At 65.6% G+C, this 461,373-nt stretch carries 415 protein-coding genes, 5 tRNA genes, 3 rRNA genes and 4 pseudogenes; 158 read left to right on the forward strand and 269 right to left on the reverse strand.

Annotation, left to right across the window (positions count from 1 at the left end):
* Positions 1-76 precede the first annotated feature (76 nt).
* The 4 genes from LQ955_RS07315 to LQ955_RS07330 form a co-directional block, all read right to left on the reverse strand.
* Positions 77-1,231, reverse strand: coding sequence for an acyl-CoA dehydrogenase family protein (locus tag LQ955_RS07315; protein ID WP_231027511.1), 1,155 nt, complete (start codon positions 1,229-1,231; stop codon positions 77-79).
* Between the two features lie 3 nt (positions 1,232-1,234).
* Complete coding sequence (aroA, locus tag LQ955_RS07320; RefSeq protein WP_231027512.1) at positions 1,235-4,474, reverse strand: 3-phosphoshikimate 1-carboxyvinyltransferase; 3,240 nt, start codon at positions 4,472-4,474, stop codon at positions 1,235-1,237.
* Positions 4,475-4,972: 498 nt separating this feature from the next.
* The gene (locus tag LQ955_RS07325; RefSeq protein WP_231027513.1) at positions 4,973-5,692 is read right to left on the reverse strand and encodes an FMN reductase; all 720 of its coding nucleotides are present in this window, start codon (positions 5,690-5,692) and stop codon (positions 4,973-4,975) included.
* Positions 5,693-5,694: 2 nt separating this feature from the next.
* Positions 5,695-6,858, reverse strand: coding sequence for an LLM class flavin-dependent oxidoreductase (locus LQ955_RS07330; RefSeq protein ID WP_231027514.1), 1,164 nt, complete (start codon positions 6,856-6,858; stop codon positions 5,695-5,697).
* Positions 6,859-7,111: 253 nt separating this feature from the next.
* Here LQ955_RS07330 and LQ955_RS07335 point away from each other — a divergent pair, with 253 nt between their 5' ends.
* Positions 7,112-8,578 (forward strand): cryptochrome/photolyase family protein, encoded by a 1,467-nt coding sequence (locus LQ955_RS07335; RefSeq protein WP_231027515.1) that lies wholly within the window; start codon positions 7,112-7,114, stop codon positions 8,576-8,578.
* A 78-nt stretch (positions 8,579-8,656) separates the two neighbouring features.
* Here the strand turns inward: LQ955_RS07335 and LQ955_RS07340 are convergent, their stop codons facing one another.
* Positions 8,657-9,220, reverse strand: a complete 564-nt coding sequence (locus LQ955_RS07340; RefSeq protein ID WP_231027516.1) for a YbhB/YbcL family Raf kinase inhibitor-like protein — start codon at positions 9,218-9,220, stop codon at positions 8,657-8,659.
* 36 nt (positions 9,221-9,256) lie between these two features.
* Between LQ955_RS07340 and LQ955_RS07345 the strand changes: the two genes are divergently transcribed.
* Positions 9,257-9,850, forward strand: coding sequence for a MarR family winged helix-turn-helix transcriptional regulator (locus LQ955_RS07345; RefSeq protein WP_231027517.1), 594 nt, complete (start codon positions 9,257-9,259; stop codon positions 9,848-9,850).
* Here the strand turns inward: LQ955_RS07345 and LQ955_RS07350 are convergent.
* The 7 genes from LQ955_RS07350 to LQ955_RS07380 all read right to left on the reverse strand — a co-directional run bounded on the left by LQ955_RS07350 (position 9,744) and on the right by LQ955_RS07380 (position 14,350).
* Positions 9,744-10,517 carry a hypothetical protein gene (locus tag LQ955_RS07350; protein WP_231027518.1) on the reverse strand — a complete coding sequence of 258 codons (774 nt, stop codon included), beginning with the start codon at positions 10,515-10,517 and terminating at the stop codon, positions 9,744-9,746. The genes LQ955_RS07345 and LQ955_RS07350 overlap by 107 nt on opposite strands.
* 4 nt (positions 10,518-10,521) lie before the next feature.
* Positions 10,522-10,899: a hypothetical protein gene (locus LQ955_RS07355; protein ID WP_231027519.1), complete on the reverse strand. Its 378-nt coding sequence runs from the start codon at positions 10,897-10,899 to the stop codon at positions 10,522-10,524.
* Complete coding sequence (locus tag LQ955_RS07360; RefSeq protein ID WP_231027520.1) at positions 10,896-11,363, reverse strand: NUDIX hydrolase; 468 nt, start codon at positions 11,361-11,363, stop codon at positions 10,896-10,898. Before LQ955_RS07360 ends, LQ955_RS07355 begins: the two co-directional genes overlap by 4 nt.
* A 219-nt stretch (positions 11,364-11,582) precedes the next feature.
* Positions 11,583-12,170, reverse strand: coding sequence for an RES family NAD+ phosphorylase (locus tag LQ955_RS07365; protein ID WP_255713723.1), 588 nt, complete (start codon positions 12,168-12,170; stop codon positions 11,583-11,585).
* Between the two features lie 42 nt (positions 12,171-12,212).
* Positions 12,213-12,818, reverse strand: coding sequence for a hypothetical protein (locus tag LQ955_RS07370; protein ID WP_231027522.1), 606 nt, complete (start codon positions 12,816-12,818; stop codon positions 12,213-12,215).
* Between the two features lie 44 nt (positions 12,819-12,862).
* A complete protein-coding gene (locus LQ955_RS07375) occupies positions 12,863-13,624 on the reverse strand; it encodes a class I SAM-dependent methyltransferase (protein WP_231027523.1) in 762 nt (253 codons plus the stop codon).
* A 57-nt stretch (positions 13,625-13,681) separates the two neighbouring features.
* The gene (locus tag LQ955_RS07380; RefSeq protein ID WP_231027524.1) at positions 13,682-14,350 is read right to left on the reverse strand and encodes a response regulator transcription factor; all 669 of its coding nucleotides are present in this window, start codon (positions 14,348-14,350) and stop codon (positions 13,682-13,684) included.
* 109 nt (positions 14,351-14,459) lie between these two features.
* On the opposite strand from LQ955_RS07380, the gene LQ955_RS07385 reads away from it, so the two are divergent.
* Both LQ955_RS07385 and LQ955_RS07390 read left to right on the forward strand, forming a co-directional pair.
* Positions 14,460-14,624, forward strand: a complete 165-nt coding sequence (locus LQ955_RS07385; protein ID WP_231027525.1) for a hypothetical protein — start codon at positions 14,460-14,462, stop codon at positions 14,622-14,624.
* A gap of 179 nt (positions 14,625-14,803) precedes the next feature.
* Positions 14,804-15,154: a VOC family protein gene (locus tag LQ955_RS07390; RefSeq protein WP_231027526.1), complete on the forward strand. Its 351-nt coding sequence runs from the start codon at positions 14,804-14,806 to the stop codon at positions 15,152-15,154.
* Positions 15,155-15,254: 100 nt separating this feature from the next.
* On the opposite strand, the gene LQ955_RS07395 is transcribed toward LQ955_RS07390, so the two are convergent.
* Together LQ955_RS07395 and LQ955_RS07400 are read right to left on the reverse strand one after the other, a co-directional pair.
* Positions 15,255-15,914, reverse strand: a complete 660-nt coding sequence (locus LQ955_RS07395; protein WP_231027527.1) for a TMEM175 family protein — start codon at positions 15,912-15,914, stop codon at positions 15,255-15,257.
* Between the two features lie 106 nt (positions 15,915-16,020).
* A complete protein-coding gene (locus LQ955_RS07400) occupies positions 16,021-16,938 on the reverse strand; it encodes a patatin-like phospholipase family protein (RefSeq protein ID WP_231027528.1) in 918 nt (305 codons plus the stop codon).
* 244 nt (positions 16,939-17,182) lie between these two features.
* Between LQ955_RS07400 and LQ955_RS07405 the strand changes: the two genes are divergently transcribed.
* Together LQ955_RS07405 and LQ955_RS07410 are read left to right on the forward strand one after the other, a co-directional pair.
* On the forward strand, positions 17,183-17,632 hold the full coding sequence (locus LQ955_RS07405) for a MerR family transcriptional regulator (protein ID WP_231027529.1): 450 nt from the start codon (positions 17,183-17,185) through the stop codon (positions 17,630-17,632).
* On the forward strand, positions 17,629-18,588 hold the full coding sequence (locus LQ955_RS07410) for an NAD-dependent epimerase/dehydratase family protein (protein WP_231027530.1): 960 nt from the start codon (positions 17,629-17,631) through the stop codon (positions 18,586-18,588). Before LQ955_RS07405 ends, LQ955_RS07410 begins: the two co-directional genes overlap by 4 nt.
* Positions 18,589-18,742: 154 nt before the next feature.
* Here the strand turns inward: LQ955_RS07410 and LQ955_RS07415 are convergent, their stop codons facing one another.
* Positions 18,743-19,630, reverse strand: coding sequence for an aldo/keto reductase (locus LQ955_RS07415; RefSeq protein WP_231027531.1), 888 nt, complete (start codon positions 19,628-19,630; stop codon positions 18,743-18,745).
* A 179-nt stretch (positions 19,631-19,809) separates the two neighbouring features.
* Between LQ955_RS07415 and LQ955_RS07420 the strand changes: the two genes are divergently transcribed.
* Complete coding sequence (locus LQ955_RS07420; RefSeq protein ID WP_231027532.1) at positions 19,810-21,171, forward strand: hypothetical protein; 1,362 nt, start codon at positions 19,810-19,812, stop codon at positions 21,169-21,171.
* A gap of 96 nt (positions 21,172-21,267) precedes the next feature.
* Here LQ955_RS07420 and LQ955_RS07425 read toward each other — a convergent pair whose 3' ends face one another.
* Together LQ955_RS07425 and LQ955_RS07430 are read right to left on the reverse strand one after the other, a co-directional pair.
* A complete protein-coding gene (locus LQ955_RS07425; RefSeq protein WP_231027533.1) occupies positions 21,268-22,197 on the reverse strand; it encodes an NADP-dependent oxidoreductase in 930 nt (309 codons plus the stop codon).
* 23 nt (positions 22,198-22,220) lie between these two features.
* A complete protein-coding gene (locus LQ955_RS07430) occupies positions 22,221-22,862 on the reverse strand; it encodes a TetR/AcrR family transcriptional regulator (RefSeq protein WP_231027534.1) in 642 nt (213 codons plus the stop codon).
* 120 nt (positions 22,863-22,982) lie between these two features.
* On the opposite strand from LQ955_RS07430, the gene LQ955_RS07435 reads away from it, so the two are divergent.
* A complete protein-coding gene (locus LQ955_RS07435; protein WP_231027535.1) occupies positions 22,983-24,023 on the forward strand; it encodes an aldo/keto reductase in 1,041 nt (346 codons plus the stop codon).
* Between the two features lie 167 nt (positions 24,024-24,190).
* Here LQ955_RS07435 and LQ955_RS07440 read toward each other — a convergent pair whose 3' ends face one another.
* The gene (locus LQ955_RS07440; RefSeq protein WP_231027536.1) at positions 24,191-24,541 is read right to left on the reverse strand and encodes an ArsR/SmtB family transcription factor; all 351 of its coding nucleotides are present in this window, start codon (positions 24,539-24,541) and stop codon (positions 24,191-24,193) included.
* 266 nt (positions 24,542-24,807) lie between these two features.
* Between LQ955_RS07440 and LQ955_RS07445 the strand changes: the two genes are divergently transcribed.
* Complete coding sequence (locus LQ955_RS07445; protein ID WP_231027537.1) at positions 24,808-25,212, forward strand: arsenate reductase ArsC; 405 nt, start codon at positions 24,808-24,810, stop codon at positions 25,210-25,212.
* 57 nt (positions 25,213-25,269) lie between these two features.
* Here the strand turns inward: LQ955_RS07445 and LQ955_RS07450 are convergent, their stop codons facing one another.
* The gene (locus LQ955_RS07450) at positions 25,270-26,298 is read right to left on the reverse strand and encodes an SDR family NAD(P)-dependent oxidoreductase (protein WP_231027538.1); all 1,029 of its coding nucleotides are present in this window, start codon (positions 26,296-26,298) and stop codon (positions 25,270-25,272) included.
* A gap of 47 nt (positions 26,299-26,345) precedes the next feature.
* On the opposite strand from LQ955_RS07450, the gene LQ955_RS07455 reads away from it, so the two are divergent.
* Positions 26,346-26,954 carry a TetR/AcrR family transcriptional regulator gene (locus LQ955_RS07455; protein ID WP_231027539.1) on the forward strand — a complete coding sequence of 203 codons (609 nt, stop codon included), beginning with the start codon at positions 26,346-26,348 and terminating at the stop codon, positions 26,952-26,954.
* 230 nt (positions 26,955-27,184) lie between these two features.
* Positions 27,185-28,774, forward strand: coding sequence for an FAD-dependent monooxygenase (locus LQ955_RS07460; protein WP_231027540.1), 1,590 nt, complete (start codon positions 27,185-27,187; stop codon positions 28,772-28,774).
* A gap of 66 nt (positions 28,775-28,840) precedes the next feature.
* Here the strand turns inward: LQ955_RS07460 and LQ955_RS07465 are convergent, their stop codons facing one another.
* From LQ955_RS07465 to LQ955_RS07475, 3 genes are all read right to left on the reverse strand, one after another.
* Positions 28,841-29,878, reverse strand: coding sequence for a serine hydrolase domain-containing protein (locus LQ955_RS07465; protein ID WP_231027541.1), 1,038 nt, complete (start codon positions 29,876-29,878; stop codon positions 28,841-28,843).
* 211 nt (positions 29,879-30,089) lie between these two features.
* Positions 30,090-31,547: an APC family permease gene (locus tag LQ955_RS07470; protein ID WP_231027542.1), complete on the reverse strand. Its 1,458-nt coding sequence runs from the start codon at positions 31,545-31,547 to the stop codon at positions 30,090-30,092.
* A gap of 93 nt (positions 31,548-31,640) precedes the next feature.
* Positions 31,641-32,387 (reverse strand): TetR/AcrR family transcriptional regulator, encoded by a 747-nt coding sequence (locus tag LQ955_RS07475; RefSeq protein WP_231027543.1) that lies wholly within the window; start codon positions 32,385-32,387, stop codon positions 31,641-31,643.
* Between the two features lie 85 nt (positions 32,388-32,472).
* On the opposite strand from LQ955_RS07475, the gene LQ955_RS07480 reads away from it, so the two are divergent.
* On the forward strand, positions 32,473-33,345 hold the full coding sequence (locus LQ955_RS07480) for an NAD(P)H-binding protein (protein ID WP_231027544.1): 873 nt from the start codon (positions 32,473-32,475) through the stop codon (positions 33,343-33,345).
* A 69-nt stretch (positions 33,346-33,414) separates the two neighbouring features.
* Here LQ955_RS07480 and LQ955_RS07485 read toward each other — a convergent pair whose 3' ends face one another.
* The 8 genes and pseudogenes from LQ955_RS07485 to LQ955_RS07525 all read right to left on the reverse strand — a co-directional run bounded on the left by LQ955_RS07485 (position 33,415) and on the right by LQ955_RS07525 (position 41,450).
* Positions 33,415-34,233, reverse strand: a complete 819-nt coding sequence (locus LQ955_RS07485) for an SDR family oxidoreductase (protein ID WP_231027545.1) — start codon at positions 34,231-34,233, stop codon at positions 33,415-33,417.
* Positions 34,234-34,309: 76 nt separating this feature from the next.
* Positions 34,310-34,822 carry a mycothiol transferase gene (locus LQ955_RS07490; protein WP_231027546.1) on the reverse strand — a complete coding sequence of 171 codons (513 nt, stop codon included), beginning with the start codon at positions 34,820-34,822 and terminating at the stop codon, positions 34,310-34,312.
* A gap of 9 nt (positions 34,823-34,831) precedes the next feature.
* Positions 34,832-35,308, reverse strand: a complete 477-nt coding sequence (locus tag LQ955_RS07495) for a VOC family protein (protein ID WP_231027547.1) — start codon at positions 35,306-35,308, stop codon at positions 34,832-34,834.
* A 241-nt stretch (positions 35,309-35,549) separates the two neighbouring features.
* A complete protein-coding gene (locus tag LQ955_RS07500) occupies positions 35,550-35,879 on the reverse strand; it encodes a hypothetical protein (protein WP_231027548.1) in 330 nt (109 codons plus the stop codon).
* Between the two features lie 224 nt (positions 35,880-36,103).
* The gene (locus tag LQ955_RS07505; RefSeq protein ID WP_231027549.1) at positions 36,104-39,868 is read right to left on the reverse strand and encodes an AAA family ATPase; all 3,765 of its coding nucleotides are present in this window, start codon (positions 39,866-39,868) and stop codon (positions 36,104-36,106) included.
* Positions 39,849-40,049 carry a hypothetical protein gene (locus tag LQ955_RS07510; RefSeq protein ID WP_231027550.1) on the reverse strand — a complete coding sequence of 67 codons (201 nt, stop codon included), beginning with the start codon at positions 40,047-40,049 and terminating at the stop codon, positions 39,849-39,851. Before LQ955_RS07510 ends, LQ955_RS07505 begins: the two co-directional genes overlap by 20 nt.
* 106 nt (positions 40,050-40,155) lie before the next feature.
* Positions 40,156-41,023 (reverse strand): annotated as a pseudogene (locus tag LQ955_RS07515) (LLM class F420-dependent oxidoreductase).
* A 4-nt stretch (positions 41,024-41,027) separates the two neighbouring features.
* Entirely contained in the window at positions 41,028-41,450 is a 423-nt protein-coding gene (locus LQ955_RS07525) for a hypothetical protein (protein WP_231027551.1), read from the reverse strand.
* Between the two features lie 157 nt (positions 41,451-41,607).
* Between LQ955_RS07525 and LQ955_RS07530 the strand changes: the two genes are divergently transcribed.
* Together LQ955_RS07530 and LQ955_RS07535 are read left to right on the forward strand one after the other, a co-directional pair.
* Positions 41,608-42,672, forward strand: coding sequence for an ATP-dependent DNA ligase (locus LQ955_RS07530; RefSeq protein WP_231027552.1), 1,065 nt, complete (start codon positions 41,608-41,610; stop codon positions 42,670-42,672).
* A 137-nt stretch (positions 42,673-42,809) separates the two neighbouring features.
* A complete protein-coding gene (locus tag LQ955_RS07535; RefSeq protein WP_231027553.1) occupies positions 42,810-45,848 on the forward strand; it encodes a DUF2207 domain-containing protein in 3,039 nt (1,012 codons plus the stop codon).
* Between the two features lie 152 nt (positions 45,849-46,000).
* Here LQ955_RS07535 and LQ955_RS07540 read toward each other — a convergent pair whose 3' ends face one another.
* The 4 genes from LQ955_RS07540 to LQ955_RS07555 all read right to left on the reverse strand — a co-directional run bounded on the left by LQ955_RS07540 (position 46,001) and on the right by LQ955_RS07555 (position 50,233).
* Positions 46,001-47,035: an aggregation-promoting factor C-terminal-like domain-containing protein gene (locus tag LQ955_RS07540; RefSeq protein WP_231027554.1), complete on the reverse strand. Its 1,035-nt coding sequence runs from the start codon at positions 47,033-47,035 to the stop codon at positions 46,001-46,003.
* A gap of 426 nt (positions 47,036-47,461) precedes the next feature.
* Positions 47,462-48,484, reverse strand: coding sequence for a non-homologous end-joining DNA ligase (gene ligD, locus LQ955_RS07545; RefSeq protein ID WP_231027555.1), 1,023 nt, complete (start codon positions 48,482-48,484; stop codon positions 47,462-47,464).
* 73 nt (positions 48,485-48,557) lie between these two features.
* On the reverse strand, positions 48,558-49,763 hold the full coding sequence (locus LQ955_RS07550; RefSeq protein ID WP_231027556.1) for a low temperature requirement protein A: 1,206 nt from the start codon (positions 49,761-49,763) through the stop codon (positions 48,558-48,560).
* Between the two features lie 62 nt (positions 49,764-49,825).
* Positions 49,826-50,233 carry a winged helix-turn-helix transcriptional regulator gene (locus LQ955_RS07555; RefSeq protein WP_231027557.1) on the reverse strand — a complete coding sequence of 136 codons (408 nt, stop codon included), beginning with the start codon at positions 50,231-50,233 and terminating at the stop codon, positions 49,826-49,828.
* A gap of 109 nt (positions 50,234-50,342) precedes the next feature.
* Between LQ955_RS07555 and LQ955_RS07560 the strand changes: the two genes are divergently transcribed.
* Both LQ955_RS07560 and LQ955_RS07565 read left to right on the forward strand, forming a co-directional pair.
* Complete coding sequence (locus LQ955_RS07560) at positions 50,343-50,987, forward strand: NAD(P)-dependent oxidoreductase (protein ID WP_231027558.1); 645 nt, start codon at positions 50,343-50,345, stop codon at positions 50,985-50,987.
* Entirely contained in the window at positions 50,987-51,352 is a 366-nt protein-coding gene (locus LQ955_RS07565; protein ID WP_231027559.1) for a nuclear transport factor 2 family protein, read from the forward strand. The genes LQ955_RS07560 and LQ955_RS07565 overlap by 1 nt, the downstream gene beginning before the upstream one ends.
* A gap of 37 nt (positions 51,353-51,389) precedes the next feature.
* On the opposite strand, the gene LQ955_RS07570 is transcribed toward LQ955_RS07565, so the two are convergent.
* The 10 genes from LQ955_RS07570 to LQ955_RS07615 all read right to left on the reverse strand — a co-directional run bounded on the left by LQ955_RS07570 (position 51,390) and on the right by LQ955_RS07615 (position 59,901).
* Entirely contained in the window at positions 51,390-52,805 is a 1,416-nt protein-coding gene (locus tag LQ955_RS07570; protein WP_231027560.1) for an NtaA/DmoA family FMN-dependent monooxygenase, read from the reverse strand.
* Between the two features lie 94 nt (positions 52,806-52,899).
* Positions 52,900-53,763, reverse strand: coding sequence for an alpha/beta fold hydrolase (locus tag LQ955_RS07575; protein WP_231027561.1), 864 nt, complete (start codon positions 53,761-53,763; stop codon positions 52,900-52,902).
* Positions 53,760-54,683, reverse strand: coding sequence for an alpha/beta fold hydrolase (locus tag LQ955_RS07580; protein WP_231027562.1), 924 nt, complete (start codon positions 54,681-54,683; stop codon positions 53,760-53,762). Before LQ955_RS07580 ends, LQ955_RS07575 begins: the two co-directional genes overlap by 4 nt.
* Positions 54,684-54,687: 4 nt before the next feature.
* A complete protein-coding gene (locus LQ955_RS07585; protein WP_231027563.1) occupies positions 54,688-55,509 on the reverse strand; it encodes an alpha/beta fold hydrolase in 822 nt (273 codons plus the stop codon).
* 195 nt (positions 55,510-55,704) lie between these two features.
* Positions 55,705-56,709, reverse strand: a complete 1,005-nt coding sequence (locus LQ955_RS07590) for an SLAC1 family transporter (protein ID WP_231027564.1) — start codon at positions 56,707-56,709, stop codon at positions 55,705-55,707.
* Between the two features lie 27 nt (positions 56,710-56,736).
* Positions 56,737-57,468 carry an alpha/beta fold hydrolase gene (locus LQ955_RS07595; protein WP_231027565.1) on the reverse strand — a complete coding sequence of 244 codons (732 nt, stop codon included), beginning with the start codon at positions 57,466-57,468 and terminating at the stop codon, positions 56,737-56,739.
* Positions 57,469-57,622: 154 nt separating this feature from the next.
* Entirely contained in the window at positions 57,623-57,994 is a 372-nt protein-coding gene (locus LQ955_RS07600) for a cupin domain-containing protein (protein WP_231027566.1), read from the reverse strand.
* 126 nt (positions 57,995-58,120) lie between these two features.
* Entirely contained in the window at positions 58,121-58,720 is a 600-nt protein-coding gene (locus LQ955_RS07605; protein ID WP_231027567.1) for a TetR/AcrR family transcriptional regulator, read from the reverse strand.
* A gap of 27 nt (positions 58,721-58,747) precedes the next feature.
* Positions 58,748-58,915: an NmrA family NAD(P)-binding protein gene (locus LQ955_RS07610; protein WP_231027568.1), complete on the reverse strand. Its 168-nt coding sequence runs from the start codon at positions 58,913-58,915 to the stop codon at positions 58,748-58,750.
* Entirely contained in the window at positions 58,912-59,901 is a 990-nt protein-coding gene (locus LQ955_RS07615) for a LysR family transcriptional regulator (RefSeq protein ID WP_231027569.1), read from the reverse strand. Before LQ955_RS07615 ends, LQ955_RS07610 begins: the two co-directional genes overlap by 4 nt.
* Before the next feature lie 277 nt (positions 59,902-60,178).
* Between LQ955_RS07615 and LQ955_RS07620 the strand changes: the two genes are divergently transcribed.
* Together LQ955_RS07620 and LQ955_RS07625 are read left to right on the forward strand one after the other, a co-directional pair.
* Positions 60,179-63,028 (forward strand): ATP-binding protein, encoded by a 2,850-nt coding sequence (locus LQ955_RS07620; RefSeq protein ID WP_231027570.1) that lies wholly within the window; start codon positions 60,179-60,181, stop codon positions 63,026-63,028.
* A 59-nt stretch (positions 63,029-63,087) separates the two neighbouring features.
* Positions 63,088-63,735, forward strand: coding sequence for an alpha/beta fold hydrolase (locus tag LQ955_RS07625; RefSeq protein ID WP_231027571.1), 648 nt, complete (start codon positions 63,088-63,090; stop codon positions 63,733-63,735).
* Positions 63,736-63,772: 37 nt separating this feature from the next.
* Here LQ955_RS07625 and LQ955_RS07630 read toward each other — a convergent pair whose 3' ends face one another.
* Entirely contained in the window at positions 63,773-64,369 is a 597-nt protein-coding gene (locus LQ955_RS07630; RefSeq protein WP_231027572.1) for a TetR family transcriptional regulator, read from the reverse strand.
* Positions 64,370-64,593: 224 nt separating this feature from the next.
* On the reverse strand, positions 64,594-65,829 hold the full coding sequence (locus LQ955_RS07635; RefSeq protein ID WP_231028084.1) for an IS256 family transposase: 1,236 nt from the start codon (positions 65,827-65,829) through the stop codon (positions 64,594-64,596).
* Between the two features lie 162 nt (positions 65,830-65,991).
* Here LQ955_RS07635 and LQ955_RS07640 point away from each other — a divergent pair.
* The 3 genes from LQ955_RS07640 (at position 65,992) to LQ955_RS07650 (ending at position 67,759) form a co-directional block, all read left to right on the forward strand.
* A protein-coding gene (locus LQ955_RS07640) for an IS3 family transposase (protein ID WP_390623452.1) occupies positions 65,992-67,169 on the forward strand; the annotation gives its coding sequence in 2 pieces (ribosomal slippage) (positions 65,992-66,226 and positions 66,226-67,169; 1,179 coding nt in all).
* 97 nt (positions 67,170-67,266) lie between these two features.
* Positions 67,267-67,533, forward strand: coding sequence for a hypothetical protein (locus LQ955_RS07645; RefSeq protein WP_231027574.1), 267 nt, complete (start codon positions 67,267-67,269; stop codon positions 67,531-67,533).
* A 25-nt stretch (positions 67,534-67,558) separates the two neighbouring features.
* Positions 67,559-67,759 carry a hypothetical protein gene (locus tag LQ955_RS07650; RefSeq protein WP_231027575.1) on the forward strand — a complete coding sequence of 67 codons (201 nt, stop codon included), beginning with the start codon at positions 67,559-67,561 and terminating at the stop codon, positions 67,757-67,759.
* A gap of 38 nt (positions 67,760-67,797) precedes the next feature.
* Here the strand turns inward: LQ955_RS07650 and LQ955_RS07655 are convergent, their stop codons facing one another.
* The 6 genes from LQ955_RS07655 to LQ955_RS07680 form a co-directional block, all read right to left on the reverse strand.
* The gene (locus tag LQ955_RS07655; protein ID WP_231027576.1) at positions 67,798-68,103 is read right to left on the reverse strand and encodes a hypothetical protein; all 306 of its coding nucleotides are present in this window, start codon (positions 68,101-68,103) and stop codon (positions 67,798-67,800) included.
* A gap of 598 nt (positions 68,104-68,701) precedes the next feature.
* The gene (locus tag LQ955_RS07660; RefSeq protein ID WP_231027577.1) at positions 68,702-69,451 is read right to left on the reverse strand and encodes an alpha/beta fold hydrolase; all 750 of its coding nucleotides are present in this window, start codon (positions 69,449-69,451) and stop codon (positions 68,702-68,704) included.
* A gap of 32 nt (positions 69,452-69,483) precedes the next feature.
* A complete protein-coding gene (locus LQ955_RS07665) occupies positions 69,484-70,326 on the reverse strand; it encodes an isocitrate lyase/PEP mutase family protein (protein WP_231027578.1) in 843 nt (280 codons plus the stop codon).
* 174 nt (positions 70,327-70,500) lie between these two features.
* On the reverse strand, positions 70,501-71,280 hold the full coding sequence (locus LQ955_RS07670) for an alpha/beta fold hydrolase (RefSeq protein WP_231027579.1): 780 nt from the start codon (positions 71,278-71,280) through the stop codon (positions 70,501-70,503).
* A gap of 106 nt (positions 71,281-71,386) precedes the next feature.
* Positions 71,387-72,382 (reverse strand): isopenicillin N synthase family dioxygenase, encoded by a 996-nt coding sequence (locus LQ955_RS07675; protein ID WP_231027580.1) that lies wholly within the window; start codon positions 72,380-72,382, stop codon positions 71,387-71,389.
* Positions 72,379-73,545: an ABC transporter substrate-binding protein gene (locus LQ955_RS07680; RefSeq protein WP_231027581.1), complete on the reverse strand. Its 1,167-nt coding sequence runs from the start codon at positions 73,543-73,545 to the stop codon at positions 72,379-72,381. The genes LQ955_RS07675 and LQ955_RS07680 overlap by 4 nt, the downstream gene beginning before the upstream one ends.
* A gap of 155 nt (positions 73,546-73,700) precedes the next feature.
* Between LQ955_RS07680 and LQ955_RS07685 the strand changes: the two genes are divergently transcribed.
* Entirely contained in the window at positions 73,701-74,351 is a 651-nt protein-coding gene (locus LQ955_RS07685; RefSeq protein ID WP_231027582.1) for a helix-turn-helix domain-containing protein, read from the forward strand.
* Positions 74,352-74,417: 66 nt separating this feature from the next.
* Here LQ955_RS07685 and LQ955_RS07690 read toward each other — a convergent pair whose 3' ends face one another.
* Positions 74,418-75,359 (reverse strand): AMP-binding protein, encoded by a 942-nt coding sequence (locus LQ955_RS07690; protein WP_231027583.1) that lies wholly within the window; start codon positions 75,357-75,359, stop codon positions 74,418-74,420.
* A gap of 14 nt (positions 75,360-75,373) precedes the next feature.
* Here LQ955_RS07690 and LQ955_RS07695 point away from each other — a divergent pair, with 14 nt between their 5' ends.
* Positions 75,374-76,330 carry an aldehyde dehydrogenase family protein gene (locus tag LQ955_RS07695; RefSeq protein ID WP_231028085.1) on the forward strand — a complete coding sequence of 319 codons (957 nt, stop codon included), beginning with the start codon at positions 75,374-75,376 and terminating at the stop codon, positions 76,328-76,330.
* A 21-nt stretch (positions 76,331-76,351) separates the two neighbouring features.
* On the opposite strand, the gene LQ955_RS07700 is transcribed toward LQ955_RS07695, so the two are convergent.
* The 4 genes from LQ955_RS07700 to LQ955_RS07715 form a co-directional block, all read right to left on the reverse strand.
* Complete coding sequence (locus tag LQ955_RS07700) at positions 76,352-76,969, reverse strand: histidine phosphatase family protein (RefSeq protein WP_313788392.1); 618 nt, start codon at positions 76,967-76,969, stop codon at positions 76,352-76,354.
* A gap of 201 nt (positions 76,970-77,170) precedes the next feature.
* Complete coding sequence (locus tag LQ955_RS07705) at positions 77,171-79,195, reverse strand: vWA domain-containing protein (RefSeq protein ID WP_231028086.1); 2,025 nt, start codon at positions 79,193-79,195, stop codon at positions 77,171-77,173.
* 103 nt (positions 79,196-79,298) lie between these two features.
* Entirely contained in the window at positions 79,299-80,696 is a 1,398-nt protein-coding gene (locus LQ955_RS07710; protein ID WP_231027585.1) for a magnesium chelatase, read from the reverse strand.
* 211 nt (positions 80,697-80,907) lie between these two features.
* Positions 80,908-81,681 carry a hypothetical protein gene (locus LQ955_RS07715; protein ID WP_231027586.1) on the reverse strand — a complete coding sequence of 258 codons (774 nt, stop codon included), beginning with the start codon at positions 81,679-81,681 and terminating at the stop codon, positions 80,908-80,910.
* A gap of 124 nt (positions 81,682-81,805) precedes the next feature.
* Here LQ955_RS07715 and LQ955_RS07720 point away from each other — a divergent pair, with 124 nt between their 5' ends.
* The gene (locus tag LQ955_RS07720) at positions 81,806-83,824 is read left to right on the forward strand and encodes a DUF262 domain-containing protein (RefSeq protein ID WP_231027587.1); all 2,019 of its coding nucleotides are present in this window, start codon (positions 81,806-81,808) and stop codon (positions 83,822-83,824) included.
* 23 nt (positions 83,825-83,847) lie between these two features.
* Here the strand turns inward: LQ955_RS07720 and LQ955_RS07725 are convergent, their stop codons facing one another.
* On the reverse strand, positions 83,848-84,435 hold the full coding sequence (locus LQ955_RS07725; protein ID WP_231027588.1) for a TetR/AcrR family transcriptional regulator: 588 nt from the start codon (positions 84,433-84,435) through the stop codon (positions 83,848-83,850).
* Positions 84,436-84,589: 154 nt separating this feature from the next.
* Here LQ955_RS07725 and LQ955_RS07730 point away from each other — a divergent pair, with 154 nt between their 5' ends.
* Positions 84,590-87,094: an MMPL family transporter gene (locus tag LQ955_RS07730; protein ID WP_231027589.1), complete on the forward strand. Its 2,505-nt coding sequence runs from the start codon at positions 84,590-84,592 to the stop codon at positions 87,092-87,094.
* Between the two features lie 35 nt (positions 87,095-87,129).
* Here the strand turns inward: LQ955_RS07730 and LQ955_RS07735 are convergent, their stop codons facing one another.
* The 3 genes from LQ955_RS07735 to LQ955_RS07745 all read right to left on the reverse strand — a co-directional run bounded on the left by LQ955_RS07735 (position 87,130) and on the right by LQ955_RS07745 (position 88,732).
* Positions 87,130-87,390: a hypothetical protein gene (locus LQ955_RS07735; protein WP_231027590.1), complete on the reverse strand. Its 261-nt coding sequence runs from the start codon at positions 87,388-87,390 to the stop codon at positions 87,130-87,132.
* Between the two features lie 78 nt (positions 87,391-87,468).
* A complete protein-coding gene (locus LQ955_RS07740; RefSeq protein WP_231027591.1) occupies positions 87,469-88,074 on the reverse strand; it encodes a TetR/AcrR family transcriptional regulator in 606 nt (201 codons plus the stop codon).
* Positions 88,075-88,129: 55 nt separating this feature from the next.
* Positions 88,130-88,732, reverse strand: coding sequence for a TetR/AcrR family transcriptional regulator (locus LQ955_RS07745; RefSeq protein WP_231027592.1), 603 nt, complete (start codon positions 88,730-88,732; stop codon positions 88,130-88,132).
* Positions 88,733-88,905: 173 nt separating this feature from the next.
* Here LQ955_RS07745 and LQ955_RS07750 point away from each other — a divergent pair, with 173 nt between their 5' ends.
* From LQ955_RS07750 to LQ955_RS07790, 9 genes are all read left to right on the forward strand, one after another.
* Positions 88,906-90,411: an ABC transporter substrate-binding protein gene (locus tag LQ955_RS07750; RefSeq protein ID WP_231027593.1), complete on the forward strand. Its 1,506-nt coding sequence runs from the start codon at positions 88,906-88,908 to the stop codon at positions 90,409-90,411.
* Between the two features lie 126 nt (positions 90,412-90,537).
* Positions 90,538-91,479 (forward strand): ABC transporter permease, encoded by a 942-nt coding sequence (locus LQ955_RS07755; RefSeq protein ID WP_231027594.1) that lies wholly within the window; start codon positions 90,538-90,540, stop codon positions 91,477-91,479.
* A complete protein-coding gene (locus LQ955_RS07760) occupies positions 91,476-93,323 on the forward strand; it encodes a dipeptide/oligopeptide/nickel ABC transporter permease/ATP-binding protein (protein WP_231027595.1) in 1,848 nt (615 codons plus the stop codon). Before LQ955_RS07755 ends, LQ955_RS07760 begins: the two co-directional genes overlap by 4 nt.
* Positions 93,320-94,180, forward strand: a complete 861-nt coding sequence (locus tag LQ955_RS07765; protein WP_231027596.1) for an ATP-binding cassette domain-containing protein — start codon at positions 93,320-93,322, stop codon at positions 94,178-94,180. Before LQ955_RS07760 ends, LQ955_RS07765 begins: the two co-directional genes overlap by 4 nt.
* Positions 94,177-96,390, forward strand: coding sequence for a beta-galactosidase (locus LQ955_RS07770; protein WP_231027597.1), 2,214 nt, complete (start codon positions 94,177-94,179; stop codon positions 96,388-96,390). Before LQ955_RS07765 ends, LQ955_RS07770 begins: the two co-directional genes overlap by 4 nt.
* Positions 96,387-98,222: a glycoside hydrolase family 3 protein gene (locus LQ955_RS07775; RefSeq protein WP_231027598.1), complete on the forward strand. Its 1,836-nt coding sequence runs from the start codon at positions 96,387-96,389 to the stop codon at positions 98,220-98,222. Before LQ955_RS07770 ends, LQ955_RS07775 begins: the two co-directional genes overlap by 4 nt.
* Positions 98,219-100,741 (forward strand): glycoside hydrolase family 3 protein, encoded by a 2,523-nt coding sequence (locus LQ955_RS07780; protein WP_231027599.1) that lies wholly within the window; start codon positions 98,219-98,221, stop codon positions 100,739-100,741. Before LQ955_RS07775 ends, LQ955_RS07780 begins: the two co-directional genes overlap by 4 nt.
* Positions 100,738-102,369, forward strand: a complete 1,632-nt coding sequence (locus tag LQ955_RS07785) for a glycoside hydrolase family 43 protein (RefSeq protein WP_231027600.1) — start codon at positions 100,738-100,740, stop codon at positions 102,367-102,369. The genes LQ955_RS07780 and LQ955_RS07785 overlap by 4 nt, the downstream gene beginning before the upstream one ends.
* The gene (locus LQ955_RS07790; RefSeq protein WP_231027601.1) at positions 102,366-104,147 is read left to right on the forward strand and encodes a DUF5605 domain-containing protein; all 1,782 of its coding nucleotides are present in this window, start codon (positions 102,366-102,368) and stop codon (positions 104,145-104,147) included. The genes LQ955_RS07785 and LQ955_RS07790 overlap by 4 nt, the downstream gene beginning before the upstream one ends.
* A 46-nt stretch (positions 104,148-104,193) precedes the next feature.
* On the opposite strand, the gene LQ955_RS07795 is transcribed toward LQ955_RS07790, so the two are convergent.
* Together LQ955_RS07795 and LQ955_RS07800 are read right to left on the reverse strand one after the other, a co-directional pair.
* Positions 104,194-107,091 carry an alpha-L-rhamnosidase gene (locus tag LQ955_RS07795; RefSeq protein WP_231027602.1) on the reverse strand — a complete coding sequence of 966 codons (2,898 nt, stop codon included), beginning with the start codon at positions 107,089-107,091 and terminating at the stop codon, positions 104,194-104,196.
* Positions 107,088-108,548, reverse strand: coding sequence for a glycoside hydrolase family 30 protein (locus LQ955_RS07800; protein WP_231027603.1), 1,461 nt, complete (start codon positions 108,546-108,548; stop codon positions 107,088-107,090). The genes LQ955_RS07795 and LQ955_RS07800 overlap by 4 nt, the downstream gene beginning before the upstream one ends.
* Before the next feature lie 221 nt (positions 108,549-108,769).
* On the opposite strand from LQ955_RS07800, the gene LQ955_RS07805 reads away from it, so the two are divergent.
* The 3 genes from LQ955_RS07805 (at position 108,770) to LQ955_RS07815 (ending at position 110,906) form a co-directional block, all read left to right on the forward strand.
* Positions 108,770-109,483, forward strand: coding sequence for an alpha/beta hydrolase (locus LQ955_RS07805; protein ID WP_231027604.1), 714 nt, complete (start codon positions 108,770-108,772; stop codon positions 109,481-109,483).
* A gap of 215 nt (positions 109,484-109,698) precedes the next feature.
* Positions 109,699-110,166 carry a hypothetical protein gene (locus LQ955_RS07810; RefSeq protein WP_231027605.1) on the forward strand — a complete coding sequence of 156 codons (468 nt, stop codon included), beginning with the start codon at positions 109,699-109,701 and terminating at the stop codon, positions 110,164-110,166.
* 428 nt (positions 110,167-110,594) lie between these two features.
* A complete protein-coding gene (locus tag LQ955_RS07815; protein ID WP_231027606.1) occupies positions 110,595-110,906 on the forward strand; it encodes a hypothetical protein in 312 nt (103 codons plus the stop codon).
* A gap of 46 nt (positions 110,907-110,952) precedes the next feature.
* On the opposite strand, the gene LQ955_RS07820 is transcribed toward LQ955_RS07815, so the two are convergent.
* Positions 110,953-111,993, reverse strand: a complete 1,041-nt coding sequence (locus LQ955_RS07820) for a helix-turn-helix transcriptional regulator (protein WP_231027607.1) — start codon at positions 111,991-111,993, stop codon at positions 110,953-110,955.
* A 121-nt stretch (positions 111,994-112,114) separates the two neighbouring features.
* Between LQ955_RS07820 and LQ955_RS07825 the strand changes: the two genes are divergently transcribed.
* Positions 112,115-112,597 (forward strand): VOC family protein, encoded by a 483-nt coding sequence (locus LQ955_RS07825; RefSeq protein ID WP_231027608.1) that lies wholly within the window; start codon positions 112,115-112,117, stop codon positions 112,595-112,597.
* A gap of 138 nt (positions 112,598-112,735) precedes the next feature.
* Complete coding sequence (locus LQ955_RS07830; RefSeq protein ID WP_231027609.1) at positions 112,736-113,125, forward strand: DUF4345 domain-containing protein; 390 nt, start codon at positions 112,736-112,738, stop codon at positions 113,123-113,125.
* Here LQ955_RS07830 and LQ955_RS07835 read toward each other — a convergent pair.
* Positions 113,122-114,063 (reverse strand): zinc-binding dehydrogenase, encoded by a 942-nt coding sequence (locus LQ955_RS07835; RefSeq protein WP_231027610.1) that lies wholly within the window; start codon positions 114,061-114,063, stop codon positions 113,122-113,124. The genes LQ955_RS07830 and LQ955_RS07835 overlap by 4 nt on opposite strands.
* Positions 114,064-114,155: 92 nt before the next feature.
* On the opposite strand from LQ955_RS07835, the gene LQ955_RS07840 reads away from it, so the two are divergent.
* Positions 114,156-114,782: an acyl-CoA-like ligand-binding transcription factor gene (locus LQ955_RS07840; protein WP_231027611.1), complete on the forward strand. Its 627-nt coding sequence runs from the start codon at positions 114,156-114,158 to the stop codon at positions 114,780-114,782.
* 24 nt (positions 114,783-114,806) lie between these two features.
* Here the strand turns inward: LQ955_RS07840 and LQ955_RS07845 are convergent, their stop codons facing one another.
* From LQ955_RS07845 to LQ955_RS07880, 8 genes are all read right to left on the reverse strand, one after another.
* Entirely contained in the window at positions 114,807-115,658 is an 852-nt protein-coding gene (locus LQ955_RS07845) for a metallophosphoesterase family protein (protein ID WP_231027612.1), read from the reverse strand.
* A gap of 37 nt (positions 115,659-115,695) precedes the next feature.
* Entirely contained in the window at positions 115,696-116,613 is a 918-nt protein-coding gene (locus LQ955_RS07850; protein ID WP_231027613.1) for a carbohydrate ABC transporter permease, read from the reverse strand.
* Between the two features lie 8 nt (positions 116,614-116,621).
* Positions 116,622-117,581 (reverse strand): carbohydrate ABC transporter permease, encoded by a 960-nt coding sequence (locus LQ955_RS07855; RefSeq protein WP_231027614.1) that lies wholly within the window; start codon positions 117,579-117,581, stop codon positions 116,622-116,624.
* Between the two features lie 27 nt (positions 117,582-117,608).
* Complete coding sequence (locus LQ955_RS07860) at positions 117,609-118,511, reverse strand: phosphodiesterase (RefSeq protein WP_304961580.1); 903 nt, start codon at positions 118,509-118,511, stop codon at positions 117,609-117,611.
* A 35-nt stretch (positions 118,512-118,546) separates the two neighbouring features.
* Entirely contained in the window at positions 118,547-119,311 is a 765-nt protein-coding gene (locus LQ955_RS07865) for a tyrosine-protein phosphatase (RefSeq protein WP_231027615.1), read from the reverse strand.
* A 58-nt stretch (positions 119,312-119,369) separates the two neighbouring features.
* Complete coding sequence (locus LQ955_RS07870) at positions 119,370-120,740, reverse strand: extracellular solute-binding protein (protein WP_231027616.1); 1,371 nt, start codon at positions 120,738-120,740, stop codon at positions 119,370-119,372.
* 70 nt (positions 120,741-120,810) lie between these two features.
* Positions 120,811-121,968 (reverse strand): ABC transporter ATP-binding protein, encoded by a 1,158-nt coding sequence (locus LQ955_RS07875; RefSeq protein WP_231027617.1) that lies wholly within the window; start codon positions 121,966-121,968, stop codon positions 120,811-120,813.
* A 142-nt stretch (positions 121,969-122,110) separates the two neighbouring features.
* Complete coding sequence (locus LQ955_RS07880; RefSeq protein WP_231027618.1) at positions 122,111-123,019, reverse strand: MurR/RpiR family transcriptional regulator; 909 nt, start codon at positions 123,017-123,019, stop codon at positions 122,111-122,113.
* Positions 123,020-123,177: 158 nt separating this feature from the next.
* Between LQ955_RS07880 and LQ955_RS07885 the strand changes: the two genes are divergently transcribed.
* Complete coding sequence (locus LQ955_RS07885; protein ID WP_231027619.1) at positions 123,178-123,597, forward strand: hypothetical protein; 420 nt, start codon at positions 123,178-123,180, stop codon at positions 123,595-123,597.
* Positions 123,598-123,611: 14 nt separating this feature from the next.
* Here the strand turns inward: LQ955_RS07885 and LQ955_RS07890 are convergent, their stop codons facing one another.
* A complete protein-coding gene (locus LQ955_RS07890) occupies positions 123,612-124,331 on the reverse strand; it encodes an SDR family oxidoreductase (RefSeq protein WP_231027620.1) in 720 nt (239 codons plus the stop codon).
* Positions 124,332-124,414: 83 nt separating this feature from the next.
* Here LQ955_RS07890 and LQ955_RS07895 point away from each other — a divergent pair, with 83 nt between their 5' ends.
* Together LQ955_RS07895 and LQ955_RS07900 are read left to right on the forward strand one after the other, a co-directional pair.
* On the forward strand, positions 124,415-124,999 hold the full coding sequence (locus LQ955_RS07895) for a TetR/AcrR family transcriptional regulator (RefSeq protein ID WP_231027621.1): 585 nt from the start codon (positions 124,415-124,417) through the stop codon (positions 124,997-124,999).
* The gene (locus LQ955_RS07900) at positions 124,996-126,381 is read left to right on the forward strand and encodes an FAD-binding oxidoreductase (protein ID WP_231027622.1); all 1,386 of its coding nucleotides are present in this window, start codon (positions 124,996-124,998) and stop codon (positions 126,379-126,381) included. The genes LQ955_RS07895 and LQ955_RS07900 overlap by 4 nt, the downstream gene beginning before the upstream one ends.
* A 17-nt stretch (positions 126,382-126,398) precedes the next feature.
* On the opposite strand, the gene LQ955_RS07905 is transcribed toward LQ955_RS07900, so the two are convergent.
* From LQ955_RS07905 to LQ955_RS07920, 4 genes are all read right to left on the reverse strand, one after another.
* Positions 126,399-127,976, reverse strand: a complete 1,578-nt coding sequence (locus tag LQ955_RS07905) for an ABC transporter permease (RefSeq protein ID WP_231027623.1) — start codon at positions 127,974-127,976, stop codon at positions 126,399-126,401.
* A gap of 2 nt (positions 127,977-127,978) precedes the next feature.
* Positions 127,979-128,803, reverse strand: a complete 825-nt coding sequence (locus tag LQ955_RS07910) for an ABC transporter ATP-binding protein (protein WP_231027624.1) — start codon at positions 128,801-128,803, stop codon at positions 127,979-127,981.
* Entirely contained in the window at positions 128,800-129,870 is a 1,071-nt protein-coding gene (locus LQ955_RS07915; RefSeq protein WP_231027625.1) for an ABC transporter substrate-binding protein, read from the reverse strand. Before LQ955_RS07915 ends, LQ955_RS07910 begins: the two co-directional genes overlap by 4 nt.
* Positions 129,871-130,057: 187 nt before the next feature.
* Positions 130,058-130,960, reverse strand: coding sequence for a LysR family transcriptional regulator (locus tag LQ955_RS07920; protein WP_231027626.1), 903 nt, complete (start codon positions 130,958-130,960; stop codon positions 130,058-130,060).
* 211 nt (positions 130,961-131,171) lie between these two features.
* Between LQ955_RS07920 and add the strand changes: the two genes are divergently transcribed.
* Together add and LQ955_RS07930 are read left to right on the forward strand one after the other, a co-directional pair.
* On the forward strand, positions 131,172-132,158 hold the full coding sequence (gene add / locus LQ955_RS07925) for an adenosine deaminase (protein ID WP_231027627.1): 987 nt from the start codon (positions 131,172-131,174) through the stop codon (positions 132,156-132,158).
* Positions 132,143-133,522: an LLM class flavin-dependent oxidoreductase gene (locus LQ955_RS07930; RefSeq protein ID WP_231027628.1), complete on the forward strand. Its 1,380-nt coding sequence runs from the start codon at positions 132,143-132,145 to the stop codon at positions 133,520-133,522. Before add ends, LQ955_RS07930 begins: the two co-directional genes overlap by 16 nt.
* A 114-nt stretch (positions 133,523-133,636) precedes the next feature.
* Here the strand turns inward: LQ955_RS07930 and LQ955_RS07935 are convergent, their stop codons facing one another.
* Positions 133,637-134,800, reverse strand: a complete 1,164-nt coding sequence (locus tag LQ955_RS07935) for an epoxide hydrolase family protein (RefSeq protein WP_231027629.1) — start codon at positions 134,798-134,800, stop codon at positions 133,637-133,639.
* Positions 134,801-134,914: 114 nt separating this feature from the next.
* Here LQ955_RS07935 and LQ955_RS07940 point away from each other — a divergent pair, with 114 nt between their 5' ends.
* Together LQ955_RS07940 and LQ955_RS20180 are read left to right on the forward strand one after the other, a co-directional pair.
* Positions 134,915-135,661 carry a TetR/AcrR family transcriptional regulator gene (locus LQ955_RS07940; protein ID WP_231027630.1) on the forward strand — a complete coding sequence of 249 codons (747 nt, stop codon included), beginning with the start codon at positions 134,915-134,917 and terminating at the stop codon, positions 135,659-135,661.
* An 818-nt stretch (positions 135,662-136,479) separates the two neighbouring features.
* Positions 136,480-136,599, forward strand: a complete 120-nt coding sequence (locus tag LQ955_RS20180; RefSeq protein ID WP_390623474.1) for a DUF4190 domain-containing protein — start codon at positions 136,480-136,482, stop codon at positions 136,597-136,599.
* Here LQ955_RS20180 and LQ955_RS07945 read toward each other — a convergent pair.
* Positions 136,545-137,138, reverse strand: coding sequence for a GNAT family N-acetyltransferase (locus LQ955_RS07945; protein ID WP_231027631.1), 594 nt, complete (start codon positions 137,136-137,138; stop codon positions 136,545-136,547). The two genes, LQ955_RS20180 and LQ955_RS07945, sit on opposite strands and share 55 nt — an antisense overlap.
* Before the next feature lie 145 nt (positions 137,139-137,283).
* Here LQ955_RS07945 and LQ955_RS07950 point away from each other — a divergent pair, with 145 nt between their 5' ends.
* Both LQ955_RS07950 and LQ955_RS20185 read left to right on the forward strand, forming a co-directional pair.
* The gene (locus LQ955_RS07950) at positions 137,284-137,586 is read left to right on the forward strand and encodes a DUF2207 domain-containing protein (RefSeq protein WP_231027632.1); all 303 of its coding nucleotides are present in this window, start codon (positions 137,284-137,286) and stop codon (positions 137,584-137,586) included.
* Between the two features lie 215 nt (positions 137,587-137,801).
* The gene (locus LQ955_RS20185; RefSeq protein WP_390623475.1) at positions 137,802-138,110 is read left to right on the forward strand and encodes an SdpI family protein; all 309 of its coding nucleotides are present in this window, start codon (positions 137,802-137,804) and stop codon (positions 138,108-138,110) included.
* 440 nt (positions 138,111-138,550) lie between these two features.
* On the opposite strand, the gene LQ955_RS07955 is transcribed toward LQ955_RS20185, so the two are convergent.
* Together LQ955_RS07955 and LQ955_RS07960 are read right to left on the reverse strand one after the other, a co-directional pair.
* The gene (locus tag LQ955_RS07955; RefSeq protein ID WP_231027633.1) at positions 138,551-138,880 is read right to left on the reverse strand and encodes a pyrophosphohydrolase domain-containing protein; all 330 of its coding nucleotides are present in this window, start codon (positions 138,878-138,880) and stop codon (positions 138,551-138,553) included.
* Between the two features lie 176 nt (positions 138,881-139,056).
* Complete coding sequence (locus LQ955_RS07960) at positions 139,057-139,647, reverse strand: hypothetical protein (RefSeq protein WP_231027634.1); 591 nt, start codon at positions 139,645-139,647, stop codon at positions 139,057-139,059.
* Between the two features lie 81 nt (positions 139,648-139,728).
* On the opposite strand from LQ955_RS07960, the gene LQ955_RS07965 reads away from it, so the two are divergent.
* The gene (locus LQ955_RS07965) at positions 139,729-140,571 is read left to right on the forward strand and encodes an SDR family NAD(P)-dependent oxidoreductase (RefSeq protein WP_231027635.1); all 843 of its coding nucleotides are present in this window, start codon (positions 139,729-139,731) and stop codon (positions 140,569-140,571) included.
* 74 nt (positions 140,572-140,645) lie between these two features.
* Here LQ955_RS07965 and LQ955_RS07970 read toward each other — a convergent pair whose 3' ends face one another.
* Positions 140,646-140,873 carry a hypothetical protein gene (locus LQ955_RS07970; protein WP_231027636.1) on the reverse strand — a complete coding sequence of 76 codons (228 nt, stop codon included), beginning with the start codon at positions 140,871-140,873 and terminating at the stop codon, positions 140,646-140,648.
* Here LQ955_RS07970 and LQ955_RS07975 point away from each other — a divergent pair.
* The 9 genes from LQ955_RS07975 (at position 140,844) to yicI (ending at position 152,685) form a co-directional block, all read left to right on the forward strand.
* Positions 140,844-141,461, forward strand: coding sequence for a GyrI-like domain-containing protein (locus tag LQ955_RS07975; RefSeq protein WP_231027637.1), 618 nt, complete (start codon positions 140,844-140,846; stop codon positions 141,459-141,461). The genes LQ955_RS07970 and LQ955_RS07975 overlap by 30 nt on opposite strands.
* 370 nt (positions 141,462-141,831) lie before the next feature.
* Positions 141,832-143,160, forward strand: a complete 1,329-nt coding sequence (locus tag LQ955_RS07980) for a serine hydrolase domain-containing protein (RefSeq protein ID WP_231027638.1) — start codon at positions 141,832-141,834, stop codon at positions 143,158-143,160.
* On the forward strand, positions 143,144-143,413 hold the full coding sequence (rpsO, locus tag LQ955_RS07985; protein ID WP_231027639.1) for a 30S ribosomal protein S15: 270 nt from the start codon (positions 143,144-143,146) through the stop codon (positions 143,411-143,413). The genes LQ955_RS07980 and rpsO overlap by 17 nt, the downstream gene beginning before the upstream one ends.
* A gap of 174 nt (positions 143,414-143,587) precedes the next feature.
* Positions 143,588-144,622: a LacI family DNA-binding transcriptional regulator gene (locus tag LQ955_RS07990; protein WP_231027640.1), complete on the forward strand. Its 1,035-nt coding sequence runs from the start codon at positions 143,588-143,590 to the stop codon at positions 144,620-144,622.
* A 318-nt stretch (positions 144,623-144,940) separates the two neighbouring features.
* Positions 144,941-146,287 (forward strand): extracellular solute-binding protein, encoded by a 1,347-nt coding sequence (locus LQ955_RS07995; RefSeq protein ID WP_231027641.1) that lies wholly within the window; start codon positions 144,941-144,943, stop codon positions 146,285-146,287.
* A 156-nt stretch (positions 146,288-146,443) separates the two neighbouring features.
* Complete coding sequence (locus tag LQ955_RS08000) at positions 146,444-147,412, forward strand: carbohydrate ABC transporter permease (protein WP_231027642.1); 969 nt, start codon at positions 146,444-146,446, stop codon at positions 147,410-147,412.
* Positions 147,409-148,365, forward strand: coding sequence for a carbohydrate ABC transporter permease (locus LQ955_RS08005; protein WP_231027643.1), 957 nt, complete (start codon positions 147,409-147,411; stop codon positions 148,363-148,365). The genes LQ955_RS08000 and LQ955_RS08005 overlap by 4 nt, the downstream gene beginning before the upstream one ends.
* Before the next feature lie 5 nt (positions 148,366-148,370).
* Positions 148,371-150,401 carry a beta-galactosidase gene (locus LQ955_RS08010; RefSeq protein WP_231027644.1) on the forward strand — a complete coding sequence of 677 codons (2,031 nt, stop codon included), beginning with the start codon at positions 148,371-148,373 and terminating at the stop codon, positions 150,399-150,401.
* On the forward strand, positions 150,388-152,685 hold the full coding sequence (gene yicI, locus LQ955_RS08015) for an alpha-xylosidase (protein ID WP_231027645.1): 2,298 nt from the start codon (positions 150,388-150,390) through the stop codon (positions 152,683-152,685). The genes LQ955_RS08010 and yicI overlap by 14 nt, the downstream gene beginning before the upstream one ends.
* Here the strand turns inward: yicI and LQ955_RS08020 are convergent.
* Both LQ955_RS08020 and LQ955_RS08025 read right to left on the reverse strand, forming a co-directional pair.
* Entirely contained in the window at positions 152,632-152,823 is a 192-nt protein-coding gene (locus LQ955_RS08020) for a hypothetical protein (protein ID WP_231028253.1), read from the reverse strand. The genes yicI and LQ955_RS08020 overlap by 54 nt on opposite strands.
* Positions 152,824-152,860: 37 nt before the next feature.
* Positions 152,861-153,253, reverse strand: a pseudogene (locus LQ955_RS08025) (helix-turn-helix transcriptional regulator); the annotation flags it as partial.
* Between LQ955_RS08025 and LQ955_RS08030 the strand changes: the two are divergent.
* Positions 153,241-153,705 carry a DUF1801 domain-containing protein gene (locus LQ955_RS08030; protein ID WP_231027646.1) on the forward strand — a complete coding sequence of 155 codons (465 nt, stop codon included), beginning with the start codon at positions 153,241-153,243 and terminating at the stop codon, positions 153,703-153,705. The pseudogene LQ955_RS08025 and the gene LQ955_RS08030 overlap by 13 nt on opposite strands.
* A 176-nt stretch (positions 153,706-153,881) precedes the next feature.
* Here the strand turns inward: LQ955_RS08030 and LQ955_RS08035 are convergent.
* Positions 153,882-153,955 (reverse strand) — tRNA-Pro (locus LQ955_RS08035).
* Positions 153,956-154,106: 151 nt separating this feature from the next.
* Here LQ955_RS08035 and LQ955_RS08040 point away from each other — a divergent pair.
* A complete protein-coding gene (locus LQ955_RS08040) occupies positions 154,107-155,492 on the forward strand; it encodes a DUF2252 domain-containing protein (RefSeq protein ID WP_231027647.1) in 1,386 nt (461 codons plus the stop codon).
* Positions 155,493-155,746: 254 nt separating this feature from the next.
* On the opposite strand, the gene LQ955_RS08045 is transcribed toward LQ955_RS08040, so the two are convergent.
* From LQ955_RS08045 to LQ955_RS08070, 6 genes are all read right to left on the reverse strand, one after another.
* Positions 155,747-156,313, reverse strand: coding sequence for an MOSC domain-containing protein (locus LQ955_RS08045; RefSeq protein WP_231027648.1), 567 nt, complete (start codon positions 156,311-156,313; stop codon positions 155,747-155,749).
* 48 nt (positions 156,314-156,361) lie between these two features.
* The gene (locus LQ955_RS08050) at positions 156,362-159,829 is read right to left on the reverse strand and encodes a hypothetical protein (RefSeq protein ID WP_231027649.1); all 3,468 of its coding nucleotides are present in this window, start codon (positions 159,827-159,829) and stop codon (positions 156,362-156,364) included.
* 19 nt (positions 159,830-159,848) lie between these two features.
* Positions 159,849-163,262, reverse strand: a complete 3,414-nt coding sequence (locus LQ955_RS08055; RefSeq protein WP_231027650.1) for a tubulin-like doman-containing protein — start codon at positions 163,260-163,262, stop codon at positions 159,849-159,851.
* 5 nt (positions 163,263-163,267) lie between these two features.
* The gene (locus LQ955_RS08060) at positions 163,268-166,180 is read right to left on the reverse strand and encodes a hypothetical protein (RefSeq protein WP_231027651.1); all 2,913 of its coding nucleotides are present in this window, start codon (positions 166,178-166,180) and stop codon (positions 163,268-163,270) included.
* A gap of 8 nt (positions 166,181-166,188) precedes the next feature.
* Entirely contained in the window at positions 166,189-166,707 is a 519-nt protein-coding gene (locus tag LQ955_RS08065; RefSeq protein ID WP_231027652.1) for a hypothetical protein, read from the reverse strand.
* A 172-nt stretch (positions 166,708-166,879) separates the two neighbouring features.
* Positions 166,880-167,509, reverse strand: coding sequence for a LysE/ArgO family amino acid transporter (locus LQ955_RS08070; protein WP_231027653.1), 630 nt, complete (start codon positions 167,507-167,509; stop codon positions 166,880-166,882).
* Positions 167,510-167,577: 68 nt separating this feature from the next.
* Between LQ955_RS08070 and LQ955_RS08075 the strand changes: the two genes are divergently transcribed.
* The gene (locus LQ955_RS08075) at positions 167,578-168,750 is read left to right on the forward strand and encodes a LysR family transcriptional regulator ArgP (protein ID WP_231027654.1); all 1,173 of its coding nucleotides are present in this window, start codon (positions 167,578-167,580) and stop codon (positions 168,748-168,750) included.
* Positions 168,751-168,841: 91 nt separating this feature from the next.
* On the opposite strand, the gene der is transcribed toward LQ955_RS08075, so the two are convergent.
* From der to LQ955_RS08110, 7 genes are all read right to left on the reverse strand, one after another.
* A complete protein-coding gene (der, locus tag LQ955_RS08080; RefSeq protein ID WP_231027655.1) occupies positions 168,842-170,380 on the reverse strand; it encodes a ribosome biogenesis GTPase Der in 1,539 nt (512 codons plus the stop codon).
* Complete coding sequence (cmk, locus tag LQ955_RS08085) at positions 170,373-171,065, reverse strand: (d)CMP kinase (RefSeq protein ID WP_390623453.1); 693 nt, start codon at positions 171,063-171,065, stop codon at positions 170,373-170,375. Before cmk ends, der begins: the two co-directional genes overlap by 8 nt.
* A complete protein-coding gene (locus tag LQ955_RS08090) occupies positions 171,050-172,129 on the reverse strand; it encodes a prephenate dehydrogenase (protein WP_231027657.1) in 1,080 nt (359 codons plus the stop codon). Before LQ955_RS08090 ends, cmk begins: the two co-directional genes overlap by 16 nt.
* On the reverse strand, positions 172,122-173,006 hold the full coding sequence (locus LQ955_RS08095; protein WP_231027658.1) for a pseudouridine synthase: 885 nt from the start codon (positions 173,004-173,006) through the stop codon (positions 172,122-172,124). Before LQ955_RS08095 ends, LQ955_RS08090 begins: the two co-directional genes overlap by 8 nt.
* Positions 172,990-173,661: an SMC-Scp complex subunit ScpB gene (gene scpB, locus LQ955_RS08100; protein WP_231027659.1), complete on the reverse strand. Its 672-nt coding sequence runs from the start codon at positions 173,659-173,661 to the stop codon at positions 172,990-172,992. Before scpB ends, LQ955_RS08095 begins: the two co-directional genes overlap by 17 nt.
* Complete coding sequence (locus LQ955_RS08105) at positions 173,651-174,460, reverse strand: segregation and condensation protein A (protein ID WP_231027660.1); 810 nt, start codon at positions 174,458-174,460, stop codon at positions 173,651-173,653. The genes scpB and LQ955_RS08105 overlap by 11 nt, the downstream gene beginning before the upstream one ends.
* Before the next feature lie 94 nt (positions 174,461-174,554).
* Positions 174,555-175,442: a ParA family protein gene (locus tag LQ955_RS08110; protein WP_231027661.1), complete on the reverse strand. Its 888-nt coding sequence runs from the start codon at positions 175,440-175,442 to the stop codon at positions 174,555-174,557.
* 133 nt (positions 175,443-175,575) lie between these two features.
* Here LQ955_RS08110 and argG point away from each other — a divergent pair, with 133 nt between their 5' ends.
* A complete protein-coding gene (argG, locus tag LQ955_RS08115; protein ID WP_231027662.1) occupies positions 175,576-177,018 on the forward strand; it encodes an argininosuccinate synthase in 1,443 nt (480 codons plus the stop codon).
* 921 nt (positions 177,019-177,939) lie between these two features.
* Here argG and LQ955_RS08120 read toward each other — a convergent pair.
* From LQ955_RS08120 to tyrS, 14 genes are all read right to left on the reverse strand, one after another.
* Positions 177,940-179,049: a site-specific tyrosine recombinase XerD gene (locus LQ955_RS08120; protein ID WP_390623476.1), complete on the reverse strand. Its 1,110-nt coding sequence runs from the start codon at positions 179,047-179,049 to the stop codon at positions 177,940-177,942.
* Positions 179,050-179,060: 11 nt separating this feature from the next.
* Positions 179,061-179,687: an NUDIX domain-containing protein gene (locus LQ955_RS08125; RefSeq protein ID WP_231027664.1), complete on the reverse strand. Its 627-nt coding sequence runs from the start codon at positions 179,685-179,687 to the stop codon at positions 179,061-179,063.
* Positions 179,688-179,689: 2 nt separating this feature from the next.
* Entirely contained in the window at positions 179,690-181,369 is a 1,680-nt protein-coding gene (locus LQ955_RS08130) for a CTP synthase (RefSeq protein ID WP_304961722.1), read from the reverse strand.
* Between the two features lie 66 nt (positions 181,370-181,435).
* The gene (locus tag LQ955_RS08135; protein ID WP_231027665.1) at positions 181,436-182,896 is read right to left on the reverse strand and encodes an MFS transporter; all 1,461 of its coding nucleotides are present in this window, start codon (positions 182,894-182,896) and stop codon (positions 181,436-181,438) included.
* A 146-nt stretch (positions 182,897-183,042) separates the two neighbouring features.
* Positions 183,043-184,824, reverse strand: a complete 1,782-nt coding sequence (locus LQ955_RS08140; protein WP_231028088.1) for a DNA repair protein RecN — start codon at positions 184,822-184,824, stop codon at positions 183,043-183,045.
* Positions 184,825-184,879: 55 nt separating this feature from the next.
* Positions 184,880-185,773 carry an NAD kinase gene (locus LQ955_RS08145; protein WP_390623477.1) on the reverse strand — a complete coding sequence of 298 codons (894 nt, stop codon included), beginning with the start codon at positions 185,771-185,773 and terminating at the stop codon, positions 184,880-184,882.
* 62 nt (positions 185,774-185,835) lie between these two features.
* Positions 185,836-186,654 carry a TlyA family RNA methyltransferase gene (locus tag LQ955_RS08150; protein WP_231027667.1) on the reverse strand — a complete coding sequence of 273 codons (819 nt, stop codon included), beginning with the start codon at positions 186,652-186,654 and terminating at the stop codon, positions 185,836-185,838.
* Entirely contained in the window at positions 186,647-186,808 is a 162-nt protein-coding gene (locus tag LQ955_RS08155; RefSeq protein WP_231027668.1) for a hypothetical protein, read from the reverse strand. Before LQ955_RS08155 ends, LQ955_RS08150 begins: the two co-directional genes overlap by 8 nt.
* A 21-nt stretch (positions 186,809-186,829) precedes the next feature.
* Positions 186,830-187,852: an HAD-IIA family hydrolase gene (locus LQ955_RS08160; RefSeq protein WP_231027669.1), complete on the reverse strand. Its 1,023-nt coding sequence runs from the start codon at positions 187,850-187,852 to the stop codon at positions 186,830-186,832.
* Positions 187,824-188,834, reverse strand: coding sequence for a hypothetical protein (locus tag LQ955_RS08165; RefSeq protein ID WP_231027670.1), 1,011 nt, complete (start codon positions 188,832-188,834; stop codon positions 187,824-187,826). Before LQ955_RS08165 ends, LQ955_RS08160 begins: the two co-directional genes overlap by 29 nt.
* A 142-nt stretch (positions 188,835-188,976) precedes the next feature.
* Positions 188,977-189,093, reverse strand: a 5S ribosomal RNA gene (gene rrf, locus LQ955_RS08170).
* Positions 189,094-189,272: 179 nt separating this feature from the next.
* Positions 189,273-192,392, reverse strand: a 23S ribosomal RNA gene (locus LQ955_RS08175).
* Positions 192,393-192,836: 444 nt separating this feature from the next.
* A 16S ribosomal RNA gene (locus tag LQ955_RS08180) occupies positions 192,837-194,362 on the reverse strand.
* The 16S, 23S and 5S rRNA genes sit together here, the layout of an rRNA operon.
* A gap of 498 nt (positions 194,363-194,860) precedes the next feature.
* Entirely contained in the window at positions 194,861-196,168 is a 1,308-nt protein-coding gene (tyrS, locus tag LQ955_RS08185; RefSeq protein ID WP_231027671.1) for a tyrosine--tRNA ligase, read from the reverse strand.
* Between the two features lie 82 nt (positions 196,169-196,250).
* Between tyrS and LQ955_RS08190 the strand changes: the two genes are divergently transcribed.
* Entirely contained in the window at positions 196,251-196,667 is a 417-nt protein-coding gene (locus LQ955_RS08190; protein ID WP_231027672.1) for a hypothetical protein, read from the forward strand.
* On the opposite strand, the gene LQ955_RS08195 is transcribed toward LQ955_RS08190, so the two are convergent.
* From LQ955_RS08195 to infC, 14 genes are all read right to left on the reverse strand, one after another.
* The gene (locus LQ955_RS08195) at positions 196,668-197,315 is read right to left on the reverse strand and encodes a DNA-3-methyladenine glycosylase (RefSeq protein ID WP_231027673.1); all 648 of its coding nucleotides are present in this window, start codon (positions 197,313-197,315) and stop codon (positions 196,668-196,670) included. It lies immediately after the preceding gene.
* Positions 197,299-197,523, reverse strand: a complete 225-nt coding sequence (locus LQ955_RS08200; RefSeq protein WP_231027674.1) for a hypothetical protein — start codon at positions 197,521-197,523, stop codon at positions 197,299-197,301. Before LQ955_RS08200 ends, LQ955_RS08195 begins: the two co-directional genes overlap by 17 nt.
* Positions 197,520-198,992: an argininosuccinate lyase gene (gene argH / locus LQ955_RS08205; protein WP_231027675.1), complete on the reverse strand. Its 1,473-nt coding sequence runs from the start codon at positions 198,990-198,992 to the stop codon at positions 197,520-197,522. Before argH ends, LQ955_RS08200 begins: the two co-directional genes overlap by 4 nt.
* A gap of 64 nt (positions 198,993-199,056) precedes the next feature.
* Positions 199,057-199,980, reverse strand: a complete 924-nt coding sequence (gene argF / locus LQ955_RS08210; protein ID WP_231027676.1) for an ornithine carbamoyltransferase — start codon at positions 199,978-199,980, stop codon at positions 199,057-199,059.
* Positions 199,977-201,254 carry an acetylornithine transaminase gene (locus LQ955_RS08215; protein ID WP_255713726.1) on the reverse strand — a complete coding sequence of 426 codons (1,278 nt, stop codon included), beginning with the start codon at positions 201,252-201,254 and terminating at the stop codon, positions 199,977-199,979. The genes argF and LQ955_RS08215 overlap by 4 nt, the downstream gene beginning before the upstream one ends.
* Positions 201,251-202,189 (reverse strand): acetylglutamate kinase, encoded by a 939-nt coding sequence (gene argB, locus LQ955_RS08220; RefSeq protein WP_231027677.1) that lies wholly within the window; start codon positions 202,187-202,189, stop codon positions 201,251-201,253. Before argB ends, LQ955_RS08215 begins: the two co-directional genes overlap by 4 nt.
* Positions 202,189-203,355: a bifunctional glutamate N-acetyltransferase/amino-acid acetyltransferase ArgJ gene (argJ, locus tag LQ955_RS08225; RefSeq protein WP_231027678.1), complete on the reverse strand. Its 1,167-nt coding sequence runs from the start codon at positions 203,353-203,355 to the stop codon at positions 202,189-202,191. The genes argB and argJ overlap by 1 nt, the downstream gene beginning before the upstream one ends.
* The gene (gene argC / locus LQ955_RS08230; RefSeq protein ID WP_231027679.1) at positions 203,352-204,398 is read right to left on the reverse strand and encodes an N-acetyl-gamma-glutamyl-phosphate reductase; all 1,047 of its coding nucleotides are present in this window, start codon (positions 204,396-204,398) and stop codon (positions 203,352-203,354) included. Before argC ends, argJ begins: the two co-directional genes overlap by 4 nt.
* A 102-nt stretch (positions 204,399-204,500) precedes the next feature.
* A complete protein-coding gene (gene pheT / locus LQ955_RS08235; protein WP_231027680.1) occupies positions 204,501-207,038 on the reverse strand; it encodes a phenylalanine--tRNA ligase subunit beta in 2,538 nt (845 codons plus the stop codon).
* A gap of 2 nt (positions 207,039-207,040) precedes the next feature.
* Positions 207,041-208,087, reverse strand: a complete 1,047-nt coding sequence (gene pheS, locus LQ955_RS08240; RefSeq protein ID WP_231027681.1) for a phenylalanine--tRNA ligase subunit alpha — start codon at positions 208,085-208,087, stop codon at positions 207,041-207,043.
* 88 nt (positions 208,088-208,175) lie between these two features.
* Positions 208,176-208,991, reverse strand: a complete 816-nt coding sequence (locus LQ955_RS08245) for a TrmH family RNA methyltransferase (protein ID WP_231027682.1) — start codon at positions 208,989-208,991, stop codon at positions 208,176-208,178.
* A gap of 135 nt (positions 208,992-209,126) precedes the next feature.
* On the reverse strand, positions 209,127-209,519 hold the full coding sequence (gene rplT, locus LQ955_RS08250; protein ID WP_231027683.1) for a 50S ribosomal protein L20: 393 nt from the start codon (positions 209,517-209,519) through the stop codon (positions 209,127-209,129).
* Between the two features lie 32 nt (positions 209,520-209,551).
* Positions 209,552-209,746, reverse strand: coding sequence for a 50S ribosomal protein L35 (gene rpmI / locus LQ955_RS08255; RefSeq protein ID WP_231027684.1), 195 nt, complete (start codon positions 209,744-209,746; stop codon positions 209,552-209,554).
* A 50-nt stretch (positions 209,747-209,796) separates the two neighbouring features.
* Entirely contained in the window at positions 209,797-210,447 is a 651-nt protein-coding gene (gene infC, locus LQ955_RS08260) for a translation initiation factor IF-3 (RefSeq protein ID WP_231028090.1), read from the reverse strand.
* Positions 210,448-210,734: 287 nt separating this feature from the next.
* On the opposite strand from infC, the gene LQ955_RS08265 reads away from it, so the two are divergent.
* Positions 210,735-211,061, forward strand: coding sequence for a DUF1844 domain-containing protein (locus LQ955_RS08265; protein ID WP_231027685.1), 327 nt, complete (start codon positions 210,735-210,737; stop codon positions 211,059-211,061).
* Positions 211,062-211,089: 28 nt separating this feature from the next.
* Here the strand turns inward: LQ955_RS08265 and LQ955_RS08270 are convergent, their stop codons facing one another.
* The 6 genes from LQ955_RS08270 to LQ955_RS08295 all read right to left on the reverse strand — a co-directional run bounded on the left by LQ955_RS08270 (position 211,090) and on the right by LQ955_RS08295 (position 215,572).
* On the reverse strand, positions 211,090-211,887 hold the full coding sequence (locus tag LQ955_RS08270) for an SseB family protein (protein WP_231027686.1): 798 nt from the start codon (positions 211,885-211,887) through the stop codon (positions 211,090-211,092).
* A gap of 63 nt (positions 211,888-211,950) precedes the next feature.
* A complete protein-coding gene (priA, locus tag LQ955_RS08275) occupies positions 211,951-212,688 on the reverse strand; it encodes a bifunctional 1-(5-phosphoribosyl)-5-((5-phosphoribosylamino)methylideneamino)imidazole-4-carboxamide isomerase/phosphoribosylanthranilate isomerase PriA (RefSeq protein ID WP_231027687.1) in 738 nt (245 codons plus the stop codon).
* Between the two features lie 73 nt (positions 212,689-212,761).
* The gene (gene hisH, locus LQ955_RS08280; RefSeq protein ID WP_231027688.1) at positions 212,762-213,394 is read right to left on the reverse strand and encodes an imidazole glycerol phosphate synthase subunit HisH; all 633 of its coding nucleotides are present in this window, start codon (positions 213,392-213,394) and stop codon (positions 212,762-212,764) included.
* Positions 213,391-213,999, reverse strand: a complete 609-nt coding sequence (hisB, locus tag LQ955_RS08285) for an imidazoleglycerol-phosphate dehydratase HisB (RefSeq protein ID WP_231027689.1) — start codon at positions 213,997-213,999, stop codon at positions 213,391-213,393. The genes hisH and hisB overlap by 4 nt, the downstream gene beginning before the upstream one ends.
* Before the next feature lie 97 nt (positions 214,000-214,096).
* Complete coding sequence (locus LQ955_RS08290) at positions 214,097-215,173, reverse strand: histidinol-phosphate transaminase (protein WP_231027690.1); 1,077 nt, start codon at positions 215,171-215,173, stop codon at positions 214,097-214,099.
* A gap of 96 nt (positions 215,174-215,269) precedes the next feature.
* On the reverse strand, positions 215,270-215,572 hold the full coding sequence (locus tag LQ955_RS08295) for a LysM peptidoglycan-binding domain-containing protein (protein ID WP_231027691.1): 303 nt from the start codon (positions 215,570-215,572) through the stop codon (positions 215,270-215,272).
* 452 nt (positions 215,573-216,024) lie between these two features.
* Between LQ955_RS08295 and lexA the strand changes: the two genes are divergently transcribed.
* Positions 216,025-216,690 (forward strand): transcriptional repressor LexA, encoded by a 666-nt coding sequence (gene lexA, locus LQ955_RS08300; RefSeq protein WP_231027692.1) that lies wholly within the window; start codon positions 216,025-216,027, stop codon positions 216,688-216,690.
* A gap of 148 nt (positions 216,691-216,838) precedes the next feature.
* Here the strand turns inward: lexA and hflX are convergent, their stop codons facing one another.
* The gene (gene hflX / locus LQ955_RS08305) at positions 216,839-218,425 is read right to left on the reverse strand and encodes a GTPase HflX (protein WP_231027693.1); all 1,587 of its coding nucleotides are present in this window, start codon (positions 218,423-218,425) and stop codon (positions 216,839-216,841) included.
* A 40-nt stretch (positions 218,426-218,465) separates the two neighbouring features.
* Between hflX and LQ955_RS08310 the strand changes: the two genes are divergently transcribed.
* On the forward strand, positions 218,466-219,080 hold the full coding sequence (locus LQ955_RS08310; protein WP_231027694.1) for a class I SAM-dependent methyltransferase: 615 nt from the start codon (positions 218,466-218,468) through the stop codon (positions 219,078-219,080).
* 63 nt (positions 219,081-219,143) lie between these two features.
* Here the strand turns inward: LQ955_RS08310 and dapF are convergent, their stop codons facing one another.
* The 25 genes from dapF to hrcA form a co-directional block, all read right to left on the reverse strand.
* Positions 219,144-220,025: a diaminopimelate epimerase gene (dapF, locus tag LQ955_RS08315; protein WP_231027695.1), complete on the reverse strand. Its 882-nt coding sequence runs from the start codon at positions 220,023-220,025 to the stop codon at positions 219,144-219,146.
* Between the two features lie 121 nt (positions 220,026-220,146).
* Positions 220,147-221,076, reverse strand: coding sequence for a tRNA (adenosine(37)-N6)-dimethylallyltransferase MiaA (miaA, locus tag LQ955_RS08320; protein WP_231027696.1), 930 nt, complete (start codon positions 221,074-221,076; stop codon positions 220,147-220,149).
* Between the two features lie 57 nt (positions 221,077-221,133).
* A complete protein-coding gene (miaB, locus tag LQ955_RS08325; protein ID WP_231027697.1) occupies positions 221,134-222,693 on the reverse strand; it encodes a tRNA (N6-isopentenyl adenosine(37)-C2)-methylthiotransferase MiaB in 1,560 nt (519 codons plus the stop codon).
* A 48-nt stretch (positions 222,694-222,741) separates the two neighbouring features.
* Complete coding sequence (locus tag LQ955_RS08330; protein ID WP_231027698.1) at positions 222,742-223,383, reverse strand: regulatory protein RecX; 642 nt, start codon at positions 223,381-223,383, stop codon at positions 222,742-222,744.
* A gap of 3 nt (positions 223,384-223,386) precedes the next feature.
* Complete coding sequence (gene recA / locus LQ955_RS08335) at positions 223,387-224,484, reverse strand: recombinase RecA (RefSeq protein ID WP_231027699.1); 1,098 nt, start codon at positions 224,482-224,484, stop codon at positions 223,387-223,389.
* Between the two features lie 358 nt (positions 224,485-224,842).
* Positions 224,843-225,067, reverse strand: coding sequence for a DUF3046 domain-containing protein (locus tag LQ955_RS08340; RefSeq protein WP_231027700.1), 225 nt, complete (start codon positions 225,065-225,067; stop codon positions 224,843-224,845).
* A 111-nt stretch (positions 225,068-225,178) separates the two neighbouring features.
* On the reverse strand, positions 225,179-225,484 hold the full coding sequence (locus tag LQ955_RS08345) for a helix-turn-helix domain-containing protein (RefSeq protein ID WP_231027701.1): 306 nt from the start codon (positions 225,482-225,484) through the stop codon (positions 225,179-225,181).
* Positions 225,485-225,689: 205 nt separating this feature from the next.
* Positions 225,690-226,292 (reverse strand): CinA family protein, encoded by a 603-nt coding sequence (locus LQ955_RS08350; protein WP_231027702.1) that lies wholly within the window; start codon positions 226,290-226,292, stop codon positions 225,690-225,692.
* The gene (pgsA, locus tag LQ955_RS08355; RefSeq protein WP_231027703.1) at positions 226,289-226,912 is read right to left on the reverse strand and encodes a CDP-diacylglycerol--glycerol-3-phosphate 3-phosphatidyltransferase; all 624 of its coding nucleotides are present in this window, start codon (positions 226,910-226,912) and stop codon (positions 226,289-226,291) included. The genes LQ955_RS08350 and pgsA overlap by 4 nt, the downstream gene beginning before the upstream one ends.
* Positions 226,913-226,916: 4 nt before the next feature.
* Complete coding sequence (locus LQ955_RS08360; protein WP_231027704.1) at positions 226,917-229,892, reverse strand: DNA translocase FtsK; 2,976 nt, start codon at positions 229,890-229,892, stop codon at positions 226,917-226,919.
* Between the two features lie 81 nt (positions 229,893-229,973).
* The gene (locus tag LQ955_RS08365; RefSeq protein WP_231027705.1) at positions 229,974-230,450 is read right to left on the reverse strand and encodes a hypothetical protein; all 477 of its coding nucleotides are present in this window, start codon (positions 230,448-230,450) and stop codon (positions 229,974-229,976) included.
* A gap of 593 nt (positions 230,451-231,043) precedes the next feature.
* On the reverse strand, positions 231,044-231,550 hold the full coding sequence (locus tag LQ955_RS08370) for a hypothetical protein (protein ID WP_231027706.1): 507 nt from the start codon (positions 231,548-231,550) through the stop codon (positions 231,044-231,046).
* A gap of 221 nt (positions 231,551-231,771) precedes the next feature.
* Positions 231,772-232,293 carry a hypothetical protein gene (locus LQ955_RS08375; protein ID WP_231027707.1) on the reverse strand — a complete coding sequence of 174 codons (522 nt, stop codon included), beginning with the start codon at positions 232,291-232,293 and terminating at the stop codon, positions 231,772-231,774.
* Between the two features lie 239 nt (positions 232,294-232,532).
* Positions 232,533-233,018, reverse strand: a complete 486-nt coding sequence (locus LQ955_RS08380; protein ID WP_231027708.1) for a hypothetical protein — start codon at positions 233,016-233,018, stop codon at positions 232,533-232,535.
* Positions 233,019-233,436: 418 nt separating this feature from the next.
* The gene (locus LQ955_RS08385) at positions 233,437-233,898 is read right to left on the reverse strand and encodes a hypothetical protein (RefSeq protein ID WP_231027709.1); all 462 of its coding nucleotides are present in this window, start codon (positions 233,896-233,898) and stop codon (positions 233,437-233,439) included.
* Positions 233,899-233,980: 82 nt separating this feature from the next.
* Positions 233,981-235,657: a ribonuclease J gene (locus LQ955_RS08390; RefSeq protein WP_231027710.1), complete on the reverse strand. Its 1,677-nt coding sequence runs from the start codon at positions 235,655-235,657 to the stop codon at positions 233,981-233,983.
* A gap of 44 nt (positions 235,658-235,701) precedes the next feature.
* Positions 235,702-236,706 (reverse strand): 4-hydroxy-tetrahydrodipicolinate synthase, encoded by a 1,005-nt coding sequence (dapA, locus tag LQ955_RS08395; protein WP_231027711.1) that lies wholly within the window; start codon positions 236,704-236,706, stop codon positions 235,702-235,704.
* A gap of 71 nt (positions 236,707-236,777) precedes the next feature.
* A complete protein-coding gene (gene era, locus LQ955_RS08400) occupies positions 236,778-237,728 on the reverse strand; it encodes a GTPase Era (protein ID WP_231027712.1) in 951 nt (316 codons plus the stop codon).
* The gene (locus LQ955_RS08405) at positions 237,725-239,023 is read right to left on the reverse strand and encodes a hemolysin family protein (RefSeq protein WP_231027713.1); all 1,299 of its coding nucleotides are present in this window, start codon (positions 239,021-239,023) and stop codon (positions 237,725-237,727) included. The genes era and LQ955_RS08405 overlap by 4 nt, the downstream gene beginning before the upstream one ends.
* Positions 239,020-239,487, reverse strand: coding sequence for an rRNA maturation RNase YbeY (gene ybeY / locus LQ955_RS08410; protein WP_231027714.1), 468 nt, complete (start codon positions 239,485-239,487; stop codon positions 239,020-239,022). The genes LQ955_RS08405 and ybeY overlap by 4 nt, the downstream gene beginning before the upstream one ends.
* Positions 239,484-240,470, reverse strand: coding sequence for a PhoH family protein (locus LQ955_RS08415; protein WP_231028091.1), 987 nt, complete (start codon positions 240,468-240,470; stop codon positions 239,484-239,486). The genes ybeY and LQ955_RS08415 overlap by 4 nt, the downstream gene beginning before the upstream one ends.
* Positions 240,471-240,567: 97 nt before the next feature.
* Complete coding sequence (locus LQ955_RS08420) at positions 240,568-240,948, reverse strand: histidine triad nucleotide-binding protein (RefSeq protein WP_231027715.1); 381 nt, start codon at positions 240,946-240,948, stop codon at positions 240,568-240,570.
* 84 nt (positions 240,949-241,032) lie between these two features.
* The gene (locus LQ955_RS08425) at positions 241,033-241,824 is read right to left on the reverse strand and encodes a 16S rRNA (uracil(1498)-N(3))-methyltransferase (RefSeq protein WP_231027716.1); all 792 of its coding nucleotides are present in this window, start codon (positions 241,822-241,824) and stop codon (positions 241,033-241,035) included.
* A 52-nt stretch (positions 241,825-241,876) separates the two neighbouring features.
* Entirely contained in the window at positions 241,877-242,992 is a 1,116-nt protein-coding gene (gene dnaJ, locus LQ955_RS08430) for a molecular chaperone DnaJ (RefSeq protein ID WP_231027717.1), read from the reverse strand.
* 84 nt (positions 242,993-243,076) lie between these two features.
* Positions 243,077-244,099, reverse strand: coding sequence for a heat-inducible transcriptional repressor HrcA (gene hrcA / locus LQ955_RS08435; RefSeq protein WP_231027718.1), 1,023 nt, complete (start codon positions 244,097-244,099; stop codon positions 243,077-243,079).
* Between the two features lie 277 nt (positions 244,100-244,376).
* Between hrcA and LQ955_RS08440 the strand changes: the two genes are divergently transcribed.
* A complete protein-coding gene (locus tag LQ955_RS08440; protein ID WP_231027719.1) occupies positions 244,377-244,817 on the forward strand; it encodes a DUF4870 domain-containing protein in 441 nt (146 codons plus the stop codon).
* 15 nt (positions 244,818-244,832) lie between these two features.
* Positions 244,833-245,294, forward strand: a complete 462-nt coding sequence (locus LQ955_RS08445) for a DUF4870 domain-containing protein (protein WP_231027720.1) — start codon at positions 244,833-244,835, stop codon at positions 245,292-245,294.
* A gap of 21 nt (positions 245,295-245,315) precedes the next feature.
* Here LQ955_RS08445 and hemW read toward each other — a convergent pair whose 3' ends face one another.
* Genes hemW through lepA form a run of 3 tightly spaced genes read right to left on the reverse strand, consistent with a single transcriptional unit; the run spans position 245,316 to position 249,129 of the window.
* Entirely contained in the window at positions 245,316-246,554 is a 1,239-nt protein-coding gene (gene hemW, locus LQ955_RS08450) for a radical SAM family heme chaperone HemW (protein ID WP_231027721.1), read from the reverse strand.
* A 47-nt stretch (positions 246,555-246,601) separates the two neighbouring features.
* Positions 246,602-247,267, reverse strand: a complete 666-nt coding sequence (locus tag LQ955_RS08455) for a DUF1990 family protein (RefSeq protein WP_231027722.1) — start codon at positions 247,265-247,267, stop codon at positions 246,602-246,604.
* Between the two features lie 11 nt (positions 247,268-247,278).
* On the reverse strand, positions 247,279-249,129 hold the full coding sequence (gene lepA / locus LQ955_RS08460) for a translation elongation factor 4 (protein ID WP_231027723.1): 1,851 nt from the start codon (positions 249,127-249,129) through the stop codon (positions 247,279-247,281).
* Positions 249,130-249,237: 108 nt separating this feature from the next.
* Here lepA and LQ955_RS08465 point away from each other — a divergent pair, with 108 nt between their 5' ends.
* The gene (locus tag LQ955_RS08465; protein WP_231027724.1) at positions 249,238-250,134 is read left to right on the forward strand and encodes an NAD-dependent epimerase/dehydratase family protein; all 897 of its coding nucleotides are present in this window, start codon (positions 249,238-249,240) and stop codon (positions 250,132-250,134) included.
* Here LQ955_RS08465 and LQ955_RS08470 read toward each other — a convergent pair.
* Entirely contained in the window at positions 250,131-251,282 is a 1,152-nt protein-coding gene (locus tag LQ955_RS08470) for a pyridoxal phosphate-dependent aminotransferase (protein WP_231027725.1), read from the reverse strand. The genes LQ955_RS08465 and LQ955_RS08470 overlap by 4 nt on opposite strands.
* A gap of 192 nt (positions 251,283-251,474) precedes the next feature.
* Here LQ955_RS08470 and rpsT point away from each other — a divergent pair, with 192 nt between their 5' ends.
* Positions 251,475-251,735, forward strand: coding sequence for a 30S ribosomal protein S20 (gene rpsT / locus LQ955_RS08475; protein ID WP_231027726.1), 261 nt, complete (start codon positions 251,475-251,477; stop codon positions 251,733-251,735).
* Positions 251,736-252,029: 294 nt separating this feature from the next.
* Here the strand turns inward: rpsT and holA are convergent, their stop codons facing one another.
* From holA to pabB, 6 genes are all read right to left on the reverse strand, one after another.
* Positions 252,030-253,088: a DNA polymerase III subunit delta gene (holA, locus tag LQ955_RS08480; protein ID WP_231027727.1), complete on the reverse strand. Its 1,059-nt coding sequence runs from the start codon at positions 253,086-253,088 to the stop codon at positions 252,030-252,032.
* A 7-nt stretch (positions 253,089-253,095) separates the two neighbouring features.
* A complete protein-coding gene (locus tag LQ955_RS08485; RefSeq protein WP_231027728.1) occupies positions 253,096-255,465 on the reverse strand; it encodes a ComEC/Rec2 family competence protein in 2,370 nt (789 codons plus the stop codon).
* A 429-nt stretch (positions 255,466-255,894) separates the two neighbouring features.
* Positions 255,895-256,866: a helix-hairpin-helix domain-containing protein gene (locus LQ955_RS08490; RefSeq protein ID WP_231027729.1), complete on the reverse strand. Its 972-nt coding sequence runs from the start codon at positions 256,864-256,866 to the stop codon at positions 255,895-255,897.
* Positions 256,867-256,953: 87 nt separating this feature from the next.
* Positions 256,954-257,340, reverse strand: a complete 387-nt coding sequence (locus LQ955_RS08495; protein ID WP_231027730.1) for a hypothetical protein — start codon at positions 257,338-257,340, stop codon at positions 256,954-256,956.
* A 374-nt stretch (positions 257,341-257,714) separates the two neighbouring features.
* A complete protein-coding gene (leuS, locus tag LQ955_RS08500) occupies positions 257,715-260,312 on the reverse strand; it encodes a leucine--tRNA ligase (protein WP_390623455.1) in 2,598 nt (865 codons plus the stop codon).
* Between the two features lie 79 nt (positions 260,313-260,391).
* On the reverse strand, positions 260,392-261,807 hold the full coding sequence (gene pabB / locus LQ955_RS08505; RefSeq protein ID WP_231027731.1) for an aminodeoxychorismate synthase component I: 1,416 nt from the start codon (positions 261,805-261,807) through the stop codon (positions 260,392-260,394).
* Positions 261,808-261,839: 32 nt separating this feature from the next.
* On the opposite strand from pabB, the gene LQ955_RS08510 reads away from it, so the two are divergent.
* Positions 261,840-262,646, forward strand: coding sequence for an aminotransferase class IV (locus LQ955_RS08510; protein ID WP_231027732.1), 807 nt, complete (start codon positions 261,840-261,842; stop codon positions 262,644-262,646).
* Positions 262,647-262,680: 34 nt separating this feature from the next.
* Here LQ955_RS08510 and cydC read toward each other — a convergent pair whose 3' ends face one another.
* From cydC to LQ955_RS08530, 4 genes are read right to left on the reverse strand one after another with little or no spacing between them, the layout of a single operon-like run.
* The gene (cydC, locus tag LQ955_RS08515; protein ID WP_231027733.1) at positions 262,681-264,492 is read right to left on the reverse strand and encodes a thiol reductant ABC exporter subunit CydC; all 1,812 of its coding nucleotides are present in this window, start codon (positions 264,490-264,492) and stop codon (positions 262,681-262,683) included.
* A complete protein-coding gene (cydD, locus tag LQ955_RS08520; RefSeq protein WP_231027734.1) occupies positions 264,492-266,570 on the reverse strand; it encodes a thiol reductant ABC exporter subunit CydD in 2,079 nt (692 codons plus the stop codon). The genes cydC and cydD overlap by 1 nt, the downstream gene beginning before the upstream one ends.
* Positions 266,570-267,616, reverse strand: coding sequence for a cytochrome d ubiquinol oxidase subunit II (gene cydB / locus LQ955_RS08525; RefSeq protein ID WP_231027735.1), 1,047 nt, complete (start codon positions 267,614-267,616; stop codon positions 266,570-266,572). The genes cydD and cydB overlap by 1 nt, the downstream gene beginning before the upstream one ends.
* A 2-nt stretch (positions 267,617-267,618) precedes the next feature.
* Positions 267,619-269,028: a cytochrome ubiquinol oxidase subunit I gene (locus LQ955_RS08530; protein WP_231027736.1), complete on the reverse strand. Its 1,410-nt coding sequence runs from the start codon at positions 269,026-269,028 to the stop codon at positions 267,619-267,621.
* Positions 269,029-269,194: 166 nt separating this feature from the next.
* On the opposite strand from LQ955_RS08530, the gene LQ955_RS08535 reads away from it, so the two are divergent.
* Together LQ955_RS08535 and LQ955_RS08540 are read left to right on the forward strand one after the other, a co-directional pair.
* A complete protein-coding gene (locus LQ955_RS08535; RefSeq protein ID WP_231027737.1) occupies positions 269,195-269,590 on the forward strand; it encodes a BlaI/MecI/CopY family transcriptional regulator in 396 nt (131 codons plus the stop codon).
* Positions 269,591-269,737: 147 nt separating this feature from the next.
* Positions 269,738-270,805: a M56 family metallopeptidase gene (locus LQ955_RS08540; RefSeq protein ID WP_231027738.1), complete on the forward strand. Its 1,068-nt coding sequence runs from the start codon at positions 269,738-269,740 to the stop codon at positions 270,803-270,805.
* Between the two features lie 130 nt (positions 270,806-270,935).
* Here LQ955_RS08540 and LQ955_RS08545 read toward each other — a convergent pair whose 3' ends face one another.
* From LQ955_RS08545 to LQ955_RS08565, 5 genes are all read right to left on the reverse strand, one after another.
* Positions 270,936-271,874, reverse strand: a complete 939-nt coding sequence (locus tag LQ955_RS08545) for an ABC transporter substrate-binding protein (RefSeq protein WP_231027739.1) — start codon at positions 271,872-271,874, stop codon at positions 270,936-270,938.
* A 2-nt stretch (positions 271,875-271,876) separates the two neighbouring features.
* Positions 271,877-272,614, reverse strand: a complete 738-nt coding sequence (locus LQ955_RS08550) for an ABC transporter permease (RefSeq protein ID WP_231027740.1) — start codon at positions 272,612-272,614, stop codon at positions 271,877-271,879.
* Positions 272,611-273,318, reverse strand: a complete 708-nt coding sequence (locus tag LQ955_RS08555) for an ABC transporter permease (RefSeq protein WP_231027741.1) — start codon at positions 273,316-273,318, stop codon at positions 272,611-272,613. Before LQ955_RS08555 ends, LQ955_RS08550 begins: the two co-directional genes overlap by 4 nt.
* An 85-nt stretch (positions 273,319-273,403) precedes the next feature.
* A complete protein-coding gene (locus LQ955_RS08560; RefSeq protein ID WP_231027742.1) occupies positions 273,404-274,216 on the reverse strand; it encodes an ABC transporter ATP-binding protein in 813 nt (270 codons plus the stop codon).
* Positions 274,217-274,341: 125 nt separating this feature from the next.
* Positions 274,342-274,986 (reverse strand): TetR family transcriptional regulator, encoded by a 645-nt coding sequence (locus LQ955_RS08565; RefSeq protein ID WP_231027743.1) that lies wholly within the window; start codon positions 274,984-274,986, stop codon positions 274,342-274,344.
* A gap of 242 nt (positions 274,987-275,228) precedes the next feature.
* On the opposite strand from LQ955_RS08565, the gene LQ955_RS08570 reads away from it, so the two are divergent.
* Together LQ955_RS08570 and LQ955_RS08575 are read left to right on the forward strand one after the other, a co-directional pair.
* Positions 275,229-276,260, forward strand: coding sequence for an App1 family protein (locus tag LQ955_RS08570; RefSeq protein ID WP_231027744.1), 1,032 nt, complete (start codon positions 275,229-275,231; stop codon positions 276,258-276,260).
* Between the two features lie 26 nt (positions 276,261-276,286).
* On the forward strand, positions 276,287-277,453 hold the full coding sequence (locus LQ955_RS08575) for a winged helix DNA-binding domain-containing protein (RefSeq protein WP_231027745.1): 1,167 nt from the start codon (positions 276,287-276,289) through the stop codon (positions 277,451-277,453).
* A gap of 84 nt (positions 277,454-277,537) precedes the next feature.
* On the opposite strand, the gene LQ955_RS08580 is transcribed toward LQ955_RS08575, so the two are convergent.
* Positions 277,538-278,092 (reverse strand): YceI family protein, encoded by a 555-nt coding sequence (locus LQ955_RS08580; protein ID WP_231027746.1) that lies wholly within the window; start codon positions 278,090-278,092, stop codon positions 277,538-277,540.
* 110 nt (positions 278,093-278,202) lie between these two features.
* On the opposite strand from LQ955_RS08580, the gene LQ955_RS08585 reads away from it, so the two are divergent.
* A complete protein-coding gene (locus LQ955_RS08585) occupies positions 278,203-278,829 on the forward strand; it encodes a mycothiol-dependent nitroreductase Rv2466c family protein (RefSeq protein WP_231027747.1) in 627 nt (208 codons plus the stop codon).
* 50 nt (positions 278,830-278,879) lie between these two features.
* Entirely contained in the window at positions 278,880-280,100 is a 1,221-nt protein-coding gene (locus LQ955_RS08590) for an aggregation-promoting factor C-terminal-like domain-containing protein (protein WP_231027748.1), read from the forward strand.
* Positions 280,101-280,354: 254 nt separating this feature from the next.
* Here LQ955_RS08590 and LQ955_RS08595 read toward each other — a convergent pair whose 3' ends face one another.
* The 7 genes and pseudogenes from LQ955_RS08595 to LQ955_RS08625 form a co-directional block, all read right to left on the reverse strand.
* Positions 280,355-281,194 (reverse strand): polysaccharide deacetylase family protein, encoded by an 840-nt coding sequence (locus tag LQ955_RS08595; RefSeq protein ID WP_231027749.1) that lies wholly within the window; start codon positions 281,192-281,194, stop codon positions 280,355-280,357.
* Positions 281,195-281,452: 258 nt separating this feature from the next.
* Positions 281,453-282,262, reverse strand: a pseudogene (locus LQ955_RS08600) (sulfate/molybdate ABC transporter ATP-binding protein); the annotation flags it as partial.
* Positions 282,259-283,128, reverse strand: coding sequence for an ABC transporter permease (locus LQ955_RS08605; RefSeq protein ID WP_231027750.1), 870 nt, complete (start codon positions 283,126-283,128; stop codon positions 282,259-282,261). The pseudogene LQ955_RS08600 and the gene LQ955_RS08605, both read right to left, overlap by 4 nt.
* An 85-nt stretch (positions 283,129-283,213) precedes the next feature.
* On the reverse strand, positions 283,214-284,029 hold the full coding sequence (gene modA, locus LQ955_RS08610; protein WP_390623457.1) for a molybdate ABC transporter substrate-binding protein: 816 nt from the start codon (positions 284,027-284,029) through the stop codon (positions 283,214-283,216).
* A 2-nt stretch (positions 284,030-284,031) separates the two neighbouring features.
* The gene (locus LQ955_RS08615; protein WP_231027751.1) at positions 284,032-284,436 is read right to left on the reverse strand and encodes a TOBE domain-containing protein; all 405 of its coding nucleotides are present in this window, start codon (positions 284,434-284,436) and stop codon (positions 284,032-284,034) included.
* 38 nt (positions 284,437-284,474) lie between these two features.
* On the reverse strand, positions 284,475-287,084 hold the full coding sequence (locus LQ955_RS08620) for a DEAD/DEAH box helicase (protein WP_231027752.1): 2,610 nt from the start codon (positions 287,082-287,084) through the stop codon (positions 284,475-284,477).
* A gap of 10 nt (positions 287,085-287,094) precedes the next feature.
* Positions 287,095-288,009 (reverse strand): cation diffusion facilitator family transporter, encoded by a 915-nt coding sequence (locus LQ955_RS08625; protein ID WP_313788393.1) that lies wholly within the window; start codon positions 288,007-288,009, stop codon positions 287,095-287,097.
* On the opposite strand from LQ955_RS08625, the gene LQ955_RS08630 reads away from it, so the two are divergent.
* Positions 287,995-288,369: a hypothetical protein gene (locus LQ955_RS08630; protein WP_231028254.1), complete on the forward strand. Its 375-nt coding sequence runs from the start codon at positions 287,995-287,997 to the stop codon at positions 288,367-288,369. The genes LQ955_RS08625 and LQ955_RS08630 overlap by 15 nt on opposite strands.
* Here LQ955_RS08630 and LQ955_RS08635 read toward each other — a convergent pair.
* The gene (locus LQ955_RS08635; RefSeq protein ID WP_231027753.1) at positions 288,309-288,668 is read right to left on the reverse strand and encodes an ArsR/SmtB family transcription factor; all 360 of its coding nucleotides are present in this window, start codon (positions 288,666-288,668) and stop codon (positions 288,309-288,311) included. The two genes, LQ955_RS08630 and LQ955_RS08635, sit on opposite strands and share 61 nt — an antisense overlap.
* A 68-nt stretch (positions 288,669-288,736) precedes the next feature.
* On the opposite strand from LQ955_RS08635, the gene LQ955_RS08640 reads away from it, so the two are divergent.
* Positions 288,737-290,248, forward strand: a complete 1,512-nt coding sequence (locus tag LQ955_RS08640; protein WP_231027754.1) for an SDR family NAD(P)-dependent oxidoreductase — start codon at positions 288,737-288,739, stop codon at positions 290,246-290,248.
* Positions 290,249-290,266: 18 nt separating this feature from the next.
* On the opposite strand, the gene budA is transcribed toward LQ955_RS08640, so the two are convergent.
* The 3 genes from budA to LQ955_RS08655 all read right to left on the reverse strand — a co-directional run bounded on the left by budA (position 290,267) and on the right by LQ955_RS08655 (position 293,275).
* Positions 290,267-291,112: an acetolactate decarboxylase gene (budA, locus tag LQ955_RS08645; protein ID WP_231027755.1), complete on the reverse strand. Its 846-nt coding sequence runs from the start codon at positions 291,110-291,112 to the stop codon at positions 290,267-290,269.
* On the reverse strand, positions 291,109-291,558 hold the full coding sequence (locus tag LQ955_RS08650; protein WP_231027756.1) for a DUF3054 domain-containing protein: 450 nt from the start codon (positions 291,556-291,558) through the stop codon (positions 291,109-291,111). Before LQ955_RS08650 ends, budA begins: the two co-directional genes overlap by 4 nt.
* A 262-nt stretch (positions 291,559-291,820) precedes the next feature.
* Complete coding sequence (locus LQ955_RS08655) at positions 291,821-293,275, reverse strand: phytoene desaturase family protein (RefSeq protein ID WP_231027757.1); 1,455 nt, start codon at positions 293,273-293,275, stop codon at positions 291,821-291,823.
* 110 nt (positions 293,276-293,385) lie between these two features.
* On the opposite strand from LQ955_RS08655, the gene LQ955_RS08660 reads away from it, so the two are divergent.
* On the forward strand, positions 293,386-293,727 hold the full coding sequence (locus LQ955_RS08660; RefSeq protein ID WP_231027758.1) for a hypothetical protein: 342 nt from the start codon (positions 293,386-293,388) through the stop codon (positions 293,725-293,727).
* Between the two features lie 11 nt (positions 293,728-293,738).
* Here the strand turns inward: LQ955_RS08660 and LQ955_RS08665 are convergent, their stop codons facing one another.
* Positions 293,739-295,091 (reverse strand): hypothetical protein, encoded by a 1,353-nt coding sequence (locus LQ955_RS08665; RefSeq protein ID WP_231027759.1) that lies wholly within the window; start codon positions 295,089-295,091, stop codon positions 293,739-293,741.
* A gap of 72 nt (positions 295,092-295,163) precedes the next feature.
* Between LQ955_RS08665 and LQ955_RS08670 the strand changes: the two genes are divergently transcribed.
* The 6 genes from LQ955_RS08670 to LQ955_RS08695 all read left to right on the forward strand — a co-directional run bounded on the left by LQ955_RS08670 (position 295,164) and on the right by LQ955_RS08695 (position 301,732).
* Complete coding sequence (locus LQ955_RS08670; RefSeq protein ID WP_231027760.1) at positions 295,164-296,489, forward strand: glycosyl hydrolase family 28-related protein; 1,326 nt, start codon at positions 295,164-295,166, stop codon at positions 296,487-296,489.
* 41 nt (positions 296,490-296,530) lie between these two features.
* The gene (locus tag LQ955_RS08675; RefSeq protein WP_231027761.1) at positions 296,531-297,487 is read left to right on the forward strand and encodes a Dyp-type peroxidase; all 957 of its coding nucleotides are present in this window, start codon (positions 296,531-296,533) and stop codon (positions 297,485-297,487) included.
* A 68-nt stretch (positions 297,488-297,555) separates the two neighbouring features.
* Positions 297,556-298,995, forward strand: coding sequence for an ATP-binding protein (locus LQ955_RS08680; protein ID WP_231027762.1), 1,440 nt, complete (start codon positions 297,556-297,558; stop codon positions 298,993-298,995).
* Positions 298,996-299,038: 43 nt separating this feature from the next.
* A complete protein-coding gene (locus tag LQ955_RS08685; protein ID WP_231027763.1) occupies positions 299,039-300,124 on the forward strand; it encodes a tetratricopeptide repeat protein in 1,086 nt (361 codons plus the stop codon).
* Between the two features lie 145 nt (positions 300,125-300,269).
* Positions 300,270-301,205: a DsbA family protein gene (locus LQ955_RS08690; RefSeq protein WP_231027764.1), complete on the forward strand. Its 936-nt coding sequence runs from the start codon at positions 300,270-300,272 to the stop codon at positions 301,203-301,205.
* A gap of 77 nt (positions 301,206-301,282) precedes the next feature.
* Positions 301,283-301,732: a VanZ family protein gene (locus tag LQ955_RS08695; protein WP_231027765.1), complete on the forward strand. Its 450-nt coding sequence runs from the start codon at positions 301,283-301,285 to the stop codon at positions 301,730-301,732.
* Between the two features lie 38 nt (positions 301,733-301,770).
* Here the strand turns inward: LQ955_RS08695 and LQ955_RS08700 are convergent, their stop codons facing one another.
* The 3 genes from LQ955_RS08700 to LQ955_RS08710 form a co-directional block, all read right to left on the reverse strand.
* Positions 301,771-303,348: a helix-turn-helix transcriptional regulator gene (locus tag LQ955_RS08700; protein ID WP_231027766.1), complete on the reverse strand. Its 1,578-nt coding sequence runs from the start codon at positions 303,346-303,348 to the stop codon at positions 301,771-301,773.
* A gap of 55 nt (positions 303,349-303,403) precedes the next feature.
* Positions 303,404-304,675 (reverse strand): SGNH/GDSL hydrolase family protein, encoded by a 1,272-nt coding sequence (locus tag LQ955_RS08705; RefSeq protein WP_231027767.1) that lies wholly within the window; start codon positions 304,673-304,675, stop codon positions 303,404-303,406.
* 77 nt (positions 304,676-304,752) lie between these two features.
* Positions 304,753-306,114, reverse strand: coding sequence for an NtaA/DmoA family FMN-dependent monooxygenase (locus tag LQ955_RS08710; protein ID WP_231027768.1), 1,362 nt, complete (start codon positions 306,112-306,114; stop codon positions 304,753-304,755).
* Positions 306,115-306,268: 154 nt separating this feature from the next.
* Between LQ955_RS08710 and LQ955_RS08715 the strand changes: the two genes are divergently transcribed.
* Positions 306,269-310,297, forward strand: a complete 4,029-nt coding sequence (locus LQ955_RS08715) for an ABC transporter ATP-binding protein (protein ID WP_231027769.1) — start codon at positions 306,269-306,271, stop codon at positions 310,295-310,297.
* Between the two features lie 181 nt (positions 310,298-310,478).
* Here LQ955_RS08715 and LQ955_RS08720 read toward each other — a convergent pair whose 3' ends face one another.
* The gene (locus LQ955_RS08720; RefSeq protein WP_231027770.1) at positions 310,479-312,296 is read right to left on the reverse strand and encodes an amidohydrolase; all 1,818 of its coding nucleotides are present in this window, start codon (positions 312,294-312,296) and stop codon (positions 310,479-310,481) included.
* Between the two features lie 113 nt (positions 312,297-312,409).
* On the opposite strand from LQ955_RS08720, the gene LQ955_RS08725 reads away from it, so the two are divergent.
* Positions 312,410-312,919, forward strand: coding sequence for a DUF4190 domain-containing protein (locus LQ955_RS08725; protein ID WP_231027771.1), 510 nt, complete (start codon positions 312,410-312,412; stop codon positions 312,917-312,919).
* Between the two features lie 10 nt (positions 312,920-312,929).
* Here the strand turns inward: LQ955_RS08725 and LQ955_RS08730 are convergent, their stop codons facing one another.
* Positions 312,930-313,793, reverse strand: coding sequence for an alpha/beta hydrolase (locus LQ955_RS08730; protein ID WP_231027772.1), 864 nt, complete (start codon positions 313,791-313,793; stop codon positions 312,930-312,932).
* Between the two features lie 189 nt (positions 313,794-313,982).
* Here LQ955_RS08730 and LQ955_RS08735 point away from each other — a divergent pair, with 189 nt between their 5' ends.
* From LQ955_RS08735 to LQ955_RS08755, 5 genes are all read left to right on the forward strand, one after another.
* Positions 313,983-316,661 (forward strand): carboxylate--amine ligase/circularly permuted type 2 ATP-grasp protein, encoded by a 2,679-nt coding sequence (locus LQ955_RS08735; protein WP_231027773.1) that lies wholly within the window; start codon positions 313,983-313,985, stop codon positions 316,659-316,661.
* Positions 316,662-316,663: 2 nt separating this feature from the next.
* Positions 316,664-318,448, forward strand: a complete 1,785-nt coding sequence (locus tag LQ955_RS08740) for an N-acetylglutaminylglutamine amidotransferase (RefSeq protein ID WP_231027774.1) — start codon at positions 316,664-316,666, stop codon at positions 318,446-318,448.
* A 2-nt stretch (positions 318,449-318,450) separates the two neighbouring features.
* Positions 318,451-320,409 carry a S9 family peptidase gene (locus tag LQ955_RS08745; protein ID WP_231027775.1) on the forward strand — a complete coding sequence of 653 codons (1,959 nt, stop codon included), beginning with the start codon at positions 318,451-318,453 and terminating at the stop codon, positions 320,407-320,409.
* A 158-nt stretch (positions 320,410-320,567) separates the two neighbouring features.
* Positions 320,568-320,948 (forward strand): hypothetical protein, encoded by a 381-nt coding sequence (locus LQ955_RS08750; RefSeq protein WP_231027776.1) that lies wholly within the window; start codon positions 320,568-320,570, stop codon positions 320,946-320,948.
* Between the two features lie 35 nt (positions 320,949-320,983).
* Entirely contained in the window at positions 320,984-321,211 is a 228-nt protein-coding gene (locus LQ955_RS08755) for a hypothetical protein (RefSeq protein WP_231027777.1), read from the forward strand.
* 18 nt (positions 321,212-321,229) lie between these two features.
* Here the strand turns inward: LQ955_RS08755 and LQ955_RS08760 are convergent, their stop codons facing one another.
* A complete protein-coding gene (locus LQ955_RS08760) occupies positions 321,230-321,817 on the reverse strand; it encodes a hypothetical protein (RefSeq protein ID WP_231027778.1) in 588 nt (195 codons plus the stop codon).
* A gap of 97 nt (positions 321,818-321,914) precedes the next feature.
* Here LQ955_RS08760 and LQ955_RS08765 point away from each other — a divergent pair, with 97 nt between their 5' ends.
* The 7 genes from LQ955_RS08765 to LQ955_RS08795 all read left to right on the forward strand — a co-directional run bounded on the left by LQ955_RS08765 (position 321,915) and on the right by LQ955_RS08795 (position 328,484).
* Positions 321,915-322,601: a TetR/AcrR family transcriptional regulator gene (locus tag LQ955_RS08765; RefSeq protein WP_231027779.1), complete on the forward strand. Its 687-nt coding sequence runs from the start codon at positions 321,915-321,917 to the stop codon at positions 322,599-322,601.
* 91 nt (positions 322,602-322,692) lie between these two features.
* Positions 322,693-324,498: a TIGR03767 family metallophosphoesterase gene (locus LQ955_RS08770; RefSeq protein WP_231027780.1), complete on the forward strand. Its 1,806-nt coding sequence runs from the start codon at positions 322,693-322,695 to the stop codon at positions 324,496-324,498.
* The gene (locus tag LQ955_RS08775) at positions 324,495-324,860 is read left to right on the forward strand and encodes a hypothetical protein (RefSeq protein ID WP_231027781.1); all 366 of its coding nucleotides are present in this window, start codon (positions 324,495-324,497) and stop codon (positions 324,858-324,860) included. The genes LQ955_RS08770 and LQ955_RS08775 overlap by 4 nt, the downstream gene beginning before the upstream one ends.
* A complete protein-coding gene (locus LQ955_RS08780; protein WP_231027782.1) occupies positions 324,857-325,438 on the forward strand; it encodes a hypothetical protein in 582 nt (193 codons plus the stop codon). Before LQ955_RS08775 ends, LQ955_RS08780 begins: the two co-directional genes overlap by 4 nt.
* Before the next feature lie 91 nt (positions 325,439-325,529).
* On the forward strand, positions 325,530-326,609 hold the full coding sequence (locus LQ955_RS08785; RefSeq protein ID WP_231027783.1) for an NYN domain-containing protein: 1,080 nt from the start codon (positions 325,530-325,532) through the stop codon (positions 326,607-326,609).
* Between the two features lie 158 nt (positions 326,610-326,767).
* Positions 326,768-327,883, forward strand: a complete 1,116-nt coding sequence (locus LQ955_RS08790; protein WP_231027784.1) for an ABC transporter substrate-binding protein — start codon at positions 326,768-326,770, stop codon at positions 327,881-327,883.
* A gap of 25 nt (positions 327,884-327,908) precedes the next feature.
* A complete protein-coding gene (locus LQ955_RS08795) occupies positions 327,909-328,484 on the forward strand; it encodes a TetR/AcrR family transcriptional regulator (protein ID WP_231027785.1) in 576 nt (191 codons plus the stop codon).
* Positions 328,485-328,610: 126 nt separating this feature from the next.
* Here LQ955_RS08795 and LQ955_RS08800 read toward each other — a convergent pair whose 3' ends face one another.
* Positions 328,611-329,963, reverse strand: coding sequence for an NtaA/DmoA family FMN-dependent monooxygenase (locus tag LQ955_RS08800; RefSeq protein WP_231027786.1), 1,353 nt, complete (start codon positions 329,961-329,963; stop codon positions 328,611-328,613).
* 211 nt (positions 329,964-330,174) lie between these two features.
* On the opposite strand from LQ955_RS08800, the gene LQ955_RS08805 reads away from it, so the two are divergent.
* On the forward strand, positions 330,175-330,639 hold the full coding sequence (locus LQ955_RS08805) for a LysM peptidoglycan-binding domain-containing protein (protein ID WP_231027787.1): 465 nt from the start codon (positions 330,175-330,177) through the stop codon (positions 330,637-330,639).
* A 247-nt stretch (positions 330,640-330,886) separates the two neighbouring features.
* Here the strand turns inward: LQ955_RS08805 and LQ955_RS08810 are convergent, their stop codons facing one another.
* Positions 330,887-331,105 (reverse strand): dodecin, encoded by a 219-nt coding sequence (locus tag LQ955_RS08810; RefSeq protein ID WP_231027788.1) that lies wholly within the window; start codon positions 331,103-331,105, stop codon positions 330,887-330,889.
* Positions 331,106-331,253: 148 nt separating this feature from the next.
* On the opposite strand from LQ955_RS08810, the gene LQ955_RS08815 reads away from it, so the two are divergent.
* The gene (locus LQ955_RS08815; RefSeq protein WP_231027789.1) at positions 331,254-332,504 is read left to right on the forward strand and encodes a GDSL-type esterase/lipase family protein; all 1,251 of its coding nucleotides are present in this window, start codon (positions 331,254-331,256) and stop codon (positions 332,502-332,504) included.
* Positions 332,505-332,538: 34 nt separating this feature from the next.
* Positions 332,539-333,042 (forward strand): GNAT family N-acetyltransferase, encoded by a 504-nt coding sequence (locus LQ955_RS08820; protein ID WP_231027790.1) that lies wholly within the window; start codon positions 332,539-332,541, stop codon positions 333,040-333,042.
* 24 nt (positions 333,043-333,066) lie between these two features.
* Here the strand turns inward: LQ955_RS08820 and LQ955_RS08825 are convergent, their stop codons facing one another.
* The gene (locus tag LQ955_RS08825) at positions 333,067-333,570 is read right to left on the reverse strand and encodes a DUF427 domain-containing protein (RefSeq protein WP_231027791.1); all 504 of its coding nucleotides are present in this window, start codon (positions 333,568-333,570) and stop codon (positions 333,067-333,069) included.
* 119 nt (positions 333,571-333,689) lie between these two features.
* Complete coding sequence (locus LQ955_RS08830; RefSeq protein WP_231027792.1) at positions 333,690-333,995, reverse strand: SDR family oxidoreductase; 306 nt, start codon at positions 333,993-333,995, stop codon at positions 333,690-333,692.
* Positions 333,996-334,204: 209 nt separating this feature from the next.
* Here LQ955_RS08830 and LQ955_RS08835 point away from each other — a divergent pair, with 209 nt between their 5' ends.
* The 8 genes from LQ955_RS08835 to LQ955_RS08870 all read left to right on the forward strand — a co-directional run bounded on the left by LQ955_RS08835 (position 334,205) and on the right by LQ955_RS08870 (position 342,001).
* The gene (locus tag LQ955_RS08835; RefSeq protein WP_231027793.1) at positions 334,205-335,188 is read left to right on the forward strand and encodes an alpha/beta hydrolase; all 984 of its coding nucleotides are present in this window, start codon (positions 334,205-334,207) and stop codon (positions 335,186-335,188) included.
* Between the two features lie 55 nt (positions 335,189-335,243).
* On the forward strand, positions 335,244-336,302 hold the full coding sequence (locus LQ955_RS08840; protein WP_231027794.1) for a helix-turn-helix domain-containing protein: 1,059 nt from the start codon (positions 335,244-335,246) through the stop codon (positions 336,300-336,302).
* Positions 336,303-336,470: 168 nt separating this feature from the next.
* Entirely contained in the window at positions 336,471-337,667 is a 1,197-nt protein-coding gene (locus LQ955_RS08845; RefSeq protein WP_231027795.1) for a serine hydrolase domain-containing protein, read from the forward strand.
* 658 nt (positions 337,668-338,325) lie between these two features.
* Positions 338,326-339,198, forward strand: coding sequence for a hypothetical protein (locus LQ955_RS08850; RefSeq protein ID WP_231027796.1), 873 nt, complete (start codon positions 338,326-338,328; stop codon positions 339,196-339,198).
* Between the two features lie 374 nt (positions 339,199-339,572).
* A complete protein-coding gene (locus LQ955_RS08855; RefSeq protein ID WP_231027797.1) occupies positions 339,573-339,938 on the forward strand; it encodes a macro domain-containing protein in 366 nt (121 codons plus the stop codon).
* A 183-nt stretch (positions 339,939-340,121) separates the two neighbouring features.
* Positions 340,122-340,757 (forward strand): hypothetical protein, encoded by a 636-nt coding sequence (locus LQ955_RS08860; protein WP_231027798.1) that lies wholly within the window; start codon positions 340,122-340,124, stop codon positions 340,755-340,757.
* A gap of 57 nt (positions 340,758-340,814) precedes the next feature.
* The gene (locus LQ955_RS08865) at positions 340,815-341,828 is read left to right on the forward strand and encodes a MauE/DoxX family redox-associated membrane protein (RefSeq protein ID WP_231027799.1); all 1,014 of its coding nucleotides are present in this window, start codon (positions 340,815-340,817) and stop codon (positions 341,826-341,828) included.
* A 35-nt stretch (positions 341,829-341,863) separates the two neighbouring features.
* Positions 341,864-342,001, forward strand: coding sequence for a hypothetical protein (locus tag LQ955_RS08870; RefSeq protein ID WP_231027800.1), 138 nt, complete (start codon positions 341,864-341,866; stop codon positions 341,999-342,001).
* A 51-nt stretch (positions 342,002-342,052) separates the two neighbouring features.
* Here the strand turns inward: LQ955_RS08870 and LQ955_RS08875 are convergent, their stop codons facing one another.
* The 12 genes from LQ955_RS08875 to LQ955_RS08930 all read right to left on the reverse strand — a co-directional run bounded on the left by LQ955_RS08875 (position 342,053) and on the right by LQ955_RS08930 (position 360,572).
* Positions 342,053-342,742 (reverse strand): helix-turn-helix domain-containing protein, encoded by a 690-nt coding sequence (locus LQ955_RS08875; protein ID WP_231027801.1) that lies wholly within the window; start codon positions 342,740-342,742, stop codon positions 342,053-342,055.
* Positions 342,743-342,786: 44 nt separating this feature from the next.
* Positions 342,787-344,481 (reverse strand): helix-turn-helix transcriptional regulator, encoded by a 1,695-nt coding sequence (locus LQ955_RS08880; RefSeq protein WP_231027802.1) that lies wholly within the window; start codon positions 344,479-344,481, stop codon positions 342,787-342,789.
* A gap of 118 nt (positions 344,482-344,599) precedes the next feature.
* Complete coding sequence (locus LQ955_RS08885) at positions 344,600-346,939, reverse strand: sensor histidine kinase (RefSeq protein WP_390623478.1); 2,340 nt, start codon at positions 346,937-346,939, stop codon at positions 344,600-344,602.
* Between the two features lie 350 nt (positions 346,940-347,289).
* The gene (locus tag LQ955_RS08890) at positions 347,290-348,255 is read right to left on the reverse strand and encodes an acetylxylan esterase (RefSeq protein WP_231027804.1); all 966 of its coding nucleotides are present in this window, start codon (positions 348,253-348,255) and stop codon (positions 347,290-347,292) included.
* 78 nt (positions 348,256-348,333) lie between these two features.
* Positions 348,334-349,779, reverse strand: a complete 1,446-nt coding sequence (locus LQ955_RS08895) for a hypothetical protein (RefSeq protein WP_231027805.1) — start codon at positions 349,777-349,779, stop codon at positions 348,334-348,336.
* A gap of 65 nt (positions 349,780-349,844) precedes the next feature.
* Complete coding sequence (locus LQ955_RS08900) at positions 349,845-350,816, reverse strand: sugar kinase (protein ID WP_231027806.1); 972 nt, start codon at positions 350,814-350,816, stop codon at positions 349,845-349,847.
* Complete coding sequence (locus LQ955_RS08905; protein WP_313788394.1) at positions 350,813-351,487, reverse strand: bifunctional 4-hydroxy-2-oxoglutarate aldolase/2-dehydro-3-deoxy-phosphogluconate aldolase; 675 nt, start codon at positions 351,485-351,487, stop codon at positions 350,813-350,815. The genes LQ955_RS08900 and LQ955_RS08905 overlap by 4 nt, the downstream gene beginning before the upstream one ends.
* A gap of 2 nt (positions 351,488-351,489) precedes the next feature.
* Positions 351,490-353,622, reverse strand: a complete 2,133-nt coding sequence (locus tag LQ955_RS08910) for a glycoside hydrolase family 36 protein (protein ID WP_231027808.1) — start codon at positions 353,620-353,622, stop codon at positions 351,490-351,492.
* 32 nt (positions 353,623-353,654) lie between these two features.
* Positions 353,655-354,617, reverse strand: coding sequence for a carbohydrate ABC transporter permease (locus LQ955_RS08915; protein WP_231027809.1), 963 nt, complete (start codon positions 354,615-354,617; stop codon positions 353,655-353,657).
* Positions 354,614-355,585 carry a carbohydrate ABC transporter permease gene (locus LQ955_RS08920; RefSeq protein WP_231027810.1) on the reverse strand — a complete coding sequence of 324 codons (972 nt, stop codon included), beginning with the start codon at positions 355,583-355,585 and terminating at the stop codon, positions 354,614-354,616. The genes LQ955_RS08915 and LQ955_RS08920 overlap by 4 nt, the downstream gene beginning before the upstream one ends.
* 85 nt (positions 355,586-355,670) lie before the next feature.
* Entirely contained in the window at positions 355,671-357,029 is a 1,359-nt protein-coding gene (locus LQ955_RS08925) for an ABC transporter substrate-binding protein (protein WP_231027811.1), read from the reverse strand.
* Positions 357,030-357,116: 87 nt separating this feature from the next.
* Positions 357,117-360,572 (reverse strand): GH39 family glycosyl hydrolase, encoded by a 3,456-nt coding sequence (locus LQ955_RS08930; RefSeq protein ID WP_231027812.1) that lies wholly within the window; start codon positions 360,570-360,572, stop codon positions 357,117-357,119.
* Between the two features lie 123 nt (positions 360,573-360,695).
* On the opposite strand from LQ955_RS08930, the gene LQ955_RS08935 reads away from it, so the two are divergent.
* Positions 360,696-361,688, forward strand: coding sequence for a LacI family DNA-binding transcriptional regulator (locus tag LQ955_RS08935; protein ID WP_231027813.1), 993 nt, complete (start codon positions 360,696-360,698; stop codon positions 361,686-361,688).
* A 27-nt stretch (positions 361,689-361,715) separates the two neighbouring features.
* Here the strand turns inward: LQ955_RS08935 and LQ955_RS08940 are convergent, their stop codons facing one another.
* The 13 genes from LQ955_RS08940 to rplU form a co-directional block, all read right to left on the reverse strand.
* A complete protein-coding gene (locus LQ955_RS08940) occupies positions 361,716-362,972 on the reverse strand; it encodes an enolase C-terminal domain-like protein (protein ID WP_231027814.1) in 1,257 nt (418 codons plus the stop codon).
* The gene (locus LQ955_RS08945; RefSeq protein ID WP_231027815.1) at positions 362,962-363,855 is read right to left on the reverse strand and encodes an NAD-dependent epimerase/dehydratase family protein; all 894 of its coding nucleotides are present in this window, start codon (positions 363,853-363,855) and stop codon (positions 362,962-362,964) included. The genes LQ955_RS08940 and LQ955_RS08945 overlap by 11 nt, the downstream gene beginning before the upstream one ends.
* Before the next feature lie 453 nt (positions 363,856-364,308).
* A complete protein-coding gene (locus tag LQ955_RS08950; protein WP_231027816.1) occupies positions 364,309-364,611 on the reverse strand; it encodes a hypothetical protein in 303 nt (100 codons plus the stop codon).
* Between the two features lie 35 nt (positions 364,612-364,646).
* A tRNA-Ala gene (locus LQ955_RS08955) sits at positions 364,647-364,722 on the reverse strand.
* A 173-nt stretch (positions 364,723-364,895) separates the two neighbouring features.
* Positions 364,896-365,258, reverse strand: coding sequence for a ribosome silencing factor (gene rsfS / locus LQ955_RS08960; protein WP_231027817.1), 363 nt, complete (start codon positions 365,256-365,258; stop codon positions 364,896-364,898).
* A gap of 18 nt (positions 365,259-365,276) precedes the next feature.
* Positions 365,277-366,614, reverse strand: coding sequence for a hypothetical protein (locus LQ955_RS08965; protein WP_231027818.1), 1,338 nt, complete (start codon positions 366,612-366,614; stop codon positions 365,277-365,279).
* Entirely contained in the window at positions 366,611-367,222 is a 612-nt protein-coding gene (nadD, locus tag LQ955_RS08970; protein ID WP_231028095.1) for a nicotinate-nucleotide adenylyltransferase, read from the reverse strand. The genes LQ955_RS08965 and nadD overlap by 4 nt, the downstream gene beginning before the upstream one ends.
* Positions 367,223-367,239: 17 nt before the next feature.
* Positions 367,240-367,464: a hypothetical protein gene (locus tag LQ955_RS08975; RefSeq protein ID WP_231027819.1), complete on the reverse strand. Its 225-nt coding sequence runs from the start codon at positions 367,462-367,464 to the stop codon at positions 367,240-367,242.
* Between the two features lie 121 nt (positions 367,465-367,585).
* Positions 367,586-368,869, reverse strand: coding sequence for a glutamate-5-semialdehyde dehydrogenase (locus LQ955_RS08980; RefSeq protein WP_231027820.1), 1,284 nt, complete (start codon positions 368,867-368,869; stop codon positions 367,586-367,588).
* Positions 368,870-368,975: 106 nt separating this feature from the next.
* Complete coding sequence (proB, locus tag LQ955_RS08985) at positions 368,976-369,833, reverse strand: glutamate 5-kinase (protein WP_231027821.1); 858 nt, start codon at positions 369,831-369,833, stop codon at positions 368,976-368,978.
* The gene (obgE, locus tag LQ955_RS08990) at positions 369,830-371,455 is read right to left on the reverse strand and encodes a GTPase ObgE (protein WP_231027822.1); all 1,626 of its coding nucleotides are present in this window, start codon (positions 371,453-371,455) and stop codon (positions 369,830-369,832) included. Before obgE ends, proB begins: the two co-directional genes overlap by 4 nt.
* Before the next feature lie 79 nt (positions 371,456-371,534).
* Positions 371,535-371,816, reverse strand: a complete 282-nt coding sequence (gene rpmA / locus LQ955_RS08995) for a 50S ribosomal protein L27 (protein WP_231027823.1) — start codon at positions 371,814-371,816, stop codon at positions 371,535-371,537.
* Positions 371,817-371,832: 16 nt separating this feature from the next.
* Entirely contained in the window at positions 371,833-372,141 is a 309-nt protein-coding gene (gene rplU / locus LQ955_RS09000; RefSeq protein ID WP_231027824.1) for a 50S ribosomal protein L21, read from the reverse strand.
* Positions 372,142-372,359: 218 nt separating this feature from the next.
* Here rplU and LQ955_RS09005 point away from each other — a divergent pair, with 218 nt between their 5' ends.
* Positions 372,360-372,644, forward strand: a complete 285-nt coding sequence (locus tag LQ955_RS09005; RefSeq protein ID WP_231027825.1) for a DUF4031 domain-containing protein — start codon at positions 372,360-372,362, stop codon at positions 372,642-372,644.
* A gap of 239 nt (positions 372,645-372,883) precedes the next feature.
* On the opposite strand, the gene LQ955_RS09010 is transcribed toward LQ955_RS09005, so the two are convergent.
* Positions 372,884-376,015 carry a ribonuclease E/G gene (locus LQ955_RS09010; RefSeq protein WP_231027826.1) on the reverse strand — a complete coding sequence of 1,044 codons (3,132 nt, stop codon included), beginning with the start codon at positions 376,013-376,015 and terminating at the stop codon, positions 372,884-372,886.
* 319 nt (positions 376,016-376,334) lie between these two features.
* Here LQ955_RS09010 and LQ955_RS09015 point away from each other — a divergent pair, with 319 nt between their 5' ends.
* Positions 376,335-377,003 (forward strand): vitamin K epoxide reductase family protein, encoded by a 669-nt coding sequence (locus tag LQ955_RS09015; protein ID WP_231028096.1) that lies wholly within the window; start codon positions 376,335-376,337, stop codon positions 377,001-377,003.
* A gap of 100 nt (positions 377,004-377,103) precedes the next feature.
* Here LQ955_RS09015 and ndk read toward each other — a convergent pair whose 3' ends face one another.
* From ndk to ileS, 4 genes are all read right to left on the reverse strand, one after another.
* On the reverse strand, positions 377,104-377,532 hold the full coding sequence (ndk, locus tag LQ955_RS09020) for a nucleoside-diphosphate kinase (protein WP_231027827.1): 429 nt from the start codon (positions 377,530-377,532) through the stop codon (positions 377,104-377,106).
* A 13-nt stretch (positions 377,533-377,545) separates the two neighbouring features.
* Positions 377,546-378,040, reverse strand: coding sequence for a DUF4233 domain-containing protein (locus LQ955_RS09025; RefSeq protein WP_231027828.1), 495 nt, complete (start codon positions 378,038-378,040; stop codon positions 377,546-377,548).
* Positions 378,037-379,572, reverse strand: coding sequence for a bifunctional folylpolyglutamate synthase/dihydrofolate synthase (locus LQ955_RS09030; RefSeq protein ID WP_231028097.1), 1,536 nt, complete (start codon positions 379,570-379,572; stop codon positions 378,037-378,039). The genes LQ955_RS09025 and LQ955_RS09030 overlap by 4 nt, the downstream gene beginning before the upstream one ends.
* A 211-nt stretch (positions 379,573-379,783) precedes the next feature.
* A complete protein-coding gene (gene ileS / locus LQ955_RS09035; protein WP_304961637.1) occupies positions 379,784-383,320 on the reverse strand; it encodes an isoleucine--tRNA ligase in 3,537 nt (1,178 codons plus the stop codon).
* Between the two features lie 231 nt (positions 383,321-383,551).
* Here ileS and LQ955_RS09040 point away from each other — a divergent pair, with 231 nt between their 5' ends.
* Complete coding sequence (locus LQ955_RS09040; RefSeq protein WP_231027829.1) at positions 383,552-384,172, forward strand: acyl-CoA-like ligand-binding transcription factor; 621 nt, start codon at positions 383,552-383,554, stop codon at positions 384,170-384,172.
* A gap of 64 nt (positions 384,173-384,236) precedes the next feature.
* Here the strand turns inward: LQ955_RS09040 and LQ955_RS09045 are convergent, their stop codons facing one another.
* The 6 genes from LQ955_RS09045 to LQ955_RS09070 form a co-directional block, all read right to left on the reverse strand.
* Complete coding sequence (locus LQ955_RS09045; protein ID WP_231027830.1) at positions 384,237-385,763, reverse strand: S-layer homology domain-containing protein; 1,527 nt, start codon at positions 385,761-385,763, stop codon at positions 384,237-384,239.
* A 50-nt stretch (positions 385,764-385,813) separates the two neighbouring features.
* Positions 385,814-388,009, reverse strand: coding sequence for a glycosyltransferase (locus tag LQ955_RS09050; protein ID WP_231027831.1), 2,196 nt, complete (start codon positions 388,007-388,009; stop codon positions 385,814-385,816).
* Positions 388,006-389,958, reverse strand: a complete 1,953-nt coding sequence (locus LQ955_RS09055; protein WP_231027832.1) for a polysaccharide pyruvyl transferase family protein — start codon at positions 389,956-389,958, stop codon at positions 388,006-388,008. Before LQ955_RS09055 ends, LQ955_RS09050 begins: the two co-directional genes overlap by 4 nt.
* Positions 389,955-392,312 (reverse strand): glycosyltransferase, encoded by a 2,358-nt coding sequence (locus LQ955_RS09060; protein WP_231027833.1) that lies wholly within the window; start codon positions 392,310-392,312, stop codon positions 389,955-389,957. Before LQ955_RS09060 ends, LQ955_RS09055 begins: the two co-directional genes overlap by 4 nt.
* Positions 392,313-392,316: 4 nt before the next feature.
* On the reverse strand, positions 392,317-393,243 hold the full coding sequence (locus tag LQ955_RS09065; RefSeq protein ID WP_231027834.1) for a GDP-L-fucose synthase family protein: 927 nt from the start codon (positions 393,241-393,243) through the stop codon (positions 392,317-392,319).
* 270 nt (positions 393,244-393,513) lie between these two features.
* Complete coding sequence (locus LQ955_RS09070; RefSeq protein ID WP_231027835.1) at positions 393,514-394,962, reverse strand: helix-turn-helix transcriptional regulator; 1,449 nt, start codon at positions 394,960-394,962, stop codon at positions 393,514-393,516.
* Between the two features lie 160 nt (positions 394,963-395,122).
* Between LQ955_RS09070 and LQ955_RS09075 the strand changes: the two genes are divergently transcribed.
* From LQ955_RS09075 to LQ955_RS09100, 6 genes are all read left to right on the forward strand, one after another.
* Positions 395,123-397,045, forward strand: a complete 1,923-nt coding sequence (locus LQ955_RS09075) for a phosphoenolpyruvate carboxykinase (GTP) (protein WP_231027836.1) — start codon at positions 395,123-395,125, stop codon at positions 397,043-397,045.
* A gap of 168 nt (positions 397,046-397,213) precedes the next feature.
* On the forward strand, positions 397,214-399,862 hold the full coding sequence (valS, locus tag LQ955_RS09080) for a valine--tRNA ligase (RefSeq protein ID WP_231027837.1): 2,649 nt from the start codon (positions 397,214-397,216) through the stop codon (positions 399,860-399,862).
* An 84-nt stretch (positions 399,863-399,946) separates the two neighbouring features.
* Positions 399,947-400,390 carry a GNAT family N-acetyltransferase gene (locus tag LQ955_RS09085; protein ID WP_231027838.1) on the forward strand — a complete coding sequence of 148 codons (444 nt, stop codon included), beginning with the start codon at positions 399,947-399,949 and terminating at the stop codon, positions 400,388-400,390.
* A 37-nt stretch (positions 400,391-400,427) separates the two neighbouring features.
* Positions 400,428-400,679: a hypothetical protein gene (locus LQ955_RS09090; protein ID WP_231027839.1), complete on the forward strand. Its 252-nt coding sequence runs from the start codon at positions 400,428-400,430 to the stop codon at positions 400,677-400,679.
* Between the two features lie 58 nt (positions 400,680-400,737).
* Positions 400,738-401,238: a hypothetical protein gene (locus LQ955_RS09095; protein WP_231027840.1), complete on the forward strand. Its 501-nt coding sequence runs from the start codon at positions 400,738-400,740 to the stop codon at positions 401,236-401,238.
* A 100-nt stretch (positions 401,239-401,338) separates the two neighbouring features.
* A complete protein-coding gene (locus tag LQ955_RS09100) occupies positions 401,339-401,932 on the forward strand; it encodes a hypothetical protein (protein WP_231027841.1) in 594 nt (197 codons plus the stop codon).
* 132 nt (positions 401,933-402,064) lie between these two features.
* Here the strand turns inward: LQ955_RS09100 and LQ955_RS09105 are convergent, their stop codons facing one another.
* The 6 genes from LQ955_RS09105 to LQ955_RS09130 form a co-directional block, all read right to left on the reverse strand.
* Positions 402,065-403,306, reverse strand: coding sequence for a benzoate/H(+) symporter BenE family transporter (locus LQ955_RS09105; RefSeq protein ID WP_231027842.1), 1,242 nt, complete (start codon positions 403,304-403,306; stop codon positions 402,065-402,067).
* A 115-nt stretch (positions 403,307-403,421) separates the two neighbouring features.
* On the reverse strand, positions 403,422-404,702 hold the full coding sequence (clpX, locus tag LQ955_RS09110) for an ATP-dependent Clp protease ATP-binding subunit ClpX (protein ID WP_304961642.1): 1,281 nt from the start codon (positions 404,700-404,702) through the stop codon (positions 403,422-403,424).
* Positions 404,703-404,889: 187 nt separating this feature from the next.
* A complete protein-coding gene (locus tag LQ955_RS09115; protein WP_390623459.1) occupies positions 404,890-405,570 on the reverse strand; it encodes an ATP-dependent Clp protease proteolytic subunit in 681 nt (226 codons plus the stop codon).
* Positions 405,571-405,613: 43 nt separating this feature from the next.
* The gene (locus LQ955_RS09120; RefSeq protein ID WP_390623460.1) at positions 405,614-406,216 is read right to left on the reverse strand and encodes an ATP-dependent Clp protease proteolytic subunit; all 603 of its coding nucleotides are present in this window, start codon (positions 406,214-406,216) and stop codon (positions 405,614-405,616) included.
* A gap of 328 nt (positions 406,217-406,544) precedes the next feature.
* The gene (gene tig, locus LQ955_RS09125; protein ID WP_313788395.1) at positions 406,545-407,918 is read right to left on the reverse strand and encodes a trigger factor; all 1,374 of its coding nucleotides are present in this window, start codon (positions 407,916-407,918) and stop codon (positions 406,545-406,547) included.
* A 94-nt stretch (positions 407,919-408,012) separates the two neighbouring features.
* Positions 408,013-408,086 (reverse strand) — tRNA-Pro (locus LQ955_RS09130).
* 98 nt (positions 408,087-408,184) lie between these two features.
* Here LQ955_RS09130 and LQ955_RS09135 point away from each other — a divergent pair.
* The 4 genes from LQ955_RS09135 to LQ955_RS09150 all read left to right on the forward strand — a co-directional run bounded on the left by LQ955_RS09135 (position 408,185) and on the right by LQ955_RS09150 (position 410,308).
* Positions 408,185-408,255 (forward strand) — tRNA-Gly (locus LQ955_RS09135).
* A gap of 215 nt (positions 408,256-408,470) precedes the next feature.
* Positions 408,471-408,827, forward strand: coding sequence for a hypothetical protein (locus LQ955_RS09140; RefSeq protein WP_231027845.1), 357 nt, complete (start codon positions 408,471-408,473; stop codon positions 408,825-408,827).
* Between the two features lie 44 nt (positions 408,828-408,871).
* Positions 408,872-409,561, forward strand: coding sequence for a TMEM175 family protein (locus LQ955_RS09145; RefSeq protein WP_231027846.1), 690 nt, complete (start codon positions 408,872-408,874; stop codon positions 409,559-409,561).
* 42 nt (positions 409,562-409,603) lie between these two features.
* Positions 409,604-410,308, forward strand: coding sequence for a TMEM175 family protein (locus tag LQ955_RS09150; protein WP_231027847.1), 705 nt, complete (start codon positions 409,604-409,606; stop codon positions 410,306-410,308).
* Positions 410,309-410,442: 134 nt separating this feature from the next.
* Here the strand turns inward: LQ955_RS09150 and LQ955_RS09155 are convergent, their stop codons facing one another.
* Positions 410,443-411,156: a DUF3800 domain-containing protein gene (locus LQ955_RS09155; RefSeq protein ID WP_231027848.1), complete on the reverse strand. Its 714-nt coding sequence runs from the start codon at positions 411,154-411,156 to the stop codon at positions 410,443-410,445.
* Between the two features lie 166 nt (positions 411,157-411,322).
* Between LQ955_RS09155 and LQ955_RS09160 the strand changes: the two genes are divergently transcribed.
* The gene (locus LQ955_RS09160; RefSeq protein WP_231027849.1) at positions 411,323-411,811 is read left to right on the forward strand and encodes a Dps family protein; all 489 of its coding nucleotides are present in this window, start codon (positions 411,323-411,325) and stop codon (positions 411,809-411,811) included.
* Positions 411,812-411,894: 83 nt separating this feature from the next.
* The gene (locus tag LQ955_RS09165; protein ID WP_231027850.1) at positions 411,895-412,593 is read left to right on the forward strand and encodes a hypothetical protein; all 699 of its coding nucleotides are present in this window, start codon (positions 411,895-411,897) and stop codon (positions 412,591-412,593) included.
* 9 nt (positions 412,594-412,602) lie between these two features.
* Here LQ955_RS09165 and LQ955_RS09170 read toward each other — a convergent pair whose 3' ends face one another.
* The 6 genes from LQ955_RS09170 to LQ955_RS20190 are packed head-to-tail and all read right to left on the reverse strand — an operon-like array spanning position 412,603 to position 416,903.
* Complete coding sequence (locus LQ955_RS09170) at positions 412,603-414,090, reverse strand: amidohydrolase (protein WP_231027851.1); 1,488 nt, start codon at positions 414,088-414,090, stop codon at positions 412,603-412,605.
* On the reverse strand, positions 414,083-414,859 hold the full coding sequence (locus LQ955_RS09175; protein WP_313788396.1) for an FMN-binding negative transcriptional regulator: 777 nt from the start codon (positions 414,857-414,859) through the stop codon (positions 414,083-414,085). Before LQ955_RS09175 ends, LQ955_RS09170 begins: the two co-directional genes overlap by 8 nt.
* A 3-nt stretch (positions 414,860-414,862) precedes the next feature.
* On the reverse strand, positions 414,863-415,780 hold the full coding sequence (locus tag LQ955_RS09180) for an Fpg/Nei family DNA glycosylase (RefSeq protein ID WP_231027852.1): 918 nt from the start codon (positions 415,778-415,780) through the stop codon (positions 414,863-414,865).
* A 33-nt stretch (positions 415,781-415,813) separates the two neighbouring features.
* Positions 415,814-416,353 (reverse strand): ribose-5-phosphate isomerase, encoded by a 540-nt coding sequence (locus LQ955_RS09185; protein ID WP_231027853.1) that lies wholly within the window; start codon positions 416,351-416,353, stop codon positions 415,814-415,816.
* 9 nt (positions 416,354-416,362) lie between these two features.
* Positions 416,363-416,743 carry a hypothetical protein gene (locus LQ955_RS09190; RefSeq protein ID WP_231027854.1) on the reverse strand — a complete coding sequence of 127 codons (381 nt, stop codon included), beginning with the start codon at positions 416,741-416,743 and terminating at the stop codon, positions 416,363-416,365.
* Positions 416,733-416,903, reverse strand: coding sequence for a type II toxin-antitoxin system HicA family toxin (locus LQ955_RS20190; protein WP_390623461.1), 171 nt, complete (start codon positions 416,901-416,903; stop codon positions 416,733-416,735). The genes LQ955_RS09190 and LQ955_RS20190 overlap by 11 nt, the downstream gene beginning before the upstream one ends.
* A gap of 185 nt (positions 416,904-417,088) precedes the next feature.
* On the opposite strand from LQ955_RS20190, the gene pepN reads away from it, so the two are divergent.
* The 4 genes from pepN (at position 417,089) to LQ955_RS09210 (ending at position 423,091) form a co-directional block, all read left to right on the forward strand.
* The gene (gene pepN / locus LQ955_RS09195) at positions 417,089-419,632 is read left to right on the forward strand and encodes an aminopeptidase N (protein WP_231027855.1); all 2,544 of its coding nucleotides are present in this window, start codon (positions 417,089-417,091) and stop codon (positions 419,630-419,632) included.
* A 73-nt stretch (positions 419,633-419,705) separates the two neighbouring features.
* On the forward strand, positions 419,706-420,824 hold the full coding sequence (locus LQ955_RS09200) for a mechanosensitive ion channel family protein (protein ID WP_231027856.1): 1,119 nt from the start codon (positions 419,706-419,708) through the stop codon (positions 420,822-420,824).
* A gap of 2 nt (positions 420,825-420,826) precedes the next feature.
* On the forward strand, positions 420,827-421,324 hold the full coding sequence (locus LQ955_RS09205) for a globin (protein ID WP_231027857.1): 498 nt from the start codon (positions 420,827-420,829) through the stop codon (positions 421,322-421,324).
* A 36-nt stretch (positions 421,325-421,360) separates the two neighbouring features.
* On the forward strand, positions 421,361-423,091 hold the full coding sequence (locus LQ955_RS09210; protein ID WP_231027858.1) for an FAD-binding dehydrogenase: 1,731 nt from the start codon (positions 421,361-421,363) through the stop codon (positions 423,089-423,091).
* A 129-nt stretch (positions 423,092-423,220) separates the two neighbouring features.
* Here the strand turns inward: LQ955_RS09210 and LQ955_RS09215 are convergent, their stop codons facing one another.
* On the reverse strand, positions 423,221-423,880 hold the full coding sequence (locus tag LQ955_RS09215; protein WP_231027859.1) for a hypothetical protein: 660 nt from the start codon (positions 423,878-423,880) through the stop codon (positions 423,221-423,223).
* 78 nt (positions 423,881-423,958) lie between these two features.
* Between LQ955_RS09215 and LQ955_RS09220 the strand changes: the two genes are divergently transcribed.
* A complete protein-coding gene (locus LQ955_RS09220) occupies positions 423,959-424,873 on the forward strand; it encodes an acyl-CoA thioesterase (protein ID WP_231027860.1) in 915 nt (304 codons plus the stop codon).
* 82 nt (positions 424,874-424,955) lie between these two features.
* Here the strand turns inward: LQ955_RS09220 and LQ955_RS09225 are convergent, their stop codons facing one another.
* The 3 genes from LQ955_RS09225 to LQ955_RS09235 are packed head-to-tail and all read right to left on the reverse strand — an operon-like array spanning position 424,956 to position 427,527.
* Entirely contained in the window at positions 424,956-425,477 is a 522-nt protein-coding gene (locus tag LQ955_RS09225; RefSeq protein ID WP_231027861.1) for an acyl-CoA thioesterase, read from the reverse strand.
* A 20-nt stretch (positions 425,478-425,497) separates the two neighbouring features.
* Positions 425,498-427,180 carry an energy-dependent translational throttle protein EttA gene (gene ettA, locus LQ955_RS09230; protein WP_231027862.1) on the reverse strand — a complete coding sequence of 561 codons (1,683 nt, stop codon included), beginning with the start codon at positions 427,178-427,180 and terminating at the stop codon, positions 425,498-425,500.
* 2 nt (positions 427,181-427,182) lie between these two features.
* A complete protein-coding gene (locus LQ955_RS09235) occupies positions 427,183-427,527 on the reverse strand; it encodes a DUF6993 domain-containing protein (RefSeq protein WP_231027863.1) in 345 nt (114 codons plus the stop codon).
* Between the two features lie 19 nt (positions 427,528-427,546).
* Here LQ955_RS09235 and LQ955_RS09240 point away from each other — a divergent pair, with 19 nt between their 5' ends.
* Entirely contained in the window at positions 427,547-427,699 is a 153-nt protein-coding gene (locus LQ955_RS09240) for a hypothetical protein (RefSeq protein ID WP_231027864.1), read from the forward strand.
* Positions 427,700-427,864: 165 nt separating this feature from the next.
* Here LQ955_RS09240 and LQ955_RS09245 read toward each other — a convergent pair whose 3' ends face one another.
* A complete protein-coding gene (locus LQ955_RS09245; RefSeq protein WP_231027865.1) occupies positions 427,865-428,437 on the reverse strand; it encodes a single-stranded DNA-binding protein in 573 nt (190 codons plus the stop codon).
* A 204-nt stretch (positions 428,438-428,641) separates the two neighbouring features.
* The gene (gene msrA, locus LQ955_RS09250) at positions 428,642-429,169 is read right to left on the reverse strand and encodes a peptide-methionine (S)-S-oxide reductase MsrA (protein WP_231027866.1); all 528 of its coding nucleotides are present in this window, start codon (positions 429,167-429,169) and stop codon (positions 428,642-428,644) included.
* A 93-nt stretch (positions 429,170-429,262) separates the two neighbouring features.
* Between msrA and LQ955_RS09255 the strand changes: the two genes are divergently transcribed.
* The 3 genes from LQ955_RS09255 to LQ955_RS09265 all read left to right on the forward strand — a co-directional run bounded on the left by LQ955_RS09255 (position 429,263) and on the right by LQ955_RS09265 (position 430,537).
* Positions 429,263-429,493: a hypothetical protein gene (locus LQ955_RS09255; RefSeq protein WP_231027867.1), complete on the forward strand. Its 231-nt coding sequence runs from the start codon at positions 429,263-429,265 to the stop codon at positions 429,491-429,493.
* A gap of 79 nt (positions 429,494-429,572) precedes the next feature.
* Complete coding sequence (locus LQ955_RS09260; RefSeq protein ID WP_231027868.1) at positions 429,573-430,394, forward strand: hypothetical protein; 822 nt, start codon at positions 429,573-429,575, stop codon at positions 430,392-430,394.
* 70 nt (positions 430,395-430,464) lie between these two features.
* Positions 430,465-430,537: transfer RNA gene (locus LQ955_RS09265), tRNA-Arg, on the forward strand.
* Positions 430,538-430,583: 46 nt separating this feature from the next.
* Here LQ955_RS09265 and LQ955_RS09270 read toward each other — a convergent pair.
* Positions 430,584-431,810: an alpha/beta fold hydrolase gene (locus LQ955_RS09270; protein ID WP_231027869.1), complete on the reverse strand. Its 1,227-nt coding sequence runs from the start codon at positions 431,808-431,810 to the stop codon at positions 430,584-430,586.
* A gap of 296 nt (positions 431,811-432,106) precedes the next feature.
* On the opposite strand from LQ955_RS09270, the gene LQ955_RS09275 reads away from it, so the two are divergent.
* Together LQ955_RS09275 and LQ955_RS09280 are read left to right on the forward strand one after the other, a co-directional pair.
* Positions 432,107-432,331 (forward strand): RNA-binding S4 domain-containing protein, encoded by a 225-nt coding sequence (locus tag LQ955_RS09275; RefSeq protein WP_231027870.1) that lies wholly within the window; start codon positions 432,107-432,109, stop codon positions 432,329-432,331.
* A gap of 132 nt (positions 432,332-432,463) precedes the next feature.
* Positions 432,464-432,817, forward strand: a complete 354-nt coding sequence (locus LQ955_RS09280) for a SecDF P1 head subdomain-containing protein (protein ID WP_390623479.1) — start codon at positions 432,464-432,466, stop codon at positions 432,815-432,817.
* Between the two features lie 222 nt (positions 432,818-433,039).
* Here the strand turns inward: LQ955_RS09280 and LQ955_RS09285 are convergent, their stop codons facing one another.
* Positions 433,040-433,573 carry a hypothetical protein gene (locus tag LQ955_RS09285; RefSeq protein WP_231027872.1) on the reverse strand — a complete coding sequence of 178 codons (534 nt, stop codon included), beginning with the start codon at positions 433,571-433,573 and terminating at the stop codon, positions 433,040-433,042.
* Between the two features lie 150 nt (positions 433,574-433,723).
* Between LQ955_RS09285 and LQ955_RS09290 the strand changes: the two genes are divergently transcribed.
* Positions 433,724-434,338 carry a ClpP family protease gene (locus LQ955_RS09290; protein WP_231027873.1) on the forward strand — a complete coding sequence of 205 codons (615 nt, stop codon included), beginning with the start codon at positions 433,724-433,726 and terminating at the stop codon, positions 434,336-434,338.
* Positions 434,335-434,943 (forward strand): ClpP family protease, encoded by a 609-nt coding sequence (locus LQ955_RS09295; protein ID WP_231027874.1) that lies wholly within the window; start codon positions 434,335-434,337, stop codon positions 434,941-434,943. Before LQ955_RS09290 ends, LQ955_RS09295 begins: the two co-directional genes overlap by 4 nt.
* A gap of 39 nt (positions 434,944-434,982) precedes the next feature.
* Here the strand turns inward: LQ955_RS09295 and LQ955_RS09300 are convergent, their stop codons facing one another.
* The 4 genes from LQ955_RS09300 to LQ955_RS09315 form a co-directional block, all read right to left on the reverse strand.
* A complete protein-coding gene (locus LQ955_RS09300) occupies positions 434,983-435,435 on the reverse strand; it encodes a helix-turn-helix domain-containing protein (protein ID WP_231027875.1) in 453 nt (150 codons plus the stop codon).
* Positions 435,436-435,648: 213 nt separating this feature from the next.
* Entirely contained in the window at positions 435,649-436,704 is a 1,056-nt protein-coding gene (locus LQ955_RS09305; RefSeq protein WP_231027876.1) for a WxL protein peptidoglycan domain-containing protein, read from the reverse strand.
* Between the two features lie 130 nt (positions 436,705-436,834).
* Positions 436,835-438,829, reverse strand: coding sequence for a purple acid phosphatase family protein (locus LQ955_RS09310; RefSeq protein WP_231027877.1), 1,995 nt, complete (start codon positions 438,827-438,829; stop codon positions 436,835-436,837).
* 129 nt (positions 438,830-438,958) lie between these two features.
* A complete protein-coding gene (locus LQ955_RS09315; protein ID WP_231027878.1) occupies positions 438,959-440,173 on the reverse strand; it encodes a HupE/UreJ family protein in 1,215 nt (404 codons plus the stop codon).
* Between the two features lie 163 nt (positions 440,174-440,336).
* On the opposite strand from LQ955_RS09315, the gene LQ955_RS09320 reads away from it, so the two are divergent.
* Positions 440,337-440,981: a type 1 periplasmic-binding domain-containing protein gene (locus LQ955_RS09320; RefSeq protein ID WP_231027879.1), complete on the forward strand. Its 645-nt coding sequence runs from the start codon at positions 440,337-440,339 to the stop codon at positions 440,979-440,981.
* A gap of 132 nt (positions 440,982-441,113) precedes the next feature.
* Positions 441,114-441,980, forward strand: coding sequence for an NAD(P)H-binding protein (locus LQ955_RS09325; RefSeq protein ID WP_231027880.1), 867 nt, complete (start codon positions 441,114-441,116; stop codon positions 441,978-441,980).
* Here the strand turns inward: LQ955_RS09325 and LQ955_RS09330 are convergent.
* A complete protein-coding gene (locus LQ955_RS09330; protein WP_231027881.1) occupies positions 441,977-442,642 on the reverse strand; it encodes an SDR family oxidoreductase in 666 nt (221 codons plus the stop codon). The genes LQ955_RS09325 and LQ955_RS09330 overlap by 4 nt on opposite strands.
* A gap of 71 nt (positions 442,643-442,713) precedes the next feature.
* Here LQ955_RS09330 and LQ955_RS09335 point away from each other — a divergent pair, with 71 nt between their 5' ends.
* The 7 genes from LQ955_RS09335 to LQ955_RS09365 all read left to right on the forward strand — a co-directional run bounded on the left by LQ955_RS09335 (position 442,714) and on the right by LQ955_RS09365 (position 450,567).
* On the forward strand, positions 442,714-443,445 hold the full coding sequence (locus tag LQ955_RS09335) for an aminoglycoside phosphotransferase family protein (protein WP_231027882.1): 732 nt from the start codon (positions 442,714-442,716) through the stop codon (positions 443,443-443,445).
* Between the two features lie 1,028 nt (positions 443,446-444,473).
* Positions 444,474-445,451, forward strand: coding sequence for a zinc-binding dehydrogenase (locus LQ955_RS09340; RefSeq protein WP_231028099.1), 978 nt, complete (start codon positions 444,474-444,476; stop codon positions 445,449-445,451).
* Positions 445,452-445,637: 186 nt separating this feature from the next.
* Positions 445,638-446,015, forward strand: a complete 378-nt coding sequence (locus LQ955_RS09345) for a sigma-70 family RNA polymerase sigma factor (RefSeq protein WP_231027883.1) — start codon at positions 445,638-445,640, stop codon at positions 446,013-446,015.
* A 54-nt stretch (positions 446,016-446,069) separates the two neighbouring features.
* A complete protein-coding gene (locus LQ955_RS09350; protein ID WP_231027884.1) occupies positions 446,070-446,807 on the forward strand; it encodes a histidine phosphatase family protein in 738 nt (245 codons plus the stop codon).
* An 8-nt stretch (positions 446,808-446,815) separates the two neighbouring features.
* The gene (locus LQ955_RS09355) at positions 446,816-447,391 is read left to right on the forward strand and encodes a DUF3090 domain-containing protein (RefSeq protein WP_231027885.1); all 576 of its coding nucleotides are present in this window, start codon (positions 446,816-446,818) and stop codon (positions 447,389-447,391) included.
* A gap of 5 nt (positions 447,392-447,396) precedes the next feature.
* The gene (locus tag LQ955_RS09360) at positions 447,397-448,167 is read left to right on the forward strand and encodes an SCO1664 family protein (RefSeq protein ID WP_231027886.1); all 771 of its coding nucleotides are present in this window, start codon (positions 447,397-447,399) and stop codon (positions 448,165-448,167) included.
* A 33-nt stretch (positions 448,168-448,200) separates the two neighbouring features.
* Positions 448,201-450,567: an ATP-binding cassette domain-containing protein gene (locus tag LQ955_RS09365; protein ID WP_231027887.1), complete on the forward strand. Its 2,367-nt coding sequence runs from the start codon at positions 448,201-448,203 to the stop codon at positions 450,565-450,567.
* Between the two features lie 34 nt (positions 450,568-450,601).
* Here the strand turns inward: LQ955_RS09365 and LQ955_RS09370 are convergent, their stop codons facing one another.
* Both LQ955_RS09370 and LQ955_RS09375 read right to left on the reverse strand, forming a co-directional pair.
* Positions 450,602-451,120 carry an XRE family transcriptional regulator gene (locus tag LQ955_RS09370; RefSeq protein ID WP_231027888.1) on the reverse strand — a complete coding sequence of 173 codons (519 nt, stop codon included), beginning with the start codon at positions 451,118-451,120 and terminating at the stop codon, positions 450,602-450,604.
* 43 nt (positions 451,121-451,163) lie between these two features.
* Positions 451,164-451,862 carry a TetR/AcrR family transcriptional regulator gene (locus tag LQ955_RS09375; RefSeq protein WP_231027889.1) on the reverse strand — a complete coding sequence of 233 codons (699 nt, stop codon included), beginning with the start codon at positions 451,860-451,862 and terminating at the stop codon, positions 451,164-451,166.
* Positions 451,863-451,951: 89 nt separating this feature from the next.
* On the opposite strand from LQ955_RS09375, the gene LQ955_RS09380 reads away from it, so the two are divergent.
* From LQ955_RS09380 to LQ955_RS09390, 3 genes are read left to right on the forward strand one after another with little or no spacing between them, the layout of a single operon-like run.
* Positions 451,952-452,881: an aldo/keto reductase gene (locus tag LQ955_RS09380; RefSeq protein ID WP_231027890.1), complete on the forward strand. Its 930-nt coding sequence runs from the start codon at positions 451,952-451,954 to the stop codon at positions 452,879-452,881.
* A gap of 5 nt (positions 452,882-452,886) precedes the next feature.
* On the forward strand, positions 452,887-454,140 hold the full coding sequence (locus tag LQ955_RS09385; RefSeq protein WP_231027891.1) for an amidohydrolase: 1,254 nt from the start codon (positions 452,887-452,889) through the stop codon (positions 454,138-454,140).
* Positions 454,137-455,252 (forward strand): NADP-dependent oxidoreductase, encoded by a 1,116-nt coding sequence (locus LQ955_RS09390; protein ID WP_231027892.1) that lies wholly within the window; start codon positions 454,137-454,139, stop codon positions 455,250-455,252. Before LQ955_RS09385 ends, LQ955_RS09390 begins: the two co-directional genes overlap by 4 nt.
* A gap of 48 nt (positions 455,253-455,300) precedes the next feature.
* Here LQ955_RS09390 and LQ955_RS09395 read toward each other — a convergent pair whose 3' ends face one another.
* The 3 genes from LQ955_RS09395 to LQ955_RS09405 form a co-directional block, all read right to left on the reverse strand.
* The gene (locus LQ955_RS09395) at positions 455,301-456,551 is read right to left on the reverse strand and encodes an RNA polymerase sigma factor (protein WP_231027893.1); all 1,251 of its coding nucleotides are present in this window, start codon (positions 456,549-456,551) and stop codon (positions 455,301-455,303) included.
* Between the two features lie 7 nt (positions 456,552-456,558).
* Complete coding sequence (locus tag LQ955_RS09400; protein ID WP_231027894.1) at positions 456,559-456,918, reverse strand: YciI family protein; 360 nt, start codon at positions 456,916-456,918, stop codon at positions 456,559-456,561.
* A 141-nt stretch (positions 456,919-457,059) separates the two neighbouring features.
* Positions 457,060-457,929, reverse strand: a complete 870-nt coding sequence (locus LQ955_RS09405; protein ID WP_231027895.1) for an oxidoreductase — start codon at positions 457,927-457,929, stop codon at positions 457,060-457,062.
* Between the two features lie 388 nt (positions 457,930-458,317).
* Here LQ955_RS09405 and LQ955_RS09410 point away from each other — a divergent pair, with 388 nt between their 5' ends.
* The gene (locus tag LQ955_RS09410; RefSeq protein ID WP_231027896.1) at positions 458,318-458,671 is read left to right on the forward strand and encodes a hypothetical protein; all 354 of its coding nucleotides are present in this window, start codon (positions 458,318-458,320) and stop codon (positions 458,669-458,671) included.
* 90 nt (positions 458,672-458,761) lie between these two features.
* Here LQ955_RS09410 and LQ955_RS09415 read toward each other — a convergent pair whose 3' ends face one another.
* Positions 458,762-459,421: a cyclodeaminase/cyclohydrolase family protein gene (locus tag LQ955_RS09415; RefSeq protein ID WP_231027897.1), complete on the reverse strand. Its 660-nt coding sequence runs from the start codon at positions 459,419-459,421 to the stop codon at positions 458,762-458,764.
* Between the two features lie 36 nt (positions 459,422-459,457).
* On the opposite strand from LQ955_RS09415, the pseudogene LQ955_RS09420 reads away from it, so the two are divergent.
* The 4 genes and pseudogenes from LQ955_RS09420 to orn form a co-directional block, all read left to right on the forward strand.
* Positions 459,458-459,859 (forward strand): annotated as a pseudogene (locus LQ955_RS09420) (helix-turn-helix transcriptional regulator); the annotation flags it as partial.
* 184 nt (positions 459,860-460,043) lie between these two features.
* Entirely contained in the window at positions 460,044-460,454 is a 411-nt protein-coding gene (locus tag LQ955_RS09425; protein WP_231027898.1) for a VOC family protein, read from the forward strand.
* Between the two features lie 81 nt (positions 460,455-460,535).
* On the forward strand, positions 460,536-460,730 hold the full coding sequence (locus LQ955_RS09430) for a hypothetical protein (protein ID WP_231027899.1): 195 nt from the start codon (positions 460,536-460,538) through the stop codon (positions 460,728-460,730).
* The gene (orn, locus tag LQ955_RS09435; RefSeq protein ID WP_231027900.1) at positions 460,727-461,347 is read left to right on the forward strand and encodes an oligoribonuclease; all 621 of its coding nucleotides are present in this window, start codon (positions 460,727-460,729) and stop codon (positions 461,345-461,347) included. Before LQ955_RS09430 ends, orn begins: the two co-directional genes overlap by 4 nt.
* The last annotated feature ends 26 nt before the right edge of the window (positions 461,348-461,373 follow it).

Below are 461,373 nucleotides of genomic sequence, written 5' to 3' on the forward strand. Positions count from 1 at the left end.
GGTTCAAATGAAAGTGGATGCCCGGCGAACGAGCTGGCGTGGCATCAGCCCCGTCAGAAATCACCGAGGCGAACGGTCAATAGGTCGCCGTGCCGTTCAGCACGGCACGGGCCACAACCTGCTTCTGAATCTCGTTGGTGCCCTCTTCGAACCGCGGGGCTCTGGCGTCGCGGTACACGCGCTCGATGGTATTGCGCTTCCAGTACCCCTGACCACCGTGAATCTGCAGCGCCTTGTCGGTGACCCGCGTGATCATGTCGACCGCGATCATCTTCGACGCGCTCGACAGGATGCCCGCATTCGACGCCCCCGCTTCGAACGCCCGCGCGGCCTCGAGCACGAGCGCCCGCGCGGCAGCAATGTCGGCGTAGTTCTCGGCGAGCATGAACTGAATGGCCTGGCGCTCGGCGATGCGCTTGCCGAACGTCTCGCGCCGGTTCGCGTATTCGACGGCGAGCTCTTGTGCCCGCTCGGCGAGCCCGACACAACTCATCGCTACCGAGACCCGGCTCGGCAGCAAGAACCCGCCGAGCGTCACGGCGAGGCCGTCGCCCTCGTCGCCGAGGCGCGCCGAAACGGGCACGGGCACGTCGGTGAAGCGCAGAATCGCGTGGTCGGTGCCCCGGATGCCCATCGTCTCCGAATCGTCGATCACCTCGACGCCCGGCAACCCGGTGTTGGGCAGAAGCAGCGCGACGAAGCCCTCTTTGCCCGTCGCGCCCTCGAGCCGTGCGGCCATGAGCCAATAGTTGCACTTCACACCGAACGTGATGAGGTGCTTCTCCCCGTTCAGAATGTACGTGTCGCCCTCGCGACGCACCGTGCTGCGCAGGTCCGCGCCCGACCCTGCGGTCGCCTCGGTGAGCGTGAACGCCACGAGAGTGTCGCCCGCCACCGACGGCTTGATGATGCTCTCACGCTGCTCGTCGGTCGCGAAGGGCTCCATAGCCCGCCAGGTTCCGTTGATGACGTGCACGAGCATGCGCACCGATCCGTGCGTGCGCGAGAAGATCTCCATCAGCTCGAGATACCGGTCGAACGGAATACCCTGCCCACCCAGATGCTCGGGCGCCGCCAGAGAGAAGTAGCCACGCGTCTTCAGTTCGGCGAACAGCTCGGGCGGAACCGAGCCGGTCTGCTCGATGACGTTCGCGTACTCTTCGCCGGGGCCGCGCACCCACGCGTCGATCTCGCTCTTCAACGCCTGGAACGATGCTTCGGTGAAACTCACGTACTACTCCTTGCTGTTCTGTGCGACGCCGAAATTCGGCGCGACCGGGGCCGCGGCCGCGACCAGGTCGCTGGCGCGCTCACGCAGTATATTCTTCTGAATCTTGCCCACCGCATTGCGCGGCAGACCGTCGATGAACTCAAGCCGCTCGGGCCAGTAGTACTTCGATACACCGTTCTTCTCGAGGTAGGCCTGCATTTCGCCGAAGGTGAGGGCGTTCGCCGCACGCCCCGGTACGACGAAGGCGCAGGCGCGCTCGCCCAGCCGGGCATCCGGCATGGCCACGATGGCCACGTCGGCGACCAGCGGATGCTGGTAGAGCAGGTTCTCGATCTCGACCACCGGAATCTTCTCGCCCCCGCGGTTGATTACGTCTTTCACCCGGCCCGTGATGTGCAAGAAGCCGGCCTCGTCGAGCACCGCGAGGTCACCGGTGCGGTACCAGTGATCGGGCGTGAAAACGTCGGCGGTGAGGTCGGGCCGGTCGAGGTACCCGCTGAACATCGTGGGCGAGTGCAGCTCGTAGTTGCCCTCGATGCCGCGTGGCATCTCTCGGCCCTCGTCGTCGACGATGCGCAACCGGATGCCCGGCAGCGCCCGTCCGTCGCTCCCCCATGCGTCTTCGGGGCGGTCCCCGGGCGCTGCGAGGGTGCCGAGGCACGTCTCGGTGGTGCCGAAGGCGCCGAGGATGCTCGTTCCGAGCACGTCGCGGGCCTCGCGTGCCAGGGCGCGGGGCACCGCTGAACCGGTGGCAACGAACATCCGCAGGGCTGCCGGAGCCGGTGCGACGCCGTCTTTCACGGCTCGCACCAGGTCGTCGACGAAGGCCGCCGCCGCCTGTACGAAGGTGCCGCGCGCCTGCCCGAACGCCTGTTCGAGCGCGATCTGCGCGTTCCACACCGGCTGGATGATCACGGCGACGTTCAGCCGCCAGGCCAGCAGCATGCCGTACAAGAAGCCGGTCTGGTGCGCGAGCGGCGACGGCACGTAGATGCGATCGTCGGCACCGAGGCCGGACTGCTGCACGTGCAACGCCGTTGCGACGGCGAGGGTGCGGTGCGAGTGCTGCACGCCCTTCGGCTCGCCCGTCGTACCCGAGGTGAAGAGCAGCTGGCAGGCGTCGTCGGGCTGCGGCGAGCGCGACAGAATCAGGTCGACGTCAGGCGTGACCGAGTCGAGCGCCTGGTCGTAGAACCGCCAGGTCCAGTCGGAGGCGGCGAGAGCATCGGCCGCGTTCTCGGGGACGGGCGGAACGTCGTTCGCGACGTCGGCGCTGTGCCGTTCATCCGCGCGCAGCACAACGATGTGTTCCAGGGCCAGCGGGCGACGGTTCGCCCGCGCCTCTTCGGCCGCATCGAGCAGCTCGGCGGCCGGTCGGCGCTTGCGGAACTTGTCGGGCAAGAACAGCACACGCGCCCGGGAGCGCGACAGAGTCATGGTGGTCTCGCGCGGGCCGAAGACCGGCATGATCGGTGTGGCGACGGCACCGATCTGAATGGCGCCGAGGGTGATGGCGACGAACTCGCTCCAGTTCGGCAGCTGCATGGCGACCGACTCGCCCGGCTGCACGCCGATGTCGAGCAGCAGCGCCGACACACGATCCGCTTCGGCCTGCAGCTCGGACCACGTCGTCTCGGTCGGCTGCTCGCCGCCGACCTCGATGACAGCGATCTGGTCTGGCGCCTCTGTCGCGAGCCGCCGCACCTCGTCGCTCAGCACGAGCGGCAGGTCTGAGCGGATGCCCGGCACGCGTTCTTCTTCGACACTGTCGGCACTGGGCTGAACCACGTGCTGGTGCCCGCCCGTGCCCGGGCGCTGGTCGGCGGCCTCGCCCGTCTCGGCAAGCTCCTGCTGACGCGTGAACCCGGCCTCGGTCTCGCGAGCGTCGGCACGCACGGCGTCGAGCGCCGGAGCCGCAGCGACGTCGATGTCGAGCCCGATGGAGTTCATCGCCTCGAGGAAGGTGGGATACGAGATGCGATACGCGCGCGGATACGTGAGGCTCGACATGCCCGTGGCGGTCGACGCCGCAACCGCAAGCGACATCAAGACGCGGTGGTCGTTGAAGCTCGACATGGCCGCGCCGTGCAGTTTCGAGACGCCGGTGACCCGCAGTTCATCCGTCTGTTGCTCGGCGTGGCCGCCGAGCCGGTTCAGCTGCAGCATCGCGGCGACCCGATCGGACTCTTTGAGGCGGATGTGACCCACGTTGTGCAGCCGGGTCGTGCCGTCGGCGAACGTCGCCATCGATGCGAGCACAGGAAGCAGGTCGGGAATCGGCTGACAATCGATGTCGATGGGCTTGAGCCTGATTCCGTCGTGCTGAACGCGCACGAAGCCGGTGGCCTCGTCTTTCGTCAGCGGCACGCCCATGGCCGTTGCCAGATCGAGGAATTCGGCTTCGGGGTGATCGGTCTCGGCAGAGGTCAGCGCCGACAGGCCGCGGAACACGACGTCTGACGGGTGGATGGCCGCCGCCGCGATGCCGAACGCGGCCGACCCGATGTCGGGCGGAATCACGTAGTTCGCCGGCCGCGCCTGCTGGTTCGCCTTCACGTGGTAGGTCAGCCAGTCGTCGGAGTGCTCGACCTCCAGGCCGAACAGCTGCATCATGCGCACGGTCAATTCGACGTACGGCTGCTCGTTCAGGGCTCCGCCGGTGACGTGGATGGTCGTGTCGTTCTCTGCGAACGGTGCGAGCAGAAGCAATCCGCTCAGCCACTGCGACAGCGTTCCCGCAATGCTGACCTCTCCCCCCTTCGGCCGCACCGGCTGCACGGTGATGGGCGGACAGTCGCGGTCGGACTCCAGCCGCACCCCCATCTGGCCGAGCGAGTCGAGCAGCGCCTTGATGGGTCGGCGGCGAAAGTACTTCATGCCGGTCAGGGTCATCGGCCGGTCGGCGAGGGCCGCGAGCCCCACCATGAAATACAGCGTCGTGCCCGACGAGCCCACGTTCAAGAGCCCGTCTGCGCCGCGCGAGCCGTGGTCGACGACATCGGTAGCACGATACGGGCCACCCGTGACGATGTAGTCGTCGCCGACAACGCGGATGCTCGTGCCGAGCGCCCGCAGAACGCCGATGGTCCATTCCACCTGACGTGTCGTAGAGATCCCCGAGATGACGCTGGTACCAGGCGCCAGACTGGCCAGAACGAGAGCGCGGTGCGCGTGATACTTCGACACCGGAATGTCGAGAACACCAGCGAGAGTGGTTGTTGTTCCCCGAACGACGAGCTGCATAGCTACCCCTTCTCGCATGGTTTCACCCCACAGTTTGCAGGGGTCAAACCGCGATGTACTGCGGCGCGAAAGGGAGCTACGGTGCTCTGTTACTACGCAAGAGACGAAGCAAGCCAGGGGCAGTGTCAGTAGTTTTAACTTACGCTCGACACGCTATCCCAGCAAATTGACGGGCGGCACCTATTGCTTTCTCCACAAATCTTCGATCATCTTTTGTGCGTGTCGACAGAGCGCTTCGCAGAAATACTTCGCGCCTGTTAACTTGTTGCGTTGATATTCTCGTCGGCACTGGGAGCAATTACCAGTGCGCCGGCACGCGGCCCGACGGGCAAGAACGAGGTGGCTCTCGGCGACTCATTCGGCCGGTTGCGGGCTCGTTCCCTATAGCGACTCCCCCGCATCGGGCTGTTACCAGGCCGACGAGGACTACCCCCACCTCGTCGCCGCCGAGCACAACCACAGCGCGTGCGCTCCTGCCGCGGACGCCGCCCTAGACCCCTACTGGGCGCCGTACCCGCCGACCGGGCTGAAGCCGGCCGGCAGGGCGAACGGGTCGACGACCCGCGATGAGCGGTCGGAGGCGATGACGAGCGAGGTGAGTTCACCGGCGGCCCGCGCGATGCGGTCGGGCAACGCACTCGCTCCGCCGCCCGCTACCGCACCGTGGCCAGACGCCGCCTCGGCACCCGAAGCCCCGCTGCCCCAGTCGCTCGACGCCGCATAAACGGCGGTGGGAGCGACGACGGCGTGCAGGTAGGTGAAGAGGGGGCGCACGGCGTAATCCAGGGCGAGCGAGTGCCGTTCTGTTCCACCCGTCGCGGCGATCAGCACGGGCAGGTCGGTCAGTGCGGTGGGCTCGATGATGTCGATGAACGACTTGAAGAGCCCACTGAAGCTCGTGGTGAAGATCGGTGTCACGGCGATGAGGCCATCGGCGGAGGCCAGGGCATCCAGTGCCTTCTGCAACTTCGGCGCCGCGAACCCCGTGATGAGGTTGTTGGTGATGTCGTGCGCCAGGTCACGCAGTTCGATGACCTCGACGTGAGGCTCCACACCCTTCTCGGTGAGACGGTCGACCGTGGCGGTGGTGAGCCGGTCGGCCAGCAGTCGTGTCGACGACGGCTGGCTCAAGCCGGCAGAGACCACCACGAGCGTGCGAGAGAGACGGGCGTTCTGCGCCTCGTCGGCGCGCGCGGCGTTCGGTGTGTTCTCGGCCATGACTACTTTCCTTCGGAAGCGAGCGACGATACAGTGTCGGCCGACGCGGCATCGGCCGCAGCGACTACGGATTCCGCGGCGGCCACTTCGGCCGCATCCCGAGCCGCGACGAGCGACGCATGGGTGGGGCCGTCGGGCACGGTGGCGGGGCGGTTCTCGGCGAACTCCTTGCGCAGCACGGGCACCACGTCTTCACCCAAGAAGTCGATCTGCTCGAGCACGGTCTTCAGCGGCAGGCCGGCGTGATCCATGAGGAACAGCTGGCGCTGGTAGTCGCCGAAGTACTCGCGCATGCTCGCGTAGCGGTCGATGACCTGCTGCGGGCTGCCCACGGTGAGCGGGGTCTGCTCGGTGAAGTCCTCGAGCGACGGGCCGTGCCCGTAGACGGGCGCGTTGTCGAAGTACGGCCGGAACTGGTTCACGGCGTCTTGCGAGTTCTTCGCCATGAACGCCTGGCCGCCGAGGCCCACGATCGCCTGCTCGGCGGTTCCGTGGCCGTAGTGCTCGAAGCGGCTGCGGTAGTACCCGATGAGCTGCATGTAGTGCTCTTTCGGCCAGAAGATGTTGTTGGCGAAGAAGCCGTCACCGTAGTACGCGGCCTGCTCGGCGATTTCAGGCGAACGGATGCTCCCATGCCACACGAACGGAGGCACGCCGTCGAGCGGGCGAGGCGTCGACTGAAAGCCCTGAAGCGGGCTGCGGAACTTGCCCTCCCAGTTGACGTAGTCTTCGCGCCAGAGCCGGTGCAGCAGGGCGTAGTTCTCGATGGCGAGCGGAATACCCTCACGAATGTCTTTGCCGAACCACGGGTAGACCGGGCCGGTGTTGCCGCGCCCCATCATGAGGTCGACACGGCCGTCGGCCAGGTGCTGCAGCATCGCGTAGTCTTCGGCGATCTTCACCGGGTCGTTCGTGGTGATGAGCGTGGTCGAGGTGCTCAGCAGCAGCTTCTCTGTCTTCGCAGCGATGTAGCCGAGCGTGGTGGTCGGCGACGAGGAGAAGAACGGCGGGTTGTGGTGTTCGCCCAGTGCGAAGACGTCAAGGCCGACCTCTTCGGCCTTCTGCGCGATCGTCACGATGTCTTTGATGCGGTCGTGTTCGCTCGGGGTGTGGTTGGTTGTGGGGTCAGCCGTGACGTCACTGACGCTGAAAAGTCCGAATTGCATGATGCCCTCTTTCTTCTGTGCACCAATTTCTATGCATTTGCATCGATAGTCGAGTCAACGAGCGCTCTGCCCGTTCTATTCCCGCTTCGTTCGCTCGCTTCAGCGTATGCGCTATCACCCCGCGAACTGAGCCCGTTAGGCCGAATTGAGGCAGTTGTACCGGCCTCAATTCGGCATAACGGGCTCACGAGGCGGTCGCGGTGGGTTCGTCAAGGGCGTGACAACGCAGAGGTGGCACGATTTGCTGAGGTGCATGAATCGCACCCGCTGGATCTTCGCCGGCCAGCTCGGATCGCAGTTCGACGACGGCGGCCGCCTGCTGCTCATCGAGGCGCGCTCGGTGTTCGCCCGGCGCCCCCTGCACCGGGCCAAAGCGCACCTGATTCTCTCGGCGCTTCGGCATCGCGCTGCCGAACTCGGTGACCGGGTCGAGTTTCACCAGGTCGACGACTACCTCGAGGTTGTCGCGGGGCGCACCGACCTCGAGGTGATCGACCCGACCTCATACAGCGCCCGCCGTTTTGTACGACGACTCGATGCCCGCATACTGCCGAGCCGCGGCTTTGTCACCAGCGAGACCGACTTCGCCCGCTGGGCCGACAGTCGGGGTGGCAAACGGCTGCTGCTCGAAGACTTCTATCGTTCGGTGAGGCAGCGCACGGGCATCCTGATGCAGGGTGAGAGCCCTGCCGGTGGCAACTGGAACTACGACGCGAAGAATCGGCACGCCCCACCGAAAGGCGCCGTCACCCTCGGCCTGCCCGACCCGTGGTGGCCCGCCGAAGACGACATCGACGCCGAGGTGCGAGCCGATCTCGACCGCTGGCAGGCTGACGGGCTGGTGCGGCTGGTCGGGGCGGATGCTCCGCGGCGCTTCGCCGTCACCGAAGCCGAGGCGAACCTCGCCCTCGACGATTTCATCGGCAGCCGACTGAACGACTTCGGCCCGTTCGAAGACGCCACCCTCACCGGCGACTGGACCATGGCACACTCGTTGCTCAGCGCGCCCCTCAACCTCGGGCTGCTGAATCCGCTCGACGTGGCCGAGCGAGTGGCCGCGGAATACGACGCGGGTCGTGCTCCTCTGGCGAGCGTCGAGGGCTTCGTGCGGCAGATCGTCGGCTGGCGCGACTACGTCTGGCACCTGTACTGGTACCTCGGCGAAGAGTATTCCACTGCGAACAACTTCTTGCGGGCATCCACACCCCTGCCTGCCTCGTTTCGCGAACTCGATTCAGGCGCGATCGAGGCGAACTGCCTCAGCCACACCATCGAGGGCCTGCACGACCACGGCTGGGCGCACCACATTCAGCGGCTCATGATCATCGGAAACTGGGCGCTGCAACGTGGATTCGACCCCGCGGCGCTCTCGAACTGGTTCGCCGACATGTTCGTCGACGGAACTCCGTGGGTGATGGCCGCCAACGTCATCGGCATGTCGCAGCACGCCGACGGCGGCGTCGTCGCCACAAAGCCGTACGCGGCCGGCGGCGCCTACATCAACTCGATGACCGACTACTGCGGCGGCTGCCGCTTCAACCCGAAGGTGCGTCTGGGCGAAGACACGTGCCCGTTCACTGCCGGATACTGGGCTTTTCTCGACCGCAACGAAGCAGTGCTGGCCTCGAACTTCCGGCTGAAGATGCCCTACGCGTCACTTCGGCGTCTGCGCGACCGGGATGAGGTGGTGCTGCAGGAGCGCGTGCGCGATCCCGCCTGACCCTCGCGAAGCACCTGCTGAGCGAATGCGGCCGGGCTGAGCGAATGCGACCGGGCTGATCGAATCCGGCGGGGCGGCTCAGGCGATCTCGTAGGTGCCGACGAGACGGGCGCGTGCGAGCACGTGCGCATCCATCGCGGCGAGTACCTCGTCGAGACCGAATGTCGGCGGCAAGTCGGTGCGGCGATCGAGCGCGAAGAGCTGAAAGACGTAGGAGTGCGGCCCGTGCGAGCGCAGAGGCAGCGGCCCCGACCATCCGCGCCGCCCGAGCCCGCCCTTGCCGTGCCGCAGTCCGGCAATCGGGCTCGGGTTCGAGAGGCCGTTCTCGGCAATCGCGCCCAACGAGGGGTCGATTCCCACCGTGAGGGCGTGCGTCGCGGGCTTGCCCAGTGGAACATCGGGGTCTTGCACGAGGAGCACGAGTTCTACCGTGTCTGCCGGTGGGGGCGTCCAGCTGAGCGCAGGCGAGATATTCGGGGCGAACATCCTGCCGCGGTGCAGCGCCGGAATGGGCGCACCGTCGATGAATGCGGGGCTCGTCAGCGCGAACGACTCGGGTGCTTGCAGGTCGGGCCGAGCCCAGACGAGCGTGTCGTGGCCGGCGCGGCGGTTTCGCAGCGCTCGACCGAGGGGGTTGGGCATGGGGCTCCGTTCTTTCTTTAGGTATACTAATCACTTATGACGCATGATTCTGTCCAGAACGACACGCCTGCCACCGCGCTCTCGACCTCGGCGACCGGCGGGGTCGACGCGGCCAGCGCGGCCGACGACGCGGGTCTCGGTGCGCAGGTTCGATCATCCGTCGGCCGGCTCTACCGGCGATTTCGCAGCGAGCGCCCCGACGGCACACTCGGCGACAGCGCCCTCGAAGTGCTCTCTCGCCTGCAGAAGAGCGGGCCACTCACCCTCACCCAGCTGAGCGAGATCGCACGGGTCGCTCCCGCTTCGATGAGCCAGAGCGTCAATCGCCTCACCTCGGCCGGCTACGCTGCGCGCAGCCCCGATGCGGATGACCGTCGACGCGTGCTCATCAGCGCCACCCCCGAGGGCGCTGAACTCGCCCTCGCCGCCCGTGCGCAGCGTAATGCCTGGCTCGACTCGCGCCTCGAAGCGCTCAGCCCCGCCGACCAAGACGTGCTCGCCCGCGCCTGCGCGCTGCTTGACGTCATCGCCCGGTCGGAGGCGTCTCCGGCGGCGGTGCCGACAGAGCGCGACCGTACAGCACAGCATCGAATCGCGCCGCTTCCGACACCACGAGACAGTGCCGACTGATCCGATCAGCGAAGTAGCCCTTGTACGGCAACTGAACGATGTTCGTCAGGCCGCACTCCCATGCCGAGATCAGTGCTGAAAGCGATCTGCGCTCCGGATGCTCGGTCAGCGGAAGTTGCCGCCGTTGTTCGGAACGCTTCAGCTGCTCGTCTCGCCAGCGTGCGAAGGCGCGGTCGTCCACTCCCTGATCCCAATATCGCGAAGGCATTCGAGAATACTTTTCGATCAACTCTTCGTCGCTCACTGCGTCGAGACGACGGAGCTTCGCCCCGGTCAGAGCATGCACAGCACGATCATGCTCGTCGAAACGCTGCCAATTTGCCCGCCACTCGAGTCTCCATCGCGCGTCGGCATCGCCCAGATCGACGATGTTCGGCCGCGACGAGGCGCCGACATCGATCGCGCCTGAGACGGCTGGAGCCCCGTTCGGACTCAGGCCCCACGCGTCGCGAACGAACAGCAGTCGAAGCAGAGCGTGATCGTGCTCCTCGATCGAGATGACCATGTCGTGCGGCCATGGATTGCCCGCGATTGAATCGTTCGAACGCATGGTTTCTCCTTCCATCGAGGACTCAACCGGTTCCGACAAACCGATACTGAATAATACTCGTCCCAGTGAAATTGATTCGGTTGCGCAGATCCGCGCCAGCCCCGACGTCGAATTCACGAGCTCAGAAGTGTAAGCGGCTCAACACGACGACGACGATGACACCTGCAACGAGCAGGCAGCCACCGAGAGACATCCACAGGGCAGCGGCTCGGGGAACGTGGAACGCACGGCCGACACCGTGCCCCACGATGCCGGCGATGCCCAGGATGACCGCCAGCGCCACCGCGCCCGCGATCGTAAACCCGGCGTCGCCGTCGTTCCACGTCGCATCCCAGCCGCCGCGAGCCAGCGCCGACAGCTGAAACGCGCCCATCACGGTGAGAAACAGCGGAAGGGCTGCGACCAATCCCGCCACAAGAGCGACTGCCGCCACCGAAACGATTGCGGCCGGGCGCCAGCCGGCCATCCGCTTCTGTTCGGTTTCGTTCAGGGCGCTCACGCTTCGAAACCGGTGGCGACGTCGTCGCTCAGGGCGTGAGCGATGCGCTGGGCGAACCCATCCGAGTGCGGGGGGAGAGCATCCATCGGGAACCACTCGGCCTCGGTGTTCTCACCGTCGGCCGGGTACGGGATGCCCGAGACCCACCGCAGGCGGAACACGAGGTCAAGGTACTGTGCCCGGTCGCCGTTCGGGTACGTCATGGGCGGCAGCACGTGCACCCACGCCAACCGCTCGGCGATGGCGACCACACCTGCCTCTTCGAGTACCTCGCGGGCAGCGGCGACCGCCGGTTCTTCACCCGGGTCGATGATTCCGGTCACCGGAGTCCACGCCCCGGAATCGCTGCGCTTCACCATCAGCAGCCGGCCCTCGTGCTCGACGACCGCGGTCACGCCGGTGAGCCACAGCGTCTCGTGCCCGATCTTCTCGCGCAGCGACACAATGAAGTCGGGAATGGCCATGGTTCGAGCGTATAGCCCGCCCGACGCGCGACCGAGCCGCATCGCGCCACCCGGCAGCGCACAGCGCCGAGCCGGGCCGCACCGCACCGCACCGCACCGCACCGCACCGAGAAGAAGTTACTTAGGTCGGAGCTGAGCGAACACGGCCCGCTCTGCGTCGACATGTCGCCCCATCTCCGACGGAAGCCCCACAGCGAGATCACATACAGATGCCTCGCGCTAGCAGTTGCTCGAGTACCGTATCGATTCCGCCGCGATCTTGATGTTCGTGACGATGGCGGGCGACGAGAGCGGAGTCGACAGCAGCGGTGCCGAAGCAAAGGCACTTTCAGAACCGCCCCAGAGAGTGACGCATTCGTGCGCACCAGCCACCGCCGACCGTGAGTAGACACCATCAAGATCGGGCCAGGCGTCGCGAATGGCACGCGCCCACTCCCTCGTACGAGACTTCTTACCGAGGGCGACGGATGACCGCGCCCCCGCCCTCAGCAACCAATCCCCCGTGACGTCGATCAGTCGTAACGGCCTCGTGAGCGAGAAGAGGGTGACGTACGGAGCGCCCGTATGAATGTCGACGAATCGCGTCGCCTGAAAGACCTCGGCCAGGCAAGTGACGACATCGAAGCCGAGGTAGGCGGCGCCGTCTGACGGATGCTCCCCCTCTGGCAGTGGGTGGGCATCCCATCGCGCGGACGCCAACGGCCCCCAGGTTCGAAGGCGATTCCACGCCTGAGGGTGATTGGTGGACGTCATGTGGATGCGCCACAGCGGTGCTTGCGTCGAGAGCGTGCGAATCTCCGGCCCCACCGCGAGTAGCTCGTCTCGCGAGGGCGGATCGAGCGATGCCAACTACAGCCCGAGCCCGACCTCAGAGGCGAGCGCCACCACCTCAGCCGGACTCCCACCGCCGAGAAGCCAATCCCGAGGGGAGACCGCAACCTCTGCGATGACGAGTTCTGACTGCACGGTTGAGAAGAACCCCGCAACCGAGCGCGGATGCGTGCGCGCGTCGAGCGAGCCCAGTACCTCTGCCAGCCCAGGCAACGCGGACGACAGGTCGGGGCTGAACTGCCAGATCGGAAACCACGCCTTACCCTCGGCCATGTACGCGTAGAGCCTGTTCTCGGTGCGGTAGTGCCGAATCGTGGACGGCTTCAACCCCAGCCCCACGCCGACTTGTTCGCCGGTGAGCGCCATGATGCTCTGCGCGGCGGTCTCAGACAACGCGCGACGGTCGGCCTGCTTGGCGAGTTCTTCGTCTTCAGAGATGCCCGAATACTGGGCCCAGAGTTGCCGTTCGTCTGCCGGCAGTTCGACCGTTCCCGACAAAGTCTGTGGGCCGATCAGTTGTGTTATCGAGGCGACGATGTCGCGCTCGCTCCAGCTGGCACCGCTTAGCGCCAAGAACTCGTGGAGCGTCTGCGGTACTTCGACATCGCTCAATGAAGTAGACATTCCCACACTTTACCACTTCGGCAAGTAGTGTGGGAGCGATGCGGTCACGCAACGACTCCCCGAGCGCACCAGGCCAGCGCCGATACATCGAACGCCCCCGCCGGCAACAACTCGACGCACCGCGCGCGCAGCGCCGAACGCTCCGCGTCTGAAAGTTCCGCCGCATAGGCACCGGCGGGGCCGACCCCGAGCAAATAGGGCTGCCACCACTCGTCGAACGAGTCATAGTGCCGCGTCACCGTCAAGCTCGACGCTTCGACCTCGACCAGGCCCGCCGACGAGAACAATGCGGCGAGATCACCGTCGCTGGTGCCCGGCATGGTCGCCTCGCCCGGTTCGTCGGGGTCGAGATCGTGCACGGCATTCCAGAAGGTGGCGAGCGGGCCATGCTCGCCCGCATGATCCCAGACGCACGCCGAAACGAGACCACCCGGCTTGGTGACACGTGCCATCTCGCGAAGCCCCGCCACCGCATCCGGCATCAAGTGGATGACCAGCTGAGCCAGCACGGCATCGAACTGCGCGTCGGCGAACGGCAGGAGCTCGGCCCCGGCCTGCTGCACGTCGACGGTCGCCAGCCGTTGCTGCGTAGCCGAGACGAACGACGCCGACGGGTCGACCGCCGCGACGGCCGGCGCGCCCAGACGCATGACGAGCTGTTCGGTGAGGGCCCCCGCGCCGCAACCGACATCCAGCGCCCGCTGGCCGCGGCGCACCCCCGACCAGTCGGCGAAGAGGCCCGCCAGCGGCTCGGAGTAGCGGCCCATGAAGCTCAGGTAGGCGTCGGCTGTCACATCAAAACTCATGCGACCACCGTACCCGCGGGCATCCGGCCAGGGGATGCCCGCAAGAGGATGCCCGAACTACACCCCGACCCGCCAGTGCTCGATGCGGCGCTGGTCGGGCGTGAAGCCGTGCGCGACACCCCACAGCACCGCCTGCGTGCGACTGGTCACATGGATCTTGCGGTAGATGCTGCGGATGTACGACTTCACGGTGTTCGGGCTCAGATACGTGAGCGCCGCAACGTCGGCGTTGCTCTTGCCCTGCGTGATGAGCGCCAGAATCTCCGACTCGCGGTCTGTGATGCCCTCGGTGCGACCCGGCCAGTCGAGCCCGAGCGCACTGCCCGCCCGGCGCTGCGGCGCGCTGACGATCTCTTCACCCGCGTGGATCGACTCCAGAGCACTCACGAGCTCGGCCGCCGGAAGCGTCTTCGACAGGTAACCGTGCACCCCGTGACCCCGGGCACTCTCGACGAGCTCGGGCTGAAAGTTCCAGGTGTACACGACGACTCGACGGGCGCGCGGGTTGCTGACCAAGGCCGCCACTTCTTTCTGGTCGGTCTCGGGCTGAGCGAAGGAGTCGTACATCACGATGTCGACGGTCTCGTCGACGGGGGTGCGGGCATCGATCTGCGTCACCGTGACACGGTCTTGATACTGGTCGAACATGTGGGCCAGACCCATCAGCACGACGTCGTAGTCGTCGACCAGGGCCACCGTGATGGGGCGCGTTGCCGGTACAGTCATGGCCCCAAAGTACACCCCTAGGGGTGTGCCGCCACCGCCCTTCAGCTGGTGAAGTGAGACCAGCGCCCGAACCCGGGCGCCTCACGCCACTTCGCAGAAAAGGCATCTCATGAACATCCTTCTCATCATCGTTGCAATCATCGCCATCGTGCTGTTGATCACCGGCGGAATCTCGTCATCGCTGAGCTTTCTCATCTGGGTCGGTGTCGTTCTGCTGGTGATCGCGGTCATCGTGTTTCTCGTGCGAGTGCTCACGGGTAGCCGGCGCGTCTAAGGCGCGCTGCCAGCAGCTCTCGGGTGACGACGCCGTAGCACCTGCCCTCGACCGCCCGCCTCACGGCTCTTTCGTCGGAGCTGGCGCGCCATGTCGACGTATTGCGGAGATGACGCGGCAGCTCCGACGAAAGCGACACACCACTGAGCCGAACGGATGATCGCGGCTAGCGTAGAGGCATGACACTGCTGTTCGAAGAGATCGTTGTCGATTGCCACGACTTTCACGCCGTGGGCCGCTGGTGGCAGGCCGCACTCGGGTGGACCCTGCTCTACGAGACCGACGACGAGCTCGAACTTCAGAACCCCGACGGGTCGCATCCGACGCTGCTGTTTCTGAACACGCCAGACCAGAAGGTAGCCAAGAACCGGCTGCATTTCGACTTCGTGCCCGACGACCAGGCCGCGGAGGTCGAGCGGCTGCTCGCCCTGGGTGCACAGCGGGTCGACCTGGGGCAGGGTGACACGCCGTGGGTCGTTCTGGCCGACCCCGAGGGCAACGAGTTCTGCGTGCTCTCGGCGCGCGACTGAGGCGCGAGCCGGCACGCGCAGGCCCGAGCCGGCACGCGCAATCACGGCAGGCCCGGCAGGCAGGGCAGGCCCGAGCCGGCACGCCAGGCACGCGCATCCATCACCCGTCGTCGTCTTCGGGCTGCCCGAGCGCAGTCCGCTCACGCAGCCGCGCCAGAAGAAAGGCCGCAGCCACAACCAGATAGAGCACGAGCGCGGCCAGCGGTGAGATCGCTGCCACGGCCACACTGATCACCGCAACGGCAAGCGTTCCGACGGAGTAGAGAGCGTGTCTGCGCATCCACTCGACATCGTCGGCAGAGTTCAGAAGTGCGGGATGGCCCGCCAGGTAACGATCGAGAGCGATCCATGGTGCGCTGATGAGCACGCCCACAGCGGCGAAGACGACCATGGCGGCGAACTGATCGGCCTGATCGCCCTCCTTCAGCGCTTCGGAAATGAGGGCGGTAGGCCAGGGCACGAGTGAGGTGCCCAGAAGCACGCCAAGATTCAAGACCAACACGATCGGGTCTGTGCGGCGCACTCGAGACATTTGCTCGTTGTGATTGATCCAGGTGATACCGATCGTAAGGAATGCGGCCAGGTAGGCGAGGTAGGCCGGCCACTTCTCGAGAAGCTGGGCCGGCGACTGTGCCCCGACGGGAAGAAGCTCGAGCACCAGCAGCGTGAGCACGATCGCCAGTACCGCGTCGCTGAACGCCTCCAGCCGGCCGATACCGTTGCGTTTGCCGCGTTGCCCGGGTGTGCCGCGTTTCTCCATGGGTCGAATCCTGCCACGAGACCGCAACGAATTCTGCGCATTCGGCGTGCTCTCTGCGCAGCACAGGCAGCACAGGCAGCTCATGCCCTTCGCAGCGGGTCGCGCGTCACCTCCAGAACTCGGTGAGCTTCGCAGCACGAGCTCTGCCCAGCGCATACCCGGCTCGAGCGGCCGGCAGGCGGGTCGAGAGGTCCATCATGCTGTCGCCGAATGCGGCGAGCGCCGCGCCGTCGGGAAAGATGGTCTCGACGTCGCTGCCACCCTCACGCAGTTCGTCGATCTGCGGCGCGAGATGCATGTTCCACTCGAGTGGCATGCGCGTTCGGCCCCCGAACGGCGACAGCACGAGCACACGCCAGTATCCGGCCGCGAGGTCGGCGTTCTCGCTCGATCGCCGATAGCCGCCATCGAGATAGAGTCCGTCGCCGATGCCGTACGGAGCACCGCCAGATGTGCTGGCTGCAACGGCATCGACGAGATCGACTCCGCTGCCACGGTCGAACTCGACCGGATCGCCGGTGTGCGCATCGACAGCCGTGACGAGCAAGGATTGCGCAGGCCACTGCGGGCTGGGTAGTCGGCTGGCGACGGTGGCACGCCAGCGCGCCCACCGAGCCGGGTCGAGTGCATCGCTCAGCTGGAGGGCCGACGCGGCCAGTCTGCGGCGAACATCCATCGGCCCATCGGCGGCAGCTATGACATCGTTCGTTCTGCTGAGGTGATCGACCATCGAGCCCTGGGGGCCGTGCAGACTGGCGGGTCTGCCGCCCCCGGGCCGCTGCGGCGGCACGGCCGCGAGAATGTCTGCGTACAGCTGGGGCGGTGTCGCTGCGGTGATCTGTGCCGCCGCCGTCGCCCCGGCCGAAGTGCCGATGATGAGCTCGGCGTCGGTCACGTCGAGCTGGCCGTCGAAAAGACCGGCGATCACGCCGATCAGCCACGCGTTTCCTGCCGCTCCGCCACCGCCGAGCACGAGGGCCCGACCGTCGGAGACGTGCAGAGGAGTAATGGGTGTTGAATTCATGGGAGTCGCCTTTCGCGAAATGCCTGGAGGGGCGCTCCCGAGGGCGACGACGTCAGTCGCGCGATCGTGTACTGCAGGGAGCACCCTGTGCGGATACTGCGTTCATGGGTGTCACCTCCTGCCGAAAACTCGCGATCGCCACGACCATAGCGCCTCGCTGTCGCCGCCTCAATCGCGAATCGTGACGAGGCGTTCTAGCGTCAACGCTTGACCTCAAGCGCTTGAAGTGTGTTCAGATACGAACATGACCACACTGACACTGATGACCATTCAGGATGCATCGCAGCGCACTCGGCTCAGCGAGCCGACCCTGCGCTATTACGAAGAGGTCGGGCTCAGCGGCCCGATCGCCCGAGACGAACGAAGCGGCCACCGGCGCTACCGCGACCAAGACATCGATACTCTGCAGGCGCTGGCCTGCCTGCGCGCGATGGGTGTCGGCATCGAAGACATGCGCACGTACCAGGCGAACCGGATGATCGGGCGATCCATGGCCGCCGAACAGCGTGATCTGCTCACCAAGCACGCGCTCCGCATCGAGCGCGAGATCGCCACGCTGCACGTGCACCTGAACTACCTCGAGGCGAAGGCCGGGCTGTGGGATGCGCGCGACCGCGACGACGCGCAGGCAGAAGCGGCGGCGAGCGAACGGGTCAATGCGATGCTCGGCGAGCTCGAGGCTGTGCTGTCATGAGCCGCGTGTTGGTGACGGGCGGTAACGGATACCTCGGAACGCGCCTCATCGCCGACCTGCTGCTCGGCGGCACCGAGGTGCGCACGACAGTCCGCAGCGCTGCGAGCGAACCGGGCCTGCGCGAGGCGCTGCGGCGAGCCGGAGCCGACGACAGCGGGCTCGAGATCGTGCACGCGAGCCTGACCGAAGACGAGGGGTGGGCATCCGCTGCCGCCGGCGTCGACGGGGTCTACCACGTCGCGTCGCCGATGATTCAGTCGGCCAACCCCGACGACATCGTGATTCCCGCCCGCGACGGAGCGCTGCGGGTGCTGCGCGCGGCTCGGGATGCCCGGGTGCCCCGCGTCGTTCTGACGTCGTCGTTCGCCGCCATCGGGTACTCCCCCAAGCCGGTGCGCGACTACGACGAGAGCGACTGGACCGATCCGGCGACGCCAGGACTCGCCGCGTACCCGCTCTCGAAAGCCGTCGCCGAGCGCGCCGCGTGGGATTTCATCGAGCGCGAAGGTGACGAGACCGAGCTCGTGGTCGTCAATCCGACGTGGATCGCCGGGCCGACGCTGACAGTGGATGCCCGCTCTTCCCTTCAGCTCTTTGCCGGCATGCTCAGCGGCGCCATGACGCAGGTTCCTCGGCAGCGCTTCGGTATCGCCGATGTGCGTGACGTCGCCGCCGTGCACATTGCCGCGATGACAACGCCCGGGGCTGCTGGAAAGCGCTACCTGGCGCTCGCCGACGGTGCGACGCTCACGTTTCTCGACGTGGCGCAGGTGCTGCGGTCGCGGCTCGGTGCGTTCGCCTCACGGGTGCCGACCGAGGAAGCGCCGGGCGACGAGCCGGCGCCGCTGGTCATCCACAACGACCGCGCGAAGGCCGAGCTGGGCTTTCGGCCCCGCCCGGCGGTCGACACGATCGTCGAGACGGCCGAAAGCCTGCGCGACCTCGGGCTCGTCTGAGGGCGACGCGGTGTTTTGGCGCATTCGCGGTAGTTCGAACTACCGCGGAAGCGCCGAACTACCGCGCCGGCGCGGGGGCGCGGGGGCGCGGGGCGCGGGGCCTGGGCGGGGCGGCGGGCGGCGGGAGGCGCGAGCGGCGGCCGCTCCTCGGGATTCAGTCTTCGGGAATGACGCGGTCGAAGCGGGTCGTGTCAGCGCCGTCGGGGTCTGGGCCGCCGCGCACTCCGGTGTCGAGGGCGTTGATGCGAGCGACGTCGTCGTCGCCGAGCTCGAAGTCGAACACGTCGAAGTTCTCTGCGATGCGCGTCGGATTCGTCGACTTGGGAATGGCCGAGCGACCCTGCTGCAGGTGCCAGCGCAACATCACCTGCGCAGGGGTTTTGCCCCGGGCATCCGCGATCTCGCCGATGGTCGGGTCTTGCATCACACTTGCTCTGCCGTCGCCCGCATACGCCGGGTAGAACGTGATGCCGCCGATGGGCGACCAGGCCTGAGTGAGGATTCCCGTCTCGGCGTCAGCCGCCTGCACGTCGGGCTGGGCGAAGTAGGGATGCAGCTCGATCTGATTCAGCGCAGGCACGACCGTGGTGCCTGCGGCGAGTTCGTCGAGGTGATGACGCATGAAATTACTGACGCCGATGGAGCGAACCGACCCGTCGGCGAGCAGTTTTTCGAGAGCGGTGTACGCACCGATCGTCTGTTCGAAGCGGCTCGGCGCGGGCTGGTGCAGAATGAGCAGATCGATCTGGTCGAAGCCGAGTTTGCGCGTGGCCTTCTCGAACGCGTGCAGGGTCTGCTCGTAACCGAAGTCGCTGACCCACACTTTCGTTTCGATGAAGATCTCGCTTCGAGGAATGCCCGACCGTCGTAACCCCTCGCCCACCTGCTTCTCGTTGCCGTAGGCGGCCGCAGTGTCGATGTGCCGGTAGCCGGTCTCGAGGGCGACACGCACGGCCTCGGCGGTTTCTTCGGGCGCGCTCTGGAAGACTCCGAAGCCGAGGGCGGGCATGGTGACACCGTTGTTCAGTGTGATTTCGTTCATATGCCGATGCTAAGCACTGCCGGTCGGCGCAGGGAGGGCTCAACAGGGCCTCCCTGCGTGCGCGCAGGGCCAGGATGGGCACCTCGAGGCAGAGATCTGAAGGCAGCGATATCGCGAGAACTCTGGAGAGTCGACCACATCTCGGGTTACATTTGCCTCGACGACATCTGGGGGTAGCTGTGAGAAACGTCTCTTCGACACCGAATCGCCGCGCCAAACGACTGCGTGTACTCGTCGGCGTGGCGGTCAGCGCACTTGCCGCCGTGGCGCTCGCCATACCCGCGGCTGCGTCGGCGGCCGAGCCAGCCGCGACGCCTGACGCTGCGCAACCCGTGGGTTGCGGCTATGGCACGGGCGGGCCCTACGCCGACACCCTCTGCTGGATCGACATGGCGAGCTACAGCGACGCCACAGCGCGAAGCGCTGCGGGTCAACCGTTCAGCATCACGCTGCCGGGCGGCTATACGACCACGTTCACGGCTCACACTTCCGGCACGAACCCCGTGCGGGCCAGCGGATTTCCGACCTGGGGCGGGGCAGCGATCGGCAACCAGATCTACCTGGGCACGCCCGGGCAGCCCGCCCTGTATCAAGATGCGGTCTTCGGCCCCTACGGCGTTTCGACGATCACGCTCGACGACATCGCGGTGACGGATTCATCGGGCGCCGCCGTTCAGGGCTGGCAGTTCGTCGGTGCCGACGCCGAGTCGACCTTCGGCAACGAGAGCATCACCTTCACCTCCGGCAGCGGAGTCAAGGTTCTGGCGACGTACGAATCGAGCCCGGGCCAGAACGGCTGCCAGCGAAACATCGTTCAGGTCGACCCCAACACGATTACGTGCACCGGCGACTTGACGTCGAGCGGGTACGGAACGGCGCTCGTCAGCTCGACGCAGCCGAGCTCGTTCACCCAGACCATGACCGTCGGGTACACCCCCGATGCTCGGGAAGGCGTCGCCTTCGCGTTCCAGAGTTCAAAACTGCAGGCCGACGCAACCGTCGTCAACCGCGCGGCGGCGGGCGACACGTTCGACGTCAGCGTGACGTCGCCGGAGTCGACGGTGGTCGGCACCGCATCGACGGGTGACGGCAGCAGTGCATCCACGGGTCAGCTGACGGTGCTGCCCCGAGTCACCGACGGAACCGCATACACTCTGGCGTTGACCGGCACCAACCTCGCCGCCTACACGCCGACCTGGACGTGCGACGTGAACGGCGTGGCCGACACCGCTCTGTCAGCGACAGGTGTCACATCACTGAGCGTGTCGCCTGCCGCGGGTGGTCTCGTGGCCTGCAGGGTGTCACTGGATGTCGCGGCTGTCGTTCCGCCGACGACCCCGACCCCCACACCCACGCCGACGACGACCGCCGTAGCGGGGCCAGTGACCATTACGCCGCCGACGGCGGCGGCAACGGCGGCCAAGCCCGCTCTCGCATCGACGGGTCTTGACGCCTCGGCAATCGCTCTCGGTGCGGCGGTTCTGCTCGCTCTGGGTGCGGGTGCCTTCGCGATTCGGCGGCGAGTGGCGGGCTCGAAGTAGTCCGCCGGGCCGCCGATTCGCCCACACGTCTAGTCCCTGCACGCCTGCATTCCCTGCACGCTTATTCGCTTATTCGCTTATTCGCTTACAAAGGCGCTATTCGCGCACAATGAGTACCGTCTTGCCCGGCGCACGGTGGGTACCCGCGCCGCTTTCGAACGCCGCCCGGCCCTGCTCGAGTGAGAACGTGCTCGCGATCACGACGTCGAGTTCGCCGCGGTCGGCGAGGTCGGAGAGTCGGTCGAGCTCGTCGACGTCGGGCGCCACGATGAAGAACGTCGCCTCGACGCCCGCGGCCGCGGCCCGGGCCTGATCGGGCGGCCCCTGCAGCGTGACGAGCCGGCCGCCCTCGACGATGACCTCGAAGGAGTTCTGTAGAGCATCCCCACCGATCGTGTCGATCACCACGTCGAATCGCCTGCCCCGCTCCGTGAAGTCGTCGGTGTCGGTGTCGATGATCTCGTCGGCGCCGAGCGAGGTCGCGAGAGCCACGCCGTCGCCTCGAACGGTTGTCGTTACGGTGGCGCCGACCGATTTCGCGAGCTGAACAGCGAAGATGCCGACGCCGCCCGCTCCGCCCTGAACGAGCACCCGATCATCCTCACTGACGGCCGCAACATCGAAGAGCGCCTGCCACGCCGTGAGAGCAGCGAGCGGCAGCGCGGCCGTCTGCGCGTGCGTCAGACGAGCGGGTTTGCGTGCCAGATCGGCCGTCGGCACGGCGACGTACTCTGCTGCGGCTCCCTCCAACTCGAACCGGATGAGCCCGTAGACCTCATCACCCACCGAGACGCCCGCCGCGTCGTCTGACAACGCCGCGACCACGCCCGAGAACTCGTGGCCGGGAATGGCCGGAAGGTGCGTCCACGTTTCGTCCCACGTCAGCTCGGCGAAGGTGATGGCGGTGGCGTACACCTCGACCAGCACCTCGCCCGGCCCGAGCGTCGGCAGAGCAATCGTGTCGAGCTGCAGCTGCTCGGGGCCGCCCCGCTGGTGCGCTCGCAGGGCTCTCATCGTTTCGTTCATCGGCGTCTCCTTCGACCTCACGTCTACTGTGGCGCGGCTTGCGCGCGAATGCCAGTGCCGGCGAGACCATCGACGAAGATGCGGATCATGCGGCGGTTCGCGGCGGGCGGGATGGGCTGGATGGGCTGATCGGGCTGGGTGGGCTGTCCGGGCTGGGTGGGTTGTCCGGGCTGTCCGGCCTGTCCGGCCTGCCCAGCTTGGCAGAGCAGAGCGACGGTGAGCAGAACTTCGCGGGCGGTGACGTCGGCGCGCGCGCATCCGGCGTCGACGGCGCGGGTGAGCAGCTCGTCGAAGACGGGCACAAACTGGTCGAGCAGCCGGCCGGGCAGGCCGTCGTAAGCCGGGTCGCCGGAATGCAGGGCCGCACCGAGGCCGCTCTTGGTGCCGACAAAATCGGCGAACCGGTCGATTGAGCCGAGCAGCGCATCCCACGGGCCGAGGGTGGCGGCGAGCTGTTCGGCGGCGGCGATGCACTCGTCGATCTCGTTCTGCATGACCGCGACAATGAGGTCGGAGCGGCGCGGAAAGTGCCGGTAGAGGGTACCGACGCCCACGCCGGCGAGGTCGGTGATCTCTTTGGCGGGAGCATCCACACCGCTGCGGGCGAAGACGGTCTTGGCGGCGTCGAGCAGTGAGACGACGTTCTGCTGGGCGTCGGAGCGCACGGCACGACCTTTCTGTCTCGCACGGTTTCTGTCGCGCGAGCATTGCTAAACGGAAAGCAATTCCGTATAGTTTCGGAAAGAGCTTCCGCTTATTGGAAGTATACGTCTGGAGAACACACCATGCAGTATAGAAACCTCGGCAGAACCGGCATCACCGTGAGCGCATACGGCCTTGGCGCGCTCATGTTCGCTACGTCAGTCGGCAATCCCGACCCCGAAGACTCCGCCAGAATCATCCACCGGGCACTGGATGCCGGCATCAACCTCATCGACACTGCCGACGCCTATGCAGACTCAGAAGAGGTGGTCGGCAAGGCGCTGAAGGGGCGGCGCGACGCTGTCGTACTGACGACCAAGTTCGGGCGGCCGGTCGATTCCGACCCGAACCACCGCGGCACCTCGCGGCGCTGGATCATGACCGCCGTGGAGAACTCGCTGCGACGACTGCAGACCGACTACATCGACGTGTACCAGATTCACCGGCTCGACCCCACGACCGACATCGATGAGACGCTTTCGGCGCTCACCGATCTGGTTCGGGCGGGCAAGGTGCGCGCGATCGGGTCGTCGAACACTCCCGCGTCGTACATGGTCGAGGCGCAATGGATGTCGGAGCGGCGCGGATTCGAGCGATTCCACACCGAGCAGCCGCCGTACTCGCTGTTGAACCGCAGCATCGAGAGCGAAGTGCTTGCGGTGGCGCAGCAGTACGGCATGGGTATTTTGACCTGGGGGCCGCTCGGCCAAGGCATGCTCACCGGCCGAGTTCGTCGGGGCGGAGGCACCGACGTGATCCGCGCGAAGTTTCTGTCGTCGTTCGCAGACGAGCGCCGGCTCGACGCGGTGGAGCAGCTGATTCCGCTTGCCGCAGAGGCCGGGCTGTCGATGCCGCACCTCGCGATGGCCTTCGCGACCACGCACCCGGGTGTGTCGAGTGCGCTGCTGGGTGCTCGCACGATGGAGCAGCTCGACGACCTGCTCGCCGGGGTCGACACCGTGCTCTCTGACGAGGTACTCGACCGCATCGACGCCATTGTTCCGCCCGGCACTGACGTCGGCACCCTCGATCAGGCCTACGTGCCCCCGGCCATCGCGCAGCTGTCGCTGCGTCGCCGACCCCTCGCCGAGCGCGGGGCGCCCTCGCCTGCCTTGTCGAAGTGACTACGGTCGGAGCTGACGCTGCATGTCGACGTATCGCAGGGATGCGACGCCAGCTCCGACGAAAGCCCCCCAGCCGGGCAAGCCAGGAGCCAGGAGCCCGGCGGCTGGGCAGCTGGGCAGCCGGGCAGCCGCCTAAAGCGACAGCGCGCGAGCAGAAGCCCGTGTCGTCAGACGGTGGTCAGCAGGGTGGCGGCCGAGTCGAGGGCGCCGGAGACCAGGCGGTAGTAGTGCCAGGTGCCACGCTTCGAAACGGTGAGGTATCCGGCATCCACCAGCACTTTCAGGTGGTGCGAGACCGTGGGCTGCGACAGGCCGAGGGGGTCGGTGAGGTCACAGACGCACGCCTCACCGTCTTCGTGCGCGGCGACCATCGAGAGCAGGCGGAGCCGCGCCGGGTCAGCGAGCGCCTTCAGCGATCGGGCCAGCGATTCGGCGTTCTGCGGGGAGATGGCCTCGCGGGTCAACGGTGCACAGCACGACTGCAGGTCACGAACGGGAATCAGCTGAGCGACGGGCATACACCGATGATGCCATAAACATTGACAGGCGTCGATGTTTAATCGGAGACTGTGTGCATCGACAGCCGTCGATGTTGAGAGGAGGATCGTGATGGATGATTGTTGCGACCCGTCAGTCTGCCCGCCGGAGTGTCTAGCCGGCTGCACGCCTGACTGCTGCTGAACGTTCGGCCGCCGCCGGCGAGATCGGTGGCGGCCGAACCCACCCGACCCGGCCTGACCCGTCTGACCCGGCCGAATCCGGCCAGACCCGAAGAAAGAAGCCCATGACTCAGCCCACCGTGTTGTTCGTCTGCGTGCACAATGCCGGCCGATCCCAGATGGCGGCCGGCTACATGCGGCAGCTCAGCGGTGGCCGGGTGACGGTGCTGTCGGGCGGTTCTGAGCCCGGCGACTCGATCAACCCCGTCGCGGTGGCGGCGATGGCCGAAGAAGGCATCGATATCGCGGGCGAAGTGCCGAGCATCCTGCAGACCGAAGACGTTCGGGGGTCAGACGTGGTGATCACCATGGGCTGCGGCGATGCCTGCCCCATTTTTCCGGGCAAACGTTACGAAGACTGGCAACTGACCGACCCCGCCGGCAAAGCGATCGACGAGGTGCGGCCGATTCGCGACGACATCAAACGGCGCATCGAAGCGCTGTTAGAAGAGATCACCGCCGCCGGGTGAGGTCAGTGCAGGCGGGTCGAGTCAGTGCAGGCGGGTCGCACTCGCGTCGCATCGACCTCAGCCGCGAAGAAGCCCGGTCGAGACCGCCCAGAGCCGCTCGGCTGCCGCGGGGTCGAGCGCCCAGCGCTTCACCCCGTGCGGATGCTCGGCGAGCGTAGCCTCGTCGGGCACCGTGTAAGCCTCCCGACAATCGTCGAGGTAGTGGCCGCCCGTGTGGGCGAACTCGGGCGAGACAGCGGCGACGAGGGTGGTGGATGCTCCCTGCTCGACCGTCTTGTACGTGAACACTCCGGCCGCCTCCGCCGCATCGAGCGACGCCTTCTGCTGCGGCGTGAAGTTGCGCTGCAAACCGGTCGCGACTCCCCCGGGGTTGACGGCGTTCGCAACGATGCCGTCGGATGCCCAGAGCCGAGTGGCCTCGACCGCAAACAGGGAATTCGCCGTCTTCGACTGAGCGTAGGCGAGTTGCGGATCGTAGGGCCGAGACTCGAACTGCAGGTCGTCGAAGTCGACGTTCGACCTCATGTGCGCCGTCGAGCTGAGCGAAACGATACGGGCGCCCCCACGGTCTGCCGCGCCGAGCGCAAGGGCGTCGTGCAGCCCGGTTGCGAGTGCAAAATGCCCGAGGTGGTTGGTGGCGAATTGCAGCTCGTACCCCGCGGCCGTTCCTTCGAGACCGCCCGTGACAACGCCGGCGTTGTTGATCAGCAGGTGCAGGGGGCCACGCCAGTTGTGCACGAAGCGATCGATGCTGGCGGGGTCGGCCAGGTCGAGCTGAGCCACGCGCGGGTGCTGGACTGCGCGCGGGCGCTGAGCCTCGCGCGGATTCTGAGCCCCGGCCGCAGGGCCGGATGACCGCCCCGCGGCCGCGATCGAGTCGGCAACCGCATCACCCTGCCGCGTGTTGCGCACCGCGAGTGTGACCGTAGCCTCGGCCGCGGCAAGCGCGCGGGCGGTCTCGGCTCCGATGCCCGACGCTCCGCCCGTCACGACGGCTTGCAGGCCGCCGAGGTCGATGCCGCTCAGCACCTCGTCGGCGGTGCTCGAGGCGTCGAAGCGTGTGGAGATGAGTTCATGATCGGTCATGCGATCACTATACAGATTAGACAGTATTTGTATAGTAGGCTCTTGCCATGGGTGCGACGAACATCGACACGACGGCAACACCAACGGCAACGCCAACGCCAACGCCAACCGCAACGGCAACGGCCGCCGACACCGATCGGCGAGTTCGGGTGCTTGAATCGGCACTGACGACGTTCGCCCGGTACGGCTACCGCAAGACCTCCATGGATCAGGTGGCAAACGACGCCGACATCTCGCGGCCCGGGCTCTACTTTCTGTTCACCTCGAAAGAGACGATCTTCCGCGCTGCAGTGACCCAGGCCCTCAACAACGACCTCTCAGCGGCCGACGCCGCCCTGAGCAGCGACCGCGCCCTGGCCGAGCGCCTGCTCGACGCCTTCGACCACTGGGCGGGTTCGTATGTCGGACCCCTCGCTCGCGACATCGCGGGGGTGATCGACGACAACCCCCGCCTGCTCGGCGACATCGTCACGACGGCGCCGCAGCGCTTCGAAGGGTTGATCACTCAGGCCCTCGCCTCCGATCGGTCACCCGACCGGGCATCCGCTCTGGCTCGAACCCTCATCAGCACCTCGATCGGCCTCAAGCATCAGGTCGACTTGCGGGCCGAATACCGAGATCGACTGAGGGTTGCTCTCGAGCTGCTGGGGCTCTGACATTCGAAGCGCCGAGCGTGCCCGGCGCCGAGCGTTGCGCGCGCCCCGCCCCAAACACAGCGCCAGAAAACAGAAAAAGCAAGGAAAACATCTCCCTGCCTTAATCAGATTATCGACCAGCACGGGGCTTGCCGCAAGACCCCCTCTGTGCCGCAGACTACGTGTTCGGGTTCTTTCGAGCCCGAGAGACGGGGTGCGATGTGAGTGAGCGCAGTGTGAACGAGTGTGCAGTGGCGATTGTCGGAGCAGGGCCGACCGGCATGATGCTGGCGGCCGAGCTGGCGCTGGCGGGGGTGGATGTTCGGCTGCTCGAACGGCGACCGACGCAGCAGCTCGCGGGGTCGCGGGCCGGCGGCCTGCAGTCGCGCACCATCGAGGTGTTCGACCAGCGCGGCATCGCCGACCGCTTTCTCGAGGCGGGCACGACGGCTCAGGTACAGCGATTCGGCGAAGTCACGCTCGACATCAGCGATTTTCCGACGCGACACCCCTACGGGCTGGGGCTGTGGCAGAACCGCATCGAGGCAATTCTCGCGGAGTGGATTCGGGAGCTCGGGGTCAGCGTCGAGTACGGGTGCGAGGTGACGGGGGTCGAGGCCGACGATACCGGGGTGACCGTGCGAGTGGCGGGCGGGCATCCGGATGTCGCGGGCGACGCCCCGGGCCCGATGAAGGACTCTGCGAAAGCGCTCGGCGACGACGACGTGCGGGCGCAGTATGTGGTCGGCTGCGATGGCGGCCGAAGCGCGGTGCGCAAGGCGGCGGGCATCGCGTTCGAGGGGTGGGAGGCGACCGTCAGCAACCTCGTGGCCGAGGTCGAGTACGGCGTCGAACCCGAGCGGGGCATGCGCAAAGACAAAGACGGCGGGGGCAGCAACGGCATCGGTCCTATCGAGAAGGGGTCGTCGACCATCCGTGTCGTCGTCACCGAGAACGAGCTGAAACCGGGCGCCGCGGAACCGACGCTCGCCGACCTGAGCGAGGCGATGGTCGCCGTGTGGGGCACCGATTTCGGGGTGCACTCCCCCACCTGGATCTCGCGCTTCACCGACGCCGCGCGCCAGGCCGTCGCGTATCGGGCCGGGCGCATCCTGCTCGCCGGAGACGCGGCCCACGTGCACTATCCGGCCGGCGGGCAGGGGCTCAATATCGGGGTGCAAGACGCTGTGAATCTCGGGTGGAAGCTCGCCCAGGTGGTGGCCGGAGTCTCGCCGGCGTCACTGCTCGACACCTACGAGGCCGAGCGGCATCCGGTCGCAGCGCAGGTGCTGCAAGACACGCTGGCGCAGGTGGGCCTGCGGCGGGCGGATGCCCGGTCGAAAGCCGTGGCGTCGGCCGTCGCCGACCTGCTCTCGCTCGACCAGGCCCGCAAACACGTCGGGGCACGGCTCTCGGGGCTCGGCGTGCACTACGACCTCGGGCCGGAGGCAAGCGCAGCGGGCGCTGCCGAGCACCCGCTTCTGGGGCGACGGATGCCCGACCTCGACCTGCTCGTCGAGGCCCGCCCCCTGCGCGCCTCAGAGCTGCTGCACGACGCGCGCCCCGTTCTGCTCGACTTCAGTCGAGCGTTCGTCGGTGATCTCGTCTCCGAGTGGAGTAGCCGCGTGAAGATCGTTCGCGCAACCTGCGCGGGCCCGTGGGAACTACCCGAGATCGGTGCGGTACCGGCGCCGACGGCCGTGCTGGTGCGCCCCGACGGGTACGTCGCGTGGGTGGGCAGCACCGGCGCCGATGCCAACGTCGACTCCGACGCCCACACCGACGCCGACGTGGTCGCCGAGCTGATCGAAGCGCTCATCCGCTGGGTCGGTCGGCCCTGAGGCCACGCCGCCTCGATTCGCCTGAGCCGCAGCGTGCGGAGAGCTGCCCCGGCCCCGGGCATCCGTTCAGTCGGCGAGAGCCTTCAGAGCGGCCGGAGCGAGCTCGACCAGGCCCGGGTAGCCGGGACTGGTGCCCGCGGGGTCGATGTCGTTCAGAATGACGATGGTCAGCTTCGCGTCGGGGCAGTAAGCGGCGATGCCGTTGGAGCCGGGTATTGAGCCCGCGTGACCGAGGCACGTGCCGACGCCGGGAACATTCCACGAGGCCAGACCAGCGCCCTCGCCGAGCTGAACGGCCGGGATGCCCGCCGTGGCGTAGGCGCTGCTGTAGTACGCCGACGAGAGCGGCGTGAGGTTCTTCATGAGCGTCTTGTGCGCGGCGTCGAGCACGTCACCCGCCACGAGGTCACGAATCCAGGTCGCCTGATCTCGGGCGGTGCTGACCATGCCGCCGGCCGCCCAGGCACCGCTCCATTGCGGCGACGGAACCGGGGCGGTCGGTTGTGGCGCCGAGGGCTTTCCGAGGCAGTCGCTGCCCGATCCTTCGGCGCACGCGAGGTCAAAGCCGGTGAGGGCGACCGGGCCCGATCCGTACCCGTCGAGGTAGGTGCTGGTGAGGCCGAGCTTCGTGATGAAGCGGGTCTGCACGAGCTGGTCATAGGGCGTGCCCGAGGCCAGCTCGGCAATGCGGCCCAAGATGATATAGCCGGCGTTGAGGTACTGGTAGCTGGTTCCCGGTGCGGCGATGGGCGCCTGGGCGAACACGTTGTCGATGACCTGCTGGTTGGTGGCAGTGCCCACAAGACTCATGTCGAGCTCGTAGAGTCCACTCTCGTGCTGCAGCAACTCGAGCACAGTGATCGTGGAGGCGTTCGGCGCCGAAGGAAACCAGGTGCCGATGGTGTCGTTCAGCGAGAGCACTTTCTCTTCGTCGAGCTGCATGATGAGCGCCGCAGTGAACAGCTTGGTCATGCTTCCGATGTGAAACGTGTCGTCGACCGAGATGGGTTGCGAGCCGAGTACAGCGTCGCCACTGGCGACGAGGCTCGCGGGTGCGTCGCCGACGGATGCCGCGACCACCGTTCCGGGCACCGAGAAGGTCATCGAGCTCGCCTGATACGAAGTTTGCCAAGCGGCGACAGGAGCCGACATCGCCGCAGCGAACGCAGCGTCAGACCTGGACGGCGACGTGGTGGGGCCGTCGGATGAGCCCTGGCCCGAGGAACCCGCCCCTGTCGCGCATCCGGCCAGCGTAAGCAGTGCCACGACGGCGACCGCAACCCGCCAGCTCCGCAGAGTCAGGCCGAGCCCTGATTCACTCGAGAGCCTCAGCGGGTGCCAGCTCTACGGCACTACCCCCGTCGGGCTCGGTGTAGAGAACGTCGCGGTTGAAGATCCACAATTTCAGAAAGTAGAGCGCTCCCAGCACAATCAGCCCGAGCACGACGATGTTGGGTATCACCGCACTCGGCGGCGTCACGAGCGTGAAGACGGCGAACCCCACCCAGACCAGGGCCACGATCGAAACCGGTATCTCGAATCGGCCGAGACTGAAGCCGCCCGCCTTCACCTCGAGCCGCTTGCGAACGACGAGGTAGAGCACCACGATCGCGCCGTACAGCAGGGCGGGCAAGACGGTGGCGCCTTCGATCAACTGCAGCAGGGCATCCCCCGGCAACGCGACCATGAGCACAACACCGATCACCAGAATGAGCAGCGTGGCGGGCACCGGCGTCTGCGTTCGCGGATTCACCCTGCGCATGAGACTGTGTGCCGGAAACCGCTTGTCGCGCGCCATGGCGAACACCTGGCGCGAACAAGCGGCCATGACCACCATTCCTGCGCCGAAGAACGCGAACACGATGCCGGCGAGCAGGATGCGCTCCACCACAGGCCCGAGCTGATCGCCAATGATGTCGGCCACGGGCGAACCGCTGGTGCTGATGGCGGGAATGTCTTTGATCGCCACCGTGAGCACGATCAGAAAGAGCAGCCCGGCGACAGCCGCCGCGACCACCGAGAACACAATGGCCCGCGGCACGCTCTTGAACGGGTCTTTCGCCTCTTCGGCGAGGTTGGCGGCCGAATCGAAGCCGACGAGCGTGGTGAGGCCCATCAGCATGCCGGCCATGAGGCCGCCGCCGATGGCGTAGTAGTTGGGGTCACCCGCAGTGATTCCGCGAGAGGCGAGGTTCGAGATATTGCCGCTGCCCGTCACCGCGATCACGACGATGAGGCCGATCACCAGCAGCACCAGAATGCCGAGCTCCACTCCGACGGCGCCCGACGTGATCCAGCCGAGCAGCCGTGTCGAGGCGATAACGAGCACGGCTTGTACGACGAGGATGATCAGGGTGATGATGCGCGCCAGCTCCTCGTCGGGCGCCATACCCAGCAGCGGCATGAGTGCCTGACTGGCCATGGCGTTCGCCATGGTCACCACTGCCGTGGCCAGATACCAGAACGTGAGCCAGCCGAAGAACCAGCCCACCCTCGGGTTCGCCAGGCGCGACGCCCACTGGTACGACGACCCGGTCAGCGCGATACGAGCAGCGAACTGGGCCACAACCAGGGCGACCAGTGTTTGCCCGACCGAGGAGATGATCCAGAGCCAGATGCCCACCGGCCCGGCACTCTGCAGAGTCTGGCTGTAGGTGGCGAAGACTCCCACCGCGACAGAAATGAAGGCGAAAGAGATGGCGAACAGCTGAAAGCCGCCGAGGGTGCGCCTCAGCTCGGGCGAGGATGCCGCGCCACCGGGGTGCTCTGTCACTCGGCCACCGCGCAACCCCACATCGTCAGGAGGTCATCCCGCGCCAGTCGGCCGGAACGTCGCCAAATCGTAGCAGCAAGTGCGTCGTCGTGGCTACAAGTTCTTACGTTGCCGAGTCTGCTCCAATTCAAGCGCGCGGTCGAGCCAGTCGGTGAGGAGCATGCGCTCGGCCTCGGTCAGAGCATCCAGTTTCGTCGCCACGGCCCGAAAAGCGATCGTCGCCGCTGTGACCGTGTCGGTGTTGGCCTCGCGCTCGGGAGCGTCGGTGAGAATGCGTGCGAGCACAGCTTCGAACATGTCGTCGGCGAGGCCGGCATCTCGTTCGCTGGGCGGGGTCGACAGCTGCGTTTGAATCACGCCGGTTCCCGCCGACTGGATCAGCTTGACCGCCCTCGGCTCGGAGACGCGCAGCCGCCCGGCCAGAGCGATGCGGTGAACGCGGGCCTCGAGCACCTCGCGGCCCGACCGCGCGGCCGGCGAGTGAATGACCCGGGCAGGATCACTCATGAGCGCGAAGAGTGTTGGATTCGCGACACCGAACTCGATCTGCGACAGCCAGCCTGAGCGCAGATCATCGAGCGGATCGACGTCATCGGCAGACGCCGCAGCTACCACTGCGGCCTTGGCCGAGACGAAACCTGCCATCGTGTGCTCGGCGACAGCCTCGAGCAAGCCGTCTTTGTCACCGAACAGCCGGTAAATCGTGGGCGCCTGAACACCGGCCGCCTCAGCGACTCCGCGCGTCGTCACGGCCGACGGACCTTGCTCGCGCAGCAGCTGTGCCGCGACCTCGACAATGCGCGACCTCGTGTCGGCGCGGGTGCTCGTCGTTTCGATCATGAACCAACGATAACGTAGTTTCGTTATCACAGTGTTTTCGGTGATACGCTAATTATGATTTCATCGATAACACGAAAGGATGATCATGATCATCGTCACCGGAGCAACCGGAGCCCTCAACGGCGCTACCGTCGACCACCTGCTCGACCGTCTGCCCGCGAGCGAGATCGTCGTGGTCGCCCGCGACGCCGCGAAGGCCCAGCGTTTCGCCGACCTCGGCATCGCCGTACGGCAGGGCGATTACGCCGACGCCGCGTCGCTCCCAGGCGCATTCGAGGGCGCCGACCAGCTGCTGCTCGTGTCGTCGAGCGACCCGGCAGCCGACGCGGTGAGCCTGCACAAGACGGCGATCGACGCCGCAGTCAGCGTCGGAGTCGGCCGTATTCTCTACACGAGCCACCAGGGCGCCTCCCTCGACACCCCGTTCGGCCCGGGGCGCGATCACGCCGCCACCGAGCAACTGCTGGCCGAATCCGGTGTCGCTTGGACCTCGCTGCGCAACGGCTTCTACGCGCACAGCCTGAATTGGCTGCTCGGCCCGTGGCACGAGACCGGCACCATTGCAGTGCCCGCCGACGGCCCCGTGTCGTGGACGGCGCGGGAAGATGCGGCAGAGGCCGCGGCGATCATCCTCACCTCTGACGAACTCGCGACCGGCCGGTTCGACGGCCCGGTCACTCTCACCGCGAGCGCCGCGCCGACCTTCGAAGACATCGCCGTGATCGCCTCCGACCTGGCGGGCCACGAGGTGACGAGAGTCGTACTCGACCCCGAAGAGTGGATCGCCGCCCAGGTGGCAGGCGGGCAGCCGGAGTTCGTCGCCCGCTTCATGCTCGGCATGTACCAGGCCGCAGACCAGGGCTTCTTCGCTGGGGTCGATCCTCTGCTCGGCGAGATGCTCGGCCGCGAGCCGCGAACGGTGCGCGAGCTGCTGTCACAGCCGGCAGCCGCCCACTAGAGCGGGTCTGCTGCAGGATGCCCGAAGAACCTCTCCCGGGCATCCTGCAGCCGCGCGGTTGGTGTGCGCTCAGCCCTGAGCCTCGACCGACCAGTCGTTGTACTTCTCCCACGTTTCGATGCGGCCAGCGTAATCGGCCTTGGCGATGTGGAGGGGGCTGGTGCCGAAGAAGATGCGCAGCGGCGGCTCGTCGAGATCGACGAGCTTGAGCACGACCGGTGCGCTCGAGCCGGGATCGCCGGCCGCGCCCATGCGGGCCTTTCTCGCCTCGGCGACCTGCTTGTGCGCTTCGGCGTAGGCCGGCAGCTCGTCGGAACGCACCGACGACGATCCGCCCCAGTCGGTGTCGAACCCGCCGGGCTCGATGAGGGTGACGTGGATGCCGAATCCCGCGACCTCTTGAGAGAGTGCCTGCGAGAACCCTTCGAGCCCCCACTTCGACGCGTGGTACATACCTACCAGCGGAAAGGCCGAGATTCCGCCGATCGACGAGACCTGAATGATGTGCCCGCTGCCTTGCTCACGCAAGAACGGCAGGGCGGCCTGCGTCACCCAGAGGGCGCCGAACAGGTTCGTCTCGATCTGGGCGCGGGCGTCTTTCTCGCTGACTTCTTCGATGAAACCGAAGTGGCCGTATCCGGCGTTGTTGATGACGACGTCGAGGCGGCCGAACTTCTCGTGCGCTGCCGCGACGGCGGCGAACGCCGCGTCGTGGTCGGTGACATCGAGCTGAAGCGGCAGAATCGCGTCGCCGTATTTCTCCACGAGGTCGTCGAGGCTGCTCACGTTGCGAGCCGTTGCCGCGACCTTGTCACCGCGCTCGAGGGCTGCGGTGGCCCACTCTTTGCCGAACCCGCGAGACGTACCGGTGATGAACCAAACCTTCATGAGCGTATCCTCCGCAAACAAGACCGTGGCCGTCGATTCGGCGGCCTCTTTCAGGCTACGCCTGTTGCGGCGTTGTCTAGCGACGCGCGAAGACACCCTTGACGAGTGCGGCCTGGCCGACATGCTGGGTGTCGTCGTTGTACACGCTCACCAGGCGCGCGGCGAGGGTGACCGGCGGGTTCCACCGGGTATCGACGATGCGGTCGAGGTCGGCCTCCGACAGGCTCTCGATGTAGCGGATCGTCGCTTCATGCACGGCATCGAAGTAATCGCCGAGCTGCTGGGCGGTGAGACCGGCCACCTGCGCGACCTCTTCGGCTGACTGACCGTATCCCGAGGCCGAAGAATCGAACGGCAGACCGAAGGCTTCGAACCAGCCCGACGTCAGCCAGAGCTGCTCGGTGCCGGCGACATCGCTGACCTGGGCATCCTGACCCCGGGTGAGATGCCAGACGAGCCAGGCGATCGTATTCGCCTCGGGGTCGATGCGGTACGTGAGCGCGTCGTCGCCGAGGCCCTCGAGAATGCGGTGCACCGAGCCGTGCACTCGGTCGAAAGAGTCGAGCAGAACATCCGTTGCGGTAGCCATAGAGCCAGCCTAGGCTGCGTCGTGGGCCGCCTGCAGCGCCGCGATGTCGAGCTTCTTCATCGTCATCATGGCCGTCATGGTGCGACTCGCTGCCTCGCGGTCGGAGTCGCCCAGGAGTTCGCCCATAATGGGCGGAACGATCTGCCACGACAGACCGTACTTGTCTTTCAGCCAGCCGCACATGCTCTCTTCGCCGCCATCGGCGGTGAGGGCGTTCCAGAAGTAGTCGATCTTCTCCTGCGTTTCGGCCACGACCGAGAACGAAATCGCCTCGCTGAAGGTGAACTGCGGGCCGGCGTTGATCGCCTGAAACTCGATGCCTTCGAGCTCGAAGTCGACCACCATCGCGGTGCCGGCAGGGTACGGCGAGCCTTCGGGGTAACGCGAGACGCTCAGGATGCGCGAATTGTCGAAGATGCCGACGTAGAGTTCGGCGGCCTCCTCTGCTTGTGTGTCGAACCAGAGGAACGGGCTGATCGCTTGCATCTTCACTCCTTCGTGTGGATGTGGGTGGCCGTGGGGGGCCTGCGCCGGGTGGGCGGTGGCCGTGGGGGGGCCGCGCCGGGTGGGCGGTGGCCCCTCCCGGCTCAGCGTAGCGAGCGCGCTGCGAGGGCGCTACCGGCGCGCGGCGCGGCGCGCGCCACCCGGCACCTGGCGCACTACCGCGGAGTGCGCTACCCGGCCCGCGGCGCACTACCGCGGAGTGCGCCACCCGGCCCGCGGCGCATTACCACCGGGAGTCTCGGCGTTCGCTGTCGAAGTCGCGGTCGGCGAGCGGAGCGCCGGGGCGGTTTGCGACCGATCCGTAGCCGCCGTTTCGCACCGCGACGACGGTCGCCGCGATGGCGATGACGGCCAGTACGGCAAGAAGGATGAGAAAGAACATGACGGCCTCCGAGTGATTCGTCGCGCACACGCTGTGCGGCGATGTGTCGAGACTCGTCTCTGAGGTGGGCACCCCGAATGGGGCGAAGTACCTATCTTCGAGTCCGTCGGCCTGAGGTCGTTCGCCACCCTCGGACGCCACGCGGCGCACCGCCCGTCTTGAGGTAGTCATGACGTGGCTGAGGCGGGTATAGCGACCTCAGCTTCGTCGCAACGACCTCACTTCGCGTGCTCTGAGGGAAGCGGGCAGGCGCGCGGCCGACAGCGGGCAGGCGCGCAGGCCGGCGGGCAAGAGCGGGCGGGCAGGCGCGCAGGCCGGCGGGCAAGAGCGGGCGGGCAGGCGCGCGGCCGACAGCACTCAGGCACGCAGGCCGGCGGGCGACAGCACGCAAGCGGTCAGGCGCGCGGCGCCGCGGTGAAGGAGCGGGCCCAGTGGGCCGCTTCGGTGCGGGTGGCGGCGCCCGACTTGCGCAGAATGTTCGAGACGTGCACGCTGGCCGTCTTCACGCTGATGTAGAGCTGCTCGGCGATCTGCTTGTTGCTGAGTCCGCGCTCGAGAAGCTCGAGTACCTGGCGCTCGCGCTCGGTCAGCAGCGCTTCGGGTGTCGAGCCATCGATGAGCACCTCGGGCCGCAGCGCTTCACCCCCTGCGGATGCCTCGGGGGCGAGCCGAGCATCCGATTCTCTGCTCGCCGCGGTGGCCGCCGGCGAAGAGGCCGTCAGGGCGACCGCGCCCACGCGGCGCTCGAGCTCGCTCACCCGCGCCACTACGAGACCGAGCTCGATGCGCTCTGCGGCCGCGCGGGCGCGCTGCGACCAGAGGCGAGCGGATGCCCGATTGCCCGCATTCGCGAAGGCCTCTGCCGCGCCGACCATCGCGTAGGGCGCGAGCTGGGCGTCGGTGCGCGATCCACTCTCGGTGACGGCCTCACAGGCGGCGACCGCGAGCAGCCAGCGGTCGGCATCGGTGCCGGTGCCGCGCGGTCCGCCGAGTTCGGCTTCGAAGAGGGCGATGCTCGCGGGTGCGGTGGGCCACGCCGAGGCAGCCGCGAGCACCTCGCGCAGCCGCACTTCGATCTCGCCGCCGACCACAGTGGGTGCGGCGGGCGCGGCGGAGGCCGTGTCTGAGGTCTCGAGGTGTGCGGCGGTCGGGTACGCTCCGCTCGGGTGCGCTCCGCTCGGTGACGCTCCGCTCGGTGACGTGCCCGTCGGGTCAGCGGCCGTCGGCCCGGCAACCGTCAGCCCGGTGGCCGTAGGCCCTGCAGCGGTCGGCTCGGCAGCCGTCAGCCCTGCAGCGGTCGGCTCGGCAGTGGTCAGCCCGGCAGCGGTCTGGACCGTCGCGGTCGACTCCATCACTGCCGAACCCACCGCGCCCCGCACGGGCGTCGAATCGGCCCCCGCCGCAGCCACGTCGGGCATCGATGCGACCGAATCACCCGCGGCCCGCAGAGACACCGCGGCCTCCCCCGCGGCGCCCCGCACGGGCATCGGATCGGCCCCCGTCGCCGAAGGAGCCGACAGTTGCAGACCGGTGCGGCGCGCGGCGGCGAGAACGCGGGCCGCGGTGCGCAGCACCGGCAGGTCGAAGGCGGGAAAAGCGCGGTGGTCGTCGGCGAGCAGTACCGAGACGTCGTTCCAGGCGTGCCGCACATCGCCCTGCGCCAACGCGATCTCGGCCGAGACATGGGCGAGACCGAGTCGCGACTGCGCGTCGATGCGCAGCTGCAGCCGCAGACCCGAGCGCCAGGTGCGCAGCAGGCGCTGTGCCTCGTCTGCGTCGCCCGACCAGAGTATCGACTGCAATTTGAGACGCTGCAGGTGCGCCCGATAGCCGATCGGCGGGTCGAGGTCGAGCGCTCGGTCGAGCACCTCGTCGGCCCGGGTGCGCTCACCCAGCGCGAAGAGCGGGCTCACGATGTTCGCGAGCAGCATGATTCCCGACGTGCGCTCGACCCCGAGTTCGCGGGCCCGTTGCGCCCCCGCCTCTGCCGTACGAATCGCATCGTCGAACCGGCCGAGCAAATTGAGCGCGTCGGACTGGTTCACCCAGTAGCGCAACTGGGCCGAATCGTTGCCGACCGCCAGCGACCCGGCGAGGGCCAGGTCGGCGAGCCCTTCGTCGATCTGGCCGAAGCCGAACCGGGAGATGCCGCGGATGTTCGCTGCCACCGACATGCGCGCCGTCGACTGCACGGCGGAGGCCTCGGCGAACGACCGACCGGCGATCGTGATCGCCTCCTCGAACCGCGCCTCGAGCATCAAGCGCGCCGCCAGCTCGCCCAGAATGTTAGCGCGCAGAACGCTGCGCGGCCGCAGATGGATCACATCGAGCGCCTCGCGCAGAAGCGCGATCGACCCGACCTGCCCCACGTTCGCCAAGTACGATGCCTTGTTGCGCAGCATGCGCGCGTACAGCTCCGGATGCTCGCTGGGCCGCGACTCGGCGAGCGCCTCATCGATGAGGTCGATGGCCCGCTCGCTCTCGCCCGCGTTGCGCAGAATGTAGGAGGTCTCGGCAAGCAGCTCGATACGCGAACGGCCGGCGACCTGTTCGGGCGACGGCACGTCGTTCCACAGCTCGAGCGCACGCTCGCCCATGCGTGCCGCCGCGAGGTACGCGAACGAGTTTCGGGCCTGCTGAAGGGCGATGAGAGAGGCCACGAAGGCGCGCGACGGGTTGTGGGCGAGCATCCAGTGGTAGGAGACGACGCTCGCGTCGCCCGACACTGAGCCTGCGGCCAGCACTGAGCCCGCGCCTGGCACCGAGGCCGCACCCGGGACCGAGCCCGCACCCGGGACCGAGCTCGCACCCGCACCCGCACCCGCACCCGCACCCGCACCCGACACCGTGCCCGACTCCGCGGCGGCACCTGATGGCGAGGCGGCCACCGCTTCTGCACCCGAACCCGCACCGGCACCCGCCTCTGCACCGCCGCCCGACTCGAGCGCCTCGGCGTACCGGGTGTGAAACCGCACCCGCTCCCCCGGCAGCAACTGTTCGTGCACGGCCTCTCGCACCAGCGAGTGCCGAAACGCGTACCCCGACTCGTCCACCACGAGCACGCCGGCCGTCATCGCCTCGCGCACCGCCGCGTCGATCTCGTCGTCTTCATAAACGCACACCAGCGACAGCAGGCCGTGCTCGACGCGCACTCCGCCTGCCGCGATCATGCGCAGCAGCGCCTGCGTCTTCTCGCTCAGCTGGTCGTACCTCGCGAGCAGAATGTCGCGCAGCGTCTCGGGAAAACTCTCGGCACCCACGAACGTCTCGCAGCCCACCAGCTCTTCGACGAAGAACGGCACCCCGTCGGTGCGCTCGAAGATGATGTCGGTCTCGCGTACGTCGAGCCCGAGCCCATCGGGCCCGACACCGTGAATGCACATCGCCAGCTCGCGCACCTGACGCCGCGTGAGCCGGGAGAGTTCGCGCCGAATGACCCGTCTGTTGCGATCGAGCTCGGGCAGCCAGGCGCGCAGAGCGCTGCCCCTGCTCACCTCGTCACTTCTGAACGTGAGCACAAACAGAAGGCGAGCCCGCTCGACCATACGCACGACGAAGCGCAACACGGCGAGGGTGGCCTGGTCGGCCCAGTGGATGTCTTCGACGATCACTACGAGCGGATGCTCGGCGGCGACGGCCTCGAACACCCGCGCCACCGCGTCGAAGAGCCGTTCCGCCCCTTCACTTCGGGGCTCGGTACGATACGACTCGGCGCCCGGACCCGCAGCGGCACCCGCACCAGCACCGGCACCGGCACCGGCAGCACTTTCGCCGTTCTCGGAGACCGCCCGAACGCGTGCTTCAGCACGCAGCTCAGGCAGCAGAACCGACAACGCGTCACGCCCATCACCGGCGGCCGCGAGGAACGCGTCTTCGCCGACCTGTCTAGCGAGCGATCGCAGCACAAAGATCAGCGGGGCATACGGCGGCGCATCTCGATCGAGGTCGACGCACTGACCACGCAGAACCAGCAACCCCCCGCTCGAGTCGGCCGACTGCCGCAAAAACTCGTCCACGAGCCGCGTCTTGCCGATGCCGGCCTCGCCGCCGAGCAGCACGCTCTGGGTCACCCGGCCCGACACCGACTCGTCGAGGGCAGCGAGCAGCTGCTCGAGGTCGTTTTCACGCCCGACGAGCACGTTACTGCTGGTGGCTGGCATGCCTCCATGCTGCCACGAGCCCCCGACGCCCGGTGTTCTTCTTCTCGTCGAACCGCTCGCGAGCGAGGCGGCGGTACTCGAGCTCACGGTCGAACTCGCCCTCGCTGAGGTGGTGGAGCTGCAGGAAGGATTCCGCTGAATACAACATGTTCTGCCCTTTCGTCTGGTTTTCGATAACCATGACGAAACTCTCTAAGGCACCCCGTGGGCATGAGGCGGATGCCCTATCTTGCCGATTCGAGCAGGCGCGCGACGGGCATCCACCCGCCGCGCCCCCCGTCGCAGCGTCAGATCTCGCTGAGGCGCGGAACCACCCGGGCGGTCATCTCTGCCGCCCAGCCCGCCGGGTCAGGGGCGAGCGCGGCGGTCGACACCAGGTCGATGCCGATGGCAGCGTACTGCTCCATCGATGACAGAAACGCGTCGGTGTCGGCGAACTCGGTGTTCTGCACCAGCACGGTCTTCTCGATGGTGGAGTAATCGCGCCCCACGTCGTCGCAGTGCCGTTTGAGCACGTCGAGCTTGTTCTGCACGGCCGCGACGTCGCCGCCGAACAGGTTGCAGGCGTCGGCGTACTGGGCGACGAGCTTGAGGGTCTTCTTCTCGCCACCGCCGCCGATGAGCAGGGGCGGGCCCGGCTTCTGAATCGGCTGCGGCGAACAGATCGTCTCAGCGAGGTGGTAGTACTCGCCGTTGTACGACCCGTCGTCGTCGCTCCACATCTGACGACAGATCTGAATGGTCTCTTCGAGCCGGCCGAACCGCTCGGCGATGGGCGGGTACGGCACACCCAGAGCTAGGTGTTCGCGCTCGTACCAGGCGGCACCGAGTCCGAGAATGGCACGGCCCTCCGAGAATGTCGAGAGTCGTGACGATCTTCGCCAGCAGACCCGGGTGCCGATACGTGACGCCGGTGACGAGCAGCCCGAGTCGAACGTTCGAGGTCTTGGCCGCCACGAAACCCAGCGAGGTATAACCCTCGAGCATCGGGTCGTACGAGGTGGCGAACTGTTCCATCTGAAACCAGTGATCCATCATGGTGAACAGCGAAACGCCGCCCTGGTCTGCCGCTTCTGCGGTCGCCGCGAGCGTCGGCGCAAGCGCCGCGCCGCCACCGGGAAGCGTGAAGTTCATGAAGTGGATGCCGAGTTTCATGACTTCACTCTACGTCGGTGTGCTGCCCCTCATCGTCGTCGATCGGCGTGCGCTGCCCGTCATCGTCGTCGATCGGCACGCTCACTTCCACCGAGTAGAACTCGTTGCGCGCCCGGGCCCGCTCTTCGCGCTCGAGCCGCAGCCGTTCCTGCTTCTCTTCGCGCTCGCGCAGGCGGTCTTGATCCACTTCGACCCGGCGTACGGTGACGCCCCGCTTGACCGCGGGGCTCGCCGAGGAGGGTGCCTTCGACGCCGCGCGCGATCGGGGTGTCGACGACGAACCCGATGCACTCGACCGGGTGCTGCTCGAACCGCCGGTCGTCGAACGCGACGAAACGGTGCCGGTCACCGGCGGCATTCCGGTGCCTTCGCACCGCTCGCCGTGCTTGTTCTCGTGCTGAATCAGCGTGTTCGAGACCAACCCCACAGCAACCGCCCGCCCGCATACCGGGCATTTTGTCGCCACACCACTCGCCATTTGTCGTCAGACCTTTCACGCTTTACGGAGCCCGTCGGGAATCGGGCGCATTCGATTGTACGAGCCACCCCTGTGCCCCGCAGCCAGACTGCGGGATGATCGAACCATGCTCCCCACAGCCTCCGCCCCCATCGCCCCGATGCTGGCCAAAGCGGTCGACACCGTTCCTCTGCCCGACAAGGTCGCCGGCGGGCTGAGCTACGAACCCAAATGGGACGGCTTTCGCGCCATCGTCTACGTCGAAGGCACCGGCGACGACCGAACCGTCGAGATCGGCAGCCGCGGCTCGAAGATGCTGACGCGGTACTTTCCCGAGCTCGTGGCGGCGTTCACGACGCTTCTGCCCGAACCGTGCGTGCTCGACGGCGAGATCGTCGTGCAGCGCGGCGAAGCGGGAGCCGCAAAGCTCGATTGGGAGGCGCTGAGCCAGCGCATCCATCCGGCCGCGAGTCGGGTTGCGAAGCTCTCGGTCGAGACTCCCGCGATGTTCGTAGCGTTCGATCTACTGGGGTTGGGCGACGAGAGCCTGCTCGACACGCCCTTCGGCGAGCGCCGAGGAGCACTCGAAGCGCTGATGGCGGGAATCGGGCATCCACTTCACCTCAGCCAGGTCACCACCGACGTCGAACTGGCCCGCCGCTGGCTCGTCGAGTTCGAGGGCGCCGGCCTCGACGGTGTGGTCGCCAAACCCCTGGCCGCCGCCTACGCACCGAACAAGCGGCTCATGCTGAAGACGAAGCACCACCGCACGGCCGATGCCGTCGTGCTGGGCTACCGGATGCACACCAGCGGCCGCGGCGTCGGTTCGCTGCTGCTCGGGCTCTATGACGTCGACGGAAAGCTGCGCAATGTGGGTGGCGCGTCGGCCTTCAGCGATGCCCGCCGGCTCGAACTGATCGACGAGCTCGCTCCCTACGTCGAGCGCGACGCGAACGGAGACATCGTGAAAGGCGAAACCGAGCGAAGCCGCTTCTCGGGCTCGAAAGACGTGTCATTCGTGCGGTTGCGCCCCGAAAAAGTGGTCGAGGTGCGTTACGACCAGATGGAGGGATCGCGCTTTCGGCACACCGTACAGTTCGATCGCTGGCGCCCCGACCGCGACCCTCTCTCGTGCACCTTCGACCAGCTCGACCTCCCCACCGCCTACGACCTCAGTCGCGTGCTGGTCTAGCGCGCGACATCCGCCGGGCCGCCCGCCGCCCGCCGCCCAGCCCGGCCGGCCACGCCATCGAGCTACGAGTTTGTGCGGGTGCGCAAGCCCGGAACCCGCACAAACTCGTAGCTCGATTGCCTGAGTAAGCTCGAAGAGTGGCCGACGACGATTCCGAAGACAAGGTCGACGACCCAACCGACGCCGGGTACTACCGGGCGGAGGCCGACGCCTCCGAGCGTATTCCGGCACCGGCACCGAAACAGACCTGGCTCTGGGTCGTGCTGTCGCGGTGGCTGCTGCGCCTCGAGGGGTGGCTGCGCTCGCACGGCGGTCGCGGGTTGCGCATCGGGTTGCGTGTGTTCTGGGGCGCCGTGGCGATCGCCGGAGTGGCGCTGCTGGTCGGGCCGGTCATCAATCCTCCGCTGACGCTCGACGACATCACGCACTCGGCCTCGACCGTCACCGATCGCTGGATCGCCCGCGACTTCGCCGCCGACTACCAGATCGCCCGAAACGCGCAGGGCGAGCTGGTGGCTCACGTCACGGAGAACATCAGCGCGACTTTTCCCGACGGCACCGATGAGTCGGGCATCCAGCGCGTGCTCGCCACCGAGTACCAGTCGCACGCGCTGAACCCGTCGAATGTGCAGGCAACCCTCGACGGCGCGCCCGTCGAGGTGGGTGTATCGCACGGCGCCGATCAGGAGACGCTGACGATCGACGGCTCCGGGCAGTTGCAGGGCGACCACGAGTTCGTGCTGCAGTACGACCTCGAGAATCTCGCCTATTCCAGCACCGACACGGCGACCGGCCAAGCAACCGACCTGCTGCGCTGGGACGTCTTCGGGCCGTCGTGGCCGCAGGGCTTCGCCGGCCTCGACGTGAAGGTCACGATTCCGAAAGAACTGGATGACCGGCTGATCCGTCAACCGCGTGGAACCCTCGCGTGGACTCTGCTCAGCGCGGGCCAGTGGCTGAGCCCCGAACCCAGCACGGCCGGCTCGACCGACGTCACGTACCACTTCAGCAACGACCAGAACATTCCGCCGCATGCGCAGGCCGCGTTCAGCATGAGCTTCGAGCCGGGAACGTTCTCGATGCCGGCACCCACGCCCCTGTATTTCGTGCAGGTGTGGGGCCCGCTCGCTCCGCTTATCTTTCTCGCGATCACGTTGTTGCTCGCGCTGGCGGCGCGTGCGGTGGCGTGGAGCGACGCCCGGGGGCGCCCGTGGTTCGTGGCCCAGTCAGACCCGCCGAAAGACATCACTGCGCGGATGGCGGCCCAGATCATCCGGTCGCCCGCCGCGCTCGAGCTCGCCGACGCGCTCGCCTCAGCGCAGGGCGTGAAGGCCAAGGCGACGCGACGCAACCGCCTCATCGCCGCGGCTCGGGTGGCCGAACGCACGGGCCGAATCGGAGATCGTCCGCGAGCGCTCAGAAAGTACCTCGCCGCACCCGAGCGGGGCGGGCAGCTGACGGCAGGGCTGCGTCGCATTCCGCGCGGGTTCGTGCGCGATCTGTTCATCGCCGCTCCTCCCGCTCTCACCATCGTGCAGTGGGGGCTCGTGCGGCAGCTCTCGTTCCAGACCAGACTCGCCGTCGTGTGGTGGCCGGTCGCCTTCGTGCTGGTCTCGTCGGTGATCGCCCTCATTGTGCTGACCATCGCCCTGACGGCGCGGCCGCTGACCCGGCGCGGCGCGCTCGTGAAGCAGTACCTGCTCGGCATCGGGGTCTACGCCGATCGTACGAAGCTGCTCGACAGAGATGTGACGAGCGATCGTGTGCTGCCCTATGCGGTGCTGCTTGCGCCGCCTCGCGAGGCCGGCGACAAGACCGCCACGCTCATCGAGAACGAGCTGGGCGACTCCGCAGCGACGAAGGGCTGGCGTACCGGCGACTTTCTCACCGGGCCGCGGCTGATCATCCGCACGCTGGCTGTGCTCGTGGTCGCCCTGGCCATCGGCGCAGCCGCTGCGTTACCGTATCCGTTCCCGCGGTCGCCCGACTATCTCTCGTATTCCGGCGACATTCCTGGCACGCTCGACACGTCTGTCTCGGCGATGGATGTCGTCGCCACCCTCTCACGCACCTCCGACCGGCACGCGCGTATTGATGTGACCGAAAAGCTCACTGTGGCCTTCTCCGACGAAGGATCGCAGGTGCCGCAGTTCGCCCAGGAGTGGCCGAGCGTGCTGAACGGGCAGAGCCTCGGCATGACCGTCGCGTCGGTGACGCTAGACGGGGCCGCGGTTCCTTTTGCAACGGAGCAGCGCTCCGGACCCAACGGAGGCCGAGACGACGGTGCCGGCACGCTGCTGATGCACACCATGCTGCGTGCTGTCGTGACCGGCAGCCACGCGGTGCAGATCTCATACTCGCTGCAGTCGGCCGCCGTGGCCGCGCAAGCAACAGCGGGTGAGCCTGGCACCCATGCCGGTCAGGTGGTCGATCGGGTGCGCTGGGCGGCGCTGCTCGACGGTTGGGAAAGTGACTCGCAGTGGGGAGATCATCCGGTGCCGTCGCCCCTGCGCGTCTCGTTCCGTCTCTCTGACGAGCTCGCCGCGCTGGCCTCCGATGCCGGCTGGATCTCCCTCGACACCACACCCGACAACTACCAGGACTGGACGCATTCGGTGCTGCCGTTCGGCGCGCTGGCCGACGAGAGCGATGCGGGGCAGACCACCGAATCGAGCACGTCGGCAGAGGGCAGCCAGACGCACGTGCTCGATCTGAAGGCAGATGCGAACGACAGCCTTCCGTTCGACGTGACCGTCGACGATCTGGGTGCCGGAGCGGTGTTCCCGGCCGGAACCTTCGCGGGACCGTCAGAAAGCAGGATGCGCGTGGTTCAGGTCGAGTCGGCGCTGCCGATTGTCGCGGTGCTCTCCCTCGCCGCACTCGGCCTGGGGCTCGGCGTCGCGGGCATCGTGCTGGGCGCCGCTCGACGCAGGCGCGCATTCGCGGCCGGGCCGGTGCGCGATGCAGTGTGGTGGCTGGCACCGGCGTCCGCGCTCGCGGCGACCATACTCTTCGTCTGGGCGACCAGCGATATGCCTGCCGACGACCTGACCTTCATCCCGCTCGCACTCGGTTCGGTCGCCGCCCTGCTAGCGAGTGCCGCAGGCCTCATTCTCACCCGACGATCTCGTGCCACACGGCAGCCGCGAAAGGGCGCTCCCCCCGTCGCCGACTGAGCGGGTGGTGCCCCTCCTCCCCCGGCTGTCGCGGCCGAGACCGGCAGTCGCGGCCGAGACCGTCGGCTACACCTGCCGATCTCGGTCGTAGCCGACGGTTTCGCTGGGCCGCGGGGCCGCAGGGCGGGGGGCGGGGGGCGGCGCGGGGCGGGTTAGTACCAGTTGACCGACTGGGAGTGCGACCAGGCCGAGCACGGCGTTCCGTAGGCCGCGGCGATGTACTTCAGGCCCCAGGTGATCTGCGTGGTGGCGTTGGTGGCCCAATCGTCGGCGACCGACGACATTTTGCTGCCGGGAAGGGCCTGCGGGATGCCCGCGGCACCGCTTGAGGAGTTCGAGGCCTGGTACGACCATCCGGATTCCTTCTGCCAGAGCGACACGAGGCACGAGAACTGGTCGGAACCCCAGCCGTACTGCGACGACGCGAGATTCTCTGCGGTCGCCTTGGCGCCGTCGACGGTGTTCGAGGCGGCGAGCGCATCGGCTGCGGCTTGAGCGGCCGCAGCGGCCTCGGCGGCGGCCTTCGCAGCGGCGGCCGCAGCGGCCTCGGCTGCCAGCCGGTCGGCCTGGGCGGCGGCGGCAGCCGTGTTCTGCGATTCGAACTCGGTCTGCACTGTGAGGCCGACGAGCGCCTGGGTGTCGAGGCTGCTGTAGTCGCGCTTGGTCGTGGTGCTGAGGGAGGCGAGCGACGAGGTGAGGCCGCTCGTGTCGACCTTCGTCGCGGATGCCTCGGCCACCTGCTGCGCGCGAGCGATGGTGTTCATCGCGGTGGCGACGGCGGCCGACTTCGCGACAGTGTCGTCCAGTTGCTGCTGCGTGCGCTGGGTGGCGGCGACGGCTTCGGCGGCCTGGGCCGACGAGACCGAGGTCTGCACGGCGAGTGCTCCGCCGAGAACAAGGCCGGCGGTCACGAGGGCGGTGCCGGCGAGCAGTTTGCGGCCGATGAAGTGGCGGATGGGCATCCTGTCGTGCGCGGTGCGCCGGGGGTGGATGGTGCGCGTGCGGGCGGTGGCGGCGGGTGGGGCGCTGACGGGGGTGGCGCTGGCGGGGCTGGCAGGGCTGGCGGCGCTGGAGGTGTGGCTAGTGCTGGCGGAGCGCAGGCTGCGCCGGGTGGGGTGTTCGGGGTGCATGTATTCCAATGGTCTGGCCGACCGCGTGTCACCCTCGGGGCTGAGGGGCACGGGCATCCGCGAGAGCATCGGGCTGGGTAGGGCACGGGGCTTTTGCGCACGCCACATCGTCGCCAGAGGCGAGACGCGGCTAACAGGTACGCGGAGAGACAGTCGGTGTCGAAGCGGCCGCACGCGGTTCTGGGTGCTGGCCGAAGCCCGGGGCTGACGCTAGGTGCCTGCGCCGCGGGCGAAGTGACTACCGTAACCGGCATTTCTGAGCGCAGCCTCAACTGCGGCTGGCAGAACCCTGGCTGCAGGTGCCGCCGACGCAGGCAGCGTGGCCGGCGCGCACCCTCGACGCCACATCGCCGCAGGTGATTTCAGCGGAGATTTCGACACGGTAGGGGCTATAGCGCCGTGCCCCATCGATTTCTCCTACGTTTTCACATACCCGACCGCCGGCCAGGTGACGCCGGCAGCGCGCGCCGCGCCGGCAGCGCGCTACGGCTCCTTGCGCGCCCGGCTCGGCTGAACGCGCGGCGGCTCGCCGGGCATCTTCGGGTAGTCGGGAGGGAACGGCAGCTCGCCGAGCCCCGCCTCGAGGTCGCGAGCCCACCAGCCGAGCAAGGTGTCGATGACCCCCGGATGCTCGTTCATGGCGCCCCACGGGTCGCCGACGGTCTTCAACCGATCGGGCACCGTGTGAATCGTGAAGGCCTTCGGGTCGGCGGTCTCGAGCTCGTCCCACGTGATCGGGGTCGACACGGGAGCGTGCGCAAGGGCGCGCGGACTGTACGCACCGGCCATCGTTCGGTCGCGGTTCGCCTGATTGAAGTCCACGAAGATACGCTCGCCACGCTCTTCTTTCCACCATGCCGTGGTGACCTTCTCGGGCATCCGCCGCTCGAGTTCGCGGGCAGCCGCGATGACGGCATGGCGCACATCGAGAAACTCGTGCACCGGTTCGATCGGCGCAAAAACGTGCAGACCACGGTTGCCGGAGGTCTTAATGAAGGCGTCGAGCCCAGCCTCTTCGAGCACTTTGCGTAGCTCGAGGGCGGCCGGAATGGCGTCGTCGAAGTCGGTTCCGGGCTGCGGGTCGAGGTCGATGCGCAACTGATCGGGGTTGTCGGAGTTCTCGGCGCGCGACGGCCACGGGTGAAAGACGACCGTGTTCATCTGCACCGCCCACACCGCCGCGGCAGGTTCGTCGATGACGAGCTGCGGATGCGATCGGGCACTCGGGTAGATCACCGTCACCGCGCGAATGTACGCAGGCGCCCCGCGCGGCGGATTCTTCGAGAAGAACTGTTCACCGTCGATGCCCTCGGGAAACCGTTGCAGCGACAGCGGACGATCTCCGTTCGCCGTGACAAAGGCCTCCCCCACGGCGATCATGTAGTTCGCCAGGTCGAGCTTGGTCAGCCCCGACTCCGGCCAGAGCACGCGACTCGGGCTCGAGAGCCGCACCTCACGCGTCTCGTGCGGCCCCTCGACACTGAGCACCACTGCTTCGCTTGCCATGCCTCGACCCTACCCCGCGAGACCTCCTCAGCCGAGAGCGGCTCGTTCGGACGAGAGCGACCGCCCCGGAGGCTCAGCTCGTCCGAACTAATCGCTCTCGCCGCGCCGACACGGCGGAGATCAGCACGACCGCGACCACCGCAGCCGCCACGAGCGCGAGAGCGAGCAACCCCGACGCGCCCGGCACCGCGAACGCTAGGATCACGCCTATCAGCACCGGAGCGAGCACCCCGACGGATGCCCAACGCACCGCCTGCCGCAGCGGAGTGCCGTACCGCAGCACCGCGAGCGCATTCGTCGCGTAGAACAGAGCGAGCCCGCCGCAGAGGCACACCAATGCGCCGTACGAGAGCGGCTCTGTGGGATCCGCCACCGCCGTCGCCAGCCCCGCGGCGAACATCGTCACACTCACCACCACGAGGTACGGCAAGAACATCACGGTGTCGAGCAGCCCGGCGACGCTGTGCCGTTCGTTCAGGGCTTCGAGGCCCTGCTCGATGACCCCGACGCCGCCCACGAAGAATCCCCAGGCGATGAGACCGACCGCCACGAATCCCAGCAGGGCAGCGAGGGCAGCCGCCGGAGTGAAGCTCTCGCTGAGCGCCGCCACCAGACTGAGCACCGATTCGCCCATCAAAATGATCATGAACAACCCGAGACGCTCGCTCGCGTGAGCGACATCGACGCGCAGCGTTCTGAACACGCTGTTGCTGCCGACCCGCAACAGCAGCACCTCGATCAGTATGGCGATGCCCCAGAGCACGAAGTTCACCGGCTCGGGCACGAACACCGAGACCAGCCAGATGACGGCCGTCACCCCGTTGTAGACCACCGTTCGGGCGATGTGCGGCCGGTCATCCGGTGCAGTGGATGCCCGCACCCGCGCTCGCGCCCGATAGACCCAGAGCCCCAGAAGTATGAGCCGCAGCGCTACGTTCGCCAGCGCGAAGGCCCACGCTCGATCGGCCGTCACGGTCACTGAAGCGGCCATCACGCCGATGGTCGCCATCGCCGCCAGCAGCGCCGGCCCGATGATGCGCCGCGGCAACTCGGGCAGCACATTGACGCACACCATGATGTTGCACCAGGCCCACCACGCCGGAATCGACCACGCGACGAACGTCGCGAACTCGGCCGGCCCGGGCGCACCGTGCAGCCCGTGCGCCAACTGCGTGATGAACGCCACCATCGCCAGGTCGAAGAACAGCTCGATCCAGTCGACCCGACGCCCGCCGTCGACGGCCGCGCCCGCCGCGCTTGCCTCGCCTGCCTCACTCATCGCCGCGCTCGCCTTCCGCTCATCACCCCCGCCCGCCTGGGGACTCGCGTGCTCTGCTGTGTCTACGCGGACTCTGACTGGTCGTATTCGTTGCGCGCGTCGATGATGACGGACATGTGTTCTTTGGCCCATTCTTGCAGCGATCCGAGGAGGGGAACGAGGGTCGCGCCGGCGGGAGTGAGTTGGTATTCGACCTTGGGCGGTATCTGTGGGTAGATGGTGCGGGTGACGAGGCCATCGCGCTCGAGGCCGCGCAGCGTCTGGGTCAGCATTTTCTGCGAAATGCCGTAGACGGTCTTGCGTATCTCGCTGAAACGAAGGGTGCCCCCTGACAGCGAGCCGACGATCAAGACCGTCCAGCGATCTCCGATGCGGTCGAGTACCTGCCGGGTCGGGCAGTCGCGGGTGTACGGATCCCACGGACCTTCACCCATCTCCTGTCGCTCGTCGAGGAGCTCTTTTCCGGCCATATGCTGCTCGTTTCTCTTCTAGAGACTTGGTTACTGCAAAGTGCCTACTTCCGAGAAGCGACGCACTCTCTTACAGTGACCATTGTCCAATGCAACAAAGGAGAAAACAATGGCAAACATCACCGTCATCGGCGGAACCGGCTACGCCGGACGCCACATCACCGCAGCAGCGAGCCGCCGCGGCCACACGGTCACGGTGCTCACCCGAACAGCACCCTCCGCGCCCCTCGACGGAGTGAGCTACCTGCAGGGTGACGTGTTCGACGACGTCGTGCTCGCTCAGGCGTTCCACGGCGCAGACGTCGTCATCGCGGCGCTCTCACCCCGTGGGGAGCTGACCGGAAGAATGCTCGCGGCAGTCACCGCACTCGAGCGCCTCAGCGCCTCAACGCACACCCGCCTCGGTGTCGTAGGCGGCGCCGGCTCGCTCTTCGTCGCACCGGGCGGCCCCACGCTCAGCGGAACCGAGGAGTTTCCAGACGAGTTCAAGGCCGAAGCCGCCGAAATGCACGTGGTACTCGACTACCTCCGAGGCGAGAACATCGACGCCGACTGGTTCTACATCAGCCCACCCGCGGGGTTCGGAGACTTCGCCGTCGGTGAATACACCGGCACCTGGCGTGTCGGAGACGAGATCCTCCTCGTCGATGAAGACGGCCAGAGCACCATCTCCGGCGCCGACTTCGGCGAAGTTTTCATCACCGAGATCGAAACACCCGAACACCACAACCAACGCTTCACTGTCGCGTACTAATGAACGCTCAAGAAGTCGTCGACAAATTCTTCACCGCCTACTACCTCGGCGACGAGACGGGCACTCGTGCCATCATCGCCGACGACCTCCGTCTCGACGGGCCGTTTGCGAGCACGCGAACCGCTGAAGAATTCATCGAGGTCGCCAAAGGCCTCATGCAGATTGTGCGCGGCCACGAGGTGCGCACCTGGGTCGTCAACGGTGAGACTATCGCCGCACTCTACGACATCGTCATCCAAGGCCCGAACGGATCGCGACCACTCACCGTCGGTGGTTTTTTCACCGTCACCAACGACCACGTCGCCACCGCCGAACTCATCTACGACAACGAAGCCTTCCACGCGATCATGAACGGAACACGATAAGAGCAACTATCCGGGTCTCAACAGCTCTCGCCTTGCCCTATGCGGGATGCGAGCCGGAGCTCCCCACCTGGGAAGCCGATAGCGCGAAGTGCGAGCGCAGAGTCGAGCCCTCGTAGTCGGTACGGAACAGGTCACGGCGGCGCAGTTCGGGCAGCAGCTCGCGGTCGAGTTCAGCCACGGAGTTGCCGCCGATGAGCGTGAACCCGTCGGCCGCTCCCCCGCGGAACCAGCGTTCCATCTCGTCGGCGACGCTCTGCACCGTGCCGATGAACGCCGCGTGCGGTCCGGAGATCGCCGAGCGTTCGAGAAACTGCCGGTACGTCGGCGGTTCGATCGGTGCACCGTCGAACGCGAGCCGGCGGTACACCTCTATTCGGCTGCGCCGGCCGCCCCACTTCTCGACCCGCTCGCGGCTCGGAAATCGCTCTGTCGGTATGGGCTCGTCAGGATTCAGCCCGCTCAGATCGAGTTCAGGAAACTCCACCTCCAGGTCTTTCAGGATGCTCGTGATGCGGTGCTCGGTCACCGCCGCCGCACGAGCCGACGCCCACGCCTCCTCGTCGGTTGCGCCGAGATACACGTGCAAACCCGGCAGAACGATCACGGATTCCGCGGCCCGACCGGCGCCGACGGCCGCGGCTTTCGTCGCCGCGTAATACTCCTGGGCGATGGTGAATACCGGCGTCGCAGCGAAGATCGCCTCGGCATTACGCCCGGCGAACGCGATCCCCTCAGCTGACGCTCCGGCTTGAAAGACCACCGGATGCCCCTGCGGCGAGCGCGGCACGTCGAGCGCCGCGTCGAGAGTGATGTATTCGCCGTCGACGTGCACATCATGGATGCGCGACACATCCGCCCAGACGCCCGACCGGGCATCCGCCACCACCGCGTCGGGTTGCCAGCTCTGCCAGAGCGCAATGACGGCGTCAAGAAACTCTTGCGCGCGAGCGTACCGTTCGGCCGGAGAGGGAAGCGTTTCGAGGCCGAAGCTCTTCTCGGCGCTGAACGAGGTCACGACGTTCCAGCCCGAGCGCCCGCCGCTCAGCTGGTCGATCGAGGCGAATTGCCGCGCGACGTTGAAGGGATAGTTGTACATCGTCGATGCGGTGCCGATCAGGCCGATCTTCGATGTCGTCGCCGCGATGGCGCCCATGACCGTCATCGGCTCGAACGGCACGGCGGGGTTGGCCGCGATCGCCGTACGGTTCAGGCCGATGAAGTCCACGTAGAAGACGGCATCTAGTTTGGCCGCTTCGGCTGCTCTCGCTCGCGCGATATGACGCTCGAGCGAGACCACTTCGTCGACGAAGTGCGGCGACTCACGCCACGACCGGGACTCGCTGATGAACGGCATGGTCGTGACGAGGGAGAGATGCCGCCGCGATTGCACGAACGGTTCGCCGTCTACGTCTGGTCTGTTCGGCCCGACGGCCTCGTGCGAACGATCTGTCATGAAAGCAACCCCACTGAAGTGAACTGAACAATTCAATACACTAATCGTGCTGGATTTCGCGCACATTTCGTGTCACTACGAAGTGGCTCGTGCTCTAGAGAACCTTCGAGGCAACCACCTCTGGCTGGTCCCACTGCGGCCAGTGGGAAGACTGGCCGATACCCTCAACGACTGCGCTGGGAAAGAGGGCCCCGATGTGCGCAGCGATCGTTGGTGTGAGGTAGGGGTCACCTTCACCGAACGCAACCACAACGGGAGTGGTGAGTCTTCCGAGATCGCCGGCCCGCACGCGTGCGTCATTCTGAGCGAGCCCGGGGTATAGCGTTGCCGTCCACTTACGAATGGCGACCCGGGCATCGGGCTGATTCTCGCTGCCGTAGTACTGCGGCAGGATCGAATGTTCGGCGACACTATCGGCTCCCGAGGGATCGATGCCGAACTGCTTTCCCGAGAAACCAAGCAGCCAGCCCCGCAGCTGCTGATCGTTCATGATGGCGTCCGAGAGCAGGCTGAGTTCTGGTGTGCCAAACAGCCGAATCATGTCGGGAAGCTTCAGCTCTGGGTCTGAATCGAAGTAGCCGTTCAACAAGACCAGCTTCGCCACCCGATCCGGATGATCCAGGGTGACGTTCACGGCGACAGGAACACTTGCATCGTGCCCGACGAGCGTCGCTCCTGTGATCGCGAGTTCTTCCAGTACTGCCACCAGTTCAGCCTCAGGACGACCTTCGCTCCACGGCTCGTCGTCGCGAGGTGAGAGCCCATAGCCTCCGAAGTCGATCGCCACCACTCGTCGACCTTCGAGAAATGGTACGAGCTTGTCGTAGATGGTTGCGTCGTCAGGAAAACCGTGAAGCAGCACAATGGCCGGTTCCTCACCCGGTTGCTCTCCGACCCAGATCGAAGACGTCCCGGCCGAAACGATGTGCTTCTGCGGATAGTTGAATCGGTCTGTCATGATTCCCTCTCGTGTTGCTCTTCAGTTGGGTCATTGGGCGCTTCAGTGGGCACGAAGCTCGGATGGTGCTTGACGAACGCGTCAGCGAGTTCTTGCGGGCGTTCCGCCGGGATCCAGTGACTCGCGCCAGCGAACACCTCCAAGTTGTAGGAGCCGGTGACGAAACGTTTCGTGAGGTCGGTGCCCGTTCGTCCGAGCAGGGTGTCTTCGTCTCCCCAGACGAACGTCGTCGGCACTGTGATCTTTCTGGTCATCGCGCGCTGATTCGACACGAGCAAGCCGCGGTACCAGTTGATGCCTGATGTCAGGGCTCCAGACTCGACCACGTTGATGTTCACCGCTGAGATGTCAACGTCGGCCATTCCGGATTGCCGGAGGTTTCGGTCGAACGATCGAGGGAAGAGCGTGAAGAGGAGTTCGGGAATCAGCGGCAGTTGGAACAGAACGATGTAGTAGCTCTGGATGAGTTGTTTGCTGCGAAGATCGGCGATGGCCAGGAGATAGGCGGCATAGTGAGGAACGGATACTGCGGTCAGCGAGCTGATGAGGTCTGGCCGGGCGGCTGCTGCAGACCAGGCCAGAAGCGATCCCCAGTCGTGTCCAATCAGATGTACGGGCCTGCCCCCTGCTGCACCGATGAGGGCGACGACATCACTGACGATCCGAGATGATCGGTAGCGCCAGCGACCCCGTGCGCGGGAGCTCGTTTCGTATCCGCGCAGGGTCGGCGCGAGCGTGCGATAGCCGGCCTCGTTCAGCGCAGCGGCGGTTGGTTCCCATGCTTCGCCGGTTTGCGGAAACCCGTGGAGAAGAATGATGACTTCACCGTCGATGGGCCCGGTATCGGCGACGGAGAACGTGAGGCCTTCGTTCTCGAAGGTGTCGATGCGGGTTGGGCTGGTAGCGCCAGAAGGGGTCACGGCGCTATTTCCGCAAGAAGGTGAGGAGGTCGTTGTTGATCTGATCTTGGTGAGTCGCTGTCAGGCCGTGCGGTGCGCCCGGGTAGTAGATTTCTTCGGCACCGGGAATGAGTTGGGCGGACTTGTAGCCCGCATCTTTGATGGGAACGATTTGGTCGTCTTCTCCGTGCATCACCAGGGCAGGCACATCGAACGCTTTCAGGTCGTCGGTGAAGTCCGTTTCGGAGAAGGCTTTGATGCTCTCGTATGCATTCTTTGAGCCTGCCTGCATGCCCCAGAGCCAGAACTGCGACAGGAGCCCCTCAGAGACGTTCGAGCCTTCACGGTTCGCGCCGTAGAACGGAAGAGCGAGCTCCTTGTAGAACTGTGATCGGTCGCCGGCGACGCCCGCGCGAAGTCCGTCGAAGACGCTGATGGGGAGGCCTTCAGGATTGGTATCGCTGACGAGCATGATCGGTGGGACCGCAGCGATCAGTACCGCTTTGGCAACTCGTTTCGTGCCGTGACGGCCAATATAGCGTGCCACCTCGCCTCCACCTGTGGAGTGGCCGACGAGCGCCGCGCCGGTGATGTCGAGGGCGTCGAGTACAGCGCCGAGATCGTCTGCGTACCCGTTCATGTCGTTGCCGCCAGAGGGCTGGCTCGAGCGGCCATGACCTCGTCGGTCATGCGCGATCACTCGGAACCCTTCACCGACGAGAAACTGCATCTGCCCATCCCACGCGTCGGCGCTGAGAGGCCAGCCGTGCGAGAAGGTCACAACAGGGCCTTCTCCCCAGTCCTTGTAATAGAGGTCTGTGCCGTCGGACGTAGTGATGTAGCTCATGGTCTGTCTCCTTCTGATTGCGGCTGTCTGGCTGATTGCGGATCTCTAGCTGATTACGGATCTCTGGCTGATTGCAGCTGTCTGCGCCGTTTCGGTCACGACCTCATGAAAAAACGGGGTGGGGAGTTTTGAGGGGATGGATAGTCGCGTCGCAGTGAAGGACTCCCCCAGGGGGTGAACGGTGGACTGCGTCATTTATGTGCCACTTTCGATGGGTTCTGCGTGATCAGTAGCCCCGAGACGACGCCCGAGCTCGCGGCCGCGTCTGCTTCGGATCGTCATCACTATCGACCCCGCTGCTACGAAAAGAACGAAGGAGGTCACGATCGCCAGCAGGGCCCAGCCCACGAACACAGAACCGGGAAACGGGCTGAGGCCCAGCCACCTGATGCTGAAGTTGGTGGCCGCGCCGAGAGGGAAGGTGAAGGTCCAGAAAGACATCGAGAACGGGATCTTGCGGTATTCCGGAATGAGCAGAAGCTGGAGTGCGGCCAGTATCACCACGATTCCGACGAAGCCAAAACCGACTTGGTCGGCGACTTGTCCGTTCAGCAACAACCAGGCCGTGCCTCCGACAGCCGGCGGTGCGAGCAAGATGGCAAGTCCTGGCCTGACCCCTTCGGGCAACGGCCCTCGCGTGATGAGTCTGCCGGTCACTACCGTGCCGATTACCAGCCAGAAGAAGAGTCCCGCTCCGAACGCTGCGGCCGCCCCGGGGGAAGCGTGCACACTGCTCAAGCTGATGCTCGCAATGAAGGCGCCTGCGACGACGGGGAGAAAGTAGCCGGGATGCAGTTGGTCGATGTTCACGGTGCCGGTCAGCCACCGTCGAAGGAGCTGTGCTGCCACGATCAGCAGCGCGAGCACCAGGATCCAGTCGCACCAAACGGCAGCCCCACCCAAGTACGTTCCGAAGTGGGTCAGCAGAAGCAGCCCGATCACCGGGAGGAATGACGTAAGCGGCCCGATGACAGGGTGATCGAGGTCGGCTCTAAGACCGCCAGCCGTGGTACTCCTCTGCCAAAGGTAGAGGCCACCGATCAGGATCCACAGCACCCCACCGACGCTCCAGAGCAGGCCGGCCACCCAGCCCGGGGCCTGCAGCGCCACTTCGGCTGCCGTCCACGCACCGGCCAGCCCGCATGTTCCCAAGGGAATGCCCAGATGGGGCAGACCGATACGTGGCAGCGTGTGCTTCATGTGGCGCCTTACCTCGAGACGGCTTGCCTATTCGAGTGACTTGGCCGCGGAGACGATGACTCGGGTGACGTGCAGGGGTTCCGCAACCATCGAGAGGTGCGGGGCGTGGCCCTCGACGACGGTGCCTTTGGCGCGTTCGGCCATGGCGTGCTGCTGTGCCGGGGGAAGCACGTTGTCGGCTGTTCCGATGAAGAACCAGCTCGGAATCGTCTTCCAGGCCGGCTCGCCCGAGAACGGGGTGCCGATGGCCGCGAGAGTTACCGGGCTTTGCCCGACGGCGAGAACCGCCGCTTCGGCTTTCGGCAGGCTAGCGGCGAAGATCTCATGGAACTTGTCGATCTTGATGTAGCTGTCGTAGTCGCCCTGCGAAGCATCCGGCGCCGGCAGAACGAAGTCGAAGACGGTCGTCGGGTCGGGAACGTTGAGCAAGGAGCCGGGCAAGGCGTTCGACAGCGACTGCGTGCTGTCGCCGTCATCGGGTGCGTACGCGTCGATGTAGACGAGCGCTTTGACATCACTGTGTGTGAGCGCTGCCCCGGTGATCAGCATTCCGCCGTAGGAGTGTGCGGCCAGCACGACAGGGCCGCTGGTCTTTTGAGCGAGGAAGTCCGCGACAGCCTTCGTGTCGTTGGCCAATCCGCGAAGCGGGTTGGGTGCGACGAGCACCGTGTATCCCTCGAGCTGCAGGGCTGCCGTGACCAGGTCGAACGAAGAGCCGTCGGCCCAGGCGCCGTGGACTAAAACGATTGTTGGCTTCATGAGGTGTCCTTTTTCGAGTTCAGGGCGTGCTGGCTGCCCCCTGTGACCACAAGTATGTGGTCGCCTGGCGCCGGCGTCTCATGCCGAATGTGCATACCTCGCGGTCTCGGCATCCCTTTTTGCATAAGCCCTCGCGAGCCTTGCTCGGGAAGGCTCAGAGCGACCACGGTGGAGAGAATGTGTGTCCTCCTGCGGTGGCGGTGAAACCGACCGGGCTGATCACGATCGCCTGCGCGGGAGCGTCTGAGTCGTTGCCCAACTCGATCAGCACGCCGGGAGTGAGGATGATCGCGTCTCCCGCGGCGGCGACAACCGTTTTGTCGCCCACTGTGCCCCACACTTGGCCTGAACCGACGACGACGATTTGTTCGTGGCTGAGCGAGTGCGCTCCACTGGAACTGTTCGGTGGCAGGTCGACGAACCAGGTGGAGAGTTCAACGGAGCCTCGAGAGGGAACCGCGAGAGATCTGATCCGAAGGTTTCCCAGGTGGAATTCGGGAGCATCATTCAACGTGGCTAGTGGCATGACGGTTCGCCTTCGAGGTTCGTTAGTGCGCGGGTCGTTGCTTCAAGACTGCAACATCGAGCCCGGCACGCCCATCCGTGAGACGAATAAGCGCATGCGCGATTCGCATAGCTCGGGTCGGCCGGGTCATTCAGAGGGGCGCGCCTGCATGAAGAGGCGGGTCGCATCGAGCAGATCTGAGGCCAATGCGCGGTCTGGCAGCGCACGCGAGATAGCCGACGCGCCGGCAAGCGCCGAGAGCGTCGCCAGCACGAGCTTTGTTTTCTGACCGGGCGTCTCCCCCGGCGCCTCGAGCCCGGCGAGCAGCGCAACCAGGCCGTCGATGCCTCGGGCGAAGGCCTGCCTTGTCGCAGTCTCTGGAGCGCTCTCGGATATCTCACTGCTGAGCACGAGCACCGAGATGCCGAGCTTCATGTCACGGCGGTCGGGTGACGTCAGGTAGACCGCAGCCATTGCCGAGAGGGTGGGGCGCAGCTGGTTCGAGTGAGCCGCGCCAAGCACTCCGACGGCCTCTTGCTGCATCGCGAATGCAAGATCGACGACCTGGCTCAGAAAGTCGTCTTTCGAGGTGAAGTAGTTGTAGAAGCCTCCGGGCGTCATGCCTGCCGCCGACATGGCCTTCGGGATGGTCAGCGCGCCTGGGTCGTGTTCGGCAATGAATCGAACGGCGGCTTTCAGCACTTCGGTCTTGTGCCGGTCAGCGTCAGCTCGTGATGAACGCCCCATCGCGGTCTCCTGTTTCGGTGTCGCAGTTCAGTCGCCTTCGACGACGCCGGCGCCGAGCGCCCGAAGCCGGTCGGCCCGCTCGTCGTCGTGATGCACAAGCGCACGCACATCGAACCCTCGATCGGCGAGAGCCGCTACGGTGGCGAATCCGGTCGACCCGTTTGCGTCGCTGACGAGCAGCGTTGACCTGCTCATATGTTGTTCCCACTGTGCTGTCGTGTACCGGTCGTCCGGGCAGGTCCGTCGGTTTGCGGCTGGCGAGCATGGCCGGGCATCTCGAGCTGGTTGACGCCCGGAAATTCAGAGACGGCCAGCCGGAGAAACAGAGAGGCGGCGATCGATTGCTCGCTGCGATTGCTGGCGAGCCCGATCACTCTGGTGATGGGGCGCGGCGGCTCGGCCACGCACGCGCCGGCGGCCAGGGCTGCCATCGCAACGTTTCGCGGAACCACCGCTACCGCCCGCCCGGCCAACGCTATCGACACCATCAACTCTGGATGGTGTGTCTGGATGGTCGATGCCGGTTGGGTGCCCAGCATCTCGAACAGTTGCTTGCCGGGCTGTTGAGGATGCAGCGATTCCGGCAGGTGAACCAGCGATCGGCCCTGAAGCGCAGACGTGGTGAGCCGATGCATCCGCCCTGCCGCAACGTCGACACCCGCGGCCGGGGCGAAGACAGCCAAATAGTCGTCTTGAAACAGATTCGTGACCGTCAATGACTGAGAACGGATGGGTTGGTCGACCACGGCGAGGTCGCATCTGCCATCTTCGAGCGCCGTGACTGCGGCGGCAGTGGACTCGGAAGCGGCGAATTCCACGTCGACGAGGGGCCGGCCGTCGTGGAATCGCGCGATGAGTCTGCCGATCCGTTCCATTCCTGAGTTGGTCGCTGCGTTCAGCCGGAGCAACGCCGGGGGCCGGTCGCGTGCCGGATTGAGAGCGAGAAGAACATCTTGCGCATCGCGCAGTGCTCGTTCGGCGGGTTCGATGATCGCCTTGCCCGCTTCGGTGAGAAAGACGCCGCGAGCGGTTCGGGTGAAGAGCTTCGAGTGAAGTTCACGCTCGAGAAGGGCGACCCGTCTGGTCAGGGCCGGCTGCGAGATGTACAGCGCGAGTGCGGCAGCAGAAAATGATCCGCACTCGTTGACGGCGACAACGGCTTCGAGCCCGCGGAGATCCATCTCAGAGGCCTCTGGGCGAGTGCTGAAATCTGTTCACGCTCCCAAGCTAGAGAAAAAGACGCTCTTGTCACATGACACGAATGCGCTAAATCGACCCTCTCTTTCGCCGCGTCGGGCGACCCTCGTCGTGGGCACAGCGCGTTTCCGCGATCCGACATAGCACGTCTGTGTCAATGACCAGAAATGGTGTCATCGACGCGCTTTTCAAGGAGTACAGTCGGAAATAAACATGTTAGGCAACATCTATTAGCTCCATTCGTGCGAGGGTCAGATCAACGTGAGCGAGTCAGCATCCGCAGCCCGGGCCGCGCGAGGCCGCGGTGGCCCCAGTCTGCCGACGCGCGGTCGCGATCCAGAGCTCGCAATTCTCACCCGAGCGATCGACACGGTCATCCATGGCCAGGGCGGATGGTTGGTCGTCTCCGGCCAGCCCGGCGCCGGAAAGACGCGCCTGCTGGAGGATGCCAAAGAACGCGCACAGGCCGCAGGAGCGCGATTCTTTTACGGAAGCGGCGACTCCGAGGGCCACCTGACTCCGTTCGCACCGTTGCTGTCTGGCATGGAGGCGGCGGGGGTCGAGTTGCTGGCCGAAGACGAGTTGGCGGGCCTTGAATCCAATCCCGAGAACCGGTTCTGGGTCTTGCAGGAGTTGCAAGACGGGCTCGATCGCGTCTCGCTGGCCGGGCCGATGGTCATTGCAATCGACGACCTCCAATGGTGCGACGACGCGACGCTGCTGGCACTGAAGACACTGCCGCTTCGGCTGTCTGCATCACCGATCCTCTGGATCGTCGCGGTTCGCCAGAGCGCCATGAAAGCCAGCCGAATCACCAGTGTGTTCGAGCGTTACGGTGACATCGGCGAAAGCCAGCTGATCCTCGGGTCGCTATCTGACGCGGCCGTGGCGAGCATGGTCGAAGACGTCGTCGGGGCGACGCCGGATGCGCGGATGCTCCGATCGGTGTTGCAGTCCGAAGGGCTGCCTCTGTATGTGCTCGAACTGCTCGGCGGGCTGGTCGACGAAGGTTTGATCTCGTCTGAGAACGGGGTCGCCCACCTCATCGGATCCGCCGTTCCCCAGCGCTTTCGCGAATCGGTGAAGAGTCGCGTCAGTGCGCTTTCGCCCCAGTGTCGCCAGATCCTGGAGGTCGCCTCCGTCATCGGTCGCACCTTCCAGCTGGAAGTATTGGCTGACATGCTCGACGTGAGCGTCGGAGACCTGATCGACCCGGTGCGTGAGGCCGTCGACGCGGGCCTCCTCTTGGAGGTCGGCGACCTCCGGTTCTCACACGACCTGTTCAGAGAAATCATCGAAGAGAGCGTTCCCTCCACAGCGCATCGCATCCTTCGGCGCAAGGTCATCGACGTTCAGCTCGCCCGTGGCGGCAATGTCGTCGAAGTTGCCACCATGCTCGCCGACAGCGCCCAGCCCGGAGATGTGGATGCGGTGATGGTGCTCCGAAGCGCCGCACGCCAGCTCAGCTCCTTGACCCCCTCTACGGCGGCAGATCTTGCCGTTCGCGCGCTTGAACTCTCGCCCGGCCACGATCCAGAACGAGCTGAAATCGTGTCAGAGGCGGCCACCTACCTCTGGCAGGCCGGCCAAGCCATTCAAGCGCGACGGCTTATCGACAAAGAACTCTCTGGCGCCGCCTCGGGAGAAGAAGAGGCGCTGCTCCGACTCGGTGTGACGCGAATGTCCAGCCAGTTCTCGTTCGCCGAAGCAGTCAGACAGGCGACCATCGCGCTGGCGCTTCCAAACATCTCCGACTCGACACGGCAGAATCTCGAAGCGCAGCTCGCGCTGAACACGTTGATGACCGCCGACGTTCAGCGTCCCGTCGATATCACAACAGCCTCGCCCGACAATCTGGCTGTGCTCGCAACCTTCACCATCGCGCGTGCCTCACGGCAGTTCTACGGCGGCAAGTGGGAGCCTGCGTTTGCGTCTGCACACGAGGCCCTCATCATCGCCGACCATGCCCAAATCAGGTATCGCACCTTCCACAACGAAGCCATCTTTCTCAGCTTCATGTACGTCAGCGCCGGTGACATCGCGAATGCGCTACGAGAAGCAGACCGAGGCATCCAGGAGACAACTCGTCTTCGACAAGGCGGCGGGCTTCGCCTGTGGATCATGGCGCGCTCGCGCGTTCTGCTCGACGCCGGCAGACTCGCTGACGCGGCCGTAGAGGCGCACGCACTGCTCGAGATGGTCGACGAACTCGGCCCCGGTAACTTCGCCGATATCACTGCGATCTACACACTTGTGAGAGTCGCACTCTACGAAGGCGACGAAGACGCCATCCGGTCATACCGAGCCGACTCCCAACGAATGTTCGGCGACGAGGCCGCCCGAATTCGAAATCTCGGATCGTGGCTGTTGTCGCTGATCGCCCACTGGCACGGCGAATGGAACACCGCCATCGAATTGGCACTCCCCGTGCTCGAACGGCTCGGCCTGCCCGGCCCGTACTTCTCGGGCTCGACCGACGCAGCCGACGATGTGATCTTCGTTCGACTGGCTCTCAGAACCGGCCACCGTCAGGGTGCCGAAGCAATGGTCGCTTTCGCCGAAGCACGCGCTGCGGAGAACCGGCCGTTCCCGATCCTCCGCGCCACCGCGATGCACGCCCGGGCCCTCCTGACAGACGACCGGTCGCTGCTCAGTAAAGCTGTCGTTCTGCTTGAATCGATCGACCGGCCCGTCGTTCTCGGCTCCGCGCTCGAAGATCTCGGGCGGATCACCGCCGAGAGTGATCCCGCTTCAGCGATAGAGCACTTCAAGAACGCATCGAAGCTCTACGCCGACGCCGGTGCATTCAACGAAGAGCGCCGCATCAACCGCAGGCTGGCCGATCTGGGCGCACCACCCGAAGTCGAATCTGCGGCCGGCACGGGGGCGGCCGGCACCGGGGCGTGGTCGACCTTGTCTGCCGCGCAACGCTCGGTCGCCTCGCTCATTGTGCAGGGCCTCACAAACCGCCAGGTCGCCGAGAAGCTGAACCTCTCCCCGCATACGGTCAACGCGCATCTGCGCTTCGCTTTCACAAAATTGGGTGTGCATTCCCGAGTCGAACTTGCCGGCCTGTACCACCAACTGCAAAGCGCCAACCCAGACCTGTAACCGCAGAACCGTCACAACGCATCCGCGCGGCTCGATGCCACAAATGCTCCAGCCGAGCCATGCCCGTTCTCGTCGCACCGAACCCGCTGCGCGGTGTCGTGGATGACACGAAAGCCGTCTCCGACTTCATCAAGCAGCGAACATCCGGGCCGGTCATCCTCGTCGGGCACTCGTACGGCGGTGTCGTCATCACCGGTGCAGCAGTGAACGACCCCGACGTCAAAGCACTCGTCTATATCGACGGCTACGCACCCGACAACGGAGAATCAGCCCAACAACTGACAAACGCGCAACCGGGTTCCCTGCTGAACGTTGCTGACGCCAGCACCGTGTTCGACTTCGTGCTCCCCGACCCGAACGCTCCGCAGACCCAATACGACAGCTACATCAAGACCGACAAGTTCAAAGCGATCTTCGCGGCCAGCGTTCCCACCGTCGTGACGAACACTCTCGCAGCCGGTCAAAGCCCCATCACCCTCGGCGCCCTCGGCACACCTTTCTCCGGAACACCGGCATGGAAGACCATTCCCAGCTGGTTCTTCATCGGAACCGCCGACAAACTCCTGCCCCCGGCAGAACAGCGGATCATGGCTGCGCGTGCTCACGGAAAAGTCGTCGAAGCCGACTCACCTCACCTCGCGATGATCGCAAAGCCCCTCCAGGTCACCTCCGTCATCATCGACGCAGCACTCCACTACAACGAGTAAAGTCCGAATCCCGAAGCTGTCCGGGCCGCGGATGGGTCTAGCCCAACGCGGCCTTGACGGCGGCGACGAGCTCTGCAGAAATGGGATGCCCGCTCGTCGCACGAGCGATGACTACCGCCCCGACGGCCATCGCCATCGTGACGAGAGCGTCCGCTCGCTGCTCCGGCGACGGAGCCTCATCGGCACGATCACCGAGGCTGGCGAGCAGCGCCAAGTTCTCCGCGATCCCCTCCGCGTAAGCGTCTCGAGCAGCGGATCCCTCCGGTTCCCGCGCAACGTCGGCGCTCAACGCGGCAATCGGGCAGCTCTGATCGAGATCTGCCTGCCTGAGCTGGGCGTCGGAGAAGTAGTAGTCGACAACATCCCGAACGGCCGACGAATGGTCTCCCGGGTGACGCCGGGCTACCGCAGAAAAACCACGAGCTTGAAATTCGAAAGCCCTCGTGATCGCCTGAGCAGTCAGGTCTGCCTTCGACGAGAAATGACCATAGAACCCGCCCCGAGTGAGGCCAACCGCCGCCATCACCTCCGGGATCGTCACTGCATCGATCCCGCGTGCCTTCACCTGGCGAGCCGCCGCATCCAAAATCTCTTGCCGATGCTGCTCTTGCTCCGCTTTCGAAGCTCGTCCCATCAGAAACGCCTCCTGCTCTCTACGAAACCCGAGTTTAACTCTCAGACATGGGAGCTCCTCGGTTTCGTGCCGCTATTGGCGTTTCGGACATAACGGCGTTACTGATTCGGCCTGGGTTTAGTTCCGACCTTTAGATAAGGATGGGAACACCATGGCTAGTAAATATGGTCACGTCCCGCGTAGTGGTGGAGTTTCTTGACACCGTGCGGGGATCAATTCATTGATTATGCGGCAGCGAGTTCGGGGATGACAACCACCTCCTCAAGGTCGTTCGTGACGGCGTTGAGCTCCTTCATGGAGGCTTCAGAGAAGTAGCGTCGTTCGCCGGCTTCCCACTCGTCGTGTTGCTCGACGAGGACAGATCCGGCGAGGCGGAGCATCGCGGCTGGGTTCGGGAACACGCCGACGACGTCGGTGCGGCGTTTGATCTCTTTGTTCACCCGTTCCAGCGGGTTCGTGGACCAGATCTGACGCCAATGCTTCGGCGGGAAGCTCGCGAACGCGAGCAGGTCCGGGCGGGCGTCGTTCAGCATCGTCGCGACTTTCGGGTGGGAGCGTTCGAGCATTTTCGTGACCTCGTCGAACTGGCCATTCACATGCTCTTTGTCGGGTTGGGCGAAGATCGTTCTGATGATCGAGCCAACCATCTCCTGCGATCCTTTCGGGATCACCGCGAGCACGTTGCGCATGAAATGCACCCGGCACCGCTGCCACGACGCACCCTGCACCGTCACGGTGATCGCCTTGATCAGGCCGGCGTGCGCGTCGGAGATCACGAGCCTCACGCCGTTCAGGCCGCGGGCTTTCAGGCCGCGGAGGAACTCGGTCCAGAATGCCTCGTTTTCGCTGTCACCGACGTCGAAACCGAGGACTTCACGGTGCCCGTCAGCGGCGACACCGACCGCGACAACGATCGCCTGTGACACGACCCGATGATTCACGCGTGCTTTGCAATAGGTTGCGTCGAGGAACACGTACGGGTACGCCTGCCCGGCAAGGTCGCGGTCCCGGAACGCAGCGACCTCGGCATCGAGGTCAGCGCAGATGCGTGACACCTCCGATTTCGATATCCCGGTGTCGGCGCCGAGCGCTTTGACGAGATCGTCGACCTTTCGGGTCGAGACGCCGTGCAGGTACGCCTCCATCACGACTGCGAACAGTGCCTGATCAACCCGTCGGCGGCGTTCCAGCAGCGACGGGAAGAACGTGCCCGCCCGCAGTTTCGGGATCTTCAGCTGCAGATCCCCAGCCGTCGTGGTCAGCAGGCGTTGCCGGACCCCGTTTCGTTGCGTGACCCGGTCGGTGCTGCGTTCGTAGGGTCCGGCGCCGATGAACGCGGCAGCTTCCGCGTCGATCAGCTCTTGGTACAGCGTTTCGGTCGCGACCCTGACCCGGTCGCTGACATCGGTGAGTTTCAGTTGGCCAAGCAGCTCGAGCAAGGCAGAATTATCCAGAGCCATCGTGCGTGAGTCCATTCCATGAGTAGCTTTAGTCGGTGCTCATTGACCATCGCACGATGGCTCACCACGTCGACAACACGACGCTCAGGCGGTCCGAAATTCCACCACTCACGGGGACGCAACCGTAAATATGATCCTGAGCTTCGGCAGCGTGCGTTGCGGATGCTCGTTGAAGCGCGAGCTGAGTATCCGAGTTTGCACGCGGCTTGTCAGCACGTGGGCGGCCTGCTCGGGGTGTCGCCTGACACGCTGAGAGTGTGGCACCGACGCTACGAGATCGATGCCGGGGTACGGCCCGGTGTCACGACGGATATGACGGAAGAGAACCGGAAGCTGAAGCGTGAGAACGCCGAGCTGCGGCGGGCGAATGAGATATTGAAGGCCGCGTCGGTGTTTTTCGCCAAGGAGCTCGACCGCCCCACGACGAGATGATCCGTTTCATCGATCAGATGAGACATCGCTTCGGGGTCGAGGCCATCTGCCGGGTGCTGCGCCCGGCAGTTCGTGGGTTTGTCACTTCCCGCGGCTACCGTGCTGCAAAAACCCGGCCGGTATCAGCGCGTCAGCTGAAAGACGATCTGCTGATTCCCGAAGTGACACGGTTGCACGCGGAGAACTATGGCGTATACGGGCGACGGAAGATGCATGCGCTGCTGCGCCGGCAGGGCTGGGATATCGGCCGGGACCAGACCGAACGGCTGATGCGACTCGCGGGGGTTCGCGGTGTCAGACGGTCCAAGAGAGTGTTCACGACGAAGTCCGACCCCGCCGCGCCTCGGCCCACTGATCTCGTTCAGCGACGCTTCACCGCGGACGGTCCGCGCCGCCTCTGGGTCTGTGACGTGACGTACGTTGCGACGTGGTCCGGGTTCGCGTATGTCGCGTTCGTCACTGATGTTTACTCCAGACGCATCGTCGGGTGGAACGTCGCCTCCACGCTACGAGCGGACATTCTGCCGCTGCAAGCACTCGATATGGCGGCGTGGGCGGCGGGCGGTACCCTTCACGGGCTCACGCATCATTCCGATCACGGGTCGAATTACATGGCCATGGTCTACACCGACCGGATCGTCGAGCTCGGCGCGAAACCATCAACAGGCACCGTCGGAGATTCATACGACAATGCACTGGCCGAGGCGGTGAACGGGCTGTACAAGACCGAGCTCATCAGGCAGCGAGGCCCCTGGCGCACCGTCGAGCAAGTCGAGCTCGCGACCCTCGAATACGTGTGGTGGTGGAACAACCAGCGCCTCCACGGCGAGCTCGACATGCGCACACCCATCGAAGTCGAGAACGAGTACTACGCTGACACGAAAGCACCCCCGGTACTGACCCAGTAACGGACAAACCGGTCGGAACTAAACCCAGGCCGAATCATTACCGATTCGAGGTACATTCTTCATCTCCCGTTCGGGCGGGCTCGGTACCGTCTGAGACGTGCTGAATGGGAACCCCACACTGTCAGACGTAGATCTGCCCGCCTCGGTCGATGAGCAAGTGGCATTCTGGACCAGCCACAGCGAATACGCCCTCCGCAACTACCGCGACGACTCGTGGTACCTCTTCCGAGTCGAACGATCCATCCCGAGAGTGACGCACTTTCTGCACGCGCGCGGCACGGAGTGGGTTGCGGCCCCCGTCGACGCCGGCCGGAACGTGCACGCGCCGGACTGGCGCGACGCCCTCCGCCGCGTCGTCACCTGACCCACCCAGACCTCAAAGGAGAGCAGTGCTGGCCTTTTCAGAGTTCTTCTACCTCGTGCACGCCGGCCAAGGCCGCTGGACGATCAAACACCGCATCACCGACGAACCAGCCGGAGCGGTCGCACGAAGCGATACTGGATTCGCTCTCTACGACGAGCACGACCACATCGTCGGGCGCTTCGACACCATCGAGCACGCACTCGGCGAACTGTACGCCGCCGTCTGATCGGCCAGCCACTGCGCCGCCAGCCAGTGCGCCGCGGGTTACCGGAACGGTACGGGGATCGTCGAGGATCTGTCCCACTCGATGCGAAGCCGCACCCCCGGTAGCCGCGACCGCAGTGCTTTTTCGAGACCGTCGATCTTCTTCACAATCTCGGCCTGAGACTCCCCCACGATGTCCAGTCGCATCCGGCCGCACTTGTCGCTCACCAAGACCGGGCCGACCTTCGGCACGACGACCAGCATCTGATCGGTGAACAACAGGATGTGCTCATAGTGACGGCGAAGATTCTGTGCGAGCAGCGGAAGCGCGCGCAGAGACTCAACGGGCCAGACGGTAGCTGTCATCGCGATCATGATTGCAACGATGCGCGCACAAGATGAGCATGAAGTGAACAGCACCTACTCACAACCCGCCAATCCTGTTACCAGTTTGTTACATGATGGTCGAGTCGGAGATCGAAGAGCCCGGTAGGAGGTCAGCCACCGTGAGATCCTTCGCAGCATGAAAGCGGCGATTGGAGATGGGGGCGTACTCGAGCACATCGCTAACAAGACCGATCTCCTTCGGGCCGCCACCTCCGTCACCGTTTCTCGTGCGGTAGCGAGCCCCGATGTGACCGCGGCGCCCGAGGCGGCGATTCGCCGACGGCCGCGAGATCCAGAAGATCTCCTCCAACCGTGTCAGACAATTCGCCGCAACTTCTGCTGTTCTGACGTACATCATCGGAGCCGGCGGTCGCGAGACAGCATGCCGAGGAATACCGGTTCACTCGAACAGTGAGCGAACAAGTGCGCACCCACAACGACCGGGATGTATTCCTCGACGGAATCGACCTCATTCTCGCTGGAGCGAGGGATGACCGAACTCCGCTATCGGAGTGACACCGGAAGCTCGAGCGCAGAACATGCGCCGCGAACGAGCACGCGGTGCGGAGCGGACACGCTATGGGGCCGTGGGCGAACCGTCGCCTACTCGGGCAGCGAGCAATTCGGCCAGGGCCGCGGGTTCGCTGATCATCGCGTCGTGGCAGGTGTCCAACGGCACGACCTCGTCTACGCCGCCGAGGTTGGCGATGAACTCACGCTGTTGACGAGGTTTCAGCAGACGGTCGGCGGTGAGGAGGATCCACGTCGTGGGCACGGCCGGAAGCGTGCGATCGACACGCTCGAGCACCAGGCCGGCGCTCTCGGCGTATTGATGCCCCACCGTGAACTCACGCTGCTCGGCCGTCATGCCGTTGCCGAAGAACATCGAGGCCACCCCGCGCCCGACGGCCTTGCGCACCGGACGCCGAACGGCCGCTCGGCGCGTAATGAATCGGAGCGGCGGGTTGAGCGTGTCGACGGCAGCGGAACCGTTCGGCGGGATCACGGACGACAGAAAGATCAATCGCGCCGTCCTGGCAGCGCCCAGCCTCTCCGCCACAACGGGCATGGTGATGCCGGCTTGGGAGTGAGACACGAGCATGACGCGATCCATTCCCGCGTCGTCGATCTGCCGAATCACCGACTGAACGCACTTCTCGATGGTGAGCGTGGCGAGGTCGCCGGGTTCGGTGCCGCGCCCGGGGAGATCCACGGCCAGCACGGGCACACCCGGTGCCTGTCGCGCGAGTTCGGCGACCGTGAAGTCCCAGCAATCAGCGGCATGTCCAGCACCGTGAATGAGTACGATGCCCGTCTGTGTCGGCATGGCCATCATCATCCCGTCTCGTGCGTGCCGCGTCAGCCTTCGATCAATCCGAACTTTCGCGCCGTGGTGCGTGCGGCTTCGATTCCGAGGAACTCGTCGAAGCCCTGCGTGCTCAGCTCCCCTTCGAGACTGATGGTCGACTCTTGAGCCTTGAGCACCCCGAGAGCGCTCCTCATGCCCTCGCTGGCGGCGATGTGGGTGAGGCCGTAGTAAATCACGACGTCAGCGCTCTGCCGGGCATGATCTGCGGCGGTGTGCTGAGGGAAATCGGGCTGAAAGATCGGTACGTGCGCCTCTGCCCGAAGGCGGGCGTGAGCGGCCTCGTCGAGGAACCCGCCGATGAAGAGACCGTCGGCTCCCGCCTCCTGGTAGGCGAGCAAGCGGTCGACAGCAGCAACCGGCCCTTCGCTGCCGGGAGAGTCGGTGCGTGCGATGATCAGGAAGTCTTCGGAGTCGCGCGCGTCCAGCGCGGCCTTGATCTTGTCTACCGCGACACCCACCGGAGCGATCTTCGTGCTGCGCACCAAGTGCTTGCCGAACTCGTGGTCTTCGATGTGGGTCGCCGCTGCACCGGCGCGCTCGAGCACGCGCACCGCGCGCGCGACATGAAGCGGGTTGCCCCATCCGCCCTCCCCGTCGACGATGAGGGGGACGTCGACGATGGCGCTCAGGCGACGGGCCTGATCGGCCATGTCTTCGAGACCGATGTATCCGATGTCGGGAACACCGTACTTCGTCGCGCCGGTGGCATAACTTCCGACGTAGGCGGCGTCGAAGCCGAGCTCCTTCACCAGGAGGGCGGAGATGCCGTCATAGATGGAGGGAACGATGAGGGGTGAGTGTTCGTCGATCACGGATCGCAGCGAGCGCGCCATTGCAGCCTTCTTTCTTGTGTACTCATTCAGACACTATGAGTCACGTTTCTAGAAGTCCAGGACCATTTCCTGCATCTACTATTGCGCTCTGGGTCGTAAAGACACTGGTTACGAACGGCACGAGGCGCACCGACCTGGTCGCACCGAAAGATGCCGATCGTGTCGCGCTGTTGGCTACCGCGGTGTCATGCCCCGCGGCGTCAGGGCGAGTTCCTCGGCAAAGCCGGCGATGGCGTCGGCGAGCTCGAGCGTTTGGGATAGCTGCGGCGCATGATCGGATGGGAGGGAGACGACGAGCGCTCCCGGGGACAGCTGCTGCATCTTTCGCTGAACGTCGATCGGGAGGCTGCGATCGTAGAGGGCCTCTACGTAGAGCCGAGGCACGCGCCCTGCTCTCTCCGCCGTCCACGTCGCGCGCATTGTTCGGTTGGACTCCGCCTGGGGCAGGAGTCGTCGTGCTGTGGCGATCGCCGCTCTCGGCTCAGCCAGTTGAAAGTAGAAGGCCACGGCCACTTCCGGTGGCACCACGGTCTGCTCAGATGAAAATTGGCGCTCGAGGTATTCCTGCACCCCGACACCGTCGGCGAACCTCTCGCCGAAAGACAAGCAGAGCTCGCGGTACGACATGCCGCTCGGCAGCATCATTCCCGCGACATGTACGACCCCTGCGACGCGGTGCGGAATCGCCTCGGCAGTTGCGGTCGCGGTCAGGCTGCCGCCCGAGTGCCCCGCCAGGATCACCGGCCCTGACAGGCCTTCGATCGCGTGGAGCACCGCGTGAACGTTGCCAGCCAGGTCTGCCGGGATTGAGATGTCGAGCTGCTCCGGGGTGCCCGGGAGACTGACCGCAACAAAGTCGAGGCCGTGCCGGGCGAGGGGTTCGCGGATGGGCTCCCAGACCCAGCTGCCCGCCCACGCCCCGTGTATTCCGACGACCGTCGCGATGGATGGCATCAGGCTGACACTCCAGATGCCGAACGCACGCGGCCGGCCTCGTAACAGGTATAGGAGCGAACGCGGAACGTGGAGGAAGGCATCGTTGCTCCTTGTGTTGATTCGGTCATTTTGTGAGCGCCATCGCTTCGAGCTTCGAAGTGAAGTGCTCGCCTGAGGTGATTTCCGCGTATTTTGCTGGTGCTGCAGCGTCGAGGCTGGAGATGACGGAGTCATGGTTGGGCTGGTGAAAGAACGCGATGGTGTATCGCGCCTTGTCCCATTCGCCGTCTACCGGGTTCACTACTCGATGCAGAGTGGAGTGCCAGCTGTCATTCGTCCAGCGCTGCATGAGATCGCCGATATTCACGACGAGGGATCCGGGAATGAGCGGCGCGTCCTCCCACTTTTCGCCGTCCCAGATCTGCAGGCCGCGCACCGAAGGAGAGCCGCTGAGCAGAGTGAGACTGCCGAAGTCCGTGTGGGCGCCGCCTCGGAGTTGCCCCGGCAGCGGTGGGCGATCCATCGGTGGGTAGTGATAGATGGCCAGCTGGCTGTCGTGCCGGTCGAATCGGGAGGAGAACCAGTTTTCCGGGAGCTCCAGGGCGAGCGCGAATACGCTCATGATCGTGTCTGCAAGTGAGTCCATCGCCGTGTAATACGCACTCATCGCGGTTCGGAGCGCGATGTCGGGCTCGCTGTTGCCCCACACCGGTGAACGCCAGTCGATGATGTCTACTCGGCGCATCGTGTAGCCCTCGCGCAGGTCAGGCGGCACATCGTCTCCCTGGGATTGGCCGAGGGACATGTTCGCGAATTCCGCGTATCCGGTGCGTCGGGCCGGGTTACGGTAGTGCTCCTTTTCAGGCACCGGTCTGTCGAAGAAGGTCTTCGACGCTTCGACGGCTCCAGAGACGATTTCTGGGTCTATGCCGTGGCCGGTGATGACGAGAAAGCCCGTATTGCGGCACGCGTCGCGAACGTCAGCGACGATCTTCTCGCGCCGGCTGCCGTCGATGAAGAGCCCGATATCGATGGTGGGTACTGCGCTGTTCATGGGGATACGTTCTTTCTGATCGGAATGGGGCAGATCCTCGGCCGTCACGATTACCGGGCCGATCAATTCGCACCGTCGCTCAAGCCGAGACTCTTATCGATGAACTGGTCGGTGTAGACGTCTGCTGGCTTGAGTCCGGCGGCCGGTTCGATTCCGAGTTTCTGGAAGATCGGCACAGTGATGTCGATCATCTTCTGCACACGGGCTTCGTCCATATCGCCGATGGTGTCGTTGTCGCCGTTCGAGACGACTCCGTTCTGGAGCACGGACGTCGCGCCGAACTTCGCTTCAGCTGCCGTCAGTTGAATGCCGGCGTTGAACGTGGCAACGGCCTCGACGAGCAACGAGTTGACCTTGCCAGGGTTGGCGTAGTAGTCGATCTCCGATTGCTGAAGCAGCGGAACCAACAAGCCCAGGCAGGAACTGAGTCCATTGAGTTCGCTGGAGCGAACGGTGAGCGGGTTCTGGTAATTCGGATATCCAGCGTCATGAACCAGCTGGTAGGCGACCGGCTCGTCCCATTGAGGCAGCTCGTTCTCGTATTGGTACGGCTCGCTTGACGAATATCCCTGTTGGGCTCTCGTGCCATTCGCGGCGATGAAGTTGGCCGGCGTCCCGTCGTATGACCCGTCGACCTGGGCCGGGTTCAGCACCCCGGTGTCTGTCAGGAATGACATGTAGGTGTACGACGAGGTGTAACCGACGACGGCGTCAGTCTTGCCGATATCGGCGATCGTGGTCGCTTGCGGGTAGGTAGCCGGATCCCACATGATCATCATCGGGCTCTTCTCGAGCGGGGCGTAAACGGCCGTCACGGGCATGTTCGCGGAATTCCGAATCGCGTCATCGGTACTGACGTACCCGAGAGTAATAGAGGGGTCGGCGTACATCTGGCTTCCGACCGGCGTGAATCCGATGGCTGGCCCACCCGAGCGGATTTCGAGCTTGACGCCCGTCGGTTCGCCTTTCGCGTACAGAGATCCGGAGACGATCTTGGACGCCGCATCGATAGTGACATCGGGCCCGAGCAGCCCGAAGAGATACCCCTGCTCAGTACCCGGTAGCCAGTCGCTCTGCACCACGATGTCGGCCGGGCATGCGCCGCTGAGGTCGACTGCGCCGGCGGCGGCTTGCGGCTTGGCGTCGGAGGCTGAACTGCAGGCCGCCATTGACAGCATGGCCGCGCTGACGACGGCTATCGACAGGTAGCGAATCGGGTGAGCGCGCATTGAGACTCCTGGAGAGATAGTAGTGAGAGTAATAAATTGGGGCATGGAAGCCGGATTATGATTGACTGAGTCAGTCAGCCGCTCGTCGAGTTACGGCTGCTATCAATCACTGATTGATCACACCAGTCATACTTCCGATCGGAGATTACGAACACATGTCGTCTGGATTTCGCGTTGATGACAATATTGAGGTCTCCGCAAAGCGCGTCGTCGACAGCGCCGAAGTTTCTCGGCGCGTAGGCGCACGAGTTCGTGAACTTCGCACTCAGCGCGGGATGTCGATGCGCGAGCTGGCCCCGTTAGCCGGGCTGAAGCAGCCCTTCCTCAGCCAGCTGGAGCGTGGTGACGCAGCTCCCTCAATGCTCAGTCTTTATAAGCTGGCGACGGCATTGTCGGTCGCCCCCGGGGATCTCCTGCCGAGTGATGAACCGGTACAAGGAGCAACTGTGTTCCGGCGCGGAGAGGGACAACGCGTGAGAAGCACTGAGGCTCCGGAATCGTTCTCAGGGCGACTCATGCGATCCGCGACGGGCCGCGAAATCGAACTCTCCGAATTCGTCATCGACGAAGGGGAGAACAATACCGAGTGGTTCGAGAATCCCTACCCCGCTACCACGTACGTAGTCGAAGGAGTCTTGACGATCGAATTCGAGAACACCGAAGAGCACGTGTTGCACAGTGGCGACGCGCTCTTCTACCCCCGACAGATCCGCTCACGATGGACTGCGAACGGAAGAACACGGCTGCTTCATATTGTTGCCCCCGGCACGAGCGCGAACATCTCAAGCGTTTCGCGCCAGAGATAAGCGTGAGCTTCGGGTGGTATGCACGCGTCGACGATGCTCGACCCGCTATCTCCCCGAGGAACCACTTCAGGAAATGTTGCTCGCCCGCAGAACTTCTTTGAGCACTTTGCCGGTCGTGTTGCGTGGGAGCCCGTCGACGAACCGGAGTTCGAGGGGGAGCTTGTAGCGGGCGAGGTGCTGGGCGCCGAAGTCACGTAACTCCTCGAGCGTGAGGCTCGTGTCTGGCGCAAGCGCAACAATGGCGACCACGCGTTCGTGCCACCGTTCGTCTGGTGCACCGATCACCGCGACCTCGGCGATCGAGGCATGATCGTAGAGCACGCTTTCGACCTCAGCCGGATAGATGTTCTCGCCGCCGCTGATGATCAGGTCTTTGAGGCGGTCGCAGATGTAATAGAAGCCGTCTTCGTCTTGGTACGCGACGTCGCCGGTGCGGAACCAGCCGTCGGCTCCGAACGCCTCTGCCGTTGCATCCGGTCGATTCCAGTAGCCCGGGCTCACGGTGTCGCCGCGAACGCACAGTTCGCCGGGGACGCCGACGGCGTCGAGCACGTTGCCGTCGAAGTCGATCAGTCGGACTTCGTTGAGCATTCCCGCGACGCCGCAGGAACCCAGTTTGGTGAGGGCGAGTTCGGTGCTGAGGAACGTCGCGCCGGTGGCGACCTCGGTGAGGCCCCAACACTGGCTGACGGGAATTCCGCGCTCACCATAGAGTCGAAGCAAAGGCTCGGGCACCGGGGCGCCACCGGCGACGATGATTCGCACGGTGCTGAGATTCGCCTGGAGAAAACGTGGGTTATGGCTGGCGAAGAGCATCATCGCCGGCACGCAGAAGAGGAAGGTGATCTCGTATTCTTCGATTGCGGTCAGAAAATCATCGGGTCGGAACTGGTCGTGCAAGACGACGTGGCCGCCTGCCATCAGGGTGGGAAGGGTGATGACGCACAGGCCGCCGGAGTGGAACAGCGGGGCAGAGGTCAGCGTCACGTCATCGGCGTTATAGTTCACCGGAATTCGCGCTCATTAACGGTGACCTCGCAACCGCGAAAGAGTTCGCAAGCCTCAAGCTCGATCACCTCTTCTTCACCGGATCCCCGTCGGTAGGCGGCCAGGTCGCTCAGGCCGCGGCGAAGAACCTCGTACCGGTAACCCTCGAACTCGGCGGCAAGAACCCCATCGTCGTCGCGCACAACGCCGACATCGAGCTCGCCGCGCATCGCATCGCGGGAACCCGAGCGCTCAACAGTGGGCAGATCTGCCTCTGCCCCGACCTCGTCTTCGTGCCGAGCGAGCATAAGGATGCCCTTGTCTCCGGTCTGCAGAAGGAGTTCGAGGCGCTCTTCCCTGACTTCCTCGACAACCCCGGCGTCGTCGCCATCGTCAATGACCGCAACTACGACCGCGTGGTCGGACTCGTCGACGATGCCGTGGCCAAGGGCGCAACGAAGATCGTCATCGCCCCGCAGAACGAGCTCGCTTCGCTGCCCGACCGGGCATCCCGTCGCATCGCGCCCACCCTGCTGCTCGATGTGCCCGAGTCGGCGACCATCGCCCACGAAGAGATCTTCGGGCCGGTTCTGCCGATCTATGTCTATGACGACATCAGCGAGGTCATCGACTACCTCCAGGCGCGGCCAACCCCCTTGGCCGCCTACTGGTACGGGCAAGACGACGCCGAGTTCCACACCTTCCTCGACCGCACCAACAGCGGTGGCGTGACTCTGAACGACGGCATAGTGCACTCGTTGCTTCCCGGTGCTCCGTTCGGTGGATCAGGCAACTCCGGCTCGGGCTCTTACCACGGTAAGAGCGGATTCGACACATTCACTCACCAGCGAACCGTCAGCAACGTCACAGCCGAGCGAGGAGTCTCCGACGGCCTCATCGGTCGCGCCCTGCTCGACGAGCAGTTCCTCGGCTACATCAGCCAGGTCATCATCGATTCGACTGGTGCTCTCAAGGGCTACCTCAAGCGTTAGCTCGCAGGGGTAGCGGCCAGGTCAGAGGCGCGAAGCGTTCCACAGCGCGATGACGGGCTCGGCGTGCTCGTAGCCGAGGGCGCTCAGTGTGGAGGTCGAGAGGGTGAAGATCTGACCGGCCTCGGGCGGCAACAGCACCCAGGCCGCGGCGAAGGCGCGCAGCATGTGCGCGTGGGCGAAGAGCAGAACATCCGACCCGGCCTCGACGTCGGCTCGCACGCGCGAGATCACCATCAGCGCTCGGCGCTGCACGTCGGCGGCCGTCTCGCCGGGTGTGGCGCCGGCCGGAACCCCGTCGACCCAGATGTTCCACGGACCGCGCTCGGCCACGATGTCGTGGGTTGTGCGACCCTCGTAGGCGCCGTAATCCCATTCGGCGAGGTTCGGCTCGACCTCGACCTGGTCGCCGAAGCCGGCCAGCCGCGCTGTGGTGAGCGCCCGAGTACGGGGGCTGCTCAGCACCTGGCTGAAAACGCGGCCGCGCAACGACTCCCCCGCCACCCGAGCCTGTTCTTCGCCGTGCTCGGTGAGGGGCAGGTCGGTGACGCCGGTGTGCTGGCCCGTGAGGCTCCACGCGGTTTCGCCGTGCCGCACCAAGATGATCTGGCCGGGGGTATTCGGCTGGGGGTCGGTGACCACGTGTACATCCATTCGTCGGGCTCGGTTACGAGACTACCGACTCCCCGGACGCACGCTCCTCCCCTGCACAAACGTGCGCGACGCGCGACGCCGGCCCGGCGTCATCACGAACGCGAGGCTTCCGGACGAGAGCGTGCGCCGCGGCGCCTCATCTCGTCCGCACGAGTCGCTCTCGCGCGCGGAGGCTGCGCGACGCGCGGGCTACTCGTCGACCCAGGAGCTGCGGCCGTACCAGCTGCCGTATCCGCCGTAGCCGCCGCCCCTGCCACCGGCGCCACCGGCAGCACCACCGTCGTCGCGCGTGCCGCCCGTGCGCGAGCCGAGGTACGAATCCACGACTGCCACACCCAGGTCGTCGAGCTCCGGCGCAACGACGTTACCCTCGACCCGCTTGGCGAGCGAGTCGATGAACCGGGCAAGGCCGGGGTCGTCGCCGAGACGGAAGATCGTGGTCTGCGCCCCGAGCCGCCGCGAGTTATCGAGCTCACGAACCGAGGCGGCGATGGTGAGCGGATGCGGCGGGTACGAGAAGAACACCCGCCCGTCAGACTCGAGATGCGAGGTGGGCTCCCCATCGGTGATGATCAGCAGCACCGGCTGCGCATTCGGATGCTTGCGGAAGTGCCGATTCGCGAGCAGCAGCCCGTGGTGCAGATTCGTGCCCTTGTCCCACATGGCGTCGAGCCCGGTGAGGGTCTCGATGTCCATGACTTCGGCCTGCCGCCCGAACCCGATCAGCTGCAGGTGGTCACCGCGAAAGCGCGACGAGATGAGGGTATGCAGGGCAAGCGCGGTGCGCTTCATGGGAACCCAGCGACCATCCATCGCCATCGAGAACGAGGTGTCGACGAGCAACGCGACCGCGGCTTGCGTGCGCGTCTCGGTCTCTTGCACTTCGATGTCGTCGACCGCGATGAGGCGACCGGATGCCCGGCCCTCCCCCGCGCCCTCGCCGAGTCTGCGCTGCACACCGTTGAGCACCGTGCGCGGAATGTCCCACGGCTCGGTGTCGCCGAATTCCCAAGCCCGGCTCGCACCGGACAAATCGCCCGACGCCCCGGCGCGCCGCAGCTCGCGCTGGCCCTGTCGGCCCGACATGCGCGTTGCGACGTCGCGCAAGAGCGCCTTACCGAGCTGGCGCATGGCCTTCGGAGTCAGCTTGAGGTGACCGCTCGAGTCTTTGCGCAGGGTGCCGCTGTTGCGCAGAGCCTTTTCGAGTTCACGCAGGGTACGGGCATCCACCGCCGCCTGGTCGCCCAGCTGGCGAGCGAGCTTGTCGAGGTCGACGTCGTCCATGCGGGCGCCGCCATAGCTCTGAGCGAGCTGGTCGGAGAGCTGGTCGAGATCGGCGAGGTCTTGCAGCACGCCGGTGGCGTCACCGAGGCCGAGGCCCTGCTCGCCGTCGAACCGTTCGGAGCCGCGCCAGTCTTCGCCCGGCCGCAGGGCCTGCAGGTTGGCGTCGAGTTCAGAGAGGGACTGCATGAGCTCGGGCGAGCCGAACGCCTGCGCCGAGAGCTCCATCAGCTCTTGGCGCTGCTCGGGGCTCATCGAGTTCAGCATGCGCTGGGCTGCCGCCGCGCGCTTGGCCATGGCGTCGATCAGCTCGTCGACGTTCTGCGGGTTCTCGGGAAAGTACTGCCCGTGCTTCTGCATGAACTCGTCGAAGTCTTCGGGGGTGTCTTGACCGTTCTTGTGCTTCGCGAGCAGCTCGTTGAGGTCGGTGAGCATCTCGTTGATGGCCTGACGGTCTTCGTCGGTGGCGTTCTCGAGGGCGTCTTTCATGCCTTCGAAGCGCTGGTCGAGCATCTCGCGGCCGAGCAGGTCTTTGATCTTCTCGTAGTCGGCTCGGGCCTGCGGCGACTTCCAGTCGTAGTCGCTCAGCTCGCTCACGGCGGCGGAGGGCGATGGCGAGAGGTTCTCGAGGCGCATCTCGTCGAAGGCGCGGTCGAGGTCGTCCATCTGGGTGTCACGAGCGAGCTGCTTGCGCTCTTCGAGCACAGCGTGGTCGAGCAGCTCTTTCACCTCTTTGAGGGTGCCGTCGAGGTTGTTCTTCTGCAGCAGCTCTCGGCGCTTCTCGGCGACGCGCCGGGCGAGGTCGTCGAGACCGTTCTGGTTCAGGCCGCCGCGGCGCAAGAACTCCTGCATGGCGCGCTCGGGCGAGGATCCGCCCATGACACTCTCGCCGATGGCGTCGAGGGCCTCGGCGATGTCGACGGGGGCCGCCATCGGGTCTCCGCCGTCGTACCGACGAAAACGGCGTCGATGCTCGGCGCCCAATCGGTCGGCATCGCTCGGCCCGTTGGCGCCCGCGCCCTGCCCGAAGGCGTTCTCAGCCATACACCGTCTCGATGCCGTCGCTGTCTTTGCCCACCTTGCGGGCGAGGTACAGACCCTCGAGCGCGAGCTCGATGGCCGCGGCCATCTGGCCGTCGGTCTTCGCACCCACGCGGGCGAAGATGTCGTCGTACAGCTCGGATTCGCCGATGGGCGGAAGGCCTGCGAGAACGTCGCGGGCGGTCATCCGTTCGCCCGTCGTCACCATGGCACCGGCTTCGATGGCGTCGACCAGCGGAGCGAAGTCGAGCTCTCTGAAGTGTTCGCGAACGGTGTCGGCGGTGGCGACACGCAGCAGGTGGGTCAGCACCTCTTGTTCACGGCCCTCTTCGCCGCTCTCGAACTCGATCTTGCCGCCCAGCACTTCGACCGCCGTCTCGAGATCGACGACTCGAGCGACCGCCTCGTCGCCGGTGACCGCTGCTCGATGCAGCGCGGCCGCGGCGATGGTCTCGGCGCCGGCGATGGCGAATCTGGCACTCACACCGCTGCGCTGGTCGACCGACGACGACTCGCGCAGGGCCCGCGTGAACCGGGCCAGAATCTCGATGAGGTGCTCTGGCACCTCGGCGACCAGATCTGCCTCCTGACGGATGACCGCTACCTCGGCCACGAGTGCCGTCGGGTAGTGCGTGCGAATCTCTGCGCCGAAGCGGTCTTTCAACGGCGTGATGATGCGGCCGCGGTTCGTATAGTCTTCGGGGTTCGCGCTGGCCACCACCAGCACGTCGAGCGGCAGCCGCAGCACGTAACCGCGAATCTGAATGTCGCGCTCCTCCATCACGTTGAGCATCGCGACCTGAATCCGCTCGGCGAGGTCAGGAAGCTCGTTGATGGCCACGATGCCGCGGTGGCTGCGCGGAATGAGCCCGAAGTGAATGGTCTCGGGGTCGCCGAGCGAACGGCCGTCGGCTACCTTCATGGGGTCGACGTCGCCGATCAAGTCGGCGACAGACGTGTCGGGCGTCGCGAGCTTTTCGACGTACCGCTCGCTGCGGTGCCGCCACTCGATGGGCAGCGCGTCGCCTTCTTCGGCGGCGCGGCGCTTCGACGCGTGCGTAATGGGGTCGAACGGATGCTCGCCCAGCTCAGACCCGGCGATGACCGGCGTCCACTCGTCGAGCAGCCCGCTCAGCGTGCGCAGCAGGCGCGTCTTGCCCTGCCCGCGCTCGCCCAGCAGCACGATGTCGTGGCCGGCGAGTAGAGCTCGTTCGAGCTGCGGGATGACCGTGGATTCGAACCCGTGCAAACCGGGCCACGGGTTCTCACCCGTGCGCAGCTTGTGAAGCAGATTGTCGCGGATCTCGGTGCGCAGCGACTTCTGCACGTGCCCGGAGGCACGCAGCTCTGCGACGTTGTAGATGGTGGGTACCTCGGTAGCGGCGTCGGTCACCCTTTAAGGCTAAGCCTGCACCGACCGGCTGTGGCTGATGGGGCGAAATCTGTTGAAAAACTCTGGGAGAGCATCCAGTCGCTCGTCATATGCGCGAAACGTGCGACCGGATGCTCGGCGTACGCCGCCCCACAACGCACTCGCGCGTCGATTTCGGCCCCCTGATGCGGTTCTTTCAGGCCGAAATCGACGCGCGAAGCAGCTGGGAGGCTTACGCCTCGCTCATCACCGCCTGCTCCTTCTGCCCGCGGGCAGCGAGAGCGGCGGCACGGGCGGCGAGCCGGCGAGCCTGCTCGGCCTGACCGGCGTCGAGCACGTCTTGGTCGACCTTGACGCTCTCGACGTGATTCACGCCGTGGTATTTCTCGATGTAGGCGTCGAGTTCGGGGCCAGAGGTCCACGAGGTGATGAGGCAGTAACGCGGTTCGGTACCGGGGTGCGTCGCCGCGTGCCAGAGACGCTGGGTGTCTACGATCAACTGCGCGCCCGCCGGAAGCGCGATGCGGGTTTCGCCCAGGGGGTCGGTTCGGTTCTCGCGCAAGACGAAGTAGCTGTCTTTGTCGTCGGTGAGGTTGAAGAACCCTCGCACGACCCAGCCGGTACCGTCGGGGTTGAGGCGGTTGTTGTCGTCTTGGTGCAGGTTGTACAGGGTGTCGGCGTATTCGTTCGGCTGCAGTTCGATGACCCGGCACCGGCCGATGTTGGCGCCCGGCTCCTGGGCCCGACGGGTCAGGTTCGGAGCTTTCGCGACCTGCGAGTCGATGAACACACCGTCTTTGTCGGTGCGCGGCGGCTTGTGGTTCCAGAACCCGTTGCACTCGATGTCGCCGAAGGCACTGGCGAGCGGAGCGAACCGGGTGTCGCCCGAGCTCTTCCAGTCGTTGTACTCGATATCGAGCCATTCCTTGGGGTCGAGCTCTTGGTTGTACTTGTCGAGTACGACATAGCCGGTCTCTTCGAGAGCGGCGGATTTGATGTAACCCATGATGTGAATCATGCCCTTTCGTTGGTAGGGCCAGCGCGTTTTTACAGGCCCAACTTAGGCGAGCCTAACATCGGTGCCCGACGAGCACCTGAAGACGCGCTCACGTCAATTAGACTCGACCGTTATGGTTACCGCCGCGAATGTCGAAGCGACCGCCGTCAAGACGATGGGGTGGCTCTCGGCCGATGAAACCACCATCGTCGTACCCGTCTATCAGCGGCAGTACCGCTGGGATATCGGTGCGTGCGAGCAGCTTCTCGGCGACATTCGCGCAGTGGCAGATTCGGATGCCCGGCAGACCCATTTTCTCGGCTCCATCTTGTCGACGCTGAACACCGACGACAGCACCGATTCCGAACTGGTACTCATCGACGGGCAGCAGCGCATCACCACGCTGATGCTGCTCGTGGCGGCGTTGCACCACACGATTCGAGACACCGACCCCGAGCTCGCTGCAGAGCTCGAGAAGGTGCTGGTACGGGCATCCGACCCCTCCCGAACCAAGCTGCGACCGCACCGCGCCTGGGCGCAGGTCTTCGAGAGTGTGGTTCTGGCGAGCCGGCCGGCGCACGACGAACTTCGCGACTCTCGTTTCGACGATAACTACGCCTTCTTTCGCTCACAGGTGCGGGTCGACGAGGTGCCGCGCATCTGGCGCGGGCTGCAGAAGCTCGAGCACGTGGCCATCACCCTCGGGGCCGACGCGAACGCCCAGCAGATCTTCGAGAGTCTCAACTCCACCGGCGAGCCGCTGCGCGATCACGAGCTGATTCACAATTACGTACTGATGGGCCTTTCGCACGCCGAGCAGAGCGAGATCGAAGACGACTACTGGGTGCCGATCGAGCAGAACACGGGTGAGTTCATCGCCGGGTTCTGGCGGCACTACCTGGTGATGACGACCGGGCGCGAGGTGGCCGTCGCCGGCGAGCGCGGCGTGTACGACGCCTTTCGGCAGCAGTTTCCGCGGCTCGACCTCGAGACGCTGCGTACGTCGGCGGCGACCTGGCGGGAGTACTCGGCCGCGTATCGGGTGCTGCTGAATCCGTCGCTCGAGCCCGACGCCGAGGTGGCGCGGCAGCTAGCCTACGTGAACACGTTCGGGCGCGGAACGTACCCGCTGGTCATGAGGGCATACCGCGACTACACGCTCGGCACGGCGACACGGGGTGAGCTGATCGGCATTCTGGAGAACATCCAGTCTCTGCTGCTGCGGCGTACCGTCGTGGGCATCAGCACCGATCGGCTCGTCGCCCGACTGTGCCGGGCAGGGCAGCAGGGGCCTGAGAACCTCGTTCGGGCGATCTCGCGCATCACGCCGTCTGACGAGCGCGTGCGTGTGGCCCTGAAGTACGGTGAACTCCCCCACGCCTTGTACGTGCTCGGGCGCATCGCCGAGGTGCAAAGCCTCGAACAATTGAACGGGCTCGATCTCGAGCACATCGTTCCGCTGACACCCGGCGACAGCTGGAGCGGCGACGGCGAGCGCATCTGGGCCGACTACACCGACGACGAGCAGAACAGCCACCGGGCGCTCGCCCAGACACTGGGCAACCTCACTCTTCTCGAGCAATCGCTGGCCGAGCGGGCCTTCGACGCCCCCTTCCTGCAGAAACGCACCCTCTATGGGCAGAGCGCCGTACCGGTGACGCAGCAGCTCTCCGACGTGGCCGCGTGGACGACGGCGGCGATCGCCGAGCGCACCGTGCGGCTTACCGAGACGTTCTTGCGGGTGTGGCCCCGCTCGGCGGTGGCAGGAATCGACGACGACGACCTCACCCCCATTCTCGACGCACAGAAGCGGCGCGGCTGGCCACGGGGCTGGGATCGTGAATTCGAATACGTGGAGTATCGCGGCGAGCACTGGGAGGTGTACGACGTCAAACACCTCTTCAACCGCATCTTCAAGCGGCTGTGGGCGGATGCCCGGGCCGATGTCGTCGTCTTCAGCGACAGCCGCGGCGGCCCCATCTACGAGGCCCAGGCGTGGAATGGCCAGTGGGATCAGCTCGACGAGAACCGCTACCTCTATATGGGCTGGGATTCGAAGTACATGCTCACGGCGATTCAGGGCGTGCTCGACGAGGCACACTTCGCAGCTGAAGTGTTCGTCAAATACTCCTACATCGGGGCGATCATGTAGCCTCTCGACTGTTCGGTGAGAAGTTACGAATTCGCGGTACGCATGCGCGAGACGAGCATGTCGAACAGCTCTTCCATCGGATCGTCGCCGGCCACAACCACGCCCGGCGTTCGTGAGAGCCGGTACACGATGCCACCCATGAACAATTGGGCCAGCGCGCGCGGCGACAGCTCTGCCGCAGTCGAATCACCGCCTGGGATGCTCGCCCACTGTTGAAGCACGGCCTCGATGGGGTAGGCGAGGTGGATGCTGAGTTGCTCGGCAACAGCCACGTCTTCGAAGGCCGCCGCCACGATTCCGCGCAGCAGCGGCGCGTTGTCGTCGATGTACGCGAGAACCGCGTGCAGCCACTCGGCCGCGTCGTCGGCGCGCCCGGTGGGTGACGTGGGCTCCACCGGAGTCGGCAGAACCTCACCGCTCAACACGCATTCCGCCAGAATCGCGTTTTTCGACTGCCACCAGCGATAGATAGTGGGCTTGCCCACGCGCGCCCGGGCCGCGATCTTCTCGATGGTCACATGCGAGTAGCCCTGCTCCGTGACCAGCTCGCGCATGGCGCGCAGCACCGCGGCTCGTGCCTCTTCGCTGCGCTTGCGCCCGACTTTCTCCACGTGACGAGCGTAGCTCACAGCCAATTCGCACATTACGTTACGTTGCGTATTGATATGCTCGACCTCGACGACGCGGTCCGTGCGGGGCACTGACCGAGAACGTCTCGGCTCAACACGGATGCTCGGCATCCGTTTCTCGACCGAGAGGTTTCTCATGGCCACCCTTCTGCAACGTCTGGGGCTCGCAGCCGCCAAGCGCGCCTGGCTCGTCATCGTGGTGTGGGTCGTCGTTCTCGGCGGACTCGGAGCGGGCTTCGCCCTCTTCGGCGGCACGCTCGCAAGCACCTTCTCAATCTCGGGCACCCCGGCTCAGAACGTGGCCGACCAGCTGCAGTCCTCACTGCCCGACGCGGACCGCGGCACAGGCCAGGTGGTCTTCTCGACCAGCGACGGCTCTGCCTTCAGCGCCGATCAGCAGGCCGACATCGTCGACGCCCTCACAGCCGCCGGCACGACGTCGGGCGTCAGCTCGACCATCAACCCGTTCCAGACCGAAGCCGATCGCCAGGCCCAGCAGACCAAGCTCACCGCTGCGGCCGCGCAGATCACCACGGCAACGGCACAACTCGACGCCGGCCAGGCGCAGCTCGACCAGGCGAAGGCGCAGCTCGAGGCGGCCGGCGCGAATGCTCCCGCGGGCGCCGCCGATCAGCTCACCAGCCAACAGGCCACGCTCGATCAGAACAAAGCCGATCTCGCCACACAGCAGAAGCAGGTGACCGACGGCCAACGACTGCTCGACGCGTCGGCGAAGATCCAGACCGTGTCGACAGACGGCTCCACGGCCGTTGGCACCGTCGTCTTCGACAAGTCGACCGCCGACGTCACGCCCGAAGACAAGCAGGCGGCCGTCAATGCCATCAACGCGACATCCATTCCGGGCGTCGACGTCAACTATTCGTCGACCATGACCTCCATCACCATCGGCGTCAGCGCTGGTGAGATCGTCGGCATTCTGATCGCGGCGATCGTGCTCTTCGTCATGCTCGGCTCGCTCATCGCGGCCGGCCTGCCACTGCTGTCGTCGTTCATCGGAGTCGGCGTCGGCGCGCTCGGAGTGCTCGCCTTCTCGGGCGTCGTGTCGATGTCGTCGTCCACGGTCACCCTGGGCCTGATGCTCGGGCTCGCCGTCGGAATCGACTACTCTCTGTTCATCCTGAACCGCCACCGCCAACAACTGCGCCAGGGCGTGCCTCTGCATGACTCCATCGGGCTGGCCAACGGCACCTCGGGCAATGCCGTGCTGTTCGCGGGGCTGACGGTTATCATCGCCCTCGCCGCCCTCAACGTGACCGGCATCGGCTTCTTGGGGCTGATGGGCACCGCCGGAGCCGTGTGCGTGGGCGTCGCGGTTCTCGTCGCGCTCACCCTGACGCCGGCGCTGATGTCCCTTGCCGGCCTGCGTGTGCTGCCCAAGAAAGAGCGTGCCGTGCTCGGTTCGCAGAAGCACGCCTCCGTGACCGAACACACGCCGGAGCACGCCGACACGAAGGCCCGCAAAGAGGGAACCCTCGCCACCCGGCACCCGATCGTCATTCTGGCGGCCGGTATCATCGCGCTGCTGATCGTCGCGATTCCCGCGCTGTCGATGCGGCTTGCGCTGCCCGACGGCACGTCTCAGCCCGCGGATTCGACCGAATACAAGTCGTACTCGCAGATCGACCACGCCTTCGGGGCGGGCCTGAACGGGGCCATCATCGTGGTCGCAAACCTTCCCACGACCTCCGATGCAGCAGCGCTCACCGGCCTCGAAGCGGATGTCGCGGACAAGCTGCTCGCGGTGAACAATGTGGTGGCAGCGGCGCCCGCCGGGGCATCCGCCGACAACCGAACCGTCATCTTTCAGGTCATCCCGTCAGACGGGCCCTCCGCCGAGAGCACGGAACAGGTCGTGACAGACCTGCGAAACCTCTCGAGTTCGCTCGACAATCAGCTCGGCGTCACCATCGGGGTGACGGGGCTGACGGCGATCAACATCGACATCTCTGCAAAGCTCGCCGGGATTCTGCCGATCTATCTCTTCATTGTGCTCGGCCTGTCGATTTTGATCATGATTCTGGTGTTCCGGTCGATCGCTGTTCCGCTCATCGCCACGGCCGGATTCTTGCTCACCGTGCTCGCAACATTCGGCGCCGTCACCGCCGTGTACCAGTGGGGCTGGCTCGGGGCGGTCTTCGGAATCCACGACCCGGGCCCCATTCTGAGCTTCTTGCCGATTCTGCTGATCGGCATCATCTTCGGGCTCGCCATGGACTACCAGCTCTTCATCACTTCGGGAATGCGTGAAGCTCATGTGCACGGCATGGAGGCGCGCAAGGCCGTCAACGCCGGCCTGCGCAGCGCGCGCCCGGTGGTCGTCGCGGCCGGCATCATCATGGTCTCGGTGTTCGGCGGCTTCGTCTTCGGCGACCTCGTCGAGGCACGAACGATCGGCTTCGGCCTCGCCGTAGGCGTTCTGATCGACGCGTTCGTCGTACGGCTGCTCTTGATTCCCGCCGCCATGCACCTGCTCGGCGAGAAGGCCTGGTGGCTCCCCCGCTGGCTCGACAAGATCACCCCCGATGTCGATGTCGAGGGCGCGAAGATCGAACGTTTCGACGAGGCCCCGTCGGCGGGCGATGCATCGACCGATCGGCCGCCAGCGCTAGTCGACGCCTGACGGGCAGGCGGCGGCGCTGCCGAGCGCGGGTGGATTCAGCCGTAGATCTTGGCGACAACCCAGGATAAGGCGTCGTTCTGCACCACGTCGAACACCCGACTGTCGCCCGCCTCGCTGGTGGCCTGAAAGCGCCAGCCGACGATCGCCGGCGGGTGCGTGAGCATCGCTATGAGCTCGTCGAGCTCAGTGGGGGTGTCTGACACCCGCCAGCGCTGCCCGCGCCAGACGAGCCGGTCGGGAACCCCGGCCTCGAACCACAGGTGCGTTACCTCGACGGCGTAACCGATCGCATCCATTCTGCTCTCCTGACATTCGAATATATGTTCGATAGTCGTCGAGCATACGCACTCGTCAAACGACACGCCAAGCAGGAGTCAGAGTTCGACCAGAAGCAGCGGCTGCAGGTGGCGGCGGGCCTCGTCGACCATGTCGAGCGAGCTGGAATCGAGCAGCCACTGCACCTGTAAGCCGTCTGTGAGCGCGATGAGCGCGCGGGCGGCGTTCTCGGGAACGACCCCGTCGGCCAGCAGCCCCGCGTCGTCGATGCGGCGAAAGACGTTCGTGATCGACTCGACTACATACCGATAGCGCTCGACGAAGTAGTCGTGCGCCGGATGCGCGGGGCTCGTCGCCTCGGCCGAGAGAACACAATGCAGCTCGACCAGTCCCCGAACGCTCGAGTTGTATTCGATCAGACCGAGATACCCCCGCAGCGACTCGACACCGAGGGGGGCATCAAAATCGATGAACGCGCGGGAGCGATTGTCGCGAAGCTCGAGCACGCCGGCCAGCAGTTCGTTCTTGTTGGTGAAGTGATGCAGCAGCCCGGCCTGACTCATACCGACCTTGTCGGCGATCTCTCGAATAGACCCGCTGCGAAACCCGCTCGTCGAGAACACTTCGATGCCGGCCTCGAGTATTTCGCGCTTGCGACTGGCCGTCTTCGCATACTCACCGCGAGGTTTACCCGTCAGAGTCATGGGCTCGATTCTAGCCTCCGAGCGGAGCGATGCAGCCGTCACCACCATGACCCGCTCAGAGTTCTATGGTGAGCAACGGGCGGAGATACGCGCGCGTCTGCCGCGGCATGTCGACGCCGCTCCGATCGAGCAGCCACTGCACCTGCAGCCCGTCGAGAACGGCGACAAGCCCGCGGGCGGCAGCGCCCGGCTCGACCCCGGGCGCCAGCTGACCGGCCTGACGAATGGACTCGAACGACTCCGTCAGAATCCTCAGAACGTAGGCGTATCGCGCAATGAAATAGGCGCGAGCCGGATGATCGACGCTCGTAGCCTCGGCAGAAAGGGTGCAATGCAGCTCAACCAGACCTACCCGGTGCTGATTGGCCTCGGTGAGGGCAACGAATCCGCGCAGCGTACCGATTCCCGTGCCGAGCGCTGTTTCGATCGTCTCGTAGTCGCGCGAGTCGCGGTACTCCAGCACGGCAGTGAGCAGTTCGGTCTTCGACGGAAAATGGTGCAGCAACCCGGCTTGGCTCATTCCCACCAGGTCAGCGATCTCGCGAATCGACCCTTTGCGATAGCCGTTCTGCGAAAAAACCACGATGCTCGCGTCGAGTATCTCGCGCCGGCGACCGGCCGACTTGGCGTACGCCCCCCGAGTCTTTTCGTGAGCCATGCCAGAGACTCTAACCGCTCCGCACTCTGAAAAAGTCAGAAACCAAATTGTTATTCGGATTTCGTCTAGAAACCTAGTGGTCGTTCGCTTTTCATGTTACTTTCTGTTCAGACGTAGCCCAACGTGGGACTACCCCGCACCTGAAAGAGACAATGATGTTCCGATGGAAGAGAATGGCGGCGGTCGCAGTCGTCGTTGCGCTGGGCCTCACCGGCTGCGCAGCAGGTAATAGCGACACCAGCAGCACCGGGGGTAGTGGCGGCACACTGAACCTCGGCCAGATCATCACGGTGAGCACGTTCGCCGCGGCACAGTCGAACTGGGCCAACGAGTCGCCGTACATGCAGGCGGTCTACGACACCATTCTCACGGCCGACACGACGGGCGCCATTCAGCCGGGACTCGCTACCGCCTGGAAGTACAACGCCGACAACACGGTGCTGACGCTGACGATCCGCTCCGACGTCAAGTTCACCGACGGCACCGCGCTCGACGCCAGCGCCGTGGCCCAGAACCTCGTGCGCTTCCGTGACGGGGCCGGCCCGAACGCCTCATACCTCGCCAACATGACAGACGCGGTGGCCACCAACGCGACGACGGTCACCATGACGCTCAAGGCACCGGATCCCGCGATGCTGACGTACCTGTCGCAGAACGCCGGGCTGGTCGAGGCGCCGAGTGCGTTCACCTCCCCCGACATTCAGACCGTTCCGGTCGGCAGCGGCCCGTACATCCTCGACACCGCAGACACCGTCGTCGGAACCTCGTACGTATTCACCAAGAACCCGAGCTACTGGAACCCCACCAACCAGCACTACGACAAGATCGTGATGAGCGTGTTCTCCGACCCGACCGCACTGCTGAACGCGGTCAAGGGTGGTCAGGTCAACGCGACCAACACGCTGAACAACACCGATCTCGCCCAGATGACCGGCGCTGGCTTCACGGCGAACCCGCTCGAGCTCAACTGGGCCGGACTCACCCTGATGGATCGCGACGGAACCGTCGACCCGGCGCTGAAAGACGTGCGCGTTCGTCAGGCGATCAACTACGCGTTCGACACCGCCTCGATGCTGAAGACGATTGAAAACGGCCTGGGCACCACCACAACGCAGGTCTTCCCAGCGAATTCCGTCGGCTACGACCCGAGCCTCGACTCCGAGTACACCTTCGACGTGGCCAAGGCGAAGTCGCTGATGGCTGCCGCCGGCTACGCCAACGGCGTCACGATTCAGATGCCGTCGTCTGCCCTGCTCGGCCAGGCCACGCTCACCCTGATTCAGCAGCAGCTCGCTGACATCGGAATCACCGTCGAATACACCGACCCCGGAAACAGCTTCATCGCTGATGTCGTGGGCGGCAAGTTCCCCGTCGTGTACATTCCACTGCAGCAGGGCGGCGACTGGGAGCTGATCCAGTTCCTCATCTCGCCTACCGCTCCGTTCAACCCGCTGCACACCACCGACCCGACCGTCGAGGGCTACATCGCGACCATTCAGAAGGGTGGATCCGACTCCGACCAGGCCGTGAAAAACCTCAACAAGTACCTGGTCGACAACGCCTGGTTCGCACCGTGGTACCGCACGCAGTCGAACTTCGTGACCGACGCGAACACGACCGCCGTCGTGCAGCCCGGCAACGCCGTTCCCTACCTCTGGAACATCAAGCCGAAGTCGTAACAACCGCAGGTACCTGCACTCTCCGGCCGGCTCAGCGCACGACCCGACGCTGGGCCGGCCGGCCCACACTTCTCTCCCCTCTCTTTCCCCTCCCTTTTCCCCTGGCTCTGATGCAAAGGAACACTGGTGTTGCGATTCATTCTGAGGCGTTTGGCCTCCGGGGTTGTGCTGATCGTCGTCATCTCGACGATCGCCTTCGCCCTGCTCTACGTCGGCAGCGGTGACATCGCCCGCCGCATTCTCGGCCAGACGGCCACCGCCGACACCGTCGCCCAGAAGGCAGCGAGCCTGGGCCTGAACCGCCCGCTGTACACGCAGTACCTCGACTGGCTGTCGCACGCGGTCACCGGCAACCTCGGTACCTCGTGGTTCACGGGGCAGCCGGTGATGGCCGCCATCACGTCTCGCGTGGCCGTCACACTGTCGCTCGTCATCGGCGCAACGCTCATCAGCGCGATCGTCGCTGTCATTCTCGGCGTCTGGGCCGCCCGTCGCCGCAGCTGGCCCGACCGGCTCGTGCAGGTCATCTCGGTTCTCGGCTTCGCCATCCCCGGCTTTCTCATAGCCCTCGGCCTGGTGCTCGTGTTCGCGATCAACCTGCACTGGTTCAAACCCACCGGGTTCGTGCAGTTCGCCACCTCGCCCGGCGGCTGGCTCGCCTCGATCACCCTCCCGGTGATCGCCCTCGCCATCGGCGGCATCGCCGGCGTCACACAGCAGATCCGCGGCTCGGTCATCGATGCCCTTCGCCAGGATTACGTGCGAACGCTGCGCAGCCGCGGGCTTTCGGCCAACCGAGTCATCTACAAGCATGTGCTGCGCAACGCCGGCGGCCCAGCACTCGCCGTGCTCGCCGTTCAGTTCGTCGGTCTGCTCGGTGGCGCGGTCATCGTGGAACAGATCTTCGCCATTCCCGGTCTCGGCCAGGTAGCTGTCACTGCAACGACGCAGGGCGACGTTCCTCTCGTGATGGGACTGGTTGTGGTGACGGCGATCATCGTCGTCGTCGTCAACCTGCTCATCGACCTTCTGCAAGCCTTTCTCAACCCCAAGGTGCGCCTCTCATGACCCAGTCCATGCCTCTGCCCGACCCGAGCCTGACCGCCGCGGTCGAAGAGCGAGGCGCCCGCGTCTCGCTGTTCCGCAAGTTGCTGAAGAACCCCATCGGCCTGATCGCGCTCATCTATTTGGCGCTGCTGGTGCTCTCGGCGATCTTCGCTCCACTGATCGCTCCGGCAGACCCGAACCTGGCTTCGCTGAAGGATGTTCTGCTGCCGCCTGGCCCTGGGCATCCGCTCGGCGCTGACAGCGCCGGTCGCGACGTACTCTCCCGCCTGCTCTTCGCCTCACGGTTCAGCATCGCCGGAGCGCTGCTCGCCCTCGTGGTCGCAGCGGTCATCGGTGTCACCGCCGGACTCATCGCCGGTTACTTCGGCGGCTGGTTCGACTCGGTCTCGTCGTGGCTCGCGGGCCTGTTGATGGCACTTCCCGGAATCGTGGTGCTGCTTGCGGCACGAGCAGTTCTCGGCCCGTCGATGTGGCTGTCGATGGCCATCTTCGGGGTGCTGCTCAGCCCGGCCTTCTTCCGGCTGGTCTACGCGTCGGTATCCGCGGTTCGCAACGAGCTGTACGTCGATGCGGCGCGTGTCTCGGGTCTGAGTGACGGCCGCATTATCGGCAAGCACATTCTCACTGTGGTTCGGGCGCCCGTCATCATTCAGGCCGCCATGATCACCGGAATCGCAATCGCCATTCAGGCCGGGCTCGACTTCTTGGGCCTCGGCGACGCCTCCATTCCCACCTGGGGATCGATGCTGAACGACGCTTTCTCGAAGATCTACACCAACCCGGGGCTGATGTTCCCGCCGTCGCTGGCCATCGCTTTGACCTGTATCGCCCTCACCCTGCTCGCCAACGTGATGCGTGACGAGCTCGAGCGAAGCGCGAGCCCCACGAAGCGCAAGAAGTCCGCCAAGACGGGCAGCGCCACCGTGGCCGCCGAGCCCCGCGAAGCGATCGTCTCCCACCCCGAGGATGCCCGCTCCGAAGCCCGGGCCGGCGAGGAGTTGCTGCGCATCTCCGATCTGGCCGTCGGCTACGACCAGCCCGACGGATCGGTGAAGGTCGTCGTCAACGACGTCTCGCTCACCGTTCGGCGTGGCGAGGTGCACGGCCTCATCGGCGAATCGGGCTCGGGCAAGACGCAGACCGCCTGGAGCGTACTGCGGCTGCTGCCCGAGGGCGGCCGCGTCGTCAACGGATCGATCTTCTTCGTGGGCAAAGACCTCGCGCACGCCTCTGAAAAAGAGATGACGAAGATCCGCGGCAAGAAGATCGCCTATATTCCGCAAGAGCCGATGTCGAACCTCGACTCGTCGTTCACCATCGGCAGTCAGCTGGTGGAGCCGATGCGGGTCGTGCTCGGGCTGTCGAAGAAGGATGCCACGGCCAAGGCTCTCGGCCTTCTGGAGCGGGTGGGCATCCCGAACCCGAAACGAACGTTCTCGGCCTACCCGCACGAGGTGTCGGGCGGCATGGCTCAGCGTGTGCTGATCGCGGGTGCGATCAGCTGCGAACCCGACCTGCTCATCGCCGACGAGCCCACCACGGCACTGGACGTGACCGTGCAGGCCGAGGTGCTGAACCTGCTGCGCGAATTGCAGGGCGAGCTGAACATGGGTGTTGTACTCGTGACGCACAACTTCGGCGTCGTGGCCGACCTCTGCGACCGAGTGTCGGTGATGCGAGACGGCCGAATCGTCGAGACCGGGCCGGTGCGCTCGATTTTCGCCCACCCCGAGCATCCGTACACCAAGTCACTGTTCGCCGCGATTCTCGAAGAGGGCGAAGCCCGCGGCGAGCTCGTCGGCGCGTCTCATACGCCCGTAACCGCTGAAAGGGTCAGCTCATGACCGAAACGCTGCTCGACATCAAAGACGTCGTGGTCGAGTACCCGATCAAGGGTTTTCGCAAAGAACCGTTCAAGGCGCTGAAGGGCGTTTCGCTCGACATCCGGCCCGGCGAGACCGTCGGACTGGTCGGCGAGTCGGGCTCGGGCAAGACCACGCTCGGCCGGGCCGTGCTCGGTCTGGCGCCGGTCACGGGCGGGTCGATTCTCTACAAGGGCACAGACATCGCGCACCTCGGCCGTCAGGCTCGGCGTGCCTTGTCAAGCGAGATCCAGGTGGTCTTTCAAGACCCGTACACGTCGCTGAATCCCTCCCTCACCATCGAGCAGATTCTGGTCGAGCCGCTGACCGTGAAGAGCATGCCGGCGAAAGAAGCATCGAAGCGCGTGCTCGACCTGCTCGACCAGGTCGGCCTGCCGAAGTCCGCCGCCGACCGGTTGCCCCGCGAGTTCTCGGGCGGGCAACGCCAGCGCATCGCCATCGCCCGTGCGCTCGCACTCGAGCCCCGGCTGATCGTCTGCGACGAGCCCGTTTCGGCGCTCGACCTCTCGACGCAGGCCCGCGTGCTGGAGCTGTTCCGCGAGATTCAGGATCGCACGGGTGTCGCGTACCTCTTCGTATCGCACGACCTCGCCGTGGTGCGAAACCTCAGCCACCGTGTCGCCGTGATGTACCACGGGGAGATCGTGGAGTGGGGAGACGGCGACCAGGTCACCGCTCGCCCCGAGCATCCGTACACCCAGCGGCTCTTTCTCGCAGCCCCCGTGCCCGACCCGGTTCGGCAGGAACAGCGCCGCGCCGACCGCGAGCGGCTGCTGGTCGCCCAGCGCGAGGCCGACGTGCAAGCGGGCGCGGCGTGAGCACCGCGCCATCGACCGGGGCAGAAGTGCGCCCCGACGCGGCCCGATCGGGCTCGCCTGACCCCTTCGACGGGATTCGATTCGGGGCCGCGTATTACGCCGAGTACCAGCCGAGCCCGCGGCTCGACCTCGACCTCGACCTCATGGCCGAGGCCGGATTCACGGTCATCCGTGTCGGCGAGAGCGTCTGGTCGACGTGGGAGCCCGAGAACGGCGTCTTCGATCTCGACTGGCTGCAGCCTGTGCTCGACGGCGCCCATGCCCGCGGCATCGGCGTCATTCTCGGAACGCCGACCTATGCATTGCCGATGTGGCTCGCGCGTCAGTACCCCGAGATCGCTCTCGACACCGCGACCGGCGTGACGAAGCACTGGGGCTCGCGCCAAGAGATGGATTTCACAAACCCGGCGTTTCTGTTTCACGCCGAGCGCATCATTCGTAAGGTCGTCGAGCGTTACTGCGATCATCCGGCCGTCATCGGCTACCAGGTCGACAACGAACCCGGGTTGACACTGCTCTATAACCGCGGCGTCTTCGAGCGTTTCGTCGACCACTTGCGCGGTCTCTACGGCGATGTCGAAACGCTGAATCGCGAGTGGGGCCTTGTCTACTGGTCGCACCGGCTCTCGACCTGGGCCGACCTGTGGAAGCCCGACGGCAACTTTCAACCGCAATACGACCTCGCCTGGCGCCGCTTTCAGGCGGGGCTCGTGACCGAGTACATCGGCTGGCAGGCCGACATCGTGCGCGAGATCGCCGGGCCCGACCGCTTCGTCACCACGTGCATCTCGTACGACCAGCCGGGCATCGAAGACGTCGACCTCTCGGCCCACCTCGACATCGCCGCCGGCAACGCCTATTACGAGATGCAGGATTCGCTCGCGGTACCGTTCACCGAACCACGCAGCGAGGGCTGGATTCTGAAGGGCACGTGGGCGCTCTACCACCTCGCCGATCTCATGTATTCGTCGAAGCAGTCGCCGTTTCTCATCACCGAGACCAACGCCTCATCGATCGGGCACGCGTCGCTGAACTTCTCGCCCTACGACGGGCAGTGGCGGCAGGCCGCCTGGGCGCTCGTCTCGCGCGGCGCCGAGATGATCGAGTACTGGCACTGGCACACGCTGCACTTCGGCACCGAGACGTATTGGGGCGGGGTGCTTCCGCACAGCCAGGTGCCGGGCCGCACCTACCGCGAACTCGCGGCACTCGGCGCCGAGTTCGCCGCCGCCGGGGCCGCCGTTCGCCGCGGCCGGCCCGACTACGACGTCGCCGTGCTTTACGACTCCGACAGCAAGTTCGCACTCTCGAGCCAGGCGCCGTTCATGGCACCCGGACTCTGGCTCGACCCCGACTCCTACCGCAAGATCATGGCCGCCTTCGTGCGCGGCGCCTTCGACGCCGGGCTGCAGACGCGGCTCGTTCGGCCCCAGCAGCTCTTTCCGACCCGCGCAACCGCGGGCGTCGAGGCCCTCGAAGGGGCGGATGCCCGGGCCTTCGCCGCGGCCTACCCGGTGCTCATCGTGCCGGCCTTCTTCACCGCCGCCGACGCAGAACTCGACTGGCTCGACGAGTATGCGCGGGCCGGCGGACACCTCGTGCTCGGCCCTCGCTCGGCCTACGCCGACCGGGAGGGCCGGGCCAGAACCGAGGTTCAGCCCGCACGTCTCGACGAGGCATCCGGAGCCTGGTACGAAGAGTTCGCGAACCTGCCCCGTCCGCTCGACGTGGTCGAGGCCGCGAGCAACGACGACGACTTTCTGCTGCGCCCCGGCTCAGCCGCCACTGAGTGGATCGACGGCCTCACGCTGACGACCGCAGACGTACTGGTCGACTACGTGCATCCGCACTTCGGGCAGTGGCCCGCCATCACCACACTCGAGCACGGAGCGGGCGACGTCACGGTGGTCGGAACGGTGCCGAACCAGGAGTTGGCGCGCTCGCTGGCCGAGTGGCTGGTTCCGACACCGGTGGCCGGCTGGGCAGACGTGGCGCCCAGCGTGACGGTGACCAGCTCGACCGCCGACGACGGCAGCCGCGTGTACTTCGTGCACAACTGGTCGTGGTCACCCGTCTCGGTACCCGCGCCCGTCGACCTCATCGATCTGCTCGCGACCGGTTCGACCGATGAGCAACGCGTCGCAGCATTGCAGACGATCGATCTCGGCCCGTGGGATGTCCGCGTTTTCTCGACAGGAGCTTCAGCATGACCGACCTCAGCACGACCACGAACACCGACAGCACCGATGCCGCCCTCGATTCACGGGTCGACGAACTGCTGCCCACACTGAGCCTGGCAGAGAAGGCGGGCCTGATGTTCCACGCCATGGCGTTCGTCGACCCGGCCGTGATTCCCGAGCGAGACGGCGATCCGCTGCTGCCCGGGCCGGTCTACGATTTCGTCGTCACGCACCACGTCACGGCCATGAACCTCGTGAACATACTGAAGCCTGCACAGCAGGTGCGCTGGTACAACGCGCTTCAGGTTCTGGCCCGGCAGACGGGAAGCGGCATTCCGGTCACGGTTTCGAGCGACCCCCGAAGCGCCGTCGCACAGCGTGAGGGCGCCTCCCACCGGGCGGGTTCTTTTTCGGCGTGGCCCGAACCCGTGGGCATGGCCGCAACTCGAGACGCGCAGCTCGCACACGCTTTCGGCGACACCATTAGACAGGAATTCCAGGCCGTCGGCATTCGGTTGCTGCTCGGCCCGCAGGTCGACATCGCCACCGAGCCGCGCTGGTCGCGCATCAGTGGCACCTGGGGCGGCGACCCCGAACTGACCGGCACTCTCGCATCCGCCTTCATCAAGGGACTGCAAGGCGATGTGCTCGGCCCCGACTCCGTGGCCGCCATGGTGAAGCACTTTCCCGGCGGCGGCCCGCAGAAAGATGGTGAAGACCCGCACTTCTCGCACGGCACCGATCAGGTCTACCCCGGCGGCCACCTCGCCGAACACGTGGCACCGTTTCGTGCGGCGATCGCCGCGGGCGCCAACCAGGTGATGGCCTACTACGGCAAGCCCGTCGGTACCGAGCTCGAAGAGGTGGCCTTCGCCTTCAACCGCCAGGTGCTCACCGGAATGCTGCGCGGCGACCTCGGCTTCACGGGCATCATCTCGAGCGACTGGGGTGTGCTGAACGACCACGACATCATGGGCGACACATTCGTCGCTCGGGCCTGGGGCATCGAACACCTCGACCCCGTGTCGAGAACGCAGCGCGCCATCGAGGCCGGCACCGATCAGTTCGGCGGTGATTACGCGAGCGAGATGATCGTCGAGCTGGTTCAGGATGCCCGGGTGCCCGAGAGCCGCATCGACGAGTCGGTTCGGCGTATTCTGCGCGAGAAGTTTCGGCTCGGCCTGTTCGACGCCTCGCCCCTGAGCGAGACGGTCGCGGCCGCGGTAGCCGGTCGGGCGGACTTCGTCGAGGCCGGTCTTGATGCCCAGCGGCGGTCGCTCACCCTGCTCACGAACTCGACACGAGTTGCTCCCGCCGGGCATCCCTCTGTGCCTGTTCTGCCCCTGACCGGCCGGCCCCGCGTCTTCAGCACCACGGTCGACGACACGCTTCTGGCTGAGTACGCCGACGTGGTGACCGACCCCGCCGCCGCGGACTTCGCGATTCTGCGGCTGCAGACTCCGCACGACCACCGACAGACGACAACCTTCGAGACCTTCTTCCATTCCGGGCCGCTCGACTTCGGCGACGACGAGCTCGCCGACGTTCTCGACCTGCTCTTCACCGTGCCGACCATCGTGGTGCTCAACCTCGAACGGCCGGCGGTCGTGCCCGAGATCGCCCAGCGCGCGGCTGCACTCGTGGTCGAGTACGGATCGACCGACCATGCCGTCCTCGATGTGCTGTTCGGGCGCGCGAATCCCGAAGGCCGACTGCCCTTTCAGTTGCCGGCCAGCATGGTCGACGTTCTCGCCGGAGACCTCGACGAACCCCACCGCTTCACCGACCCGCTCTTCGACTTCGGCTTCGGCCTGAGTTACGACGAGAACTTCACCGCGAACAACACGAAAGCGACCTCATGACCGACCTCCAGGCCAGCGCCCCCGCGGCGGATTCGGCGACAGGCGAGCTCGAAGCTCTTCTGGCCCGTCTCACGCTCGAAGAGAAGGTGCTGCTGCTGACCGGGCACGATTTCTGGGCGAGCTGGCCGCTGCCGAGCATCGGGCTGCGCCGGCTGTTGTTCTCCGACGGACCCTCTGGTGTGCGCGGTGAGGTGTGGGACGAGCGTCATCCGTCTCTGAACCTGCCCTCGGCGACCGCTCTCGGTGCCTCGTGGAACACCGCCATCGCCCGCCGCTACGGCAACGCGGCCGCCGTCGAGGCGCGTCGTAAGGGTGTCGATGTCGTGCTCGGCCCGACCATCAACCTGCACCGCTCGCCGTTCGGCGGCCGGCACTTCGAGTGCTTCAGCGAAGACCCGTTGCTGACGGCAGACCTCGCCGCCGCCTACGTCACCGGCGTGCAAGAGAACGGCGTCGCCGCGACTCCCAAGCACTACATTGCGAACGATTTCGAAACCGACCGCTTCACCGTGAACGTGGTGGTGGCCGATCGGCCGATGCGTGAGCTCTACCTCGCCGCCTTCGAGAAGGCCATCGTCGAGGCACACGCCTGGGCCGTCATGAGCTCGTACAACTCGGTCAACGGCGCGACCGTCACCGAGAACGACCTGCTCGAGACTCCCCTGAACTCGGAGTGGGGCTTCGACGGAATCGTGGTCAGCGACTGGACCGCCGTGCGCAGCCTCAACAGCGCCCGCTTCTCGCAAGATCTGGCCATGCCCGGCCCGCAGGGCCCGTGGGGCGAGGCGCTCGTGGCTGCGGTGCGCGCCGGCGAGATCGACGAGTCGCATGTCGACCGCAAGGTGCTGCGCATTCTCAAGCTGGCCGAGCGTGTCGGCGCGCTCGACGGTTTCGAGGCGGCAGTGCCCGAACCGGTGCGCGTCGAAGACGGAGTAGCCTTCGTTCGCGAGGCCGAGATCGCGGGCACCGTTCTGGTCAAGAACGCCGAACGCACAGGCACAGGCGGCACAGGCGGCGCAGCTGGCGCGGCCGAGCTGCCATGGTCGCCGAGCGAGCTCTCGAGCGTGGCGGTCATCGGGCACAACGCTCGGTTCGCACGCAGTCAGGGCGGCGGCAGCGCAACGGTGCTGCCCGAATACGTGGTCTCCCCCCTCGCCGGCATCACGGCGGCGCTTCCCGACGCAACAGTGACCTACTCCGTCGGAGCCGTCGTGCAAGAGGGCATCGCCGAGTTGCCGCTGTCGACCATCACCAACCCGGCCACCGGCGAACCCGGCGCGCTTGTGCGCTTTCTCGACGCATCCGGAGCCGAGTTGGCTCGCGAGAACCGTCGCGCCACCGCGCTGGTCTGGTTCGGCGGCGACGCCCCCATCACGGCGTCGAGCGTCGTCGAGTTCACGACCCGGTACACGCCAGAAGAGACCGGCGAGATTCTGCTCGGCTTCGCCGCCGCAGGAAACGGCCGCATCTACGTGAACGACGACCTGCTGCTCGAGCAGCACCTCGATTCGCTCGGCACTGACCTCGGCGCCGCCTTCATTTCGCCGCCCACCCACTCGATCGCCCTCACCGTGACGGCGGGCGAACCGATCGATGTGCGCATCGAATTCGACATCGTGCAAGGCGGCCCGCTCTCGGGCGCGCTGAGCATCACGGTCGGTATCGAGCCCGATCAGTCGAATCCGGATGCGCTGATCGCCGAGGCGGTTGCGGCGGCGAAAGCGGCCGACGTCGCCGTCGTGGTCGTGGGCACGAACGCAAAAGTCGAATCCGAAGGTTTCGACCGCACATCGCTGGCGTTGCCCGGCCGTCAAGACGAACTGGTGCGGGCCGTTGCCGCAGTCAACCCGCGTACCGTCGTGATCGTGAACTCCGGATCACCCGTGCTGCTGCCGTGGCGAGACGAGGTGTCGGCGATTCTGCTCAGCTGGTTCGGCGGCCAGGAATACGGCGACGCGCTCGCCGACATTCTGACCGGAACCGCCGAGCCGGGGGGTCGCCTGCCCACGACGTGGCCGAAGACCGAAGCCGACGTTCCGGTTCTCGACGTCACGCCGGTCGACGGAGTCGTTCGTTACGACGAAGGCATTCACATCGGCTACCGCGCCTGGCTGAAGGCCGGCACCGAGCCCGCGTACGAATTCGGCTTCGGGCTCGGCTACACCACCTGGAGCCTCGACGACGTCACCCGCGACGCGCCCACGATCGCCGCCGACGAGACACTCACCCTCGAGATCGGCGTGACGAACACGGGCGGTCGCCGCGGCAGTCAGGTCGTGCAGGTGTATGCCTCGCGCGCCGATTCAGCGATCGACCGGCCGGTGCGCTGGCTGGTCGGCTTCACCACGGTCTCGGCAGACCCCGGCCACAGCGTCGTCACCACCATCGCCGTGCCGGCGCGCGCCTTCGCCGACTGGGCAGAAGAGGGCTGGCACTATGAGCCCGGCAGCTTCACCCTGCAGATCGGCACCAGCGTCACCGATCTGCCCCTCACTACCGACATCGAGGTCACCGCATGAGCACTGCCGACACCGCTACCAGCGTCGCCACTACCGACACCGCGTCCACCGCGGGCGCCCCATCCACCCCGTCCACAGCGGCGAGCGCAGCCAGCACACCCAGCCCGGCCACCGCGCCCTGGCCGAACCCCATCGTCTCGGGCTTCTACCCCGACCCGAGTGTGGTCAAGGTGGGCGGTGACTACTACCTCGCCAACTCGACATTCGAGTACCTGCCGGGCATCCCGATTCTGCACAGCACCGATCTGCGCAAGTGGACCGTGATCGGCCACGTGGTCGACCGCCCCGGCCAGCTGCACTCGTTCGACATTCCGACTCTCGGTGGGGCATGGGCACCGACCATCCGTTACCGCAACGGAGTGTTCTACCTCGTCATTACCGACGCCATGGGCCGCGGAATGATCATCTTCACGGCCACCGATGCGGCCGGTCCGTGGAGCGACGGCATCGTGGTCGACGGCGTGCACGGCATCGACCCCGACCTGGCCTGGGGTGACGACGGTACCGCCTACATCACATACTCGGGGCTCGACACGACCTCGGGCGCCGGCCCCGGCGCTCACGAGCACGGCGGAATTCTGCAGGTCACCGTGAACCTCGAGACGGGTGCGCCGCTCTCGGCGCCGATCTCCTTGTGGATGGGCACCGGGCTGAAGTTTCCCGAAGCGCCGCACCTCTACCACCACGGCGAATACTGGTACCTGATGATCGCCGAGGGCGGCACCGAACGCGGTCACGGCATCAGCGTGGCCCGCGGCTCCTCCCCCAGCGGCCCCTTCGAACCGGGCCCGAACAACCCGTTCCTGTCGGCGCGCAGCACCTCCCGCCCGATTCAGAACACCGGTCACGGCGACCTCGTCGAGACACCCGACGGCGGCTGGGCGATCATCATGCTCGGCATGCGCCCCACGGGCATGACCCAGGCCTTCTCGGCGATGGGTCGCGAGACGTTCATCACGTCGGCCCGCTTCACGGCCGACGGCTGGCTCGAGGCCGATCCGGTCATGCTGAACCCCCGGCCCGAAGCGCTGGTCATCGACGACGGCTTCGACGCAGAGACTCTCGACAGCGACTGGCTCTCGATGCGCCGGTTCGCCAGCGACTTCGCGTCGCTCACGGCGCGGCCCGGCTGGGTCGAGCTCTCCGGCGACGGTTCGACTCTGAACGACCCGCGCCCGGCCCTCATCGCTCGCCGCCAGCGGCACGCTTTCGCGCAGGTCTCTGTCGTGGTCGATCCCGGCTCTTCGGGCGTCGGCGGCCTCGCGGTGCGATACGACGAAGACCACCACTACGAGGTCGAGGTTTCGGCCGGCGTCGTCACCGCGCGAGCGAGCGTTGCGGGCATCAGTCAGCAGTGGAGCCTCGAGGTACCCGCGGGGCCGGTTACCGCGACGCTCGACTTCGTCGCCTCGGTCGGCACCAGCCTGCTCTCGCAGCTCACGAGCGACATCGTGGTGCTCGGCGCCATCGATTCCGCCGGCACGAGCCACGAGCTGGCGCGAGTGGATGGTCGATACCTCTCCCAAGAGACCGCCGCCTCGTTCGCGGGCCGCGTGCTCGCCCTCTACGCGACCTCCGGTACGGTCGAGTTCACCGACTTTCACTACGAAGGGAGCGACTCGAAGTGAGCTTCGGCCCCGACAGCAGCCTCGAGACCGCCCTCGCCGTGCCTGAAGCGAAGGGGGTGCTCGCCGCGGCGCTGCCCGGCATCATCAACTCGCCCATGGTGCGGCAACTGGCCTGGATGCCCTTGAAATACCTGCTCAGCATGCCGGGTGCTCCGACCGGGCCCGCACTCGACGACCTCTGGTACACGCTCGACCGCATCGACGGAACCCGCGGCGAGGTGCTGTTCGAGACCGCTCCGATCGAGGTGCGGAGCGACTACGAGCCCGAAACGGTTTCGCTCGCGAGCGCCTCGCTCGAGCATCCGGCTGCCGTCGGCCTGCGCGGCAGACTCGAGATCGTGATCGACGGGCCGAGCCACGGCAACCCCTTCGTCGACGTCGACCTCACTGCGACCTTCGTGCTCGAAGAAGGCGTGTCTGGTGCGTCTAACCCGGCTCGCATCGAGCGCGTGGTCGGCGGCTTCTACGACGGCGACGGCCGCTACCTGCTGCGGTTCTACGCCGATCGGCCCGGCCCGTGGAGCTTCGTCATCTCATCGAATGCGCGCTCGCTCGACGGGTTGAGCGGCAGCTTCGACACCGTCGATGAGCCCGCCTCGAAGGGCGTCGTGCGCGTCGCCGAGACGTTTCACTTCGCCCACGACGACGGCAGTCGGCACGCCCCGCTCGGAACCACCGCGTACGTGTGGAACCACCAGCCCCCGGCGCTGCAAGAAAAAACGCTGCAGACCCTCGAGGCTGCGCCGTTCAACAAGCTGCGCATGTGTGTCTTTCCCAAGGCGTATCTGTTCAACTCGAACGAGCCCGAGCTGTTTCCGTTCGTCGGCTCGGTCGCCGACGGCTGGGACACCACCCGGTTCGACACCCGCTACTGGCAGCAGCTCGACCGACAGATCGACGCGCTGGCCGAGCTCGGCATCGAGGCCGACCTGATTCTGTTCCACGCCTACGATCGCTGGGGGTTTTCGAATCTGGGCCCTGTCGCCGACGACCGGTACGTGGCGTACCTCGTGCGTCGGCTGCACGCGCACGCGAATGTCTGGTGGTCTCTCGCGAACGAATACGATCTGCTCGCCTCGAAGGTCGTCGCCGATTGGGAGCGGCTGGCCGGGGTCATCGAAGCGAACGATCCCAACCACCACCTGCTGTCGATTCACAACTGCGGCGACTTCTACGACTACAGCCGCCCGTGGATCACCCACGCGAGCGTTCAGCGCATCGACGTCTACCGCACGGCCGAGAACACCGATGGCTGGCGTGAGCGGTGGGGCAAGCCCGTGGTCATCGACGAGTGCGCCTACGAGGGCGACATCGACCAGGGCTGGGGCAATATCACCGGTCAGGAGATGATTCGGCGGTTCTGGGAGGGAGCGGTGCGCGGCGGCTACGTCGGCCACGGCGAAACCTACCTCAACGACCGCGAAGAGCTGTGGTGGTCGAAGGGCGGCGAGCTCATAGGCAGCTCACCCTCTCGCGTCGCGTTTCTCGCGTCGGTGCTCGCCGAATCGCCGGGCGGCGTGCTGAACCCCGTGAAGAGCGAGTGGGATGTTCCGTGGGCCGGCATCGACGGCGAGTTCTACCTGCTCTACCTCGGCTTCGGCCAGTCTCAGCACCGCAACATCATCGCGCCGCCCACCCGCTCGGGCGGCGGCTACGTCGTCGACGTCATCGACACGTGGAACATGACGATCGAACGGCTACCGGGCGAGCACGCGGGGTACTTCACGGTGCCGTTGCCCGCCCGTCAGTACATGGCGATCAGGCTCACCGCCATCTGATCGTCCGCCTCCCCGGAGCCCGCTGCGAGGCATCGGGGAGGCGGACCTACCGCGCGTTGAGCCGCTGCAGCAGCTGCTCGACGGCGGGCAGGTTCTCGGGCCGATACATGATGAGCGCGTTGCCGAGCGGCGAGTTGCTCTTCCACTTGCCCGACTTCGTCCAGCCGAGGCCGATGAAGTACCCCTGCGACGCAAACAACTGCTCGAGGGCAGTGACGGCCTCGGCGTCGGCGACGATCTCCGAGAGCGACGTCTTCAGCGAGTAGGGATGCTTCGCCGCTGGTGCGAGCAACGCCGAGACGTCGGCCGTGAAGTGGTGGATGCCCGATCCGACCTCGATCTCAGGCGAGGTTGCCGAACCACCGCCGGCCCCGGGCAGCATCACCCGCGCACGCGTGTTCGGCGGCACAGACACCGAGAGCTCGAAGGAGCCGTGCACGATCATCCAGTCGACCTCGACCGTGCCGTACCCGGTGTCGAGGCTCGCGCGGGCGCGGGTGAGCCCGCCGCCCAGAATCGGCTTGATGTCGACGACGCGGTACCCGGGTTCGGCCGGGGCGATGCCGCCGATGGTTCGGTGCATCCAGTCGGCCACGGCACCCAGGGCGTAGTGGTTGAACGAGGTCATCTCGCCCGGGTTGATGCTGCCGTCGGGCAGCATGCTATCCCAGCGTTCCCAGATCGTGGTCGCGCCCATGGCGATGGGGTACAGCCACGACGGCAGCCCCTCTTCGAGCAGCAGCCGGAAGGCCGTGTCGCTCTCGCCGCCGATGCAGAGCGCGTCGCAGATGAGCGGTGTGCCCACGAAGCCGGTTCCGATGCGGTAGCCGAATGAGCGCACGAGTTCGGCAAGGCGTGCGCCCGCCTTTCGAATGGTCGGGGCATCCTGCAGCAGCCCGAAGCCGAGCGCGAGTGCGTACGCCGTGTGGGCGTCAGAGAGCATCCGCCCGGCCGGTGTGACGTACTCGTTCACGAAGGCGACACGGATGCTCTCGGCAAGCCCGCGGTAGAAGTGCTCGTCGGCGCTTCTCCCCAGCACGCGCGCTGCGTCGGCGACACTCAGCGCAGAGCGATAGAAGTACGCTGTGGCCACGATGTCGGAGTCCGTCTTCGCTGCAGCGGGGTTCTCGGGTGGCGCACTCGGATCGAGCCAATCGCCGAACTGAAAGCCGCCCGTCCAGAGGTGATCGTCTCCGGCGAGGGAGTTCACCACGTCGACCCAATCGCGCATGCCGGGGTAGTGCTCGGCCAGCGCGGCGTTGTCACCGAAGCGCTCGTAGAGCGTCGCCGGAACGAGGCTGGCGGCGTCGCCCCAGGCGGCTGCCGGCATCGGCGGCATGCCGACGGCGTCGGGCACGACGACGGGAACGACTCCGCCGCGCTCGAGCTGCTCGGCACGCAGGTCGCGCAACCACGAGCCGAGAAAACCGGAGACGTCGTAGAGGTAGCTCGCGGTCGGGCTGAAGACCTGAATGTCGCCCGTCCAGCCGAGCCGTTCGTCGCGTTGAGGGCAGTCGGTGGGCAGGCTCAGAAAGTTGCCGCGCATGCCCCAGAGCACGTTCTCGTGCAGCTGATTCAGTTTCGCATTGCTCGTGGAAAGGTATCCGGTGCGCACCATGTCGCTGTGCACGACGATGGCGGTGATGTCGTCCAGGCCCAACTCCCCCGGCCAGTTGCCGATTTCGGCGTAACGAAAACCATGGAAGGTGAAGGCGGGGCTCCACGTCGTCGCGGTTTCGGTCTCGCCGACTGCGCCAGTGTAGCGGTCGGTCGCCCCAGCGAACCGCAGCGCGCGAACGCCGAGTTCGCCGTGTTCAAGCACTTCGGCGTGTCGCAGAGTGATCGTATGCCCCGCCGGGAATATGCCCCGCAGCTCGAGCCAGCCCACCAGGTTCTGGCCGAAATCGATCACGGTCTTGCCCGAGGGCGTCGTGATGAGTTCGCGCGCGGCCACCCGCTCGATGCGGCGAACGGGTGGCGAGAAAGCGGGCTCGAGACGGCTCCGGTCGACCTCGAGCAGTTGGGCGGGTGCAGCACCCGGCAGCTCGGCCTCGCTGTCGGCGAAGGCCGCGTCAGCGAGACGCGCATCGTACGTCTCGCCCTGGTAGATGCTCGCCGAGACAACCGGCGAGACACGCGTCGCGCTCCACTTTTCGTCGGTGACGATGAGCTCGGTCGACCCGTCGGCGTATTCGAGCCGAAGCTGGGCCGCGAAGGCGACGGGGCCGGCGTAGCCGCGGCTGAAGTTGCCGTCGAAGCCGAACATCTCGCCGTACCAGCCCTGCGCCACGGTGGCGCCGAGAACGAACGGTGCGTGCGAATCGCGGCGCCGGGCCGCTGCAACGAGCTCCGTGACGAGCGCCGTCACGTCGTAGCTCTGAAAAGTGAGGCGTTCGTCGTAGCTGGTCCAGCCGGGAGCCAGAACCTGGTCGCCGACGACGGTGCCACCGATCACGATTTCGTACACCCCGTGAGCGGTGGCCGAGAGCACGGCCCGCGTCACCTCACCGCGCGGGGTGACGAGCGCGCGAAACCGCTGGGTGCCGCGCTCGGGCTCGTCGGCCGCCTCGGGGTGCTCACGGGCATCCACCGTGATGAATGCCGCGCTGAAGTCGTCGGCTGAGAGCGGGCCGGTCAGCAGCGGTGCCCACTCGCTGAACGGCGACTCCGACCCGTCAAGACCACGAACGCGCACCCGTACGGCGGCGGTCTCGTAGGCAGCCAGCTCGGCACCGAACCAGCCCACGTTCTGCGACGCACCAGATGCCCAGCTGAACTCCTGAAGGGCGCCCCCGCGTTGCACCTGAACTTCGGCCGAGCCTTGCAACCAGCCGGCATTCTGTGTCTCGACCCGCCACGAGAGGCTCGGCGAACCGGTCGCGAGAAATTCGGGCCGGCCTCGCTCGGCTGCCCAGACGGCAGTCACCCGAACATCGGGGGTCATTTCGCTTCTCCTGCCGGCACGACGAACGTGCTGAGCGAGTCTGCGGGCAGAACTACGGCCACGGCCCGGCCGTCGATCAACAGGCTCACGCTCTGGTCTTCGGCCGAGTCGTTCTGAATGACGACCACCACACTTCCGTCGGGGTTGAGAAAAGCGAGCTGGTTCTCATACCCCGAATAGCTCACCGACGGCACGAACCGAGCCCCCGGCCGCACGAAGTGGCTCACGTGTTTCAGCACGGAGTAGTCGTGGCTGAACTCGAAGGTGCCAGCTTCTGCGTCGACGACAACGAGAGAGTTCTGCGACCAGCCCCACCGGCTCACGCCGCCGCGTTCGAGCGCGAGGTTCCAGTAGAGGTAGGCGTTCGCGCCATTCGTGAAATAGTCGCGCAGCATGCTCCAGGCGTACCGGGCGAACCGCCAGTCGTTTCGGCCGTCACCGCACTCCTGCTCGGTCTGGTACAGGCGCAGCCCTGCGTAGTCGCGGTGCAGAAAGGGCATGGCGGCCTTGCCGTGCCACTGCACGCCGACGCCCTCGATGTACGACGCCGCTTCGGCATCGGCCAGAACTTCGCGCATCAGCTCGGGGTTCGCGCGTTCGAGCGTGCCGAGAAAGACCGCCACTTCGCGCTCCCGCATCTGCGGGCCCAGAATCCGGATGAACCGGGCGAGACCCCCCGGGGTCCACGTACAGCTCGGAAACGGCTGCGCCGAGTTGAACTCGTTCTGCGGCATCACCATGGTGACTTCGATGCCCTGCTCGCTGTAAGCGTCGATGAAGCGCCCGAAGTACTCGGCGTACGTGCTCAGAGAACGGTCATCCTGCTTCATCATGTCGGTGCCCTCGAGACCGACTTGGTCGGGCCGCAAGCCATTCTCGACGGGGTTCAGGCCGGGCATCGGCCGTGCGCCCGCGTAGTGCCCGTTGGTTTTCAGCCAGGTCGGCGGGCTCCACGGCGAGGCCCAGATCTTCAGGTCGGGCTGGTGAGCGAGGGCGGCGTGGATGAACGGCACCAGCGTCTCGAGATCGTTCGCTATCGAGAAGTGCTCGAGCCCGAAATCGTCCTCGACCTCGTCGTAGGAGTACCAGTCGCGCGAGAAGTCATTCGCCCCGAGGGGCATGCGGGCCATCGTGAAGTTGCCGCCCACGCCGGGCGCGAAGAACTCGCGCAGAATCTGCTCGCGTTGCGCCTCGCTGAGGGCTCCGAGCGAACTCCAGCCCATCTCGTTGAACGCTGCGCCGAAGCCCTCGATCCGGTGGCCGGCGCGGTCGGTGCTGATGATGACGTCGGGCATGCCCGACGGTCTGCTGAGACTCAGGTCGGGCTGCTCACGGAACGCGTCGTGCGCGGTCGTGGTGACCCAGCGCACTGAGGTAGTCGAGGGGGCGAGGGGCTCGTTCGTCGGGGTGGACTCGTTCGTCGCGGTGGCCCCGATCGTTGCGGTGGTCTCGGTCATTCCAGCTCCTTTGCTGCAGCAGAACGGTTCCGCCGTGCTCAGGCCCATGGAGCCCTCGCCAAAACCTTACATGCATTCGGGTTTCACCTCCACCTCGAACTCCACGTCGATGTCGATCTCGATGTCGATGTCGATGTCGATGTCGATGTACGCGATGTAGCTGTCAGCGAAACAGCGTCGAGTTCGAACGGACGACCTCCAGGCCCTTGTTATCGTGAGCCATGACCGAGATTCTCTTTGTGCATGGCGCCCTGGTTCGTGACGGCGCATGGTGGTGGAACGAGGTCGCCGAACAGGTACGCGACGCGACCGGCGTCTCGAGCCGCGCCGTGCTGCTGCCCTCCTGCGGTGAGGGTCCGGCCGGCTATGACGGCAGCGGCCTGCACGAAGACGCCGCAGCGCTGCGCGACGCCCTCGACGGCAGCGACTCGGCCATCGTGGTGGGTCACTCGTATGGCGGCACGGTGATCGCACAGGGTGCCGATCATCCTGCAGTTGCCCACTTGCTCTACATCACGTCGTATCTGCCCGACGTCGGGCAGTCGCAAGGCGACATCGTCGGTGCCGAACCCGACCCGGTGTCGATCGCGGTCGGCGACGACGGCACGCTGCACGTCGACGGCTACGACGCAGCATCGTTCGGTGCCCGGTTCTGGCACGACGTCGCGGATAAACGGGTTCGTGCCGAGGCCTGGCAGCGCGTGACGCGTCAGTCGGTCGCCGCGTTCGGCACCCCGACCACCGCTGCGGCCTGGCAGGGCCGCGAGTCGACCTACCTCGTCTGCGCCGACGACCGCAGCACCTCCCTTGCGCTGCAGCGCTTTCACGCCTCGCGTGCCACCCACGCCGTCGAGTTGCCCACCAGCCACCACCCGTTTCTCTCCCGGCCCGACCTGGTTGCCGAGCAACTGCAGCGCATTCTCGCTTCGTTCTGAGCGAGCTGCGGCGCGTGAGTCTTCGATCTATCCGATCGGAGATTGACATATAGCGACCGTTTACGGACTATATATGTATGCAACTTTCTAGCTCCGAGGCGGCACGCGAGTTGGGGGTATCACCCCGCCAAGTGCGTCGCATCGCGTCAAGCAGTCGAATTGCCACCAGCCGACTCGGCGCATCTCACTCGCTTTCGACTCGGCAGGTTCAGGCTTTGTCGCGCACAATGTACCGCGGGCGTAACTGGTCAGAAGTCACCCGGCAGGCCGCCCTCGACCTTCTGGCCTTCGGGGTGACAACACGTGTGGCTGGCACGGAACGAAGTCGTCTCAAGATGCGCATTCGAACAGCAGATCCCGGCAGCCTTGCGGGGCAGATCTTGCGAGGGCACACTTCGTTGCGTCGAGCGGCGAATCCTGAAACGAAAATTCGATTCTCACCGACCCTACTCGGTGAACTCGGCCTCTCCGCAGGTGGCGGGCTCGGAGTGTTGGTCGCGCGCGACGCGTCGAGCGTTGCCCGGCTAGCGCGCTTAGGTCTCGACGAATCCGGCGACATTGCCGTCGTCGAGGGCGATAAAGAACACGAGAAGGTACTCGAGGCCCTTCTCTTGTTCGCGTTCGGCAACGCTCGAGAGAACGCGGCCGCATCCAAATGGATCACTGCCCGCGCGGCACTATGACACTGCGCCCGCTGGTCGATCTCGATGCGCGATCGAGCACCTGGAATGAACCACCGTGGCCCAGCGCCTTCGAACTGGCGCGAATCCTTCCTCGAAATTCTTGGACACTCATAGGCGGGCTGATGGTGCGGCTCCACGCAGCGATGGCGACCCTTCCCGCCCCGCGATCAACTGTCGATGTTGATACCGCGCTGCATCTCGAAACGAACGCGGTGACCTTCGCCGCTGCCGCCGGACTTCTACGCGGGGCCGGGTATGAGCTCGATCTCCAGACCAGACATGCGTATCGCTTCGATCGGGGCCCCGATCGTGTCGACCTGCTGTGCTCAGACCGCCACGCGATTTGGAAACACCCTAGGTATGGCGGCCGACCGTTATTCGGCGTGCCAGGCGGAACGCGAGCTCTTTAACAGACAATCAACGTCGACGTGACGACCAAGATAGATTCGGTGCATCTGGTCGTGCCGAGCGTTCGCGGCGCCCTGATTCTGAAGAGCGCGGCTTACATCGAAGACCCGCGAGACAAAGACCGGCACGCAGAAGATGCCGTCGTGCTGCTGGCATGCCTCAATGATCCCGTTATGGCCACCGACGGGCTCAGTCAACGAAGTCGTCGACGGCTTCGCACGATGGTACGGGCTCTGCTCAACGAACGCACTGCGTGGATCGCTCACGATTCTACGGTGGCGTCGCTCGCGCGAGAGTCGCTCGAAATTCTCGCCATCGCCCTTCGGGCATAGCGTTTCTCGCACGCGGCTCACAAGATCAGGTTGCGGGCGGATCCTGCTATCGGGCGGCGGTTGCCGCGTTTCGGGCGGCGAGCTGCACGAACGCCTCGCGTAGTTGAGGGGGCCCGACAACCTCGATGTCGGTGTCGAATCGGTTGAACGAGGCCGCGAGCGCCACCCACGACCAGGATCCGGCTTCGAGGAAGCAGCGGTCGGGGCCGAGATATTCGACCACGCCGTCGCCGGCGAACGGATGCACGTCGCTCGCCGATCGGCTGAGAATGACGGTTCCGCGGCAGGGCCACCCGCCGCCGTGCTCAGAACCGGCGAAACGCGCCGCCACATAGGGGGCGACGTCACCACCCGGGAGTTCTCTCGGCACGAAGCGCGGACCGGTCGGAATGCGCGGAGTGATGCGGTCGGCGCGGAAGATGCGCCAGTCGTCGCGGTCGAGATCCCACGCAACGAGGTACCAGCGCGCGCGGGAGGTGACGAGGTGATGCGGTTCGACTCGTCGCGGTGACTCAGCGGCGTCACGAGCGCCCGGCGCGGCGGGGACCGCGTCAGCAGCGCCTCGGCCTGCGGCGGCCGCGTCAGCAGCGGGAGGCCCCGACTCGTAGTCGAAACGAAGCACCTCGCGAGCGCGCACCGCGGTCGACAACGACATGAGTACGGCCGGCGTCACCGCGTCAGACGCCGAGTCGCCCGGTCGACCCGTCACTGTGGTGAACTCGAGAGCGTCGAGACGATGACGCAGCCGCGACGGCATCACTTGCCGCACCGTGGTCAGCGCCCGCAACGCCGCCTCCTCAATGCCGACCCCCGTACTCGTCGCCGCCTGCAGGGCTACGGCCAGCGCGATCACCTGATCGTCGTCGAACAGCAACGGGGGCAACTCGCTGCCCGCATCGAGACGGTATCCGCCATCGGGCCCCATCGTGGCGTGGATGCTGTAACCCATCTCCCGCAGCCGATCGACGTCTCGGCGCACCGTGCGATGGCTGATGGCGAGCCGCTCGGCGAGCACCGCGCCCGGCCAATCGCGTCGCGTCTGAAGCAACGACAGCAGACTCAGCAGGCGCGAAGTCGGAGTTGGCATGTCTTGAGTCTAAATCGAGTGTAGGACCGAATCTGGCCTAGACAGCTGTCAGGCTCGACGGTGTCAGGCAGAAGTCCCGACACCGTAACCGACACCTTCACCGTCACACCGAGGAGCAACGATGAGCATCACCACGACAACCCACCTCAACTTCACCGGAGACGCCCGGGCGGCGCTCGAGTTCTACCAGAGCGTCTTCGGCGGCCAAGCAACCGTCGCGACGTACGGCGACTTCGGCATGCCTGCGGGCGTTCCCGGCGCCGACAACGTCGTCTTCGGTCAGGTCGAGAACGAAGACGGCTTCCGGGTCATGGCCTACGACATCCCCGGGCCGTCCGGCGACGCGAGCGCGTTCGGCTCCGCGCCAGCCGCCCGTTCGACGCGCCGCGAGAACGGCGTCACCCTGACCGATCAGCCGTTCTTCGTTTCCGTGCGCGGCGAAACCCTCGACGAGGTGCAGCGTTACTGGGCGAAACTCGCGGTCGGTGCATCCATCGTCGAGCCCCTCGCCGCCTCCGCCTGGAGCCCTGGCTTCGGGATGCTCACCGACCGCTTCGGCGTGACCTGGATTCTCGACGTGGCATCCCCCCACCCCGCCGAGTAACCCCAGGCGACAAGAGGGTGTGAGCGAGCATCCACTTTGCGAAAAGGTCGCCAAGCTCGACGGTTTGGGGGCCTTTTCGCAAAGTCGACGGAAGGTATTTCTGTACGTGTGACGGGAATGCGCTCGTAGAATCGACGCATGACGCGGTCACGAACAGCGGTACTCACGACAATCGCCGTGCTCGGCGCGGTTCCTGTGGCGTCAGGGCTGGCGGGCATCGTTCGCGGCCCGGCCGGCGCGCCCGGCGGCGCACCGACGAGTGCCAGCGTCGACAGCGAGTACCGGTTCGTGAACGTCTTCTGGGCGGCCGCCGGAGTCATTCTGTGGTGGAGCCTTCGGCGACCGGATGAACGGGCCCGAGTAACGCGACTGATGCTCGAACTCGCTGCGGTCGGCGGCCTGCCGCGGGTCATCTCGTGGATGAAGGTCGGGGCACCGCATCCGGTTTTCCGCGCGACCATCGTTCTCGAGTTCGTCGTGGTTCCGGCCGTGCTGGTCTGGCACAGCCGAGCTCTGTCGAGCGACTAGCCGAATACGGCGACCAAGCGCCCGATGACCTCGCCGCGCTCCAGCTTGCCGACGCCCTCTCCGATCTCATCGAAGCCGATTTCGGTGATGCGCGACTTCAGCTTGCCCGCTTCGATCAGGTCGAGAACCTCGACGAGGTCTTGTTTCGTGCCGGCTTGCGACCCAACCAGTTCGATCTCGTTGAGCGTCAGGGTCTGCAGATCGAGCGTCGCCGTGGCCCTGGCGAGGCCGACCTGCACGATTCGACCCCCGCGACGAAGCGTCTTGATGGCACCGTCGGTCGTGGTTCCGAAGCCGGCGAAGTCGATGATGACGTCGAGCCCGGCGTCTTTGAAGTCCTGGATGTCGGTCGAGACCGCCTCGACCCCGAGCGACCTGGCGAAGTCGTGCACCTTTTCGTTCTTCTCTGCCACGTAGACGGTTGCTCCCGCGGCCAGGGCTGCTTGCGCGCCGAGGGATCCGAGGCCGCCGAGGCCGATGATGCCCACCTTCGTGCCGGCCACGACACGACCCTGCACGTGAACTGCGTGATACGAGGTCAGACCGGCATCGGTCGCCGCGGCGGCCTGATCGAACGGAACATGATCGGGCAACGGAACGACGAGCTTTGCGAGCACCGCGACCTCGTCGGCGAAGCCGCCGTTCTTCTCGGTGCCCGGGCCGTCTTCGATAGTGGCTGGGATGCCCACCCGCTGGCCGACCGTGAACTCGGTCACATTCGATCCGACCGCCGAAACGGTGCCGGCGATCTCATGCCCGAGGGTGATGGGGCGAAAAGGCAGAAGCGGCGTGAGCGTGCCATCGATGAACCCGACATCGCTGTGGCACAACCCCGCGGCCCTGACGTGCACGACGATCTCATCGGCGGCGGGAGTGGGCGTTTCAACCTCGGTCAGAGTGAGCGGAACGTCGATCTCGGTGAACTGCCAGGCCTTCATATTGTTTCCTTTCGTGCGGTCGGCGAACACCTCGTCGGCAGATTCAATAATAGTGGTATGCAGTACCTAAATTCCTGGTCTAGCCTCGACTCGTGACATTCCCTGCCCCTCGCCGCGGTCGACCGCCGGTTTCATCGCGCGAGACTCTGGAAGAAATCGCGTTCGAGCTGCTGTTGCGAGACGGCTACGAGGCGACCACCGTGCAGTCGATCATGACGGCAGGCGGCATCGGGCGCACCACCTTCTTTCGATACTTCGGTTCGAAAGGCGGCATTGTGTGGGGAGAATTCGATCGCGCCGTGGAGCGCCTGCGCGCGTGCCTCGACGGAGCCGGAGACGTGCCCGTGATGACGGCCGTCGTCAACGCGGTCGCGGAATCGACCCGACTCTCCCAAGAGGCGGCCCCCGAAACGTGGCTCGACCGGTTCCGAGTACTCGACCGTGATACTGCGCTAGCAGGCGACACGGCCGAGCACTGGCGCATCTGGGCGGCCGAGGTCGCCGGCTACGTCGATCGGCGAGTCGGCTTGCCCCCTGACTCCGTCGTCGGGGCCGCGGTCGGCGGGGCGATTCAAGCGGCCTACGTGGCGATGCTGCGGCGCTGGGCGTCATCTACGACGAGCCGCGTCGATATCTCGACACTGCAGTCCGAACTCGAATTCGTGCGACTGGCCTTTCAACATCACTTCGACGAGACGACCCGCCGTCGTGATGAGTAGCGCGACCTCTCGGCTTAGCCCTGCTCAGAGAGTCACTCCCAGGTGGTCGAGCGCCGCGGTGAACTCGGCGATTTCGGTCGGCGGCACCTCGGTGAGCGTTGCGAGGTTGCGGAAGAACGGCTGAACCGCTCCGCGCTTCTCGCCCTCCCCGAGCTGATACTCGACGATTCCGAGCTGGGCCAGCGCGGGTCCGCCCAGACCGCCGTGGGCGAATCCGGTCGCCGGCGCCGAGACGACAACGGCCTCCGTACCGTCGATCTGCTGAGTCGAGACGGCATACTCGTGCAGGTGGCCGCTGCCGAAACCGGCGAGCGTCACTCCCGTCAAGGCATCCAGCAGACGCCGCCTCGACTCATCGGGAATGGCGATGTTGTGCTCCGTCAGCTGCGGGTATGGGTTGAACACAGGCTTGTGAGTGAAGATCAGCGCGGGTCGTTCGCCCACCTCGGCGGCAATGGTCTCGAGCCACGCCCACTGGGCATCTTCTTCGGGCAGCCCGCTGCCCATGATCTCGCTGTTCAGGCCGATCACGGCCCAATTGCCCGCCAACTCGAGCCAGTGGTCGGGGCCGAAGGTCGAGGTGAAGGCGTTCAGTCGTTCGGGCGTGACCACGAGACCCGCCCAGGCATTCTCGGGCCGCTCGCCGACGTCGTGGTTGCCCGGGATGACGCGCAACGGAGCCTGGATGCCCTGCAGCAGTTGCTTCGCGAACTCACGGTCGCCGTTGTTGTCAGGGTCGAGAATCGCGATATCGCCGCTGTGCACCACCAAGGTGGGGTTGATGTCATTGATGAGGGTGATGAACTTCTGCAGGTTGTCGGCGGTTACGCCTCCGAGCTGCGAGATGTGGGTGTCAGAGAGCTGGATGATCTTCACGGGTTGTTCCTTTCAGAACGATCAGAGGGGTGGAGGGTCAGCGCAGGCCAGATCGCACGAAGCCGTCGACGATGTAGCGCTGCAGAAACAGGTAGATCAGAAAGATCGGCAGACAGGCGAGCCCTGAAGCGGCCATGATGGCGCCCCAGTTGTCGCCTTCCGAGCCCAGAAAGCTCCGGATGCCCACCTGCACCAGCGCGTTCGACTGGTGCTGGAAGATGAGCGCCGGCCACAGGTAGTTGTTCCAGGCCTCGATGAACAGCATGATGCCGAGCGCCGCGAGTGCTGGGCGCATGTTGGGCAGCACCACCCGAAGCAGGATTCCCCAGCTGTTGCGGCCGTCCATGTGTGCGGCGTCGATGAGCTCGCGAGGAAAGGACTGCATGTGCTGGCGCATCAGCATCACGGCGAACGCCGAGCAGATGTTCGGCACGATCACGCCGGCGATGGTGCCGAGCAGGCCGAGCTGCGAGATGAGCACGTAATTCGGAATCATGGTGACCTGGAACGGCACCAGCCACGAGCCGATGAAGAACAAGAAGAGCACGTTCTTGCCCGGAAACTGCCACATCGAGAAGCCGTAGGCGGCCAAGATCGCGATGACCAGCTGGCAGGCAGCGACAGAAAGCGCCATCACGAACGTGTTGCCGATCATGCTGAGAATCGGAATCTGCTGCCACACCGTAGTGAAGCTGTCGAGCGAGATCGGCCACGGAAAAATGGTCTGCGAAGAGGCGTCGACGGGCTGACGGAACGCGGTGGCGAACATCCAGTAGATCGGAAAGATGCTCGCGAAAGCGACCACGATAAGCACGATGTGTCCGACCACGGCGGGCACACGAATGTGTCGGCGAGATGCCGTTTTCACCGTACTGCGCGCGTGATCGTGCGAGCGCGTCGCCGTTGCAGTGGTTCGCACCGGCAGGGTGATGTCGGCGACGGGAACGAAGGCCATGAGGGCTCCTAGTTGTCGTAGAAAGACAGTCGGTCTGACAGAGTGACCAGGCCGAGGGCGAGCAGGCTGAACGCGATGAAGAACAGCGTGCCGGCCGCTCCGGCCGACCCGGCGTCGAAGTTCTGGAAGCCGATCTGGTAGAGCAGGTAGTACAGATTGGTCGTCGAGTCGCTCGGGCCGCCCTGCGTCAGAATGTCGATCATCGGGTAGGTCCACTGCGCAGAAAGCAAGATGGTCATCAGCACCAAGAACACGATGGTGGGCGACAACAGCGGCAAGGTGATGCGGCGCAAGATCGTCCATCCTCCTGCCCCATCGATCGAGGCCGCATGTGCGTAGTCCGGGTTGATTCCCGCGATGCCCGCCGAGACCACAAGCACGCCGAAGCCGAGCATCTGCCAGCCGACGATGAGGATGATCGCCCAGATGGCCCCGGTCGGCGAGCGCAGCACGTCGCCGATGTCGATACCGAAGTTCTGCAGAACGGTGGGGATCGCCCCGCCCGAATCCGACAGCAGCCACCGCCACACCGCGGCCGCGGCCACCGGCGTCACGAGAAACGGCACGAAGATGATCGCCTGGTAGACGGTCTTGGCACGGCCGCCCACCTGCCTCGACAGCAAGGCGATGGCGATCGGCAGAACAACCGAGAAGACCAGGAACGCGCCGATGTAGATTCCGGTATTGACGAGCGCGTCCCGTAATTGCTGCGAGGAGACGACAGACACGTAGTTCTGCAGCCCCACGGGGGTGAGCGGTTGAGTGGGCAGCAGGTTCCAGCTGTAGAACGACAATTGGAAGGTCTGCAGCAGGGGCCGGTAGATCCAGACCCCGAGCAGGATGAGCGCCGGAAGCACATAGAGGTATGGTGCGATGGGCACCCGCCGGCGGCGTCGGCGGGCCGGGCTGACCCCGGCGTCGGTCAGCGCCTCGGCTGCCGCAGCCGGTGCAGGCCGAACATCGGTCACGAACATGGTCTCAGCTCCCGCGGCCCGTTACTCGGCGCCGACCGACGACTGCACCGCGGCCAGCTGCTCGGCGGGTGTCATGGCGAGGAATTTCGCCAGCGACTCCCCCGACATCTCGTAGGCGGTCGGAAACTGCCCGATGGGCACCACCGAGTGCTGCACGTGGTCGCCGTAGACGTGAACGAGGTTGTACGACTGCGCACCGGCCTGGCCCCGCGCTGCCGGAAACGGCATCACGAGGTCTTGCGTGTAGCAGGTCGCCGACGCCACCGACACGGGAATGCCGGCGAACGTGTCGGTGGTCGAATAGTGCAGATGTCCGCCGAGGATGCCCCGAACATCCGTTCCGCGAATGACCTCGGCGAGCGCCGGCTGGTCGTGCAACTCGAACAGGCGGATCAGGCCGAGGTGGCTCGGAATAGGCGGGTGGTGCAGCGCCAGCAACGTGCCATCCGGCGCGGGGGTGCTCAGTTCATCCGCCAGCCAGGCGAGCTGGTCTTCGCTGATCTCGCCCCAGTGCTGGCCCGGAATCGTCGAGTCGAGCACAATGATGCGCAGCCCGTTGATGTCGTAGACGCGGTCGTAGGGTTCGGTGGAGCCGTCTTCGCCGAGCAGGCCCGCGCGGAACGCGGCGCGCTCGTCGTGATTGCCCATCACCCAGATCAGCTCAGACCCGTACCGTTCGGCGATGGGCTCGACCATGGCGCGGATGCGGTCATACGCATCGGGCGCCGCGGTGTCGGCGATGTCGCCGGTGAAAACGATCGCTTCGGGGCGGGTGTTCGACTTGTCGAAGCCCTCGAAGAGCTCGAGCAGGTTCGCGTCGCTGTCGACCACGTCGTGCAGCAGGTCGCGGTTCTGCACGAAGTGGGTGTCGCTGATGTGCAGAATGAAGTGCTCAGGGGTGGGGTAGGAGTCGTAGTCGGTCATGATCTTCGCCTTTCGAAGGTGTCGGGGGTGCTGAATCAGTTGGTCGAGTCGGATGCCCGGCCGAGCAGTGCCGTAGCGAGTGCGGTGATGTCGTCATCGGTCAGCCCGTGCGCCCGCAGGTAGCCACTCGCTGATCCCCATTCGGATTCCCAGCGGTCGATGATGCGCTCGAGCTCCGCGGCCGGGCTCGCCGTGACGATCCGCTCGAGTGCGGGCGTGACCGGCACGCCGGCGGTCTGCATTTTCTCGATCATCCGGTCGGCCCACGGGCCGGCGAGATGCTGAGCGGTCTGCGCATAGTCGGCGACGACCTCGTCTCGGTCGACCCCGACGGCCAGCAGAGCCAGCGCCACGACCAACCCCGTGCGGTCTTTGCCTGCCGTGCAGTGCACCAGCACGGTCTCATCGCCCGACTCGGCGATCAGCCGAACGGCCGAGGCGAGCTGCGCGCCGTACGCATCGACCATGACGTCGTAGATGCGGGCCAGATCGACCGCGTCATCACCGAGCGCCACCGGCTGAGCCGCCCCGGTGAAGATGGGCGAATGCACGATGACGATCTCGTCGCGCAACAGGCTCGGGCTCTCGATTACCTCGTCGTCGGAGCGGAGGTCGACGACGAGGCGCACGCCGAGATCAGTGATCGCCTCACTTCCGCCCGAGGTGAGCTCGTGCAGCGCGTCTGAACGGTAGAGCTTTCCGGCGCGAACCGCGCTTTCGCCGACGCGGTAGCCGCTCACCTCGCGAAAGTTGTAGGTGCCCTCGATCAGAAGGTGGCCGCTGGGAATGGTTTGGGTCATGATGTCTTCTTCTCTTCTCATGTGGCGTGCTCGCACGTCGGATTGGGGCAGCTTGCGGCTACTTCACCAAGGCCTGGGCCTGCTGCTGAGCGGCCTGCATGGTCGCCTTCGGGTCTTTGCCGTAGTAGATCGAATCCTCGACAGCCTTGGAGAAGATGGTGCTGATCTGGCTGTAGTTCGACCCGGGGTACGACTCCCACGGCTGCAGCTTCTGCAGTTGGGCGATGTTCGGGGCCACCAGCGGGTTCGACTTAGCCCAGGCGGCGAGCGGCCCGTCACCCTCGGTCATGGTGTCGCGAAGCGGAAGGTAGCCGATCTTCGTGGAGATCTGCTCATACGCGGTGGGGCTCGTCATGAACTTGATGAACTCCCACGCTGCCGCCTGCTTGGCCGGGTCTTTCGACATGATGAACAGTGCCGAACCGGAGTTGGTGGGCGCCACCGGAGTGCTGCCGAATGCCGGCAACGTGGTGTTCTTCAGCTCCCAGCCGCCGGCTTTCGCACCGGCCATGAACGCGCTCTGCAGCGCCGAGGTCTGCACCTGGATCAACGACTTTCCCGCGGCGAACGCGTTGTACATGCTTGTCGAGTCGAGGTTCTGCAGCAGCCCCTCGTCGTTGAGCTTGCGCATCTCTTCGACGGCGCCGATAGAGCCGTCGTCACCGAATTCGATGGTCGAGTGGTCGGCGCTGACGATGCTGCCGCCGTTCGACTTGATGATGCCCTGCATGCACCAGTCACCGCCGGTGACGGTGCACGAGATGGTGAGCGGAGCCGTACCCGTCTTCGCCTTGAGCTCCTCGGCGACCTTCTCGAGGCCGTCCCACGTGGAGAAGTCGGGGTTCGTGATGCCGGCATCGGCAAGGGCCGTGGCGTTGTACCAGAGCACCGGGGTCGAGAAGACGTACGGTATGCCGTAGGTGACTCCGTTCCAGTCGCCGAGCTTCGTGGCTTTGGGGTTCATCGGGTACTGTCCGCCGAATGCATCCTGCACGGCCTGCTCGCCGACAAGCTGAGAGATGGGCTGAGCGCCCATGTCGTTGGCGATGTAGTCGAGTCCGTCGAAGGTCAATTGCGCGACATCCGGTGCATTACCGGCGAGCATCTCGGTCTGAACGCTCGAGATGTACGACGTGTTGGCTCCGGCTGCGGTGGCGGGCGCCTGGCCGGTGACGGTGATGTTCGGGTGCTGGCTCTCGAACGTCGAAATCAGCCCTTGAATGGTGTCGGTCCAGGCTCCGGCCTGCGCGAGGTTGTAGCTCTCGAAGGTGATCGACACCTTCTGGTCGGGGCCGAGAGTCGGGATGGTCGCAACCGACCCTGCGGCGCCGGTCGAGGTGGTGGCCGAGGCGCCGCCGACACAGCCGGTCAGCGCGAGGGCCGCGACAGCCGTGACCGCGACGGCGGCGAGACGAGTGGAAATGGGCATGGGAGTAGTGCTCCTTCGGGTATTCGGGGTGTGGAAGGGAGAGAAGTCTGAATGGTGAGTACGAGGGGCGTCAGGCCATGACAGCAACCTGCGTGGCTTCCGCAGGCAGGTCGTCGGGGTCAGGCACCCATTCGAGTCGCTGGCCCGTCGCCTCGTCGAAGAGGTGGATGCGCTCGACGGGGGCCTCGAGCGCGAGAAAATCGCCGCGGCGCAGAGCGTCGAACCCATCGCCGCGAGCGGTCATGACAATGTCGCCCACGCGAAGGTAGAGAACCTGTTCGCTGCCGAGGTTCTCGATGCGCTCGACCACACCCTCGACGGTCATCACGCTTGCCGAACCACCCACTCGTGCGGCGTTCGCCGCAACGTCGCCGAGTCGCAAGTGTTCCGGGCGGATTCCGATCACGACCGTGCGCTTCTCGGCCACGCCCTGCCACAGACGGGCCTCGATTCCCTCGGCGGTCGCCGTCACGACGCCTCCGATCGAGCCGACGGTGCCGACGACGAGGTTCATCGGTGGTGCACCCACGAAACCGGCGACGAACACCGAAGCGGGGCGGTGATAGATCTCTTCCGGTGTACCGAACTGTTCGATGCGACCGGCGTCGAGAACGACGATCTTGGTCGCCATCGTCATTGCCTCGACCTGGTCATGGGTGACGTAGACGAAGGTCGCAGACAGCTCGGCGTGCAGCTCGCTGAGCTCCTGGCGGGTGGCCGTGCGCAGCTTCGCATCGAGGTTCGAGAGCGGTTCATCCATCAGGTAGGCGCTCGGTCGGCGCACCAGGGCTCGGCCGACGGCCACTCGCTGCCGCTGGCCGCCCGAGAGTTCACGGGGTCTGCGCTCGAGCAGATTCTCGAGACCAAGGCTCGCCGCCACCTCACGAACCCGGCGAAGGCGCTCGGCTTTCGGCGTGCGAAGCACGGCGAGCGGAAACGCGAGGTTCTTCGCCACGCTGAGGTGCGGGTAGAGCGCATAGCTCTGAAACACCATGGCGAGGTTGCGTTTCTTCGAGGGCAGCTCGGTGACGTCGACACCGTCGATCAGAATGCGGCCCGATGTCGGCTCGAGCAGGCCCGCCATCATGCGCAGCAAGGTGGTCTTTCCGCAGCCGCTGGGACCGAGCAGAACGACGAAGTCGCCGTCTTCGATCACCAGATCAACGGCGTCGACAGCACGGTGGCCCTTGAACTGCTGGGTCAGTTGCACGATCTCGATACGGCTCACGAGCGAATCTCCTCCAAGTAATATCATTCCCTGGAGCTTTATCTCCAAGAATTTTCGTTACTTCAGAATGATCGGAGTCGAAAGTGAACTGCAGGCAACGCCCACACGTCTGCACGGCAGACATCAATCAACAGATGACCGATCAGTTGCCGAGTTCGTCTGAATCGGCGTCATCGGTGTCATCCGCATCCCGCCCCACCAGCGTCATCACGCCTTCCATGACCGCCGCATCCGTCGCCGGCAGGCCGCCCTCGACCGAGATCGCCAGTTCGAGAGCGGCGAAGAGCAACACGTGGGCCACGTTGCCGGTGATCAGACCTGTCGACCATTTCGAAATCGAGGCACCGCACACCAGGGTGATGTTCGAGAGTTCGTGCAGCCGCGAACGCTGGTAACTCGTCACCCCGATCACCGTTGCGCCCGCCTCCCCCGCCGCCTCGGCCGAGCGCAGGGTGACACTGTTCGATCCGCTTCCGCTGATACACACGCACACATCACGGCTACCGAGCGATCGGGCGGTGAGCTGCTGTACCACCGCGTCGGCAGGCGCCTCGCTGGGACGACTCGAGTTCAGAAAGCCGAGATTCGCGAGCTGAGCGATCGGCGCCGAGGCGCCGTTTCCGATGAGCAGCAGACGACGGGCACCCGTCATTGCGGTCACCGCGCGATCGAATTGATCGAAGTCGAGCGGCGCGAGCGAGTTCGCCAATTCGTCGCCCGCCGAGCGGAACATCGACGGAATCCACTCGCGTGGTGGGCCTTCATGACTCACGGCGGCCGGCTCGAGTCGCGACGGCTGATCACGAAGCAGCAGCAGTCTCAGATGCTGAAATCCCTTGAAGCCGAGGCTCTGGCAGGCGCGGATGACCGTGGCCGCCGATGTTCCGGTACGCGCAGCGAGATCGGCGGCCGACATCATCGGTACGTCTTCGGGATGCTCGACGATCTGCCGCGCGACGCGCTGTTCACTCGGCACGAGCGCCGGAATCACCGATTCGATGTAGGTGAGGGTGCCGCCGAAGGGCGGGTCGGCGTGCTGGAGATCTGTCATGAGGCCCTTTTCTACCACGGCCGGGTGAATCCGAAGTGGCGGTCATCGGCGACCGCCGTGGCGGAATAACGCGCCGCGGCGCGCACTACTCGCGCCCTCATCTTCGCGTGCCCGGATCGGTCGACTGAGAATCTGCGTGGGTGCGATAGCCTCCAGCAATGACAATCGTTCCGGCCCAACCCACTCCAGCACAACCGCAGTTCCTCGTCGGAATCGGCAACGTGAACGCCACGGACTACTGGATCGTCACTCCCGCGGGAACCTGGCCACTCGCCGACATCAACGTCACGTCGCACGATCAGACTTCCACCACCACTCATACCCCCGCCTGGGCAATCGTCATGGTCGTCATCTTCATTTGGTTCTTTCTGCTCAGCCTGCTGTTCCTTCTCGCGAAAGAGACCAGAGTCTCCGGGTATGTCGCTGTGCACATTCAGGCCGGAAGCCAATCCTTCACGGAGCAGATTCCCGTTTGGAACGCCCAGCAGCGCGCAGACGTTCTCCAACGAGTCGCCTACCTGCAGGGGCTCGTTGGCCAAGCCCGTTATCGTCAGGCGCAGCAAACGCCTCTCTCCTGAGCGTGCCGACCTGGTCAGGCGCCAGACAGGGCCGAGAACAGCTTCTCGTAGCGTTCCGAGGGGCTGAGGGTGAGTCCGGATTTCACGAACCTCGCCCAGTCGTCGGCCAGCACCTCGTCGAGACCCGACTCGATGGCATCGAGGCTGGCCGCCGCCAAGGCGGTCGGCGAGATCTTCGGGGCTTCGAGGCCCGCGGCCATGTCTGTGTCGACAAGGCCCATGTGCACGCCGACGACGTGGGTGCCCTGGTCTGCGAGTTCGAGGCGCGCACTGTCGGTGAGCTGCCACGCCGCCGCCTTCGAGGCAGCATAGGCTCCAGCACCGGGAACGGTGAACCACGACAGCGCCGAGACGACGTTGAGAATGGCGCCTCCCCCGTTGGCCTTCAGTATCGGAGCGAACGCTTGAGTCATGAGCAGTGGGCCGAAGAAGTTCGTGTCCATCTCTCGCCTGATCTCCGCCACGTCGCCGGAGATAAGCGAGGTACCAGTCGAGATTCCCGCGTTGTTGATCAGCACCTGAACGTCGCCGGCCGATTCGGCAGCGGCCCGCACCTGCGAGGGATCCGTGATGTCGAGACGGAGAGGCACGACGCCGTCGACGTCGATGGCGCCCGGGATGCGGGAGGCGGCGTAGATCTTCGCCGCTCCGCGCTGCTTGAGCTGCGCGACGAACTCGCTTCCAATTCCTCGGTTGGCTCCGGTCACCAGCACAACGGCGTTCTTCAATTGCATGAGTTTCTCTTTCTGTAGCGATCACTATGAATCGTGTCCGACCGTACCACATTCCATAGCGGTCACTACGATAGACTCGATGCATGGCGGGCAGACCTCGAAGCTTCGATCGCGACACCGCGCTGGCAACAGCTATCGAGCTGTTCTGGCGCGCCGGTTACGAAGAGACCACCATTGCAATGCTGACAAAAGCCATGGGCGTGACTCCCCCGAGCCTGTACGCGGCATTCGGCGACAAAGACACCCTGTTCGATGAAGCCTCCGCGCTGTACTTCCGCCGCATCTGCGACGCTATCGACTCTGCCGCCGCCCGCCCCACCGCCCGCGAGGCCATCACTGTCATGCTCGACGACACCGCCCGCGCTCACACCGACACTCTGACGCCGCTGGGCTGCCTCATGCTGACCGAGCCGCGCCTCGCCGCGCAACGGCAAGCCATACACGATCGGCTCATGCACCGCATCGCCCGAGGAATCGCAGAGGGCGACCTTCCGGCGACCGTTCAACCCGATCAGCTGGCGTCGTTCCTGATGGCGGTCATGCGAGGCATGTCGGGGTGCGCCAGAGACGGCGGTTCTACCGAGGAGATCCTCGCCATTGCCAGCTTGGCCGTCTCCGCCATACCAGAATCGCCAGCGGTTTCGCGACCTTCTCTGGCACGCTCATGAGCCACAGCGACGGCATCGACGAGCACCTCGCCCGCGGCTCGGCAACCTACGAGGATGCTCGGCGTAGCGCCGTCTGGCAGAACATCGTGCCGGCACAGTACCCGGCACAGATTGTTCGGGTCAGCTCGGCAGAGGGAGCCGCCGCCGCGGTCACCGATGCCGTTCTGAACGGACGAAAGGTTTCGCTTGTCAGCGGCGGTCACAGTTATGTCGGCAGCTCGCTTGTCGACGACAGCGTACTCATCGATCTCGGGGCGCTCAACGGCATCACGGTCGATCGCGACTCGATGATCGCGACGGTCGGACCCGGGGTGAGAAATGGTGACCTGAATGCAGCCCTGACGCGGGCGGACCTGGCTTTTCCTCTCGGGCACAGCCCGACGGTGGCGGTCGGCGGTTACCTTCTGGGCGGTGGGCTGGGCTGGAATTCGGAGCAGTGGGGCGGGGCAGCGTGCGCGTCGGTGATCGGGGCAAATGTGGTGCTCGCTTCGGGCGAACGAGCGCACGTCTCGGCTGAGCAGAATCCCGATCTGTTTTGGGCATTGCGCGGCGGCGGCCCGGGGTTTTGCGCACTGGTGACCAGTTTCGACGTGCGTCTCTATGAACGCCCGGTGGAGATCGTCGAGTTGAGCGCGACCTACCCTCTCGCAGATGCTGCCTCTCTCGCCGCGTGGGCCGAGTCGGCCGTGCCCGGCAAGGCGCGGTGCATCGAACTGTCGATCATGTTCTCGTTCGATATTGACGGGAGTGCGATGTGTTCGGTGTCGGCGATCGCCTTCGCCGACTCTTCGGCGACCTGCTCCGAACTGTTGCAGCCTCTCGTGCAGAGCCTGCCTGCTTCGTCTTCACCGGCCGCGACCGGCGCGCGTCTGACGTCTCGTTCGATGCGCGAGCTGCTCGACGCGAACGACGATCCACCGGCTCGTTACAGCGTCGAGACGGCGTGGTGCAGCGATGTCGCGGCAGCAGTGACGACGGCCGCCGAACAGTTCGCCGGCGCCACGGCGGCGGGCACGATCATCCATCTCTCCCTTCGATCGCACGTCGACGTGCCAGCGGAGGCGGCTTTCTCCATCGCTGCGCCTGTGCTGGTGTTCTCTTCGGCGGTGTGGAGCGACGAGGCCGATGACGCGGCACAGTTGGCTTGGTCAGATGGGGTGGTCGATGCCCTGGCGCCCCTCACGCTCGGCTATTACGTCAACGAGACCGACTTCATTCGGCACCCCTCACGACTGACCGGATGCTTCACCCCGGCCGCGAGTGCACGGTTGCGTTCCGTGCGCGAGCGTTTCGATCCACGCGGGGTCTTCAGCGCACCGGGAGCCTTCAGCGCGCCGGGAGTCTTCAGCGCACCCGGAGCCTTCAGCGCACCGGGAGCCTGACACGCCGCGCTCGAGGGTCACGCCCAGCGGCGCCCGACCACGCGTTCGAGAACGACGGCGACGCCGTACGCAGCAAGCGCGAGCACGATGGAGACGAGCACCGCTGCCCACGACCCGCCGGTGTCGAGTATCACGGTCTTCTGGCTGAACACTCGCCCAAGGCCGCCCTGGCCGAGCAGCCATTCGGCCGAGAGGGCGATGAGAAAACAGTTCGCGGCCGAGAGGCGCAGGGCGAGCATCACCGACGGTACGGCTGCCGGCAGAGCGAGCCTGACCAGTACGGTCAGTCGCGAAGCTCCGTAGACCGCGAAGATGTCGTCGCTGCCCGGCGGCCTCGTGGTGAGACCGCTCGCCGCCAAGACGTACACCGGAAAGAACGCCATGATGATGCACGCGGCGAACACGGTCGCGACTCCGTACCCCAGAACGCTGCCCAGAATCGGGATGAAAATCACGATCGGAACGGTCGGCAGCAACACGGCCAGCGGCGCGACCGCCGCCGAGAGGGCAGGCACCAGCCAGAGGATCACGGCGAGCGCGAGTCCGACAATCGCCCCCGCGAGGAGGCCGCCGATGGCGATCGAGGTCGTGAGTGCAGCCGCGCCGAGATATGCACCGGGGTCGGCTGTCAGTGCGTTGACCACGTTGAGAGGCGCCGGTGCGACGAGCCGGGGAATGTGGTTCGCGGTGATCCAGTACTGCCAGGCGACAACGAGCCCGATGACGACGACCACGGTGACGGCGAAGGATGTTCGCAGCGAGATCGGCGTCACAGGGGTGGGGCGTGCCGCCGACCGGCCGAACCGTCGCGAAACACGCACATCGAGAAGTGTCGCAGCACCGTAGAGAACCATCGAGAAGAGCACCGCGACGACCGCCGCAGACCAGAGCAATTCGTATTGGATGTTGCGCATCGACGAGATCATGATCACGCCGAGTCCGCTGTCGACGCCGAACCATTCGCCGAGCAGAGCCCCCAGCACTGCGGCGGGAATCGCGAGGCGAATCGCGTCGACGAATAACGGCACGGCTGTAGGCAATTTCAGCCGAAAGAATTGGTTCCACCGCCCCGCGCCGAACACGCGAAAGACGTCACGACTCGTCGGCGACGAGCTGCGGAATCCGTCGCTCACCGTGATGATCGTGCTGAACAGTGCTGCGAGAGCCGCGAAGACGACAGGGATGGCCGGACGAGCGCCGGGCAGGGTCATCAGTATCGGCCCGAGCGCCACGATAGGAACGGCGTTGATGACGATCGCACCCCGCAGAATGAGGCTTTCGGCTTTCGGGAAGAGCGCCGCCAGCACGCCGAAGGCCAGTCCCGCCGATATGCCGATGAGGCCGCCCAGTAACGCCCGTGACGCGGTTGCGCCGAGCGACTTCCATAACAACGGCGCCTGCGCTGCGATCGTCGACAGTACGGCGGTCAGCGATGGGATCGAACCGCCGAAGAGTCCCGCTTGACCGACGGCCTGCCACAGCACGAGTACGCCCAGTATGGCCAGCGCAGTTCCGAGAACGGGTTTTCGGGCGGCTTGAGCGGGGGTACCGTGCATCCGCGCCGGGCGCGTTTCGAGGGCCGAGATGGTCACCATGATCAGCTCCTGGACGCCACGCCCGGCGAACCGACGAGGGTCTGGTCGAGCGCTTCGGTGAGGGAGGCGACGATGTGCTGAAACTCATGTTGCGCGAGCAGATCTTTCGTTCGCGACGGGCCGAAGGGAATGTCGACGGTCTGTTTCACCCTCCCGGGCCTTCCCGACATGACGACGACCCGATCGGCCAGAAAGACGGCCTCGTCGACGGCATGGGTGACGAGCAGGGTCGTCGTTCTGCGTTCGCCGAGGATTCGGCCGAGCTCAACGTTCAAGCGGTGACGGGTGACGGCGTCGAGGGCTCCGAACGGTTCATCCAGCAGCAGCACCCGAGGGTTCAGCGCAATGGATCGGGCAATCGAAACCCGCTGTTTCATACCCCCAGAGAGCTCGGCCGGGCGTGCGTTCGCGAATTCACGAAGGCCGACCAGGCCGAGGAGCTCGGTGACTCGGTTCGAGTCGACCGGGCGGCGCGCCAGACGGAAGGGCAGCTCGATATTCGCTCGAACGGAAAGCCACGGCAGCAGCGCGTTGTCTTGGAACGCGACGCCGAGTTCTCCGCTCGAGATCAGTTCGGCCGGATCGCCGCCGCCGACGCGGACGGTGCCCGAGTCGTAGGTCTCGAGCCCGGCCGCGATGCGTAGGGCGGTCGACTTGCCACAGCCCGACGGGCCGAGAATGGCAACGAATTCGCCCTCGGCCACACTGATTGTGAGGTCGTCGAGAGCCGCGGTCACTCCGGCCTTGCCCGCGAAACGCTTCGACACGCCGATCAGCTCGATGCCTTCGGGCGAGCGTGCGCGCAGGGCGTCAGGCGAGAGAGTCACTTGCTCGCGGCCTTCGCGTCGGAGACGACGGTGTAGTCGTACACGCTCTGAGGGGGAATGGTCTTGCCTCCAGCTGTCAGGGTTGCATTCATCGGGCCGGTGATGGCCGCCGGGTCAAGCGCCAGCAGACCGTTCGCCGCCGTATAAGAACTGTTCATCAGCGGAGCCTGCGCCTGAATCGTCGCAACCTGAGTCGCCTGATCCAGTCCGAGCCCACTGCCATAGTCGGCGATCGTGGTTGCCGCCGCCGACGCCGGGTCTGCCAGAGCGTCAGCCCAGCCCTTCTGCGTGGCCGAAACGAAGTTCACCACCGCCGCGCGGTTGCTGTCGAGAAAGCTTCGCGTGGTGACGATCAGTCCGGCATACGACTTGTAACCGAGCGAGTCGAAGGTGACCGTGTTGAACGCGGTGCCTTTCAACTGGTAGGGAATCGGCTCACTGTTCAGGTACACGTAATACGCGTCGATCTGACCCTGGAACAGTGGAGCCGCGTCGTACCCCACTTGCACGGGCGTGTAGTCCGGGGATTCACCATTCACCTTGAAGAGGGTGTCGATATCGGCCTGGCCCGAAGCGTCGCTTCCGATGCGGAGGCCCTTGAGGTCGTTGACACTCTTGACGGTCACCGACGGCAGCGTCATGAAACCCGCGGGTGAGGTCTGGTAGACGGCACCGACGACGACCAAGTCCGCACCGGAGGCTTGGGCGTCGGCCAGCCGCGACATGTTCGACACGATTCCGATCTGCGCGGCACCGCTCGCAATGACAGCGGCGGTCGAATCGACGTTGCTGCCGTCGAGAAAGTTCACGGCGAGGCCGTCGGCCGAGTAATAGCCCTTCTTGTCAGCGACGAACATGCCGGCGAACTCACTGTCTTTGACCCAGTCGAGCTGAAAAGCGATGCTCGTGCTCGCGCCGGCGCTCGCACTGGTCGAGTCGCTCGATGAACCGGCGCATCCGGTGAGCGCGATGGCGGCGGTGATCAGCGTGGCGGCAGCGGCGACGAAGCGCCTCGACGTGATGAGTTGATGAGCGTGGTTTTTCTTGGAGCTGGCAGAGCGTGGCACAGTGTCTCCCTCGGTTAGCGATTGTGGTCACTGTAGAAGCAGGGCTTCCAGCCTTCCAATAAGGGTCACGAGTCCACTCATAAGTAATATCAATGACCCCGCCAATATCGCTGGGGCAGGGCTGAATCCACTGCCGTCTGGGGGAAATGTTTTACGAGAACGAAACACGCGGTGCGTTACCCCGACCTCAGCCGACACCTTTCTCGATGAGCCGGGCGAAGTCGACGACGTGCGCTCGATGATCGCCGCGCATCCGTGCAAGAGCGAAGGTGACAGGCTCCAAGTCGACGATCGTGACGAACGCCAGCCCGCTGCTGCCGTGGTTGTCTGCAACGGCGGCGCTCGTGATCGCCATCCCTCGTCCGGCAGAGACCAGCGCCATCATTTCTTCGACCGTTCGGGCCGGCGGCCCGACGATCGGCGGCATCGGGTAGCCGGGCCTGGGGTTCGCTATCCAGAAATCCCGGTCAGAAGAGGCGTCGAGAATCGGTTCGTTCTCGAGGTCGGCGAGAGAGATGGATGCTCGCCCGGCGAGCGCATGCGAACGGGGCAGGATCGCGACCCGCGCGCCCTCCCCCAACGGATACAACTCGACGTCAGCGATCTCCGAGCCGTCGGCCAGTTGCATGAAGAGCAAATCGACTTTGCCCTGTAGAAGCTGTTCGCGCTCCTCGTCCCACGGAACATGGCCCAAGACCACGTCGACGTCGTCGACTTCCGCACCCAGACGAACCGCAGCGTCCGTGAGAGCCCGCGGCGTACTTGTACTGAACCCCACCTGGAGCGTGCGCTTCTTTCGCGAGCCTCCCGCGCGCTCGACCCGGTTCAGAGCGCGGGAGGCTCCGGCAAGCAGGCTACGGGCTTCTTCGTAGAGCACCTCGCCGGCCGTCGTGAGCGAAAAACTCTCGGGTCCGCGTCTGCTGTCCCGCTCGATCAACCGCGATCCGACTGCTGCTTCCAGACGCTGGATGGCTTGGCTGAGCGCAGGTTGGGAGAGATGCAGTTCGAACGACGCCGCCGTGAAGCTCCGTTCGTCGACGACGGCGACGAAGTATCGCAAGAGCTTCAGATCAAGGTCATGGGATGGCACCGATCGCGCTCCTCCACGTTGCTATTTCGTAAATTCTATTCGGCGAATGCCGACACAAAGACCGCTCTGAGCCGTCGTCACGCGGCCCATTGACATTGCTTATGTCGACAACGACGACGCGTATGAGTCAGAACGTCGACAAGCCGCTAGGTTTCTGAGCACGCCGCACGGCACCGACCAACCCGCTCTCCAACCGAAAGGCAGGCGTTCCGTGTCATCCACCCGAGACCTTCTCGCTCTGCCGAAGGCCCACCTGCACGCCCATCTCGACGGTTCGTACCCGGTCTCCGCGGTGCAGGCTCTTGCCGAGCGTCGCGGAGCGGTCTTCACCGTTCCCGATTCTTTCGACGATGTCTGGGCGTTTTTTCACGCTTACGGCACCGTGCCCTCGCTCGTGCACACTCATGAAGATCTGGCCGCACTCTGCCGGGCGCTCGTTCACGCCGAAGCCGCTGAAGGCGTGCTCTATCTTGAACCAGCGATCGAACCTCAGCTCTACGCGCCGCGGTTGGGGAGCATCCTGCAGGTCACGACGACCATCGTGACGGCCTTCGCCGAAGCCGCGGCCGACGCCGGCATCGAGGTCGGATCGAATCTCAACATCAACACTGACCAGGACTTCGACATCGCCGAGGAACTCGCACGCGCCGCCGCCCATTTCGCCGGCGCCGGGGTCACCGCATTGGGAACCGCCGGATTCATCGAACCGGGCAACCTCGCTCGCTACACCACGGCAGCCGAGATCGGTCTCGCCGCCGGGCTTCCCGTGGTCTCGCACGCCGGCCAGACCGGTGGCCCGGCGAGCGTCGAAGAGGCGCTCGATCTGCTGCATGCCACCCGCATCTCGCACGGCTTTCGCGCGATCGAGAGCGCTGAACTGGTGCAGAGACTCGCCGACGAACAAATCGTCTGCGACATCACCCCCGTCTCGAACGTGAGGCTCGGTGTTGTCACAAGCCTGGCCGAGCATCCGGCACCGCGCTTGATCGCGGCCGGGGTGCCGGTCACCCTCAACGCCGATGACTCGCTGTGGTTCTCGCGGTCGGTGACCGACCAGTATCGCCTCGCACGCGAGTCGTGGGGGTTCACCGACGCCGAACTGGCACACGTTGCAGCCACGGGGATGCTCGCCGCCGGTATGAGCAGTGCCACCCGCAATACCTTCCGTACACAACTCGACACATGGGAACAATCGTGAAGCAGATCATTATGGGCGCCTTCGAAATCAACGGCGTCAACCTCACCAGCCAAGGCGTCTGGGCACACCCAGAGCAACAGAGCTACCGATACAAAGACCTCTCTTACTGGACCGACTTGGCTCAGCTGCTCGAGAAGGGCTTCTTCGATTTTCTGTTTCTCGCCGATTCCTACGGGTACCCGTCGATGAACGGCGAGACACCAGACGTCGCGTTCGAGCAGGCCGTCGAGATTCCCAAGAACGACCCCATGCTGCTCGTTCCCGCACTCGCTGCCGCCACCTCGCATCTCGCTTTCGCAGTGACGACCTCGACGACATTCGAAGCCCCCTTTGCGAACGCTCGCCGATTCGCCACCCTCGACCACCTCACCCAGGGGCGCATAGCGTGGAACGTCGTGACGACCTCGAGCGCCGTCGTCTCCGACCTGTTCGGGCGCGACGGAATGATTCCCCACGACGAGCGATACGCCATCGCTCAGGAGTATCTCGACGTGAGCTACGACCTGTTCGAGGGCGGCTGGGACGACGACAGCGTTGTCGCAGACAAGTCCTCGCGCGTGTATGCCGATCCGGCCAAGGTGCACAAGATCCACCACCACGGCCGGTACTTTCGGGTGGACGGCTATTTCAACTGCGAGCCGTCGCCGCAGCGCACGCCCGTGCTGTTTCAGGCCGGCTCGTCCGCGTCGGGGCAGCGATTCGCCTCGCAGAACGCCGAACTCGTCTTCTTGCAGGGAAAAGACGCGAACACTCTGAAAGCGCAGGTCGCCAACCTGCGAAGTGGTGCCGTCGCCGCGGGCCGCTCGTCCGACGCGATCAAGGCGATCGTCGGTTTGTCGATCGTGGTCGCCGAAACGCACGACGAGGCGGTGGCGAAACTCGACGACTTTCTGTCGTACGTGAATCCCGATGCCGCGCGAATCTATTACTCGAGCATGACCGGTATCGATCTGGCCAAGCTCGACCCGGAACGCTCGTTCGCTACCGTCACGACAGAGGGCGGGCGCACCCAAGTCGAGCGCTACAAAGAGAACACGGTCAGAGAGGCCACGGCCGATTTCCTTCGCAACGGCATGCGCGAGTTCATCATGGTCGGCACTCCGGTCGAAATCGCTGACCAGATCGAGGCGCTCGTCGAAGAGACCGGCATCGACGGATTCAACTACACCCCGTTCGTCTCCCCCGGCTCGTACCGCGACCTTGTCGAACTGGTCGTTCCCGAACTGCAACGCCGTGGCCTCATGCGCACCAGCTACCCCGCGGGAACCTTCCGCGAGCGGCTCTTCGGCGAGGGCGCGGCACGACTCCCCGCGACGCACCCCGGAGCCAGCCACCGAACCGCCCTGGCCGACGCCTCGGCCTAGGCGCGCACGGGCCGCAGGCAACAAACGATCGCTATCGGTCGCCGCAGTCAGCTCGCTGGTAATCCAGTGTGCGCTGGCATTTCGGCATCGTACATATGTTGTCGCCACTTCTAGTCAGGAGCGAAGACTCCGGAGGCCCACGCGGATTTCGTCGATGAGGATGTCGGGCTGCTCGAGCGCCGCGAAGTGGCCACCCTTGTCGGCTTCGGTGTAGTGGATCAGGTTGGAGTAGGCGTCTTCGATCCAGGTGCGCGGGAGCAGTGGGATGTCGCGGGGGAACACCGTCACGGCGACCGGGAGCGTCAGCTTCGGGCCGGCCATCGTGGCGGTGCGGTTCTCCCAGTAGATGCGGGCGGAAGACGCGGCGGTGTTGGTGAACCAGTAGAGGGAGATCGTGTCGAGAATGTCGTCGACGTCGATCGCATCCTCAGCAAGCCCCTGGTTGTCGGTCTTCGACTGGAACTTCTCGTAGATCCAGGCCGCCTGGCCTGCCGGAGAGTCCGCCAGCGCGAAACCGGGAGTCTGCGGCTTCGTGGCCTGCAGATGATTCGACCCACCGAGCGGGCCACCGTACAGCGCGAGAGTATCCACGGCTCGCTTCTCCTCTGGCGAGAGGTCTTCGGGAATCGTCTGCGGGAATGCGTAGGGGGTGTTCAGGTGGATGCCCGCTAGCCCTTCCGGCCGAAGGTGCCCCAGCGTGGTGGTCACTGCTGCCCCCCAGTCGCCGCCCTGTGCGGCCCACCGGGTGTAGCCGAGGCGTCGCATGAGCTCCGCCCACGCCGCGGCGATCCGATCGACGTTCCACCCTGTCTGCGTCGGCTTGCCCGAGAACCCGAATCCGGGAAGCGACGGGATGACGACATCGAAGGCGTCTTCGGCTTTGCCGCCGTAGGCGACCGGATCGGTGAGTGGGCCGATCAGCTTCAGATAGTCGACGATCGAGCTCGGCCATCCGTGGGTCAGAATCAGCGGCAGTGCGTCGGGGTGCGGCGACGTGACGTGGATGAAATGGATGTCGAGCCCGTCGATCTCCGTCAGGAATTGCGGGTAACGGTTCAGGTCGGCCTCGAACCGCCGCCAGTCGTAGTGCTGTTCCCAATGCTGGATCAGCGCCTTCAGGTTCTGCGAACGAACGCCTTGAGACCAGTCGCCGACAGTCTCCTGATCCGGCCACCGCGTCTTGGCGAGCCGGGATTTGAGATCGTCGATGTCGGCATCGGCGATCATCGCGGCGAAGGGGCGGATGGCCGCCGGCGCAGCGGGAGTCTCTTCGGTCATGGTGGGGTCTCCTTGAGGATGAATTCTGCGGCGGCACGCCACTGCACAATGGTGTGCAATGAGCCACTCGAAGCACAGTACCCCATTGCACACGTATGTGCAATGATTGAAGGCATGACGGTTGATACGGCCCGCGCGCGGGCCATGGACGAGACGCGGAACCGCATTCTCGACGTCGCCCGCGAACTGCTGGGCCAGAACCCGGATGCGAGCATGAGCGACGTCGCGGCCGCCGCGGGCGTGGTGCGGCGAACGGTGTACGGTCACTTTCCCTCGCGAAGCGACCTGGTGCTCACGCTCGCCGACCAGGCCGTGAAGGAGATCGAGGCCGTGCTGCAAGAAGTCAACCTCGACGGAGTGCCCGCCGACGAGGTGTGGGCACGATTCGTCGAGCGGTTGTGGCCCCTGACGCATCGATACCGGGTATTGCTGGCGTTGCGTCGTGGCGAGCACGGCGACGAGATCCATGCGCTCTTGGGCTCCGTCGACGAGATCCTCACCGACCTCGTGGCGCGCGGTCAGAACAGTGGTGTGTTCGGGCGGCATTTGCCCGCGGAAACCCTCGGCCAGATCGCGTATGCGGCCGTGTTCACGATCGCCGACGACCGTCGCGGCGATCCTGCGCTCGACGTTCGCGCCGCCACGATCACCAGCCTGCTTGTGCTCGGCGTACCCGAAACTCGCGCTTACGAAGTGATCGATCCGCCGGCGGCGTCAGGAGCTTGTCCCGGTCCAGGCGATGTGGGTGACGAGGCTCGAGCCGATGTCGTAGGGGTCATCGAGATACACGCTGGTGCGCCACGCCAGAGTGGTGCCGTCGTCGATGCTGCCGGCACCGAGCGCCACCGCCAGGTTGAATGATGACGAACTGCCGGCAGGGATGCCCGTAGCGAGCACGAAGCTGTAGGTAGAGCTCGGCAGCGTGCCAACGGGCGCTGCAACGTTCACACCAGTCACGCCGGTGATCTGCAGACCGGGCTGGGCTGTCGATCCCAGGCTCGTGATGTCGATGCTGATGATAGTTCCGGGAGCGATCGCCGTGCCGGTGTTGTTGCTGACGATGAAGCTTGTCGGCACGGTCGCTGTGATCGGCGTCGATCCGACGTGGCCGATAGTCTTGCTCCCGGCACTGAACGCGATCGTGTACGCGACAGGCACCGATGGGGTCGAAGCAGACGCTGCAGGTGCGGCCACCGCGAGTGCGACAACGGGCACTGACCAGGCCGCAGCCTTGGTCAGTTGCCGCCTGGTCAGAGCCCGCTTCGGAACTTCTGCGTTCGTCAGCGGCGAGTTGTTGGTGTTCTCGTTCACGGAAAATCCAATCCTGTGGGAAGGAACAGGCACGGCTGTGCCCGCTTCTGATTCCCCGGGGCACCAGCACATGCTGGTTCCGCCCCGAGGGAACCCCTCACCACGGAGACGCGGCGGCGTGCTTTTCGTGACGCGACTGCCAGAGTTGGCGCCGAAAGGAGCGCAGCAGGGATGTACCGTCTTGCGGCGCTGGAATCTGGTCACCTGAACCAGGGCACGAAGAATAGGCAGGCTTACCGGATGCCCGGCATCACACGTCAGACCGTCCTCCCGCGCACCGCGCCTCGAACACGCACGGCAAGAACGGCCTGCGACGCCGCAGCAGCGGGAGAGCTTCTGATCGGTTTCCGGTACGCGGCCACATCGCCCTGCACCAAATCAGGCGGACCGGCCAACGTGGCCGAGCACTTGCCCTGGCCGGAACGATTCTCGGCTACGCCGGCGTCTTCGCCAGCCTGCTGGCAGTGAACGTCTCCCTCGGCCACTGATCGGGATCGCGTAACCCAACATGCTCCCCCAGCCAGGAATCCGGGTACGTGCCATCTCGCATCGCGATCGGACTGGGGCCGACGCCCGTGTATCTCAACCCGGCCTTCCTCGCCACACCCGCAGATGCGACGTTTCCTGGGGTACACGACCACCGAATCGGCCCGCTGCCGCAGAACCGGGTTTCCATTGCCCACCCGACCACACCCTCGACCGCTTCGGTCATGTAGCCGCGACCGCGATGCGAGGGAACTAGCCAGTACCCGATGTCGTTGGTATCTGCTCGAACGCTGATCATGCCCAGCAGCTCAGAGGGTGCAGATCGAGGGCGTAACGCCCAGGTTGCCTCCCGGCCGGAGTCCCATCCCTCAGGAGCGACGGTCGCGACGAAGTAGGCGGCATGTTCGGTTTGGTAGGGCCAAGGCAATGTCATGAACCTCTCGAAGATCGGGTCTTGACACGCTTCGGTGATCGTACGCACGTCGCGTGTCGTCGGCTGGTCGAGCAACAATCGTTCTGTGCTCAGCTCGATCGGCTGCATACGGGACTGCTTTCTTTCAGGTGATCACGTCTCAGCAGGATTGACGGAGACGAGCTTCGTATTAAGGCTATCCAGGTGATTCAGCAATCCGAGCATTCTGGCCCGGTCGAAGACGACCAAACGGCGGTTTCGTGACGCTTAACTCGTGCAGCACAAGCAGCTGGCGCAACATCTGTCGCAAATCGGCGCGAAGACCCGCGTCACGATCCGCTTCGAACGACGTCTTCCCCCACAGAAGGGGATCACGATGGCAATAAGCAACGACGGACCGAAACACCAGATGCCTTCGAGGAGGCAGCAAGCGAAGAAAGGGCAGTTCGACCGCCCGGAGCTGACGACCTCGTGGCAGAAGTTCAGCGGTTCGGTGCTCGTGCGCGTTCTCGCGGCTATCATCCTCGTCGGCGGCACAGTGCTCCTCGTGATCCTGGCCTTGGCGGGTCGCTCATGAGCAACTACCAGCCGCTCGTACGCGTCGCTTCGAACGACGACAACAGCGACGGCCAGAACAGGACTCTCGTGCTCCCGCACGTTCGCCGAGAACCACTGCGAGCACAGTACCTGCTTCTCGGAGCCTTAGTGGCAGCGCCGGCGGCATTTGTATCGGCGGCATGGATCTGGCTCGGCACTCTCGCACATTGAACGCCGTGTCAGCGTGAGCGATGACTGTCAGGTGACGAGCCATGCGGCGCTGTTGCCTTCCCCTGTGCTGCTGGTGCCGTCCCTGCAAATCGTGGGATAGGTATTCGTATCCCGTCCACTCAGGCGAGCGAGAGCGCCTGGGAGGCCGGACACCGGGCGGCCCGTGTGCCCGCACTCGTTGGTGGCATCGTCGTGATCTGCACAGCGAGCATCACTGTAACTGTGCCGGCGTTCGCCTCCGTTGGCACCGGAGCGGTGACAGCCGTGCTCCTTGGCACTCCGGCTTGGGCTGTAATCCGCGCACATCAAGCCGCCAGCCGGTTCACGCGATAGCCCAGGTCGACGGCCGAACACACGTCACGGACTTCGTGGCAGCGTCGCCCATGGGTTCCAGGTGCCATCGCATGGATCACCCTGGCCTCTTGGTCTGCGAGGATTATCTGATGAGGCTTCGGAGCGCACGCGTCGTCCTTGAACCGATCTCGCCGGAGCCTGCTCTGCGGATCGTTGCACGAGACGAGCGTTCTGGCGACAACTAGCACCCCGAGTATCCGTTTGCCGACGAACTCGACCCGCTGCGATCGCTCGCCGCCCTGCGAAACCCAGATCCTTTCTTCACCGTATACGTGATAAAGCGCACTTCCGATCATCGGGCTGTCGGCGGATTCGGGTTCTTCGGTCAGCCCGACCCGAATGGTCGTGATTCGCTCGTGTTCTACGAGCGCGATTTGACCGCCTGACAGCACACCGAGCAACGCGAAAGGTCGGGGCGGCTACGGGGCCGACATGACAGTCGAGGGATCGGCCCATCTGAGCCACTTCTCCTCGATCGCAGCTTCTAGATTCACACCCTCGTTGCGTGCCAGCAAGAGCACGTGTGCGACCACGTCGGCGCACTCGTCAGCGAATGCGGTTCGCTTGTCGGCATCCGACTGTCCGCGATCTTTGCCCATACCTTTGAGGTTCACGAACGCCTGCGTCAACTCTCCGAGTTCTTCTTGCAGCTTGAGCAGGAACCACACGTCGGTGCGGTCGATACCGAACTTGGCAGCATAGACCTGAGATACCGATTCGACGGCCTCTGAAGCCTCTTCAAGATTCATGCTCTGACGATAACGACAACCTCGGACGCGCAGTGACGTCCGGAGGCTGATCACTGTGCGGACGTTCACTGGTTCGTCGAGGGTTGACCTCGTTGCCTCGCATGCCGCCCATCTTGACGCTTTCCAGCGGTGGATCGACGCGCTCAACGCATGCGGGTCGGTCACCGAACGCCACGCTAACCTCGGCCGAGCCACCACGGGGCGGCAGAGGCGAAGATCGCCTCCGCCGCTGCACCGATATCGTACGGATCTCCGCGGCTGAGCCAGGTCTCGATGGCACCCGCGGCGCCACTGGCGGCGTAGCTGACGAACACGGCGAGGGCGAACTCACTCGGAGGTTCATTCTGCGCATGCGGGGCGATCTCCGGATGCAGCGTGAGCCGGTCGCACAGAAACGTCTCCATCTGAGAGATCAGCCCGTCTCTCAAGCGCGAGTCGAGACGCGGGTTCATCGCGTTGCGATAGATAGTCGCCCTCGACGCCACGTATCCGAGCAACTCTCTCGTCGGCTGGTCGAAAACGGTGGTCTGGTCGCCGCTGCTCGCAGGAAGATGCGTGTTCTTTTGCACGATCCGGTCGAGATCATCGTCGAGCATCCGCGCGAGGAGTTCAACAGGCCCCCGTGACCATCGGTACAGCGTGTTGCGCGAAACCTTGGCCCTGACTGCGACATCGACGTACTTGATCGAAGCAACCGGCTGCTCGGACGCCATCTCGAAAATCACTCGCCGCAGGGTCGCGTAGGTTGTCTTTTCGCGCGGATCCACGGGCCAAGCATAGCAATGTGACATTTGTCCTATAGCGCGTAGGATGGTCGCAAGACCAACGCTCTAGAAAAGGACGAAAGAATGACAGACAAACTCATCGGCAAGGTAGCCGTCATCACTGGCGGAACGAGCGGTATCGGTCTGGCATCCGTCAAGCTGTTCGTCGCCGAGGGCGCCAAAGTGGTCGTCGGAGACATCTCCGACGACCTCGGGGCCGCCCTCGAGGCCGAGTACAACGGCGAGGTGAAGTTCGTGCACGCCGACGTCACCAGTGAGTCTGACATCGAGGGCCTCGTCACCGCGGCTGTCGAGACATACGGCAAGCTCGACGTGTTCTACAACAATGCGGCTGCGCCCGGAGACACCTCCCTCATGATCGACATGACCGCCGCCGGTTTCGACCGGACCCTCGCCCTGATCGCCCGCTCCGTGCTCTTAGGGCACAAGTACGCCGCGAAGCAGTTCCAGAAGCAGGGCACCGGCGGCGCGATCGTCACCACGGCCAGCGCCGCCAGCCTCCAGGCGGGATGGTCCGCGGGCGGCTACACGATCGCCAAGCACGCCGTCGTGGGGATCATCCGCGAGTCCGTCATCGAGCTCTCCGCGCTCGGAATCCGGTCTAATGCGATTGCGCCGGGCCTCATCATGACTCCGGCCATGGCCAGTGCGTTCGGGATTCCCCAGGAGCAGTCGCCCGAGTTTCTGAAGGTGCTCGCCAAGCACCTCGACGTCACCCAGCCCATCGGTCGGGTCGGCCAGCCGGAGGACATCGCGGAGGCGGCAGTCTTCCTGGCCAGCGACTCGTCGTCGTTCATCACCGGCGTCGTCTTGCCCGTCGACGGAGGAGCCACCGCCGTCACGCAGAGCCCCTTCGGGCCCGCAGGAGCGCAAGCCGTGGCCGCCTTCGCCGCAGGTGAGCGCTAGCCGCCGCCGTCATCCAGCAAAATCAGACCACGTCAGAACGGCGCAGCTCCCCAAAACACACCAGCGAATCGAGGCTAAGCGCGTGATCGCCGGCGCCAGACAAAGCCGCCGGCGATGAACATCGCGCCGATGGCAAGCTTCACAAATCTGAACCAGTCATCGGCTCCCCAAACGATCAACTCGATGACAGTCAGCACCACAAGAACCGCGCCGGCCACCGCTGGTCGCGTGAAGGCGAGCTGTTCGTTATTGTCGTGAATGGAGGAGCTGCCATGGAGAAGTTCGACATCAAGAAGTCGCACCGAAATCTGTACGAGCCCACGGAGAGAGACTTCGTCGTGGTCGAGGTTCCGGCCACGCAGTACATCGCGCTCGACGGACAAGGCGACCCCAACGTGGCTCCGGACTATGCGCGTGCAGTGGAGGCGCTCTACGCAGTCGGGTATGCGCTGAAGTTCCAGAGCAAGAAGTCTCTCGGGCGCGACTTCGTTGTCGCCCCGCTGGAAGGGCTCTGGCGTGCTGACACGCTCGAGGACTTCGAGAGCGGCGATAAGGGCTCCTGGCGGTGGACCATGATGATCAGCCAGCCCGAATGGATCACCGACGCGATGATCGCTGACGCGATCGGCGGGGTGACCACGGGTAAGGGACTCCCCCATGCCCGACTCATCCGCCGCTTGAGCCTTCACGAGGGCCAGTCGGTGCAGATACTGCACGTGGGACCATACGACAACGAAACTGTCTTACTCAGGCGTCTGCGCCTGGAGTACCTGCCGGAACACGGGCTAGCTGCCAACGGTGATCATCATGAGATCTACCTCAGCGACCCGCGACGAACGCCGGCCGAAAAGCTCAAGACCGTCTTGCGACAGCCTGTGCGGCCCGCATGACGTGAAGGTACCCGCGCGGGGGTGTACTATGGTCTCGGCAGTTACCGGTTGCCCCTGGATTCGCGGGTAGAGCTTGAAGCTCACCGGTTTGGTGCATTTCTATCGATGACCAGTCTTTCCAGCCCGATGTCGCGAATCCGCGGGCACTAAGGAAACGACTGTCTTGTCTGACCAGCTACGTATTTTTCCCGCTCGCCCCAACGTTCGGTATCTGAAGATCGAGGCTAAACGCCGTCTTGCGGCGGGAGAGTTCGGGACTCTCAATGAGGCTCAGTTAGCGATTGCGCGCGAGCATGGACGACCGAGTTGGGCGGTTCTGAAGGCCTCCATCGAGGCAGCCGCAAGCGATCCCGGCCCTGCTCTGTCCCAGGTGAAGTGGGTCACGGACCGCTTTCGGCATGCGGCGAGCCCGGATTGGCTGCCCCCGACGGCCGACGAGTTGCAAAGGCATTTCGACGAGCACTACCTAACTCTGGTTCCGCCGCAGACGCTCATCGACACCTTGCGTAGTGTCGCACCCCGATTCCAGCACGACCTCGTTGTCGCCGAAGCGCACGACGATCGGCTCAGGGCCGAGATATTCGACCTGCGGATCGAGGCAGCGGCCCAACCCGATCCACCACATCTGCTCACGGCACTCCGGATATACCCCGCGGCTCCCGCCGTCAGCGACCGGCGCACCTCTGCGCCCCCGACACACGTCTTCGGTGATGTTCCTGCCGATGAGGTCGAGATCGCGGCCGAGTCGTTCACTGAGCTGGGTCTAGTCGGACTCTCGCTCGCCGGCGGCACTCGGGCGAGCAACGGCTCCTGGGCGGCAGCGCTCGGGTGGGCAAACCTCGACCGACCAGAGATCGTGCGCACCGATCATCGTTTCGCCGCCCACGGCATCAGCAAGCTCATCACCGCGACGGCGGTGCTGCGGCTCGTCGCCCAGGGTCTTGTCGATCTCGATCGCCCGGCGAACGACTACCTTCATCAGGTCACGCTCTCCGACGACGGCGCGACAGTACGCGCGTTGCTCACACACACAGCCGGCGTCTCAAGCCCGAGCATCCACTTCGCGGAGCGAGTTCCCGATCAGGCCACAATTCTGGGGCCGATCGTGGCCTGCACCGGCGAACGCACCTTCGCTCCCAGCAACGCCGGATACGCAGTCTTGGGCCAGCTCATCGCCGACACAACGGGTATCGAGTACTCGAAGTCGGCCTCCCACTTGGTGCTCGAGCCGCTGAGCATGCTCAGCTCCGACTTCCCCACGCTCTGGCCGAGAGCCCGCGCAGCCAGCGGCTACCAACTGAACGACGACGGAACGTTCGACCCAGCCGAACCAGAACTCTCCACCATGCCGGCCGCCGGCGGCCTCTGGACGACCGCCTCCGACCTGGTGCGTTTCGGACTCGGCTGGTCGACGATTCTGCCTGATGAACTCGCCGCCGAAGCGATACGACCGCAGATCGAACCGACATCCATCGGCGCGGTGATCGGACTGGGCTGGCTCATCAACCCGTCAAAGCACATCTACGGGCATCCGGGGGCCGGGCCCGGCGGCGCAGCATCGCTCATCGTTCAAACGGACACGGGAACAGCGACGGCCGTGATGACGAACCGCATGATCTCGGTCGAGCCGATAAACGCACGACTCACCCGCCCGATCGCGCCGACATCGAAGGAGGGCCGTCGTGGCACTCGACGCTGAAACCAAGAAAGCAATCATCGAAGAATACGCAACGCACCCTGGCGACACCGGCTCGCCCGAAGTACAGGTTGCGCTCCTGACCCATCGGATCAAGGAAATCAACAAGCACCTCAACGAGCATGAGTTGGACCACCACTCCCGCCGCGGACTACTGATCCTGAACGGACAGCGACGCCGCATGCTCGCCTATCTGGCTGGCATCGACATCGAGCGCTATCGCACCTTGGTGGAGCGACTCGGCCTCCGCCGGTAGCGCGGTAACCCGAGAGCGCGTGGCCTGGGTCTGTAGCGGTGACGGTGTTTCAGAAAAGCTCTCGCTCTACAGCTGACGAGCTCGGCCGATCCACCGCTGGTCGCGTGAAGGATACTCTGGCTTCAGGGAAACACAGCGAGAGGGGTACCAGCTCGCGAAATGAGGAGACACCAGGTGGCACTGCCGAAATCGCACGGCCAACGTGCTCCGACGATCTACGACGTGGCGCGTGTGGCCGGCGTCTCTCATCAGAGTGTTTCGCGGTTCCTCAACGGCGAGACGCTTCGGGAGAACACCCGCACCCAAGTGGAGGCGGCGATCACCGAACTCGGCTACCGCCTGAATCCTGCCGCACGCGCCCTGGCCACCAACGTCTCGTATCGCATCGGCGCCCTCGTGTACGAGCTTCAGGAGCTCGGTCCGAGCCAGATCGCCCAGGGCGCAGCAGACCAGGCGCGATCGGCCGGCTTCCTTCTCGACATCGTCGCCTTGGATCCGAGAGACGATGCCGCGATCGCCCACGCGATCGACTTGCTCGACCAACAGCACCTCGCAGGCATTCTGGCACTGGCACCGACCCAGCGACTGCTCGATGCGCTGCAGGCTGTGGAGTATCGAATCCCGGTCTACATCGACTCCGAGCCCGTTTTTGACGGAACCGCAGAAACAGAGACACTCAACTCGGTCGGCACCGTTCTGGCACTCGAGCATCTTCGTGGCCTCGGGCATCGCCGCATCTTCCATATTTCAGGCCCGCTCGACTGGATCTCGGCGGCCAACAGAAGCACGGCATACCGGGCATACATGCTCGAACACGACATGCCGTTCTTCGAGCCCTTCGCGGGTGATTGGACGTCAGCATCGGGGTACGCTGCGGTGCGGTCGATTCCGTTCGATGCGGGCATCACGGCCATCTTCGTCGCTAACGACCAGATGGCGATGGGTGTTCTGCTCGCGCTTTCAGAGCGGGGCCTGCGGGTGCCTGAAGACATCAGTGTGGTCTCTTTCGACGACGTGCCGGAGTCGGAGTTCACGATTCCGCCGCTCACCACCGTTCGCCTGAACTTCGCCGAACAAGGGCGTGTCGCTGTGGAGCGCCTTGTCGCGATGATCAAGAACGAGCCGGAGCCCGCTCTGCCTGAGCAGCCACGGGTTTCCCTCACCGTGCGCCGGTCGACGGCACCCCGGCCGTCGGCCTCGCGAAACTGAGTGCTGGCCGTGTCACGTGTGCTCGACCTGCCTGAAACGTGAGCGCCCCGCCTCTCTTCGTGAGCGATCTGTTTGACAGTTCGGGCGGTGAGCTTGCTTTGTGGTGGCTGGTCGTTTATGTTGGCTCCAGCGACAAACTGTTACCGGTAACAGTTTGCCGCTGGCAGGGTACAGACGATGAGGTCCTCGCGGATCACGAGTCACCAACCGTCACGCAAGCCACCTACTCTGCGCACCACTCCACCACAGCACCACTCCCCCTCCGGCACGGCGCGATCCACGTATCGCGCGTGCGAATCTGGCAAAGGACACGATTTCATGGCACGATCTGCACGACGATCAGCGATGGCGCTGGCCGCGAGCGCGGTAGCGCTCGGGTTGCTTCTCTCGGGATGCGCCGGCTCTGCGAGTTCAGCACCCGCTGCAACGACCTCTCAGGCGGACATCGACAAGGCAATGACGACACCCACGACGATCACCTTCTGGACGTCGAACAAGCTCCAGGACGAGGTCGACCTCTTCGAGAAGAAGTACCCGGCCATCACGGTCAACCTCGTCGACTCCGGTTCTGGAACCGACTACTACACGAAGCTGCGTAGCGCGATCAAGGCCGGCAACGGAGCACCCGACGTCGCTCAGATCGAGTACCACCACATGCCCTCATTCATCCTTCAGGGCTCTCTCGACGACCTGACCCCCTACGGCGCCGCCGACGTGAAAGACAAGTTCGCGACGTTCGCCTGGAACCAGGTGGCCACCGACAAGGGCATCTACGGCATCCCCCAAGACACCGGCCCCCTCGGCTTGCTGTACCGTAACGACATCTTCGCCGCCTCCAACATCAAGGCGCCGACAACGTGGGACGAATTCGCAACCGATGCCGCGATCATCCACGCGGCCAACCCGTCGCAGTACATCGCCAACATCTCGCCGAGCAACGCGAGCGCCACGATGGGACTGTTCTGGCAGGCCGGCGCTCAGCCCTTCTCCTACGACGGAGACAAGACGGTCTCGATCAACCTCGACAGCCCCGAGATGGTAAAGGTCGCCGAATACTGGCAGAAACTCGTGCAGGCCGGTACCGTCTCGACCGACCCCGACTTCACTGACCAGTGGTACCAGGGTCTGGCCAGCGGCCGGTACGCCTCCTGGGTCTCCGCGGCGTGGGGCCCGCTCTTCCTTCAGGGAACCGCAGCAGACACCGCAGGCAAGTGGACGGCATCAACCCTTCCCCAGTGGGCGGCAGGCGAGAACAAGTCGGGCAGCGTCGGCGGTTCGGCGAATGCCGTGATCTCCACCACGGCCAACCCGATCCCGTCAGCGGTCTTCGCCGAGTTCCTCAACAGCGACCCCGAGTCGACCCTCACCATGGGCACGAAGCAGTTCCTCTTCCCGGCCGCGAAGGCGACCCTGGCGAACCCGGCGTTCACCGACCAGCCCGTCGAGTTCTTCGGCGGCCAGAAGATCAACGAACTGTTCTCGCAGATCTCGCCGACGGTGAACCCCGACTTCCAGTGGCTGCCCTTCATGGACCCGGTGTTCGACAGCTACAACGCCACCTTCGGCAAGGCGCTCACCGACAAGACCAGCCTCACTGACGCCCTCACCGAGTGGCAGAAGCAGGTCGTCGACTACGCCACCAGCCAGGGTTTCACCGTCAAGTAACCCGCGGCTGAACGTGACTCACACACGACGAGTCACGCCAACCTCCCCGAGCGACCCAGGGCACCGGATGCTGCACTCTCCTTCATCGAGAGTCAGAAGTGCAGCATCCGGAACCCTGCTCGCGCATTCAGAACTCCCTCGCAACGAAAGCCGCAGATGACCACCACCGCCCCTCGCCAGGTGCCGGCCCCCACTGCCGGGCCCGAACCGGCCCTTCGCGTAGGCCCCGTGCGCAGGCGAGCCAGTCGCACCAGGCGACAGCAGAACCGCGCAGCATACCTTTTCATCCTGCCTTTCTTCGTGTTTTTCGTGCTCATGCTGGTGGTGCCCCTGGTCTATTCGGGCTACCTCAGCGTGTTCCGCGAGCAGCTGATCGGCGGGCTCTCCTTCGTCGGCCTCGACAACTATTCACGCGCCCTGCAAGACCCCGAATTTCTCGCCGGCCTCGGCCGCGTGGGGCTCTTTCTCGTGGTGCAGGTGCCGATCATGCTGGCGCTGGCGCTGATCTTCGCCCTCGTTCTCGACAGCGGCCGGCTGCGTTTCGCCGGCTTTGTGCGCCTCGGCATCTTTCTGCCGTACGCGATCCCCGGCGTCATCGCCGCGCTCATGTGGGGGTACCTCTACGGCCAGGACTTCGGGCCATTCGCCCAGATCGCGCAGTTCTTCGGCTTGCCCGCCCCACAGTTTCTGTCGAGTCAATGGATGCTCGCCTCGATCGGCAACATCACGACCTGGTCGTTCGTGGGCTACAACATGATCATCATCTTCGCGGCCCTGAGAGCCGTTCCCGAAGAGCTGTATGAAGCAGCGACGATGGACGGCGCCGGAGCGATCCGAGTCGCGTGGAGCATCAAGATCCCCGCCGTGCGGCCCGCCCTGATGCTCACCGTCATCTTCTCGATCATCGGCTCATTCCAATTGTTCACAGAGCCCCAACTGCTCAAGACGATCGCACCGACGGTGATCGATGGCGCTTACACACCCAATCTCTACGCCTACACGCTGGCGTTCAGTCGCAACGAACTGAACTACGCCGCCGCGGTTTCGTTCCTGCTGGGCTTCCTGATCATGGTCATCTCCTACGTCGTTCAACTCAGCACCCAGCGCAAGGAGCGCAGCCGATGAGTGTCACCCTGTCACCCGCCCCCACTGAGGCGCCAACACCGCGGAGCTACGCCGAGAAGCCGCCAAAGAAGTCCCGTCGGTCGCGCGCGAAGAGCGGCCCCGACAACGCGCCCCGCAAGAGCACGTTCATCACCATCGTGATGCTCGCGGCCGTCGCCTACTTCCTCCTGCCGATCGCCTGGCTCCTCATCGCCTCGACGAAGACCAACAGTGGATTGTTCCGTTCGTTCGGGTTCTCTTTCGATCGGGACTTCGCCTTCTTCTCGAACATCGCCAACGTCTTCACCCGCGAAAACGGCATCTTCGTGCGCTGGATGCTCAACACGATCGTGTATGCCTCGGTGAGTGCGGTCGGGGCGACCCTGCTTGCCACCCTCGCCGGGTACGCCTTTGCCAAGTACTCGTTCCCCGGTGGCAAGTTGCTGTTCAGCGTGATCCTCGGTGCGATCATGATCCCGACGACGGCCCTGGCCATTCCGACCTACCTGCTCTTCAGCGGGGTCGGGCTGACCGACAATCCTCTTGCCGTCATTCTCCCCTCCATCGTGAACCCGTTCGGCATGTATCTGATGATGGTCTATGCCCAGGGAGCAGTCGACACAAGCCTGCTCGAAGCCGGCCGCATCGACGGCGCGGGAGAGTTCCGTATCTTCTGGCAGCTCTGCCTGCGCGTTCTCGCACCCGGGATGGTCACCGTACTGCTGTTCTCGCTTGTCGCCACCTGGAACAACTACTTCTTGCCCTTGATCATGCTCAACAGCAGAGACCTGCTGCCCCTGACCGTCGGGCTCGCCCAATGGCAGTCGGCCGCTTCTCGAGGCAATGGCGGCGAGGCGCTGTTCTCCGCCGTCATCTCCGGGTCACTGGTTTCGACGCTCCCGCTGATCGTGGCCTTCCTTTTTCTTCAGAAGTACTGGCAGTCCGGTCTCAGCGCCGGTGGGGTGAAGGGTTGAGCGGCGTGGGCCTGAGATACGGCGGCGATTACAATCCCGAGCAGTGGGCGGAGGAGGTCTGGGCCGATGACATCCGCTTGATGAAAGAAGCCGGCGTGAACTTCGTCACGGTGGGTGTCTTCTCCTGGGCTCTTCTCGAACCCGCTGACGGGGTATTCGAGTTCGGTTGGCTCGACCGCGTTCTCGACCTGTTGCATTCGGCGGGCATCCGGGTCGATTTGGCCACGGCCACGGCCTCGCCACCGCCGTGGCTCACCACAGCTCACCCCGAAATGCTGCCCGAAGACGAGCTCGGCATCACGCGCTGGCCCGGTTCGCGCCAGCAGTACTCACCGACCTCGCCGGCCTACCGCGAACATGCCGCGCGCCTGGTGCGCCGCATGGCGGAGCGCTACGGGTCGCACCCGGCACTCGACATGTGGCACATCAACAACGAGTACGGATGCCACACCAACCTCGACTACTCCGACAACGCCGCTGTGGCCTTTCGGGTCTGGCTCAGCAACCGCTACGGCAGCATCGAGGCCCTCAATGCTGCGTGGGGCACCATCTTCTGGTCGCAGCGCTATTCGTCCTTCGAGGAGATTCTGCCTCCTCGAATCGCACCGAACTTCCGCAACCCCACCCAGTTGCTCGACTTTCACCGCTTCAGCTCGAATGCCCTGCTCGAGTGCTTTCTGCTCGAGAAGGCGATCGTGCGCGAGTACTCACCCGACATTCCCGTCACCACCAACTTCATCGGTGCGTTCAAGCCCGTCGACTACTGGTCGTGGGCTCCGCACCTCGACGTGATCTCTGACGACAACTACGCCGATCCGCTCGACCCCGACTCCCCCATGAAGGCCGCATTCTCGCGCGATCTCATGCGTTCGCTGGGTGGCGGAAAGCCTTGGCTTCTGATGGAACAGGCCACCAGCCACGTGCAATGGCGCCCGACCAACGGACGCAAGGCGACCGGAGAGATGCAGGCGCTCTCCTTGCAAGCGGTGGCTCGGGGGGCCGACGGCATCAACTTCTTCCAGTGGCGTCAGTCGACATCAGGCGCCGAGAAGTTCCACTCCTCGATGGTTCCGCACTCGGGTACCGATACCCGAATCTGGCGGAGCGTCGTCGAGCTCGGCTCACAGCTCGCCGCGCTGAGCTCGGTGCAGGGTGCGGCTGTTCCCGCCCGTGTCGCACTCGTGCTCGATTGGGAGAGCTGGTGGGCGATCGAAGCGGGGGCGATGCCGCAGACTCTCGACTACCTCGCGACGCTCGAGACCTGGTACAAGGCGCTGTACGAGCTGAACGTACCCGTCGACTTCGTGCATCCCTCAGCCGACCTTTCAGCCTACGAGGTCGTCTTCGCCCCGCAGCTGTACCTGCTGCCAGACGAGATCGGCAGCAGGCTCGCCTCGTATGTCGACGGCGGCGGAACCCTGGTGCTCACGTACTTCTCCGGCATCGCCGACGAGAACGACCACGCGCACCTCGGCGGGTACCTGGGCGCCCTGCGCGAGGTCGTCGGCGTGCGGATCGAGGAATTCGCGCCTCTCCCGCTCGACAACACGCCGCACTCGGAGGTGCACGTGTCTGGTGACCGGTTCGGCGACTTCACGGGCACGATCTGGTCGGAGTTCGTGACCGCCGTGACAGCCGAGACGCTCGCCAAGTTCTCCGGCGGCGACCTCGACGGTCTACCGGCCGTGACGAAGAACTCCTTCGGGCACGGTGCAGCATGGTACGTCGCAACGCAGCCGGAACCAGCCGCGGTCGCGGCGATTGTCGACACCGTGCTGGCGAGCGTCGGGGTGCGCCCAGAATTCGCCGGCGCCGGTCTCGAGGCGGTTCGGCGGGGAGACGCCCTCTTCTTGATCAACCACCGCTCGAGCCCGGCCGTCACGACAATCAGCGGAACCGACCTGCTGACGGGCAGAACCCACGCCGGATTCACCCTGCAGCCCCACGGCGTCGCCGTCGTCGACCTGGCCCCGCAGGCGCAGACCACCCACCCCTCCCCCGCACGAGATCGAAAGGTCGAGAGTGAAGTTCACTGATGGTTTCTGGCAGCTGCGACCGGGGGTGACCGCCCTCTACGCGCAGGAGGCCTACGACATCGAAGCCACGCAGAACGGTCTCGTCGTCACGGCACCGACCGCGATCATCCGGCAGCGCGGTGACACCCTCAACAGGGCGGTCATCACAGCCGAGATCCATTCGCCCCTGCCCGGCATCATCGGGGTGCGACTCACGCACCACGCAGGGGGAACTCGCCACGCCGGCTTCGATCTGGTCGGCGCTGAGGCGGGGCACGGTTCGGCCGCGCTGCACGGTGCCGCCGGGCATCCGGAATCGGCCACCCTCACCAGCGGTGGCCTGACCGCACGCGTTACCGCCGGCGCCCCGTGGAACCTGACGTTCGAAACAGACGGCCGTGTGCTCGCTTCGAGCGGCAGTAAGTCGGTGGGCCACGTCTCGCTTGCCACCGATGCGACAGTCGATCGTGGCCCCGCGGGCAACGCGCGCGCCGGTTCTGCCGGGCCAGGCGGCACTGCTTTCATGCACGAGCAGCTCTCGCTCGGCGTCGGCGAGCTCGTCTACGGGTTGGGCGAACGCTTCGGTCCGCTGGTCAAGAACGGCCAGGTCGTCGATGTGTGGAACGCCGACGGCGGCACCTCGAGTGAGCAGGCCTACAAGAACGTGCCGTTCTACCTCACTAACCGCGGCTACGGCGTGTTGGTGAACGACACCGGGCACGTTTCATTCGAAGTCGGGTCAGAAGCGGTCGAGCGGGTGCAGTTCTCGGTCGAGGGCGAGAGCATCGAGTACTTTGTGATTCTCGGGCCGACTCCCAAAGAGATACTCGAGCGATACACGGCGCTCACCGGCCGGCCTGCAGCAGTGCCGGCGTGGTCGTACGGTCTCTGGCTCTCGACCAGCTTCACCACCGACTACGACGAGCAGACCGTCACGAGCTTCATCGATGCGATGGCCGAGCGCGACCTGCCGCTCAGCGTCTTCCACTTCGACTGCTTCTGGATGCGCGAGTTCAACTGGTGCGACTTCGAATGGGATGCCCGGGTGTTTCCCGACCCCGAAGGAATGCTCTCTCGGCTGCACGACAAAGACCTCCGGGTCTGCGTGTGGATCAACCCGTACATCGGCCAGCGCTCGGCGCTCTTCGCCGAAGGCAAGCAGAACGGATACTTCGTGAAGCGGCCAGACGGCAGTGTCTGGCAGTGGGATCTGTGGCAGGCCGGCATGGCCCTGGTCGACTTCACTAATCCTGCTGCGACAGCGTGGTATCAGTCGAAGCTCCGTGCGTTGCTCGACCAGGGTGTCGACGCCTTCAAGACCGACTTCGGCGAACGCATTCCTCTCGAAGTCGACTACTTCGACGGCTCCAGCCCTGAGCGCATGCACAACTGGTACACCCAGCTCTACAACCAGGCCGTCTTCGATGTGCTTCAGGATGCCCGGGGTGAGGGTGACGCGGTGCTGTTCGCCCGTTCTGCCACCGTGGGAGGCCAGCGCCTGCCGGTGCACTGGGGTGGTGATTCCACCTCGACCTACGAGTCGATGGCCGAGACGCTGCGCGGAGGGCTCTCGCTTGCTCTCAGCGGGTTCGGCTTGTGGAGCCACGACATCGGCGGATTCGAGGGAACCCCCGACGCGGGCGTTTTCAAACGCTGGACGGCCTTCGGCCTTCTGGGCAGCCACAGCCGGTTCCACGGGTCGAACTCGTACCGGGTGCCGTGGGCGTTCGATGAGGAGGCCGTCGAGGTCACCCGGCGGTTCACCACGCTGAAACTCTCGCTGATGCCCTACCTGTTCGAGGTCGGCCGCGAAGCCACCCGTACAGGCACCCCCGTCATGCGGCCCATGCAGCTCGAATTCCCTGATGACCCCGGCACCGCATACCTCGACCGCCAGTACATGCTGGGCGCCGACATTCTGGTTGCACCGGTGTTCAACGCGGAGGGCTGGGTCGACTTCTACCTGCCCTCCGGCACCTGGACAGGCCTGCTCACCGGCGAGACGATCACCGGTGGAGGCTGGCGACGGGAGAAGCACGACTTTCTCTCGCTGCCGCTCTACGTGCGAGAAGGCGCCGTGCTGCCCCGAGGTGCCCGCAACGACCGTCCGGACTACCCGTACCTCGAGGGGCTGACTCTCGAGGTCTACCCCGGCGGCGACGACCGGGTCGTCACGGTCACCGAGCCGACAGGTGAGAGTGCGTCGTTCACCGTCACGAGACACGCCGGCACGGTCGACGTGGTTTCGACGTCACCGTTGCCCTTCACCGTGCGGCAGGTGCAGGTCGACCCAGCCCCACGCTGAACCGGAGCGGTCACCGGCTTCGATCCGTTCGAACGCGCCGGTGAGATCATCCGTGGCCAGCAGGATGCCCGCGTAGGTGCCCTTCGCCATGATCTCGGTGATCGCCGTGCGCTCCGCTTCGCTGATACCGGGATCCACTGTTGGCGGCTGCAGAACGATGGAGGCGCTGGGACTCCCGCGCTTCTCGATTTCTGATCGGTCGGGTGATCTGCATTGCAACACAGGCGGGCATGCCGGCCGTTGCGTCACCCGCTTCGCGACGGTAAACGCTGGGCGGAGCGCCGACGAACTCGCTGAATCGGGTGCTGAACGTTCCCACCGACGTGAAACCGACACAGAAGCAGATGTCGGTAACGCTGAGGTCGACTCGGCGCAGTAGAGTCATGGCGCGCTCGATCCGCCGTGTCATCAGGTAGCGGTACGGTGATTCGCCGTATGCGAGCTTGAACGATCGGCTGAGGTGCCCGCTCGACATGCTCACGCCTCGTGCGAGGGCCTCGACGTTGAGGGGTGACGCATAGGTTGAATTCACGAGGATCGATGAGAGGCGAGACGATGACTGAAGCAAAGAAGCAAGCCGGCTCGACAGCGGCAGGATTCTCGGCCGAGGAGCGTGCTGCGATGAAACAACGCGCAGCAGAGCTGAAGGCCGAGGCTCGCCGCTCTAGTGGCGCCGAGAAAGCTGCCGCCGCCGAAGAGGCAGTCATGGCAAAAATTGCTGGCATGCAGGAGCCCGATCGTGAGATGGCGGAGCGCCTGCATGCAATCGTCACCAAGGCGGCTCCCGAGCTGACGCCCAAGCTCTATTACGGTCAGCCAGGATGGGCCAAAGACGGAAAAGTCATCGTGTTCTTCCGCAGCGGTATCGACGACAAGGCGCGCTACTCCACCCTGGGTTTCAGCGTCTCAGCGTCGCTCGACGACGACTCCGGGTGGTGGCCGACCTCGTACGCCCTGAAGCACATCACGAACGACAGCGCAGAACTCATCGCCAGACTGGTGAGGGCCGCTGTGCGCTGAGGCAGACTGAAGCCTCAACCGTCGAGAACGGGCAACGCTCTGCTCTCGTGCCCGTGTCGCAGACCGGTGCACAACCCCGGTGAGCGCAGAAGTTGAAGAGCCGCTCGGCACCGGGGCCCGCTGACGTGCCTGACGCAACGAAAATGGGACCGCCTAGGCGGTCCCATTTTCCGTTGTCGGGCTGACAGGATTTGAACCTGCGACCCCTTGACCCCCAGTCAAGTGCGCTACCAAGCTGCGCCACAGCCCGTGGAGACAACTTGTCTATATTAGCCCAACTTCGGCCGAGCCGCGAAACCGGTACCGTTACAGCCACGGCCGCCGCACCACCGGCCGACCCACCGCACCATCGACCGACCGACCGAACCTGCCGCTCCGCACCAACCGAAGGAACCGCGCCCATGACGATCTCCCAGTGGAACCTCGACGACCGCGAAGGCCGCGTCTCGCAAGTCGAGGCGTTCGCCCGCGGCAAAGAGTTGCGCCGGCACCTGCCACGGCGCGAGCACGCGAACTTCGTTCCGTCTGCCGAGAGAGACCCCCTGGGCATCCTGAGCCTGCAGGCCGAGAGCCGCGTGCAAGAGCTCATTCCGCTTCGAAACGAGCGGATGCTCAGCAGCCCCTTCGCGTTCTACCGCGGTACCGCGGGCATCATGGCGGCGGATCTCGGCCGAGAGGCGAATACGGGAATCCGCGTGGTGAGCTGCGGTGACGCGCACGTAAGCAACTTCGGACTGTTCGCGAGCCCGCAGCGCACACTGGTGTTCGACCTGAACGACTTCGACGAGGCCGCGGTGGCTCCGTGGGAGTGGGACGTCAAGCGCCTCGTCGCCAGCGTGGTGATCGGCGCGCGCCAGAGCAACTTCACGGACGAGAACGTGCGGCTCGCCGCCCGGGCCGCCGCCAAGGCCTACCGCGAGGGCCTGAACGACATGATGAAGCTCAGCGTGCTCGAGCGGTACTATTTTCGCATCGACACCGAGACACCCGACTCCGGGCTCGACTCGGCGGCACAGAAAGTGCTCGACAAGGCGACTCAGCAGGCGCGGCGACGCACGTCGCAGGCGTTCGTCGAGAAGATCTCCGAACGGGGTGAAGATGGCCGGCTGCTCATCCGCGAAGATCCGCCCGTGCTCACTCACGTGCCCGACGCGACCGAAGAGCTCGTGCTCGAGCTGTTCGAGCAATACAAACGAACGGTTCCGTCTGACATTGTGAAGCTGCTGAGCCAGTTCACGCTCACGGATATTGCCATGCGAGTTGTCGGCGTGGGCAGCGTGGGAACGCGGTGTTACATCCTCATCCTCACCGGGCCGCAGGGCGAGGCGCTCGTGCTGCAGGTGAAAGAGGCGCAGGTCTCGGTGCTGCAATCGTTCGGCGGAGAGCATCCGGGGCCGAACTCGCAGCCGCGGGCCGACCCGTACAACGCGGCGGTGGATGCTCTGCAGGGCCGCCGCGTCGTCGCCAACCAGCACATTCTGCAGGCCGTCTCGGACTCGTTCTTGGGGTACCTCAAGTACGACGGACGCGACTTCTACGTGCGCCAGTTTCGCGACATGAAAGGATCGATCGACGTGTCGACCCTGAAACTCTCGCCCTTCATCACGTATTCGGCCGCCTGCGGAACCCTGCTCGCCCGTGCTCACGCCCAGAGCGAAGGCGCGGCCGTGATCGCCGGCTACCTCGGCACCTCAGACGTGTTCGACCAGGCTGTCGTCGACTGGTCGCTCGCCTACGCCACCCAATCGCTCGACGACTTCCACGCCTTCGAGGCCGCCCAGTCCTAACCCGCCTGCCCCGCCTGCCCTCCCCTCCCCTCCCCTCCCGCGGCATCGGGTTTGCGCAGAAGCACTCAAGACGGCGATTCCAGGTGCTTCTGCGCAAAATCGATGGAGCCGGGGGCGGCGCGGGCCAGCGGGAGGGTGGAGGCGTCGAATGGGAGGCGTCCGGCGCCGACAGTGGCGTCCGGCGCCGACAGTGGCGTCCGGCGCCGACAGAGGCGTCCGGCGCCGACAGTGGCGCAGGCGTCAGGCGTCAGGCGTCAGGCGTCGATGGAGGCGCGGGTGCCCACGAAGACGTCGGTGATAGTGGGGGCGTCGGCGGGCGAGTGGATGATCGTGATCTCGTCACCCGCGACGATGCTGCCCTGCTTCACCACGCGCAGGTACAGGCCGGTGCGCCGGGCTTCGGCGAAGCGTTTGACCCAGCCCCGGGCATCCGCCCCGCCCACCCAGCGCGCGAACGTGGCGCACGGGGTTCGGGGCGAGGTCACTTCGACGAGTACGGAGGGGCCGATCTGCCAGCGCTCCCCCACGCGCGCGCCGCTGATGTCGAGCCCGCTCACGCGGAGATTCTCGCCGAACCAGCCGGCTGGCAGTTCGCGGCCGAGTTCGTCTTGCCAGTACTCGGCGTCTTCTTCGGCGTAAACGTAGAGTGCCTGCTCTGGGCCGCCGTGGTGTTTACGGCTGGCCTGCACGTCGGCGTAGAGTCCGAGCTTTCGCACCTTGACGGGGCCCAACACCGGGCGTTTGTCGATGGCGGTGACGCCCTCAGCGCCGGGGTCGGGCAGTAGCGCATGCACTACGCACGCGGCAAGCAGTTCGGCCATATCGGAGCCTTTCCCTCGAAGGTCTGTCTCGATTCTAAGCGGGGCGGTTCAGATGCCGCTGTTGGTGCAGGCGGCGCCCGAGCGGGGGTCGGCGGCGGGGCAGGTGGTCTTGCCGCAGCGCGGGCAGCGCGGGGCGAGCGTGGGGGCGCCGACGGATGCCCGGCCAGAGCCTCCGGCTCCGCCGGCGTCGAAACCGGCATCCATTCCGGCCTGCACGGCGGCGAGCGCCTCGGCGAGTTCTGGATGGCGACGCTTACTGTCGCCCCAGAGGTGCACCGCGCTGAGTGGAAGCGGCCCCACCAGGTCGATGCGGATCACCACGTCGAGCGGGCGGGCGACGGCGTCGCTGTACGTCGTGACGTGCAACTCGTGCCCCGGCTTCTGCCGCACCTCGCGCGCAAGCCGCTGCGGCAGCACGAGATAGGTCGCGGGCTCGTGGTGGTGACCGTCTTGCAGCTCGAACGGAGCGATCCCGAGAGCACTCAGCGGTGTGACGGGGTCGCCCTCCGCGCCGAGGGCTTCGGTGAGAAAGTCGCTCCAGTCGAGCGTGGGGCCGGTGAAGCCCCCGCGACTGGAGCCACCCGTACCACCCGTACCGCCAGAGCCACCCGTACCGCCAGAGCCACCGGCGCCACCCAAGCCACCAGCACCACCAGCGCCGCTCGCACCATCGAACGTGCCGAACACGTCGGCGCCCGACGACCTCTCGATGCCTGTCGCATCGGCCTGCAGAGCCGCCAGCGGGTCGGAGACCAGCCGCCGCACGTGCGGCCGCGCCTCGTAGAGCGCCCCGCTCTGCACGGCCGCGATCAGCTCGCGCAACCGCACCCGGGCTACCGCGAGCAGCAGGTTCTCGTCGGTCATGTTCTGCCGCACGATGCGGCGCGAGTTGTTCGAGGCGTGCGGCAGGTCGTGGTCGAGCGCGTCGAGCCCCAACTGATCGGCCGACAGCCCGAGGCGCGCGCCGATCTGCAACAGCATCTCTTCGAACGCCTCGGCCCGCCAGCCGACCCGCACGAGGCTGTGCGCCGCCGAGTGCTGCAGGCGAATCGACTCGGCCGAGTTGCCCTCGAAGGCCTGGGCGATCTGCATCGCGAAAGGCATCGAGTGGTTGTCTCCGCCGTCGAGGCCGGCTTCGAGCCACGCTCGGTCTACCGTCCACGGTGTGTGCAGCGACACCGCGAGCAGCTCGAGCCAGTCCATCGCCTGAATGTAGAGGCTGTTGAGGCGATGCAACTCCGAGCGGCCCGCCGCGCTGGCATCCGCGAGCTGATTGAGGTCTTCGAGCGTCAGATTGACGGTTCTGTCGTATGACGACCAGCCGCGATAGTACGCAGCCATAAAGCCGAAGACGAACAGCACCAAAGCCACGATCACGCCCGTCACGATCATCCAATCGGCCGGATACAGGCTCCAGTCGCGAACGAAACCGAACAGGCGCGGCAAGAAGAACAGCAGTGCCCCGAGCGCGACGATGATGATCGTCGACACCAGCACGCGCAGATGAAAAGCCTGCCGCAACCGCACGAGCGCGCCCGGCGCCGGCAGCGTCACGGCGGTGAGCCGGTGCTCGAAGTAGGCGAGGTCGGTGCGAATGCGGTCGCGCGTGGAGTTCATGCGGCCCAGCATCTTCCACAAGAACGACCGCTCGCGCAGCGCCAGCCACGACTCGAATGACACGAGCGCCGCGCGATACTGCTCGAGCTGCGCCTCGACCCGAATGCGCTGGTCACCGAGGTCGGTGCCGGTGTGCTCGAGCGACTGCAGCTTGGTCGGCAGAGCGACGCACTCGTTCAGGTAGGGCCGGATGCCCGCATACGGGTCGTCACCAGAACCCCCCACCACGTCGTCGTCGATCGGCGGGATGAGCGCCGCGATCTCGCCCTCGTCGTTGAGGCTGATGGCACCGTTCGAGATGAGGTACTGCTTCAGCGTCTCGAACCGCTTGGAGGCAGAGATGTACTCGCCCTGCGCGTGCGCGTAGCGCGTCGCGAGCGCGTCGGCGTCGGCCTGGGTCGTGCGAATCGCCTCGGTGAGGTCGTCGCGCAGCGTGGCGCCTTCGTGCAGGTTCGCCGAGCTGACCGTCGCCGGAAAACCGGGCGGAGCCGGCACTGTTTCGGCCGGAAACACCCACTCGTCGGTCGTCTCGGGCAGCACATCGCTGACGCGCCCGAACACGGGAATCTTTTCTTCGATCGGGGTGAATCCACGGTCGACGAGGTTGGCGCTGCCGTCGAGCGAGCCGAAGACCAATTCGCGAAGGCCGGTCCAGAGCCGGGGTGTGGAGCGCAGGGCACTTGCAGCGGCGGGCGAATGCAGGGCATCCTGCGCCTTCGATTCGGCCTCGAGCACCGCGGCGCGGGTCTGCAGCAGCAGCCGGTCGCGGGTGTCGACCTTCGACTTGTCGCCCGACACGACCTCGAGCCGGCCCTCATCACCCTGAAAGAGCGAGTGGGTGACTGACGCAGCGCCCGAGCGGTTGAAGGTGAAGAACCAGCGCGGCATCCAGCGCAGCTTCTCGAACGCGAACGCGAAGAACATGGCGAATTGGCGAGCCGGGTTGATGCGCTCGCGCGGCACCTTCATGTCGACCGACGGGCGATGATAGCTCAGCTTGGCGTCGTCGAGCTCGAAGGCCGAGTCGACCATGGCGGTCACGTAGTCGTCGATACGGTCATCCGGAATCGCCGCTGTTCCCTCAGCGGGCACACCCCGCGAGGGGTCGATGAGCGCAGACGACGGGTCGGCGGCCTGGTCGAGCACCTGGGCGGCGACCCGGCGGGCGAGCCCATCGGTGACCACGCCGTTCACGAACACGCGCGGCATGAAGATGCCGCTGGCAGCCGACGCCTCGCGCTCGAAGGTGTCGAGCGACCCGTTCGGCACACCGTTCCAGATGCCGCTCACGGTGGCGATGTGCATGAGCGTGAAACCCACGAACCGCTCGTTGTCGCGCACGAAGGCGTCGCCCGCCCAGGGGCTCGAGCGGTCTTCGGGCGAGGCTACGAGGGTGATGCCCTGGTCGTTCTCGGCCCACTCCACACGTTGACGCAGCTGAAACTCGGTGGGAGCACAGATGAGGTTCACTTTGAGCAGTTCGGTGTGCGCCTTGAGGTGGCTGTAGTCGGGGTTCACCGAGGGCAGCGACAGGGTGATGTAGTCAGACACCGTCTGTGCGATGGCGTCTTGCAGGGCATCCTGTTCGCGGCTCGGCGAGGCCGAGCGCACCTTCACGAGTCGCACGAGCGTCAGCGGTTCGCGCGCCAGAGCCTCGAACAGGTCGACATCGATGCGCTGAATCTCCCGGTTCGCATCGACGCCCAGCGCCCACGCCCGGATGCTCGGCGGGCTGTCGGGCAGCATGCTCACCCGCTCGGGTGCGACCCAGAGCGCGGGGCCTACGAGCGAAAGGCCCACCCATTGCTCGGCGAGCGCCGCAAGGCTGTTGCCCTGCTCGCCACTCGGCAAGAGGATGATGCTGACCGCACCCTCTGCCCAGACTCCCCTGGTAGCCATACTCAGATTCTCGACTTCACTAGATGCCCGACTTCGCGGCCTTGGTCTCGACCACGCCATCACGAAGGTCGCCGAGAATGCGCACGATGTCGTCGCGAATCTCCCAACTCACCGGGTAGTTGTAGACGCTCGTCTTGATGTCTTGGGTCGCGATCTCGTCGATGAACTCTTCACGCTCTTCTTCGAGAAACACGCGCAGCGCTTCCTGGCGCCCGGCCAGCGTCTGGGCGGGCATGCCGGCGCGCGTTGCGTCGGGCTCGGGCGCGTGCGGGCTGAGCCGGCCGTCGCGAATCCAGCCCTCGAGCGTGCGCGAGAGCTGGCCTGCCGACGAGCCGCCGAGATCCATGAGCACATGGTACGCACGAAGCGGCTTCAGCGACCCCTCCGAACTCACGAGGGCCATCGCCACGATGAGCGACTCGAGCACGATGCCCGGGTAGTCGTTCGAGGGGGCGATACCCGGGTAGAGCAACGGGTGTGGGAACGAGACGAATTCGAGGGCATCCGGATCCCACACGCCGAGCGCCGGGCCGCGGGCGTCGTCGCTCGTATCGACGGTGAGCTGGCCGAGCGCCTTGGCGACGTACCAGCCGCGCAGCAGCGACTCGATCACTTCGGGGTCGGCGGGCACCGATTCCATGAGCAGGCGTGAGCGCTTCCACTTCCAGAACGCGGCGCGCGAGTTGATGTTGTTCGACTCGGCGAGCCAGCCGCGGGCGATGGGCTCCATGACGGAGTCCATGACGAACGGCTGGTACGGGAATCCCGACATGGCGAAGATCTCGATGCCGTCGACCTTGGCGTCGGCGAACCAGCCCTTCGACACGGTGTCGTCCCAGACGCCCTGCGTCACCAGGGCGTGCTTCGTGACCTCGTACATTTCGGTACCGTCTTCGAACGGAATCGAGCTGAACACGAGTCGAGTGCCTTCGCCGATCGACTTGCCATGCACCTCGCTCAGCAGGCTCGGGTTGAGCTTCACGAGCGGCTCGCTCGATCCCAGCGCCGCGCGCAGCTGCTCGGTGAAGGTGTCTTTGCGCTTCTTGAACTCGGCCGGGTCGACGTGCAGCTGGTCGAAGTAGTTGCGCAGGTCTTCGGTGATGTAGCTCTGAAACGCCGTACCCTGGCGCAGCATCCAGACGCGTGCCCGGTCGACATAGATCTCGGGCTGGTCGGCGAATTCGAAACGCGGCAGCTGCGGCGAGGTCACGACGTGCGTCGCCTCGGCGGTGACGATCGGCTTCCACGAGCGGGTATTACGAATGAGGGTCCACTGCTGTTCGGGCTCGACCGTCTCGTCGCCGGTGGTGCCGACGAGAATCGTGTTCATGATGCGCGGCATGGCATCGCCGAACTTCAGTCCGCTCGCGGCCGAGGAGACGAGTGACTCGAACTCGTGCGGGTAGTCCACGTGCGAGGTGAGCAGTCGCTCGTTCGGTGCCGGCTCGTACTTGCGCGGCACCGTGGTGTCGTCTTGGCGCGGCCAGAACTCGTACTCGTTCACGCGCCCGTCCGAGTGGTTCGGCTCGGCTACTCGCGACTGCAGCGCCACCAGGCTCGAGGCGAGGTGGTTCTTCAGCGGCTCGATGAAGTCGCGGCGCAGCTGACTCAGCAGCGCGCTGGCGCACTCGCGCAACCGCGCTTCTGACTCCCACTCGAACGCCTGGCCGATGCGGCCCACGGCGAGGTCGACGGGCTCTTGCTCGGGCCTGATGGAGGCCTGATTGGATGCCCGGCTCAACTCCTCGTGAATGTAGCTGGGCAGCTGCCGAATCCAATTGCGGCGCAGGTCGGCCTCGGCGGTGAGGGTTTCGGCGGCGCTCCGTACGACACGGGTGACCCGATTGAGCAGCTCGACCGTCACCGGCAGGCCGTGCTCACCGACCGCCTGCTCTACGGTGTGGATGATGTGATCCGGCTCACTCGCCAGCCACTCGTTCAGCTTCACCTGACGATTGGCGGTGTCTTTGGCGAGGTACCGCTCGACCTTGTCGTTGTATTCGGCAGTGAGGCGCTCGTACCAGACCGACACGTCGAGGCCACCGGCCTTGTCGAGCGAGCCCGGGGCACTCGCCGACTCGAACACGTCTTTCTCGAAGTCGAGCTGCAGCGTCTTCTGCCCGCTCGCGTCGCGCAGGGCATTGATGACGTCGTTGCGCTCTTCGGTCTCTTCGTCGAGGCGGGCGGCACTGATGAAGCCGGCGAGCGCCCACGACGCCTTGAGCTCGATCCACTCTTCGCGCGTGCGCTCCTTGAACGACGGGTCGCTCTCGGCGTGCCAGTACAGCATGCGGTCGATGGATGACCGGGCGAAGCGCTCGGCCGCGTAGTCCAGAAACTTCTCGCGCCCGAGGGTCACCCGGCCGAAGCCGAGGCTCGAGAACGGCGGTGACTGGTCGATGGGGCGCATCAGCCGCGACTCGTCGCTGAGCTTGTTCGCGCCCACGTTCGCCGTCCAGTTGCCTGTCGCGTATTCGTCGATGTCGCCCTGAACCCGGTCGTCGGTCATCCAGGCAGAGATGCTCGTCGCGAGCGCGGAGTACACCTCGCCCTGGTTGTCGAACGAGATCTTCGAGTTCTGCCGGCCGATGATGAACGGGTACGCGCCGCCCACCTTGTCGCGGGCGCCGCCGTAGCTCGGCGTGAGGCCCTTGCTCTTGAACAGTTCGATCGTCGACTCCGAGGGGTTCTTGGTCCAGAAGCCGTTCATCGTCTCGGCCACGGTCGCGAGCGCGTTGCTCGGGATGCCCCCGGAGCCCTTCACCTGATCGAACACGTCGGGCGCATAGAGCAGGCTGAAGAACTGGTAGGCCCAGGGGTGCGTCTTCGCGGTGGCCTTGATGGCCTCGATCACGTCGAGGTACTGTCCGGCTCCGGAGCCGCCGGCGATCGACGAGACGACGATGACGGTCGGGTTCGGCGTGATGCCGCCGTCGCTCTTCGCCTTCAGCACGTCGCCCAGCGTGCGCAGCTGGCCGAGCGCCTTGGCGTCGCTCATCTTGTTGATGGCCTCTTGCGCCAACTTCGCGATGTCGCTGAGCTTGCTGAGCGCCACGGCGCGCCCCACCGCCCGAAACTGCCCGGCGCCCTTTGTCACGTCGACCGGAACCCGTTTCGGGTCGGGCAGCTGCCGAATGACGTCGTTCATCAGCTGCGTGGGAATCTTCTTGCCGTGCACGATACCGCCGAACACCGATTCGTATGCTCCCCCGCCAGCCACGAGACCTTTGTAGTTCTGCGGCGGCATGAACGGCTGCGGGTAGTCCGCGCCGTCTTGCGTGATCGGGGTGTCGAAATGCAACAGCTGCCACGCGTCGGGCAGGCCCTCGTGCCAGTCGGCCTGCTGCAGGCGCAGCTCGAGTGCGTGGCGAAGGCCACGCAGCGTCTTTCCGCCGGATCCGCCGACGCCGATGATGAGAAACGGTCTGAGCATAGTGGTTACTGCCTTCTGGGTCGTGGGGGTGGCGGGGCCGCGTTGGGGTCGATTCCGGATGCCCGGGGCACCGGTGGAATCGGAGCGTCGCCGCCGCGCGGCGCGGAGCCGGGTGCTGATGGTGAAGTCTGGGGAGGGGGCACCGCGGCCGCGCCGGGTGCTGCCGCGCGAGCAGGAGCAGGCGAGGGCACCCCCGAGGTAGCCACCGGCGCCGCAGGGACAGGACTACCGCTCGTGGCTGCAGCAGCGGCGGTGCCACTCGCGGCGACGGTAGAGCCGCTCGTCTGCTCACCCAGCAGCACCCGGGCGCGCGAGACCTTGCCCCACAGTTTCGTGTCGCGGGTGACGTCGAGCATCCGCTCCAAGAACTGGTCGTGGTTGCGGGGGTCGTTGCGTTTGTACACGACGAGCGTCGCCGGAATCGGGCCGGCGGCGGGCGCCTGCAGCAGGTCGGGTTCGCGAACCACGATGGCCCAGAGCTTGTTCAGCTGGTCGGGCATGGGCGCGATCATCCCGCTCTCGACCTCGGCGCGACCGCGTGCGCCGCGCAGAGCCGATGGCGCGAAGGGGGTGAACACGCGCGAACCGGCCGGCGCCACGATCTCGTAGCGCGTGTTGAACAGCCCGGGCTTCGAGCGCAGCAGTCCCAGATCGGCGTCGGTCACCTTCTTGACCGTATCAAGCTGGCGTTGATAGGCGAAGTCGTCGAGCGACGCGGCCGCCAGATCGGTCCCCACCGGCACGGCCCGCCGATCCAGCGGATCGTCGGGAACCGGCGGCGTGGGCCTGCCTCTCGCGCCCTGGATGTTGCCCTGCTGGTCGATGGTCACCGAAAACGATCCGCGCAGCAGCTGACGGCCGTGCGCGATGCCCGCCGTCACGAAGTTCATCAGCCAGAGCACGAACAAGGCCAGCAGCAGCCCGAGCACGATCAGAATGAGCGCGGCGAGGTTGAAGGCCGTCGCATTGACGGGTCGAGTGGTGTCGAACGACACCGCGACGGTCTCGGGCAGGCTCGAGCCGTCGGCCGCCGTGAGAACCACCGGCAGTTTCGCCGTTACGGAGCTGTTCGCAGCCACGGAATTGCTCGCCGACAGATCTACGGTCACGGTCTGCCCGGCCGGAATGCTCACGCAGCCGTTCGTCAACGGGGCGGTCGAACTCCACTGCCAGGTGCTCGCCCGATCGGCGGGATCGCTCACGATCGTCGGCGTCGACCCGCTCGGGAAGCACACGGAGCCGGCGGATCCGTCGGCCGGAGCCGTCAGCGTCAGCGTTCCGGTCGCCGATCCCTTGGTTCCGACCAGCGAGCTGAGCGCGAGCGCCGACGGGGTCACCGTCGGAAAGTTAGCCGGAATCGCGACCTGCAGCTGCTGCGAGGCGCTCACCGAGGCCAGCGTGAGGTTGCTCTTCACCGTGGCGAGCGGATTCAGCTCGTAAACGAGGTTCAGCGTGCCGCCGTCGTCGGCGCCGGGGGTATAGGCGAGCGAGAACGAGCCGTCTGCGGCGACGGTCGCGGTGCCGATCTTCTGAGCCGCCGACCCGTCGGCGGGCACCTTCGACACCACGAGCGAGTACGTGTAGTCGTTCAGGTCGAGGGTGCGGCCGGTGGTGGTCTCGATCTGTCCGGTCAGGGCGCCCGAGACCCCGGCGATGAGGGCGTTGGCCGTGCTCGGAACGATCTTCAGGCCGCTGTAGAGGTACAGCTCCCGGTCGCCGCCGGCGGGGGTCGTGAGCATCCAGTGCCCGTCGTAGGCAGCGGATGACGCGTCGACGTCGATCTCGGTGACGCCGCCCGTCGTGGTGATCTTCACGCCCGGATCGGTGCTGCTCGCGGTGAGCGTCGGCAGGCCTGAGCCGTCGGGCGGGGTGAGCGACCAGGCCGGGTCGACGGTCAGAACGGTGAAGCTCGAGATTCCCGGGTCGATGGTGAATCCGCCGTCGGCATCGAACTGCTGTGGGTAGCCGCCGTTGATCAGCACACCGAGGTTGGCGAACACGGTCGCCAGCTGCGTCGGGTCGCTGGCCTGCACGAGGGCGCCGTTCACCGAGGTGCTCGGCGGCGGAGACTGGCCACAGGTCACAGTGGTGCCGTTCACGTCGCCCGAGGACTCGACGAGCGGCCTCATGTACTGCGTCTGCGTCGCGTCGGCCGGGTCGGGGTTCACCGAGAGCAGCACGCCCACCACGACGACACCGCTGGCACGCAGGGAGTTGAACACGCCGAGGCCGTCGGCCGGCTCGCTCGACCCATCGACCGTATTGCCGCAGAGGGTGTTCAGCGCCGCGGCGTTCTGGGTGTCGTTGTCGGCGAGGTTCAGGGCGCCGTCGGTCAACCAGACGAGCATCTGGCAACCGCCGTTGGCGGCGTGCTGCGCGGCGAGCGCCGCCTGAGCGCCGGCTATGCCTGCCGCCCAGTTGGTATAGCCGAGAGACTGCTGCGCGCGAATCGCTGAATTGAGCGCGGCAGCCTGAGCGTCGGCCGTGTCGGCGCTCACCGGGGTCCAGGGGGTGGCTTGCTTGAAGTCGGTGCCGAAGAAGCCGGCGCTGTAGTTGACTTTGACGCCGCTGCCGAGGTTCGCGAGCTGCTTGAGGCTGTTGCCGAGAATGTCGGCGCGCACGAAGTCGGGGTCGGTGGCGGTGCTGCCCGAGACGTCGGAGAACAGGCTGCCCGAGGCGTCGATCAGGTAATACACGTCGAGGTTGCCATTGGTCGCAATGCAGCGGCGCACATCGTCGATGGCGGCGCTGCCGGTGGTCGAGAGCGACGAGGTGCCGCTGGTGGCGGCGGTCAAAGCTGCGGTGGTCTGATCGGTCGTGATGGCGTCGGTCGTGGCTGTACTCGGCACGGCAGATGCCGCACCCAACCCCAAGCTGACCCCGACTGCTACGACCGAGGCGAGCAGAAGGGTGGTCACTCGGCGCATCACGGATTCACCCACGCGTCGGAGACCACGGTAGCGAGGTTCACGATGTGCCAGAGCGCGAGCAGAAAGCTCGCCCCGACCATCCACTTCAGGGCGAGGCTGTAACCGGGCTTCGGCGTGAACGAGCGGTCGCGCAACCCGTCGCGCTGCCAGATGCGGTTCAACCCGAACGCCACGATCACCACGAGCGGAGTCAGCACGTAGCCGACAAGGCTCAGCCACCACAGCCCGGGCTCGATGATGGGCAGCGTCAGAAACCACACACTGGATGCCCGGCCATTCACCGCCGTCACGATAACGATCACGATGCTGAGCGCTACCGCGAGCATGCCGATCAGCAGGGGCAGGGGGCTCGCCACGTCGCGGCCGCCGCTCGTGCCGCGTGCGCTCGCGCCGCGTACGCTCGCCCCGCGTGCGCTCGCCCCGCGTGCGCTCGAGGGCGCAGACGAGCCGGGCGCGGAGTACCCGCCGGAGGCGCCGGAGCGCGAACGAGGGGCGGGGGGAGGCGGCGTTGTCATCGCACTACACCCCTACTCTTCAAACGAACCCAGCCATGCACATCCATGCATAAACGCGCGACTGCGAGAGTGCGATTGCACTATTCGGCGTCCGTCCACGATAGCCGAGCCAGTCTGGCAGCCGGTTGTGTGAACCTCGACAACAGCCTGGGAGGCGCGTCTCGATTGTGCATCACACGCCGATGGCCATGCGGATACCGAGCGTCAACATCACCACCGCAATGAACGCGTCGAGCAGGCGCCACGAACTCGGCCGCGCGAAGAATGGCCGCAAGAGGCGCGCCCCGAAACCCAGTGCGAAGAACCAGAGGAAGCTGCCCGCGACGGCGCCCCCGGCCCACCACCAGCGCTCGTCGACGCCCTGCTGGTTCGCCACCGACCCGAGAAAGATCACCGTGTCGAGATAGACATGCGGGTTCAGCCAGGTCAGCGCCACCATCGTCGTGATCGCAACTCTGAGGGTCGGCGAGGTCTTCACCTCCGCTGCCACGAGGGCTTTCGGATGCACGGCTCGCCACGCGGCAAACAGCCCGTACACGATCAGAAACCCCGACCCCACGATACGAATGATCACCAGCGCCACCGGTGCCGCCGAAATCACCGCTCCGATGCCCAGAACTCCTGCCGTGATCAGCACTGCATCAGACACGGCGCAGACCAGCACGATGGGCAGAATCAAACGCGCCCGGCCCTCAATGCCCAACCGCAGCACGTACGCGTTCTGCGCACCGATCGCGATGATGAGCGAGAGCCCGGTGAGCAGGCCGAGCAGAGCGGGCAGCAGGGTCGTGTCGAGGGTCACGTCATCACGTTATGGCGGGATCTATATTCAGTACAGCTAATTTTTCTGATGTTGCCTAAGCTCTTCTTATGACGTCGTTTCACACCGATCAGCTCACCACGTTGCTCGCGCTGGTCGACGAGGGCACCTTCGAACGCGCGGCGGCGCGCCTGCACATCACGGCCTCGGCCGTCTCCCAGCGCATCAAGGCCATGGAGCAGGCCGCCGCGCAGATCTTGGTGCAGCGCACCAACCCGGTTCTGCCGACCGCCGCCGGTGACATCGTGCTGCGCCATGCCCGCCAGGTCGCGCTGCTCGAGTTCGACACCGCCCTCGCCCTCGGTGCGGCTTTCGGTGGAGTGGGTGGTCTCGACGGCGACGCTTCACGGCCAGGCAGCGATGCGAGCGGGGCGGCGCACGTTCGGCCGGTGTCGATCGCCATCGCGGTGAACGCCGACAGCCTCGGCACCTGGTTTCTCGAGTCGCTGGCCTCGCTCGCCAGCACCCTGAACGCCGTCTTCGACCTGCACCGCGACGACCAAGAGCATACGACGGCCCTGCTGCGCTCGGGCACCGTTCTCGCGGCCGTCACCTCCACCCCCGAGCCCGTGCAGGGCTGTACTTCCGAGCCGCTCGGCACCATGCGCTACCGCGCCGTCTGCTCCCCCGCCTTCGCCGCCCGCTGGCGCCCCGAGGTTGCGCAAAAGCACCTTCCACACCACGCGGAGGTGCATCTGCGCAACGCAGACGCAGACGCAGGCACGCGCGTGCACGCCGCGGAAGCGCTTCCCGACGCAGACGAGCGGTTCGCGTGGCTCGCGACGGCACCCATGCTGAACTTCGACCGCAAAGACGAGCTGCAGAGCGGGTTTCTGCGAGCGCGAACGCACACCTCCGGGCATCCACCGACCGCGGGCAGCGACCAGGTGGCGAAGTCCACCTCCGCCCGCACCGTCGGCGATCTCATCGGCGCCCCGCCGACGCACTACATCCCGACCACAGCAGACTTCGCCCGCGCAACGCTGCTCGGGCTGGGCTGGTCGCTGTTACCCGAGCAGCAATGCCTCGGCCCGATCGCCGACGGCGCGCTGATCGAGCTCGACCCCGAGCATCCGGTCGACGTACCTCTCTACTGGCAGCGCTGGAACCTCGGCTCCCCCACCCTGACGGCCCTCACCGCCGCCGTGCGAGCAACCGCAGCCCGCACTCTGCACCCGCCGACCGCCCACTTTGCGCAGAAGCACCCAAAACGCGACGAATAGGTGCTTCTGCGCAAACTGGCGAGCCAGGAAACGGGAACGGGAACGGGAAGCCAGGGAACAGGAGCCGGGAGCGCGGTCCGGGAGCGCTGCGTCAGCGCTTGCGCTTCTCGCGCACGCGCATGTTCACGTTGACGGGGCTGCCCTCGAAGCCCCAGATCTCGCGCAGGCGGCGGGTGATGTAGCGGCGGTAGCCCGGGTCCAAGAATCCGGTGGTGAAGAGCACGAATGTCGGCGGGCGAGATGAGGCCTGGGTGCCGAACAAGATGCGCGGCTGCTTGCCGCCGCGAACGGGGTGCGGATGCTCGGCGGTCAGCTCGGCCAAGAAGGCGTTGAACTTTCCGGTGGGAATGCGGGTGTCCCACGACTCGAGCGCCAACTCGAGCGCCGGAACCAGTTTCTCCATGTGGCGCCCGGTCTTCGCCGAGATGTTGACACGCGGCGCCCACGCCACGTGCGCGAGGTCTTGCTCGATCTCACGCTCGAGGTAGCGGCGGCGCTCGTCGTCGAGCAGATCCCACTTGTTGAAGGCCAGCACCAGCGCGCGACCCGATTCGAGCACCAGGTCGATGATGCGAACATCCTGCTCGCTGATCGGCTGCGACACATCGATGAGCACAACGGCGACTTCGGCCTTCTCGAGCGCGGCCGAGGTGCGCAGCGAGGCGTAGAAGTCGGCACCCTGCGACAGGTGCACCCGGCGACGGATGCCCGCGGTGTCGACGAAGCGCCAGACCTTGCCCGCGATCTCGACCTGCTCGTCCACGGGGTCACGTGTTGTGCCGGCGAGTTCGTTCACGACCACGCGCTCTTCACCGGCGGCCCGGTTGAGCAGCGAGCTCTTGCCCACGTTCGGTCGACCGAGAATCGCGACGCGGCGCGGGCCGCCCACTTCTTGCTTGGCCACGGCCGAAACGGCCGGCAGCACCTTCATGATCTGGTCGAGCAAGTCGGCTACACCTCGACCGTGCAACGCCGAAACGGGGTACGGGTTGCCGAGACCGAGCGACCACAGCGAAGCCGCGTTCGGCTCCTGCCGCACGTCGTCGATCTTGTTGGCGGCGAGAAAGACGGCCTTCTTCGTTTTGCGCAGCATGCGCACGACGTGCTCGTCGGTGGCGGTCGGGCCCACGTTCGCGTCGACCACGAAGAGCACGGCGTCGGCAAGGTCGATGGCGATCTCGGCCTGGGCGGCGACCGAGGCGTCGATGCCCCGGGCATCCGGCTCCCAGCCGCCGGTGTCGACGATGGTGAAGTGGCGCCCGGCCCATTCGGCCTTGTAGTTGACGCGGTCGCGGGTGACGCCCGGCGTGTCTTCGACAACGGCCTCACGACGACCGATGATGCGGTTCACGAGCGCCGATTTGCCCACGTTCGGGCGGCCGACGATGGCGAGCACGGGCAGCGCCGGAAGGTACGTGATGGCGTCAGGGTCGTCGCTCGCGGCGTCGAGAATGGCGAGGTCGTCGTCTTCGAGGTCGTATTCGGCAAGGCCGGTGCGCAGGGCATCGGCCCGACGGGTCGAGAGGTCTTCGTCGAGGTCGCTGAGACGCTCGACGATGGCGCCCGACACCTCGGGCAGGTCGTCGTAGTCGCCGTCGGTGTCTCGATCGGCATTGTGAATATTAACCATGGGAAGCCCTCGCTACTGCAGTTCTGACAACATCGACCACCGCTGAAACGGTCTGGCCGAAGTCGAGTTCGGTGGAATCGACGGTGGTCACACCGTCTGCGGCGTTCATGAAGTCGACGACCCGGGAATCGGCCCGGTCTCGTGATCGCAGCTGTTCGCCGACGACGGCGGCCGATTGATCAACGAGTTCTGCTGAACGCCTGCCCATTCTAGCCTCTTCTGAGGCCGTCAGCAGGATTCTCGCGGTAGCATCCGGCGCAACGACAGTCGTGATGTCGCGTCCCTCGACCACAATGCCCGGTTGCGCGGCCTCGACGACGACACGACGGAACAGCGCGGTGAGGTACGCGCGCACCTCGGGCAGCCGCGCGACGAGGCGCACTTCGCTCGTCACCCAGGGCTCACGAATGGCGATGGTCACGTCATCCGGACCCACCGTCACGAAGTAGTGATCGGGGTCGGTACCGACCGCGAACTCGAACTCGGCGAGCGACTCGACGACAACGATGGGGTTCTCGGCATCGAGCCCGCGGTCGAGCAGCATCCAGGCGAGGGCGCGGTACGCAGCCCCCGTGTCGAGGTAGGCGTAACCCAGCTCACGCGCCACCTGCTTGCTCACGCTCGACTTGCCGCTGCCGGCGGGCCCGTCGATCGCGACGACGATGGCGCTCACGCGATGCGCCATCCGCGCTCGGTCAGCCACTCGGTGAGATGACCGAGGCGCTCGGGAAGAACCGCGATATCGGCAAAACCGATCTGTGCCCCCGGCGAGTGCTCGAGACGCAGGTCTTCGAGGTTGACGCCGGCTTCGCCGATCTCGGTGAACAGCCGCGCCAATTCGCCCGGCCGGTCATCCACCATCACCACCAGCTGCGAGTAGCGGCGATCGAGGCCGTGTTTGCCCGGAATGCGCGCGACGCCGGCGTTGCCGCCCGCGAGCTCTTCGGCGAGACGCCGCGGAGCACCCACGGCTTCTGGCGCCTCGAGCGTCTCGATGAGCCTGTCGAGGTCGTGCCGAAACTGGTTCAGGATGCCCGCGACGGGTGCCGCGTTCGCTCCGAGTATCTGCACCCACAGTTGCGGGTCGCTCGCGGCGATGCGGGTCATATCGCGCAGACCCTGCCCCGCGAGATTCACGGCCGCGCTGGGCGCATCGATGAGACGCCGGGCCAGCAGCGACGAAATCACTTGTGGCACGTGCGACACCAAGGCGACGCTGCGGTCGTGGTCTTCGGGCGTCATCTCGACGAGGGTGCCGCCGAGGTCGAGAATGAGGTCGTCGATGGCGCTGCCGCGCTGATACGAGATGCCGTCGTGCGCAGCGACGACCCACGGGCGGCCCTGAAAGAGGTCGGCGCGACCCGACAGGGGTCCGCCGCGTTCGGCGCCGGCCATCGGGTGCGTGCCGACGTACCGAGACACATCGGCTCCGGATGCCCGCAGTTCATGCAGCGGAGCGAGCTTCACGCTCGCCACATCGGTCACGATGGCGTGCTCGAAGCGCGCGAGTTCGGCCGCGACGACCTGCGCAGTGACGTCGGGCGGCACACACACGACGATCAACTGCGGCCGATCATCCGGTAGCTCGGCGCGGCCCGCGCCGTAGTCGATGGCGATGCTGAGGTGGGTCGGCGAGGCGTCGGCGAGAATCACGTCGAGCCCGCGGGCCCGAAGGCCCAGGCCGATGCTGGTGCCGAGCAGCCCGACGCCGACAACTCGTACGGGGCCGACCAGTCTGCTTTCAGGCACGTGCTTTCCTGCCTTTCGCGGGCGAGCTTGTGCTCCCGGTTGCGGCTCGCGCCGGCTTCGCGTCAACAGCCTCGCCCGCCGGCGCCGTCGCGGCCCCATCGTCGTTCTTCGGCGCCTTCGCCGCGCGCGACAACGTGAGCAACGCGCCCAGCTCCTCGCGGCTCAGGTCACGAAGCTCGCCCGCCTTCAGCGAGCCCAAGTGCAGCGGGCCGAACTGCCGCCGAACAAGTTCGACGACTGGATGCCCGACCTCCTCGAGCATCCGACGCACAATACGATTGCGGCCCGAGTGCAGGGTCACCTCGACGAGACTGCTGCTGGCCGAGCTGTCGAGCAGCCGCGCCTTGTCGGCGGCAATAGGTCCGTCGTCGAGCTCGACACCCTTTGTCAGCCGTGCGATCGCTTGCGGGGCCACGCGCCCCTCGACGCGTGCAATGTACGTCTTCATCACGCCGAACGAGGGGTGCGCGAGAACGTGCGCCAGCTCGCCGTCGTTCGTGAGAATCAGCAACCCCGAGGTCTCGGCGTCGAGCCGGCCCACGTTGAACAACCGCTCTTCGTACTGGCTGGTGTACTCCGACAGGTCGGGGCGGCCGTGCTGGTCGGCGAGCGAACTCACGATGCCTACCGGCTTGTTCAGCATGACGTACCGCTTCGTGGTGTCGAGCTGCACCGCCACGTTGTCGACCGACACCTTGTCGGTTTCGGGGTCGATGCGCCGGCCGAGCTCACGCACGACCTCACCGTTCACGCGAACGCGCCCGGCGGTGATCAGGTCTTCGGAGACGCGGCGCGAGGCGACACCGGCCGAGGCGAGCACCTTCTGCAGGCGCACGCCGTCGGGCAGCGCTGTGCTGCCATCAGTGGAACTGGTCATCAAAACCCTCCGCACCATCGGCTAGGAGTGGTGAAATCTTAGGAAGCTCGTCGAGCGAGTTGAGCCCGAGCTGCGTCAGAAGCAGGTCGGTCGTTCCATAGTAAATGGCTCCGGTTTCGCCGTCGGTCGAGACCTCGGTGATGAGCCCCCGCCCGAGCAGCGTGCGCACCACCGAATCGACGTTCACGGCGCGAATGGATGCGATCGCGCTGCGCGTGATCGGCTGCTTGTACGCGATCACCGAAAGCGTCTCGAGTGCTGCCTGCGAAAGCCTGGTCGGGTTCTCGGTGAGCACGAAGTCGCGCACGATCTGGTCGTAGTCGCCGCGCACGTACAGCCGCCAGCCACCGGCCACCTCGCGCAGCTCGAATCCGCGGCGAACCGTGCCGTTCACCCCGTCGTAGTCGTCCACCAGCCGCTCGATGGTCTGCCGCACGGCCGCCACCGGGCGGCCGAGAGCCGTGGCGAGCGCCACAAGTCCCTGCGGTTCGTCGGCGACCATGAAGATCGCCTCGAGGGCCCGTTCGAGGTCGAAGAGCCGGGCATCCGGTGCCTGCAGCTCGGCATCGGCCAGCTCGGCATCGGCCAGTTCGGTCTCGGTCAACTCGGCGTCGGCCAGCTCGGCGTCTCGCTCGCTCGTCAGTTCAGTTGTCATAGTCTGCCCCCAGGTTCGAGAGGTTTTCGTCGGACCAGTTCTCGGCACTCCACCGAATCGTCAACTCGCCGAGCGGTTCGAGCTGTTCGAACGAGATCGCGGCGTGCCGGTACAGCTCGAGCACGGCCAAGAACCGCGCCACCACGATGCCCTTCTCGACGATGCCCTCGATCAGCCGCCGGAACGACACCGGTTCGCCCGAGCGCAGCGCCGACACCACGTGCGCGGCCTGCTCCCGAATGCTCACCAGAGGTGCGTGCAGATGCTCGAGCCCCACCACCGGCACTTCGCGTGGCGTGAGCGCGAGCATCGCGAGCGCCGCAAAGTCGTCGGGCGTGAGGGTCCAGACCAGTTCGGGAACCTGCTGCCGGAACTTCTCCTCGAGCCTCACCGCCCGCGCATGCCGGCCGCCCTCTTCGTCGAAGTTCGTCGCGAACCACGCCGACACCTGCTTGAAGGCCCGGTACTGAAGCAGCCGCGCGAACAGCAGATCGCGAGCCTCGAGCAGCGCCACGTCTTCGGCGTCGACAAGCTCACCCTGCGGCAACAGCCCCACGATCTTCAGGTCGAGCAGCGTCGCCGCCACCACCAGAAACTCGGATGCCCGGTCGAGCTCCTTCTCGGAGTCCAGGTCTTTGAGGTAGCTGATGAACTCGTCGGTCACCGCGCTGAGGGCGATCTCGGTGATGTCGACCTCGTGCTTCGAGATCAGCGAGAGCAACAGGTCGAACGGCCCCTCGAAGTTGCTGAGCGTGAGCGAGAAGCCGGGCGTGGTCGGCGGGGCCTCGCCGTCGATCACGGTCAGCGAGCCTCCACCCGCCGAACGGGCGCCCGCCGAACCGCCCCGGGACGACGCACGGCCACCCCGGGCATCCGCTGGCCGCGAAGGCTGCCTAGGCGACCGCGCCACGGAACACCAGTTCGCGCGCCAGCTGCCGGTAGGCCTGGGCTGCCGGATGATCGGGGGCGAACTGCGTGATCGGAGTGCCCGAGACGCTCGCGTCGGGAAACTTGATGGTGCGCCCGATGACCGTCTCGAGCACTTCGGGGCCGAACTGCTCGACGACCCGCTGCATCACCTCGCGCGAGTGCAGCGTGCGGGCGTCGTACATCGTGGCGAGAATTCCGTCGAGCTTGATCGCGGGGTTGAGGCGGTCGCGCACCTTGTCGATGGTCTCGACCAGCAACGCGACGCCGCGCAGCGCGAAGAACTCGCACTCGAGCGGAATGAGCACCCCGTGGCTCGCGGTCAGCGCATTCACGGTCAGCAGGCCGAGAGACGGCTGGCAATCGATGAGAATGACGTCGTATTCGTCGCTCACCTTGCGCAGCACCCGGGCGAGAATCGTCTCACGCGCCACCTCGTTGATGAGGTGCACCTCGGCCGCCGACAGGTCGATGTTGGCGGGAATCACGTCGAGATTCGGCACGCTCGTCGACCGGATGACCGCATGCGGGTCTTTCTCGGTGCCCAGCAGCAGGTCGTAGATCGTGAGCGAATCGTGCGTGTTCACGCCGAGGCCGGCCGAAAGTGCACCCTGGGGGTCGAAATCGATCGCGAGCACCCGCCGACCATCCTCGGCCAGAGTTGCGCCCAGGTTCACGGTGGTCGTGGTCTTGCCCACACCGCCCTTCTGGTTGCACAGCGAGATGATGCGCGCTGGGCCGTGGCCCTTCAGCGGCGGGGGCGCCGGAAAGACACGGAACGGGCGGCCCGTGGGGCCGAGAGCGGGAGCCTCGAGACCCGGAAGCTCAGAAGCAGTCGTGTTCCTCTTTGCCATCCGGCGATGCTCCTCACTCACACCCGACCTCTCCCAGGGCGGGTGCCACAATCCTACCGTCGTGCAGCGCCTCAGCCCCGGAGGCGAGCAGCGTGGCTCCGGGCATCCCTCGTTCTCTCATACAATTTCGGGTATGTCTAAAGTGCTCAGCTCTCTTCCCGTCGGCGAACGCGTCGGAATCGCCTTCTCTGGGGGGCTCGACACTTCGTGCGCCGTCGCATGGATGCGCGAGAAGGGTGCTGTGCCCTGCACCTACACGGCAGACATCGGGCAGTACGACGAACCCGACATCGATACCGTGCCGGCCAGAGCCTCAGAATATGGCGCCGAGATCGCGCGGCTCGTCGACGCGAAGGCCGCTCTCGTCGAAGAGGGCCTCGTGGCGCTGCAGTGCGGCGCCTTCCACATCCGCTCGGGCGGCAAGACCTACTTCAACACCACACCCCTGGGCCGTGCCGTCACTGGCACCCTGCTCGTGCGCGCCATGAAAGACGACGGCGTCGACATCTGGGGCGACGGCAGCACGTACAAGGGCAACGACATCGAGCGCTTCTACCGCTACGGCCTGCTCGCCAACCCGCGCCTGCGCATCTACAAGCCCTGGCTCGACTCCGACTTCGTGGGGGAGTTGGGCGGTCGCACCGAGATGAGCGAGTGGCTGGTCGCGCGCGGATTCCCGTACCGCGATGCCACCGAGAAGGCCTACAGCACCGACGCCAACATCTGGGGCGCCACCCACGAGGCCAAGCTGCTCGAAGAACTCAGCTCGGGTCTCGACCTGGTCGACCCGATCATGGGTGTCGCCGCCTGGCGCGACGACGTCGTCGTCGAGACCGAAGAGGTCACCGTGACCTTCGAGGCCGGCCGGCCCGTTGCTCTGAACGGTGTCGAGTTTCCGGATGCCGTCGCCCTCGTTCTCGAAGCGAACACCATCGGCGGCCGGCACGGTCTCGGCGTCTCGGATCAGATCGAGAACCGCATCATCGAAGCCAAGAGCCGCGGCATCTACGAGGCGCCCGGAATGGCCTTGCTGCACATCGCCTACGAGCGGTTGCTGAACGCCATCCACAACGAAGACACCGTGGCGAACTACCACAACGAGGGCCGCCGGCTCGGCCGCCTCATGTACGAGGGGCGCTGGCTCGACCCGCAGTCGCTCATGCTGCGCGAATCCATTCAGCGCTGGGTCGGCTCAGCCGTCTCCGGTTCGGTGACGCTGCGCCTGCGCCGCGGCGACGACTACACGATCCTCAACACCGAGGGCCCCGCGCTCAGCTACCACCCGGGCAAGCTCTCCATGGAGCGCGTCGGCGACGCCGCCTTCGGCCCCGGCGACCGCATCGGACAGCTCACCATGCGCAACCTCGACATCGCCGACTCCCGTTCCCGCCTCGAGCAGTACGCCGCGGCCGGCATCATCGGCGGGGCCACCGCAGAACTGGTCGGAGCCCTCGAAGCCGGCGAGGCCGACGAGATCCTGAACCCCACCACTCACACCGACGCCGCCACCGACGAACTCGAGCGCGCCACCGACGCCGCCTCCGAAGGTGCCGCCTTCGACGCCGGTACCGACTGACATATTGGTGCGCCGCCGCCCCGGTGCCCATTTGTGCGCCGCCGCCGCTGCGGCGCACCGTGCGACTGGATGCTCGCGGCTAGGTCTTGGCCGCTACCGCCGCTGAACGCGACGAGCGCGGTCGCCGCGTTCAGCCGATCCCGTCGGGTGCGCCGCCGCTCCCGGGCCCACGCCGGCCAGAGGCTCCGCGCGCCGCTTGCGGCGTGTGGAGGGGCCGGTGGGGACGGCGCACAGTGCGACTGGTGACTCGCGCCTGACCTGTTGCCGCTACCACCGCTGAACGCGACGAGCGCGGTCGCCGCGTTCGGCCGACCCCGTTCCGGGCGCAGTAGCTTCGTCGAACTCCCCCGTGCAAACACGGCCCTGCCATCCCGCCGCCACCCTCCACCCCACGCGCGTCGAACGCCGCCGCCGCCCCCCACTCGCGCGGTGCTTTCGTCGGAGGACAGCCCACATCCCCGCGTATTGCAGGGATGCGGGCTCTCCTCCGACCTAACTCCCACCTATCGCCACAGCCCGGCCATCTCGCACTGCCACCCCGCACTGCCACCCTCGTCCCCACCCCGCCTCTACACCCCGTCGAGCACCGCCTTTCCCACTCGCGAACGGGACTTTCGTCGGAGGAGAGCCCGCATCCCCACGTATTGCAAGGATGCGGGCTCTCCTCCGACCTAACTCCCGTCCAGCGCACAGCGGCGCTGCGAGGTTGCGCTCTAGTCGGTAGCGGCCAACGCGGAGCACGGACATCCAGTCGCACCGTGGGCCGCGGAAGCGGCGCACCATCAGCACCGGGCGCACCAAACGGGGTCGGCGGAACGCGGCGACCGCGCTCGTCGCGTTCCGCGGCGGTAGCGGCCAATACTCTAGGCCGAGCATCCAGTCGCACGCGTGCGCCGCAGAGGCGGCGGCGCACAAACAAACTCAGCGCGCGCGGGGGTGCGCCGTCTGGTACATGTCGCGCAGGGTGTCGGCCGTCACGTGCGTGTAGATCTGCGTGGTGGTGACGGAGGCGTGGCCGAGCAGGTCTTGGACGACCCGAACATCCGCACCGCCCGCGATGAGGTGGGTCGCGAACGAGTGCCGAAACGTGTGCGGCGAGATGTGCGCCTCGAGCCCCGCTCGCCGTGCCGCCGCCTGGATGATCAGCCACGCCCCCTGCCGAGTCAACCGATCGCCGCGCAGCCCCAGAAAAAGTGCCGGCGTCGACCGCCCTCGTGCCGAATACAGCGGGCGCACCCGCACGAGGTACGCGTCGAGCGCCGCGCGGGCGAAACTGCCCACCGGCACCAGCCGCTGTTTGCTGCCCTTGCCCAGAACCCGCACAAAACCGGCGTCGGCGAAGTCAGCGTCGGCGGCAGAGGAGCCGGCCGCAAAGGCGGCAGAGGATGCGCCAGCCGCACCAGAGCCGCCCCTCACGGCGGCCACATCATCCACATTCAGCGCCACCACCTCAGACACCCGGGCCCCCGTCGCGTACAACAACTCGAGCAGCGCCCGATCACGAAGCGCCGCCGGCTCGTCTCCCCCGGTCGCCTCGAGCAGCGCCGTCATCTGCTCGATCGAAATCGCCTTGGGCAAGCGGCTCGGCAGCTTCGGCGGCTTCACCTCGCGGGCGGCGTTGACCGGCGCTTGCCCCTCTTCGGCCAGGAACCGATGCAGCCCACGCACCGACGACACGATTCGCGCCACAGACGATGCCGCGAGCGGAGCCGTCACACCCGTCGAGGCGTCGGGCACCTCGGTCGTCAGCTGCCGCGTGAACGCACCGATCTCACCCTCCCCGATGGCCTCGAACGAATCGATGCCCTGAGCTGCGAGCCACGCCTCGTACCGCCCGAGATCTCGCCGGTATGCCGACAGGGTGTTGCGAGACAGTCCGCGCTCGATGGTGAGGTGGCGCAGGTACCCGTCGACCAGCGAATGTATTGCCGACGATGCGGGTGCCGGGGAATGTATTGCTGGCGAAGCGGGTACCGACGAAGCAACCGACGGCGAATGGATGCCCGCAGCCCCCTGCCCCGCATCCACCAGCCCGGCCGGCATCAGTTGTGCAGCCGCCGGTACTCCGGCCACGGCTCATCCGCGGGCTTGAGTGAAGCCCAGCCCCCGGCACGCGACGCGACAGCCGCGAGCGACGAGATGACCAGCGACGGATTCTGCAGCGCTCCCCCGAGCACTCCCGCCACGATGTCGTCGAGCGCCACCCAGCGAAGCTGCATGTCGGCCTCTTCGTCTTCACGATCGAACGGCTCGTCGGTCGGGCGCAACCCTCGAGCCAGGTAGATGCGAATCAGCTCGTTGTTGCCGCCAGGGGTGGTCGCGTAGTCGAGCAGCACGTTCCAGCTGTCGGCCTGCAGATCGACCTCTTCAGCGAGCTCGCGCTGCGCAGCGACAAGAAAGTCTTCGCCAGAAATGTCGAGCAGCCCCGCAGGAATCTCCCACTCGCGAGCGCGCACGGGGTGCCGGTACTGCTGAATGAGCAGCACCCGATCATCCTCGTCGATCGCCATCACCGCGACCGCGCCCGGATGATCGACGAACTCCCGCAGCGTGTCTTTGCCGTTGTAGTCGAACGTCTCGCTGCGAACATCCCAGATCTTGCCGGCGAAGACCTTCTCGCTGCGGCTGACGGTGAGGTCGACCGGCTCGTCGTGAAGCTCGTCAGGCACGATCACACCTCCGCCGCGAAGAGCCGGCTGGCTTCTTGCCGCTCGAGCGCGGCGACGATCAGCCCGTCGAACAGCGGATGCGCGCGGTTCGGGCGCGACCTCAGTTCAGGATGCGCCTGCGTTCCGACATAGTACGGATGAACATCCCGAGGCAGCTCGACGAACTCCACCAGGTGGTCGTCGGGCGAGGTGCCGGAGAACCACAACCCCGCATCGGCGATCTGACCGCGGTAGTTGTTGTTGACCTCGTAACGGTGGCGGTGACGCTCTTCGACGGTCGGAGCATCGTAGAGCTCTTCGACCAGCGAACCCGAAGCGAGCTTCGCTTCGTAGAGGCCCAGGCGCATCGTGCCGCCGAGGTCGCCGCCCGCGATGATGTCGACCTGCTCGGCCATCGTCGCGATGACGGGAAACGGCGTGTCGGGGTTGAACTCGCTCGACGACGCGTCTTCGAGACCCACGACGTTGCGTGCGTACTCGATCACCATGCACTGCAGGCCGAGACACAGACCGAGACTCGGAATTCCGTTCTCACGGGCGAACCGCAGGGCGCCGAGCTTGCCTTCGATGCCGCGCACGCCGAAACCGCCCGGCACGCAGATGCCGTCGATGTCGCCGAGCTCTTTCGCGGCCATCTCGGGCGTCTCGCAGCTGTCGCTGGCGATCCACTTCAGGTTGACCTTCGTGCGGTGGGCGAACCCGCCGGCCTTCAGTGCCTCGGTGACCGAGAGGTACGCATCGGGCAGGTCGATGTACTTACCCACCAGGCCGATGGTCACCTCGTGTTTGGGTTCGTGCACCGCCTCGAGCAACGTCGACCACCCCGACCAGTCGACCTCGGTGGCCGGCAGACCGAAGTGATCGGTGATGTATTCGTCGAGGTGCTGCTCATGCAGCATGGTCGGAATGTCGTAGATGCTCGGCACGTCGATCGCGTTCACCACAGCGTCTTCGTCGACGTCGCACATCAGCGCGATCTTGCGCTTGTTCGAGTCGGAGACGGGCCGGTCGCTGCGCAGCACGAGAGCATCCGGCTGAATACCGATGGAACGCAGTGCCGCCACAGAGTGCTGCGTCGGCTTCGTCTTCTGCTCGCCCGAGGCGTTCATGAACGGCACAAGCGAAACGTGCACGAAAAAAACATTGCGGCGCCCGAGCTCGTGACGAACCTGGCGGGCCGATTCGAGAAACGGCTGCGACTCGATGTCTCCGACGGTGCCGCCGATCTCGGTGATGATCACATCGGGCGCGTCGTCGCCCTGCGCCTGCAGGCGCATGCGGCGCTTGATCTCGTCGGTGATGTGCGGAATGACCTGAACCGTGTCACCGAGGTACTCACCGCGACGCTCTTTGGCGATGACCGTCGAATAGATCTGGCCGGTGGTGACGTTCGCGGCCTGGTTCAGGTTGATGTCGAGAAAACGCTCGTAATGCCCGATATCGAGGTCGGTCTCAGCGCCGTCGTCGGTCACGAACACTTCGCCGTGCTGGAACGGATTCATCGTTCCCGGGTCGACGTTCAGATACGGGTCGAGCTTCTGCATGACCACGTGCAACCCGCGTGCGGTCAGCAGGTTTCCGAGGCTCGCAGCGGTCAGCCCCTTACCGAGGCTCGAGACGACACCACCGGTCACGAAGATGTGCTTCGTCAGTTTCGAAGGCCCCCCTGTTCGAACTGACACGCCGGGCAAGGTCTCGTTTTGATGATCATCCACGGAGTTCCACTCTAACAGTAGACAGCGGCCCGACTACCGCTGCGACCCCGCCTGAGGGCGTTTCACATTGACGAGAATGAACGCGATGGGCGCGGCGACCAGAACCGTGATCGACGCGGCCAGGAACACCGTCGAATACCCGCTCACGAAACTCGGCAGCGGATTCGGCCCCGGATTGGCCACCACATACGCGGCCACAGCCGAGGTATAGATCGCCGTGAACACCGCTGTGCCGATCGATCCGCCAATCTGCTGCGTCGCCGTCACTGCTGCGCTGCCGACCCCGGAATCGCGGGGCTCGATGCCCGAGAGCGCCACGTTCTGCATCGGCACGAACACCAGCGCAAGACCGAACCCGAGCAAGATCTGGCCCGGCAGAATCTGCACGAAGTAATTGTCTTCGACTGTCAGGTGGCTCAGCCAGAACAGACCCGCCGCCGCCACGATGGGCCCCGCGGTCATCAGGATGCGCGGGCCCACCTTCGGCAGGATGCGCGACACGATCGTCGCCCCCACGACGATGGTCGCCGTCATCGGCAGCGACGCCAGCCCGGAATGCAGCGGAGTGAACTTGAGCACGATCTGAAAGTAGAGCGTCAGGTACAGCAGACCGCCCAGCAGGGCGGCACCGACCAGCAGCGAGGTGATGTACGCGCCGCCGCGCACCCGGTTCGCCACGACGCGCAGCGGAAGCAGCGGATTACCGACACGACTCTCGACGAAAACGAAGAAAACCAGCAGCGCCACCCCGAGCGCCAGAAAGCCGATCGTATCGACGCGACCCCAGCCGAGGCTGGCTCGCGAGAAACCATAGACCACCGAGGCGAGCCCGAGCGTCACGAGCACCGCACCGGGAATGTCGTACCGCGTGTCTCCGTCGGCCTTGCTCTCTCGCAACACCGGAATCGCCATACCGATGGCGACGATCGCAATCGGAACGTTCACGAGCAGGCACCAGTGCCAACTGAAGTATTCGGTGAGCACGCCACCCAGCACGAGCCCGATCGCCGCGCCGCCACCGGCGATCGTTCCGTACACCGCGAAGGCCTTGGCCCGGTCGGGCCCTTTCGGAAAAGTCACGTTGAGCATCGCGAGTGCCGCCGGAGCAAGCAAGGCGGCGAACGCGCCCTGGGCCCCGCGGGCGATCAGCAGCTGCCCTCCCGTCGTAGCGAAACCACCGACGGCCGATGCGATGGCGAAGCCCGCCATTCCCACGATGAACGAGCGCTTTCGTCCCCAATAGTCCGCGATACGGCCACCGAGCAGCAGCAGTGAGCCGAACATCAGCGCGTAGAGCGTGACGACCCAGCTTCGATCTGAGTCGGTCATGCCGAGCGCCGCCTGCGCATCCGGCAACGCGACGTTCACAATCGTGCCATCGAGCACGACCGTGAGCTGAGCCAGCGCGATGATCGTCAGCGCGAGCCACTTGCTGCGCATCGGCTTCGAGCCCGCGGCATCGGAACGTGTTGCTGGTAGTGCCGACTCAGACATAACGTGACTCCTTCAATCGGTGCGCCGCCGCCCACGCGGCGCACAGTGCGAATCCGGGTTCTGCTCGAGTTCTGGCCGCTCCTGACTCGGAACGCGCCGAGCGCGGTCGGCACGTTCCGTCGACCTCGCTCGAGTATTTTCTTACGCTAGCGTGAATCGGCGGCAAGTTGCAGCAGTTCTCGCGCGTGTGCCAGCCCGCTCTCCGAATCGGGTAGGCCCGAGAGCAAGCGCGCCATCTCGGCTACGCGCGTCTCGCCACGAAGCTGCTGCACGCTGCTCTGGGTGACCGAGCCATCGGAATCCTTCACCACCGACAGGTGATTCGTTGCGAACGCCGCCACCTGCGCCAGGTGCGTCACAACGATCACCTGCGCATCTTCGGCCAGCCGGGCCAGCCTGCGACCGATCTCGATGGCCGACGCGCCGCCCACCCCGGCGTCGACCTCGTCGAACACGAAGGTCGGAACCGGGTCGCTGGCGGCCAGTACCACTTCGATGGCGAGCATGATTCGCGACAGTTCACCACCGGATGCCCCGCGCCCGAGTGGCCTCGCCTCGGCCCCCTCGTGCGCGGCCAGCAAGAACTGAACCGTGTCGTGACCATAAGCGGTGAGTTCCTCGCCGGCGGACACGTCGACGAGCAGCTGCGAGCCACCCATCGCCAGCGCGGCGAGCTCGGTCGAAACGAGACCCGAGAGACGCGCCGCCGCATCGGAGCGCGCCACCGTCAGATCGGCGGCCAGAGCATCCACGATGCCCGCTCGCTCGGCCAGCGAATCGGCGAGCTCTTCAATGCGATCGGAGTCGCTGTCGAGCTCGAGCAATCGCGGGTCGGCGGTCGCGAAATACTCGATCACGTCGTCGAGGCTCGGCCCGTACTTGCGCGCGAGCACCGAGAGCTCGGCCCGTCGCTCTTGCACGTCGTCGAGCTCCGCGCCCCCGTCGGTGTCGAGTTCGGCGAGGTAGCTCGAGAGCTGAGACGAGATCTCGGCGACGAGAAACGACGCGCTCGTCAGCGACTCCACGATCGGCTCGAGTGCCGAATCGTGCGACTGCACCCGCTCGAGCTGGCGCAGCGCGCCGTCGATCAGGCTCACAACATCGGGCCGGCCGTCGAGTTCTTCGCTCGACACCGCCTCGCGCGCGGCCGCAGCAGCCACCCGCAGATCTTCGAGGTTCGTCAGGCGATTCGCCCGCTCCGCCAGAGCAACGTCTTCACCCGGTTGCGGCCCCAGCACCTCGATCTCCCCTACGGCAACCCGCAGGGCCTCCGCCTCACGAAGGCGCTCATCACGCTGGGACACCAACGTGTCGAGTTCGGTCTGCAGCGCACGCCAGGTTCGGTACGCCTCGCTGAACTCGCCGAAGAGCTCAGCGAACTCGGGCCCCGCGAACCGGTCGAGCGCTTCACGCTGGGCAGTGGATGATCGAAGCCTCAGCTGGTCGGACTGCCCGTGTACCACCACCAGCCTCTCGCCCAACTCGCTCAGCACACCCACAGGCGCGCTTCGGCCGCCCACGATGGCCCGACTGCGGCCCTCGCCCGACACCGAGCGCGAGAGGATCAGCTCCCCCAGCCCCCCACCGTCGCCCGCGCCGAACCGGCCATCGGCCGCGGCGGCCGTATCGTCGCCCGCCCGCAGCTCGCCACCATCCGGCACCTCGTCGATGTCGCCACCGGCATCACGTACTCGCTCGGCCACCGCCGACTGCAGCGGCACCCGCCAACGCCCTTCGACCCAGCTCTGCGTTGAGCCGACCCGCACCTGTCCGGCCACCGCCCGCTCGCCGGTGAGCAGTCCGAGCGCCTGCACCACCATCGTCTTTCCGGCACCGGTCTCGCCGGTCACCGCCGTGAACCCGGCGCCGAGCGGCAGCACAGCTTCGGCGATCACTCCGAGGTCACGAATGGTGATCTCGTCGATCACGCCGCGCAACACACGAGCCGGTCGCGTCGAGAGCGCCTGAGCAGTGGAATTCGCCTTAACCATCGATTCCTCGCGGTGCAGCTCCACTCGCAGAAGCAGAACGCTCCGCTTTGACCGGCCCCCGCCAGCCGTCGACAGGCAGCGAGAACTTACGCACCAACCGGTCGGAGAACGGCCCGTGTGTGAGCCTGGCCAACCGCACCGGCACCGCCGACTTTCGAGCCTCGGCGCGCGCGCCCTGCGGCAGGTCGAACCCGCGACGCCCGTCGCACCACAGCACACCCTCACCGGGGGTGCGCTCGAGCAACTCGACGGCCAGAACCGATTCCGGCCCGATCACGAGCGCCCGCGAAAACAGCGCGTGCGGGCTCAGCGGAACGAAAAGCAGAGCGTCGAGACTCGGCCACACGATCGGGCCACCAGCGCTGAACGAATAGGCCGTCGACCCGGTCGGCGTCGCCATCACGACGCCGTCGCAGCCGAAGCTCGAGAGCGGTCGGCCGTCGACCTCGATGACCACCTCGATCATGCGTTCGCGGCTCGCCTTCTCGACGGTCGCCTCGTTCAGCGCCCAGCCTTCGTACACGGTTTCGTCGCCGACGGTCACGACGATGTCGAGCGTCATGCGCTCTTCGACGGTGTAGTCGCCACTCAAAACGCGCTCCACCGAATCGCCGAGGTCTTCGCGCTCACTCTCGGCCAAGAACCCGACGTGCCCGAGGTTCACGCCGAGCAGGGGCACCGAGCATCCGCGCACCACCTCGGCCGCCCGCAGAATCGTGCCGTCACCCCCGAGCACGATCACCAGCTCGAGATCGCCCAGGTCGACGCCGTCGCCGAGCACCCCCACGATCGACGGATCGGTCAGCTGATCGGCGATGTCGGCCAGATCACGCGGATCGAGCACCGGCGTCACCCCCGACGCGGCGAGCTGATCGCACACCTGCATGGCCGCCTCGACCGAGTCTCGTCGCCCCGTGTGCAGCACAACGAGAAAATAACGGGCTGGTGTCACGGCGATTGTGCTCCTGAAACTCGGTAAACGCGGTCTCTCCATTCTGTCGGATTGCTGCCCGCGCTGGCACTGAGCCAGACCAGATACTCGTGATTCCCAGCGTTACCGACAATTGGGGAGAAAATCAGGCCGGCCGTGCCGAGCCCCAGGTCGAATGCCGCCCACAGCACCGTCGAAATGGCTTCGGCACGCAGCCCCGCGTTACGCACGACCCCCTCACGGATGCCCGCCCTGCCCACTTCGAACTGCGGCTTGATCAGCAGCACGAAGTCCGCCTCTGGCGTCGCCACCGACACGAGAGCCGGCAGCACCGTCGTCAGGGAGATGAACGAAAGGTCACCGACCACGAGGTCGGGCACTTCGCTGATTCCCGAGGCCTCGGCCAGCGAGGCGGGGGTGGCGAAGCGCAGGTTGAAACCCTCGACCACGCTGACCCGGGCATCCGTTTTCAGTACCGGCGAAAGCTGGCCGTGGCCGACGTCGGCCGCAATGACGTGCGCGGCGCCGCGCTCCAGCAACACCTGGGTGAACCCTCCCGTGGAGGCACCGGCGTCGAGTGCCAAGCGTCCGGCGACATCGATCGCGGTGAATTCGTCGAGTGCTGCTACAAGCTTGCCCGCACCGCGGCTGACGTAGTGGTCTTCGCCCTCGACATGCAGAACCTGACCTTCGTGCACCCGGGCCGACGGCTTCACCGTGACGACCCCGTCGATGCTCACGAATCCGTCGGCGATCAGTTGTGCCGCATGATTGCGAGAACGCGCGAGACCGCTGGAGGCCAGCGCAGAGTCGAGCCGCGACTCCTGCTCAGCCACGAGCGACGGCCGCGTCAGACCCCTCGAGTCGCGTACGGAGTTCGTCGTGAATCTGAACGTACGCCGTGGCACGGGCGTCGAGTGGTTGCTCTTCGATGACGCGCAGCCGCGACAACAGCTCGTCGCCACCGGATTCTTGCGCCTCGTCACTCACCCATCAAGGCTACCGTGCAGCTCAGCTGTAGAGCTCCGGCGCCACGTTCAGACCGTAAATGGGCTGACCGGATGCCCAGATGAGTGCACTGCCCGCCCGAACCCGATTCACCGCGGTGTCGCCTGCTTTCACAAGCTCGACGGTTGTTCCTCGCAACCGCACGACCGTCGAACCCACGGTCGCGACGGTGTTCTCGTGCGACAGAACGGCCTCAGGATACGGCTCGAAAAGACCGCGCAGGTCTTGCAGAATGAAGGTCGGCCGAGAGTCTTTATCAGCCGCGAGCAACTGCTTAGCACCGTCGATGCCCGTGAGCACGTGCACCGAGGGGATGCCCGCCCGGTTGGCCCCGATGATGTCTGTATCGAGGCGATCGCCGATGAACAGCGGAGTCTTCGCCGCAAACCGGTCGACGGCCGCGTCGAAGATCGCCTTCTCGGGTTTGCCGCCTACCACCGGCAGCGTTCCCACCGCGGTATGCACTGCCGAGACCAGGGTTCCGTTGCCCGGAGCGACGCCTCCCTCGACCGGAATCGTCCAGTCGGTGTTCGTCGCGACCCACGGAATGCCGCGGTGCAGCGCGAAGCTGGCCTGGGCCAAGTCGCGCCACGACACGTCGGGCGAAAACCCCTGAATGACCGCCGCCGGCTGATCGGCCGACTGGCGTGTGACGGTGAATCCGCCCTTTTCGACCTCGCTGGTGAGGCCTTCGCCTCCGACCACCAAGATCAGTGATCCGGCCGGAACCAGCCCGGCGAGCAGCTTCACGGCAGCCTGCGGACTCGTAACCACGTCATGGGGAACGACGTGCAAGCCGAAACTCGCCAGATGATCGGAGACCTGCACGTCGGTACGCGAGGCGTTGTTTGTGATGTAGCCGACCCGAACACCTTCACCCGATGCGCGGTTGAGCGCGTCGACAGCAAACTCGATCGGGTTGGCACCGGCATACACGACCCCATCGAGGTCGGCCAGAATCACATCGACGCCATCAAGCGGGGTCACGGATGCTCCACTACTCTTTCGGGGCTTGAACAGACTCACCGGACTCCTCGTCGCTCTCGACCTCTTCTTCGAACATCTCGACCTCTTCTTCGAACACCTCGATCAGGTCATCGTCGGCTACCGACGCATCGAGTGCCGCTTCCGCCCGTTCTGCGTGGGCGCGCCAGGTGGCTGCATCGGCGGAACGGTTCATGTCGTCGAGAACCTCGGCATACGCCCAGAACAGGTCGGGGCTGTAGCTGTACGCGCGAGACGCGTCGAGCTGCGGAATCTCGAGCTCGGCCAGCGCCAGGTCGGGCTGTTCCAAGTCGAGTCTGGCGCCGGACATGGCGATAGCCACCGCTACTTGCGACGCCGGCGACAGCGAGTCCCGGGGAACAGAGCGCCCCAGTTCCAGCGCGCGGTCGGGCCGGCCGAGCCCGCGTTCACTGTCGACCATCAAAGCCAACTGCTCGTTCGAACCCGAAATGCGTCGGTACGTGCGCAGCTCACGAATGGCCAGGGCATAGTCACCGGTCGCATAAGCCGTAATAGCGAGCGTCTCACGCACCATGCCGATGCGTCCCGCTCGACGTGACGCAGAGATAGCGTGCCGATGAGCGAGCTGCGGATCTTCGTCGATGAGCCGAGCGACCATAACCAGGTGTTTCGCCACGCCCTCGGCGTTCTCTTTCGACAGCGTCTTCAACTCGTTGTAGGCGACTCGGTCGAGTTCCTTCACCGAAACGTCGTCGGGAATCTCAGGGTCGTCGTGATGGGGGCGAACGGCGCGCAGCTCTCGAGCGCGCAGTGCTTCGGGTGTGGGCGCCTCATCACGGCGACCGCCACGCTGCTGATCTCGCGCACCCGGGGCCGCGCTGCGCGCCGGCTTGCCGTCGCTCGTCCAGAGCTTGCGTTCGTTGCCACCCGCTTGTCGGGGTTTGGATGCCCGGGGGTGCGCCGATGCGGAACGTGCACCATCGGAGCGAGGGCCGTCTTCGCGCCGCCCGGGCCGCTTCTCGCGGTCTGTCGAATCGCTCATGACACTCCTCCTGGTGAACTTTCCGCTGTGTAGATATCGATCCCAGCCTATTCGTTCATTGGTTCGAAGGCTGGGTGTTATGAAGACCGGGTGTTAAACAGAAGAGGCCCACCTGGTGGGGTGGGCCTCTTCGTCAAGTTGAGTCCGGCGGTGTCCTACTCTCCCACAAGGTCTCCCTTGCAGTACCATCGGCGCTGAGAGTCTTAGCTTCCGGGTTCGGAATGTTGCCGGGCGTTTCCCTCTCGCTATGGCCACCGAAACATGTTCGACCTTTTTTACGGTCATTGAATGTTTCTGCAGTTGCTGCAGTATTCAGTTGTGTTGTCACCACAGTATGTGTGTGGTGGGTTACCCGACCGTATGTCGGGAACCACAGAGTGGACGCGAGTGCCTTTGAGGCAGAAGTTTTTTCAGCCACCCTTTGTGGGGGTGGTGGTGTTGTTGAAGTTGTTGGCTTATTAGTACAGGTCAGCTACACACCTCGTTAGTTGGTGCTTCCACATCCTGCCTATCAACCCAGTAGTCTCCTGGGAGCCTCTCACCATGAATGGTATGGAAATCTCATCTCGAAGCCGGCTTCCCGCTTAGATGCTTTCAGCGGTTATCCGTTCCGAACGTAGCTAATCAGCGGTGCACTTGGCAGTACAACTGACACACCAGAGGTTCGTCCATCCCGGTCCTCTCGTACTAGGGATAGCTCTTCTCAAATTTCCTACGCGCGCAGAGGATAGGGACCGAACTGTCTCACGACGTTCTAAACCCAGCTCGCGTACCGCTTTAATGGGCGAACAGCCCAACCCTTGGGACCTACTCCAGCCCCAGGATGCGACGAGCCGACATCGAGGTGCCAAACCATGCCGTCGATATGGACTCTTGGGCAAGATCAGCCTGTTATCCCCGAGGTACCTTTTATCCGTTGAGCGACAGCGCTTCCACAAGCCACTGCCGGATCACTAGTCCCGACTTTCGTCCCTGCTCGACTTGTCAGTCTCACAGTCAAGCTCCCTTGTGCACTTACACTCGCCACCTGATTGCCAACCAGGTTGAGGGAACCTTTGGGCGCCTCCGTTACTCTTTAGGAGGCAACCGCCCCAGTTAAACTACCCACCATGCACTGTCCCAGAACCCGATCAGGGTTCGTAGTTAGATATCCAGAGTGACCAGAGTGGTATTTCAACAATGACTCCACCAGCACTAGCGTGCCGACTTCACAGTCTCCCACCTATCCTACACAAGCCACACCGAACACCAATACAAAGCTATAGTAAAGGTCACGGGGTCTTTCCGTCCTTCTGCGCGTAACGAGCATCTTTACTCGTAGTGCAATTTCGCCGAGTTCGCGGTTGAGACAGCTGGGAAGTCGTTACGCCATTCGTGCAGGTCGGAACTTACCCGACAAGGAATTTCGCTACCTTAGGATGGTTATAGTTACCACCGCCGTTTACTGGGGCTTAAATTCTGGGCTTCGCATTGCTGCTAACTCTTCCTCTTAACCTTCCAGCACCGGGCAGGCGTCAGTCCGTATACATCGTCTTGCGACTTGGCACGGACCTGTGTTTTTAGTAAACAGTCGCTTCCCACTGGTCTCTGCGGCCCTATCACGCTCCCGGAGTAAATCCGTTCACGATCGGGGCCCCCCTTCTCCCGAAGTTACGGGGGCATTTTGCCGAGTTCCTTAACCACGATTCTCTCGATCTCCTTAGTATTCTCTACCTGATCACCTGAGTCGGTTTGGGGTACGGGCACATGGAACCTCGCGCCGATGCTTTTCTTGGCAGCAGACGATCACTGATTTCCCCACTGAAGGGTACCCATCGAGTCTCAGCCTTATACGAGAGGCGGATTTGCCTACCCCTCGGCCTACATTCTTAGACCGGGACAACCATCGCCCGGCTCAGCTACGTTCCTGCGTCACACCTGTTAATACGCTAACCGCACCACATCGGGTCGCACGCTACGCCGGCACGCCTCACCCCGAAGGGATCGGTCTAACCGGTTTCAGATGCTTAGCATTAGTGGATTGGCTTGGACGGTTCTTCTGCGGTACGGGAATATCAACCCGTTGTCCATCGACTACGCCTGTCGGCCTCGCCTTAGGTCCCGACTTACCCAGGGCGGATTAGCCTGGCCCTGGAAACCTTGATCTTTCGGAGGACGGGTTTCTCACCCGTCTTTCGCTACTCATGCCTGCATTCTCACTCGTGTGGCCTCCACGGCTGGTTTACACCGCCGCTTCGCTGGCCACACGACGCTCTCCTACCCATCCATACGGCTGGACCACGAAGGCCTGCCAAAAATATAAATGCCACAACTTCGGTGGCGTGCTTGAGCCCCGTTACATTGTCGGCGCGGAATCACTTGACCAGTGAGCTATTACGCACTCTTTCAAGGGTGGCTGCTTCTAAGCCAACCTCCTGGTTGTCTATGCAACTCCACATCCTTTCCCACTTAGCACGCGCTTAGGGACCTTAGATGGTGGTCTGGGTTGTTTCCCTCTCGACGATGAAGCTTATCCCCCACCGTCTCACTGCTGCGCTCTCACTTACCGGCATTCGGAGTTTGGCTAACGTCAGTAACCTTTTAGGGCCCATCGGCTATCCAGTAGCTCTACCTCCGGCAAGAAACACGCAACGCTGCACCTAAATGCATTTCGGAGAGAACCAGCTATCACGAAGTTTGATTGGCCTTTCACCCCTATCCACAGCTCATCCCCTCCATTTTCAACTGAAGTGGGTTCGGTCCTCCACGACGTCTTACCGTCGCTTCAACCTGGCCATGGATAGATCACTTCGCTTCGGGTCTAGAACCAGCGACTCAAACGCTCTATTCGAACTCGCTTTCGCTACGCATTCCCCTCACGGGTTAAGCTCGCCACTGATCACTAACTCGCAGGCTCATTCTTCAAAAGGCACGCCGTCACACCAACAAAGGGCGCTCCGACGGCTTGTAAGCAAACGGTTTCAGGTACTATTTCACTCCCCTCCCGGGGTACTTTTCACCTTTCCCTCACGGTACTTGTTCACTATCGGTCATCTGGGAGTATTTAGGCTTATCAGGTGGTCCTGACAGATTCACGCGGGATTTCTCGGGCCCCGCGATACTTGGGATACTCTCCAGGCCATAACCGCATTTCGACTACAGGGCTGGCACCTGCTATGGCTGGGCTTTCAATCCCATTCGTCTATACGGCGCTGTAACCACCAGAACACGGCAGTGCTCTACGGAAAGTCCCACAACCCCGCCCATGCAACCCCTGCCGGGTATCACACACGAACGGTTTAGCCTGATCCGGGTTCGCTCGCCACTACTAACGGAATCACTATTGTTTTCTCTTCCTGTGGGTACTGAGATGTTTCACTTCCCCACGTTCCCTCTACCCGCCCTATATATTCAAGCGGGAGTCACCAGGTCACCTCACGGGCCTGACGGGGTTTCCCCATTCGGAAACCCTCGGATCACAGCTCTATTATCAGCTCCCCGAGGCTTATCGCAGATTTATACGTCCTTCTTCGGCTCCAGATGCCAAGGCATTCACCGTTTGCTCTTAAAAACTTCAAAACAAAACATACACATACAAAGACCAATGTTTATCCCGATCCAAAGACCGGGGAACATTGATTATCAGTCCACAAAACAAGACCCCGAAGGATCAAAATTTCGCGGCTGATGATGCTCGCGTCCACTGTGTAGTTCTCAAAATACGGGCGGCACCCCACACCACAACTCCCCCAAAAGGAAGCCGGCATGAGGCCCATAAGTTACAAACAACCCTCCATCCGAAGACGAAGAGATGCCCGGTCCCTCAGGACCCAACAGCGTGCACCACACCCACGACACGTGAACATTCCGTTCCAAACCCCGAAGGATCGTACTAAAAACAACCACGCCGTTAAGCGCTTGTCATATGTTCCACCCATGAGCGCCACCAACACATAACTTGCGTTGAAATGACTGTCACTGCAACTCCGCTGTATACAGACGGACAGTGAACGTGCTCCTTAGAAAGGAGGTGATCCAGCCGCACCTTCCGGTACGGCTACCTTGTTACGACTTAGTCCTAATCACCGATCCCACCTTAGACAGCTCCCCCCCTTACGGGTTAGGCCACTGGCGTTGGGTGTTACCGACTTTCATGACTTGACGGGCGGTGTGTACAAGGCCCGGGAACGTATTCACCGCAGCGTTGCTGATCTGCGATTACTAGCGACTCCGACTTCATGAGGTCGAGTTGCAGACCTCAATCCGAACTGAGACCGGCTTTTTGGGATTCGCTCCACCTTACGGTATTGCAGCCCTTTGTACCGGCCATTGTAGCATGCGTGAAGCCCAAGACATAAGGGGCATGATGATTTGACGTCATCCCCACCTTCCTCCGAGTTGACCCCGGCAGTCTCCTATGAGTTCCCACCATAACGTGCTGGCAACATAGAACGAGGGTTGCGCTCGTTGCGGGACTTAACCCAACATCTCACGACACGAGCTGACGACAACCATGCACCACCTGTAAACGAGTGTCCAAAGAGTTGACCATTTCTGGCCCGTTCTCGTTCATGTCAAGCCTTGGTAAGGTTCTTCGCGTTGCATCGAATTAATCCGCATGCTCCGCCGCTTGTGCGGGCCCCCGTCAATTCCTTTGAGTTTTAGCCTTGCGGCCGTACTCCCCAGGCGGGGAACTTAATGCGTTAGCTGCGACACAGAAACCGTGGAATGGCCCCTACATCTAGTTCCCAACGTTTACGGCATGGACTACCAGGGTATCTAATCCTGTTCGCTCCCCATGCTTTCGCTCCTCAGCGTCAGTTACGGCCCAGAGATCTGCCTTCGCCATCGGTGTTCCTCCTGATATCTGCGCATTCCACCGCTACACCAGGAATTCCAATCTCCCCTACCGCACTCTAGTCTGCCCGTACCCACTGCAAGCCCGAGGTTGAGCCTCAGGATTTCACAGCAGACGCGACAAACCGCCTACGAGCTCTTTACGCCCAATAATTCCGGACAACGCTTGCACCCTACGTATTACCGCGGCTGCTGGCACGTAGTTAGCCGGTGCTTTTTCTGCAAGTACCGTCACCCCGAAAGGCTTCTTCCTTACTAAAAGAGGTTTACAACCCGAAGGCCGTCATCCCTCACGCGGCGTTGCTGCATCAGGCTTTCGCCCATTGTGCAATATTCCCCACTGCTGCCTCCCGTAGGAGTCTGGGCCGTGTCTCAGTCCCAGTGTGGCCGGTCACCCTCTCAGGCCGGCTACCCGTCGTAGGCTTGGTGAGCCATTACCTCACCAACAACCTGATAGGCCGCGAGTCCATCTCCAACCAAAAAATCTTTCCACCAACAAACCATGCGGCTGAAGGTCGTATCCGGTATTAGACGTCGTTTCCAACGCTTATCCCAGAGTCAAAGGCAGGTTACTCACGTGTTACTCACCCGTTCGCCACTAATCCGCTAGCAAGCTAGCATCATCGTTCGACTTGCATGTGTTAAGCACGCCGCCAGCGTTCGTCCTGAGCCAGGATCAAACTCTCCGTAAATGTATATACGCGCCACACCACCCACGGGAATCGAAGGCAATGCGACAAGTTTGATGCTGACAGAACAAATCATTACTGACTTGCTTGTCCGCAACCACCCCAAAGGGCAGCTGCTAATTTCAATTTCCCAAAGGAACCCAAACCATCCAAAAGATGATCCAGGGATTTGGCATATGACAATTGTGCACACTGTTGAGTTCTCAAAGATCGGACACACCCAACCAGCTTGTCCGCTACAAAGAACGGGGCCGAAAGGGGCAACTTCACTATCTTATATCTTCATCTGGCAGCTGAAGCCCAAACTCTCAAAATCTTGCGACTCGAGGTTTTCTTCAGTGCTGAGATGGCCCCGCTTGAGGCCGGTAAGCTCTTCCGCTTTCCGAACCTTTGGGGTGACAAGAGACAACATTACGGTCATGTTTCATGGCTGGCAAGTTATGTGTACGTCCCGGGCGTGTCGCCCGGGTTTCCGGCAATCTTCCTGCGGAAGTGAGATTTTCACACCACAAAAGCGCCCGCCAGAGACTTCTTGCCGCGGCGGAGAACCACGATTCCACCCGGGAGAGCGACGTCTCCGGCAGTGAGCGCATCGTTGTCGAGCTTCACATTGTTCGCGTACACACCACCCTGGGCGAGCGCACGCCGAGCCTCGCTGACCGAAGCGCAGAGCTTCGTCTCCACGACGAGCTGCACCACCGGTGTCGTTGCGGCTGTCTCTACCGTGACCACCTCCCCCAAAGCCTGACGCAGCGTCAGCTCGGGGAGATCGGCCAGCTCGCCCTGTCCGAACAGTGCGGCCGCAGCCGCGATGGCAGCATTGGTCGCCTCTTCGCCGTGCACCAGCGCGGTCACCTCGAAGGCGAGGGTGCGCTGCGCTTCGCGGCGGAACGGTTCTGCCGCGACGGCCGCCGCGAGACGATCCAGCTCGGCCCGAGTGAGGAAGGTGAAGATCTTGAGCCGCTCGATAACGTCGGCGTCGTCGGTGTTGAGCCAGAACTGGTAGAAGGCATAGGGGCTGGTGAGCCGATCATCCAGCCAGACCGCATTGCCTTCGCTCTTGCCGAACTTCGTGCCGTCGGAGTTCGTGATGAGCGGAGTACCGATGGCATGCACGCTCGCCTGCTCCGCACGCCGAATGAGATCGGTGCCGCTGGTGAGATTGCCCCACTGGTCGCTCCCCCCGGTCTGCAACACACAGCCGTACGTGCGGTAAAGCTCGAGAAAGTCTAGTCCCTGCAGAATCTGGTAGCTGAATTCGGTGTAGCTGATGCCCGCGTCTGAGTTGAGTCTGGCGCTCACCGCGTCTTTTTTCAGCATGGTACCCACGCGAAAGTACTTTCCGATATCGCGCAGAAAGTCGATGGCGCTCAAGGGCGCGGTCCAGTCGAGGTTGTTGACCAGCCGGGCGGCGTTGTCACCCTCGAAACTCAAGAATCGCGACACCTGCGCCTGGAGGTAACCCACCCATTCGGCGACAGTGTCTCGCGGCGTCAGCGTGCGCTCGGCCGTCGGGCGCGGGTCGCCGATCAGACCGGTCGACCCGCCGACGAGCGCCAACGGGTGATGCCCGGCGAGTTGCAAGCGTCGCATCACGAGCAGCTGTACCAGGTTGCCGAGGTGCAGGCTCGAAGCGGTCGGGTCGAATCCGCAATAGAACGTGATGGGGCCGCCGTCGAGCGCCGCCTTGAGCTCGAGTTCGTCGGTCGACACATGGATGAGGCCCCGCCACTTCAGTTCCTCCCACACGGAGTCGAACGTCGGGTCATTCGTTTGGGCAGACAACACTGCCGTCTTGGGCGCAGACACGCCTCTCAGGGTACAGCGGCCCACTGCGGGCGAGAAATTGGTCGACTAGTATAGTGACAGATACTCAGGTAAGGAGCTCGTCATGAACAACCAGCCGCCGCACGACATCATCGGAGTCGTGACGGAAGGGCCGTACAAAGGCTGGAACGTTCGAATCGACCGACGCGAGCGCCACGAGCACCTCGTCTCCGTCTGGAGAGGCGAGTTCGATCTGTATCCCGTTCTCGACGACACCTCGCTGTCGCTCTGGCTCGCGGCGAACCCCACTCACTGGTCGCACCCCGAGCCGCCACCTCCCGTCGGCGTCGAGGGTCAGTTCGTGGGCGGCGGTTTCACGGGCGATCGGGTGCTCATCCAGTCGCTGCCGAGCGACGAAGGCGGGTACGTCGTCATCCGCTGGAACCCTGACGCCGAGACGACGGCGACCGAAACGTTCGACGACCTCCCAGATCTGCTGGCCTGGTACGACGCCGTCGAGATCGACTGGTCGGCTGGTTGATCAGGGCGCGAGCTTGGGGTGGCGTTTGTACGGCGAGACGGTGGGATCGCCTGGAATGAAGAAGCGCCACGGGTAGCCTTCGCCACCACCGAGCCCGCTGAGGCCGGTGCGTAGGCTGGTTTCGACGGGCACCGGATGATCGGGCATCCGAAACTCGTACGGCGAAACCGACAGCGAGGCACCGCCGTCAGAGAGCGGAATGCCCATTGCTTTGGTGAGTCGAGCGGGTCCGCGTGCGAGGTCACGCAGGGGCACCGATTCGCCTCGTCGTTGGCGTGCGAGCTCGATTCCGTCCACCACCTCGCCGGCTCGCAGCAGAATGCCGCTCGCAGAGCCGGCCGGCGAGCAGACGATGTTCGCGCACGTGTGCATGCCGTAGGTGAAATACGTGTACAGGTGAAACGGTTCGCCGAACATCACGGAATTACGAGCGGTCTTGCCTCGGAACGAGTGTGATCCCGGGTCTTCGCCGACACCGAGGTACGCCTCGACCTCGGTGATGCGCAGCGAGGTCGTGCCTTCAGCGGACGTTCGACTCAGGATGCCGCCGAGAATGAGCGGCGCGACCTCTACCGACGGGCGCGCGAAAAACTCGGCAAGCGCCGCGCCGTTCCACGGCGCGGGAGTGGGCTCAGAAGAGTTTGACACCGAGCGAGAGGGTGATCACGATCGCCGCGACGACGACGATGGCCGCGGCAGCGAAGACGATCCAGTACAACGAGTTCGTCATCGGTTTGCGCCACCACGGAGTCTTGTAATCGGGGTGGTTGCGAATGTCGCGGTCGATCTTCGGCTTCTTGCCGTTCGGGCCGCGCGGGCCGATCGGCTCGGGCATGTTCTGGCTGTTCAGTGTCATGATGCGCCCCCTGGGCTGTTGACGAGCGAGATCTGCAACTGGCGAACCTGCGCGGTGAGGCTTGCGAGCTGTTCGGAGACGCGGTCGCCCGCGGTGCCGCCGATGCCGTTGCGGCTCGCGATGGATCCTGCGACCGTGACGACGGTGCGAACATCCGGAGTCAGCTGCGGCGAGACGGAGGTGAGCTGCTCATCGGTCGGCTCGTGCAGCTCGAGGCCGTGCTCTTCGCAGAATCGCACGAGGTCACCGCTGATCTCGTGCGCGTCTCGAAACGCAACACCCTGCTTGACGAGCCACTCGGCGACGTCGGTCGCGAGCGAGAAGCCTTGCGGAGCGAGCTCGGCGAGGCGCTCGGTATTGAAGGTGAGCGAGGCCACCATGCCGGTGAAGGCAGGAAGCAGCACCTCGAGTTGTTCGACGGAGTCGAAGACGGGCTCTTTATCTTCTTGCAGATCACGGTTATAGGCCAAGGGCAGGCCCTTAAGAGTCGCCAGCAGGCCGGCGAGGTTGCCGATCAGACGACCCGACTTGCCGCGAGCGAGTTCGGCGATGTCGGGGTTCTTCTTCTGCGGCATGATCGACGACCCGGTGGAATACCCGTCATGCAACTTCACGAAACCGAACTCTCGGGTGGCCCAGACAATGATCTCTTCGGCGAACCGCGAGAGGTTGATGCCGATGAGACTGCTGATGAAGGCGAACTCGGCCACAACGTCACGGCTGGCCGTTGCGTCGATGGAGTTGAGCATGGGGCCCTGTTCGAGCCCGAGCTCGGCGGCGACGAGGGCGGGGTCGAGGCCGAGCGAGCTGCCGGCCAAAGCACCCGCGCCGTACGGCGAGGCGGATGCCCGAACGCTCCAATCGCGGAGCCGCTCGAGATCGCGCACCAGCGGCCAGGCGTGCGCAAGGAGGTGATGCGAAAGCAGCACCGGCTGGGCGTGCTGGAGGTGTGTGCGGCCCGGCATCGGCGCGTTCGGGTGAGCGGCCGCCTGCGAGGCGATGGCGTCGATGAGCTGGATGACCAGGTGAGCGAGATGCCGGGAGTGGTCGAGCAGGTAGAGCCGCACCAGCGTAGCGATCTGGTCGTTTCGGCTTCGGCCCGCGCGCAGTTTGCCGCCGAGTTCGGAGCCGGCGTACAAGATGAGTCCGCGCTCGAGAGCGGAGTGCACATCTTCGTCTGCTTCGGCTGCGGCGAACGTGCCCTCCTCGATGGCGTCGGTGAGGCGGTCGAACGCGTCGAGCATCGCCGTCAGTTCGACGTCGGTCAGGTAGCCGGCGGCGTTGAGCGCTTTCGCGTGAGCACGCGAACCTGCGATGTCATAGGGCCAGAGTTGCCAGTCGAACTGGGTCGACTTGCTGAGAGCGAGCAACTCGGGAGACGGACCGCTGGCGAATCGGCCGCCCCAGAGCGCGCCGGCCTCGCCGGCACGGCTACCGCCTGTTGCCGCGACACTCACGCGTTCAGCCACAATCTCTCCTGCACTGTCTGGTTGCTCAGTTTAGCGGGGCCGCCCGTGGCAGCCGTGTGCGAGTTCATTGCTGGCGAAGCAGCCATACCAACAGGGCCTTCTGGGCGTGCAGGCGGTTCTCCGCTTCATCCCAGATGACGCTCTGCGGGCCGTCGATGACATCGGCTGCCACCTCGTAGCCGCGGTCGGCCGGCAGGCAGTGCATGAAAAGGGCATCGGACTTGGCATGCGCCATCAGCGCCTGGTCGACCTGGTAGCCGCCGAAGACTTTGACGCGCGCGGCCTTCTCGTCTTCTTTGCCCATGGATACCCATGTGTCGGTGACGACGATGTCGGCGCCGGTCACGGCTTCGACAGGGTCGACGAGAACGATAGCCGAACCTCCGGTGCGCGCGGCGATGGCCCGGGCATCCTGAATCACAGCAGCGGAGGGCGCATAACTTTCGGGGGCTGCCACCCGCACGTGCATGCCTGCGGTGGCGCAGGCGAGCAGGTACGACTGGCCCATGTTGCTGGCCCCGTCGCCCAGAAAGCTGACGGTCAGACCGGCGAGATCACCACGGTGTTCACGAATGGTCAGCAAGTCGGCGAGCAGCTGGCAGGGGTGAAAATCGTCGGAAAGGGCGTTGACCACGGGAACCGTCGTGCCGCGAGCCATGTCTTCCAGCCCGCTCTGGGCGTAGGTGCGCCAGACGATGGCGGCGACCTGGCGTTCGAGAACGCGGGCGGTGTCTGTCGCCGTCTCTTTTCCGCTCAGCTGGCTGTTGGCCGTGCTGATGATGAGGGGGCTGCCGCCGAGATCGGCGATGCCCACCGCGAACGAAACGCGGGTGCGGGTCGACGACTTGTCGAAGATGACGGCCACGGTCTGCGGGCCGGCGAGCGGCTTCGTGGCGTAACGGTCGCGCTTCAGCTCGGCGGCCAGGTCGAGGATCTCGGCCTGTTCGGCGGGAGTCAGGTCGTCGTCGCGAAGAAAGTGGCGGGTCATGTGGTGCTTTCGGGGTCTGGAGTGGGCTCAGAGTCGGGGGCGTCTGCTACGGATTCGAGCGGCGCGGGCGGGTAGCCGAGGGCGGTCAGGGCCACGCTGAGGCGGGTGATGAAGATGTCGACCTCGAGCTCACGGATGATCAGGGGCGGGGCCAAGCGGATGCTCGACTCGTTCGCCGCGTTGATGATGAGCCCGGCATCCATCGCCGCCGCAGCGAGTTTCAGGGCGATCGGTTCGGAGAGGCCGAGGCCGATCAGCAGCCCGTGGCCACGGATCTCTTGGATCAGCGGCGAGTTCAGCGCGGCGACGCGCTCGCGAATCAGGATTCCCTTACGCTCGGCGTTGTCGACGAGACCGGACTGCTCGATCTCTTCGAGTACCGCGTTGGCGGTGGCCGTGGCAAGCGGGTTGCCGCCGAAGGTGCTGCCGTGCATCCCGCGCTGGAACAGGTCGGATGCCCAGCCGAACGTGACGAGCGAACCGATGGGGATGCCGCCGGCCAGGCCTTTGGCGATGGTGACCGCGTCGGGCTTGATGCCGGCGTGCTCGTAGGCGAACCACCGGCCGGTGCGGCCGATACCGGTCTGGATCTCGTCGAGAATGAGCAGCACGCCGTGCTGCTCGGTGAGCTCCCGCGCGCGCACGAGGTAGCCCTCGGGCAGATCGACCACACCCGCTTCGCCCTTGATGGGCTCGAGAAAGAGTGCGGCGACGGTGTCGTCGATGGTGGCTTCGAGTGCTGCGATGGTGGAATCGATGTGGATGACCCCGCCCGGCATCGGGTCGAACGGCGCCTGCATCTCGCGCTTGCCGGTGAGCGCCAGCGAACCCATGGTGCGGCCGTGGAACGAATTGGTCAGCGAAACGATCTTCGTGCGCTTTCCCGAGCTGTTCAGGCGGGCCAGCTTGAAGGCCGCCTCGTTGGCCTCGGCGCCGGAGTTGCAGAAATAGGCGCGGCCTTCGGGGCCTGCGCCGGTGATGCGCTTGAGGCGTTCGGCGAGCGCCAGCTGCGGGCGGGTCGAGAAATAGTTCGAGACGTGCGCGAGGGTGCCGACCTGGCGGGTCACGGCGTCGATGACCACCGGATGCGCGTGGCCGAGCGAGTTGACGGCGATGCCCGCGAGAAAGTCGAGGTACTCCTTCTCGTTCTCATCCCACACGAAGGCGCCACGCCCGTGGGTCAGCAGGGCCAGCGGCTGACCCATCGTGCGCATCAGCGACTCGTTGAACGTGTCGACCCAGCTGGACGGAATCACGTCGGGTTGTGTTGTCACAAGTACTCCTCTGTAACGACTCTCTCTGCTCGCAACGTCTTCTCGGCGTCGGTCACCACTTCGGTACCGATGCCGCTCTGCGTGAAGACCTCGAGCAGAATCGAGTGCGGAATGCGGCCGTCGATGATGGCCGCTTTGGCTACTCCCCCGTCGACGGCTTCGAGGCACGCCGACATCTTGGGAATCATGCCGGATTCGAGGCTCGGCAGCAGGTCACGAAGCGCATCGGAACCGATCACCGAGACGAGCGAGTCGCGGTTCGGCCAATCGGAATAAAGACCGGCGACGTCGGTCAAGATGACCAGCTTCGCTGCGCCCAGGGCCACGGCGAGCGCGGCGGCGGCGGCGTCTGCGTTGATGTTCAGTACCTGCCCCGGCTCGTCGCGATCGGGGGCGATCGACGAGATGACGGGGATGCGCCCGGCGGCAAGGTGCTCGAGCACGGTTTCGGGGTTGACACCCACCACATCTCCGACGAGGCCGAGATCGACGGTTTCTCCCGCGATCTCGATGAACCGCTTCTGCCCCTCGAAGAGCCCGGCGTCCTCACCCGAGAGCGCGGTGGCCAAGGGCCCGTGTTCGTTGATGTGCGTCACGATGTCGCGGCTGATCTGGCCGGTGAGCACCATGCGAACGACATCCATCGCCTCGGGGCTGGTGACACGGTAGCCGCCGCGGAACTCGCTCTCGATGCCGAGGCGATCGAGCATCCGGGAGATCTGCGGGCCCCCGCCGTGCACGACGACGGGCTTGATGCCGGCGTAGCGCAGATACACGATGTCTTCGGCGAAGGTGCGCTGCAGGTCGGGGTCGACCATCGCGTTGCCGCCGAACTTGATGACCATGATCTGGTCATGGAACGTCTTGAGCCAGGGCAGAGATTCGATCAGCGTGGCCGCTTTGACGGCGGCGAGATCATGAGAGTTGTCGGTCATCAGCTCGCGTACGCACTGTTCTCGTGCACATAGTCGTGGGTCAGGTCGTTGGTGTAGATCGACGCGGATTCGGTTCCGGCGTGCAGATCGATGAGCACGGTGACGGCCCTCGGCGTGAGGTCGATGAGGTCGCGGTCTTCGAAGGGCTCGCCTGCCTTGCAGATCATCACGCCGTTGATCGTCACATCGATGTTGTACGGGTCGAAGCTCGCTTCGGCCTCGGGCACGGTTCCTGCCGCGGCCAGCACACGACCCCAGTTCGGATCGTTGCCGAAGATCGCCGCCTTGAACAGATTGCTGCGAGAGACAGCGCGGGCCACCACGACCGCCTGGTCTTCTTCCTCGGCGTTGACCACGGTGATGGTGATGTCGTGGCTCGCCCCTTCGGCGTCGGCCTGCAACTGCAGGGCGAGGTCGTGGCAGAGCGCCGTCAAGGCTGTGGTGAACTGGGCGACGTCGGGGGTGATTCCGGATGCTCCGCTCGCCATCAGGGCGACCGTATCGTTCGTCGACATGCAGCCGTCGGAGTCGAGACGGTCGAAGGTCACCCGGGTAGCCGCTCGCAGCGCGGTGTCGAGCGCAGCGGACGGCAGATCGGCGTCGGTTGTGATCACCACGAGCATGGTAGCGAGGCCGGGAGCGAGCATGCCCGCGCCTTTCGCCATACCGCCGATCGACCATCCGTCGCCCCCGGCGACCGCCTGCTTCGGCTTGGTGTCGGTGGTCATGATGGCCAGCGCAGCGTCGCCGCCGCCGTCGGCTCGCAAGGCTGCGGCTACGGGTGCCACGCCGCCGACGACCTTGTCGCGAAAGACCTGGTCGCCGGTGCCGATGAGCCCGGTCGAACACACGATGACGTCTGCTGCCGCCACGCCGAGAGTCTCAGCGACGGCCTCGGCCGTCTGATGGGTGGTCTGAAACCCGAACGAGCCGGTGTAGCAGTTCGCGCCGCCGGAGTTGAGGATGACCGCGGAGACGACCCCGTCGTCGATGACCCGCTCCGACCAGAGAATCGGGTTGGCTTTGCAGCGGTTCGAGGTGAACACGGCTGCGGCCGCGTTGCTCGGACCACGATTCACGACCAGGGCGAGATCGAGTGCGCCGGTGGACTTCAGCCCACGAGCGATTCCGGCCGCCTCGAATCCGGCGGGGGTGGTGACACTCACGGGGCGACTCCGTTCAACGGCAGGCCGAGCGTCTCGGGCAGGCCGAGCGCGATGTTGGTGGACTGGATGGCGGCTCCCGCGGTGCCTTTGACGAGGTTGTCGATCGCGGTGACCGTGACCACTCGGTCGGCGGCCTCGTCGACGGCGATGCCGATCAGGGCGGTGTTGGCGCCGGTGACGTCGGACACGGTGGGGAACTGCCCCTCGGGCAGCACGTGCACGAACGGCTCGTTTGCGTACGCATTGACCCAGGCCGAGCGCACATCGTGAGCAGTGACGCCGGCAGCGAGGCGAGCCGTGGAGGTCGCGAGGATTCCACGTGCCATCGGCACAAGCACCGGAGTGAACGAAACGGTCACCGGCGAGCCCGCGGAGGCCGTGAGATTCTGCACGATCTCGGGATTGTGCCGGTGGGTGCCGCCGACTCCGTAAACGCTTGCCGAGCCGAGAATCTCGGAGGCGAGCAGGTTGGTGCGCAAGCTCTTGCCCGCTCCTGAGGGGCCGACCGCCAGCACAGCGACGAGGTCGGTCGGCTGGATCACCCCGGCCTGCAACCCCGGAGCGAGACCGAGGCTGATTGCCGTGACATTGCAGCCGGGCACCGCGATACGTTTCACGCCCACCAGGCGGGAACGTTGGCGCTCGTGATTCTCGACGAGCAACTCGGGCAGCCCGTACGGCCACGATCCGTAGAATTCGCCGCCGTAGAAGGTCGCCCAATCGGCTTCGTCGACGAGCCGATGATCGGCACCGCAATCGACGACGAGCGTGTCGGCGTCGAGCTGCTCGGTGATGGCACCGGACTTGCCGTGCGGCAAGGCGAGGAACACGACGTCGTGACCGGCGAGCACTTCTGGCGTGGTGTCGCTCAAGACGAGATCGCCGTAGGAGCGCAGGTGCGGATGAACGCTCAGCAGCGGCTGGCCGGCGTTGTTGTTCGCCGTCGCCGTTCGCACCTCGAGCTCGGGATGACCCGCGAGCAGGCGCAGCAGCTCACCGCCCGCGTAACCGCTTGCGCCCGCCACTGCTACCGAATACACCATGATGCAAATCTACCCTTCGCCCACACCTGCACTGATCCTGGCCACGCAGGCCGAATGCCCGCACAGCCGATGAGGCCGGCACACAGCCGGCGCGACGGTGCGCTACTCGCGAACCGTCGCACCGAATCGTCGGGAGGCTTCTGCGGCCCCGGCGACACGCGCTTCACTCGCCTCGGCGGCGGTGAGCGTGCGGTCGGATGCCCGAAAACGCAGAGCGAACGTCAGCGACTTGAACCCTGCGTCGATTCCGGTGCCGCGATAGTCGTCGACGAGCCGGATGCTCTCGAGCAGGTCGCCCGCACCGCTCTCGACGGCGCGCAACACCTCTGCCGCCGGCACCGAGTCGGCCACGACGAGAGACACGTCTTGGGTGGCGGCCGGGTACCCGGCCAACGGGGTCGCCTGCACGCTGCGTGCGGCGAGTTCGATGAGGAGGCCGAGGTCGAGTTCGGCCACCGCGACCACGCGAGGCAAGTCGAATTCGTCGGCCAGCACGGGAAGCAGCTCCCCCACGTAGCCGACGTGCACGACGCCCGCTGCTGCGGCAGGCACCACGATCTCGGCCGTGCGGCCCGGGTGCAGCGCCTTGTGTGTGCCCTGTCGAATTTCGATGGGTACGTCGAGTGCGGTCGCCAGCACACGCACGGTGTCGAGCGCATCGGAGATTCCCACGTGCACAGCAGGCTGACCCGGCTGCTTCTCGATGGAGTTGCCGACGAAAAGCAGTCCGACGTGCCACGGCTGCGGGGGGATGCTCGCATTGAGCTCGGCCAGAGTCTCGGCCGAGGGCAACGCGGCCCCGAGCGGCACCTCGGCTACTCCGTACGTGACGCCCGACTCAGGGCGGAACACGGCCCCGATTTCGAACACCGCGAGGTCAGTGAGACCGCGAGAGAGATTACGGCGAGCCACGTCGATGAGGCCGGGGAGCAGGGAGGTGCGTAAGAACGGCACCTCGCCGTCGATCGGATTGGCCAGCTTCACCGCCGCCACAGTTTCGTGGCCGGGTGCACCGAAGAGATCGTTCGACGCACTCGATACGAAGGGGTAGACCAGAACTTCGGTCGATCCGCTCGCCGCGAGGGTCTCTGCGGCCAAACGACGTAGTTTCTGCTCACGGGTGTAGCCGCGCCCCGGAGGAGCGACGGGTACCTCGCTCGGAATGCGCGAGTAACCGACGATGCGCGCGACTTCTTCGGCCAGGGTCGACTTGTGGGTCAGGTCGGGGCGCCATGACGGCGGCGAGACGAGCAGCCCGTCTCGCGCGTACTCGAGAGTCGCGCCGATCTCGATGAGCGACGACGTGATCTCGGCCTCGGTGTAGTCGACCCCGATCAGCCCCGAGATGTAGGCGTCGGGCAAGAAGATAGGTGGCAACTCGTCGTGAGCGTGGTAGGTAGAGCCGAGGGAATCTGCCCTGCCGCCAGCGAGTTCTTCGAGCAACTGCACAACGCGTGCCGCGGCAGCCGCCGCGACCTCGGGATCGACTCCACGCTCGAACCGCTTCGCTGCCTCGCTCGGCAGCTTGTGCCGCCGTGCCGTGCGCGCGATGCTCACCGGGTCGAAGTTCGCCGCCTCGACGAGCACGTTCGTCGTCTCGTCACTGATCTCTGTTGCGGCCCCACCCATGACTCCGGCGAGACCGATGGCACCAGAGTCATCGGTGATGAGCAGGTCTTCTGGGTCGAGTTTGCGGGTCTGGCCATCGAGCGTCGCGAGAGTCTCGCCGGGCTCGGCCCGGCGCACCACGAGCCCGCCCGAGAGCCGGTCGAGGTCGTAGGTGTGAATAGGCTGGCCCAGCTCGAGCATCACATAGTTCGAGATGTCGACGATCAGCGAGATCGAGCGGATGCCCGCGAGCTTGAGTCGCGAGACCAGCCACGCCGGGCTCGGCAGGGTCGGGTCGACGCCCCGTACGACACGCGTAACGAAGACCGTAGCGCCCACGCGCCCACGAACGGGTGCACGGTCGTCGATCTCGACCGAGAAACCGTCGGACTCGGCGTCGACGGAGACGGCCGCGGCCGGGTCACGGAACACCGCGCCCGTCGCGTGCGCGTACTCACGGGCAATACCGCGGATGGAGAACGCATACCCACGATCGGGAGTGACGTTCACCTCGACCGCTGCGTCGTCGAGACTCAGCAGGCTGAGCGCGTCGGTTCCGACCTCGGGGTCGAGCCCGAGCGTCGTCAACCGCAGAATGCCGTCGTGATCGTCGCCGAGACCCAGTTCCCGCGCCGAAGCGATCATGCCGTCGGAGACATGGCCGTAGGTCTTGCGGGCGGCGATGGCGAAGCCACCCGGCAGCACTGCACCCGGGAGCGTCACGACCACCTTGTCACCCACGAAGAAGTTGTGCGCACCACAGACGATGCCCCGAACATCCGCCCCGCCGTCGGCGGCACTCTGCCCGGCCGGAGCGACGCGCACACTGCACCAGCGGATGGTCTTGCCGTTGGTCTGCGGCTCTTCGCCGAACTCGAGAACTTCGCCCACGACGACGGGACCGGCGATATCGAAGTCGTGCGAGCCCTCTTCTTCGAGCCCGACCTTGACCAAGGCCGCGTGGATGTCTGCGACCGTGGTGCCTGCGGGCAGTGCCACGAACTCGGCGAGCCAGCTGATGGGAATTCTCATGGTTAGACCACCATTCCGAACTGCTGGCTGAAGCGCACGTCGCCCTCGACCATGTCGCGCATGTCGTTGAGGTTGTTGCGGAACTGCAGCGTGCGCTCGATGCCCATGCCGAAGGCGAATCCGGAGTACTCGTCGGGGTCGATGCCGGCCGAGAGCAGCACGTTCGGGTTCACCATGCCGCACCCGCCCCACTCGACCCAGCGCGCGCCGCCCTTTGCGCGCGGCTGCCAGACATCCATCTCGGCGCTGGGTTCGGTGAACGGAAAGTAGTTGGGGCGAAGACGGATCTTCGCCTCGTCGCCGAACATCTGCCTGGCGAACAGTTCGAGCGTGCCGCGCAGATGGGCCATGGTGAGGCCCTTGTCGACCGCGATGCCCTCGATCTGGCTGAAAACAGGAGTGTGCGTAGCGTCGAGCTCGTCGGTGCGGTAGGTGCGGCCCGGGGCGATGACGTACACCGGCAGCTCGCGCTCGAGCAGCGAACGCACTTGCACGGGAGACGTGTGCGTGCGCAACAGCAGGTGAGACTGCACCGGCTCGACGAAAAACGTGTCTTGCATTGCTCGGGCCGGGTGATCGGCGTCGAAGTTCAAGGCATCGAAGTTGAACCACTCGTTCTCGAGCTCGGGGCCCTCTGCGACCTCCCACCCCATGCTCACGAAAATGTCGCCCACCTTCTCTTGCAGAAGAGAGAGCGGATGACGCGCACCCAGGCGCTTGCGCACCGGAAGAGCCGTCACGTCGACCGCCTCGGCCGCGAGTTGCGCCTCATTTTCGAGTGCAACCACATCAAGCTCTTTAGCGGCGAAGGCCTGATTCACCCGAGCCCGCGCCTGGCCGATGAGCTTGCCGGCGGCGGCCTTCTGGTCGTTGGGCAGTGAACGCAGTTGGCCGTTCAGCCGAGCGAGTACCGACGACTCGCCGGTGTGCTCGCTTCGCGCGGCTTTCAGCGAAACAGAGTCGACGACGGCCTCGACGGCCTCGAGCGCAGCGGAGACCGCGGCTTCGACGGACTCGTCGGAAATCGCAAGAGAAGGGGAATCAGACACGAGAACCAAGCTTACCCAGGAACGACAGCGCACTTTCGGCGAGCCGCCTTCTGTGCAGAACGATCAATCGCGGCGAGCTGTGCAAAAGTCAGGCCGAGGCATCCGGGCTTCGCTGCGCGAACGCACTCTCATACAGGCAGACTGAAGCGGCCGTGGCGAGGTTCATCGACTCGGCCTTGCCGTAGATCGGCACCGAGATCGCACGATCGGCCAGGGCGAGAATCTCGTCGGGGAGCCCGCGAGCTTCGTTGCCGAACAGCCACGCCGTCGGCTGCGCCAGCAGACCGGTCGACCTCACCTCGAGCAGATCGTCACCCTTGATGTCGGCGGCCAGAATCTGCAGGCCGGCTTCGGCCGCACGAATTCGAACGTCGGCGAAGCTCGCATCCATGGCCACCGGCAGGTGGAACAGCGATCCGGTCGTCGACCGCACGACCTTCGGGTTGTACAAGTCGACCGAACGCCCTGTGAGAATCACGGCGTCGGCTCCGGCTGCGTCGGCGGCACGGATGATCGTTCCCGCGTTACCCGGGTCGCGCACCTCTTCGAGAATCGCGATGAGCTTCGGCCCGTTCGCGAAAATGTCTTTGACGGCGGTCGGAAACTGGTGGCAGACCGCGATGAAGCCCTGCGGGGTGACCGTGTCAGACATGACCTCGAGCACCTGCTCGGAAACGAACTCCACGTCGACACCGGCGTCGACGGCTGTCTGGCCGATGTCGGTGTACCGCTCGAGGGCGGTGGGGGTGGCGTAGAGCTCAACGACGAGCTGTGGGCTGAAGGTGAGCGCTTCGGCAACGGCCTGCGGACCCTCGAGCAGAAAAAGCCCGGTCTCAGACCGAGCGCTCTTCTTGGCGAGTTTGGCGACGGCCCGAACACGCGGCGATCGCGGATTATCAAGCATGGGGCAAGTCAACCAGACTATTCGTCTCTACCGCGTCATCGCCGCGGCCGAACATCCGGTGCATCAGAAAGGGGCGGCGGTGCAGCCTGAGCTGCACGCGCCGCCCCTTTCGGCAGTGCGGAGGAGTCGACGCGCTTACGCGGCGGCCGTCGCCTTCGGAGCCGACGTGTCGGCGGGCAGTGCTGCCTTGGCGCTCGCAACGAGGGCCGCGAAGGTGGCGGGCTCGGTGACGGCGAGGTCGGCGAGAATGCGGCGGTCGACCTCGATGCCGGCCAGGTTCAGACCCTGGATGAGGCGGTTGTAGGTGAGACCGTTCAGGCGGGCAGCGGCGTTGATGCGCTGAATCCAGAGGCGACGGAAGTCGCCCTTGCGCGCACGGCGGTCGCGGTACGAGTAGACGAGCGAGTGGGTGACCTGCTCTTTTGCCTTGCGGTAGAGGCGCGAACGCTGGCCGCGGTAGCCCTCGGCGCGCTCGAGAATTACGCGACGCTTCTTGTGGGCGTTGACGGCCCTCTTTACTCTTGCCATTTCTTATCTGTCCTTATTCGTCGTCGTGAGTTCTAGAGGCCGAGGAGTTTCTTGGCGACCTTGGCGTCTTGCGGGGCAAGCACCTGGTCGGTGTTCAGGCGGCGCTTGCGTTGGCCCGACTTCACTTCCAGGTTGTGGCGCATGCCGGCCTGCTGCTTCATGACCTTGCCGCTACCGGTGATCTTGAATCGCTTCTTCGCCCCGGAATGGGTCTTCTGCTTGGGCATAATTCTCTCCTCGTTGGGTGTGTTCTTCAGTTGTGTTAGCTTGCGCTAAGTTATTCGGCTGCCGCCGCGGTTTCAGCTGGCGCTGATGCGGTGGGTGCAGCCGGAGCTGTTTCGGCAGCGGGGGTGGCGGGTGCCTCCCGCGGGGGCTTCGCTGCCGCACGGTGTGCGTTGGCCTCGGCCTTGGCCTCTGCTTTGTTCTTCAGAGGGCCGATGACCATGACCATGTTGCGACCGTCGATGGTCGGGCTCGATTCGACAGAACCGAACTCCGAAACGTCTTCGGCGAATCTCTGCAGGAGTCGGACTCCCTGATCGGGGCGCGACTGCTCACGGCCGCGGAACAAGATCATGGCTTTGACCTTGTCGCCCGCCTTGAGAAAACCTTCGGCGCGCTTGCGCTTGGTCTCGTAGTCGTGCACATCGATTTTCAGGCGGAACCGCACCTCTTTGAGGATGGTGTTCGCCTGGTTGCGCCGTGCTTCTTTTGCTTTCTGCGCGGCTTCGTACTTGAACTTTCCGTAGTCCATGATCTTGGCGACAGGCGGCTTCGAGTTCGGCGCCACCTCAACCAGGTCGAGGTCTGCCTCTTGTGCGAGTCTGAGTGCGACGTCGATGCTCACGACGCCAACCTGCTCACCGGCCGGACCCACGAGGCGAACCTCGGGTACTCGTATACGGTCGTTGGTACGGGGATCGCTGATGCGTTGCTCCTTATGCTGTGGTGTGGATGTTCGGCCGGGCTGTTGGTGCGAACCAACGCTCACGAAACTGAACTTCACCACGCATGAACAGACGAACCCGTCTGCACAACGCACCACACCCTATCTACCTGCCTTCAGTGACGAGGACAGGCGGAGTGCAATCGACCCGATAACCTTAGAAGCGGTCATGCGGGTGGGAGAATCTCCACTTTCGATCTAACACCTACTGGTGCCAGAGCCGCATAGGAGTCTATCAGAGACTTGACCTGATGTGAGAACGGATATTCATGAGCGACGAAGCGCGCGATATTGCCGATGTGCAGGCGGTCGAGGTCATCACCACGACAGCCGTGCACCTGATGAGCGCAGCGGCGGTCAAGGTCGGTCTCGCGGACGACCCCGAGAACCAACTCGATCTCGACGAAGCGCGCAAACTCATCATCGCACTCGCGGGGCTGGTCACGGCCGGCGCCCCCGAGATCGGAGACATGCACGCGCGAAGCCTGCGTGACGGCCTCCGCTCGCTGCAACTGGCGTTCCGCGAAGCGTCGCCGTTCCCCGACCCCATCGGCCAGGGCCCCGGCGAGAAACTCACCGGCCCGGTGTACGCCTAGACCGACCGCGGCGCGGTTGGGTCTACGGCTAGACCCAGCGCGGCGCAGTTGCGAGGGTGACGGCGAGCGAGTCGACTCGCTGGGCGACGATGGGGCTCTGCGACCAGCGCTCGTGCAGGCGGGCCAACAGGGTGGTCAACGCACCCTGGTCGAGGCCGGGCACGAGTTCGAGCCTGACGACGAGTTCGGCCCCGAGCATCCGGCTCGTCGGGTCGCCGTTCTGAAGCGCGACGGATGCGACGGCAGGCTCGGCCGTGACCGAATCACTGAAGGCCGCGAGTACCTCAGCATCGTCGGCCGGGGCGCGCCAGGCGACGCCCTGCGCCATGGCCCACACCGCCGGTCGCCTCACGACGAATTCGGTGGGCGACGTGGCGTCGACGATGACGATGTCGGTGTTCTCGCCTGCCGCCGCGAGGGCGACGCGGCGAGCCTCGGTGGGAATCGGCCGGGCCTTCGGGTTCCAGGCAGCCATCGCCTCCGTTGAGGTGAACGCCGGCAGCGCCGAGCGGCCATCCGGCGTCGTCACGGTCACGATCGACAGTTCTTGCGTCTTGTCGACGAGGTGCCCGTGGTCGTCGAGGCCGGTCTCGCCGGCGTGCGCGACGAGCGGAACCAGCAGACGAGTGTTGCGCAGCGCGTCAACCACGTCGGCCTGCGAGGCTTCTCCGGCGCGGAACCGCCGCATCGTGTCGAGCACGTGCGGCGACGCGGTGCCATCATCACCCTCGAACGCGCTCGTGCTCGCCTCGAAGTGGCGGCCGGCGAACGGCTGGCCCGAAGAATCAGCGGGCCCTTCATTCGGCTCCGGATGCTCGTCGTGCACGACTACGCTCCGATCGGTTCGACGGTCAGTACTGGAGGGGGGTCAGCAGGGCGGTTCAGCAGGTCAGTTCGACGCGACGCCGAGCGCCTCGACGAGCGTGAACGCACCGGCGTAGAGCGCACGGCCGACAATCGCGCCCTCGAGGCCCAGGCCCACCAGGGAGCGCAGCTCGGTGAGGTCGGCGAGACTCGAAATGCCTCCCGAGGCGATGACCGGCTTGTCGGTCTTCTGCATGACCTGCTTGAGCAGGTCGACGTTCGGGCCCTTGAGAGTGCCGTCTTTCGTGACGTCGGTGACCACATAACGCGCGCAACCGGCGTCTTCGAGGCGGGCGAGCACCTCCCAGAGGTCACCGCCCTCCTTGGTCCAACCGCGGGCCGCGAGGGTGGTTCCGCGAACATCCAGACCGACCGCGATAGCGTCGCCGAAGCGGGCGATGGCGGCGGCCGCCCATTCGGGGTTCTCGAGCGCCGCCGTGCCGAGATTGACACGCGTTGCCCCGCTGTTCAGGGCGTGTTCGAGCGAGGCGTCGTCGCGGATTCCGCCGGAGAGCTCGATCTTCACGCCCTCGGCCTGTGCGATGACGCGGCGGATCACATCGACGTTGCTGCCGCGCCCGAACGCCGCATCGAGGTCGACGAGGTGGATCCATTCGGCGCCCTGGGCCACCCAGTCGGCGGCCGCGTCGGCGGGGTCGCCGTGGTTCGTCTCGGTGCCCGCCTCACCCTGCGTGAGGCGCACGGCCTGGCCGCCTGCGATATCGACGGCGGGCAGCAGAACGAGGGCGGGTGTTTCGGTCATGAACAAACAGATCTTTCGACTAGGGGTGCGGCAGCGAGTGGACGCTCGGCGGCGCTCAAAGGGTAAAAAGCGCTCAGAGCGTGCGAAGCCAGTTTTCGAGCAGGTGCATGCCTGCCTCCCCCGACTTCTCGGGGTGGAACTGCGTTGCGGCCAGCGGTCCGTTTTCGACGGCCGCGATGAACGGACCGCCGTGCTCGGCCCACGTCACCGCGGCTGCGGGCAGCGGAGGCTGCACCTCGAGTTCCCAGCTCTGAGCGGCATAGGAGTGAACGAAATAGAAGCGCTCATCGCCGATGGATTCGAAGAGTTTCGACTCCGGCGGCGCCGACACGGTGTTCCAGCCCATGTGCGGCAGGACATCCGCTTGCAGCTCTTCGACGGTACCGGGCCACTCGCCGAGGCCGTCGGTGTCGGTGCCGCGTTCGATGCCGCGCGAGAACAGAACCTGCATGCCCACACAGATGCCGAGCACCGGTCGACCGCCCGCCAGGCGCTTGTCGATCAGTTCACCACCGCGCACAGAGTCGAGCGCGGCCATGACGGCGCTGAACGCACCGACGCCAGGGACGAGCAGGCCGTCGGCCTCGGCGACGGCCTGTCGGTCAGCCGTGAGTTCCACCTCAGCGCCGACCTTCTCGAGTGCCTTGACCGCCGAGTGCACGTTTCCGCTGCCGTAGTCGAGCACCACGACGCGAGGAGCGGTCACAGTGCGCCCTTCGTCGACGGGATGCCCGACACGCTCGCATCGAACTGCTTGGCGAAGCGAAAAGCGCGGGCGAATGCCTTGAACTCGGCCTCCGCGATGTGGTGCGGATCACGGCCGCCGAGAACCGTGATGTGCACGGTGAGGCCGGCGTTGAACGTGATGGCTTCGAGAACGTGCCGCACCATCGAGCCCGTGAAGTGCCCGCCGATCAGGTGATATTCGAACCCTTCGGGCTCGCCGCTGTGCACGAGAAACGGGCGCCCGGAGATGTCGACGACGGCCTGCACGAGGGCCTCGTCGAGCGGAACGAGCGCGTCACCGAAGCGAGAGATGCCGCTCTTATCGCCGAGAGCCTGCCGAATGGCCTGGCCGAGCACGATTCCGATGTCTTCGACCGTGTGGTGCACGTCGATGTCGGTGTCGCCGGTGGCCTTCACGGTGAGGTCGGTCAGCGAGTGCTTCGCAAAGGCAGTCAACAGGTGGTTGTAGAACGGAACCGAGGTATCGATGTGCGAGACGCCGGTGCCGTCGAGGTCGAGCGAGAGCTCGATGCTCGATTCGCTCGTTTCGCGCGTGAGGCTGGCGGTACGGGGTTCGCGTGACATGCCGAAAAGTCTATCGGGCCGGGTGGGGGTGGATGCCCGGGGTTGATACCCGGGGTGGATGCCCGAGGTCGCTCCCCCCGCTGCATCGACGATCGTGTTACTCCGTCAGGTCTCGCATGGCGTCGAGAAACGCGGTCGTCTCGGCCGCGGTGCCCGCGCTCACACGCAGGTGCCCGGGAATGCCGAGGTCACGAATGATGATGTCGCGCTCGAGCAGTTGTTCGAACAGGCGGTGGGCGTCTGGCACCCCGCCGAAGAGAACAAAGTTCGAGGCGCTCGGAAACGGGTTGTAGCCGAGGGTACGCAGAGTCGTTTCGATGCGGTCGCGTTGCACCTTGATGTCGTCGACCATCGCGAGCATCTCGGGGGCGTGCGCGAGCGCGGCGACCGCCGCTGCCTGCGTCAACGACGAGAGGTGGTACGGCAGACGCACCAGCCGCAGGGCGTCGCTGATCGCGGGGTCTGCAGCGAGGTAACCGAGGCGGGCGCCGGCGAAGGCGAAGGCCTTGCTCATGGTTCGCGTGACGATGAGGCGCTCGCGTCCCGGCAACAGCGACAGAGCGGTCGGCTCGCCGGCGTGCCCGAACTCGGCGTAGGCCTCGTCGACGACGACGATTCCGGGAGTGGCGTCGTAGGCAGCCGCGATGGTCTCGAGCGAGAGTGCGGTGCCGGTGGGGTTGTTCGGCGAGCAGAAGAACACGAGGTCGGGGCTGGTGCGTTCGATCCATTCGACGGCGGTCTGGGGCGAGATCTGGTACTCGGCATCGCGAACGCCCGCGATCCACTCGGTGCCGGTGCCCGCCGCGATGATGGGGTGCATCGAGTAGGTAGGGGGAAAGCCGAGAACGGATCGCCCGGGCCCGCCGAAGGCCTGCAGAATCTGCTGCAGAATCTCGTTCGAGCCGTTCGCCGCCCAGACATTGTCTCGCGACAAACCGCCGCCGAGGTACCGGGCGAGGCTGTCGCGCAGGGCAAGGAATTCACGGTCGGGGTAGCGGTTGACCGAGAGCAACTCCAGTGCGAGGGCCTCGATGATCGAGCGGGCCACGTCTTCGGGAATGGGATGAGTGTTCTCGTTGACGTTCAGCTGAACGGCCACCTTGAGCTCGGGTGCGCCGTAGGGCGAAAGCCCCCGGAGGTCGTCGCGGATGGGAAGATCGGCTAGAGAACTCACCTGCTCAATGGTAGTGCGTGCCGTCGCTGGTGTGCGTGCCGTCACCGGCGGTGAGTGCCGGCGGTGAGTGCCGGCGCTGACTGCCTTCGAACGGCGCTACTTGGCCGCGTACTCGGGCGGGAGGGCGAGGCGCTGGCCGGCGTGCACGTCGGATGTGTGCAGCTGATTGAGATCGACGATCTCGGCGATGATGTCGCGCGGGTCGGCCGACGGATCGAGCGACTGCGCGATACCCCAGAGACTCTCGCCCGACTGCACCGTCACGTAGCTGTAGGTGACGGGCTGCCCGCCACCGGTGGCGATGGCTGCACCGCCGCCGAGGAGGGCGAACGCGGCGAGGCCGGCGAGGAGAGGTAGGGAGACGAGCGCGACGAGCACCAGGCGACCGCGACGGGTCATGCGCAGGCGCGTACGCGAAACCGCCGCGCGCGGCGTCGAATCTGCCGCGCGTGGCGTCGAAACTCCCGCGTGTGGCACCGAAGCTGCCCCGCGTGGCGTCGTTGACGGACGAGCAGCGGTAAACGGTCGAGCGTCGAGCTGAAGTGCAGTCATGGCCTTGCCTCTCAAGGACGTACCCGTTGTAAGGGTTTTCGTACCAGGCGCTCGGCCGGGAGCGCCTGGTACGAAGCTGTGTTCCGAATATATCTTCGATTGTTCGAATGTTCAAGTCGAATATCAGCGCGAATCTCGCGACACACTCGAACATGTGTTTCTTCTTCGTGCAGTGTTCGATACAGTTTCGATAGTTGAGATCGACCGCATCGGTACTTCGAATAGTGAATCGCACACCACTGACATTGGTCGCAGCACGGTCGAAGCCCAGGCGAACCAGAGACGAAAGCGAGTACGACGTGGTCAGTGAACGAGGCGGAACCAGGCGACGCAAGTCGCTGAGCGAGAAACAACTGGCCATTCTCGAAGTGATCTCCGACGCGGTGAACCAGCAGGGGTATCCGCCGAGCATGCGCGAGATCGGCGACGCCGTGGGCCTCGCCTCGCTGTCGAGCGTGACCCACCAGCTGAACCAGCTCGAGTTGAGCGGGTACCTGCGGCGCGACCCGAATCGTCCTCGTGCGCTCGAGGTGCTGATCGATATACCCAAGGGCGACGCAGCAACGGCGGACTCCCCCACACCACACGGTGACGTGGCACTCGTTCCTCTCGTCGGGCGCATTGCCGCGGGCATCCCGATCACTGCAGAGCAGCAGGTGGAGGAGGTCTACCCACTGCCCCGGCAGCTCGTGGGCAAAGGTGAGCTGTTCATGCTGAAGGTCGTGGGCGAATCGATGATCGACGCGGCGATCTGCGATGGCGACTGGGTGGTCGTGCGCACGCAGAACACAGCGGAGAACGGTGACATCGTGGCCGCGATGCTCGACGAAGAGGCCACCGTGAAGGTGTTCCGCCAGCGTGACGGACACACCTGGCTGCTGCCGCGCAACTCGAACTTCGAGCCCATCTTGGGCGACTACGCGACCGTGCTCGGCAAGGTCGTCGCAGTGCTGCGCTCCGTCTGACGCTCGGATGACCGCCCGCTGCTGCGCGTGAGTCCGCTGCTGCGCGTCAGCCCGCCCCTGCTCGTGAGCCCGTTACGCCGAGTTGAGCCCGTTACAAAGGACTCAGTTCGTCGTAACGGGCTCATTTGCGTGGGTGGTAGACGTGAGGTCAGGTGGTGCTGAACTCCAGCAGCTGCGCCTCGAACTCGGGGTTCACGAGGGCGCGAACGTGGGTTCCGCCCTCTTCGTAGTCGGTGCTCAGCACGGTGCTGTGCTGGTGCATCTGCGAGATCAGGTCACCGCGGTCGTAGGGAACCAGAACGTCGACCTCGATCGACGGCGTGGGGAGCATCCCGTCGAGCAGCTGCAGCAGCTCCTCGATGCCTTCACCGGTGCGCGCCGAGACGAACACCGAGTGCGGCTCGAGGCCACGCAACACGATGCGGTCGCTCTCGTCGATGAGGTCGCTCTTGTTGAACACCACCAGCTCCGGGATGCCTCGGGCACCGGCCTCACCGATCACCTCACGCACCGTGGTGAGCTGGCTCGCGGGGTTGGGGTGCGATCCGTCGACCACGTGCAGAATGACGTCGGCGTCGGCAACCTCTTCGAGCGTGGAGCGGAACGCCTCCACCAATTGCGTCGGCAGGCTGCGCACGAACCCCACGGTGTCGACGAAGGTGAACTCGCGGCCGTCGGCGGTCTGGGTGCGTCGCACCGTTGCGTCGAGCGTCGCGAACAACGCGTTCTCGACCAGCAGTCCGGCGCCGGTGATGCGGTTCAGCAGCGAGGACTTACCTGCGTTCGTATAGCCGGCAATGGCCACAGACGGCACGGTGTTGCGCTTACGGTTGGCGCGCTTCGCCTCGCGGGCGGGCTTCATTGCGGCGATCTGCTTGCGCAGTCGCGACATGCGCGTGTGGATGCGGCGCCGATCGAGCTCGATCTTCGTCTCACCGGGGCCTCGTGAACCCATTCCCGATCCGGTGCCGCCAACCTGGCCACCGGCCTGGCGCGACATCGACTCGCCCCAGCCGCGCAGGCGCGGAAGCAGATATTCGAGCTGCGCGAGTTCGACCTGGGCCTTGCCCTCCCGGCTCTTGGCGTGCTGGCTGAAGATGTCGAGAATGACGGCTGTGCGGTCGATGACCTTGACCTTCACGATGTCTTCGAGGGCTCGCCGCTGGCTCGGTGCCAGCTCGCTGTCGGCGATGACGGTGTCGGCGCCGAGCGCCTTCACCACGCCGGCCAGCTCTTCGGCCTTGCCCTTGCCGAAGTAGGTGCTCGGGTCGGGGTTCGCCCGACGCTGCAGCAGACCGTCGAGCACCGCGGCACCCGCGGTTTCGGCGAGGGCGGCGAGCTCGTGCAGCGAGTTCTCGGCGTCGGTCAACGTGCCCTGGGTGTAAACGCCGATGAGCACGACGTTCTCGAGCCGCAACTGGCGGTATTCGACCTCGGTGACGTCTTCGAGTTCGGTGGAGAGACCGGCGACGCGGCGCAGAGCCTGACGGTCGGCCAGGTCGAACTGGTCACCGTCGTGGTTCGTTCGGCCCCGCGCATCCGCACTCTGGCGGTCGACCGCTTGCGCACTGCCGGGCGAGAACAGAGCGTAGCCGGATGCCCGGGCGTCGGCGCGCGCCAGAATACGGTCGACCGTGGATCGGGTCGACTCGTCGGTTGCCGCCGTGTCGGTTGCCGTGGTTGCCGTCTCGTCGAGAGTCGACTCGTTCGGCGAAAGTGAATCGTGTTCAGACATTGATGTAAAGACTAGACCTCTCATTTGCTACATTCCCTCTATGGCTTCCGACAATGGGCACTACTTCTCAGCTCACCCATCGACGGAACTCAAGCTCAAAGAGATTCCGGTGACTCTTGCCGGGCGATCGTTCTCTGCGATCACCGCGGGCGGCGTGTTCAGCCCCGACCGGGTGGATGCCGGAACCCAGGTTCTGCTCGCCAATACTCCCGCGCCGCCGCCCGGGGGCAATCTGCTCGATGTGGGGTGCGGCTGGGGGCCGATCTCGATTGCTCTTGCGCTGTTGTCACCCCACGCCACCGTGTGGGCTGTTGACGTCAACGAACGCGCTCTCGACCTCGTGCGGGCCAATGCTGAAAAGCTCGGCCTCGAGAACATCAACGCTGTGCTGCCGTCGGATGTTCCCGACGACCTCGAGTTCATGACCATCTGGTCGAACCCGCCCATCCGCGTAGGTAAAGACGAGTTGCACAACCTGCTGCTGAAGTGGCTGCCGCGTCTGGACCCCGGTTCAGACGCGTGGCTCGTCGTGCAGCGCAACCTCGGATCTGACTCGTTGCAGCGCTGGCTCGACGGCGCGCTGCCCACCCTCAGCGTCACCCGCGAGGCGACCAACAAGGGGTACCGGGTGCTGCGGGCACGGCAGAAGGGCTGAGGGCGAACCGCTCGGCAGCGGCGCAGGGCGTGCTGCCGAGCATCCGTTGCCGCACATCTGCTTTCAGGCGAGCGTGACGTCGCCTTCGAAGACCAATTCGGCCGGACCCGACAGGGCCACGTGCTCGCCGTCTTCGGTGGCGTACATGCGCACGCCGACCGCGCCGCCCGGAACCTCCACACGCCACTGGTTGGGCGCACCCGCCCCGGCCCAGTAGCGGATGGCGAGTGCCGCGGCCGCTGCGCCGGTTCCGCACGAAAGCGTTTCTCCGCTGCCGCGCTCATGCACGCGCATGCGGATGTGCCCGACTCCGTTACGCACCAAGGGCTCGAGCGGAACGACGAACTCGACGTTCGCGCCGTCGAGGGGCGCAGGGTCGAGATGCGGGATGAAGGTCAGATCGGCTGACTCCAGCTCCTCCTCGTCGGCGAGGGCAACGACGACGTGGGGATTGCCGACATTGACGCCGAGACCGGGCCGGGCCACCTGAAGGTTCTTCGCGCGCACCAGCGGCTCGCCGCCGTCGAGGCGCCAACGACCGAGATCGGCCTGAAAACCGGTGAGGTTACGCTGCACATCGATCACCCCAGCGCGAGTACCGACCACGAAGGTGTCACCCTGCTCGAGTTCGGCGAGGCCGTTCTCGATGAGGTACTTCACGAACACACGGATGCCGTTGCCGCACATCTCCGCCGGTGAACCATCGGCGTTGTGGTAGTCCATGAACCACTCGGCCGCCGAGTCTTCAGCCAGAGAGGCCGCACCCTCGGGCAGGTTCGCTGACTTCACGGCGCGGATCAGGCCGTTCGCGCCGATTCCGAAATTGCGGTCGCACAGCGACGCGATCTGCTCCGGGCTGAGAGAGATGTCGCCCTCGGGGTCGGAGAACAGCACGAAGTCGTTGCCTGTTCCCTGACCCTTGGTGAAATGCAGATCGATAGCCATGGTTCAAGCCTAGGGCGTTTCAGAGCGCCGCTTGTCGGCTGCGGTCAGTGCCGAGCGCTCAGCGCTCTGCGGTTAGTGCCGAGCGCTCAGCACTCAGCGCTCAGCGGTCATTACCCTGCGGTCAGTGCTCTGCCGTCAGGAAGGCGGCCAACACGGTGTCGACGAGTGCGGGATCGGCAGCGGGCATCCAGTGCGCCTCGGCATAACGCCGAAACCAGCTGACCTGGCGCCGAGCGTAGCGCCGAGTGAGAGCTTGCGCCTCGGCGATCGCCTCGGCCTGGGTCTGCGTGCCGCGCAGCTGAGCGAGGGCCTGGGCGTAGCCGATGGCGCGCCGAGCGGTCACACCGTGCTCCAAACCGAGCGGAACGAGGCCCTCGACCTCGTCGACCAGTCCGTTCGCCCACATCTGCTCGACCCGGGCGTCGAGCCGTTCGACGAGGTCTGCCCGCGGATGTTCGAGGGCCACGATCGTCGTCAGGCGCCACGGCACGGGCTGTTCGGGCAGCTGGCCACTGACCGGAACGCCGGTGAGCTCGATCACTTCGAGCGCACGCACGATACGCCGGCCGTTGTGCGGGCCAATGGATGCAGCGGCCTCTGGATCGGCGTCGGCGAGCCGCCGGAACAGCAGCCCGATGCCACGTTGTTCGAGCTCGTGCTCGAGCACTCGACGCACTTCGGCGTCGCGCACCGGAAACCGGAAGTCGTGGATGACCGACGACACGTAGAGCCCGGATCCGCCCACGAGAATGGGCACCGCGCCGCGCTCCAGAATGCCGTCGATCGCCACGCGCGCATCGGTCTGGTAAGCCGCCACCGATCCTTCTGCCGTGACGTCGAGAACGTCGAGCAGATGGTGCGGAACTCCTCGGCGTTCGGCGGGCGAGAGTTTGGCGGTACCGATGTTCATGCCGCGGTAGAGCTGCATGGCGTCGGCGTTCACCACCTCAGCACTCCGGCCGAGACGAGTCAGCGCCTCAGCGACGGCGAGCGACAGATCGGACTTGCCGGTTCCCGTCGCGCCGACGATGGCGAGCAGGCGCTCAGGCACCTGACGTGCAGAGCCGGGCGAAGGCGGCGTGTGCTCGTGCTCGTGCTCGTGCGCAGCTCACGGGGCCGACAAACGCAGCGTGGGCAGCCCCAGCGACACACGGCCGACGACCCCGTTCGATGCCGCTTCTGAACCGGCCGGAGTCGGCACTGCGCACGAGTCGGACTGGTCTCGTTCGAACGCGTCGCCGGCGCGGGTGCGTCGAACCTCGAGCGGCAGACCGTCAGTCGAATCGGCGATGAGGTAGTAGGGCTTCGCGCTCGTCACGGTGACGCTCACCACGTCGCCCGGGCGCGGAATCGCCGAACCTTCCGGCACCTCGAAGTGCACGAGGCGGCTGTCTTCGGCTCGGCCGCTGAGGCGCTTGGTGTCGCTGTCTTTGCGCCCTTCGTTGGCGACCAGCACCTCGACGCGGCGGCCGACGACCTTCTGGTTCTCTTCCCACGCGATGCGGTCTTGCAGCGCGACCAGGCGCTCGTAGCGTTCTTGCACGACCTCTTTCGGCACCTGGTCGGCCATGGTCGCTGCGGGCGTGCCCGGGCGAATGGAGTACTGGAACGTGAACGCAGTGGCGAAGCGGGCCTGCTCGACGACTCGCAGGGTCTCTTGGAAGTCTTCTTCGGTCTCACCGGGAAAGCCGACGATGATGTCGGTGCTGATTGCAGCGTGAGGCATGCGGGCGCGCACCCGGTCGAGAATGCCGAGGAACTTCTCTGACCGGTACGAGCGCTTCATCAGCCGCAGGATGCGGTCGGAACCCGACTGCAAAGGCATGTGCAATTGCGGCATCACCGACGGTGTCTCAGCCATGGCGTCGATGACATCGTCGGTGAACGCTGCCGGGTGCGGGCTCGTGAACCGGATGCGCTCGAGACCGTTGATCTCGCCCGCAGCACGCAACAGTTTGCTGAAGGCATGACGGTCGCCGAATTCGACACCGTAGGAGTTGACGTTCTGGCCGAGCAGCGTGACCTCGATCGCGCCATCGTCGACGATGGACTGGATCTCTCGCAGAACCTCGCCGGGTCGACGATCTTTCTCTTTACCACGCAACGAAGGCACGATACAGAACGTGCAGGTGTTGTTGCAGCCGACCGAGATCGAAACCCAGCCGCTGTAGCTGGAATCGCGCTTCGTCGGCAGGGTAGAGGGGAACGTTTCGAGGGAGTCGAGGATCTCCAGCTGCGCCTCGCCGTTGTGACGAGCTCGCTCGAGAAGGCTCGGCAGGGCCCCCATGTTGTGAGTTCCGAAGACGACGTCGACCCACGGCGCCTTCGAGAGGATGACCGACTTGTCTTTCTGCGCGAGGCACCCGCCGACAGCGATCTGCATGCCCGCGTGGCGCTTCTTCACCGATGCGAGGTACCCGAGGTTGCCGTAGAGCTTGTTGTCGGCGTTCTCGCGCACGGCGCAGGTGTTGATGACGACGACGTCGGCGTCGCCTGACTCGCTGCGCACATAGCCGGCCGCCTCGAGCGACCCGCTCAGCCGCTCGGAGTCGTGCACGTTCATCTGGCAACCGTAGGTTCGCACCTCGTAGGTTCGCACTCGCCCTGACTGGTCGAACGCGGCCGTGGAGGGCGCGATGAGGGTGGGTGCTTCGCTGACGCTGCTCATAGTGCTTCTAGTCTACGTTCGCCTCAGCTGTGCACAGGCTGTCGAAGGCTAGCGAAAACGTACGGCGCGCGGCTGCGGCTTGAGCGCGGCCGCAACCGCGGCACGCACCACCGACGACGGGTATCCCTTACGCATCAAGAACGAGGTGAGTCGCCGCTCGGCCGTGGCGGCGTCGAGACGCGCCAGCGTGGGTGCCCTCTTCTCGGCCAGCTCGGTCGCCTTACGCAACTCGTCGTCTTCGCTCAGCACAGCCAACGCGACGGAAATGATTTCGGGCGCGACGTGCCTGGCGCTCAGCTCGTGCCTGATCTGCGATCGCCCGTACCCTTTGCGGCGTTGAAGCGACTCGACCAGTGTCTCGGCGAGATCGTAGTCGTCGACGTAACGGTTGGCACGGTAGCGATCGAGGAACTGCTCGAACTCGCTCTCGTCGACACCGTTGGCCGCAAGCAGATTGGTGACCTCCCACTCGGAGAGCGACTTTCGCGCCAGGGCTCGAACGACGACATTTTCGAGAAACGCCTCGCGTTCGCCCTCACTCATGGCCGGCTCGGTGCGCTGGTCGTCTCGCCCATACTCTGCGTCTTCGGGCTCGCCGTGCCACGACGTGGCGGCAACACCGCTCTGCAGTGCCCGCGATTCGTCATCGACGGGCACGACGCCCGGCAGATAGGTCACCTTCGCCGTCATGAGCTAGGCGCCCTTACGGGCCGCGAGCTTGGGAGCGAGTGACTCGACGTTCGCGGCATCGGCAGCCTTGGCGTCAGCAGCATTGACCTTCGGTGCATTCGGGTCGTCGAGCAGACCGAGCTTCATCTTGATCTTGTTCTCGATCTCAAGAGCGACCTCGGGATTCTCTTTGAGGAATCGCCGCGAGTTCTCTTTACCCTGACCGAGCTGTTCACCGTCGTAGGTGTACCAGGCACCCGATTTGCGCACGATCTCGTTCTCGACACCGAAGTCGATGAGGCTGCCTTCGCGCGAGATACCGATGCCGTAGATGATGTCGAATTCCGCTTGTTTGAAGGGCGGTGCCATCTTGTTCTTCACGACCTTGACTCGAGTGCGGTTACCCACGGCCTCGGTACCCTCTTTCAGGGTCTCGATGCGACGGATGTCGAGCCGGATCGACGCATAGAACTTGAGCGCTTTACCGCCGGCAGTCGTCTCGGGGCTGCCGAAGAACACACCGATCTTCTCGCGCAGCTGGTTGATGAAGATCATGGTGGTATTGGTCTGGTTGAGCCCACCGGTGAGCTTTCGCAGCGCCTGTGACATGAGGCGGGCCTGCAGACCGACGTGGGAGTCACCCATCTCGCCTTCGATCTCGGCGCGGGGTACCAGCGCGGCGACCGAGTCGATGACGATCAGGTCGATCGAACCCGAACGCACGAGCATGTCGGCGATTTCGAGGGCCTGCTCACCGGTGTCGGGCTGGGAGACGAGAAGGGCATCGATGTCTACGCCGAGCTTCTTCGCGTATTCCGGGTCGAGCGCGTGCTCTGCATCGATGAAGGCGGCGATACCGCCGTCACGCTGAGCATTGGCGATGGCATGCAGCGTCAGCGTGGTTTTACCCGACGACTCCGGGCCGTAGATCTCGACGATGCGGCCTCGCGGCAGCCCGCCGATACCGAGCGCGACATCAAGCGCGATGGAGCCGGTGGGAATCACTTCGACAGGAGCGCGCTCGTCGCTGCCAAGGCGCATCACCGACCCTTTTCCGAACTGGCGGTCGATCTGGGCGAGAGCTGTTTCGAGGGCCTTCTCGCGAGTGGCGTCTGAGGGCATTGGGGTCTCCTTCAATCAGGTGCTCGCCTGGTTGAACACCCTCGAAGGAGACTGCTCGACCCGCGCCGCGGTTCGGTGCGCCTATAGGCTGTCGCGCCTGCCCTCGTGTCGGATTTCAGCGAATGATTCTCGCTGGGTTCTTCGGCGATGCGGCTGACGACAAGGCATATGTGCGTTGTGTTTCTTACCCTTCTCACGATAGGAATAACCACCGACACTGAGGTCGACGGGCATCCGTTCTGTGGAGAACGACGCGAATCACTCTGCTGTGTAGAACACTAACAAGACCCGAACATATATTCGAGAGTTCGCCTCGGCGTGTCGGCGTGTTCGAAGATACGAACGAACGCTGTGATCGTCAGCGGCGCGGCTGCGGCAGCCCCGCACCGTGCCAACGGCTCTGCGGAACATCTGCCGCGCGACAGAGCGCCAGCCAGACATTCTTGATGTCTTCGCCCGCTGCCAGCGCCTGCTCGGCGGTGTGGCCAGAGAATTCCGGAAGCACGAGGTCAGACGTGACGACACGGCCGTAGCCCGGCCCGAACTCGTCGTTCACGGCTTGACGGAATTCACTCAGACGCACAACAGACCTCGACGATCGGAAACAGGTGGGGTGGAGCAGGCAGAAAGAAAGGGCGCGAGCCGCCGACCGTCATGGCCTGCGGCTCGCGCCCGATGCTGAAGAAGTGACGGGTCAGCGCGACGCCAGGGCGTCGAAACCGGCCACGAACTCGTCGGGCACCGTGTCGGGAATGGTGTCGATACCCTCGATGACGGCGAGCCGGTCGCCGACCTCGCGCATGATGACGGAGATGGGAGTGTCGAGCGCTTCTGCCACAGAGGCGAGAATTTCGCTGGACGCTTCTTTCTGACCGCGCTCGACCTCGCTGAGGTAACCGAGTGCGACGCTGGCCTTACTTGCGACCTGGCGAAGGGTTCTGCCCTTCTGAAGACGGAAGTCCCGCAGCACGTCGCCGATCTCTTGGCGAACTAAAATCATTGGAGCCTCCTTGCGTGTCTATCTCGGTCGAACCGGCTATGCAGTCGGGGTAAGTAACACTACTTGCCCGTTGCACAAACTCTAAACGACGAAGACTGGACTTTGCTTGTTAATGACACCAGGTGTAACGAGATTGAAACCTGAGTCATTCCCGCGCAACACTGCAAGGGTGCTGCGAGCACTCAGATGAGCGTGGTCTGCGATGTCACACCTGCGAGCGCAGGATGCGAAGCGCTTCTGCCACCGCGCCGGCCCTGATCTGATCCCGGTCTCCGCCGAGGTGCAGCGCGAAGCTCGAGACGCCGTCGTCGGTGGCGAACCCGACAAAAACGGTGCCCGCCTCGTGCCCGTCTTGCGGGCCGGGGCCTGCGACACCCGTCGTCGAGACGCCGATCGACGCGGGCCTGCCGTCGATCACCAGCGCGAACCGCACGCCCTCGGCCATCTGTTCGGCGACCTGCGGATGCACGGGGCCGTGTTTGCGCAACAACTCCGCATCGACGCCCAGCACCGATGCCTTGATGGCGGTGTTGTACGCGACCACGGCCCCGACGACCACGTTCGAGGCCCCAGCGGGCCGGATCAGCTCGGCGGCGAGCATTCCGCCGGTGAGCGACTCGGCAACCGCCACAGTCTCACCACGCCGGGTGAGGTCTGCGATGAGCCGTGCGGTGAGGTCGGTCGTCACGTCGTCGGAACGGGCATCCACTCGCCCGTCGGCGGACTCTTCGGCGGCTCGGCCGACGTCGGCTCGGCCGGCGGACTCGTCAGTGACTCGTCCGTCAGAGCCAGAGGACTCGCTCATCATGCCGCGGCTGGCGCCGTGGGCGTGCCCTTGTTGAGCTTGCGGTCTTGAATGAGGTAGTCGATGCCGGTGATCACCGTGAGGATGAACGCGATCGACATGAGCACGATATTGATGACGTTGAACGTGATCACCACGGGGTCAGACCCGCCGAACAGCGTGGAGAACGGAAACAGTGCGAACGAGATGGCGAACGACTGGGCGAGCGTCTTCAGCTTTCCGCCGCGCGATGCCGGGATGACCCGGCGCTTGATGACGGCGAACCGCCAGACCGTGATGCCGACCTCGCGGATCAAGATGATGATCGTCACCCACCACGGCAGCTCGTTCAGAATCGACAGGCCGACGAGCGCGGCGCCGGTGAGTACCTTGTCGGCAATGGGATCGAGGATCTTGCCGAGATCGGTCACCTGGTTGTTCTTGCGGGCGAGGTGGCCGTCGATGCCGTCGGTGGCGATCGCGAGCACGAACAGGATGGCGGCGAGGTAGCGCAGCAGACCATCGGCGCCGTTGTCGGCGAGCAGCATGATGAAGAACACCGGCGCGAGCAAAATGCGAACGATGGTGATGGCGTTCGGAAGGTTCCAGTTGCTGGTCTTCGCGGGTGTGCCTGAAACGGTCATGGTGCTACTCTCTGCCGGTGAGGCCCCACGCGTCTTCGTCGCCATCAGCCTCGACTTCAGGATACCCGGGGCCGGGCTCGGCGAGTGGGTCGTCGTACGACATCTGGGCATCGTCGCCGTCGGTGCCTGCCTGTGCATAACTCGAGGGCGCCGAGGCATTCGACGTGCCAGTAGGCGCCGGCCCCGCGACATCCGTTCCGCGCAGCGAAGCCAGCACTTCGGCGAGCTGATCGGGCTTCACGAGCACGTCGCGCGCCTTCGAGCCCTCTGAGGGGCCGACGATGGCGCGAGACTCCATGAGGTCCATGAGCCGTCCGGCCTTCGCAAACCCGACCTTGAGCTTGCGCTGCAGCATCGACGTCGAGCCGAATTGCGTATTGATGACCAGCTCGGCCGCTTGAAGCAGCACCTCGAGATCGTCGCCGATATCGGCGTCGATCTGCTTCGACACGGCCGCCACGGTGACGTCGTTGCGGTACTCCGGGCGCGCCTGGCGGGTGACGTGCTGAACAACCTTCTCGATCTCGCTCTCACTGACCCACGCGCCCTGAACACGAATCGACTTCGAGGCACCCATCGGCAAGAAGAGGGCATCCCCCTGCCCGATGAGCTTGTCGGCGCCGGGCTGGTCGAGGATGACTCGGGAGTCGGTGACGCTCGTCACGGCGAACGCGAGTCGTGAGGGCACGTTGGCCTTGATCAGGCCCGTCACGACGTCGACGCTCGGGCGTTGAGTGGCGAGCACGAGGTGGATTCCGGAGGCCCGGGCCAGCTGCGTGATGCGCACGATGGAGTCTTCGACGTCGCGCGGCGCCACCATCATGAGGTCGGCGAGCTCGTCGACCACCACGAGCAGATACGGGTACGGCTTGAGCACGCGGTGACTGCCGACCGGCAGGATGATCTCACCGTTCACGACCGCCCGGTTGAAGTCGTCGATGTGCCGAAAGCCGAAGCTCTCGAGGTCGTCGTAGCGCATATCCATCTCTTTCACGACCCAGGCCAGCGCTTCGGCGGCCTTCTTCGGGTTCGTGATGATGGGGGTGATGAGGTGCGGCACGCCCTGGTACGCCGTGAGCTCGACGCGCTTGGGGTCGATGAGCACCATGCGCACCTCGGAGGGCTTCGCACGCATCAGGATGCTCGTGACCATGGAGTTGACGAAGCTCGACTTGCCCGATCCGGTCGACCCGGCGACCAGAAGGTGGGGCATCTTCGCGAGGTTCGCGATGATGAACTTGCCCTCGACGTCTTTGCCGACGCCGATGGTCATCGGGTGGTGGTCGTTCGTCGCCTTGGCCGAACGCAGCACGTCGCCGAGCACCACGATCTCACGGTCGGTGTTCGGAATCTCGACGCCGATGGCGCTGCGGCCCGGAATGGGCGACAGGATGCGCACCTCGTTGCTGGCGACGGCGTACGAGAGGTTTTTGCTGAGCGCCGTGACCCGCTCGACCTTCACGCCCGGGCCGAGTTCGATCTCGTAGCGGGTGACGGTCGGGCCGCGCGAGAATCCGGTGACCTTGGCATCGACCTGGAACTGCTGCAGCACGTTCGTGATGGCGGCGACGATATCGTCGTTCGCCTGCGATCGGGCCTTCGACGGCTCGCCGAGCGTGAGGGAAGTGGCGGGTGGCAGGGCGTAGTTGAGCGCCTCTTGCTCTTTGACTTCGGCGAGGGAGCGGAACGTGTCATCCGGTTCGCCCGCCGAGACGGCGCCGGTGTCGGCCATGCCCGGCAGGGTGGCGGCCGATCCCGTTGCGCCTGCGGAACCGGGCGCTGCTGCGCCAGCCGCGGACGCGGCTGGCGCACCGCCACCGCCACCGAAGAGCACGCCCGTGAACGAGGCCGTTCCGTCGGTCGCGCCGTCGTCGCGGATGCCCGTGGCCGACTTCGAGCCAGGCAGAATCTCGCCCGTGAAACGCTTGACGGCACTCTCAGCCGCCTCCATGTCGCCGAGCAGCGCGGCATCGAAACTCGCGGTGCTGTCGATGACCTCGGTCGGCGGAGTGCGGTCTTCGACCACGGTTCGGTCGACGACCTCGTTCAGCGCCGTCGTCGGAATGATGGGGCTGTCGAACGCGGGATCTTCTTCTCGCCCGCTCTTGTTGCGGCGCCACCATGGCAGCGAATCGTCGACGGCCTCGAAGTCGAGCTGCAGATCGCCCGTCTGCACGTTCTTGTCGAGCCGGGCCGCTTTGTCTTTGGGTTCGCGCGGCTCACGTGCCTCCGGCGCCTCACCGAACGCGGCGCCGAACAGGTAGGTGTAGAGCTCCTTCAGGCGCACGCCGACCTTGTTCGGCGGAGTCTTCGTGATGATGAAGATCGACAGAATGAGCAGCAACGAGATGAGGATGGTCGCGCCGATCGACGTCGTCAGCAACACCAGTGGCGCGGCGATCACCCAGCCGAACACTCCCCCGGCGTCGGCGAGGCTCTCCATGCCGGCAGACGGCGACGGCTGCGCACTGAACACATGGCAGAGGCCGGACACGCACAGAAGCAGGATGCCCAGGCCGATGCCGATTCGCCCATTGTCGTTCACGGAATTCGGATGCCGGAACAACCAGATCGCGAGCAGCAACATCACGACCGGCAGCGCATACGCCACCCGGCCGAAGAGGCCGCCGAACGTGTACGCGTCGAGCAGGTTCGCAACAGGATTGGCTACCAGGAACCACTCGATGACGGCGCCCGCGATGGCCAGCAGCACCAGCAGGAACGGAAAACCGTCTCGCCGTTCATCCTTCGCCAGTTTCTCGTGCCCGAAGGCGCGCGCGGCTCCGCCCACGAGGTGGGCGAGGCCGAGGTACATAGCGCCGAAGGGGCCGGGGCCCTGCTCTTCGACCGGGTACTTCAGCGTCTTCTGCACCGTGGTCGGCGCCGTTCTCGTAGCGGGTTTACGCGAGCTCGCCGCGGCACCGCTCTTCGCCGCTCCCGCCCCGCGGGCGCGTGAGTTCGACCTGGTACTCGTAGCCATGCGCCTACGCTACTGTCGCGGCTGCGTTTCGCCCGGTAGCCGCTCCGCGCCGCCCCGAAATCGGACTCAGGCCGTCTCGCCTCACAGGCCGCCGGAGCGCGATATCGATACGAGCGTGCCATTGACCAGCGAAACCTCTGCGCCCCTGTCTCCGTCTCCCTTTGGAATCGTGAAGTACACACGCTGGCCATTTTTCGGGAAGGACGTTAGGTCACACGAATGGCCGATTAGTCCGAGCGGAAGTGTGGCCTTGAAGCTCAGAGAGCTGCCGTCGTGAGCCGTCTGAATCGGGTAAGGAATCCCGTCACACAGCAGACCCAACGACAGATCTGCGGCAGTCACATTCGATGACACCCGGGCGATGCCTCCCTCGATAATTGCGAGAGACGATTCCCTGCCTGGATCGAGAACTTTGATGGTTGCAAGATCGAATGAGCCCGGATAAAGAGGCGGTGCGACAGCGGCGTGAGCTGTGAGAGCACCGGCGCACGATAGGGCGACGGTGGCCACGGCCACGACGCTCACCGCTCTGACACGACTGAGGAGTTTGGTATTCATGTGTTGTTCCTTTCGGGATTCTTACCTAAGAGATGCCAAGACGTCCTCGCCATTACGCGACTTTTCGAACGAACATCGCGGACATCCACCTCGCTCTCAGAGTCCACCAGTGCTCGGTACGGTCGACAATTCAGCCTCCCCGGTTCTGGCTGTACGAAGGCATTGTTCCCGAAGGATGCACCTTAGGGACATGTCCGAGGAACGGGATGTGGTCCGTGAGCTGAATCGCGCGACCCGGCCGATTGACCATCACCGTCAGCGTGCAGGGAAGACCCGCCTCGGCCTCAGGGATAAGGCCGTTGAAGGCGAGCGCGAGCGGTGCCGAGTCGACCCGCTAGACACTGGAACAAGCGCCCATCACCGCATTGCATGAAAATGTGAAAAAGTCAGACGGCTTGAGCAAGCCGACGTCTGTCACCGGGGCGTGGATGTCGCGGCGCCCACGACGGCGAGAGCGCAGCAATCTCGAGGTCGCGTTACGCTCCGTATCGGACTACCAATTCATGCGGTTGCAGACAGCCACCCGGACAAATCTGTAGCTCAACGGAGACGTGTCAGCCAAGAGCGAGCATCCGAAAGGCGCGGGAGCGACCTCAGCCGAGGCCGCCGGTCTTGTTGACCGAGATGACGGAGCCGGTCAGGTCGAGCTCCCAGTAGCCGGCAAACGGCTGGACCCAGCCGCTGGAGTCGAAGACGAGCTTGCGGCCGGCCGGTGCGCTTGTCTGGATGCGGCACGAGTGGCCCTCTTCGAGCGCCGAAATGGATGCCACGAGGGTGCCGCCGACCGTTCCGTCGGCGTACTTCGTGACGGTGTCTTTGTAGACGTGCACGGGATAGGTCTTGAGGTCGTCGCAGGTCACCCAGACGCTGTAGTCGGCGAAGTTGTCGCTCGCCCTCGCGCCCTTGAACGCCCCGTAGATGTTGAGGTCGTGCGCTTTGGGGTTGCCCCACGTCGGCAACATCGTATTGATCGTTGACGTCGCCGTGGCCGGCGGGGCGCCAGTGTCGGCGAATGCCGCGCTCGGTGCGGCGACGGCGAAGACGACGGCGAGCCCAGCCACTGCGTACGCGGCCAATTGGTTTCGGGTGGATCGGTGCATTCTGAACTCTCTTCTGTAGGAAACCCCTACCGAAGAGAGCGCCGGCGCGCCCATCCATTACGCCGCTTCACTGAATCGGCGGCTTACGCGAAGCCCACCTATCGGCGCCGCCCGCCGCTGCACCCGAAAGAAGCCCGTGCGGACGAGAGAAGGCGTTGCGCCGGCTTCTTTCGTCCGCGCGACCTTCTCTCGCGGGGCAGGGCGCGCACGCTCTAGTGCTATCAGCCGAGGCCGCCGGTCGAGGACTTGAGAATCACGGTGCCCGAGAAGTAGAGACGAGAGGTATCGCCCGTCTCGCCGGGCTTCGTGCTCGGAGCTGCGAACACCAGTTTGCGATTAGCTGACGAGGATGCCGCGTGGATGGTGCAAGTACTTCCTTCTTCGGATTTCGGCAACCAAGCGCTGATGCCAGCAAAAAGTATGCTGCCGTAGCGACTATCGGCCGAAATGACACTCGGCGAGGTCACGACGTTGACCGGTGCCATGCCGGGACACGTAATGCTGATTGAGAAACCGGCGAGATTGTCGGTCAGAAACGGATCTTCGAGCTGCCCGCCAACGTCAACCCGCGCCTGCGCCGGGTCATTAGTCAGTGGAACGACAAACGACAGATCAGACGACGTGGTCACCGGCGGTGCGTACATTGAGCCGGCCGAGGCCGAAGAGGCGCTCGCCAAGCCGAGCGCACCGGTTGCCGCAATCGACAATGCAACTGCAATGGGAAGTGCAAATTTCTTTGCCATGTGATGCTTCTTTCTCTGAGTGGGGATTCATTAGGAGAGAGTCGCCGAACTAGAAATTATTACGTCAGTTGCGAAAAGTGGTCGAGCAAATAGTCGCTAGGCAAAAACGACTTCCTCGACGCGGCGCGGCTGGGCGCGCATCGCGCGATTTCCGTCCGAAAAACCGTTCAGCGTGCCCTCGCGGGTGAGGCGGCCGGCCGAAGAGCCAACAGGATGCCAGCCTCGTCCCTGCGGATTGCTTACAAACCGCCCGTGCGGCTGTAAGTCGGCATCGAGCCGACGACGTATACGTTTCGCACTGCAGCAGGCTGAAAAACCAGCGGGGCGTGGTTCGAGAGCTGCACCGACCGGCCAGCCTGGTCGACCGTTATGGTCAGCGCGCACGTGTTACCGGTCTCTGAGTCGGGAAGCTCGCCGCTGATCTGTAGGGCGTGGTTCGCGGGGTTAATCTTCGCAGTGAGCGGATACATCCCGCCGTCGCTGCATTCCATGAGAAACGAGAAGTCGGCGGCCTGCAAGGACCCGATGTTCGATACGTCGGCGAAGAAGTTGATCGGGGCTGGCCGATGTTCGCCGGGCCCCGCGCCGGGCACCGAGAACGAGATGACGGAACCAGTGCTGCCCGTCGACGCTTGAGCCACCGAAGCTCCACCGATTGCCGTGGTAAGTGACGTCAGCGCGATCAAGCCGACGGTGACGAGCCGAGTGCGAGTGTTGATTGACATGAGAACCCCTTTCAAAAGTTTCTAATGAAAGAGAGTCGACAAACGCCAACCTATTACGCGACTTCGCAAAACCTAAAGCGAATCAGGCCTCGATGACGACCGGCACGATCATGGGGCGACGACGGTACGAGGTGTTCACCCAGACGGCCCACGGTGCGACGCACGACCTGCTGCAAGGTGTCGGGGTGCCATTGCCTGCGGCCTCTGCCTAGGCGGCGGAGAGTCTTATATCCAGGGAACGGGCAGCCAATCATTAGCTGGGTCGCGAATGAAAAATGGGTGCGGCCGCCGCAACGACCGCACCCGCAGTGCTTCAACGCGAAGTGAAACCACCTGGCTTTCGTAAGCGTGTCGCCAGAAAGAGTACGTGACCGCACGCGACGTTGAATCTGATCCGTTCGGTGCGAAGCGGTCTGACCTAGAGTCCGCCAGTGCTGCTGTAGGTCGGCATGCTTCCCCGAATATCGACCATGGTTGCAAGGGGCGGCAATCCAATCGGATCGAGCTTCACGCGGTATTGACTCGTGACACCGATTGTGAAATTGCACGTCTTGCCGGAGTCGACGGAAGGAAGCTTGAACCGGGTGAAAGCGAATGCTCGAGCTCCAGATGAGACTGAGATCGGCACAGAATAGGAGTTGCCGTCTGCGCAAAAGATGGAGGCGTCAAACGCAGACGCAGGCAGGCCTGGCTCTGAAATCGACAGGTCAATGTCGCTGACAGTCGGATATCCATACGGCTCTGGAGCAACGAAAGTGACCTGGCTAAGAAGTCTGCTTGGAGCCGCCTGTGCCGCCGAGGCTCCGCCGACGGCGGTGGTGAGTGCGATGAGTGCGGCCGTGCAGAGCACAGCGAGCCGAGTGCGAGTGTTGATTGACATGAGAACCCCTTTCAAAAGTTTCTAATGAAAGAGAGTCGACAAACGCCAACCTATTACGCGACTTCGCGAAACCTACAGCGGGTCAGGCCTCGATGACGACCGGCACGATCATGGGGCGACGACGGTACGAGGTGTTCACCCAGCGGCCCACGGTGCGGCGAACGACCTGCTGCAGGGCGTGGGTGTCGCGAGTGCCGTTGCCCGCGGCCTCCGCAAGAGCGGCGGCGATCTTAGGCTTGACCTTGTCGAAGACCGACTCGTCTTCGGCGAAACCCTTGGCGTGGATCTCGGGGCCGACGATGATGCGACCGGTGCCGGCCTCGACGACCACGATGATCGAGATGAAACCCTCTTCGCCGAGGATGCGGCGGTCTTTGAGGTCGTCGTCGGTGATCTCGCCGACACTGGTGCCGTCGACATAGACGAAGCCGAGGTCGTACTGACCGACGACCTTGGCGACACCGTCGCGCAGGTCGACGACGGTGCCGTCGTCGGCGAGGATCGTGTTCTCGCGCGGCACCCCCGTCTCGATGGCCAGCTGCGCGTTCGCGACGAGGTGACGGTACTCACCGTGCACGGGCATGACGTTGCGCGGCTTCAGGATGTTGTAGCAGTACAGCAACTCCCCCGCGGCCGCGTGACCCGAGACGTGCACCTTCGCGTTGCCCTTGTGAACGACCGTCGCACCGAGCTTGGTGAGGCCGTTGATGACGCGATAGACCGCGTTCTCGTTGCCCGGGATGAGCGACGAAGCCAGGATGACCGTGTCACCAGGCCCGACCTCGATCTGATGCTCGAGATTGGCCATGCGCGAAAGCACGGCCATCGGCTCGCCCTGCGAACCGGTCGACATGTAGACGATCTTGTTGTCGGGGATGTCGCCGGCCTTCTTGAAGTCCACCAGCACACCCTCGGGAACCTTGAGGTAGCCGAGTTCGGCGGCGATGGTCATGTTGCGCACCATGGAGCGGCCGAGCAGGGCGACCCTGCGCCCGTTGGCGTGTGCGGCATCCAGAACCTGCTGCACACGGTGCACGTGCGACGAGAAGCTCGCCACGATGACCCGGCGCGGAGCATGCGCGATGACGCTGTCGAGCACGGGGCCGATGGTGCGCTCCGACGGCGTGAAGCCGGGAACATCGGCGTTGGTGGAGTCGACCAGGAAGAGATCCACACCGGCCTCACCGAGGCGCGCGAAGGCGCGCAGGTCGGTGATGCGATTGTCGAGGGGAAGCTGGTCCATCTTGAAGTCGCCGGTGTGAAGCACGACACCGGCGACGGTCTTGATGGCGACGGCCAGAGCATCCGGAATCGAGTGGTTCACCGCCACGAATTCGAGTTCGAACGGGCCCATCTGCTCGACCTGGCCCTCTTCGACCTGAAAAGTGTAGGGCTTGATGCGGTGCTCTTTGAGCTTCGCCTCGACCAGTGCGAGTGTGAGGCCCGAGCCGATGAGCGGGATGTCGTTCTTGAGGCGCAGCAGGTACGGCACGGCACCGATGTGGTCTTCGTGACCGTGGGTGAGCACGATTCCGACGACGTCGTTCAGGCGCCCGCGCACGAGCGAGAAGTCGGGCAGAATCAGGTCGACACCGGGCTGCGTCTCTTCGGGAAAGAGCACACCGCAGTCGACGATCAGCAGCTTGCCGTTGATCTCGAACACGGTCATGTTGCGGCCGATCTCGCCGAGACCGCCGATCGGGGTGATGCGCAGGGTGTCGCGCTGGAGTTTTTGGGGTTCGTATACGGCGTTGGGCATATGCCCTCCTAGAGCTGTGTGTTCGGTGTTTCAGCCACAGCGCGTTATTCGCGCGTGGTGCCCGGAATTTTCGGCAACGCGCCACCGGCAGCGGCGTTGCGATCAGGGCGGAAGTTCGTGAAGGAGACCCCGGGAATGCTGCGCACGAGATCGATTTCGTCTTCGATCTTCGCCGCCTCCCATTCTTCGGGGCCGACGAGCGGGAGACGCACACGCGGGCTCGAAATGCGCCCGAGACCGTGCAAGATGTATTTGGCCGCGACCGTGCCCGGAACATGGGTCATGGTGGCCCGCACCAGCGGCTCGAGAGCCTGGTGCATCGAGGTGGCCGTTGCGAGGTCGCCCGCGTTGACCGCGTCGATCATGATGCGGTACGGCCGTGCGGCGATGTTGTTGGTGACACCGATGAGCCCGGTCGCGCCGACGGCGAGGTGCGGCAGCACGTTCGAGTCGTCACCCGAGAAGTACATCAGGTCGGTCTGGTTGAGCACCCGGCTGACCTCGCTGAAGTCGCCCTTGGCGTCTTTGATGGCGAGGATGTTCGGATGCTTGGCCGCACGCAGAATGGTGTCGTAGCTGATCGGAATGCCCGTGCGACCGGGAATGTCGTACAGGATGACCGGCAGATCGGTCGCGTCGGCGATCATGCGAAAGTGCGTCAGCACACCCGCCTGAGTCGGCTTGTTGTAGTACGGCGTGACGACGAGATTGCCGTCGGCGCCGGCCTTCGCGCTCTTCTTGGCCAGCTGCATCGCGTGGGCGGTCTCGTTCGAGCCGCCACCCGTGATGATCTTGGCGCGCCCGTCGGCAACCGACTTGCCCACCTCGACCAGCCGGATCTTCTCGGCGTCGGTCAGGGTGGAGGTCTCACCGGTGGTGCCGGAGACGACGATGCCGTCGGCACCGTCGGAGATGACCGTGTCGATGTGCTTCTCGACGCTCGCCCAGTCGACTTCACCGTCGGCGGTGAAGGGCGTCACGAGAGCGACGAGCACCTGCCCGAACGGGTTGGTTGATGAGTTGCGCAGAGAATCGGTCGATGAAGCCACGTCTACAGGGTAGCGGTCAAAGCCGGGCGGTGCGGATGCCCGGCTCGCCTCGCGACGCGAACACTCATGCTCTAGAACCCGAGCCGCCCCAGCTGCTTTGCGTCGCGCTGCCAGTCTTTGGCCACCTTGACCCGAATGCTGAGGAAAACCTGCTTGCCGAGCAACGGCTCGATCGACGCCCTCGCGCGGGCCCCGACCTCGCCCAGACGGGCGCCGGACTTGCCGATGATGATGCCCTTCTGGCTGTCGCGTTCGACGAACAGGTTCGCGTAGATCTCGATGAGATCGCGGTCGTCGCGCTCGATCATGTCGTCGATGGTCACGGCGATGGAGTGCGGCAATTCGTCTTGCACACCCTCGAGAGCGGCCTCGCGGATGAGTTCGGAGACGCGGGTTTCAAGCCCCTCGTCGGTGACCTGATCGTCGGGGTAGAGCTTGGGCGACACCGGCAGCAGCTTGATGAGCTCGGAGGTGAGCACGTCGAGCTGCAGGTTGCTGGTCGAGGAGATGGGGATGATCGTCTCCCAGTCGCGCAACTGCGACACCGCGAGCAGTGCCTCCGCCACGGCGGGCCTCGAGGCGGCATCGATCTTCGTGACGATGGCGACCTTCTTGGCGCGCGGAAACGAGTCGAGCTGCTCGTTGATGAACTTGTCGCCCGGTCCGAGCTTCTCGTCGGCGGGGATGCAGAATCCGATCACGTCGACGTCGCCGAGGGTGTCTTGCACCACGGCGTTGAGCCGCTCGCCGAGGAGGGTACGCGGACGATGCATGCCGGGGGTGTCGACCAAGATGAGCTGACCTTGCGGCCGATGCACGATTCCGCGGATGGCCCGGCGCGTCGTCTGCGGCTTCGAGCTGGTGATGGCGACCTTCTCGCCGACGAGCGCGTTGGTGAGCGTGGACTTGCCGACGTTGGGGCGGCCGACGAAGGAGACGAACCCCGCGCGGAATCCGGAACCGTCGATGAGCTCGGGTCCGTCGGTGCGCTCGGGGCCGTCGTGAAGATCTGAGCCGGTCATACTGACCCCTTTTCGGGTATTTTTTCGGAGGAGTGAACAAGCTCGACGATGACCGTGCTGATGCGTTTGCGTCGCCCATCGGTGCGTTCTGCGGTGAGTTTGACCCCGGCGACCTCGGCGGTCGAGCCTTGCACGGGCAAGCGACCGAGTGCCTTGCCCAGCAGACCGCCGACCGAGTCGACATCGTCGTCGTCGAGCTCGAGGCCGAACAACTCGCCGAGTTCGTCGACCGGCAGCCGAGCGCTCACGCGATACACACCGAATGACAGCTCTTCGACCTCGACGACCTCGTGGTCGTACTCGTCGGAGATGTCGCCCACGAGTTCTTCGATGAGGTCTTCGAGCGTCACGAGCCCGGCGATTCCGCCGTATTCGTCGACCACCATGGCCAGATGATTCGACTCGAGCTGCATCTGCCGCAACGTGTCGTCGACCTTCTTCGACTCCGGGATGAACAGAGCAGGTTTCGCCAGCTCCGAGACCTTCACGACGTCGACCTTCTTGGGCTTCTCGTGGCTGAGCCGCGCTGCGTCGCGCAGGTACAGGATGCCTGTCACGTCGTCAACGTCATCGGCCACCACCGGCATGCGGCTGACCCCTCGACTCAAGAAGAGCCCCATGCTCTGACCGACCGTGGCGTCGTGCTCGACGGTGACCATGTCGGTGCGCGGAATCATCACTTCGCGCACCACCGTGTCGTTGAATTCGATGATGGAGTGGATGAGTTCTCGATCGTCTTCTTCGAGCACGTCGAGCTCGGTGGCTTCGTCGACCATGCTGAGCAGCTGCTCTTCAGACGAGAAGGTGGCCGAGCGCGGCCGGCCCGGCGTCACGCGATTGCCGAGCGCGACGAGCGCATTGGCGATGGGCCCGAGCAGCACCCGCAAGAGGTGGATCAGCACCGCGGTCAACCGCAGCACCGCCCGGGAATGCACACGCCCGACGCTGCGCGGGCTCGACCCGACGAGAACGAACGAAACACCGGTCATGATGAGAATCGAGAGCACCAGCGCGAGCCAGATCTCGTCGAGGCTGAATGCCAGCGCAATGGTCACCAGCACCGCCGCCGAGGTCTCGACGACGACGCGCACGAAGCTGACCACGTTGATGTGGGCGCCCGTGTCTTCGGCGATGGCGGTCAGCGATCGCTTCGCTCGAGACGTCGCGACGAGCTCGAGCATGTCCGCCCGCGACAGCGACGCCATCGCTGCATCGGCGGCCGCGAAAAGCCCTCCGAAGGCGACGAGAACGAACGCGATCGCGATGAAGGGGCCGACGAGCGGAAGGGAGTTCATAGCCGGTAGCGGCGCTCCTTCACGGCGAAACCGACAAGAATGTCGCCTTGGATGCCGAACATCTCTTTCTCTTCGGCCGGTTCCGCGTGGTCGAAGCCGAGCAGGTGCAGAATTCCGTGGGTGAGCAGCAGCAGCAGCTCTTCGAGCGTGGAGTGTCCGGCCACCTGAGCCTGACCTTCTGCGACCTGCGGGCAGAGCACGACGTCGCCGAGCAGGCCGGGCGGAGTAGGCGCTTCTTCGGTGCCGGGGCGCAGTTCATCCATCGGAAAGCTGAGCACGTCGGTGGGGCCCGGTTCGTCCATCCACTGCACGTGCAGCTGCTCCATGGCGGCCTCGTCGACCAGCACGATCGCCAGCTCCGCATCAGGATGCACGTGCATCTGATCGAGCGCATAGGTCGCGAGGCGCAACAACGCCTTCTCGTCGACGGGAATCGACGACTCGTTGTTGACTTCGATGCTCATGCGGGGTCTCCCTGAGTGTTCAGCTGTGCGGCCGCTCGACGAGCCGCGGCTTGCGCCTTATTCGCGAGTTGCGTCTGCTCGTAACCGGTATAGGCGTCGACGATCTGGCCGACGAGCGAATGCCGAACGACATCGGCACTGGTCAGCGTAGCGAAGTGGATGTCGTCGATGCCGTCGAGCACGCCGCGAACGACCTGCAGGCCGCTGGTGCCGACCGGCAGGTCGACCTGAGTGATGTCGCCGGTGACGACCATGTGCGAGCCGAACCCGAGCCGGGTGAGAAACATCTTCATCTGCTCGGGCGTGGTGTTCTGCGCCTCGTCGAGCACGATGAACGAGTCGTTGAGCGTGCGCCCGCGCATGTAGGCGAGAGGCGCGACCTCGATGGTTCCGGTGGCCAGCAGCTTCGGCACGACCTCCGGGTCGAGCATCTCGTTCAGCGCGTCGAAGAGCGGCCGGAGGTACGGGTCGATCTTGTCGGTGAGCGATCCCGGCAGGTAACCGAGTCGCTCGCCGGCCTCGACCGCGGGGCGGGTCAGGATGATGCGGTTGACCTCTTTGCGCTGCAGCGCCTGCACGGCCTTCGCCATGGCGAGGTAGGTCTTGCCGGTGCCGGCCGGGCCGATTCCGAACACGATGGTGTTCTCGTCGATGGCGTCGACGTACTGCTTCTGCCCGAGCGTCTTGGCACGCACGGTGCGGCCGCGGGCGCTCAGGATGGGCTGGCCGAGGGCGTCAGACGGGCTGGTCGCAGTACCCGAGTCGAGCATCCGTGCCGAGGCCGTCACCTCGATCTCGGTGAGTTCGTCGTTTCCGTTGCGCACCATCTCGACCAGCTCTTCGATGAGCCGACGAGCGGACTCGACGTCGGCCGAGGGGCCCTGCAGCGTGATCTCGTTGCCCCGCACGTGCAGCCCGACCGTCGGGTACTGCTTCTCGACCAGGGTCACGAGCCGGTCTTGCGGGCCGAGCAGGCGCACCATGGCGAGCCCGTCGACGTGGATGACCGCGTCGGAGAGCGGGCCGGAGCGCACGCCGGTGCCGGCCGCGGTACCGCGAGCGAGCGAGCCCGCCGAAAAATCAGAACGTGGCAAGGGAACCCTCTTCGCTGCCCGTCGCTCCCGTGCCGTCGGGCCAGGCGAGCACGTGTGCGTGCACGTGGAAGACGGTCTGGCCGGCGCCCTGCCCGGTGTTGAAGATCAGTCTGAAGTCGTTGTCGGCTTGCTCTGCCGCCACGTCGTTCGCGACAGCGATGACCTCGGCCAGCAGTGCGGGATCACCCGCGGCGAGCTCGACGACGTTCGTGTACTGCTGCGTCTTCGGCACGACGAGAATGTGCACCGGAGCCTTCGGAGCGACGTCGGTGAAAGCGATTACCCGATCGGTTTCGGCGACGATGGTGGCCGGAATCTCGCGCGTGACGATGCGGCTGAAGATCGACGGTTCGGTTGAAGCTGACATGTCTTCCATCTTAAGCGGAGCGCCTGACAGGCGACCCGGCAGGCGAGCGCCCGAGCGAGTGCCGCCCGACGCTGTGCGCGAACGTCACCAGCGCTTGAGCAGAATGTTGACCGCCGCGAGCCCCGCCGGCCCGGCCGACGAGGTGCGCAGGATGCCCGGGCCGAGCTTGACCGGCTGGGCGCCCGCCTTCGTGAGATCTTCGAGTTCGCGCTCGGCGATTCCCCCCTCGGGGCCGACCACGAGCACGAGGTCAGGCACCGTCTGGTCGGGATTGCGCACGACACCCTCGCGAGCAAGGTCGCTCTGCACGATGGCGCTCAGGTCCACTCCGCTGAGCGAGAGCTCAGCCGTCGGCTCGAGCACGAGCACCTTCGTGGACTCGGCGAGCGCGAGCAGATCTTTTGTCGTGTGGAGGTCGGCCACCTCTGGCACCCAGGCACGGATCGACTGCTTCGTGGCCTCGCGCACGATGGTGCGCCAGCGCTCGACACCCTTGGCGACCTTGTCGCCGGTCCAGCGCGAAACCGACCGTTCGGCCGCCCACGGAACGACACCGTCGACGCCGAGTTCGGTGGCAGCCTGAATAGCCAGCTCGTCGCGGTCACCCTTGGCGAGCGCCTGCACCAGCCAGATCGAGAGCTCGGGCACAGAAACGTCGAGAACGTGCGTGACAGCGATGCTCAGCACGGTCGACGACACGGCGATCACCGGCCCGCGCACCAGAAGGCCGCGCCCGTCGCCGATCGAGGTCTCTTCGCCGACCCGGATTCGGTTCACTTTGACCGCGTGCTTCTGTTCCTCACCGTGCAACGACACCACGTCGCCCACCTCGTGGGGAGTGTCTCGCAGGTCTTCGCGCAGGTAAAGGGAACTCACGCCCAGAAGCCTATTGGTTCGCGAACGGCTTGCCGGGCATCCACTCGCCCGCTCAGTTCAGAAACCGATCGCGCAGCTTCGAGAACAACCCCTGCTGGAACTGCCCGAGAGTCGGCGACGGGTACTTGTGGGCCGCGGCCAGCTGCTTCACGAGCTCTTTCTGCTTATGGTCGAGCTTCGTGGGCGTCACCACTTGTACGCCGATCTTGAGGTCGCCCCGGCCGCCACCGCGCAGCTTCGTCACACCGCGCGATTTCACCGTGACCACCTCTGAGCTCTGGATGCCCGGCCGAAGTTCGACCTCGACGTCGCCGTCGAGCGCGTTGACGGTCGTGGTGGTGCCGAGCACCGCATCCCACATCTGCACTTCGAGCGTGCAGAGAATGTCGTCGCCGTTGCGGCTGAACACGTCGTGGTGGCGCACCTTCACCTCGAGGTACAGGTCGCCCTGCGGGCCGCCGGCGGGGCCGACTTCACCCTGGCCCGGCATCTGCAGGCGAAGGCCGGTGTCGACCCCGGCGGGGATGTCGACCGGAATGATGCGGCGAGCGCGCACGCGGCCCTGGCCCTGGCAGGTGACGCAGGGCGCGGGGATGATCGTGCCGAAGCCGCGGCAGGTGCCGCACGGTGAGCTGGTCATGACGTTGCCCAGCAGCGAGCGCACGGTGCGGGAGATCTGGCCGGTGCCGTGGCAGATGTCGCAGGTGACCTCGGAGGTTCCAGGCTGGGCACACGAGCCGTTACAGGTCTCGCAGAGGATGGCCGTGTCGACCTCGAGGTCGCGGTGGGTGCCGAAAATGACCTCGCCGAGATCGACCTCGACACGCAAGAGGGCGTCTTGACCGCGTTCGGCGCGGGAGCGGGGGCCGCGCTGGCCGCCCTGCTGGCCGCCGAAGAAGGTCTCGAAGATGTCGCCGAAGCCGCCGAAACCCTGGGCACCGCCACCACCGCCGCCGAAACCGGCCTGGGGGCCGCGATCGTAGCTCTGGCGCTGACCGGGATCGCTCAGAACGTCATAGGCGTGAGTCACGGCCTTGAAGCGCTCTTCGGCATCGGGGCTGGAGTTCACATCGGGGTGCAACTCGCGAGCGAGCCGGCGGTAGGCCTTCTTGATCTCGTCAGGGGTCGCGGTTCGTTCGACACCGAGAACGTCGTAGTGGTCAGCCACGAAGGGCTTCTCCTTTGTTTGTGGTCATGCCGAGCGCGAACTCGTCAGAGTGCGCGTGGACTGGATGGGAGGCGAGCGACGGCGTCAGGATTCGCCGAGACTCTTCGAGAGATAGCGGGCGACCGCGCGAACGGCCGCAATGTTGCTGGAGTAGTCCATGCGGGTCGGGCCGAGCACGCCCAGCCGCGCCAGTGCGCCGCCGGCCGAGCTGTACCCACTGGCGAGAACAGAGGTCTCGGCGAGGCCGAACGAGGCGTTCTCGCGGCCGATCGAAATCGAGATACCGTGCTCGTCGGCCTGCATCTCGCTGAACAGGCGCAACAGCACCACCTGCTCTTCGACCGCCTCGAGAACCGGCAGAATGCTGCCGACAAAATCGCCCTCAGTGCGAACCAGGTTGGCGGCGCCCGCGATGATCAGCTTCTCTTGACGATTGGCAGTGATCTGCTCGGTCAGCGTCGCTGCGATGAGGTCGACCGTTGCGCGGCGCTGCGGAGCGAACTGGTCGGCGAACCCGGAGAGCTTCGCTGCCGCGTCGTCGAGCCCGAGGCCGGAGACGCTCGCGTTGACTCGGGCCCGGGCATCCGCCAAGAACTCGTCGTCGGCCGGCGCGGGCAGTTCTACGATGCGCTGCTCGACGTGGCCGGTGTCGGTGATGACGACGGTCAGCAGACGGGTGGCCGAGAGCGCTACGAGCTCGACGTGCCGCACCTTCGCCTGAGAGAGGGAGGGGTACTGCACGAGCGCGACCTGCTGGGTCAGCTGCGACAACAGGCGAACGGTGCGGGCCAACACGTCGTCGAGGTCGACGGATGACCCCAGGAACGTCTCGATGGCCTGACGCTGCGCGCTCGAGAGCGGCTTGAGGTCGGCGAGGTGGTCGACGAAGAGCCGGTATCCCTTGTCGGTGGGAATGCGGCCCGACGAGGTGTGCGGAGCGACGATGAGCTCTTCTTCTTCGAGCAGGGCCATGTCGTTGCGGATGGTCGCCGCCGAGACACCGAACGAGTGCCGGTCGACGATGGACTTCGAGCCCACCGGTTCGCGGGAGGCGACGTAGTCGCGCACGATGACACGGAGAACCTCGAGGCTGCGTTCAGAGACCACGTTTGCCGCCTTTCTCGTGCCGGATTCTCGCGCGGGAGTTACGCCCGGGTGCTTAGCACTCATGTCTTCAGAGTGCCAATTATATCCCGGCTCGATGGGCGTGGGCCGCGCGGGTAATCAACACGCTGAGCAAAAATCATTGCATGTGCTCTGCGGGGGCATTATCTTGTGCATGAGCATGTTCAGCGTGCCTCGCAGGGCTTGGGGAACGATGCGCACGCGAACATGACGCGCCGGCAAACCGCCGAACCGCTCCGACCGTCTGAAAGGCGATCTCATGTCTGATCCGAACGCTACCCCGCCCTACGAGCCTCCGGCCTATCAGCCGCCGACGGGCTCGGCGCCCGCTGCCGGCGCTCCCCTGTCTGCCGCAGACGACAAGCTGTGGGCGAGCCTGGCCCACTTCGGCAACATCATTCTGCTGATTCCCGCGCTCATCATCTACCTCGTGTTCAAAGACCGTGGCCCGCTGGTGAACCACGAGAGCAAAGAGGCTCTGAACTGGACGATCAACGTCACGGGAGCGATCGTCGTCATCAATATCGTCTCGACGATTCTCGGTTTCATTCCGTTCATCGGCGGCATTCTCGCGCTGTTGTTGAGCCTGGTATGGATCGCGATCTTGATTGTCAACCTGGTCTTCGCCATTATCGGTGGAGTGCGGGTCAATGGCGGCGGCACCTATCGCTATCCGTTCAACTACCGGTGGATCAAGTAATCGAAAGGCAACGATATGTCGAACGTTCCCCCTCCTCCCGCCCAGCCTCCCGTCGGAGGGCCGCCTGTGCCACCACCGCCGGGTCCGCCGGTCCCGCCTCCCGGGCCGCCTGTTCCCCCGCCCGGCGGCTACGCGCCCCAGGCACCGCTGAGCCCGAGCGACCAGCGACTGTGGGCCACGCTCATCCACATCGGTGGCATCATCTTCGGCTTCTTGCCGCCGTTGATCGGCTACCTCGTTCTCAAAGACCGCGGTGAGTTCATTCAAGAGCACACCAAGACCGCTCTGAACTTTCAGCTGACGATTCTCATCGCCTACATCGTGGGCAGCATCCTGAGCATCGTGCTGATCGGTGTGTTCATCTTGATCGCGGCCTGGATCATCGACATCATCTTCAGCATCATCGCCGCTCTGGCTGCGAACAAGGGCGAGCTGTACACGTACCCGAAGTGGTGTGCGATTCAGTTCGTCAAATAAGGCATTCGTTCACGGCCTCGCTCAGGTGAGGCGGCGAACGACCGCGTCGGCCAAGAGCCGCCCGCGCAGGGTCAGCACGATCGACCCGGCGAGGGCGGCTCTTCCGTCGATGAGGCCATCGGCGATCAGTGCCGCCACCTCCCGGCGAGCATCCTCCGACAGCGACGCGATCTCGAGCCCCGAGCGGATGCGCGCGAGCAGCAAGACGCGTTCGAGTTCGCGCGACTCGCCATCAGGCGTCTCCCGCCCGGCCGCCGGCGAGACTCCGGCAAGAATGCGGTCGGCGTAGGCCGCCGGGTGCTTGACGTTCCACCAGCGGGTTCCGCCGACGTGGCTGTGCGCGCCGGGGCCGATTCCCCACCAGTCGTGCCCCTGCCAATAGGCAAGGTTGTGGCGCGAACGGAACTCCGATGTCGGAGTGTCGGGACCCGTGAGCGACCAGTTGCTCACCTCGTACCACTCGTAACCAGAGGCGGCGAGGCGGGCATCCACCAGCTCGTACATGTCGGCCTCGAGGTCGTCGTCGGGCTGCGGGTAGACCCCGGTGCGAATCTGACGGGCGAGCTTGGTGCCCTCTTCGACGATGAGCGCGTAGGCCGAGAGATGGTCGGGCTGCATCGCGAGCGCGGCTTCGACCGACGTACTCCAGTCGGCGAGAGTCTCGCCAGGGGTGCCGTAGATGAGGTCGAGGCTGACCTGGAGCCCGGCGTCGCGGGCCCACGCCACGACCTGGGGCACGCGTTCCGGGTCGTGGGTTCGGTCGAGGGTCTGCAGAACGTGCGGCACCGCTGACTGCATTCCGAAACTGACCCGCGTGAAGCCGGCGGCCGCGAGCTCGGCGAGGTAGCGGGCATCCACCGAGTCGGGGTTCGCCTCGGTGGTGACCTCGGCGCCGGGAGCCAGACCCCAGGCTTCTTCGACCGAGCGCAGCATGCCGATGAGCTGGTGGCTGGGCAGCAGGGTGGGGGTTCCGCCGCCGAAGAAGACGGTCGAGACGGGGCGCTCGGTGACGCCCGACGCGGTGAGAACGTCTGCCGCGAAGGCCACCTCACGCTGGGCCTGGCCAGCGTAGTCGACCTGTTTCGCGCCGCGCAGCTCGGTGGAGGTGTAGGTGTTGAAGTCGCAGTATCCGCAGCGCACGCGGCAGAACGGCACGTGCAGGTACACGCCGAACGGATGCCCGGCGGCGCGTTCGGCCGCGCCCTCGGGAAGCAGGCCGTCGCCGGGTGCGGGGTCGCCCAAGGGCAGCGCGCTACCCACGGGTCAGACCCCGGGCATCCGGTTCGCGAAGCGCGCCGACGACCACGTCAGGCACGTGCCGGCAGGAGCGCGCGCAGGTATTGCTTGGTGGCCTTGCGCTGCTGCCAGCGCCCGATGGGGCTGCCGATGCGGTAGTACCAGGTGCTGGGCTTGGAGAAGCTGCGGATGGTCACCCACACCGAGTCGTCGGCGCGGTGTTCGATCATGAAGCTCTCTTCGCCGATCTCCGGATGCCCGGGCAAGGTGCCATAGGCGAAACCGACACGGTTCTCGTCGCTGGTCACCGAGACCACACGAACCGGGGCGACGAACTTGACGCCGAGAATATGCACGACGAGTTCAGCAGTGACGCCGGGCGCCACGTGCGGCGTGCCGTCTTCGGTGTAGACATGGCTGTCGTCGAGTTCGCGCGGGCCGACCGGGTTGCCATCGGCGTCGTAGACGAGCCCCACGTAGTCGAATTCGCTCGAGGGCGGCAGCTCGATGTTCTCGACGGAGATTCCGCTGCCGCGCTGGATGCCCCAGGTGAGCACCGCCTCGGCGGCGGACTCGAAGCGCTCGATTCCGGAGCCGAGTCGCACGGTCGACTCGAACGGCTTGAAGCCCTTCGGCGGGTAGTACAGCAGGTCGGGCGCTTGGCTCGCGCCGATGGCGGCATAGGTCAGCGCCTGGCCGCTGTGCGTGGCCCGGGTTCTGATCTGTTCGCTTGCCATTGTTGTGCTGCCTACTTCTTGTCTTTCGTTTCGGTGTCGCCGCTGAGAGCTGCGATGAACGCCTCCTGCGGAACCTCGACGCGGCCCACCATCTTCATGCGCTTCTTGCCCTCTTTCTGCTTCTCGAGCAGTTTGCGCTTGCGGGTGATGTCACCGCCGTAACACTTGGCCAGAACGTCTTTGCGCATGGCGCTGATCGACTCACGGGCGATGATACGCGCACCGATGGCGGCCTGGATAGGCACTTCGAACTGCTGGCGCGGAATGAGCTTCTTCAAGCGCTCGGTCATCAGCACGCCGTAGGCGTAGGCCTTGTCTTTGTGCACGATGGCGCTGAACGCGTCGACGGCCTCGCCCTGCAGCAGAATGTCGACCTTCACGAGGTCGGCGACCTGCTCGCCGATGGGCTCGTAGTCGAGGCTCGCGTAGCCCTGCGTGCGGCTCTTCAGGTGGTCGAAGAAGTCGAAGACGATCTCGCCGAGCGGCATCTTGTAGTGCAGTTCGACGCGGTCGGTGCCGACGTACTCCATTCCGTCGAGAGTGCCGCGGCGGCCCTGGCAGAGCTCCATGATGGTGCCGACGTAGTCTTTGGGCGCCAGGATGCTCGCCTTGACCATCGGTTCGCTGACGCTTGCGATCTTTCCACCGGGAAACTCGCTCGGGTTGGTCACCGTGACGGTCTTCTTGTCATCGGTGGTCACCTCGTAGATCACGCTTGGAGCGGTGGCGATGAGGTCGAGACCGAATTCGCGCTCGAGACGCTCGGTGATGATCTCGAGGTGCAGCAGGCCGAGAAAGCCGCAGCGGAAGCCGAAACCGAGCGCCACGGAGGTCTCGGGCTCGTAGACCAGTGCCGCGTCAGAGAGCTTCAGCTTGTCGAGGGCCTCGCGCAGGTTGGGGTAGTCCGAACCGTCGATGGGATACAGGCCCGAGAACACCATCGGCTTGGGCTCGCTGTAGCCCTTCAGCGCGACCGTAGCGGGCTTCTGGAACGTGGTGACGGTGTCGCCGACTTTGCTGAGCCGAACATCCTTCACGCCCGTGATGAGGTAACCCACCTCACCGACCGCCAGGCCCTGGCTCGGGGTGGGCTCGGGGGTCGAGACACCGATCTCGAGCACCTCGTGCGTCGACTTGGTGCTCATCATCATGATCTTCTCGCGCGGCGTGAGCTTGCCGTCGATCATGCGCACGTAGGTGATGACGCCGCGGTACGCGTCGTACACCGAGTCGAAGATCATGGCGCGCGGTGAGGCGTTGATGTCGCCCTGCGGGGCAGGGATGCTCGCCACCACCAGGTCGAGCAGCTCTTCGACGCCCATGCCGGTCTTACCACTGACGCGCAGCACGTCTTCGGGCTTGCCGCCGATGAGACCGGCGAGTTCGGCCGCGTACTTGTCAGGGTCGGCGGCCGGCAGGTCGATCTTGTTGAGCACGGGGATGATCGTGAGGTCGTTGTCGAGCGCGAGGTAGAGGTTGGCGAGCGTCTGGGCCTCGATGCCCTGGGCGGCGTCGACGAGCAGAATGGCTCCCTCGCAGGCGGCGAGCGAACGGCTGACCTCGTAGGTGAAGTCGACGTGACCCGGAGTGTCGATCATGTTCAGCGCGTAGGTCTGGCCGTCGAGGGCCCACGGCATGCGCACGGCTTGGCTCTTGATGGTGATGCCGCGCTCGCGCTCGATATCCATTCGGTCGAGATACTGGGCGCGCATGTCGCGATCGCTCACCACGCCGGTGATCTGCAGCATGCGGTCGGCCAGCGTCGACTTGCCGTGGTCGATGTGCGCGATAATGCAGAAGTTGCGGATGAACGCGGGGTCGGTCGACGCCGGCTGGAGTTCCTGTACTGCTCTGGGGCTCACGCGTTCCTCGTAGTTTTCGGCAATGGTGCCCTCAAGTTTACGAGACTTGTCGCTGACAACGCGCTCGCCGAGGGAATCATGGGCGCGCGGCAGGGGTTTACTGGGGTCATGAGCATCTTTCTGACCGGCGCGACCGGATTTGTCGGATCATCCATTCTTCGTACGCTGCGCGCGCAGGGGCGGGAGGTCACCGCGCTGGTGCGCAACGACGCCAAGGCCGCGGAGGTTTCAGCGCTGGGTGCCAGTGCTGTCATCGGCGAGCTCAGCGACAGCGAACTCATCACGACGCAGGCGCTCGCCAGCGACGGCGTCATTCACGTCGCTTCGCCTGGCGACGCCTCCAGTGCCAGCCTCGACGACGCGTTCGTGACCGCCGTGTTCGCGGGGCTCGAGGGCAGCGACAAGCCGTTCGTGCACACGGGCGGCATCTGGGTGTTCGGCGACGGGGCCGCGATCACCGAAGAGTCACCACAGAACCCGCCCGCGATCACCGCGTGGCGCGCCGAAATCGAGAAGCGTGTGCTGTCTGCTCAGGGGGTGAAGACCACGGTGATCATGCCCGGGATTGTGTACGGGTACGGCAGCGGGATTCCGAACTCAGTGGTCGACGCTCCGCGGGTGGCCGGCGTCGGCGGTGAGGCGCTGAAACTCATCGGATCGGGCGACGAGCACTGGACCACGGTGTACGTCGACGACCTGGCCGCGTTGTACGTGCTGGCGTTCGACCTCGCTCCGGCCGGTTCGGTCTACCTCGGTGTCAACGGGCAGAACCCGACGACGCGTGAACTCGGTTCGGCCGCCTCGTACGCCGCGGGGCTCGACGGGCGCGTGGCGCCGTCGACCGCCGAGGAGGTGCACGCGGTGCTGGGCGTTGCTTTCGGTGACGCGCTGCTACTCGACCAGCAGGCCACGGGCGAGGCAGCACGCGCGGCACTCGGCTGGTCGCCGACCGGGCCGTCGCTCGTCGACGAGCTGCGTACCGGCTCGTACGCGCCGGGGCACTAGCTCTTCGGGGGAGGCGCGGGCAGACGACGGATGCCCGTTTCGATGTCGCGCGGATCGGCGGCGACGCACAGGCGAATCCAGCCCTCGCCATGGCGGCCGAACGCGCTTCCGGGCGCCACGGCCACCCGTTGCTCCAGAAGGAACCGCTCGGCCCACTCGCCGACGTCGCCGTTGGTCGCGTAAGACACATCGACCCACAAGTAGAAGGCGCCAGACGGTTCGAGGTAGTCGATGCCACGCTCTCTCAGGAGCTCTGTCGCAAACGAGAGGTTCTCGCGGTAATGCGCGGCGGCGGCAGCTACGTGCTCTTGCGGGCCGGTGATCGCCGCGACGGCAGCGAGCTGGGTGGGCGTGTTGATGCAGCTCACGATGGCCTCTTGCACCGTGCGCATCAGCGGCGCCATGCCGGGCGGGGTGACCAGGTAGCCGATGCGGGCTCCGGTGAGGGCGTAGGTCTTCGACAGGGAGAACACCGAAAACACGCGGTCGTCGGTGTCGAGCGAGGCGACGCTGGTGTGCAGCGCGCCGTAGGTGAAGCGTTCGTAGACTTCGTCGCTGAGCATCCACAGGTCGTGCTTCTTGGCGAAGGCGAGCAGGCTCTCGATGACGGGTTGGGGAAAGATGGCCCCGAGCGGGTTCGACGGCGAGTTGATGATGATGAGGCGGGTTCGGCTGGTGACGAGGCGTTCGAGTTCGTCGAGATCGGGTAAGAAGTCGGCGGATGCCCGCAAGGTGTACGGAACCGGAACGGCGTTGATCATGCGGGCGTTCATGGCGAACGTGGAATAGCCGGGATCGGGGATGAGCACCTCGTCGCCCGGGCTGAGGGTGAGCGTCATGGCGAGGAACAGGGCGTGCATGCCGCCGCTGGTGACCCACACCTGTTCGGTGTCGACCTCGATGCCGTTCTCGGTGGCGAGTTTGTCGACGATGGCGGCTCGGAGTTCGGGGATGCCGCCGTTCGGGGTGTAGTCGGTCTGGTCGGCCTGCCAGGCGGCGGCCGCGACCTCGAGGATGTGCGGCGCGACCGGCACGTCGGGCTCACCGACGGCCAGGAACACGACGTCGTCGAGCGACTGCGCCAACTCGAAGATGCGCCGGATGCCCGACGGGGGAACCGAATCCATGTGGGCTGCGAGGCTGGGCATACGATTAACGCTAGTTGACCCATCGTGAGATTGTCGTTCGGCCCGGCAACTGGTAATGTTGTCTGTTGGCTTGCGTGCTCTGCACAGTTGCCTGGCTTTTCGGCCGCAACGGCAGACCACGACTCATTACACACTTCAATCAGGGTGCCCGTGCGGGTGCTTCGAACAGACCAGACACAGAAGGTATTTTCAGTGGCAAACATCAAGTCCCAGATCAAGCGCATCGGCACCAACAAGAAGGCGCAAGAGCGCAACAAGGCCGTCAAGAGCGAGCTCAAGACCGCCATCCGCGCCGTGCGCGCGAGCGTTCTCGCGGGCGACAAAGAGAAGGCCACCGCTGCTCTGGCGCTCGCCGGCAAGAAGCTCGATAAGGCTGCCAGCAAGGGTGTCATCCACAAGAACCAGGCCGCGAACCGCAAGTCGGCTATCGCGAAGAGCGTCGCCGCCCTGTAGCCGATTGTCGTGTGAGCCCCGGCTCGCACGACGTATCAGGCTTTGTGCTGGTGACGCTCGAAGCCGACCGGCTTCGAGCGTCGTTTGAATCTCTGCAGATCTGCCCCGTGCGCGGGGCTTTTCTGCGTTAACGTGCCGCCGCGAATCCTGCGTGGGGGCACGCTCTTCGGCGCGGGCGTGCGGCGTCGTCGGTTGACGACGAGAGCGAGGGTTTCGGACGAGAGAGGGCGTTTAGGCGGCATCTCTCGTCCGAAGTAGTCGCTCTCGTCGTCGCGGGGTGCGAGCGCGGGGGCGTCAGCGCTCGCCGCGGGAGGCGACGGTGGCGATCATGCGCTCGAGGGAGTAGACGGGGTCACGGGTGGCGCCTTTGATGTTCTCGTCGGTCTCGGCGAGCATCTGGATGCTGCGGCCGAGGCCCTCACCCGTCCAGCCTTGCAGATCGCGACGTGCTCGGTCGATCTGCCAGGGCGCTAGACCCAGCTGGCCGGCCAACTGGCCCGAACCGCCGCGTGTGCCGAGCACTTTGGCCATCGTTCGCAACTTCATCGCGAACGCGGCGACCATCGGCACGGGGTCTGCACCTGTCGCCAGCGCGTGCCGTAAGAGGGCGAGTGCTTCGCCGTACCGCCCCGCAATGGCGCTGTCGGCAACGGCGAACGCGTTCGTCTCGACCCTGCCCGAGTAGTACTTTGCGACGGTTGCTTCAGTGATCTCGTCGCTCGTGTCGGCAATCAGCTGCGTGCAGGCGCTCGACAACTCAGCGAGATCGTCGGCGAAAGCAGAGACCAGCGCTCGAATCGCGCTCGGCGACACCCTGCGCCCGGCGGCCTTGAATTCGGCGACAGCGAAGTCGTAACGATCGGAGTCTTTCTTCAGCTCGGCGCAGACGACCTCGATGACGTCGCCCGAACTCGCGCGCACGGCGTCGAGCAGCCGCTTGCCCCGCACTCCCCCGGCGTGACGCAACACGACATACGTGTCGTCGGCGGGGTAGGCCAGGTAGTCGATGGCTTCGAGAATGAAGTCGTCTGTACTCTTCTCGACCGACGAAACACGAATGAGACGCGGCTCGCCGAAGAGCGACGGGCTGGCCATGGTGAGCAATTCGCCCGGCGCATAACTCGAGGCGTCGATGTCGCTGATCTCGAGGCTCGGGTCTTCTGCCTTGAGCAGGTCGCGCAACTGCCTGATGGACCGTTCGGCGAGAAACGACTCGGTACCCGACACCAGAACGACCGCGGCCGGCCTGATCTGGTGCCATTCGAGCTGCGGAATGACAGGCGGCGGCGACTTCGACGACGCCTTGGCGCCGCCGCGACCCGCCGCCGGGCGCGACCCTCGTACTGCTGCCATCACCACCTCATTTCTTCTTCTCAACCCTAGCCGCACCGTCTGACCACACGTCGATTCCCGCCGCCGTCGGCGTGAGCACGATCATGCCGAGAAGGTCGGTTCGATAGGCGATGGTCTGTGCGCGCGCGAGTATTCCCAGCAGCCGGTCGGTCGGATGCCCGTACCGATTGTTCATTCCGACGGAGATGATTCCGACCGTCGCCGAGATCGCCTGATAGAGCGCCTCACTCTGGTCTGCGCTGCCATGGTGTGCGACCTTGACCACGTCCACGTGGTGGAGGGCGTTCGCGGCCATGACCATACCCTGCGAGTCTTCGCCGAGATCACCGAGGAACAGCGAGGTGATGGCCCCGGTGAACTCGACCGTGACGCACGCGTCGTTGCCGCGTAACTCTGTTCCGGCCTCGGGCCAGAGCACGTGCCAGGCCACCGTGCCGAGGGTGCCGGAATCGCCACGGGTCGGGTGCCGAACATCCGCACCCCGAGTGCTGAGCGAGCTGGCCATGGCGGCGTCTTTGCCGTCCTCGGGAGGGCCGAGCATGGCCGTGACGACGTGGCCGAGCACCGCGCTCAGCCCACCGACGTGGTCGAGGTCGTAATGGGTGAGGATGAGCAGGTCGATGGTTGTGATGGCGAGCCGGTGCAGGCAGGTCGTGAGCAACGCGGGGTCGGGGCCGACGTCGATCAAGGCGATCTTGCCGGTCGCCGGGTCGCGCAGCACGACGGCGTCACCCTGGCCGATGTCGCAGGCGGCGATGTGCCAGTCGGGCGGCCACGCAGCCTGACCGTGCAGTACGGAGCCGAGGCCGGCACCGGCATAGACCGTGATGGTGAGGGCGACCACGCCGCCCGAGGCGAGTCGAATCCACTGCACAGGGCTCAGCCGCGCCCGCTCGGCAGAGCCGCTGCGCGGACGACGGCGAACGCGGGTGCCGAGCCAGCGCCGGAGCCGATCGACCACCGCTAGGGCTCTTCCCCCTCGTGGCCGCAAACGCAACGGTCGCGTCTGCCGCATACGACGCGCTCGGCTCGCCGAACTCTCTCGCAGAAAAACGGCAAGGAGCGCCGAAACGGTGAGTACGACAATCAACGCGACGCCGAGAGCGCCTCCCGGCCACGGGATGCTCGCCGCGGGCGCCGCCTCGAAGAAGGTGGCCACCCCGGCGATCCACGACGCGGGCGCCCAGGTCAGCCACGCTCCGATGGGCGCCAACGGAGGCGCAACGGCACCTGCAAGGCAGCTGATGAGCCCGATGACGGTGGCAACGGGAGCGGCTGGCTCGGCCAGCAGGTTTGCCACCACGCTGTAGGTCGAAATCGACGGAGCCAGCAGCACGAGAACCGGTTGGCAGGCGAGTTGCGCAGCCAGAGGAACCGCGACGACCAGCGCCAGCCGTGCCGGAAGCCAGCGTGCGAGACCGCGCTGGAGGGGGCGGGTGAGCAGGAGCAGGCCACCGGTGGCCAGCACCGAAAGGGCGAGCCCGTAGCTGCGCGACAGCCAGGGGTCGGCAATGAGCATCACCATCGTGGCGAGTGCGAGAGCGGGAAGACCGCGCGGCGCTCGGCCGGAACCGAGAGTTATGAGCACGATCGCTGCCATAATCGCCGCCCGCAACACGCTCGGCGTGGGGGTGACCAGCACGACGAACGCCGTCATGACGGCGATGGATACCACGATTCGCCAACGCCGTGAGAGACCGATCGCGCCGCCGCAGAGCATGATCGCCGCGACCACGACAGCGCAGTTCGCGCCGGAGACCGCAGTCAAGTGACTCAGCCCGCTGCTGATCATGGCCGCATTCAGATCATCGCTCACCAGGCTCACGTCGCCGATGGCCAGACCTGGCGCCAACTCTGCGCCATCACCCGGCAGGCCCGCGAGGCTATCGCGAAAGTGCGTGCGCAACCCATTCGCCCAATCGAGATACCACGGCGCACGGTCGAGCACCTGCGGTGCCCCAGACGCGAAGAGCAGGTAAACGACACTCTCGCCGGGGTCGGTGGCCTTCAGGGTTCCTGTCAGGCGCAGCTGGCTGCCGATCTGGAGCGGTTGGGCGGTACCGGGAGATGTGGCGGCGGCGGCGGTCGACGGAGTTCGGGCGAGAAAGACGAGCACGGGCATCCGCAGCTCTGTTTCTCGGCCGGCCGCCGTGACGCGCGTGACAGTGGCCGTGAATCGCACAGAGGATTCAGGCCCGGAGAACCCTTCGGCATCAACCTCCACCGGGGCAGACCCGACGATGAGCTCGGTCGTGACCGAGTGACCGTCGAGGGCGCGTAAAGCTGGTGGCTCACGGGCCGGAACCTGGCTGACGATCGAAGCCAACGCGACGGCCGCCGCAGCCATCGATACCGCGAGTGACCCTGCAATCGTCACCGCCGCGGCGCGTGCGGAGTCACGACGAAGCACCCGATGCCGGTGCCGGGGCCGCCCGCGCCGCAAGCACAGGTCGCCCCGTAACTCCCGCCAGCGCCGCGAGCACACGCTGCCCCGCGACTGCCGTTGGCGGAGCAGACCCGGGTCACCCCGCGGCTCCCGTTCGCGGAGCAAACCCAGGTCGCCCCGTGGCTGCCGGTCACGGCGACGCCGCACCACGATCACGCAAGCGGCCGCTGCGACGAGCGTGAAGATCAGCACTGTGGCGGCTGCGATGATGGGGCCCCACCGCTGCAGCCAATCGGCCGGTTGCCCGACGAGCAGCGCTGCGGCGCACCAGCAGCTCACGGCCGGTATGACGAGTCTGAGATCTGGATTCATATCGACGACGTCGTGTATCCGCGTATGCCTGCGCCTGTGCCCGCCCCGCTACACCGTCACCAGCGGCTCGAGCTCGGCGAACGTCTTGTCACCGATGCCGGAGACGTTCTTCAGGTCGTCGATCTGGGTGAACGGCCCGTTTTCGGTACGCCAGGCGATGATCTTCGCGGCCATAGCCGGCCCGACGTGCGGAAGCGTCTCGAGCGTGGGCTCGTCAGCCGAATTCAGGTTGACCGGGGTGCTCGCAGAGGCAGACCCTGCGCTCGAGGGGGCTCCGGATGCTCCGCTGGCGCCGCTCGCAGAGGATGCAGCCGATGCGACCGAACCCGGCGGCGGCGCAGCGCCAACCTCGGGGATCACAACCTGCTCGCCGTCTTTGAGGGCCCGAGCCAGATTCAGCTGGGACTGGTCGGCCGTCGGCGCGAACCCACCCGCCGCGGTCACCGCGTCGATCACCCGGTCGCCCTGATGCAGCTCGTACACTCCAGGCCGCTGTACGTAGCCCGTCACGTGCACCATGATGACGGCGCCCGTCGCCCCCTGAGGCTGCGCGCTCGAAGCACCAGAAGCGACGGGAGCCGTGCCAGGAGCGACCGCCGCTGGGCTGCCGGAGCCCGACACCGGCCGCGGCGCCGGCGAGGCCGACGCATTCGCCGAACCGGACGCCGCAGCGTCGCCTTCGGGAGCCGGTGCCGACGCAGACGTTGACGTTGACGTTGACGCAGACGCAGACGTTGACATCGATGCCGCGACGCTCGATCGCGTTCCCGCCGCAGCCAACGCGATGGTGTCGGTGCGGCCGCGCGGAGCCATCAGCGAGATGAGCACCGCACACACGAGCGCAACCAGCACCACCACGAGCGCAGCCCCCACCCCGATTCGCACGCGCGATCGCGGCGTCGGAGGGCCTTCGGCTGCGGCACCGGCCGCATCGTTGGCCGATCGACGGGTTCGAGACGTGTCGGCTGAGTGTGAATTCGGGTGGGAGGAGTCGCGCGGACGTGAAGAGATCTGAGCCATGCCCCGACGCTACGAAACAGATGAGGGCCGAGCATCCGCCCGGCCCCGATCTGTGGAGAACCCCGGTTGCTAGGCGCTGTGGATAGTTCAGCGCATTTCTTTGCGAGCCAGCAGTTGATGCGCTCGCTGGTATGAAATACCGAGCACAACACCGATGTCGCGTACGGTGAACCCGCGACGGTCGAGTGTCTGCGCGACGCCCGAGCGTAGCGCCGTCGCCCTGGCCTGCTTCTCAGCTGCCTCTGACCTCAGGTTCTCTGCTTCTGCGAGTTCCGCATCGATGTGCTCATCGATACTCACCCGCACCGAAACATCGACAGAATCGATCGGAACACCCGCAACGAAAGCTATCGCTTCGCGTTGATATTCCTCGGCTTGATCGAGTCGGTGCGGCTGCGAGATCGCACCCGGAAATTGTTCGTTCTGCACGAACCATAGTCGCCCGTCGCGTCGAGCTACTGAGGTGTAGTTCACCGCCACCAGTCCTTTCCCAGCACTATCTCGAATTGCCTGAAAAACGCGCGGGCCGTCGGGTCGGAGAGCTCCGAATGCCGCCCGATCGTTCGTGTGATCGGTCCGACACCTACTCCTGTGTGATTCGTCAGTTCGATGATGCTGAATTCCAAGCCGTTCTTTCGAGCGGCAGATTTGATTTTCTTGAGCACCGCTCGTCGCTTCACGGTGCTAGTCCAATACTATAGACAATGGGTGTCTAGTGGTATAGACAGTTTGGCCGCGTCGAATGGAAATGTCAGTCATGACCCGACGCTACGAAACAGATCGGGGCCGAGCATCCGCCCGGCCCCGATCTGTGGAGAACTTCGCGCACACAGCGCGGTGCAGAACCCCTAGGAGGCGGGCCTCGTTGCGATGTTGACGATCTTGGGGGCACGCACGATGACGTTCACGATCTCGCGGTCGCCGAGAAAGCGCACGACAGCGGCCGACGAACGGGCCAGCGCTTCGAGGTCGCTCGAGGAGATCTTCGGTGAGACCTCGAGGCGGTCGCGCACCTTGCCGTCGACCTGTACGACGGCCGTCACCGATTCTTCGGTGAGCAACGCGGGGTCGGCCCCGCGCCAGCCGTAGCTGGAGATCGAGGGCGGGTAGCCGAGGCGTTCCCACATGTCTTCGGCCGTGTACGGCGCGAACAGCGAGAGCCCGAGCGCAATGGTCTCGACGGCCTCGCGCACAGCAGGGTCGCCGCCGCCGGGGCCGCTGTCGATGGCCTTGCGGGCGGCGTTGACGAGCTCCATGATGCGCGCGACGACGACGTTGAACTTGAAGGCCTCGATGAGGCCGGGAGCCTCGGCCAGGAACCGGTGCGTCACTCGGCGCAAAGCGACGTCGCCGGCGCGCCAGTTCACTTCAGGCGCGCTGGTCACGTCGCCGGCGAGCCGCCAGGCGCGCGCCAAGAACTTGGCGGATGCCGCGGGCGAGACGTCGGCCCAGTCGATGTCGTCTTCGGGCGGACCCGCAAACGCCATCGTGAGACGCACCGCATCGACTCCGTGCTCGTCGAGCTGGTCGCTCAAGCGAACCAGGTTGCCTTTCGACTTCGACATGGCCGAACCGTCCATGAGCACCATGCCCTGGTTCAGCAGCGCGCTGAAGGGCTCGGTGAACGAGACGTAGCCGAGATCGAACAGCACCTTGGTGATGAAGCGCGCGTAAAGCAGGTGCAGGATCGCGTGCGTGACTCCACCGACGTACTGGTCGACGGGAGCCCACTTGTCGACCTCGCGGGGGTCGAACGCCTTCGTCTCGTCGTTGGGCGAGAGAAAACGCAAGAAGTACCACGAGCTGTCGACGAAGGTATCCATCGTGTCGGCGTCGCGCAGGGCCGGCGAGCCGTCACGAGGGTCGGGAACGTTGACCCAGTCGGCCGCGGCGCCGAGCGGCGACGTGCCTTTGGGCTGCAGGTTCAGGCCCTCGGTGGGCGGCAGCAGCACAGGCAGCTGGTCTTCGGGCACGGGAATCTCGGCACCATCGGCCCCGTGGATGATCGGAATCGGCGTACCCCAATAACGCTGGCGTGAAATCAGCCAATCCCGCAACCGGTAGTTCTTCGCAGCACGACCCGTGCCCGCGGCCGAGAGCATCTCGATGACGCGCGTGATCGCCTTGTTCTTCGAGAGCCCGTCGAGCGAACCCGAGTTGATGAGGCGGCCGTCGCCGGTCAGCGCCTTACCGGTCGACGCCGGATCGAGCGGCGGCAGATCATCTGGCAGCTCGCCATTGACGAGCACCGGAATGACGCCGGTGACCGGCTGGTTCGTGTCGAGTACAACGCGCACGGGCAGGTTGAACGCGCGTGCGAAGTCGAGGTCGCGCTGGTCGTGTGCGGGCACAGCCATGACCGCGCCGGTGCCGTAATCGGCCAGCACGTAGTCGGCCGCCCAGATGGGCAGCCGCTCGCCGCTGAGTGGATTGACCGCGTAGCGTTCCATGAACACGCCGGTCTTCGGGCGGTCGGTCGACTGCCGCTCGAGTTCGGTGCTCTTCTGCACCTCGGTGAGGTAGTCGGAGAAACGCGTGCGCGCTTCATCAGAGACCGACGGGTCGGCGATCAGTTCGGCGGCGAGCTCGCTCTCGGGTGCGATCACCATGAAGGTGGCACCGAAGAGCGTGTCGGGGCGGGTCGTGAAGACGGTGACGGGCAGCTCCCGGCCTTCGATCACGAAGTCGACATCGGCGCCGATGGAGCGGCCGATCCAGTTGCGCTGCATCGAGATCACCTTGGCCGGCCACGTGCCCTCGAGCTGCTTGAGGTCGTCGAGCAGCCGGTCGGCGTAGTCGGTGATCTTGAAGTACCACTGCGTGAGCTTCTTCTTCACGACGACAGCGCCACTGCGCTCAGAGGTGCCGTCGGCCAGCACCTGCTCGTTGGCGAGCACGGTCTGGTCTACCGGATCCCAGTTGACCCAGCTCGACTTGCGGTACGCCAGGCCCTTCTCATAGAGCTTCAGGAAAAGCCACTGGTTCCACTTGTAGTACTCGGGGTCTGACGTGTGCAGCTCGCGAGACCAGTCGAACGAGCCTGCGTAACGCCTAAAGCTCGCCTTCTGCTGGTCGATGTTGTCGTAGGTCCACTCGCGCGGGTCGATCTGACGCTTGATGGCGGCGTTCTCGGCGGGCAGGCCGAACGAGTCCCAGCCGATCGGGTGCAAGACGTTGAAGCCCTGGTGGCGCCAATAGCGCGAGATGACATCGCCGAGCGCGTACGCCTCGGCGTGACCCATGTGCAGGTCGCCAGAGGGGTACGGAAACATGTCGAGCACGTATTTGCGAGGCCGTTTGTCGCCTTCGAGGTCGGTCTTGAACGGCTGGAGCTCATCCCAGCGGGGCAGCCATTTGTTCTGAATGGCGGTGAAGTCGTACCGCTGGGCGGCGTCGCCGTCATCGGTTTCCGCGGCAGGCACGGCAAAATCGCGTTCGATAGTCACGTAAGTCTCAATTCGTCAGAAAGGAGTCGCTGCGTGCGGGCAGAGTGTGAACCACGCAAAGCTCCAACACTCAAGAGTACTAAACGATGCTCGCGCTCGTGTCAGGCCGGAGTTCGCCCTCAGCAGACAGCACGCCGAGCGCCTGAAGCAGCGGCGCCGCCTTCACCCACGTTTCGGCCACCTCTTCGGCGGGCACAGAGAGCGCTGTGATACCGCCGCCCGCGCCAATGCTCGCGCCAGCCGGCGTCAGCATCATGCTCCGGATGACCATGGCGAGGTCGACGCGGCCGTCGAGCCCGAGGTATCCGAATGCCCCGGCGTAAACGCCGCGCGGGCCGGCCTCGAGCGAACTGAGTATCGACATTGCGCTGATCTTGGGGGCTCCCGTCATCGATCCCGCCGGAAAACACGCCTCGATGACGTCGATCGCCGTGGATTCGGGAGCCAGCCGAGCCGTCACCGTGCTCACGAGCTGATGCACGCTTGCGTAGCTCTCGACGTCGAACAGCTTCTCGACATGAACGCTGCCGGTGGTGGCGACGCGGGCGAGATCGTTGCGCATGAGGTCGACGATCATCACGTTTTCCGCCCGTTCTTTCACGCTGCTGCGAAGCTCAGCTGCCCGTTCGGCATCACGCTGAGGGCTTTCACCGCGAGGTCGTGTGCCCTTGATCGGGCGCGTCGTCACGGTGCCCTGGGGCGTGATCTCGAGAAATCGCTCGGGCGAGGCGCTCAGCAGGGCGACATCGCCGAAGCGGATGAACGCGCCGTGGTGACTCGGGTTCAGCTCCCGCAGCCGCACATACGTCTCGAACGGATCGGGATGCACGTCGACATCGATGTGATTCGTCAGGCACAGCTGGTAGGCCTCGCCGGCCGCGATGAGTTGTTGGCACTGCCCGATGAGCTCGAGGTATTCCCTCTCGCTGTGTCGCCACCGCACCCTCCCGGCGCCTGCCTCGCTCACCGCACCCTCCGCAACAGAATCGAGAGGGCGATTCTGCTCCGAAAAAGACGGATAAGCGGGAGATTTCGCCCTATCGAATTCGGGAAGGGCCGTCAGGTCTGCTGCGGTCGAGGAGAACCAGCGGGCAGAGGTGGGCGAGGAGAGAGCGAGCAGAGTGACGGTTCGGGCGGTGTGGTCGAAGGCGATCATCCGGTCGACGAACATGAACCGCGAGTCGGCGCCGTCGTAGGCGAGCCAGCCGACCCAGCCGAGCCGAAAGGCGGGCAGCGCACCATCGCCGGGCACGTTCGGCGCGGCGAAACGCCGGTAAGCCGCGCGCAGCTGCTCGAGCACGCCGGCACCGGCCAGCACCGGAGCAGCACCGAGCACGGCAGCAGACTCGGTCGATGCAGCGCCGACGTAGCTCGTGCCGATGCCGTCGCCGAGGCCGTTGCCCGAGTCGAGCCAGAATGCCGTCTCGGCGTCGGCGTAGAGCGCGTCGAACACCACGGCCGGATCGATCCACCGGCCGAGCGTCTGACTGATCACGCTGCGCCGCACTGTAATAGCGTAGGGGTGCCATGACTGACGATGCCCCCGAGATTCCCACTGAGCGGCGATTTGTGTTCCGCGACGGGGCGTTTCAGCAGCTCGCCGCGGTTCCGGATGCCCGGCAGCGCCTACTCGCAGCGGATTCGTGGCTCGTCGACGAGGGCCGCGTGCGCGCGATCGACCTGCACCGCGACCGCTTCGTGGGGTCGGCTCTCGTCAGCGGATTCGGTGATCGCGCCCAGCTCGACCTCTTCTGGCAGGCGACGCTCGACGCCATTCCGCCGATCCACCGCTGGTTTCCCCGGGTCGAGCTGAGTTCCCGGCACGAGCTGTCGCTGCTGATGCGGCTCGCTCCGGCCCCTGCGGCGACAGCTGTGCTGGCCACTCATCTCGGCGAAGAGCCGCGCGGCATCCCGAGCGTGAAGGGGCCCGACCTCGAGCGGCTGACGGCGCTGCGTAACACCGCACGGGCATCCGGAGTCGACGACCTCGTGCTGCTCACCACCGACGGACGCGTCATCGACGGAACCACCACCGCCATCGTCTGGTGGCGCGACGGGGCGCTGCGGATGCCCTCGGCCGACCTCGCGCGCGTCGACAGCGTGACGGCGCGCACGATTCGGGTTCTGGCGCTGGCGTCGGGCGTCGAGGTCGCCGAAGAGCGCGCGACGCCCACCGATCTGCGCGGCTGCGAGGTGTGGGCGGTGAATGCGCTGTACGGCATCCGGCTGGTCACCGAATGGCGCGGGGGCCCGCCGCTATCGACCGACCCGGCGCGATCGCGGGCCTGGCGGCGGCGGCTCGACGCTCTGGCCAAGCCCCTCGCCGGCAGCTGAGGGCTCTGCAGCACTGACGCAGCGCCGCGCGGCCTCAGGGCAGGCGCAGGTGCTGCGTGACCAGTCCGGGCGGAACCTCGGCGTGCGAGATGAGCAGCACCGAACGCTCGGGCCCGGCGGCCGCGAGCAGTTCGACGAGAAGCCGATCGGCCCGGTCGGAGTCGACGTTGGCCGTGGGTTCGTCGAAAACGACGACCGCGAAGTCGGTCAGCAGCACGCGGGCCAGCGCGATGCGCTGCGCCTGCCCGCCAGAAACAAGGGCGCCGTGCTCACCGAGTGCCGCGCCGAGCCCGCCGCGCTGCTCGGCCCAGTCGAGCAGGCCGACCCGGTCGAGCACGGCGAGGAGCTCGTCGTCGGTGGCGGTGTCACGAGCGAACAGCAGGTTCTGGCGCAGGTTCGCGTCGAAGAGGTAGGGCTGTTGTTCGCACAATCCGATCATTCGACGAACCTCCGCCTGGGGCAGCGAACGTGCCTCGACTCCGTCGACCGTGTAGCTGCCGCCGTACTCGAGAAACCGCACGAGGGCGTGCGCGAGCGTGGTCTTGCCCGCGCCGCTGACTCCGGTGACGAGAACTCGCTCCCCCGGGCGGATGCTCAGCGACACCCGCTCGACCGCCTCCCCGGCAGCACCCGGCCACCGCGCCGAGAGGTCGCGCAGCTCGATGGCAGGCGCGTGGCGCGTGGAGTCGCCAGAAACGGATGGCACGGTGGCACCGGTCGGGAGAGGGGGCGCGGCAGGCACGAGCGACGCGGCGCCCAGAGCCGAGGCGAACGGCGCCCGACGGTCGGCCGGGAGCGCGACCGGAACCCGACCGTCGACGGGAATCTCGAGCGGCACCTCGGCGGGCACGGCATCGGCGACACGAGCCGCGCTCACCCGCACCTGGCGCCAGGCTCCCACCGCGAGCGGCACCATTCCGAAGACCTCGAACACGGCGATCGGCACCAACGCGAGCATCGCCAGAACCGGGCCGTCGATCGTGCCGAAGGCGCTGGCAGAAGCGGCCGCACCAGCGCCTGCAGCGCCCGACGCACCAGCGGTCGCCAACCCGAGCGCCGGAATGCCCACCAGAAGAGCAGCGAGGGTCGCGAGCCCGGCGAGCAGCGACACCACGGCGGCCACCGCGCCCGATCCTGACGCCTTACCGAGCGCAGCGGCGGTGAGCCGGGCCTCGGTGTCGCGCAAGGAGTCGAGCCGGGCATCCACTGCGTCGAACGCGACGAGCACGTCGAGGTTGCTCACCACGTCGAGCGTGCGTTCGGCGAAATCGGCCCGCAGCGGAGCGAGATCCCGCTCGGCACGCCCGGCGAGCCGCGAGTTGACGACGGTGCCGAGCACAAAGGCCACGATCAGCGCCACCGCGAGCGCGATGCCGGCGGCCGGCAGCAGGATGAACGTTCCGACCACCGCCGCAACCGCCACAATCACCGAGGTGAGCACAGGCTGCACGACCCGCAACGGAAGGTTCTGCAGCTCGTCGACATCGCCCACGAGCCGAGCCAGCAGGTCACCGCGCTTCGTGCCGCGCACTCCGTCGGGGGCGAGCGGAACGAGCCGCTCGTAGATGCCAACACGGAGCCCGGTGAGACCGCGGAAGGCGGCATCGTGGCTGCTCAGCCGTTCGAGGTACCGAAAGCATGCCCGGCCGAGCGCTGCGGCCCGAACGCCGACGATCGCGGCAGACAAGAACAAAATCGGCGGCTCGTCGGCCGCGCGCGTGATCAGCCAGGCCGAGGTCGCGAGCAGCGCGACCGCGGCGGCGGCGCTGAACACGCCGAAGAGAACTCCGGGGGCGAAAATGCGCCAGCGCGGCTGGGCGAGCCGCAGCACCTCTGAGGTGAGCATCAGCGCACCTCAGCTGCTGCGCGGGCCGGCGCGGTGCCGGCCTCAGTGCCGGGAGCAGCAGCGGCGGGAGCGTTGGTGATATCGGACGCGCGTGCTCCGGTGGCGGCGGAAGCGGCACGTGCCCCGGCGGCGGCGACAAGCGTGGGCGTGTCGGCGAGTGAAGCCGCGGGCACTGACGAGGCGAGGGCGGCGGCGGGCGTGGGCGCAGCGAGCGCGGCGGCGGGCGTGGGCGCAGCGGGCGTGTCGGCGGGTGCGGCGACCGGCGACATCACGACGACCTGGTCGGCCGCCTCCTGGAATGCGCGGCGGTGCGACACTACGATCACGATGACGCCGCTCGCCGCCACCTCGCGCAGACCGTCGATCAGAGCGGCCTCCGAACCAGCGTCGAGCGCAGAGCTCGGCTCGTCGAGCAGCAGCAGCGGAGTGCTGAGCTCCCCCGCGCGGTACAGCGCCCGTGCCACCGCGACGCGCTGCGCCTGGCCGCCCGAGAGCCCCGCGCCGTTCACTCCGAGCACGGTCGAGGCGTCGAGTTCAGCCGCTCCTGCCCGCCGCAGCGCGCCGGCGACGTGCGCAGCGACATGCGCAGCGACGTGCGGGGCGTCGGCCTCATGTGCGTCGGCCACGTGCGCGTCGTTGACATGCGCAGCGTGGAGGGCGCTCGAGCCCAGTGTCACATTGGCCGCGACGGTTCCCGCCATCAGGCCCGGACGCTGCCCCGCCCAAGCGACATCATCCCGCGACAGCGCGACCGGATGCCCGGAGCCGACCAGCTCGATACGACCGTCGAACTCCACGAACCCCAGCATCGCCGCGAGAAGACTCGACTTTCCCGCACCGCTCGGCCCGGCGATGACCGAGAGCGTGCCGCGCGCGAACGCGGCCGAGAACTCCCGCACAACAGGATCGTCGCCGTACCTCACGCTCAGCCGATCGACCAGCAACCCGCTCACGGAGTCATCGCGAACGACCTCACTGCGGTCATGCACGCCGGCCGCGGGGTCACCGCCGCTGGCACCTGCTCTGACCGAAGCGCCACCCCGAGCATCCACCGCCGCCAACGCCGTCAGTGCACCAGCCGCCGCCGCTGCCTTCGACCCAGCCCCAGCCACCCCCGCCACGCCTGCCGCCGCATCGAGAATCTCGAACACATCGTCGGTCGCCGCCACCCCGTCGGCCGCCGCATGAAACTGCGCCCCGACCTGCCGCAGCGGCAGAAACACCTCGGGCGCCAGCATGAGCACGAACAGCCCGACACCGAGCCCGAGCGAGCCGTCGACCAACCGCAGACCGATCGATACCGCCACCAGGGCCACGGCGAGGCTCGCCGCCAGCTCGAGGGCGAACCCGCTGACGAACGACATTCGCAGCACCTTCATCGTGGTCACGCGGTAGTCGTCTGTAACCGACCGGATGCGCTCCGCCTGCCTCTTTTCGCGCCCGAACACCTTCAGCGTCGACAGGCCCTCGACCACATCGAGAAATCCGCTCGACAGCCGGCCGAGCTGCTTCCACTGCTGCGCCTGCGCCTTCTGCGTCGCCCAGCCGATGAGCACCATGAACACGGGAATCACGGGCAGAGTGAGCAGTACTGTCAGCCCGCTGAGCCAGTCGGAGGAGAACAGCACCACGACGAGAATCGGGGTCGCCAAGGCCGTCAGGATGAGCTGGGGAAGGTACTTCGAGAAATAGGTGTCGAGGGCATCCAGCCCGCTGGTCGCCACGGTCGACACCGCGACGCTGTTGCGCGTCGACAACCACGACGGACCGAGCCGGGGCAGCGCCGTCAGCACCTCACGTCGAAGCTGACTCTTCACCACGGTGGCTCCGCGCGCCGAGTTGTACTCCATCAGCCAGACGAGCCCCGAGCGCACCAGCACCACGAGAGCCAGCGCGGCGAGCCGAAGACCCAGCGCCGAAAGCGGCGCGCCCCCAATCGCATCGACCACGATCGAACTCACCAGCCACGCAAAAGCGACGATGCAGGCCACCTGCGCGAGCCCGAGCACCGCCCCCAGCCCGAAGAACGAACGGGCGGCAGAGGCGTACTGAAGCAGGCGCTTGTCGACGGGCTTCATCAGGCGCCTGCCGCCAACTTGCCCGCCCCGGAGCCGGCTTCGTCTGCACCCTCGCCAGTGATCGTCGACCGGCTCAGCCGCTTGCGGAACACCCAGTACGTGAACCCTTGATAGAGCAGAATCAGCGGCACGAAGATCAGCGCCACCCAGCTCATGATGGTGAGCGTGTACGACGATGACGACGCGTTGGCGATGGTCAGACTGTTCGCCGGGTCGTTCGTGGCGGGCATCACGTCGGGCATGAGCGACACGAACAGGCTCAGCACGGCGACCGCGATGGTGACGGCCATCAGCGCGAACGACCACCGCTCCGCGCCGCGCAGGTTCGCGAGGTACGCCCCGATCAGTGCCACGGCGGCCAGGGCCGACAGGATGCCCGACCACACGGTGCCGTACGACACAGTGGTCCACACCAAGAAGCCGGCGGCCACCACGATCGTGACGAGTCCCGACTTCACGGCGAGCGCTCGTGCGCGCACCCGGATGTCGCCCTCGGTCTTGAGCGAGACGAAGATGACGCCGTGCGTGAAGAAGAGCAGCAGGAGGGTGAGACCGCCGACCACCGCGTACGGGTTGAAGAGGTCGAACACGCTGCCGGTGAAGTTGTACCCCGCGTCGAGCGGAACCCCCCGCACGACGTTGGCGAACACCAGACCCCACAAGAAGGCGGGCACGGCAGAGCCGATCACGATCATGCGGTCGAAGCGGCGTTTCCAGGCCGCCTCGGGGCGCTGGTGCCGGTATTCGAACGACACCCCGCGCAAGATCAGCGCCAGCAGAATCGCCAGCATCACCAGGTAGAAGCCACTGAACAAGGTGGCGTACCACTCGGGGAAGGCGGCGAACATCGCGGCCCCGGCCACGATGACCCAGGTCTCGTTGAGATCCCAGATCGGGCCGATGGTATTGATCAGCACACGGCGATCGGTGTCGTCTTTACCTAAGAAGGGCAACGTCATGCCGACGCCGAAGTCGAATCCGTCGAGCACGAAGTAGCCGATGAAGAAGAAACCGAGAACGAAGAACCAGATGGTAGGAAGATCCATGATCAGTACACCGTCGCTTCGTGCTTGATTTCGCCGGTCAGTTCGTCGGGTTTCTCCGGTTCTTCGGGGCCCTTCTGAATGGCCTTCTTGATGAGTTTGAACTCGACCACCGCCAGAGCGCCGTAGATCAGCGTGAATGCCACAAGCGAGATGAGCACGTCGAGCCCGGTGGTGTTCGGCGAGACGGCGTCGCTGGTCTTCAGCAGGCTGAACACGATCCAGGGCTGCCGGCCCATCTCGGTGAAGATCCAGCCGACGATCATGGCTGCCAGCGGAAGCGAGACGGCCCAGATGGCCACCGTCCACATCCAGCGCTTGGGCTCACGGCCCTTGCGGGTGAAGAACAGGCCGGCGACCGAGATGGCGATCGACACGATGCCGAACAGAATCATGTAGCGGAATGCCCAGTACGTGACCCAGATGATGGGCGTGTAGTCGCCGGGCCCGTACAACTGCGTGTACTGAGCCTGTAGGTCGTTGATGCCCTCGACCGTTCCATCGAGCGTGTGCGTCGACAAGAACGACAGCAGATACGGAATACGAATCGAGAACAGCTCGCTCACCCCGTCTGGCGTGCCGAGGGTGAACAGCGAGAACGACGCGTTCGCCCCGGTCGCGGTGTTGTAGAGCGCCTCCGCCGCCGCCATCTTCATGGGCTGGGTCTGAACCATGGCGAGGCCGAGCTGGTCGCCCGACACGATGGTCAGGATGCCCGCAATGATCATCATCCAGAACCCGAACTTCAGCGCCGGGCGCATGGTGTCGACATGCTGTTTTCTCTTCAGATGCCAGGCCGCGGCGCAGATGATCAGCGCGGCGGACACCATGAAGCACGCGAAGATGGTGTGCGGAAACGCCGCCAGCGCCACCTTGTTCGTCAACAGTGCCCAGATGTCGGTGAGCTCGGCCCGGCCCTTGGCCTGGTTGATCTCGTACCCGACGGGGTTCTGCATGAACGCGTTCGCGGCGATGATGAAGTACGCCGAAAGGATGCTCGCGACCGCGGTTACCCAAATGGTGGCGAGATGCAGCTTCTTCGGCAGACGATCCCAGCCGAAGATCCACAACCCGATGAACGTGGCCTCCAAGAAGAAGGCCAGCAGGCCTTCGAGGGCGAGCGGGGCGCCGAACACGTCTCCGACGAACCGCGAGTAGTCCGACCAGTTCATGCCGAACTGAAACTCCTGCACGATTCCGGTCACGACGCCCATGGCGAAGTTGATCAGAAAGATCTTTCCGAAGAACTTGGTGAGCTGCAGATACTTTGCCTTGTTCGTGCGCACCCAGGCCGTCTGAAAGATGGCCACCGAGACGGCCAGACCGATCGTGAGAGGCACGAACAGAAAGTGATAGATGGTTGTCAGGCCGAATTGCCAGCGTGACAACAGCAGGGGGTCTAGCCAGTCGTTCACAACGCCTCCGCGTGTCAACCGCTCAGGAGTTTCTGAGCTACCATTATGCGATTTCCCGGGTGAATCCGGTAGTTCTACATTGTGTAGAAATTCGTTCTTCTACCGAGTGTAGAACACATTTCTACCGGATGTAGAACAATCTAGGAAAAGGCGGTAATCTAAAGCAATGGCAACCCTGGGTGATCTCGAACGCTCCATCATGGAGCGGCTCTGGTCGAACGACGAGCCGGTCTCTGCGGCCGAGTTGCGCGACGAACTCGCTCACAAGACCAGCGCGGGCAACGAGCTCGCTCTGACCACCATGCTCACGGTGCTGTCTCGGCTCGAGCGCAAGGGCTTCGTCGACCGCGATCGTAAAGTTCGGCCGCACGTGTATTACGCCGTGACCACCCGCGCCGACCACACCTCAGAGCTGCTGCAGCAGGCGCTCGGCGCCGAGCCCGACCGCGCCGCAGCCCTCGCCCACTTCGTCGGCACCGTCACCCCGCAAGAGGCCGAAACGCTGCGCCAGCTGCTCGACCAGCGCGCCCGCCAGACCTCCGCAGACTCGGCCGACGACTGACCCTTCGCCGGCTCCTCCCGTGCAATTCGACTCGAGTGAGGTCGCTGTGACCACGTTGAGGCTGGTACAACAACCTCACTGCGGGCGTAACGGCCTCACGAGACCAGCACGCAGGAGCCTCACGAGGCGCGAGGGTACGCTGGGCGCGTGCTTCTCGCGATGACGGCCCCGGTGAGTGCGGCGCCGATGAACTCGATGCTCGTCGCATCGGTGTGCCTCGCGGTGCTCGCGGTACTGCTGGCGTGGCCGATTCCTGTGGCGCTGGCGAAGGCGCACTGGCCGAGCCGCTCCCCCGGCGTAGCACTTGTGGTGTGGTCGGCCATTGCCCTCGCCGGTGGTTTTTCGATGATCGGCTCGCTCGTCACGTTCGGCCTCGCCCCGTTCAGCTCGAGCCTCATCCGCGGCCTGCTCGAACTGCCGCCGCTCGTTTTCGGCGGGCCACTGCCGCCCGATGTCGGGCTGATTCAGATCTTCGCCCTCAGCAGCGCGCTGCTGCTCGCAGCGCATCTCGTGCTCAACCTCATCGTGACCACGACGCGCACCGAGCGCCAGCGTCGCCGGCATCGTGCACTCGTCGAGCTCTTGAGCACGCCGCTGCTCGGCCGGCCGGGCACTCACATCATCGACTCCCCCGCTCCCGTGGCCTACTGTCTCCCCGGGGCGCGCACGGTCACGGTGCTTTCGGAGGGGCTGGTCAGCCTGCTCAGCACCGACCAACTCGAAGCCGTCATCGCGCACGAGCGCGGGCATCTGCGCCAGCAGCACCACGTTGTGCTCGTTGCCTTCGAGTCATGGCGTAGCGCCCTGCCCTGGTTTCCCATCGCAACCCGCGCACAGGTCGCCGTTTCGCTGCTGGTCGAGATTCTCGCGGACGATCAGAGCCGCCGCAGCACCGACGACCTCACCCTGGCCGAGGCGATCTCCCTCGTCGGTTCGGCCGAGACCGAGGCCATCGTTCGACGCAGCAACGGATCCGTCGCCGCCGTGGCGCTGGCCGAGCGCGGCCGTGGCACGGGCGGTTCGGGCGGTGGGGGCGGTGGGGGCGGTGGGATGCCCGGATCGGCGCGCACCGACGCACAGCTCGATCCCGTCTCGACCCGGGTGCGCCGCCTGCTGAACCCCGAACCCCAGCTGCCTGTACCGACTCGCACGGTCATCCTCGCCGCCGCCGTGGTTCTGCTCGCGATTCCCACCGTGCTGTTGCTCTCCTCCTGACCCCGAATCGCCCACAGCGAGTAAATCGGGCCGCCTCCCGAGGGAGACGACCCGACAATTCCGGCGCAATGAGCTCTGCGCCCTCCGTTCTGCCAGCATGCGCCGCACAGGCGGCGGCGCATCACTCAACTCAGAACAGTTTCTCTTTCGCCAGCCACGCCTTCGCGATGTCAGCCGACGACTTCTGGTCGACGGTGCTCTGATCGTTCAGGGCGGCGAGCTCGGATGACGTGAGTGCGGCATCCACCTTGTTGATCACCGAAGTGACCTCGGGTGTCGCGGCCGACTTGTTGATGATCGGTACCACGTTCGAGGCGAGAATGAGCCCCTTCGGGTCACCCAGCACCACGAGATTGTCGGTCGTGATGGCCGACGACGACGTGTAGATGTCGGCGACCTGCACCGTGTTGTCGGTCAGCGCCTTCACGGTCAGCGGGCCGCCAGAGTCGCCGATCGGCGTGAAGGCGAGCGTCACGCCATAGGTGCTCAGCGCGCCGGGAGGGCCGTAGGGCCGGGTTGCGAACTCCTGGTTCGCGCCCATGGTGACGTTCGGAACCTTCGACAGATCGGCGATGGTCTTCAGACCGTACTGGTCGGCCAGAGCCTTCGTCACGACATAGGCGTCTTGGTCGGCGGCAGGAGCCTGGTCGAGCACCTCGAGATCGGCCGGAACGGCCTTCTGCAGCGCGGCGTAGACATCGGCCGACGTGGTCGCCGTCGCCTTCGGGTCGAGGTACTGCAGCAGATTGCCGGTGTACTCGGGGAACAGTGTGACGGTGCCGTCTTCGACCGACGGCATGTAGGCGTCGCGCTGGCCGATATTGAACTGGCGGGTCACGGTCTGGCCGTTGGCCTCGAGAGCCTGAGCGTAGATCTCGGCGATGATCTCGTTGGAGTAGTACGCCTGCGAACCGATGACGATGGTGCCTGCGGCGGCGCTGCCCGAGGCGCTCGAGCCGCCACCCAGGGGCGTGCTGCTACTCGACGAACACCCTGCCAGTGCCATGGCGGCACTGACCGCGAGAGCGCCGATGACGGCGATCCGGCCTTTCTTCCCTGCTGTGAACATTGTTATTCTCCTTCTTGGATGGGGGATCCCACCGTCGACCGCGACCTGACTGGCCTCGATCGAACGTCTGCAACCTGCCCCGCGGTGACACCGCGTGGCACGATCAACCTCTGGAGGAGGGCGAATATGCCCTCCAAGATGAGCGCAAGCGCAGTGACCACGATCGACGCGCCCAGCAACTCGATGTAATTGCGGGTGACGAGCCCGTCGTTGATGAACACGCCGAGCGCACCGCCGCTCGCGAAATAGGCAAGAGTGGCCGTCGCCACCACCTGCAGAATGCCCGAACGGATGCCCGCCACGATGAGCGGCGCCCCGAGTGGCACCTCTACCTTCGTCAGCACCTGCCATTCGGTCATGCCCATGGCGCGGGCCGCGTCGATCGTGCGCCGGTCGACCGCTTCGATTCCGGCGTAGGCGCCCGAGAGAACGGGCGGAATAGCGAGGATCACGAACGCCAGCAGCGGCGCCTTGAAGCCGATACCGATGAGCAGCGCGAAGATGATGAGCAGGCCGAGGCTAGGCAGCGCCCGAAGTCCACCCGACAGCGACACGGCGACGTCTCGCCCCTTGCCGGTGTGCCCGATGAGCAGGCCGAGCGGAATCGCGATGACCGAAGCGATGGCGACCGCGCCGAACGTGTACGCCAATTGCTCGAGGATGCGGCTCTGCATGTCGCCGGGGCCGCTCCACCGTGCCGGATCGAAGATCCACGCGATGCCCTGCAGAAGAAAGTTCATTCGACCACCACCGGAACCCGGCTCTCGGCTAGCTGCCTGCCCGAACCTCGCCGAGGCGATCGCCTGCTGCGATCAGCGCGGGTCCACGGCATCAGCAGGCGCCCGATGCCGACGAGAATGAAGTCGAACACGATGGCGATCACCAGGGTGGCGACGATGCCGCTGATCACTTCACCCGGAATGTCGCGCTGCAGCCCGTTGAGAAAGAGATAACCGAGGCTCGTGACGCCGATCACCGACCCGATGCTCACCAGGCTCACGGTGCTCACCGAGACGACCCGCAAGCCCGCGAGCAACACCGGCCCGGCGAGCGGAAATTCGACCTTCCAGAACCGGCTCCAGCCCGAGAAGCCCATGGCCGTGGCGGCCTGCTTGGTATCGGGGTCGACCGAGGCCAGGGCATCTGCCGTCTGTCGCACCATGAGGGCGACCGCGTAGATCGTGAGGCCGACAACCACGTTGATGGGGTCGAGGATGCCCGTTCCGATGATGGCGGGAAGCGCAATGAACAGCGGCAGCGACGGAATCGTGTAGAGCAGACCGCTGATGGTGAGCAGGGCGCCGCGGGTGAGACGAAAACGGTTCGCCAGCCAGCCGAGCGGCAGCGAGATGACGAAGCCCAGAATGATCGGGGGGATGGCCAGGGTGACCTGAACGAGCGTCAGGCTCCAGATGAGGCCGAAGTTGTTGACGACCCAGTTCACGAGAGGGCTCGTTTCAGCGCGGCCCAGCAGTTGACAAGACCGACAGAACGCCGGCGACTGAGACGGTCTGCAGCGACGCGGCTTCTCATGCCTGCAACACCCCCGTGGGGCGGCCGTCGGCGTCTACGACTACATTTCGCCCGTTGACGACCTCGACGCGCAGCGCTCGCCGCCCGCGGTCGGCCCCGATGAACGTGGCGACGAAATCGTTGGCCGGCTTCGACAGGATCTCGGCGGGAGTGCCCTGCTGCGCGATACGACCACCCTTTTCGAGCAGCACGACCTGGTCGCCGAGGAGAAACGCCTCGTCGATATCGTGGGTGACGAACACGATGGTCTTGCCGAGTTCGCGCTGCAGACGCACGAGCTCTTGCTGCAGTTCGGCGCGCACGATGGGGTCGACGGCGCCGAAGGGTTCGTCCATCAGCAAGATGTTCGGGTCGGCGGCGAGCCCGCGTGCCACACCGACGCGCTGCTGCTGCCCGCCCGAGAGCTGGCTGGGGTAGCGGTCGGCCAGCGCGCGGTCGAGCCCGACCGTGTCGAGCAGATCGAGGGCGCCCCGGCGGGCATCCGCCTTCTTCACGCCGTTGAGCAATGGCACCGTTGCGACGTTGTCGACGACTTTGCGGTGCGGCAGCAGACCGGAGTTCTGCATGACATACCCGATGCTGCGGCGGAGCTTGACGGGATTGAGTTTGTAGATGCTCTCGCCGTCGATCTCGATTTCGCCGCTGGTCTTCTCGACCATGCGGTTGATCATGCGCAAGATGGTGGTCTTGCCCGACCCCGACGAACCCACGAGAACCGTGGTCTGGCGCGCAGGAATGACCAGGCTGAACTCGTCGACCGCCACCGTTCCGTCAGGGAACTGTTTGGTGACCGTGCGGAATTCGATCATGTCGCCATCCATTCGTCGCGTGCGGGCGTGCGCCAAGCCAAACATCTCTGGTCAGGATTGGCAAAGCCAAAACCGACCCTTGACGAATTGTTGCGCACCCCACCGACATTCGGGGGCGAGAAGAACTATTCGCTGGCGGTGGTGAGGTACCCGTGCACGATCTTGCGGGCTTCGGCGATGATCGCCTCGTCGCCCTTCTTGTCGGTGACGAACGCACGGGTGAGCAGAGCGTCGGTCATGTTCACACTCATCTCGATGCGCAGGGTCAGTTCGTCGGTCTCGGCCAGACCGAAGTCTTCGCTGATGATGGCGGCGAACGCCTTCGCGATGCGGGCCGAGCGGATGCCCGACGGCTCCACCTCGGGATACGACACGAGGTCGCCCAGCCGAATCGACGTGAAGCCGACCTCGGTGCGGTGCATCTCGACGCCGGTGTCGAACGAGACCATCAGCAGGTCGATCCAGGTCTCGGGCTTCTCACGCAGAATGTTCTCGCGGGTCTGGCGCAGAAAGCGATCCATGCTGCGCAGGCTCAGCGCGGAGAGCACCGCGATACGGTCGGGAAAGTAGCGATAGACCGTGCCGATGGAGGCGCCGGCGCGCTCAGCGACCATCGCCGTGGTCATGCGCTCGACGCCGACCTCTTCGACGACCTCGGCCGCCGCGTCGACCAGAGCAGAGATGCGGGTCGAGCTGCGAACCTGCACGGGCTCGTTGCGAACGTTGACCATCTCGAGCAGGGTTTCGTCGATGAGCTTACTGAGCGACACTTTTCGCCATCCCCTTCGTTGTTACAAGTAATCTTCATGTTACTCCGCGTGAGCGAAGTGCGGTCAAAACAGGCGTTGTGTCTGAGGAAATTCCCTATCGTTTGACAGGAAATCGCACCCAATATTTTCTCGTACTCAGAAATCACGAGCCCGCAGGGCCGTCGCCGAGTACCGTACTCAGACTGATCTGACAGACTGAGCGGGTGCTAAACGAGCCGGAACAGTCCTTCACCGGGTCGAAAGTGACCCCCGAACTGATCCTGCACCGGGCCGCGCGCATCGAAGACGCGTTCCACGAACTGCGCGAGAACCGGGCGCGTAAACGCGGCTACCACACCACGGTCATCCCTTATACCGGGTACGGCTCGACCACGTGGATCCGGGTGTTGAGCCGGGTTCTGCTGACCCGCGACGAGAAGCGACGCCGGCGTCTGCCCCTCATCGGGCGGCGCGACGAGACGGTGCGCGGCTGGCGCAGTTTCACCAGTGTGCCGGTGAACGAAGTCGAGGTCACCGTCACGGTCGACGGCGTCGTGCACCGGGTCAAGGCAGACCGCGGCGGCGTTGTCGACGCCGAACTCGCCGTCACCCTCGAACCGGGCTGGCACACCATCACGTTGCAGGCCGAAGACTCGCAGATCGTCGAGGCCCCCGTGCACGTCATCGACCCGAGCGCGACCTTCGGGGTGGTCAGCGACATCGACGACACGGTCATGGTCACGACCCTGCCGCGTCCGCTGCTTGCGGCGTGGAACACGTTCGTGCTCGACGAGCACGCGCGCCGGCCCACCCCCGGCATGGCCGTGTTGCTCGACCGGCTGGCCGCCGGGCATCCGGGTTCGCCCACCATCTATCTCTCGACCGGGGCCTGGAACGTGGCCCCGACATTGACGCGGTTCTTGTCGCGCAACCTCTACCCCTCTGGCGCCTTGTTGCTCACCGACTGGGGGCCCACGCACGACCGGCTGTTCCGCAGCGGGCCGGAGCACAAGCGCGACAACCTGCGCCGCCTCGCCGAAGAGTTTCCGCAGATCAAGTGGATGCTCGTCGGTGACGACGGCCAGCACGACGAAGAAATCTATGGCGAGTTCGAAGAGCAGCACCCCGAGAACGTCTCCGCCATCGCCATTCGGCAGCTCTCCCCCAGCGAGGCGGTTCTCGCCGGCGGGCGCTCGAAGTCCGAAGACATGTCAGAGAAGTCGCAGGCGTTGTGGATGTACGCGCCCGACGGTTCCGGCCTCGCCAAGCAGATGCGGGCCGCGGGCCTGCTGTAGCGACGGGTCTGCTGTAGCGTTCTGCCATGAAAGCCGCCGAACGCAGCACGCTCGCCCGCATTCGGCTGGCGAGCCAACTCATCAGTTCGGCTGACTCACGCTCGGCGGTCGACGTCGTGCGCTGGATGACGGCCATGCAGGCGCAAGACTTGCCCGGTGCGCTCTGGGCCGTGGCACTGCGGATGCCCGGCGGCACGCGCGACCAGGTCACCGCCGCCTTCGACCACGGTGAGGTGGTGCGTTCGTGGCCGTTCCGCGGCACCCTGCACCTCGTGCCAGGCGAAGACCTCGGGTGGATGCTCGATCTGACGGCCGCTCGTACCCTCACCGGCGCGGCGACACGCCATCGCGGCCTCGGGCTCGACGCGCACACGTTCGCGCATGCTCGCGATCTCGCAGAGCGCGCGCTCGCGGGCCGCAAGAGCCTCACCCGAGACGAACTCTTCGCCGCCTTCGATGCCGACGGCGTCTCGACACAGGGCCAGCGCGGAGTGCACCTGCTCTGGTATCTCGCCCACACCAAAACGATCTGTTTCGGGCCGATGGTGGGCCCGAACGGCACGAATCAGGCCCTCGTGCTGCTGGATGAGTGGATCGGGCATCCACGCGCCCTCGATCGTGACCAGAGCCTCGGCGAACTCGTGTTGCGCTACGTCACGAGTCACGGGCCTGCCACGCTGAAAGATTTTCTGTGGTGGTCGAAAGTGCTGGTCAAAGAGGCGAAGATCGGTCTGGAACTGGCGCGCCCGGGGCTCGAATCGATCGAGGTCGACGGTGTCGAGTACTGGATGGCGGCCGGAACGCTCGACGCCGACAGCGCGGCGCGGGCGGGCGGCGGCAGCAGCGGCAGCGGCGGCGGCGGCGGCGGCGGCGCTGTTTACCTGCTGCCCGGCTTCGACGAATACATCCTCGGCTACACCGATCGCAGCGTACCTCTCGATGAGGGGCACTTCGAGCGCATCGTGCCCGGCGGCAACGGCATGTTCCTGCCCACGATCGTCGCGGGCGGGCGCGTCATTGGCTCGTGGTCGCGCAAAGCCACGACGAAGCAGGTGGCGGTCACTCCCGACCCCTTCGTCACGCTCACGCCCGCAGTGCAGCGCGGCATCCATCGCACCGCCGAGGTCTACGCCCACTATTCTGGGCTGCCGCTCGCGGCGACGAAAAAAGCCGCCGACCTCACCCGAAAGTGAGGCCGACGGCCGATTCGTTATACCCAACGGAATCAGAAGAAAGCGGCGGCGTGTACGTCGCTTTCTTCGTCTTCCGGCGCCTAATTAGGCCTGCAGGCTGGCCTGCAGGTCGATGTTGATCGTCACGTCGTCGCCGACCAGCACGCCGCCGGCCTCGAGCGGAGCGTTCCAGTTCACACCGAAGTCGTTGCGGTTGATGACGGCCTTGGCGGTCAGACCGAGCTTGTAGTTGCCGTACAGGTCGCTGCCGAAGCCACCGAATTCGACGGTGAAGGTGACCTCTTTGCTGACGCCCTTGATGGTCAGCGTGCCGGTGACGAGCAGGTCGTCTTTCTCGGCCACGACGCCGTCGGAGACGAACGTGATGGTCGGGAACTCGGGAGCGTTGAAGAAGTCGTTCGTACGCAGGTGGCCGTCGCGGTTGGCGTCACCGGTGTTGATCGACTCGACCTCGGCCGACGCCGTCAGCTTGGTGTCGAGGGGGCTCTCGCCGGTTACGAAGGTGGCGTCGAACTTCTCGAACTTGCCCTTGACCTTGCTGATGAGCAGGTGGCGAACGCTGAAGGAGACCTCGCTGTGCGAGGGGTCGATGGTCCACGTGCCCGCTTTGTGGCCCGGGATCTGGTAGGTGTCAGTCATGGTTTCTCTTCTCTTCAATTGCTTCAAAGGGATGAAGGCATAAGGCTGCCCGCGTCTATACAAATGTATCGAATGGAGTTTTTATTCCCACGAGTGAGAGAGTTTGTTACATGACAGATTCGACACGCGTTGACTTTTGGTTCGACCCCTCGTGCCCGTGGGCATGGATGACCAGCAGATGGGTCGACGAAGTGGCGCCTCATCGTGACCTCGATGTGTCGTGGCACATCATGAGCCTCGCGATTCTCAACGAGAACAACGACGTGTCGGAGTCGTACCGCGCCTTCTTTCCCCGCGCCCTGCGGTACGCGCAGCTCGTGGCTGCAGCCAAGGAGCTGCACGGCGATGCGGTGGTCAAGCCGCTGTACGACGCACTCGGAACGCGCATCCACCTCGGCCAGCGCACCGATGTGGATGCCGTGATGAGCGAGTCGCTCGAAGAAGTGGGCCTTCCGGCCGACCTCGTCGCGTACGCCCCGGCCGACCCCGCCGACAAGCCCTTCGAGTTCGAGCAGCAGTTGCGCGCCTCGCACAACAGCGGCATCGAGCTGGTCGGGCAAGACGTGGGAACGCCCATCCTGAGCCTGAACGGCGTCGCTTTCTTCGGCCCGGTCATTTCGCCGGCACCGAAGGGCGAGCAGGCGCTGACCCTGTGGGACGGCGTCGTGGCGGCCGCGAGTTACGACGGATTCTTCGAGCTCAAGCGCAGCCGCACCCGCGATCCCATCTTCAGCTGATTAGCAGAGTCGTGCCGGGGATTTACGAATGAGTCGCTTAGCGTAGAAGGATGTCTCGTTCTGCGCGCGTTCTGACGGCGGCGGTGCTCGCCGTACTGGCCGCCGTTGCAACGCCGCTGACGGCGAACGCCGCCGCGCCTTTGGCCGCCGCCGCCGGGCCCCTGGCGGCCCCCGTCGTGCTCACGGACTACCCGAGCTGGGACGACGTGAACGCGGCCAAGCAGAACGAGGCGGCCAAGGCGGCCGAGGTCGACAACATCAACAGCCTGCTCACCGGGCTCGAGGCCCAAGCCGCCCAGCTCGGCGACGAGGCGGTCAAGAAGGGCAACGAGTATCTGGCTGCCCAGTCGGCGCTGCAGTCGGCGACGCAGGTGGCCGACACCGCCACCCAGCGGGCGAACGACGCCGAGTCGAAGGCGACGGCGGCGAAACAACAGGTCGGCGAACTGGCCGCGTCGTTGTACCGCTCAGGCGGCAGCAGCAGTGCATCGCTGCTCCTGAACAGCGGCAATGCGGAGTCGCTGCTCTACCAGCTCGGCACCATGAGCAAGCTCACTCAGCAGTCGGCCCAGCTGAACGCGCTCGCCACATCGGCGCAGAACCTCGCGACAAGCCTGAAAGACCAGGCCGCGGTCGCCGAGACGGCGCGGCAGGCGCTCGCCGCTGCCGCGCAGAAGGCGGCAGACGACGCTAAGGCCGCACAAGAAGCGGCGGATGCTCAAGTCGCCGATCAGCAGGCCAAGAGCACCGTGCTCTACGCTCAGCTCGCCTCCCTGCAGAACTCGACGGCGCAGGTCGAGGAACAATACCGGCAGGGCCAGATCGAAGCCGCCAACATCGCCGCTCAGCAGGCCGCCGCTGCCGCTGCAGCCGCGGCGGCAGCCGATTCTGGCTCCGACTCGGGTTCAGATTCAGGATCGGGCTCGAGCGCCGGACTGCCGCCGGGTTCCGTCGTGGTCGACGTGGGTGCCGCCCAGTCGTACGCTTCGGGCCAGGTGTCGGCGATGGGCTGGGGCAGCGATCAGTTCTCGTGCCTGGTCAGTCTCTGGAACCGCGAGTCGGGCTGGCGCGTGAACGCCTACAACGAAGACGGTGGTGCCTACGGTATTCCGCAGTCGCTGCCCGGCGACAAGATGGCCACGGCCGGCTCCGACTGGCGCACCAACTACCAGACGCAGATCAACTGGGGTCTGTCGTACATCGAGCGCGCCTACGGCTCCCCCTGCGGCGCCTGGGCCCACTCCCAGAACACCGACCCGCACTGGTACTGAGCGGGCGTTTGGCGTACGTAGGTTGCGCCAAGGCACCTCGGGGCGCGTTCCACGGTGCTTTTGCGCAACCCCGACGCCCCTGAACACGGCCGCCGAAAGCCGTCAGCCGAAGGTGACGGTGCCGGCGGCGGAGACGCTCCAACCGGGGTTGTGGGCGATCTCTCAGATCACACCGTTCGGATCGGTGACGTGGCCGTGGAACACTCCCCCGAGGGCACCCTCCTGCTTCATCGCTCCAGCCTCGCACCGGGAGGCTAGGAGCTGAAGACATCGTTCAGCGTCACCGGCTGCAGCCCGCGGCTCTGGATGATCTGCACCAGCTGGTCGAAGACCTCCGTCACCGGCAGGTAGTTGAGGTGCCCGATGACCACGTGCTGCGGCAGAAACCACTGCGTAGCGAAGTCGACCACCTGCTGATCGGTGATCAGCCCGGAATCGGAGAGCGACCCGTACCAGAGCACCGGCGTCGTGTAGCCGATGCTCGCGGCCAGCCGGTCGGTGTGGTGGTTGCGGTAGCCGTAGGGCGGCCGGTAGTAGGGCCGAGCATCCACTCCGTAGGTGCTCATGATGAAGTCGTGGTTCTTCTGCAGCTCGTCGATGACGTCGTCGTCGCTGATGGAGGTGAGGTCGGCGTGATCGAAGGTGTGGTTGCCGAGCTGGATCTGCCCGCTTGCGACGAGCGGACGCAAGAGATCGGCGTTCTCGCTCCAGCCCGAGTAGGTGCCGTTCACGAAGAAGGTGAGCCGCACGCCAGTCGCTTTCGCGAACTCGACGTACTTGCGAATCACCTCGCTGTTCGAGCCGTCGTCGACCGTCCAGGCGAGCAGAGTGCCGTCGCCGGGCAGGTCGGTCATGACGCCGTCGGGTATCGGCACCTTCGCCAGGGCGGGGGCGCTGAAGAGCTGAGTCGGCGTCGGGGTGGGTGTGGGGGTCGGAGTCGGAGTAAAGGTCGGCGTCGGCGTCGCCGTGGGCACCGCCCGGGCCACGGGTGTTCCCGCGACGGTAGGGATGTCCGGGGCTCGCAGCGCGCAGGCCGAAAGAGCTGCTGAGACGACCCCCGCAGCCCCCGCAGCGAGAAACAGTCGCCGATCCACGTGCCATACCCTATCGGCGAAGTCGCCTGCCCTGCTGCAACAGAAACACCCCCACTTCGGGTCTACCCTTCGCTTACCACCGTTTGCGTTTCAGAGGAGAATTCGGCAGGGTGAGCCCGCATTGGGCGCACCCCCTCGAAATCTCCTCCGAAATCACGCTCGACCGCGGGAGAGGCGGCGCACGGCGCGGGCGCGATGCGACGCGGCGGCGGTGGTGGAAGCGGAAGCGGCGGCAGCCGCAGTTCCGCTGCGCGACGCTCCCGGGGAGCTGCCCGCGACCACGTTGGTCGCCAGCAGTTGCTGGGCGAACGAGCTGCGCGGATGCTCGAGCACACGTTTGGTGGGACCGTTCTCAACGACGCGGCCGCCGTCAATGACGATCACGCGGTCGGCGAGTTCGTAGGCGTCGATGACGTCGTGCGTCACGATGAGGGCGCTGCGGTGGGCGAGCACGCGCCGCAGCATGGTGCGAATGGCGGGGGCGACCTCGATGTCCAGCGCCGAAAGGGGCTCGTCGAGCAACAGCAGCGCGGGCTCTGCGGCGAGGGCTCGGGCCACGGCGATGCGCTGCGCCTGGCCTCCGCTGAGCTGGGCGGGTTTGCGCGCGGCGAATTCGCGGGCATCCACTTCGTCGAGCCAGTCGAGAGCGATGCTGCGCGAATCGCGACGGGAACGCCCGGAGCTACGCGGCCCGAAGCCGACGTTGTCGAGCACGCTGAGGTGCGGAAAAAGCAGCGGCTCTTGGGCCAGAAGTGACACGCTGCGGGCGTGCGGCGGTTTGAACGACTCGCGTCGGCGAACGGATGCCCGTGCATCCGCCTGCGCGTCGACCGCGGTTGCTCCCCCGAGCCCGGCTCCCGCGCTGGTTGCTCCACCGAGGTCGAAGAGAATCACATCGTCGAGCACGGCTCGGCCGCGATCGGGCGCCAGCATTCCCGCGATGAGGCCGAGCAGGGTGGATTTACCGGCACCGTTGGGCCCGAGAACCGCAACGGTCTCGCCGTCGGCGACCGACACTTCGAGGTCGAAGTCGCGGGCATCCAGCGCGGCCTGCAGCACGAAGCTCACAGAGTGCCCTGCTGAAGGCTCAACTGCGAGCGACTGCCGATCTGGTGCGCCAGCGCGACGATCACCACGGCGACGACCACAAGCACGAGCGACAACGCGACCGCCGCATCGGGGTCGGTCTCGCGCTGCAGGTAGATCTCGAGCGGAAGAGTGCGCGTCACACCCTGCAGGCTTCCGGCGAAGGTGAGCGTAGCCCCGAACTCGCCCAGCGCTCGGGCGAACGAGAGCACCGCGCCCGAGATGACCGCGGGCAGCACCAGCGGAAGAGTGACCCGCCAGAGCACACCGGTGGGCTTTGCGCCGAGCGTCGCCGCAACGGCCTCATATCGCGAGCCCACCGTGCGCAGCGCACCCTCGAGGCTCAGCACGAGAAACGGCAGCGCCACGAAGGCCTGCGCAATGATCACGGCCGTCGTCGAGAAGGCGATCTGGATGCCCAGCACCTGCATTCCGCCCGACAAGAGGCCTTTGCGCCCGAACGTGTAGAGCAGCGCGATCCCGCCGACCACCGGCGGCAGAACAAGGGGCAGAAGCACGAGCGAACGCAGAATCTTCTGCCCCGGAAAGGTCGTTCGCGCCAGCACCAGCGCCATCGGCACACCGAGCACGATGCAGATCAGCGTGGCCGCCGATGAAGTGCGCAGGCTGAGCAGCAGCGCGTCGATCGACGATTGCGAGGTGACGAGCGGCCAGAACTGCTGCCAGTTGACGCGGGTGATCAGCGCGACCAGCGGCAGCAGCACGAAGATTCCGCCGACGATCGCAATGCCGACCACCCAGCGCGGCACGCTGACAAACGCGCGACGGGCTGCCGACGCCGAGCGCCTCGGCGGGCTGCCGCGCCGACGAGTGGCGTCTGATGGCACGGGATGCAACGCCGACGAGGAAGGTCGCACTTCACGTGCGGCCGACGAGGAGATCGCCTCAGGCCGAGCCATCAGACGCCGTTCGTCACGGTGCGCCGAAGCCGGCGGCCTTGAGCACGGCCTGGCCGTCGGTGCCGGTCACGTAAGCGATGAACGCCTCAGCCAGAGCCGGGTTCTTCGACGAGCTGACCTCGCCGATCGGATAAGTGTTCACGGCGCTCGAGGACTCCGGGAACGTCACACCCTGCACCGACGTGCCGGCGCCGGTGACGTCGGTGACGTAGACCAGCCCGGCATCGGCTTCACCCGACGAGACCTTGCCCAGAACATCCGTCACCGACGACTCTTCGCTCACCGCGGGAATCGTGACGCCCGTGGACTTCTCGATCTTGGCGGTCGCCGCGCCACAGGGCACGGCGGGTGCGCAGATGACGGTCTTGATGCTGCTGTTACCGAGGTCTTGGAAGGTCTTGACATTGGCCGGGTTTCCCGGCGGAACGGCGATCTCGAGCACGTTGGTGGCGAAGTTGACGGGCGTGCCGGTGATGAGGCTGGGGGCCGCGCCGGTGAGCTTGGTCATGTTGGCGGTATCGGCCGAGGCGAACACGTCGGCCGGGGCTCCCCCGGTGATCTGCGTCACGAGGTCGGACGAGCCGGCGAAGTTCGTGGTGATGGTCGTGCCGGGGTTCGCGGCCTCGAACGAGGTCGCGAGCGAGGTGAAGGTGGCCTTCAGCGACGCGGCCGCGAAGACCACGATGGTTCCGGTCGGAGCCGGGGTCGACGACGCCGACGCGGTCGCAGCCGTAGTGGCGGCGGGGGTGCTCGACGAGCAGGCCGCGGCACCGGTCAGTACAGCGGCTGCGACCAGCGCGACACCGAGTTTTCGAAAGGACAGTTTCACTTTCACACCTTCCCCAGGGGGGTTTCGACGATCACCGTCGTGGCCTTCACGACGGCTACAGCAATAGAGCCGAGTTCGAGATTCAATTCGCGTACAGCCTCGCTCGACATCAGCGACACGACACGATGCGGCCCGCACTGCAGTTCGACCTGTGCCATGACCGTGTCCATGGTGATGGCGGTGACCAGCCCCACGAAGCGGTTGCGGGCCGAGCGGCCGATGCCCGAGGGATCGTCGGGCAGCACGGCGTTTTTCTTCGCCAACGCCGCCAGTTCGACGCCGTCGACCACGGTCTTGCCCGACTCGTCATTCGACGCGGTCAGCAGGTCGTGCTCGATCCACCGACGAACAGTGTCGTCGCTCACCCCGAGGTAGAGGGCGGCTTCCTTGATCCGAATCTGCGGCACAAAACTAATACTATTGCCGCAGGTGCGGAGCCGAGTTTCTACAGGCTGTTCACACCCACGACGCGGATGATCGCCACACCCTGCTCGGCCGACTCCGCCAGATCGACCTCGGCGTCGATGCCCCAGGCGTGATCGCCTTCGGGGTCGTCGAAGGTCTGCCGCACGGCCCAGACGGTGGGGCCCTCGGTGATGCTGATCATCGATGCGGCTCGGGCCGCCGCTGACGTGCCCACGAAGTCGTATTCGTCGAAGTACGCGTCGAGGGCATCCGCCCACATCTCGCGGGTGAAGCCCGAGCCGGTCGCCGCCTCGAGCTCGCCGAGTTCGTCGACCTTGTCGAGCGCCGCCAACTGCACGCGGCGAAAGAGCTCGTTGCGCACGAGAATGCGGAACGCGCGGATGTTCGACACGACGCTGCGCGGAGCGGGAGGCAGCACGGCGGTGACTCCGCGGCCGACACCCGTCACCAGATCGGCCTCGCCCTGCACCTCCGCGGGGTTGGTCAGCTCCTCCCACTCGTCGAGCAGGCTGGAGTCGACCTGGCGCACGAGTTCGCCGAGCCATTCGATGAGGTCAGTCAGGTCGTCGGTCTTCGCTTCGTCGGGAATCGTCGCCCGGGCCGCCTTGAACGCATCGGAGAAGTAGCGCAGCACGAGCCCTTCCGACCGGTTCAGCTTGTAGAAGCCGATGTAGTCGTTGAACGTCATGGCGCGTTCGTACATGTCGCGCACGACGGTCTTCGGGCTGAGCTCGAAGTCGCCCACCCAGGGCTGCGAGCGCTTGTAGACGTCGAACGCCTCGCCCAGCAGCCCTTCGAGGGGCTTGGGGTGGGTGATCTGCTCGAGCAGCTCCATGCGCTGGTCGTACTCGATGCCCTCGGCCTTCATCGCGGCCACGGCCTCGCCCTTGGCCTGGAACTGCTGGGCCGAGAGCACCGGCCGCGGGTCGTCGAGCGTCGCTTCGAGCACCGAGATCATGTCGAGGGCGTAGGTGGGGCTCTCGGGCTCGAGCAGCTCGAAAACCGCGAGCGCGAGAGGTGAGAGCGGCTGGTTGAGAGCGAAGTTGGGCTGCAAGTCGACGGTCAACCGGATGCTCGCGAATCCGTTCGCGTCGGGCTCGCCCTGCTCCACAATTGCCGCGGTGCGCAGCGTGCGGTAGATGGCCAGCGCCTGGCGCTCGAGTTCGAGCTGGCGGATTCGGGGCTCGTGGTTGTCTTCGAGCAGCGAACGCACGTTGTTGAAGACGTCTCCCCCGCGGCCGATGATGTTCAGCAGCATCGCGTGGTTGATCTGCATGCTGCTGGTGAGCGTTTCGGGTTCGGCGGAGATGAGCCGGTTGAAGCTCGGCTCGCCCCACGACACGAATCCCTCGGGGGCGCGCTTCTTCACGATGCGCTTGATCTTCTTCAGGTCGTCGCCGGCTCTCGCTACGAGCCGCGCATTCTCGGTCTCGTGCTCGGGTGCCTGGCAGACGACCGTTCCGGCGGTGTCGTAGCCGGCCCGGCCGGCGCGGCCCGCCACCTGGTGGAATTCGCGCGCCGTGAGCTGGCGCATCCGAGTGCCGTCGAACTTCGTGAGCGCGGTGAGCAGCACTGTTCTGATGGGCACGTTGATGCCGACGCCGAGCGTGTCAGTACCGCAGATCACCCGCAGCAGGCCGCGCTGGGCGAGCTGCTCGACCAGTCGGCGATACTTCGGCAGCATGCCGGCGTGGTGCACTCCGATGCCGGCTCGAATGAGGCGCGAGAGGGTGCGGCCGAAGTTCGTGGTGAAGCGAAAGTCGCCGATGGCGTCGGCGATCTCGTCGCGTTGCTCGCGGCTCACGATCTTCACGCTCGACAGCGCCTGTGCCCGCTCGAGAGCCGCGAGCTGGGAGAAGTGCACCACGTAGATGGGCGCCTGCCCCGTCTTCAGCAGGTCTTCGACGGTCTCGTGCACGGGCGTGAGCGCGTAGTAGTAGTTGAGCGGAACAGGCCGTTCGACCCCGGTGACGACAGCCGTCTCGCGGTTCGTGCGCCGGGTGAGGTCTTTGCTCAGCCAGGTGACGTCGCCGAGGGTGGCCGACATCAGGATGAACTGCACCTTCGGCAGCGTGAGCAACGGCACCTGCCACGCCCAGCCGCGTTCGGGGTCACTGTAGAAGTGGAACTCGTCCATCACGACTTGGTCGACCGGAGCATCCGCCCCGTGCCGCAGCGCGATGTTCGCCAGAATCTCGGCGGTGCAGCAGATGATGGGCGCGTCGGCGTTGACGCTGGAGTCGCCCGTGACCATGCCGACGTTGGTGGGGCCGAAGATCTCGACCAGGGCGAAGAACTTCTCGCTGACGAGCGCCTTGATCGGCGCGGTGTAGAAGGTGCGGCGACCGTCGGCGAGGGCCGCGAAGTGCGCCGCGACGGCGACGAGAGACTTTCCGGTGCCGGTCGGCGTGCTCAAGATGACGTTGGCACCCGAGACGATCTCGATGATCGCCTCTTCTTGCGCCGGGTAGAGGGTGAGGCCCCGGCTCGCGGTGTACTCGCTGAAGCGCTCGAAGAGCACGTCGGGGTCTGCGGGTTCGCGGGCTGCGCCGGCACCGGATGCCCGGCCTTCGCTCTCGGGCAGATAGTTGACCAGCGAAACCAGCGAGTCGAGTTGCGCGTCGGTCATGGTAGCAACCCTACGCGGAAGGAGGAGCCGCCCCTGAAGTGATGGCGATCACCGTGTCGTCGAGGTTGGGTAGCGCGTGGGCGAGGTGGTGACGGGCGTCGTGCACGATCGACTCGGCTTCGGCGACGCTCGTGTCGGGCACGGAGATCTCGGCGGCACCCTGCAGGCGATGGCCCACCCAGCGCAACTGCAGGCGCGTGACGCCGACAACCCCGGGGGTCGCTTCGAGGGCGTGCTCGGCGCGGTGCACGAGGTCGGGGTCGATACCGTCCATGAGGCGGCGGCCGATGCTGCGAATGGTGCCCCAGAGCAGCAGCAGAATCGACACGGCGATCAGCAGACCCACGATGGGGTCGGCCAGCGGAAAACCGAGCAGCACGCCGAGCGCTCCGATGACGACCGAGAGCGAGGTGAGGCCGTCGATGCGCGCGTGCACGCCGTCGGCGACAAGAGCCGCCGAGCCGATCTGGCGGCCGACTCGGATGCGGTAGAGCGCGACGGCCTCGTTGCCCGCGAACCCGATCACTCCGGCGGCCATGACCCAGCCGAGGTTGGTGACGGTGGCGGGGTGAAAGAAGCGCGAAACGGCCTCGATACCTGCGACGACGGCCGAGAGAGCGACGACGGCAACGATGAACAGCCCCGCGAGGTCTTCGGCGCGGCCGAATCCATACGTGTAGTGGCGCGTGGCCAGGCGGCGAGCGAGCACGAAGGCGATCCAGAGCGGAACGGCAGTGAGCGCGTCAGAGAAGTTGTGGATCGTATCGGCCAGAAGCGCGACCGACCCGCTGGCGAGAAACACGCCGAACTGCACGAGAGTCGTGCCGAGCAGGATGAACAGGCTGATCTTGAGCGCCCGCACTCCCGCGGCGCTCGCCTCGAGGGCGTCGTCGATGGAGTCGGCGGCGTCGTGGCTGTGCGGCACGAAGAGGCCGTGCAGAACCCCGCGGATGCCCGTGGGGTGGGTGTGGGGGTGGGGGTGGTCGTGCGGGTCGTGCTCGTGCTCGTGCTCGTGCTCGTGCTCGTGCTCGTGCTCGTGCTCGTGCTCGTGCTCGTGCTCGTGGCCATGGTCGTGCGGGCCGTGCTCGTGCTCGTGCTCGTGCTCGTGCTCGTGGCCATGGTCGTGCGGGCCGTGCTCGTGCTCGTGCTCGTGCTCGTGGCCATGGTCGTGCGGGCCGTGCTCGTGCTCGTGAGGGCCGTGCTCGTGGTCGTGCGCCACGCCCGTCACTCCGCGGCCGCCGGGTGGTGGTGGCGGGGTGTGCCGCCGAGGGAGTGCTCGGCCTGAAAGATCGCGTCGCTGACCAGCTGCGACGCGTGCTCGTTCTCGAGCCGGTAGAACACCTTCTGGCCGTGCTGACGGGTGGCGACGATGCGGGCGAGCCGCAGTTTGGCCAGGTGCTGCGACACTGCGGCCGGGCTCTTGTCGACGAGCTCGGCGAGCGTGTTCACCGACTGCTCTCCGTCTCGTAACGCCAGAATCACTCGCACCCGGGTAGCGTCAGCGAGCATCGCGAAGATCTCGACCGCCAGTTCGACGAATTGGCTGTCGGGCTTTCGCCCGCAGACCTGCTTATCTGCATCCATACGCAGATACTAAGCCATCGGTCGCACCGGCCGGAACCGCAGACCGCTCCCGTAAGATAGACCGGCTCATGGAACAGACGAACAGCACATCAGCGCCCGACGGCATCGACGCGGGCGGCATCGACGCGGCCGACCTCGAGGTCGCGCTGCGCGTCTTGGCGAGCCTGCACGAGCTCGACGACGAGCATCCGGATTTCGTCGCCGTGCGGCAGGCAACGGCGAAGATGTTCAAGGCCGTCAAGAAGAGCCGTCGCGACGAGAAACGTGAGGCCATCCAGGCCGCCGATCGCAGCGTTGTCGCCGCCACCGCCACCGGCGCGCCCGACCGCATCGACGACGAAGCGCGCGGCATTCCGCTGGCCCTCACAACGAGCGCCCCCACCGCCGGCACCCTCATCAAGTCGCGGCCCTGTTACGTCTGCAAGCAGCACTACACGCAGGTCGACGCGTTCTACCACCAGCTCTGCCCCGACTGCGCGGCGATGAGCCACCAGAAACGGGATGCCCGAACCGACCTCACCGGCAGGCGCGCCCTGCTCACCGGAGGCCGCGCCAAGATCGGCATGTACATCGCCCTGCGGCTGCTGCGCGACGGCGCGCACACCACCATCACCACCCGGTTTCCGCGCGACGCGGTGCGCCGGTTCTCGAGCCTGCCCGACGCGGGCGACTGGATGCACCGGCTGCGCATCGTGGGCATCGACCTCCGCGACCCTGCTCAGGTGATCGGGCTGGCCGAGACGGTGGCCGAGGCCGGTCCCCTCGACATTCTCATCAACAATGCGGCGCAGACCGTGAAGCGATCGCCGGGGTCGTATGCGCCGCTGGCCGAAGCCGAACTGGCGCCGCTGCCCGACGGCCCGCTGCCGGAGATGATCACGTTCGGGCACACGAACGACGCGCATCCGCAGGCCCTGGCGGCGTCGGTGGCCGCGCATCCGCTGCTCCAGCGCGCTGCGCTCGGCGGTGAAGTGCTCACCGGAGAACAGTTGGCCACCCTCGCGATGACGGCCGGGTCGTCGTCGCTCGAGCGGCTCGCGGCCGGCACTGCGATCGACGCGGGCGGGCTCGTACCCGACCTGCACCACGAGAACAGCTGGACGCAAGCGGTGCAAGACGTCGACCCGCTCGAGATGCTCGAGGTGCAGCTGTGCAACACGACGGCTCCGTTCTTGCTCGTGTCCAGGCTGCGCCCGGCGATGGCCGTTGCGGCCTCGGCGGCACCCTCTGGCCGCAGTTACATCGTGAACGTGTCAGCCATGGAAGGCGTGTTCGCTCGCGGATACAAGGGCCCCGGGCATCCGCACACCAACATGGCCAAGGCCGCACTCAACATGCTGACCCGCACCAGTGCCAAAGAGATGCTGAGCGACGGCATTCTGATGACGAGCGTCGACACGGGCTGGATCACGGACGAGCGGCCCCACCCCACCAAAGTGCGGCTGGCCGAAGAAGGCTTTCACGCTCCCCTCGACCTCGTCGACGGTGCCGCCCGCGTTTACGACCCCATCGTGCGCGGCGAATCAGGCGAAGACATCGCCGGCGTCTTCCTCAAGGACTACAAACCCGCTGCGTGGTAGGGCGAGCAGGATGCCCGGCTACTGCGGTGCGGATGCAACGCCCACTGCGCTGCTCTCGACCCGGCGGATGGCCAGGTCGGCGTCGGCCTGGGCGAAGTCTGCGGTGAGAAACTCGGGCGTCTGCGGCAGGCGCAGGGTGATGCTCGAGAGAGCCTGCATCGTGAGCGTGGCCGACGAGATGGAGTAGTCGAGGCAGTGTCCGCCGACGGCGCGTGCGTCGTCGAGGTAGTGGAAGTGGAAGCCCGCGACCGTCACGCCCTGGTAGATCTGCGGGGCCCAGAAGCCGATCATCGACCCGGTGGTGGGGCCGAGCTCGCTCTCGTTCTGGGTCTGCATCACTTCGACGAGGGGGCGGAACGGATGGTGCTGGCGAATCGGCTCGCGCACGAGCATCCGATCGAAGGCCCCGTCGATGCGGAGGGCGAAGAAGAGGTTGGGGCTCGGAAAGAAGCTGCTGACGAGTGCTTCGAGGTCGTCGCGGCCGAGCGGGCCGTCACGCGTTCCGTCGATCGGCACGGAGACGGTGGGGGCGAACTTCGCGACCTCGGCGAACGGAATCAGCTCGCTGTCGTCGGCGAGGGTGACCGACCCGTCGGAGGTGCAGCGGTAGATCTCTCCGTCGACGAACACGAGTTCACCGTTGAGCGCGTGCCCGCAGCCGATGCCGAAATCGCCCTTCTCGAGCACCTGTGGTGCCGGGAATACTCCGTCGTAGAGGCCCGCCATGAGCGCGTGGATCACCGAGAACTGGGTGATGTTGACCGCGATGGTGGGTTTGAGCGCCGCCGTGACCGCGGCGCGGTCGGTCGCCGAGACCTCACTGACATGCGGTGCGCCGACGCGCCGCTGCCAGGCCGGGGTCACTGCCAGCCGTTCCGGGCGGCCGTTCTCGAAGCCGTGTCGTTCCGAGCGGCAACCCGGCGCGCTACGAATCCAGCAATCAGACGCCAGCCGAGCAAGAACACCCCGAGCACGATCAGCGCCACGATCACGAAACTCACCTCGACGCCCTGCCCGCTGAGCACGCGCAAGAACATTCCGACCGCCACCGTGAAGAGCCAGATCGGGATGCCCGGCAGCACGAGCCGCAGCGGATACCGCCAGGCGCGCGTCGCCACCCAGCCCACCACGAGCCCCACCACGAATGGCCAGAACGTGACGAGAGTACCGCCGAGGCTGAACCCTTCGCTGTGGCTGCTGCGCCCGATCAGCACGAACACGAGCACCAGTACCACGTCGACCACCGCCGCGATCACGATGGTGCGGGTCGAAGCGGGGCGCCGCACGGGCGTCGGCGTGGTCTGGGTCATGACACAATCCTATTTCGTGGCTTCGCCCGTCCCCGCCGGGCGAACGCGGATGACCGACCGAGCGCGGTCGCTCGGTCACGCACCGATTTCCTGGCTTCGCCCGTCCCCGCCGGGCGAACGCGGATGACCGACCGAGCGCGTTCGCTCGGTCATCCTGGCACCTGAGCACACGCGCGGTGGTTTGGCGAAGGCGCGGTGGTTTGGCGCACGCGCGGTGGTTCGAACTACCGCGGATGCGCCGAACTACCGCGCGGAGAGGGGCTCAGCGCCCGGGGCGCAGGTCGGGGGCGCGGCGGATGCCGAACGAGGTGGCGAGCGCACGCCGGGCCGCGTGCCAGCCGCCGAGGCCGTGCACGCCCGGACCGGGCGGCGTCGACGACGAGCACAGGTACACCCCGCGCATGGGCGTCTGCCACGGGTACGGCGACAGCGTCGGCCTCCGCACGAGCTGGCGGAACGTCGCCGCCCCGGCCGAGATGTCGCCCCCCACGTAATTCGGGTTGCCCTGCTCTTCTTCGACCGCGGTGCGCCCCGACGTCGCGACGATGGTGTCGCGAAAACCCGGCGCGAACCGTTCGATCTGCGCGATGATCGTCTCCGACTGATCGACGTCGCTTCCGCTCGGCACGTGCGTGTAGGCCCACAGAACGTGCGCCCCCTCCGGCGCCCGCGACGAGTCGATGATGCTCGGCTGCGCCACCAGCACGTACGGCCGCTGGGCGTGCCGGCCCGACGCCACCATCGCCTCACTTCGGGCGATCTGGGCGTGCGTGCCGCCGACGTGCACGGTTCCCGCCGACCGCAGCGCCTCGTTCGCCCAGGGCACCGGGTCGCTGAGCGCGAGGTCGAGCTTGGCGACGGCGTTGCCGTACCGAAACCGGCCGAGGCTGCGGGCGTACCCGCGCGGAATGCGATCCCCGCCGAGAGCGAGCAGCGCCTTCGGGGTCACGTCGAGTAGTACGACACGCGCGGGTGGCAGCTCGTCGAGAGAGGTTATCTCGGTCTGAGTGACAATTTCGCCGCCGTGGGCGAGCAGATCATCCGCCATCGCGTCGACGATCGCCTGACTGCCCCCCACCGGAACCGGCCAGCCCACCGCGTGCGCCAGGCTGCCCAGAAGAAGCCCGGCGGCGGCCGGGGCGAGCCCGGGCAACGGAAGAATCGAGTGCGCCTGCACGCCGCTCAGCAGGGAGGGCGCGATGTCGCTCTCGAACCGCAGACTCCAGAGCGGGCTGCCCTGCTCGAACGCTCGCAGCCCGAACCGGGCGGCGAGCCCGGGATGCCGCGGCACCCGCAACAGCGAGGTTCCGGTGAACTGCGCGAGCTCTTTCCAGTGCGAGACGAGGGGCTCGAACAGGCGCTTCCACGCGGGGCCGTCGACCCCGAGCATCCGTGCGGTCTCGTCGATGCTCTGGTAGGCCAGGCCGGCGCGGCCGCCGTCGAGTGGATGCCCGTAGGCGAGTTCGGGCGTACGCAGCTCGATGCGCGACTCGAGGTCGAAGCGGCGAAAGAACTCCGACGCGAGGGCCATCGGATGCACGGCAGAACACACATCGTGCAGATAGCCCGGCAGCGTGAGTTCCGCGGTGCGCGCTCCCCCGCCGATGGTGTCGGCGCGCTCGTACACGCGCACTGCGAGACCGGCCCGGGCCATGGTGACGGCGGCCGCCAGCCCGTTAGGCCCGGCTCCGACCACGACGACATCCACTGAGTCCATACGTTCAGTATGCTCTGCCCACGGCACCCCTCCGAGGGGTTGTCAAGCCCTAGTCGAAGCAGCACAGAGGTGGTTGTCTGACACTAAGCACCTAACCGAAGGAGGTTGATGTGACTATCGAACTGACTCCGCGGGCCGCAGCCCCGATCACCGATCTCACCGGGCTCATCGCGAGCCCGTCTGCACGTACGGCACGCCGGGGCAACGACGCCCCGCACGCCGCAGACATTCGCATTTCGATTCTCTCCGACCACGAATGGCGCATCTGCGACCGTCGTATTCCCGAAAACAACGCCGAGTGTGTTCTCGGCTACATCGATAAGACCGCCGGGCTCTACGAAGTCATGAAGCTCTCCTCGACCCATAACCTGCTGTATTACTCGGACTTCGAGCAGGCGATCAGCAGTTTCACGTCGCAGGTCAAGCCCGCTGCCGTCGGGCGCGTCTTCTAGGCGGTAGCTCGCTAACCGTAGAGCGGGCCGTTGTTCGCGAAGCGCGGTTCTATCGGCGCTGGGGCTCCCGCCCCCGGGTCGGTCGTCGCCTGGCCCGGGTTGAGAATCACCCGCTGGCCTTCACCCGTGTGCAACAACATGCTGAGGTAGGGGTTGGTGTACGTCCAGCCGTAGATGTGGGTGCGCTCCACGGGCAGCGTTGTGGAGTCGAGGGCTGTCAGGCCGCCCTGTTGCACGGTGACGGCATCGAACTGGGCGAGCCAGTGCGTGAACGCTTCTGTTCGGTACGCGAACGGAATGCTCAAGGCCACGAGCAGCGCGAGGGCCGCGATCGAGAGCGACCGGGAATCGGGTTTCGCACGCGGCCGGACTTCGCGAAATCCGACGCAGAGCAACACCACGAAGAGGGCTACACCGGCGAGGGCTCGAGACGCGTAGTGCATCCACGGTTCCGGCCACGGCACGGCGACAACGATGAACAGGCATCCTGCGACCATCAGAACCGTGCCGATGCGCTGCACCAGTGGCGGCGCGAACAGCCAGAGCACCACGAAAAGACCCGCGACGAGCAGCGAGTAGCCGAAGGCCTGGTCGTAGTGAAGCGGATACAGAACATCTGCGGCGCTGCCGAAATTGCTCGCGTCGCGCGGGAACAGAATCCAGTAGGTGCTGTACACCACGGCGAGCCCGTAGGTGCCCACGAGCATCCAGAACCAGGGTCGACCGAGCGCCCGGCGGTGGATGATCGCCAGCACGATGAGCGCCGGACCGAGATACACGAGCGATTCGTACGAGGCGATCAGCACGACCGCAGAGAGCAAAAGCGCCACGCGGGCAACCGGATGCCCGGGGGCGGCGATGATCAGCGCGGCACTCAAGGCGACCAGCCCGTAGGCGAGGTTGTATTCGCCGACCGAGATGAAGCCGGAGTTGAGAAAGGTGACGGCGAAGGCGACCACGAACATCCAGAACGACCGTTTTCGCCGCAGAACGAGCAAGGCCACCGCCCATAAGAGCACAGGAAGAGCGCCGGTTCCGAAACTCTCGATGCGCGCCAGGGTCGGAACGTCTCGCACGCCGGCCGTGATAGCGCCCAGCAGCGGCGCTTGCGTCACCAGCTGTGCGAGAAACCTCGACGGATAGAGAAAGAAGGAGCCGGAGCTGAGCACCGACCAGAGGTAGAAGCTGCCGTCGGCGACGAGCCCGCGCGCCGCCCACACGCTCTGCGCGGCGAGAACGACGAGAACGGCCACCGCGCCGAAACGTGCCGATCGCTCGATTCGTGTCGACAACCGCTGCTCGTTCTCGCCGCGGTCGCCGCGAGTTCGAGTCATCGGCGAGTCGTCGAACGTCACGCTGGTCATCTGATCCCCACAGTCAGGTATCTGAATACTCTACTGAGGGGAACGCCCTCCGAACGCCCTAGGCTCGAAGCCATGGACGATGACCGGGCCGCCCGCAAACAGTCGCGTCGCGGCATGCTGGCCGGACTCGTGGGGCTGGCCGTCGGGGTGGTCGCAATTCCTCAGGCGGCCGACGCAGCAGCCGGGTCTGCCGCGGCCGGGCCGTCGCGCTCGTCGGCCCTCGGCTGGGACGTGACTGACGCAGCCTTTGGAGCCGTCGCCGACGGAGTCGCCGACGACACGTCTTCTATTCGTAGCGCACTGAAGGCGGCTGGCATCGCCGGGGGTGGAACCGTCACTCTGCCCGCCGGAACCTACCGAGTGTCGTCGAAGCTCATCGTGCCCCCGGGCGTCACCGTCTCGGGCGCAAGCAAGTACGGCAGTACCGTCGCCACCTCCAGCCCCAGCTCCGGCGTGTTCGTTCTGCAGAACGCATCGGGCATCACGAATCTGCAGATCACCTCGTCGGTCGCCCAGACCTCGGGCGTCACGATCGACATTCGAGGCAGCTCAGCCTTCGTCGACAACTGCCAGATCACCCAATACTTCGTTGCCATCTCGGTCGGCACTCCCGAGGCCGGCCGTGTGGTGGGCTCTCGTATCTCTGACGTCAATCTCTATGGTCCGAGCATCCGCAGCGGGGCGGGAGCCATTCAGTTTCTGCACTACTCGAGCTTTCAAGTGACGGGTTGTGTGGTCGCCGGGCCGGATGCCGGAACCCAGCCGTCGTTCGGAATCCGGATTCGCAACGGCGACACCGGAACCATCTCTGACACGAACATCACCAAGCACGGGCGTGCGCTGCAGATCGACACTCCCGCGGGCGAGAAGAGTTTCGCCATTCACGCGTCGAACTCGCTCTTCGACTCGGCGGGCCGAACAGCCGACGGGGTGACCGTCAGCTCGGCCGAGATCTCTCCCGCGGGAGAGGTCTACGACACGAAATTCTCGAATTGCTGGTTCGGTCTGTCGACCGATCAATCGGGATGCACGGTAGCCCCTACCTCGGCCGGACTCGTCGACGGGCTCACGTTCACCGGCTGCGAGTTCGTCGGCAACGCCGACTCGGGGCTCCGTTGTGTCGGAACAGGCGTGCGCAACTGGCTGGTCACGGGCGGGTACTCGTCGGGTAACCGCAGTGCGGGCATCCACTCTGCCGACGCCTGCGGCAGCTTCACGATCAGCGGGCACCGCGCCGGCCCGAGCGGCAACTTCGGCCCGAACCGCTGGGGAATGGTGATCGATTCGGGTGCCGACCAGTACGTCGTGGTGGGCAACAACCTCATCGGCAACACCGCAGGGTCGCTGTTCGACGGCGGCAGCGGGCCCGCGACAGTGATCGCCAACAACCTCGTCTGAGCGCTTTTCGATGCGGCGCCCACACCCGCTACATTGTGTCTATGGATGACCAGACGTGGGCACGCACGCCGATCGAACCGCAGAGCGTCAACGCTCCCCTCTCGACTGCCGCGATCTTTCTCGTGGTCACGATCAACGAGGGCGACGAAGCCGCTGCGACGGCTCGCGATGTGATCTCCGACATCGGCGGACTGGTGCGCGCCGTCGGCTTTCGCGACCTGGGCGGGCACCTGTCGTGCAACGTGGGAATCGGGGCATCCGCCTGGTCACGCTTCGGCCAGACCTCGAAGCCGGGCCAGCTCGACCGGTTTCATGCGATTCCGGGGTTCAAGCACACGGCGCCGGCGACCCCGGGTGATCTGCTCTTTCACATCAGGGGCGAGCGGCCCGACCAGTGCTTCGAACTCGAACGGCTGCTGCTGGGCAAGCTCGGCTCCGCAGTGACAGTCGAAGACGAGGTGCAAGGCTTCCGTTACTTCGACTCGCGCGACCTGCTGGGTTTTGTCGACGGAACAGAGAACCCCACGGGCGCCTCGATGATGCAGGCCTCGCTCATCGGCGACGAAGACCCCGACTTCGCCGGCGGCAGCTACGTGGTGGTGCAGAAATACCTGCACGATCTCACAGCCTGGGGCGCGCTCAGCACCGAGCAGCAAGAGGCCATCATCGGCCGCACCAAGGCCGACAACGTCGAGCTCGATGACGACGCCGCGCCGCGCAAGTCGCACAAGTCGCTGAATACGATCGTCGACGAGCAGGGCGTCGAGCATGACATTCTGCGTGACAACATGCCGTTCGGCCGGCCGGGTCAAGGCGAATTCGGCACCTACTTCATCGGATACGCCAAGAATCTCTGGGTGATCGACCACATGCTGCGGCGCATGTTCATCGGCGACCCGGTGGGCGACTACGATCGCATTCTCGATTTCTCGACCGCGGTGACGGGGTCGACGTACTTCGTTCCGTCGAACGACGTGCTCGAGGGCCTGGCCCCGTGATCGGGCGGCACTCGGCGCTTGCCGAACGTCGAGCTTAGCGTCAGCTTCAGCGCACTAAACTCCTCAACATGGATGAGCCCGCAACCTCGCCGCAGCACGACCCGCTCATCGGTTCGCTGCGCCGCGCGGTCGAGGCCTCGCCCGGCGACATCCATCTGCGTCTGCTGCTCGGCCAGTTGCTGCTGAAGGCGGGGTCGGCGGGTGATGCCATCGCGCAGGCCGCGAGCATCCTGCAGCTGGCGCCCGGCAACGCGGATGCCCGGCAGCTCATGACCGAAGCGTTCGCCGCCCCGGCCGTCGCCGTCGCGGCAGAGCCCGTAACCGCTGAGCCCATCACGTCTTCTGAACTCGTAGGCCCGCTTGCCACCAGCGTGCCGACTGCGGCCGAACCGGTCTCGCCCGACCCCGCCGAGCAGGCTGCTCCCAGCCCCGAAGCCCTCGAAACCCCCACCTCGCCCGACCCCGCCGAGCACGCGGCACCAGGCCCAGAAGCCCCCGAAACCCCCACCGCCCCCGAGCCGCCGGCCAGTGCCGAGCCCGACTTCGACTGGAGCGCCGCCGAGAACGACGTGCACGAACTGGCCCAGCCGATGTTCGTCGACTCCGCCCCCACCGTGGCGCCCGGATCCTCGTTCGACATTGAGCGTTTTGTCATCACCCTGGCCGATGTCGGCGGCATGAAGGCCGTCAAAGACCGGCTCAACGCCGCCTTTCTCGCTCCGCTGAAAAATCCCGAACTGCGAAAGCTCTACTCGAAGAGCCTCAAGGGCGGCCTGCTCATGTACGGCCCTCCCGGCTGCGGCAAGACGTTCATCGCCCGCGCCATCGCCGGCGAACTCGGCGCCCACTTCTTGAACATCGGCCTGGCCGACATACTCGACCCCATGCTCGGCAACAGCGAGCAGAACGTGCACGAAGCGTTCGAGCTGGCCCGGCGCGAGGCCCCGTGCGTGATCTTCTTCGACGAGATCGACGCCCTCGGCCAGCGCCGCAGCCAGACCCGCAACAGCGCGCTGCGCGGCACCGTGAACCAGCTGCTCACCGAGCTCGACGGCGTGGCCGACCAGAACGAAGGCGTCTTCGTGCTCGCGGCCACGAACCAGCCGTGGGACGTCGACCCGGCCCTCCGCCGCCCCGGCCGGTTCGACCGCACCGTGCTGGTGCTGCCGCCCGACGAAGAGGCGCGCGAGTCGATCTTTCGCTACCACCTGCAGCACCGGCCCGTCGAAGGCATCGAGCTGCAGGCTCTCGCCCGGGCATCCGCGGGACTCTCAGGCGCCGATATCGCCTACGTGTGCGAGGTGGCGGCGGAGCACGCGCTCATCGACAGCGCGAGCACGGGCGTGCTGCGCATGATCGGCATGAAAGACGTGACCGATGCGCTCTCTGAAGTCACCGCGTCGACCTCGAGCTGGCTCGACAGTGCTCGCAATGTGGTGCTCTTCGGCGACGACGACGGCACCTACGCCGAGCTGAAGGCGTACCTCAAGAAGGCCAAGCGGCTGTGACACGCGCGCGGCCGGCAGCAGCACTCCCGAGCGGGGGTGCACGATGACGAGCGAGAACCCGGCACAAGCCTCCGATTCCGCCCTGCTGCACGCGCGCACCTACCTCTCGCTCGGCAAGCCGGCGGATGCCCTGCGAGCGCTCGCGGCCCATCTCGCCACGCATCCCGACGACGAACGGGGCCTGTGCCTCGCCAGCCAGGCCCATCTGGTGTCGGGCGAGCCCGCTCGCGCCCTGGAGGCCGCCCAGCGTGCCGCCGCCCTCACTCCCGAAAACGAGTGGGCCTGGCGACTCGTGGCGCTGTCGTACTCCAAACTCGGGCGGCACGCCGAAGCGCGAGCCGCCGCTGCGACGGCGCTGGCGATCGCTCCGCAGCTCTGGGTCACCCATGCGCAGGTGGCGCAAGTCGATATCGCCGCCAAGCGCATCACGGCCGAATCCCGCCTCGCTGCACGCGAAGCGACACGGCTGGCGCCGATGGAGCCGGATGCCCATCTCACGGCAGGCAACGTGGCCCTGGCCTCACACGACTGGAGCACGGCCGAAAGCGCGTTCCGCTCGGCGCTGAAGCTCGAGCCCGGCCATGCCGCGGCGCGCAACAACCTCTCGCTCGTGCTGCTTCGGCAGGGCAAGGCCGGCAGTGCTGCTGCCGGGTTTGTCGACATTCTCGCCACCGACCCCGACTCCGAGGTCGCGGTGCGCAACCTGAGGGCGGTCGCCGCCGTGGCACTGCGGCACCTGCACTTCGTGCTCTGGGTGGCTTTCGCCATCGTCACCGTGGCGTTCTCGAGCGCGAGCCAATCCGACGGCTCGCCGATGTACGGCATCGTCTGGTCGGACTTTCTGGCTCTCGTCGCGGCCGTGTCGGGCATCGTGGTGCTCGTGTATGTGCTGCGTCTGAGGCGATCGGCGGGCGCCAGGTTCGGGCAGTTCATCCGCAGCGTGCCCCGGCTCGACCGGCTGCTCACCGTGTGGGCGGGGCTGCTGGCGGTCGACTACCTGCTGATGGTTGCGGCCTGCTTCACCTCGGTGCATTTCGCTCAGCTGCTCTACCTGCTGGCCGGCGGCATACTCGTGGCCGGCTCTGTCGTCGTGATTGTGCGGCGCAACCGCGGTCGCGTTCGAATCTGAGTTTCTCAGTTTCTGAACAGCTGAAGAGCTGAAGAGCCGAGCATCCGCCCGGCGCGGCGCAGCTTATTCATAGACTTGCCCTCTACGGTCGGGGGTTGTACCGAAACGGCCGCGCAGCGGCGGCCGCGATAAACGAGGAGTTTTCGTGCCGCCAACCGACTACGAAGCCGAACTGCGTGGCCTGCCGAAAAAGGAGCGCAAGGCGCTACAGCGGGAGTTCTTGCGCATTCAGCGCGAAGACGAGCGCAAACGTCGCCGGCGCAACAAGATCATTCTGCGCACGAGTCTCATCACCGTCGGAGTTGCCGCCATCGCCATCGCCGCCCTCGTCATCGTGAACAACGTACGTGCGGGGCTCGCGGGCCCCGCCAACATGGCCAGCGACGGCGTAGCGTTCACCGGCAGCAGCAGCGACGGAACGGCTGCCAACGCGACCATCACGGCTGCGACCTCGTCGGCCTTGCAGGTCGGCCAGACTCCCACCCCGACAGTTCTCGATACGAGCACCGGCGTGCTCAGGATTGTTCTCTACGTCGACTACGCGAGCGCCGACGCGGCGAGCTTCGAGAAGACGAATGCCTCGAACGTACAAGGCTGGGTGGGTCAGGGCTACGCCTCGCTCGAGATCCATCCCGTCGCGCTGAACAGCACCGACGGCAATGATCCATCGACCCGGGCGGCGAATGCCGTCGCCTGCGTCGCGAACACCACACCCGACGCCGTCATCGCGGTGCACAACGCCCTCATCGCCGACCAGGCGACCATTGCGAGCGCCGGACTGACCGACGCCGATCTGGTCACCCTCGTCACAAAGGCCGGAGCGACAGATGCGGCCATCTCGAAGTGCATCACCGACAACGAGTTCGACAACTGGGTGAGCGACGCCACGGCTCGCGCCAAGGCGAGCGTGCCGAACTCCGACGTGCCCGCCCTCACGAAGGTTCCCCTGGTCTTGATCGACGGCACGAGCTACACCGGCTCCCTCACCGACGCCACCGCCTTCGAGACCTTCGTGAGCGACACCTACGCGAAGAACACTCCCGCCAGCACCGCCACACCCACTCCCACACCGACCCCCTAGCCCGGGCTCCTAGCTCCGAAGGGCGGCGCACAGCGCGCTTTCACCCAACGACAAGCGAGATGCGGCACAGTGGAGGCATGTTCCGACGCCACCCGCTGCTGAGCGCCTTCACCATCGCCTACCTCGGCGTGGTGGCGTGGGTGACGCTCGGCCCGCAGCCGCTCGACAACAAAGCCGAGGGGCTGCTCTTTCAGGTGCTGCGCTTCTTCGGCCGGCACGCCTCGACCGACTGGATCACCTACGACCGAGTGGAGTTCACGGCGAACATCGCCATGTTCTTTCCCATCGGGCTGTTTTTTCTGCTGCTGTTCGGCCGGCGGCAGTGGTGGCTCGCGATACTCGTCGGTTTTCTCATGACGGTGAGCATCGAAACGGCCCAGCTGTTCTTGCCGGGCCGTGTCTCTGATCTGCGCGACGTGGTGTCGAACACCGTCGGCGCGACGATCGGCGTGCTCACCGGCCTGGTGCTGACGGCCGCGAAAGCGCGGCGACTGCGCAAGCAGCGATCGCTCGCGGCGCCTGCCTAGGGGTCACCGAGGGTCGCTGGCGGCCCGCCTCAGCGAGGTCAGACCAGCCCGTATCGGGCGGCGGCAGCTTCCGCTTCTTCGCGATTCGCGACGCCCAGCTTGCGGTAGACACTGCGCAGCTGCGACTTGATGGTGTTGTGGCTCACCTGAAGTGTGGCGGCGATGTCGGCGACGGATGCGCCGCGGCGCAGTTCCGCCAGCACCGACCTCTCACGGGGTGAGAGCGGCGCGATCGTGATCGGCGCCGGCGCGAAAATACCGCGCTCCAGCGCCTGCTCGACGACCTCACGACCGCCCGGAATCGTATCGAAGTCGATCAACGACGCGAGCCGCGCGAGATCACCCCGAGAGATCACCGTCAACACCGTGAGCAGTCCGTCACGCACGACGGAGTGCACGACGCGTTCGAACACCTGAACGGCCCGCTCGTCGTCGCCGGCGTGCATCGCGCACACGGCATTCACCAGCAGCGCGGAAGCCAGTGGCGCGAGTCGAGCGTCGTCGAGGGCGATCAGCGCGGCGGCGAACCGACCGGCGGCCGCGTCATCTGCCGCGACGAGTTCGATGGCCGCCTGCTCCACGAGCATCGATTGTGAGAAGCGCTTCTGCGAGGTCAGGTACCCGGTCACGATCTGCCGCGCCCGATCAGGGTGCTGCAGTGCCAGATGCGCCTGCACGCGGGCTCGAGTGAGCACTTGGGCGTTGAGCCCCGACTCGCTCAGTGCCGGCGGGTTTCGCTGCACTGCGCTCGCGATCGAGCTGAGCAGCTCTCGCGCCTGCCAGGCGTCGCCCACCAGCCGGCTGCGCAGAAACAGTTCCACCGCCCAGTACTCCGGCGACAGAGTGACGTCGACATCGGAATCCAGAATCTCGGTCGCCTCGGCATAACGAAGCTCGCCGTAAAGCAGTAACACTCGGGCGAAGTGCGCCGTCGTGGCGTTGCGCGTTCCCTGCCAGCTCTCCGCGGCGGGCATGCGGCCCAGCCACGACCGTGCTTCGTCGAAATAGCCCGACAACGCCGAAAGCCACGCGAGTGCGCCGGCGGCCTTGGCCGTCACGAGCTCGTCACCGGCCACCACCGCGAGGTCGTAGGCGTCGCGGTATTCCCGATACGCCGCAGGACCTTGGGCTGCGAACTCTCGCGCCTTTCCCCAGTGGAAGACGAGTTCGGGCAGCGCCGGCTGCAGTTGCTTCAGCACGTCTTCGGTGGCGTCGGTCAACACCTCGCGCGCTTCATCCACGCTCTCGGCGGCAAGCACGAACTGGCCCGCCGAGCGCCGGGCGCCGCTACGGCTGGTCAGGCGGGCGAGCACATCGAGCAGGGCTTCCGGATGCCCTGCCGCGGCCTGATCTCGAAATTGCACCGGGCGCGGTGCGTCACCCGAGGGAATGAACTCGACGTAGCTGCGAGCGGCCGCAAGCCGCGGATTCTCGGCGATCACCACGGGCGGCAGGGCCGCGAGCGCCGTGCGCAGCACGGCGATGTCGGCCGCCATGATGCTCGACCAGTGCTGCTCGATCAGGTCGACCGCGTCGGCCCATCGCCCGGCGTCGACGGCTGAAGCCAATTGCTCGGCCCGATCGTCTTGCGGTCGACCCACACCGTCATTCCCCACGACCTCATTATGGTACGAGAGCCGAGCCCTAGGCGCACAAACGCGAGAATCGGGTTCAGCGACGCTGCGCCCGCTGCTTTCTCTGCACGACGAGAACGCTGAGGCCGGCACCGAGGAACAGCAGTGCCAGAACACCCGTGCCCGCGAGGAACGGCTCGGAGAGACCGGTCGCGGCGAGCGAGGTCGAAGCCGCGAGGGCCGTCGTTGTGGGCGTCGTCACCGGAACGACGATCGCCGGGTCGGTGACGGTCGGGGTGGGAGTAGGAGTGAGGGTGGGTGTGGGAGGCGTCACCGTGGCGGGAAACGCGGCCGCGATGATCGGCTCGGTGGTTGCAGCCATGAAATCCACACCGGCGGCGTTCGGGTGCAGTGACTTCTCGTCGATGACGGGCGATCCGGTGGCGAACGACACATCGACGCCGTTGACGTACGGCGTGCTGTCGCAGGCGCTGTGGCCGGTCGAGTCTTCGAACGTCGGAACGTAGGTGAAACCCGACGCGGTCGAGAGCGACTTCACGAGGGCGGCGAGGTTGGTCTCGATAGTGTGCAAGAAGGGCGTCGGCGGCGTGGTGTCGTCACCGACCACATCGGCGTCGGTGAACGGAAAGCTGTTCAGCTGGGTGATCGGCGAGAAGCAGTTGGAGGCGCCGAAGGCCGGCGCGATGGTCGGGTAGCCCAGCACGAAGATCTTGGCGTTGGGGGCGGAGGCCTTGACCGCCTCGTATGTCTGCGCGAGCGCCGTTTGGATGTCGGCGAAGCTCGCGGTGATCTGCGGGCCGAGGAACGACTTGCAGTTGTTCTGCGCCGGCTCGAGCAGAAGCGGCCCTGCCGCCGTGGCCGCCGCACAGGCGCCAGCCACTTGGGTGAACTTCAGGTTGTTACCACCGACGGTCAGCGTCACGATGTCGGTGCTGGCGCTCAGCGCCGTTATCTGCGGCGGAACACTCGTGGTCCTCGTTCCGTCCGTGACTGTCTGATTCTGGGTGGTGATGTTGTTGGCTGTTGCACCCGCGCACGTCACGTCGGTGAGGTTCAGGTCGAGGGCCGCAGCGAGCTGATGCGGATAGTTGTTCGACGACTGCCCGCAGCCGGCCGCGGGCTGGTCGGTCTGCGGGTCGACGCCGAGCCCCGACGAGTAGGAGTCCCCGAGCGCCACGTAGTTCAGCCCGGCGGTCGGCAGCGCGGCCGGGTCGACTGCGGCCGCGGTGCTCGCGCTGGCAGCGGCGGCAGGCACAACGATGAGCCCCGCGACAGCGACGGCCGAGACCACTATTCCCCACCGTTTCGCCCGGCCCATGCGGATTCGACTCGCCTGTGATGAAGTCATGGTGTTCCTCGTCTGAAAAGGAGCGGGTGCTCGTGGCAGGGCTGTCGCCTGCCGGTACATCTCGGGGTGCCCAAACACTACCAGCGAAAGGCCCGGCCGTGGTGGCTTTCGGGGAGGTGCGCACCGGCCCCGAACATCCGTTCGCGAAGCGTTTGACCGGAATGTTCGGCAGGTGCCAAGCCGCGTGCACGGAGCACCGGCAGAATCAAGTCGATGAAGTCGTCATACGTTGCAGGTGTCAAATGCGGCTGAATCAAGAATCCGTCGGCGCCCGTTGCCAAAACGAACGCTTCGATCTGGTCGACCACGTCGTCCGGCGTGCCGACGAAGACGCTGCCGTTGATGCCCGTGGTACGAAAGTTCTCCAGAATGTCGCGCACCAGAGGTGCAGGGGTGCCGTCTTTGGCGAGATAACGTTCGAGGTTGCTCTGCCCCATTTCGGTGCTGGTCTGCGCGAGCGGCTTGTCGGGGTCGAGGGCCAGCAGGTCGACGCCCGTGTTGCCCGCATAGATCGCCGCCGCGCCCTCCTTGGTCGACATCGACAGCATTTCGTCGTACTTCGCCACCGCCTCGGCGTGTGTCGGTGCGGTGATGAACAGGGCGCCGACGAGCAACTTGATCGAATCCGCGTCGCGACCCTGCGCGACGGCGCTCTCGCGAATGCCGGCGACATTCTTCGCCACCACCACCGGGTCGCCGCCGGCCAAGAAGACGGCTTCGGCATTGCGCCCGGCGAACTGCCGGCCCCGGCCCGAAGCACCCGCCTGCACGAGCAGCGGCGTGCGTTGCGGCGAGGGCGGAACGTTCAGCAGCCCGTCCGTGCGAAAGTACTCACCCTCGTAGTGCACCACCCGCACCTTGTCGGGGTCGGCGTAGAGGGCGGCCGCCTTGTCGAGCACGAGGGCGTCGTCTTTCCACGAGCCCTCCCACAGGGCGAGGTTCACGTCGACGTATTCGTCGGCCATGTCGTACCGCAGGTCGTGCGAGATGAGATCTTTTCCCATCAGCGCGGCCGCGGTCGCTCCCGACGAGCCGGTCACAATGTTCCACCCGATGCGGCCGTCGGTGAAGTGGTCGAGCGTGGCGAAGCGTCGGGCGTTCGCGGCGGGAGGCTCCACCGTGGTCGAGGTGGTGAGAATGAACCCGAGATCGCTCGTCACGGCCGCCATGGCGGTGATGATCGGCATCGGATCGCCGTGCGGTATGCCGCGCCCCTCGCGCACCGAGGCATCGATCAGCTCACCGTCGAGGGCGGGGTAGCCGTAGCTGTCGGCGAGAAACAGAAAATCGAAGTTCGCTGCTTCGAACTTCTGCGCCAACTCGGTCCAGTGGCGGATGCTCAGAAACTCAGCCGAGGTGTCGGAGGGGTGTTGCCAGGCCGAGCCGATGGTTCCGTTGGGGCCGATGTACTGAAAGATGCCGAGAATGAGCGGGTTCATGCATCCATCTACCCACACAGACATTTCGGGCAGGTGTCGACGGATCGACAGCTCGACAGTTCGACAGTTCGACAGCGAATCGATCACCGTCACGCGTCACGCGCAATTGGGCCCGAATAGTTCGCAAGGCTAACGACCGACGTACAATCGAGTGATGTCTGCCGAGCCCGAATCCCCCGCACCTCTGGGCTGGTTGCGCCGCCTCTGGCAGTACATGACGCGTCATCGCCGCAGTCTGTACCTGTCGCTTGCAGCAGCTCTGCTGGGCAGCGCCTGTCAGGTGGTTGTGCCGCTCGTGGCCCGGCAGATCGTCGACAACGTCATTCTGGTTCAGGATGCCCCTCTGCTGCCCTGGCTCGGGTTGCTGCTCGCGTTGTCGGCCGCCGTCTTCTTCTTCGCCTACGTTCGCCGTTACCGCGGTGGTGAGGTCGCCCTCGAGGTGCAGAACGACCTGCGCAATGACATGCACGACCACCTGCAGTCGATGGACTTCGCGAGCCTCGACCGCATGTCGACCGGCCAGCTGGTGTCGCGCGCGAACTCCGACTCCACTCTCGTGCAGAGCCTGCTGAACATGCTGCCGCTGATGAGCGGCAACGTGATTCTGATGGTGCTGTCGCTCGTGGTGATGTTCATCTTGTCGTGGCCGCTGGCGCTCGTGGCGCTGGTGGTCACTCCCCTGCTCGTGCTCATCTCGTACCGCATGCGCAATCGGGTTTTTCCGGCCACGTGGGATGCCCAGCAGCGCGAGGGCGAGGTCGCCGAGATCGTCGACGAAGACGTCAACGGCGTGCGCGTGGTGAAGGCGTTCGGGCGCGAGAAGCTCGAGGTCGAGCGCATGGTGGAGGTGTCGAGCACCCTCTACGGTTCGCAGATGCGAGCGGTGCGCATCCAGTCGCGGTACCAGCCACTGCTCGAGGCGGTGCCGGTGCTCGCGCAGGTGGCAGTGCTGGCGTTCGGCGGCTGGCTGGCGCTGAACAATCAACTCACGCTCGGTACGTTTCTGGCGTTCTCTGCCTATGTGGCGCAGCTCATGGCGCCGGCACGCATGCTGGCCGGCGTGCTGACCATCGGCCAGCAGGCGCGAGTGGGCATCGAGCGCATCTTTCAGCTGCTCGATCGGCCGCCCGCAATTGTGGATGCGCCCGACGCTGTTGCGTTGCCGGCCGCAGCCGGGGGCCGCATCGATTTCGACGGGGTGACGTTCGGGTACGACCCCGGGCATCCGGTGCTCGACGGCTTCGACCTGCACATCGAGCCGGGCGAGCGCGTCGCGCTGGTCGGGGCCAGCGGAAGCGGAAAATCGACCGTCGCCGCCCTCATCTCGCGCTTCTACGACCCACTCGCCGGCTCGGTGAGCGTCGAAGGGGTCGACGTTCGGCATGCGACCCTGTCTTCGCTGCGCGGCTCGGTCGGCGTGGTCTTCGAAGAGAGCTTTCTGTTCTCCGACTCGGTGCGCTCGAACATCGCCTACGGCCGGCCTGATGCGAGCGACGACGAGGTGATCGCCGCGGCGCGCATCGCTCAGGCCGACGGGTTCATCGATCGGCTCCCCCGCGGTTACGACACCGTGGTCGGCGAGCGCGGGCTCAGCCTCTCGGGGGGCCAGCGACAGCGCATCGCGCTCGCCCGCGCGATTCTGTGCGACCCGCGAATTCTGATTCTCGACGACGCCACCAGCGCCATCGACGCGAAAACCGAAGAGCTCATCCACGATGGCTTGAGCCACACGCTCTCGAACCGCACCGTGCTGCTCATCGCGCACCGCGAGTCCACGCTGCACCTGGCCGACCGCATCGTGCTGGTCGAGCACGGGCGCGTCGCCGACCACGGCACGCACGACGAGCTGCGCGAGCGCAACGCGACCTACCGCGGGCTGCTCTCGGGCCTCGACGACGAGACGCGCGCGGCTGTTGCAGATGGCCGCATCGAGGTTCTGGCCGACCTCACGGCCGATGGCACCTCTCTGGCCGAAGCGGAGTGGGAGCTCGCGAACGGCGAGTTCGACGCGCCGGCGGATGCCCGGGCATCCACTTCGGCCGCGGCTACCTCGCCGAGCCGCAACCGCTCTGGCTTCAGTGGCGCGGCCTCGGGCGGCGCAAGCGGCGGCGGCGGCGAGGGCGAAGCAGGCGGCGCAGGCGGTGGCGCCGCGACATCGAGCGCCGGCACTCCCCGCCCGCGCACCGTCACCGGCCGGGCCAGTCTCGGCGCCGGACTCGGCGGGCGCGGGGGCGGCCGCGGCGGCGGCGCGGGCATGGCCTCGTTCCTCGCGCCCACGCCCGAGCTGCTCGCCAACGTGGCGAAGCTGCCGCCCGTGCGTGACATTGCCACCCTCGACGTCGAGCACGAGACCACGCACGACAAGCGGTTCAGTCTGCTGCGGCTGCTGAGCGAATTCCGTCGCCCGCTCGCGCTCGGGCTCGTGCTGGTGGTCATCGATGCGGTCGCCGGGCTGCTCGGCCCGGTACTCGTGAAGACCGGCATCGACGACGGTGTGCAGGCGGGCTCTGCGGCGGTGCTCTTCGCGGCATCCGGGCTCTACCTGCTCGTGACCCTCGCCGACTTGCTCGACGAGGTGGCTTCGACATTCGTCACCGGGCGTATCGCCCAGCGCGTGATGCTCTCGCTGCGCATTCGCATCTGGTCGCAACTGCAGCGGCTGTCGCTCGACTACTACGAGCGCGAGATGGCCGGGCGAGTGATGACCCGCATGACCACCGACGTCGACCAGTTCGAGTCGCTCATTCAGAACGGTCTGCTCTCGGCGCTCGTCTCGGTCGTGACCTTCGTGGGCGTCGGCATCGCGTTGCTGACGGTGAACTTCGAGCTCGGGTTGTGCACGCTCTCGGTGGTGATTCCGCTGGCGATCGCCACCGTGTGGTTCAGGCAGCGCTCGTCGAAGCTCTACGACGTATCGCGCGAGCGCATCGCCATCGTCAACGCCGACTTTCAAGAGAGCCTCTCGGGCGTTCGCGAGTCGCAGGCGTTCACGCACGAGGCCGCGACCATGGCACGCTTTCACGGGCTCGGCCGCAACTACCTGCAGTCGCGCATCGCGGCGCAGAAGCTGGTGGCGACGTACTTTCCGTTCGTGCAGTTCTTGTCGGGCGTGGCCGACGTCATCGTGCTCGGCGTGGGCGCCGGGCTCATCGCGTCGGGTGAGCTGAGTTCGGGCGCGCTGATCGCGTTCATCCTCTACATCGACATGTTCTTCTCCCCCATTCAGCAGCTGTCGCAGGTGTTCGATTCGTGGCAGCAGACGCGCGTGTCGGTGGGGCGCATCTCCGACCTGATGGCACTCGAGACGCTGACACCCGAGGCCGAGCATCCGGTTGTTCCCGGGCGGCTGTCGGGCGCGCTCACGCTCTCGAACGTGCGGTTCGCCTACCCCTCGGCGCCACTCGTGCGCGCGGGCGGTTCGTCTGCCCCGCTGCTCGGGCCGTCGGATGCCCGGCCGATCATCAGCGAAGATGCCACCTTCACGAAGCCTCCCGAGGCGCTGCGCGGCATCGACCTGCACGTTGCCCCTCGCGAGACGCTCGCGCTCGTCGGCGAGACCGGTGCCGGAAAGTCGACCGTGATGAAGCTGCTGGCGCGCTTCTACGACGTGGATTCGGGCCAGGTGCTGGTCGACGGAATGGATGTTCGCAGCCTCGACCTCGTGGCCTTCCGCCGCCAGCTCGGTTACGTGCCGCAGGAGGCGTTCTTGTTCACCGGAACCGTGCGCGAGAACATCGCCTACGGACGGCCCACCGCCTCGCTCGCGGAGGTGCAGGCCGCCGCGCGCGCGGTCGGCGCGGACGAGTTCGTCGCGCAGCTGACCGATGGCTACGAGCACGAGCTCACCGAGCGCGGGCGCTCGCTCTCGGCGGGGCAACGTCAGCTGATCGCACTCGCGCGTGCGCAGCTGGTCGACCCGGCCATCCTGCTGCTCGACGAGGCGACCTCGAACCTCGACCTCGCCACCGAATCCCGCGTGACTGCTGCGATGCAGCGCGTGTCGGAGGGGCGAACCACCATCGTGATCGCGCACCGCCTGCAGACCGCACGGGCGGCCGACCGCATCGCCGTGCTGCACGACGGACGCATCGCCGAGGTCGGTTCGCACGACGAACTCCTGGCCGCCGGTGGCCGCTATGCCACCATGTGGCAGGCCTTCGAGGTCGCCGAGCGCCCCGCCTGACCCGCGCTTCCCTCGCCCTCCCCTTTCGCGCCCCGCCTGACCCGCGCGTCCCGAAGCCCTCGCCCTCCGAGCCCCGCCCTTCCCTCCCGCGCGTCGCCCGCGACCAGTTCTGCGGTGGTCTGGCGCACGTGCGGTGGTTCGGCTCTTCCGCGGTGGTTCGAACTACCGCGGAAGAGCCAAACTACCGCGGGCGCCCGAACGAGGCGCGGGGAACGAGGCTGCCGGCGAAGTAGGTGGCGAGCACGCGGGTGGCGGCGAGTTCTTCGGGAGTGACGGCATAGGGGTCGCGATCGATCACGATGAGGTCGGCGTACTTGCCGGGCTCGATGCTGCCGACGATTTCTTCGGCGAAGAGCTGTTTCGCCGCGGCAGTGGTGTGGGCCCGCAGCGCGTCGTCGATTCCGATGCCGACGAGTGCGCCGTCATTGGTCGCCCCCGCACCGCCCGCCGCCAGACCGCCCACACCCGCAGCGCCCGCGCCCGCGCCCGCGCCGGCCACGCTGCCACCCACGCGGTTGCCCGTGGCGCCCGCGCCCTCCGCGTCGCCCGCGCCCGCCGCCGCGCTTGCCGCGCCGCCGAAACCCCCAGCGGAGGTCAGCAGCCGCCCACTGCGCGTGCGCCGCGTCATCGCGGTCGCCATGTTGCGGAACGGCTCCAGCGGCGTAACCGTTCCGTCGTTGTGAAAGGTCGGCGCGAGCCCCGCCGCGATCGCCGCCGCGCTGTCGGCCCAGCGTCCGCCGTGTTCCGGCCCGAACAGGTCGTCGACAAGCACATCACCCCAGTAGTACAGGTGGTCCGAGAAGATGCTCACGACAACGCCGAGCGCGGCAGCCCGCGCGAACTGCGAAGCCGTCATGGCACCGACATGCTCGAGCCGAAAACGATGGTCGGTCAGGGAGTTCTCTTCGATGACCTGCTGCCAGGCATCCAGTGTCGCGTCGATCGCCAGATCGCCGTGGGCGTGACAGGCCAATTGCCAGCCTGCCGCCGCGTACTGCCGTGAGATCGCCAGAATCTGAGCGCTGTCGAAGTTGAGCGCGCCGTGGTGGCCCGGCTCGAGCCCCATCGCCCGCGTCGCGGCGGTGTCGAGATAGGGGTACGACGTAGCGATGTTGCCGATCCACGGCGATCCGTCTGCCCAGGTCTTGACGCCGATCTGCCGCACGACGTCGTCGCCGTTCTCGAGCGCGACACTGGCGCGAGCCCCCGGGGCCGACATCTCGTACAACCGCAAGCGCACGGTGAGTGGATGCTCGGCCCGCACCGCCTCGAGCCCCGCCTGTGTCGACGCCTCCCACGACAGGTCGGCGATCGTCGTCACTCCCGCCGCATTCGTGCGGGCGACCTCGTCACGGAACACCCGCACGAAATCGCCCCGCGCTTGCAGCAGAACCGGGCTGCACACCTGAAACACCGCGCCGGCCTCGTATCCCACGCCGGTCAGGTGCCCCTGCGCATCACGCCCGAAGCTCGACCCGGCAGGATCCGGCGTGCTGTCGTCGAGACCCGCGGCTCGCGCCGCCGCACTGTTGAAAAACACCGAGTGCCCCGAGTTGTGCAGAATCACCAGCGGAATCGCTCCCGCCAGGGCGTCCAGGCTCTGTATCGTCGGGTTGACGAGGCCCTTCTGCAGCAACGGATCCCACCCGTTCGCAAACACGCCGACCGGTCGCTCGGCGAGCGCCGCCGTCAGTGCCGCCGTCACCTCATCGGCCGTCGCCAGCGTCACCGGCCTGATGTCGAGCACATAGTCGCTCAGCAGCACAGCCGCCGACGACGGATGCCCGTGGGGCTCGATGAGCCCCGGCATCAGGCAGCTCTGCCCCAGCTCCACGACCTCGGTGTCGCCGTCGGCGAGCCCACGCAGCTCAGCCTCGCTGCCCACAGCACGAATGCGATCATCCACCACCAGCACCGCCTCGGCGGGCGCACCCGCCGCCGGGTCGTGCCCGCCTTCGGCCATGGTGACGATGCGGCCGACGAAAAGAAGGGAGGTCATGGTCGTCAGCCTAGCCAGGTGACGAACGCCGGATGCGGTGGGCGACCTCTCACGAATAAGATGCTGATGAGCCTGCCTCAGCGGCCGGCCTCGACACTGCTCGAAAGGTTCTCATGACTGACCCCGCCCAGTATCCCGAGCAGCCGCAGCAATATCCCGCCGGCGCGCAGCCGACGGCACCGTATCCTCCGGCACAGTATCCCGGCCAGCCTCCCTACCAGGGTCCGTACCCCGGGCAGCAGTACCCGGGCCAACCGTATGAAGGCCAAGGCCAGCCGCCGTACCCGGGCCAGCAGTACGTGCCGCCCACCTACCCGCCGGTGCAGTACGCCCCGAACCCGAATCCGGCACCGCCGACCAACGTGTTCGCCATCATCGCGCTCGTGGCGTCGTTCATCTTTCCCATCGCCGGCATCGTGCTCGGCCACATCGCTCTCAGCCAGATCAAGCGCACCCACGAGCAGGGCCACGGCCTGGCGCTCGCCGGCACCATCATCGGCTATGTGCTGACCAGCCTCGCGATTCTGGCGGTGGTGGCCTACATCGTGTTCATCATCTTCATCTTCGTCGCGGCCGGTGCGGCGCACCACTACGACACCTACTACCCGTCGTACCCCTCCTAGCTAGCGCCCCCTAAACCGGCGCGACCAGCCCGCGCAGAACCTCGGGCCGCCGCGTCACCGCGATGAAGTGCCCTTCGTCGGGGTATTCGTGCAGGGTCGCGCTCGGCAGCCGCGACAGCATGGTGCGCGCCCATGACGGCGGCACGAGGTTGTCGACGCCGCCCTGGTAGATGTCCACGGGAACGGAGATCTGCTCCAGCTCGAAGCCCCAGGGCGCGACGAACGCGGCGTACTCGTCGACTGCACCGGCCGCATCGAGCGCCGCGTCGACCACACACTGCGCGAACCATTCGTGGTTCTCTTCGACGATCTCGGCGTCGACACGCGTCATGGTGCGGGCCGCCACCCGGGCGACGACGCGCGGTGAGGCCCCCGCGAGCATCCGGCTGGTTACGAAGTAGCCGCGCGCGAGCAAGGGCAGGCGCCGAGACAGGCTCGAGAGTCGCCGGTCGGTGGCGTTCAGCTCGCCGAAGATCTGCGGGTCGTCGAGCGGCAGCGCGCCGGCGATGACGGCCGCGCGTTCGACCCGCGACGGCAGCGCGTAGGCGGCCGCGAGGGCGTACTGACCGCCCTCCGACCAGCCCATCACCGTGAACCGCTCGATCTCGAGACGGTCGATGAGCTCGACGAGATCGGTCTGCGCCCAGCTCAGAATGCCGTGGCCGGCCTTGCGGCTCGAGCGCCCGATGCCCGGCCGGTTCGGCGAGATGATCGAGATACCGGATGCCTGTGCCGCCGCATCACTGAGACCCACGTCGAGCCCGCTGACCAGCCCGCCGTGACAGTTCAGCACCACCTCACCGGCCGCGTCGCCGAACCGGTAATAGGCCATGGTGCGCCCGTCTGCGAGCGTGATCTCTTCGGCGACGCTCATGCCCGGTACACGCTCATGCGAGGTGCCTCATCGACGTCTGCCGCTCATCATTCAAGTCTGCCACCGCGTACGACCCGGCATCGCTCCCTGAGTGAGCTACCACTGTGCATGCACTATGAACTTGTCAACTCCCCAGGGAATTGCCACTGAAACACAACGTCGCACCGCCAGGCGCAGTAGGTTGAAAAAATGAGTGCAGAGTTAACCCTCGGTGCAGAAGAAGAATTGCATCTCATCGATCTCGAGAGCGGAAAGCTTTCGGCCCGTGCACCACAACTGCTCTCCCGGCTGCCGGAAGCGCACTACTCGGCCGAAATCCAGCGCACGACAGTCGAGACGAATACGGCGGTGACCTCGACGCTGTCGGGCCTCCGCGACGAAATCGTGCGCCTGCGTAAGGGGCTGATCGACGCCGCGGGCGCTTTCGGTCTGGGTGTCGCTGCTGTGGGCACTGCGCCGCATTCGGATTTCGCCGACTTCGAGCTGACCGCGACCGGGCGCTACCGCCGCATGCAGGAGCAATACCGCCTGCTGGTCGACGAGCAGCTCATCTGCGGGCTCCAGATCCACGTCGGCGTCTCGGATCGCGACTTGGCCGTGCAGATCGCCCAGCGAATCTCGCGCGATCTGCCGATTCTGCTGGCGCTGTCGGCGAGTTCGCCGTTTCTGAACGGGCACGACACCGGCTACGCGAGCATCCGCACCACCATCTGGCAGCGCTGGCCGAGTGCCGGTGCAACCGGTGAGCTCGGTTCTGCAGCCGAATACGACGAAATGCTCTCAGACCTCATTGCCAGCGGTGTGATCGCCGACGCGAAGATGGCGTACTTCGACGTGCGGCCCTCCGCACACGAACCGACGCTCGAGCTTCGCGTCTGCGATGCCTGCCCCATCGTCGACGACGCGATTCTGATCGCGGGCATCTTTCGCGCCTCGGTGCGCGCCGCCGAGCTCGACATCGAGCGCGGTGTGCCCGCGGAGATCCAACGTGCGCCGCTGCACCGCGCGGCCATGTGGCAGGCGGCCCGCGGCGGGCTCTCGGGCCAGTTGCTCGACGGAACGTCGCATCCGAAACCCGTGCCTGCCGCCTGGGCGGTGCGCGACCTGGTCTCGCGCCTGCGCCCCCAGCTCGAAGAGCTCGGCGACTACGACGAGGTGCGCGAACTCAGCGAGATGACCCTGGCCCGCGGAAACTCGGCCGACCGCCAGCGCGCGGCCTTCGCAGAGCGCGGCGAACTGCGCGACGTGGTCGAGCTCGTGGTGCAAGAGACGCACGGCCCGGCACAGGGATCAGCGCCCTCGGTCTCGGCGATGCGCTCGTACCGCACGCGCGCGGGTGACGAGGCCGTCGGCCCGAGCTCCATGCCCCGCCCGGCATACCACGACATCATCGACTTCTACCGTGCGCTTCCGCTTGCCGAGCTGACGGCCCGAGAGAATGCCCGCACCAGCTTCACCGCAGAGAACTCCCTCACATTCGGGGTCAAGGGCGACGTGCAGAGCTTCGACGTCGACCTCTTTCCGCGGCTCATCAGCGCCTACCAGTGGAACGAGCTCTCGGCGGGGCTCAGCCAACGCGCCCGCGCCATCGAGGCCTTTCTCCAAGACATCTACGGCGAGCAGCGCATCGTCGCCGACGGGCTGATGCCCTCGACCATCGTGGACTCCCCCGGCTGGCGCGAAGAGGCCACTCTGCTGAAGCCCGGCGTCGTGCGCGCTCCCGTGCAGGGCTTCGACCTCGTGCGCAACGAGTTCGGCGGCTGGCGAGTGCTCGAAGACAACGTTCGGGCTCCCTCCGGTGCCGCATACTCCATGGCGGCGCGGAGGCTGATGGATGCAGCGGTGCCCGACCTCCCCCGGCCCAGCGGGCTGCTCGATCCGCACACCGCACTGCCGCTGTTGCGCGAGACCCTCCTCGCCGGCGGCGCCGCGACGGCGCACCAGCCCGGCGACGCGGCGGTCGCCGCCGTCTTCTCGAGCGGGCCCAATAGTGCCGCCTGGTTCGAGCATTCCGCGCTCGCCGAGGGTGCGAACCTGCTGCTGGTGACGGCCGACGACCTCGACGTGGTGTGGAGCGAGGGCGAGGCACCGAAGGTCGTCGAAAAGGCGACCGGCACGGTGATCCACTCGCTCTACCTGCGGCTCGACCCCGAACTCGTCGACCTTGTCGACAGTGCCGAGCGCCCACTCGGCGAGCAGATCATGAAAGCTGCGGCCGAGGGCGGGGTCTACCTGGCCAACGCTCCCGGTAACGGCATTGCCGACGACAAGGCGATGTACTGCAACATTCCCGACCTCATTGCGTACTACCTCGACGAGCGGCCGCTGCTGGAATCGGTGCCCACGTACCGCACCAGCGATCCCTCCGAGCGGCGCACCGTTCTCGAGCGGGTCGGCGAACTGGTGACCAAGCCCGTCGACGGCGAAGGCGGCCGTGGAGTGCTGATCGGCCCGTCTGCGCCCGCCTCAGTGGTCGCCGAGCGCCGAGCCGAGATCGCCGCGAACCCCGAGATCTGGGTAGCGCAAGAGCTGGTGGCACTCTCGTCGCTTCCGACCTTCGACCACACGTCGCTCGAGCCTCGGCACGTCGACTTGCGCGCGTTCGTCTACGTGCGCGGCACCGAGCCGGGCGACGCGATCACCGCCGACCTCGCGCTGACCCGCGTGGCACCCGCCGGCAGCATGGTGGTGAACTCGTCGCAGGGCGGGGGCGCCAAAGACACCTGGATTCTCGGACCCGACTCCGTGCACGCCGAGAACATGCATCTGCGTACCGGTCCGCTGCGGATCACGCGTATCGGCAGCGCACCCGAGGCGGAACTCGACCCCGAACATGCCGACCCCGAACACCCCGAACAGGAGGCCTGACCGTGTGCGGCCTCGCCGGCGAATTCCGTTTCGACTCCCGCAGCGCCGATCTCGGTGCCGTAGCCCGCATGAACGAGTGTATGGTGCACCGCGGCCCCGACGGTGACGGATTCTGGGCGCACGGGCCCGTCGCTCTGAGCCACCGCCGCCTCTCGATCATCGACCTCAGCGCGGCCGGCTCGCAGCCGATGGTGGATGCTCCGCTCGGCTTGACCGTGGCTTTCAACGGCTGCATCTACAACTACAAAGACCTCAAGCGCGAGCTCGAGGGCAAGGGCTACTCGTTCTTCTCGACCTCTGACACCGAGGTCATCGGAAAGGCATATGCCGAGTGGGGCATAAACTGCGTCGACCACTTTCTCGGCATGTTCGCCTTTGCAATCGTCGAGCGGGAGAGCGGACGCATCGTGCTCGCCCGCGACCGCCTCGGCATCAAGCCGCTCTACCTCGACGAGACCCGCGAGCGCCTGCGGTTCGCGTCGAGCCTGCCCGCCCTGCTCGCCGGCGGCGGCACCGACACGTCGATCGACCGCGAAGCACTCGCGTACTACATGACGTTCCACTCGGTGGTGCCCGCTCCGCTCACGATTTTGAAGGGCGTGCGCAAGCTGCCGCCCGCCACGGTTCGGGTGGTCGAGCCCGACGGCACCAGCCGCGAGCACGTCTACTGGCGCCCCGAGTTCACCCGCGATGCTGAGCTCGAAGACTACTCGGAGCGCGACTGGCAAGACGCATGTCTCCAGAGCCTGCGCACCGCGGTGGAGCGACGGATGGTCGCCGATGTACCCGTGGGCGTGCTGCTCTCGGGCGGTATCGACTCAAGTCTGGTGGTGGCGCTGCTCGCCGAGGCCGGCCAGACCGACCTTGCGACGTTCAGCATCGGCTTCGACTCCGCCGGCGGTGAATCGGGTGACGAATTCGAGTACTCCACGCTGGTAGCCCAGCGCTTCGGCACCGATCACCACCGCATCCGCATCGACAGCTCCCGCCTGCTGCCCGGCATCGACGGAGCCGTCGCCGCGATGAGCGAGCCGATGGTCAGCCACGACTGCGTCGCCTTCTACCTGTTGAGCGAAGACGTCTCGCAATCGGTGAAGGTCGTGCAGTCCGGCCAAGGTGCCGACGAGGTGCTGGGCGGCTACGACTGGTACCCGCCGCTGGCCGAGGTACCCCGTGGAGATGCCGTCGAGGCCTACTCGCAGGTCTTCTTCGACCGCCGCTGGCCGGCCATGAGCTCGCTGCTCTCACCCGAATGGATGCTCGGCCACGACGCCCCGACGGAGTTCATCACGCGCCAGTTCGCCGCACCCGGTGCCGAGACGAGCGTCGATGCCGCGCTGCGCAACGACACCACCATCATGCTCGTCGACGACCCCGTGAAGCGGGTGGACAACATGACCATGGCGTGGGGGCTCGAAGCCCGCGTGCCGTTCCTCGATCACGAATTCGTGGAGCTGGTGGGCAAGATCCCGCCACGCCTGAAGCTCGCCGACGGCGGCAAAGGCGTGCTCAAGCGTGCGAGCCGGGGAATCGTACCCGACGAGGTCATCGATCGCACCAAGGGATACTTTCCGGTGCCGGCCATCCGCCAGCTCGAAGGCCCGTATCTGCAGCGCGTGCGCGAGGCGCTCACCGACCCGACTGCACGCGAGCGCGGCCTGTTCGACGAGGGAACGGTGAACAGCCTGCTCGCCTCGCCGAACGAAACCCGAACGACTCTCGGTTCGAATGCGCTCTGGCAACTTGCTTTACTGGAGATGTGGCTTCAGAAACAAGGAATCCGATAAGCGTGGCGAACGACCGTCGCGCCGACGAGGCGGTCGCGCTGACCGACGCTCTCGTCGACGCGTGGGGCAGCTGGGGGCCGACCATGACGCCGGATGCCCGGCGCATGGCGTTCATCAGCGATCGCAGCGGGGTGCCTCAGGTGTGGGTGCAAGAGGTCGCCGCGGCCGGCACGAGCACGTCCACCTCCAACACGGCCGGTGTGAGCACGGCCGCCTCGAGCGCTGCCGGCGCATCCGGTACCGACTCGCTGCCCGACCCCTCCCCCATCACGCTGAGCGCCGACCCCGTCATCACCGTCACCTGGTCGGCCGACAGCGCCTGGCTCGCCTGCGCGGTGGCCACCGACGGCGGTGTTCGCAGCCAGGTCTGGGTGGTCAGGCCCGACGGCAGCGATGCCCGGCGTATCGCCGGCGGCCCTGAGCAGCACGCCGAACTCGGCCCCTGGACCCGCAGCGGCCATCGAGTCGTCGTCACGATTCCCTCGACCGAGGTCGGTGAACCCACGGCTACGTTTCTCGTCGACCCGGCGACGGGCGCGTTCGAACCGCTCGCCGTCGGCGAACTCATCCACGTGCTCGACCTGTCGATCGGCGAAGAGCTGGTGGTCATCCGCGACGGCCGTCGGGGTCAGGAATTCTGTGTCGTCGTCGACCGCGTGAACGACAAAGACCACCCGCTGCTGCCGCACGGGTCTGCGCTCACCGGGGCAACGGGTTCGACGGATGTCGCGTTGTTGCGCCCAGCGCCGGTCGGCACGGATGCCCTGGCCGAACTCGGCGCGTCTGCCCCCCTCGTGGCGTACCTCGCCACCGAGGTGGGCGCGCAACGAAACCGGCTCGTCGCCCTGCCCCTCGGCCCGAACGGCTGGCGCGGTGTGCCCCAGGTGCTCGCCGAACGAGACGACGCCGAGCTCGAGGCGCTCGACGCCGACGATGCCGGGCGCCTGCTGCTCATGGTGTGGAACCGGGCCGGCACCAGCGAGATCGAACTGTACGACACCACGACCGGCGTGCGCATCGGCGTGCCCGAGCTGCCGGGCTTCGTCGCCTCGAGCCCGGTACTCAGCCGCGACGGCGGAACGGTCATCCTGAGTGTGGAGGGCCCCGAGCGGCCGCGCGAACTCTGGCGGCTCGACACCGCGACGCACGAATGGACTCGGGTCACGCAAGTACCCGAGCTGCCACCCGTCGCGCTGGTGGCGCCGACCCTCGAGCGCTACGAGGGTCGTGACGGGCTGGCGCTCACGGGCTGGCTGTACCGTGTACCCGGCGCGACCGAAGCCGGGCCGGCGATGCTCAGTCTGCACGGCGGGCCGGAGTCGCAGGAGCGGCCGACGTTCAATCCGCAGTACCAGGGCATGCTCGCGGCGGGCATCGCGGTGTTCGCGCCCAACGTGCGCGGTTCATCCGGTTTCGGCCGCACCTTCAGCCGGCTCGACGACGTGCACGGCCGACAGGGGGCGTTCGACGACGTGATCGCCAGCGCCCGGCACCTCGAAGCGCTCGGGGTGGCCGATCCGGCGCGTGTCGCTGTCACGGGGCGCTCCTACGGCGGTTACCTCACGCTGGCCTCGCTCGCCTTCTCTCCCGGCGTGTTCGCGGCCGGAATCGACATCTGCGGCATGTCGCACCTCTTGACGTTCTACCGCGACACCGAGCCGTGGATCGCCGCCGCCGCCGTGACGAAGTACGGGCATCCTGAGCACGATCAGAAGCTGCTGCGGCAGATCTCGCCGCTGCCGCACGCCGCCGCGATCACCGTGCCGCTGCTCGTGGTGCACGGTGAGCTCGATACGAACGTGCCCGTGAACGAGGCGCACCAGATCGTGGCGGCGCTGCGCGAGTTGTCACGACCCGTCGAGTATCTCGAATTGGCCGGCGAGGGCCACGAGTACCGCCGCGCCGACTCGCGCCGCCTGCTCGCGGCGACCATGGTGCGCTTTCTCTGCGCTGCCCTCTGACCTGGCGCGCCCTCCGACTCTGCCGCACCCTCCGACTCCGGCGCGCCCTCCGACTCCGGCGCGCTCTCCGATCTCCTATTGACATTAGTCATGCTCTAATGATTTCATCATTCGGTAGGCACCCTGCCTGAACCACTGAAACGTCATGGAGAAGTGGCATGCTTCAGATCACCCTGGCCGCCAATGCGGCCCGCACGTTCCAGTTCTCCAGCGAGACGGGCGCCGTCGTCTGCGTTCCACAAGCGCCGGGCTGGCCCTCGGCAGGCGCCGGTCACCGCGTCACCGGCTCGTTCCGGCACGGCATTCTGCGCATCGCCTACGCATCGTTCGAGTCCGCGGCCAACGCGGTGCGGCTCGTCATCGTGAGCACCGACACGAGAACCGGGCTCTCTGCAGAACCGTCACTCAGCTCGCAACTCGACCCCTTCATCGCCGACGCTCTGCTCGACGCCGCTGACGAGACCGTGAATCCGGTCGGTGCGCTACGCGACCTGCTCGAGTTCCGCGGCGAAACGGCCGCCCTCACGGGGGCTTGGTAAGCGGGCATTTACTCACGGAACGAACGAGACTCAGCATGTACGAAGCCCTACCGCCGCGAGGTCAAGCGGATGCCCGCGAGCACCCCATGGTGCGTCAAATGCGCAGACGCGAGCGCCGCCTGTACGTCACTGTTTTAGCGGTGTACCTGGCCGCCGTAGGCAGCTTTCTGCTCTTCGGCGCCGAGTTCGGTGCGACGACACAGGCACCGTCCTCCACCGTGGCGCCGAGCGAGTCGGGGCCGAGCGGAGAACCTGTGCCGTAGCACTCGTTTTCGGGCAGGTCAGCCTCGAGCGGGCGTCACCGCTCTGCGCTCCGTGTGAGTGACGACGAACGACACACCGGCCAGCGCCAAGGAGGCAGCCGAAACGATGTGCAGCACGGTGGTGACGACCACGTCGGTCGACGCACCAGCGATGCCGCCGGCGACGATCGAGACGATCACCGCACAGAGCAGGCTCCAGCGAGCGAAACCGCACATGACACCGGCCCGAATCGCCTCGATTCCACCGAGCAGAGCGCCGATCATGCCAACGAGAACAACGACCGTCGAGACGGCGACCATAGCGTCAGACGCCGACACGTACGTGCCGACGACATACAGCACTTGTCCGACGAACCAGAGCACTCCGAATCCGATCAGCCCGACGCGACCCAGCACAGACGTGCCGATCAGGCCGCCGCGAGCAAGCAATACGCCAGCGGCGACATAGCCCACCGCGGCGAGCGCGAACGACGCGAGATAGAGCCAGAAGGCAGCACCTCGGTCGGCCGGATCAGTGAGCAGCGGCGCTTCGGCCGCCGTCGCGAGAATCAGCAGAAGCGATGCCGCGAGCAGGGCGAATCCGCCGCGACGAAGTCGTGTGATCATGACAATTCCTTTCAAGAACGAATAGTAGATGACATTATTGATTAGTATAGAACACTAATTAAATGATCACCCGGCGTAAGTGCGAGATGATGGGCTGATGAGCGATGTCGAGAATTCCAGCGACGAAGCACCGGTCTCGAACAGTAAGCGCACCTATTCGTCGCCCCTCCGTCAGGCCGATGCCGAGGCCACGCGCCACCGAATCGTCGACGCTGCGTCGCTGCTCTTCACACGAGACGGTTACGGAGTCACGACGATGCGCGCCATCGCCGATCAGGCCGGCGTGTCGGTTCAGACGGTGCACTTGCACGGCCCGAAAGCAGACCTGCTCATGGCAACGTATGAAATGGCGCTAGCTCAGCGCGAAGGATTTGACTCGCTGAACGAAGACGAGACGATGCAGTGGATTCTCGCCTCGCCCGACCTGAACTCGCTTCTGGATCGATACTCGAGCTTCATGACCATCGCGATCGGGCGCATCGCTGCTCTCGTGCGCACGATTCGCGCAGCCGCCGACACCGACCCCGCCGTGCGGCACATCTACGATCTCATCGAAGAGAGACGAGTGCGCAGCATTCAGGAGGGCGTGCACCTGCTGGCGGCGAAGGGTGTCATCACGCCGGAATCTGTCGACGACGTGATCACCATGATCGGCCTGCTTGTGTCGGCCGACACGTACACGCACTTCATCGACTCTGGGTGGACACCCGAGCGTTATCACGCGTGGCTCCACGGCCAGCTCGAGACGCTCGCCGCGTCAGTCCGCACGGCCAGCGCGAGCTGACGGAGCCCTGCTACGATCTGTTCTGCATCTTCTTGATGAACAACCGCTTCGCTGCGGCACTTCGGCTTCCCGACCGAAACGGACGACAACGATGCCAGGTCTCTCCCGACGGCAGTTTCTCACTCGTGCCGCGATGCTGGCCGCCGCCACTGGGCTGAACGTCGAGTTTCTCGCGCCCGAACTCGCTCGAGCCGCCACCGGTGAGCGTGCGGCAGCCGGAGCCGCTGCCGGCGACATTCCCACCACGTTGCTGCAGACCATTCGGCAGGGTGCCCTCACCACCGCAAGCTACCGAACGCTGACGAGCGGCCCGGGCGAGCCGTATGTGGCGCGCATCGACGTACTGAGAAGAACGCCCGCCGCCGGCAGAGCCGCCGCACGGCGATCGCTGCTCTACCTGGGCCACCTGTCTGATCTGCACGTGATCGATGCCCAGTCTCCGGCACGCATCGAGCCGATGATCGTGCAAGATCATTCGGCCTGGGGCTCGGCATTCCACCCGCAAGATCCCCTCAGCGTGCACGCGACCGCGGCCATGGTGCGGGCCTTCTCGGATGCCCGGTACAGCCCGCTCACCGGCGCCCCGATGGGCGCCGCCATCGTCACCGGCGACAGCGCCGACATGCACTCCCATCTCGAGCTGCGCTGGTACATCGATCTGATGGACGGACTCGAAGTGAACCCCGCGAGCGCCGGTGCGACGTATCAGGGCGTGCAGGCCTGGGCCGAGGCCATCTGGGCCTATCGGCCGGCCGACCCGAGCGGCGGTGATTTCGGCGCCTACGGATTCCCGACGCTGCCGCAGCTACTCGCCCAGGCCATCGCACAGCCGGTGCCGTCGGTCGGGCTGCCGGCACCCTGGTATGCGGTCTACGGCAACCACGACACGCTCCTGCTCGGCACCTTCAACCTGAGCCCGCAATTGCACGCGCTCGCCGTCGGGGGGCAGAAGTCGTACACGCTCGACGCCACGGCCGGCAGCGTTCTCAACGGATACGCGTCGACGGGCAGCGCCCTGCAACAGGCGATGGATGCTCTGGGCATCGCGTTCGGGCGCACCGGATTCAAGTCGGTGCCGGCCAACTCCGAGCGTTACCTCTTCGAGCAGCGCGACTTCATGGCCGAGCACTTCGCCACGCAGCCCACGCCGGGCCCGTTGGGTCACGGATTCACGCAGCACAACCTCGACTCCGGCGAAACTTGGTGGAAGGCAGACCTCACCCCGAACATCCGCGCGTTCGGGCTGGATACGTGCAATCAGGTCGCCGGGCCAGACGGTGCGGTGCCCGATGTGCAGTTCCGCTGGCTGCAGACCGAGCTCGAGGCGGCGACAGCACAGAAGAAACTCGTGCTCATCTTCAGCCATCACAACAGCCTCACCCTCGAGAACCGTGCACAGCGCCCCGGCGACACCGAGGTTTTGCACGGTGCCGACGAGTTCGTGGCACTGCTGCTGAAATACCCTGTCGTGATCGGCTGGCTGAACGGACACACGCATCTGAACCAGATTCTCGCGCACACGTCGGCAACCGGCGGGTTCTGGGAGGTGACGACCGCGTCGTGCATCGACTTTCCGCAGCAGCAACAGTGCGTCGAGATCGTCGACAACCGCGACGGCACCCTGTCGCTGTTCACCACCGTGCTCGATCACGCGTCACCGGCGACGCCCGGCAGCGGCGGAACATCTGTCGACCTCGCGTCGCGCAGTCGCGAATTCGCCGCGAACGATTGGGCCGAGACCCCGATGATGCGGCGCGGATCAGCACTCGACCGCAACACCGAGTTGCTGCTGCCGGCGCCGTTCGACCTCTCGGCGATCACCGACGCGTCGCTCGAGAGCCAGCACATGACCGAGCGAGCACGTGTACTCGCCTACGAGGGGGCGCGAGCACTGTGAACCCGAAACGCCGAACAGTGTCGGTGGGCCTGGCTTCGGCCGCGGTGCTGGCGCTTGCGCTGAGTGGATGCACGCAGATCGCCGCGGTCGCACCGGTCGGCGGCAACCACCAGACCGAGGTGCGCTATGCGGCGATCGACGTGCTGACCACAGCAGGAACAGACATTCTGACCGCACCGGTCTGCGCCGCATCCGCCGACGGAACGATCACCTGCACGGGCGCCACCACCACGGGCGACACGATCACGGCCGTGTCGCCGGCGACCGACACCACCGTGCTCACCGTCACGGTGGGGGCCAAGACCCTCTATTCGGGCTCGATCCTGAACGTACTGAACGACGCGGCGCGGTCGACCTCGTGAGCACGGCACAGCTGATTCTGCGCGGGTGGCGCGTCTACGTTCCGGTCGTCGTGGTGAATGCCGCGATTCAGGCTGCCAGCGTGGCTCCGTTCGCCACGCCGGCCCCCTCGCTCCTGTTTGTCGCGCTCGTCGCGGCATCGTTTCTCGGCTTCGCGGCCTCTCTCATTCTCGTTGTCGCTCAAGCGGCGGCCACCGCCGCTCACGAGACGTTCCGGCGCCCGTCGCTTCGCCTCTGCATCGCCGGCCTCGTCGCCGTCACTGTCATCGCTGCGTCGGCCGTGCTGTTCACACCCGTCGTGATCGTGACCCTCACGCTCGCTGCCATCATTCTGCCGTCGATCGCCGCCGGGCCCACCGCTCGCGATTCGGCCGGTTTCGCCGTTTTCGCGCGCCACCCCGTGCGCGCGGTCGGCCTGACCATTGTCACTCTCGTGGTGCTCGTGATTCTGTGGATCGGAGCCCTGCTTTCGGGCTTCTTTCTCACGGGCATCCCGAGTGCCGCTCTGACCTGGCTCGTCTTCGGAGTTTTCGCCGTGATCGTGGCCTGCGCCTTCACGGCGCTCAATCGTCGAGACTGACTGACGCGCGTGACCGACGTCACCGCATCGCGACCGTCAGCTCGCGGCATCCGTCGGCGACGCTGGCACCGCGCCGTGACAAACTGAAGGCATGACCGAACCCAGCGACGCTCGCGTCGGACTCTACATCGATTTCGACAACATCGTCATCTCGCGTTACCAGCAGCTGCACGGGCGCAACGCCTTTCAGCGCGACGGCATTCGCGACTTCACCCGGTCGAGGGCGGATGCCGACCCCGACATCGCCGCGAAGCTGGCCTCTGCCACTGTCGACTTCGACGCCATCATCGACTTCGCCGCATCGTTCGGCACCATGGTGGTCAACCGGGCCTACGCCGACTGGTCTGTGCCGGTCAACGCGAGTTACCAGCGCCAGCTCATGTCGCGCGCGGTAGACCTGACGCAGCTCTTCACCACAACTACTCGTGGCACGAAGAACGGCGCGGACATCCGCCTGGCCGTCGATGTGGTCGAAGACCTGTTTCGCCTGCCCGACCTCACCCACGTCATCATCGTCGCCGGCGACTCCGATTACATCGCTCTCGCACAGAAGTCGAAGCGCCTAGGCCGCTTCGTGGTGGGCATCGGCGTCGCAGGGTCGACCAGCACGTCGCTCGCAGCGGCCTGCGACGAGTTCGAAGACTACGACTCTCTGCCGGGCATCGAGAAGGTGAAGGTGGCACCGCCCAGCGTTCGCGCACAGGGCGAGAAGCGCTCGGGTGACAGGTCAGACAAGAAGGCCGCGAGCGCCGAGACCGAAACCCCCGAACAGATCGATACGGTGGAACCGGCCGAGGCAGCCGAAACGCAGCCGCGCCGTGCCACAGGCAAATCCCGGCGCGTCTCGACGATTCCCATGTTCTCGCACACCGAAGACACCCCGTTCGACGAGCCCGAGCCCCCCGCCGACGTCGATCCGCAGACGGTGGCGACCGAACTGCTCGTCCGGGCGCTGCAAATCGGTCATGCGAAGGGCGACGCCGACGAGTGGCTGAACACCGGCACCGTGAAGAATCAGATGCGCCGCATGGATCCCTCGTTCAACGAGAAGCCCCTCGGCTACCGTTCGTTCACCGACTTTCTGTCGTCACGCGACGATGTAGCCGAACTCGACGAAGACGGCCCGCAGCGTCTCATCCGGCTTCGCCCCGAGGCCGATTCGGGGCGCTGACCGCCCGCGCGACGGAACAGAACCGACCGAACGGAATCGACCCGAACTGAACTGATCGATACACCTCAGAAACTGCCGCGAAACAGACACGAAACCGGCGGACCCTAGATTGAACTGAACAATTCACTTTCTTGTTCCCTTCAACATAAAGGACGACCATGAACCCGAGCCCCGCCCTCTCCCGTCCGTTCGACCGCCGTCAGTTCTTGAGATTCGCCGGCATCGGCGGCGCTGCCATCGGAGGGGCCGCCGTCTTGGCCGCCTGCTCGACAGGCAGCCCGACCTCGGTCGCATCGACGGCAGCCGCCGCCGCCGGAAGCTTCGGCACCATCGGCCTCGCGCTGAGCTGGATCAAGAACGTCGAGTTCGCCGGCGAATACTTCGCCACCGACAAGGGCTATTTCACGAGCGCCGGCTTCGACGAAGTCACCCTGCTCGCCGGAGGCGGCCAGACGTCACCGGTCGAGACCGTGGTCAGTGGTCAGGCACTCGTCGGATTGGTAGCCGACGGCAGTCAGGTCGGAGCATCCGTTTCGCAAGGAGCGCCGATCAAGATCATCGGCGCGCACCTGGTGAAGAGCGCGAGCTGCCTGCTTTCGCTGGAGGAGAAGACGCCGATCAAGACTCTGGCCGAGGTGAAGGGCAAGAAGATCGGCCTTCAGGCGTCGGTGATTCCCGAGTTTCAGGCGCTTCTCGAGCTCAACGGCATGACGATCGACGATATCGAGGTCGTCACTGTGCAGTACGACATCGCCCCCCTGATCTCCGGCGCGTGCGACGCGTTCTGCTCGTTCGCAACGAATGAGCCGCTCATCGCCGAAGAAGACGGCTATACCCCCGTGATCATGTACTTCGCCGACTACGGGCTGCCCCTAGTGGGCGACGCGATCATCGCAACCGAAGATACGATCAACAGCAAGCGCGACCTGCTGAAGGCGTTCTTGAAGGCCGAATCACAGGGCTGGGCCGATGCGATCAACAACCCCACCCAGTCGGCCACTTACGCCGTCACGAAATTCGGCGCCGATCAAGATCTCAACCAAGACCAGCAAGTCGCCGAGATCAAGGCGCAGAGTCTGCTGATGGTCGACGCCGATGTGCTGAAAAACGGCCTGCTCACCATCAGCGACGACCTCATCGCCGGCAATGTGAAGGCCATGGTGGCGCTCGGGTACACGGTGACCGCGGACATGTTCGATCTCAGCTTGCTGAAAGAGGTGTACAGCGAGAACCCCGACCTCATTGTGAGCCTGCCCGTGTCGACCGCGAGCTGATCACAAAGTCACTAGCCTGACATCTATGGCAGATCGCAAGAATGAACGACAGAGGCTCCTCACTCTGGTCGGAGATGTAATTCTCGCAGAAGGTGTCAGCACTCTGAGCTTGAGCGGGCTCGCCCGCTCCATCGGCTCGAACAATCGCATGCTGCTGTACTATTTCGGCTCGAAAGAAGATCTGCTGGCCGAGGCCACCTTGGAGGTCTTTCGCCGGTTTCCGAGAATCAGTACCATGACCGCAGGGCTGATCGGCGAGTCACCGCTCGCCGATCGGCTCGTCGCGGGGTGGCTCGCGCTGAGTCACCCCGACAACCTGCCCTTTCTGCGGCTGTTCTTCGAGACCTTCGGCGTCGCCTCGCACGCGCCCGAACAGAATCAGTCGCTTCTGAATACCATGGGCACGAACTGGGCGGATGATCTGACAAACGCCCTCAGGAGAGACGGCCTGAGCGAGGCCGACGCGCGGATGCTCGGGGTGCAGGTGCTGGCCCTGTGGCGCGGTCTGCAGTTCGACCTCGTGCGAGGCACTCCTGCCGAGGTGCTCGACGCCGCGCATCCGCCCGCCATCAGAGCGCTGCTCGCGCCCTACGGCAAGTAGCGGAGTCGGCGCTCGCCGCACGTGCGGCTGACGCGCACCACGCCTCTCAGCGGTTAACCACGGCTAGCCGCGGCTGCCGTTCGGCTAACCGCGGCTGCCGAGAGATTCTCAGCGGCTGCCGAGAGACTATCCGCGGCGGAACCGGGCTCCCGGGTGCGCATCCGGCAGCAGCTTGTTGCCCTCACCGAAAAGCTGCTCGCGCAGGGTCGTTCCGGTCGGGGCGTCTTTAAGCAGGCCGCGCTTTCGCAACTCAGGCATGACCTTTTCGAAGAACACGTTGTGCGATCCATCGGACTCGGGCTGCACGAGGAGCCCGTCCGCACCCGTCTCTTCGAGGAGCGCGACAGCCTGATCGACGGCCTCTTCGGCCGTGCCGAGGAACGGCTTGCCCATTACCCCGTTGCTGCGGAACTCCGTGAGGATCTCGCGCACGGTCGGCGCGTTCGGGCCGAGAAACCGCTCCACATTCGTGCGGCCGTTGTCGGAGTTGGCAGCGGATTCGGGAATCGGCTTGTCGAAATCAAGCGACAGCAGGTCGATTCCGGTGAAGTACGCGTAAAGAGTCGCCGCGTGCTCGAGGCTAACCGACTCGGTCAACGCTTGATGATCGGCCACCGCTTGCTCGTGCGTGTCGGCCACACGGAAGGTGCCCGCGATCAGGCACTTCACGGCATCGCGCCCGCGCCCGTTCTCTTCGGCGAGCCGCTTGATGTCAGAGATCTGGTCGGCGAGAGCCTGAGATTCGGCAGCGAGAAAGACCGCCTCGGCGTACTTCGCCGCGAGCGCACGCCCCGGCGCCGACGCGCCCGCCTGAAACAGCGTGGGCGTCACCTGCGGGCTCGGCGGCGTGACGAGCACGCCCTTCGCCGAGAAGTAGGGTCCGTCGTGCTCGATCTCGTGCACCTTGGTGGGGTCGGCCCAGGTTCCCGTCGCTCGGTCATGCTTGAACGCATCGCTCTCCCAGCAGCCTTCCCAGTACTTCAGCGACAGCTCGACGTGATCGTCGGCCTTCGCGTACCGGTCGTCGTGCGGCATCAGCGGCTCGCCGAAGAGCAGTGCCGAGCCGGCCTGTCCCGACCCGGTCACGATGTTCCAGCCGATGCGGCCCTTCGTGAGATGGTCGAGCGTGCGATATTGCCGCGTCACGATCGGCGGCTTCTCCACCGTCGTGGAGATGGTCGTGACGAGCCCGAGGGAGGTCGTGACCGAGGCCATTGCCGACATGAGCATCTGGGCATCCACTGTCGAGAACTGCACATTACGTTCGATCGACGTCGGGATGATCGACCCGTTCAGTGTCGGGTAGCCGTACGAATCGGCGAGGAATAAGAAGTCGGCGCCGGCCGCCTCGCACTTCTTCGCGAGGTCGGTCCAGTAGTCGAGGTCGGTGAAATTCGCGTCGGCCTCGCGGCCCGCGATCTTCCACGTGGGGCGCACTCCCCCGGTCTGAAACATTCCGATCGTAATCTTCTGGCTCATGTCATCTCTCCCGACTCGACACTTCGACGCGAGGCTCAGCGCCCAAAGTGAATTGATCAGTTCAACATTAGACAGATCATGTTACGGGCGTGTATCGCAGTCGCGCACACCGTGTTACGAGCTGCCGGATGCCGGCCGCACTGCCCCTCCGCTTCCGTGTCCTCGCAAGTGACGACTGTCGGGCTCTGCCGCGTGCTGCCAGAGTGGAGTCATGCTGTCGAGCCACCCGCTCACCGTTGTGGCGGCAGTCTTTGTGGCATCAGCGCTGACAGCCGGGTTGGTCGGATGCACTGGAACGAACGCCGGCCCGTCGCCCTCGGCAACCGTTCGGGCCACGGAATCGGCAGCCGCAGCGGCAGCCGCGCCAAGCACATCGGCACCCGCACCGTCGCCGGCACCGGTACCGGCACCGGTGGAGTCGACGGACTCGACGTTCCGTCCGGTCGACTCAGGCTCGCGAACCGGCGCGAGCGGATCGACATCGAGCGACTCGACGGGCACGACAGGCCGGTATGTCGTGGCTGACGGCGACACTCTGATCGACATCTCGTTTCGATTCGGCGTCGACGTCACCGAGCTCGTTGGCGCGAGCGACACACGATACGACTACGGGTCTTCGAGCATCCAACCCGGCGACGTGATCACGTTCAAGTCGGCGCCGTTTGGCCACCAGTGACGAGGGACAACACCCATCACCGCGCCGCCGGGCGCGGCCGCTCGTCGCAGTGGGCACGCTGATCGCAGCCGTCGCGCTCGGCGGGTGCTCGATGAGCCTCGAGAGCCCGCAGCCGTCCGCCACGCCATCCGTCGATGTCAGCCGCAACTACACGCCGGGCACTCCGTCGACCGTGGCAGGGGCCGCCGCCCCGGCCGCCCCTGTCGACCGGGTGAAGCATCGCGGCACCCGGGCGACCCCCGAGGAGTTATTCGCCAGGCTCTTCGAGGCGGAAACCGACCTTCAAGGTCACCTGGAAGTTCGCGATGGCGCCGCCCTCGATCTCCCCGCGCGTGCCGACGACCTCGAACCAGTCGATGTTGCGGATGGTCTCGCTGGCGCGCGCGATGCCGTTCCGGATCGCAGCATCCGTTCCCTCGGGCGACGTGCCGACGATCTCGGTCAGGCGATAGGTGTGATTGGCCATGATGTACTCCTTTGTGTTCAATGAACCGTTCACCACCGACCATACGGGCCCGGCATTCTGCGCGCTCGAATTGTGACGAAAAGAACGATCGGCAGCATGATGGAAGCAACGTCGTCTGCGAGCGAGCGAGCGAGCGAAGGAGAACATCATGAGCGAGCTCGGCCCAGACTTCGACCCGCGCTGGCATCCGATCTGGACTCAGGCGATGACCGACTTTCGCGGCGAAGACGAAGAAGAGCCGTTCGTCGACGTAACGGTGCGGATGACCGTTCCGGCCAGCATCGCAGGCACCGGCATCCGCGCGGAGCTCAGCAACCTCTTCGGCGACGAACCGGTGGTCATCGCACACGGCGCCATCGGGGTCGACAGCGGCACCGGCAGCAGGCCCGGCGGCGGCCCCGGCGGCGGCCCCGGCACCTGGTTCGTCGACGTGACTTTCAACGGGCATCCCTCTGTCGAGATACCGGCGGGCGAGTCGCGATGGAGCGATGCGGTCACGGTGGCCGTAGCCCACTCAGGCTCCATCGTCGTCGACCTCTACCTGCCCGAACCGACACCGTACGCTACGGCCAACGGATTCACGTTCCAGCGATCAGCGCACGGCGACTTCGTCGGATCAAGCGCGTTTCCCTTCGCCGACTCAACGCCGCAGTCCGACGGTGAGTCGGGCGAGGTGCCGACATCCGAACCCGAACCCGAACCCGAGGGAACCGGCTGGTCGCTCCCCGCCGGAGGCCCGTTCCTTCGCACACTCGAAGTCGCGGGCCCCAGGCCACGAGCCGTCATCGTCTGCCTCGGCAGCTCGAGCACAGCGATGGGGTGGCCGCAATTCACTGCCGGCCTCCTTTCCGCCGACGCCCGTATCGCCGTTCTCAACCGCGGAATCGCCGGCAACCGCCTCCGCCTCGATGCGCCACAGCCGACCCCATCGTGGGGCCGGGCAGGGCTGTCTCGCTTCGACGAAGACGTGCTGGGCACCGCCGGCGCGACGCACGTGGTGATCGCCTACAACAGCAATGACTTCGGCCTTCCGGGCCGAGTCACGTCGGCTGACGAGATGCCTACGACCGCGCAGATGATCGACGCGTACGAAGAACTCGTCGACCGGTCCCACGCCGCAGGGCTCACGGTGATCCTCGCCACCATCACCCCGCTCAGCCCAGAGCTCGCGCTCGACACGATCAGAGAGGGCCTCCGTCGTGCGATCAACGAGTGGATGCGAGCATCCGCTCACCCGCTCGTCGACTTCGACGCGGCCATCCGGTCGGAGACAAACCCGTCGCGGCTCGACGCCGCATACGCCGCCCCGGATGACACGCATCCCAACGTCAACGGCGAGAAACGCCTGGCGCAAGCGATGCTCGACGCGCTGCAGCGGCTTCCCGGATTCGCCATCTAACGCTCGCTCTCCTTCGAGAAGGCATACTCGAACGATGAGCGCAGTACCCGTGCCCGACTCGCCCAGTCTTCGCCCGGCAGACCTCGGCGACAGAACGGAGTGTGTCGCCTTATGGGTGCAAGCGTGCGCCGAGCGGGATGGCCAGGCCTACCCCGGCGTTGCCGAACGCGCCGCGCCCAAGTTCGACGACCGCGTCGCGTGGATCGTGGCCGAGCATCCCGCGGGCGAGATCGTCGGCTTCGCTTTAGCGACGAAGCCGGGCAGCGCTGATCAGAGCGATCCGCCCGCCGCAGCCGTGCTCGGCCTGCTCGCTGTCGACCCGCACGTGCAGATGGCCGGCCTGGGCCGAAAGCTGCTCGCGAAAATCACGGGCGAACTCGCTGATCTCGGTTTCGAGCAAGCCGTTCTGCACGTCTTGTCAGAGAACACGGCAGCCATTCGGCTGTACGAATCGGCAGGCTGGATGCCCGTCGGACCGCCCATCGAACACTCCCTGCTGAAGCGACCATCGCAGACCTACGTCGTGGAACTCGCCTGAGAACCGTGCTGTCGAGGCCGCAGGTCACCAGCCGAGAGTGCCCGGAGCTCCCTTGAACGGACCGACGACGCGGGAGGTGATCCAGCCGCCGTAGAAGTCGCCTTCTTGGCTCGTCACAACCTCGCCGCCGACCGAGCACTGTTGCATAGCCGACGGATACACGGCGACCCGCCCGACGAGCGACTCGTATCCCGGCGAGGGGTTCGGGTAGAACCAGGCGGCGCGGGATGCCTCCAGTGAGCCGCCACGCACCGAGAGGTACCCGGCGAGACCCTTGAATTCGCAGAACGACTGGCCCGGGGCATCCACCAGCGACCCCGGCCGAAAGGCCGCAGTCGGCAGGTAGTACACCGGCGGATGGCTCGTCTCGAGCACCCGCACCGAATCGGTCGTGTCGACGATCGTTTCACCGCCGAACACGATGACGACGCGCTCGCTCGAGGGTTCGGCGCGGGGTGGCCGCGGATAGTCCCACACAGATTCCTGGCCGGCGGCCGGCACCTCGCGAACGACTCGCCTGCTCTTCATGCTGCGACGCTAGCGGCAGAGCCCGAACGCTAGCTGTGCCGACACCTCAGACCTGGGAATGTCACCTAGCGCGCAATCGACTCCGGCGACCGCTCGCACGAGGGTCGCCGGAGTCGACTCTACGCTGACGGAAGAGCGAGCTTTCCCGAACGGAGGGCGGAGATGACGCCACCGTCGACGAGCAGATCGGTGCCCGTGATGAAACTCGAGCGCGGGTCGAGCAGAAACTCCGTTGCGTTCGCGATGTCTTCTGGCGTTCCGAGTCGCTTCGTCGCCGAAGCATCGAGCATCGCGCGCATGCCCGCGCCCCCGGGGCCGGCCAGTTCGAGTCGTCCCATCGGAGTCGAGATGATGCCGGGGCTGATCGAGTTGATGCGTGCATCGCGTTCGCCCCAGGCCGCCGCAGCAGCCGCGGGGGTGATCATCCGGCCGCTTCGGTCGGGGTCTGAACACGCCGTCACGTTTCTGTGCTGGCGAGGCAATCGAGACACCGAGGGCGATCTGGGGCCGCTTCTCACCCTCGCGCGTCAGCGATTCGAGACGCCGCTCGACCTCTGAGCCGCGCTGCAGCGCCCCGCAGCGGGCCACAGCGCCACACCGCGCGCCGCCGATCGGTGCGCCTAGAGTGGGCTCTGTGAACGGAACAGGCGACGACGCCGCATCGATGCCGGCACCCCCTCTCGACCCGGAGCTGCGGGCCGGGCTCGCGATCGTCGGTGGAGTGTTTCCCCCCACTGTGACACCCGAGCTCGTGCCATTCATGCGCCGATCGTACGCGTCGATGCCGTACGACCAGATCGTCGGCGACCGACCGATCATTCGCACCGATCACACCCTCAACGGCTGGCAGGGCGCCGAGATCGAGGCCTCGGTACTGCGGCCCCGGGGAGAGGGCCGAGCGAGGCCCGTCATCCTCTTCCTGCACTCCGGCGGCCTGATGTTCGGTGACCGATTCAGCGGCATCGACCTAGCGGTCGAGTGGATCACGCGCTTCGACTGCGCGCTCGTGACCGTCGAGTACCGGCTGGCACCGGAGCACCGGCATCCGGTTCCCTTCGAAGACTGTTATGCCGCGCTCGCGTGGCTGCACGCCGCGGCCGCCGAGCTCGGGTTCGATGCCGACCGTATCGTCGTTGCAGGGGCATCGGCGGGTGCGGGTCTTGCGGCCGGCGTGGCTCTCGCCGCGCGAGATCGCGGCGGGCCCCACCTCAGCGGCCTGCTGCTCGACTACCCGATGCTGGATGACCGAGGCACAGCTCACTCGCTGACACAGTTCGACGGCATCGGCGTGTGGGACCGGATCAGCAACGAGACCGGCTGGACGGCGCTGCTCGGCGACGCCCGTGGCACCGACGGCGTCTCGCCGTATGCGGCGCCCGCGCGCGCAGAAGACCTGTCGGGTCTGCCGCCCACCTTCATCGATGTCGGCTCGGTCGAAGTGTTCCGTGACGAGGCGACCGAGTTCGCCACCCGCCTGTGGCGCGACGGGAACGATGCCGAACTGCACGTGTGGGCGGGTGGTTTTCATGCCTTCGACATCTTCGCCCCGCACACCCGTCTGGCCCGCGGAATGATCAGGGCGCGAAACGATTGGCTCGAGCGTATTCTTAGTGATTGAGGGCCCGGCGTGACGAAAAGTCCGGCTCGGCCCGCTGCGATCACGAGGTGGTGAGATGCAAGAACTACTCGGACGACTTCGTGCGCTCGACCCAGGCGCGGTCATCAGCCTCCGTGTCATCGCCTGCTTCGACGAACTGATCGTCGGCGGGGTGAACAGCCAGGCGCTGCTCAGCGCCGCCGCCTCGCTCACCGGCTGTGTCGTCGGGTTCAGCATCGATTCTCCCGCGCGAGCGATGCGCGTCTCGCCGCAGGGTGAGCAGCTGGCCGGAGACGCTCTCGTACCCTCAGACGTGCGCCTGAAGTGGTCGGATGGTGCGCTTTCGGTGTGGCTCGAACGAGAGGGCGATCCGCATGCCAACGACGCCCTCATCATCGAGCGACTCTCGCTCGCGCTCCGCGTTCGGTATGACCGATCCGGCAGCGCCGACCCGAGGCGCGACCTCGGCCTGATGGTCGACGCCGACGTCGACGAAGACCGACGGTTCGAGGCGGCGGCACGACAGGGGCTGTCTCAGTCGACGCGATACCGCTTCGTGGTCGCTCCGCTCTTCGCCACGTGGCGCACCCACCCGGCCGCCCGGGAAGATGTCATCTCCACGTCGTCAGGCCCCCTCCACACGCTCATCGTGCAGCAGACGACGACCACGGTCGAAGCCGAACCGGTCGGAATCGGCCAGGCCGCCTTCGTCTCAGACTTTCCCCGCGCATTTCGCACGGCGGTCGTCGCCCTTCGGCTCACCCAGCTCCCAGACACCCCGGTTGTGCTCGCCGACGACTACGGCGGACTGCTCGACGTGCTGGCCGAACTGCCCGCCGGCTACGAACCGGCCGACGTACCGGCCGTGGCCAGCATCGCCGGGCATCCATGGGGGCCCGTTACGCTCGATGCGCTGGTGCGAACGGCATCCGTACGGGAGGCGGCGCGAGTGGCCGGCATCCACCACAGCACGATGACCACGCGCGTTCAGCTCGTGACCGAGACGCTCGGGTTCGAGCCGCTCGACGGAGTGGGGCGTCTCCGGCTGGGGCTCGCGTATCTCCTCTGGCGGCTTCATCGATCGAGCACGCTCACTCTGCCCGCGCCCGTCGACGGCAACGCGCGCACGAGCTGACCTCGGGTTCCGGATGCGTCTGCGCCGACCGACCCGACAATCGTCGGGTCGGTCGGCGCAGACTGCGACCCGGCGGCGGTATCCTCGCGGCGGCAGACGTCTCACACTGAGGATCAGCCGTCGGCACTACCCAGCCTGGGGCGGCTTTCAATGACGAAAGGACACCCCGTGAGCACCGCATCCGGTCTCGAAACGCACCAGCTCTCCTCCATCTTGACAGACAGTGTCGACGCTCCCACGGGCCGAGTACCCGGCGTTGTCGCCGGGCTCACCGACCGCAAGGGGGTGACGTTTCTCGAAGCGGCAGGCAAGCGCAGTCTCGCAACCGGCGTCGATATGACGACCGACTCGGTGTTCGCCATCTTCTCGACCACCAAAGCGATCACCGGCACGACGGCTCTGCAACTCGTCGAATCCGGCGACCTCGACCTCGATGCGCCCGCAAAGGAGTACGCGCCTGCGCTGGCCGACACCCAAGTGCTCGATGGATTCGAGCCCGACGGCACCCCGCGCCTTCGCGCCCCGAAGCGAGACATCACCACCCGCCACCTGCTGCTGCACACCGCGGGTTTCGGATACGACTTCTTCAACGAGAACTACAACCGGCTCGCGAACGAGCACGGCCAGCCCAGCGTCATCACCTCGTCGCGCGCCTCGATCGAGACTCCACTGCTCTTCGACCCGGGAGAGCAGTGGGAGTACGGCACGAACGTCGATTGGGCCGGCCAGGTCGTCGAGGGCATCACCGGCAAACGACTCGGTGAGGTCATGCAAGAACGGGTCTTCGCGCCGCTCGGCATGCGCGACACCGGCTTCGTGCTGAGCGACGACGCGTTGAGTCGCCGTGCGTCGATTCACCAGCGTGAGACCGACGGCAGCCTGACGCCGCTCGACGATCTCATCCTCCCGCAAGATCCAGAAGTCCACATGGGCGGTCACGGACTGTATTCGACGGTCGGCGACTACCTCACGTTCCAGCGCATGTGGTTGAACGACGGGCGCGGCGACGCCGGGCAGCAGATTCTGCGACCCGAGACCGTCGCGTGGGCGGTGAAGAACGATCTCGGCGACCTTACGGTGAAGAAGCTGACCGGGGTCATCCCCACACTCTCGAACGATGCCGAGTTCTTTCCCGGTCAGACCAAGTCGTGGTCGTACACCTTCATGGTCAACGATGAGCAGGCACCCACCGGTCGCCCCGCCGGCGCGATCGGGTGGGCGGGTCTGACGAACCTGTTCTACTGGATCGACCGGCAGAACGGCGTCGCCGGCTTCTGGGCTACTCAGATTCTGCCCTTCGCCGACGGCCCCTCGTTCACCGGATACATGGACTTCGAGACCGCGACTTACAGCGCCCTGCACTAACCATTGGAAGTGTCGTGGCCGCCGGAGAAGTGACGACTCTCCGGCGATCGCGCGACGAGCGACTCAGGATTCAAGCACGCAGTTGCACGTGTTCGAATGCAGCGCGCGTGTCAGCTCGCCATCCTGCACAGTTCTAGCGCGATGGGCTGCAACTGGTCGATAGCAGCGGCGGGGGTCTGGGGGGCTTCAACCGATTCGTGTGATGCGATCTCGGTGATCGTCTCGAGCATCTCGTGTTCGTGGGCGAAAACGACTTCGGCGCACGTCGAAACCGCGTACCATCGAGCCGAACATCCGCATCTGAGTTACACCGGGCCGGAACGCCACGGCCAGAACCTCATCGCGACGCGCGCGAACTACGACCGATAGGCGCTTCTTCGCGCAGATCCGCCGCGCCGAGACGCGCACGGCAGCGCACGGCCGTCACGCGGGTGAGTTTTCGGGTGACCTGATCGATGCGTCGCATGGCCGATCAGAAGCGACAAATACAGTAACGCCGAGATTCTGATCTAAAGGATCCGAGGAGCAGGCGTTTGCTAAGCGCTCTGGGGAAGAGCGCAAGTGGTCAGTTTGCTGGTGCGCCTCGGGCCGAACGGTCCGAGCGCGATGTGCACATATCGCAGATCTCTTGCGACAGCGAATTGAAGGAGAGAGTCACGTGGAGAACATCAACAACGACCCGGCGAATGACAACGAGAAGATGTTGCATCGTCGCACGATCGTCAAGGGCGCGGCGTGGTCGCTCCCGGTGATCGCGGTCGCGGTCGCGGCTCCGATGGCTGCTGCGAGTGTTGGTACCCCGTGGGATGTGAGCATCACGTCGGGTTGCGCTGTCGACATTGGTGGGGCACTGATTTTGTTCTCGGGATTCGCCGTTGCGGCGGACTGCAACACCACGGCTCCCGACGCGGCACTGCCCATCACCGAGACGGCGACGGGACAGTTCACCTACGACTGGCCCTCACCCGTGACTGGACTGCCCGGTTCAGTGGGCGCAGCCGACGCAGCGAACACTGCTATAGCGGCCGCCCTTCAGGGGGTCTCGTTCGCGTACGCGGCAGGGATTGTCGCTACCCTGGCGGCTCAGGCCACAGTGGCTGGATACGGCCCGGGGATCTCACCGTCGCCATGGGTGGTGCCCACCAGCGTCGGCCAATTCTTTGCGTTCACTAGCGCCATTACGACCTCAGGTAGCGGATTGGGGCGCGTCGCGCACCTCGCCGTGACGTTCACGATCAAACGTAACCTCACAGTGCTGGCCTTGGCCTCGTGCGGCCACACCGGCTGGGGCTACATCGGAGCCGTTCTTCCGCCGAAGATCACGTCGTACCCCGCGTGGAATCTCGCGATGCTCGCCCTGGCATCGGTCGCCCCGCCGTTCGGAACCGCGGCAGCGACATATCTCGAGTCAATCGCGAACTCGATCTCTCCGAGCCTTTCGCTTTCCGCGACAGGCAACTGGGCCGATGCAGACAACGCCAATCACGTCAATGCCACCATCAACAACTCTGTACTCCAAAGCGGCTGCTAACAGCCTGCACCGGAACAGAAATCTGCACGCAAGACAGTGAGGAAAGCCAGAACGGCAGGCACAACGGATGTTCAGCATCACACGTCAGACCCTCGCACCCACACCCCAACCACCGACGAACGCCCTGAAAACGGCAGCGAATACCGTCACGGCGTTTCTGCTCGTGGTCGGCCTGTCTCCGATATTCGCTGTCAGGGCAATCGCAGTGAAAGCAAGCGATCCCGGCCCGGTGCTCTTCATAATCTTCGCGCACACAGCCCGGGCGGTTTTCGGCGGCCGCGGCGCGTACTGATGCCGCACTATCAGCCGCAACGGAGGCGGTGTCGCCTCTTCGAGTCCCCTCAATACCGTAATGCCGTCACAAAGGAGTCGGAATGAGCAGCAACCCGTCAGATCGAAGTGAGGATTCGCCGATCGCATTTCCTTCGATCCCCACCGGTGGCCTCTTGGCAGCCAACATCCTCCTCGATGCCGTGGTCGCCTACGACGCTCAGGCTCCGATCCACACGAACGTCACGGCGCTCACGACCGCACTCATGGCTTTCAGCGACGATGCGGATGCGCCTTCTCGAGACGGAAGATCCGTGCCCGAGACGGGCGACATCGTTGCTGCCGCGGTCGTCTGCCTCACCAAGTTGTGTGCCGATCGTGCTCGAGATGAAGAGTCGAGTTCCGAGGTTGTTGTCGCAGAAATGCGCACGTATCTCGAGTCGTTCCGTACCGAGAGCAGAGAGTTCTGACGCAGTGGCGACGCAGGGATGACGTGGCGAAGGTTAATAAGAAGGTTAATTGACCTCGACGACTCGGACTCCCCTCACGCCATCGTGAATCATCAGTCGTGAATAGCCTGCAACCGCAGTCAGTCTCGGAGTCTCAGCGACAACGCATCTTCGAGACGCGCTAAAGCCAGACTCTCATTGGGGATGAAATTGAGCGACGAACTCGAAACAACTGACAAAGCCAACAAGCCAGGAACCGACCGCCGCGTGATCATCAAGGGCGCTGCCTGGTCTGTTCCGTTGATCGCCGCCGCGGTTGCGACGCCGATCGCGGCAGCCTCCGGCCCGACATGTCCGACGTGCTTGGACGCGGGCGTACTTGGCGCCATCACCACCCAGGCAGTCATTCTCGGCAACCACGGAGCGCTGTTGTTCAGCGGAGCGCTCGGACTCGACTCTCGCACCTGCGACCTGACCCTGTTCAGGCCGATCTACACATCGGTCGTCACGAACGCCACGTTGACAATGAGCGACGGTACGGTCTACACCGGCACCGGTCTTGGCTCGGGATCGGGTACATTCGGCCAGCTCGGCGCACTTCCGGGCTCGTTCCTCTTCAGCAACATCCACTTTCCCAACGGCACCTATCTGGCGAACAGCAACCCTGTTCACCCGACGAAGATCTCGGTGAACCTTGTCATCGGACTGATTGGTCTCCCCGGATTGGTGACGATCAATTGCCCGGTGACGCTCTCGTGGGATCTGAACGTTTTTGGTGTCGGAACCGTCATCTTCGGCGCAGGAACCGTCAACTTCACGGGCACCGCGACCGGCAACTGAGCTACCGAAGAGAACGGCGAAACGAGCTCGTCGTGCCTGCACAGGAGAGGGGTCAGCTTGTCGCCTGAAACCTGGCTTGCCATTCAACTGGTTTGCACAGCCCTCGTCGGCGGCAGTCTCGTGCTGAGCGGGCTGCTGAAACTTCGGGATGTCGAGGGCACGGCAGACTCGTTTCGATCGTTCGGAGTTCCTGCGCTGATCGACAGACGGTCGATTCACCGCTCGTATCCGTACATCGAGATCGTCGTGGGAGTCGGTGTGGTCATCGCGCCGTCGCCGGTGTGGTGGCCCATGGCCGTCATCGCCGGCTTAGTATTGGCCACGCTTTCGATTCTCGTCGGCGGGGTTCTCGTGCGCTCTGTCGCTGTGTCGTGTAACTGCTTCGGCTCGAAGGTGCCCGTGACGTGGCGAACTCTCGCGAGAAATGTCTTGTTGGTCGGCGGCGCCGTCGTGCTTGTGGGGGCCTCGCCGAGCGCACCTTCGCCGGTAATCGTCGCGATGACCGACAACTCTGCGCTGATCGTGAGCACTTTCGGGGCGGCCGGGGCGACGGTTCTGCTCAGCTTCCTGTCGCGTGCGAGCTCTCGACGGGCGATCCCGCGGGGGGCGCAGACAGCTGTCGATCGTGCGTTGCCGATTCCTGATCTGACCCTGTTCGACGATGATCGTAATCCCGTGGCGCTTCCATCGCTCGTCGCCAGCGGCGCGGCCCTTCTGGTGTTCGTCAAGCACGGGTGCAGTGCCTGTGAGAAGGTCGTGAACCGGGTGTCTGACGGTGAACTCATCGCCGGCAGCGTCGTGGTGCGAGTCGTCGAGAGGATGCCCGCCGACCGACCTGCTGCGAAGCGCAGCCGACTGTGGGATGACCGCGCAGAAGTCGCTCGCACTCTGACAATTCGCAACTCTCCAGCAGCGATTCTGCTGGCCCTCGACGGTACGATTCCGGCCGATCCCGTCTATGGCGCCGATCAGATCGGCGAGCTGATCGAGGCGATCGAGTCAGCGGTTCAGCAATCGAGACGGCCTGACATTGGTGCCCTCCTCGACACACCGGGGGTGGCGGTCGCTTGATGCCGAAAATCGTGAAGAACACACGGGGATGAACCATGTCTGATCTTGATCGCTACGACGAAAAACAGAACGGGCCCGCGACCGCGCAACAGATCGCAGTGGGCGTGGGGCTGACGCTGTTGGCGGCCGCAACAGGCGTGCTGGTCGTCGCGGCGCTGACACTGACACCGTAGACGAACCCCGGTCAACGGGGCGAACGTCGATCGCCACACCGCACGTGAGGGTCAGGGCTCTGTTCGGGTTGTGTCTGCGGCCGGATCGACGTACCCGTCGGCTGTCGCGACTCTGTTGAGATCGAGCTTGGTGTGCACAGGTCTTCCTGCAGCCGTATATTTCGCCTTGACCCTGTCGATGTACTGCTTAGCGGTGACCGGCTTCACACCCATGGAGACAGCCACGGACTCGAGGGTGAGACCAGAGGAGTAAAGCACCAACGCGCGCTCCTCCTGAACACTGAGCTGCGGGCGGGCGGGGTCGCTGACGATGACGCTCGCCAATTCAGAGGTGATCCACTCGCCACCCTTCAATACCTCGTATACCGCAGCAACGATGTCCTCCTCCTTGTCTCGTTTGCCGAGAATGCCTCCGACGCCGGAGCGGATGACGTCTCGAACGAGGGCTGGCGATGCCAGAGCCGAAAGCACGACGACTTTCAGCCCGCCTCTGACAAGAGCCCTCACCGTGCTCGGATCGACGCTCGGCTGGCGTTCGGCCATGAGATCCAGCAGTAACAAATGCGGCCGACTATTGCGCTCTGCCGAGTCGAGCCAGGAAACGAACTGCGGCAGCGTCTCGCTGCTGTGTACAACAACGAGGTCGGCGCGGCTGTTGAGCAGCTCTTCGGTGCGTTTCAGCTGCAGTAAGTGATCTTCGACGACGGCGATCCGCCACGGCTGATCAAGCGGTTCGAACATCTACCAGTTCCCGCCCGTCATATTTCCGAATGAATGCTCGTGACCTAGGCTATGCCGAGACGAGTTGCGGCCACGAGAGTGTCTGCGCGTGAGTGCGTGCCGAGCTTCTTGTAGAGATTGCGAACGTGCACCTTGACAGTGTTCTCCGAGAGATGAAGCGCAGCAGCGATTGCAGCATACGATTCACGATCTCGTAGATGATTCAGAACGGCGAGTTCCTTATTACTGAGTGCATGATGCTTTCGTGCGCGATCGACTGCCGGTATCGTGACGATTTCAGCAAGAAACTCCAGGTCGACCGCTCTGAACATCTGCTCACGAATGTCCTGTGGAATCGCAGTGAACGCGCGTCTGATGCCTTCGCGGTTGGCAAGCTGGAGAGCGTGCGATCCTCGCTTCGAGTCGCACTCATCGGTAGCAAGCGCATGCGTCCAGGCAGCTATGAGGAGCGCCTCGCAGCGGATGTTCGGGCTGGCCCCGCAACGAATGCTGAGGGCACGGGCCTGATGATTCGCTGACTCTGCTGCGTCGAGGTGCACGGCACAACGCACTCGAGCAAGGTCGATGTACTCATTCTCGCCGGCCTGCCATCTGGCGAGGAGCGTTCGCGCGGCGTACGGCTCACCTGATGTTATGAGCGCGTCTGCCGCTCCGGAGAGCAGAACCGCCGAGGCCAGCGATCCACGCGGTGCTAGGTGGGTGGAGCGGGCAGAATCGATGTCTGTCAGCGCGTTGGCAGGTGCGTTCCGAGAAACCCAGTACCGTGTTCTCGCGAGAACCTGAAGCGGCCACAGCTCGTCATCGGAGTCCACCGAGGGCAGGGCAGCGAGTGCCTCATTCGCTAAAGCATCGAGCTCTTCGACGGCAATGAGAGCTCGCGCCGTAGCCTCAGCAGATCGAATGTGGTCAGCGGGCGGCCCGACCGGGAGGGGAAATTCTGCGGTCAGTTCGAGCAATTCTTTCGCGACGATCAGCCGACCGGCGGCGGCATGAACGCAGGCAAGGGTTGCGGCGGCATCTCGCTGAGTGAACCCCGGACCTCGAACGGAATAGCCGTACAGCGCTTCGGTGAGATCGACGATTGCCTGACGAGTATCCCCGGCGACGAGCGCGGTAAGCCCGATCTGAAGAAAGCAGTAGGCAACCATGTCCCGGTCGGGCCTGAGTCCGTAGTGCGGTGATTTCGAGATCTTGCCTCGAAGGGTGCGCGCGATATCGGCGGCATGCTCGAAGTCATTGGCAAGTCGAGCCTTGATCATCCGGTCGAAGTGCAGGGCATCTCGTGTGGAGTCCGAAACCGCGTCCGGCTGTGCGCTACTGGTTCTGGTGCGCGCCGAGGGGTTCGGTGTCCGCGTGGGCCTCGGAGTTCCAAGCCCGAATCCGCGTGCCGCCGACAGGGTCGGGCGTTCGGCGAGAATGTTCTCGGGCAGCATCCGAATTGCGCGTTTGGTGAGTTCGAAATGGTCGGCGAACAAGTAGCGCAGGTGCAATTCGAGCAGATCTGCCATGAGCACCGGATCCCACGCTAGGGTCGCATCCTCAGAAGGTTGCGAGGCGTTTTCTCGGCTCGCGAGAGGCTGGCGCTTGTTCATCGCCCTCTCCTTCACGGCGTCATGGTAACGGCGCACCTTCGTGCTGTCGCGGCGACGTTTCGTCGGCCAAGGGTCACGCTCGCTGGGGAGCGCCAGTCGGCAACTCTTCGCCCCGTCAAAGAAGAATCCCTTGCTGACGAAGATCATGGTTGCAGCGAAGGCCACATCTGCGCGTCGTCTGAACAGGGGACAAATTCAGCGCGGCCTACCGCGCGGTTCGCCCGAGGATCACGCACTGGCGCTTGCTGAACAGCGAAGAGAAAAACTAGACGCTGGCGCGACTCAGCTCGATGAGACACTCGGCACCGAACGTCTGGCGGGTCTGTTGCCACTCAGCAGTGACATGCGGAGCGGGTTGGTGTTCGAGTTGCTCTGCGGGGCCGACGATAGTGATCATCTGTCGATTCTCGGACTCGAAGAGTCCGAGAACGTAGGATGACCCGGGTGACGACGTTCGCACCATCTCCAACAGGAGGGTACCGAGGCCGGCCGCCGACTCCTCGTCGACATCGGTGTCTCCACTCCGAATTTCAACCGAGACATCGTATTCGTATGCCTCTTTCAGTATTCTGGCGAACCACGCGCCGAGCCGCGCCGCACGCGGGCTGATTTGAATCAGCTGTCGCAGATACGTCTCCTCCCGACGGCACACATGCTGAACAGCCGGACTTTCTGGGCTGACCGAACCGTCGGCGATCTTATGGAGGATCTGCAGAGTCCCCTGCAGCCCGGAAGCCCGCCAACGACTGCGGGAAACTTCGATCGCCTCGCGAATCGCGGTCTCCAGCCGAACACGCTCGGAGGCGGCCTCATCGGCCTCGGCACGACGACCGATCACCGTGAGTCCTTGATAGAACACGAACCAGCCGAATACTGCAACGAGAGGAACGCTGCCGCCGATCAGCGCGACGCTCGCAGGCACACCCGTGCCGTTTACCGAGACGACGACGGTGGTAGCCAAGACGGTGAGGGCGAGAAGGCCGAGCGCGGCCAAGAGAGGCGCGATCCTGCGCTCGAATGCCTGCAACAGCACGAGTGGAATCGTTGGACCCAAGGCTTGCCAGAGCGCCAGATTCGACTGACCGAAATCGACCCCAGCGAAACCGAGGAGGTAAGCGATCGGAGTCGAAACGAACGTGAGTGCGAGAAGAACGACGTTCGGTCGACTCGTCGAGCTGAGCCTCCAGACCAGAATGCTCAACACCAGCCCCACCGCGAGCATCGCATAGGTAGCGGTCACATGAAATGGATTGTCGGCGATCTTCAGCAGGGCTCCTACGGCAATCAGCCCGAACGACCACGACAAGCTCGCCCGTCGTTGGATGCTGGCGACCGCGGCCTCGAAGCCGCTCCCGTCTCCGGTCGTGACATCTGACGGCGAAGGGTTCAAGGCGCAACGGATGGTGATGGTCGAACCATGCATCAGCCGCGAGTCGATCACAACGTCGACGTCGACGTCGGAGAGACGACCGATGACCGACTCGGCCAGGCCATGGCCAGGGCGGGGCAATCGTCGGCTGTCGAATCCGCATCCATCGTCGTGCACAGTGACCACAAGTTCAGATCGTTCGATTCTGGCCGAAATGGATGCCGCGTCGGCACCCGAGTGTCGTGCGGCGTTCTGCAGCAGCTCCCCGCAGGCTGTGTAGATCGCTTGGCGAACGGCGACCGGAACTCGCGGGGCCAAAAGTTCGAGCTCTTCGTCTGACACCCCACTTCGGATCACCGTCAGCGAATAGCCTCGAGCTGAGACAGGCAGGCGCCACTGGGCGACCTGATCTGATCGGTCGCCCATGATGACGGTCTCGAGCGCCTCGACGTCGTGTTCGCACCGATGACGAACCGCGTCGAGATCGTGCATGACATCGCCGCCTCCGGCAATTGCGCCGAGAGTATTGATCGCCGTGTCGTGCAGAGTGCGAGCTCGCTCGGCGGTGTCTCGTTGCGCCGCCAGCGCGGATGCCGCAGAACGGCGCACCTCCTCGGCGACGATCCCCTCAGCGTCGATCCTCGCCGCGAACGCATGAAGCGGACCGAGGGCGAGACGGGAGACGAGAAGGATGACGGCGGGCGTCACCCCCGCGGCGATCAAGAACGGCAGCGACCAACCGGGGTGGGCGAGGTGGATGACCGTGGGCATCACGATCGCCGCCGCAACGCACGCGACAGCTCCCACGCGACCGAGCAGCAATGCGGCCGCAATGAGTGCGAAGTCGGAGGCCCACGCCGTAGCCAATGACATCGGCCCACTCTCCTGGCCGATGACCGCCCACCCCAGCGCGACAAGAATCAGCTGGCTGAGCAAGGGAACAGCCGGCGGAATTCTTTGGGCAAGCGCCATCGGGATCATGACCAGAACGACGATATGAGCCAGGGCGACGACGAGTTCCCATCCGTTTTCAGAGACGGAGAATCCCACCAGGATCAGAACCACGCTCCACGCGAACGAGAGCGGTAGCAGGGCGACCAGCAGAGCTCGCTTCAGGCTCTGGTCTGCCCAGCCGACCGGGGACAGACTTTCCGTCGCCCCGCCGAGCAACCACACTGTCGCGGTGCGCCGAGCAGCTCGTGACCAGCTTTCGATGGGGCCGTCCGCCCGCGTCATGGTCACCAAGATCGCACTTTTCGAATCTCCCCTACGGGAACAGTAGCCCAGGTGGCGCGCCGGGCAACAGCGGCCCCCTCAAACTCGAATGCCGCTCCACCGATTCGACAGGACGGGCGGCCGAGCTGACCAGGTCAACCGGAATACCCTGCAGCGACTCAGTTCGTCTTCGAAGCGGAGCGGCAGAAAACGCAGCCACCCGACTCGGTCTAACCCGTTCCACTAGACCTGCCAACCTTTGGCCGATCCAGTACATGCCGCGTCGAGCAGTACCTCGACATCTACGTCGAGACGCAAAACCCCGAGTTCAGCCTCGTCTGACTCGGCGGCGGGATCGATGACACGGCCCGCTACTGCTCAGAATTCGGAAAAGACTCCATAAGCCAGCGCGCGATGCGCACGTCATCGTCGCAGGCATGATCGTGCCCGTTGAAGCGTCTGACATGTATCTGCTTGGCACCTGAGTACGCGTTGAAGGCGCCGAAGACTGTGGAGGGCGGGCACACAGTATCCATCAGGGCGGTTGAGAACAGGGCGGGCGCGGTGGCCCTCCGGGCGAAATTCACGCCGTCGAAGTAACTCAACGTCTCGTGCACCTGCTGCTCGAGATTGGGATGCACCGCGAGAAAGCGCCGGATCTCCGCGTAGGGGTCGCTGTCGGTGATCGTGATCGCGCGAGGGAAGTCGCAGAGAAAGGGAACATTGGCGACAAGGGCGGTGACCTTTTCATTGAGCGCCGCGGCCGCGAGGGCGACCCCTCCGCCCTGGCTGATCCCGTACGAGACGAGGGTGGAGGGGTGCACGAGTTGCTCCGCTGTGTCGATCGCTCGTACCGCATCCGTGATCAGTCGCCGGTAGTAGTAGGTGTGTGAATCCTGGATGCCCACGGTCATCATCCCTGGAACATGCGGCCCGGTCCACGCATCGTCACCGGTGTCTCCGGCACGCCCGGCCGCGCCTTGGCCGCGGCTGTCCATGGTGAGGTGTGCAAAACCGCACGATGCCCAGAACAAGGAGTCCTCGGCGTGCCCGCGACCGCCGCCGTAGCCGACGAACTCCACGAGGGTCGGCAGTCCGTGGAGCGCACCGTGCGGGGTACGGAGCCAGGCGCGCACCTCCTGGTTCTCGAAGCCACGGAACGTCACGTCGTAGACGTCGACCTGGCGCACTGGTGATTCTACCTGGGCGAACCTCACACTCACGTCGTATTGGCGCGACGTGGCGAGGGTGTCGGCCCAGAACGCATCGAAGTCGTCGGGATTGTGCTGTGTGCTGCGGTAGTCGGCGAGGTCGGCTTCGGGGAGATCAAAATGCATACTGGTCCGTTCAGAGTCAGGCGCTATGGGCGGCGTTCGTGGTGTGGAGGATCTGGCGCGCCTGCGGGTCGGCCAGGCTCATCCGGTGAAGTCGGTCGTTGTCTCATAGGCGATGCGGTTCAGCTCGGCCGCTATCGGTGCGCTGATCTCCAGGTCGGCCGCGGCGCTGCCCGTGCCTGTGGGCAGAGTGCGCGGGTCGAGCTGGGTGATGCGCGCGAACATCACCGCCGCCGAGAGGTAGCCGCCCCATCGGCTGGGGTGGCGGAGATCGGCCGTGCTCCAGAGGTTCACCATGCCGGCGGTGATTCCGTCGGAAGGGAGCCCGTCGGCGACCCCGTCGTCGACAGCGCGGAGGAAGGCGTCACCCACCGGCGATACGCTCGCTGCGCCACCCGCGCCTGAATTGGCGAGATACGCGGTTCGAAGGTCGGCCTGCATCGCTTGCAGCCCGGCGACCCCCGCCGGGTAGCTCTGCTCGGTCACCGAAGTCGGCGATGCCCAGGTCTCGTAGAGGTAGATCTCGGCATCCGCGTTACCGCTCTGCACCAGGCTCCTGAGGTTACCGACCGACGTCGCGAACGATGTCGGGTTGCCGCCGTGCGCGGTGGGAAGCGGCAGCGTGCTCTGCTCCTGCAGCACCACCGCCGTCCACGGCTCCCCGATCACCGTCGGGCGCGTCGAGTAGTGCCAGCCCAGGGTCTGACCGCTCGCGGCCTCGATGTCGACGTCGAACGACAAACCGGCCTGGTCTGTCATCTTCTTGAAGATGCCCGGGATTCCGCCAGCACCGCCGCCGTTGCGGTCGCTGACGGCCGCGTTGTTGTACGAGAACACCGGCTCCTCATTGCCGTGCGTGAAACTATTGCCGACGAACAGGATGCTCCCGCTGGTCACCGCGGGTCGGTATGCGGTGAGCGCATCGATCTTCAGTGATCCGGTGGTGCTGCCCGTGAGCGTGCCCCACTTGTCTACGACGAATCCAATGCGCGTGAGCGGCCCGTGCCAGACACCGTCGTTCGCGCCATCCCAGTGCACGTAGCCGGGGCCAGAGGTGAAATCGGCGATGGTGATGGTCTGCCAGCCCGTCGCTTCAGGGTCGAGTGCGACCTGCTGCTGATGCAGTTGCCCGGTGGAGTCAACGAGGCGAACGGCGACGGTGTCGATATTTTCAGAAAGCACTGAGAACTGTACGGCCGCAGCATTGGTGTGGGTGACGTTACTCGACAGCTCGACGGTTCCGCTCGGAACAGTCAGGTCGAGACGCCCTGCAGAGCTGCCGCTGACGGCGGCAGAGCCGTCGATCGCAAACGACGCGCTGGCGCCTCCGGTCGGGTAGAGTTCCCACCCCGTGCTCGCCTCGAAATCGTTGAGCAGAATGGGGGTGGGCGCGTGTGGGTCGGCCTGAGCGGATGCCGGCGCGAACGCCGCGGACAGCACCGACGTGGCGAGCACCAGTGCGGCAACCGCCGCGATCCTCACCGTCGAGCGCGAGCGCCGGCGGCGGGATGTTCGTTGTTTCATCATCGTTCTCTCCTCATCGAGTTGAGTGGGGGGCACACACGGGGTTGCTGCGGCTGGTTCGCGGAGACTCATCGATCGACGGGTTCACTAGGTCGAACCCGAAGATCCTCGGCCGTCGGGGCGCCCTCCCAGTCGCCCGGCGAGGCGCACGTCATCGCCGCCACCCTCGCCGCGACGGTGAGAGCCTCGACGGGCGCTTCCCCTCGAAGCGTCGCGGCGAGGAAGCCGGCAGCGAACGAATCGCCGGCGCCGACCGTGTCGACGACCTTCACCGTAACCGCGTCGATCGCCACGATCTGTTTTCCGATCGCCGCCACTGCACCTTTCTCACCGAGCTTGACCAGCACGGTGGCGGGGCCGAGGGCCTGGAGTGCCCGGGCCAGAGCGACCGAGTCATGGAGGTCTGGGAAGAGCAGTCGAGCCTCATCCACACCGGCGAAGAGGATGTCGGCGAGCGGCACGAGCCGGGCGAACACCTTTCCAGCGTCTTCGGCCGTCCAGAGACGCGACCGGAAGTTGAGGTCGAAGGAGACCGGGGTTCCTGCGGCGCGCGCGGCCAGCATGCCGCTCTCGATCGCGTCTCGCGGTGACTCTCCGAGAGCCAGAGTGATGCCGGTCACGTGGAGTGCACCATAGCTCCCGACATGCTCTAGCGGCAGGTCAGCGGCAGCGAGTCGCGACGCGGCGCTCGCAGAACGGTAATACGTCACCCGCACGTCGTCAGCACGGCGGCGCTGCTTGACCATCATGCCGGTCGGGCGGTCGGCGTCTGTCTTCGCCAGTACCGTCACGCCCTCGGCGCGGAGTTCGCGGCGGATCAGCTCTCCGAAGAGATCATCGCCCAGTCTGCTCACCCAGGTAGTCGGCACGCCGAGACGACTGAGACCGATCGCCACGTTGCTTTCCGCCCCACCGAATCCGATGCGTGCGAGGGGGTCATGAGCGAGTGCCGTACCCGAGGCCGCGTCGGAGGTGACCAGCCCCATGGTCTCGCCGACGGTGATCACACCACCGCGCTGCAACGCGAACGACGGGTTCATCGGATGCCCCGTTGCGCTGCGAAGTCGACGCCCTGAGCGGAGGCGGCGACCGCGCGTTGGGCGCGCGTCCGGAGCCCGGCGAGGCTACCCCCGTGGAGTGCGTCTCCGAGCAGCGGCCCGCCGATGCTGACCGCCACGGCGCCGGCGCTCAGCCAGGCGGCGATGTCGTCGAGACCGACTCCGCCGGAGGGCACGAGCGGCAACCCGGGAAAGGGTCCATGGATGTCGGCCACGTACCGCGGCCCCACCGCACCAGCCGGGAAGACCTTCACCGCAGCCGCCCCGTTCGACCAGGCAGTCCAGATTTCCGTCGGGGTCAGACTGCCGGCGATCATCGCAACACCCCGTTCTCTCGCCGCCACGATCACGTCAGGAAGGCAGACCGGTGTCACCAACAGCCCGACACCGGCGTCGGCGAGCACCTCGACCTCGCCGACGCGGGTCACCGTGCCGACGCCGATCCTGATTCGATCGCCGTATGCGGCCACTATCTCCGGCGCCCGCTCGAGCACGCCCGGCGTCGTCATGGTCAGCTCGATTGCACCGATGCCTTCGTCGACCAAGACGTCGATCACAGGCAGGCACGAGTCGAGATCCGGAGCCCGGAGCACCACGAGGAGTTTGCTCCGGAGGAGCCCAGGCGGCAACTCCACCCTTCTCACCGTCGACACGGTCAGCGCTCGATCGAGAAGGTGCGGGCGCTCGGTCCGTCGACGTCGGTGCGCAGCACCAGCGACACCGAACCGTCGCGCGCCGTGCGCCATGACGTCTCCCACCCCTGCGGATCGACCGGATGCAGCGCCTTTATCTGCCCGGTGGGGCCCGGCCACGGCAGGTCGATCACGTGACCCGCTCCGGGCGTAGTTCCGTGCTCTGGTCGATGCCAGACGGTGAGCAGCGCGCCTTCGTCCGAGTCCAAGACGAGCGCGAGCCATTCGTCGGTCCACCCGGGGAGCCCGAGCGGCCAGCGCGGCAGCGAGCGAGCGATACGGTGACGGATGGACTTGTGCGCGCTGACGGCGTCGCGCACGAGCGCGTGTTGAGCCTGCGTCATCCGGTCGATCCAGCCGGAGAGGTAGAGTCGGGTGAGCATTCCGTTCGCGAGGCAGAAGAGAATCTGCTCGTCGCTCATGTCTGGTTGCGGGTAGGCCCAATTGGCGGCTTGCTCTGGAACCATCGCGCTCGGGCTCGCGCAGGCGATCGCCGCGTAGCGCACGGCGTCCTGCTGGTCGGAGGTGGATTGCAGTTGCGACAACGCGAGCAGCCCGTAGTCGGCACGCATGGCGCCCGAACTGCACGACTCGATGACGAATTCGGGATGCCGGTCGAGGATACCCGATATCCACTCGTGCAGGGCCCGCTGGCTCTCGAGGCCACCCTGCCCTGTCGAACTCGCGCTGCGATCGGTGCCGCTGCCGAGATCGGCGTTGTAGTCGAATTTCGTGTATCCGATGCCGAGTCGGCCGATGAGATCGTCTATCGTGGCGTCGAGGCGCTCGCGCACGGCAGGGTGCCTCAGGTCGAGGTGGTACCGCCCCCAGTCTTTCAACCGGTGCCCGCCGCGGCCCCAGAACGCGTCTTCAGGCAACGAGGCAGCGAGGCGCGTCTGCACGCCGACGACCTCGGGCTCGAGCCACAAGCCGGCGGTCATGCCCCGTTCGCGGATGCGATCGAGCACCGCCGCGAGGCCACCCGTCGGGAACCGGTCGGGCGACTCCGTCCATTCCCCGAGGTTGTCGTGAAGATCGGCCGCCTTGTCGTACCACCCGGCGTCGATGCAGAATACATCTGCACCGATTTCTGCAGCCGCATCGATGAGGGGCAGCAGTTTCTCCTCGGTGGGATCGCCGGCGATCGTGTTCATGTAGTCGTTGTAGACGACGGGCAAGTCCGAATCCTGCGGGTGCGGGCGACGGATGCCGCGGCGCAGCGTCGTGAGCTCCCGGAGCGCGCCGTTCCAGCCACCGTCGGAGACGACGATCGAGGCCGGCACAGACACGAATTCCTCGCCCGGCGACAGCTCGAGACTCCATGATGAGTCGTGATCGGTCGGACCTGTCAGGGTCAGACCGATGCCGAGTTCACGCTCAGTCAGCTCCCACGCCCATGCGCCCGAGCTCTCGACTTGCCATGCGAAGCTGTGCCCGTCAGCGCGCTCGAGAATGCCCGACGGCAGAAACTCCCCCGTCGACCAGGTGCCTCGACCGACCAAAGCCATCCGACCTCGCGGATCCTGTCCAAAGGCGTTGATTCCGACATCCATCAGCAGACCCGGCGAGAGGGGTTCGCTGCGCCAGCGGTATTCGGCGAGCCATTCGCTGTGGGCACGGTACACCTCGAGCCGGGCACGCTCAGTAGCTGCGAACAGTGTCAGCGAGAGGCTCGAAACCGCCTCGAGCCGCACAGGCGTCGTTCCGTCGTGCCGTACTGTCGTGACCGCTCGGATGCCCGCAACACCCAGCAGGGCCGTGGCGCTCCAGATCGCGGTGAGCCCAGAGGCCGGGTCGTGCTGTTCGACGGTGAGCCGCTGGCCGCCGTCGACGGTCTCGACCCGGTGGTCGACGTAGCGCATCCGTTCCCCGACCGCCGAGGTCTGCCAGGCCAGATTCGTGCGCCCGTGGGCGTCGGCGGCATGAAAGACCTCCACGATGGGGGCTCCGGATGCCGCAGCGCCGACGGGTGCACCGGTCACAGCGAGCGCCGCAATCCGTACCGGCCGGTCGGGGTCGGCGGCGAGCAGCAGCGTCACCTCCGGTGTCTCGAGCACGAGTTGCAGAGTCGTTTCGAGCGCAGAGACGTAGGGCATGGGGTCCTTTCGTGGACGGGGTCGGAGACGATTCAGCCTTTGAGCGCGCCGGAAGTACCGGCGGCGCTGATGAACTGGCGCTGGAAGATGAGAAAAACCGACACCGGGATGACGATCGATGCGAACAGTGCTGCGAGGAAGACAGAGAGATCGGTGCCGGATTCCAGCAAGGGCAGGGCGACCGAGAGCGGTCGCACCGAGTCGGCGGGCAGCACGAGCAGGGGCCAGAGGAAGTCTTTGTATGCGGCCACGATCGACAGCAGCGAGACAACCCCGATGATGGGCTTCGACAGCGGAAGCACAATGCTCCAGAACACCCGGATCGGCCCGGCACCGTCGAGCTCGGCCGCCTCGTAGAGTTCGCCCGGAATGCCCGCGAAGAACCGTTGCACGAGCAGCACGTTGAACGCGTTCGCAGAGGCCGGCAGCCAGACCGCCCAGAAGGTGTTGACCAGGTTGATGCCGAGCAATGGTATGTCGACGATCGTGAGATACAGGCTCACCAGCGAGATCACACCTGGAACGAACAAGGTGGCCAGAACCGCCGCCTCGATCACCTTCGCGTACCTCGGCCGAAGTACCGCGAGTGCGTACCCGCCGGTCGTGGCGACGATGAGGCTGAAGAACCAGGTGCCGAGGCAGACCCACAGGGTATTCAGGAGGTATCCGCCGAAATGGATGCGATTGAAGGCCTCGGCGAAATTCTCCCAGTGAAGACTCGAAGGCCAGAGGCCGAGCGGCTGCGCCAGGGTCTCGGTGGTGGTCGAAGTCGCCGCTTTGAAAAGCCAGAACAACGGTCCGACGCTGATCACGACGAGGCCGCCGAGTACAAGCACTCCGAACACGATCACGACGATCCGCACCCGGGGTGAACGCCGATCAGCTGCAGAGATTATGCTTCGCGACGAAGCGAGCTCATTGCGCCGCTCGGCGCGACGAGAGAGCGGAGGCGGCACGATCGGGGCGATCGCCGGCGGCACATCGAGGCGGGTCATGCGCGGCTCCAACGACGGGTTGATAAAAGGAACAAAGCCGAGAGGATGCCGAGCGCGATCGCCAGCATGAGGCTGAGCGACGTCGCCTTACCGAAGTCGCCGTTCACGAAGGCGTAGCGGTAGATGAGCATCAGGATGCTCATCGTGCGGTTCTCGGGGCCGCCTCCAGTCATGACGTAGGGCTCGGTGAAGATCTGCACTGTACCGACCAGTTGCAGGAGCAGCAGCACCAGGATGACCGGACGCAGCTGCGGGAGGGTGACGTGCCAGACGCGTTGCAACACACCGGCACCGTCGATCTCCGCGGCTTCGTATAGTTCGGGTGGCACGGCAAGCAGTGCGGCGAGGTAGATGATAGTGGCCGTGCCGAACGACGCCCAGGTCGCCTGCACCACGATCGCCGGCAGAGCCAGGTTGGCGTCGTTCAGCCAGGCGAACGGACCAATTCCCACCAAGCCCAGGAAGCTGTTGAACACGCCCCCCGGCCCTGGTTGGTACAGGCTCTTCCAGAGCAGCACCGCGACCACGGGCGGGATGATCACCGGCACATAGGCGAGCACGGAGGCCGGACCACGCAGCTTCCGCAGTTCACCGAGAAACACCGCGAGCAACAGCGGAACGGGAAATCCGATGAGCAGCGCCAGCAGCGTGAACGCCACGGTGTTGAGTACGGCCGTCTGCAGCAGAGGGTCGGCGAGCACGCGCTGGAAGTTCTCGAGGCCCACCCAGTCGGTGGTGATGAAGTTGGTCTGCTGCAGGCTGAGCAGAAGGCTCTGCACGATCGGCCACCAGGAGAACAGTCCGAATGCAAGAAGCAGTGGCACGAAGAACGCGAATACCAGCAGGCGCGAACGCAGAGGGGCCTCCTTCTTACGTCGCTTCGGTGGGGTCGTGGATGCCCCCGGCGGCGTGCGCGCCGCAGAATCCGTCGCGCCGCGGTGCTCGAACGAGACCTCCGTGAGAGCCATCGTCTTTCTCCTTGTCTGTGTACTGCGGCGGGGGCGGGAGTCGTTGGGGCGCCGGATCGAGCATCCGAACCGGCACCCCCGGCGCTCACCCTGCGTCGATCGCTGCCTGGGCAGTCTTCTGCGCCTCCGTGAGCAAGCCGTCGATGTCTGCATCTTGGCGGGTCAGCACGGCCTGGACCACTGTGTCGAGCGTCGCGTAGATCTCCTGCGCCTTCACCGGCGGCTCAGGGTGCAGCGGCACGGTCGCGGAGGTGGAGAGGTAGGCGACGAAGTGTTCGCGGGGAACGTTGATGTAGTCCGCCACCCAGCCGAGGTAGCGATCTTGCACGCTCTGGCCTACGACGGGAAGGGTGGGAGCGCCTACGGGAGCACCGTCGGCAGCTGCGGCCTTCGCCTGCGAGACCGCGAGAGCCTGATCGGTGTACTTCTCGAAGTTGTGATACTGAATCCACTTCACGGCCGCGGCCGCCTCCCCGGGCGACGCCTTGGGGTTCACGACGGCCGCCGTGCCGCCGCCGAGGGTGCCGATGCCGTCAGCAGACTGCGGCAACGGGCCGAGGCCGAAATCGTCGGGATTCATGCCGAGGTTGGTGACGACGTTCTGGTACGCGTCGGCACCCATGACGAACATGCCCACCTGGCCGGCGGCGAAGGCGGAGTTCGCGTCGTTGTAGTCGAGCAGAAAATTGCTGCCGAACACGTTGTCGGTCCAGCGGAGGGTCTGGAAAAATTCCAGCGCCTGCTTCGTGGAGTCATTGGCGACGGTCGCCTTGGTGCCATCTTCACTCTCGAGCGAGCTGCCGAAACCGGTCGAGACAGCGGCGAGGGTCCAGCCGCCAGTGTTGTCTTTGGTCATGGACTGGAAGCCCTGCACTCCGGTCTTGTCCTGAATGATCTTGGCGTCGGCCTGCACCTCATCCCACGTGGCCGGCGGGGTGTCAGGATCGAGGCCGGCTTTGGTGAACAGTGCCCGATTGTAGAGCAGCCCCATCGTGTACGCGTTCCATGGCACTCCGTAGACGGCTCCGCCGTCGCTGACGACATCGACCACGCTGGGGTTGAGGGTAGAGAGCACCTCGCTGCTCGAGAACTCAGACGAGATGTCGGCCACCTGTTTGCGGGCGATCAGGCCCGAGATCTCGGTGAACGGAACATCGATAGTGGTCGGCATGGTGCCGCCGGCCAGCAACGCCTGGAAGGTGTCGGCCATCCACACATCCTCGGTCGGCGTCACGCTGATACCCGGGTTCTCCTTCTCGAAGGTGTCGATCTGGGCGAGGAAGTCGCTGCGGAGTTCAGGTTGGTCGGTGTGCGGAAGGCCGCCGACGGTGATGCTGGTCGTACCGTCGGACGGGCTGCCGCCCGAGCATCCGCTCAGCGCGGCGGCGGCGATGCCGACCACGGCGACGACCCCGGTGATCCGGGCTGCGAGGGGTGTTTTCACGAGTTACTCCTTTGTTGTGTGAATGGGTGAATTCGAGTGGTCATGACGTTGGATCGCCACGGCGGCGCCGCCAGAGGAACAGGAGCGTCATCCCCAGACCGAGGTGTGCGAGCACCGCGACGGCCGAGTCGAGTGCCAAGCCGCATGAGTGAATGGATGCATCCGGCATCGGGGTGATGTCGGGGTTGTGGTCGGGGTCGGGGTCGGGGTTGATGTCGGGGTCGGCGTCGGGGTCGGCGTTGGGGTCGGGGTCGGCGTAGGCGTAGACGCAGCCGCAGCATCGAGCCGCACGGTGTTGAACCCGGCAGGGTTCTTGGCCTCGGCAACCCCGCTGCCCCAGCTCAGCCAGCCCCGACGGCCCGAACCGTCATTCTCGTTGACGACGGCCGTCATGGCGAACAGCCGATCGGCAGGGTCGATGCCCAGGGTCGTCCACGGAATCGCGATCTCGTAGCTCGTGGTCGCGGCCTGATCGTCACGGGTGATGCGGGCATCCACACCCTCCGGGTGGGTGCTGACGTCAGCCGGCGACCATCGCCAGACATCGACCGGCCCTGCGTCGGTGAGCGCGGCGCCGAGTTCGCTGACCCGCGCGGATTCGCCGCTTGCTCCCCGCGTGATGCCGAGCTGGAGTCCATCTCCTCCCCAGATGTCAGCACCACGGTTGGGTTGCGACCGCTCGTCGTCGACGATACGAGCCGAAACGTAGAGGTTCTGCTGATCGTACGTGAGCCACAACTGCCCCGACAGGTCCGAGTCTCCGGCCCATCCGGTGACCGGTGGCGACGCGTCACCAACAAAGGAGTTCGAAGCGAGCGCCGTGACCGCGGAATCCACGTTCCCGTCGACGGTCACCGACTGCTCTGGCGCCGCGGTGATCGCTGCAACCGGCTGCAGGATGCCCGTGGCCGTGGCCGTGGGAGTGTCGCCGATTGTGACGCGGGCGTTCCATTCCGTACCCGCAGCGGCCGACACCGGCACGTCGAGTGTCGCCTTCGCGCCGGGCTCGACGATCGTGTCGGCAAGGCCGGAGCCCTGCTGATCGCCGACCGCCCAGGTGAGCTCGCCGAGAGTGGCCGCCACCGCGCCCGAGTTCATGACACGAAGGCGCAAGACCTCGTCGCCCTCCTCGGTCAACGCGTGGGTGCCGTCGATCGAGAACGGCGCGATCGACGTACCCGTGGCCTGCAAGAGGGCCACAGGATCGCCCGCAACCGAGACCTCAGCGGTGTAGACCCGGTCGCCGGGCACCGACTGCGCGGGATAGCTGACGGACGCCGAGCCGCTGGCTCCGGATGCGGCGGTACCCGTCGTCGTCGCGCCGCCGGCGGCCACCGAGAACTCGAGCGCGTTCGCACCGCCGTTCACAGCGGTGACCGTTCCGTCGGCAGGCTCGCCCACGACCTCCGGGTCGACGGCCAGAGCGAAGGCGTCGCTCGGTGCGACGCCGGTGACGACGCCCTCGACGTAGACGGGATCAGGGCCGACCGAGAGGTAGGCGTGCCCTCCCGCATCTGCTGTCAGAGTCGTCTCCCGCCCGTACAGATCGGTGACGGCAAGGTCGGCACCGGGCGCAGCGGCCACCGCAATCGTTCCCGGAGTGTCGGCCCACAGGGCGTGCAGCGTCGATGCTCCGCCGGCGTCGAAAGAGACGTCGTGCCCGTCAACGCCGAAGGTCGATTGCCCCGCGAGCGGCCGCTCATCGATCATCCGTCCGAGCACGGCGTTTCCGACATAGGCTGGCTTCGGCGTGTACGCGCCGCGAGGATCTGCCTCGTTGCGGATGATGCCGAATCGGTTCTCGATGTTCGCCGCGTCGGTGCCGTCGTCTTTGAAGTCGTAGATCGTGTACTGCGCGGCTCCGTCGGCGAAGGCGAGAAGTTGCGCCCGCACGATCGAGCGAGCCTGCGCTGTCTCGCTGATGCCCTGCGAGTTCGAACTCGTCGGCCAGCCCTGCTCGGTGATATAGAGCGGCTTCGTGACCCCGTGATCGGCCATGATCTGGTTGATCCGATCGAGGTAGACCATCGATGCCTCAGGATTCTGCGGAAAAACGTAGGGGTGAATGGAGACGCCGTCGACATAGTCGAGACCGCCCAGGTCGCAGAACTCCTGGAACCAGTCGTCCCAATCCTGCACGATGGCCAGCGCAGGCCCGATGATCTTCACGCTCGGATCAACGGCCCGCATGGCGTCGGCAGTGGTCTTCAGCAGGGCCACGTAGTTGGCGGGGGTCGCCCCCGCCGGGCCGTCTTGGTCGCGCCAGTTCCACTCGTTCCAGACCTCGTACTCGGTGTCGTCGGTGCCGAATTCGTCGAGCGACGCAACGGCATACCGGGCGAACGCTTCGCGCTGTTCGTCGGTCGACGGCGCCTCATCGGGGTAGTACGCCGCGTTGCCATACGACAGAATCTGCAGGTAGTCGACATTGGAGTCGCTGAGCGCGGTCGTGTAGGCCTTCACTTTGTCGCTGAACACGATCTGCCCCGGCGTGGTCTCCTGCTCGGCCCAGTATGCCTCGTCACGGGCCGTCGAGATGCCACCCTCGGAGATCAGGGAGGTGAGTGCCTGATCCCAGTTGAAACCGAAGTGCGTCGCCACGGCCATCCGCGTGTCTGTGGAACTCGCAAAGTCGTGGGAGGCGAGCACGGCGAAATCAGTTCCGCCCGTCGTGGTGGTGCCGTCGGCGGCCGTAGCGACGAGGTCGACCTGATACCAGCCCGGCTCCGTGATCGAGAGGGGCAGTTCTCCGGCGAGCGCCGTCGTCGCAGCCGATCCGGTGGCGACGGATGTTCCCGAGGAATCGCGAACCTGCCACGAGAGGGTCTCTCCAGAACTCGCGAAACCGAGCAGAACCGGGTCGCCGGCGGTGAAGACGTTGCCGAGCGTGCTGGGGGTGACGGCGAGCGCCGGAACGGTGGCAGGTGTGGTGATCGCCGTAATATCATCGATCTCGGCGCTCGCCGCGGCGAGATGGGTGACCGGGTTCCATTCGTCGAAGACGAAGGAGACCGCCGCCAGCGGGCCGTGCCACACGCCGTCGTTCGCGCCATCCCAGTGCGCAGCGCTGGCTCCGCCTGCCAGGTCGGTGACGCTGACCTGCTGCCATCCCGTCTGCGACGGGTCCAGAGTCACCAGCTGCTGATGAAGCTGCCCCGTCGAATCTCTCAACCGCAACGCCACCGCAGCGATTTCGGTGCTCTTCACTCGGAACGTCAACTCGGTCAGATCTACCGAAGGAACCTCCCGCACGAACTCGGCGACACCTCCGCTGGGAATGGTCATATCGAAACGGCCACTGCTCACCCCGCTCCCGCTGTCGCTCGCGACGCGGGTCAGCGCAGCCGTCGCACCGTTGTAGCTGACAGCCGACCAGCCCTCGCCATCGCTCTCAAAGCCGCCGAGCACAACGGATCCTGGGTCGGCGGCGGCGCTCGAGACGCCGGCGAGCGGCGCAGCAACCAACGCAACGATCGTCGCCACGACTGCTGCGGCGGCACGTGCACGACGTGCGAGCGGACGCGGTGCCGGGGCTTGATTCATCGGGCTCTCCTCCTTGAGATGTGCGAAACCGCTTTCGCATCGGTAATTAGCATCACCGGTCTGCTCGAAATTGTCAACCTGCAATTGCGACTCAGGGGCAGAAGGCGTAACTACGATGGGAAGATGATCGATCCCCCGGTGACCCTCAGCGAGGTCGCCGCTGCCGCAGGCGTCTCGGTCTCGACCGCATCCAAAGCCCTGAACGACACCGATCGGGTGTCGGCGAAGACACGGGCCCACGTGACCGAGACCGCACGAAGACTCGGTTTCCGCGGCAACGCGCTCGCTAGAGCATTCGCGAATGGCCACAGTCAGACCATCGGCGTGCTCACCCACCGTGTCGCCAATCCGTTCAGCCGCGCGGTGCTTGCGGGCGCGGCGACAACGCTGGGTCTGCATGAGCAGGCGATGCTGCTCTACGACGCGCGCTTCGGCGACGAGGCCATGGCCGAGAGCATCGCTCAGTTGCACGCACGCCGCATCGACGGGGTCATCGTGATCGGCGATGGAACGTCGTTCGCCACGAAGTCGATCACAGACCAGTTCGAAGTACCGGTGGTCTACGCATTCACGCTCTCCGATCATCCGAACGACCTCACCGTCACGGCCGACGACCACGAGATCGGCCGTCTCGCCGCCCAACGTTTCATCGACTCTGGGCGCCGCGGAATCGTACACATGACAGGCCCGGCCAGCGACCATGCAGCCATCGCCCGTGAGCAGGGCGCCCGGTCAGCCTTGAACGCATCCGGCCTCGACTGGGCCACCCCGCCTCGCTTCGGGTCATGGACAGAACTCTGGGGCGAGACGGCCCTCGGCGACGTCATCGCCGCCGTGCCTGATCTCGACGCGATCTTCTGCGGCAACGACCATATCGCGCGCGGCGCCGAACGCCGCCTGCAGAGCCTCGGTCGGTCGGTACCCGGCGACGTCGCTCTGATCGGGGTCGACAACTGGGAGCGGCTCATGGTCGACCAGGCCATCCAGCACCTGACCACCGTCGACGTCGGGCTCGAGCGAATCGGCGAGCTCGCCGCTCTGCACCTCCTCGAGCCGGGTGACGAGCGTGGGCTACACCTCGTGCCGCCCACGCTCGTGCTGGCCGAGACCGGATGACGAGTGCGCTGCCGCGCCGGACGCGATTCACGGGGCGCGCAAGGTGCCATCCGGCGAACGCACGCGTGACGCCCAGACGTCGTGCGCCGAGTGGCCGGGCGGATACGCTGCCGCCGCGCGTTCGTCGAGTTCGATACCCCAGCCAGGGGAGTCATTCGGTCGAATCCAGCCGTCGACGATGCGAAGCGTTCCGGGAAACACCTCGTGCACCACTTCGGAGAAGACGTAACCCTCCTGGATGCCGAATGCAGGCGAGGTGACATCCAGCGCTATATTGGCTGCGGCCCCGACCGGCGACGTGTCGCCCGGTGCGTGCCACGCGGTGCGCACGCCAGTGAATTCGGCGAGCGCCGCGAGCTTGCGACCGGGGGTCAGCCCGCCGATCGCCGAGATGTGGCACCGCAGGTAGTCGACAGCGCCGGTGAGCACCAGTCGCGCCGCGGCCTGCACAGACGTCGCCAGCTCGCCGACGGCAATGGGAACAGGCGACGCAGCGCGCACCTCGGGCAACCGCTCCCAATCTTCAGGCGCGAGCACATCTTCGAGGAAGAAGAGATCAAACGGCTCGAGACGCCGCGCGAGCAGCACCGCCTGCTTCGGAGTGAGACGCGAGTGCACGTCGTGCAGCAGTCCGGTACCCACCGGCAGCTCAGATCGCGCCCGGTCGAACAGTTCAGGTGTCTGGCGCAGGTACTCCTCGACGCTCCATCCGTCGGGGTACGGGGCGCCCGGATGTGCGCCGGCGGTACCCGGAGCCCCGTAGGCGCCGAGTCCCTTCTGCCCGGCCTGTATTCTCACGTTGCGCCATCCGGCCTCGAGCAGTTCGCCGGCGTGATCGACGGCGGCTCCGATACTCGGTCCGCTGGCGTGGATGTACGCGTCAGCGGCACCGCGCACCCGACCGCCGAGGAGTTCATGCACCGGCATGCCGGCACGCTTACCGGCGATGTCCCACAGAGCAAGGTCGATGCCCGAAATCGCGTTGTTACCCACGGGGCCTTCGCGCCAGTAGGAGCTGAGCTTGGCAAGCCTGGTGAGATCTTCGATATCGGCGGGGCTGCGACCGACGAGCAGCGGCTCGAGCGCCTCGATGTAGGCCACCACCGCCTGCCAGCGCTGGGTGAAGGTAGCGCAGCCGAGCCCGTGCAGCCCGTCGTCGGTGGTGTCGATGCACACCACGACGAGGGGGATGCCCTCCGGTGCAGTGACGATGCAGCGCACCGCGGTGATGCGCACACTATCGCGCGAGGGCCACGGCACCGGGAACGAACGGTCATCCGACATCGATCAGCCGCTCCGGGTCTGCGCCGTGGTCTGCATATCCGTCGTGCATGCTGTGATCCGGCTCGAAGTCCAGAAGCTCTCTGGCCCGCGTGGTATCGATTGCAGCCGATCGCCCCGGCAGCGAAGACCGCAACGGAACACCAGGTGCCCACCGAGCGAGGATTTCTTCTGTCGGCGCATTCAGCAGGGTGTCGGCAGCGCTCAAGCCCACGACGTGCGCGCCGGTGTAGCTGCGCGTGAGCCCCTGCTCCACCGCGCGAGCCGCATCGCGCACGTCGAGGTAACCCCAGCCCTCGCGCACCGATGCGGCCGGATCGGCACGGGCCTCCGCCGCCGCTCGCAGCAGCCGTTCCTGGTCGCCGACGTGTGGAAACCTTAGAGCCACACCGCTCACGTTCCACGCTCGTTCCGCCATCACCAGCGATCGCTCGTCGACGACCTTCGACAACGAGTAGGCGTCGGTGAAGTCGGCCGGCATCCGTTCGTCCAACGGAAAGTACGCGGGCATCACTCCCCGAGTGTTCATCGGCACCCCGAAGGCATTGATGCTGCTGGCGATCACCCCTCGACGCACATTCCGCTCCCCCGCCTCAGCGAGAACGGTGAACGTCGCCGTGACGTTTCGGCGGAACACCTCGAGCGGCGTACCCAGCGACGGGTGAGGTATCGCAGCAAGATGCACGAACGAGTCGACATCGGCAAAGGCACGATGCACCACATCGGGATCGAGGGCATCGCCTTCGATCACACGGTCGGCGGCTTCAGGGAATGGCCCTCGCAGAGAAAGGGCCGTGACCCGAGCGCCGGATGCGACCAGCCGCGCCACCACGGCCCTGCCTATAACACCGGAGGCACCCGTGACGAGTACTCGGGAAGTTCCCACTGCTGCTTCCCCTCATGCGAAACCGCTTTCGCATCTAGTCTGCCGAGAACAGTGCGCTTTGTCAATCGCCAACCGGGTCTGCAGCGCACGAACTCGGCGTCAGTCCGCCTCGATCCATAAGTCGGTTCGTCAGGATCGGGGCTGATCCGCGAGGTCCACGCGGCGTCGCGGCAAACGTATGGCTTCCGGGGTCAGCGAACGGCTCGTCGCCGTGTTGATGTCGATAACCGCCAACGCCGACATTCGAAACTCGGATACGTGACACCCATCACAACAACTAGAAGGGCCCGCACGATGTGCAGGCCCTTCTAGTTGTTGTGGAGCTGAGGGTGTGTAGGTTCATGACATATGTGACAGATGAGTCGCGACATCGTTGACACTGATTTCGGCAACGATGGGGAATGTCGAAGAACCGGGTCATAGTCTTATCTGTCGCTGAACAGGGCATGAGCGTCATCGACGCTGCCGAACGTTTTGGCCACCAAAACCATCCACTACCGAGTCCGCTACGACGTCGTCGACAAATTCGGCAAACTCACACTCCGCCGCGCGGGAACACTGCACCACCTCGGCGTCGGACACGAACACGCCCGAACACCAGTCATGATCCTCGCCACCGAAAACGACGTCACCATCGCCCACCAAAGCACCGGCGAGATCCGCGGCACCTACACAATCCAGCCCAACAAAACTACTGGCGCAACCAAAAAAAGGAACCCGGCCGATGGCCGAGCTCCTAATCTTCAACAATGTCACAACTCATCAGCCAACAATGTCACGACTCATCACAATGGTGGAGCTGAGGGGATTCGAACCCCTGACCCCCTGCATGCCATGCAGGTGCGCTACCAACTGCGCCACAGCCCCGAAGGAGCGAACCTGGGTTCAGCTCCGGGTATGAAATTGTGTGTCGCTCCGAGCTGAATCCGAAGGATTCCGGCTCCAAACAACTTGCCTAGACTACTACACGCCGAGGCGATCTGAGAAACCGAGCGGCGGCAGACCGTCGCCCGGACGGCCTCAGACCGAAACGAGCCGCCTCAGACCGAAACAGTGAGCGGAACGACCGGGCAGTCTTTCCAGAGCCGCTCGAGGGAGTAGTACATGCGGTCTTCTTCGTGAAAGACGTGCACCACGAGGTCACCGAAGTCGAGCAGTACCCAACGGCCCTCAGAGAGGCCCTCGCGGCGCAGCAGCGGCGCACCGGCGTCGCCGAGCTTCTCGATGATCTCTTCGGCGATGGCACGCACGTTGGGTTCGTTGCGGCCTGAGGCCAGCAAGAACACGTCGGTGAGGGGCAGAGGGCCGGTCACGTCGAGCGCGACCAGGTTCTCGGCCTGTTTGGCGTCTGCTGCGGTGGCAGCGACCTGGGTGAGTTCGACGGAACGAGTGGATGCAGTCAAAAAGGGGATACCTGTCGGTTAGAAGATTCGAAAGACGAAGGCGGCGAGCAGCAGCCCGACGACGCCGACCGCGAGCACACCGGCGGTGACCGCCAGAATGACGGGGGCGTTGGCACCGCGGCGCTTGGGGGGCGCGACAAGACCCGAACTCGGGCCGTGGGTGCTGATGGCGCGGGTGGCGCTCACCGGGGCGACGTCGGAACCGACCTCGCTCTCGGGGTCGAGAAAGGCGTCGAGCTCGGACGACTCGAGGCCGTCGGCGGGGGCAGCGCCGGTGGAGCCGAGGCTCATCGGCAGGTCGATCGATCCCGTGATGATGACCTCGCCGGTTTCGTCGAGCGCAGTGCCGACGTCACCGTGGTTCGGCACTGACGGCAACACCAGGGCACTCGTCGACGCGACACTGTTCGAAGCACCGACACCGCGGGAGGCGATGAGGTCGTCGAAGCTCGCCCTGGTGAGGTCGACCGTGTTGGCCGGCTTCTCGGGGGCGGCAGCGGCCTGGAACATGGGTGCCAGAATCGGCGCGCTCGGCGTCTCTTCGATGGTGACGATGTGCACCGGCTCGGGCTCTGGCGTGTCATCGATCTCGGCGAGTTCTTCGGCCTCTTCGGCCTGCACCTCGGGGCTGACGTATTCGTCGACGACCATGAGTTCTTCGACCATCGGCACCGCCGCGTCGGCGCTGCCGTCATCGGTCGCCTCGACGTGCTCGGACTCGACCGTCAGCACGTCTTCTTCGACGGGCTCGTCGTCGTGAACGATCTCGGCGATGATCGGGCCAGTGGCTTCGGCGAGAGGCTCGGGCTCAACGTCGGGCACCGGCACGGGCGGCTGCTCGGCGAGCGGATGATCGGCAGAAAGCGCACGCCTGGCTCGCCTGCTCAGAATCGGGGCCGGCGCCACGGTTTCAGCGGGCGTCGGCTCTTCGACCAACGGCGGTTCTTCAGCGGGAGCAACTTCGGCGGGAGCAACCTCGACTGGCGCGACCTGCACGGGGGCGACCTGCACCGGGGCATCCTCGACCGGAGCTACAGGTGCGGGAGCATCCTCGACGGGTGCAACCTCGGCATCTGAAGGCGCCGCATCAACGGGAGCCCCCTCAATGGGCGCAGCCTCAACGGGCGCAGCCTCAACAGGAGGCTCGACGACCGGCGTGCCGTTGACCGCACGGGCAGCGTCAGCCTCGAATTCGGCGCGCTCAGCAGCAGCGCGTGCCGCTTCGTCGGCACGTCGCTTTGCTTCGGCCTCTTCGGCCGCCTTGGCTTCTTCTTTTTGCTGTTTACGCGGTTTTTGACGCTCAAGGTCACGGAGCTGGCGCCTGGTCAGCGGCTGCTCGTCGTGAGGCACTGTCATTCAACACTCCGATATAGGTGATGCTTGGTGATGTATTGAACTACACCGTCGGGTACCAAGTACCACACTGGGAATCCCCGGCCTACCCGCCCACGACAATCGGTTGACGATATCGCAAGAGCCGGAACTTCCAAATAGCTTACGTCTTGTCGTGGCAAAGCGGAAATGGCGAGGGTGTGCCCCGGCCGCGACACCGCCACGAAGTGGGCGAGCGACCAGAGTTCCGCGGAGTTCTTCCAGCCCAGAATCTGCGCAATGGCGTCGGCCCCCGAGATGAAGAACAGGTCGGCGTCGGGATGAGCGGCCTGCAGGTCGCGCAGAGTATCGACCGTATACGTCGGGCCGCCTCGGTCGATGTCGACCCGGCTGACGGTGAAGCGCGGGTTCGATGCCGTGGCGATGACCGTCATGAGGTAACGGTGCTCGGCGGCCGTGACATCTGTCTTCTGCCAGGGCTGACCGGTCGGCACAAAAACGACCTCGTCGAGCTCGAAGAATTGGGCGACCTCACTGGCCGCCACGAGGTGGCCGTGATGGATCGGGTCGAACGTGCCACCCATGATGCCGATGCGCTGGCGGTGCGGCTCACCGTCGAGAGCCGGCGTCATGGCGGTCATTGGTCTGCTTAGTGGTCGGCGCCCGTTCGGTCACCGTGGCCGTGCAGGTCGTGCGTCTGAGCGAACTCGGCCGACTTCTTCGGGTGGCGGTTGGCGACGTCACGGTAGCTCCACATGACGAGGCCGAACGACATGAAGATGACGAAGGCGATCAGTCCGAAGAAAAATCCCGGAAAAGGCAGCTGGTTGACAACCTCGTCGGCCAGCACAATCGCACTCGTCGTCACAGACATTCGTTCTCCTGATGTGGTTTCGTCGACCCTGCGGGCCGTGCTTCAACTCTAGCGGCTCTACAGACTGTAGTGAATCAGTGGCGCCGAGCATCCGGAGCCGCGCACCGACAGCGGTCTGCAGTCAGCCGCGGATCTGGCCCGAGCCGCGCACGAGCCACTTGGTGCTGGTCAGTTCTGGCAGCCCCATCGGGCCGCGAGCGTGCAGCTTCTGCGTGGAGATGCCGACCTCAGCACCGAAGCCGAACTCGCCACCGTCGGTGAACCGGGTCGATGCGTTCACCATGACCGCCGCCGAGTCGACCTCGTTCAAGAACCGCTCGGCGTTGCCGAGGTCGTTCGTGACGATCGACTCGGTGTGGTGGGTCGAATACGTGCGAATGTGCTGCATCGCCTCCTCGATGTCGGCGACGACCTTTACGGCGAGGTCGAGGCTCATGTACTCGGTCTGCCAGTCTTCTTCGGTCGCCGGCAGCGCATCGGCGAACAGGGCGCGCGTCTCGTCGTCGGCGTGGATGATCACTCCCGCGCCGCGCAGCTTCGCGAGCACTGCGGGCAGCAGCCGTTCGGCCGCGTCGCGGTGCACCAGCAGCGTCTCGAGGGCGTTGCAGACGCTCGGGCGCTGCACCTTGGCGTTGTGCACGATGTCGACGGCCCACTGCTCGTTGGCGCTCTCGTCGAGAAAGACATGCACGACGCCGGCCCCGGTCTCGATGACGGGAACCTTCGACTCAGCGACGACCGTGTTGATGAGGTTGGCGCTGCCGCGCGGAATGAGAACGTCGACCAGCCCGCGAGCCTGCATCAGGTCGTGCGCGCCCTCGCGGCCGAACTCGTCGATGGTCTGAACAGAGTCGGCGGGCAGCCCGACGGAGGCCAGGGCCTGCTGAATCAGCGACACCAGAACCGCGTTCGTATTCTCGGCGGCCGAACCGCCGCGCAAGACAACCGCGTTGCCGCTCTTGAGGGCCAGCGCTGCGATGTCGACGGTGACATTGGGGCGGGCTTCGTAGATGACGCCGACCACACCGAACGGCACTCGCACCTGGTCTATGCGCACTCCGTTCGGCAGTACGCGGCCCCGCACGCTCTCACCGACGGGGTCGACGAGACCGATGATCTCGCGCACGGCCTCGGCGAGCGAGGCCAGGCGCGCTTCGCTGAGGGCGAGGCGGTCTTGCAGGGCGGTCGACAGGCCGTTCTCGCGGCCGTTGGCGAGGTCGAGTTCGTTCGCCGGCAGAATGCGGTCTGCGCCGCCTGCCACGGCGGCAGCGATGGCCTCGAGAGCGGCGTTCTTCTGGTCGGCATTGGCCGTAGCCAGGGTGAGCGACGCGGCCCGGGCGGCGAGAAGCTTGTCGTTCAGCGAGCGACCGGTCTGAACGGGGGCGTCGAGAATCGTTTGCGACATACCAAAAGTGTAGACGCGGCCGGTGACGCCGCGCCCGCTGCCCCCGCGAAAACAGCGGAGATTTCGACGGGGTGAGGCCGTATACGGCTTACCGTGTCGAAAACTCCTACGAAATCGACGAAGAGACGGGCGGTACGACGGGGTGCCGGGCTGCCGGGGCGTCCCCGGGCCGGGTGCTGGCGGGCTCGAAGAAGGTGCCGATGGGATGCCCGGCGAGCGCCTCACGCACGAGCGTCGCACTCGTGACGAGCACCGCTGTGCCCGCGTCGGCCGCGAGACGGGCGGCGGACACCTTCGTGGCCGCTCCCCCGGTTCCCACGCCGGCGGCGCCGATGTCGCCGAACGTCACATCGGCCAGCTGATCGCCGACTGGCACGTCGACGATCTTCACGGCACCGGGCTCCTGCGGCGGTCGCGTGTACAGCGCGTCGACGTCGGAGAGCAGCACGAGCAGGTCGGCCTTGACCAGAATCGACACCAGGGCCGCGAGCCGGTCGTTGTCGCCGAATCGGATCTCCTGCGTCGCGACGGTGTCGTTCTCATTCACGATCGGCAGGATGCGGAGGCCGAGCAGACGCTCCATGGCGCGCTGGGCGTTGCTGCGGTGGCTCGGGTTCTCGAGGTCGCCCGCAGTGAGCAGCACCTGCCCCGCGACAATCTTGTAGCGGTCGAGGCTGTCTTGGTAGCGGTAGATCAGCACGTTCTGGCCGACGGCAGCCGCGGCTTGTTGTGTGGCCAGGTCGGTGGGGCGGGCATCCAGGTGCAGGTACGGCATGCCGGTCGCGATGGCGCCCGACGACACCAGGATGACCTCGCAGCCGCGGCCGTGCGCCTCGGCGAGCGCCGTGACGAGCGGGCCGATCTGGCCGGCGTTGTCTCCGCTGATCGACGACGAGCCGACCTTGACGACGATGCGCTTAGCGGTGCCGATGTGGTCACGGCTGAGGGTTTGGCGTGCGGTCACGCCTTCTCTCCATCGACCTCGGCGGCATCAAGCTCGGCGGCATCAAGCTCAGCGGCATCAAGCTCGGCGGCGTCGCGCGACACGGCGCCGTCGGCGTCGAAGTCGGGCACCGTGAGTCCGTCGGCCTCGTCCATCCAGAGCCCCGCCTCTTTCTCGCGCACGAGTTCGGCGCGCGCGGCGGCTTTGGCATCCATCATCTCGACGTAGCGCTGACGACGCGTCTGGTTCGTGCGACGGTCGCTCTGATCGAGTCGCGGGTCGGTGCCGCGCGGCGCGGTGACGAGTTCGGCGGTGGAGGTGAGTGTCGGCTCCCAGTCGAAGATGATTCCGCTGCCCGGGCCGATGACCACGGTGGATCCCGCGACGGCGCCCGAGCGGAACAGCTCGTCTTCGACACCGAGCTTCGCGAGCCGGTCGGCCAAGAACCCGATGGCCTCTTCGTTCGTGAAGTCGGTCTGGGCGACCCAGCGCTCGGGCTTGGCGCCGAGAATACGGTACACGTTGCCGAACGAGCCACCTTCGACCCTGATGTGAAAGTCGCTCTCGTCGACGGCCTTGGGCCGAATGACGATGCGCGGCGCGGCCGCTTCTACGGCGGCCTCGGCGCGCGCTTTCTCGACGACCTCTGCGAGAGCGTACGAGAGCTGGTTGAGACCCTCGTGACTCACTGTCGAGATCTCGAACACGCGGTAGCCGCGGGCCTCGAGGTCGGGCCGCACGAAGTCGGCGAGCTCGCGCCCTTCGGGCACGTCGATCTTGTTCAGCGCGATCAGTTGCGGGCGATCGAGCAGCGGCACCTGGCCTTCGGGTACGGGATACGCGGCCAGTTCGCCCAGAATGACGTCGAGGTCGGTCAACGGGTCACGGCCGGGCTCGAGCGTAGCGCAGTCGAGCACGTGCAAGAGTGCGCTACAGCGCTCGACGTGGCGCAGAAACTCGAGGCCGAGGCCCTTGCCTTCGCTCGCACCCTCGATGAGGCCGGGCACGTCGGCCACGGTGTACCGGGTCTCACCGGCCTGCACGACACCGAGGTTCGGGTGCAGCGTGGTGAAGGGGTAGTCGGCAATCTTCGGCTTAGCCGCCGAGATGGCGGCGACTAGGCTCGACTTTCCCGCTGACGGGTAACCCACCAGCGCGACATCCGCCACCGTCTTGAGTTCGAGAAAGACATCGCCTTCGAAGCCGGGAGTGCCGAGCAGCGCGAACCCGGGAGCCTTGCGCTTGCTGGAGGCGAGGGCCGCGTTGCCCAGGCCGCCCTGGCCGCCTGCGGCGACCACAACGCGGATGCCCGGCTCGACCATGTCGGCCAGAACCTCACCGTCGGCGTCTTTGATGACCGTGCCGACGGGAACGTTCAGCACCAGCTCGTCGCTCGAGAACCCGTTGCGAAAGTCGCCCATGCCCGGTCCGCCGTTTTCGCTCGTGCGGTGCGGGCGGCGGTGAAAGTCGAGGATGGTCGTGGTGTGCGGGTCGGCCAGAAGCACGATGTCGCCACCGTTGCCGCCATTGCCGCCGTCGGGGCCGGCGAGGGGCTTGAACTTCTCGCGCTTGATCGACACGCAGCCGTTGCCGCCGTTGCCGGCGTTCACGTGGAGGGTCACTTGGTCAACAAACGTTGCCATTTGCTCTCCTAACGAAGGTTTTTCAAAACAAAACAGGGGCGAGCCGAAGCCCGCCCCTGCCAAAACAAGAGATACCTGACTAGGCAGATACCGCGACGGCTTCAGCCGCAACCGGAACGACGATGTTGATGACCTTGCGGCCACCCTTGTTGCCGAACTCGACCGAGCCCGCTGCGAGAGCGAACAGCGTGTCGTCGCCACCACGGCCGACGTTCACGCCGGGGTGGAAGTGGGTGCCGCGCTGGCGCACGATGATCTCGCCAGCAGAGACGACCTGGCCGCCGAAGCGCTTCACGCCGAGGCGCTGCGCGTTGGAGTCACGACCGTTGCGAGTGGAACTCGCGCCCTTTTTGTGTGCCATGAGTTTCTACCTCGCCTTACTTGATTGTGGTGACCTTGACACGAGTGAGCTCCTGGCGGTGGCCTTGGCGCTTCTTGTATCCGGTCTTGTTCTTGAACTTCTGAATGACGATCTTCGGGCCGCGGAGGTCTTCGAGAACCTCGGCGGTGACCGTGACGTCGGCAAGCGTCTTCGAGTCAGACGTGATCTTGTCACCGTCGACCAGCAACACCGCTGCCAGCTGGATGTTGCCGTCTTTGTCGGCCTTCTGGCGGTCGAGAGTCACGATGGTGCCGACCTCTACCTTTTCTTGCCGACCACCGGCGCGCACAACTGCGTAAACCACTTCACGTACCTATTCTCTGGGGGAAACAAACTTCGGGCAGCAAACACCGGGGGCGAATGCCTGAAAACTCTGGAAAGAATTCCGCTCTGAATGCGCGGGCAAAGCCATGCGCGCACCAACGGTCTACTTTAGCTGATGCAGCATGCCGGGTCAAACGCGCATCGGCGCAATCTGGTGCGACACGCCGTTGTGCGATCCTACATTCGTAAACTGAGTGGATGACCGTGCTGATCGATGTACCACGCTGGCCTGCGCATGACACCCTGTGGTCGCACCTGATCAGCGACAGCTCCCTTGAAGAGTTGCATACGTTCGCGGCAGGAATGGGCATCCCGCGGCGCGGTTTCGACCTCGACCACTACGACGTTCCGCTGGCTCGGTACGACGAGCTGGTGGCGGCGGGTGCCCGCCCCGCCAGCATGCGCGAGATCGTGCTGGCGCTGCGCACCAGCGGCCTGCGCGTGGCCGCCCGCGACCGAGCCGGCCACAACCGCCGCGCCTGACCCGCGCCCTCGCCCGCGCCGGCGGCCTCGTGCGAGGGCGACCTTTTCGGACGAGATGAGCCGCCTGGGCGGTCGCTCTCGACCGCAAGAGTCGCTTTCGTCGTGGACGCGGGTGCGGGTGAAGGTGGGCACCGGGGCGGCGGAGGTTGCGAATGGATGAGCGGGGTGGCGTCACAGGAGAGGGGCGCCACCCCGGTGTCAGTCGCCGCGGTCAGGCGGCGCGGGTCAGTCGGCGCGGGTCAGTCGGCGGGGGGCGGAGTGACTGGGGCGCTGAGGGCCGCCGTTGAGACGCGACGACTGCGCGAGCGACCCTGACCGGGCTGCTTGGGCTCGGGCAGGTGCTCGAGCACCGAGTCGAGCAGCTTGGCGGCGTCTTCGCGCTTCTGGCGCGGTGCCGTCACCGGCGCGACGGGCAGGTCGAGAATCGGCAGTTCGTGCGCCTCCACTTCAGCCTTCGCATCGACGCCCGCCTTTTCGGCGCCTTCCGCAGACGCAGCCGCGGGTGCAGGTGCAGACGCCCCGTGAGGCTCCGGCTCGCTCACGGCGTCGCGGTGGGTCTCGGGTACACGCGGGGCGAGCTCGGGGGTCTCAGCCGGGACCTCGAGCGAATGCTGCGCAGTGCTGCTCTCGAGCGCACCACTCTCGGCGGCGGCATTGGCGGCTGCACGCTGACCGCGCGAGCGGCGCGAGCCTCGACGTGAACGCCCTGAACCCGATGACGACTCCTGCTGACCCGTGCTCTCGCCCGTGCCTGCCTGATCGTTCTCAGCAGTGTGGCCCCGCCCCGAGCCGCCGTCGGCGACCTCGGGGGTGGCTTCGATCGTGGGGTCGACCGTCACGCTGTCGCCGCCGGCCGACGCCGATCCCGAACCCGAACCCGCCTCGATCGACGAATCGGCCGCGGGCTGCCCGGCTGATGCCGAAGCGACGGCGGGCGCCTTCTGGCCGTTCGCGGCAGCAATGGTGCTCGCCGCGATCTGGGCGAGGGCGTTCTGAGCGGCCGGAGTGATGCTGTGAGTCACACCGTTGCTGTGCGACGCACCGTTCGACCCATTCGAGCCGTTCGACGGGCCGCCGTTGCCGTTGCCACTACCGCCGCCGTTGGATGCCCCGCCCTTGCCGCGCGAACGGCGCTGTTCGGGCTGCGGCGTCTGCTGCTGGGTGCGGTGCTTCGAGACGGGGTCGTGATGGATGACCACCCCGCGCCCGGCGCACACCTCACACGGCTCGCTGAACGACTCGAGCAGGCCGAGGCCCAGCTTCTTGCGTGTCATCTGCACGAGACCGAGCGAGGTGACCTCGGCGACCTGGTGCTTGGTGCGGTCACGGCTGAGGCATTCGACGAGCCGGCGCAGCACGAGGTCGCGGTTGCTCTCGAGCACCATGTCGATGAAGTCGACCACGATGATGCCGCCGATGTCGCGCAGGCGCATCTGGCGAACGACCTCGTCGGCCGCCTCGAGGTTGTTCTTCGTGACGGTCTCTTCGAGGTTGCCGCCGGAGCCGACGAACTTGCCCGTGTTCACGTCGACCACGGTCATGGCCTCGGTGCGGTCGATGACGAGGGATCCACCAGAAGGCAGCCAGACCTTGCGGTCGAGCGCCTTCTCGATCTGCTCGCTGATGCGGAACTCGTCGAAGATGTCTTTCTGACCCTCGAAGACCTCGATGCGGTCGACGAGGTCGGGGGCCACCTGTGCCAGGTATGCCTCGATGGTCTGCCGGGCATCCGTGCCGCTGATGACCAGCCGGTGAAAGTCTTCGTTGAAGACGTCGCGAATGATCTTGATGAGCAAGTCGGGCTCGCCGTGCAGCAGGGCGGGCGCTGACAGCGCCTTCACGTTGTCGCTGATTGCCGCCCACTGGCTGATGAGCCGGTTGACGTCGAGCGTGAGCTGTTCTTCAGTGGCGCCTTCGGCGGCGGTGCGCACGATGACGCCGACCTTCTCGGGCAGCACCTCTTTGAGAATGCGCTTGAGGCGGCTTCGCTCGGTGTCGGGGAGCTTGCGCGAGATGCCGTTCATGTTGCCGTTGGGCACGTACACGAGGTAGCGGCCAGGCAGCGAGACCTGGCTGGTGAGGCGTGCACCCTTGTGCCCGACCGGGTCTTTCGTGACCTGCACGAGCACGGTGTCGCCGGGCTTCAGGGCGAGCTCGATGCGGCGGGGCTGGTTGCCGGTGTCGGCTGCATCCCAGTCGACCTCGCCGGAGTAGAGCACGGCATTGCGGCCGCGGCCGATGTCGACGAATGCGGCTTCCATGCTCGGCAGCACGTTCTGCACACGACCGAGGTAGACGTTGCCGATGAGCGAGGCCTCCGCGGCCTTGGCCACGTAGTGCTCGACCAGCACGCCGTCTTCGAGCACGCCGATCTGGATGCGGTCGTGGCTCGAGCGCACGATCATGGCACGATCGACCGACTCGCGGCGGGCCAGGAACTCGGCCTCGGTGATGACGGGGCGCCGGCGCCCGGCGTCACGCCCGTCGCGGCGACGCTGCTTCTTCGCCTCGAGGCGGGTCGAGCCCTTGACACGCTGCGGCTCGGTGATGAGTTCGGGGGCCTGCGCCTGCCGAGGTGCGCGCACCTTGACCACCGTGTTCGGCGGCAGGTCGTCGGGCAGGCGGCTCTCGTCGCCGCTGCGGCGGCGGGTGCGGCGACGGATGGTCGTGTCGCGGTTGCCCGCATCGTCATCACGATCGTCGCTGTCGTAGTCGTCGTCACGATCGTTCGCGCCGCGCGGGCGGGGCGGCAGCGGCTGAATGTCGGGCGCCTGGAACAGCAACGACGTGGTGGTGCGGGCGACAGGCGGCTGCGGGGCCGCCGGCGGCTGGCCGAGTTCGGGCTCGAGCCACGGCTCGCGCGGGTCGGAGCTCGAGGGCTCGAAAGCGCTGCGGGTCACGGTCGTCTGAGGAGCCGTGTCCGACTCGGGTGCCGTGGCCGTCTCAGGCGCCTCGGCAGCCGCTGTGGCCTCGGCTTCTGTCACCTCGGCCTCGGTCGTTTCGGTCGAGACATTGTCGTCGGGCGGGTTGGAATCATGAAAATCTGACACGGGGGCCTTCACATCTACTGAGGCCGAACCGGCACCGGTCGTGCGCGTGCCCGCGAGCGAGGCAGCCGTATCGGCCGCGCCCTCTCGCGTGGCTGCGCCCGGCTGCCGTTCGGCTGATGGAGCGAGCGGGGCAGCGGATGTCGCTGCCGAGGTGGAGCCAGAGGCGCCGACACGGGCATCCGGCGCGCTTGCAGCAGACGCCACAGGCGTCGCAGGAGCAACGCTCTCTGCCGCCTTACGCGCCGCTTTGCGCCCGCCGAACAACCTCGACCGTCGTTTGACCGGTGGCTCTTGCTCGCTATTGATACTGTCTTCCACCATTACTGGTGCACTCCTCGCCCTGGTGAAAGGCCGCGCCAGCCACCTGGGTACTCTCTCGTGCGAACCGCCGCTTTCGCGAAGCCCGCAAATCCTTCACGTGGACGGCCGGCCTAAGCTCTTACGCGGCTCTGGCTCTGGCTCGTCTTCGTGCATTCATACTCGAGCCCCACGGTGCGCCTCGGCGACCCCGCTCAAGCTCGAAAAGCTTTTTCTGCTGCCGGCCTGGGCGCGGCCCAGTCGACATGGCTCTATTATCGCACGCATTCCCCCAGAGGGGGTGGAGTGACTCCGAGGCGAGCTATGCGAGAATGCCACAGTGATGCGAGAGACTCCTGCCGAGATCGACGGTGACGAGACCGAAACCGACGAGTTCGAGGCTGAGCGCGTGGATCCTTCGAGGCGCCGACCACTCGGCCTCGCCGTGTTTCTCGTCGTCGCGGGCCTCGTGGGATTCGCGGCGTCGTTCGCCCTCACTCTCGAGAAGATCGAGACGCTCATCAACCCGTCGTACGTGCCCTCGTGCAATATCTCGGTGCTGGTCAGCTGCGGGCCGAACATGGCGAGCTGGCAGGGGTCGCTCTTCGGTTTTCCGAACCCGATCATCGGCGTCGCTTCGTTCGCCATCGTCGTCTGCGTCGGTGTCTCGATACTCGCCGGCGCGCGCTTCGCGCGGTGGTACTGGATGCTCTTCAACCTCGGCATCGTTCTGGCCCTGGTTTTCGTGATCTGGCTGATCAGCCAGAGCATCTTCGTGCTCGGCACGCTGTGCCCGTACTGCATGGTGGTCTGGGTCGTCGTGATCGCCCTGTTCTGGTACGTCACGGTGTTCAACCTCAAAGAGGGAAACATTCCGGTTCCGGCCGGCGTGCGCAACGTCGCCGCTCTCTTCTACCCGTTGCTCTGGCTGCTCGTGCTCGTGTCGTACCTCGTCGTGTTCGTGATCGCGCAATTGCGCCTCGACGTCATTCAGTCGCTCATCAACAGCTGAGCATCCGGTGCCCCGCGCACGCTGACTCCGTTTTGCGCAGAAGCACCCAATTGGGCGAATTCAGGTGCTTCTGCGCAAATCCGCGAGCGTGTCAGAAGAGTTAGGTGAGCGGGAACCAGAGGGCGAGCTCGCGGGCGGCGGACTCGGGCGAGTCGCTGCCGTGCACGAGGTTCTGCTGCACTTTGAGGCCCCAGTCGCGGCCGAGGTCGCCGCGGATGGTGCCGGGGGCCGCCGTGGTGGGGTCGGTGGCACCGGCGAGCGAGCGGAAGCCCGCGATGACGCTGTTGCCGGCAACGCGTGCGGCAACGACGGGGCCCGACTCCATGAACTCGACGAGGGGCTCGTAGAACGGCTTGCCCTCGTGCTCGGCGTAGTGCGCGGCCAGCAGCGCGCGCTCGGGCTCGAACAGCTTGAGGTCGACGAGCTGGTAGCCCTTGGCCTCGATGCGGCCGAGAATCTCGCCGATCAGGTTGCGGGCAACACCGTCGGGCTTGATGAGTACGAGGGTTTCTTCGACAGAGTCGGTCACGATGAGCTGCTTTCTATGGTTCGAGGGTGTCGTCTTCTGCCGCACGGGCAGCGGCAAGGGCCTTGTTGTCTCGGTCGATTCGGGATCCGCGGATCATGCAGAACGCCCACATTCCGCCGAACAGAACGGCGACGATGAGCATCTGCGGCACGAGCAGAGCCGTGGCGAGAAGCGCCACCTGCAGAACCCAGCCAATCACAAATCCGGCCCGGTAGCGAAGCAGCGGAATGGTCGCCAGCAGCAGAATGGTCGCCACCGCTCCCCCGCCGAGCGCGACGAGCGGCGGCAGCTTGTGCAGCCCGAACGCGACGAGCGCAGCGAGCCCCACGATGATGACCTGAAAGCCGAGCACGATAGAGCCCAGGCTCTCTTGCACCGAACGCTGGCGGCGCACACGCATGCGCGGCGTGCGCGGCGTGCGCGGGCCACGGCGGCCACCGGATGCCCGGCCTCCCTGGTCAGGCGCGCCAGAGTCTGGCGCGCCTGACCCGCCGGCGGGCTCGGTCACGGCTTCCACTCTTCCTCCGTTGCGAGGGTGATCATCTCGCCGACGAGCATGATCGAACCGGTCACCAGCACCGCTCCCCGCTCCGACTCCGCCGCCGAATCGCGGGCGAGACGCGCGGCTTCACGCGGGTCGAGTTCGACGATCACGCGATCGGCCCCCGCCACGCCGACCACGACACTCGCCAGCTCGTCCGCGTTCGTCGCGCGCTCTGACGACGACTGCGTCACGATGAACTCGCTGACGACCGGGTCGAGGGCACGAAGGATGCCCTCCGCGTCTTTATCGTCGAGAATGCTCACCACGGCCACGACCTTGTCGAACGAGAAGTACTCCTTGAGCGCCGCCGCGAGGGCGAGGGCTCCGCCGGGGTTGTGCGCCGCATCCACCAGCACCGTGGGCTCGGTACCGATCAGCTGCAACCGGCCCGGCGAGGTGACGGTGGCGAACGCCTCCGTCAGCACGTCGTCGACGAGCGCATTCGCTCCCCCGCCGAGGAACGACTCGACCGCCGCAACGGCAACCGCCGCGTTCTGCGCCTGATGGTCGCCGTACAGCGGCAAGAACAGGTCGCGATACGTGCCCGCGATGCCCTTGATCGACACCACCTGGCCACCGACGGCGACACTCGTCGAGAGCACCTGGAACTCCGCGTCTTCGACGATGAACGATGACTCGGTGAGTTCGGCCGCACGTTTCAGCTCCGCCAGCACCTCGGGCACCTGACGCGCCGACACCACCTGCGCGGCCGGCTTGATGATGCCCGACTTCGTGCGGGCGATCTCGGCCACCGTGTTGCCGAGCCGGCGCGTGTGATCGAGCGAGATCGGCGTGAACACGGCAACCTGTCCGTCGGCGACGTTCGTCGAGTCCCACTCGCCGCCCATGCCCACCTCGATCACGCCGACGTCGATGGGCGCGTCGGCGAAAGACGCGTAGGCCAGCACGGTGAGGGCCTCGAAGAACGTGATGCGGGGTTCTCCGGTAGCGGTGAGCTGAGCATCCACGATCTCGATGAACGGCTTCACATCGGCCCAGTTGGCGGCGAGCGACTCGTTGCTGATGGGCTTGCCGTCGATCATGATGCGCTCGTTCAGGCGCTCGAGGTGCGGGCTGGTGAACAGGCCCGTGCGCAACCCGTACGCACGCAAGATGCTCTCGACGATGCGGCTGGTGCTGGTTTTGCCGTTGGTTCCGGTGAGATGGATGATCGGGTACGCCCGATGCGGATCTCCCAGCAGCTCCACCACCTGCCGCGTGGCCGCCAACCGAGGCTGCGGCGACGCCTCGCCGAGGCGTGAGATCAGCTCCGCGTAGACCTCGTCGCCCGCCTCGACGAACTCGTCGGGGAGGTCGAGCTCGGCGTCGCGACCGTCGGTGCCGTCGCCGCCTTCGCCGGCGGGGCCGCCGACGACGAGCTGGCCGTCGTATGCCTCGGCGAGTTCGAACTCGTCATGTTCGTCGTCATCGTCGTCGTCACTGAAGATGTCGTCATCATCGTCGCCGTAGGCCGCGTCGTCGCCTGCGCCGCCGATCTCGCTGCGGTCGCGCGTGCTGGTGTCGCGGTGCACACCGTCGCCGGGGTCGTCGCCGTAGCCCGGGCCGGTGCCGATGGGCTCGTCGTAGAGCGTGGCGAACTCGTCGTCGGGGTTACGCGGAGGGCGACCGCCGTCGAGCTCACGCTCGTCGCCGCTGTCGTCGCCGGCGCCCTTGCGGCCCTTGGGCACGAGGCCGCCGTTGCCGGAATCAGACATTGGTCACTCCTTCTGGGCGGCTGACGGCCACGATGAACAGATCGGTGTTGGCGTAGCGGCCCTTCTCCACGCGAGCGTAGTGCTCGGGCGGGGTCGCCACCATGTTTCCGATCCATTCCGAGACCAGCACGTCGCGATATTTCTCGAGGTTTCTGAAGTCTTTCGGCGAGACGACCGTGAAGCGGGTCGCGAGAGTCTCGGCCGCGATATCGACGACCTCCGGCCCCGAGCCGGATTCGCCCGTGCCAGCGGCCATGTCGCCGTCTGCGGCCGCGCCACCAGCAGCCACCGCGGCCACGGCCGCAGGGCTCACGCTGCGCACGGCATCCGCGTCGTCGTCGGAGAAGAACACGAGGTCGAGCGTGATGCGATCGCTCACATCGAAGCCGGCCGACTTGCGCGTCTCCTGCACGGCACGGATGACATCGCGGGCGAGCCCCTCGGCCTCGAGTTCGGGCGACGTCGTGGTGTCGAGCAGCGCGAATCCACCGCCCGGCAGCAGCCCGAGGGCCTGCTCGTCGCCGTCGCCACTCGTCTCGAGCACGAGGTCGTACTCAGCGGGCTCGAGCTCGATGCCGCCGGCCGTCACGACCCCGTCTGCCTCGAACCACTCACCGGCGCGCGCGGCCTTGATGACCTGCTGCACGCTCTTGCCAAGACGCGGCCCGGCTGCGCGGGCGTTCACGGTGAGCTTCGACGTGATGCCGAAGTCGACCGCACTCGTCGGGCCCTGCTCGACGAGTGTCACAGCTTTCACGTTCAGCTCTTCACGCAGAATGTATTCGAACCGGGCCAGCGCCTCGACGTTCTCGGTCACGATGGTCAGGTTCGACAGCGGCAGCCGCACGCGCTTGCCCGCCTGCTTGCGCAGCGAAAGCGCGGTGGAGCTGATGGCGCGGATCTGGTCCATCGTGTGCACCAGCCCAGGGTCTGCCGGAAAAGCGTTCTCGTTCGGCCAGTCCTCGAGGTGCACACTGCGGCCTCCGGTGAGGCCCTTCCAGATGTACTCCCCGACCAGCGGGATGAGCGGGGCGGCCACCCGGGTCACGGTTTCGAGCACGGTGTACAGGGTGTCGAAGGCGGCGGTGGCCTGCTCGTCGCCCACTCCTGCCCAGAAACGGTCGCGCGAGCGGCGCACGTACCAATTGGTGAGCACATCACCGAAGTCGCGCAACTTCGCGGCCGCCAGAGTCGAGTCCAGGGCATCCAGATCGCTTTGAACATCGCGGATGAGCTCGCGCGTCTTGGCGAGCAGGTACCGGTCGAGCACGTCGCCCGAGTCGGTGCGCCATTGCGCCTCGTACCCCTCGGGATGCTCGTCGCTGGTCGCGGCGTTCGCGTAGAGGGTGAAGAAGTAATAGGTGTTCCAGAGCGGCAGGATGAACTGCCGAACCGCCTCGCGAATGCCCTCCTCGGTGACGATGAGGTTGCCGCCGCGCAGCACAGGAGAGGCCATGAGGAACCAGCGCATGGCGTCGGATCCGTCGCGGTCGAGCACCTCGTTCACGTCGGGGTAATTGCGCAGGCTCTTCGACATCTTCTGGCCGTCGCTGCCGAGCACGATGCCGTGACTGATCACGTTGCGAAAGGCCGGTCGGTCGAACAGCGCGGTCGAGAGCACGTGCAGCAGGTAGAACCAGCCGCGGGTCTGCCCGATGTACTCCACGATGAAGTCGGCCGGGTTGTGCGCCTCGAACCACTCGCGGTTCTCGAACGGGTAGTGCACCGAGGCGAACGGCATCGACCCGGAATCGAACCACACGTCGAGCACGTCTTCGATGCGCCGCATGGTCGACTGGCCGGTGGGGTCGTCGGGGTTCGGGCGCGTCAGCTCGTCGATGTAGGGCCGGTGCAGGTCGGTGGGGCGCACGCCGAAGTCTTGCTCCAGCTGGTCGAGCGAGCCGTAGACGTCGATGCGCGGGTACTCGGGGTTGTCGCTCTTCCACACCGGGATGGGCGAGCCCCAGTAGCGGTTGCGCGAGATCGACCAGTCACGGGCGTTGCCGATCCACTTGCCGAACTGGCCCTCTTTGACGTTCTCCGGCACCCAGTCGATCTCTTGGTTCAGCTCCTCCATGCGGTCGCGAAACTCGGTGACCCGCACGAACCAGCTGCCGACCGCCTTGTAGATGAGCGGATTGCGGCAGCGCCAGCAGTGCGGGTACGAGTGCTCGTAGCTCGCCTGGCGCAGCAGCCGGCCGTTGGCCTTGAGCAGCTGGGTGAGCGGCTTGTTCGCCTCGAACACCTGCAGGCCCGCGACCTCGGTCACGTTCGGCAAGAAGCGGGCGCCGTCGTCGACCGAGATGATGACCGGGATGCCGGCCTCGGCGCAGACCTTCTGGTCTTCTTCGCCGTAGGCGGGAGCCTGGTGCACGATTCCGGTGCCCTCGGTGGTCGACACGTAGTCGGCGACGAGAATCTGCCAGGCGTTCTGCGTGCCGTATTCTTCGGTGTCGGCGTAGTAGTCCCAGAGCCGGTCGTACGTGACGCCCTCGAGCTCGTGACCCTTCAGGGTGCGCGAGACGGCCGCCCGGGCATCCTCTGCCGAGGCGTAGCCGAGCTCTTTGGCGTAGCCGCCCACGAGTTCTTCGGCGAGGAGGTAGTCGGCGCTGAGCACCTCGGTTGCCGTGGCTGCAGGATGCTCGGCGGCGCTCTCTCTCTGAACCTCGGCATCGGCGGTGCCGTTCGGCCCCGACGGAACGACCGCGTACGTGATGTTCGGCCCGACGGCGAGCGCGAGATTCGTCGGCAGGGTCCAGGGCGTCGTCGTCCACGCGAGCGCCCGCACGGCAGTGAGGCCGAGGGCCTCGGCCTTCGTGCCGGTGAGCGGGAACGTCACCGTCACGGTCTGGTCTTGACGCATCTTGTAGACGTCGTCGTCCATGCGCAGCTCGTGGTTGCTCAAGGGGGTCTCGTCGTGCCAGCAGTAGGGCAGCACGCGAAAGCCCTCGTAGGCGAGGCCCTTGTCGTAGAGCTGCTTGAACGCCCAGATGACGCTCTCCATGAAGGTGACGTCGAGCGTCTTGTAGTCGTTCTCGAAGTCCACCCAGCGGGCCTGGCGGGTGACGTACTCCTCCCACTCCTTGGAGTACTGCATGACGGAGGCGCGAGCGGCCGCGTTGAACGTACCGATGCCCATCTCTTCGATCTCGCTCTTCTCGGTGATGCCGAGCTGGCGCATTGCCTCGAGTTCGGCGGGCAGTCCGTGCGTGTCCCAGCCGAAACGGCGATCGACACGCTTGCCGCGCATGGTCTGGTAGCGCGGAAAGAGGTCTTTGGCGTACCCGGTCAGCAGGTGCCCGTAGTGCGGCAGGCCGTTGGCGAACGGCGGGCCGTCGTAGAAGACCCACTCGTCGTTGTGCTCACGGTTGGCGATGGATGCCCGAAAGGTGTCGTCGTTCTTCCAGAACTCGAGAATCTGCTCTTCGAGTTCAGGGAACCGCGGCGAGGGCACGATGCCGAAGGCGGCGCCGGTGAACGTGCTGCCTGTGCCGGTTGAACCGTCGTGCTGCTGCTTGGGGTAACTCATCTACGCTCCTGGAGGGCTGAAATGCCATTTCCACGAGGACGCCCACTCGGACGCGGTACCACCCCGCTTGCCGACTTCGTCTCTCGACGGCGCCGGCCGCTTGTTCGTTGGCTGTGACGGGCCAGACCCGGCCGGTTCTACTGAGCCCCGCCTCGCGGCGGAACCGTTCTTCCGGCGACTCCCCGGTGATGGCCGGCTCATAGTCGTTGACGACAATCGTACACTGGGCGAATGGTCGATTCACCGGTGAAGCCGTCGCGGGGCCGGCCCCGGGCATCCTCTCGCGAACTGCTCGAAGACGCGGCCTTCGAGCTCTTTCTCGAGAACACCTACGCGAAGACGACGGTCGACCAGATAACTCAGCGCGCGGGCGTGGGCCGGTCGACGTTCTTCAACTACTTCGTGGGCAAGAGCGACGTGTTCTGGGGTGACGTCGACAGTGCCGCTCAGAGCCTCAGCGACGCGCTCGCCGCGCAGGCTCCGGATGCCCCGCCGCTGCCCGCAATGGGCGCCGCCCTGGCATCCGTCGCCGGCGGGTTCGGCCCGTCGAGGGTGCCGTGGATTCTGACGCAGTACCCGCACATCGGCGCCGCCGGAGAGGTGCAGGCCTCAGCACTCGCTCGCTTCGCGCAGTGGGCGGGCATCCTGGCGACCTTTGCGGGTGTACGCCTCGGTCTCGACCCCGCGTCGATGGTGCCGCGCTCGATCGCCTACGCGCTCACCGGCGCTGTCGTCGCCGCCGCGCAGGAGTGGGCGGCGGCAGGCACTGCTCGCGGCTCGCTCGAGCCCTACGTCGCTTCCGCGGTGGCGCCGATCGTCGCCGGCTACGGCGAGGGCGTTCGTCGGAGCTGACTCGACATGTCCGCAATACGTCGACATATCGCGTCAGCTCCGACGAAACTCCCGCGACAGGATGTCAGCTCGAGATCTGGTGGTTGTAGAAGCGCTGCAGGAAGGCAGCCATCGCCTGCCGCGTGACGGGGTCGAGCGGAGCATAAGTGCCGTCGGCGTTGCCCGTCGAGATGCCGTCGGCCTTCATCCACTCGATCTGACGGTAGAAGACGCTGTTCGCCGGAACGTCGGTGAACGACGGATTCGCGGGATTCGGCAGCGTCTCTTTGCTGTAGCGCGCGAGGAACGCCGCCATGTCTTGCCGTGTCACCGGGTCGTTCGGGTGGAAGGTGCCGTCGGCGTTGCCGGTCGAGATGCCGGCACTCTTCATCCACTCGATAGCGCTGTAGAACGGATTCGCCGTGGTGACGTCGCTGAACGACGGCGTGGCCGGTGGGGTGAAGGGCTGGCCGTTGTACCGGAAGAGAAACGCTGCCATCGCCTGCCGGGTGACCGGGTCGTTGGGCAGGTAGGTCTTCGTGCCGTCGGGCTGCACGTTTCCGGTGGTGAGACCGAGCCTGGCCATCCACTGGATGTTCGGGTAGAACGTGGCGTTCGTCGGCACGTCGGTGAAGAACTGGTCGGGGGCCGCCGTGGTGCTGCCGAACCAATCGGTGTAGAGAATCCAGAAGTTCAAGTTGCCGTAGCTCGAGCAGTCATCGCCCGTGCCGGCCAAGGCTGCGGCATTCGGCTGGTAGGGCGTGTAGAAGTACAACGCTGCCGTAGCCGAATTCTGAATGGTGACCGGAGCCGCGCCGCAGGTGGAGTCGGGGCTGTAGTCGACGTTCACCGTCGTGCCCGGCAGGTACGAGGTGAAGTAGTACGTGCGACCGGGCGGGTTCAGGTAACGCTTGAACTGCCAGGCGGCCCAATAGACCTGGTTGTAGAACCCGTTGTACGTCGCGTCGCAACCCGAGGTGTCGGGGCAGCCGTACCCGGTGGCATTCGTATAGTCGTCGGCCGCGGGAGCGTGTCCGTCGACGAGGCCGGACTCCTTCTGAATGAGCGCCAGCAGCACCTTCTGGCTGATTCCGCAGAGCTGGCCGACCTGCGCGATGATCGCGGCAGCCGTCTCGTTCGGCTTGCCCGTGTATTGACCGCACATCTGGTCTGCCGCACGGGTCGTGGTGGTCTGCTTGTAGTTCTTCAGACAGAAACTGCCTGCCGTGCATCCGGTGCCCTCGCCGTTCAGGAACGTCTGAACGGCTGACGCGGTCATGGCGCTGCCGCTGTAGAACAGGGCGTCATTGATGATGTGACCCGCAGAGAACCCGGTGGTCACGACGTTCGTTCGTAACTTGGCAGTAGCGGATGCCCCACCTCCCGGCACCGCTTCAGAGACCACATCGGGGTGCTTCGCGGCCAGCTCAGCCTGAACCGCCAACTGGGCCTGCTGCTGCGCCTGAATGCTCGCCACCGACGAATCCGGGCCGGATGCACTCGACCCGTCAGGCAGCCCATCGCTCGCGGTCGCCGTCAGTGCGCCGGTGCCGAGCACAAGGCCCGCCGCCAGCATGATGCCGACCAGTGCCGACCCTCTACGTCTCTTCATCTGCCAACTCCCCCTCTTCGGTGACTACCGTCGCTCTCAACCCGCCCTGCTCAGACGGTGAAGTATTTCATATCGACCTCGGTGCTCATGAATGAAACCGCCGTAGCCACGTTCGACACCGCATGGATGAGCGACGTACACGAGGCCATCACCTCGGCATCGCGCCAGACCTCCCACGCCAGTCGAGCCGACCACGACGAGGTGTCGGCGGCCATCTGGTGCTGCAATTGGTGACCGTCGTCGTGTTGCTCTTCTTCGCTGAGCGAGTCGAAGGTCTCGTCTGCCTCGATCGTCGTTCGGGTCACGTCGCGAAAGTTGATGATGTGGTCGCCGAACTCCTCGGCGAAAAGCGAGACGACGCGCTCTTGGTCGGTGGCGAGAAAAACGCCCCACTCGTCGCTGCTCTCGTTGATGCCGTTGGCGACCAGTTCTTGTCGAACCCGGTTCACATAGGCGTAGCGATCGGCCATCTGTTTGCCCGGCTGCTCGATGGCGTGGCTGGGGTGCTTCACATGCACGCCGACCGTGTACCGGCCTTCGATCTGGTCGGCGATCACGCCGTCGAGTTCCGCCCGGTAGCGCGGGAGCAGATGAACGTGCCGGTCGAGCACGGTCTTGTACTGACGACGGACGCGCTGAAAGTCGGGAGACAGGTACAGGTCGTGGGCGTTGACATAGGTGAGCATCGGCTCACGGTCTTCGTTCCACTCGGTGGTCGGCGGCACCGAGCCCGAGTACAGGAATGCTTCGTCGTTCATCTCTTCGGCGGTCAGGTCGTAGAGCGGTTCGAAGAGCTTCAACCACATATTGCCGTCGTCGGGCTTGCTGTAGCAGTAGCTGACGACCTTCTCGTCGGGGTGCGCGCGCAAGAAGCGCCCGGCATCCCAATCCGGCACCACCATCGTCACGTCGTCTTCGAGGTTGTGCCACACGAGTTGACTCAAGAAGACGTTGAAGATCGAGAAGAAGCCCGCATCCCGAAGCGGCACGACCACCTTCTTACCGCCGAGCCGCACGCCGTGTCGCCCACCGTGTGCACGAGCGAGCACGCCCGCTTCAGCCGGCAAGGCTGCGAACGGTGAATGCGGCCGTTCCGGCTTCACCGAGAGCGTATCGGGGTTGAGTAGCTCGTTGTAGACGGCGTTCAACCGCGTGTATGAGAAATCTGCCGCTCGGTCTCGGCGGGCGCGAACCGTAGCCGCGGCCTCGGGCGACTGCGCGAAGGCCCGGGCCTCGATCAGGGCGGCGCTGATGTCGTCGGCACGCAGAATGGCCTGATGGCCCATCACCCGGTTCTCGATTTCGGGGTACTGGGCGGGCCGGCGGCCGATCGGGTTCACGAACGTGACGCCGGGCAGCCCACGGAGCTCTTCGTGCGGGGGGATGCGGCTGAGCACCAGCGGTTTACCGAGGGCGAGCGCTTCACGCGGACCGATCGAATACCCTTCACCGGCCGAGACGTTCACATAGACATCGAACGACTCGATCAAACCGTTCTTGTCGGCGTCACTCAGGTCGCCGGTGCTCAACCGGATGTTCTGCACGGGCGCATCGGCCGCGAGCGCCGAAACGCGAGCGAGGGTGTCGCCCATCTCGAGATTGGAATGGATCACCAGTTCGACGCTCGAGTCCGTCGCGAACGCCTGCAAGAAGCCCTCGACAAGCAGGTCGAGACCTTTTCGCGTGTGATATGCCGAGACCGTACCGAATCGTGTCTTCTGCGGCAGCGCCGAACGAGCTCGGCGGGCCAGAAGCGGCTCGAGCTCCAGGCCGATCGGCAGTGTGCCGACCGGAATACGAACGCCCGACGAGCGGGCCACCTCTTCGAGGTAACCGCTCGAGAACAATGCCAGATCGAATCGCTCATTCAGAATGGTGACCCACTCTGCCGGCAGCTGGTCGGAGTCGTACGCCATGTGGGCGATACGAAAGCCGTCGGAGGGCAGGGCGGCGTAATTGGAATCGGAGTGCCCGTTCCACAGCACGTCGGTGAAGAAGTAGACCGACGCACCCTCAGGGCGAGCAACGGGAACGGTACGCCCCGTCGGCAGCGTGATCGTCGACCCCTCGTGCAGCCAGGTCTCGCGCGGCGACCAGAATGCTACATCGAACGAGCGTGAGAAAAGTTCGCACGCTGCGGCACTGACGGTGCCGATGCCCGTGTGAAAGTCTGAACGCCCAATGACGATGACCGAGGGTCGAACCGCCGCGTCGTCGGCCTCGACGGGGGCAGCTACTGCGCTCATCGCCTGCGCAGCTTTCGCACGTACGGGTCTGGATGACGAATGATTCGCATGGGCAAGGAGATACGCCACGACGTACTGTTGACCAGGTCGTCGATCTTCGCCTGCAAGTTACGAATGATTTCGCGGCTGTCTTCAAGCTGCACGCTCAGGCTGTCGACCGCTCTGACTTGGGCCTCCGACCCTTGCCCGGCTCTCCACACGGCCTCGTGCGCCTGGCGGCCCACGAAGGCGGCGTAGCGCTCACGCTCGAAGAGCTGTTGCTCGAGCGCCTCGATCTCGGCGAGCAAGGCCTGCTCGCGTCGCTGCAACGCGAGAGCGCCGTCGGCGGCGATCTGCTGCCCGGCCGCATTGTTCGGCGCGGCAGTCGCGGCGCGATACGAGGCGGCGAGCGCCTGCTCGTCGGCGTTCTGCTGGCGCAGCAATTCGCTCTGCTCGAGCTGCAATCGTTGCACGCTTCGTTCCGCCTCCGCGAGAGCATCGGCGACGGATGCCCGGGCCTCCGCCAAGCGCAGAACCTCTGCCGAGGCATCCCGAGCCGTGGAGTCGAGCGCGAGCATATAGCGCCTCAGCCGCTCGATACGTGCCGCGAGCGTCGGATCGGTCAGCTCGAGCTGCGCACCCACAGCCTCGGTGTCGCTTCCCACGGACACTGCACCGGATTCGGTGAGGGCGTTGGTCGTGTCGACCGTGAGGGCGGTCTCGCCCTCGGCCCCGAGGGCGGCCACGATCGTGTTCCACCAGGCACTCGCCACGACCCTGTCGGCCTGTGCTCGGTCAGCGAGATGGGCACGAATCTCGTCGCGACGACGCCAGGTCTCGGCCACGATGGCCTGCGCGTCGGGAGTCGCAAGAGCCACGGAGGGAAGAGCCCACGAAGCCGCGCCTGCTGCGCGGAGCGCGCCCTCGATTTTGCGATCCGTATACGAATCGACCGTCACGGCGAGAGCGGGAACGCCGGCCGAAAGCGCGAAGATCACCGGGTGATAACGCCCGGAGACCGACAGCGCCGCCCGCCGCGTCAGTGCCGCGATCTGCTTGGCCGTCAGCGCAGGAGCGAAGAGCACCTCGGCTCCGGCCAGGCGTGAAGCCAGGTTTTTGTGCGTCGTCTCGTCGCCGGCAACAGCATCGTACGGCTCGGGGGAACCTGCGACGGCAGACTCGTGCGCCACGAAAACCAAGGGCAGCCCGCTCTCATCGGAGACAGACTGCAGCAGCCGCGCGACATCGTCGAGATAGTCGCCCATCGGCTCGAGGCCGGCGAAGGGCGGAAAGCTGACGACGATGTAACCCCGGGCTTCGAGCGCGGCGAGCCGGGAATCCGTCGGCGCCTCGTCGGCGAGAAAGGCGGCGTCGTCGGGCACACGATGCAGCCGCTCGGGCGACACCCCCAGCGCGAGCGCGTCGTCGAAGGAGCTCTGCTCCCGCACCCCCACGACAACGGCAGAGCCGAGGATGCCCGTCAGCAGTTCGCGGTCGCGCGCACCCAGCAGCGGTCCGATCGACTGCCCGCTGACCACGAGCGGCTTGCCGAACACCGCGGCGAGTTCAGCAAGAGCGGCGCGTTCATAGATGTGCTCCACAAAGACGGTGGTGAGATTGCCACCACCCGAGATGATCACGGCGTCAGAATCGGCGACGGCCTCGATCACCGACCAGGCAGGGTCGAGAGCGTCGAGGGCTTCGGCGTGTCCGGCTGCCGCGCGAAGCACGGAGGCGAGACGCGTTTCGCGTTCTGCCCGCGTCGGCGTCATCGCGTCGCTGAACCCGATTCGGCCGATTGCACGGGCGTCATACCGATCGCTGGAGTCGGCGGGGTTCGCCGAGACGATGGTGGCGTCGACGTCGACACGCGCACGCAGCTCGTCGAGAAGGCATTCCAGCATCGCCTCGTCACCCGCGTGGTAGGTCGTCACGGCGCCCACGTCGCCGATAATCACGAGTCGCATCATGCTCCTTGTTCACTTTCTGCGGAGGCCTCGGGCTGCATTGCACCCGTAGCCGTGAGCAGAAGACCGAGCCGTGCGGCGGTTGCTTCTGCCGAAAAATCGTGGAGGGCCGACGCGGCGGCTCTGCTCTGCCGATCGCGGGCCGACGAGGCTCTCAGCAGCGCAGACAGTGCCCGCACGGAGTGGGCGAAGTCGGCGCGCCCGTCGGCGTCGAGGGGAACGAGGCTCGCGGTCGAAGAATCGGTCGCCCAGAGTTGCGCCGAGCCGCCACTGGCTACGACGGGAGTAGCGGCTGCCATCGCGTCGGCGACGACGAGACCGAGCGGCTGTTCACTGTGCAGAGAGATCACGATGTCGGCGGCGCGGGCAAGCACGCCCTTTTCAGCGGGAGTGACCTGCGACGACACGAGAATCACGTCTCGCCGGTCGGTGCCCACGGCGAAGGCCAGTCGCTCGCGATCTGCCACAGGCAACTGCGCAGTGAGAACGACCAGTCGGGAGGGCCACGCCACGGCATCGTTCGCGGCACGAAAGACCTCGAGAGTGAGCAGCAGGTCGTCAACTGTCGACCGGCCGGGACGGCCTGCATCGCAGAGCACGATGAGGTCGCCTTCGGCGCGGTCGAGCATCCATTCGCTCGTCGACACGGCCCCGGCCGAGCGAGTCGATTCGAGGGGGAACGATACCTGACGAACGGTCTGCACTGCGGTGCCGGCGCGCGTCTCGGCTGCCAGGCGCTCGGCAGCCGCGCGGCTGGTCACCCAGAGTTCGCCGAATGCGGCACGGGAGGCCGGCGAATCACTGACCGCCGGCGCGTCCCCGAGAACGACCGCGATCGACCGCCCGTGCCCGTGGTCGAGGGCGAGGGAGATCTCGCTGTTCACGGCCTGATCGGCCGCCAGCAGCACGATCATGTTGTCGCGATCGATCTGCTCGACCAGCCGGATGCCCGGGGCCTGCGCCGCCCGATCAGGCGCAGTATGCAATCCGATCACCGAGAACGGCCCGGGGGTGAGCAGCACGCTGTTGGCCAGGCGAACGGCGATCTCATGCTCATCGGTACCCGGAACGGTCGCCACGACGACTGCCCAGCCGAGCGAGCTGCGCTGCGGGGCACGACTGCCGTCGTCGATCTGCTCGACCGGGGCGAGCCGCGACTCGACAGCAGCTTTCGCTTGCTGAGCGGAGGGGTCGTGAGCGAACCAGTCTTTGTACGCTTGACCAGTGGAAACCAGCACGTCGCTGAACGCCGACCGCAGATCGGATCGACCGCTCCAGACGGCGAATTCGATCGCTGTCAGCGTGGCGAGGCGATCGCCGAACGCGGGCCGGAGCAGCCACGACGCAAACGCGTCGGGGTGCTCGAAGGCGTCGGGCGGAGGTGTCAGCGGTTCGATGTCGCCGCGCTCGACCGAGCGCACGAGCCGGCGGATCGATGATGTCAGCCGCACCCCGTTCGGCAGGGTGTCGAAGCGGTACGCCACGTCGCGTTGCTCGAGATACCCCGCGGCGATCAGGGCGTCGCCGTACTCGTCGCAGAGCGTGCGCAGCAATGGATGCTCGCTCAGAAGTACGCGCGGATTCTCTTGCGTATGCTTCGACAACAGCCACGGCAGGCGCGGGTCGTACCCGCTGAAGTGCAGAAAACGCAGCGGGAATCCGCCGGCCGTCAGCGCGCCGGCAACTCCGCCGAGGGGCCTCTCGTGCAGGTTCCAATGCGCAACGTTGAGCCCGCGGTCGCGTGAGATCGTGCAGGCGAACAGCGACGGCACCCAATCGATGAAGCGCTGGTCGGTGAAGAGCGCGTTCGCCGGATCGGAGATCGCGTCGAAGCGCAGCCGATCGTTCCACCAGGCGAGAAACCGGAAGGCGGAGGCCCCCACTGCGATGAAGCCGAGGTTGTAGATTCCGGCGGTCATGACCATCTGTTCGGAGACGATCTTTCCGTCGCGCGGAAACGGGGTGAGCACATGGGGGGTCAACACGATTCCGCCGGCCTCGGCGTCGTGCAGAACATCCGCCACCGAGGCGAACAGCTGAATGTCGGGGTCGAAGTAGGCGACCGCCTTGTGCCCCCGGCGAATGAGGTGCATCAGAAGGGCCGGCTTGAGCGAGGTGGAGAACTCCATGACGTCGTAGATCGTCATCATCGAGTGTAGTGTGCGGGAATCGAGCCCGAGATCGGCAGGTAAGACGACCTCGCCGATTCCCAGCAGTGACCGATCTGCTTCGTCGCCGTCGACGACCAGGGTGTAGAGCGGTACGCCCGGGTTGAGACTCGCGAAGCTGGCGCTGAGTACGCGCGCCTGTGCGAGATAGTTGCGTGCGATGATCGTGCACGCGCCGAACGATGTCATGCGGTCAACGACGCGCGGTCGTGTAGTGGTGGTCGTACCACTCGTAGGTTTCGCCGATGGCGTCGCCGAACGAGGTCGTCTGGCTCCAGCCGAGGCCGGTCAGTTTCGAGATGTCGTAGGAGCGGTTGCGCTGACCGTTCGGCTTGGAGGCATCCCACTCCACCTCGCCCTGGTAGCCCGAGGCGTCTTTCAGAACGTCGACGGTCTCACGAATCGACACCTCACGGCCCGAGGCGAGGTTGTAGACGCCGCTTCCGCTTTCGAGCAGCACGCGCAGCCCCTCGGCGGCGTCTTTGCTGTACAAGAAATCGCGACGGGCCGTGCCGTCACCCCACACCACCATCTGCTCTCCGTTGCGCACCGAACGGTGAAAGCGCGACACGAGCGACGGAAGCACGTGCCCCGACACCTCGTCGAAGCGATCGTTCGGCCCGAACAGGTTCGTTGACAAAGCGAAGGCGAAGTCGGTGTCGTACTGCTCTTTATACGCGTCGAGCTGAGCCAGCATGCCGCGCTTCGCGTGCGCGTAACCCGCCTCAGACGAGTGCGGCGGGCCGGCCCAGATGTCGGCCTCAGACATCGGCAGGCTCAGTCCGTCGGAGTACATCGCGACCGAGCCCATGGCCACGATCTTCGTGGCACCCGAGACCCGAGCGGCCTCGATGACGTTCGAGTTGATGCGGATGTTGTCGTAGTAGATCGCGCCCGGGCTTTTCAGGTTTCCCATCAGGCCGTGCACACGAGCCGCCAGATGCACGACGAACTCCGGAGCGACGGTCTGGAACAGCGCCATCGTCGCCGATTCGTCACGAAGATCGGCCTGGTCTGACGACGCCGCGTAGACCGAGTAACCATGCTCTGCGAGATTGTTTACAACCGCCGAGCCGATGACGCCGGTCGCCCCCGTGACCAGCACGTCTTTCTGTTTCACTTCTCTGCTTTCGAATTCGTGCGAACCCCACCAATTCGCAAAGACTTACACACCCTAATTCTTAGCGTTCGATAAGCAAAACCGACTCACTTACAGAGCATTGAATCGGCCGAGAAAGGCCGCGCCGGTTACGGGGAGGGCTTAGGTCGGAGCTGACGCGATATGTCCGCAATACGTCGACATAATGCGTCAGCTCCGACGAAAGTGCCGCGAGTTCTCAGCGGCGGCACGGCGAGCGCGGCGGGCCCGGAGGCAGCACGCCCGCGCGGCTTACGCCGACTCGGCGTGCGCCTGCAGGAACTCGTAGACCTCGCGGTCGTCAACACCGGGGAACTTGCCCGAGGGAAGGGGCGAAAGCACGTGGGCGTGCAGGCGCGCGCTCGGCCAGGCGCTCTCCGACCAGCGGTCGACGAGGTCGCTCGGCGGGCGCTTGCAGCAGGACTCGTCGGGGCAGCGCGAGAGCGAGCGCTTCTCGGTGTCGCGGCCGCGGAACCACTTCGCGTCGGCGAAGGAGGTGCCGAAGCTGATGGAGAACTCCCCCGCGGCGGTCGTTCCGGTCTGGGTAGCGCACCAGAAGGTGCCGCTCGGGGTGTCGGTGTACTGGTAGAACTCGGTCGAGCGATTTGTGCGAGTGAGCGCGATGCGCGCGGCCCAGTTGCGGCAGACGAACTGCCCTTCCACCGCGCCCGTCACGTCGTGCGGCAACGGCAGGCCGTCGTTCTCGTAGGCCTTCTGAATGGCGCCGTCGTCGGTGAGGCGAAGGAAATGCACGTCGATGCCGAGGTGCGAGGTGGCGAGGTTGGTCATCCGCAGCGCCGCGGCCTCGTGCGTGACACCGAACGCGTCGCGAAAGTCTTCGACCGACAGGTCTCGCCGGGCCTTGGCCGCCGCGAGGAACTTGACCGAGGCGGTCTGTGGCATCAGGCACGCCGCCGCGAAGTAGTTGATCTCGAGCCGCTGCCGCAAGAACTCGGCGTAGTTGCTCGGCGGCTGGTGGCCGAGCACGCGATGCGCCATCGCCTGCAGCGCCATCGACCGCAGGCCGTGACCGCCGGGAATGGATGCCGGTGGCAGGTAGATGCGCCCGCTCGCCAGGTCGGTGACCGACCGCGCCGAGTGCGGCAGATCGTTCACGTGGATCAGGCTGAAGCCGAGGTCTTCGGCCAGCAGGCTCACGGTGCGGTGGCTGAGCGCACCGCCCTGGTGCCCCACGCGGGCAAGCATCTGCTCGACGAGCTTCTCGAGGTCGGGCAGATAGTTGTCGCGCTCACGCATGGCGTCGCGCAGCTCGGTGTTGGCCCGGCGAGCTTCTTCGGGCGTCGCGATGGATTCGGTCGCGCGCCGGATGAGTTCGCGGTGCATCCCCACGAGGGCCTCGAGCGTCTCTTGAGGCAGGTTGCGGCTGGCCGGCACCCGAGGCAGTCCGAGCGAGGCGTAGAGGTCGCCGCTCTGCGCCCGGGCGAGTTCGATCTCGAGGGCGGTACGGGCATCCGGAGCCTCGTCGCTCAGCAGCTCGGCCAGCGGCACGTTCAGCTCGCTCGACAGCGACTGCAGCAGCGAGAACTTGGGCTCGCGGCGCCCGTTCTCGATAAGCGAAAGCTGACTGCCGACGACGCCGACACGCTCGCCCAGCTGGTCGAGCGTGAGGTCGGCATTCTTGCGGAAATGCCGGATGCGACGGCCCAGAGTGATGAGGTCGGTCGAGGTAGACGTGGGCATCTTTGCTTCCTGTAAAGAACGGGGAATCTTTCGGGGGAACAAAGAAGAATCTAACGCAAATTGGGCGCAAAGTTGAAGAACGCAAACAAAATTCCCCGAAAAGCCACCCGCTGATGCATTGTCATTGGCTGCGTCAGCATCGACGACGAGGAGACACACCATGAGCATTCTGCGCAGTGACCAGCCCGAGCCAGTCAACAACCGCGCCCCCAAGGCCAGCGCCCTTCGCCTCGTCGAGACCGGCGAGATCGCTGCCGTCGCCGGCCCCGCGAGCCCCTTTCGTATCGACGCAGGCATTGCAGCCTGGGTTTCTGACGTCGCTGCGTTGACGCAGCCCGACGAGATCGTCTGGTGCGACGGGTCGACCGCCGAGTGGGATCAGCTCACCAAGCTGATGATCTCGCAGGGCACCCTCATCCGGCTCAACCCGGAATGGCGCCCGAACAGCTTCTTGGCCCGCAGCGACCCGGCCGACGTCGCCCGTGTCGAAGACCGCACGTTCATCTGCTCGACCGAAGAGATCGACGCCGGCGTCACGAACAACTGGCGCGAGCCGAGCGCGATGAAGGATGAACTGCTCCCCCTCTTCGCCGGCAGCATGCGCGGCCGCACCATGTATGTGGTGCCGTTCTCGATGGGCCCCGTCGGCGGCGCGCTGTCGCAGGTCGGCGTGCAGCTGACCGACTCGCCCTACGTCGTGGTGAGCATGGCGCTGATGACGCGCATCGGCACCCCCGTGCTCAACCTCATCACCGACGACACCGAGTGGGTTCCCGCGCTGCACAGCGTCGGCGCTCCGCTGGTGGATGCCGCGGGCGTGCGCAGCGACGACGTCGCCTGGCCGCACAACCCCTCTAAATACATCGCGCACTTTCCGGAGACTCGCGAGATCTGGTCGTTCGGATCGGGCTACGGCGGAAACGCGTTGCTCGGCAAGAAGTGCTTCGCCCTGCGCATCGCGTCGGTCATGGCCCGCGACGAGGGCTGGATGGCCGAGCACATGCTGCTCATCAAGGTCACCTCACCCGAGCAGCACGTCTACCACCTCGCGGCCGCCTTCCCTTCGGCGTGCGGCAAGACCAACCTCGCCATGCTGAAGCCGACCGTTCCGGGCTGGAAGGTCGAGACCATCGGCGACGACATCGCCTGGATGCGCCCCGGCCCGAACGGCAAACTGCGCGCCATCAACCCCGAGCGCGGCTTCTTCGGCGTCGCCCCAGGTACGGGCATCGTCACCAACCAGACCGCGGTCGACACCATGTGGGGCAACACCATCTTCACGAACGTCGCGCTGCGCGACGACGGAGACGTGTGGTGGGAGGGTCTCACCCCGAACCCGCCGGCGCACCTCATCGACTGGCAGGGCAACGACTGGACTCCCGACTCCAAGACTCCCGCCGCGCATCCGAATGCCCGGTTCACCGTCACGGCCGACCAGTGCCCCTCGATCGCCCCGGAATGGGACGACCCCGCCGGTGTCGAGATCGACGCCATTCTGTTCGGCGGCCGCCGCCCCTCGACCGTTCCGCTCGTCGCCCAGGCGAAGAGCTGGTCGCACGGCGTGTTCGTCGGTGCCACGATGGCGTCGGAGACCACCGCCGCCGCTACCGGTGCGGTCGGCCAGCTGCGTCACGACCCGTTCGCCATGCTGCCGTTCGTCGGTTACAACATGGCCGACTACTTTCAGCATTGGCTCGACATGGGCGAGACGCTCGGTTCCGACGCTCCCCCGATCTTTCAGGTCAACTGGTTCCGCAAGAACGACGAGGGCAAGTTCATCTGGCCCGGATTCGCCGAGAATTCGCGCGTGGTCGAGTGGATCATCCGCCGCCTCGAGGGTGAAGTCGCCGCGCGCCAGACGCCCATCGGCGGCCTGCCGCTCGCTCACGAGTTCAACATCGAGCGCACCGACGTCACCGAAGAAGAGCTGCAGACCCTGATCGGTCTCGACAAGCAGGCGTGGCTCACCGAAGCCAACGAGACCGAGCAGTACTTCGGCACGCTCGGAGACGACCGGATGCCCGCGGCTCTGTACGCCGAACTGAAGAAGTTGCGCGCGGGGCTCGCCAAGCTGCCCAACTAGCGCGTCTCGCGCTGTCGCGCACGAAGGGCCGGTACTCGCGGGTGAGGGTGCCGGCCCTTTCTGCTGCCCGGGCTCCGCCTGGCGAGGCGCTCGCGGTCCCGTAGAATGGGTGCAACGACAATCAGGCACCTTCGACTCGGTGCCGCCCATATGCCTGGAGGCTCCACCATGACCGCGAACATTCCTGACAAACCCGCGCTGGAGGGCCTCGAGAGCAAGTGGGATGCGCTGTGGAGCGAACGCGGAACGTACCGATTCGACCGTGAAATGGCTCGGCGCGAGAACATCTACTCGATCGATACACCTCCGCCCACGGCATCCGGTTCTCTGCACATCGGGCACGTGTTCTCGTACACGCACACCGACCTGCACGCGCGCTTTCAGCGCATGCGCGGCAAGAGCGTGTTCTACCCGATGGGCTGGGACGACAATGGTCTGCCCACCGAACGCCGGGTGCAGAACTACTACGGCGTGCGCTGCGACCCGACCCTGCCCTACGAGGCAGACTTCGAGCCGCCGTTCGAGGGCGGCGACAACAAGAGCTCGAAGGCTGCCGACCAGAAGCCGATCAGCCGACGCAACTTCATCGAGCTCTGTGAGCGCCTGACCGTCGAAGACGAGAAGCAGTTCGAGGCGCTCTGGCACACGCTCGGGCTCTCCGTCGACTGGAGCCAGACCTACCGCACCATCGCCGACTCCTCGATGCGGGCCAGCCAGCTCGCCTTCGTGCGCAACGTGGCGCGCGGCGAGGCCTATCAGGCGCAGGCGCCCACGCTGTGGGATGTCACGTTCCGCACCGCCGTCGCGCAGGCCGAGCTCGAAGACAAAGAGCAGCCCGGCGCGTACCACCGGCTCGCGTTCCACCGGCACGGGTTCGGCGCGAGCGACGACGCCGCAGCCAACGCGGACATCTACATCGAGACCACCCGGCCCGAGCTGCTCGCGGCCTGCGTGGCGCTGGTCGCGCATCCCGACGACGAGCGCTACCAGCCGCTGTTCGGCACCACCGTGACCACTCCCCTGTTCGGCGTCGAGGTTCCCGTGGTGGCCCACCACCTCGCGCAGGCAGACAAGGGATCGGGTATTGCCATGATCTGCACGTTCGGCGACCTCACCGACGTGATCTGGTGGCGTGACCTCGACCTGCCGAACCGCGCGATCATCGGCTTCGACGGCCGCATTCTCGCTGAAGCGCCCGACGTCATCACGACCGAAACCGGCATCAACGCCTACTCGGCCATCGCGGGCAAGACCGTGTTCAGCGCCAAGCAGGCCATCGTGGAGCTGCTGCGCGACTCGGGCGAGCTGATCGGCGAGCCGAAGCCCATCATGCACCCCGTGAAGTTCTTCGAAAAGGGCGACCGCCCGCTCGAGATCGTATCGACGCGGCAGTGGTACATCAGAAACGGCGCCCGCGACGAAGAACTGCGCACGCGTCTGCTCGAGATGGCGACCGAGGTCGACTGGCACCCCTCGTTCATGAAGGTGCGTTACGACAACTGGGTCAACGGCCTCACCGGCGACTGGCTCATCTCGCGGCAGCGCTTCTTCGGGGTGCCGATTCCGGTCTGGTACCCGCTCGACGGTGACGGCAACCCGCTCTTCGATCAGCCCATCGTGGCCTCCGAGGCGTCGCTGCCGGTCGATCCGTCGACGGATGCCGCACCCGGCTTCGACGAATTACACCGTGGCACGCCGAACGGCTTCATCGGCGAGCTCGACGTGATGGATACCTGGGCGACCTCCTCGCTCACCCCTCAGCTCGCCGGTGGATGGGAGCGCGACCCCGAACTCTGGCAGCTCGTCGCACCCTTCGACCTCCGCCCGCAGGGCCAAGACATCATTCGCACCTGGCTGTTCTCCACCATGCTGCGCTCAGCCCTCGAAGACGGCCGCACGCCCTGGAAGCACGCTGCGATCTCCGGCTTCATCGTCGACCCCGACCGCAAGAAGATGTCGAAGTCGAAGGGCAATGTCGTCACGCCTTCCGACGTGCTCGAGTCGCACGGCTCCGACGCTGCGCGCTACTGGGCCGCCTCCTCGCGCCTCGGCACCGATGCCGCGTTCGACCCGCAGAACCCCACTCAGATCAAGATCGGGCGCCGACTCGCCATCAAGGTGCTGAACGCGGCGAAGTTCGTGTACTCGTTCTCGCTGCCAGAAGGGTCGCACGCGGTCACGCACCCGCTCGACCTCAGCATGCTGACGGCGCTCGACCAAGTCATCGTCGACGCGACGGCCGCCTTCGAAGCTTACGATCACGCCCGTGCCCTCGAGGTCACCGAGAGCTTCTTCTGGACGTTCTGCGACGACTACCTCGAACTCGTCAAAGAGCGCGCCTACAGCGACTCCTCCGACCCGGCCGCCAAGGCCTCGGCTGTACTTGCCTTGCAGGCGGCAGTGGATGTTCTGCTGCGCCTGCTCGCCCCGTTCATCCCGTTCGCTACCGAAGAAGTGTGGTCGTGGACGCACGGCGAGGGGTCGATTCACACGTCCGTCTGGCCCACGGGCGCGGGCACGGGTGACGGTGCGGCGTTCAGCCCCGAACTCGCGCCTGCGCTGCCGGCTCACGCCGGGCTGCTCGGGCTTGCCGGGCAGGCGCTGGTGAGCATCCGGCGGGCGAAGACCGACGCGAAGGTGTCGCAGAAGGCACTGGTTTCTTCAGCGACCATCGCCGGGCCTGCCGAAACGATTGCAGAACTCGAGCTGGCGGCCGCAGACTTGCGTGAAGTCGGCAAGATCGCGCAATTGTACTTCGTTACGGGCGACGATCTCGAGGTGCGCGAGATCGTGCTCGAGAACGGTAGTGTCGAGTAAAGCTCCGCCCCTCACTTCACGGTTCCGCCCGCAACACAGCAGCCGTGGCCTCGCAGCCACGGCACACATGGAAGGCACACAACAATGGCGTTGACGATCAGACCGATCACTGACCACGACTTTTTTCCGTGGTACGACCTCTACGTGGCATACGGCAAGTTCTACGAGACGGAGCTCGAAGGCGACCGCGCGGTTCTCGTGTGGAGCTGGCTCATCGACCCCGCCCACGAGACCGAAGCTCTTGTGGCCGAAGACGATGGCAAGCTCGTGGGGGTTCTGCATTTTCGCGAGTTCGCCCGGCCGCTGGCCGGTGAGCGCGGGCTGTACATCGACGACCTGTTCGTCAACCCGGATGCCCGGAACTCGGGTGTCGGCGCCGCGCTGATCACCGAGGCGAAGAAGATCGCCGCGTCGCGGGGCCTCGGCATTGTGCGCTGGATCACCGACGACAGCAACGAGACCGCCCAGCGGCTCTACGACAAGCTGGCCAGTCGTACGTCGTGGGTCACGTACGACTTGGTGGTGTAGCCGTTTTTCGTTTTGACGACGTTTTTGGAGTGAGTAGATGATCTCGGTCGGAACCCGCTGGTCGAGCGGCGACGAGCCACCCTCGCGGCTGCCGCAGGTCGTCATCGACGCCGTTCTCGACGTCGAAGGCGAACTCGCCGAGCAGAACGTCGACACCTCGATGTGGTATTGGACCCTCACGTGGCTCGAGGGCCGCCCCGTGGTCGAGTTCGACGACGGCACCCGCATCGACTACAACCCCGACACCGACGAGGCTACCGTCTCGCAGTCGGAGGAGTTCGGCGACTGACCCGTCGCGCTCGACGAGCTTTATTGACTATTGCTCGGATTTCGAGCACTATGGGCAGATGCTTGCTCACCCCGATGCCGTCGCCGCTCCTCCGCGCGCTGCAGCGGCCCCGCGGCTCTCGCGGCGGGAGCGTGGTTCGGCTCAGCTCGCCGGCGGAATCGGCTTCGCTCTGGTCGCTATTGGAATGAACCTCGCGACGCTGATCTTCGCCTTCATGGGTGCCGGTCTTCTCGCGGCAGCCTTTGCCGACGACTACCTCGACGGCAGCGGACACATCACCCAGACGGCATTCAGCGCCATCGTCGACGCGTACGGCGCTCCGGTCGGAGCCACAGCGGCCGGCGCAGTGCTTCTGGTCGCCGCAGGTCTGGTGACGAGCATGCTGATTCTTCGGGCGGGTGGGCACGTTCGCCGCCGAGCGATCACCGGGGCTGGAACCGGAATCTCGTGCATCCCGAACATCGTCGCCGCGCTTATCGCCTATTTCGGCGGGTGGGTCATTGCGGGGTCATTTCACCGGGCGCTCCGGTGGGATTCGAACACGACCTCGAGGCCATAACGATCGCGCTCGTACTCGACGCCTTTTTCGGTGCTGTGATCGGGGCGCTGGTCTGGTGGTGGATGGCGCACGTTTTTCGAGCGAGAGTCGGAGTCACTGCATGAGCACGGCCGTCGCGCCGGCGGGCGTGCTCGGCTTGGAGCAGCGTCGGGCAGCCTTGCGTGCCGGGAGTCTCGGCTGCCTCATCGTCTCGGGCGGCATGATCGTCGATGGAGTCGTCGTCACGATCATCGCCTTCGCGTTGGGCTTCCTCGACGCGCTCTCAGGCCTGTCGACAGGCGACGCAGCGCCCGAAGCGAGCCATGCGGCCACTGCGATCGCAATCGCGACGGTCTTGTCGATCGGCGGCCTGATCGGCGTGGGTCTCGTCACAATCGGTCTGGTCGTGAGCCACGGCATCCTGGTCAGATCTTTCGTACATCGCCCTCGTTCGGTTCTGTGGGCCGGGTTCGGAATCAGCTCCATTCCGACCGCATTCTTCGCCCTCATCTTTCTGGCCGGCCACCTCGTCACGAGTGCCGGTCAGCCGCCGGGGCAGGGCAGCGGTACGGCCATCGTCTCCATCTCGTTCGCGGCCGTCTTCGGCCTCATCGACGCGGTCATCACACCCCTCATCGCAGGCTATGCGTTCCTCTGGATGGCGCATGTCTTCCGGGCGAAGGGCACGCACTCCGTTTCGGGCCGGTCACGATGAAAACAGAGGAGATTCGACACCAGTGGGCGCTATACGGCGGCACACCCCTCGAATCTCCGCCGATTTCACGGCCACGGCACACGGACTGCCAAGCAGGGCGCCCCGTCAACACGGCGCCGCAAAGTCCCGGCCTCAGGCGCGGCGGCGGGGCCAGGGTGACGCCGACCAGAGCATGATGAGGCCGCCGGTGAGCAGACCCCAGAAGGCGCTGCCGACGCCGACGATAGCGATGCCCGATGCCGTCACGAGAAAGGTGGCGACGGCGGGAATGCGGTGCGGCACGGACTCGATGGCATTCGCGATGGCGCCGACGAGGGCTCCGAGCAGGGCGAGGCCGGCTACCGCCGTGATCAGGATGGGCGGCGACGCCGAGATGAGGGCCACTGCGAAGCCGGCGAAGAGCCCGAGCACGATGTACACGAAGCCTGACGTGAAGGTGGCGACCCAGCGCTTGGATTTGTCGGGGTGCGAGTCGGGCCCGGCCATGATGGCTGCAGTGATCGCGGCGAGGTTGAGGGCGTGCGCTCCGAAGAGCGCGCCGACGGCCGTCGCAGCGCCCGAGGCCACGAGAGCCGGCCGCGGCGGAACCTCGTAGCCGAACGTCGACATCACCACGAAGCCGGGCACGTTCTGCCCTGCCATGGTCACGATGAACAGAGGCAACCCGAGTGAGACGATCACAAGCGGGTCGAACGTGGGCGGCACGAACGTGAGTTGCGGCACGAGAGACGACGACGCAGCCGTCAGCCAGCCCGTGCCTGCCGACACACCGATGCCGATCGCCGCGACCAGCATCGCCGCCGGTACGGCCCACCGCGGCGCGATGCGAAAGAGCGCCAGCCAGACCACGACTACCGGAATCGCCAGCGCCGGAATCTGCACCACGGCGAGCACGGGTGCAAGGCAGATGGGAAACAGGATGCCCGCCAGCATCGCCGACGCGATCGACTTCGGTATGCGGGTGATCGCCCTGCCCAGCGCCGGCCAGAGCCCGCACAGCACGATGAGCAGTCCGCAGACGATGAACGCCCCGACGGCGGCGTTGAAGTTCTTCGTGGTGGCCGATGCGGCGATGAGCAGCGCGGCCCCGGGGGTCGACCAGGCGAAAGATATGGGCATCCGGTACACCCGCGCAAGCACGATGCACAGTATGGCGACGCCGAAGCAGAGGGTCAGCAGGCCCGAGCTGGCCTGGGCATCCGTCGCCCCGACCGCGTGCAGGCCGGCGATGACAAGCGCGAACGAGCTGGCGAATCCGGTGATTCCCGCAACGATGCCCGCCGAAATCGGTTGCGCGAGCGAGCTGGCTCGGCCCACGGGCGGTGGATGCCGGACGCCCTGAGCCTCGTGCGCGTCAGCTCCCTCGCGCGTCACTTTTTGCCCCTAAACAGTGGATATTGTGGCCGAAATCGACGCGCGAACTAGCGCGGAGTGGTGCACGGCCTCCGCGTCGAGGGAGCGTCGGCGCAGCCAGCAATACGCAAGCGCCTTACGCCGACTTCTCTACGCGACGAGTAGCCTCACGCGGAACGATGGTCGGGGCGGCGTTGTTGATGACGGCCTCGCGCGTGATGATCACCTTGGCGACCTCGTTGGTGGAGGGCACCTCGAACATGACCGGGCCGAGCACTTCTTCCATGATGGCGCGGAGCCCGCGGGCGCCCGTCTTGCGTAGCACAGCGAGGTCGGCGATGGCCTCGAGGGCCGGCTTCTCGAAGTCGAGCTCCACGCCGTCGAGCTCGAACATGCGCTGGTACTGACGCACGAGCGCGTTGCGCGGCACCGTGAGAATCTGCATGAGCGCAACCTGGTCGAGCGGCGTGACAGTGGTCACGACGGGCAGACGCCCGATGAACTCGGGGATGAGCCCGAACTTGTGCAGGTCTTCGGGCAGCACCTCGCTGAAGAGGTTGATGTCGTCGCGCTTGGAGTGCAGCGGGGCGTTGAAGCCGATGCCGCGCTTTCCGCTGCGCTCGGCCACGATCTCTTCAAGGCCCGCGAAGGCGCCCGCCACGATGAAGAGCACGTTCGTGGTGTCGATCTGGATGAACTCCTGGTGCGGGTGCTTACGGCCACCCTGCGGCGGTACCGAGGCGACCGTGCCCTCGAGAATCTTGAGCAGCGCCTGCTGCACACCCTCGCCCGAGACGTCGCGCGTGATCGACGGGTTCTCGGCCTTACGGGCGATCTTGTCGATCTCGTCGATGTAGATGATGCCGGTCTCGGCCTTCTTCACATCAAAGTCGGCGGCCTGCAGCAGCTTCAGCAGAATGTTCTCGACGTCTTCACCGACGTAACCCGCCTCGGTGAGCGCCGTGGCGTCGGCGACGGCGAACGGCACATTGAGCTGCTTGGCGAGCGTCTGTGCGAGGTACGTCTTACCGCAGCCGGTCGGGCCGATCAGCAGAATGTTGCTCTTCGCGATCTCGACCTCGTTGGCGACCGCGTCGGCCGAGGTGAGGGTGTTGCGCGCGCGAACGCGCTTGTAGTGGTTGTAGACGGCGACAGAGAGCGACTTCTTCGCCTGCTCCTGCCCGATGACGTACTCTTCGAGAAAGGCGAAGATCTCTTTGGGCTTCGGCAGTTCGAACTCGCTCGCGGCTTCTTCGCCGGTCTCAGAGAGTCGTTCTTCGATGATCTCGTTGCACAACTCGACGCACTCGTCGCAGATGTAGACCCCCGGGCCAGCGATGAGCTGCTGAACCTGTTTCTGGCTTTTACCGCAGAACGAACACTTGAGCAGGTCCGCGCTCTCCCCGATGCGTGCCATGTTCATCCTCCTCGTAAAAACCTGTGCAGTCAGCCTAACCCGTGGGGCCGACAGTCGTCGCCATTGAGCAAGTGATCGTCACATTCGCCACGAGCTGTTCACCGAGGGCGGAGTACTACGCCTTAAACAACGAAGTGGATGCCCAGAGGAACGGGCATCCACTTACGAAGTCAGAGCGGTAGAACTTCTACTTGACCAGCGCGGGAACGTTCTTTCGCGAGGTCAACACCTGGTCGATGATGCCGTACTCCACGGCGTCGGCGGCACTGAGGATGTTGTCGCGGTCGATGTCTTTGTTGACCTGCTCGGTGGTGCGGTTGGAGTGGAACGCGAGCGTGTCTTCGAGCCACGTGCGCATGCGCAGAATCTCGCGCGCCTGAATCTCGATGTCAGACGCCTGGCCGCCGCCCTGGCCGCCAGCGGAAGGCTGGTGGATGAGGATGCGCGCGTTCGGCAGCGCAAGACGCTTGCCCGGCGTGCCGGCGGCGAGGATGACCGCAGCGGCCGAAGCCGCCTGGCCGAGGCACACCGTCTGGATGTTCGGCTTGACGTACTGCATCGTGTCGTAGATGGCCGTCATCGCGGTGAACGAGCCACCGGGCGAGTTGATGTACATCTCGATGTCGCGGTCGGGGTCCTGGCTTTCGAGCACCAGCAGCTGAGCCATGATGTCATCGGCCGACGCGTCGTCGATCTGCACGCCCAAGAAGATGATGCGGTCTTCGAAGAGCTTGGCGTAGGGGTCTTGCCGCTTGTAACCATAGGCCGTGCGCTCTTCGAACGTCGGCAGAATGTAGCGGTTGGAGGGCGTGGTGCCGTTGCCGTAAGGCGAGGCGATCGGCATTCCGCCGAAGGTGGGGGTTTCCATCAGGTCTTCTCTGTTCGTGAGTGTGTGGTTCGCGGGCGGGCGGTCAGTTGCTGACGCTGGGAACGGCGTCGGACTCTTCGGTTCCGCCGCCGCCGGCGACGTCGGAGGCGAATTCGCGCACGTAGTCGACGAATCCGTACTCGAGCGCTTCTTGTGCAGTGAACCAGTTGTCGCGGTCACCGTCGATCATGACCTGCTCGGGGGTCTTGCCGGTCTGCTCGGCGGTGAGCTCAGCCATGCGCTTCTTCATGTCGAGAATGAGGTTCGCCTGGGTCTGGATGTCGGCCGAGGTACCGCCGAAACCGCCCGACGGCTGGTGCAGCAGAACGCGGGCGTTCGGCGTGATGTAGCGCTTGCCCTTCGTGCCCGAGCTCAGCAGGAACTGGCCCATCGAGGCGGCCATGCCGATGCCCACGGTGACGATGTCGTTCGAGACGAACTTCATGGTGTCGTAGATCGCCATGCCTGCGGTGATCGAACCACCGGGAGAGTTGATGTAAAGGTAGATGTCGCGCTTGGGGTCTTCTGCTGCGAGAAGCAGGATCTTTGCGCAGATTTCGTTGGCCATATCGTCACGGACCTCGGTGCCGAGCCAGATGATCCGGTCTTTCAGAAGTCGTTCGAAAACGCTGTTTGGCATCGCCATATCGGCCATGTGTGTCGCTCCAATTCACTTGCGGTAATTCGAATGTAGTGGAGCCCGGTGACGCTTATCGCCCTGTTCGCTTGCGGCAGAGCGAAGCGCCGCCGCAAGCGAAAAAGGGGTGCTGCCGCTTGCGGCAGAGCGAAGCGCCGCCGGGAACGCACCCGAAGGCGCTTTCGTCGGAGCTGACGCGATATGCGGGCGTATTGCGCTCGTGTTGGCTGTGCTCCGACGCAAGCGCCCTGCGGCCGGGCGGGCGGATGCCCGTGCGAGCGTTTGGGCGCGAAAAAGGGCCCCACGGGCATCCGCGGGGCCCTTCTCGGTGGAACAACTAGTGGGAGTGACCCGCGTGGTCGTGGCCCTCGTGGTCGTGACCGGCGTGCTCGTCGTCGGTGCCGGCGACGTCGACGAACGGGGCGTCGGCGTCACGGGTGACCGCGGTGAACTCGGAGACATCGACGGCCTTGCCGTTGCTGTCGGTGACCTTCGCCTTGTCGAGAACGATGGCGAGCGCCTTGTTACGCGCGACCTCGCCGACCATGGCCGGAATCTGGCCGTTCTGGTCGAGAACCTGAACGAACTCCTGCGGCTCCATGCCGTACTGCTGCGAGGCCTGGATGAGGTACTGGCTCAGCTCGTCTTGGCTGACCTTGACGCCCTCTTTCTCCGCGACAATGTCGAGCAGGATCTGCGTCTTGAAGGTGTTGGTGCTCGACTCGGTGACCTCGGCGCGGTGCACGTCGTCTTCGAGACGGTTCTCGTTCTCGAGGTGACGGTGCACCTCGTCTTCGATCAGCTTCGGCGGCACGGGTACGTCGACCAGCGCGAGAAGAGCGTCGAGCGTCTTCTGGCGGGCCTCGGAGACCTGACCGAACTCCTTCTGGCGCTCGACCTGCGTCTTCAGGTCGGCCTTGAGCTCATCGATCGTGTCGAACTCGCTCGAGATCTGAGCGAAATCGTCGTCGGCCTCGGGCAGCTCGCGCTCTTTCACCGAGTTGATCGTGACGGTGATGAGCGCGTCTTTGCCGGCGAAGTCGCCGCCGAGCAGCGGAGCCTCGAACGTGGTGGTCTCGCCCGCGGTCAGCGAGTCGATGACACCGTCGAGGCCCTCGAGCAGCTCGCCCGAGCCGACCTCGTACGAGATGCCGGTCGCGTTGTCGACCTCGGCGTCGTCGATGGTGGCCAGCAGATCGAGCTGGGCGAAGTCGCCCGTCTTGATGGGGCGGTCGACCGTGACGAGGGTGCCGAAGCGGGTGCGCAGGCGCTCGAGCTCGGCGTCGACCTCTTCGTCGGTGACGTCGAGAGCGTCGACGGTGATGGGCAGGCCGTCGTAGTCGGGCAGCTCGAGGTCGGGACGAACATCCACCTCGATGGCGAGCTCGAGGTCACCCGAGAAGTCTTTGTTGCTCGGCCACTCGACGATGTCGGCCTCGGGGCGGCCCAGCGGGCGCAGCTCCTGCTCGGCGATCGCTTCGCGGTAGAAGGTGTCGAGGCCGTCGTTCACGGCGTGCTCGAGCACGGCTGCCTTGCCGACACGCTGGTCGATGAGGGGCGGCGGCACCTTGCCCTTACGGAAACCGGGGATGTTCACCTGGTCGGCGATGTGGGTGTACGCGTGATCAATACTGGGCTTCAGCTCTTCGGGGGTTACCGAGATGGCGAGCTTGACTCGCGTGGGGCTGAGCTTTTCGACCGTGGTCTTCAAAACAATCTCCTGAGATACGTAACTGATGTGAAAGTCGTGCGAAGCATCCTCGGCGCCGATCGGCTACGCCGGGTTGGTACCTGTGGTCTGCATGTCGGGGCGACAGGATTCGAACCTGCGACCTCTCGGTCCCAAACCGAGCGCTCTACCAAGCTGAGCTACGCCCCGGGAAATAAACCTCGGCAAGCCTAGCGCACAAGCACTGAGGTGAACCTGCACGGGTGCGAACCTGTACTACGATGTTCGGGTGCCACTTCGGTGAGCGCGGGGATGTAGCTCAATGGTAGAGCCTCAGTCTTCCAAACTGATCACGCGAGTTCGATTCTCGTCATCCCCTCTCGGATTTTTTCGCTTTGCCGGTCCCCGCCCGGCAAAGCGCCATTACTTGCTCGGGGATCTCCTATGGCGGCACCGACGTGCGCCCGCTTTCATGCGTCCCCGCTACCTGCTCGGGGAGCTCCTTGTGGCGGCACCCATGCCACTGGCTTTGCCGAACGGGCTGGATTCGTCTCGCGATTAGTGCAGAATCGTGAGAGCGACGAAGGAGACAAGATGGCAGACGACGAGCAGATCGCGTACACGGCGCTGGAGCCGGAGACGCCGGTACTCGACACCGAGGGAACCGAGTTCGGCACTGTCGAGCACGTGCTGCAGGATGCTGATCTCGACTTGTTCGACGGGGTCTTGATCGCAACACCCTCCGGTCTGAAGTTCGTCGACGCCGGCCAGATCGAACGCATCTCTGCGAGCGCCGTAAACACTACCGTGACCCCCGAGCTGGTCGGCTCGCTGGCCGAACCAGACGGCGCTCCGCTGTTCACGGTCGACGGGTTGCAAGATGTGGGAAGCTCCCTCACCGCGCGCCTCGGCCGCCTCTTCCGTCGCGAGCACTGGAAGCCCACCGAGTAAGCCCACCTTCCAGGCGCCCAGACGCCGCCACGTAGGCTGTGCCGATGAGGGAATCGACGAACGAGCGGTACCAGGGCGTACTGCGTGACACGATGAAGACGGAGCGCCTGCAGTACTTCAGCGACGCGGTATTCGCCATCGCGCTGACACTGCTTGTACTCGAGATCACGGTGCCGATTCTCGCGGGAGACAACCCCTCGAACGCCGACATCACCGTCGCGGTGGCGGCACTGTGGCCCAAGTTGCTCGCCTACGTCATCAGTTTTGTAGTGATCGGAGTCAACTGGACGGGTCACCACCGCAAGTTCGCGGTCATGACGCGCATCGATGGCACGATCATCCGAATCGACCTGCTACTGCTGTTTCTGATTGCATTCGTGCCGTTTCCAACAGCGTTGCTCAGTGATTACCTGGGCGATGCGACGCCTGTGATTGTCTATGCGGCAACCGTGAGCGCCATCAGCCTCGTTCAATTGTGGATGTGGGTGTATGCCTACAAGCAGCGTTACCTGAATGCGCGCATCGACGGCGCGATGTATCGGATGATCGGGCGAAACCTGCTCGTGGTGCCTGTCGTCTTTGTGCTCTCGATTCCCGTCGCACTGCTGCCTTTCGACGAGGCCGGACTCGTGGCGATGTGTTTCTGGGTGCTGAGCATCCCGCTCGGCGTGGCTGTCGGGCGCCTCGGAGAGCGCCAGGAGACCAGGCGCCGGCTGCAGATCAGGCACGCCTAGCGCGCTCGCGCAACGCCTGCCGGCGCTCAGTAGGGTTGAGGCATGGCGGGGCGAGCGGGCACGGGCGCAGGAGCAGACGCTGGTGCTGGTGCAGACGAGCGGTACAAGGGAATACTGCGGGAGCACACGAACTCCGAGCGGCTGCAGTTCTTCAGCGACGCCGTGTTCGCCATTGCGCTGACCCTTCTCGTGCTCGAAATCGCGGTACCCGAGATCGAGCATCCGACGAACCTCGAACTGAACGACAGCCTGCTGCAGCTGATTCCGAAGTTCTATGCGTACGTGCTGAGCTTCGGGGTGATTGCGATCAACTGGGCCGGGCATCACCGCAAGTTCGCGGTGACGAAAGACTACGACGGCGGCACGATCTGGATCGATCTGCTGCTGCTCTTTCTGGTGGCGTTCCTGCCGTTTCCTACGGCGCTGTTCAGCGACTACCCGGGGTACGAGACCCCGGTCATCCTGTACTCACTGGTCGTGGCGAGCATCAGCCTGGTGCAGTACTGGCTGTGGGCGTACGCCTATCGGCGCGGGTTTCTCGACGAGCGCATCGACCTCTCGATCTACCGGATGGTCAGGGCGAGGCTGCTCGTGGTGCCGATCGTTTTTCTGCTGTCGATCCCCATCGCGCTGCTTCCGTTCGACGAGGCGCCCTACTTCGCCATGTACTTCTGGATCATCATCTGGCCTGCGAACATCGTCACCGAGCGCGTCACCGGCGGTCGGGCCGCGGCCCGCTTCTTGTGACGCTCCTTGGTACCTGAACAAATCCTCACAATGTAATCGTATTCAGGAGCTGACGGGCCTAGAATGATCACGCAGGACGCCACCGGCCTCCCGCACCCAGCCAGAACCCCGCGCCTTGTGCGCGGGTTCTGTGTTTAACTCGGCGCCCAGATGTAGAAGAATCTGCAGGCCTTCATGACGCTGCCGAAGATCTGCTCAACGGCCGCGTTGGCCCGCGGGTCAGACTCGGTCAGAGTTTCGCGCCGATTCACGAAGAAGGTTGCAACATCGGATATTTGCAGCAGTCGACTGGAATGCGATGGCCCGAAGTAGATCGTGTCGGCGATCCGCCGACACGGCTTGCTCGTGTAGCCATAGACGCTCGACGCCTTGAAACTTCGCAGATTTCTACGACTGTCGGGCGCGGAATGGTGTTCATCGGCGACCACCAGCGCCATCGCGCGCGATTCGTGATCCCGCACAAGCACTTCGTCGACGGACTCGAACGAGTGAGCAGTGCATAAAGAATGAGGCGCGAAGGGGCGCCGATACTTCGCCTGCTGAGCCTTGATGTCAATGCCGCGCAAAACGTATTTCGCTCCCGAATTCGCGAGCGTCTTCGCCACCAGCTTGCTCGCCTTGATTCGCCAGCCGATCGGAACGCCTCGCCAATCGCCCTCGCCATGAAACATGTCATATCCATGAAACTCCGTCATTGGGTCGAAGCCCGGCACGTCTGCAGCGATCATTCTGCCGATGTGGTCGAGACTCGTCTCGATCTTCACGATCGAATCATCGTCGACCACGACCGTACCCATGAAGTAGAAGTCATCATTACGAGCTGACTCATCGAGGAACGCGACATACACACGAGACCTTCTTTCATTTCACATGAGTTTATGTCATTAAAATCCAACATCCTTTCTGACCAGGGCTTCTGAGGTCAGGCTCACCTTCGTAAGTGGAGCCTTCGCTTGCTTGCGGAAGATTTCAGGCTGAGTAGCGTTGGAGTCAATGAAGACGAAGGGAGACGTCATGTCTGACGTTGTCACCAGTATCAAGAGTTCCGCCAACCCCGATGTGGCCGCGGCCGCAGCACAATTTCTGAGCCAGGTCGTCATCGACTCGCAGGCTCTGGTCATCAACGGCAAGCAGGCGCACTGGCACGTGCGCGGCGCCAATTTCATCGCCGTGCACGAGCTGTTCGACGACATCGTCGAGCGCGCCGAGGGCTACGCCGACGACGCCGCTGAGCGTGTCGTGGCTCTGGGCCTGCCACTGGATGCCCGCATCGGCACCGTCGCGGCCAAGACCACGTTGCCCGAGCTACCGGCCGGGTTCCAGCCCGCCGACGTCATGATCGCCGCCCTTGTGGCCTCGATCGACGCATTGCTCGTCAGCGTGAACAAGGCCATCACCGAGCTGGGCGCCATCGACGCCGCAAGCCAAGACGTGGTCATCCAGACCGCTCGCAGCCTCGAGAAGGACCGCTGGTTCTTGTTCGCGCACATCGCGTCGGTGTAGTCCGAACGGTTCGCTGAGAAGAAGGATCCCGAGAGGGGTCCTTCTTTTTTTGCACCGATGAGATAAACTGATAATCTCTCAGTATGATCTCGATTCCGCAGCCTAAGGCGCCGACGCCGGCGCTCAACGGCGCCACGCGCACCACGCGGCGGCCGATCGTGGTGGTCGCGGTCGTCGTCGGCGGCCTTGCGCTGCTGGCCGCCGTCGGGCTCGTCGTTGCGGTCGTTGCCTTCGGCCTGAATCCGCTGCTGATCATTCTCGTCGGGGTGATCGTGGTCTGCGCGGTGATCGGTGCTCTCGCGCGACTGCTCCCCCAGCGCCTGCCGGGCTTCGGCCTGCTGCGTTCGCTGCTCGGGTTCGTTTCGCTCGCGGCGGTAGCGGCGATTTTGTACCTGTTCGTCTACCCGGCCGTTCAGGGCGGCACCGGTACAACGTGGACTCAGAATTGGGGAATGCACGCGGCGGCTCCGCCGATCTCGTCACCGGCGACAGTGGTTTTCGCGGTGACCGGAAGCGCACCGGAAGCGTCGATCGGCTTTTCACCGGGCAGTTCCAACGGCGGCGCTCCCGCGCCGTATCCGCTTCCGTTCAGCCAGACAGTGACGGTCGATTCAACGAGCATGACGCCTTACATTCTGAATGCGAGCACGACCGATGCACCCGAGGGCTCCACCCTCACCTGCACAGTCACGGTAAACGGCGTGGTCGTCGCTACCGAAACCGACTCGGGCAGCCTTGCTTTCGCTGACTGTTTGGGCACCGGCTACGGTAAGGGTCCGTAGACGATTCCGTCACAGCGCGAAGTGGGTGGGCCGGCCGGCGAGGTACGTGGCCGCGACGGGCATGCCGCGCAGGTCAGACGCGTCGATACGAAGTGGATCGCGCTCGGTGACGGCGATATCAGCGGGCATGCCCACGCCGATGGAGGCGTAACCGTTCGTCGAAGCAGTCAGGGCGGCCTCGGCGGTGATGCGCTGCTCCGCGTGCCACGGCGAGCGAGCATCACGCGAGCGCGAGACGGCGGCCGCCATCGTCTGCCACGGGTCGAGCGGGGCGACGGGCGCGTCTGAGCCGAGCAGCAGCGCCGCGCCGGATGCCCGCAAGGTCTCGAAGGCGAAGGCGCGGTCGGTGCGGCCGTTCCAGTAGCGGTCGGCGATGTCACGGTCATCCATCGCGTGTTCGGGCTGCACACTCGCCACCACACCGAGCCGCGCGAACCGCTCGAAGTCGGTCGTGGCGACGAGTTGGGCGTGCTCGATGCGGCCGCCGGATCCGAGGCGCTCGAAGGTGTCGAGCGCGAGGGCGTTGGCGTGATCGCCGATGGCGTGCACGGCGGGGGTGAGGCCCGACGACGTCGCGCGTTCGAGCAGGGCGAGCAGAGCATCCGGAGCCACGGTCAGCAGACCCCGCGAATGCTCGTGGCCCTTGAGCCCTTCATACTCGTCGTAACAGTAGGCGGTGCGCGTGTTCAGCGACCCGTCGGTGATGACCTTGAACGGGCCCACCGTGAGCAACCCCTCCGTGCCCGGAATGATGTCGCCTGAACGCAGCCCAGCGCGGATGCTCTGCTCGAGATGCTCGGTGTAGATGCCGAATGAGACGCGCAGCGTGCGGATTCCGGCCGAGATGCGGCGAGTCCAATCGGCGAGATTGTCGCGCATCTCGAGATCGACGACGCCGACCACGCCGAGTCGCGCAGCGGCATCGGCCGCACCCGCGACCAGCTCGTCACCGACCTCGTTCGGCACGTCATCGAGTCTTTTCAGTACGGCGAAGCAGTCGTCTTCGCGCAGATGGCCGGTGGGATGCCCGGTCAGACCGATTTCGGCGAGGGCCGCCGAGTTGAGCCAGCAGCCGTGCAGGTCGGCACTGATGAGCACGAGAGGCTTGCCGGGCAGAACAGTGTCGAGCAACGAACTGTGCAGCGCGTCGACATCGGGCCACAGACCGTCGCGAATGCCGAAGCCGATGAGCGTGCGCGAGACGTCGAGCGGGCGCGCCTCGATGAGTCGCCGCAGCTGCACGACGAGCTCGCGGGTCGAACCGATTCCACTCAGGTCGAGCCGACTGCGCAGCAGGGCCCACTGGGTGAAGTGCACGTGGTTGTCGTAGAGCCCCGGAACGATGAAGCGGCCGTCGAGATCGACGACCTCGGCACTCGCGGGAGTACGCACGATTCCGGTCGGCACGATTGCACGGATGCGCCCGTCGGCGAGCAGAACGTCGCACACGGCGTCGTGGCCTGCCACAAGGCCGCCGCGCAGAAAAACGTCAGACACCCGCTTCGCCCAAGACTCCCGCGTTGCCAGGCGCACCCGCTTCGCCCAAGACTCCCGCGTTGCCAGGCGCACCCGCTTCGCCCAAGCCCGCTTCGCCCAACACACCCGCTTCGCCCAACACACCCGCTTCGCCAGGCGGCAGCGGATGTACGCGCCGCATCTCGGCGGCGAGCGCGGGGTGCCGGTAGAACGTCTCCCCCGCGGCGAGCTCGTGGATGACCCGCTCGACCGTCTCGGGTGACTTATTCTGGCTCAGCTTCGACTTGGCTTCGAAGCGCGTCGCGGTGAGGCGGAATCCCACCGTTCCCGCGCTGATGCGGGCCGCGTATTCGGCGTTTTCGAGCGTTCCGTTCATGCGCCGGGGCTCGGGCATACGGTCTTCGAAGTGGTCGACCAGGTCGCCGAGCACGGCGAGGTTCTCCGCAGCAGACAGAATCTCGGGCACGCCGTGCAGGTGCGCGACAACAAAATTCCAGGTCGGAACCGACGGATCACTCGGGTACCAGACGGGCGAGATGTAGCCGTGCGGGCCCATCACGATGAGCAGAATCTCGTGCTGGCCGAGTTCGTGCAGCCGTTCATCCGGTCGGCCGACGTGAGTGAGAATGGCGAGCTCGTCGGGCGCGGCGGCCGGGTCGAGCACGATCGGGTAGTGCGACGCGACCAGGCCCTTCGACGTATTGCTGACGAAGGTGCCGAAGCCGACCTCGCGGATGAGCCGACGCACCTCTGCCACGTCGTCGAGCCGGAACTCGGCGGTGTCTCTCATGACTCAGGCCTGGTCATGAGGGCACCAGTACAGCTTTCGCGCCGCCATGATCTCCATGACGATGTTCGTTCCGCAGATGCGGCACGGCAGGCCCTCGCGCTTGTAGACCCAGTGCCGGTCTTCGCGGTTGGCGAGCGCGCGTTCTTGGGCGTCGGGGTCGAGGCCGTCCATCGTCAGCATCTGGCCGGTGCGGATGCCGAGGTCGAGCAGGTAGACCCAGTCTTGCCAGAGCCCCCTGGCCTGCTCTTCGGTGACCTGTTTGCCCGGCGTGTGCGGGTTCAGACGCGCGCGGAACAGCATTTCGGCGCGGTACACATTGCCGATTCCACTCACCACGGACTGATCCATGAGCAACTGCCCGACGGCAGTGGGCTTCTTGCGCAGGCGGGTCACGAACCGGTCTTCGGCCTCGTGACTGTCGTCGGTGGCGGGATCGGGGCCGAGCCGGTCGACGACCTCTGCCAACTGCACGGGGTCGATGACCTCGCAAATGGTCGGGCCACGGAGATCTGCGACGCTCTCATCGGTGGCGAGGCGAACACGTACCGCACCGACGGGCTCGGGCGGAAACGTCTCGAGGTCGACGTTCTGCGTGTGCTCGGTCTCGGCCATTCGCACGGCCCGCCGTAGCCGCGGGGCGCCGATGGAGCCGAGCGCCTCGGACTCTTCGGTGATCGGCGAGATGATGCCGAAGAAGTCCCACGCGCCGTAAATGCCGAGGTGGATGCGCAGCCAGCGGTCGTGCTCGAACCGCAAGAACATCTGCTTGCCCACGGCGCGGGCCTCGAGCATCCGCAGCCCGTCGATCTGCGCGGCGCCTTCTGCGAATCGCCCCTGGGGAGAGCTGGCGGAGACGACGTGACCGACGACGTCGCGCTCGAACTGCAGCGCGATGCGATGTACGGAGTGGCCTTCAGGCATGTGGTACTCGGTTCCGGATGCTCGGCGGGGGTCTCAGGCGATGTCACCGGTCGCGGCGGCGCCCGCGGCCGCGGCCGGGTTGACATCGGCTCCCACGTAGATGCCCGCGATTGCGCCCGTCGCTTCGTATTCGGCCAGCTGGGCGATGCGGCGCACGTGCCGCTCTTCGAGCGAGAACGGCTCGTTGACGAAGGTGTCGATGAAGGCGACGGCTTCATCGACGGTGTGCTGGCGGGCACCGATGGCGATGAGGTTCGCATCGTTGTGCTGGCGGGCCAGCAGCGCCGTCGATTCACTCCAGACCAGTGCGGCGCGAGCGCCCTGCACCTTGTTCGCGGCGATCTGCTCGCCGTTGCCCGAACCGCCGAACACGATGCCGAGAGCCTCGACTCCCGCCTGCTGGTCGCGTACCACGGCGAGCGCGGCATTGATGCAGAACGACGGGTAGTCGTCGATGGGGTCGTACGCGGACGGGCCGTGGTCGACGACCTCGTGGCCGGCCGCCGTGAGGTGCTCGTACAAGTGGCGACTGAAGTCGAGCCCCGCGTGGTCGGTGCCGAGGTGAATGCGCATTCTCAGAGCTTAGTAGTTGACGAGTTGATGGGCTCGCTGATGCGAAACCCCGAGTACGGTGCCGATATCTCGAAGGGGCACATGCTGTAGGGCCAACCTCTTCGCGAGATTCGAAGCAGCGGCTGTCGCCTCACGCTCGAGAGCATCTGCTTCGAAGCGCTCTTTTCTGATCTGCTCGAGCGTCGAGACTATTCCGTCGACGTCTCCGACCGAGTCCACCGTCACCTCGACCCCCACGTCTCCGAGTGGAACCTCGAGCGCAGCAGCGATGTATTCGCACGCCATCTGACCGGCATCAGACAGCCTGCGCGCTTGCGTCAGGCCATCGATAGCGGGGATGCTGACCATCCACCATTTGCCCTCGCGCGTCGCGACGGCGTCAAACGTCATCAACTGCAGTCTCCTCAATTGCCTTCATCACCTGTCGAAAAACGCCCGGTGAGATCATTCGGTGGCCTTCCGAGACACTTCGCAGGCCGTCAGGGGAACGCCATTTTCGATGACTCCCGACGAACTGCTCAGAAGGATGCCACCCTGCTTGTTTGAGCATCTTGACCACCTTTCAAGAGGATTGCTCACTTACCATCAAAACAGTCTACATTTGCTGGACTATTCTAAAGGTCATTCACCCGAACCGGGTGTCAGCCCGACGCTCTAGGCTGGTTGGCGAGAAACCGCGGGCCACCCACGAGGCGTGCCGCGGCTCGACAACCACAACACGTACGGAGAACATCAGTGCCTGGAGAAAACCTCACCCGTCTCGAAGCCCAAGAACGCGCCGCGCTGGTGTCTGTTCAGAGCTACGACGTGACCCTCGACGTGACCCAGGGACCTGAGACGTTCTTGAGCACGACCACGGTGCGCTTCACGGCTACGGCCGGAGCATCCACTTTCATCGATGCCATCACGAAGAACGTGCACTCGGTGCTGCTCAACGGAAAAGACCTCGACCCGGCCCAGGTGAGCGACGGCGTGCGCATTCAGCTCGACGACCTGGCAGACGACAACGTTCTGACGGTCGTCGCCGACGCGCTGTACACCAACACCGGCGAGGGGCTGCACCGCTTCGTCGACCCGGTCGACGACGAGGTCTACCTCTACAGTCAGTTCGAGGTGCCAGACTCGCGCCGCGTTTTCGCGGTGTTCGAACAGCCCGACCTCAAGGCGACCTTCACTTTCACGGTCACCGCGCCCGACTACTGGCAGGTGGTGTCGAACTCCCCCACCCCCGAACCCGTCTCGATCGGTGAGAGCAAAGCCACCTGGAGCTTCGAGACCACGCCCGTCATCTCGTCGTACATCACCGCAATCGTCGCCGGCCCGTACGTAGTCGAGCGCAGCGAGCTGACCTCGAGCGACGGCCGCGTGATTCCGCTCGGCGTGTTCTCGCGGGCGTCGCTGTCGCAGTACATGGATGCCGACTACGTGTTCGAGAAGACCCGCCAGGGCTTCGAGTTCTACGAGAAGCGCTTCGACTACCCGTACCCGTTCGCCAAGTACGACCAGCTGTTCGTTCCCGAGTTCAACGCCGGAGCCATGGAGAACGCCGGCGCCGTGACCTTCACTGAGGCGTACGTCTTTCGTTCGAAAGTAACGGATGCCCAGCGCGAGCGCCGCGTCGTGACGATCTTGCACGAACTCGCACACATGTGGTTCGGCGACCTGGTCACCATGAAGTGGTGGAACGACCTCTGGCTGAACGAGTCGTTCGCCGAGTACATCTCCACGCTCGCCACAGCCGAGGCCACCGAGTGGCACGGCGCCTGGGCGACCTTCGCCTCCACGGAGAAGAGCTGGGCCTACCGCCAAGACCAGCTGCCCTCGACCCACCCCATCTTCGCGACCATCAACGATCTCGACGACGTGCAGGTCAACTTCGACGGCATCACCTACGCCAAGGGCGCCTCGGTGCTGAAGCAGCTCGTGGCCTGGGTGGGGCAAGACGAGTTTCTCGCCGGCGTCGGCCAGTACTTCAAGAAGCACGCCTATTCGAACACCGAGTTGAAAGACCTGCTCGCCGAGCTCGAAGACACCAGCGGCCGCGATCTCACCGAGTGGTCGAAGTTGTGGCTCGAGACGGCCGGCGTGAACACGCTGCGGCCCGAGATCGAGACCGACTCCGACGGGGTGATCACGAGCTTCGCCATCACGCAGACGGCGCCAGCCGAGTGGCCGACCATCCGGCCGCACCGCCTCGCGATCGGCTTCTACAACATGCACGAGGGTGCGCTCATTCGTAATCACCGGGTCGAACTGGATGTCGCGGGCGAACTCACCGAGGTGCCCGAGCTCGCGGGGCTGACCCGGCCCGACCTCGTGCTGCTGAACGACGACGACCTCGCCTACACGAAGATCCGCCTCGACGGGCAGTCGCTCTCGACCGCGATCTCGCACCTCGGAGCGATCGAAGACGGGCTCGCCCGCTCCATCGTCTGGGGCTCCGCGTGGGATGCGACGCGCGACGCCGAGAGCCGGCCGCGCGACTTCATTCGACTCGTACTGGGCAACATCGCGAGCGAAGACGAGAGCACGACACTGCGCACGGCGCTGAACCAGGTCGTGCAGACGGCGGCGATCTACGTGGCGCCCTCGTTCAAGGCCGAGGCGCAGGCCGAGGTCGCCGACGAGCTGTGGGGGCTGGCGCGAAACGCCGCCCCGGGCTCTGACGAGCAGTTCCAGTTCGTGAAGTTCTTCGCGGCAGCCGCGAAGACCGACGAGACTCTCGCCGTGGTCGAATCACTGCTCGAAGGCTCGACCAAGCTCGAAGGCCTCGAGATCGACACCGACCTCACCTGGGACCTGCTGACGTCTCTGGTGGCCGCCGGCAAGGCGGGCGAGGCGCAGATCGATGCCGCACTGGCGGCCGATAACACCGCATCGGGTGCACAGAGCGCGGCGAGCGCACGGGCATCCATTCCCACCGCAGACGCCAAGGCGAAGGCGTGGGCCTCGCTCGTCGACACCGACGACGCGTCGAACCTCATCGTGCGGGCGACAACCGTCGGTTTTCAGCGAGCGAACGACGACGCGCTGCTGCAGCCGTACATCGCGAAGTACTTCGACGCGGTGCAGACGCTGTGGGAGACCCGCACCTACCAGATCGCCGCGACGCTGATCACCGGTTTGTACCCGGCCGGGCTCGCGAGCCAGGAGCTGCGGGATGCGACGCAGGCCTGGCTCGACACCGACCCCCAGCCGGCCGCACTGCGGCGTCTCGTGGTCGAGAACCTCGCGGGCGTCGACCGTGCTCTCGCGGCGCAGGCCAAAGACGCCGAATAAGCCGTTTCTGCATCAGTTCTGCACGAGTGCCGGTCAGCTTCTGTTGATCGGCACTCGTTAGCATTGAGCGCATATGAGTGACTTCTTCAAGAACCTGAGCGACTTCTACGGCACCTACCAGCACCTGATCAATATCGTCATCATCATCGTCGGCGCGATCATCGTGCGGCTGATCCTGCTGAAGTCGGTCGATCGCGTCGTCAAACGCATCGTCACGGGCGTGAAGAACAAGCACGATGCGCAAGACACCCAAGCCCTGCTCGCCTCGCCGGTCGCGGCGGTGAGGGTGGTTCAGCGCACTCGCACCATGGGCAGCGTGCTGTCGAACTTCATCACCTGGGCGATCGTGATCTTCGCGTTCATCATGGTGCTCGGCGAACTGCAGTTTCAGGTCACCGCGCTCGTGGCTTCGGCCGGCGTCATCGGTGCGGCGCTCGGCTTCGGAGCCCAGAACATCATCAAAGACATGCTCAACGGGCTGTTCATGGTGGTCGAAGACCAACTCGGAGTCGGTGACGTCGTCGACCTGGGCCCGGCGACCGGCGTCGTCGAGGCCGTCGGAATTCGCGTCACCACCGTGCGCGACGTGAACGGCACGCTCTGGTTCGTGCGCAACGGCGAGATTCTGCGGGTGGGCAACATGTCCATGGGCTGGGCGCGCGTCATCATCGATCTCGCTATTCCCTACGACACCGATGTCGATGCCGTGCAGGCGCGCATGCTCGCCACCGCGAGCGATCTCGCCTCGAACCCGAAATGGCGTTCGCGCATTATCGAGAAGCCCGAGATCTGGGGCCTCGAGAGCATCTCTGCCGAGGCCCTCGTGATTCGGCTCGTGGTGAAGACGCGCAGCAACTCCAAAGACGATGTCGCGCGGGAGCTGCGGATGCGCTTGAAGGTCGCCCTCGACGAGATGGGCGTGAAGCTGCCGGCGCTCAACAGCATCGTGCTCACCGGCTTCGAAGGCGCGAACTCGATTGCCGGAGCACGGCCGCCGAAAACGAAGCCGGTGAACACCACGACAGAGGGCGTCGCCGGAGACGCCGCGACGACCACCAAGGTGCTGCGCGCGCCCAAGACGGGGTCTGCGAGGGCCGGGCGGGCGACCGGATCCGCGTCGGCTACCGGCTCGGCCGAGACACCGGGCTCGGGCGGCTCCACTTCATCCTCACCCACCGACGACAAGGCTTGACGATGACGAACGACAGTACAGCGCCCGGCGCCCCCAGCGGAATACCGCTCATTCCGATCATCCCGACGGCGACAAAGCCCGCCACGACGGGTAGCTCGGCGTCTGACGACGGTCTCGGCTCGGGTGACACGTTCTATGAGCAGGTCGGTGGCCGGGCCACGTTCGAGCGGCTCGTGCGCGCCTTCTACGCCGGCGTGGCGGCCGACCCCGTGCTCGTAGCGATGTACCCCGAAGACGATCTCGAGGGCGCCATTCAGCGGTTGACCGGGTTTCTCGAGCAGTACTGGGGCGGGCCCACCACCTACAGCCAAGAACGCGGGCACCCCCGGTTGCGCATGCGGCACAATCCGTTCAAGGTGAATCCGGATGCCCGTGACCGCTGGCTCTCGCACATGCACGCCGCCGTGGTTTCTCTGGCGCTGCCCCCGTTGCAGGAGGCGACGCTCTGGGACTACCTCGAGCGCGCCGCGCATGCCATGGTGAATACCTTCGACGAGTAGAGTCGCTTTTCTTCGCCCGAAACAAGGAAGTTTCCGATGCCCCACACAGTCACGACCGATGTCATCGTCGTCGGCGCCGGCCTCGCCGGTCTCGTCGCCACCGCCGAACTCGTGAAGGCGGGCAAGCACGTCACCATCGTCGAGCAAGAACCCGCCGCCTCGTTCGGCGGTCAGGCGTGGTGGTCGTTCGGCGGCCTCTTTCTCATCGACAGCCCCGAACAGCGCCGCCTCGGCGTGCACGACTCGCTCGAGCTCGCCCGGCAGGATTGGTTCGGCAGCGCCGGCTTCGATCGACCCGAAGACCGCTGGCCCCGGCTCTGGGCCGAGGCCTACCTGCAGTTCGCCGCCGGAGAGAAGCGCGCCTGGCTGCATGAACAGGGCGTGCGCTGGTTTCCCATCGTGGGCTGGGCCGAGCGCGGCGGTTACACCGCACTCGAGCATGGCAACTCGGTGCCGCGCTTTCACATCACGTGGGGAACCGGTCCCGGGGTGCTCGCGCCGTTCGTCGCGCGGGTTCGTCAGGGCGTGCGCGACGGGCTCGTCACGATTCTGCACCGGCATCGCGTTGACGAACTCGTGACGGAGGCGGCCGAGAGCGGCGCGGGCAGCGGCCGCAGCGCGGGCGGCAGCAGCAGCGCGGCCGGCGGGAGGCACGGCGCAACGCGCGTGGTGGGCGTGCGCGGAGTCATCCTCGAGCCCTCGAGCTCAGGCCGCGGCGTCAGCAGCTCGCGCGAGAGCGTCGGTGAGTTCGAGCTGCGTGCCAGCGCGGTGATCGTCACGAGCGGTGGCATCGGCGGCAACCACGACCTCGTGCGCCAGAACTGGCCGAAACGCCTGGGTGAACCGCCGGCATCCATGCTCTCGGGCGTGCCCGCGCACGTCGATGGGCGGATGCTCGGCATCACCGAGGCGGCGGGAGCCCGCTTGATCAACTCCGACCGCATGTGGCACTACACCGAGGGCATCACGAACTTCGACCCGGTGTGGCCGCAGCACGGAATCCGCATTCTGCCGGGCCCGTCGTCGCTTTGGCTCGACGCGACGGGAAAACGGCTGCCGGTGCCGCTCTTTCCTGGATTCGACACCCTCGGTACGCTCGAGCACATTCTCACGACCGGCTACGACCACACCTGGTTCGTGCTCACCCAGAAGATCATCGAGAAGGAGTTGGCGCTCTCGGGCAGCGAGCAGAACCCCGATCTCACCGGCAAGAACCTGCGGCTGCTGGCTAAGCGGGTCGGTCCCGGCGCTCCGGGCCCGATCGAGGCGTTCAAAGACAAGGGCGTCGACTTCGTGGTGGCAGATGATCTGCCCACGCTTCTGGCGGGAATGCAGCGCCTCTCGGGTGATGCCCCTCTCGACCTCAGGCAGGTGGAGAAAGAGATTCGCGGCCGAGACCGGGAGATCGGGCATCCGTTCAGCAAAGACCTGCAGATCACCGCGGTTCGAGGGGCGCGAACCTACCTCGGCGACAAGCTGATTCGTGTCGCCTCGCCGCATGAGCTGCTCGACCCTGCGGCCGGCCCGCTGATCGCGGTGAAGCTGCACATCGTCACGCGCAAGACGCTCGGCGGAATCGAGACCGACCTGGCGGGTCGAGCACTCGGGGCCGACGGCGAGCCCGTCGAAGGGCTCTACGCAGCGGGCGAGGCCAGCGGCTTCGGCGGCGGCGGGATGCACGGCTATCGTGCGCTCGAGGGCACCTTCTTGGGCGGCTGCATCTTCAGCGGCCGCCAGGCGGGCCGAGCGGTCGCGGCTGCGCTCTGACGCCGCGCCATCTGCGAGAGCGACTGTTGCGGACGAGAGCGACGGCCGCGGCGGCTCATCTCGTCCGAAAACGTCGCTATCGCTGAGCGGTGGCGAGGGCGCGGGCGCGGAGTGCGAGGCGCGGGGGCATCAGCGGCTGAGTACGTGGCCGCGGCGCGTAGTGAGACGGGTCCAGGGGCCCGACTCGTAGAGCGCAACCGGGTCGTCGTGCCGCAGAAAGCCGAGGCTGACGGCGGCGAAGGCGGCCCCAGCCGCCGTGGGCCGTTCGATCGAAGGGATGGCCCGGCCCCACACCTCCGAACGCACCTTGTGAACCAGCTGTTCACCGGTCTCGGGCGGCAGCGCTGCAGCTACCTCGGAGATGCCGTCGCCCGCCGACTTCTCGAGTACGGCCGCGTCGACCGTTCCGAGATTCTTCCAGCCTCCACGCGGCGGTGAGATTCCGGCCCAGGCAGCAAGACCCTCGGCGGGCGGAAGGCTGATATCGACGGGCCCCGTCTCGCCGTTGACCACGACAGAAAGCAGGGCAAGCCGATCGAGCAGTGCACGAATCGAGATGATCTCGTCGAACGCCAGTGCCTTGTCGGTCAGAGCGAATGTTCTCAGACCGAGAACGGTAGGTGCATCATCCAGCAGCCCTTTGGGTGCGAGCACAGAAGCGTAGACCGCGAGAACACCTTGACCGCCGATCAATCGCACCGAACCGGTGCCCACACGTGCGGCTCTGCCCAGAAAGACCTTGAGGTCTCCTAACGAGAGAGCGTCGACGAGCGAGAACGATTGAACCATCAGCTTCTAAACTACAGAAGGTAACGGGTCTTGCGCGCATTCTGAGCGCACCCGTTGTCGTAATGAGAAGGAGACGCTATGACCGATGAGGCGATCGAGACCTCGGCGGCGCCGCAGGGCCCCACAGTCGCAGACCCGGTCGGCGGCCTTCTCGCTGCCCTCGACCTCACCGACACCGGCGCTCGAACCAGCGAAGACATCTTCACCGGGCCCTCTCAATGGACGGCGCACGGGCGCGTGTTCGGTGGCCAGGTGCTCGCCCAGTCGCTGATCGCGGCGAGCCGCACGGTCGAGACAGATCGCCCTGCGCATTCGCTGCACGGGTATTTTCTTCGGCCCGGAGACGTCGCGCTGCCCATCACCTTTTCGGTCGATCGTATTCACGACGGCCGGTCGTTCTCGACGCGTCGCACCCAGGCCTACCAGAACGGACTCCCGATCTTCTCGATGATCGCCTCGTTCCAGACCGACGACCCGGGCATCGACCACCAGATCGACATGCCAGACAATGTGCCCGACCCCGAATCACTGCCGTCGATCGCTGAGACACTCGGTCACATCGAGCATCCGATTGCTCAAAATTGGGCCTACGCGAGACCGTTCGACATTCGGCACGTCGGCCAGCCGATTTATGTGTCGGCCGATTCGGCGCGCGTCGAACGCCAGGCGATCTGGATGAAGGCGTTACGCCCCCTGCCCGACGAACCGATTCTGCATCGGGCTGCCATGGCCTACGCAAGCGATTACGCCTTGCTGGAGCCGATATTCCGTCGCCACGGTCTCGCCTGGATGACGCCGGGCCTCAAATCGGCGAGCCTCGACCACGCCATGTGGTGGCATCGGCCGGGGCGAGCCGATGAATGGTTTCTCTATGTGCAGGAGTCGCCGAGCGCGCAGGGCGGCCGTGGGTTGGCCACGGGGCGCATGTACAGCCGCGACGGCGTGCTCTTGGCCACCGTCGCCCAGGAGGGCACGATTCGCGTTCCCCGGTAGGCACGGCCGCGGGTCGCCGTCTTCCGGCCTTCCGCGGCGGCCTGTCGTGCCGGCTATCGCGTCGGCCTCTTATCGCGTCGGCCTATCGACGCTTCGAGAAGACCACCTCGGGCTCGATGTAGGGAGCCCATGCCTCGCGCTCCGTATCGGTGATGCGTCGCGGGCGCTGCGTCTCTGCGTCGACGAGCACGATCGTCGTGGTAGCGCGGGTGTAAAGGATGCTCGGCTGCACACCCTCGGGACTCCACACCTCGTAGCAGAGCTCGAGACTCGCACCGCCCAGCTTGCTGATCCACAGGTGCAGGTCGAGCGGCTGCCGCAGATACGGAATCGGAGCGAGGTACTCGACCTCCTGGTGCGCGACCAGCGTGAGGGTAGCCGAACCGAGGTCGCCGTTGATCACGGCCATGCTCGCGCTGTCGACCGCGGTGCGACTTTCGGGCGAACCGCCCTGCGAGGTTGCGAGCGAGACACCAGGCTCGTCTGACGCCCAGAAGGCGTGCACCCGGGCTTCTTCGAGCAGCCTCGTGATCTGAACGTTGTTGACGTGTCCGTATGCGTCGAGGTCTGACCAGCGCAGCCGAGTGGGAACGTGCAATCTCATCGTGTGCCCGTGCCCCAGCCCTAGTCGCGTGTCAGCTTGCGGTACGCCGAACGGTGCGGCTTCGCCGCATCGGGGCCGAGTCGCTCGATTTTGTTCTGCTCGTAGGCTTCGAAGTTGCCCTCGAACCAGTACCACTGTGCGGGGTTCGCTTCGGTGCCCTCGTAGGCGAGGATATGCGTTGCGATGCGGTCGAGAAACCACCGGTCGTGTGTGATGACCACGGCGCAGCCGGGAAACTCGAGAAGGGCGTTTTCGAGGCTGCCGAGGGTTTCGACGTCGAGGTCGTTTGTCGGTTCGTCGAGCAGCAACAGGTTGCCGCCCTGCTTCAGGGTGAGCGCCAGGTTGAGCCGGTTTCGCTCGCCACCGGAGAGCACACCTGCCGCCTTTTGCTGATCGGGGCCCTTGAAGCCGAACGTGGAGACGTAGGCACGAGAAGGGATCTCGGTCTTGCCGACCTGAATGTAGTCCTGCCCGTCGGAGACGACCTCCCACAGCGTCTTCTTCGGATCGATGCCACCACGATCTTGGTCGACGTAGGAGATGTCGACCGTTTCGCCGATGGTCAGTTTTCCGCCGTCGAGGGGCTCGAAGCCCACGATCGTCTTGAACAGCGTCGACTTGCCCACACCGTTCGGCCCGATGACACCGACGATGCCGTTACGCGGCAGCGTGAAGCTGAGGCCGTCGATGAGCACACGTTCACCGAACGCCTTGTGTAGCTTGTCGGCGTCGATCACCTGCGACCCGAGCCGCGGGCCGACCGGAATCACGATCTCTTCGAAGTCGAGCTTTCGCGTCTTCTCAGCTTCTGTGACCATCTCTTCGTAGCGGGCCAGGCGCGCTTTCGACTTCGCCTGGCGGCCCTTGGCGTTGGAGCGCACCCAGTCGAGTTCTTCAGCAAGACGCTTGGAGAGCTTGGCGTCTTTTTTGCCCTGCACCATGAGGCGCTCTTGCTTCTTCTCGAGGTAGGTCGAGTAGTTGCCTTCGTAGGGATAGAGGTGTCCGCGGTCGACCTCGGCGATCCATTCCGCGACGTGGTCGAGAAAGTACCGATCGTGTGTCACAGCGAGAACGGCACCATGGTACTTGGCCAGGTGCTGCTCGAGCCAGAGCACGCTCTCGGCGTCGAGGTGGTTGGTGGGTTCGTCGAGCAGCAGCAGGTCGGGCTTCTGCAGCAGCAGCTTCGTGAGCGCCACCCGGCGCTTCTCACCACCGGAGAGGTTCTTCACACTCGCGTCACCGGGCGGGGTTCGCAGAGCATCCATCGCCTGTTCGAGCTGAGAGTCGAGATCCCACGCGTCTTCGGCGTCGATCTGCTCTTGCAGCGTGCCCATCTCTTCGAGCAGCTTGTCAAAATCGGCATCGGGGTCGGCCAGCTCTGCCGAGATCTCGTTGAAGCGGTCGACCTTGGCCTTGATAGGGCCGACACCCTCTTGCACGTTCTCGAGCACAGTCTTCGACTCGTCGAGTTCGGGCTCTTGCATCAGGATGCCCACGGTGTACCCCGCGCTGAGCTTGGCCTCGCCATTGCTCGGGGTGTCGAGGCCCGCCATGATCTTCAGAATGGTCGACTTGCCGGCGCCGTTCGGACCCACGACGCCGATCTTCGCTCCGGGCAGGAACGACATCGTCACGTCGTCGAGAATCAGCTTGTCGCCCACGGCCTTGCGGGCGCGCACCATGGAATAAATGTATTCGGCCATGGCTACCAGTCTATTGTGCGGGTTTCGCCCACCAGGCACTTGCCGGTTCCGAGCACGGGTGCGATGAGGCTGTGGTACGCGCCGAAGCCGTACTGGCCGATGAGGCATTGCCCCTTCATCGCGACGGAGAACTGAATCGAGTCGGCCTTCACTCCGACGGTGGTGACGTCGGGCGTGACCTGCATGTCGGTCACCGCGAACCCGCCGGAGCGCAGCGCGGTGGTGAACGCTACGCCGTCAGCAGTCTGGTTCTGTGCCGACGCCTGTGCGATGGTCTGGTTGTTGACGTAGTCGAAATACGCCAGGTTCTCAGCGGCAGTACCGCCTGGCACGAAAGCCGGTGCCACGGTCGGGCTAGGAGTCGCCGTGGCGACGCTCGCGCTGGTCGTCGCCGTGCTGGGCGCCGGCGTCGAACCCGTCGTGCAGGCCGCAAGCAGCACCGAGATCGCTGCTGCGGACACCGCGGCCATCACAGTCACCGCTGCTCGGCGACGCGTCGCACGAAAGCGCGTGGCGTGAAAGGGCATCAAAACTCCGCTCTTCGTGAATCCGGCCTCGGCGGCCGTCTCCCCCGGCTTCCGGGTCGAGTCTAGGCGAGCGGGGTCGGAGCAAACCTCAGAATGACCTGAGTGAGCCGTCGCGCGAACGTCACCGGAATAGACGGCAGCGATTTCGCGCGCCGGTTCAGAAGGCAACCGCCGCACTCTCGGTGCCCCCGCTTTCGTCACCGCTGCGCTCGTCGTCGGGCAAGAATCCGTCGCCGGAGTGCTCTGTTGCCGTCGCCGGCGCAGGAGCACCCCAGTCACCGCCCTGCGCCGGAGCCGGCGGAACCGCCCAGCTCTCGGCGGGCGCCGCACCACCGGCGGGTTCGAACCCGGCACCGCCAGCACCCCTCGAACTAGCGATCGACTTCGAAAAGCTGGCGCTGCCCCACGACAGATCGTGACCGACGGCCTCTGCTTCGACCTCGATCGTCATTCCGTTCTTCTCCGCGCTCGACCATTCGCGCAGTCGCACGCGGCCGGAGGCGACCACCCGGTCGCCCTTGTTCAGCGACACAGCCATGTTGGCCGCGAGCTGCCGGAATGCCGTGACGGTGTACCAGTTGGTACCGGCATCGACCCAGGAGTTCTTCGCCCGGTCGAATCGGCGTTGGCTCGAGGCCAGGCGAAAGCTCGTGATATCGAGACCATCGTTCGTCGTGATGTGGCGCGGGTCGGTCGCCACGACGCCGGTGAGTGAAATGTTGTCTGGCACGGTGTTCTCCTGATCGTTTCGGGCCACCATTGCGGCCGTCGTGCGGGGTCGTTGGCCCCGGTGAAACGAGTGTGCCCCGGCGCCGAAGCGTCGGGGCACACGTGCCGAGAGACTGTGCAGAACATCCACTGCCCGCACACTGTGCATAACGCACCGTGCGGAGCTCACGCCCGTGCGCATCTCACACGTCGCGAGCAGCGACGCTCAGGCGGCCCGAACGTATTGGGCGAAGCTCTTTCGCACCTTGTTCACCTTGGGAACGGCGACGGCCATGCAGTAGCCCTGACCAGGGTTCTTGGCGAAAAAGTCTTGGTGGTATTGCTCGGCGGAGAAGAACTCCGTCAGTGGCTCGAGGTCGGTGACGACGGGCCCGTCCCAGAGGTCGGCCGCCCGCACCAGACTCTGCTCGAACAGCCGTTTCTGTTCGTCGGAGGTGTAGAACATCGCGGAGCGGTACTGAGTGCCAACGTCGTTGCCCTGCCGGTTCAGCTGCCGGGGGTCGTGCAACGTGAAGAACACGTCGAGAATGACGTCTGCCGGAATGATCTCGGGGTCGAATGTCACGGCGACGACCTCGGCGTGCCCGGTCGTGCCGGTGCACACCTCTTCATAGTTCGGGTGAGCGGTGTGACCCCCGGTGTAGCCCGAGACGACGTCTGTGACGCCGTGCAGTGTGCGATAGACGGCGTCGAGACACCAGAAGCAGCCGCCGGCGAGAACGAAAGTTTGCATGCCTCAACCCTACGACGGGGCGGGTGTCAGTGGCCTCTCGTATCGTTCAGAGCATCAACCGACCGGGCCGGCGCACTGAACAGGAGGCATCTCATGACTACTTCGACTCGCTCTTCGTCTGCTCCCACGTTGCGGCAGGTTCGACCCGCACTGTGGCGGGTTCTTCGCGAAGACGGCACGCTCGCCGGCTACATCGAAGGTGCCGAGCCGGTGCGGTTCGAGTCGGTGCGCTTTGAAGCACGCCGGCTCGTAGCATCCACTCGCCAGGTCGTCGGCCTCGGGCATTTCGCGTCGATCGACGATGCGATGCTGTGTTTCAGCTGAATCGGCGCTCAGAGACGGGCATCGCGCCACACCCGGCGCCTTAGCCGCGTATCGATCGACGCGGGGTTACCCTTCTGGCATGGAATGGTGGAGCAACTTTCTCAACTGGGCAAACACCGACGGCGGCGCGTACGTCATCACGAGCATCGCGGTACCGGCGGCTTCGATCATCGTGGCGGGCTTGCTCGCCGCGTGGATAGCCAGCGGGTCGATCAAGCGCCTCATCGCGGGCCGCGACCGTGAGCTCAAGGTGGCCGCGATCGGTGCGCTCGTCGATGCCGCCGAACAAGCGTCTGTCTGGAACTCGCTCACCCCGCAAGAGCAGGTGCTCTCCGACCGGGCAACGGGGCAGGCTGACATTCAGGTGCGTCTGCTTCCTATCAAGGGTGCCGCTCTCGCGGCCAACTGGGCGGCATATTCGCTCGCCGAGATGAAGCGCAACTCTGCGACTTTCGGCTACCAGATCGAGCCGGCCGTCATCCAGTTCCGCGACCAACTCGTCGAATGGCAGCATCGCCCGGGCCGTTCGCGCCGCGCCTTCCAGGCCGACGTCGAGCGCTGGAAGGCCAAGTCCGCCGACTCGGAGAGTGCGCTGCGCGATCAGCAGGAGGCGTGGGTCGCCCAACAGCACCATGAGCAGCACGTCGGCACCGCTCCGGCCCCGCAGGGTGCGCAAACGGCTGTCGCAGCATCCTCTGCCGTTGCCGCCGCACCCGCTCCCGTTGCCACGCCGGCAGTCCCCGCCGCCGCCCAAGCCGTGCCTGCGGCTCCAGCTGCCCCGCACTATGATTCGCCGGTCTACACGGCACCGGCGGCTCCCGCTGGAGCGCTCGACACGCAGCGCGTCTTGACCGATGTCGACGCCGTCGAGCGTCAGATCGAGGCCGGCGTCGGCCGCTGAGCGTCGCTGACCGATCCGGCGGAACATCGGGCGAGTAGTAACATCGTCACGACGCCTCTGTCACCCAGTGGCCTCTGTAGCTCAGTGGATAGAGCAGCGGCCTTCTAATCCGCTTGTCGTAGGTTCGATTCCTACCAGGGGCACTCATGCTCTGCGAAATTTCTTACCGCGAGTGATGCGCGAGTGGCCTCAGGAGCGTTCGCGCACCAAACCGATCAGGCGGTCGAGCACGTCGCCACCCGAACTGCGGAGCCCGTTGTGGAGGTGCTCGCTGGTCACCCAGCGCTTCAGGGAGGGTATGAGGTCGGCGGTCTCCTCAGAGAACACCAGGTCGACGAAAGGGTCGTCGACGTAGATCGCGGCCGCGCACGGCACGTCGACAGAAGAGAGTACATCGGCGTCGAACAACCGAGGCCAGTCATGCTCAGCCAGAATCGTTGCTACCGCGCGGTACGGCCGCAGCTCGGCGATGTCGTCGAAGTGCCAGGAGAACAGGTGCTCGCCCGTGAACAACAGCGAGTCCCCGAGAAAGTCTGCGGGCTCTACTCGTTCAGCCGACCATCGGGTGCGGCCGCCGTCGGTGTAACTCGACTCGTGCAGCACCGCGTAGAGCGGATCTCGAGCCCCGAACGAAAACGCGGCAGCGAGGTCATAGCGGAACGCGGATGATGCGGGGTCCCGTTCGAGAAGATAGTGCAGCTGCTCCGCTCCTCCGTCCATTCCGAGCTGGTGCCCGATGGTGCGGAGCAGCCGCGGTGAGATCGGCTCCCCTGTAGGCGTACGGAGTTCTCCCGCCGCGCTGAGCTCGAGCAGCTTTTCGAAACGTTCGCGGTCGCCGGGGAACCGGTCGTAGAAGCGTTCGGTGAGGATGCGCATCCGGCCATACGTCACGGAGTACACCTCGTCGACGGGGCGCCCCACCGGCGGCAGCCCGCCCGTGAAGTAGACCTCGCGAAGACTGTCGGGGGCGACGCTGAGGTAGTGCAAGGAGCAGAATCCACCGAACGACTGGCCGAGCAGGCTCCACGTCGACGCCCCGAGATGCTTTCGCAACAACTCCGCATCCTGCACGATGGCATCGGCGCGAAAGTGCGTGAGCCACTCGGCGTCGGCTACAGGATCGGGCCCTGGCGCACCGTAGGGTGTCGAGAGCCCCGTGCCGCGCTGGTCGAGCATGACGACGCGATAGTCCTGCAGCGCCCGCCCCAGCCATCCCGGTGTACCGGGCAGGGCGATAGGGCGTGGCGCTTCGTGTCCCGGGCCGCCCTGAAGGAATAACAAGAACGGGCGATCCCGGCCGTCGGGCGCCGAGACCACCCGTGCGAAGATCTCGATCGTGCGACCATCATCACTTCCGTGATCAAGCGGCACCGTAAGCCGGTGCTCCGTGAGCTCAAATGACTGCCTGGCCGACATGACGCCGTCCTTGCGTTGGTATTCGTTCTACACAGGAATGATCAGCCTGCGACTTATAGCTTCTCTCACCGTCGAAGGGCTTGACCGTGTGAGCGATCTTTTCCCGCAGGATGTCCCGTGAATATCTCCCACTGAAGCTATATTTGGTACGAAGCTCATATTTCGGCTCTCTAGGCGATAGCGGTTCGATCGCGGGCCGGAGCGAACTCGACCGAGTCGGCGGCCGTTCAGTTCCCGCCGCATCCGCTCCCAGTGAGTGCGCGAGGTGCGGGCGGTAGGTCGGCTAGCCTTTCGGCATGACGAACGCGCCGATCGAAGACGTGCCGATAGGTGGAGACATCATCCGCCTCGGGCAGTTCCTGAAGTTCGCTGGACTCCTCGACTCCGGCGGGCAGGTGAAAGACGCCATCGTGGAGGGCCATGTGTTGGTGAACGGCCAGGTCGATCGGCGTCGCGGACGGCAGCTGCAGCTCGGCGATATCGTCAGTTTCTCTGAGCGCAAGTTCCGCGTCGGCGACTGAGGGGAATCGGTGATTCTGCGAACGACCCGGATTCTTGTGACTGTTCTCGCGGCCGTGGCCTTGAGCGCTTGCGCGAGCGCACCTCCTGCCAGCGAAACGTCTTCGTCGAGCCGAGCGAAAATCGGATTAGCTGTGTCCCAGACGTGTGAGACAGGTTCGAGCGCGCAGTGCGTAGTCGTTAACGGCGAAAACGTGTTGACTCCGAATGCTTTCGAGGATGCGTACGTAGAGGAGGCCACTGCCGTCGAAAGCAACGGCCAGCGCTTGGTGCAGGTCACGTTCACTGAGGAGGGCGGTGCTGTGCTGAGCAGCCTCACAACGCAAGCCGTAAAAGCCGGGAGCACAGCACGCCTGGTCATGAAGGCCGGAGACAAGATCATCGGCGCCCCTGTGGTGATGCAACCCATCGAGAACCGTGAAGTTTCGATAATGGTGCCGCCAGACGGCAATGCGAAAGAACTGACCGGAGCTATTCTCGGGCGCTGAGCAAGAGGTACTGCCGTGGTCCGTCGCGAATCAATTCTGTGGAAAGTCCGTCGTGGGTTGCCGCGAGCGATGTGGCAATTCTCGATCGGTTCGGTGACGCTCGTCGCGTACTATTGACGGCGCAGTACAGCGAAGATGGGCCGGTGGCGGGCTCCGGACGAATCTTGATCAGTGATCACTGTGAAACTGATCGCGCGCCAGGTCGGTGTGGCCAGAACGTGGTCAAGCGGCATCCCCGCGAAGACGGGTATTCGTGATGTTCGGCGATGAGCATTGCGTTTCGGCCCACTGCAGATCGGCGTTCCATTGTGTGTTGTTCGCGCCGCTCGCAGATGCGACGGCAGCGACGCGCTCAGCGGTGACGAGATCGCCGTTGATATTCCACGAGAGAACCCGCACGTCACCGTCTGATGCGAGGGCAGGGCTGTCGTTCGCCAGACCAAGGCTGAGGATTCCCGTTCCGCTGACAATGGTCACCAGCGCCAGGCTGGCGGCCACGATTCCGAGCTGAACTCGGCGCCGTACCCAGACGACGCAGACACCCCCGAGCGCAACCGCAAGAAATGCGGCGCCCACGGTAAGTGCGTTCCGCAAAGCGACGACGTCTTCGACCACGGGCAGGCGGGAGTATGCGAAATACCTCGCCGCGCACAGGACTACTCCGATGACAACGATCGCCGCGCCTGCTACCCAGATGAGCCATCCGGCTCGCATCGATGCGCCGGTCGGCTTCGGTTGAGGCGGGCGTGATGTCATTGAGCCTCAGTGTAGGGAATCTGCGCTCAGCAGGTCTGCCAACAGCAGGTCTGCGCTCAGCAGGTCTGCCAGCAGCAGGTCTGCGCTCAGCAGGTCTGCCTGAAGCAGGATCGGTGGAGATCATCCGCCGCCCTGTTCGATGCTGAGGGCATGACAGACGAGAACGCACGATTCTTTTTCACCGACCAGGCCAGGGCCGCGCTGCTTTTCAACAGGGTGGTGGTGCTCGACGGCGCACTCACCGACGACAACGGCATGCTGCTCGCTAGCCAGCTCATGACGCTCGCCGCAAGCGAACCGGGCGAAGACATCGCCTTCTGGATCCACTCACCGGGCGGCTCCGTTTCGTCGATGCTGGCGATCCGCGACATTATGCGCGTCATTCCCTGTGACGTTTCGACGGTCGCGCTGGGGTTGGCGTGTTCGGCTGGGCAGTTCCTGCTCACGTCGGGCACAAAGGGTAAACGGCTCGCGTTACCGCACGCGCGCATCCTGATGCATCAGGGCTCAGCCGGAATCGGCGGATCTGCCGTCGAGGTCGAGGTGCAGGCAAACGATCTGCGCTACACGCGCGATGTGATGCTCGGGCTGATCGCCGACGACACCGGCCAGCCCGTCGAGAAAGTCTTCGAAGACTCGTTGCACGACCGCTGGTATTCGGCAGAAGAGGCGATGGACTACGGATTCATCGATCACGTTGTCACCTCTTTCGACCAGGTTCGCCCCAGTCGTTTTCGCCCCGTCGGAATCGGGGCGACGCTGTGAGCAGCTACACGATTCCGAACGTTGTCAGCGAGAGCCCCCGCGGCGACCGCGTTATGGATGTCTTCTCCCACCTCCTGACCGAGCGCATCGTCTATCTCGGCTCGGCTATCGACGCGGGGGTGGCGAACGCCCTGATCGCACAGCTGCTGCACCTCGAGGCAAGCGCGCCGGGGCGGGAGATCAGCATGTACATCAACTGCGAGGGCGGCGACCTTTCTGCCGCGCTCGCGATCTACGACACCATGCAGTACCTGACATCGCCGATCGCCACGACCTGCGTCGGCGAGGCGATCGGCCCGGGTGCCGCATTGCTGGCGGCGGGCGCCCTCGGCCGGCGTGCGGCCCTGCGTCACGCGCGGGTTGTGCTTCATCAGCCCGCCGATCAGGGCCGCGGCACCATTCCCGACCTCATTCTGCGGGCGGATGAACTGGTCAGAGTTCGCTCGGACATGGAAGAAGTGCTGAGCGCACACACCGGGCAATCCGCCGAAACGCTGCGCCGGGACACCGACCGCGACCGTGTCTTCAGCTCCTCTGCGGCCAGGGACTACGGGCTCGTCGACGAGGTCGTGACAGTGACCCGCGAACCGGTGCTCACGATGTGACGGCGCGCTTCGGTGCGTGTCTGCGGGTGTCGTCGGATTTCAGGCGGCGATCGCCATGGCGGCAATCGACACCGAAACGTCGAACGATGAGCCGCCGTGCACGCTTCGCGAGCCTCCACGAGAGGTGGTCGACCTGATGTCGATGACCTGAGCGGAAGCGCGGCCCGTCGAGAGGTCGTCGGCGACGCGCAGCAGGATGTCGGCGAGACGGCTCTCCAGCGCACCGACGATGGCGCCGATCATCTCGCTGGAGGCGTCTTTTCGGCCGCGCTCGACTTCGGACAGATACTGGGGAGAGATGCCGGCCCTGGCCGCTGTGTCGTCGAGACGCTCACCACGCGCCAGGCGGAGTTCGCGCAGCTGTCGCCCGAGCGCTCGCCTCCAGAGTTCGTCGAGCGGTCGGCTCTGCGCGGTGGGGCGGCTCTGCGCGGTCGGGCCGCTCTGCGCGGTCGGCTGGCTCTGGGGCGTCAGGGGCTCGGCTGTCTCGGTCACATTCCCAGTGAATCATCAACCACGATCATCCGTCATCACGAATCTGCTCACAGCAGAATCACTCATGCGACGTCGGAGATTCTCTGCCCCGATGAGCAGCCCGCCGCACTGCCAACGAATCGGCCGCACTCCGGGTTGGCACCAGACGGACTCATTCGGGCGTTCGACGGCGCCGTAACGTCGTGAGCGCTACCGTCCGTCTGAGGGGTTCTTTCAGCGGGAGCCTTCGAGCGCGAGATCGACGGCCTCTTTCACTCTGGCGTCTTCGCGCGCCTGTCGATGAGAGGCCGCTCGGCGACGAAGGCGCACAGCGAGGATGATGAGCGCAACGATGACGAGGATGATCACCAGCAGCATCCACGGAATCGCCGGCCCGGTCGCGGCGGATGTCACGGCATCGAGGTTGGTCGTCGAGCCGGAGCTGTCGATCACGACGGGCACCACCGAGGCAGAGGCTGTAAGCCAGAACTCGGCGGGCACGTCGCGCACCGGCACCGAAACGTTCCACGTCTCACCGGGCAGCAGCTGGGGTGGAGCATCCAGTGTGCCCGCGTCGAGCGCGAACCAGCCGAAGGGGCCTGAGACGGTGGCGGCCTGCTGGGCGGAGACGACCGCGTTGCCCGTGTTGTGCAGCGTGTAACTGACAGTCGCGTCGCCGCCGGCGAAGGGGTTGAGGCCGCCGTTCCAGTCGACGTGCATATTCTCGATCGCGAGGCTCGGCTTGAGGTCGCCGCCGACGCGCAGGGTGATCTTCACGCCGAGACGGCGGTCGACGTTGATGCCGTTCGCGTCGTCGGGCTGAGTGAGGGTGGTGACGATTCCGCCGGAGTAGTCCCCCGGGGTGGCATTCGCGGGAACGGTGAGAGTGAAGGGATACTCGACGCTCTGGCCTGCCGCGACGGTGACGTGGTCGGTGCCGCCAGCGACCCAGGCGCCGACGCCCACAGACTTCGCTCCCGCGACGAGGAGGTCGAACTGCCCGCTCTCGGTCGTGTAGCCGTCGGCGGCATAGACACCGAGGTCGACGGGAGTCGCGCCGTGGTTCGACACGACAAGGGCATCGTCGACGGTCTGGCCCGGGTTCACGGCGTAGTTGTATGCGGTTCGCTCTGCTCCGAACTGGTTGGATGCCGTACGCACCGTCCACGTGACGTCATCGTCAGACGCTTGTGCGCCGATGGCCGGCAGCACCGCGAGAGCGAGCGCGGCGATGAGGGCGAGGGCCGCGGTGCGGGCGAGGGTTCGCGGGGACTTCAAGAGGTGATTCATGGCATTCCTCGGGTGGGGTGACGAGTGAAAACGAAATGCCGACCGGGCGTGAGCGAGGCACCGAAGTGCCGCACTCACGCCCGATCGGAGTCGAGCAATGTGCTCTGCTGAGCCTGTTAGCTGCTCAGCGTCAGCTGCTCAGCGCAGTGAGCGTCAGGGTCGCGCGGTAGCTGCCCTTGTCGATGGCGCTCGGAATCTTCAGATCCAGGTCGGCGCCGAGCTTCGCGGTTCCGCGAGCGTGACCCTGGTCTGCGGTTCCGAGGCCACGCGAGACCGAGAGGCCGTCGCCGGCGTCGTAACCGGATGCCACGGCGGCACCCGCAACTGCTCCAGCGCCGGGCGTGACGATCTTCGGGCTCCAGCCGAGGTACTTGCCCGAGAAGGTGTTCGTGCCGTCGCGGAAGTCGCCGACCGATGCGGAGATCGACCAGGGCGACTGAGTGTGCCGGGTGTCGGAGACCAGAATCGGGTTGATCTGGCCGGTCGCCTGGAAGTACTCACCGTTGTGCTCGACCGCGGTACCGAGGTCGACGAGTCCGTTGCGGCCGTCGATGGTCCAGCCGAACTCACCGGGAGCTGCGGTCGGAACGGTCACCTGGATGTCTTCGCCGTTGCCGTGGTTCGGGTGAATCGCGACGGAGTCGACGACCGAGCCGACGGGCTGGGCCGCGCTTGCTCCGCTGTTCGGGCCGCACCAGGCGACCTTACCGAGCTCAACGGCCGCGTTCGGCGCGTCGCACGTGCCGCTGCGGATGGTCTGCACGGTCAGCTGATCTGCCGCGACCTGCACCTTGACGTACGAGCGAACGTGCTCCTGGTTCTCGACGGAGTTGTACCAGTAGTCGCTCGGCTTGAGCGGGTCTGCACCGTTACCGGCGCCGCTGGTTCCACTCGAGTCAGGTGTAGTGAGGTCGTAGTACTTCGACCCCGACGAGCTGTTCGCCGTCACGTAGATGACGCCGCCCGGGCCCGGGTAGACGTCGGTCGCTCCGGGCTGCTCGTCAGGATTCGCCTTTGCGCCGTTCTTGATCTCGTAGCTTCGCGAGTAGCTGTGGTCGTGACCCTGAAGAACGAGGTCGACGCCGAGGTTCGAGAAGGCAGTCGGGTAGTCGACACGACGGGTCTTGTTGTCGCCGTCTTTCGCGTGATCGGCGGGTGAGTAGATCGCGTGGTGATAGACGAGAACCGTGTATTTCGCCTCGGCCTGGTGCTGGTTGACGACGTTCGTCACGTAACCGATGTGAGCGTCGTCACCGCCGCCGCCCTGCGCGGTGGAGTAGCTGTTGCTGTTCAGGTCGATGAAGAGCACGTCTTTGTAGATGTACCAGTAGTCGCCGCCCGAGGTGTTCGAGGTGGGGTCGCCGTTGGAGTAGTAGGCGCCCGATCGGTCGGTGTTCGGCGTGGCGAGGTGCTGCTCGTAGGCCTTGCCACCCACGTCGTGGTTACCGATGGTCGCCGCGAACGGAATCTGGCGAAGCGTGTCGGGTGCGAGGAACGCATCCCACTGCGCTTCCGTGTTGGCGGTCTCGACCTGGTCTCCGCCCGACACCAGAAGCTCTGCCGTGGGATTCGCCGCGACAGCCGTGTTCAGCGTGGCGGCCCAGCCGGCACCGTCTTTGGCCACGTTGCCCGATGAACCGATTTGCGGGTCGCCGAGGAACAGAAAGTCGTAGTTGCCGTCGAACGTCTGAGTGGTGAACGTATAGGCCGTCGACCAGTTGCCCTCGGAGCCGACGCGGTAGGAGTACGGCGTGTTCTCACTGAGGCCGGTGATGGTTGCGTGCCGGTTGAAGCCGCCGCTGGTCGCGATGTTCGCAGACCCGATGGCCGCGAAGGTCGTTGCTCCGGTCCGGAAGGCGCCCGCGACGAGAGAGGCGGTCGGTGCGAGCTGAATCGACTGGGCGGTGTCGGCCGAGGAATACCACGACACGATGCGCTGTGATTCGTTCGCACCGACGCCGAGAACGATGCCGGTGAGGTTGGCCTGGTCGGCGGCGATGGCTGGTGCGGCAGCGAAGCCGCTCACCGCCGCCGAGCCGGCCAGAAGGGCCGCTGCTGTGAGAATCACGGTCGCGCGGTGGCGATTTCGGCGCCGCGCTCCGTTGAATTCTGTTGGGGAGGACATGCGTCTTCCCTTTCTCTTCGGGTTCCTGAGTGGAACATGTGGGTGTTCACAGAATTCGCTCGGTGAGTGAACACCACTTGAACGCAAGACTCTCGGGCAGTTGCCCAGGAGCGAACCTTGGGAGCTTCTTCACACCTCCAGCACTCTCTGCACGAACCAGATGAGACCCGTCACAGAAACCGCGACAGCCAAGGCGCCCGCAGCCCACAGTCCGAGACGCGGCTGGCGTCGACGCAACAGAGTCAGCAACGGAAACAGCGCCACGATGATGGCGACCTGCACGAACTCGATTCCGAGGTTGAAGACGAGCAGTGACCAGAGCAGGGTCCACGACCAGGGCTCGTCAATGCCGAGGGCAGAGGCGAATCCGAGTCCGTGCACCAAACCGAACAAGAAAACGACGCCGAGCCGCAGCCATCCCGCGCGATCGAGACCGAGAGGCCCGCTCGTCGCGTCGAGTTCGTTCGCCGCCTCACCTCGTCGCCAGAGCCGCCACAGATACCAGGCGGCGACGATCGAGATCGACAGGGCGATGATCGGTTCGATGATGCGAGCCGACACCGAGATGACGCCCGTGGCGGCGAGGATGAACGTGACCGAGTGAGCGACCGTGAAGGTCGTCGCGGCGAGAACCACCTCCCGGAACCTGCGCGAACCTGCGATGAGGGCCAGCAGAAACAGTATGTGGTCGATTCCCGTCAGCAGATGCTCCGCCCCGAGGTGGAAGAATTCCCAGAACCGCTCGCCCGTGCTCTGCTCGGTCGAGAACGAACTCTGATTGCTGTCGAGCGCGGCGCTTCCCGACTGTCCGTCGAGCTCGTAGGTGAGAATCGTCTTGGTGCCTGTGACGAATCCTTCGGAATCGGCGAAGAGGGTGCTCGTCACCACGTGTCCGTCGCTGGTCTGTGGGCACGCCTGGTCGACGACGAACATCGCGTAGGGCACGCCCTGCTGCTCGGTCATCACGATCTCGCCTACGCTTCCAGGCGTGCACGCTGTGCCGCCCGACGAGACCGTCAGTCGGGGTTCCGCGTACGCCGTCACCGTGGCGAGGTGTGCATTCAGGGCTGCCGCCTGCGCGACGGAGTCGCCGTTTTCGAACGCCTCGGTTCCCTGCTGAAACAGCGTGTCGTCGTGCGCAGCATCGGCGGCCGAGACGACGAGAAGGTCGTATTCGAGCTGCAGGGTGGTTCGCACCTGCCCTGACTGGGGTGCTGTCACGTCGACGTAAGCGACCGACGAGAATCCGTGCGCCGAGGCAGCACTCGCGCTGCCGACCAGCAGCCCACCGGTCACGAAAGCGATCAAAATCGCCAGAACTGCGCGCCTCAGCCGATACGACATTCTTCTCCTTGGTCGACTACGTACGTTGTCGTGAGTCGGTAAACAGCAGACGTACCGTGCCCGAACGATCGAGGAACTGTCATTGCTGGCAACCGACCGACCCCCTCGTCTGCGGCAAGGTGGAAAAGTGCGTCCTCGAAAAGCTTTCGCTCCAGCCCGATTGATGGCCTCGCTCGGGGCGGTCGTGCTCGGCCTTGTGCTTCTTGCCGGATGCTCGGCGACCGACAGCTGGGCAGAGCCACATGCCGCTCCTGCCCCGCTCGGTGCTCTCGGGGACGGGTTTCTGCCCTCGGCCACGCCGAGCCCGGAGGCGACGATCAATCCCGCCCCGGAATCATGGACGGGCGTGCATCCGTCGCCGGGCTTTCGCGTCGTTCTGCTCACCGCCGGCGACGACGAACCGACCCGTGCACTGTTGACTGCAGTGAACGACTGGGCTGCAGCCGAGAACGTCGAATTGCGCACCGTGCACGCCGATGTCGACCCGATCACGTCTATCGTGCGAGCGATCGATATGAAACCCGATCTCGTGATCAGCGCGGGCAACGACCTGGTCGATCCGCTGGCCACCGTCACGGCGAGCCATCTCGACCAGCTCTTTCTCATCGTCGGCGCCGAAGTCGCCGAACCCACCCATAACGTGACGGCCGTCGACTGGACCGGCGCGTCGTTCCGCGGTGAAGGGCTCGGGGCGTCGTCGGACTACGACCCCTCTTCGTTCACGCCCTCGCGAACCGCCGCCGCCGTGCGAGCGGGTGCCGCAGCAGTGCTGCACGACGTGACCGGCATCGTGATCTGGATTCCGTAACGGGTCGGAGTCGCCGGTGCGTCTCGGCTTCTGAGCGCTAGAATAGGTTCGTCGGGGTGATGCGTCGGAACGCCTCGTGCCAGCATGGCTTCTCCGTGGCGCGCGATTGATACGCGCTATTGGAGCACTCTCATGCAGAACACCGACCTCAAACCCACTCTCGTCATGGGTGCCCGCGCCGGAATCGGTCGGCTCATCCTCGACCAGCTCCTTCTCGACGACATGCCCGTACGAGCGTCGACCCGGCGCCCGGAGCCGGGACAGCTCCCAACCGGCGTCGAGGTGGTTGCCGCCGATCTCACCGATCGCGCTAGTCTCGACAGGGCGTTCGAGGGGATCGGGCAAGCCTTCGTGTTCGCTAACCACGACGGCGTCGACGGTCTCATCGAGGCGGCCCGGAGTGCCGGTGTCGAACGTCTTGTGCTGCTGTCGTCGGGGTCGGTCATCCATTCGTCCTCGAGGGGCAACCGCATCACCGAAAAACACCGCCAGGTCGAGCAGTCGCTCTTCGCGGCCGACGACCTCACGGTCATCCCGGTGCGCCCACTTGTGCTGGCGACGAACAGCCTCGGCTGGGCATACCCGATACGCTCCCACGGCACCATCGCGCTTTACCGCCCCGAGGCTCTGACTGCGCCGATCGACGAACGAGACATTGCGGCTGTCGCAGTCGCTGCGCTGCACGGTCGCACCGACGTCAGCGATCTGCTCACCGGGTCTGAACGGCTGAGTCAGCGAGCTCAGGTGGCGGCGATCTCGGCTGCGATCGGCCGGCCGATCACGGTCACCGAGCTCTCGCGCGAGCAAGCCGCGACCAGTTACGGGCGGTTCATGCCCGAATGGGAGGCCGAGGCGGTGCTCCAGTTCCTCGACGACGCCGACGACGGCAATTCACCCGCGACGGGGGCGGTTCAGGCCATTCTCGGCAAGCCGGCGCTCAGCTATACGGATTGGGCTTCACGCCATGCCGACGACTTTCGCGAGGTGAAGGATCGTTAGAAGCGGGTGGAGAATCCGCCGTCGGTGTGCAGGAGCTGGCCAGAGATCCATCGGCCCCGAGGTGACACCAGAAACGCGACGATGCTGCCGATGTCGGTCGGTGTGCCGAGCCGGCCGAGAGGATGTTGCGGGGTGAGGTCTTCGCGGATCTGGTCGTTCATCCAGCCGGTGTCGATCGGGCCCGGGTTCAGGGCGTTGGCCGAGATGCCCAGCGGGCCGAGTTCGCGGGCTGCGGAGATCACGATACGATCCAACGCTCCCTTGGAGGCTCCGTAGGGCAAATTGCCGGTGGTGTGGTCGCTCGTGAGTGCGACGATCGCACCGCCGGTTTCGGGGATCTGCCGGGCGAACGCGGCGATCAGGAGCAGGCTGGCGCGGGCGTTCACTGCGATGTGGGTGTCGAAACTCTCGGCTGTGGTGTCGAGGATTCCGGACTCGACATCGTGTGCGTGGCTGAGAATCAGCGCGCTGATCGGGCCGTGACCGGCGGTGACGGCGGCGATGAGTTCGTCGGGACCTGTTGGGGAGGATAAGTCGGCGGGAAAGTCCGTGTCGGCGAGATCGCTCGTCGCGACCTCCCACCCGTCAGCGATCAGCTTCGGTGTGATGCCGGCGGCGATACCTGCGGGTCGTGCGGCGCCGGTGATCAGTGCGAGAGGCATGCCCTGACGATACCGGCAAGCTGGCGATCCAGCCCATCGCCGGCGTCGAGGGGATGGCCTAGCCTTGGCGCATGGAGTCGATCCTTCCGGGCAGCAACATGAACGCGGTTCGCCGAGAGGGCAACACCGTCGTGCGCACGGCGGGCCCGTGGACGCCGACGGTACACCAGTACCTGCGCTACCTCCGGGTTGCAGGAATCACCTGGGCGCCTCAACCGCTCGGGATCGAAGGCGACCACGAGCGACTGACCTTCGTCGAGGGCGAGGTGCCGTTGTATCCGCTTCCCGACTGGGTGTGGAGCGAAGACGTGCTCATCGAAGGCGCGCGACACCTCCGTCAACTGCATGATGCGAGTTTGGGGTTCGCTCTAGACGACAGCGTGTGGCAGTCTCGGGCGAAAGTGCCCAGTGAAGTGATCTGCCACAACGATTTCGCGCCACACAACCTCGCTTTCGCGAACGGTCACCTTGTCGGTGCGATCGATTTTGACATGTGCTCGCCCGGGCCGAGGCTGTGGGATGTCGCGTACTTCGCAACACGCGCAGTGCCCCTGACCGCCACGACTCCGCTCAACGCACCTGGGATGGAGCAGGCTCGACGCAGGGTGCAGATCATCCTCGACGCCTACAAGTCCGATGCCACCTGGAACGATGTTCTCAGAGTCGCGATCATCCGGCTGTACGATCTCGCGGACATGTCGAAGCTGAAGGCCGGCGAGCTCGGCAAGCCACAACTCCTCGATGACGCCGAGCAATACATCGTCGACGCCAACTACCTCGAAACGCTTCGAGAGACCCGCTGAAGGTTCCGCTCGGCGAGAACCGGCAACGTCACACAGGCTAAACACAGGGCGACTGCGAGGAGCACCCCAATGCCCGTCTCGTTACGGTAACCGAGAGCGAGCAGAATGGTCAAAGCGAGCAGGATCGCGGCGTAGACGGCGACGCGCTCCGGGTGGAGAACCACAACCCGCGGGATTGAGCACGCAGAGTGGCGAGGCTGCGGGTATCGTTTTTTCAAAGCGACGGAGGGGCTGTCACCATGCGCGCTGCCGAGTGGGCGCTACTCGAATGGTTAGTGCCCGCAAGCACATGGCTTCACCTGGAAGTTTTCTCGGTACCCAACACGATCATCCCCATTCTTCTTCTGGCAGCAATCGGAACTCTGGCCCTCGCCGTTGCAGTTGTCGTTCGACGATGCGTCGAGTCATTTACATCAGCGAAGGTCGCCCCGCTGACCAGAGCTCCGGCAGCCCGTGTAGCTCAGCACATACCGATCCCTCGCCGCGAGCCCGTGGGTGGGGTTGGGCCGCGTGCCCCGTCGGTCATGCTGCGTGCGCCGCACGCGCTGGCGCAGTAAGCCAATCTCCGCTTCTTCTCGAGAGAAGCAAGCTCGGGCGAAGGCCAACCGTTCGAATTCCCTGGATGGGCATCCGGTTGGCGTGCGCCGCTATCTGACTCGTTCTCGACCCCTCGCAGGAGTCTCATGTTTTTTTCACGCCGTCGTACAACCAACCGCGAACTCCGCACCCAGAACGGATCGGCGTCCCGAATCCTGTATAGAAGAACCCGACTTCAGCTCGTGCGAACGCGGCGCGCCTGCCGCAACCTGAAGACCCGGCTCATGCTGCTCAGCGGCTGGACCTGGGTTGCCGCCGCCTCCCTCGTCGGGTTCGAAATGCTTGACATCATCTTCGGCGCCATGATTCTCGCCCCGGAGTTCCTGCCGCTTGTCATCATCACGCTCGCACTGGTCTGGGTCTTCCGGGAGAAAATCCGGGGACACGCCCAAAATATGATGAGACAGTCATCGAAAGTTAGGAACACCGTCATGCGCGCCATCACTCACACCCAGTTCGGGGAGCCCTCCGATGTGCTTGCGGTCGAAGAGGTACCGCTACCCGAACCGAGCGCTGGTGAGGTTCGAGTGCGCACGATTCTGTCGCCGATTCACAACCACGACCTCTGGACGATTCGCGGCACCTACGGCTTCAAACCGGAGCTCCCTGCCCGCGCGGGTACAGAAGCGGTTGGCGTCGTCGATGCGCTTGGCGAGGGTGTGACGCACCTCAGCGTGGGGCAACGGGTCGCTTCCGGCTCCACCTTCGGAGTCTGGGCCGAGTACTTCATCGCCAAAGCCGGCGCTCTGATACCGGTCGACGACAGCATCTCAGACGAGGCGGCCGCCCAGCTGGTTGCGATGCCTTTCAGCGCTATCAGCCTGCTCGAAAGCCTCGACCTCGCAGAGGGCGATTGGCTCGTTCAGAACGCGGCGAACGGTGCCGTCGGCAGGCTCGTCGCTCAGCTTGCCGCACCGCGCAAGATCAACGTTCTCGGGCTCGTGCGCCGCGCTGCCGGGGTTGAGGAACTCGCCGCGCAAGGCATCGTCAACGTCGTATCGACCGATAGCACGAACTGGGTCGAACAGGTGCGGGCCCTGACCGGCGATGCGCCTCTTCGGGTGGGCATCGATTCGGTGGGCGGCACGGCGAGCGGCGATGTTCTCTCGCTGCTCGCGGAGGATGGCTCGCTGATTGTGTTCGGCGCTATGGCCTCACCGGTGATGGAGATCAGCTCCGGGGACATCATCTTCAAGAACGTCACCGTCAAAGGATTCTGGGGCAGCACGGTCGGTGCCACCATGCCAGCCGACACGCGTCGTGCGCTGTTCGCAGAACTCGTGCGCCGCATCCAAGACGGCGACCTCACCCTGCCCGTCGAAGCGACATACTCGTTCGAAGACGCACGTGAGGCAAGCGACGCCAACTTCGTTCCGGGCCGCGACGGCAAGATCATGCTCCGCCCCTAACGTACGAAGGGGGCCGGATGCCCGTGCACCGGATCGCCCTGACGAGCGGCGCAGTCTGAGGCGCACCGCATTCGATGTGTAGATGATCGCCGGCGTCAAGGGCTAGGGCGCTGACTTCTTCTGCGGTTATCGTGTTCTTGTTGCCATCGCGGCGGCGAGAATTCGGGCCGACAGGAATGGTTATTGATGTCTATCAATCAGGCGCTCGCCGTTTCGGATGATGATGACCCGCCCGCCGAACCGACTGTTCCAGCGCGGCGATCTCGTCAGGCCGGTCACGTTAGAGTTGCTGCTTCCGGCGGCTGGGCCCACGAGGAATCCGCGACCGACTTGTACCGGCGCGTCGCCCGAGGAGACCAGCAAGCGTTCTCCGACTTATATGACCTCATTGCCCCGGCCGTTCTCGGCATGCTGACGGGAAATCGAACCGCTCAGCCAGAGGCGGTGCTGCTGTCGGTGTTCCTCCACCTGTGGAAGATCGCCCCCACTCTCGCTGTTCAAGACAAGCCGATGGCCGAAATGCTCGACATTGCATTCGGGCAGGTGAGGCCGAGCATCCGGTGAGGCGGGAGGCCCCAGCCAGGCGAAGCCTCGGGCGTGCCGGTTAGGCTCGTATGCATGGCCACAGTGATTCTCGTTCGGCACGGCCGCACCACCGCGAACGCCAGCGGAACCCTCGCCGGCCGCACCGCGGGCGTCAAGCTCGACGAGACGGGGCGCAGGCAGGCCGCGCGCACCGCCGAGCGACTGGCGGTCATTCCCCTCGTGGCTGTCGTGTCGAGCCCGCTCGAGCGCTGTCGTCAGACCTCGCGCATTATTCTCGACCGACAAAGCGGCAGCCCGCTCACCCCCCTCGAAAGCGGCATCACCGAGTGCGATTACGGGCAATGGCAAGGCCGCCGGCTCGCTGAGCTCTCGAAAGAGAAGCTGTGGTCGGTCGTGCAGACGCAGCCCTCGGCCGCCGTTTTTCCGGGTGGGGAGTCGATGGCGGCGATGCAGGCCCGATCCGTGGCCGCAATCCGGCGGCACGACGCCGCATTCGAAGCCGAATTCGGCCCGGGCGCAGTGTGGGTTGCGGTGAGTCACGGCGACATCATCAAATCCATTCTGGCTGACGCACTCGGCATGCACCTCGACCTCTTTCAGCGCATCAGCGTGAACCCGGCATCCATTTCGATCGTGCGGTACGGGGCCCAGCGCCCCGATGTCGTGGCCACGAACACCGATGCAGGCGACCTCTCCTGGCTGCGCACAGCGGATGCCCCAGCCGACGCTCCCGTCGGCGGAGGCGCCGGCCCGGTTCAGCCCGCCGACAGCGAGGCCCTCGGGGCGAGCGACCCCGAAACAGGCTCCTAAAATAGAACATGCCCACAATCGTCCATGAGTTCGTCTGGCCCGACCGAGTCGTTGTCGGAACCGTCGGGCGCCCGGGTGAGCGCACCTTCTACCTGCAGGTGCGCACCAGGGCCGACGTGGTGAGCGTGGCGCTCGAGAAAGAGCAATCCGCTCTGCTCGCCGAGAAGATCGACGAGATTCTCGACGAGCTGATGACCGGCGACGGAAACCCGTTCAGCGTTCCCACCACGACACCGATCGAACTCGTCGACAACGAGCCCCTCGACCGCGTCGACGAGCAGTTCCGCACAGGCGCCATGAGCCTCGGCTGGGATCCGTCGACCGCGCAGATCGTCATCGAGGCCTACCCGCTGGTCGAAGTCGACCTCGAGCAGATCGACGACGACGTTCTCGAAGCCGGCCTGATCGAGGTCGAGGCCGAAGAGATGCTGCTGGTGCGCATTCCTGTCGGCACCGCCCGCGCGTTTGCAAAACGCACTCGCGAGATCGTCGGCGCCGGTCGCCCGATCTGCCCGCTGTGCGGCACGCCGATGGATGCCGGCGGCCACATCTGCCCGCCGCCCGCAGATCTCGACGACAATTAGACGCCGTGCCGGCTGACGACCCGTTCGACGACACACCCCTCGAGCTGACCGGACAGGTCGCCTCGGCATCGAACGCGGTCTTCGTGGGCACCATCGGCGAAGCGACGGTCGTCTACAAGCCGGTGTCGGGCGAGCGGCCACTGTGGGACTTTCCCGACGGCAACCTCGCCGAACGCGAGGCAGCCGCCTACCTCGTCTCCGAATCGCTGGGCTGGAACCTGGTGCCGCAGACCTGGCTGCGCGACGGGCCGTACGGCGTGGGCATGGTTCAGCTCTGGCAAGACGTCGACCCGGCGCAGGATGCCGTCGACCTCGTCGCTGCGCAGAAGGTGCCAGAACGGGGCTGGCGTCACGTCTTCGACGGAACCGATGAGCACGATCATCCGGTCGCCCTCATTCATGAGGACTCCCCCGGGCTGCGGCGGATGGCCGTCTTCGATGTCATCGTGAACAATGCCGATCGTAAGGGCGGGCACATACTGCCGATGGCAGGCGGTCATCGGTACGCCATCGACCACGGGCTGACCTTTCACGAGGATCACAAGCTGCGCACCGTGCTCTGGGGCTGGCGCGGTGAAGACCTCGAGGCCGACGAGCTGGCCGGCGTCGACCGCGTGCTCGCCGAGCTCGACGGCGAACTGGGCGCAGCGCTCGGCGAGCTGCTCACTGAAATCGAGGTCATTGCGCTTGCCGACCGGTGCGAACGCCTTCTTTCGCGCCGGCGGTTCCCTGCCCCACGCGGGCAGATGCCCGCGGTGCCCTGGCCGTTGTTCTGAACCACGTCACACCCGCGCAATAGGCTGATCGGCATGAACTCCCAGACGCCGCATGCCGCCGACAGCCACGACCTCATCCGCGTGCAGGGTGCGCGGGCGAACAACCTCAAGAACGTGAGCGTCGAGATCCCGAAGCGGCGTCTCACGGTCTTCACCGGCGTCTCGGGATCGGGCAAGAGCTCGCTCGTCTTCGGCACCATCGCCGCCGAGTCGCAACGGATGATCAACGAGACGTACAGCGCCTTCGTTCAGGGTTTCATGCCGACGCTGGCCCGCCCCGACGTCGACGTGCTCGAGGGTCTCACCACCGCGATCATCGTCGATCAGGAGCGCATGGGTGCGAACGCGCGCTCGACCATCGGAACGGCGACCGACGTGAATGCGATGCTGCGCATCCTGTACTCCCGGCTCGGCGAGCCGCACATCGGGTCGCCGCAGGCCTACTCGTTCAACGTCGCCTCGATCTCGGGGGCGGGCGCCGTCACCATCGAGCGCGGCGGCTCGACCACGAAAGAGCGCCGCAGCTTCAGCATCACGGGTGGCATGTGCCCGCGCTGCGAAGGCATGGGCAGCGTGAACGACATCGATCTCACCCAGCTCTACGACGACTCCAAGTCGCTGAACGAAGGTGCGCTGACCATTCCCGGGTACACCGCCGACGGCTGGGGTGTGCGCATCTTCACCGGATCGGGGTTTCTCGACCCCGACAAGCCCATCCGTGACTATACGAAGCGCGAACTCGACGACTTTCTGCGGCACGAGCCGACGAAGGTCAAGGTCGGCGACATCAACATGACCTACGAGGGCCTGATTCCAAAGGTGCAGAAGTCGTTTCTCTCCAAAGACCGCGAGGCGATGCAGCCGCACATTCGCGCCTTCGTCGACCGCGCCGTCACGTTCACCACCTGCCCCGAGTGCGGCGGCACCCGGTTGAGCGAGGGAGCGCGGTCGTCGCGCATCGACGGGCTGAACATCGCTGAGGCCTGCGCCATGCAGATCAGCGACCTGGCCGAGTGGGTGCGCGGTCTCTCGGAGCCGTCGGTCGCTCCCCTGCTGGGGGCGCTGCAGCAGACCCTCGACTCGTTCGTCGAGATCGGGCTGGGGTACCTCTCGCTCGACCGCCCGTCGGGCACCCTCTCGGGCGGCGAGGCGCAGCGCACCAAGATCATTCGGCACCTCGGGTCGTCGCTCACTGACGTGACGTACGTCTTCGACGAGCCGAGCATCGGGCTGCATCCGCACGACATTCAGCGCATGAACGAGCTGCTGCTGCGGCTGCGCGACAAGGGCAACACCGTTCTTGTGGTCGAGCACAAGCCCGAGATGATCGCGATCGCCGACCACGTGATCGACCTCGGCCCCGGTGCCGGGTCAGCCGGCGGCTCGGTCTGTTTCGAAGGAACGCTCGACGATCTGCGCGCCAGCGACACTCTCACCGGGCGGCACCTGGATGACCGGGCCGCTCTCAAGGCAGACCTTCGCACACCGAACGGTGCCTTCGAGATTCGCGGAGCCACCTCGCACAACCTGCAGAACGTCGACGTCGACATTCCGCTCGGCGTTCTGGTCGTCGTGACCGGAGTCGCCGGCTCGGGCAAGAGCTCTCTGCTGCACGGGTCGATCCCCGATGCATCCGGAGTCGTCTCGATCGACCAGGGCGCCATCCGCGGCTCGAGACGCAGCAACCCGGCGACTTACACCGGGATGCTCGACCCGATCCGCACCGCGTTCGCTAAGGCCAACGGGGTGAAGCCCGGCTTGTTCAGCGCGAATTCCGAGGGCGCCTGCCCCAATTGCAACGGTGCCGGGGTGATCTTCACCGACCTCGGAATGATGGCGGGTGTGGCGACCACCTGCGAGGTGTGCGAAGGCAAGCGGTTCCAGGCCTCCGTTCTCGAATATCGGCTCGGCGGTCGCAACATCAGCGAGGTGCTGGCGATGTCGGTGACGGATGCCGAGAGCTTCTTCGGCTCAGGCGACGCGCGGCTGCCGGCCGCGCACGCCATTCTGAGCCGCCTCGTCGATGTCGGACTCGGCTACCTCAGCCTCGGCCAGCCCCTCAATACCCTGTCTGGCGGGGAGCGCCAGCGGCTGAAGCTCGCCACGCACCTCTCGGAGAAGGGCGGAATCTACATTCTCGACGAGCCCACCACGGGCCTGCATCTCGCCGACGTCGAACAGCTGCTCGCCCTGCTCGACCGTCTGGTCGACGCCGGCAAGTCGGTCATCGTCGTCGAGCACCACCAGGCGGTGATGGCCCACGCCGACTGGATCATCGACCTCGGCCCCGGCGCCGGCCACGATGGCGGTCGCATCGTCTTCGAGGGCACCCCCGCCGACCTCGTCGCCGCCCGCTCCACCCTCACCGGCACTCACCTGGCGGCCTACGTCGGCGCCTGACCCCTCGCCTGTGTTCGTTCGATGTCGGGACGGCTCACAGAGGAACGAGGTCGCGGGCTATTGTCTCCGCGATCATCGACTTCAACCCGGCACGAGGCACAAGGTCGACCGGCACGCCGAGAAGATCTTCGGACTCGCGTTTCACTGCCGCCAGAGCGAACAGGCCAACTCCGTCGGGCACGTCTACCAGCACGTCAAGATCACTATCGGGGCGATCGTCGCCTCTCGCTATGCTGCCGAAAATCTCTGGACGCTCAAGATTGCGCTGCGCAAGGAGCTCTCGAAATTCTTGACGTTGTCGCTGCACTTTTCGGCCGGCTGGCCCAGAAAATCCTGGAAGGACGGTGGCTTCGGTCGGGTTCAACACGATAGAAAGGGAGAATCCGGCAGAGCCGACAATTCTGGTGAGAGCCTGAAACGAGGGCTGCTTTCGCCCGCTCTCGTAAGCGCTGATCGCACTCTGCGGAATGCCGGCCAGAATTCCGAGATCTCGTTGACTCAATGCCGAACGTTCACGAGCGCTTCGAATGATGCGAGCCGCTGATTCTGCCATGGGTAGAGACTATATACAATAAGAACTATTTAGCAACTATTGCTCATGATGCATGCTCGACGGCGGGGGCGCGGATGCCCGCGAGCAGGAGGGCGAGCATGCGGTCGGCCTGGGGGCGCTGGCCGGGGTGGGGGGTGGCCAGAAACACTCCGACGAGGCTCGCCGCGACGTCGTCGGCGCGAACATCCGGTCGCAGGGTGCCGGCGCGAGCGCCGGCGTCGAGCAACGCCGCGATGGTCTCGGTGACCCGCGCACGAGTCTGCGACGACGTGATGGCCCCGGTCTGCAGCAGGCTGCGCAGGCTCTCGGCCATGCCGCGCTTGGTCGAGACGAAGTCGGCATAGGCGAGCATCCACTGCCGCAGGGCCTCTGCAGGTTCGGTGCTCGCCAGCAGCTCTGCGCCACGGGCGAGCACGGTCTCGAGTTCGGTGCGGTAGACGGCCTCGACGAGGGCGTCGCGGGTGGGAAAGTGCCGGTACAGGGTGCCGATGCCGACGCCGGCATCGCGCGCGATCGCCTCGAGCGAGACGGGGGCAACGGCGCCAGAAGCGGCGCCAGGCGCGGCTCCCGCTGCCGCGCTGACGCCCGTGACGCCCGCGGCGCCGGTTACGCCGTTCGCCCCCGCCGAGGCTTCACCGCCAGGGGCCGCCGACAGCGCCCGCCGAGCCGCCTCGATGAGCCGTTCGCGGTTGCGCTGGGCATCCGCACGCACGCGTGTCGGCTGAGAAGTCGCTTCATCCATGTATCGGAGGAACCTCCGTTTCTGCTAGTGTCGGCAATACGGAGGTTCCTCCGGTACTGATCAGCGTAGTACGACGAGAAAGGCGCGTCATGACGACACCCAGTAAAGCCGCCAACAGACCCGGAGGCGAATGGCTGCTCGCCGGGCATCCGGTCGCCCGTATCGGGTACGGCGCGATGCAACTGGTCGAGCGCCCAGGCCTGCCGCCGGTCGACGCCGACGACGCCATTGCGCTTCTGCACCGCGTGGTCGAGCTCGGCATCACGCACATCGACACGGCCGAGTTCTACGGGCACGGCACCGCGAACGACTTGATCCGCAGAGCATTCGGCGACTCCGATGAGGTCGTCATCGTCAGCAAGGTCGGCGCAAACCGCGTCGACGCCCCGGTTCCGCTTGTTGCCGCTCAGAAACCGCAAGAGCTGCGCGCCTCGATCGAGGCCAACCTGAGGAGCCTGGGCCGCGACCGCATCGCCGTCGTCAACCTGCGGCGAGCAGATGCCCAGCCCGGCATCATCGCCACCGGCGACCAGGTCGTCGACCTCGACGACCAACTGGCCGAACTGGCGGCCCTGCGCGACGAAGGCCTGATCGGCGCGTTCGGTCTGAGCAACGTGAGCCTCGAGCAGCTGCAACAGGCCCTCCCTGCGGGCATCGCGTGCGTGCAGAACAGCTACAGTCTCGTCGAGCGCTCGGGTGAACGGATGCTCGACCTCTGCCGCGCGAACGACATCGCCTGGGCACCGTTCTTTCCGCTCGGTTCCGCCTTTCCGGGTCGCCCCAAGGTCGTCGAGCAGCCGGCAGTTCTCGCGGCTGCGCAGCAGCTCGGGGTCACGCCGAGCCAGGTCGGGCTCGCCTGGATGTTGCAGCACGCCCCGAACACCCTGCTCATCGCCGGAACGAGTAGCATCGCGCACCTCGAGCAAAACGCTGCCATCGGCGACATCACGCTCAGCGACGACCTCATGGCGCAGCTCGACGCCGTCTCGGCTGACGGAAAGCAGACGTCGATAGGGTGAGCACTATGACTTCGGTGCTCGACGACCTGACCGCTGTGACCGCCCCGCTCGTGGCGCTGTACAAAGACCTGCACGAGCATCCGGAGCTCTCGTTCCACGAAAACCGCACGGCCGGAATCGTGGCCGCACGCCTCGCCGAGCTGGGCTTCGAGGTCATCGAGGGGGTCGGCACCACTGGGGTCGTCGGTCTGTTGCGCAACGGCAACGGGCCCACCGTGCTGCTCCGCGCCGACATGGATGCTCTGCCGGTGCTCGAGCAGACCGGGCTCGAGTACGCCAGCACGGCGCGAGGTCTCGACCCGGCCGGCATCGAGCAGCCCGTCATGCACGCCTGCGGGCACGACGTGCACGTGACCTGTCTGCTCGGCGCGGCCGAGGTGCTCTCGACTGCGCGCGACGCGTGGTCGGGAACGCTCGAGGTGGTGTTCCAGCCGGCCGAAGAATTGGGCGCGGGAGCACAGGCGATGGTCGACGACGGCCTGTTCGAGCGCGTTCCGGTGCCCGATGTGGTGCTCGGGCAACACGTGGCACCGATGTATGCCGGGGTGCTCGGACTGCACGCCGGCCCTGCGTTCGCTGCGACCGACGCGTTCGACGTGCGTATGTTCGGGCGCGGCGGCCACGGCTCGCGGCCCGAAACGACCATCGACCCGATCGTGATGGCCGCAGCAACCATTCTGCGCCTGCAGACCGTTGTCTCGCGCGAGGTGGCCGGCGGCGAGACGGCAGTGCTCACCGTGGGCCAGATACACGCGGGCAGCAAGAACAACATCATTCCCGACGAGGCGACGTTCGGCGTCGCCATCCGCAGCCTCGACGCGGGCGTTCGCGATCGGGTCGTCGCCGCCGTGCACCGCATCATCCACGCCGAGTCCGCTGCTTCTGGCGCCGAACGCGAGCCGCAGATCATTGCCGTCGACACCTTTCCGGTGCTGGTGAACGACATCGACGCGAGCGCCCGGGTCTTCGGCGCCTTTCAGCACGCGTTCGGCGCGCAGCGCGTCATCGACCCCGGCCCGGTGACCGGAAGCGAGGATGTCAGCCTGCTCGCGACGGCCGTCGGCGCACCGCTGGTGTTCTGGCTGCTCGGGGGTACGGATGCCCGTGTCTACGGCGCCGCCGCGGCGGCCGGCACGGTCGAGCGTGACATCCCGGCGAACCACTCCCCGTTCTTCGCCCCGGTGCCGCAACCCACGCTCGACGCCGGTGTGTCTGCGCTCACCGTCGCGGCGCTGCAGTGGCTGGGCGGTCAGAAGTGAGCGAGCAGGGGCTGGGCGCTGGCGCGGTCGGCGCTGACGCCGACCAGGCCGCGGTCAATGCCGACTCAACTGTCGCCGCGGCCGCGATCGATGCCGAACCTGGCGCCGCCGACTCGATGTTCGCTGTTCAGTACGCCGAATTCGGGCCGCCCGAGGTGCTCACGGCGGGTCGTGCTGCGCAGCCGCACGCCGAGGCCGGTCAGGTGCGCATCGCCGTGCGAGCGGCGGGCGTCGCCCCGGTCGATCTGTCGATTCGTTCGGGCCGGTCGCCGTCGGCCTCACGATTGACCCTCCCCCACATTCCCGGAATGGACGCCGCCGGAGTCGTCGACGAAATCGGGCCCGGCGTCCAAGGGGTAGCACTCGGCGACGAGGTGTTCGGATCGGTCGACATCGCGAAACTGGGCGGCGCGAGCGCCGAATTCGCCGTGCTGTCGTTCTGGGCGAAAAAACCTGCTGCGCTGCCGTGGGCGCAGGCCGGGGCATCCGGCAGCAGCATCGAGACGGCCGCGCGCGCGCTCGATCTGCTCGGCATTGCCGAGGGCACGACTCTGCTGATCGACGGCGCCGCCGGCGGCGTCGGAAGTGCCGCCGTGCAACTCGCTCTGGCGCGGGGCGCGCGGGTCATCGGCACGGCCAGCCCGGCCAACCAGTCGTATCTCGCCTCACTCGGCGCCGAAGCGCTGACCTACGGGCCGGGGCTACCCGCCCGGGTGGCGACGCTGCTCGGCGCTGCCGATGCGGATGCTGCGGCTGCGCCCGCGGCTTCAGCGCAGCCGGGCACGATCGACCGTGCGCTGCACGTATCGGGCGCAGACGCGCTGCCCGAACTGATTGCGCTCACCGGTTCGCCCGACGCAGTCGTGACCCTTTCGGACTTCACCGGCCCCTCTCTCGGCGTGCGCGTGTCGGTCGGAGAGATCGGCGGCGAAGCCGACGGCCGTCACGGGCTGGCGACCGCCGCGGCGCTCGCGACCCAGGGGCGCTTTCACGTTCGCATCGAGCGCGTTCTGCCCTTCGAACAGGCTGCTGAGGCGCATGCCGCGGTTGCCGCGCACTCACCGCGCAGCGGCAAGATCGTGCTCGTCGTGCCGGGCGAGCCACTTCGCTGATCACCACGAAGACAAGAACGCAGATCACGCCTTCGCGGCTTCACGGCTTCACGCGTCACCGAGCGCCGCGAGACGCCCTCGCAGGTGCTGCTGTTCGGCCGGGTTGGTCGCCAGAGTGAGAGCACGTTGCACAGCGAGGATGGCGTCGGCGGTCCGACCCGAACGGCTCAGCAACTCGCCGCGCACGGCCCAGTAGAGGTAATACGCGTCGAGGCCGTTAATCGCATCGATCAGACGCAGACCCGCTTCGGGCCCCTCCACCATCGACACCGCGACCGCGCGGTTCAGCTCGACCACAGCCGAGGGCATCATCACCACCAGCTGATCGTAAACGCGCACGATGGCGCGCCAGTGGGTCTCGACCGAACTGCGCGCCTTCGCGTGATACGCCGCAATGATCGCCTGCAGTTGAAACGGCCCCGGAGTCATGCGCCGCAGCGCCCGAGCCAGAACGGCGTCACCCGAGGCGATGAGCCGGGCATCCCACCGGCTTCGATCTTGAGCATCGAGAAGCACGAGCTCGCCGGCTACGAAGCGCGCCTCGCTGCGCGCGTGCGTGAAGAGTTCGAGAGCCAGCAGCCCCTCGACCTCGGCCGAATCCGGCAGCAGCTCGGCCGCCTGGCGAGTGAGTCGTATCGCTTCGTCGACGAGGTCGATGCGGATGCCCGGGGCTCCGCCGCGCGCGAGGTAACCCTCGTTGAACACGAGGTAGAGCACCGTGAGAAGTGCTTGCACACGATCATCCAGTCGCTGCGGGATGCTCAGCGGAATGCCCGCGTCACGGACCTTGCGTTTGGCTCGCACGATGCGCTGCGCCAGTGTGGCTTCGGGCAGCAGGAAGGCCGCCGCGATCTCGGGAGTGCTCAGGCCACCGACCAGGCGCAGCGTGAGCGCGACCTGGGTGTCGCGATCGAGGGCAGGATGGCAGCAGAGCAGCATGAGACGAAGCTGCTCGTCGCCGACCTCGGAGTGTTCGACGATCATCGGCTCCTCCTCGAGGGCGGCGTGCTCAGGCTCGGCGAACGAGACTCGCCCCGTGAGGTCGGGCGCGGCGGCGAGCAGGCGCCGGCGTTCTGCGGCGGCGCGGCGCAGGCGGTCGATGGCGTTGTTGCGCGCGACGGTGTAGAGCCACGCCGGTGGATTGTCGGGAACGTGCTTCCATCCGCTCGCGGCGAGCAGGGCATCCTGAACTGCCTCGTCTGCGAGATCGAGGTCGCCGAACCGGGCCGCGAGCAGCGCGAGTACACGCCCGCTCTGCTCGCGGGCGAGGCGGGTGACGGCCTCTGGAACGTCAGTCACGCATGACTCAGAGCGACTCGGACCGGAAGGCGAGGGGGCGCACTTCGAGGGCCGCGTCGTCGATCGGCATCGCTGCCGCGAGCCGTAACGCTTCATCGAGGTCGGTCGCGGAGATGAGATAGTACCCGCCGAGCTGTTCTTTCGACTCGGCGAACGGCCCGTCGATGAGAGTGTCGGCGCCACCCGAGCGGCGGATGGTCGTGGCGGTGTCACCCGGCTGCAGACGGCCGCCGCCGATGAAGTTGCCGCCGTCCATGAGCGACTGGTTGTAGGCCATCCACGCGCCCATGTACTGCTCGAATTCCGCGGTTCCGGGGGTGTACTGCTCGTGGGCGACGGTTTCGGCGATCAGAATCATGTATTCCATCGGAGTTTCCTTACTGAGGTCGTGGGCTGATGGTATCGAAGGCGGGAATTTCTCGCTTCGGAACCATGACGCAGAGCTCAGCGGCAATCGACAGCTGACGGCAGACTTTTTTTCAAGCTCCGATCCTTTTTCAAGCCCCGATCAGGCCCCGATCGAGTCGAGTTCGGCCACATCGTCGGCCGATAGCTCAAGGGCTGCACCGGCGACGTTCTCGCGCAGGTGTGCGACCGACGACGTTCCCGGGATGAGCAGGATGTTCGGCGAGCGCTGCAGCAGCCAGGCCAGCGCAACGGACATGCGTGTCGCGCCGAGCCGGTTCGCGACGCCGGCCAGCGTGTCGGACTGCAGCGGCGAGAACCCGCCCAGCGGAAAGTACGGCACATACGCGATGCCTTCTTCGGCGAGCACGTCGATCAGCCGATCATCCTGCCGGTTGGCGATGTTGTAGAAGTTCTGCACCTCGACCACCGGGGCGATCGACCGGGCCTCGGCGACCTGCTCCATGGTCACGGTGCTCACACCGAGGTGCTTGATGAGGCCTTCGCTCTGCAGTTCGGCGAGCACTTCGAACGGCGCCGCGAGCGACCCCGGGGTCGGGCTGTCGAAGCCGCCGACCCGCAGATTGACGACGTCGAGCGTGTCGAGCCCGAGGCGGGTGAGGTTGTCGTGCACCGCCTGGCGCAGTTCGTCGCGCGACAGCGCCTTGGGCCAGTTGCCTTCGGCGTCGCGCAGCGACCCGACCTTGGTGACGAGCCGCAACTCGGCGGGGTACGGATGCAGCGCCTCTTTGATGAACTCGTTCGTCACGAATGGCCCGTAGAAGTCGCTCGTGTCGATGTGCGTGATGCCGAGTTCGACCACCTCACGCAGCACGGCGAGCGCCTCGTCACGATCGGCCGGCGGCCCGAAGACGTGCGGCCCGGCGAGTTGCATCGCACCGTATCCCATGCGCGTGAGGGTGAGATCGGGCGCTGCAGTGAAAGTGCCGCCGGGCAGGAGCGTTGTGGTCATGTGAAATTCTTTCGACGAGAAGTGGCGGCGCGGGCGAAACCGTGCCGGTGTGCATCCACTCTCCCTCGTTGCGGCGGCCACAGCGAGGGCCCCCGCGATACTGGGAGTAGGAGTACCATCATCGGTCGTGCCGCGGCACCGCAACCGCTAACATCGAGTGAACAAGCGGGGGGTCGCGGCCGACGTCGATGACGCGTCCCGCCCGAGCAGCAAGGGGGCACAAAACGTGACAGACGAACCATCCGCGGCGCAGCCGTTCGAGTCGGCAGCTTCTCCGACCGCATCGGTCGCACCTCCAGCATTTGCCATCACTCCTCCGCCATCGACACCACCCCTTTATGCGCCCGTACTCACACCCGCCCCGCGGCGTTCACCGAAGCTCGGCCGGGTGGCCCTGACTATTGCCGTCTGTGTGCTCATCGCATCCGTCATCGCGTCGGTTCTCATCGGTCTGTTCGGCACGACGATCTACCACTACACGAGCGTCACCACCGGTGGCTCCAACGCCGGCCCGAAAACCGGCTTCAATGCCCAGCCCAACCAGTTCGCCTTCGGAGTGCAGATGGTGCTCGGATCAGCCTTCGGCCTGTGGGCGCTCATCCAAGGGCTCGTCGCAACGATTCAGAACCGCGGTCGGCGGTTCGGTATCGTCGCCATGATCATCGCAGTGCTGGCCCCCATCGTCAGTCTCATCGTCTGGACGATCGTCGGCCTGGCGGCCGGTCAGAACGTGACCCTCTAGGCTCCGCGTGGTTCGGCCGCGGTTCGGCCGCGGTTCGGCCGGCTGCCGCACAGGCGCGCCACTGCTCGCCGCGTCGTCTCCGGGCAGCCGTCAGTCGGTGGGAGCCGCACGGGCATCGATGGCGGCGGTGATGCCGTCGATGCGCGCGATGGCGTCGTCGAAGCGGGGTACGGTGCCCCAGAGCACCGGATGCTCGAGGCGCACCTGCTCGAGCGACTCCCCCGAGGCGGTCAGGGCCGCCAGGTCGAAGCTGAGGTTCGTGCGGGCCGCCGTGAGCGCCGCGCGCAGGGCTCCGCATGCCACGGCGAGGTCGGCGATGAGTGCCGGATTGCCGTTCTGCGCGAGCCACTGCAGATCATCCACCGCCCCGATCGCCCGTTCACCGAGCGCGGCCGACGACCGTGCGCCGTCGACGGATCCGTGCCGAATCGCCCGGTCGCGCTCGTCGCCCTTCGGCAGCCGGAACGCTCCGCCGAACTCGCGCGAGGCCACTGCGTCGTCATCGGCCAGCCGCAGCGCCGCCACCCGCAACTCGTGAGCGCGCTCGAGCACGGCGTCGCGTTCGTCGGCGAGGGCGGAGCCCGTGTCTGCGTGCGTGTACCCCGCGATCATCGCTGTGAGCGCCGCCGTTATCGCGAGCATCACCCCCGCCGCCGCCCCTCCGCCCGGGTCGCCGCGCGTCTCGCCCAGCCCGTGCATCCACTCGCCGACGCTCGCCCGCTGCGTACCCGCATACTCGCTCTTGGCCATGCCTCCAGTCTGCATGGCCGGTGGTAGCCTCGGGGCATGACTCCGCAGGAGCTCGAGAATCTGGCGCATCTGCGGCGAGCGCGTGATCTCATCGACCGCGACTACGCCAAGGCACTCGACGTGCCGACGATGGCTGCGCGCGCCCTGATGTCGCCCGCGCACTTCTCGCGGCAGTTCAAGGCGGCCTATGGTGAGACGCCGTACGGATACCTCATGACCCGTCGTATCGAGCGAGCGATGGCCCTGCTGCGCGCGGGAATGAGCGTCACGGAGGCGTGCATGACGGTCGGCTGTACCTCGCTCGGGTCGTTCAGTTCGCGCTTTACCGAACTCAACGGCGAGACGCCAAGCGCCTACCGATTGCGCGAGCACGACGCGGTTCGCGCCATGCCGACCCGCGAGGCGATGCTGCGCACGCGGCCGAGCAGCCTGCGTTCCGCGCGCACGCCCAGGTTGTCATCGTCATCGTCATCGTCATCGTCATCGTCATCGACGTCGCCGTCATCGGTCGTCGCGCCCGTCAGTTCGGCACTGCCCCGTTCGGCCGATGAGAAGCCGGCCTCGACCGATCGAGCAGAATCGAAGAAGCAGCTGCCCAGCCCCGCGATCTAGCGTTGGAGTCATGACAATTCGACTCCAGTACTGCCAGGTAACCGTCAACGATGTCGACGAATCGCTCGGGTTCTACCGCGACGCCCTCGGTTTTACGGTGGTGAACGACGTATCGAACGGCGAATATCGCTGGCTGACCATCGGCAGCAACGATCCATCAGAGCTGCAGCTTGTACTCTCCGAACCGCATGCCGGCCGCTCGCAGGCCGACGGGGATGCCCTGCAAGAGCTGCTCACCAAGGGATCGCTGCCGATTCTGGTGTTCACCACCGACGACGTCGACGCCACCTTCGAGAAGGTGCGGGCATCCGGAGCCGAGGTGCTGCAAGAGCCGATCCAGCAGCCCTGGGGGCCGAAAGACTGCGCCTTCCGCGACCCGTCGGGCAACACCGTGCGTATCGGGCAGCGGCCCGCGGCGTAGCCCTGGCCTGTCCCTGGCCTGTCCCTGACGTGGCTCGGGAGTTACGTCGGAGAATAGCCGCCGTGGGCACGTATTGCCCGCATGGTCGCTGAGCTCCGACCGAAGCACCTCGGCCTCGGCGAGTGGATGCCCGGCTCCACGGTCGCGCGCAGGCCCACCGGGGCATCCGCTCGGCCTCGGCGAGTGGATGCTCGGCTCGCCGATCGCGCGCAGGCCCACCCGGGCATCCGCTCGCCGACGCGGCCGTCGGAGCCCGCCGATAGACTCGGAGCATGAGTGCATCAACAGACCGTTTGGTCTGGATCGACTGTGAAATGACCGGCCTCGACCTCAGCGTCGACGAACTCGTCGAGGTCGCGGTGGTCGTCACCGACTTCGAGCTCAACCTGCTCGACCCCGGTTTCACGATCGTCATCAAACCCGACGACTCTGCCCTCGAGCACATGAACGACTTCGTGCGCAACATGCATGCCACGTCGGGGCTCGACAAGCTCATTCCGAACGGCGTCAGCCTGGCCGAGGCCGAGTTCGAGGTGCTGGAGTACATCCTGAAGTTCGTGCCGAACGAGCTCAAGGCGCCGCTGGCCGGCAACACCATCGGCACCGACCGCATGTTCCTCGCCAAGTACATGCCGCGAGTGGATGCTCACCTGCACTACCGCAGCGTCGACGTCTCGTCGATCAAAGAGCTGGCACGCCGCTGGTTTCCGCCCATCTACTTTCACGCTCCCGCGAAAGACGGCGGGCACCGGGCGCTGGCCGACATTCTGGAGTCGATCCGCGAGCTCGAGTACTACCGCAAGGCCATCTTCGTGGCGCCCCCCGGGCCGCCGTCGGCCGAGCTGAAAGACATCGCGGCAGCGGTCGTGAACGAATTCGACGCAAAGCTGTAATAGAATCGTCGAGTTGCCTCGTTAAC

Origin of the sequence: Subtercola endophyticus (assembly GCF_021044565.1) — a bacterium.
In the GTDB taxonomy this organism is placed as follows: Bacteria; Actinomycetota; Actinomycetes; order Actinomycetales; family Microbacteriaceae; genus Subtercola; species Subtercola endophyticus.

Coding starts and splice junctions, on each gene's coding strand:
- aroA (WP_231027512.1), bottom strand. CDS start 4,474: ATGCAGCTCGTCGTTCGGGGAACAACAACCACTCTCGCTGGTGTTCTC.
- LQ955_RS07325 (WP_231027513.1), bottom strand. CDS start 5,692: ATGGCCGAGAACACACCGAACGCCGCGCGCGCCGACGAGGCGCAGAAC.
- LQ955_RS07330 (WP_231027514.1), bottom strand. CDS start 6,858: ATGCAATTCGGACTTTTCAGCGTCAGTGACGTCACGGCTGACCCCACA.
- LQ955_RS07335 (WP_231027515.1), top strand. CDS start 7,112: ATGAATCGCACCCGCTGGATCTTCGCCGGCCAGCTCGGATCGCAGTTC.
- LQ955_RS07340 (WP_231027516.1), bottom strand. CDS start 9,220: ATGCCCAACCCCCTCGGTCGAGCGCTGCGAAACCGCCGCGCCGGCCAC.
- LQ955_RS07345 (WP_231027517.1), top strand. CDS start 9,257: ATGACGCATGATTCTGTCCAGAACGACACGCCTGCCACCGCGCTCTCG.
- LQ955_RS07360 (WP_231027520.1), bottom strand. CDS start 11,363: ATGGCCATTCCCGACTTCATTGTGTCGCTGCGCGAGAAGATCGGGCAC.
- LQ955_RS07370 (WP_231027522.1), bottom strand. CDS start 12,818: ATGTCTACTTCATTGAGCGATGTCGAAGTACCGCAGACGCTCCACGAG.
- LQ955_RS07375 (WP_231027523.1), bottom strand. CDS start 13,624: ATGAGTTTTGATGTGACAGCCGACGCCTACCTGAGCTTCATGGGCCGC.
- LQ955_RS07380 (WP_231027524.1), bottom strand. CDS start 14,350: ATGACTGTACCGGCAACGCGCCCCATCACGGTGGCCCTGGTCGACGAC.
- LQ955_RS07385 (WP_231027525.1), top strand. CDS start 14,460: ATGAACATCCTTCTCATCATCGTTGCAATCATCGCCATCGTGCTGTTG.
- LQ955_RS07390 (WP_231027526.1), top strand. CDS start 14,804: ATGACACTGCTGTTCGAAGAGATCGTTGTCGATTGCCACGACTTTCAC.
- LQ955_RS07395 (WP_231027527.1), bottom strand. CDS start 15,914: ATGGAGAAACGCGGCACACCCGGGCAACGCGGCAAACGCAACGGTATC.
- LQ955_RS07400 (WP_231027528.1), bottom strand. CDS start 16,938: ATGAATTCAACACCCATTACTCCTCTGCACGTCTCCGACGGTCGGGCC.
- LQ955_RS07405 (WP_231027529.1), top strand. CDS start 17,183: ATGACCACACTGACACTGATGACCATTCAGGATGCATCGCAGCGCACT.
- LQ955_RS07410 (WP_231027530.1), top strand. CDS start 17,629: ATGAGCCGCGTGTTGGTGACGGGCGGTAACGGATACCTCGGAACGCGC.
- LQ955_RS07415 (WP_231027531.1), bottom strand. CDS start 19,630: ATGAACGAAATCACACTGAACAACGGTGTCACCATGCCCGCCCTCGGC.
- LQ955_RS07425 (WP_231027533.1), bottom strand. CDS start 22,197: ATGAACGAAACGATGAGAGCCCTGCGAGCGCACCAGCGGGGCGGCCCC.
- LQ955_RS07435 (WP_231027535.1), top strand. CDS start 22,983: ATGCAGTATAGAAACCTCGGCAGAACCGGCATCACCGTGAGCGCATAC.
- LQ955_RS07440 (WP_231027536.1), bottom strand. CDS start 24,541: ATGCCCGTCGCTCAGCTGATTCCCGTTCGTGACCTGCAGTCGTGCTGT.
- LQ955_RS07445 (WP_231027537.1), top strand. CDS start 24,808: ATGACTCAGCCCACCGTGTTGTTCGTCTGCGTGCACAATGCCGGCCGA.
- LQ955_RS07450 (WP_231027538.1), bottom strand. CDS start 26,298: ATGACCGATCATGAACTCATCTCCACACGCTTCGACGCCTCGAGCACC.
- LQ955_RS07455 (WP_231027539.1), top strand. CDS start 26,346: ATGGGTGCGACGAACATCGACACGACGGCAACACCAACGGCAACGCCA.
- LQ955_RS07465 (WP_231027541.1), bottom strand. CDS start 29,878: ATGACCTTCTCGGTGCCCGGAACGGTGGTCGCGGCATCCGTCGGCGAC.
- LQ955_RS07475 (WP_231027543.1), bottom strand. CDS start 32,387: ATGATCGAAACGACGAGCACCCGCGCCGACACGAGGTCGCGCATTGTC.
- LQ955_RS07480 (WP_231027544.1), top strand. CDS start 32,473: ATGATCATCGTCACCGGAGCAACCGGAGCCCTCAACGGCGCTACCGTC.
- LQ955_RS07485 (WP_231027545.1), bottom strand. CDS start 34,233: ATGAAGGTTTGGTTCATCACCGGTACGTCTCGCGGGTTCGGCAAAGAG.
- LQ955_RS07490 (WP_231027546.1), bottom strand. CDS start 34,822: ATGGCTACCGCAACGGATGTTCTGCTCGACTCTTTCGACCGAGTGCAC.
- LQ955_RS07495 (WP_231027547.1), bottom strand. CDS start 35,308: ATGCAAGCGATCAGCCCGTTCCTCTGGTTCGACACACAAGCAGAGGAG.
- LQ955_RS07500 (WP_231027548.1), bottom strand. CDS start 35,879: ATGACTACCTCAAGACGGGCGGTGCGCCGCGTGGCGTCCGAGGGTGGC.
- LQ955_RS07505 (WP_231027549.1), bottom strand. CDS start 39,868: ATGCCAGCCACCAGCAGTAACGTGCTCGTCGGGCGTGAAAACGACCTC.
- LQ955_RS07510 (WP_231027550.1), bottom strand. CDS start 40,049: ATGGTTATCGAAAACCAGACGAAAGGGCAGAACATGTTGTATTCAGCG.
- LQ955_RS07530 (WP_231027552.1), top strand. CDS start 41,608: ATGCTCCCCACAGCCTCCGCCCCCATCGCCCCGATGCTGGCCAAAGCG.
- LQ955_RS07540 (WP_231027554.1), bottom strand. CDS start 47,035: ATGCCCGTGCCCCTCAGCCCCGAGGGTGACACGCGGTCGGCCAGACCA.
- ligD (WP_231027555.1), bottom strand. CDS start 48,484: ATGGCAAGCGAAGCAGTGGTGCTCAGTGTCGAGGGGCCGCACGAGACG.
- LQ955_RS07550 (WP_231027556.1), bottom strand. CDS start 49,763: ATGAGTGAGGCAGGCGAGGCAAGCGCGGCGGGCGCGGCCGTCGACGGC.
- LQ955_RS07555 (WP_231027557.1), bottom strand. CDS start 50,233: ATGGCCGGAAAAGAGCTCCTCGACGAGCGACAGGAGATGGGTGAAGGT.
- LQ955_RS07560 (WP_231027558.1), top strand. CDS start 50,343: ATGGCAAACATCACCGTCATCGGCGGAACCGGCTACGCCGGACGCCAC.
- LQ955_RS07565 (WP_231027559.1), top strand. CDS start 50,987: ATGAACGCTCAAGAAGTCGTCGACAAATTCTTCACCGCCTACTACCTC.
- LQ955_RS07570 (WP_231027560.1), bottom strand. CDS start 52,805: ATGACAGATCGTTCGCACGAGGCCGTCGGGCCGAACAGACCAGACGTA.
- LQ955_RS07575 (WP_231027561.1), bottom strand. CDS start 53,763: ATGACAGACCGATTCAACTATCCGCAGAAGCACATCGTTTCGGCCGGG.
- LQ955_RS07585 (WP_231027563.1), bottom strand. CDS start 55,509: ATGAGCTACATCACTACGTCCGACGGCACAGACCTCTATTACAAGGAC.
- LQ955_RS07590 (WP_231027564.1), bottom strand. CDS start 56,709: ATGAAGCACACGCTGCCACGTATCGGTCTGCCCCATCTGGGCATTCCC.
- LQ955_RS07595 (WP_231027565.1), bottom strand. CDS start 57,468: ATGAAGCCAACAATCGTTTTAGTCCACGGCGCCTGGGCCGACGGCTCT.
- LQ955_RS07600 (WP_231027566.1), bottom strand. CDS start 57,994: ATGCCACTAGCCACGTTGAATGATGCTCCCGAATTCCACCTGGGAAAC.
- LQ955_RS07605 (WP_231027567.1), bottom strand. CDS start 58,720: ATGGGGCGTTCATCACGAGCTGACGCTGACCGGCACAAGACCGAAGTG.
- LQ955_RS07610 (WP_231027568.1), bottom strand. CDS start 58,915: ATGAGCAGGTCAACGCTGCTCGTCAGCGACGCAAACGGGTCGACCGGA.
- LQ955_RS07615 (WP_231027569.1), bottom strand. CDS start 59,901: ATGGATCTCCGCGGGCTCGAAGCCGTTGTCGCCGTCAACGAGTGCGGA.
- LQ955_RS07625 (WP_231027571.1), top strand. CDS start 63,088: ATGCCCGTTCTCGTCGCACCGAACCCGCTGCGCGGTGTCGTGGATGAC.
- LQ955_RS07630 (WP_231027572.1), bottom strand. CDS start 64,369: ATGGGACGAGCTTCGAAAGCGGAGCAAGAGCAGCATCGGCAAGAGATT.
- LQ955_RS07635 (WP_231028084.1), bottom strand. CDS start 65,829: ATGGCTCTGGATAATTCTGCCTTGCTCGAGCTGCTTGGCCAACTGAAA.
- LQ955_RS07655 (WP_231027576.1), bottom strand. CDS start 68,103: ATGACAGCTACCGTCTGGCCCGTTGAGTCTCTGCGCGCGCTTCCGCTG.
- LQ955_RS07660 (WP_231027577.1), bottom strand. CDS start 69,451: ATGCCGACACAGACGGGCATCGTACTCATTCACGGTGCTGGACATGCC.
- LQ955_RS07665 (WP_231027578.1), bottom strand. CDS start 70,326: ATGGCGCGCTCGCTGCGATCCGTGATCGACGAACACTCACCCCTCATC.
- LQ955_RS07670 (WP_231027579.1), bottom strand. CDS start 71,280: ATGCCATCCATCGCGACGGTCGTCGGAATACACGGGGCGTGGGCGGGC.
- LQ955_RS07680 (WP_231027581.1), bottom strand. CDS start 73,545: ATGCGCGCTCACCCGATTCGCTACCTGTCGATAGCCGTCGTCAGCGCG.
- LQ955_RS07685 (WP_231027582.1), top strand. CDS start 73,701: ATGTCGTCTGGATTTCGCGTTGATGACAATATTGAGGTCTCCGCAAAG.
- LQ955_RS07705 (WP_231028086.1), bottom strand. CDS start 79,195: ATGGCGGCCCCCGTCGACATCGCCGAGGCCCTCGACGCCATCGGCGAG.
- LQ955_RS07715 (WP_231027586.1), bottom strand. CDS start 81,681: ATGGGTTACATCAAATCCGCCGCTCTCGAAGAGACCGGCTATGTCGTA.
- LQ955_RS07720 (WP_231027587.1), top strand. CDS start 81,806: ATGGTTACCGCCGCGAATGTCGAAGCGACCGCCGTCAAGACGATGGGG.
- LQ955_RS07730 (WP_231027589.1), top strand. CDS start 84,590: ATGGCCACCCTTCTGCAACGTCTGGGGCTCGCAGCCGCCAAGCGCGCC.
- LQ955_RS07735 (WP_231027590.1), bottom strand. CDS start 87,390: ATGGATGCGATCGGTTACGCCGTCGAGGTAACGCACCTGTGGTTCGAG.
- LQ955_RS07740 (WP_231027591.1), bottom strand. CDS start 88,074: ATGACTCTGACGGGTAAACCTCGCGGTGAGTATGCGAAGACGGCCAGT.
- LQ955_RS07745 (WP_231027592.1), bottom strand. CDS start 88,732: ATGGCTCACGAAAAGACTCGGGGGGCGTACGCCAAGTCGGCCGGTCGC.
- LQ955_RS07750 (WP_231027593.1), top strand. CDS start 88,906: ATGGCGGCGGTCGCAGTCGTCGTTGCGCTGGGCCTCACCGGCTGCGCA.
- LQ955_RS07760 (WP_231027595.1), top strand. CDS start 91,476: ATGACCCAGTCCATGCCTCTGCCCGACCCGAGCCTGACCGCCGCGGTC.
- LQ955_RS07765 (WP_231027596.1), top strand. CDS start 93,320: ATGACCGAAACGCTGCTCGACATCAAAGACGTCGTGGTCGAGTACCCG.
- LQ955_RS07775 (WP_231027598.1), top strand. CDS start 96,387: ATGACCGACCTCAGCACGACCACGAACACCGACAGCACCGATGCCGCC.
- LQ955_RS07780 (WP_231027599.1), top strand. CDS start 98,219: ATGACCGACCTCCAGGCCAGCGCCCCCGCGGCGGATTCGGCGACAGGC.
- LQ955_RS07785 (WP_231027600.1), top strand. CDS start 100,738: ATGAGCACTGCCGACACCGCTACCAGCGTCGCCACTACCGACACCGCG.
- LQ955_RS07795 (WP_231027602.1), bottom strand. CDS start 107,091: ATGACCCCCGATGTTCGGGTGACTGCCGTCTGGGCAGCCGAGCGAGGC.
- LQ955_RS07800 (WP_231027603.1), bottom strand. CDS start 108,548: ATGACCGAGACCACCGCAACGATCGGGGCCACCGCGACGAACGAGTCC.
- LQ955_RS07805 (WP_231027604.1), top strand. CDS start 108,770: ATGACCGAGATTCTCTTTGTGCATGGCGCCCTGGTTCGTGACGGCGCA.
- LQ955_RS07820 (WP_231027607.1), bottom strand. CDS start 111,993: ATGCCAACTCCGACTTCGCGCCTGCTGAGTCTGCTGTCGTTGCTTCAG.
- LQ955_RS07825 (WP_231027608.1), top strand. CDS start 112,115: ATGAGCATCACCACGACAACCCACCTCAACTTCACCGGAGACGCCCGG.
- LQ955_RS07830 (WP_231027609.1), top strand. CDS start 112,736: ATGACGCGGTCACGAACAGCGGTACTCACGACAATCGCCGTGCTCGGC.
- LQ955_RS07835 (WP_231027610.1), bottom strand. CDS start 114,063: ATGAAGGCCTGGCAGTTCACCGAGATCGACGTTCCGCTCACTCTGACC.
- LQ955_RS07850 (WP_231027613.1), bottom strand. CDS start 116,613: ATGGCCTTCGTTCCCGTCGCCGACATCACCCTGCCGGTGCGAACCACT.
- LQ955_RS07860 (WP_304961580.1), bottom strand. CDS start 118,511: ATGACCGACTACGACTCCTACCCCACCCCTGAGCACTTCATTCTGCAC.
- LQ955_RS07865 (WP_231027615.1), bottom strand. CDS start 119,311: ATGACCCAAACCATTCCCAGCGGCCACCTTCTGATCGAGGGCACCTAC.
- LQ955_RS07870 (WP_231027616.1), bottom strand. CDS start 120,740: ATGCCCATTTCCACTCGTCTCGCCGCCGTCGCGGTCACGGCTGTCGCG.
- LQ955_RS07880 (WP_231027618.1), bottom strand. CDS start 123,019: ATGACAGATCTCCAGCACGCCGACCCGCCCTTCGGCGGCACCCTCACC.
- LQ955_RS07885 (WP_231027619.1), top strand. CDS start 123,178: ATGACAATCGTTCCGGCCCAACCCACTCCAGCACAACCGCAGTTCCTC.
- LQ955_RS07890 (WP_231027620.1), bottom strand. CDS start 124,331: ATGCAATTGAAGAACGCCGTTGTGCTGGTGACCGGAGCCAACCGAGGA.
- LQ955_RS07895 (WP_231027621.1), top strand. CDS start 124,415: ATGGCGGGCAGACCTCGAAGCTTCGATCGCGACACCGCGCTGGCAACA.
- LQ955_RS07900 (WP_231027622.1), top strand. CDS start 124,996: ATGAGCCACAGCGACGGCATCGACGAGCACCTCGCCCGCGGCTCGGCA.
- LQ955_RS07905 (WP_231027623.1), bottom strand. CDS start 127,976: ATGGTGACCATCTCGGCCCTCGAAACGCGCCCGGCGCGGATGCACGGT.
- LQ955_RS07930 (WP_231027628.1), top strand. CDS start 132,143: ATGGGAACAATCGTGAAGCAGATCATTATGGGCGCCTTCGAAATCAAC.
- LQ955_RS07935 (WP_231027629.1), bottom strand. CDS start 134,800: ATGACCGAAGAGACTCCCGCTGCGCCGGCGGCCATCCGCCCCTTCGCC.
- LQ955_RS07940 (WP_231027630.1), top strand. CDS start 134,915: ATGACGGTTGATACGGCCCGCGCGCGGGCCATGGACGAGACGCGGAAC.
- LQ955_RS07945 (WP_231027631.1), bottom strand. CDS start 137,138: ATGCAGCCGATCGAGCTGAGCACAGAACGATTGTTGCTCGACCAGCCG.
- LQ955_RS07955 (WP_231027633.1), bottom strand. CDS start 138,880: ATGAATCTTGAAGAGGCTTCAGAGGCCGTCGAATCGGTATCTCAGGTC.
- LQ955_RS07965 (WP_231027635.1), top strand. CDS start 139,729: ATGACAGACAAACTCATCGGCAAGGTAGCCGTCATCACTGGCGGAACG.
- LQ955_RS07975 (WP_231027637.1), top strand. CDS start 140,844: ATGGAGAAGTTCGACATCAAGAAGTCGCACCGAAATCTGTACGAGCCC.
- LQ955_RS07995 (WP_231027641.1), top strand. CDS start 144,941: ATGGCACGATCTGCACGACGATCAGCGATGGCGCTGGCCGCGAGCGCG.
- LQ955_RS08000 (WP_231027642.1), top strand. CDS start 146,444: ATGACCACCACCGCCCCTCGCCAGGTGCCGGCCCCCACTGCCGGGCCC.
- LQ955_RS08005 (WP_231027643.1), top strand. CDS start 147,409: ATGAGTGTCACCCTGTCACCCGCCCCCACTGAGGCGCCAACACCGCGG.
- LQ955_RS08030 (WP_231027646.1), top strand. CDS start 153,241: ATGACTGAAGCAAAGAAGCAAGCCGGCTCGACAGCGGCAGGATTCTCG.
- LQ955_RS08040 (WP_231027647.1), top strand. CDS start 154,107: ATGACGATCTCCCAGTGGAACCTCGACGACCGCGAAGGCCGCGTCTCG.
- LQ955_RS08045 (WP_231027648.1), bottom strand. CDS start 156,313: ATGGCCGAACTGCTTGCCGCGTGCGTAGTGCATGCGCTACTGCCCGAC.
- LQ955_RS08050 (WP_231027649.1), bottom strand. CDS start 159,829: ATGGCTACCAGGGGAGTCTGGGCAGAGGGTGCGGTCAGCATCATCCTC.
- LQ955_RS08055 (WP_231027650.1), bottom strand. CDS start 163,262: ATGCTCAGACCGTTTCTCATCATCGGCGTCGGCGGATCCGGCGGAAAG.
- LQ955_RS08065 (WP_231027652.1), bottom strand. CDS start 166,707: ATGACAACGCCGCCTCCCCCCGCCCCTCGTTCGCGCTCCGGCGCCTCC.
- LQ955_RS08075 (WP_231027654.1), top strand. CDS start 167,578: ATGACGTCGTTTCACACCGATCAGCTCACCACGTTGCTCGCGCTGGTC.
- der (WP_231027655.1), bottom strand. CDS start 170,380: ATGGTTAATATTCACAATGCCGATCGAGACACCGACGGCGACTACGAC.
- cmk (WP_390623453.1), bottom strand. CDS start 171,065: ATGGCGCATCGCGTGAGCGCCATCGTCGTCGCGATCGACGGGCCCGCC.
- LQ955_RS08095 (WP_231027658.1), bottom strand. CDS start 173,006: ATGACCAGTTCCACTGATGGCAGCACAGCGCTGCCCGACGGCGTGCGC.
- scpB (WP_231027659.1), bottom strand. CDS start 173,661: ATGACAACTGAACTGACGAGCGAGCGAGACGCCGAGCTGGCCGACGCC.
- LQ955_RS08110 (WP_231027661.1), bottom strand. CDS start 175,442: ATGGCAAAGAGGAACACGACTGCTTCTGAGCTTCCGGGTCTCGAGGCT.
- argG (WP_231027662.1), top strand. CDS start 175,576: ATGTCTAAAGTGCTCAGCTCTCTTCCCGTCGGCGAACGCGTCGGAATC.
- LQ955_RS08135 (WP_231027665.1), bottom strand. CDS start 182,896: ATGTCTGAGTCGGCACTACCAGCAACACGTTCCGATGCCGCGGGCTCG.
- LQ955_RS08145 (WP_390623477.1), bottom strand. CDS start 185,773: ATGCAGGTGTGCGATCAGCTCGCCGCGTCGGGGGTGACGCCGGTGCTC.
- LQ955_RS08165 (WP_231027670.1), bottom strand. CDS start 188,834: ATGAGCGATTCGACAGACCGCGAGAAGCGGCCCGGGCGGCGCGAAGAC.
- LQ955_RS08190 (WP_231027672.1), top strand. CDS start 196,251: ATGAACAACCAGCCGCCGCACGACATCATCGGAGTCGTGACGGAAGGG.
- LQ955_RS08200 (WP_231027674.1), bottom strand. CDS start 197,523: ATGACACTGAACAGCCAGAACATGCCCGAGCCGATCGGCCCGCGCGGC.
- argF (WP_231027676.1), bottom strand. CDS start 199,980: ATGACCCGCCACTTTCTTCGCGACGACGACCTGACTCCCGCCGAACAG.
- argB (WP_231027677.1), bottom strand. CDS start 202,189: ATGACCGACAACTCTCATGATCTCGCCGCCGTCAAAGCGGCCACGCTG.
- argC (WP_231027679.1), bottom strand. CDS start 204,398: ATGGTGTATTCGGTAGCAGTGGCGGGCGCAAGCGGTTACGCGGGCGGT.
- pheT (WP_231027680.1), bottom strand. CDS start 207,038: ATGAGAATTCCCATCAGCTGGCTCGCCGAGTTCGTGGCACTGCCCGCA.
- LQ955_RS08245 (WP_231027682.1), bottom strand. CDS start 208,991: ATGCTTGATAATCCGCGATCGCCGCGTGTTCGGGCCGTCGCCAAACTC.
- rplT (WP_231027683.1), bottom strand. CDS start 209,519: ATGGCAAGAGTAAAGAGGGCCGTCAACGCCCACAAGAAGCGTCGCGTA.
- rpmI (WP_231027684.1), bottom strand. CDS start 209,746: ATGCCCAAGCAGAAGACCCATTCCGGGGCGAAGAAGCGATTCAAGATC.
- LQ955_RS08265 (WP_231027685.1), top strand. CDS start 210,735: ATGAGCGACGAAGCGCGCGATATTGCCGATGTGCAGGCGGTCGAGGTC.
- priA (WP_231027687.1), bottom strand. CDS start 212,688: ATGACCGAAACACCCGCCCTCGTTCTGCTGCCCGCCGTCGATATCGCA.
- hisB (WP_231027689.1), bottom strand. CDS start 213,999: ATGTCACGCGAACCCCGTACCGCCAGCCTCACGCGCGAAACGAGCGAA.
- LQ955_RS08295 (WP_231027691.1), bottom strand. CDS start 215,572: ATGACCCGTCGCGGTCGCCTGGTGCTCGTCGCGCTCGTCTCCCTACCT.
- hflX (WP_231027693.1), bottom strand. CDS start 218,425: ATGTCTGAACACGATTCACTTTCGCCGAACGAGTCGACTCTCGACGAG.
- LQ955_RS08310 (WP_231027694.1), top strand. CDS start 218,466: ATGGCTTCCGACAATGGGCACTACTTCTCAGCTCACCCATCGACGGAA.
- dapF (WP_231027695.1), bottom strand. CDS start 220,025: ATGGCTATCGATCTGCATTTCACCAAGGGTCAGGGAACAGGCAACGAC.
- miaB (WP_231027697.1), bottom strand. CDS start 222,693: ATGAGCAGCGTCAGCGAAGCACCCACCCTCATCGCGCCCTCCACGGCC.
- LQ955_RS08330 (WP_231027698.1), bottom strand. CDS start 223,383: ATGACGGCGAAGGTGACCTATCTGCCGGGCGTCGTGCCCGTCGATGAC.
- recA (WP_231027699.1), bottom strand. CDS start 224,484: ATGCCCTCAGACGCCACTCGCGAGAAGGCCCTCGAAACAGCTCTCGCC.
- LQ955_RS08345 (WP_231027701.1), bottom strand. CDS start 225,484: ATGATTTTAGTTCGCCAAGAGATCGGCGACGTGCTGCGGGACTTCCGT.
- LQ955_RS08350 (WP_231027702.1), bottom strand. CDS start 226,292: ATGATGAGCGAGTCCTCTGGCTCTGACGGACGAGTCACTGACGAGTCC.
- pgsA (WP_231027703.1), bottom strand. CDS start 226,912: ATGACCGTTTCAGGCACACCCGCGAAGACCAGCAACTGGAACCTTCCG.
- LQ955_RS08360 (WP_231027704.1), bottom strand. CDS start 229,892: ATGGCTACGAGTACCAGGTCGAACTCACGCGCCCGCGGGGCGGGAGCG.
- LQ955_RS08365 (WP_231027705.1), bottom strand. CDS start 230,450: ATGAATACCAAACTCCTCAGTCGTGTCAGAGCGGTGAGCGTCGTGGCC.
- LQ955_RS08370 (WP_231027706.1), bottom strand. CDS start 231,550: ATGCACCGATCCACCCGAAACCAATTGGCCGCGTACGCAGTGGCTGGG.
- LQ955_RS08375 (WP_231027707.1), bottom strand. CDS start 232,293: ATGGCAAAGAAATTTGCACTTCCCATTGCAGTTGCATTGTCGATTGCG.
- LQ955_RS08380 (WP_231027708.1), bottom strand. CDS start 233,018: ATGTCAATCAACACTCGCACTCGGCTCGTCACCGTCGGCTTGATCGCG.
- LQ955_RS08385 (WP_231027709.1), bottom strand. CDS start 233,898: ATGTCAATCAACACTCGCACTCGGCTCGCTGTGCTCTGCACGGCCGCA.
- LQ955_RS08390 (WP_231027710.1), bottom strand. CDS start 235,657: ATGCCCAACGCCGTATACGAACCCCAAAAACTCCAGCGCGACACCCTG.
- era (WP_231027712.1), bottom strand. CDS start 237,728: ATGACCGGCTCAGATCTTCACGACGGCCCCGAGCGCACCGACGGACCC.
- LQ955_RS08405 (WP_231027713.1), bottom strand. CDS start 239,023: ATGAACTCCCTTCCGCTCGTCGGCCCCTTCATCGCGATCGCGTTCGTT.
- ybeY (WP_231027714.1), bottom strand. CDS start 239,487: ATGAGCATCGAAGTCAACAACGAGTCGTCGATTCCCGTCGACGAGAAG.
- LQ955_RS08415 (WP_231028091.1), bottom strand. CDS start 240,470: ATGGTGCGCCTGCTCGGCCCGCAAGACCGGCTCGTGACCCTGGTCGAG.
- LQ955_RS08420 (WP_231027715.1), bottom strand. CDS start 240,948: ATGTCAGCTTCAACCGAACCGTCGATCTTCAGCCGCATCGTCACGCGC.
- LQ955_RS08440 (WP_231027719.1), top strand. CDS start 244,377: ATGTCTGATCCGAACGCTACCCCGCCCTACGAGCCTCCGGCCTATCAG.
- LQ955_RS08445 (WP_231027720.1), top strand. CDS start 244,833: ATGTCGAACGTTCCCCCTCCTCCCGCCCAGCCTCCCGTCGGAGGGCCG.
- LQ955_RS08455 (WP_231027722.1), bottom strand. CDS start 247,267: ATGGCAAGCGAACAGATCAGAACCCGGGCCACGCACAGCGGCCAGGCG.
- LQ955_RS08465 (WP_231027724.1), top strand. CDS start 249,238: ATGAGCATCTTTCTGACCGGCGCGACCGGATTTGTCGGATCATCCATT.
- LQ955_RS08470 (WP_231027725.1), bottom strand. CDS start 251,282: ATGCCCAGCCTCGCAGCCCACATGGATTCGGTTCCCCCGTCGGGCATC.
- holA (WP_231027727.1), bottom strand. CDS start 253,088: ATGGCAGCAGTACGAGGGTCGCGCCCGGCGGCGGGTCGCGGCGGCGCC.
- LQ955_RS08490 (WP_231027729.1), bottom strand. CDS start 256,866: ATGGCTCAGATCTCTTCACGTCCGCGCGACTCCTCCCACCCGAATTCA.
- LQ955_RS08510 (WP_231027732.1), top strand. CDS start 261,840: ATGACTGACGATGCCCCCGAGATTCCCACTGAGCGGCGATTTGTGTTC.
- cydC (WP_231027733.1), bottom strand. CDS start 264,492: ATGCTCACCTCAGAGGTGCTGCGGCTCGCCCAGCCGCGCTGGCGCATT.
- cydD (WP_231027734.1), bottom strand. CDS start 266,570: ATGAAGCCCGTCGACAAGCGCCTGCTTCAGTACGCCTCTGCCGCCCGT.
- cydB (WP_231027735.1), bottom strand. CDS start 267,616: ATGGATCTTCCTACCATCTGGTTCTTCGTTCTCGGTTTCTTCTTCATC.
- LQ955_RS08535 (WP_231027737.1), top strand. CDS start 269,195: ATGGCAACCCTGGGTGATCTCGAACGCTCCATCATGGAGCGGCTCTGG.
- LQ955_RS08545 (WP_231027739.1), bottom strand. CDS start 271,874: ATGTTCACAGCAGGGAAGAAAGGCCGGATCGCCGTCATCGGCGCTCTC.
- LQ955_RS08550 (WP_231027740.1), bottom strand. CDS start 272,614: ATGAACTTTCTTCTGCAGGGCATCGCGTGGATCTTCGATCCGGCACGG.
- LQ955_RS08560 (WP_231027742.1), bottom strand. CDS start 274,216: ATGATCGAATTCCGCACGGTCACCAAACAGTTCCCTGACGGAACGGTG.
- LQ955_RS08575 (WP_231027745.1), top strand. CDS start 276,287: ATGAAAGCCGCCGAACGCAGCACGCTCGCCCGCATTCGGCTGGCGAGC.
- LQ955_RS08580 (WP_231027746.1), bottom strand. CDS start 278,092: ATGACTGACACCTACCAGATCCCGGGCCACAAAGCGGGCACGTGGACC.
- LQ955_RS08585 (WP_231027747.1), top strand. CDS start 278,203: ATGACAGATTCGACACGCGTTGACTTTTGGTTCGACCCCTCGTGCCCG.
- LQ955_RS08590 (WP_231027748.1), top strand. CDS start 278,880: ATGTCTCGTTCTGCGCGCGTTCTGACGGCGGCGGTGCTCGCCGTACTG.
- LQ955_RS08620 (WP_231027752.1), bottom strand. CDS start 287,084: ATGACCGACGCGCAACTCGACTCGCTGGTTTCGCTGGTCAACTATCTG.
- LQ955_RS08635 (WP_231027753.1), bottom strand. CDS start 288,668: ATGGATGCAGATAAGCAGGTCTGCGGGCGAAAGCCCGACAGCCAATTC.
- LQ955_RS08640 (WP_231027754.1), top strand. CDS start 288,737: ATGGAACAGACGAACAGCACATCAGCGCCCGACGGCATCGACGCGGGC.
- LQ955_RS08650 (WP_231027756.1), bottom strand. CDS start 291,558: ATGACCCAGACCACGCCGACGCCCGTGCGGCGCCCCGCTTCGACCCGC.
- LQ955_RS08655 (WP_231027757.1), bottom strand. CDS start 293,275: ATGGACTCAGTGGATGTCGTCGTGGTCGGAGCCGGGCCTAACGGGCTG.
- LQ955_RS08665 (WP_231027759.1), bottom strand. CDS start 295,091: ATGACCAGCGTGACGTTCGACGACTCGCCGATGACTCGAACTCGCGGC.
- LQ955_RS08670 (WP_231027760.1), top strand. CDS start 295,164: ATGGACGATGACCGGGCCGCCCGCAAACAGTCGCGTCGCGGCATGCTG.
- LQ955_RS08675 (WP_231027761.1), top strand. CDS start 296,531: ATGGATGACCAGACGTGGGCACGCACGCCGATCGAACCGCAGAGCGTC.
- LQ955_RS08680 (WP_231027762.1), top strand. CDS start 297,556: ATGGATGAGCCCGCAACCTCGCCGCAGCACGACCCGCTCATCGGTTCG.
- LQ955_RS08685 (WP_231027763.1), top strand. CDS start 299,039: ATGACGAGCGAGAACCCGGCACAAGCCTCCGATTCCGCCCTGCTGCAC.
- LQ955_RS08695 (WP_231027765.1), top strand. CDS start 301,283: ATGTTCCGACGCCACCCGCTGCTGAGCGCCTTCACCATCGCCTACCTC.
- LQ955_RS08705 (WP_231027767.1), bottom strand. CDS start 304,675: ATGACTTCATCACAGGCGAGTCGAATCCGCATGGGCCGGGCGAAACGG.
- LQ955_RS08710 (WP_231027768.1), bottom strand. CDS start 306,114: ATGAACCCGCTCATTCTCGGCATCTTTCAGTACATCGGCCCCAACGGA.
- LQ955_RS08715 (WP_231027769.1), top strand. CDS start 306,269: ATGTCTGCCGAGCCCGAATCCCCCGCACCTCTGGGCTGGTTGCGCCGC.
- LQ955_RS08720 (WP_231027770.1), bottom strand. CDS start 312,296: ATGACCTCCCTTCTTTTCGTCGGCCGCATCGTCACCATGGCCGAAGGC.
- LQ955_RS08725 (WP_231027771.1), top strand. CDS start 312,410: ATGACTGACCCCGCCCAGTATCCCGAGCAGCCGCAGCAATATCCCGCC.
- LQ955_RS08730 (WP_231027772.1), bottom strand. CDS start 313,793: ATGAGCGTCGCCGAAGAGATCACGCTCGCAGACGGGCGCACCATGGCC.
- LQ955_RS08735 (WP_231027773.1), top strand. CDS start 313,983: ATGAGTGCAGAGTTAACCCTCGGTGCAGAAGAAGAATTGCATCTCATC.
- LQ955_RS08750 (WP_231027776.1), top strand. CDS start 320,568: ATGCTTCAGATCACCCTGGCCGCCAATGCGGCCCGCACGTTCCAGTTC.
- LQ955_RS08755 (WP_231027777.1), top strand. CDS start 320,984: ATGTACGAAGCCCTACCGCCGCGAGGTCAAGCGGATGCCCGCGAGCAC.
- LQ955_RS08760 (WP_231027778.1), bottom strand. CDS start 321,817: ATGATCACACGACTTCGTCGCGGCGGATTCGCCCTGCTCGCGGCATCG.
- LQ955_RS08765 (WP_231027779.1), top strand. CDS start 321,915: ATGAGCGATGTCGAGAATTCCAGCGACGAAGCACCGGTCTCGAACAGT.
- LQ955_RS08770 (WP_231027780.1), top strand. CDS start 322,693: ATGCCAGGTCTCTCCCGACGGCAGTTTCTCACTCGTGCCGCGATGCTG.
- LQ955_RS08785 (WP_231027783.1), top strand. CDS start 325,530: ATGACCGAACCCAGCGACGCTCGCGTCGGACTCTACATCGATTTCGAC.
- LQ955_RS08790 (WP_231027784.1), top strand. CDS start 326,768: ATGAACCCGAGCCCCGCCCTCTCCCGTCCGTTCGACCGCCGTCAGTTC.
- LQ955_RS08795 (WP_231027785.1), top strand. CDS start 327,909: ATGGCAGATCGCAAGAATGAACGACAGAGGCTCCTCACTCTGGTCGGA.
- LQ955_RS08800 (WP_231027786.1), bottom strand. CDS start 329,963: ATGAGCCAGAAGATTACGATCGGAATGTTTCAGACCGGGGGAGTGCGC.
- LQ955_RS08805 (WP_231027787.1), top strand. CDS start 330,175: ATGCTGTCGAGCCACCCGCTCACCGTTGTGGCGGCAGTCTTTGTGGCA.
- LQ955_RS08810 (WP_231027788.1), bottom strand. CDS start 331,105: ATGGCCAATCACACCTATCGCCTGACCGAGATCGTCGGCACGTCGCCC.
- LQ955_RS08815 (WP_231027789.1), top strand. CDS start 331,254: ATGAGCGAGCTCGGCCCAGACTTCGACCCGCGCTGGCATCCGATCTGG.
- LQ955_RS08820 (WP_231027790.1), top strand. CDS start 332,539: ATGAGCGCAGTACCCGTGCCCGACTCGCCCAGTCTTCGCCCGGCAGAC.
- LQ955_RS08825 (WP_231027791.1), bottom strand. CDS start 333,570: ATGAAGAGCAGGCGAGTCGTTCGCGAGGTGCCGGCCGCCGGCCAGGAA.
- LQ955_RS08830 (WP_231027792.1), bottom strand. CDS start 333,995: ATGATCACCCCCGCGGCTGCTGCGGCGGCCTGGGGCGAACGCGATGCA.
- LQ955_RS08840 (WP_231027794.1), top strand. CDS start 335,244: ATGCAAGAACTACTCGGACGACTTCGTGCGCTCGACCCAGGCGCGGTC.
- LQ955_RS08855 (WP_231027797.1), top strand. CDS start 339,573: ATGAGCAGCAACCCGTCAGATCGAAGTGAGGATTCGCCGATCGCATTT.
- LQ955_RS08860 (WP_231027798.1), top strand. CDS start 340,122: ATGAAATTGAGCGACGAACTCGAAACAACTGACAAAGCCAACAAGCCA.
- LQ955_RS08870 (WP_231027800.1), top strand. CDS start 341,864: ATGTCTGATCTTGATCGCTACGACGAAAAACAGAACGGGCCCGCGACC.
- LQ955_RS08875 (WP_231027801.1), bottom strand. CDS start 342,742: ATGTTCGAACCGCTTGATCAGCCGTGGCGGATCGCCGTCGTCGAAGAT.
- LQ955_RS08880 (WP_231027802.1), bottom strand. CDS start 344,481: ATGATCTTCGTCAGCAAGGGATTCTTCTTTGACGGGGCGAAGAGTTGC.
- LQ955_RS08885 (WP_390623478.1), bottom strand. CDS start 346,939: ATGACGCGGGCGGACGGCCCCATCGAAAGCTGGTCACGAGCTGCTCGG.
- LQ955_RS08890 (WP_231027804.1), bottom strand. CDS start 348,255: ATGCATTTTGATCTCCCCGAAGCCGACCTCGCCGACTACCGCAGCACA.
- LQ955_RS08895 (WP_231027805.1), bottom strand. CDS start 349,779: ATGATGAAACAACGAACATCCCGCCGCCGGCGCTCGCGCTCGACGGTG.
- LQ955_RS08900 (WP_231027806.1), bottom strand. CDS start 350,816: ATGAACCCGTCGTTCGCGTTGCAGCGCGGTGGTGTGATCACCGTCGGC.
- LQ955_RS08910 (WP_231027808.1), bottom strand. CDS start 353,622: ATGCCCTACGTCTCTGCGCTCGAAACGACTCTGCAACTCGTGCTCGAG.
- LQ955_RS08915 (WP_231027809.1), bottom strand. CDS start 354,617: ATGACCCGCCTCGATGTGCCGCCGGCGATCGCCCCGATCGTGCCGCCT.
- LQ955_RS08920 (WP_231027810.1), bottom strand. CDS start 355,585: ATGGCTCTCACGGAGGTCTCGTTCGAGCACCGCGGCGCGACGGATTCT.
- LQ955_RS08930 (WP_231027812.1), bottom strand. CDS start 360,572: ATGAATCAAGCCCCGGCACCGCGTCCGCTCGCACGTCGTGCACGTGCC.
- LQ955_RS08935 (WP_231027813.1), top strand. CDS start 360,696: ATGATCGATCCCCCGGTGACCCTCAGCGAGGTCGCCGCTGCCGCAGGC.
- LQ955_RS08940 (WP_231027814.1), bottom strand. CDS start 362,972: ATGTCGGATGACCGTTCGTTCCCGGTGCCGTGGCCCTCGCGCGATAGT.
- LQ955_RS08965 (WP_231027818.1), bottom strand. CDS start 366,614: ATGACAGTGCCTCACGACGAGCAGCCGCTGACCAGGCGCCAGCTCCGT.
- nadD (WP_231028095.1), bottom strand. CDS start 367,222: ATGACGCCGGCTCTCGACGGTGAGCCGCACCGCCAGCGCATCGGCATC.
- LQ955_RS08975 (WP_231027819.1), bottom strand. CDS start 367,464: ATGTCTGTGACGACGAGTGCGATTGTGCTGGCCGACGAGGTTGTCAAC.
- LQ955_RS08980 (WP_231027820.1), bottom strand. CDS start 368,869: ATGTCGCAAACGATTCTCGACGCCCCCGTTCAGACCGGTCGCTCGCTG.
- obgE (WP_231027822.1), bottom strand. CDS start 371,455: ATGGCAACGTTTGTTGACCAAGTGACCCTCCACGTGAACGCCGGCAAC.
- rpmA (WP_231027823.1), bottom strand. CDS start 371,816: ATGGCACACAAAAAGGGCGCGAGTTCCACTCGCAACGGTCGTGACTCC.
- LQ955_RS09005 (WP_231027825.1), top strand. CDS start 372,360: ATGACCGTGCTGATCGATGTACCACGCTGGCCTGCGCATGACACCCTG.
- LQ955_RS09010 (WP_231027826.1), bottom strand. CDS start 376,015: ATGGTGGAAGACAGTATCAATAGCGAGCAAGAGCCACCGGTCAAACGA.
- LQ955_RS09015 (WP_231028096.1), top strand. CDS start 376,335: ATGCGAGAGACTCCTGCCGAGATCGACGGTGACGAGACCGAAACCGAC.
- ileS (WP_304961637.1), bottom strand. CDS start 383,320: ATGAGTTACCCCAAGCAGCAGCACGACGGTTCAACCGGCACAGGCAGC.
- LQ955_RS09040 (WP_231027829.1), top strand. CDS start 383,552: ATGGTCGATTCACCGGTGAAGCCGTCGCGGGGCCGGCCCCGGGCATCC.
- LQ955_RS09045 (WP_231027830.1), bottom strand. CDS start 385,763: ATGAAGAGACGTAGAGGGTCGGCACTGGTCGGCATCATGCTGGCGGCG.
- LQ955_RS09050 (WP_231027831.1), bottom strand. CDS start 388,009: ATGAGCGCAGTAGCTGCCCCCGTCGAGGCCGACGACGCGGCGGTTCGA.
- LQ955_RS09055 (WP_231027832.1), bottom strand. CDS start 389,958: ATGATGCGACTCGTGATTATCGGCGACGTGGGCGCCGTGACGACCTAC.
- LQ955_RS09060 (WP_231027833.1), bottom strand. CDS start 392,312: ATGACATCGTTCGGCGCGTGCACGATCATCGCACGCAACTATCTCGCA.
- LQ955_RS09070 (WP_231027835.1), bottom strand. CDS start 394,962: ATGCCCACGTCTACCTCGACCGACCTCATCACTCTGGGCCGTCGCATC.
- LQ955_RS09075 (WP_231027836.1), top strand. CDS start 395,123: ATGAGCATTCTGCGCAGTGACCAGCCCGAGCCAGTCAACAACCGCGCC.
- valS (WP_231027837.1), top strand. CDS start 397,214: ATGACCGCGAACATTCCTGACAAACCCGCGCTGGAGGGCCTCGAGAGC.
- LQ955_RS09085 (WP_231027838.1), top strand. CDS start 399,947: ATGGCGTTGACGATCAGACCGATCACTGACCACGACTTTTTTCCGTGG.
- LQ955_RS09090 (WP_231027839.1), top strand. CDS start 400,428: ATGATCTCGGTCGGAACCCGCTGGTCGAGCGGCGACGAGCCACCCTCG.
- LQ955_RS09095 (WP_231027840.1), top strand. CDS start 400,738: ATGCTTGCTCACCCCGATGCCGTCGCCGCTCCTCCGCGCGCTGCAGCG.
- LQ955_RS09100 (WP_231027841.1), top strand. CDS start 401,339: ATGAGCACGGCCGTCGCGCCGGCGGGCGTGCTCGGCTTGGAGCAGCGT.
- clpX (WP_304961642.1), bottom strand. CDS start 404,702: ATGGCACGCATCGGGGAGAGCGCGGACCTGCTCAAGTGTTCGTTCTGC.
- LQ955_RS09115 (WP_390623459.1), bottom strand. CDS start 405,570: ATGGAAACCCCCACCTTCGGCGGAATGCCGATCGCCTCGCCTTACGGC.
- LQ955_RS09120 (WP_390623460.1), bottom strand. CDS start 406,216: ATGGCGATGCCAAACAGCGTTTTCGAACGACTTCTGAAAGACCGGATC.
- LQ955_RS09140 (WP_231027845.1), top strand. CDS start 408,471: ATGGCAGACGACGAGCAGATCGCGTACACGGCGCTGGAGCCGGAGACG.
- LQ955_RS09145 (WP_231027846.1), top strand. CDS start 408,872: ATGAGGGAATCGACGAACGAGCGGTACCAGGGCGTACTGCGTGACACG.
- LQ955_RS09150 (WP_231027847.1), top strand. CDS start 409,604: ATGGCGGGGCGAGCGGGCACGGGCGCAGGAGCAGACGCTGGTGCTGGT.
- LQ955_RS09160 (WP_231027849.1), top strand. CDS start 411,323: ATGTCTGACGTTGTCACCAGTATCAAGAGTTCCGCCAACCCCGATGTG.
- LQ955_RS09165 (WP_231027850.1), top strand. CDS start 411,895: ATGATCTCGATTCCGCAGCCTAAGGCGCCGACGCCGGCGCTCAACGGC.
- LQ955_RS09175 (WP_313788396.1), bottom strand. CDS start 414,859: ATGAGAGACACCGCCGAGTTCCGGCTCGACGACGTGGCAGAGGTGCGT.
- LQ955_RS09180 (WP_231027852.1), bottom strand. CDS start 415,780: ATGCCTGAAGGCCACTCCGTACATCGCATCGCGCTGCAGTTCGAGCGC.
- LQ955_RS09185 (WP_231027853.1), bottom strand. CDS start 416,353: ATGCGCATTCACCTCGGCACCGACCACGCGGGGCTCGACTTCAGTCGC.
- LQ955_RS09190 (WP_231027854.1), bottom strand. CDS start 416,743: ATGACGTTTGACGCCGTCGCGACGCGCGAGGGCAAATGGTGGATGGTC.
- LQ955_RS20190 (WP_390623461.1), bottom strand. CDS start 416,903: ATGCTCAAACAAGCAGGGTGGCATCCTTCTGAGCAGTTCGTCGGGAGT.
- LQ955_RS09200 (WP_231027856.1), top strand. CDS start 419,706: ATGAGTGACTTCTTCAAGAACCTGAGCGACTTCTACGGCACCTACCAG.
- LQ955_RS09205 (WP_231027857.1), top strand. CDS start 420,827: ATGACGAACGACAGTACAGCGCCCGGCGCCCCCAGCGGAATACCGCTC.
- LQ955_RS09210 (WP_231027858.1), top strand. CDS start 421,361: ATGCCCCACACAGTCACGACCGATGTCATCGTCGTCGGCGCCGGCCTC.
- LQ955_RS09215 (WP_231027859.1), bottom strand. CDS start 423,880: ATGGTTCAATCGTTCTCGCTCGTCGACGCTCTCTCGTTAGGAGACCTC.
- LQ955_RS09220 (WP_231027860.1), top strand. CDS start 423,959: ATGACCGATGAGGCGATCGAGACCTCGGCGGCGCCGCAGGGCCCCACA.
- LQ955_RS09225 (WP_231027861.1), bottom strand. CDS start 425,477: ATGAGATTGCACGTTCCCACTCGGCTGCGCTGGTCAGACCTCGACGCA.
- ettA (WP_231027862.1), bottom strand. CDS start 427,180: ATGGCCGAATACATTTATTCCATGGTGCGCGCCCGCAAGGCCGTGGGC.
- msrA (WP_231027866.1), bottom strand. CDS start 429,169: ATGCAAACTTTCGTTCTCGCCGGCGGCTGCTTCTGGTGTCTCGACGCC.
- LQ955_RS09255 (WP_231027867.1), top strand. CDS start 429,263: ATGACTACTTCGACTCGCTCTTCGTCTGCTCCCACGTTGCGGCAGGTT.
- LQ955_RS09260 (WP_231027868.1), top strand. CDS start 429,573: ATGGAATGGTGGAGCAACTTTCTCAACTGGGCAAACACCGACGGCGGC.
- LQ955_RS09270 (WP_231027869.1), bottom strand. CDS start 431,810: ATGTCGGCCAGGCAGTCATTTGAGCTCACGGAGCACCGGCTTACGGTG.
- LQ955_RS09275 (WP_231027870.1), top strand. CDS start 432,107: ATGACGAACGCGCCGATCGAAGACGTGCCGATAGGTGGAGACATCATC.
- LQ955_RS09285 (WP_231027872.1), bottom strand. CDS start 433,573: ATGACATCACGCCCGCCTCAACCGAAGCCGACCGGCGCATCGATGCGA.
- LQ955_RS09290 (WP_231027873.1), top strand. CDS start 433,724: ATGACAGACGAGAACGCACGATTCTTTTTCACCGACCAGGCCAGGGCC.
- LQ955_RS09305 (WP_231027876.1), bottom strand. CDS start 436,704: ATGAATCACCTCTTGAAGTCCCCGCGAACCCTCGCCCGCACCGCGGCC.
- LQ955_RS09310 (WP_231027877.1), bottom strand. CDS start 438,829: ATGTCCTCCCCAACAGAATTCAACGGAGCGCGGCGCCGAAATCGCCAC.
- LQ955_RS09315 (WP_231027878.1), bottom strand. CDS start 440,173: ATGTCGTATCGGCTGAGGCGCGCAGTTCTGGCGATTTTGATCGCTTTC.
- LQ955_RS09320 (WP_231027879.1), top strand. CDS start 440,337: ATGGCCTCGCTCGGGGCGGTCGTGCTCGGCCTTGTGCTTCTTGCCGGA.
- LQ955_RS09325 (WP_231027880.1), top strand. CDS start 441,114: ATGCAGAACACCGACCTCAAACCCACTCTCGTCATGGGTGCCCGCGCC.
- LQ955_RS09330 (WP_231027881.1), bottom strand. CDS start 442,642: ATGCCTCTCGCACTGATCACCGGCGCCGCACGACCCGCAGGTATCGCC.
- LQ955_RS09335 (WP_231027882.1), top strand. CDS start 442,714: ATGGAGTCGATCCTTCCGGGCAGCAACATGAACGCGGTTCGCCGAGAG.
- LQ955_RS09340 (WP_231028099.1), top strand. CDS start 444,474: ATGCGCGCCATCACTCACACCCAGTTCGGGGAGCCCTCCGATGTGCTT.
- LQ955_RS09345 (WP_231027883.1), top strand. CDS start 445,638: ATGTCTATCAATCAGGCGCTCGCCGTTTCGGATGATGATGACCCGCCC.
- LQ955_RS09350 (WP_231027884.1), top strand. CDS start 446,070: ATGGCCACAGTGATTCTCGTTCGGCACGGCCGCACCACCGCGAACGCC.
- LQ955_RS09355 (WP_231027885.1), top strand. CDS start 446,816: ATGCCCACAATCGTCCATGAGTTCGTCTGGCCCGACCGAGTCGTTGTC.
- LQ955_RS09365 (WP_231027887.1), top strand. CDS start 448,201: ATGAACTCCCAGACGCCGCATGCCGCCGACAGCCACGACCTCATCCGC.
- LQ955_RS09370 (WP_231027888.1), bottom strand. CDS start 451,120: ATGGCAGAATCAGCGGCTCGCATCATTCGAAGCGCTCGTGAACGTTCG.
- LQ955_RS09375 (WP_231027889.1), bottom strand. CDS start 451,862: ATGGATGAAGCGACTTCTCAGCCGACACGCGTGCGTGCGGATGCCCAG.
- LQ955_RS09380 (WP_231027890.1), top strand. CDS start 451,952: ATGACGACACCCAGTAAAGCCGCCAACAGACCCGGAGGCGAATGGCTG.
- LQ955_RS09385 (WP_231027891.1), top strand. CDS start 452,887: ATGACTTCGGTGCTCGACGACCTGACCGCTGTGACCGCCCCGCTCGTG.
- LQ955_RS09400 (WP_231027894.1), bottom strand. CDS start 456,918: ATGGAATACATGATTCTGATCGCCGAAACCGTCGCCCACGAGCAGTAC.
- LQ955_RS09405 (WP_231027895.1), bottom strand. CDS start 457,929: ATGACCACAACGCTCCTGCCCGGCGGCACTTTCACTGCAGCGCCCGAT.
- LQ955_RS09415 (WP_231027897.1), bottom strand. CDS start 459,421: ATGGCCAAGAGCGAGTATGCGGGTACGCAGCGGGCGAGCGTCGGCGAG.
- LQ955_RS09425 (WP_231027898.1), top strand. CDS start 460,044: ATGACAATTCGACTCCAGTACTGCCAGGTAACCGTCAACGATGTCGAC.
- LQ955_RS09430 (WP_231027899.1), top strand. CDS start 460,536: ATGGTCGCTGAGCTCCGACCGAAGCACCTCGGCCTCGGCGAGTGGATG.
- orn (WP_231027900.1), top strand. CDS start 460,727: ATGAGTGCATCAACAGACCGTTTGGTCTGGATCGACTGTGAAATGACC.